Origin of the sequence: Novosphingobium arvoryzae (assembly GCF_014652615.1) — a bacterium.
Lineage (GTDB): Bacteria > Pseudomonadota > Alphaproteobacteria > Sphingomonadales > Sphingomonadaceae > Novosphingobium > Novosphingobium arvoryzae.
The window spans coordinates 169,978-577,418 of sequence record NZ_BMZD01000003.1; the positions used below are offsets into that span (position 1 = coordinate 169,978).

Here is a 407,441-nt window from a genome sequence, read left to right on the forward strand (position 1 = left end):
CGCATGGCGATGCCCTGATCGGCACGATTGCGCCGATCTTGCGCCACCTGCTGGCCAACGATGACCATTCCCTGTTCAGCGACGAGATCGTCGCGCGGGTGCGCGGCATGATGCACGATGTCGCCCGGCAACTGCTCGATGCGCTGTCCTCGGCCGCGGGCAATCCTGATCAGCGGGACCATCCGGGCGAGCATTACGACGCCATCGTTCATGCGTTCATCGCGGATCACGCGTTTCTCAGCCATGCCCATGCCCTGGCCCTGGAATGGCAATTGACCGAACGGTTGCAGGGGCGTCTGGCGCTCGATCCGGTGCTGTCGCCGCTGGTGCAGGCACTGATCGCGTCGCCGGATGGTGGAACCAGCGCGATTGCCATGGCCCTGCTGGCCGCGCAGGCCCGGTTCGTGCAGAACCAGCGCCGGATGCAGTTGCCGCTGAGCGAGTTGCCGGCCGATCTGCTCCACACGGCGCTCAAGGCGTTGCGGGCGCCGGAGGGGATCGAGGAGATCCACCGCGTTTCGGCCGAAACCGCGATCCGCGTGCAGTTCGATGAAAGCCGCAGCCGCCTGGGGCTGATCGAGCGCCTGATCATCGGGATGGGCGGCGGAGCCAGTGCGGCGCTGTCGATCACCCATGCGGGCGCGGCCATGTTCCTCAGCGCGCTGTCGCTGGCATCCGGGCAAAATCGCGATACGGCGGTGCTCTCGACCAACGAGGGGCAACTTGCCCGGTTGGCGCTGGCGCTGCGGGCTTCCGGCCTGAAGGCGCAGGCGGTGGAGGAGCAGTTCCTGTCGCTGCACCCCGAGGTCAGCCTGCCGGAAGGTTTTGATATGCTGGGGGCAGACCGTGCCGCCGCCCTGCTGGCCCGATCCGCCGCATATCCCGGCAGCTGATACCACGTGTCCGATCCGACCATCCTGGCTTCTGCACACTGCGACGATGCGGATTGCCTGACCAGCGCGGACGAACCGCTGGCAGGGCTGCAGCGGCGCTGCGGCGGTGAAATTCCGGGGACGGTGGCGATCCCGGCACTGCTGGAAGTGGTGCGCAAGGCCCGGGTCTACGGACTGAAGCTGGCGCGGACGATCAAGGCCACCGACGGGCAGGATGCAATCACCGCGTGGGTCGAAGTCACGCCGGGCGAACCGGGGCAGGGATGCCAGATCGTGTTGCGCAGCTGGCAGGCGGCCCCGCTGCCTCCGGAAGATCTGCAAGTCGTGGCCGAGCGCCGCGCGGCGATCGACCGGGCCGTGGCGGAACTCGTGGCCCGGCTCGATGGCCAGCAGGCGATCCTGTCGGTTGATGCGAGTGCGCCGGACCTGGCCGATGTCGCCGCGGCGATGCGCGCCGGTACGGGGCGGCCGTGGACGGATTTCGTGACCATCGCCGGCAGTGCGCACCGCCAGCCGCTGCACTGGCGCCTGCTGGATGGCGCGGTGGTCGAGCTGCCAGGTTCCGAGCGGACCTGGCGCGCCAGCCTGTTCCCGCAGGAGCAGCCCGGCGGCGATCCGCTGGGATTCGAGCTCTGCCTCACGGCCGAACAGCCGCTGGCCGCCGCGCCGCGCCAGTCGGCGGTGCTGCCGGCCAACGTGATGCCGCAGAACGGGCCGGGACTGGTCGGGCGCGACATTGCCCCGGTGCTGCGCCAGCCGATCGCCCGCATCATTGCCAACGCCGAGACGATCCGCACTCGGCTGGCCGGGCCGCTGGCCGATGAATACAGCCAGTATGCCGCCGATATCGCCGCGGCAGGCCAGCATCTGCTGGCGCTGGTCGAGGATCTGGCCGACCTGGAAGTCGTCGAATCGGAAGATTTCAACACCGCGCCGGACCGGATCGACCTGGCCGACGTCGCCCGCCGCGCTGCCGGCATTCTGGCGGTGCGGGCGCAGGAGCGCGGGATCACCATTGATGCGCCGCGTCTGGGCGAGCATCTGCCGGCCATCGCGGAATTCCGCCGCGTGCTGCAAGTGCTGCTCAACCTTGTCGGCAACGCGATCCGCTATTCGCCCGACAATTCGCAGATCTGGATCAGGCTGGAAGATGCCGGCGCGCGGGCGCGGCTGATCGTGGCGGACCAGGGGCCGGGGCTGGATGCGGACCAGCAGGCCCGCGTGTTCGAGAAGTTCGAGCGCCTGGGGCGCAGCGATGAGGGCGGTTCTGGCCTGGGCCTCTACATTTCCCGCCGTCTGGCCCGGGCAATGGGCGGCGATCTGGGCGTCGAGAGCGCGCCGGGGCAGGGCGCGCGCTTCATCCTGGAAGTGCCCGCCGACCTCCTGGCGCAGGCACCAACCACCGGTCACGATGCCGCAACGGAAAACGGCCCAGCCGGGGGCTGAGCCGTTGGTTCCTCAATCGATGTAGCCAAGCCCTCTGGCGATCCACTTTATTCCAACCGCGATTGCCACGAGGGCAAGGGCGTAATGGACGACTCGCAACAGGTTGAGCATGGCCGGCCAGCCCTGCGGCTACCCCATCGGCAGCCACAGGGCCTTCACGATCAGCGCTGGCCGATCGGCACGTAATCGCGCTGCGTCGGGCCGGTGTAGAGCTGACGCGGACGGCCGATCTTCTGGCCGGGGTCCGAGATCATTTCGTTCCACTGCGCCACCCAGCCCACAGTGCGCGCCAGCGCGAACAGGGCGGTGAACATCGTGGTCGGGAAGCCGATCGCCGAGAGGATGATGCCCGAATAGAAGTCCACGTTCGGGAACAGCTTCTTCTCGATGAAGTAGGGATCGCTCAGCGCGATTTCTTCAAGCCGCAGCGCGGTTTCGAACAGCGGATCGGTGACCTTCAGCGCATCGAACACTTCGCGCACGGTCTTCTGCATGACGGTCGCGCGCGGGTCGTAGTTCTTGTAGACGCGGTGGCCGAAGCCCATCAGGCGGAACGGATCGTTCTTGTCCTTCGCGCGCTCGATGTAGTGCGGGATCTTGTCGGGCGTGCCGATTTCCTTGAGCATGTTGAGCGCGGCTTCGTTCGCGCCGCCATGCGCCGGACCCCACAGGCAGGCAATGCCGGCCGCGATGCACGCAAACGGGTTGGCCCCCGACGAACCGGCGAGGCGCACGGTGCTGGTCGAGGCATTCTGTTCGTGGTCGGCATGGAGGATGAAGATCCGGTCCATCGCCTTTTCGACCGCCGGGATCACTTCATATTCCTCGGCCGGAACGCCGAAGGTCATGCGCAGGAAGTTGCCGGTGTAGGACAGCTTGTTGTCCGGATAGACGAACGGCTGACCGACCGAATACTTGTATGCCATCGCCGCGATGGTGGGCATCTTGGCGATCAGGCGGTGCGAGCTGATCTTGCGGTGGGTCGGGTCGGAAATGTCGGTCGAGTCGTGGTAGAACGCCGAGAGCGCGCCGACCACACCGCACATGATCGCCATCGGGTGCGCATCGCGGCGGAACCCGCGATAAAACGTCGACAGCTGCTCATGCAGCATCGTGTGGCGGGTGATGGTGTTCTCGAACTTGGCCAGTTCGTCCGCGCTGGGCAGCTCGCCATTCAGCAGCAGGTAGCTGACTTCCATGAAGCTGGAATGTTCGGCCAGCTGGCCGATCGGATAGCCACGGTGCAGCAGGACGCCTTCGTCACCATCGATATAGGTCAGCGCGCTTTCGCAGCTGGCCGTGCTGGTGAAGCCGGGGTCATAGGTGAACATGCCCGTCTGGGCGTAAAGCTTGCGGATATCGACCACATCCGGACCGACACTGCCCGAAAGCACGGGATAATCGAACTCACCGCTGCCGGTGCTCAGCTTCACCTGATTGCCCACCTGTCTCACTCCATAAAAACTGTTTCGTCCTTAGGCGGCGATTGCCTGCGCGGCAATCCGCGCCAGACTTTCGTCCCGCCCAAGCAGAACCAGCACATCGAAAATACCCGGGGAGGTTGACTGCCCCGTTAGCGCGGCCCGTAGGGGTTGCGCAAGCTTGCCCAGACCAAGGCCCAGTTCTTCCGCCATCGCCTTGAGCGCGGCTTCCAGCGCTTCGAGCGACCAGTCGTCCTGCGCGGCCAGCCGGGCGTTGATCTGGCCGAGCAGCGCGCGCGCCTCGTCGGTCAACAGGGCTTCCGCCTTGGGCTCCAGCGTCAGCGGGCGCTGGGCGAACAGGAACGCGGCCCCGGCGGCCAGTTCGTTCACGTCCTTGGCGCGGACCTTGAGCACGGGCATCGCGCGGGCCAGCAGGTCCAGATCGACCGATCCCGTCATCCGGGCGCCGACCAGTTCGGCCAGCCGGGCATCGTCGGCTTCGCGCAGGTAATGCCCGTTGAGGTTCTGCAGCTTGGCGATGTCGAACCGCGACGGGCTCTTGCCGACATGGTCGATATCAAACCAGGCGATCGCCTGTTCGCGGCTGATGATCTCGTTGTCGCCGTGGCCCCAACCCAGTCGGAGCAGGTAGTTGAACATGGCTTCCGGCAGGATGCCCAGCTCATCGCGATACACGTCCACGCCCAGCGCGCCGTGGCGCTTCGACAGCTTGGCCCCGTCCGATCCGTGGATCAGCGGGATGTGGCCATAGGCCGGACGCGGCCAGCCCATCGCGTCGATGATCGCCAACTGGCGAAAGGCATTGTTGAGGTGGTCGTCACCCCGGATCACGTGGGTCACACCCATGTCGTGATCGTCGACGACGACGGCCAGCATGTAGGTCGGCGTGCCGTCGGAGCGCAGCAGCACGAAATCGTCCAGCTCCGCATTCGCGACCGTGACCGTGCCCTGGACAAGATCCTCGATCACCGTCTCACCCTCACGCGGGGCCTTGATCCGGACGACATAGGGCTGGCCTTCGGGCCAGGTCGCCGGATCGGCATCGCGCCATTCGCTGACGATGCGGAACGGACGACGCTCCGCCTGGGCAGCTTCGCGGCGGGCGGTCAGTTCTTCCGGGGTCAGGTAGCAGCGATAGGCGTGGCCAGCCGCGAGCAGCTGGTGAGCGACTTCGGCATGACGGTCCGAGCGCGAGAACTGGAACACGGCCGGCTCGTCACCCCCCAGGCCCAGCCACTCCAGCCCGTCGAAAATCGCCTCGATCGCCGGCTCGGTCGAGCGGGCGCGATCGGTATCCTCGATCCGCAGCAGGTACTTGCCGCCATGGTGGCGGGCGAACAGCCAGTTGAACAGCGCGGTGCGGGCACCGCCGATATGCAGGTAGCCGGTGGGCGAGGGGGCAAACCGCGTCACGACGCCGCGACCGTCCGCCGCTGCTCCGCCAGTTACGCTTGTGCTTGCCATTGACCCTTCCATCCTGTCATTTGCGGGCATGGCCAGCAGCGCGCCGCCAACCATCCCCATGGGCAACGAGCCGCCTGACGGCGCTGCATTGCAGCATAGCCCTTGGCGCAACCGCGCCGACTTGGCAAGCGCACTTGCGCGCCTTGAGCAATTCCTTGAACGCAGCGGCTTCGACCGTGCGCCGTGGCTGGTGGTGGCATTCGGGGCGGGGATCGCCGCATGGTTCCTGCTGGATAACCGGTGGCAGTGGCTGGGCCTGCTGGCCGCCTGCGGTGCAACGGTGCTGGCCGCCATGGCAGCCCTGCGTCCGGATGGTCGTTTTCCCTTTCTGCGGCAGGCCGTGATCGCACTGGCGATCATGCTGGCGGGCGGCTGCATGCTGGTCTGGGCCAAGTCCGAACTGGTGGGAACGCGGCCAATCGAGCGCCCCATGGTGACCGTGCTGACGGGCACTGTGCTGGACCGGGTCGAACAACCGGCGGAAGGGCGGGTACGGTTGCTGCTGGCGACCCGTGAGCCGGAGAGCGGGCGCGCGATCCGGGTGCGGATCAATCTGCCGCTGGAGCGTGACGCGCCGGCCATCGCGGAGGGCGCCAGGTTGCGCTTGCGCGCGCGGCTGATGCCGCCGGCGCCGCCGATGTTGCCAGGCGGCTATGATTTCGCCCGGGCGGCCTGGTTTTCCGGGCTCGCGGCTACCGGCAGTGTGCTGGGAGACGTCACCGTGATCGCCCCTGCCGGGCAGGTCAGCCCCCTGCGCGCGGCCCAGCGCGCCCTTTCGGCCCATGTCCGCGCGAATCTGGATGGTTCGCCCGGCGCGATTGCGGCGGCCTTTGCCAGCGGGGATCGCGGCGCGATTGCCGAAGCCGACGAAATCGCGATGCGGCACGCCGGGCTGACGCACCTGCTGTCAATTAGCGGCCTCCATGTCAGCGCGATGATTGCCGCGGCCTATTTCCTGGCCAGCCGGCTGCTGGGGCTGTGGCCCTGGCTGGCGCTGCGGGTGCGCATACCCCTGATTGCCGCCGCGGTCGGCGCGATAACCGGGGTCGGCTATACCCTGCTGACCGGGGCGGAGGTGCCGACCGTGCGCAGTTGCATCGGTGCGCTGCTGGTCCTGGCGGCGCTGGCGCTGGGGCGTGAGCCACTCTCGCTGCGGCTGCTGGCCGTGGCCGCGTTCGTAGTGCTGCTGTTCTGGCCCGAAGCGCTGGCGGGGCCGAGCTTCCAGATGAGCTTCGCGGCCGTGGCGGCGATCATCGCGCTGCACGGAACGGCGCGCATGCGGGCGTTCATGGCCCCGCGCGACGAGCCCTGGTGGACCCGGCTGCTGCGCAACCTCGCCGCGGTGACCGCCACCGGCCTGGTGATCGAGCTGGCCCTGATGCCCATCGGCCTGTTTCACTTTCACCAGTCCGGTGTTTACGGCGCTCTGGCCAACGTGGTTGCGATCCCGCTAACCACGTTCCTGTCGATGCCGCTGATTGCGGTGGCGCTGCTGTTCGACCTGTTCGGAGCGGGGGGGGCGTTCTGGTGGCTGGCGGGCAAGTCGCTGGAGGCCCTGCTGGCGCTGGCGCACGGCACGGCGGCCATGCCGGGCGCGGTCAGCCGGATGCCGGCGATGGGGGAGGGGGCCTTTGCGCTGTTCGTGGCGGGCGGGCTGTGGCTGGCGCTGTGGAGTGGCAGGGTCCGGCTGCTGGGCGCGGTGCCAGCGGCCGCAGGTGCCATGCTGCTGACCGCCCTGGCGCCGCCAGACGTGCTGATTTCCGGCGACGGGCGCCATGTCGGCATTACCGGCGAAGTGCCTGGTGCGCTGCTGGTCCTGCGCGAATCGCGCAGTGACTTTGCGCGCGACAATCTGACCGAACTGGCCGGGATGGACGGCGATACCCGGCCGCTGACGGCTTGGCCGGGAGCGCGCTGCAACCGCGATTTCTGCGCGATCCGGCTGGTGCGGGACGGGAAAGCGTGGAACCTGCTGATGACGCGCGGAATGGACCTGGTGGCCGAGCGCGAGCTTGCCGCCGCCTGTGAGCGGGTCGATATCGTGATCTCGGACCGTTACCTGCCGCGCAGCTGCCGCCCGCGCTGGCTGAAAGCGGACCGGCGCATGCTGGATCGCAGCGGGGGACTGACGATTGACCTGGCGGCCCACCGCGTGCGCGGCGTGGCGCAGAGCCAGGGTCAACATGGCTGGTGGAGCCCCCGCACTGCCTATCCGTCGCAACTGCGCGGCCCGGTACCGCCGGGGTCCACACCCGCACCACAAGCGGATCAACCTGAAACCGGACCAGACGCGAAAACGCCCGCAGCGGGGGCTACGGGCGCTTCGTAAACCGGGCGGGATCGTCCCGGATCAGTGATAGCGGCGCAGCAGGCCCGCCAGCTTGCCTTGCACCAGCACTTCGCCGGGGCTGTAGATCTGCGGTTCATAGGCAGCGTTGGCGGGATCGAGCCGGACCTTGCCGTTCTCACGGCGCAGATACTTCAGCGTCGCTTCCTCGCCGCGCACCAGCGCCACCACGATTTCGCCGTCGCGGGCGCTGTCGGTGCGGCGGATCAGGGCGTAGTCGCCATCGAGAATGCCCGCTTCGATCATCGAATCGCCGGAGACTTCCAGCGCGTAATGTTCGCCCGCGCCGAGCAGCGCGGCGGGGACCGGCAGGGTTGCCGAGGTTTCCAGCGCCTCGATCGGGACACCGGCGGCGATGCGGCCATGCAGCGGGATCTCGATCACGTCGTTGGCCGGAGCGGGCTTTGCTTCCGGCGGGCGCACCACGGCGGCGGCGCTGTTGACGTTCGCGGCGCGCGGCGAAGCCTTGGTGCCGACGTCTTCGGGCTGACGCAGCACTTCGAGCGCGCGGGCGCGGTTGGGCAGGCGGCGGATGAAGCCGCGTTCCTCCAGCGCGGAGATCAGGCGGTGCACGCCCGACTTCGACTTGAGGTCCAGCGCCTCCTTCATTTCCTCGAACGAGGGGGACACGCCGGTTTCCTCAAGGCGGACCTGGATGAAGCGGATCAACTCGTGCTGCTTGCGGGTCAGCATGCGCGCATCACTCCTTTGCAAACGATGCGCGGTAACCGGAATGTTCCTGCATCGTTCAGTGAACGAATGCGGAACAAGTAAGCAACTTCGATTCGCCCGTCAAGCAATTCCGCCATTTCCGAGCTATCTGGCGGAACCGTGGAACCGTCAGGCCGGTGCGCGCCAATCACCCGACTTGCCGCCGCGCTTTTCGATCAGGCGCACGCCGTCGATCACCATCGCCTTGTCGACCGCCTTGGCCATGTCATAGATGGTCAGCAGCGCGACGCTGGCGGCGGTCAGGGCTTCCATTTCGACCCCGGTCTTGCCGGTCAGGCTGGCAGTGGTGGTGACGCGCACCGCATCGGCTTCCACCTCGAAATCCACCGTCACGGCATCCAGCGCGAGTGGATGGCACAGCGGGATCAGGTCTGCGGTTTTCTTGGCGGCCATGATCCCGGCAATGCGCGCGGCGGCGAGGACGTCCCCCTTGGGCACGGTCCCGTCGCGGATCGCCGAGAGGGCTGCCGCGTTCATGGTAATGCGGCCTGATGCGACCGCGACGCGCTGGGTGGCCGCCTTGCCGCCGACATCGACCATCCGCGCGTGTCCGGCGGCGTCGAGGTGCGTGAGATCAGCCATGCAGCAGTGCGCGGGTCGCGGCGGCAACGTCAGCCTGCCGCATCAGGCTTTCCCCCACCAGGAACGTACGCGCGCCGCACGGGGCGAGGCGCAGCAGATCGGCATGGCTGTTGATCCCGCTTTCGCTGACCAGCAGGGTGCCTTCAGGGGCCAGCGGGGCGAGCCGCTCGGTCGTACCGATATCGGTGACGAAGCGCTTCAGATCGCGGTTGTTGACGCCGATCAGGCGCGATTTCAGGCGCGCGGCGCGTTCCATCTCAGCCTCGTTGTGGACTTCGACCAGCACGTCCATGCCAAGCTCCAGCGCGGCGGCTTCAATCTCCGCCATCAGCGCGTCGTCCAGCGCGGCCACGATGATCAGGATCGCGTCCGCGCCAATCGCGCGGGCCTCTGCCACTTGCCAGGTGTCGATCATGAAGTCCTTGCGCAGGACCGGCAGGTCGCAGGCCGCGCGGGCAGCGATCAGGTAATCCTCATGCCCCTGGAAATAGGGCGCGTCGGTCAATACCGACAGGCACGCCGCGCCGCCCGCCTGATACGCCCGGGCGTGGTCCGCCGGGTGGAAATCGGGGCGGATCAGGCCCTTCGACGGGCTGGCCTTCTTAATCTCGGCAATCAGGGCAAACCCATCCGCCGCTTTCGCTTCCAGTGCGGCGCGAAACCCGCGCGGTGCGGTCTGCGTAGCGGCGCGTGCGGCAAGGTCAGCGAGGCTTGCCAGCGGCTTGCGCGCGGCGACTTCCTGGCGCTTGGTGTCGCAGATTTCGGTCAGCTTGTCGGTCATTGTACGGTATCGATCCAGCAGTCGAGCAGGCCCTTGGCCAGCCCCTTGTCGATGGCCTCGGCGGCTTCCTCGACCCCTTCGAGCCAGTCCTCGACCTCACCGGCCACCAGCAGCGCGGCGGCGGAATTGAGCAGGACGGCATCGCGGTAGGCGCCGGGTTGGCCCAGCAGCAACTGGCGCAGCGCGGCCGCGTTATAGGCCGCATCCCCGCCGCGCAGCGCATCGAGCGGGTGCGGGGCAAGGCCCGCGTTATCGGGCGAAATCTCGGTGCCAATGCCGCTGAGGCCGATGCTGGCCATATAGCTGGTCCCGGCAATCGACAGTTCGTCCAGCCCTTCGGCCCCGGACACGATCAGCGCGGCCTCGGTATCGAGCAATTGCATCGCATCGCGGTAGAGCGCGATCAGCGATGGGTGCGCCACGCCCACCAGCTGGCGCGTGACGCCCGCCGGATTGGCCAGCGGCCCGCACAAGTTGAAGATCGTGCGCCGCCCCAGCGCCTTGCGGATCGGGCCGACGCGGGCAAGGGCCGGATGGTGCGCCTGCGCGAACAGGAACGCGATGCCAAGGTCGGGCAGGGTCTGTTCGGCCAGTTCCGAGGCGCGGGCGAGGTTCAGGCCCAGCGCTTCCAGCGTGTCCGCGCCGCCCGCCTTGCTCGACGCCGCGCGATTGCCGTGCTTGGCCACGGGCACGCCGCAGGCCGCGACGACCAGCGCCACGGCGGTCGAGACGTTTAGGCTGTGCTGGCCGTCACCGCCGGTGCCGCAGACGTCGATCGCGCCGGCGGGCGCGGCAATCCGCTGCATCCGCGCGCGCATCGCCCGCACGACCCCGGCCACTTCGGCGGCGGTTTCGCCCCGGTCGGCGAGTTCGATCAGGGTTGCGGCGATCTCGCCGTCTTCCATCTCGCCATCGAGCATCCGCCCGAACAGCGCCTCGGCGTCGGACAGCGACAGCGTCATGCGAGCTCGCGCGCCTCGATCCCGCAGATGTTCAGGAAGTTTGCCAGCATCGCGTGGCCGTGTTCGGTGGCGATGCTTTCCGGGTGGAATTGCACGCCGTGGATCGGCAGGTCGCGGTGGCGGAAGCCCATGACGTGCTCGTCATCGCTGGTGGCGTTGACGATCAGCGTATTGGGAATGTCCTGCACGATCAGCGAGTGATAGCGCGTGGCAATGAAAGGCGAGGGCAGCCCCTTGAACAGGCCGGTGCCATCGTGGCTGACCGGCGAGACCTTGCCATGCATCAGCCCGCCGCGCACCACCTTGCCGCCGAAATACTGGCCGATGGACTGGTGGCCGAGGCACACGCCCAGCAGCGGCAGCTGCGCATCCGCGCACGCACCGACCAGATCGAGGCTGATCCCGGCCTCATTGGGCGTGCAGGGGCCGGGCGAAATCAGGAAGCCTTCCGCGCCAGTGGCCAGGGCCTGCGCGGCGGTCATCGCATCGTTGCGCACGACCTCCACCTCGGCCCCCAGTTCCATCAGGTAATGGACGAGGTTCCAGGTGAAGCTGTCATAATTGTCGATGACCAGGATCATGGCATTGGCCTCTAGTCGCGGACGGGCGGTTTCGCCAGCAGTTTTGCCAGATCGCGCTTCCAGAATTTGGCCCAGGTATGGGTGCCATGCCCCTTGGTTTCGGCGCTGGCGGGGATCAAAATGAAGCGCGCGCGGGGCATTTGCCGGGTGTGCTTTTGCGCCAGCCCCAGTTCGGGCGGATTGATGAAATCGTCCGCCGAATTGATCCATAGCGTGTGCACGGTGATCTTCGCCAGCAACGGGGCGGGATTGTAACTGCGCGAACTGTCGAGCTGATAGATCTGGTCGTTGGCATCCGCGCCCCCGGCCGCCGCGGCCGCATAGGCCGAGCCGAGGTAGGCGTCTGCTTGTGCGGCAGTCGGATGCTGGGCCTGCAACGCGACCGGGTTCGCCCCGGCAATCAGGGTGAGATAGCGGGCCGTGCGCAGCCCTTGCTCCGGCGGGCTGGCATAGTTGCCGCCGTTCCAGACCGGATCGGCCTTGATCGCCTCGATCGACATGCGCCGCCACGCCCGGTTGCGCCCCGCGATTTCGACGGCGTTGCAAGCGAACGGAGCGAGGCGCCGGGCAAAGCCGGGGCGCGTGGTGCCCCACACGAAGGCGTGCATGCAGCCCATCGACGTGCCGAGGATCAGCTCCAGCCGCTTCACGCCCAGCCCTTCGGTCAGCAGGCGGTGCTGGGCGGCGACCATGTCGTCATAGTCATAGCGCGGAAAGCCCATGCGCAGGCCGTCGCTGGGCTTCGACGATCCGCCGTGGCCGATATTGTCGGGCAGGATCACGTAGTATCTGGTGATGTCGAGCGGCTGGCCGGGGCCATAGAGCTCATCCGCGAATTGCGGGCGGAAGAACTGCTTGCCGGTGCCGCCCGTGCCGTGGAGGACCATCACAGCATTGGTGATTTCCCCGCTGGCGTCACGGCGCGGGGTGCCCAGCGTGGTGACGCGCAGCTTCAGTTCCGGCAGTGTTTCCCCGCTGCCAAAGCGGAAATCCTTCAGAACGATATCGCGCTCGCTGGCCCGTGCGGCCCAGTCTTCAGCGGTTGCCGGAACGGTAAGCGTGGCGGCCAGCAGGGCGGCGGCGAGGGCAGGAATCTTGCGCATGGGCGGCATTGCTAACCGCCATGCTCGTGCGGTCAAGGTTCCGTTGGTCCAGCTGTTGGTCCAGCTGTTATTGGCCGAACTGCGCCTCGCCCGCCACGCGCACGGCTTCCCGCGCGGCGGCGATCAGGGCGCTGGCCTTGGCTTCGCATTCGCGCTGTTCATAGGCGGGATCGCTGTCAGCCACGATGCCCGCGCCCGCCTGCACGTGCAGCAGCCCGTCCTTGACCACCCCGGTGCGCAGCACGATGCAGCTGTCGAGATTGCCGTCCGGCCCGAAATAGCCGACCCCGCCGGCATAGGCGCCGCGCGTTTCCGGCTCCAATCCGGCGATGATCTCACACGCGCGAACCTTGGGCGCGCCGCTGACAGTTCCGGCGGGAAAGCCCGCGAACACGGCGTCGATGGCATCGTGATGCGCGGCGTCGAGCCGCCCGACCACGTTGGAAACGATGTGCATCACATGGCTGTAGCGTTCGATGGTGTAGCTGTCGGTCACGCGGACGGTGCCGGCCTCGGCCACGCGGCCCACATCGTTGCGGCCCAGATCCAGCAGCATCAGGTGTTCGGCGCGTTCCTTGGGATCGGCCAGCAGGCTGATCTCGTTGGCCTTGTCCTCTTCCGCCGTCTTGCCGCGCGGACGGGTGCCGGCGATAGGCCGGATCGTCACTTCGCCGTCGCGCACGCGGACCAGGATTTCGGGGCTTGAGCCGGTCAGTGCAAAGCCCGGCAGGTCGAGGAAATAGAGGAACGGCGAGGGGTTCACCCGGCGCAGCGCGCGGTAGAGCGCCAGCGGGGGCAGGGTGAACGGGCAGGTAAAGCGCTGCGCCAGCACCACCTGAAAGATGTCACCCGCCTCGATGTAGTCCTTCGCACGGGCGACCATGCCCGCATACTGGCCGGGGGCCATCGTCGGAATCAGCGCCGGTTCGGGCAGGGTGGGGGCGCTGGCGACCACGGGCGCGGCCTGTGCCAGCTTGCGCAGCGCCGCGTCGATCCGCTCCTGCGCCGCTTCGAGCAGATGTTCGGGCGCGGCGGCTGCCGGCCAGACCGGCGCGACGCAATAGAGCGCATCGCTCAGCCGGTCGAACACCAGGATCAGCGCGGGGCGGACAAACAGCATGTCCGGCAGGTCCAGCGGATTGTCCGCCGGGCGCGGCAGCTTTTCGACCAGGCCATAGGTTTCATAGCCGAAGTAACCGACCAGGCAGGCCAGCACCGGCGGCAGCGCGGCAGGAACGTCGATCCGACAGGACGCGACCAGCGCGCGCAGCTCGGTCAGGCTGTCACCCGGCAGCGCCTTGAACGCCGCGCGGTCATGACGCCAGTCGGCGTTGACTTCGCAGGCCGCCCCGGTCGCCCGGAACACCAGGTCGGGGTCGAGGCCCAGCAGGCTGTAGCGCCCGCGCACCTCGCCGCCTTCGACGCTTTCCAGCAGGAAATCGCCGCGCCCGTCCTCGATCAGCTTCACCGCCGCGCCGACCGGGGTTTCCGTGTCGGCGATCAGTTGCCGCCAGATCAGCGCAGGCCGTCCGTCCGATAGCGCAGCTCTGGCTGCATCCCAGTTTTCAGGCCGCATGCCGGACATCGTGCAACTCCGGATCAGTTCCCGCCCTTGAGGCGGTTGGCGGCGGCCTTGATCGCGTCTTCGTTGCGCTTCACGCCCACTTCCTTGCGCATGGCGGCGACCAGCTGGGCGGAGTATTCCTGGCCCGTGATCTGCTGGAAGGTCTGGCGGAATTCCGGCAGGCGCGGATCGGCGGGATCGACCTTGCCGGGGATCACGTCGGTCACCTTGACCACATACCATCCGCGATTGCGCGGCGCGGCGAGCAGCCCGACCTTGCCCTTGGCGGCGGCAAACAGCAGCGCCAGCGGCGGCGGGGTCTGCTGGCCCATCGCCTGCAGCCGTTCGCGCTCCATGTCGACCTTGTCGACCGGGGGCAGCGGCAGGCCGAGCTGGGCGACGGCGGCCGAGAGGTCGGTGCCCTTCTTGGCGGCGGCTTCCAGCTTCTTGGCGGCTTCACGCGCGGCGACCGCGCCCTTGGCCAGCTGGTATTCCGCGATCACCTGCGCCTTCACTTCAGCCAGCGGCGGGGCGCTGGAGGTGTTGATCTGGCCGACGTCGAAGATCACGAACGTCTTGCCGGCCTCGACTTCGGCCAGCTGCGGCTGCCCTTCGGACTCCATCGCGAAGGCCGCCTGAACGACCTTGGCGAGCACGGCCGGGGCGGTTTCACCCGGCTTGCCCAGCACGTTGCCATCCGCCGTAAGGGCAGCGGTGCTGGCCAGCGTCAGGCCCATTTCCTTGGCGACATCGGCGAGGCTGCCACCGTTGTCGAACTCTTCCTCGATCCCGGCGGAAAAGTCGGTGAGCGCCGCGCGGCGCTTTTCGGCGGCGATGGCGGTGACCAGCTCGGCGCGAACCTGCTCCAGCGAACGGGCCGGCTTGCCGTCGATCGCGTCGACGCGCAGCAGCGCGAAGCCGAGCGGGGTCTTGAGCGGGCCGATGACCTTGCCCTGCGCGGCGGCAAAGGCGGCTTCGGCCACGGCCGCGTTGGTCTGGCCAGAGAGCTTTTCGCGGCTCAGCAGGCCCAGGTTGGCGACGGCCAGCCCCTTGGAGGAAGCCGCCGCTTCCAGCGACTTGCCACCTGCGATTTCCGCCGCAACGGCCTTTGCGGCTGCGTCGGTCGGCAGCACCAGCTGGACGATCCGGCGCGATTCCGACGCCGCGTACTGCGCCTTGTTGGCGTTGTAGCGCGCCGCGATTTCCGCCTCGGTCGGGGCAGGCACGGTTTTCAGCACGCTGTCATCGAACACCGCGTAGCGCAGGATCCGGCTTTCCGGACGGACATAGTCCTTCTGGTTGGCCGCATACCATTTACCCAGTTCCGCGTCGTTCGGCACCGCCTTGGGCGCAAACACGGCAGACGGCAGCAGCGCGATCTGGCCGGTGCGGCGCTCGGTATTCACGCCTGCGTAGCGGACGGCCAGTTCGTTCGGCACGGCCAGACCCAGTTCGGTGCCGCCGACCAGCTGGCGGGCCATCAGGCGCTGCGCGATCTGGTTGCGCAGCTGGGCATCGGTCAGCCGACGCTGGGCCAGGAACGCCCGGTAGCTGACATCGCTGACCTTGCCGTCGATCCCGCGCGCATCGGGAATCTTGGCGATTTCACTGTCAATCAGACGGCTGGAGATGTGAATGCCGTGGGCCTCGCCAAAGGCGCGGATCGCGTTCATGTCGATCAGGTTGTCGAGCACGCGGTTGACGCCGTTCTGATTGACGAAGGCAGCCATCGACAGCGTCGGATATTGAGCACGTAGATTATTTACCTCACGGGCGCTGGCCTGTTCCAGTTCGGCCGTGTCGATCCTGCCCTTGCCAACGGTCGCCACGCGGTCACCGCCGCCCACGCCGCCGAACGAGCCTGTGGATGAAATGTCCCCGCCGGCAAACGCCACGGCGATCAGCGCCACGAAACCAAGCGCGAGGATCGCGCCCAGCTTGGAGGAGAACATGCTGCGAATGAACTGGATCATGTGTTTGTCGTCAAACCCTTGCTGCCGGAATCGAACCGCAATTCCCGCACTGTTGCGGCGGCTTTAAGCACCATTCGCGCTTCCCGCAATGGCGCAAGGAGCCGGGGCAGGGGGCGTGCGCTTCACCGTGTTGCGGTGCGGCAGGGCTTTGACAAGCGCGCCCAAGCTTGCTTAGGCGCTTGCGCACGCAATCCGCCCGCATTCGAACCGGCGGAAACAGAATCGGCAAAACAGGGACAATTCATGGCTAACCGCCCATACATCGTCGGCAACTGGAAGATGAACGGAACCCGCGCGCTGCTGGCCGAGGCCAGGGCGATCGATCGCGGCGCGGCACGGGCCGCCGGGGTCCGCGTGGCCATCGCGCCGCCGTTCACGCTGATCAACCCGATGGCGGACGCCGTGCAGGAAATCGGCGTTGGCGGGCAGGATTGCCATGTCCAGCCGTCGGGCGCCTACACCGGCGACATTTCCGCGCCGATGCTCAAGGATGCGGGCGCCAGCTTCACCATCGTCGGCCACAGCGAGCGTCGGGCCATGCACGGCGAAAGCGATGCCGTGGTCCTCGCGAAGGCCGGGGCCGCGCTGGCGGCCGGGCTCGATGTGATCATCTGTGTCGGCGAGACCGAGGCCGAGCGTGATGCCGGCCAGGCGGAGAGCGTGGTCTGCGCGCAATTGCAGGGATCGCTCCCCACGGGTGAGGATGTGGCCGCGAAAGTGACGGTCGCGTATGAACCGGTCTGGGCCATCGGCACGGGCCGGGTTCCCTCGGTGGACGACGTCAGCGCCATGCACCGCGCGATTCGCGACCGGCTGGTGGCGATCTATGGCGAGGACGGCGCTGGCGTGCAGATCCTCTATGGCGGCTCGGTCAATGCCGGCAACGCCGCCGAACTGCTGAGCGCGGACGAAGTGGGCGGCGCGCTGGTCGGCGGGGCCAGCCTGACGGCCGAGAGCTTCCTGGCCATCGTCGTTGCCGCGGGCGGCTCCGTCAGCGAATAATCCCCTTCGGCTTGCAAGCCGGGCCGCGCGCGCCTAGATGCGCGGCTATTGCTGTTATTCGCAGGAAAGCCATGTCGCTGTTCATCTTCCTTACCGTCGTCCAGGCGATCGTTGCCACCCTGCTGGTGACGGTCATTCTCATGCAGAAGTCCGAAGGCGGCGGGCTGGGCGTTGGCGGCAGCCCCACCGGGCTGATGTCGGCGCGTGGCGCGGCGGATTTCCTGACCCGCTCCACCGCCATTCTGGCGACCCTGTTCGTCGTGCTGAGCATTGCGCTGGCCGTCATGGCGGTGGGCACCACGTCCAGCCGCGAACTGGACACGTCGCTGGAACGCGGCGCTGCGCCGGTGCAGAGCGCCCCGGTCGATCCGCTGGGCGCGGCAGCGCAGCCCGCGCCGGGTGCATCTCCGGCAGCGGCTCCGGCGGCTCCGGCCGATCCGCTCGGCAGCGCGACCAAGCAGTAACTCCGCTTTTCCGCCCGTCTCCGCCCGCGCGCAGCCGCTTGCTGGCGCGCGGGGTGCGGCGGGCTGTTTCATTTCAACTGTGGATTGCCGCAAGCCTGGCTTGCGGTATCCCCCCTGTTCGGATTAAGGCGCAACTCCCATGGCGCGGTTCATTTTCATCACCGGCGGCGTGGTCTCCTCGCTCGGCAAAGGCCTCATGGCGGCAAGCCTCGCAGCGCTGCTGCAGGCGCGCGGATTCAAGGTCCGCATTCGCAAGTTCGATCCCTATCTGAACGTCGATCCGGGCACGATGAGCCCGTATCAGCACGGTGAAGTGTTCGTGACCGACGATGGCGCGGAAACCGACCTCGACCTGGGGCATTACGAGCGTTTCACCGGTGTTTCGGCGCGTCAGGCGGATAACATCACCTCGGGCCGGATCTACCGCGACATCATCGCCAAGGAACGCCGGGGCGACTACCTGGGCGCCACCGTGCAGGTCATCCCGCACGTGACCGACGCGATCAAGGACTTCGCCAAGGCCGATACCGACGACCTCGATTTCGTGCTCTGCGAAATCGGCGGCACCGTGGGCGATATCGAAGGCCTGCCCTTCATCGAGGCGCTGCGCCAGCTGCACAACGAGCTTGACCGCGACCAGACCTGCTTTGTCCACGTCACGCTGGTGCCCTACATCGCCGCGGCGGGTGAGCTGAAGACCAAGCCGACCCAGCATTCCGTGCGCGAGCTGACCGGCCTTGGCATCCAGCCCGACATCCTGCTGTGCCGCTGCGAAAAGCCGCTGCCGGATAACGAGCGCGCCAAGATCGCGCTGTTCTGCAACGTCCGCAAGGAAGCGGTGATCCCCGCGCTCGATGCGTCCAGCATCTATTCGGTGCCACTGCAGTATCACGCCGAAGGACTGGACGCCGAAGTGCTGCACCACTTCGGGATGACCGCACCGGCGCCCGACCTGGCGCGCTGGGACGATATCGTCGACCGCCATCAGCACCCCGAAGGCGAAGTCACCATTGGTGTGGTCGGCAAGTATGTCGGCCTGCCCGATGCCTACAAGTCGCTCAACGAGGCACTGGTCCACGGCGGCATGGCCAACCGGGTCAAGGTCAATATCAAGTGGCTGGACGCGGAACTGTTCGAAGCGGACGACGAGGAAATCGCCGCCCGGCTGGAGCCGATGCACGGCATCCTGGTGCCCGGCGGCTTCGGCATTCGCGGATCCGAAGGCAAGATCGCCAGCGTTCGCTTCGCGCGCGAGCGCAAGGTTCCGTTCTTCGGCATTTGCCTGGGCATGCAGATGGCCTGCATCGAAGCCGCGCGTAACACCGCCGGTATTGCCGGGGCCGGATCGACCGAGTTCGGCGAAACGACCGAGCCGGTGGTCGGCATCATCACCGAGTGGATGAGCCCCGAAGGCCTGCAAACGCGCGGGGCGGATACCGATTTGGGCGGCACGATGCGGCTGGGCGCCTATGAGGCGAAGCTTTCGGCCAACAGCCATGTCTCGGCCATCTACGGCGGGGCAACCAGCATCTTCGAACGCCACCGGCACCGCTATGAAGTGAACAGCGCCTACCGTGACCGGCTGGAGCAGGGCGGACTGGTGTTTTCCGGCATGTCGCCTGACGGCCTGTTGCCGGAAATCGTGGAGCGCCCGGACCATCCGTGGTTCGTCGGCGTGCAATTCCACCCGGAACTGAAGAGCCGTCCGTTCGATCCGCATCCGCTGTTTGCCGGCTTCATTGCCGCTGCGCTGCGTCAGGCGCGACTGGTCTGAACGCGCGCTCGATTGCCCCCGGCTGGCTCGGCGCGGGGTAATTTGTGAGAAGGTTTCAAGGCAATCGGTTGCAACTTGATGCTAACCAAAGAAACATCTTGCCAAAGCGGAGGCCAACCCCGTAGCGACAGTTTCGTTAAGACGGATTCGCAATAACACCGGAAAAACCGGGTTGGGTCACAAGGAGTTGTCGAGACGTCCGAAATGCGGGTTACCCGTTCGTAACCCCGTTCGTTGTGTTTTCCTTGCGGACCTGAAATGCAGTACTGCCGGTGAAATACGGATCGGTTCGTGACCAGATTTTCAGCTTGTGGCGCTCTGATCGTCTTCTGCGACCCGGACGATCAAGGTAGCGACAAGGCGGTGCGAAAGCATCGCGGGGGCGGAACCGCAAGGCTCCGCCCCCAACGCGTTTCAGTCACACCGGAAATTGGGTCAGCGACGCCCGCTGCGGTCAGGCAGCGGCGCTTTCGGCATCGGTATCGCGCACCACGCTGAGCGATTTTTGCGTGCCGACCGGGATCGTCTTGGGCTTCATCGCTTCGGGCACTTCGCGCACCAGATCGATCGCCAGCAAGCCGTCTTCAAGGTTCGCGGCGTCCACCCGGACGTAGTCGGCCAGCTCGAACCGGCGTTCGAACCCGCGCTGGGCGATGCCGACGTGCAGGAACTGGCCGGCGGGCGCTTCCTCGCTCTTGCGGCCCTGGACGACCAGCAGGTTCTGCTGGGCGGTAATCTCGATGTCCGACGGCTTGAACCCGGCGACGGCCAGGGTGATGCGATAGGCGTCTTCGCCCCGGCGTTCGATGTTGAAGGGCGGGTAATTGTCGCCACTGTTCAGCCGCGAGTGGTTCTCGAGCAGGTCAAACAGGCGGTCAAAGCCGACCATGGTGCGGCGATAGGGGGTGAAATCGAAACGGTTCATGGCAAAATCCTCCAATGAGCAATTCTGTTCAGTTCAGGAAGCCCGAAACCCGGCGCTTCCGCTGGCGTCATCCCCTTGCGGGCCATGACACCTCTCCACAGATATGATAGCGCACAGCCGTTTCAAGGGGTGATCGCCAGCCCCGCCGGAAAGGACCGCCAATGCCGACGCCGAAGATCGAGATCTATACCAAGTGGGGCTGCCCCTATTGCGTGCGGGCCAAGGCGCTGCTCGACGGCAAGGGCATGACCTACACCGAATACGACATCACGATGGGCGGGCCGAAGCGGGACGAAATGCAGGCCCGTGTCCCCGGTGCGATGACCGTGCCGCAGATCCTGATCGACGATCAGCCGGTCGGCGGCTGCGACGATCTGCACGCGCTGGACCGCGCGGGCAAGCTGGACCCGATGCTGGGGCTGTGACCGGCCGATGACCCGGATCGCGTTGTTCCAGATGACCACCGGCATCGATCCGGCCACCAATGCGCGGGCGCTGGTCGAAGCTGTGGAAGGTGCCGCGGCGGGCGGGGCGGCGATGCTGTTTACGCCCGAAATGTCGGGCCTGCTCGATCGCGACCGCGCGCGAGCCAGCGGACACATCGTGGCCGAGGCAGACAATCCCGTGCTGGCGGCCGTGCGCGATGCCGCCGCCCGGACGGGCACCTGGGTGCACCTGGGCAGCCTGGCCGTGGCGCGCGAAGGCGATGACCGCTGGGCCAATCGCGGCTTCGTGATCGACGCCAGTGGCAACATCGCGGCCCGGTATGACAAGATCCACATGTTCGATGTCGATCTGGCCACCGGCGAAAGCTGGCGCGAATCGAATGCCTATACGCCCGGCGAAGCGGTCGTAACGGTCGCCACGCCAGTCGGGCGACTGGGGCTGGCGATCTGCTACGACTTGCGCTTTCCGGCCTTGTTCGAGGCGCTGGGCCGCCAGCAATGCGATGTTATCGCCATCCCGGCCGCCTTCACCGTGCCGACGGGCGCGGCCCATTGGCACGTGCTGCAACGGGCCCGCGCGATCGAGGCCAGCGCCTTTGTGGTCGCCGCCGCGCAAGTCGGCCAGCACGAGGACGGCCGGGCAACTTATGGCCACAGCCTGGTGATCGATCCGTGGGGCGAGGTACTGACGGACATGGGGGGAGATGCCGCCCGCGTGGAATGCGTCGAGCTCGACCTCACCCGGCTTGCCGAAGTGCGCGCCCAGCTGCCAAGCCTGTTCAACAAGCGGTCCATCCCATGATCGTGTTCGACCTGACCTGTGCCGATCACGGCCACCGCTTCGAGGGCTGGTTTGCCTCGTCCGAAGATTTCGAGGCGCAGCAGGCGCGCGCGCTGGTGACCTGCCCGCAGTGCGGCTGCGCCAGCGTCAGCAAGGCGCCAATGGCGCCGGCCGTGCCCCGCAAGGGCAATCAGGCCTCGGCCCAGCCAGCCGCGCCGCCGCTGGCCGGCGGTGCCTTGCCGCCCGAAGCGCAGGCCATGCTGGCCCGGCTGGCCGAGTTTCAGGCCGAAGCGATCAAGCAATCGCAGTGGGTGGGGGACAAGTTCGCGGACGTTTCCCGCGCCATGCATTACGGCGAACAGGATCCCGCGCCGGTCTATGGCCAGGCGAGTGTGGACGAGGCCAAGGCGCTGGTGGAAGAGGGCATCCCGGTCCTGCCGCTGCCATTCCCGGTGGCTCCGCCAGACAAGCTCAACTGATTGCGGCGGCCTGCATCCACCCGATTGCCAACTGCACCCACCGCCGCCTATGAGAGCGCCGGGCGCCCGTAGCTCAGCAGGATAGAGCACCAGATTCCTAATCTGGGGGCCATGGGTTCGAATCCCGTCGGGCGCACCAACTTTTCCGCCAGCACTTTTCTCGTTCACGCTATCCGAGCCAGCACTAGCCGCGCGTTAGACCCATCGGCCGAACCAATCAGTCTTGCTGGATTTTGGGGAAGGGTGGTGGACGCACTAGGGCTCGAACCTAGGACCCGCTGATTAAGAGTCAGCTGCTCTACCAACTGAGCTATGCGTCCACACGGCGGCTTTTCCGCGGCCCCCGACGCGTCGGGGAGCGCCTCCTTTAGCGGAATCTTCGGGTAAGGGAAGGGGGGATTTGAACTTTTTTTCGCCAGCGCGGAAACCGGCCCGGATTATGGTGCAACGTCTTGAAAACAGGCGCTATCCGGGGGCGGGCTGGGGGGCGGGCGTGGCGACCGGCGCCGGTGCCGGGGCTGCGGCCGGGGGCGAATCCGGGCGCGGCGCGGGCGCGCTGGCGGGAATGTCCGGTTCGGGGCGAGGCTGGGTCGCTTCGGTGTTGATGGCCTGGGGCCGCGCCGCCTCTGAATCGGCACGGTCGCGCACGCGTTCCAGATCCGCTTCATCGCCGGCCCGCGGGGCGGTCACGCCGTAGCGCTCGGCATAGCTGCGATATTTGGCGGCCTGGCGTTGCTGCGGCGTGCCACCCCAGCCGGCCTCCATCTCGAGCAGCACCTGCATCGCCTTGGCGGGATCGTAGAGGAAGGTCATGACATCGCGCGCGATCGGATAGGCGGCGGCCGAACCGCCGCCATGCTGTACGATGACGGCGCAGGCATAGCGCGGCTTGTCGAACGGCGCGAAGCAGACGAAATGGCCGTGGTCGCGGTATTTCCATGCCCCGCTCTTGCCGTCGCTGATGTTGAGGCTGACGACCTGGGCCGTACCGGTCTTGCCGGCCATCAGCACGTTGTCGATCGGCAACCGCGCGCGACCGGCGGTGCCGGGGCCGTTCACGACGTCGCTCATCGCCTTGTGCACGAAATCGAGATGTTCCTGCGGGATGCCCAGCGACTTGGGCTGCGGCGCCTTGGGATCGAACAGCAGGCGCGGCTGCAGTTCCAGCCCGGAGGCGATGCGGGCCGACATCACGGCCTGTTGCAGCGGATTAACCAGCATATAGCCCTGGCCGATCGTGGCGTTGACCGTATCGAACACGGCCCAGGGCTTGCCGTATTTCTTTTCCTTCCACGCCGGGTCGGGCACGGTGCCATAGGATTGCCCCAGCACCGGCAGGTCGAACGACTGGCCCAGGCCAAGGCGGCGGGCCATGTCGGCGATCTTTTGCATCCCGATCTGCTGGGCGAAGTGATAGAAATAGACGTCGCAGCTCTGATAGATGCCCTTGGCCATGTCGGTATGGCCGTGGCCGCGCCGCTGCCAGCAGTGGAACACGCGGTTGCCCACCCGCAAGCCGCCACTGCAATTGACGGCGGCATTCGGGTCCAGCCCGGCTTCCAGGAAGGCGAGCGCGACGGCAGGCTTGATCGTCGAGCCCGGCGGAAACAGCCCGCGCAAAACCTTGTTGCGCAACGGAACATGGTCGTCGTCCGACAGCATCTTCCATTCGATTCGCCCAATGCCGTCGGAAAAGTTGTTGGGATCGAAGCTGGGCATCGAAACCATCGCCAGCAGGTCGCCGGTCTGGCAGTCCATCACCACGACCGCGCCCGATTCCGGCCCCATCCGCCGCGCGGCATAGTCCTGCAGCGGGGCGCTGATCGTCAGCTTGAGCGGCTGGCCGGGCACGTCCTCGCGCATTTCAAGATCGCGCACCACCTTGCCGGATGCGGTCACTTCCACCCGGCGCGCGCCCGGTTCGCCGCGCAGGCGCTGTTCGAAGTGCTTTTCCAGCCCGTCCTTGCCAACCTTGAAGCCCGGCGTGATGAGCAGCGGGTTGCGCTCCTTCTCGTAATCCTCGGCCGAGGCGGTGCCGACATAGCCGATCAGGTGGCCCACCGACGGGCCGGTCGGGTACCAGCGCGAGAAGCTGCGCTGCGCCAGCACGCCCGGCAAGTCCGGCAGGCGCACGCTGACGGCGGCGAACCGATCCCAGTCCAGCCCGGCGGCGACTTCCACCGGCTGAAACCCGTGGGCCTTTTCCAGCTTGTCGCGCAGGTCGCGCAGTTGCACGTCGGTCAGCGCCAGCAGTTGCCCCAGTTCCGTCAGGGTGCGATCGGGATCGGTCAGGCGGTCCGGGATCAGGTCGACGCGGAAATCGGCGCGATTGGCGGCGATGGGGGCATTGTTGCGATCGAGGATCGCGCCGCGCCGGGGCGGGATCAGGGTGAGGTTGACCCGGTTGCTTTCCGACAGGGTCGTATACTTCTCGTTCTGGAACAGCCCGATCCACGCCATGCGCGCGGCCAGCAGCACGCCGACGCCCAGTTGCAGGCCGCCAATCACCACTCCACGCCGGTCAAAGCTGTTGCGCAGCGTCCCGGAACTGACGTGCTGGCTACCGCCGAGCATCAGACCGCCCGCACCGGGATCAGCCGGAACCGGTCAACCGCACCGACGATCCGTGCGGTCAGCGGGTAGATCAGCACGGCGACGGCCAACTGGGGAGCCAGCACGAACAGCGGCGTGGCCCCACCAGCCAGGTTGGCGACCTGCAGCGACAACGCGAGGTAGGCGGCAATCACCAGCGCCGCCAGCAACCAGTCGAGCGCAAACCCGCGCCAGGGAAACCGTGCCTCGAAATAGTCCATGCCGATGACCGCAACCGACCACAGCGCCATGGCCGATCCCAGCGGTTGCCCGCTGAACAGGTCATCGAACAGGCCCAGCGGCAATCCCGCCCAGACCGGAAACAGGCCCGGCCGCAATTGCTGCCAGGCCATCAGGAACAGAAAGCCCAGCGGCGGAACTACCGGAGCCGAAGCGATCAGCGGGAGGAGCGGGGCCAGGCTGCCCAGCATGACCAGCAGCCACGGCATGACCACGGCCAGCACCGGCGAAGGAGCCCGGTTGATCCGCTGCCGCGGGAATTCGTGCCGTTCATCCAGGTACGGCCCCGGCATCAGCGCGGCTCCGCTGCCGGTGCGGCGGTAGCGGCGGGCTGTGCGGCGGCGGGCGCGGGCTGGGTCCAGAGCGGTTGCACCTCGACGAACTCGGTGCTGCCGGGATCGCTCAGCGGCCGGGCGATGGCGCCGTCGCGCGTCACTTCGGTGACGACCGCGATGGCCGTGCCCGGCCAGTAGAGGCCGCCCGAACCGGACGTGACGAAAGCGTCACCCTGCTTGAGCGGATTGATGCCCAGCGTGATGAGGCGCAACTGCAGCGTTCCGTCTGCCCGGCCAGTGGCGAAGGCGGGAATGCCATCGCGGGCGCGCCGCACGGGCACCACGCTTTCGGTATCGGTGATCAGCAGCACCCGTGCACTGGAATTGCCCACTTCCAGCACCCGGCCGACCAGTCCCATCGGCGAACGCACCGGCATGCCCACCCGCACGCCGTTGTCGGTGCCCACCCCAAGCGTGGCGAACCGGCGGCTGCTGGTAGAGGTCGAGCCGATCAGGCGTGAAACCGCCACCGGTCGCGGCTCCTCGGTGCTCAGCTTCAGCATCGCTTTCAACTGGGCGTTTTCGTGCTTCAGCGCTTCGGCTTCGGCCAGCTGCACGCGGGCAATGCGCACTTCACGGTCCAGATCGGCCATCCGGCTGCCGAACGTGAAAAACCCGCCCACGGCCGCAAGGAATCCGCGCGCCTCGGTTCGGCCCTTGGCGGCAACTTCGCCGACCGGCGCGGTCGCATCGCTGGCGGCCATGCGCGCACCGGAAAACGCGCCGGTGTTGCCGGTTGAAATCAGCAACACCGCCACGCCAACGGCCAGGCCGATGAACGCGATGATATAGCCCAGGAAGTTGCCGTACTGCGCCCTGCGCGAATAGCCGGGACGCCGGTTTGCGGGCGGCACCATGCCAGCCTTACTCCTTCCGCCCGGCGATGCTGGGGCCAGGCGCGTGCATTCAGGCCGTCGTCAGCACGCCGCGATAGATCGGGTCTTCCATGGCGCGGCCCGTGCCGAGCGCAACGCAGGACAGCGGATCTTCCGCGATGCTGACCGGCAGCCCGGTTTCCTCGCGCAGATACTCGTCCAGCCCCTTGATCAGCGCGCCGCCGCCGGTCAGGACGATGCCTTGGTCGACGATGTCGGCGGCCAGTTCCGGCGCGGTGTTTTCCAGCGCGATGCGCACGCCTTCGACGATGGCGCCGATCGGTTCGGACAGCGCCTCGGCGATGTTCGCCTGCGTGATCGTGATTTCCTTGGGCACCCCGTTCACAAGGTCGCGGCCCTTGATCTGGATCGTTTCACCCACGCCGTCTGCCGGCACCGTGGCGACGCCGTAATCCTTCTTGATCCGTTCGGCGGTTGCCTCACCGATCAGCAGGTTGTGGTGGCGGCGCACGTAGGACACGATGGCTTCGTCCATCTTGTCGCCGCCGACACGGACCGAGGTGGTATAGGCCAGCCCGCGCAGCGACAGCACGGCGACTTCGGTCGTGCCGCCGCCGATGTCCACCACCATCGAGCCGACCGGTTCGGTCACCGGCATGTCCGCGCCGATCGCGGCGGCCATCGGTTCGAGGATCAGGTAGACGGCGCTGGCGCCGGCGTTGCTTGCGGCATCGCGGATCGCGCGCTTTTCGACCGAGGTCGCGCCCGAGGGGACGCAGATCACGATTTCGGGATAGCGCAGCAGGCTCTTCTTGCCGTGGACCTTGCGGATGAAATACTTGATCATCTCTTCCGCGACTTCGATGTCGGCGATCACGCCATCGCGAAGCGGACGGATCGCTTCGATGCTGTCGGGGGTCTTGCCCATCATCATCTTGGCATCGTCGCCCACGGCCTTGACGCGCTTGATCCCGTTGATCGTTTCGATTGCCACGACGGAGGGTTCGTTGAGCACGATCCCGCGATCCTGGACGTAGACCAACGTGTTGGCCGTACCCAGGTCGATCGCCATGTTCTGGGAGCCGAATTTCAGGAAGCGCGACAGGAACGAAGACATTGAGAAGTCCGTATTTTTTACCCCCACGACCAGGTGATTCGCAGCCGCGCATGGGAAGCAGGTGAGCAATGAAGGCGCCCCCTTAGCGCAAGGCATGGGCGAATGCCAAAAATTTGTGCGGAATCCGGGGGTTTTCCCCACTCTTGATCTCGAATTTCCGGCAACTCGTCGCTAGGCAAATCCCATGCCCACGATCCGCCGCCTGCCCGAGACCCTGATCAACCGCATCGCGGCGGGGGAAGTGGTCGAACGTCCGGCCTCGGCGCTCAAGGAACTGGTCGAAAATTCGCTGGATGCGGGCGCGCGGCAAGTGACCGTGCGGCTCAGCGGCGGGGGGCTGGACGGGATCGAGGTGACGGACGACGGTTGCGGGATGCGCCCCGATGAAATCGCGCTGGCACTGGAACGCCATGCCACCTCCAAGCTGCCTGACGAACACATCGAACTGGTCGCCACGCTGGGTTTTCGGGGGGAGGCGCTGCCCTCCATCGCCAGCGTGTCGCGCCTGACGCTGGAAAGCCGCCCGCGCGGCGCTGACGCGGGCTGGCGCCGGGTGGTCGATCACGGCACGGTAACGGCCGAAGGACCGGCCGCGCTGCCGCCGGGCACCCGCATCCGGGTGGAGGACCTGTTCGGCAAGATCCCGGCCCGGCGCAAGTTCCTGCGTTCGGCCCGCAGCGAATATGCCGCCTGCCTCGATGTGGTTCGCCGGCTGGCGATGGCCCGGCCGGAAGTGGGCTTCGTGCTGGAACACGATGGCCGCCGCGTGCTGGCCGTGCAGCCCGGCGACTCCCTGCCGCACCGCGTGGCGCAGCTGGTCGCGCGCGAGTTGGCCGATGACGGCGTGGTGATCGAACTGGAGCGCGGGGCCGCACGCCTGTCTGGCGTGGCGGGGCTGCCAACCTTCAACCGGGGCGTGGCCGATCACCAGTACCTGTTCGTCAACGGCCGTCCGGTGAAGGACCGGCTGCTGGTCGGCGCGGTGCGCGGGGCCTATGCCGACATGCTGGCGCGGGACCGGCACGCGGTGCTGGCGCTGTTCCTCGACATTCCGCCCGAAGACGTCGACGTCAACGTCCACCCCGCCAAGACCGAAGTGCGCTTCCGCGACCCGGCGTTCGTGCGCGGTTTCATCGTGTCGGGGCTGCGCCATGCGCTCGACAGTGCGGGGCAGCGCAGCGCGCAGGCCCCCGCCGCCCCGGCGATGGCCAACTGGCAGGCGGAACCGATTGCCCGCCCGGGCGAGCCTGCCCCGGCGCTCTCATCGCTGTTCGCGCGCCAGTATGCCCCGCCGAGTGCCGCCGTGCGCGATGCGGGGGCGGCCTGGCGTGGCTACGAGCAATCCGTCATGGCGCCGCCCGCCGCCCGTGCGGAAGTGGCCGACGACGCACCCGCGCCCTCGGCGCAGCACCCGCTGGGGGTGGCGCGGGGGCAAATCTCCAACACCTATATCGTCGCCGAGGCGGAGGACGGGCTGGTGATCGTCGACCAGCATGCCGCGCATGAGCGGCTGGTGCTGGAGCGGTTGAAGGCGGCCGGGGCGCAAGGTGCGGTCACGGCCAGCCAGGCGCTGCTGCTGCCGGAAGTGGTTGAACTGGACGAGCCGTCCTGCGACCGGCTGGAGGAGCGCGCGGGGCAACTGGCGGAATACGGGCTGGCGCTGGAACGCTTCGGCCCCACCGCAATGCTGGTCCGCGCCGTGCCGTCGGTGCTGGGCAAGGGCGACGTGCAGGCGCTGGTGCGCGATGTGGCGGACGATCTGGCCCACAACGGCGACGCGCTGCTGCTGGGCGAGCGGCTCGATCTGGTGCTGGCGACGATGGCCTGCCACGGCTCCGTCCGGGCCGGGCGCACGCTGTCGGTTGCGGAAATGAACGCCTTGCTGCGCGAGATGGAAGTGACCCCGCGCTCAGGCCAGTGCAACCATGGCCGCCCGACCTGGGTCAAGCTGGCGCACGGCGACATCGAGAAGCTGTTCGGGCGGAAGTAGCGGTTCAGGCCCCGCGCACGCGGATCAGGCCGATGGACTTCATGCTCATCACCATCACGTCGTCCTGGTTGAACACCCGCACGACCGACTGGAAACTGCCCATTTCCGGGCGTGACTGGCTTTGCTTTTTCGAGGTCAGTTCCGTTTCCACCCGCAGCACGTCACCCGGAAACACCGGGCGGTGCCAGCGCAGCTCGTCCAGCCCCGGCGAGCCGAGCCCGGCCTGCTTACGTTCGGTAATGTTGTCCACCAGCATGCGCATGACCATCGCGCAGGTATGCCACCCGCTGGCCGACAGGCGCCCGAAGTGGGTGGCGGCTGCGGCGGCATCATCGAGGTGGAAGGGCTGGGGATCGTATTTCGACGCGAAGTCGATCACTTCCTCGCGGGTGACCTCATAGCGGCCAAACGCGGCTTTCGCCCCGATTTCCAGATCCTCGAAATAGACCAGCCCGTCATCCATCCGCTGTTTCCCCCGATCAATCAGACGTTGAACTTGAAGTGCAGAACGTCGCCATCGGCAATCACGTATTCCTTGCCTTCCTGGCGCAGCTTGCCCGCTTCCTTGGCACCGGCCTCACCGCCCAGCGCGACGTAATCGTCATAGGCAATGGTTTCGGCGCGGATGAAGCCGCGTTGCATGTCGGAGTGGATCTCGCCCGCCGCTTCTGGAGCCTTGGCACCCTTGTGCACGGTCCAAGCGCGGGCTTCCTTCGGGCCGACGGTGAAGAACGTGATGAGGTGCAGCAGCTCGTAGCCAGAGCGGATCACGCGGGCGAGCCCGGTTTCGTGCAGGCCCATTTCCTCCAGGAACACCATGCGTTCCTCGGCATCCATGCCCACCAGTTCGGCCTCGATCGCGGCAGACACGATCACGGCCTCGGCGCCCTCGGCCTTGGCCTTTTCGAACACGCGCGCGGAGAATGCGTTGCCGTTGGCTGCGCTTTCTTCCTCGACGTTGCAGACGTAGAGTACCGGCTTGGCGGTAAGCAGCTGCGCCTGCTGGAAGACGCGGGCTTCTTCTTCATCCTTGGGCTGGGTCAGCCGGGCGGGCTTGCCCTCGCGCAGCAGGTCCAGCGCCTGGCCCAGAACCGAGGCGATCAGCTTGGCTTCCTTGTCCCCCTGCGAGGCTTTCTTCTGGGCGGCGGGCACCCGCTTTTCCAGGCTTTCCAGATCGGCCAGCATCAGCTCCGTTTCGACCGTTTCGGCGTCGGACACCGGATCGACCTTGTTGTCGACGTGCTGGATGTCGTCGTTTTCAAAGCAGCGCAGCACGTGGACGATGGCATCGACTTCGCGGATGTTGCCGAGGAACTGGTTGCCCAGCCCTTCGCCCTTCGACGCGCCGCGCACCAGCCCGGCGATGTCGACGAAGCCCAGCTGGGTCGGGATGATCTTCTGGCTGCCGGCGATTTCCGCCAGCTTGTCCAGCCGGGGATCGGGCACACCGACGTTGCCGACGTTTGGCTCGATCGTGCAGAACGGATAGTTTGCCGCCTGCGCCGCCTGCGTTTCGGTCAATGCGTTGAACAGGGTGGACTTGCCAACATTCGGCAGCCCGACGATCCCGCAGCGGAAACCCATTTCATTCTCCGGTATAACTGTTGCGGCGGCCCATAGCGGGGGGCGGACGGTTTGGCCAGTTTCACGAATTGTTCAGTGCCTGATGGCAGGATCGGCGCATGAAAACCCGCGCCGCCTCCGCCGCCGCAACCGCTGCCGTTGCCGCCATCCTGCTGCTGTCCGCCTGCGCGAAGAGTCCAGAGGAGCTGGCCGGGCAGGCCCGCGCCGACTTTGCCGCCAACGATTACAGCGCCGCCCGCACCAGCCTGCAGGCTGCTCTGACCGTGCTGCCCAATGACCGGGCCTTGCAATTGCTCCAGATCCGCACCCTGCTGGCACTGGGCGATGGGGAAGGGGCGCGCAGCGCGGTGGAGCGACTGGCTGGCGGCCAGCCGCCGCAGGGCGAACTGGCTGAATTTGCCGCGCAGGCGGCGCTGCTGCGCAAGGTGCCGGATGTGGCGCTGCAACTGCTGGCCGGGCGCGATTCGGTGGAGGCGGATCGCTTGCGCGCCGCCGCAGCCCTGCAGCAACAGGATCCTGCCGCAGCGGCTCGTTATCTCGACCGGGCGGTTTCCGCCGGGGGCAGTGCCGCTGCTTATGCCGATTACACCCGCCTGCTGCTGCTGAACGGCGATGTCGCCGGGGCTGCGGCGATGCATGCCAAGGCGCAGGCGCAGGGGCCGAACCTGCTTGCCACGCTGCTGAGCGGGGGTGAACTGGCCATGCGGCAGGGCGATCTGGCGCGGGCGCTGGCCGCCTATTCCAAGGCCGACCAGACTTATCCCGGCAACCTTGCGGCGATGACCGGCAAGGCCGCCGTGCTGGGCGATCTGGGGCGCTTCGACGAGATGGAGCCGGTGCTCAAGGCGCTGGCTGCAGCGGCCCCGAAAGACCCCACCGTCGCCTACCTGCGCGCCCGCCACGCTGCCGCGCGCAAGAACTGGGACGGGGTGCGTCAGGCCATCCTGCCGGTCGAGGCCGGACTGGGTCAGCAAGACCCGGCCCGCCTGATCTATGCTGAAGCGCTGACCAACCTGGGGCAGGCGGAGCTTGCCATTGCCCAGGCCGCCCCCATCGCCCGCGCCAATCCCGGCAACCGCGAAGCCCTGCGGATCCTGGCCGAGGCGCAGTTGCGCTCTGGCGATCCGCGCGCGGCGATGCAGACTTATGCGCCGGTGGTGCGCGGCAGCGCAGTGCGGCCAGAGGAGCTGGCGCTCTATGCCCGCTTTGCCAAGGCGGCGGGGACCAGCGATGCCGAAGCGCTGGCCAATCGCGCCAAGGGGCCATCGCCGCGGGCACTGGGTGCGGACCTGGCCGAAGGCGATGCCGCGATGAAGGCGGGCAACTGGGCACGCGCGGCGGTTGCCTATGATCGCATCCTGACGGTTACGGATGGCAGCAACGTGCTGGTGCTGAACAACATGGCCTATGCCCAATCCATGCTGGGTAATCATGGCCGCGCTCGCGAACTGGCGGACAAGGCGCTGAAGCTGGCGCCGGATAATGCCTCGGTGCTGGATACGGCGGGCTGGGTGCGGGTTCAGTCCGGCAAGGACGTCGAGCAGGGCAGGCAACTGCTGCGCAAGGCGGCCCAGAAGGCCCCCGGCAACGCGGCCATTCGCGCACACCTGGAACAAGCCGAACGCCGGGGCGGCTGAACCACCCCGGCGTTATGGTTGCTGGTTCCGGTGGCTGTCGTCAGGCCGCCGCGAACACCGCCCGGCGACGGCGCGAGCGCATCGCCAGCAGCAGCAGGGCGCCGCCCATCAGGCCGACCATGCCCGGTTCCGGCACCGAGGTGCCGCCCGACGAAGTGCTGCCACCCGAAGTGGAGCCGCCCGAGGTCGATCCACCCGTCGAGGTGAGCGTGCCCGCGCCGCTGGCCGACGTGACATTGCCCGCGCCAGTGATCGACTGATACCGCACGAAGAAGTCGCTCAGCGTCAGCGAAGTCAGCGGCTGGCTGAAGTTGAGGGTCAGCGAGCCAGTGCCGGTCGCGCCGGTCAGCAGACCGCCGCTGCCGCCGCCTGCGCAGCTGCCGGTCTTGGCATCCTTGAAGCAGACGTCGATCGCGCCGATCCCGTTGGGGTAGCTGGAATTCAGCGTGGTATAGCTGAATGCCCCGGTCGAGGAGGCGCTGGAGATGTTCGGATCGGTGTTGAAACCGAACGAGGACACGCGCGAGGTCAGCGGGCTGCTGGTCGTGTTGCTCAGCGAATAGTTGAAGGTGTAGCTGGTGCTGGTCGCACCGGTCAGCGTGAAGGTCGCGGTCGAGGTGAGGTTCGCGATCTCCATGCTGTCGGCAAAGCCGTTGAAGTTGAACGTGAACGACTTGCCGATATCGCCCGATCCCAGCGAGATGGCGTCGGCCATGGCTGGCGTCGCGGTAAACATCAGGCTCGCGGCAAGGGCGGGCAACAGCTTGGCGGTCATGGTCATGTCGATCCCCCAACGGAATGGTTGACGTAGGTGTTGCGCTTACCAACGCAACGCCTGTGCCAACCGGGGATTTCCTACCACCTCACTGGTTAACGGCCCGTCGCCCGCGCCGCAGGTGTAAAGCGGTTCGACAGAAAAACCGGTTAATCGTGAACCGCCTTGATCCAGGGGCCGACCGGGGAATTGCCCAGCCAGGCCAGCTGGGTTTCGGCGGCAACGCGGTTGATCGCTTCCTGCGGCTTGTTGCCCGGATGCACCGCGCGGCGCAGTGGGCGACGACCGGCGGGCATGGCGGCGATTTCCGCGATGGCACGCGGCACATCGGCGGGATCGGCGGTGCGGCCCGCGCCAGTTTCGGTTCCCATTCGGGCAACCAGTTCCGGATAACCCGCCGCGCGTTCCGGTTCGATCCGGGCCTTCAGTTCCAGGTTGTAGCGGTTGCGGTTGACCCAGACCTTGGTGGGATAGCCGCCGGGCTGGATGATGCAGACCTCGACCCCGTGCGGGGCAAGTTCATAGGCCAGCTGCTCGCTCAGCGCCTCCAGCGCGAACTTCGTGGCCGAATAGTGCCCGCCCGCCGGGCTGATCACGCGGCCCAGCTGCGACGAGATGTTGAAGATCACGCCGGACTTGCGCGCGCGCATCGCGGGCAGGGCGGCGCGGATCACCCGCTGCACGCCGAAGACATTGGTGTCGAACGCCAGCTGGGTCGCGGCCATGTCCTGCACTTCGACCGGCCCGGTCATCCCGATCCCGGCGTTGTTGATCACCACGTCCAGCGCTCCGCCGGCCATGGCCTCGGCATCCCGGACCGCGGCGGCGACCTGTTCGTCGGACAGGACGTCCAGCGGCAGGACCGTGATGTCCAGCTGTTCGCGCGCGGCCAGGTCGATCAGCTCGCTGGCTTCCGGGCGGGGCAGGCCGCGCATCGTGGCAAAGACTTTCGCGCCAAGCCTTGCGTAATGCTCCGCGCCGACCCGGCCAAACCCGCTCGACGCGCCAGTGATGAAGACGGACTTGCCCTTGAGACTGGGGGCAGGGGCTTCGCTGGCGCGGGCGGGCAGCGTGGTGGCGGCAGCGGCGGCAGTTGTCGCGGCCAACAGCGAACGGCGGGTCAGATCAGGCATGGCGCTCTCCCGTTACGGTTTGCGCCCAGAATATCCGGTGGAAGCGGGCTGTCGAGCGGACTTTAGTCTTGCCGCCGCCTAATCCTGTTGGCGCAAGGCCACGTCGCTCATGAAGCGGGCGTTGTCGCCCCTGGCCAGCCACTCGGCCTCGCCGGCGATGGCGCCCAGCATGTCGGCGAGCGGGTCCATCTCGGCCTTGGCGAAGTTGCCCAGCACGTGGCCGGTTACCCGGTCCTTGTGGCCGGGGTGGCCAATCCCCAGGCGCACGCGGCGGAAATCTGGGCCCAGATGCTGGTCGATGGAGCGCAGGCCGTTGTGCCCCGCCGTGCCGCCGCCCTGCTTGACCTTCACCTTGAACGGGGCAAGGTCCAGCTCGTCGTGGAACACGGTGAGCGCGTCGGTGCCCAGCTTGTAGAAGCGCAGCGCCTCGCCCACCGAACGGCCGCTTTCGTTCATGTAGGTCGCCGGTTTCAGGAGCAGGATCTTGTCGCCGCCGATCCGGCCTTCCTGCAGCCAGCCCTGGAACTTCTTCTGGACCGGCCCGAAGTCGTGGAATTCGGCCAGGGTGTCCATCACCATGAAGCCCACGTTGTGCCGGTGCAGCGCATACTGCGGGCCCGGATTGCCCAGACCGACCCAGAGTTGCATCGCGGCGCTCCTTCTCGAAACACGGGTGAAAAACACAGCTGTAAAACACTGCGCCCCCGCACGGGCGGGGGCGTGGCCGGTCAATCCGGCTTCGGCCCCCTGCCTGGGCAGGGGCGGCAATGGTTGTCAGGCATCGGTTCTGGCCATCAGGCCATTAGCCGCCTGCCTGTCCGCTCAGGCGCGCAGGAAGTCTGCGTGCAGCGGGCGGTCGGTGACGGGGTGGAAGGCGACGTCCTTCGGCTGCGTCTTCACGGTCTTGCCGCCAATTTCGATCTCGATCGCGGATTCGAAGAAGTGGCCGGTGCCCAGCAGGCGAACCAGTTCCTTTTCTTCGACGTGGATCGCGAGGGGCTCTTCATTGCCACCATAGACGACAGCGGGGACGCGGCCTTCACGACGCAGTGCACGGGAGGCTCCCTTGCCAGCCCGTTCGCGCGCCTCGGCCGGCAGGTGCAGAGTATCGCTCATTGCATTTGCCTTTCAAAACGAGATTGTTCCGTTTCCTCCGGTCACGCCTCCAGGGATGACCATGCCGGGGAAGGGCGGGCCGTTAACCGCAGGCGCGGCAAAAGGCAAGGAAATTGCGGTTGCCGCCGCTAGCGGAAACGCACCCACAGATACGTCGCCACGCTGACCGCCAGCGCGCCCAGCATCATGGTGACGTGCGATACCGGCTCGATCAGGCGGGCTAGGGTGAGCGTTTCGACGATCATCGCGGACGGGATGACGGTGTAGAACCCCGCCGTGTTGCCCCACAGGATCGCGCGTTCTTCCTGCTCGTCGATGGCCCGGTGGTGCCAGATCGCGCCGATCAGCGCGAACAGTGCGACCACGACCGAGAACACGATCGCGAAGGTCGGATGGACCTGCCCCTGCGCGTCATAGATAGACCCGCCGAGGCCTTGCCTGACTGCATAGAGCACGGCCACGGCGGCGAGGCCGGGGACAAGCATGGCCCGCCAGACCCGCTGCTGGCGCAAACGCGCGCGCTGTTCACCGGGAAGGGCGGGATTGGGTTCAGGCCTGGTCATCAAAGATCTCCTCGATCGAAGTTTCGAACAGGCGGGCGATCCGGAATGCCAGCGTCAGCGAAGGGTCGTGCTTGCCGGTTTCGATGGCGTTCACGGCCTGGCGCGACACATCGATCCGGCCAGCCAGTTCGGCCTGGCTCCAGCCGCGCGCCGTGCGCAGTTCTCTTACGCGATTGTGCATTCAGGTTCACTCGTCATGTCAGGTAAACATGACATAATCCGATTGGCCGCGATGTCAAGTTAACCTGACACAAGGGCGCGCTATTGCACGCGTCGCACCGTATAGCCCTGTGCCGCAAGCAGGGCCGGAAGCCCCTCGGGCCCGGCCAGATGCGCGGCGCCAACCGCGACAAAGGGCTGCTCGCCCGCCGCCATGACCTGCCGCAAGCGCTGCGCCCAGGCCTTGTTCCGCCCGGTCAGCAGCGCCGCGCGCAGTTCCGGATCGTTCAGGAAATCGCGGTTCGTCTCGGCAGTGATCGCGGCCATGTCGCCCTTGGCCCAGGCCTGCTCCAGCCGCCGCGCATCGTCCAGCGAGGCCCCCGCGCCGCGCACCACCGCGCGCAGCAGTTCCAGCTGGTCGGCTTCGGCTAGCCGGTCGAAAATGCCCAGCTGCCGCTCCGCCCCTTCGAATTCGCCAAGCGCCTTGCGATAGTCCGCGACCAGCGCCCGGTCGACGCCATTGCCGCTATCCAGCCCCGACCGCGCCGAGATGACCTGCTGGATGGTCAGCGCCGCCGCCCAGGTTTCCAGCCCGTCGAGCTTGCCGGTCAGCCCCAGGTCGGCCAGCACCCGCTCCAGCCCCGCGCGCTCACCCGCCGGAATGCGCGCCGCCAGCGGTGGCAGCCCCGGCGACTGGCCCAGCCGCGCAAACGTGCCTGCCAGCCCCGCGCCGTCGTCGATCTTCGCCACTTCCAGCATCAGCCGGTCCGATGCGGCCAATGCAGCCTCGACCTTGTCGGAGCGCCAGTCGACCGGATCGGGCAGGGCGTGGATTGTGCCGAACAGCCACGCCCGCTGGCCGCCCGGACCGGTCACTTCCCACATCGCGGGGGTGACGGGCGGCGCGGGCTTGCACGCCGCCGCCGCCAGCGCCAGCGCGGCGGCCAGCCAGAACCGCTTACTGGACACGCTGCGAAACGACCCCGCCACGCGCGAGGTAATCCTGCACGCTGTCCTTGCCGCCCAGATGGCCCGCGCCGACCGCGACAAACACCCTCCCCGGCGCATCAAGCCGCGCCTTCAGCCACTGCGCCCACGCCTTGTTGCGGTTGGTCAGCAGCGCCTGCATCATCGCCGGATCTTCCTGATCCGCGTTCATCAGCCCGGCCAGCCCCTCGGCGTCGCCCGCGCTCCACGCGCTGACGATCTTGCCAACTTCGGTGTCGATCGTGGGCAAGGCATCCACCACCGACAGCAGGTATTCCTTCTGCACCCTGGGCGAGAGGCCGTCGAACAGGCCCAGCTGGTAGTCCAGCGTTTCCAGCCCGATCCGGGGCGCCCCACGCGCCTTGTTGCGGGCGGCCAACTGCGCTTCGACGCCGTTGGCGAGATCGAAGCCGCGCTGCTGCAAGGGCAGGGTGGAGAGGATCACCGCGGCATACCACGGCTTGTAGGTGTCAAACGCGTTCAGCGGCAGGTTGAACCCCATCAGCGCCGTGTCGAACTTCGCCAGTTCCTTCTTGCGCATCCCGCTGCGCAGCGATTTGCCCTTGGGCAGGATCGCACGCCGCACGACCACTTCCTGCGTTTCCCCGGCGGTCAGTTCCGGAATTTCCGTCACGAGGACGTCCGATGCCTCGAACGCCTGCGCCACCGGGCCGGAATACCACTCGATCCCCGGCGGCAGCAGGTGGATCGTGCCGAACAGATAGATCGTGGTGTCCGCATCCGCGACTTTCCACAGCGCGGGCCGCGCCTCCTGGATGGTGACGGCACCCGCGGGATCGAGCGCCTCCAGCCCGTGCCCGGCCTGCTGCGCCGCCGTGGCCGAACCCAGTGCAAGTGCGCCAACCAGCGCCAGCGCGGCGGAAAATGTCCGGAAAATCCTGTTCATGCGCTGCATATAGCGCGGCTTTCCTGCCCGTCGATGAATCAAAGCGGATATTGACCCTGCAAGGCCGGTGCGCCAAAGGCCGCAGCCATGTCAGACCCGGCAAAACCGCTCAGCTTTCAGGACATGATCCTGCGTCTCCATGCTTTCTGGAGCGCGCAAGGCTGCCTGATCCTGCAACCCTATGACATGCGCATGGGCGCGGGCACGTTCCACCCGGCGACCACGCTGCGCGCGCTGGGCCCGGAACCGTGGAGCGCGGCCTATGTCCAGCCCAGCCGCCGCCCGACCGACGGGCGCTATGGCGAAAACCCCAACCGGCTGCAGCATTATTACCAGTATCAGGTGATCCTGAAGCCGAACCCGGCGAACCTGCAGGAACTGTATCTCCAGAGCCTTGCCGCCATCGGCATCGACCCGCTGGCCCATGACATCCGCTTTGTCGAGGATGACTGGGAAAGCCCGACGCTGGGCGCGTGGGGGCTGGGCTGGGAAGTCTGGTGCGACGGGATGGAAGTCACCCAGTTCACCTATTTCCAGCAGGTCGGCGGGTTCGATTGCAAGCCGGTCGCGGGCGAGATCACCTACGGGCTGGAACGTCTGGCGATGTATATCCAGGGCGTCGACCGGGTTTACGACCTGCGCTTCAACGACCACGGCGTCAGCTATGGCGACGTGTTCCTGAAGAACGAGCAGGAGCATTCGAAATACAACTTCGAAGTGGCCGACACGGCCAGCCTGTTCGACGGATTCGCCAAGGCCGAGGCGGAATGCATGCGCTGCATCGATGCCGCCGTGCCGCTCGCCGCCTATGACCAGGCGATCGAGGCCAGCCACCTGTTCAACCTGCTGCAGGCGCGCGGCGTGATTTCCGTGCAGGAACGCGCCAGCTACATCGGCCGCGTGCGCGATCTGGCCAAGGGCAGCTGTCAGGCGTGGATCGAAAAGAACACGCCCGAATGGGAAGCCAAGTTTCCGGGGTGGACGGTATGAGCGATTTTCTTCTCGAACTGCGCTCGGAAGAAATCCCCGCGCGGATGCAGGCCGGTGCGCGCGCCGATCTGGAAAAGCTGTTCCGCAAGGCGATGGCCGACGCGGGCGTGACGCTGGGCGAAGTGACCGTGTGGTCCACCCCGCGCCGTCTGGCGCTGATCGCGCGCGATCTGCCCGCCGCGACCGCTGCCGTCAGCGAGGAAGTGAAGGGCCCGCGCGTCGGTGCGCCGCCGCAGGCGCTCGAAGGATTCCTGCGCAAGACCGGCCTGACCGCAGACCAGCTGGTTGAGCGCGACGGCGTGCTGTTCGCCGTGTCCGAAAAGCCGGGCCGCGCGACTGCCGAAGTGCTGGCCGAAGCCATCCCCGCGATCATCCGCGCGTTTCCGTGGCCGAAATCGCAGCGCTGGGGCGCGGCGTCGATCTCCACCGAATCCTTGCGCTGGGTCCGCCCGCTCTCGGCCATTGTCGCGCTGCTCGATGGCGCGGTGGTGGATTGCGAAGTCGGCGGGATCGCTGCCGGACGCGTCACGCGCGGGCACCGCTTCCACTCGGACGGCGAGATCGTGATCGATGGCGTCGATGACTACGCCGCCAAGCTGCGCGCCGCACACGTGATCGTCGATCACGCCGAGCGGCAGGACCTGATCCGCGCCGCCGCCAAGGCCGCTGCCGCCGCCGAAGGCCTGACTCTGGTCGAGGACGAAGGGCTGGTGATCGAGAATGCGGGCCTCACCGAATGGCCGGTGCCGCTGCTCGGCCGGTTCGATGAAGCCTATCTGGAAGTCCCGCCCGAAGTCATCCAGCTGACCGCGCGGACCAACCAGAAGTATTTCGTGTGCGAAGCGGACGGGAAGCTCGCCAACGCTTTCGTCTGCACCGCCAACATCGCCGCTGCCGATGGCGGCACCGCGATTGTCGCGGGCAACCGCAAGGTGCTGGCCGCGCGCCTGTCCGACGCCAGCTTCTTCTGGCAGCAGGACCGCAAGACCACGCTGGCGGATCAGGCGAAGAAGCTGGAGCGGATCACGTTCCACGAAAAGCTGGGCACTGTCGCCGACAAGGTGGAGCGCGTCGCGAAGCTGGCCGAATGGCTGGCCAGCGAAGGCATCGTGCCGAACTGCGACCCCGCGCTGGCGCGGCAGGCGGCAGAGCTGTGCAAGGCCGATCTCGTCACCGAAATGGTCGGGGAATTCCCGGAATTGCAGGGCCTGATGGGCGGCTACTACGCCCGCGCCGAAGGCTTGCCGGATGCGGTCGCCGATGCGATCCGCGATCATTACAAGCCGGTCGGGCAGGGCGATGACGTGCCGACCGCGCCGGTGACGGTGGCGGTGGCGCTGGCGGACAAGCTGGATACGATCCGCAGCTTCTTCGGCATCGATGAAAAGCCGACCGGTTCGAAAGACCCGTTCGCGCTGCGCCGTGCTGCACTCGGCATCATCCAGATCATCACCGCGAATGGCCTGCGGATGGGGATTGGCGAGGGCGACGTGCTCAACTTCTTCGCTGACCGCCTCAAGGTCCAGCAAAAGGAAGCGGGGGTTCGCCACGACCTGATCGACGCTGTCTTTGCACTGGGCGGCGAGGACGATCTCGTCCGCCTGCTGGCCCGCGTCCATGCACTCCAGGCGTTCATGGGTACCGAGGATGGCACCAACCTGCTGGCCGGGTACAAGCGCGCCGCGAACATCCTGAAGAAGGAAGCGTTTGAGGGCGGGGCGGTCAATCCGTCGCCCGAACCGGCTGAGGCCGCCTTGATCGCTGCGCTCGATGCGGCGGCACCGCGCGCGGAAGCCGCTGTCGTTGCAGAGGATTTCACCGCCGCGATGGCCGCGCTGGCAACGCTGCGGGCGCCGATCGACGCTTTCTTTGACAGTGTCACGGTCAACGCCGATGATCCGGCAGTGCGCGCGGCGCGACTGGGGCTGTTGTCCAGTTTCCGTGCTGCGGTGCACAAAGTGGCTGACTTTTCGCGTATCGAAGGCTAGGGACGCGCCACACCGTCCAGTGAGTCGGCGGTTCCTGATAAGTGGCGGATTTCCATGACTGCATACGTATTCACATTCGGTGGCGGCGTTACTCATCAGGACCCCCGGGCCAAGGACAAGACGATTGTCGGCGGCAAGGGCGCGAACCTGGCCGAAATGGCCGGAATTGGCCTGCCGGTGCCGCCGGGCTTCACCATCACCACCGAAGAATGCGTGCGCTATCTGGCCGAGGGCGGGGACTTCTCCGCTGATGTCCGCGCCGAAGTTGCCGCTGCGCTGACCCACATCGAAACCGCCGTGGGCAAGAAGTTCGGCGATGCCGCCGATCCGCTGCTCGTCTCGGTCCGCTCTGGCGCGCGGGTGTCGATGCCGGGGATGATGGACACCGTCCTCAACCTTGGCCTCAATGACGAAACGGTGAAGGGCCTGGCGGCTTCCTCCGGCGACGACCGCTTCGCCTGGGACAGCTACCGCCGCTTCATCCAGATGTATTCGGACGTCGTGCTGGGCGTGGACCATCATCTGTTTGAGGATGCACTGGAAATTGCGAAGGAAGACAACGGTTTCTACGCCGATGTTGAGATGGGTGCTGAACATTGGCAGGCGCTCGTCGCCGAGTACAAGTCCATCGTCCAGACCGCCCTTGGCGAACCCTTCCCGCAGGATGTGTTTCATCAACTTTGGGGCGCGATCCGCGCCGTGTTCGACAGCTGGGACTCCGACCGCGCCAAGGTCTACCGCCGTCTGAACGACATCCCCGGTGACTGGGGCACCGCCGTCAACGTGCAGGCGATGGTCTTCGGTAACATGGGCGATACCAGCGCCACCGGCGTCGCCTTCACCCGCGATCCCGCGACCGGCGAGAAGGCCTACTACGGCGAATGGCTGGTCAACGCCCAGGGCGAAGACGTCGTCGCCGGCATCCGCACCCCGCAGTACCTGACCCGCTATTCCCGCGAACGCGCCGGCGCCAAGCCGCTGTCGATGGAAGAAGCGATGCCGGAAGCGTACGCGGAACTGGCCGCCGTGTTCGAACTGCTGGAAAAGCACTACCGCGACATGCAGGACATCGAGTTCACCGTGGAGCGCGGCAAGCTCTGGATGCTCCAGACCCGCTCGGGCAAGCGCACCGCCAAGGCCGCGCTCAAGATGGCGGTCGACATGGTCGCCGAGGGCCTGATCGATGAGCGCATGGCGATCAAGCGCATCGACCCGATGGCGCTGGATCAGCTCCTCCACCCCACGCTCGACCCCGATGCCCCGCGCGACCTGCTGACCAAGGGCCTGCCGGCCTCTCCGGGTGCCGCTTCCGGCGCAATCGTGCTCGATGCCGATACCGCCGAGAAGCGCGCCGAGCGCGGTGAAGCCGTGATTCTCGTCCGCGTTGAAACCAGCCCGGAGGATATCCACGGCATGCACGCCGCGAAGGGCATCCTGACCGCGCGCGGCGGCATGACGTCACACGCCGCCGTGGTGGCTCGCGGCATGGGCCGCCCCTGCGTCTCGGGCGCGGCGGCGGTCTCCATCGACATGGCCAGCCGCACGCTGAAGATCGGCAATCGCGAGCTGAAAGAAGGCGATGTAATCACGCTGGACGGCGCGGCGGGCGACGTCATGGCTGGATCGGTCCCGACGATCGAGCCGGAACTGGTCGGCGATTTCGGTACGCTGATGGAATGGGCCGACAAGCACCGCCGGATGAAAGTGCGCACCAACGCCGAAACTCCGGCGGATTGCCGCACCGCGCGCCAGTTCGGGGCGGAAGGCATCGGCCTGTGCCGGACCGAACACATGTTCTTCGACGACCAGCGCATCGCTGCCGTGCGCCAGATGATCCTGGCCGAAGACGGCGCTGGCCGCCGCGCTGCGCTCGCCAAGCTGCTGCCCGAACAGCGCGCCGATTTCCACGCGATCTTCGATGAGATGGCTGGCTTGCCGGTTACCATTCGCCTGCTCGATCCGCCCCTGCACGAGTTCCTGCCGCATGCCGACGCGGAGTTCGAGGAACTGTCCGATGTGATCGGAATCGGCGTGGCCACGCTCAAGCGCCGCGCGGAAGAACTGCATGAAATGAACCCGATGCTCGGCCACCGCGGTTGCCGGCTGGGGATTACCTTCCCGGAAATCTACGAGATGCAGGCCCGCGCGATCTTCGAAGCGGCTTGCGATGTAGCGGTCGCATCGGGCGCGGCGCCCGTGCCGGAAGTGATGATCCCGTTGGTCGCCACGCGCAAGGAACTGGAGATCCTCAAGGCGCTGGTCGATCGTACCGCCGCAGAGGTCTTCGCCGAGAAGGGCAATTCGGTCGCCTATCACGTCGGCACGATGATCGAGTTGCCACGCGCGGCGCTGATGGCCGGGGAAATTGCCGAAGTGGGCGAATTCTTCAGTTTCGGCACCAACGACCTCACCCAGACGACGCTGGGTGTCAGTCGCGACGATGCGGCCAAGTTCCTCACCCCCTATGTCGAACAGGGCATCTATCCGCGCGATCCGTTCGTGAGCCTCGATATCGAGGGCGTAGGCCAGCTGGTCGAGCTGGCTGCAGAGCGCGGGCGCAAGACCCGGCTGGACATCAAGCTGGGGATCTGCGGCGAACACGGCGGTGACCCGGCATCGATCGCGTTCTGCGAAAAGGTTGGGCTCGATTACGTCAGCGCCTCCCCCTTCCGCGTGCCGATCGCGCGTCTGGCGGCGGCGCAAGCGGCGCTGGGCTAACGCCGCCAGCCGGAAAGCGTTAGGATCTCAAAGCGCTCCACCGTGCGTACGCCAAAAGCGGCACGCGCGGTGGCCAGCGCGGTCCGACCGAGTGCGGGACCGGCGCGCATGAGGACGTTGCCAAGCGCTTGCGCGCGCAAGTCTGCGACCAGACTGTCCAGCGAACGGAAGCGTACGTCGAGCGAGCGGCTGTCCACCACCGGATCGGACCAGCCGGCGCGCTGCAGCAGTTGCCCGCCGGCCCGCACGTCGACCATCGGGTGCAGCCGCGGGGCCGGGCGCTCGCCGTCAGCGTCAAGCATCGCCGCCCTGAGTTGCGGCAGGCTGCCGGCGCCCATGAAGCTGGCAATCGCCAGCCCCTCCGGCGCGAGCGCGTTGCGAATGTGGATGAGTGCGCCGGGCAGATCGTTCACCGTATCGAGCGTTCCGAGGCTTGCAACCAGATCGAACCCGTTCTCGGGAAATGGCTGCTCCTCAATAAATCCGTCTGCCGGTTCGGCCACGGTAACATCGCATCCCGTTGTGCGAAGCTGCACGGCAAGTGCGCCGGTCCAGTCACCAATGATCAGCGCGCGGCGCGGGTTGAGCCGCAGAAAGGCGAGACGTTCGAGCACGTCCTCAACCATGTCATCCAGAATGTAACGCGCAGCGTCCGGCCGGCGCTGCAGGCTGCGGGACCGGCGGCGGGCGGCGGTCCGGCGATTGTCTGAAAAAACCTTGGGCGGAGCAGGCGTGATCATGTTGGGCTCCTGCCTTGCCGGGGGCGTTGGCGCAAGCGATACACGGGTGCGATGCGAGTCCCGACATTTCTTGCGCCGCTGGTCGATCTCGTGTTCCCCCCGCGCTGCCCGTTGTGCGGTGACATGATGGTCGAGCAAGCGGGCGTTTGTCCTTCCTGCTGGAGCGGGCTGGCGATTCCGGGGGAGCCATCCTGCAAGCTTTGTCAGCGCCCGTTTGCTGCGGGGGTCGCGGATGGATCGATATGCGCTCCCTGCCTGGCTGTGCCTCCCCGGCATGGCGGGGTTGCTGCGGGAACACTCTACAACGATGCATCGCGTTCACTGGTCCTGGCGCTGAAACACGGCGGCCGAATCGCGCTCGCTCCATTGATGGCGCGTTTCGTCAGCGCGCGACTGCCGCAGCGGGTCGATGCCGACTGGCTGGTTGTGCCAGTGCCGCTGCATCGCTGGCGGCTGTGGCGTCGCGGCTACAATCAGGCGGCACTGTTGGCACGCGGCATCGCGGAATCGCGCGGTTGCAGCGTGCTGGTGGACGGGCTTGTCCGAACCAGGCCAACCCCGACGCTGGGTGGTTTGGGGCGCCGTGCGCGAGCGCGGGCGCTGTCTGGGGCGATCACGGCTCATCCCCGGCGGAGCGAACAGATCAAGGGGAGGCGGATCGTGCTGGTGGACGATGTCCTGACCAGCGGCGCCACCAGCGATGCCTGCACACGGGCCTTGTTGCGGGCCGGAGCGCAGGAGGCCCTGATCGCCTGCTTCGCCAGAGTGATGGACGAGGCGCTGGACCTGACCTGACCGTCCGGGCAATCAATCGTGCCCTTCAACGAAAAGCGCCCGAGGGATAACCTCGGGCGCTCTCGTGACGAAACCGCTGGACTCTGCTTGCGCAGTTCGGCGATCCCCCTCGATCGCCTGGTCCAATCCCTCATGCGGCCGTCCGACGTTGCGGACGATGGCCTGACCCTGAACCTAAGCCTTCAGCGCTTGCGCGCCACCGGTTGGCGGGCGGATGAAAACCGCATCTGCTCAATCGAAGAAACCGCCGAAAATTGAAAGGGCGATGCGTGTTCGCCGAAGATTTTGGTCGACACATGTGGTTATCGTGCAACAAAGGGCAATCATGGCCAATTCCGATACACTCGAGCGAGAGCAGGGCAGGGCTTTCCTGCCGAAATTCGATGCCAATGGACTTTTGACGGCGGTCGCGTGCCATGCCGACAGTCGCGAAGTTCTGATGCTGGCGTTCATGGATGATGAAGCTCTTACGAGGACGCGGGAAACCGGGCTGGCGCATTTCCATTCCCGGTCGCGTGGCAAGCTGTGGTGCAAGGGTGAAACATCCGGTCATTTCCTGCGCGTCGAAGACATTCTGGTCGATTGCGACCAGGATGCGCTGGTCCTGATGGTTCGCCCGGAAGGTCCGGCCTGCCATACCGGCGCGCCGAGCTGTTTCTATCGGCGGCTGGACGGTGACGTTCTCGTAACCGTCAAAGATTGACGCTTACGTAAGGGGAAGCTATTTCACGCGCCATGGAACACCTTGGCGCAACCACGGCCGCGCATGATGGCGCGCATATTGATCGTCCCGACGCCTTGCAGCGTGAGCAGTTCTCGATTTCCGACCTGACGGCGGAATTCGATGTCACGGCGCGCGCCCTGAGGTTTTACGAGGATGAGGGCCTGATCGCCCCGGCGCGGGTTGGGCTGACTCGGGTCTATTCCAAGCGGGACCGGGCCCGGCTGGCGTGGATCATGCGGGCCAAGAACGTCGGGTTCAGCCTGACCGAGATCAAGGAGATGATCGATCTCTACGATCTGGGCGACGGCCGGGCCGAGCAGCGCCGGGTGACTATCCAGCGCTGTCGTGACCGGGTCCAGCGCCTGCAGGATCAGCGGGCGGATATCGATGCGGCGATTGCCGAGTTGTCCGATTTCATCAAGCTGATCGAAAACCTCGAACCGGCCGCCCGGCGCGCCTGATCTCTCTCCAGCATCCAAGGATACACTCATGCCCGTTTACAAGGCACCCGCCCGCGATACGCGCTTCGTCCTCAACGAAGTGCTGAAGCTGGAGCAATATGCTCACCTGCCGACTTTCGCGAATGCCGGCCCGGAAATGGTCGACACCATTGTCGAGGAATGCGGCAAGTTCGCGTCTGAAGTGCTCGCGCCGCTCAACCAGTCCGGCGACCAGCAGGGCTGCGTGCGCAATCCGGACGGTTCGGTCACCACGCCGGACGGGTTCAAGGAAGCGTTCGCCAAGTATCGCGAATCGGGCTGGGGCACGCTGGCCTCGCCCGAGGAATGGGGCGGGCAAGGGCTGCCGCACGTGCTGGGCTTCGTGGTCGAGGAATTCGTCGCCACCGCCAACCATGCCTTCGGGATGTATCCGGGGCTAACCAATGGCGCCGTTTCCGCGATCCTCGCCAAGGCTTCGCCGGAATTGCAGCAGAAGTATCTGCCCAAGATGGTGACCAACGAGTGGCTGGGCACCATGAACCTGACCGAGCCGCACTGCGGCACGGACCTGGGCCTGATCCGCACCCGCGCGGTGCCGAACGCCGATGGCAGCTATGCCATCACCGGCACCAAGATCTTCATTTCGGCGGGTGAGCATGACCTGACCGAGAACATCATCCACCTGGTGCTGGCCAAGACGCCGGGCGCGCCGGAGAGCAGCAAGGGCATCTCGCTGTTCATCGTGCCCAAGGTCATGGTCAATGACGACGGTTCGCTCGGCGCGCGCAATGCGGTGTCGTGCGGCAGCCTCGAACACAAGATGGGCATCCACGGCAACGCGACTTGCGTGATGAACTATGACGGGGCGACCGGCTTCATCGTGGGTGAGGAAAACAAGGGCCTGGCCGCGATGTTCATCATGATGAACGCCGCGCGCCTCGGCGTCGGCATTCAGGGACTGGCGCAGGCCGAAGTCGCCTATCAGAACGCGGTCAAGTATGCGCAGGAACGCCGTCAGGGCCGCGCGCTGACTGGCCCGGCCGAGCCGCAGGAAAAGGCCGATACGCTGTTCGTCCACCCCGACGTGCGCCGGATGCTTATGGACGCCAAGGCGTTTACCGAGGCGATGCGCGCGTTCTACCTGTGGGGCGGGCTGCTGGTGGACCTCAGCCACAAGGCCGCGACCGAGGAAGACCGCGCGCTGGCCGACGACATGATCAGCCTGCTGACCCCGGTGCTGAAGGGCTATGGCACCGACAAAGGCTTCGACACCTGCGTCAACATGCAGCAGGTGTTCGGCGGACACGGCTACATCGAGGAATGGGGCATGAGCCAGTTCGTCCGCGATGCCCGGATCGCCCAGATCTATGAAGGCGCGAACGGCGTGCAGGCGATGGACCTGGTCGGCCGCAAGCTGGCGCTGAACGGCGGGCGCGCGGTGCAGGCGTTCTTTGCCGAAGTCGATGCGGCCTGCACGGCGGCCAAGGCCGATCCGGCGCTGGCCAGCCTTGCCGCCGGGGTCGAAAAGGCCAATGGCGAGCTGAAGGCCGCGACGATGTGGTTCATGGCCAATGGCATGACCAACCCCAACAACGTCGGCGCCGGTGCGCATCACTACATGCACATCATGGGCATCGTCGCGCTGGGCTTCATGTGGCTGAAGATGGGCACGGCCGCCAGCGCGGCGCTGGCTGCGGGCGCTGAGGACAAGGCGTTCTATGAGGCGAAGCTGACCACGGCGCGCTATTACGGTGAGCGGTTTACCCCTGATGCCGGGGCGCTGCGCCGCAAGATCGAGACCGGGTCGAACAGCGTCATGGCGCTGCCGGTAGAGGCGTTTGCCACCGCCTGATTCGGCCCGATTCGGGGGGTTAGTTGATGAAAGTCATGCGCGGGGCGTGCTTTTGGGCACGCTCCGTTGCTGTTTGTGCGGGTTCACGGTTTGAAAGAGCCGATGCGAAGGTAGCAGGCGGCGGGGATGTAGGAAAATCGGGGGTTGGAGCGCCCTTGCGCGGTGCTTGGATCTTATGGTCCATCTGCCCCCAAACCCGCCCATCCTGAGCTTGTCGAAGGATCGCTTTTTTTCTTTGATTGAGACTGCTTCGGCAAACCAGAACAAGGCAGTGCTTCGACAAGCTCAGCATGGACGGGTTTGGTTCAGATTGTCGGTTCGAGGTCGGGGTGCTCAGTATGGCGCGCGAGGTTCAGGGCATCGCGGTGGCGGCCCCAGGACCAGCCGGTGACCGCGCCGCCCAGCGATCCGGGTATGGCGAAGTAAAACAGGCCCCCGGCCGCCTGCCCCGCCAAGATGCTGATCGCGACCGGCAGGACACCACCGAAGAACAGACCGGCGACCACGTAGAGTTCCCCTTGATCACGCCCGGCGCGGCTGAGCAGATAAGTTAGCGGCAACCCTATCAGGATACTCGCCCCCAGCACGATTGGCAGGGTGATAATCAGTGGAAAGACCGCGATCAGCAGTCCGTTGAGACCGCCCATCGGATCGCCAAAATCAAACAGGAGCACGATGCCGGCCGGGACGCTTATCAGGAGTAACGGTGAACCGGCGGCGCAAGCTCCGGTGAGCACCGCCTTGGCAAAGGCGATCACCGCGACGCGATCTATCGCCACGCTCAGCCCGCAGCCTCGTCAAGCAGGCCCATCAGCGCGGCCCAGCTTTGGCGGTCGGCACTGGGGTCATAGGCGATGGCGGGCAAGCCGCGCGCGTCGCTGCCGGGGTCGGTGAAGCCGTGCTTCACGCCGCTGTAGCTGTGGAAGTGCCAGTTCGCCCCCACACCGTCCATTTCCTGCCAGAACGCCATGACCGCTGCGCGCGGGGCCATCGGGTCGGCATCGCCGTGGCAGACCAGAATGCGCGGGGTGATCGGCGCGGCGGCGGAGCGCTGGGTATCGAGCAGGCCGTGGAAGCTGGCAACCAGCGCCAGATCCGCGCCCGCGCGGGCCAGTTCCAGCACGGCCTGTCCGCCCATGCAGAAACCGATGGCGGCGAGCGGCAAGCCCTGCGCCGCGTCATGCCCGCGCAAGGTGGTGAGCGCGGCGGCCAGCCGGGTGCGGTAGTGATCAACATCCGCGCGCAAGGCCTCTGCCAGCGGCCGCGCCGCTTCGAAGCTGGGCACCGGCGCGCCATAGAAATCGGCGATCATGGCGAGGTAGCCGGCATCGGCCAGCATGCGCGCGCGGCGTTCGATCGCCGGGGTGACATTGGCGATGGTCGGGAACACCAGCACTGCCGCGCGGGGGTTGCCTGACGGGCGGGCCAGCCAGCCGGTCAGCGCGGTATCGCGGTCGGTGTAGGGGATGGGTTCGAGCTGGATTGTCAAAGCCATTGCCTCATCTCAAAACCGTCACCCCGGACTTGATCCGGGGTCCCGCTGCCTTTTTTTTCAATGCGGCGGCTGTTGAAGAAAAGCTGGACCCCGGATCAAGTCCGGGGTGACGTTAAGTGGTGAGGGGAGGTGCAATGAATCACAGCTCCCCCATCAACCTCACTCCGGCAGGAAGTCCGGTACCGAGAGGTACCGTTCGCCGGTGTCATAGTTGAAGCCCATCACCCGGCTGCCGGCGGGCAGATCGGCCAGCTTTTGCGCGATGGCGGCCAGCGTTGCGCCGGAGCTGATGCCCACCAGCATCCCTTCCTCGCGCGCGCAGCGGCGGGCCATTTCCTTGGCGTCGCTGGCGTCAACCTGAATGGCCCCGTCAATCGACTGGGTGTGCAGGTTGCCGGGGATGAAGCCCGCGCCGATGCCCTGAATCGGGTGGGGGGAGGGTTGGCCACCGGAGATGACCGGCGAAAGCGCCGGTTCCACCGCGAAGGCCTTCATCGACGGCCAGTGGCGCTTCAGTTCCTCGGCGCAGCCGGTCAGGTGGCCGCCGGTGCCGACGCCGGTGATCAGCGCGTCGATGGGCGTGTCGCGGAAGTCGTTCAGGATTTCCTGCGCGGTGGTGCGCACGTGGACGGCGATGTTGGCGGCGTTTTCAAACTGCTGCGGCATCCACGCGCCGGGGGTGTCCTGCACCAGCTGGTGCGCCCGTTCCAGCGCGCCCTTCATGCCCTTTTCGCGCGGGGTCAGATCAAAGGTCGCGCCGTAAGCGAGCATCAGGCGGCGCCGCTCCAGCGACATCGATTCGGGCATGACCAGCACCAGCTTGTAGCCCTTGACCGCCGCCGCCATGGCAAGGCCAATCCCGGTGTTGCCGCTGGTCGGCTCGATGATCGTGCCGCCCGGCTTCAGGCTGCCGTCCGCTTCGGCGGCCTCGATCATTGCGAGGCCGATGCGGTCCTTGATCGAACCGCCGGGATTGGCGCGCTCCACCTTCACCCACACTTCATGGTCGGGGAACATCCGCGCCAGGCGGACGTGCGGCGTGTTGCCAATGGTGGCGAGAATGCTGTCGGCCTTCATCGAACCTGCTCCTTCTGGCGATATTGGGGCGCAAAGGTCTTTGCCCTGCGCAGTTCGGGGAAAATGACGGTCCAGATCGCGGTGACCACGATAGCCCCCGCGCCGCCGAGCGCAACCGCCCAGACCGGACCGAGCAGCGCGGCGGCAAGGCCGGACTGCATCTCGCCCAGCTCGTTGGACGCCGAAATGGCAAGGCCCGAAATCGAGGACACGCGCCCGCGCTTGTCGTCGGGCGTGTTGAGCTGGATCAGGGTGCTGCGGATGAACACCGATACCTGATCAGCCGCGCCCAGCAGCGCCAGCATGGACAGCGACAGGACGAAGCTGGTGGACAGCCCGAAGGTCAGCGTAGCGCCGCCATAGACCGCGACTGCCCACAGCATCTTTTCACCGACGTTGCGGTGCATCGGGCGAAAGCCCAGCCACAACGCCACAAGGGCCGCGCCAACGCCCGGGGCGCCGCGCATCAGGCCCAGGCCTTCATCGCCGACGTGGAGCACGTCATAGGCAAAGGCGGGCAACATGGCGGTTGCGCCGCCCAGCAGCACCGCGAACAGGTCCAGCGTGACGCAGCCGAGCAGGAACCGTTCCCGCCAGACGAACTGCGCGCCCTCGGCCATCTGGCGCACGGGATGCAGCTCGGACTTGGGCGGGATCGGGATCGGGCGGATCATCAGCACGGTGATCATGCCAACCGCCAGCAGCACGGCGGCATACCAATAGGGCATGGCGGGATCGCGGGCGAGCAGGAAGCCGGCAACCGCCGGGCCGATCACCGAGCCGCTTTGCCAGGCAATCGAGCTGAACGCGACCGCGCGGGGCAGCGATTCGGCCGGGACCACGTTGGGAATGATCGCGCTGACCGACGGGCCGATAAACACCCGCGCGCCGCCGTGGCACGCGGCCAGCGCGAACAGCAGCGGCAGGCTGAGGAATTCGAAGGTGTTGGCCAGCGCCAGCGTCAACGCGATGCCCAGGTCCACCGCGGTCGAGGCAGCGGCGACGAAGCGCCGGTCGAGCCGGTCGGCCAGCAGGCCGGCAACCGGGGTCAGCAGCAGGAAGGGGATGAACTGCGCCAGCCCCAGCAGCCCCAGCAGGAAAGCGGCCTCCTTGGGGGCCATGCCTTCGACCGTGCGGGCGTATTGATAGACCTGCGCGCCGATGATCACGACCACGGCAACCGTGGCGTTGACGGACAGGAACCGGGTCAGCCAGATCAGGCGATAGTCACGGATGCGTAAGGGGTGGATGGCGTCGCTCACCCGGCGGGCATGGCAGCGCGCCCGCGCCTTGCCAAGCGGTCAGATGCTTGGGCTGTGTAAAGTTATGCTGTGCAGGCCGCCGCCGCCGCGCCTCAACGCTTGCGGCGCAGGCGCGGGTTAGGTTGCAGGGTGTCGATCATCCGCATGAAATCGTCGAGCCGGATGATTCGCTCGAACTGAAAGCCCGAGCGGTCGTCGGTGGTCCAGATCAGGTGGGCCTCGATCCGGCCGACTTCGGGCAGGCGAATCACCACGCGCTCACCGCGCGACAGATCGAGCGGACCGTTCGCCATGAAGCCATGCGCCGAAATGTTGACGATGTGGATGTGCACGTCGCCCAGGCGCCGATGCTCGCCGATCACCTTGTGGTCGACGGGATGCCGCGTGGCGCGGCGCATGTCGGTGACGGTCAGTTGAGCTCCGGCTCCCATGCCCGCAGGGCCTCCTTGCGTGATTACAGCAAGGGCCCTTTTGCCGCTTAAAGCCCAACAAAGGGTAAAGCGGAGGGGAACGATCCGTTTACCAAAGTTACAGCCGTTCCCCTGACCGGTCAGGGGCGCAGCACGCCGTGCTTTTTCTTGCCCGCGGAAATGCGCACTTCCGCGCCGCCGGGGATGTGCAGCGCCTCGTCGCTGACCGCTTCGCCATCGATCCGCGCGCCGCCGCCCGCGATCAGGCGCTTGGCTTCGCCCCGGCTGGCGGCAAAGCCGATCCCGACCAGCGCGTCGATCAGGCCGATGCCATCGGCGGGCAGCGCCAGCACCGGCAGTTCCTGGCCAACGCCGCCGCCCGCAAAGGTGGCGGAAGCGGTCGCCTCGGCGGCCTTGGCGGCTTCCGGGCTGCGGCACAGGCTAGTCACTTCGTTGGCCAGCACGATCTTGGCCGCATTGATCTCGCTGCCCTGCAGGCTTTCCAGCCGGGCGATCTCGTCCAGCGGCACATCGGTGAACAGGCGCAGGAACTTGCCGACGTCGCGGTCATCGACATTGCGCCAGTACTGCCAGAAGTCATAGGCGGGCAACTGCTCTTCGTTGAGCCAGACCGCCCCGGCGGCGGTCTTGCCCATCTTGCCGCCGTCGGCAGTGGTCAGCAGCGGGGTGGTCAGGCCGAACAGTTCGGTCCCGTCCATCCGGCGGCCCAGTTCCAGCCCGTTGACGATATTGCCCCACTGGTCCGACCCGCCCATTTGCAGGCGCACGCCCATGGTCTTGGACAAGTGGCGGAAATCGTAGCCTTGCAGGATCATGTAGTTGAATTCGAGGAAGGTCATCGGCTGTTCGCGTTCCAGCCGCAGCTTCACCGAATCGAACGTCAGCATCCGGTTGACGGTAAAGTGCGTGCCGACTTCCTGCAGCAGCTCGATATAGCCCAGCTTGCCCAGCCAGTCGTGGTTGTTGACCATGACGGCGTCGGTCGGCCCGTCACCGAACTTCAGCAGCTTGGCAAAGATCGTGCGGATCGAGGCGATGTTGGCCTCGATCGCCTCGTCGGTCAGCATCTTGCGGCTTTCGTCGCGCCCCGTCGGATCGCCGATCCGCGTGGTCCCGCCACCCATCACGACGACGGGCTTGTGCCCGGTCTGCTGCAGGCGGCGCAGCATCATGATCTGGACGAGGCTGCCGATGTGCAGCGATGGCGCGGTCGCGTCGAACCCGATATACCCCGGCACGACCTGCTTCGCCGCCAGGGCATCAAGCCCTTCGGCATCGGTCAGCTGGTGAATGTAGCCGCGTTCATCAAGCAGGCGGAGCAGCGAGGAATTGTAAGTCATGGGTGCCTTCCGGTTTCGGGCGCGCGCCTAGCACGAAAGAACCGCGTTTGGAAACGTATCGCCTGATCCCTCATCCCGATCATCCGCCCGCCAGCGCCAGCGCGATCACCGCGCGGATCATTTCGGCGGCGCCCAACTGGCTGCAACTGCGCTTTTCGCTGGAAGGGACCGCGGAACTGGTCGTGCCGCCGTTCGCGGGGAAGGGACGGGCGGATGGACTGTGGCAGACGACCTGCTTTGAACTGTTCGTGCGCCAGCCGGGTAGCGACGGTTATGCCGAGTTCAACCTCTCGCCGTCCGAGCGGTGGGCGGCTTACGACTTCACCGGATACCGCGCGGGGATGGCTGAGCGGGCCATGCCGCGCCAGCCGGATTGCACCCTGCGGCGCGGGCGCAGCATGGCGATCTTTGACGCGGCGATCCCGCTCGCCGCGCTGCCGCCGCTGCCGTGGAGCTATGCCCTGACCGCCGTGATCGAAGAGGCGGGCGGGCGCAAATCCTACTGGGCGATGGCGCATCCGGACGGGAAGGCGGATTTCCACCATCCGGCTTGCTTCGCGGGCACACTTGCGGCACCGGAAGCGGCATGAAATTCGGCCCAGTGAACTTCGGCATCGACCGCCTGCTGGCGGACCCCACCTTGCGCGCACCGCTGGATGGCAAGCGTGTTGCGCTGATCGCCCATCCGGCCTCGGTCACGGCGGACCTCACGCATTCGCTCGACGCGCTGATCGCGGCAGGGATCAACGTGACGTCCGCGTTCGGGCCGCAGCACGGGCTGAAGGGCGACAAGCAGGACAACATGGTGGAAACGCCGGACGAGCTGGACCCGCTCTACGGCATCCCCGTGTTCAGTCTCTATGGCCAGGTGCGCCGCCCGACCGCCGCAATGATGGACACGGCCGATGTGTTCCTGTTCGATCTGCAGGACCTGGGCTGCCGGATCTACACCTTCGTCACCACGCTGCTTTACGTGCTGGAAGCCGCCGCGGCGCAGGGCAAGGCGGTGTGGGTGCTCGACCGGCCCAATCCCGCTGGCCGACCGGTCGAAGGGCTGACGCTGCGCGACGGGCAGGAAAGCTTTGTCGGCGCCGGGCCGATGCCGATGCGCCATGGGCTGACGCTGGGCGAAATGGGCCACTGGTTCATCCAGCATTTCAACCTTTCCGTCGATTACCGTGTGATTGCGATGGAGGGGTGGGAGCCGGACGGGCCGGAGCTGGGCTGGCCGCAGGACCGGATCTGGATCAATCCCAGCCCGAATGCTGCGAACCTCAACATGGCCCGCGCCTATGCCGGGACGGTGATGCTGGAAGGCACAACCCTGTCCGAAGGACGCGGGACTACCCGCCCGCTGGAAGTGCTGTTCGGCGCGCCGGACGTGGACGCCAAGGCCGTGCTGGCGGAAATGCGCCGTCTCGCGCCGCACTGGCTGGCAGGCTGCGCGATCCGCGAATGCTGGTTCGAGCCAACGTTCCACAAGCACGCCGGCCAACTGTGCAACGGGCTGATGATCCATGCCGAAGGCGGGTTCTACGATCATCAGGCGTTCCGCCCCTGGCGCTTGCAGGCGCTGGCGTTCAAGGCGATCCGCGCGCTCTATCCCGATTATCCGCTGTGGCGCGATTTCCCCTATGAGTACGAGTTCGAGCGGCTGGCGATCGATGTGATCAACGGCGGCCCGGACCTGCGCACCTGGGTGGACGATCCCGCCGCCACCCCGGCCGACCTAGACGCGTTGACCGCGCCGGATGAAGCGGCCTGGCGCGCGCAAGTGGCCCCGCTGCTGCTCTACTGAACCGGCATTTCCGCCAGTCGCAGATTCCGGCCGGTCGTCGATCAGGATCAACGGCTGGTCTGATTGCGCGCTTGACGGCGGCAGCACATCCGGTGACACCACCGCCAAACCACAAGGCGGAACGATCCCGCCGGGCGAGGAGGATTCATGTCAGCGAGTGCTGCGACCGCAACCGATAACCGTGCCACCCGCCTGATGCTCTGGACGCTGCTGGTCGTCTATGTGTTCAATTTCCTGGACCGGCAGATCGTCAACATCCTCGCCGAACCGATCCGCAAGGACCTGAACCTGTCGGACACCCAGATCGGGTTGATGACGGGCCTCGCGTTCGCGCTGTTCTATACCGTCCTGGGCCTGCCGATCGCCCGCTATGCCGACAAGCCTTCGACTGACCGGGGCCGTCTGATCGCCATCGCGCTGGCGATCTGGTCGGCCATGACGGCGCTGTGCGGACTGGCGCAGAACTTCGTGCAACTGCTGCTTGCCCGCATCGGCGTCGGCGTGGGCGAGGCCGGGTGCACCCCGGCAGCGCACTCGCTGATCGCGGACCGGGTTCCGGCGGAAAAGCGGGCCAGCGCGATGGCGTTCTATGCGCTGGGCATTCCACTCGGTTCGCTGCTGGGGATGGTGATCGGCGGCTACCTGGCGGACGTGCTGGGCTGGCGCAAGGCGTTCCTGCTGGTCGGTGCGCCGGGCGTGCTGCTGGCGTTCTTCGTCGTCATGGCAGTGAAGGACAAGGGGCGGCTCGCTGCGGCTGCCAACAAGCCGGTCCATGCGCCGGAAAGCATGGCCGTCACGCTGAAATCGCTGCTGGCCTCGCGCACCTTCCTGATCCTGCTGGCGGCGGCGTCGGCCTGTTCGTTCCTGTCCTATGGCAAGACCACCTGGACCACGATCTTTTTCCAGCGCACCCACGGGATGACGCCGGGCGAGGTCGGCTTCTGGTTCGGCTTGTGGGGCGGGCTGGCCGGGATGCTGGGCACCTGGCTTGGCGGCTGGCTGGCCGACAAGTTCGGCAAGCAGGACCGTCGCCACGTGATTACCGCCCCGGCCATCGGTATGGCGATTGCGGTGCCCATCGCAATTTCGGCCTACTTCGCCACCGATTGGCGGATCGCGCTGGTGCTGCTGATGCTGCCGACAGTGCTCAACTCGCTTTATTACGGGCCGGTGTTTTCCTCGACGCAGGGGCTGGTGCCGCTGCGCCACCGGGCGATGGCCAGCGCGGTGCTGCTGTTCTGCCAGAACCTGATCGGGCTGGGGCTGGGGCCACTGTTCTTCGGGATGCTGTCAGACTTCCTGAAGCCGGAATTCGGGGCGGAATCGGTGCGCTATGTGCTTTATGGCGCGGCGTGTCTGGGGTTTGTGCCCGCCGTCCTGTTCTGGATGCTGCGCCCGCGTCTGCACGCGGAACTGGATCGTCACACGTAAGTCGCCAGCCAGGCGATGACCTGGGCCGATGGCAGGAACAGCCCTTGCGCCAGCAGCGTTCCCGCCAGTCGGCTGAGGCTGATCCACACGATGGTGCGGCGGAACAGCGCCTCGCTGACCCGGCCTTCGATCACGTCGTCGGTCATGACGGACAGCTGCGGATCGATCAGCGCGAACAGCAGGATCGTGGCAAAGCCGTTGATGACGGCGGACAGCTGCGATGCGGTGACGCGGAATTCGGGGTTGAGATACCCGGCGTAGAGCGAGGCCAGCACGCCCACCGTGATCAGCGCCTGCGCCAGGCAATTGGCCAGCAGCACGCTCCAGCTGACGCCGCGCGGCTTGCCCAGGCCGCGCAGGTGCGCCAGCGAGGGCGGGTGCAGGGCATCGCGCACGGTTTTCAGGCCCGTAGGCGTCGCCGTGCGCAGGATCATCCGCGCGGTTGAGCGGTGCTCCTGAAAATAGCCGATGGCGCGGGCAAACAGGCGCTGCCCGGTCGGCACCAGCACGATCCCCAGCGCCACCGCCAGACTGGCCGAGAGCAGCACCAGCTGGAAATCGCCATACAGCGCCTCGCCCCCGCCGTCCGCGATCCGGGTCTCGATCCGCTTGGCCAGAAACGGGCCGAGAAAGCTGTTGGACGTGCGGCTGACCAGCACCAGGATGTTGAACAAGGCAAAGCTCATCGCGATCCGCCGCGTGCGCACGCCCGCGATCCGCGCCGAATAGGCCAGCGTTCCGATCAGGTTGATGCCCGCGGTCAGCAGGCAGATCACTAGCAGTTGGACGTCCATCCGCGCGGGCTTACCCCCAGAACCCGCGCCGCGCCAGTGTCAGGCGATGGCGGCCAGCGGCGCGGTATCGCCGATGACATAACTGGTCATCGACAGCGCGCCGCTGATGGTGTCGTTGAAGATCCCCACATCGTCACCGGGCAGCCGCGCCCCGGCGATATAGAGCAGGGGCAGGTAATGCTCGGCCGAGTTGATTGCCGCCGCCGCTGCCTGATCGTCTGCGCCGAACCGGGTGAGGGCGGCGTGATCACCTGCCGTCACGGCGGCATTGATCCGGGTCTGGAAATCCACCGCCCACTCTGGCCGGGTTCCGGCGTATTGCCGCCAGAGCGCCAGGTTGTGGATCACGTTGCCGCTGCCAACGATCAGCACGCCCTCATCGCGCAGCGGCGCCAGCGCGCGGCCGAGCGCGATATGGGCATCGGCCTCCAGCGAGCGGTCGAGGCTGATCTGGACCATCGGGATATCGGCAGCGGGATACATCGGCAGGATCACGCCCCACGCCCCGTGGTCAAACCCCCAGCTGTCATCGCGCTGCACGCGCTCCGCCCCGAGCAGTGCCTCGATCCGCGCCACCAGTTCGTCCGATCCGGGGGCGGGGTATTGCACCGCGAACAGCTCGTCCGGGAAACCCCGGAAATCGTGGATCGTGCGCGGCTGCGCGCCCGTGGTGACGTGGGTCTTGCCCTGCGTCTGCCAGTGCGCCGACACCACAAGGATCGCCCTCGGGCGGGGCAGGGCCGCCCCCAGCGCCACCCAGGCGGCGCGTTCAGGCACATCGGAAATCACGGTCATGGGCGAACCATGACCCAGGAACAGGGCGGGGAGGCGGTTGGTCATGCGAACCATATGGACCGCCGCCCGCACCAATCAAGCAAAGGAAATCTTGGCTGTGCTCAATGCTTCTTGCGCGTCAACTCGCGCATCGCATTGTCCAGCCCTTCCAGCGTCAGCGGATACATCGATCCGCCGACCAGTTCCTTGATCATCTTGGTCGACTGCGAATAGGACCATTGCTTCTCCGGGACCGGGTTGATCCACACCGTCGCCGGATAGACGCTGGCCACGCGCTGGAGCCAGACGGTGCCCGCTTCCTCGTTGAAATGCTCGACCGAGCCGCCCGGATGGGTGATTTCATACGGGCTCATTGCCGCGTCGCCCACGAACACGACCTTGTAGTCGTGGCCGTACTTGTGGAGGATGTCCCAGGTGTTTGTCCGTTCAGACCAGCGGCGCCTGTTGTCCTTCCACACGCCTTCGTAGAGGCAGTTGTGGAAGTAGAAGAACTCCAGGTTCTTGAACTCGGCGGTGGCGGCGCTGAACAGCTCCTCGACCAGCTTGATGAACGGGTCCATCGATCCGCCCACGTCGAGGAACAGCAGCAGTTTCACCGCGTTGTGCCGTTCCGGGCGCATCCGGATATCCAGCCAGCCCTGCCGCGCGGTACCCTCGATCGTGCCTTCGAGGTCGAGCTCGTCCGGGGAGCCTTCACGCGCAAACCGGCGCAGACGGCGCAGCGCGACCTTGATGTTGCGGGTGCCCAGCTCGCGCGTGTTGTCGAGGTTCTGGAACTCGCGCTTTTCCCACACCTTCAGCGCGCGCTTGTGCTTGCTCTCGCCGCCGATCCGAACGCCTTCGGGATTGTAGCCATCGTTGCCATAGGGCGATGTTCCGCCCGTGCCGATCCACTTGTTCCCGCCCTCGTGGCGCTTCTGCTGCTCCTCGAGCCGCTTCTTCAGCGTCTCCATGATCTCTTCCCACGAGCCGAGCGACTTGATCGCCTCCATCTCCTCGGGCGTCAGGAACTTTTCGGCGACGGCCTTCAGCCATTCTTCCGGGATGTCGACCGGGTTCTGGCCATAGTTGGTCAGCACGCCCTTGAAGACCTTGTTGAACACCTGGTCGAACCGGTCGAGCAGGCTTTCGTCTTTCACGAACGTCGCGCGCGAGAGGTAGTAGAACGCCTCGGGCGTCTGCTCGATCACGTCCTTGTCCAGCGCTTCCAGCAGCACCAGATGCTCCTTGAAGCTGGCCTGGATCCCGGCAGCGCGAAGCTCGTCGACGAAATTGAAGAACATCTTAGCGGACCTTTTCCTGCGGCTTGTGGAGCGCCGCGACGAGAATGAACGAGATATACATCAGCAAATACCATGCGCCCAGCTTGGACGGGCTGACCAGCGCCCAGCCATCGATCTGCGAGGGATAGAGCCACGCGCGCGAGAAGGTGGCGATATTCTCCGCCAGCCAGATGAACAGCGCGACCAGCAGCCAGCCCACCAGCAACGGCATCCAGCGCTCCTCGCGCCAGACCCGGAACCACACGCGCGTGCGCCAGAACAGCGCCCCCAGCGCCGCGAACAGCACAAGGCGGCCATCGGGCAGGAAGTGGTGGGCGAAGAAGTTCACATAGATCGCAATCGCCAGCACGCCCGCCAGCAGGGGCGAGGGGTATGCGGTGAAGCGGAAGTCGAAGATCCGCCAGACCCGCGCGAGATAGCTGCCCACGGCGGCATACATGAAGCCGGAAAACAGCGGCACTTCGCCAATGCGCAGCAGGCTGGGTTCCGGATAGTGCCACGATCCATAGGCGGTCTTGAACAGTTCCATCACCGTGCCGACCACGTGGAACGCCAGAATCACCCGGGCTTCCTCCAGCGTTTCGAGCCGGAAGGCCAGCATGCCCAGCTGGATCGCCAGCGCCGCCAGCGTCAGGAAGTCATAGCGCGCAAGCGCGGCATCCGCCGGATAGAACAAGTGCGTGCCCAGCAGCAGCGCCAGCATCAGTCCGCCAAACAGGCAAGCCCAGCCCTGTTTGAAGCCGAACAGCAGGAACTCATAGGTCCACGCCCGCCAGCCGGGGCGCGGCGCGAATGCTTCCAGTCGCGCACGGATCGCCGCGAAGCGGGTATGGGCAAGGGGGCGGGGATCGCTCATCCGCAAACGCCACTTGTATGTATTGCATACAATTGATAGCCTGTGCGGGATAACAGAGGATGCCCCCCAAGATGCTCAAGCTTTACAGTTTCGGCCCCGGCGCCAACTCGCTGAAACCCTTGCTCACGCTGTATGAAAAGGGCCTGCCGTTTGAGGGCCACCGGCTGAACCCCGCCGCGTTCGAACATCACAGCGACTGGTTCAAGGCAATCAACCCCAACGGGCAGGTCCCCGCGCTGGTCGATCAGGGCCGGGTCATCACCGAATCCACGGTGATCTGCGAATACCTGGAGGACGAACACCCCACCGAAGTGCGCCTGCGCCCGGACAATTCCTATGACCGCGCGCAGATGCGGATCTGGACCAAGTGGGTCGACGAATACTTCTGCTGGTGCGTGTCCACCATCGGCTGGTCGCGCATGGTCAGCCAGATGGCCAAGGCAATTTCGGCGGAAGAGTTCGAAGAACGCGTGAAGGCCATTCCCATTCCCGAACAGCAGGTCAAATGGCGCCGCGCACGCGACGGCTTCCCGCAGGATCTGCTGGACGAGGAAATGCGCAAGATCGGCGTCTCGGTCCGCCGCCTCAACGATCATCTGGCCGATAACGAGTGGCTGGCGGGCGGGATGTATTCCCTGGCCGACATCTGCAACTACGCCATCGCGGGCGGCATGCAGTTCGGCTTTGCGGAGCTGGTCAACGCCCACGACACGCCCCACCTGGTGCGCTGGATCGAGCAGATCGCCGCCCGCCCCGCCGTCAAGCGGATGTACGCCGAAGTGCCGATGGAAAGCCTGAAGCCGCAAGACTGATCCCGCCTGTTCAACGCCCCCTCCTCGCGCGAGGAGGGGGAATCCGGGATCAGTTCTGGCGCCGCGCCATGAAGGCCAGGCGTTCGAACAGCATCACGTCCTGCTCGTTCTTGAGCAGCGCGCCGTGGAGCGGCGGGATTGCCTTGGTCGGGTCCTTCTGCTGGAGGACGTCCAGCGGCATGTCCTCGTTCAGCAGCAGCTTGAGCCAGTCGAGCAGCTCGCTGGTGCTGGGCTTCTTCTTCAGGCCCGGCACTTCGCGCACTTCGTAGAACACGTCCATGGCCTTCGACACCAGCGTCTTCTGGATGCCGGGGAAGTGGACGTCGATGATCGCCTGCATCGTCTCCCGGTCGGGGAACTTGATGTAGTGGAAGAAGCAGCGGCGCAGGAACGCGTCGGGCAGTTCCTTTTCGTTGTTCGAGGTGATGACCACGATCGGGCGCTCCTTCGCCTCGATCCGCTCACGCGTTTCGTAGACGTCGAAGCTCATCCGGTCGAGTTCCTGGAGCAGGTCGTTCGGGAACTCGATGTCGGCCTTGTCGATCTCGTCGATCAGCAGCACCGGCAGCTTGGGCGCGGTAAACGCTTCCCACAGCTTGCCTTTCTTGATGTAGTTCGAAATGTCGTGGACGCGCTCGTCGCCCAGCTGGCCGTCGCGCAGGCGGGCGACCGCGTCGTATTCGTAGAGGCCCTGCTGCGCCTTGGTGGTCGACTTCACGTGCCATTCGATCAGCGGCGCGTCGAGCGCCTTCGAAATCTGGTGCGCCAGCACGGTCTTGCCGGTGCCGGGTTCGCCCTTCACCAGCAGCGGCCGCCGCAGCAGCACGGCGGCGTTGACCGCAACCTTCAGATCGTCGGTTGCCACATATTCGCTGGTGCCTTCAAAACGCATGGGAACTCCCCGCCGGTTGTTTAATCGTTCGGTTAAGCGGGATAAGTCGCACTTTGAAACGTGGCAAGCGGGATTTGTACCAGCCCGCCGCGCCTCAGGCGTCGATCAGTTCCGGATCGAGTTCCCCGGCGCGGTTCTGGATGAACATGAAGCGTTGGGCAGGGTCCTTGCCCATCAGCCGGTCGACCAGATCCTTCACTGCCGCGCGGCCTTCGTATTCGGGGGGCAGGGTGATGCGGATCAGGCTGCGCGTGGCCGGGTCCATCGTGGTTTCGCGCAGCTGCTGGGGGTTCATTTCACCCAGCCCCTTGAACCGGCCAACCTCGACCTTCTTGCCCTTGAACACGGTGGCTTCCAGCTCGGCGCGGTGGGCCTCGTCGCGGGCGTAGGCGCTCTCCTTGCCGGCGGTCAGCCGGTAAAGCGGCGGCTGGGCGAGGTAGAGGTGGCCGCGCCGGACGATCTCGGTCATTTCCTGGAAGAAGAACGTCATCAGCAGCGTGGCGATATGCGCCCCGTCGACGTCGGCATCGGTCATGATGATGATGCGGTCATAGCGCAGGTTATCGGGGTTGCAGTCCTTGCGCGTGCCGCAGCCCAGCGCCAGGCCGAGATCGGCGATTTCGGCATTGGCGCGGATCTTGTCCGCCGTGGCGCTGGCCACGTTGAGGATCTTGCCCCGGATCGGCAGGATCGCCTGCGTCTTGCGGTCGCGCGCCTGCTTGGCGCTGCCGCCGGCCGAATCGCCTTCGACGATGAACAGCTCGGTCTCGCCCTCGCCATCGCCCGAACAATCGGTCAGCTTGCCGGGGAGGCGCAGCTTGCGGGCGTTGGTTGCGGTCTTGCGCTTGACCTCGCGCTCCGCCTTGCGGCGCAGGCGATCATCCATCCGCTCCAGCACATGGCCGAGCAGCGCCTTGCCGCGTTCCATGTTGTCGGTCAGGAAATGGTCGAAGTGATCGCGCACCGCGTTCTCGACCAGCCGGGCGGCTTCGGGCGAGGTCAGGCGATCCTTGGTCTGGCTCTGGAACTGGGGATCGCGGATGAACACCGAGAGCATGATCTCGCTGCCGGTGAAGATGTCTTCCGGCGCGATGTCCTTGGCCTTTTTCTGGCCGACCAGATCGGCAAAGGCGCGGATCCCCTTGGTCAATGCGGCGCGCAGGCCCTGCTCATGCGTGCCGCCGTCCGGGGTGGGGATGGTGTTGCAGTAATAGCTGTAGGCCCCGTCAGACCACAGCGGCCAGGCAATCGCCCATTCGACCCGGCCCATCGCGTCGCCCGCCTCGTTCGCGGGGAAATCCTGTGCGCCGGCAAAGAACTGGGTGGTCACGCATTCCCGCGCGCCGATCTGTTCCTTGAGGTGGTCGGCCAGACCGCCGGGGAACTGGAACACGGCCTCGGCCGGAACGTCCTCCGCCGTCAGGCTTGCGGCGCATTTCCAGCGGATTTCGACACCGGCGAACAGGTAGGCCTTGGACCGGACCAGCTTGAACAGCCGGGCGGGCTTGAACCTGGCATCCGCGCCGAAAATCTCCGGATCGGGGATGAAGGTAACACTGGTGCCGCGCCGGTTGGGCGTGCCGCCAAGATGCTGGAGCGGCCCCAGCGGCACCCCGCGCGAAAATTCCTGCGCATAGAGTTCCTTGCCGCGCGCCACCTCGATCCGGGTGAGGGTGGACAGCGCGTTGACCACGCTGACGCCGACCCCGTGAAGACCGCCCGACGTGGCATAGGCCTTGCCCGAGAACTTGCCGCCCGAATGGAGCGTGGTCAGGATCACTTCCAGCGCAGACTTGCCGGGATACTTGGGATGCTCGTCCACCGGGATGCCGCGCCCGTTGTCGACGATGGTCAGGCGGTTGCCTTCCTCCAGCGTCACCTCGATCCGGTTGGCATGGCCGGCGACGGCCTCGTCCATCGCGTTGTCGAGCACTTCCGCGGCGAGGTGGTGGAACGCGCGCTCGTCGGTCCCGCCGATATACATGCCGGGGCGGCGCCGGACAGGCTCAAGCCCCTCCAGCACTTCGATTGCGGAACCATCATAGCTTTCACCGCCCGCCGGGGGCAGCTTCTCGAACAGGTCATCTGCCATGAGAACGGCTATAGAACGCGGCGAATCCCCCGCGCAAGCACGGCGGTGCCCTTATTGGCGAGTTATCGTCAGTCCGCGAACTTGTCGGGCGCGGGGCTTACGATCACCACGCCGCCCGCGCGGGCCTCGCGCACTTCCAGCGCGCGCTCGATCACGCCATTGGGCGCAAACCGGAACGGCCCGTCCAGCCCCAGGAACCCGCCCCGGTCGGACAGGCGGGCGAGCGGGAACGCGGTTCCCGGCTTCCAGTCGCGCGCGATGCGCACGGCCAGCAGCACGCTGTCATAACCGAACGTGGCAATGCGATAGGGCGCGGCCTCGAACCGGGTCTTGTAGCTGTCGGCGAACTGCTTGAACCGGCCGTCGGAAATCGCCGCGAACCATGCGCCGCGCAGGGCCGGGGTCGTGCCGATGACGGCCTCGCCGCTCCACAGCTCGGTCCCCAGGATGCGCGGGCTGGCAGCGCCCGGCGCCTTGAGCTGCGGCGCGGCTAGCGCGCCAAAGCGGGCGCCGTCGGCAATCAGCACGGCATCGAACCCGCCGCGCGCCTTGAGCCGCCGCGCGGCACTGACGACCGAGGTGTTGGAGCGGTCATAGGCCTCGGTCTGGGTCAGCGTGCCGCCTTGTGCCGTGATCGCTTCGGCATAGGCGCCGCTGGTGCGTGCGCCGTAATCGCCGCCGGGGGCCAGCAGGGCAAAGCGCGCCGCGCCCTTCGCGCGGGCATAGCGCACGGTGCGGTCAATCGAGTTGGCCGGGACCGTGCCCATCACGAACACGTCGCGCGCGGCCACCGCCGCATCGCTGGTATAGCTGATCAGCGGGACCTTGGCGGCGCGGGCCACCGTGGCAATCGGCGCGACGTCTTCCGCCTGCACGGGCCCCAGGATCAGCTTGTTGCCATCCTGCACGGCCTTGGTCGCAGCCGCCGCCGGGCCGCCGAACGTGTCGTAGGTGGTGATGCGGATGGTCTGCGCGTTGGTATCGAGCAGCGCCATCGTGGTGGCATTGGCAATAGACTGGCCCACGGCCGCGTTCGGGCCGGTCATCGGCACCAGCAGCGCGATGCGGTGGCGCGCCTGATCGGCCGGCAGGGCGTCGGTCGGGGCCGGGGCGGGGGGGGGAGCCACTTCGGGCGCGCCCTGCGGTATCACCTTACACCCTGCCAGCAGCACCACCGTGCCGAGCATGACGATCCTGCGCCGATCGATCCTGCCTTCGAACATCACTTGTCGCTCCCCTCTGGTGCGTCCAATAAGCCTTGATGGATACACCGCTTTCTCCCGGGCTCTATATTGTCGCGACCCCGATTGGCAATCTTGGCGACATCTCGCATCGTGCCGTAACGACACTGCGTGGCGTGGCTGCGGTAGCCTGTGAAGATACCCGCGTGACCGGCAAGCTGATGCAGCACATCGGGCTGAAGCAGCGCCTGATCCGCTATGACGACCATGCCAGCGACGCGACGCGCGACCATATCCTGTCCCTCGCCGCGGCCGAGCCGATCGCGCTGGTCAGCGATGCCGGGACGCCGCTGATTTCCGACCCCGGCTACCGGCTGGTCCGCGCCGCGCGCGAGGCGGGAATCGCCGTCACCAGCATTCCCGGCCCCAGCGCTGCCATCGTCGCGCTGACGCTGGCCGGTTTGCCGAGCGACCGGTTCCTGTTCGGCGGGTTCCTGCCCAACAAGGCCAAGGCCCGCGCCGATGTGCTGGCCGAACTGGGCGCGGTGCGCGCGACGCTGGTATTCTATGAAACCGCGCCGCGGCTGGCCGATGCGCTCGCGGCGATTGTCGAAGTCCTGCCGGGCCGCGAAGTGAGCGTGGCGCGCGAGTTGACCAAGAAGTTCGAGGAGTGCCGCACCGGTCTGCCCGCCGAGCTGATCGCCCACTATGCCGCGCATCCGCCCAAGGGCGAGATCGTGCTGCTGGTCGCCCCGCCGGGCGATGGCCCCGCTGCCGGCCTCGATCCCGATGCCCTGCTGATCGAGGCGCTCAAGACCCAAAAGGCCTCGCAAGCCGCCGCCGAAGTCGCGCGGGTGACCGGGCTGGACCGCAAGACGCTCTATGCCCGGGCGCTGGACCTGAAGTGAAACCGCGCGCGCTCCGCGAGGCGCAGGGGCGGCGCGGCGAATGGCTCGCGGCGTGGTTCCTGCGGCTGAAGGGCTGGCGGGTGCTGGCCAGCCGCGTGAAGACCCCGCGCGGCGAGGTGGACCTGATCGTCCGGCGGGGCCGCACCGTGGCCTTCGTCGAAGTGAAGTGGCGGGAACGGGCCGCAGACCTCGATACCGCCATTGACGCGCACCGCCTGCGCCGGGTCGCTGCGGCGGCCGAGGCGCTGGCGCACAAGTATGCCAGGCCGGGCGATGTGCAGCGGATCGACGTGCTGCTCCTTGCGCCGGGGCGCTTCCCGCGCCACATGGCGAATGCCCTGATGCTGTGATTACGAATGGATACTCGATGAGCCTGCGCGTTGCCGTCCAGATGGACCCGATCGAAACCATCAACATCGCGGGCGATTCCAGCTTTGCGCTGATCGAAAGCGCGCAGAAGCGCGGGCACACCTGCTATCACTATGACGTGAAGTCGCTGGCGCTGGACGAAGGCCGGCTGACCGCGTGGGCCGCGCCGGTCACGGTCCAGCGGGTCGTCGGCGCGCATTTCACCAAGGCCGAATACCGCAAGATCGACCTGGTCAAAGATGTCGATGTCGTGCTGATGCGGCAGGATCCGCCGTTTGACCTCAGCTACATCACCGCCACCTTCCTGCTGGAGCGGCTCAAGGGCCAGACATTGGTGGTCAACGATCCCGAAAGCGTCCGCAACGCGCCGGAAAAGGTGTTCGTGCTCGATTACGCGCGGTTCATGCCGCCCACGCTGGTCGCCCGCCGGATCGAGGACGTGCGCGAATTCCACGCCCGCTTTCCGGGCGACCTGGTGATGAAGCCGCTGCACGGCAACGGCGGCAAGGCCGTGGTGCGCATTCCCGCCGATGGCAGCAACCTGGGCGCGCTGATCGAGCTGTTCGACAATGCCTGGGTGGAGCCGCACATGTTCCAGCCGTTCCTTCCCGACATCAGCGAAGGCGACAAGCGGATCGTGCTGGTCGACGGGGTGGTCGCGGGCGCAATCAATCGCCGTCCGGGCGAGGGTGAGTTCCGCTCCAACCTTGCCGCCGGGGGCTATGCCGAACCGACCACGCTGAACGCGCGCGAAGAGGAAATCTGCGCTGTGCTCGGCCCGGAACTGAAGGCGCGGGGGCTGGTGTTCGTGGGCATCGACGTGATCGGCGGCAAGTGGCTGACCGAAATCAACGTGACCTCGCCCACCGGGATCATGGCGATCGACAAGTTCAACGGCACCGATACGCCGGGGATGATCTGGGATGCAATCGAAGTGCGCCATGCTGCAATGCAGCGCGGTTGAACTGCGTAGTAATCCTGAATAGAACAGCCACCCATGACCGAATTCATTATCCGCCTGATCGAACAGGGCGGCTATCTGGGCATCTTCGTCCTGATGGTCGTGGAGAACATCTTTCCCCCGATCCCGTCCGAGTTGATCATGGGCATGGGCGGCGTGGCCGTTTCACGCGGGTCGATGGCGTTCTGGCCGCTGCTGGTGGTGGGGACGCTGGGCTCCACGCTGGGCAATTACGTGTGGTATCTGGCGGGTGAGAAGCTGGGCTATCGCCGACTGAAGCCGCTGATCGACCGCTGGGGCCGCTGGCTGACGGTTGACTGGGAAGACGTGGAGAAGGGCACGGCGTTCTTTCAGCGCCACGGCCACTGGATCGTCTTCGCGCTGCGCTTTTCGCCGCTGCTGCGCACGATCATCTCGCTACCCGCCGGGCTGATCCATATGCCGCGCGCCAAGTTCCTGGCCTTTACCCTGGTTGGCACTGCGGTGTGGAACACCGGGCTGATCCTGGGCGGGCAATGGGCCGCGGGCTTTTTCGAAACGTCTCAGGCCGTGGCCGAATGGGTGGTCGGCGGGATGCTGGCGGCCACGCTGATTGCCTATGTCTACCGCGTGGTCACCTGGAAACCGCGCGTCTGATCAGTCCTGCTCACGCGGGTGCGCACTGCGATACACGTCCAGCAAGGTTGCCGCATCGACGCGGGTGTAGATCTGGGTTGAGCCCAGACTGGCATGGCCCAGCAGCTCCTGCAAACTGCGCAAGTCCGCGCCCGCGCCCAGCAGGTGCGTGGCAAAGCTGTGCCGCAGCGCGTGGGGCGTGGCCGTGGGTGGCAGGCCCAGCACGGCGCGCGCGCGGGCCACGGCCTTTTGCACCATGCCCTGTGACAGCGCGCCGCCCTTCGCCCCGCGAAACAGCGCTGCTTCGCGGGTGAGCGGCCAGGGGCATTGCGCGGCATAAGCTTCTACCGCCGCCCGGACCAGCGGCAGGATCGGCACCGCGCGCTGCTTGCCGCCCTTGCCGGTGACGACCAGCACCTCGCCCAGCGGCAGCGCGCCGCCGGTCAGCGCCAGCGCTTCGGCAATGCGCAAGCCCGCGCCATAGAGCAGCAACAGCACCGCCCGATCGCGCGCGCCGATCCATTCCTCCGCCGCCTCGTCCGCGACCAGCGCCGCAAGGTTCACCGCATCGTCCGGGGTCACCGGGCGCGGAATGCCTTTCTTGACGCGGGGGCCGCGCATCCGGGGCGGGGCAGGGTCGGGCATCCCGGCCTGTTCGCGGGCGAAGCGGATGAAGGCTTTCAGCGCCGAAAGCTCGCGCGCGGCGGAGGCATTGCCCAGCCCTTCGGCCCGCCGCCGCGCCAGCTGCTGGCGCAGCGCAGCCGCATCGAGCCGGGCGAGGGCGCCCCAGTCATCGACCGCGACCGCGTCCAGCAGCCGCGCCGCCGTGGTCCCATAAGCCCGGACGGTGTGGTCCGACCGCCGCCGCCCGTGCGACAGATGCGCATGCCAGGCCGCGAGCAGGTCGGCGCGGGTCATGGTGCCACCAGTTCGGCGGGGACCAATTCGCCCAGCAAGGCTTCGAGCAGTGGCATCCCCTGCGCGCTGGCCCCGATCCGCGCACCGCGCTGCCAGACCAGCCCTTGCGCGCGATAGAACGCCAGCTTGGCCGGATCGCACAACTCGGCCTCGGTCAGTCCGAACCGGGTTGCGAGCACCGCCAGATCGACCCCTTCGCGCAGCCGCAAGCCCATCAGCATGGCTTCCGCCGCCTGTTCGCGCAGGCCCAGTTCGCGGGTTTCGCAGATGCCATGGCCGTTGGCGGACAGCCCGGCCAGCCAGTTTTCCGGCTTCTTGTGCCGCACCGTCGCCACGCCGCCGCGCCGCCCATGCGCGCCGGGGCCGATCCCGGCGTAATCCTGATAGCGCCAGTATGTCAGGTTGTGGCGGCTTTCCTCGCCGGGGCGCGCGTGGTTGCTCACCTCATAGGCGGGCAGGCCCGCCGCTTCGGTCAATTCGCGGGTCAGCGCGAACAGGTCGGCTGCGGCATCGTCATCCAGCGGTTCAAACTGCCGCTGGCGCACCATTGTCGCGAACTTCGTCCCCGGTTCGATGGTCAGCTGGTACAGCGAAAGGTGGCCGGTGCCGAACCCCAGCGCGCGTTCCAGTTCGGCCTGCCACTGCTCCGGCGTCTGGCCGGGGCGGGCATAGATCAGGTCGAACGACACCCGGCTGAACAGCTGTTGCGCCATGTCGAGCGCGGCCAGCGCCTCATCCGCGTTGTGGAGGCGGCCCAGAAACCGCAGCACATCGTCGTCCAGCGCCTGCACGCCCAGCGAGACACGGTTGATCCCCGCCGCGGCCAGCTCGGTATAGTTGCGCGCCTCCACCGAGGAGGGATTGCCTTCCAGTGTGATCTCGATGCCAGGCGCAAAGCCCCACAGCTGCTCCGCCCGTTCCAGCAGCTTTGCCACCAGCGCGGGCGGCATCAGCGATGGGGTGCCGCCGCCGAAGAAGATGCTGTCCAGCGGCGCGCCGCCCGCATGTTCCGCCTCGAACGCCATGTCGGCCAGCAACGCATCCTGCCACCGGGCGTGGTCCACGGAATCGCGGACATGGCTGTTGAAGTCGCAATAGGGACACTTCGCGAGGCAGAACGGCCAGTGGATGTAAAGCGCGCGGGCCATGCCCCGGTCTTACCCGCCGAACTGCTCGGCGACCAGCTTGGCAAAGGCATCGGCGCGGTGGCTGATGCGGTGCTTTTCCTCCGGGTCGATCTCGGCAAAGGTCTGCGTCGCCCCCAGCGGCACGAACACCGGGTCATAGCCGAACCCCAGCGCGCCGCGCGGTGGCCAGGTCAGCGTGCCATTGACGCGGCCTTCATAGACCGCGCTGTCCCCGTCCGGCCAGGCAATCGCCAGCACGCAGGCGAAGTAGCCGCTGCGGTCGACGTCCGGGCCTTGCTCGGCCAGCAGGCCCTCGACCTTGCCCATCGCCATGTACCAGTCGCGCCCCGCCGGGCCTTCGAACCACTGCCGCTCCGCCCAGTCCGCGGTATAGACGCCGGGCCGCCCGCCCAGCGCCGCCACGCACAGCCCCGAATCGTCCGCCAGCGCGGGCAGGCCCGATGCCTCTGCCGATGCCCGCGCCTTGATCAGTGCGTTCTCGACGAAGGTCGTGCCGGTTTCCGCCGGTTCGGGCAGCCCCAGCGACCCGGCGGAAATGCATTGCAGCCCATAGGGCGCCAGCAGGGCCCCGATCTCCTTCAGCTTGCCCGCGTTGTGCGTGGCAATCACCAGCGTTTCGGAGCCAAGTCGCCGCATCTGTCACCTGATCCTTCGTCATTGCGAGCGTAGCGAAGCAATCCAGAGCGATTGCGCGTTACGGCTCTGGATTGCTTCGTCGCTGCGCTCCTCGCAATGACGAAAGTTTAGCGCTTAACAGCCTCGCCCTGCGCGGAGAAGATCCGGTCGCAGCCGATGCGGGCCAGACGCAGCAGGCGCAGCAGGCCTTCCTCGTCATAGGTCGCGCCTTCGGCGGTGGCCTGGACTTCGGCAATCTGGCCGCCTTCGATCAGCACGAAGTTGGCATCGGCATCGGCCGAGCTGTCTTCGTCATAGTCCAGATCGAGCACCGGGTTGCCCTTGAAGATGCCGCACGACACGGCGGCGACCTTGCGGGTCAGCGGGTCTTCGGTGATCGCGCCCGCCGCCATCAGCTTGTCCACGGCGATGCGCAGCGCCACCCAAGCGCCGGAAATCGCCGCCGTGCGGGTGCCGCCATCGGCCTGGATCACGTCGCAGTCGAGCGTGATCTGGCGCTCGCCCAGTTTCTTGAGATCGGTCACGGCGCGCAAGGACCGGCCGATCAGGCGCTGGATTTCCTGCGTGCGCCCGCTCTGCTTGCCCTTGGCCGCCTCGCGGCTGCCGCGCGTGTGTGTGGCGCGGGGCAGCATCGAATATTCCGCCGTTACCCAGCCTTCGCCCTTGCCGCGCAGCCAGGGCGGCAGACGCTCTTCCACGCTGGCGGTGCAGATCACCTTGGTATGCCCGAACGACACCAGCACCGACCCTTCGGCGTGCTTGGTGAAGTGGGGTTCAAAGCTGATGGCGCGCATTTCATCAGGCGCGCGGCCGGAAGGTCGCATCGGGTATCCTTTTTCTGTTTCGTGATGCGCGTTAGGCGCATTGGGCTTGAGCCTGCAAGAGCGAGGGTTAAATTGGGCGGCGATGGCCAGTCTTCCGATCACCGAACTCAACGCCCGCGCCCGCGAAATCTTCCGCCTCGCGGTGGAGGGCTACATCGCGTCTGGCCAGCCGGTGGGATCGCGCACTCTGGCGGGTGCGGGAGGCCTGAACCTCTCGCCGGCTTCGATCCGCTCGGTCCTGCATGAACTCGAAGGGCTGGGTCTGCTCGCCGCCCAGCATACCAGTGCGGGGCGGATGCCGACCGAGCTGGGGCTGCGCCTGTTCGTCGACGGGATGATGCAGGTCGCCGAACCGACGGCTGAGGAGCGCGCCGCGATCGAGCGGCAAGTGACCCAGCCCGGTCCGATCGAGGCGGCGCTGGCGGCAACCAGCGCGATCCTGTCGGACCTGTCGGCCTGCGCGGGCGTGGTGATGGTGCCGCGCCGCGACCCGCGCCTCGCGCAATTGCAGCTGGTTCCGCTCGCCCGCGACCGGGCGCTGGCGGTGCTGGTGGGGGCGGACGGCTCGGTCGAGAACCGGGTGGTCGAAGTGCCGCTGGGCATTGCCCCCGGCGCGCTGGAGCAGGCGTCGAACTACATTTCCGCGCATCTTGGCGGGCGCACCCTGACCGAGGCGGTGCAGGCGATTGCCGCCGAAATCGCCTCTGGCCGCAGCGCGCTTGACGCCGCCAGCCGCGATCTGGTGGAGCGCGGGCTGGCGGTGTGGAGCGAGGACGCCGCGCGCCGCCCGGTGCTGATCGTGCGCGGGCAGGCCAACCTGCTGGACGAAACGACCCTGACCGACCTTGAACGGGTGCGGCTGCTGCTGGAGGACCTGGAAAGCAAGCAGTCGGTCGCCGACCTGCTGGATTCCGCCCGCGAGGCGGAGGCAACCCGCATTTTCATCGGCGCGGAGAACCGCCTGTTCGCGCTGTCGGGCAGTTCGGTGATCGCCTCGCCCTATCGCGACCGCGATGGCCGGGTGGTCGGCGTGGTGGGGGTTATCGGCCCGACGCGGTTGAATTATGCGCGCGTAGTCCCCATGGTGGATTTTACCGCCCAGTCGCTGGGCAAGTTGATCGGATAACCGGAACTTTTTTGAACATGAGCGAAGATACCAAACCGCAGGGCGATCCCGCGGTCGAAGCCGAATTGAAGGGTGTGCCGGAAGACATGATCGACCGTGATGAAGCAGGCGCTGGCGATTCGCTGGGCGATGCGCTGGCGCAATTGCGCGGCGATCTGGAAGCGGCGAAGCAGGACGTGCTCTACGCCAAGGCCGAAACGCAGAACGTGCGCCGCCGCCTGGAAAAGGACATTGCCGACGCTCGCGCCTATGCCGCGACCGGCTTTGCCCGCGACATTCTCTCCGTGGCCGACAACCTGTCGCGCGCGCTGGAAGCCATCCCCGCCGAACTGCGCGAAGATGACAAGCTGAAGAGCCTGATTGCCGGGATCGAGGCCACGGGCCGCGAGATCGAGAAGGTGTTCGGCAACCACGGCATCACCCGCATTGCCGCCAAGGGTCTGCCGCTTGACCCCAACCAGCACCAGGCGATGATCGAAATGCCCTCTGCCGACGCGGAACCGGGCACCGTGCTGCAGGAACTGCAGGCCGGCTACATGATCAAGGACCGCCTGCTGCGTCCCGCCATGGTGGCGGTGGCGAAGAAGCCGGATTGATCGGGGGGGGGGGCGAAGCCTCATCAGCAAACCCCTCAAGCCATAAACCGTCCGTCCTGAGCTTGTCGAAGGACTGTCTTTTCTTGGACGCACAGCGTTGCGCCCGCAAGGAAGAACAGTCCTTCGACAAGCTCAGGACGAGCGGGGTTCGGGGCGGGATTGATGGTAACGAGTGAGGGGCAGGTGAAACCCGCTCAGTAATCCGCGCCCGGAAAGTTCACCAGCAGGTCATAGGCGCGGGCGTCCGATATGCCCGCCACGGCGTAGCCGCGCCGCAGCAGGAAGGCATGGCGGACGATCTCCGCCTGTTGCTCGATCCCATAGCGTTCCAGCGGCCAGCCGGGTTTCAGCGTATAGTCATAGCGGCACAGCGGATGGCGGCGCAGCATCAGGTGCCAGCGGCCGCGCGTCTGGGTCTGCCAGACGTGGGTCATTTCGTGGATGAAATGCCCCTGCAGATCGATCCCCGCCGCGCTGAAATCGTCGCAATAGCTGTCGGACGCGGGGTGAAAGTGCAGGTGGCCCATCGGCGCCATCGTCACGTGGCGGGGCTGGAACGGCAGCCAGCGCCGCCGCCGGATCCGCACCGGAGCGGGTTCCAGCGCGGTGCCGAATACCGACCGGACCAGCGCGGCCTCGCCATCGGTCAGCGGGCGTTCGCCCCCGGCCGGGCAATACGCATCCGGTTGGATCAGTGACCGCTCCCGTGGTCCATGCCCTCACCGTGATCCATCCCGGCCATGCCGTCGCCGCCGGTGCGGCTTTCGATCTTGAGCGGGGCGGACAGCTTGTCGCCATCGACAAAGGTCAGCGTCATTTCCGCCATCCCGCCCGCAACCAGCTTGGCGTCCAGATCGAACGCCATCACGTGCAGCGCGCCGGGCTCGAACTTTACCGTACCGCCCGCGGGCACCTCGATCTGCGGAACCGGGCTCATCGTGCCGCCCTTGGTCTCGTGCATTTCCGCCTTGGCCGCGCCGTCGATCGACACGGCGGCGAGCGTGCCCGGCTTGTCGCCGGTGTTGGTCAGCGTGAAGTAGATCCCTGCCGGGTTGCCGCCCACCACCGGCAGGATCAGCCGCCCATCGGTGACCGCCAGCCCCGGCTTGGCTTCGGGAGCGGCCGTCGCGTCGGCGGTTTCGGCGGGCTGCTGCTGGCAGGCCCCCAGCGACAGGGCCGACAGCCCCAGCAGGGCAGGGGCGAGAATCAGGCGGGCACGAACCACTGTTTTCAATCCTTTGCGGCACATTGCGTAACGTCCGCACAGCTAATGCCGCGCTGCCCTTGTGCCAAGCAAAACCGCACCTATATCCGCCCATGTCATAGAGCCGCCAAGGCGCTTCGCCGGGACTGGGAAGCGCATCCGCGGTGTCACACACGACCTAAGGATGGGTAAGAGATGGGTAAAGTTATCGGTATCGACCTTGGCACCACCAACAGCTGCGTTGCTGTTATGGATGGGGGCAAGCCGAAGGTCATTGAAAACTCGGAAGGTGCGCGCACCACGCCGTCGATCGTCGCTTTCACCAAGGATGGTGAGCGCCTGATCGGCCAGCCGGCCAAGCGCCAGGCGGTGACCAACCCCGACAACACGATTTTCGCGGTGAAGCGCCTGATCGGCCGCCGCTTTGACGATCCCATGACCAAGAAGGACATGGAACTCGTCCCCTATACCATTGCCAAGGGCAAGAACGGCGACGCGTGGGTCACGGCGGGCGGCGAAGACTATTCGCCCAGCCAGATTAGCGCCTTCACGCTCCAGAAGATGAAGGAAACGGCGGAAAGCTATCTGGGTGAACCCGTCACCCAGGCGGTCATCACCGTGCCGGCCTACTTCAACGACGCGCAGCGCCAGGCGACCAAGGACGCCGGCCAGATCGCGGGCCTTGAAGTGCTGCGCATCATCAACGAGCCGACCGCGGCGGCGCTGGCCTATGGTCTCGACAAGAACGATGGCAAGACCATCGCCGTGTACGACCTTGGCGGCGGCACGTTCGACATCTCGATCCTCGAAATTGGGGACGGCGTGTTCGAAGTGAAGTCGACCAACGGCGACACCTTCCTGGGCGGTGAGGACTTCGACACGCAGGTCGTCGAATACCTGGCCGAGCAGTTCAAGAAGAAGGAAGGTCTGGACCTTCGCACCGACAAGCTGGCGCTGCAGCGGCTGAAGGAAGCCGCCGAAAAGGCCAAGATCGAACTGTCGAGCGCGCAGACCACCGAAATCAACCTGCCGTTCATCACCGCCCGCATGGAAGGCGGGGCGACCACGCCGCTGCACCTGGTCGAAACGATCACCCGCGCCGATCTGGAGCGCATGGTGGCCGACCTGATCAAGCGCACGATGGCCCCCTGCCAGAAGGCGCTGGCCGACGCTGGCCTCAAGGCTGCGGACATCGATGAAGTGGTGCTGGTCGGCGGGATGACCCGCATGCCCAAGGTGCGCGAAGCCGTGAAGGACTTCTTCGGCAAGGAACCGCACACCGGCGTGAACCCGGACGAAGTCGTGGCGATGGGCGCGGCCATTCAGGCCGGCGTGCTGCAGGGCGACGTCAAGGACGTGCTGCTGCTCGACGTGACCCCGCTGTCGCTGGGCATCGAGACGCTGGGCGGCGTGTTCACCCGCATGATCGACCGCAACACCACGATCCCGACCAAGAAGAGCCAGGTGTTCTCGACCGCCGAGGACAACCAGCAGGCTGTGACGATCCGCGTGTTCCAGGGCGAACGCGAAATGGCCGCGGACAACAAGATCCTCGGCCAGTTCGACCTGGTCGGCATTCCGCCCGCACGGCGCGGTGTGCCGCAGATCGAGGTGACCTTTGACATCGACGCCAACGGCATCGTCAACGTCAGCGCCAAGGACAAGGGCACCGGCAAGGAACAGCAGATCAAGATCCAGGCTTCTGGCGGTCTGTCGGATGCGGACATCGACCAGATGGTCAAGGACGCGGAAAAGTTCGCCGAGGAAGACAAGAAGCGCCGCGAACTGGCCGAGGCGAAGAACAACGCCGACAGCCTGGTCCATGCGACCGAGCGTCAGCTTGAGGAAAATGGCGACAAGATCGATGCCGCGCTGAAGGCCGAGATCGAAGCCGCCATTGCCGAAACCAAGACCGCCATCGAAAGCGGCGATCCGGCTGAAATGACCGCCAAGACCCAGGCCCTGACCGAAAAGGCCATGAAGATGGGGCAGGCGATCTATGAAAAGGAACAGGCCGCTGCGGCCTCGCCCGGCACCGATGGCCCCGCCGCCGATGGCGACGATGTGGTCGATGCCGAGTTCTCGGAAGTCGACGAGAACAACAAGGGCTGATGAGGCGATGAAACAGGCCGCCGCCGTGCCACGCAGCGCGGCGGCGGCCTTGTTTTAAGGGTGGGCCATGTCTCTGGATATCGACTTTTACGAGCTGCTGGAAGTGGAGCGCGGCGCGGACGACGCGAAGATCAAGTCGTCCTATCGCAAGCTGGCAATGCGCTGGCACCCGGACCGCAACCCCGGCGATGCCGAGGCGGAAGCCCGGTTCAAGGCGATCAGCGAAGCCTATGAATGCCTGAAGGACCCGCAGAAGCGCGCGGCCTATGACCGCTACGGGCACGAAGCGTTCAAGAACGGCGGGATGGGCAATCCCGGCGGCGGGGCTGGCGGACACGCGGGCGGCTTTTCCGACATCGGCGACATTTTCGAGACGATCTTCGGCAGCGCCTTTGGCGGCGGTGGCGGGCGGCAACAGGCCCGGCGCGGCGCGGACCTGCGCTATGACCTCGAAATCACGCTGGAAGATGCGTTCCACGGCAAAGCCGCCGAAATCGAGATCGACGTGTCCGCCAAGTGCGAACCGTGCGATGGCTCCGGCGCGGAACCCGGCACCGGCACGCGTCGCTGCAACTTGTGCGGCGGCCACGGCCAGGTCCGGGCGCAGCAGGGCTTCTTCATGGTCGAGCGCACCTGCCCGACCTGCCACGGCCGCGGCGAAGTGATCGAAAAGCCCTGCCGCGCGTGCGGCGGGGAAGGGCGCGTGGACAAGCCGCAGACGCTGGAAGTGACCATCCCACCGGGCGTCGACACCGGCACCCGGATCCGGCTGGCGGGGAAGGGCGAGGCCGGCCCCTTTGGCGCGCCGGCGGGCGACCTTTACATCTTCATCCATATCCGCCGCCACGCCGTGTTCGAGCGGGACGGGACCACGCTGATTACCCGCGTGCCGATCACTTTCACCACGGCCGCGCTGGGCGGCGAGATCGAGATTCCGGGTCTGGACGGCGAACATCACACCATCGCGATCCCGGCGGGAATCCAGTCGGGCAAGCAGCTGCGCAAGCGCGGCGCGGGCATGCCCGTGCTGCAGGCACGCGGGCGCGGCGACATGGTGATGGAAATCATGGTCGAAACCCCCACCAAGCTGACCGCCCGCCAGAAAGAGCTGCTGCGCGAGCTGCAAGCCACCGAAACCGGCGACGAATGCCCTCAGTCCAAGGGCTTTTTCGACCGGATCAAGGAAGCGTGGAACGACCTGACCGATTGACCGGTCAGGTCGCTGCCTTGGCCAGCACTTCGTCCCTGATCCCGGCGACCAGCCCCGGATCGGTCCGCAACCGGCTCTCCTCGGCATCGAGGATCGCCAGGAACGCCTCATGCTTGAACCGGGCAACCTCCGCCGGGTCGAGCAGCTGCCCCGGTGGCAGGGCCGAGGCGATGAGATCGATCATCCGTTCCGCTCCGTGGAGCCGCCCCCAGAGGTAGTCGTTCTCGCGGTAGGCGCGGCTGAAGAACGCGCCGAAATTGTAGAACTCCACCCCGCGCAAGCTGGTCTGCGCGCCGCCTTCGCGGATGGCATTGCAGTCCTCCGGTGAGATCCGGTCGACCTTGGCCGGTTCCAGCTCGCTGCTGCCCAGCCCGCGCAGCAGCGGCAGCGTGACCGTGTCGTAGAAGGGGAAGCCGAGGTAGGTCAGCAGGATGCGCCGCCGCAATTCGCGCGGGAGCGGGGCCATCGCCTCGACCAGCAGCGCATCGACGACGAGGTCGGTCGCGGCCAGCTGGCGGCGGTTGGCCATCGTTTCCAGCACCAGTCCGGGCTGTTCGAGCACCTGACGGGCAATGGCGTGGAAATCACGGCCCAGCGCGCTCGTCGCCTCGCGATCGAAATAGAGCGCCAGCGCGCGATAGACCGCATCACGCGCCGTTTCGCGCGCGCCGGGGGCGCTGGCCTCGATGTCCTCCCAGTCTTCCGACAGCCGCCGCGCCAGCAACCGCAGGCGGCGGATCCGGTAGCGCAAGTCGTGGTCGCGGAAAAAGTCGATGGCCTGGGGCGAGGCGCCGCGCGACAGGGCGGAAATCCGATCGAGCCCCTGCGCGGCCAGATGTGCCGCCAGCCGCTCCGCAATGGGCGCTGCCCCCTGCGGATGGAGTTCGGGCACGGCCGCGTGGATATCTTCCGCCAGCGCGTCGACGATCCCGGTGAACTTGACCTGGCCATAGGCATGGTAGGCAAACCCGGCCCGCTCCGCCGCGGCCTGCTGCGCCTTGGCCCGCCACGCGCCGAGGCGCTTCACGGTTGGCCGGTCAAGGAACAGCGTGCGCCCGAACAGGCGTTCGACCGCTTCCTCCACTTCGGGGCGCAAGGCATCGATCATCTGGCGCAGCGCGATCAGCTCGCGTGAGCGGCGCTCGATCTCCTCCAGATTGTCCCGCACCGGCTGTTCGCGCGGGATCGACGAGAGCGAGCCGAAGATCACCGGGAAAAATCCCGGCGGGCGCGGATCGCCCCGGCGCAGGCCGCCCACCCGGTCTGGCCGGGGGTCGATGTAGACGAAGCGGCGGTCCACCTCGCGCTGCGCGGGCCGGTCGCGCAGCACCTGCATGGCCTCGGCAAAGGGGGCGTTGACCAGCACCGACCCGTCGATCAGCGCAACCTGCTCGGCCGTGCCGCTGTGGCTGTGCTCCGGCATGATGCGCTCGACAAAGGCGGTGCGGCTCGGCCAGGCCTGCCCGCGTTCCTGCGCGAGGGCGTCGATCTCGGCCAGTTGCAGCGCCGGAAAGGCACCGGGAAAACTGGCCGTGGCGCGTGCGGCGAAGACCAGTTCAAGCGGCGCGGCCAGCTTGCCGCCGGGGGCTGCGGGCGTATCTGCCCGAAACCCGATCGACAGGCGGTGCTCGCTCTCCTCGGCCACGGCGGGGCTGTGCAGTCGCAGCTTTTGCAGCCGCCCGCGAAAATCGGTGGCGGTGACGAACAGGTCGAGCGGATGGCCCGGCGGCAGCAGCGGCGCGCTGGCCTGACTGGCGGCCATCGCTTCCAGCGCTTCCGCCAGCAGGCGCGAGAAGCCCAGCCCCCCGAACGGCGGTTCAAACCAGCGCGAGCGGATCAGGCGCGACAGTTTCGCGCGCACTTCGCCGCGCGTTTCCGGCGCGACGCTGGATGACACCGCGTTGCCGGGGCGCTTCAGCATCCAGTAGACCAGCGGCATCGCCCAGAACTTGGTTATGCGGGAAAGGGGCCGCGCATCGGGATCGGTCAGCACGTCGACATCGGCGCGTTCCAGCCAAAGGTCGGTCAAAGGCTCCAGCGACTGGCCGGAATGGATCGCCTGCGCCAGGAAGACCCCGTTGATCCCGCCCGCGCTGGCCCCGGCGATGATGTCCGGCAGCACCCGCAGGCGCAGGCCGTGGTGGCGCTCGATGGTGTGGAGCAGCTTGCAATAGACCGCCTCGGTATCGCCCTCGGCCGGCGGGGTATCGTCATGCAGCGCGCGGCTGGCGCGGGCCAGTTTCCACAGCTCCTTGGTGACGCCGTGCATGTAGACGGCGAGGCTGACCCCGCCGTAGCACACCAGAGCGATGCGAAGTTCCTTCTGCCGCATGGATCAGGCCGTAAACTCATCAACGGCACCATCGAGGCGGCGGAATGGCAAACAGATCGGGCGAAGCCGCACGCCGGAAAGGCTGGCTGCCTTTTCAAGGGCGGGTTTGTTCGAGATGGAAGCCATTCCGCCGTCCCGAAGGGATTTGGCCAAAATGGCCCATTGCTGCGTCAGGAAAGCTCGAAATATCGACATATTCCCCACGCTTTCCTTCCTTGCACTGAGCCATTTTGACTCAAACCACGATGGTGCCGTTGATGAGTTTACGGCCTTAACTTGTGGCAGATAATGATGAACGGCGCCAATCCATCCCTTGCGGGAAAATGCGCGGCTGATGGCAAAAGTGTCGGCGAGGCGCTTGCGTTCCACTTTCGTTCCATTTATCGACCAGCCATGGCCAAGCCGAAACGCCGATATGTCTGCGCCGCCTGCGGCAGTGAAACCCACCGCTGGCAGGGGCAATGCCCCGACTGCGGTGAATGGAACTCGCTGACGGAAGAAGCCCCGCAGACGGTGTTCTCGCAAAAGCATGACCTGTCCTCCGGCGGGCGCGCGATCCGGTTCGAACCGCTCGACGCGCCGGGCGAGATGCCGGTGCGGCGTACCACCGGGTTGCCGGAATTCGACCGGGCGCTGGGCGGCGGCCTTGTCCCCGGATCGGCGATCCTGATGGGCGGGGAACCGGGCATCGGCAAATCGACCCTGCTGCTGCAAGCCACGGCGAAGATTGCCATGAGCGGCGGCGCGGCGGTCTATATCAGCGGGGAAGAAGCCGCCGGGCAGGTGCGCTTGCGGGCTGAGCGGCTGGGGCTGGCAAAAGCGCCGATCCAGCTGGCGGCGGCAACCTCGGTCCGCGATATCCTGACCACGCTGGGCCAGATGGAGCCGCCCGCGCTGCTGATTATCGATTCGATCCAGACGATGCATTCCGACCAGATCGAAGGCGCTCCCGGCACGGTCAGCCAGGTGCGCGGCTGCGCGTTCGAACTGATCCGCTATGCCAAGGAAAACGGCGTCGCGCTGGTGCTGGTCGGCCATGTCACCAAGGACGGCAACATTGCCGGGCCGCGCGTGCTGGAACACATGGTCGACGTGGTGATGAGCTTCGAGGGCGAACGCAGCCACCAGTACCGCATCCTGCGCAGCCTGAAGAACCGGTTCGGTCCGGTCGATGAAATCGGCGTTTTCGCGATGGAGGGGCAGGGGCTGACCGAAGTGGGCAACCCTTCGCTCCTGTTCCTGTCCGGCCGCGAGAACCCGGTTGCGGGCAGCGCGGTGTTCCCGGCGATGGAAGGGACGCGGCCGGTGCTGGTCGAAATCCAGGCGCTGATCGTACGCCTGGCCAGCGGCGCCACCCCGCGCCGCGCGGTGGTGGGCTGGGACAACGGCCGCATGGCGATGCTGCTGGCCGTGCTGGAAGCGCGCTGCGGCCTCAGCTTTTCCAGCGCGGAAGTGTACCTCAACGTTGCGGGCGGTTACCGGCTGGCCGATCCGGCAGCAGACCTTGCGGTGGCCGCGGCGCTGATTTCCGCGCTGGCGGACAAGCCGCTGCCCGCCGATGCGGTGTGGTATGGCGAAGTTTCGCTGGCGGGAGAGATCCGCCCGGTCGCGCACTCCTCCATCCGCCTGCGCGAATCCGCCAAGCTGGGCTTTGCCCAGGCGTTCGGCCCCGGCGATGCGCCTGAACGGACCGATGGTGCGCGCTACAAGGGCCTGTCAGTCCTGCCAAATCTCGTTGACCGGATCATGGGCGGAACCTAGATTCGCGGGCATGACGGGTTTTGACATCGCCGTGCTGGTCCTGATCGGGATGGGCGCAATCACCGGGTTCCTGCGCGGCTTCGTGCAGGAAGTGCTGGCGCTGGCCGCGTGGGTCGTCTCGATGGTGGCGATCCGCAACCTGCACACCCCACTGGCGGAAGCCCTGATCCCCCATGTCGGCACCGAATCCGGCGCGGCGGTGCTGGCTTTCGCGCTGCTGCTGCTGGTGCCTTTCGCCATCTTCAAGCTGCTCGCCACCCGCATGGGCGAGGCGAGCCGCAATTCCGTGCTGGGTCCGATTGACCGGCTGATCGGGTTCGGGTTCGGCGCGATCAAGGGCGCGCTGATTACCGTGGTGGGCTTTTCGGTGCTGGTGCTGGGCTATGACACGGTCTGGGGGCCGGGCGGCCGGCCCGACTGGATCAAGCTGTCGCGCAGCTACCCCTTCGTCAACGCGGCCAGCGAGGAGCTGGTCCAGATGATCGCCGAGCGCCGCAAGGCCGCGGCCGAGGAAGAAGCCCGCCAGCTGAAGGAAGACGAGGCCCGCGCGGCCCGCAAGGATTGAGCTATGGCATCGGCTGCGCGGCTCTATTCGCCAGAAGTGCTGGCGCTTGCCACCAGTCTGGCAAACTGGCCGCTGACGGCCGACCTGCCGCTGACCGGCAGTGCCCGTTCCCCGGCTTGCGGCAGCACGCTGACGGTCGCTCTGGCGCTTGACGATCACGGTCGCGTGGCCCGCATCGGCCTGAAAGCGCAGGCCTGCGCCATCGGACAGGCCGCCGCGGCCATCTTCGCCAGCCATGCCGCCGGGGCGGACCGCGCCGCCATCACCCGAACGCTGGCCGCGCTCGAAGGCTGGCTCACCGCCAGCGGTCCACAGCCGGACTGGCCCGGACTGGACGCGATTGCCCCGGCGCGCGATTTCCCCGGTCGGCACGGCGCGATGCTGCTGCCGTGGCGCGCCGCGCTGGAGGCGCTTCCCACGGCCTGAAACCCTCGCTAGAGCAGGGGCAAAGCGAACTTATCGGGGGAATCCATGGCCGAACCGGCGCAGCACGTCGAACCAACCGCATCGGACATGCGGCTGGTCATTACCGCCTCGTCGATGGGGACGGTGTTCGAATGGTATGATTTCTTCATCTACGGCACGCTCGGGGCGATCCTGTCGAAGACCTTCTTCCCGACCGGCAACGCCACGCTGGAAATGCTGCTGTTCTGGCTGGTCTTCGCGGTCGGGTTCGGCTTCCGCCCGCTGGGCGCCGTGCTGTTCGGCTATCTGGGCGACAAGCTGGGCCGCAAGTATACCTTCCTCGTCACGGTGACCCTGATGGGCATCGCCACGGCGGGCGTCGGGCTGGTCCCCTCGGCCGATACCATCGGTTACTGGGCGCCCGCGATCATCATTATCCTGCGGATCCTGCAGGGGCTGGCGCTGGGCGGCGAATATGGCGGCGCGGCGATTTACGTGGCGGAACACGCCCCGTTTGAAAAGCGCGGCTATTTCACCAGCTACATCCAGGCCAGCGTGGTGGGCGGGTTCGTGCTCAGCCTGGTCGTGGTGCTGGGCTGCAAGGCGGCGATGAGCCCGGAAACCTGGAGCGAATGGGGCTGGCGCGTGCCGTTCCTGCTCAGCCTCGCGCTGCTGGCCATTTCGCTGTGGATGCGCTTCAAGTTGTCGGAAAGCCCGGTGTTCCAGGCGATGAAGGAAGAGGGCGAGATCGCCGGCAATCCCTTCGTCGAAAGCTTCACCTATCCCGGCAACAAGAAGCGCATCTTCATTGCCCTGTTCGGCATCGCCGCGGGCCTGACCGTGATCTGGTACACCGCGATGTTCAGCGGGCTGTCGTTCCTGAAATCGGCCATGCACGTGGAGGATACCACGGCTGAAATCATCGTCGGCATTTCCGCCATGCTCGGGATGCTGTTCTACCTCTATTTCGGGCACCTGTCGGACAAGGTCGGGCGCAAGAAGCCGATCGTGATCGGTTACGCGCTGACCTTGCTGCTGCTTTTCCCGACCTATTGGTTCATGGGCTATGCCGCCAAGAACCCGGCGCAAAGCGCGGCGATCGAGTGGACGCTGCGCGGACCGGATTGCGATTACAATCCGTTCGCCACGGTGCAGGAAACCAACTGCGGCAAGCTGATGGGCGACTTCGCTGGCGCGGGGGCAACCTACACGCTGGAGCAGGGTGCCGCGCTCGAACTCGTGACGGCCGAGGGCAAGGCCTATCCGCTCGATAATCTGGACTGGGCCGACGCCAAGGTGCGCAAGGCGCAGATCGAGGAACTGGTCGGCAGCACGGTGTTCAACTTTGAAAAGCACAAGCCCTCGTTCACCCAGTCGGCCCTGATAGTCGCCGCGCTCATGGTGCTGATGGCGCTGTCCGCCGCAACCTATGGCCCCGTTGCCGCGCTGCTCGCGGAGATGTTCCCGCCGCGCGTGCGCTATAGCTCGATGTCGATCCCCTATCACATCGGCACCGGCTATTTCGGCGGGTTCCTGCCGTTCATCGCCAGCTACATCGTCGCGCGCACCGGCGATCCCTATTCGGGGTTGTGGTACACCTGGGCGGTCGTGCTGATGGCGCTGGTGGTGGCGATGTGGGGCCTGAAGGGCGGATTGCCGCGCGACTATGCCGACGATGCGGCCTGACGCACCCACGTCACCCCTGCGCCTCTCGATCGATGCGTCTGCCCTGACCGCCAACTGGCGCGCGCTGGACCGGTTGTCCGGTCCGGCGCGGGCCGGAGCGGCGGTGAAGGCGAACGCCTATGGCGTCGGCGCGGCGCAGGTCGCGCCCGTGCTGCGCGCGGCGGGCTGCGATGATTTCTTCGTCGCGCACTGGTCCGAAGTTCCCGAGCTGCTGGACCATGTCCCCGCCAGCCGGATCGCCGTGCTGCACGGCCCGCTGACTGCAGCAGATGCAGCATGGGCCCGCGCGGCGGGTGTGCGCCCGGTGATCAACTCGCTGCATCAGGCCCGTCTCTGGCAGGAAGCGGGGGGCGGGGCGTGTGACCTGATGGTCGATACCGGGATCAACCGGCTGGGCGTCAGCCTGGCCGATCTGTCGGATCCACTGCTTGCCGCGCTCGACATCGACGTGCTGCATTCGCACCTCGCCGCGTCGGAGGAACCCGACAATCCGCTGAACGCGTCTCAACTGGAACGCTGGCAGGCCGCGCGGGCGGTGGTCCGCCACCGCCGCGCCGCCCTCGCCAACAGCGCGGGCATTGCGCTGGGCGGGGCCTTTCTGGGGGACCTGACCCGGCCCGGCCTCGCGCTCTATGGCGGGGTTCCCTGTGCCGCGCTGGCCGGGGAAATCCGCCAGGTGGTCTGCCCGCAGGCCGCGATCATGCAGGTGCGCCAACTGCAGGCGGGGGACAGCGTCGGCTATAACGCCACCTTTACCGCAACATCGCCGATGCGGGTGGGGGTGGTCAGCATCGGTTACGCCGACGGCTATCTGCGGTGCTGGTCGGGCAAAGGGCTGATGCGCGCGGGCGGCGCGGACCTGCCAGTGCTGGGGCGGGTCTCGATGGACATGACCGTGGTGGACCTCGGCGGTGCCCCGGACTTGCGCGAAGGCGATTGGCTGGACGTGGCCTATGCCCTGCCAGAAGCCTCCGAACGCAGCGGGCTTTCGCAATACGAGCTACTCACCCTGCTGGGCCGCCGCTTCGCCCGCTGATCGCGGGGAATGCCCATCATCCAAAGCTTATGTTGCAATGCCGTTGCTGCAAGTGCTAACGTGCACAAAATTAGGCCTAGGGGATCAGGCATGAGCGAGGCTAAGGGCGAAACCGTCGTCATCAAGAAATACGCCAACCGGCGGCTCTATAACACCCAGTCGTCCAGCTATATCACGCTAGACCATCTGGCGAAGATGACCCGCGACGGCGTCGATTTCAAAGTCGTCGATGCCAAGAGCGGCACCGATATCACGCACCAGATCCTGACCCAGATCATCATGGACGAGGAAAGCGCCAGCGGCGAACAGATGCTGCCGGTGAATTTCCTGCGCCAACTGATCTCGATGTACGGCAATTCGATGCAGGGACTGGTCCCGCATTACCTCGAAGCGTCGATGGAAAACTTCCGCTCGAATCAGTCCAAGCTGCGCCAGGCGTTCGAGGACAGCCTGGGCAACAACCCGCTGGCCAAGCTGGCCCAGCAGAACATCGCGATGTTCAAGGCGGCCGCCACGGCCTTTATGCCCGCACTGGGCGATGACAAGCCCAGCAGCCACGACAAGGAGCAGGACGACGAGATCGCCGCCCTGCGCGCGCAGATGGCGGAAATGCAAAAGCAGCTCGACAAGCTGGGGAAGTAAGCGCGGGCCTGCGCCATAGCGTTTGAACCCGGCGTCATGTCCCGCTAACAGCGCGGACATGACTCAAGCCAAAATTCGCCACGCCCTGTCCGTCACCCGCGAAGCCGATTTCGCCGCCTGGTATCAGGAAGTCATCGCAGAAGCCGAAATGGCCGAGGAATCGGGCGTTCGCGGCTGCATGGTGATCAAGCCGTGGGGCTATGGCATCTGGGAACGCATCCAGCACCTGATGGACGCCCGGATCAAGGCGGCCGGCGTGCAGAACTGCTATTTCCCGCTGTTCATCCCGCTGTCCTACTTCGCCAAGGAGGCCGAGCATGTTGACGGCTTTGCCAAGGAAATGGCCGTCGTCACCCATCACCGCCTGATCCAGGACGGGAAGGGCGGGCTGGTGCCCGATCCCGAGGCCAAGCTGGAAGAGCCGCTGATCGTGCGCCCGACCTCCGAAACGGTGATCGGCCAGGCGATGAGCCGGTGGGTCCAGTCGTGGCGCGACCTGCCGCTGCTGACCAACCAGTGGGCGAACGTCGTGCGCTGGGAAATGCGCACCCGGATGTTCCTGCGCACCAGCGAATTCCTCTGGCAGGAAGGCCACACCGCGCACGCCGACCGCGCCGACGCCATGGCTGAAACGCTGCGCGCGCTGGAAATGTACCGCGATCATGCCGAAAGCGATCTGGCGATGCCGGTGATCGCGGGCGAAAAGCCTGAGAATGAACGCTTCCCCGGCGCGGTCGCGACCTATTCGATCGAGGCGATGATGCAGGATGGCAAGGCGTTGCAGGCTGGCACCTCACACTACCTCGGCACCGGTTTCGCCGAGGCGGCAGGCATCAAGTACCAGGACCGCGAAGGCGGCCAGCAGCTGTGCCACACCACCAGCTGGGGCGTCTCGACCCGCCTGATCGGCGGCGTCATCATGACCCACGGCGACGATGACGGCCTGCGCGTGCCGCCGCGCATCGCGCCGCAGCAGATCGTGATCCTGCCGATGCTGCGCGATGATGACGGCGACGAAGCCCTGCTGGCCTATTGCGAGGAACTGCGTGCAGCCCTTGCCAGCCAGTGGGCGCTGGGCGAGCCGGTCCGCGTGCTGCTCGACAAGCGCGCCGGCAAGGCCACGCAAAAGCGCTGGGGCTGGGTCAAGAAGGGCGTGCCGCTGATCCTTGAAATCGGCGGGCGCGATGCCGCTGGCGGGCAGGTTTCCGTGGTCCGACGCGACCGCCTGTGGCGCGAGGACGGCAAGGTCAACTTCGTCGCCCAGTCGCGCGAGGAGTTCCTCGCCGCCGCCGTGGGTGAACTGGAATCCGTCCAGGCCTCGCTCCATGCCGAAGCGACCGCGCGGCGCGATGCGCAGATCCATCGCGGGGTGACCGACCTTGCCGGGCTGGAAGCATTCTTTGCCGAAGACAAGCGCTATCCGGGCTGGGTCGAGCTTGGCTGGTCGCGCCCGACCGGGGCCGCGCTCGACGCCGTGGTCGCCACGCTGAAGGCCTTGAAGCTGACCATCCGCAACACGCCGATGAACGCCGAGCCGGTTTCCGGCACCTGCCCGTTCACCGGGGAGCCCGCCGTGGAGCGCATCTATGTCGCCCGTGCGTACTAAATTTGCCGCGCTGCTGGCGCTCTCGCTCGCCAGCCCGCTGGCTGCCGCTGCGCCGGAAGTATCCGAAGCGCGGCTGCGTGCCGACGTGGAGCGGCTCGTGTCGTTCGGCACCCGCCACACGATGTCCGTGCAGGACGATCCCAAGCGCGGGATCGGTGCCGCCCGGCGCTGGGCTGAAGCGGAATTTCGCAAGGCGTCAACGGCCTGTGGCAATTGCCTCGAAATCGCCTTGCCTGAGCGCATGGTCACGGCCGAGCGCGTCCCCGTGCCGACCCGCCTCGTCAATGTCGTCGCGATCCAGCGCGGCACCGAGCGTCCCAGCGAGGTCGTGATCATCCAGGCGCATATCGACAGCCGCGCCTCCGATGTGATGAACGCCACCATCGATGCCCCCGGTGCGAACGACGATGCCTCCGGCACGACGCTCGTCTTGGAAGCCGCGCGCGTGCTGTCGCAGCGCACGTTCCCGACCACCGTAGTCTATGCCGCGCTTTCGGGCGAGGAGCAGGGCCTGCTTGGCGGACGGCTGCTGGCGGATTACGCCAAGGAACAGGGCTGGACGGTCAAGGCCGTGCTCAACAACGACATCGTCGGCAATTCGCGCGGGTCGGACGGACTAATCGACGATGGCAACGTGCGCGTGTTCTCCGAAGGCCCGCGCGCCGATGGCGATGACCGCCTGCGCGCGCAGGCCCGCCGGTTTGGCGGTGAAAACGACAGCCCTAGCCGCAATCTTTCGCGCTATATCAATGATGTGGCCAGCACTGTTCCGACCGGTCTGAATGTCCGGCAGGTCTGGCGCGCGGACCGGATGGGCCGGGGCGGGGACCAGTTGCCGTTCCAGGAAGCGGGCGTTCCGGCGATCCGCTTCTCGGTTGCAGTCGAAGATTACGACCACCAGCATCAGGATCTGCGGACGGAGAACGGCACGGTCTATGGCGACACTATCGACGAGATGGACTTTCCCTATCTCGCCCGCGTCACGCGCCTGAACATCGCGGTGGCGGACCGCCTGGCGCGCGCGCCGCTGCCACCCGTGACCTCGGCCGAAGCTGCCGTGCAGACTTTCACCACGGTCAAGTGGCAGCCTGCCGCCGGTGCGGTTGCCTACCGCGTGTGGCGCCGCCGCACCGATGTGCGCGACTGGGGCGAACCGGTGCGGATCGACGATCCGGCCGCCACCTCGCTGAAGCTGGATGGCGTGCGCGGGGATGACTGGCTGTTCGGGGTCAGCGCGATTGGCGCAGACGGCACTGAGAGCCCGGTTTCTTCCGCCGTTCCGGGCGGCGCCTTCCTGCCGCGTGCGGGCTGAGCGGGTGGCCAGTTTCAAATCCTCAAAGGGCGCCAACACTCCCAAGGGAAAGCTCCCGCAAGGTCTGCCATCTCGCCAGCAGGTACTTGATTTCATATCAAATTCCGCCGAACCGGCCGGCAAGCGCGAGATTGCCAAGGCGTTCGGGTTGAAGGGGCAGGAGAAGATCCAGCTCAAGGCGTTGCTGCGCGACATGGCCGATGAAGGCCTGATCGACGGCAACCGCACCGCCTTCCACCGCATGGGCGGCGTGCCCAAGGTGACGGTGCTGCGCGTGGTCGACATCGACGAGGGCGAGGCCGTTGCCGTGCCCGACAACTGGCAGCCCGATGATGCCACGCCGCCGCCGCGCGTCCGCCTGATCGAACGGGTGCGCGGGCAGAAGCCGCGCGGCAGCGCCGCCGTGAAGAAGGGCGACCGCGTGCTCGCCCGGACCGAAGAAACCGCCACCGGCTGGATCGCCTTTCCGATCAAGGTGCTGCCCGCGATGGCCGATCAGGTCATGGGCGTGGTGGAGATCGATGGCACCGGCAAGGGCTGGCTTGCCCCGGTCGACAAGCGCGAACGCCATGCCGCGCCCATCGCCGACCTCGGCGGGGCCGAAGCCGGGCAGCTCGTGCTGGCAGAGCCTGCCGGGCGCAGCCCGCGCGCGGGTGTGAAAGTCACCGCGATCCTGGGCGATCCGCTGGCACCCAAGGCGTTCAGCCTGATCGCTATCCACAAGCACGGCATTCCCAACGTGTTTTCCGGCGAGGTGCTGGAGGAAGCCCAGCTTTCCGCGAAACTGCCGCTCAGCGAGGAGCGGCGCGAGGACTTGCGGCATTTGCCCATCGTCGCGATCGATCCCAGCGACGCGCGCGACCATGACGATGCGATCTGGGCCGAGCCGGACGGTGCGGGCGGTTTCCGCGCATTGATCGCGATTGCCGACGTCAGCTTCTATGTCCGCCCCGGCAGCGCGCTCGACCGCGAAGCGCGCAAGCGCGGCAATTCGGTCTATTTCCCGGACCGGGTGGTGCCGATGCTGCCCGAAGTGCTGAGCGCCGATGTCTGCTCGCTGCGCGCGGGCGAAGACCGGGCGGCGATGGCCTGTCATCTCGCCTTTGATGCCACGGGCAAAGTGACGTCATGGCGTTTCACCCGTGCGATTGTCCGCATTTCCGAAGTGATCGCCTATGAGGAAGCCCAGCGGCGGATCGACGAGGGCGAGGCGGCGGACAATCTGACGCACCTGTGGGCCGCATGGCGTGCGCTGGAGGAGGCGCGCAAAGCGCGGGAACCGCTCGACCTCGATCTGCCGGAACGCCGTGTGGTGCTGGACGAGCAGGGCAAGATCACCCAGATCGCCCTGCGCGAACGGCTCGACGCACACCGCGTGGTTGAAGACTTCATGATCGCGGCCAACGTCGCGGCGGCGAAGGCGCTGGAAAGCAAGGTCGCCCCGGTGGTCTATCGCATCCACGAAACCCCCAACCGGGAAAAGCTGGTCGCGCTGAAAGACTATCTCGCCACGTTTGACCGCAAGCTGGCGCTGGGTCAGGTCATAACTCCAAGCATTTTCAACCGCTTCATCAAGGATATTGCAGACGAATCTGAAAAAGCGCTGATCATGGAGGCGGTGCTGCGCAGCCAGACCCAGGCCTATTACGGGCCGCGCAATGCAGGCCATTTCGGGCTGGCGCTGGGCAGCTATGCGCACTTCACCTCGCCGATCCGCCGCTATGCCGACTTGCTGGTGCACCGCGCGCTGGTGGATGCGTTGCATCTGGAGCAACCCGCACCCAGGGACGATCTGCCGCCGTCGTCTGGCCTGTCCGACCGCGACCGAGCGGATCTCGGCCGGGTGAGCGAGGCGATCAGCGCCGCCGAACGCCGCGCCATGGAGGCCGAGCGCGAGACGATCGACCGCTACGTCGCGGCCTGGCTGGCCAGCCGGGTGGGCGAGGTGTTCGACACGCGCGTGTCGGGCGTCCAGAAATTCGGGCTGTTCGCCACGATCATCGGGCTGGGCGGGGATGGCCTCGTGCCGATCTCCACCCTGGGAGACGAGCGGTTCTCATACGATGAGAAGGCGCAAGTGCTGGTCGGTGACAGCAGCGGCACCCGCTATGCCATGGGCGATATCCTGCGGCTGCGGCTGGCGGAAGCCAACCCGCTGACCGGCGCGCTGAAGTTCGAGCCGGAGGACAGCCACGCCATCGAACCGCGCGGTCGCAGCCCGTTACCGCTCAAGCCGCGCGGCAAGCATCTGGTCGGAAAGCGCGGACGGCCGGGCAATATCCGCCATCAGGGCAAGCGGCGCTAGAGCACTTTCGGACCAATCCGGGTTACCGGGACGGTGCCGATTTTGGCCCGGCGCAACGCTTCTTGCCGAAAACCTTCCTGACGCAATCACGGGGACCCGGATTGGTCGGAAAGTGCTCTAGGCTCAGCAGAGTCGTTCGAGGTCGGCCTCGCCGATGTTGCCGGGAATTATGTAGAGCGGGCAGGGCAGCTGTCCGGCCGTGCCGGTAAAATGCTGCACCAGCGGGCCGGGGCCGCCACTGGCCGCCGCGCCCAGCACGAGTGCGGAGACTTCTGGGTGCTCGGTCAGGTATTCGCGGATCACCTGCACGCCGTCTCCCTGCCGCACCGCAATCGCGGGCGGATTGGGCGCATCGCCCATCAGGCTCCCGGCGGCCGAAGTCACCAGCGCTTCCGCGCGGGCGCGGGCTTCTTCCTCGATGGTGGCCTGCACGCCGCTGAATGCAACGAACGGCTGGCGCGGGATGAGCGCGAGGAGATGCACCGTTCCGCCCGTGCGAGCGGCCCGGCGCGCGGCAAAGCGCAAGGCCACGCTCGCCTCGTCGGTTTCATCCATGATGACCAGATAGACGCGCATTCAGCCTCCCCTTGGGATTGACATATCCGATACAAACGTATTCGGCGCAAGCACCTTGCCCTGAGCGACCATTTTGGCCAGAGACGTAGCGTCAAACGCGCCCCCTCAAGAGGACCGGAACGAAAATCCATGCCGATCGAAATCAAGATGCCCGCGCTGTCGCCGACCATGGAAGAAGGCACCCTGGCCAAATGGCTGGTCAAGGTGGGTGACAAGGTGTCGTCCGGTGACATCATGGCCGAGATCGAGACGGACAAGGCGACGATGGAATTCGAAGCCGTGGACGAGGGCGTGATCGCCTCCATCGCGGTGGCCGAAGGGACCGAGGGCGTGAAAGTCGGCACCGTGATTGCCACGCTGGCCGGGGATGGCGAAGGTGCCAGCCCCGCGCCCGCCGCCAAGCCCGCTGCTGCGGCATCGGCGCCGGCGCCGGTGGTTGCCGCCGCGCCTGCGCCGGCAGCCGCTCCGGTTGCCGCGCCCGTCAAGGCGAGCGGGGACCGCGTGGTCGCTTCGCCGCTGGCCAAGCGGATTGCCGCCACCAAGGGCGTTGACCTGGCGGGCATGAAGGGCAGCGGCCCCGGCGGACGGATCGTCAAGGCCGACGTCGAAGCCGCCACGCCCGGTGCAGCGCCCGCACCGGCGACTGCCACACCTGCCAGCACTGCGCCGGCTGCGGCCGCCCCGACCCCGGACTTCGGCATTCCGTTCGAGGCGGAAAAGCTCAACAACGTGCGCAAGACCATCGCGCGCCGTCTGACCGAAGCCAAGCAGACCATCCCGCACATCTACCTGACCGTCGACGTGCGGCTCGACGCGCTGCTGAAGCTGCGCGGCGAGTTGAACAGGGCGCTGGAAGTGCAGGGTGTGAAGCTTTCGGTAAATGACCTACTTATCAAGGCCTTGGCAAAAGCACTTGAAGTCGTTCCGAAGTGCAATGTCAGCTTTGCCGGCGACGAACTGCGCAAGTTCAGCCGCAGCGACATCTCGGTCGCGGTGGCTGCGCCGTCGGGCCTGATCACGCCGATCATCGTCGATGCCGGGGCCAAGACCGTCTCGCAGATTTCGAAGGAAATGAAGGTGCTGGCCGACAAGGCCCGCGAAGGCAAGCTGATGCCGCACGAATATCAGGGCGGCACGGCCAGCCTGTCCAATCTGGGGATGTTCGGGATCAAGCAGTTCGACGCTGTCATCAACCCGCCGCAGGCGATGATCCTGGCGGTCGGTGCGGGCGAGCAGCGGCCTTACGTGGTCGATGGCGCGCTGGCGGTGGCCACGGTGATGTCGGTCACCGGCAGCTTCGATCACCGCGCAATCGACGGGGCGGACGGGGCGCAGCTGATGCAGGCGTTCAAGACCCTGGTCGAGCAGCCGCTCGCGCTGGTCGCCTGATCCGCCGGTGGCCGAGGAACTGGTCATCCGCGTAACGGCCATGCCGACCGACCTCAACCCCTACGGGGGCGTGTTCGGCGGCTGGCTGATGAGCCAGCTGGCGCTGGGCGCGGGGTCGCTGGCCTCGCGGCGCGGGCAGGGCAAGGCCGTGGTGGTCCATGCCACGGATTTCACTTTCCCCGGCGTGATGGCGGTGGGCGACGAGTTGTCGGTCTATGCCGAAATCGTCGCCACCGGGACCACTTCGCTGACGATCGCCGCGCGCGGGGTCGGCCGGGAACGCAATGGCGAGGCCACGGTCGATGTGGCGCGCGGTCAATTCAAGTTCGTGCTGCTGGGCGAAGATGATCGCCCGCGTGCGGTCACGCAATCGGAGTAGGTATGGCTGAACAATACGATGTCGTGGTGCTGGGTTCGGGTCCTGGCGGGTATGTCTCGGCGATCCGCTGTGCGCAGCTGGGCCTGAAGACCGCGATTGTCGAACGCGAGAACCTGGGCGGGATCTGCCTCAACTGGGGCTGCATCCCGACCAAGGCGCTGCTGCGTTCGGCCGAAGTGTTCCACCAGATGAAGCACGCCAAGGACTATGGCCTGGCGGCAACCGGGATCAGCGCGGACCTCAGCGCAGTGGTCGCCCGCTCGCGCGGGGTGGCCAAGCAGCTCAACCAGGGCGTCACGCACCTGATGAAGAAGAACAAGATCGCCGTCCATATGGGTGAGGGGCGGCTGACCGCGCCCGGCAAGCTGGAAGTGACCGGCGCGAAAGGCACGGAAACGCTGACGGCGAAGCACGTGATCATCGCCACCGGCGCGCGGGCGCGCGATCTGCCGTTCGCCAAGGCCGATGGCAAGCGCGTATGGACCTATCGCCACGCGATGACGCCGTCCGAATTGCCGAGCAAGTTGCTGGTGATCGGATCGGGTGCGATCGGGATCGAATTTGCCAGCTTCTACAATGACATGGGAGCCGAAGTTACCGTCGTTGAGATGATGGACCGGATCGTTCCGGTGGAAGATGCGGACGTTTCGAGCTTCCTTGAAAAGGCACTGGTCAAGCAGGGCATGACGATCATGACTGGGGCCGGGGTCGAGGCGCTGGACGTGACGGCCACCGGCGTGAAGGCCAGGCTGAAGGACAAGGGCGGCAAGGTCACCAGCGCCGATTTCAGCCACGTGATCGTCGCGGTCGGGATCGTTCCGAACACCGAGAACATCGGGCTGGAGCAGCTCGGCATCAAGGCGGAGCGCGGGATTATCGCGATTGACGCCATGGGCCGCACCAACGTTCCGGGCGTTTGGGCCATCGGTGATGTCACGCCGGGGCCGTGGCTGGCGCACAAGGCCAGCCACGAAGGGGGGATCGCTGCCGAAGCCATCGCGCAGGCACTGGGCAACAAGGATGTCCACCCGCACGCCATGGATCGCCGCAACATTCCGGGCTGCACGTATTGCCACCCGCAGATCGCCAGTGTCGGCCTGACCGAGGCGAAGGCCAAGGAAGCGGGCTACACCGTCAAGGTCGGCAATTTCCCGTTCATCGGCAATGGCAAGGCGATTGCCCTGGGCGAGCCCGAAGGCTTCGTGAAGACGGTGTTCGATGCCGCCACTGGCGAGCTGCTGGGCGCGCACATGATCGGCGCGGAAGTGACGGAACTCATCCAGGGCTATGTCGTGGGCAAGACGCTGGAAACGACCGAGGCCGAGCTGATGGCCACGGTGTTCCCGCATCCCACCCTGTCGGAAATGATGCACGAAAGCGTGCTGTCAGCCTATGGCCGGGCGCTGCACTTCTAGAATGGTGACGGCCAGTCCCGCCTAGAAGGTGGGATTGGCCTTCCTGACCAGATGATCGAACACCGCGACGTGCAGCGGTTCCGCAAACGCGCAGCCGATCGCGGCGTTCGACTGCCAGCGGATCTCGGCTGAGAGCAGCTGCATCCCCGGAATGCGGATGCGCAGCGGCAACTCGGTCGTGACGTTGGGAAACCACGCGATCCGGAAGCCTTGCGGAGACAGGTCGTCAAGCCGCACCATCCGCCACGGCCTGGTGCCCTGGCGCACTTCGCACAGCAGGGTGAGGGCGGCGCGCTCTTCGCGTGCGCGGGGCGGATCGCCGCTATTGTCGGCTGAAACGCTGGACAAGGAAAACTCCCGGTATTGATCGGACCCAAAGCGGAATCGCTGTCGCGCGATTCTCGTTGCAGCCAGCATTGGCGCACGCGGGGTTAACGATTGTCGAAGATCGTGCGCGGCAGAGGGGAAAAGACGCTTTCGATGTGACTTCAGCAGCTTGGCGGTGACGTCATGCCGCCCGAACTGCTGATTTTCGGGTCTGTTTAACACCGTATTTACCCTTATCGTCCAGTTAACCGCGACATGAGGTCGCAACTCTTCCAGAATCCGCACGCGGTGATCCGCGCATGCACGGCGCTGTTCCGGCTGCTGGCGATCGCGCTGGCCGTCCTGTCCTTCGGATCGGTCGCCGGGGCGCAGACCGTAACCCGCTACACCAACACCACCGACAGCGCGGCGGGCGGGATCAACAGTTCGGCAACCCCGTGCACCAACACGTTCAAGCGCACCTTTTCGGTGGGGACGAGCTTCACCGTCGCCGACGTCAATGTCGGCGTGCTGGTGGCGCACACCTATCGCGGGGACCTGGCGATGTTTCTGCGCTCACCAGCAGGTACGCGCATCCAGCTCACCGACAGCGCCACCGCCGGGGCCGCGCAGAACTTCAACGCGCTGTTCGACGACGAGGCGAGCGCCGGCATTCCCACTTACACCGCCAATGCCACCGCCACCGCCACCACCAGCGTCCCGCCCTATGCCGCAACCTTCCGCCCGCTCAATGCCCTCAACGCGTTCGACGGGCAGAACGCATCGGGCACCTGGACGCTGGAAATCTGCGACCAGTATTCGGGCGATTCGGGCACCTTCTACCAGGCCGATCTCTACCTGACGCAGCCGCCGGCCAGCTATGCCGACCTGTCGCTGGGCATGACCGCCAGCAATACCGCGCCCTCGGCCGGATCGAACGTGACGTTTACCCTGACGGTCACCAACGCGGCGGCATCGCCCACCGCGGCCAGCGGCGTGACGGTTGCGGGCCTGCTGCCGCCGGGCCTGACCTATGTCAGCCACAGCGGAACGGGCACCTACAACAGCGCGACCGGGCTGTGGTCGGTGGGTTCGCTGACGGCGGGGCAGAGCCGCTCGCTGAGCATCGTCGCAACGGTCAATGTCGGGGCGGGCACCAGCATCGCCTTCGACGCCGAGGTCAGCGCATCGTCGGTGGTCGATTTCGATTCGACGCCCGGCAACGGCTCCACCACTGAGGACGACGATGCCTCCGTCACGCTGGCCGTGCCGGGCACCCGCACCGCCGGTACGCCGCCGATGCTGATCTGCCCGAACGGGTCGAGCCTGTTCGACTGGGACAGCCAGAGCTGGGCGGCCGGGAACACCACGGGCAGCTACAGCCTAGCCGGGTTCGGCTCGATCGGCTTCACGATCGTCAACCCCGGCCTGTTCCTCAACAACGCCACGTACGGCGGGCAGTCCCCGGCGCTGACCAACGCGATCACCGGCGGGCTGGCCGTGCCGCAGATGGCACTGATCCAGCTGGTCGATCTGCCCAGCCGGAACACGGTGGTTACCTCCACCATCGCGCTGGGCAACGTTGCGGAAGGCGCGCAGTTCACCATTTTCGACGTCGACTTTGCCGCCAACCAGTTTGCGGACAAGGTAACCGTCACCGGCCGCCTGAACGGCGCGACGGTGTTGCCGACGCTGACCAACGGCATTGCCAACTATGTGATCGGCAATTCCGCCTATGGCGATGCGCTGTCGACGGACACCCAGGCCAACGGCAATGTGGTCGTTACGTTCGCCGCGCCGATCGACACGATCGTGCTGGAATATGGCGACCATGCGCTGGCACCCGGCGATCCGGGCCAGCAGGGGATCGAGATCCACGACATCACCCTGTGCCGCCCCAGCGCCAGCATCAGCGTGACCAAGGTCAGCGCCGTGATCAGCGATCCGGTCAACCTGGCCAGCGCGCCCAAGGCGATCCCCGGTGGCGTCATGGAATACTGCATCCTAGTCAGCAACACCGGCACGGCGACGCTGACCAACGTGACGGCAACCGATCCGCTGCCGCCCCATGTCACATATGTGCCCGGCAGCCTGACGTCAGGCCCCAGCTGCGCGGCCGCGACCACCGCCGAGGACGATGACGCGACCGGTGCCGATGAGGGCGATCCCTTCGGAGCCGGAATCAGCGGCACCACGATTGGCGCTGCAGCCGCCACGCTGACCGGTGGAGCCAGCTTCGCGATCAAGTTCAGAACCACCATTCAGTAATATATTTCTGATATTTAGATCATCATTCTCGTATTGATTCGAGCAAGCCGATGCAAAGTTCTGGATATGGCCGAGCGAGCAAATCCGCCGGCGCCTGACGCCCTTCCTTTAATTTCTTCCGAAACCACCGTTCTTTGAATGATTTCAAGGTGGAATTGGGGGTTCGTTAACCACTTAACCCTATGGGAAACAGCATGAAACAGGGTCACATCACCATTCTTCGCCTAACCTCTGCGGTTACCGCCGGGTTTACGTTTGCCATCGTTCCCCAGGCCGCGCAGGCCGCCGGGGTGCTGGCGGGCACTTTGATCGAAAATACCGCTTCGGCGACGTACTCGTCCGGCACCGCCAGCGGGTCGGTTTCGTCGAACACCGTCACCGTCAAGGTGGACGAGCTGCTTGACGTCGCCGTCGCCGGGCTGACGACCACGCCCGTCACGGCGGGATCGACCAGCGTGGTGCTGGAATACTCGATCACCAACACCGGCAACGGTGGTGAGGCCTTCAACGTGACGGTCGATCCGGCCGTGGCGGGCAACGGGTTTGACGCGGTGGTCCAGACCATCGCCTATGACAGCAACGGCAACGGCACGTACGATGCGGGCGTCGATACCGTGATCACCAATGGTGGCGCGACGTCGAGCCTGGCGGCCGATGCCTCGCTGAAGGTGTTCGTGATCGTCACGCTGCCCGCCGGGGCCACCGATGGCCAGAGCAGCCAGGTCCGCCTGACCGCCGACGCGGTAACCGGCACCGGCACGCCCGGCACCGTGTTCACCGGGCAGGGCGAGGGCGGCGGCGACGCCGTGGTTGGCGCGTCCGGCGCGAGCGACAACGCCACCGACCAGATGATCGCCAGCCTGGCGACAGTCGCGCTGGCCAAGTCGGCTTCGATCGTAGACCCGTTCGGTGGTTCGCAGCCGGTTCCGGGCGCGGTCATCACTTATACCCTCGTCGCCACGGTGAGCGGCACCGGCCAGGCCGAGGGCCTGCACGTGACCGATATCATCCCGGCCGGCACGACCTACCAGGTCAGCAGCCTGAAACTCGACGGCGCAAGCCTGACCGACGCGGCCGATGCGGACGCCGGCGTGGCCGGTGCCAGCGGCATCGACGTGGATCTGGGCACCGTTGCCGGTGGGACCACCAAGACCGTCAAGTTCGACGTCAAGATCAACTGAGGAGCATCGCCATGAAGGCCAACTGGATCGCTTCGTTCATCGGCATGACCGCATTCGCGGCTTGCGCCCTGACCACCCCGGCCCTGGCCGTGGCCAACCCGCAGCCGGTCGAACTGATCGGCGACGTGAAGGTCGAGAAAGTCGTGGTCGAGAACGGCAAGGAAACCCGCAGCTGGATCAAGCCGCAGGTCGTCGTGCCGGGCGACCGGCTGACCTTCTCCACGCAGTATCGCAACACCAGCACGGACAAGGTCGACAACTTCGTCGTGACCAATCCGATCCCGGCGGGCGTGATGCTCGCTCCGGACGGCGCGGCCACGTTCGACGTGTCGGTCGACGGCGGCAAGACCTGGGGCAAGCTCGGCGCGCTCCAGGTCGCCGATGGCAAGGGCGGCCAGCGTGCCGCGCTCCATTCCGATGTCACGCACGTCCGCTGGACGCTGCCGGTGCTGAACCCCGGCACGACCGGGACGCTCACCTACAACGCTATCGTCCGCTGACCAGCGGTTGAACCGCCGCGGCCCCAGGGCGGAAGGGATCGGGGCCGAAACTGAACTATGGGGACCATGCAATGAATAAGTCAGTGAGACTGCTGGGAGGAGCCGGGGCGATCGCCCTTGTTGCCCTCGGCGCGAGTCCTGCGCTGGCGTCGGGTACGCTGGCAGGATCTTCCATTACCAATACCGTGACCGTCAACTATCAGGTCGGCGGGATCAGCCAGACCTCGACCGGTGCGAGCGATACCTTCACGGTTGACCGCAAGGTCGCGTTCGTCGTCGCCGAAAGCGGCGACATGACCACGACGACCGTTTCGCCCGGCCAGGAAGCCGCGGTGACGACGTTCCAGGTGACCAACCAGTCCAACGCCACGCTCGATTTCGCGCTGGCGGTGGCCCAGGTGGCGACCGGCGGATCGGGCGCCCACACCGGCACCGACAGCTTCGACACGAGCAACGTCGCGATCTATGTCGATACCAACAACAACGGCGTCTACGATGCCGGCACCGACCAGCAGGTGACCTACCTGGACGAGCTGGCGCCGGATGCCAGCAAGACGGTGTTCGTGCTGGCCGACATTCCGCTCAGCCTGACCAACGGCGCGTTCTCGGCCCTGACCCTGACCGCGACCGCGCATGGCAGCGCCACGGCGTCGAGCGGGACGGTCGGTTCGCTGGATGCCGTGCTGGCCCAGACATCGGGCGCCAACACCTCGGGCATGGACACTGTCTTTGCCGATGTGGCGGGGGCAACCGACGCGGCCAACGATGGCAAGCATTCGGCCAAGGACGACTTCACCGTCTACACCGCCTCGCTCACCATCACCAAGACCAGCCGCCTGATCAGCGACCCGGTGAACCTGACCACCAACCCCAAGGCGATCCCGGGTGCAGTCATCGAATACTGCATCATCGTCGCCAATGCGGGCGGCAGCCAGACCGCGACCGACGTGGCCATCTCTGACCCGTTGCCGGGTGAGGTGACCTACATCACCAGCAGCACCTATCTGAACGGATCGGTGACGGGCGGCGCTTGCAACGAGGACGGCAGTGCCGGCGGCTCGTTCGCTTCCAACACTGTCAGCGGCACGCTTTCCAGCGTGGCCGGCGGTGAAACCAAGACGCTGCGCTTCCGCGCAACGATCAACTGACGAAAGTGGCGGAGCAGGACGGCACAGCCGGCTGCTCCGCCATTTACAGACAAAACCATGGTCGCACCCAAATCCATCAGCTCTGTCATCGCCGCCCTGCTGCTGGCGGTCATGCTGCTGATCGCGCCTGCATCGCAGGTGCGGGCGCAGACCATTACCAACATTGCCGGGGCGAGCTGGTCCGAGCAGGGCCGCGATTTCTCGGTCCGTTCCAATCCGGTGGCGATCGAACTGGCCCCCGTCGGCGGCGGGACGATCGACACGTTCGTGCCCAAGGGCAATGGCGGCCAGCAACTGGCCTTCAACCCCTCGCGCTGCGGCGGTGCCACCGTGACCGTCCCCGGCGGACTGGACGGCAACACTGTCGTCGCCTCGCTTGAACAATCGACCACGCTGAAGATCGGCACCACGCTGTTCTTCCGCCTGGTCGCACCTGCTGCCAACACCAACCCCAATGCCATCGACAGCGTCACCGCGACCCTGACGACCGCATCGGGCGACCGTGAACAGCTGCAGGTGTTCGAAACCGCGTCCAACAGCGGTGTGTTCATTGGCGCGATCCCGACGGCCGCGATCCCGCCCAGCCCGGTGCAGGGCGATTGCCGCTTGAGCGTTTCGCCCGGCGATACGATTTCCATCGAATGCGTGAAGACCGGCAACACTAATGTGCTGGCCACCGCGCAGGTCGAAGTGCTGGCCGATCCGTTGGGCCTGGTGTTCGATAGCGAAGACGGCCGCCCGGTTGACGGCGCGCGCGTCTCGCTGGTCGATGCCGCCACCGGCGCCCCGGCTCGCGTGTTCGCGGATGACGGGGTGACCCCCTGGCCGTCGAGCGTCATTTCCGGCCAGCCGATCACGGACGGCGCGGGCAATGTCTGGCCGATGCTGCCGGGCGAATACCGTTTTCCGCTGGCGCCGCTGGGCCAGTACCGCCTGGTCGTCGCGCCGCCCGCACCCTACAGCGCGCCGTCCGCCACGACGCTGCCGCAGCTGGCCGGCCTGCGCCGCCCCGATGGCGGTCCGCTGGAACTGTCCGATGCTTCGTGGGGCCGCGCCTTCGCGCTGACGAGCCCGACCCCGGTGCGGGTCGACATTCCGGTCGATGCGCCGCCGGTCTCGGTCGCGCTGACCAAGTCCGTCTCGCGCCCGCTGGCGCTGCCGGGCGATGTCGTGTTCTACACCGTCACCGCCCGCAACCCTGATATCCGCACCAAGCGGGCCGTCACGCTGGTCGATACGCCGTCCGCGCTGCTGCGCCTGCGGGCCGACACGGTGCGCCTTGACGGCGCTGCTGCGCCGGGCGCGGTCCGGGTCAGCGCCGATGGCCGCGTGTTGACCGTCGCGCTGGGCGACGTTGCCCCCGGCGCGGTGCGGACCGTTACCTATGCCATGACCGTGCGCGCCGATGCCCCGGCGGGCCAGGCGCTGAACCGCGCGGTCGCCAGCGATGCGCTGGGGCGCAGCTCGGTCGCCAGCGCGATGCTGCGGATCGGACAGGACAACCTGGCCGCGCGGATGACGCTGATCGGGCGGATCACCGATGGCGGCTGCGATGCCAGCGCCGAGCCGGTCGGCATCCCCGGTGTCCGGCTGGTGCTGGAAGACGGCAGCTTCGCGGTGACCGATGCCGATGGCCGCTATCACTTCGACGCCCTGACGCCCGGCACCCATGTCGTGCAGGCGCTCAGCAACACTCTGCCCAAGGGCGGCGAGTTCGTCGATTGCGCCCGCTCCACCCGCAGCGCGGGCAGCGCCAGCTCGCGCTTCGTGATCGGGCAGGGCGGCAGCCTGGTCGTGGCCGATTTTTCCGCCACATTGCCTTATAAGCTGGCAGCAAAGCGCTCTGACGAAACGAAAAAACAGGACGAAAAGGCCGCTGCGGCAGAAGATCGCGCGGCTGCGGGTGGCGATACCGACTGGATGGCGCTGGGCGATGGCCCGACCGAGTTCCTGTTCCCCGCGCTTGACCACAACCCGCGCGCGCCGGCCGTGCGCGTGGTGGTGCGCCACCGCGCCAACCAGACGGTGGAACTGCTGGTCGATGGCCAGCCGGTCGACAAGGTGGCGTTCGATGGCCTCAAGAAGTCGCCGCGCGGCTTTGCGGTCAGCGTCTGGCGCTCGATCCCGCTGGAAGGCGACGTTACCCGCCTGACCGCCCGCGTGATCAATGCCGATGGATCGGTTGCCACCGAACTGCACCGCCCGGTGCATTACGCTGCCAAGCCCGCGCGCGTGGAATGGCTGCCCGCGCAGTCGCGCCTGATCGCCGACGGCACCAGCCGCCCGGTGCTGGCGCTGCGCATTCTCGACCGCAATGGCCGCCCGGTGCACGATGGCATTTCCGGCGAGTTCAAGCTGAGCGCGCCCTATGAAAGCGCCGAGGCGCTGGACCTGATGCAGGCGCGCGCGCTGTCGGGGCAGGGCCGGGCCGCGCCGCGCTGGGTGGTGAAGGGTGACAACGGCATCGCGCTGGTTGAACTGGCTCCCACAATGGTCAGCGGCAAGCTGCACCTCGACTTCACCTTCACCGACGATACCCAGCGCCGCCGCCAGCAGCTGGACGCGTGGGTCGTGCCGGGCGAACAGCCCTGGACGCTGGTCGGCCTGGCCGAAGGTTCGGTCGGCGCGCGCACCGTGGCGGACAACATGCAGCGCACCGGCCGGTTCGACAGCGACCTGGGCCAGAACGCGCGCGTCGCGTTCTATACCAAGGGCCGCGTGCTGGGCCGCTTCCTGCTGACCGCTGCCTATGACAGCGCCAAGCAGCGCGACGACCAGCGCCTGCTGGGCGCAATCGATCCCAAGGCCTATTACACCGTGTTCGCCGATGGATCGGACCGCCGGTTCGATGCCGCCAGCCGCGAAAAGCTTTACGTCCGCATCGAAAGCGCCGCGTTCTATGCGCTCTATGGCGATTTCGACACCGGCTTCGACCAGACCCAGCTGGCCCGCTATCAGCGCGCCGCGACCGGGTTCAAGGCCGAAGCCAACCTGGGCGGCTTCCACGCGCAGGGCTTTGCCGCGAAGATCGCCTCGACCCATCGCCGGGACGAGATCCAGGGCGGCGGGATCAGTGGCCCCTATCGCCTCTCCAGCCGCGCGATCATTGCCAACAGCGAACAGGTCAGCATCGAAGTGCGCGATCGGTTCCGCTCCGAAGTGCTGGTCAGCCGCCGCACCCTGTCGCGCTTCATCGACTATGACCTCGACCTGCTGGCCGGGACCATCACCTTCAAGGAACCGGTGATGAGCCGCGATGAAGCGCTCAACCCGCAGATCATCGTCATCGACTACGAACTCGACGAAACGGTGCGTGGGGGAGAGATCAACGCGGGCCTGCGCGCCGACTATACCAGCGCCAACGGCAAGCTGCGGATCGGCGCCAGCGCGATTACCGATACCGGCGCCAGCGCGGGCAACACCGTGCGCACCAACCTGGGCGCAGTGGATGCGCGGCTGCGTCTCGGCGAAAACACCGAACTGCGCGCCGAAGCGGGGATGAGCTTTGCCAATGGCGGCAACGCCAGCGCCTGGCTGGTCGAGGCCGAGCACCATGACGGCAAGCTGGACGTGATCGCCTATGCCCGCTCCGCCGCGGCCGATTTCGGCGTCGGCCAGATGAGCGGCGCGGAACGCGGCCGCCGCAAGATCGGCGTCGATGCCCGCTATCAGGTCAATGAGGCACTCGCGCTCACCACCAGCAGCTGGCACGACGACAGCCTGACCGACGCCGCCAGCCGCACCGCGGTGCAGCTCGGCACGCTCTATCGCTCCAAGCGCACCGACGCGCGGCTGGGCGTGGCGATGATGCGCGATCGGCTTGCCGATGGCACCACCGCCAGTTCCACCGTGCTGGAAGGCGGCGTGACCCAGCGCTTGCTGAACAACAAGCTGGAAGTCACCGGATCGACCAGCATCGCGCTCGACAACGCGGAATCGATCGACCTGCCGGAACGTCACCGCCTGACCGCCCGTCTGGCGCTGACCAGCGCGGTCAAGCTGGTCGGCAGCTATGAAATCGCCAAGGGCGCGGATCTCGATGCCCGCACCGCGCGCGTCGGGTTCGAACTGATGCCCTGGCACGGCGCGCGGGTGCTCTCCAGCGTCGGCCAGCAGGCAATCACCGAATATGGCAAGCGCAGCTTCGCCGCCTTCGGCCTCGCGCAGTCGCTTGAGGTGACGAAGACCCTGACCATCGATGCCACGCTGGAAAGCAGCAAGACCCTGGGCGGCATTGACGCGGCCCGTCTGGTCAACCCCGCACAACCCGCCAGCAGCGGCGGCGCGCTGGGCGAAACCGGCACCGTGGCGGAAGACTTCACCGCGATCACGCTGGGCGGTTCGTGGCGCAAGGATCGCTGGACCAGCACCCTGCGCGGCGAATGGCGCGATGGCCAGCTGGCCGACCGCAAGGGCGTGACGTTCGGCACGATCCGCCAGCTGGGCGAGGGCAGCATGGTCGGTTCGGGCGTGATGTGGACCCGCGCCAGCACCGCCACCGGCATGAGCAGCGAGATCCTCGACGGGGCCGTCGCCGCCGCCTATCGCCCGGCCAAGTCAGCCCTGGCGTTCCTCGCCAAGGCCGAGTTCCGCAGCGATGCCGTGACCGGCGCCGTCGCGGGCGAGGCCGGCCCCGCCGGGCGCAGCGCACTGACGGTGAATGGCGATGCGAAATCCCGCCGCGTGATCGGTGCGCTTTCGGCCAACTGGTCGCCCAAGGGCACCGTCGATGGCCAGCGCGTCGCTCGCCATGAGCTCGGCCTGTTCGCCGCCGTGCGCCACAACTTTGACCGCTATCAGGGCTTTGACCTGGCGGGCACGACCCTGATCGGCGGGATCGACGCGCGCCTTGGGCTGGGCGAGCACGTTGAAATCGGCGGGCAGGCCACCGTTCGCCGCAACCTGTCAGACCACACCACCAGCTTCGCCTTCGGCCCGCAGATCGGGATCAGCCCGACCAGGGACGTGTTGCTGACCGTGGGCTACAACATCTCCGGCTTCCGCGACCGCGACTTCTCCGCCGCGCGCAGCACCGACAAGGGCCTGTTCGCGACCCTGCGGATGAAGCTGGATACCGATACGCTGGGCTTCCTGGGGCTGGGCCGCCGCTGAGCCGCAACCGGCTGATCCCGATTGCCTATCCACCGTCATGGCCTTAGCCTTGGCCGTAGAGGCAATCAGAGGAGAACCGTGATGCGTATTCGACTGTTCCTGGCCGCTCCGCTCGGCGCGCTGGCCCTGGCCGCGTGCAGCGACCCGGCAGAAACCGGCAAGTCTGCGGACGACGCGATGACTGCCCCGGAAGCAGCGCAAACCGATCTCGCCGTGGAACCCACCGGACCGAAGGTCGACGTCAATCTGCCCGAAACGCCGATGACCAACACCCCGGCGGAAGGCGCGAAGGCGCCCTGACCGGCCACCCCGGCGAGCGGTCAGCGCAAGCCGTTGGCCAGCTCGTCGCGGAACTTCGGGTGCGCCAGCGCGATCAGCGCGTCGGCGCGCTGGTGCACTGATTTGCCGCGCAGGTCGGCCCAGCCGTATTCCGTCACCACGATGTGGGTATCGTTACGCGGGGTCGTCACCGGGCCGTCCAGCGTCGGCACGATCCGCGATACCGTGCCGCCGCTCGCGGTGGACTGGCAGGCGATGATTGACTTGCCCCCGCGCGATGCGGTGGCTCCACGCACGAAATCCAGCTGGCCGCCCGATCCGCTATACTGCCGCCCCAGCAAGTGCTCCGAATTGCAGGCTCCGCCCAGATCGATCTGGAGCGTCCCGTTGACCGAAACGACATGGTCGTTCTTGGCGATGTGGCGCGGATCGTTGACCAGGTGGACCGGCAGCGAATGGAACGCCGGGTTGTCATCGATGAAGTCATAGAACGGCGCATCGCCCATCGCGAACGTGAACACGCTGCGCCCGCGATAGGTCGTCTTGGCCTGGTTGGTCACCGCGCCGCAGCGGATCAGCCGGACCAGCGCCGGGGTCAGCAGCTCGGTATGGATGCCCAGGTCCCGGCGGTCCTCCAGCCGGCTGCAGACAGCGGCGGGCAGCGTGCCGATGCCCATCTGCAGGCAGGCGCGATCATCGATCATGCCGGCGATGATCGCGGCAATCGCCTCCTCCTCGGCGCTCGGCTGGCCGGTGGAGATTTCCGGCAGCGCCTGATGATGCTCGACGATGGCATCCACTTCGGAGACGTGCAGCAGCGATTCCCCGAACACGCGCGGCATCGCCGGGTTCACTTCCACGATCAACCGCCGCGCGCTGCGCGCCGCGGTGGAGGTGTAATCGTTGCTGGTTCCGAACGTGAACCAGCCGTGCCGGTCCATTGGTGAAACGGTGGTGATGCACACGTCAAGGTCCGCCTGCTCCGCCAGCACGCGGGGCGAGGCGCTGAACGCCACCGGCACGAAATCGATCGGCCCATAGCCGCTCCGCCCCGGATCGCCCTTGATCAGCGCGCGTTCGATCCCGCTCAGGAACATGCAGCGCGGGGTGACCCGGTCCAGCAATTCCCGCCGCAGCACGGTCTTGCCCGCCGCCTCCAGCGAATGGAAATACCACAGCTTCAGATCGCCAATCCCCGCCGCCTCCACCCGCCGCGCCAGCGCGCCGAGCAGGGCAGGGGGCTCGGCCACGGCCATGCCCATGGCGACGTTCATCCCCGACGCGATCCCCGCCACCGCCGCATCGGGCGTGGTCAGCTTCGCGGCATAGAGGTCTTGCGGGGTCATGGGGGCTTCTTCCAGATCGGGTGATATCGACGGCTAGCGCATCGCGGCTGCAACGCTAGTCCTTAGCCGAACGGCTGCCAACCGGCGCGGCACTCGTAGTTCTACGAGATGGCGGCATGTTGCTGTTTTGATGAACTTAACTTCATGCCACCAGAAATCATCGCCCTCATCGCCAAACCGCATTTGCTGATCCTGCTGCTGGCAGTTGGAGCCATTTCAGGGATGCTGGTTGAACGCATCGCCAACAAGCTGCGCTGGCAGAGATGGCGGCAACGCAAAGGCGCGGGCCCCGCAAAGTTTCGGAAGAATGCTCCGCCACCGCAGAAGTGGGCAAGGCCGGAAACCTACCTGAAACCCGATCAACCCGATGCGGCCGATCAACTGCGGATTGTGATGGGGGCGGATTTCGCGATTCAGCCATTGTTGAATAAAAGCGAAACAAGAGTCTTCAAGGAACTGGACAAGTACGTAATCGCCCGCAATCCGGATTGGCAGGTGATGGCCCAGGTTTCACTGGGAGAAATATTGCGCAGCAAGGACGCTGCCGCCTACCGATGCATCAATTCGAAACGTGTCGACCTGTTGCTGGTGGATGGCTCTTGCACGCCGCGCCACGCGATTGAATATCAAGGCACCGGACACCATCAGGGAACGGCTGCGGCGCGTGACGCGGTCAAAAAGGAAGCCCTGCGCCGTGCCGGGATTGGCTATCACGAAGTGGTTGCCGGACATACGGCGCCAGTTGAACTACGCCGACTGGTGGAAAAGCTGGTCCAATGTCCGGTGGGTGAGCGATAACTGCAATATGGCGGACAGGGTGGGATTCGAACCCACGGTGAGCTTGCACCCACGGCGGTTTTCAAGACCGCTGCCTTAAACCACTCGGCCACCTGTCCGGTCTGGCGCGGCTAGCGCGCCTTTGGGCGAATGTCACGCCCTTTGCCGTTTCCATTCCTGCGATGCTGTGCGAAAGATCGCGCATGGGTCTGATGCGCAATCTGAAATTCGCGGTGCCGCTGGGGCTGGCCGCGCTGGTGTTTTCGCCGCCAACGGCGCCGGTCGCGGCGCAGACGTATGACGAGGCGGGGTTTCAGGGCTACCTCCAGCTGCTTGCCGCCCGCGCGCGGGGCGAGGGGGTGAGCGAGGCGACGATTGCGCGGATGACCAGCGGGTTGACGCTCAACCAGCGGGTGATCGCGCTCGACCGGTCGCAGCCCGGCTCCACTCCCGGCACGCCGCCCGCGCTGGCGCCCTATATCCGCACCCACGTTGACGCCGCGCGGATCGCGGGCGGGCGGGCGATGCTGCAGAACGTGGCGGGCATCGTGCCGGGGATCGAGGCCGAATATGGCGTGCCCGCGCCGATCATCATGGCGATCTGGGGGCATGAGACCAATTACGGGCGCTACAAGGGCGATTTCGATCTAGCCCGCTCGCTCGCCACGCTGGCCTATGAAGGGCGGCGGCGCGAGCTGTTCGCCAGCGAATTCATCGCGCTGCTCAAGATGGTGGACCGGGGCGTCCCGCGCGAGCGGCTTTATGGCAGCTGGGCGGGGGCGTTCGGCAATCCGCAGTTCCTGCCCAGCGTCTACTTGCGCCTTGCCCGCGATGGCGACGGGGATGGCGATGCCGACATCTGGAACGACCGCGCCGATACGCTGGCCTCCATCGCCAACTACTTCCGCGATTCCGGCTGGCGCACGGGAGAGCCTTGGGGCGCGAAGGCGGTGGTGCCCGCCGGGTTCGATGCCACGCCGGTTGCCACCCGGCTGGATTCGCCCAGTTGCCCGCGCGTCCATGCGCGTCATTCAGCCTGGAAAACGGTGGCGGAATGGCAGGCGCTGGGGGTGCGCCCGCTGCGGCCGATGCGGGCCGATACGCTGGCCACGCTGATCGAACCGGACGGGCGCGGCAATTCCGCATTCCTGTTAACCGGGAATTACAGGGTTATCCTGCAATACAACTGCTCGAACTACTACGCATTGTCCGTGGGGTTATTAGCAGATGAGATTGCCCGTTAACCGAAGCCTGCCGTTCATGGCCCTGATTCTGCTTGCCGCGTGTGGCGGCGGAGGGGGCGGCGCGAACGATCTGCCGCCACCGCCGCGCGCCAGCGGTCCCGCCGGGGATTACCCGATGGTGCTGGGGCCGACGTATACGGTGGAAGGCGTCAGCCACACCCCGGCCGACGTGATGAACTATGACGCAGTGGGCTATGCCGGCGTGGCCGCCGATGCGGGCGCGGGCGTATCATCCTCGCACCGCACCCTGCCGCTGCCAAGCTATGTCGAGGTAACCTCGCTCGATTCCGGCAAGACGATCCTCGTCCGGGTGGAACGGCGCGGGCCGATGACGAACGCCCGGCTGGTGGACCTGTCGCCCGCCGCCGCCGCGCAGCTGGGTCTGACTGGTGGCAAGGCGCCGGTGCGGGTGCGCCGGGTCAATCCGCCTGAACAGGAGCGCGCGCTGCTGCGCATGGGCCAGGCCGCGCCCGCGCGGATGGACACGCCGCAATCGCTGCTGGGCGTGCTGCGCCGCAAGCTGGACGGACCGGGCCTGCCGGCCCCACAGCCGGCGGCGACGCCAGTGCCGGTGCCGACACCGACGCCCTCGACCGCGCCGGTGGCAAAGCCCGCGCCCAAGGGCAAGATCCCGCGCATCGCCCCCGAAGCGCCGCCAGCGGTGGAGCGGATCACGCCGCCGCCCGCCATGCCCGCGAATGCTTTGGTAGTGCAGGTTGGCGCCTTTGGCGACCGTGCCCGCGCCGATGCCGTGGCCAAGCGCTCCGGCGGTCAGGTCAGCAAGGCCGGATCGGTCTGGCGCGTGCGGATGGGGCCGTTCGCGTCGCAGGCCGAAGCCCAGGCCGCGCTGGCGAAGGCCAAGGCGGCAGGGTATAGCGAGGCGCGAATCCAGCGCGCCAACTGACCCGCCCCTGTGGCCGGGCCGGGCGCGTTTCCGGCCCGCCTCAGGAGTGAACTTGGCCAGGAAAACCGTGCTGTTGCTGCTGGCGCTGATGCTGCCTGCCGGAGTGGGCGCCAGTGGTGCGCCCATGCCGCTGCCGGCCGCCGTCCAGCAGGCTCCGGTCGCCTTGCTGGTCGATCTCAGCGCCGGCCAGACACTCTATGCCCGCAATGCGGAGCGGCGCCTGCTGCCCGCGTCGATGACCAAGGCGATGACCGCGCTGCTCGCGTTCGATCTGATCGCGGCGGGCGAGCTGGATGAGAACGCCGAAGTCACCGTCCGTCCGGAAACCGCCGCGCAGTGGGCGGGGCAGGGGACCAGCCTTTACCTCAAGCCCGGCCAGAAGGTGCGCGTACGCGAGCTGCTGCTGGGCGTGACGACCGTGTCTGCCAACGATGCCTCGGTTGCGCTGGCCGAAGCCGCGCTGGGCAGCACGGCGGCATGGACGGCGCGGATGAACCAGCGCGCTGCCAGCCTGGGGATGCGCGGGAGTGCGTTTCACACCCCCAATGGCTGGCCCGACGGGGGCAAGACCTATGTCACCGCGCGCGACATGGTCCGCCTTGCACGGGCGCTGATCCACGAGCACCCGCAGCTCTACCGCCGCTATTTCGGCCACCGCGCAATGGACTGGCAGGGGCAGCGTTTTCCCAACCACGACCCCTTCGCCGGGGTCGTTACCGGGGCGGACGGGATCAAGACCGGCCACACGCGCGAGGCGGGCTACAACTTCCTTGGCGCGGTGGAGCGCGACGGACGGCGGTTGGTGCTGGTGGTGGGCGGCGTGCCGAGCTACGCCGGACGGGCCGAAGCCGCGCGGGCGCTGGCCGAATGGGGCTATGCCGCGTGGGACAGCCGCCCGTTCGTGGCGCAGGGCCAGGTGATCGGCCGCGCGCGGGTCCAGGGCGGTGCGGCGCGCAGCGTTCCGCTGGCGCTGGCCCGGCCCTTCAGCCTGACCGTGCCCAAGGGCACGCAGCCGCGCATCGCCACCCGCATCGTCTATGATGGCCCCGTCCCCGCGCCGATTGCCAGCGGCACGCCCCTGGGGGCACTGGAAGTGCGGATCGACGGGCGGCCCGCGCATTTCCTGCCGCTGGTCGCCTCGGAAAGCGTCGGCCGCGCCGGGCCAATCGACAGGCTGGTCAATGGGCTGCTAGGGCTGGCGGAATGACCAAGGGGAAATTCATCGCGCTTGAAGGCGGGGAAGGGGCGGGCAAGTCCACCCAGGCCCGCTTGCTGGCCGAAGCATTGCGCGCGCGCGGGCTGGACGTGGTGGTCACTCGCGAGCCGGGCGGCACCGCCGGGGCCGAGGCGATCCGCGCGCTGCTGCTCGGAACCGAGGGCGAGGGCTGGCACCCGCGGGCCGAGGCGCTGCTGTTTGCCGCCGCCCGCTCTGACCATGTCGAGCGCCTGATCCTGCCCGCGACCGAGCGCGGGGCGTGGGTGATCTGCGACCGCTTCGTCGATTCGAGCCGCGCTTATCAGGGCGGGGGCGGGGGGCTGTCCGACGCGGAGGTGATGGACCTGCACCGGATCGGCAGCGGCGGCTTGCTGCCCGACCTGACCCTGCTGGTCGAAGTCTCGCCCGAAACCGCGGCAGCCCGGCTGGACTTGCGCGATGCGGGCAATGCCGACCGGATCGGCGGACGCGGTGCGGACTATCACGCCAAGGTCTCCGCCGCCTTCGCCCGCTTTGCCGAGGCGGAACCCGCACGCTTTGCCCGGATCGATGGCAATGGCAGCGCCGAGGACGTCCACCGCGCCGTCATGGCCGCACTCGCGGGCCTGCTGCCATGACCCTGATCGGCCACGACAATGCCTGGCGCAGCTGGCGTGACGCCATGACGTCAACCCGGATGCACCACGCCTGGATTCTGGCCGGAATGAAGGGGGTGGGCAAAGGGCTGTTCGCCCGTGCCGCCGCTGCCGAACTGGTGCGCGAGGCGGGTGTCCCCCAGCCCGATCCGGCCAATCACCCCGACATCATCGTGCTGGACCACCTTCCCGCCAACGAGACGGAGGAGGAGAAGAAGGCCGAGGGCAAGCCCTATGCGGTCAAGCGCAACATCACGATCGACCAGATCCGCCGGATGCAGGGGCGGCTCAATACCCGCCCGACGCTGGGCAGCCGCCGGGTGGTGATCATCGACCCCGCCGACAGCCTGGAAACGGCGTCGTGCAATGCCTTGCTCAAGAGCCTGGAGGAACCGCCCGCCGGCACGTTCTTCCTGCTGGTCGCGCACCGGCCCGGACGGCTGCTGCCGACGATCCGCTCGCGCTGCCGCACGCTGCGGTTCGATCCGCTGCCCGCCGACGCGATCGACCGCATCCTGCGCGCCGAAGCGCCCGAGGCCAGCGCGGCGACCCGCGCCGCGGCCCTGGCAGCGGCGGAAGGATCGCCCGGCGCGGCGCTGGACTTTGTGGCGCAGGACCTGGGAGCGCTGCACACGCTGATGCTGCGGATTCTGGCGGAAGGCGACCACGGCTTCACCCTGCGCGGCGCGCTGGCCGAGGAAATCGGCGCGCGGCCTGACCGGGAGCGGCAGGTGGCCGTGTGCGAGCTTGCCCGCGCGGTCATCGCGGCGCAGTTGCCGCTGGGGGACCGCGCCCGGCAGGCCCGCGTGATTGCCGCGCACGGCGAACTCGTACGGCTGGGGGCGCAGTTGCCGACCTACAACTTCGATCCCGCCCTGGTGGCGATGGAAATTGGCGGGTTGCTGGCATCGGCCGCGATGCCTAGAGAGGCGGCTCACTGACCATTTGCGAAAGACCTGCCCCGGCCATGGCCGAACCGTTCTATATCACCACCGCGATCAGCTATCCCAACGGCAAGCCGCACATCGGCCATGCCTATGAAGCGATTGCCGCCGATGTCATCGCCCGCTTCCAGCGCCAGCTGGGCCGCGACGTGCGGTTCCAGACCGGGACTGACGAACACGGGCTGAAGATGGCGCAAAAGGCGCGCGACCTGGGCATCACGCCAAAGCAGCTTGCCGATGAAATGTCGCAACATTTCATTGATATGTGCGATGCACTGAATGTGTCTTATGATGTGTTCATCCGCACGTCCGAACCGCGCCACCATGCCGCGACGCAGGAACTGTGGCGGCGGATGGAGGCCAATGGCGATCTCTACCTCGACCGCTATGAGGGCTGGTACTCGGTCCGCGACGAAGCCTATTACGACGCTAGCGAGCTGGTCGACGGGGAAGGGGGCGAAAAGCTCTCGCCGCAGGGCACCCCGGTGGAGTGGACGGTCGAGGAAAGCTGGTTCTTCCGCCTGTCGAAGTATGCGCAGCCGCTGCTCGACCTGCTGAACGCCAACCCGGATTTCCTGCAGCCCGACAGCCGCCGCAACGAAATCCTGCGGTTCATCGAAGGCGGGCTGCGCGATCTGTCGGTATCGCGCACCAGCTTCGACTGGGGCATCAAGGTGCCGGGCAGCGACGGCCACGTGATGTATGTCTGGGTCGACGCGCTGACCAACTATATCACCGGCCTGGGTTTCCCCGATGAAACAGGAGATTACGCCAAATACTGGCCAGCCAACTTGCACCTGATCGGCAAGGACATCGTCCGGTTCCACGCGATCTACTGGCCGGCCTTCCTGATGAGCGCGCAGCTGCCCGTGCCGCAGCGCGTGTTCGGCCACGGCTTCCTGCTCAACCGCGGGCAGAAGGAATCGAAATCGCTCGGCAACGTGACCGATCCGATTGCGCTGGCGGAGCAGTTTGGGGTCGATACCCTGCGCTATTTCCTGATGCGCGAAGTCGCCTTCGGGCAGGACGGCAGCTATTCGCCCGAGGCCATCGTCACCCGCGCCAATGCGGAACTGGCGAATAGCTTCGGCAACCTGGCGCAGCGTTCGCTGTCGATGATCTTCAAGAACCTTGACGGCAAACTGTCCGCCGATCAGCCGCTGGCCGACGCGGACCGCGCCTTGCTGGCCGAAGTGGACGCCGGTGTCGCCGCGCTGAAAACGGCGTTCGAGGACCTGGCCTTCAGCGACGGGCTCGACAGCTGGATGCGCGCCGTGTTCGCCTGCAACCAGTATGTCGACGAACAGGCCCCGTGGACCCTGCGCAAGACCGATCCGGCGCGAATGGAAGCCGTGCTGATGGTGCTGCTGCGCGCCGTGCGCACGCTCGCGATCGCGGTGCGTCCGGTGGTTCCCGCCTCGGCCGACAAGTTGCTCGACCAGCTCGGCATCGCTGCCGATGCGCGCGATTTTGCGGCACTGGGCAACGCCCATTGGTTCGAACAACTGGTCGCGTCCGGCTTTACCGTGGCGCAGCCGGTCGGCGTGTTCCCCCGGCTTGAACTGCCTGCCGAGCCGGCCTGATGCTGATCGATTCCCACTGCCATCTTGAATACAAGGGGCTGGTCGAGGATCAGGACGCCGTGCTGGACCGTGCGCGCGCCGCCGGGGTGGGGGGCTTTCTTTCGATCTCGACCCGGCAGCGCGAATGGGCACAAGTCGTCGCCACGACCGAACGGCACGATGACATCTGGGCCAGCGTCGGCATCCACCCGCATGAGGCCGATGGCCACGCTGACCTCGGCGAAGCGGCTCTGCTGGCGGCGGCCGAGCATCCGCGCGTCATCGCCATCGGGGAAACCGGGCTCGACTACTATTACGATCATTCGGACCGGGCGATGCAGCAGGCGCTGTTCCGGCGCCACATCGCCGTCTCGCGCCAGACGGGGCTCCCGCTGATCATCCACACCCGCGATGCGGAGGCCGATACGGCCGCGATCCTGACCGAGGAAATGGAGCAGGGGGCCTTTCCGGCGCTGATCCACTGCTTCACCGCTTCGGCGGAGTTCGGGGCGAAAATGCTCGATCTCGGCCTGACGATCTCGATTTCCGGCATCGTGACATTCAAGAATGCCAAGGACTTGCAAGCCGTAGCCGCGCAGGTGCCTGAAGACCGGCTGCTGGTCGAAACCGACGCGCCGTTCCTGGCGCCGGTGCCGCACCGGGGCAAAGTCTGCGAACCGTCGTTCGTGGCCGATACCGCCCGGTTCGTGGCCGATCTGCGCGGAACCAGCGCCGAGGCGCTAGCAGAGGTGACCACCGCCAACTTCCTGAAACTGTTCAGCAAGGCGCGGCTGTGAAGCTGATCATGCTCGGCTCCGGCACGTCGACCGGCGTGCCCCGGATTGGCAACGATTGGGGCGATTGCGATCCGGCCGAACCACGCAACCGCCGCACGCGCGCGTCGATCATCGTCGAAAGCGCGGCCGGCAACCGCCTGCTGGTCGATACCTCGACCGATTGCCGCGCGCAGTTGCTGGCCAACGATATCGACCGGATCGATGGCGTGTTCTGGACCCACGATCATGCCGATCATTGCCACGGCATCGATGACCTGCGCCCGTTCCGCTATGGCCGCGCGGGGCCGATCCCCGGCTATGCCGTCGATGAAACCGCGCGGCGGCTGCGCCAGCGCTTCGGCTATGTCTTTGCCGGGCAGTTCGGCTATCCCACGATCATCACGCTGGAAACGCTGGACCGGCTGCGGATGTGCGCCGGGTTTGGCGTGGGCTGGTGCCAGATGCCGCACGGCCACGCGCAAAGCACCGCGTTCCGGTTCGATGCGGACGGAAAATCAATCGGTTACGCGACAGACTTCAGCGAGATCACCGGAGAAATGGTCGATCTGCTCTACGGCGTCGACCTGCTGGTATCGGACTGCCTGCGCCGTGAACCGCACCCGACGCACGCGCACCTGGGCATGGCGCTGGACCTGATCGAGGCAACGCGGGCCCGCCGGGCCGTGCTGACGCATCTCGACAAGAGCCTGGATTATGCCACGCTCAGCGCGGAAGTGCCGCCGCACGTAACGGTCGGGCATGATGGCTTGCAGGTAGAGCTATGAACACGCTGGTCTCGCTGATCGTCGCTGCTGCATCGCTGTTCCTGGCGGTGCGCGCGCTGCGCGGCGAAGGCCTGAGTTTCGAAAGCAAGGCGCGGATGGCAGCGGCCTGGGCAGTGATCATCCTGGTCGTCGCGTTCGTTGCCAGCCGCGTCATGGGGTGATGGGGCTCACCCGCCACGCTAGACCGGTCCAGCATTTAACATAATATATATTATCAATCCAACGGAGCCGCCGAACCGATGCCGCCACTCGACCGCCTCCTCCGGATCATGGCCCGCCTGCGCGATCCGCAGCACGGTTGCGATTGGGACCGCGCGCAAACCTTCGCCACCATCGCGCCGTACACGATCGAGGAAGCCTACGAAGTTGCCGACGCGATCGAGCGCAACGATCTGGCCGCGCTCAAGGAAGAACTCGGCGACCTGCTGCTGCAAGTCGTGTTTCACGCGCGGATGGCCGAAGAACTCGGCGCATTCGATTTCGCCGCCGTGGCCGATACGATCGGAGCCAAGATGGAAGCGCGCCACCCGCACATCTTTGGTGACGCTGCCGGCGAAGACCACGCACGCGAAGAACGCTGGGAACGCCTCAAGGCCGAGGAACGCGCGGCCAAGGGCGCAACCAGCGCGCTCGATGGGGTCGCCCTCGCCCTGCCGGCGCTGATGCGCGCGGAAAAGCTGCAGAAGCGGGCCGCGCGGCAGGGCTTCGACTGGCCCGATGTGGCAGCCCCGGCAGCCAAGGTCCGCGAGGAACTCGATGAACTCGCCGCCGCCGAAACAGATGCGGAACGACTGGACGAGGCCGGCGACCTGCTGTTCGCGGCGGTCAATGTCGTGCGCGCCTATGGCATTGCCCCGGAGGACGCGCTGCGCGGAGCCAATGCCAAGTTCGAACGCCGGTTTCGCGCGATGGAACAACTGGCGACCGACCGCGGCACTGCGTTTTCCAGCCTGACACTCAATCAGCAGGACGCGCTGTGGGATGCGGTCAAGGCATCAGAGCCGGGTAAAGCGCCCTAGCTCGCGCGGGTCGAGCCGCACCTGCAATCGGCGCAGCGGCCCGCGCTCATCCTCACCGGCTTCGGTTTCCGACAGGACCTCGCCGTGGGCATGCAGCCAGGCCAGCCGCTGGCCATCGCTGACCGGCAGCACGAAAGTGTGAACCTTGGCCCCCGCCGTCAGCAGCCGCCCGACCGTTTCCAGCAGATCGTCGCAACCCTCGCCCGTCAGCGCGGACAGCGGCACGACCACCTCTTCGCCGCGCGCGGCAATCTGCTCGCGCAGTTCCTCGGCGCGGTCGGGTGGCAGCAGGTCCCACTTGTTCCACGCCTCGATGATCGGCACCGTCGGCTCGCCGCCCTCGGCTTCCAGCAGGCCAAGGTCGGCCAGCACGTCGAGCACCTGGCGTTTCTGCGCCTGGGTATCGGGATTGGCGATGTCGCGGACATGGACGATCACATCAGCGGCGGTCACTTCTTCCAGCGTGGCGCGGAACGCGGCGACGAGCTGCGTCGGCAGGTCGGAAATGAAGCCCACCGTGTCCGACAGGATCGCCTTTTCCACGCCCGGCAGGCGGATGCGGCGCATCGTCGGGTCAAGCGTGGCGAACAGCAGGTCTTCCGCCATCACCCCTGCCCCGGTCAGCCGGTTGAACAGCGTGGACTTGCCCGCATTGGTATAGCCCACCAGCGCGATCACCGGCCAGGGCGCCTTTTCGCGGCGCGACCGGTGCAGCCCGCGCGTGCGGCGGACCTGTTCCAGTTCCTTGCGCAGTTTGGCCATCCGGTCGCGGATCAGGCGGCGGTCGGCCTCGATCTGGGTTTCGCCGGGGCCGCCGAGGAAGCCGAAGCCGCCGCGCTGACGCTCAAGGTGGGTCCAGCTGCGCACAAGGCGGCCGGCCTGGTAGTCGAGGTGCGCCAGTTCGACCTGCAGACGCCCCTCGGCCGTTGCCGCGCGTTCCCCGAAGATTTCGAGGATCAGCCCGGTCCGGTCGATCACCTTGCGCTTCAGCTTGTCTTCCAGGTTGCGCTGCTGGATCGCGCTCAGCGAACCATCGACGATCACCAGTTCCGCATCGCCCTGATTGCAGGCGACGTCGATGTTCTGGATCTGCCCTTCCCCGAACAGCGTGCCTGCGCGCGCCTCGCGGATGGGGATCGCGAAGGCATCGACCACTTCGAGCCCGATGGCCAGCGCCAGCCCGCGCGCTTCTTCAAGCCGCGCGGCCGTGTCCGTGCCGTGGCCGCCGCGTACCCGGAATTCCGGATAGACCACCACCGCACGGGCACCGCGCGTAACCTCGCCTTCGAGGTCTTCTCCGAACGTGAGGGTCAGGCGTCGCCTTCCTCGCCGTCCCAGTCACCGGTCAGGTCGACCGGCGACAGCGGCTGAATGGTCGAAACGGCATGCTTGTAGGCCAGCTGGACATAGCCTTCGCGCTCCAGCAGCATGCAGAACAGGTCATAAGCCGCCACGCGGCCCTGCAGCATCACGCCGTTGACCAGGAACATCGTCACCTGCACGCCCGAACTGCGCACGCTGGACAGGAACACGTCCTGCAACAGGCGCACTTTCTTGCCGCCTTCGGCGCTGCTGAACTGGCCCGCGTCAATCGGCTGGCTGGGCATGATCGTGGACACGGCGTGCTTGTAGACCAGCTGCGACTGGCCATCGCGGCGCAGCAGGATCGAGAAATTGTCGAACCAGGTAACGATGCCCTGCAGCTTCACGCCCTTCACCAGGAACATGGTGACGGGAACCTTGTTCTTGCGCAGCAGGTTGAGGAACTGGTCCTGAAGGTTCTGGCCCTTGGCGCCGCCGGTGATCGGAACGGGCGCAGCTTCGGCCGGTTCGACGATTTCAGGTTCAGGCTTGGGCGGGCGCGGGCGCGCGGTCAGCGTACGGGAAGTCATGGTTCAGCTCCTTCTTGTTGGCGACCGCTTGTGCGGTTCGCATTCTGGCTGCGCGGATCGGAAAATCCCCGCAAACCGGTATTCGAAAGCCTAGAGTAACCCGAACCGGGCCATGCTGCAACGCGGAATCAGCCGCGGTTTCTCACCCGTCGAGATCCTCCTCGTCCTCGCGCCGATCGACCATGCCGAGCAGCTTGAGCTTGCGATGCAGCGCGGACCGCTCCATCCCGATGAAGGCTGCCGTGCGCGAGATGTTCCCGGAAAACCGGCGGATCTGCACCCGCAGGTATTCCCGCTCGAAGTTCTCGCGCGCTTCGCGCAGGGGCACGCCCATCAGCGCCGAAATGCCCGAATCGCCCGCGATCCGCCCGTTCAGGATTTCCGGCGGGAGCATGTCCGCCTCGATCCGGTCGAGCCGTTCGCGCGGGGTCAGGATGATCGTGCGCTCCACCACGTTGCGCAGCTGGCGCACGTTGCCGGGCCATTCATAGCTTTGCAGCGCGGCCATCGCCTCGACCGAGACTTCCGGCGGGGCAACCCCCTGGTCGGACGCAAACCGGGCGAAGAAATGATCGACCAGCGCCGGAATGTCCTCGCGCCGTTCGGCCAGCGAGGGGATCGTCACCGGAACCACGTTGAGCCGGTAGAACAAGTCCTCGCGGAAGCGCTTTTCGGCGATTTCCTTTTCCAGGTCGCGCGCGGTGGACGACACCACCCGCACGTCCACCCGGATCTGGCGGTGCCCGCCAACCCGCACGAAGGCCTGATCGGTCAGCACCCGCAGGATCCGCGCCTGGGTGGAGAGCGGCATGTCCGCCACTTCGTCGAGATAGAGCGTGCCGCCATCGGCCATTTCCAGCAGGCCGGCGCGCACCAGCTTGCCGCCCTGCTCCTCACCGAACAGTTCCTGCTCGAACCGTTCGGGGGTGATGCGGGCGGAATTGACGGTGACGAAGGCATTGCCGGTGCGCTGGCTCCAGCTGTGGAGCAGCCGCGCGGCCACTTCCTTGCCCGCCCCGGCCGGACCGGAGATCAGCAGGCGGCTGCCGGTGTTGGACACCCGCTTCAGCGTGGCGCGGACCTGGTTGATCGCGGTGCTGTTGCCGGTGAATTCGTCGGACGTGACGAACCCTTCGCGCAGCCGGGCGTTTTCGCGGCGCAGGCGCTCGGTCTCGGTCGCCCGGGCGACCAGCAGCAGCAGCCGCTCCGCCTCGAACGGCTTTTCGATGAAGTCCATCGCCCCGCGCCCGATCGCGGATACCGCGGTGTCGATATTGCCGTGGCCGGAGAAGATGATCACCGGCAGTTCCGGTTCGCGCTGCTTGATCGCGTCCAGCACTTCCAGCCCGTCCATCGGGCTGCCGTGCAGCCAGACGTCCAGCAGGACCAGGCTGGGCCGGCGCTGGTCGATCATGTCCAGCGCGGTAGTGCTGTCGCCCGCCGTGCGGCATTCATAGCCTTCGTCGCTGAGCACGCCAGCCACCAGATCGCGGATGTCGCGTTCGTCATCAACGATCAGGATATCGAGCGCCATATTCAGTTTTCCCGCATCTATTCAGCCGCTTCGCTCGACCGCCGCTCTCCCAGCGGGTCGCGTGCGAAACGCATGGTCACGATTGTTCCGTCCGGATCGCCCGGCGCAAAGGTCATGTCGCCGCCGTGTTCCTCGACGATCTTGTTGACGATGGCGAGGCCGAGGCCCGTACCCTTTTCCCGCGTGGTGACATACGGCTCGACGATCCGTTCGCGGTCCTGCGGCAGGCCGATGCCATTGTCAGCCACGGTCACCACGACGCTGTCTCCCGCATTGCGCAGCGTCACGCGGATGCGCCCGCGATAGTCCGCATCGGCGCCCTTCTGCCGGGCCTCGATGGCTTCGGTCGCGTTCTTCAGCACGTTGGTCAGCGCCTGGCCCACCTGGTGCCGGTCGCACGCAATGATGCCGATGCCGGTATCGGCGTTGAAGGTGAAGTTGATTTCCGGCCGGGCCACTTCCTGCAGGAACAGGGCCTGCCGGGCCAGATCGACCAGATCCTCGCCCCGGAACACCGGCTTGGGCAGCCGCGCGAAGGACGAGAATTCGTCGACCATCTTGCGCAAGTCGCCGACCTGCCGGATGATCGTGTTGGTCAACTCGTCAAACAGTTCGCCGTCGGCGGTAATCAGCTTGCGATAGCGCCGCTTCAGCCGTTCGGTCGCCAGCTGGATCGGGGTGAGCGGGTTCTTGATTTCGTGCGCGATGCGCCGCGCCACGTCCGACCACGCGGCCTGACGCTGGTCGATCAGCTGGCGGGTGATGTCCTCGAACGTGATCACGTGGCCGGATTGCTCGCGCGTTGCCTTGACCGCGAGGGTTAGCAGCTCCGGCCCCTTGGAATATTGGACAATGCCGCCATTGTTGCCGCTGTCGATCAGCTGCGCGATCGGTGCGGCAACATCCGCCAGCCGCGCGCCGATCGGCGCGGGCGCGCCGGGTTCCAGCAGCAGCTTCTGCGCGGACCCGTTCATCAGCAGGATCTCGCCCGCGTTGCTGGTGGAAATGACCCCGGCCGTGACCGATTCCAGCACCGCCTCGATAAAGGCGCGGCGTTCATCCAGTTGCTGGTTCGCGCCAACCAGCGCCTGGGTCTGGCGCTCCAGTTGCTGGGTCATGCGGTTGAACGCACGGTTGAGCAGGCCGACCTCGTCCGCCCCGGTGCGTCCTTCGACACGCATGGAGAAGTTGCCCGCCCCCACCTCGCGCGCGGCATCGACCAGGTCATAGAGCGGCTTCACCTGCCGGTCGGCAAAGCGCAGCGCGAACCAGATCGACAGGCCGACCAGCGCCAGCGAAGCCGCGAACAGCGCGACGTTGATCTGCAGCTGCAGCACCCGCGCCCGCTTGGTCAGCACGTCATAGGCCAGCACGATGTTCTGCGCGCGCTTGCCCTGGCTGAAGGCCAGCAGATCGGACTTGCGGGCGGTGTAGAGATAGATCCCGGCGCGCTGGTCGATCGGCGTGACTGCCTCGATCCGGTCCGCCTTGGCGCTGGTGACGATGGCCACGCCGCTGTCCAGCTTGCGCAGGATGTCGGCGGAAACCTGCTCGGACAGGGGGTTGTCGCCGCGCGCGAACGCCGCCTTGCGCAGGATGCCGTCGTTGCCCTTTTGCAGGATGGTGGATTCGTTGATCTTCCGGTGCACCACCTGATATGAATAGTATTCCGGAAACGCCGGGCTGCCGAGCGACTCCTGGCTGAGGAAGTCCCGCAGATCCCCCGCCATGGCGAGCGATTCATACTCCATGTCGCGCTGCGTCTGTTCGTAATAGCCGCGCGCCAGCTTGTTCGCGTTTTCCAGCAATCCGCGCGAGTTGTCGGAGAACCAGAATTCCACGCCGTACTGGAACAGCCACGAGGCAAAGATCACCACCAGCAGCGTCGGAATGGCGGAAATCAGCGAAAAGAAGAACACCAGGCGGACGTGGAGCTGCCCTGCCCCGCCCTTGTTCGCGGCCGCGCGCTGCAGCGCCAGGCGGCGCCCCAGCAGCACCAGGATCGCCATCGCCGGAACCAGCGTGCCGACCAGCAGGGTGGCGGTCAGCTCGGTCGGCATCATCTGCCCGCGCTTGGCCTGCGCGGCGACGAGATACCAGGTCAGCCCGGTCATCAGCAGAAAACCGAGGACCGAGGCAATTTCCATGATCGCGAAGAAGTTGGCGCGGCGCGCGGCAATCTGCACCCGCCGCCACCAGCGCGGCCAGGCCCGGTTCCTGTCGGAAAGGTTGCGCACGGCATCCATCGTTGCGCTGTTACAACACTACTGTTGCAGGAATGCAAGGCGCATTCCGCCAGAACGTCGCCAGCTTACGACAAACGATGCAGATCCGCCGGATCGATGTCGAGTTCGTGCAGCCGCTTGCGCAGGGTGTTGCGGTTGATCCCCAGCAATTGCGCCGCGCGCAGCTGGTTGCCCGCCGTCTCGCGCAGGGCGTGCAGGAACAACGGTCGCTCGAACGCCGCCAGCGCCGCGTCATAGACGTTACCGGCGGAGGGCCGGTGGGTGGCCAGCCAGTCCGTCACCGCCCCGTCCAGACCGGAACCGATCGCCTCGCCCTCGTTGCGTGCGGTTTGCGCCAGCAGCGGAGCGACGCTCTCCGCATCGATCAGCTCCTCGCGCGCCAGCAGGGCAAGCCGGTAGATGAAGTTGCGCAGTTCCCGCACGTTGCCGCGCCACGGCTGGCGCGACAGCAGCTCTGCCGCATCGGCCGCCAGCTGGTGGCGGGGGAGCCCCTCGCTCATCGCCAGTTGCAGGAAGTGCCGGGCCAGCGCGGGCACGTCATCGGCGCGTTCACGCAGCGGCGGCAGGGTGATCGGCACCACGTTGAGCCGGTAGAACAAATCTTCGCGGAAGGTTCCCGCCGCGATCATCGGCTCGAGGTCGCGGTTGGTCGCGGCGATGATCCGCGCGTCGACCTTGATCTCCTCGCGCCCGCCGACCCGATGAATGGTGCCCGATTGCAGCGCGCGCAGCAGCCGGGTCTGGGCCTGCATCGGCATGTCGCCGATTTCGTCGAGGAACAGCGTGCCGCCATTGGCCTGCTCGAACTTGCCGATGGAGCGCGCGACCGCGCCGGTGAAGGCGCCCTTTTCATGCCCGAACAGCTCGCTCTCGATCAGCTCGGCGGGAATCGCGGCCGTGTTGACCGCGATGAACGGCCCGGCGCGGCGATGGCCCAGCTGGTGGATCGCCTCGGCCACCAGTTCCTTGCCGGTGCCGCTTTCGCCCAGCACCAGCACGGTCAGGTCGTTGCGCAGGACGCGCGTGATCATCCGGTACACCGCCTGCATCGCCGCGCTGCGCCCGACCAGAGGCAGCCCGGCCACGGGGGCTTCCTCGTCCGGACCGGTGCGCGCCGCGCTGCTGCCCACGGCCTGCCGGACCGTGCGGGCCAGCTCGTCGATGTCGAACGGTTTGGGGAAATATTCGAACGCCCCGGTATCGCTGGCGCGCACCGCGGTATCGAGCGTGTTCTGCGCCGACAGGATGATGACCGGCATGTCCGGCGCGAGTTGGCGCACCCGGCCAATCGTCTCGATCCCGTCACCGTCGGTCAGCATGACATCCGTCACCAGCGCCTCGAACGGCTGGTTGGCGAGCAGCCGGTCCCGGTCGGCAATGCTGTCGCAGCGGGTTACGGCAAACCCTTCGGCTTCCAGCGCGGCGGTGATCACGATCGAGATCGAGGGATCGTCCTCGACCAGCAGCACGGTCATGCCTGTTCTCCTGCGGCTGCATCGCCGCGCCTGTCGCCGCGCCGCTCCACCGCCATTGGCAGATGCACGCGGAAATGGGTCCAGCCACCCGCCTCGTCGCGGTCGTGGCCGATCCGCCCGTTCATGTCGCGCACCAGCCGCCGCACCAGCGCAAGGCCAAGGCCCTGCCCGCTCTTCTTGGTCGTCACGAACGGTTCGAACACGTGTTCGCGCATGGCCGGATCGATGCCGGGGCCGTTGTCTGACACGCGCAGCTCGATCGGCAGGCGCACCGGCTTGCCATCCTCGCCCGCGTGCAATTGCAGCCCGCTGGCAAAACGGGTGCGGATGATGACGTTCGGCAGGCTCGCCCCCCGGCAAGCGTCGACCGCGTTGGCGATCAGGTTGATCAGCACTTGCACCAGCGCATCGGGATTGCCCAGCACCGGCGGCAGCGAGGGGTCGAACTCCTCGATGATCTGCGGCGCGCCGCCCCCGGCCTCGATCACCGCGCGGGCGCGGCGGACAGCTTCGTGGAGGTTGCACGGCGTCACCGGCTGCGGCGTGCGGCGCGACAGCGACTGCATCTGGTCGATCAGCTTGGCGATGCGGTCCACCTCGTCCGCGATCAGCCCGGTCAGCGCCAGGTCGCCGCCCTGCACCTTGCGGCCCAGCAGCTGCGCCGCGCCGCGGATGCCCGCCAGCGGGTTCTTGATCTCATGCGCCAGGATGTCGGGCGCGCGCAGCACGCTGTCCTCGCCCGCGCGGGGATCGTCGCTCATCGACTGGGCGCCGCTGATGTCGTTGAGCGTCAGCACCTGCCAGCCCGGCTGGTCGATCAGGGGCGCGGCCGTGACGTCAAGCCGCCGCGGCCCCTGCCCCGGCACGATCACGCTGGTCGCGCGGGCCGACACTTGCGCGTCGGTTTCCAGCAGGCGGGCGGCCAGACGCGGTTCCTCGAACCGCAGGAGCTCCGTCAGCGGACGCCCCTCCAAGCGGCGCAGGCTCTGCCCCAGAAACTGTTCCGCCGCCGGATTGGCCGCCGCGATCCGCTGCCCCGGGGCCAGCACGACCACGGCCAGCGACAGGCTGGAAAGCTGCCGCTGCGCGTCTGCCATCATGCCGCCGCGCGTTGCAGGGCGGCGCGTTCCAGGAACGGGTCGTAGAAATCGCGCAGCGCCTGCATCACGGCCTGCGGATCGTCGATGAAGTTCACGCCGTTGCGGAAATTGGCCGAGCCGTGCAGCCCGCGCGTGTACCAGCCCAGATGCTTGCGGGCCATGCGCACGCCGGTATCCTCGCCATAGAGGTCCAGCATCCACTGGTAGTGTTCGAGGATCAGGTCGAGCTGCTGGTCCAGCGTCGGATCGGCGAGTTCCTGCCCGGTCTTGAGCCAGTGCATCACCTGCGCCAGCAGCCATGGCTTGCCATAGGCCCCGCGCCCGATCATCACCCCGTCCGCGCCGCTCTGTTCCAGCGCGGTGGCGGTGTCCTCCACCCCGCAGATGTCGCCATTGACGATCACCGGGATCGAGACGGCTTCCTTCACCCGGCGAACGAAGGCCCAGTCGGCGCTGCCCTTGTAGAGCTGGTTGCGGGTGCGTCCGTGAACGGTCACCATCTTCGCGCCAAGGTCTTCGGCAATCCGGGCGAGTTCCGGGGCGTTCAGGCTGTCATGACACCAGCCCATCCGCATCTTGACCGTGACCGGCACCTTGACCGCCTTCACGGTCGCCTCGATCAGGCGGGTGGCCAGCGGCAGGTCGCGCATCAGCGCCGATCCGGCATCGCCGTTCACGATCTTGCGCACCGGGCAGCCCATGTTGATGTCGATGATCGCCGCGCCGCGATCTTCCGACAGCTTGGCGGCTTCGGCCATCTGTTCGGGCACGCAGCCGACCAGCTGCATCGAGACCGGCTCTTCCGCCGGGTCCCATGCCGCCTTCTGCACCGACTGGCGGGTTTCGCGGATCGCGGCGGGGCTGGCGATCATTTCGGTCACGTTGAGGCCGGAGCCGAACCGGCGCACGAGGCGGCGGAACGGCAGATCGGTAACCCCGGTCATCGGGGCGAGGATCACCGGGCAGTCGATCTGGACCGGGCCGACCTGGATCGGCGAGAGGCTGGGCGGAACGGGAAGCGTGGTCATTGCGGGGCGTGCCTAAAATTTGGGCAGCACATAGGGAATTGCCGCGCGCTCGGCAAGGCTTTACCCGCAACGCCAGCATGACAGACCAGACGCCTCCCCTGAACGATGTTGCCGCCGTGATCGTCGCGGCCGGTGCGGGCCTGCGCGCGGGCCAGCCAGTGCCCAAGCAATTCGCCCGGTGGCGCGGCAAGCCGGTGGTGCGCCACTCTGCCGAAACGCTGGCCGCCGCCGGGATCAGCCCGATCGTGGTCGCCATTCCCGATGGCGCACACGACGTTGCCGGAGCGGCCCTGGCAGGCATTGCCGGCGTGCGGCTGATAACGGGCGGCGCGACCCGGCAGGAATCGGTGCGCCGCGCGCTTGAGGCCCTGGCGGATGCTGCCCCCGGCGCGGTGCTGATCCATGATGCCGCCCGCCCCGTTCTGCCCCGCGCGGTGATCGACCGGCTGGTGAGCGCGCTGGCGGCTCAGCCCGGCGCCATCCCGGTGCTGCCGGTGGTGGACAGCCTGTGCGGTGCGGATGGCGCGGTGATGGGCGCCCCTGCCGCGCGGGAGGAATTGCGCCGGGTCCAGACCCCGCAGGCGTTCCGCTATGCCGATATCCTGGCAGCGCATCGCGGCTGGCGCGGCGCGGACACAGCCGGTGACGATGCACAAGTCGCCCGCGCGGGCGGACTGGCCGTGGCGCTGGTCGATGGAGACGAAGCCTTGCACAAACTGACCTATGCCGCCGATTTCGCCGCCGATCTGCCGCCGATGCGGGTCGGCACCGGGTTCGACGTCCACCGGCTGGCCGAGGGCGAGGAAATGTGGTTGTGCGGGGTGCGGATCGATCACACCCACGGGCTGGCCGGGCATTCGGATGCCGACGTGGCGATCCACGCGCTGGTCGATGCGATCCTGGGGGCGATTGGCGATGGCGATATCGGCAGTCACTTCCCGCCCAGCGATCCGCAATGGCGCGGGGCCTCGTCCGACCGGTTCCTGGTCCATGCGGTGAAACTGGCGGCGACGCAGGGCTACCGGATCGGCAACGTCGATGTGACGATCATCTGCGAAGCGCCCAAGGTCGGCCCGCACCGCGCCGCGATGCGCCAGCGGCTGGCCGGACTGCTGGACGCGCCGCTCAGCAGTGTCAGCGTCAAGGCCACTACGACCGAACGGCTGGGCTTCACCGGGCGCGGCGAAGGGGTGGCCGCGCAGGCCGTGGCGACCCTGCTGCGCGACTAACCGATCGGCCATTGGCGTTTCCGCTATGGATTCCACCGCAAAAGCGGTGCAAGCGCGCGGCCGAATTCAATTCCAGGTGCTGAAATGTCGATTCTCCCCGCTGATATTGCCGAACTCGCGGCGCGCGTGATCGCGGAAAACCGGGCGGCGGGCCGCACAGTCGCGCTCGCGGAGAGCTGCACCGGCGGCCTCGTTGCTGCCGCGCTGACCGAAATCGCGGGGTCCTCGGCCGTGCTCGACCGGGGCATGGTCACCTATTCGAACGAGGCCAAGCAGGAACTGCTGGGCGTGCCGGTGGACATCATCGACACCTTCGGGGCCGTTTCCATCGCCTGCGCATGGGCCATGGCGCAAGGCGCGCTGAAGCGCAGCCGGGCCGACGTGGCCGTGGCGATCAGCGGAATTGCCGGCCCGGACGGCGGATCAGCGCAAAAGCCCGTTGGAACCGTGGTTTTCGCCCGCGCGATTCGCGGACAGGATGAGGAAGACGCCCTGGCCGAGGAGCGTCTGTTCGAAGGCGCCGACCGCGACGGCGTGCGCCATCAGGCCGCGCTGGTCGCGCTCGAACTGCTGCTGCCGTAAAGCTGCTCGGCCCGTTCCTCGAACGCGCCGACCATCTTGCGGAACGCGCGGTCGAAATACTGCCCGGCCAGCCGTTCGAACATGGCGTTGCGGAACGTGAACGACACGTGGAAGTCCACCTCGCACCCGCCGCCCTCGACGTCGCGAAACTCCCACACGTTGTCCAGATCGCGCATCGGCCCGTCGACGTAGTGCACCTTGATCCGGCGCGGACGCTCCTTGACCACGCGCGAGGTGAACTTTTCGCGCAGCGCCTTGAAGCCGACCAGCATGTCGGCAACCATTTCCGTTTCGCTGTCGGACTTCACCCGCGTCGCCACCACCCACGGCAGGAATTCGCCGTAACGGGCGACGTCCGCCACCAGGGCGAACATCTGGTCCGCGCTATAGGGCAGGCGGCGGGTTTCGCTGATCCCCGGCATCAGCCGCGTTGTGCGGCCTTGGCGAGCTGCGCTTCCCGCGCGGCGCGCATTTCGCGGAAATCGTCGCCCGCGTGATAGCTGGACCGGGTCAGCGGGGTCGCCGCGACTTGCAGGAAGCCCTTGGCCCGCGCAATCGCGCCATAGGCGCTGAACGCTTGCGGGGTGACGAAATCGATCACCTTGGCGTGCTTGGGCGTGGGTTGCAGGTATTGCCCCATGGTCAGGAAATCGATCCCGGCGCTGCGCATGTCGTCCATCACCTGGTGGACTTCCAGTCGCTCCTCGCCCAGCCCTAGCATCACGCCGGACTTGGTGAAGATCAGCGGGTTGTGGCGCTTCACCTCTTCCAGCAGCCGCAGCGAGGCGTAATAGCGCGCGCCGGGGCGGATCGTGGGATAGAGCCGCGGGACGGTTTCGAGATTGTGATTGTAAACGTCCGGCCCCGCCGCGACGATGGCTTCCACCGCCGCCTGCATCTTGCCGCGAAAGTCCGGCGTCAGGATTTCGATGGTGGTCTGCGGCGTGGTGCGGCGCAGCGCCTCGATCACCTTCACGAACTGCCCCGCTCCGCCGTCCGGCAGGTCATCGCGGTCGACCGAGGTGATGACGATGTGTTCCAGCCCCAGCTTGGCCGCCGCCGTGGCGACGTTTTCCGGCTCCAGCGGATCGACCTTGCGCGGCATCCCGGTCTTGACGTTGCAGAACGCGCAGGCGCGGGTGCAGACATCGCCCAGGATCATCACCGTCGCGTGCTTCTTGGTCCAGCATTCCCCGATGTTGGGGCAGGCCGCTTCTTCGCACACGGTGTTGAGCCCCAGGCCGCGCATCAGCTGGCGGGTCTCGCCATAGCCCTTGCTGGTCGGGGCCTTGACCCGGATCCAGTCCGGCTTGCGCTGGCGTTCGGGGCGGGCAACCGACTCGCCAGTGGGAGCGGGCGCGTTCGTCATGTCGTTCATGGCGCCCACTTAGGCGCTTGCCCCCGCACTTGCCAGAGGCAATCTGGAACGGCATGGGGACCGCATGACTGACAGCTACTCCCCCGAACTCGACCGCCTGATCGCCGGATACCGCCGCTTCCGCGAAACCGGCTGGAGCCCGAATCGGGAGCGCTGGGCCACTCTGCGCGACGGGCAGCAGCCCGAAGTGATGGTCATTGCGTGCAGCGACAGCCGCGTTGACCCGGCCCAGATCTTCGATGTCGATCCGGGCGAGATCTTCGTGGTGCGCAACGTCGCCGCGATGGTTCCCCCGTTCGAGACGACCCCCGGCCACCACGGCGTGTCCGCCGCGCTGGAATTCGCGGTGCAGGTGCTGAAGGTCAAGGAAATCGTGGTGATGGGCCACGGCATGTGCGGCGGCTGCAAGGCCGCGTTGACGCGCGAACTACATGGCACCGAACCCGGCGAAGGCGGCTTCATTGCCGATTGGATCGCCCTGCTCGACGAAGCGCGCGAACCGGTGATCGCCCAGCACGGCACCGAAGGCCGCGTGGCCGAACGCGCCATGGAACAGGCCGGCGTTCGCGTGTCGATCCAGAACCTGCGCACCTTCCCCTGCATCCGCCGCAAGGAACGCGACGGCGAGCTGAAACTGCGCGGCGCGTTCTTCGCCATCAGCGATGGCGTGCTCCACGTGCTGGACGAGGAAACCGGCGATTTCGGTCCGGTGAGCTGATCGTCGCGGTTCGTTTTTGCGATCCCGTCACCCAGCACCACCAACGCAAAAGGGCGGCAGTTTCCTGCCGCCCTTCGCATTTCAACCGGTAACCCGCCCGATCAGGCGCCGTTGACCACCTTGCCAGAGGCGAGGACCGCCCACAGCTTGGCCAGCGGTGCGCGCGGACCATCGACCTTGGCAAAGGCAGCCTGCGCTTCGGCAGACTTGCCCTGGGCCAGCAGGGCGATGCCCAGGCGCAGGTTGGCGGCAGCGGCATCGACGCCCGGCTTGGCCAGCGCGATCGCGTAGAGGTCCGCCGCCTTCTCGTTCATGTCATAGCTGAGGAAGGTGTCAGCCGCGATCATGGCCGTGCGCGCGGTGGCGTTGGCGGCGCGGGCGTCCTTTTCCAGCCCCGGCAGGGTGGCCTTGTCCGGAGCGACGCGACGCTGCGCTTCGGCCAGCGCGTCACGCACGAACGGATCGGTCGCGTCGAGCGCCTTCACCGCCAGGCCCTGATTCACCACCTTAACCACTTCGCCCGGGAACAGCACGCCGGCCTTGCCGACCGCCGACTGCAGGTATTCGATGTATTCGCGCTGGGCCGACTGGGTGTTGCTCTTCAGCGCACCCGCGCGGTCGAGCAGGCGCGACACGTCGATCGCGTCGTTCGAGCCGTAGTTGGCCTTTTCGCGCACGATCTGCGCGGCGCTGATCCAGTTGAACTCACCCGGATAGCTGTCGAGGCGCAGGGTCGCCCATTCCATCGATTCCGCGGCCAGCTTGGCCGAGTACGACATCTGCACACCGCGATCGAGCCACTCGGCCGGAACCGGCTGGCCGGCGGCCTTGGTTTCCTGCACCAGCGCCTTCAGCGTGGCCAGGCCCTCGGCGCGCTGGCCGCCGTTGTACTGGGCTTCGGCCAGCAGCGTCTTGGCGCTGGCATCGGTGTAGCCGTTGGCAATGGCCGACTGCAGCGCGGTGGCCGCACCGGCGTAATCCTTGAGGTCATAGGCCAGGCCGCCGACGAAGTAGTAGTACTTCGGGACGTTGGCGGCCGGCAGCTTGCCGCTGGCCAGCATCGCGTCGAGACCCTGACGCTGCAGCCCCTTGTCGAGCGCGATGTTGCCAAGGTCCAGCGCGAACTGGCCGGCGAACAGGCGGTCATCCTCGATCTGCACCTTGGTGAAGGCATCGGCGACCACGGCCTTTTCCGCGGCCAGCAGGTTGCCGAGGTCGGCGACCGACTTGTCATAGGCGGCCTTGGCGGCTTCGCGGGCCGAGCGGCCCTGCGCGGCGCGATAGGCGCTTTCCATGGTGGTCACGTTGGCCTTGGCAGCGACCACGTCGGGGCGCTTGCCCGCCTTGTCGATGGTGTCGCGGGTAGCGATGTACACGGGCGTGAAGGCCTTGGACGGCGCAAGCTTGGCCTGCTTTTCGTCCTTCTTCTTCTTGTCCTTCTTTTCCTCGGCCATCGCCGGATTGGCGATCAGACCGGCACCGGCCACGGTCGCCAGACCCAGCGCGAGCGCATAGGCGGGACGGGTCAGGAACGAGGTGCGGATCATGGGCAGTACTCTCCTTGGGCAACCGGCCTTGTGGACCCTTTTCCGCAAGCAGCCGGGGCAAAACTTCCGGCAGTGCTAGTGGCGGGAAACGGGCCCTTTGGCAACTGTCCGCCGCACTAGTTTCCCGCCACTGAACGGCGATTGAATGCGCTTCGTCCCATTCGTTCAGAAATCGGGCCGCAAGTGTGGAAAAAAGGGCCGTGCGGCGGGGTTGTGGTGGCTATCCCCGCCGCTTTGGCCTAGGGCGGAACGATACCCGACATTCCCGCCAACAACAGCGATAAACCCGCGTGAGCGACGACACCCAAATCCCCGAATCCACTGGTCCCCTGGGCGAATTCCAGCGCGTCGACATCGTCGACGAGATGAAGACCAGCTATCTCGATTACGCGATGAGCGTGATCGTCAGCCGCGCGCTGCCCGATGTGCGCGACGGGTTGAAGCCGGTGCATCGCCGCATCCTGTTCGCCAGCCAGGAAGGCGGCATGGTCGCCGGGCGGCCCTATCGCAAGTCGGCCAAGATCGTCGGCGACGTGATGGGCAACTATCACCCGCACGGCGACAGCGCGATCTATGACGCGCTGGCGCGCATGACGCAGGACTGGTCGATGCGCCTGCCGCTGATCGACGGCCAGGGCAACTTCGGCTCGATGGACCCCGATCCGCCGGCCTCGATGCGCTATACCGAAGCGCGGCTGGCGCGCGTCGCCAACTCGCTGCTCGACGATCTCGACAAGGACACGGTCGACTTTACCGACAACTACGACGGTTCCCGCAAGGAGCCGACGGTGCTGCCGGCGCGCTTCCCCAACTTGCTGGTCAACGGCGCGGGCGGGATCGCGGTCGGCATGGCCACCAACATTCCGCCACACAACCTGGGCGAAGTGATCGACGGCTGCCTGGCCTACATGGAAAACCCGGCCATCACCTCGGAAGAGCTGATCCAGTTCATTCCGGGGCCGGATTTCCCCACTGCCCCGCTGATCCTGGGCACGGCGGGCGCGCGCTCGGCCTATCTCACCGGGCGCGGTTCGATCATCATGCGCTGCAAGCACGAGATCGAGGAAGGCCGGGGCGACCGCCGCTCGATCGTGCTGACCAGCATCCCCTACCAGGTCGGCAAATCGAACCTGGTCGAGAAGATCGCCGAAGCCGCCAAGGACAAGCGGATCGAAGGGATTTCCGACATCCGCGACGAATCCAGCCGGCTGGGCGTGCGCGTGGTGCTGGACCTCAAGCGCGATGCGACGCCCGAAGTCGTGCTCAACCAGCTGTGGCGCAACACGCCCGCGCAATCGAACTTCCCCGCCAACATGCTGGCGATCCGGGGCGGCCGTCCCGAGACGCTGGCGCTGCGCGACATCATCGCGGCGTTCATCACTTTCCGCGAGGAAGTGATTACCCGCCGCACCAAGTTCGAGCTGAACAAGGCGCGCGACCGGGCGCATATCTTGCTGGGTCTGGTCATCGCGGTGACCAACCTCGATGAAGTGGTGCGGATCATCCGTGCCGCGCCCAATCCGGCCTCGGCCCGCGCCGCGCTGCTGGCGCGCGAATGGCCGATCGGCGAAATCGCGCAGTACATCAAGCTGGTCGAAGCGATCGAGCCGAGCGCGGATCAGGAAGGCGGCACCTATCGCCTGTCCGAAGCGCAGGTAAAGGCGATCCTCGACCTGCGCCTGCACCGCCTGACCGCGCTGGGCCGCGACGAGATCGGGGACGAGCTGAAGATTCTCGCCGCCGCCATCGCCGAATACCTTGCGATCCTGGCCGACCGGGTGAAGCTCTATGCCGTGATGCGCGAGGAACTGGTCGCCATCCGCGAGGCCTATGCCACGCCGCGCGTCTCGCAGATCACCGCCGCCGCCGACGGGATCGACGATGAAGACCTGATCGAACGCGACGAGATGGTCGTCACCGTGACGATGGACGGCTATATCAAGCGCACCCCGCTTTCCACCTTCCGCGCCCAGAACCGGGGCGGCAAGGGCCGCGCGGGCATGGCGACCAAGGACGAGGACGTGGTGACGACGATGTTCGTCACCTCCACCCACAACCCGGTGCTGTTCTTCTCCACCGCGGGCAAGGTCTATCGCCTGAAGGTGTGGAAGCTGCCCGAAGGCGGCCCGGCCACGCGCGGGCGTCCGATCGTCAACCTGCTGCCCGCACTGGACAAGGACGAGACGATCCAGACCGTCCTGCCCCTTCCCGAGGACGAAGCCGAATGGGGCAAGCTGTCGGTCGTGTTCGCCACGGCCAAGGGCAACGTCCGCCGCAACAACATGGATGCCTTCGCCAACATCCCCAGCAACGGCAAGTTCGCGATGCGGTTTGACGAGGACAGCGACGATCGCCTGATCGGCGTCGCCCTGCTCGAAGCCAGCGACGACGTCCTGCTCGCCACCCGCGCGGGCAAGGCGATCCGCTTTGCCGCCGACGAAGTGCGCGAATTCACCAGCCGCACCTCCACCGGCGTGCGCGGCATGACGCTGAAGGGCGATGACGAGGTGATCAGCCTGTCGATCCTCCACCGCGTTGGCACGACCAGCGAGGAGCGCGAGGAATACGTCAAGTTCGCGCCGTGGAAGCCGGACCGCGAGGGCGAGCATTCGCTCTCCGCCGAACGCTTCATCGAGCTGCAGGAGCGCGAGCAGTTCATTCTGACCGTCTGCGCCAACGGCTATGGCAAGCTGTCCTCGGCCTATGAATATCGCCGCACCGGTCGCGGCGGACAGGGCATCACCAACATCGACAACATCGCCCGCAACGGCCCGGTGGTGGCGAGCTTCCCGGCGGTGCAGGCCGACCAGCTGATGCTGGTGACCGATCAGGCCAAGCTGATCCGCCTGCCGCTGGCCTCGCTGCGCGTCATCGGTCGCGGCAGCGCGGGCGTTCGCCTGTTCAACGTCGCGGACGAGGAACACGTGGTCAGCGCCGTGCGCCTCGCCGAGAGCGAAGGCGATGAGGATGCGGGCGATGAGGCCGCTGCCGAAACGCCCGCGGCGGAAGGCCCGACCACGCCGGAAGGTAACGCCGACTGATGGCGCTGCGGGTCGAACCTTCCGGTCAGGCGTGCGGTGCGCGCGTGACCGGGGTCGACCTGTCCCGTCCGCTGGACCCGGCCACCGTCGCGGAACTCCGCGCGGCCTGGCTGGAGCATCACGTGCTGGCCTTTCCCGACCAGCGCATCGGCGATGACGATCTGGAACGCTTCACGCTCGCCTTCGGTGGGTTCGGGGACGATCCGTTCTTTGCCCCGATTCCCGGCCGCCGGCACATCGCGGCGATCCGGCGCGAGGCGGACGAGACGACCCCGCTGTTTGCCGAAAACTGGCATGCGGACTGGAGCTTTCAGGCCCGTCCGCCCGCTGGCACCTGCCTGATGGCAGTCGATATTCCGCCGGTCGGCGGGGATACGCTGTTCGCCAACCAGCACAGGGCGTGGGAAGCGCTCGGCCCGGACCAACAGGCGCGCTACGCCGATCTCGTCGCCATTCATTCAGCTCGCCTGCCTTATGCTCCCGATGGCACGTATGGCGCGCGGGACAAGGGCCGCAGCATGGACATCCGCCCCAGCGAGGCCGCGCTGGCAACGCAGACCCATCCGCTCGTCCCCGCGCACCCGGAGACCGGGCGGCTCGGGTTCTATTCCACGCTAGGCTACATCATCGGGATCGAGGGGCTGGCACAGGATGCCGCCATCGCGCTGCTGATGGAATTGCAGGCCTGGCAGGGCGATGACCGGTTCGTCTATCGTCACCGCTGGGAGCCGGACATGCTGGTGATGTGGGACAACCGTTCGGTCCTGCACCGCGCGACCGGCGGCTACGAAGGCCACCGGCGCGAACTGCACCGCACCACTATTGCGGCGTGGAGCGGCTCCTGAGCTCGCCAATTACCCCGGTGCAGATCAGGAACTGGCCGAAGTAGTAGAGCGGCCAGATCAGCAACCCCGGCAGCGCACTGTCCGCCAGCGGGCCAAGGTCGGCAAAGATCAGCAGGTCCGACACCGCGAACATCACCGCGCCCAGCCCCACCCGGTAGCGCGGGAAGCTGCTGGTCCACGCCGCCGCCGTCATCGCCCCCAGCCCGCTGGCATAGAGCGCGATGCCCGGTGCCGCCGCGCGGTCGGCCGGGAGCAGGAAGCTGATGAGCGGGATCAGGACCAGGAACGCCAGCGCCGCCGCCTTCTGGCTGAAACTGGTGCTGGCGCGGCGGTGCTGCCAATAGAGCCGGATCGCGATGAGGTGCCCGATCAGGAAGGCAATCGCGCCCGCTTCCAGCCTGATCTCGATCAGCACATCGCCCAGCGCGCCCAAGGCCATGACCGCCGCGATGGTCCGCGCCTCCGCCCCGCCGTGCCGCGCCAGCGCATAGACCGCCAGCAGGGCCACCCCCGCCCCCTTCCACGCCATCTGGAACAGCCCCGGCAGGTCCGTATCCTTCACGAACCAGAAGCTTATCCCGGCGGCCAGACTGGCCAGCAGCCACGGGCGCTGCTCGATCAAGGCGCGGTGCGGCATGGTCAATTCCCCCTCAAATCCCCTGCCCCCATGCTTGGCGTTGGAAATTCCGCCGCGCAAGCGTTAGTGGCGGCGCATGGCATATGACATTCACATCATCGGCGGCGGTCTGGCCGGCAGCGAAGCAGCATGGCAGCTGGCGAAACGCGGGCTGAAAGTGCGCCTGTCGGAAATGCGCGGCAGCGGCGACATGAGCCCCGCGCACCAGACGACGGGGCTGGCCGAACTGGTCTGCTCCAACAGCTTCCGCTCCGACGACCACGAAAAGAACGCCGTTGGCCTGCTCCACCACGAAATGCGCCAGCTCGATTCGCTGGTGATGGCGGCGGCGGCCAAGGCCGAAGTGCCCGCCGGATCGGCGCTGGCGGTGGATCGCGACGTGTTCTCCGCCGAAGTCGAGGCCGCCCTCGCCGCGCAACCGACGCTGGAGATCGTGCGCGAGCGGATCGACACCCTGCCCGCCGCAGGCCTCACCATCGTCGCCACCGGGCCGCTGACCGCCGCCGCGCTGGCTGACAGCATCGGACAGGCGACCGGCGCGGACAGCCTGGCGTTCTTCGATGCCATTGCCCCCATCGTCTACCGCGACACCATCAACATGGACGTCTGCTGGATGGCCAGCCGGTGGGACAAGGGCGAAACGAAGGACTACATCAACTGCCCGATGACCAAGGAGCAGTATCTCGCGTTTCACGCCGGCTTGCTTGCGGGGGAAAAGACCGAATTCCGCGAATGGGAAGCCAACACCCCCTATTTTGAAGGCTGCATGCCGATCGAGGTGATGGCCGAACGCGGCGTCGATACGCTGCGGTTCGGGCCGATGAAGCCGGTCGGGCTGGACAACCCGCACGAGGCCACGCCCGAATTTCCCAACGGCCGCTGGCCCTATGCCGTGGTCCAGTTGCGGCAGGACAACAAGCTTGGGACGATCTGGAACATGGTCGGTTTCCAGACCAAGCTGAAGCACGCCGAACAGGTCCGCCTGTTCCGCACCATTCCGGGGCTGGAAAACGCCGAGTTCGCGCGGCTGGGGGGCCTGCACCGCAACACGTTCCTGAACTCGCCCGAACTGCTCGACCGCCAGCTGCGCCTGAAAACGGCGCCACACATCCGCTTTGCCGGGCAGGTGACGGGCTGCGAAGGCTATGTTGAAAGCGCCGCCGTCGGGCTGATGGCGGGCCTGATGACCGCGGCCGAGGCGACCGGCCGTGACTGGACCGCTCCGCCGCGCACCACCGCGCTGGGCGCGCTGCTTTCCCACATCACCGGCGATGCCGAGGCGGAGAGCTATCAGCCGATGAACATCAACTTCGGCCTGTTCCCCCCGCCCCCGGCCGAAGTGAAGAAGAAGCAGCGCAAGGAAGCCTATACCGCGCGGGCCAAGCAGGACATGGCGGAGTGGCTGAAAGCGGCGGTGTGAGCTTGCCCACTGACGCCTCCTGCACACCCGTCACCCCGGATCCCTAACACCGACAGGCCGGTTTCTTCGGCTCCTTGGGCCGGGTCTTGACGAATTCCTGCCGGGTCAGCTGGGCATCCCCGTTGGCATCCGCGCCCTTGAACCGGTTCGAGGTGGCGACGGCCCATTCCTCGAAACTGAGCAGGTTGTTGCCATCCGCATCGAGTTTGCGGAACGCCGCGACGCGCGGCATCAGCGCCTCGTTGCGGCTGATCAGGTTGTCGCGGTTGCGGTCGAGCCGGTTGAAACGTTTTTCCTCGCGCGTATCCTCGTCCACTTCGGGCAGGGCCGGGCCGATCAGGCCCTCGCCGTCCTCGTCCGGAATATCATCGAACGCCGGGCGCGGGTCCACTTCGGCCACGGTGGGCGGCGGCGGAGCGGCCGCTTCGGTCGCGGCCTGACCTTGCCACCAGAACAGTCCGGCAGCGACCATCAGCAGCGCGGAGACCGCCCCCAGGATCACGCGGTTCATCCAGCCTCACCCCTCTCCTACAATCCCAGCAGCCCGATCCGCGTTGCCGCCAGCAGCGCGCCTGGACCGTCCAGCAACGGCCCCTGCCCGCGCCTGCGCCGGGCCAGTCCATGCAAAACCTGCAATGGGCGCAGCCGCCGGGGCAAGGCCATGCGGCCCCAGTCATGCGCTGCAGCCAGATCGAGTGCGGCGGCGCGCTCCTGCGCCTGCCCCAGCTTGACCGCGAGGTCCGCTGCCGCCCAGCCGCGCCCAGCCCGCTGCGCCGCCGCTGCCGCTTCCGGCAGACCCAGCGCGCGGGCCAGCGCCCCGAACGCCGCGCCGCGCCCGGCGGCGAATTCCTCCAGCGCCGAAGGGGGCAGCGGCGAATCGCCCAGCAATTGCTCCCACCCGTCAACCAGCCGGCCCAGCGCCGCGCCCTCATCCGCCAGCGGAGCCAGCATCGCCAGCAGCGGTTCCCCCGCCGGTCGATCCCCGGCCGGTTTAGCCAGCTGTTCGCGCCACCATGCCAGCTTGATCTGGGCCAGCACCGGCTCCCGCCCGCCGCGCACGGTTGCCGCCAGCCGGGTGTCGAGCAGAAAAATGCCCAGCATTAAGGGTTTGTCCGCAGGCCGGGCATAGGCCAGCGCCAACCGCTGTTCGACCGGGATCGCATCAAGAAGGGCTGAATCGGGCATGTTTGCGGGGCTGACGCTACACCCCGGACCGCCCAATGCAAAGCGCTGGAACGCTTGGAAAACCGCTGCGCGCTAACGCGGTGTTTACCTTGTTGCTTGAAGGAGCGGATACCACGCCGGCGTATGACCTGCGCGTTGATGAACTTTTTCGGGGGCACCATGCTCGGCTCGATTCGACGTCAGATGCACCGCCTGCGCGGCGACAGGAGCGGCAACGCAACCTTGTTGCTGGCCGCTGGCCTGCCCGCGCTGATCGGCACCGCCGGGGCCGCGATCGATTTTTCGCAGTGGTATGCCTGGAAACAGGAACTGCAGATGGCGACCGACCAGGCCGCCCTCGCCGCCGCGTGGTCGCTGAGCGAGGACGCGCCGGCATCGACCTATGAACTGCGCGGCGAACAGAACTTTCGCGCCAACCTGGCGCTGACCCGCGATTTCGCGACCGATCCGGAATTCGAATTGGCCGACTATGGCAACGGCAACGGCAACAGCATCGCCGTTACCGCCAGCGCGACGCGTTCGCTGCCGTTCTCCAGCTTCCTGATGAACCGGGCCGTGACGGTCAGCGCCTATTCGCAGGCCAGCTTCACCGCCGGGCAGAACTTCAACGCCTGCCTGATCGCGGTGGGTGACGATGGCACGACCTTCAGCGTCGGCGGCAACGCCAACGTGGTGGCGCAGTGCGGCCTCGCGGCGCTCTCCTGCTCGGACGATGCGATCGTGATCGACGGCTCGGCCAGCGTCACGACCGACAGCATCGCGACATGCGGCACGGCAACCGTGCCCGCCGCCAACGAATCCGTCCTGACCGAAAAAGTCCAGGGGCTGGAGGACACGTTCGCGGACCTGACCCCGCCGACCAACACCACGGCGCGCTCCTACAAGTGCAACGGCAACGGCAACAAGGCGCTGGCGACCCCGCTGCCGGGGACCTATTCCGACTTTACGGTCAAGTGCAAAACCACGATGGCCAAGGGCATCTACGTCATCAACGGCGGCACGCTGGACCTGACCGGCAACTATGCCGTCACCGGGACCAATGTGATGTTCGTGCTGAAGAACGGCGCCACGCTGAAACTTGGCGGCAGCGGCGCGGGCAACGTGCTGACGCTGACCCCGATGCAGGCGTCGGACTTCACCGCGCTGGGCTATTCCGCAACCCTCGCCAACCGCTATGCCAACATGCTGATCTTCGAGGATCGCGCCAGCAACCCGACCCAGAACCACATCATCAACGGCAACTCCAATTCGCTGTTCGAGGGCACCATTTACCTGCCCAAGGGCACAGCGCGGATCAACGGTACGGCCAGCATCGACAGCTCGTGCCTGCAGATCTCGGCCTGGAAGATCAACGTGCTGGGCAACGCCGCGCTGGATACCCGCTGCCCCACGGCCCAGACCAACAGCGCCGGTTCTTCCGCCGCGTCAGTCAAGCTGGTGGTGTGATGACGATCCGGCGCAAACTCCATCGCGCGCTGGTGCGGCTGGCCGGGGATGAACGCGGCGCGGCCGTGGTCGAAACCGCGATCATTGCCCCGGTGCTCGCACTGCTCGCGCTGGGCAGCTACGACATGAGCCGGATGATCGCGCGCCAGCACGATCTGCAGGGCGGCGCCTCCGATGTCGAAGGGATCATTCTCGCGGTCGCGACCGGCCCCGGCACCAATGTGAATAAGATCGAGGCCGTGCTGGAAAGTTCGCTGGACCTGTCGAACAGCGGATCGGTCACCGTGGTCAAGCGGTTCCGTTGCGGGGTGTCAGACACCTTGGTCGCTGCCGCCAACGAATGCACCAGCGACGATACCGTGGCGACTTACGTGCAGGTCACGCTGACCGAAACCTATACCCCGACCTGGACGAAGTTCGGGATCGGCAGCGACCTCGACTACAACTTCACGCGGACGATCCAGATCTCATGATGCCCGCCCCTGCCCTGCTGCGCCGCTTGCGCACGGACCGGACCGGCGGCGTGCTGGTGGAATTCGCGCTCCTCTCGCCTGTGATCTTCGCGCTGCTGTTCGGGGTGATGCAGATGGGCCTGCAGATGTTCAGCTATAACGCCTTGCGCGCGGTAGCGACCGACACGGCCCGTTACACGTTCGTCGAATACCAGAAGAGCAACCGGGTCTCCACGGAGCAGATCGAGGACCAGGCGCGGGCCATCGCGGTGGCGCCGCCTTACGGCCTGCAGTTCAACAACCTGACGGCGAACGTCACCACCCCGGCATCGACCATCGCCGGCACTACGCTGATGCGGCTTGAACTGACCTATGTGCCAATGAACTTCCTCGACTTCATCGGCGTCGGTTCACCCTCGATTACGGTCACGCGCGAAATCTACGTCGCGAGTTAAGCGGATTTCCGCGTAAATTCGGGCCGTTATCGATTTTGTTAACCATACCCGTTCGCCATATCGTCAGACCCCGCCCCTAGGAAATACACTGATACTTCCGCAAGATGGGCGTAACTGATGGATCGCAGCCGTCATACCCACTCCCCACCAGTCCAGCACGGCGTGCTGCGCCGGTTGGCCCGTGATACCAGCGGCAACACGCTGGCGCTGATCGCCGCCGGGGTCGTACCCCTGCTCGCCCTCGTTGGCGGCGGCGTGGATATGGGGCGGTCCTATCTGGCGCAGTCGCGGCTGCAGCAGGCCTGTGATGCCGGGGTGCTGGCCGCACGCAAGAAGCTCGGCTCAGACATCGTGGTCGGCGGTGAAATGCCCACTGCGGTGGCGGAAACGGGCCAGCGGTTCTTCAACGTCAACTTTGGCGATGGTTCCTATGGCACGCGCAACCGGGCGTTCGCGCTGACCCTGGAGCCGGACAATTCGATCAGCGGCACGGCCCGTGTCGATGTGCCGACCACGATCATGAACCTGTTCGGCTATGCCAACGTGATGCTGGCGGTCGAATGCCAGGCCAAGCTGAACTTTTCCAACACCGACATCATGTTCGTGCTGGATACGACCGGATCGATGCTGGAAGTGAACCCCGGCGACAGCCAGCCGCGGATCGACGTGCTGCGCGACACGGTGAAATCGTTCCACGCGCAGATGGAATCGAGCAAGGCGACCGGCACCCGCATCCGCTATGGCTTCCTGCCCTATGCCAGCAACGTGAACGTCGGCGGATTGCTGAAATCGGACTGGGTGGTGGACAGCTGGACTTATCAATCCCGCCGTCCCAAACCGCTGCCGGACGCCACCTATTCGTTCTACTACGTCAACTATGAGCGGCAGAGCGGCGACACCTCGTCCATTCCGACCTACACCTCATCCACTTGTCCGGCCAGCACCTATTCCGTCAGCTACAGTGACACGACCACGGTCAGCACATCGCCGCACACCTATTACTATTACACGACGGAAACCGGGACGAATTACTGGTGCAACAACAGCGATGGCAATTTCATCGTCAACGGCATCACCTACAACAACCTTGTCCAGAAGGTGACCTGGACTTACGCCTACGACAAGACGGTCAAGGAATACACCTACGAATACCGGCCGATCACGCATGACGTTTCGGGCGTAAAGGGCGCCACCGGCGACGAGCTGGTCCATGCCGCCCCGCTTGAGGCCGGCACCGAAAAGCCCAACTGGGACGGCGTGCCCACCTCCTACCAGGTCTGGCCGAACGGCTGCATCGAGGAACGCGACACCTACGAAATCGACGACTACGACAACATCGACCTGACGCGCGCGCTCGATCTGGATATCGATCTGGTGCCCGTGCCCGGACAGCCCGCCACCCAGTGGCGGCCGCAATATCCCGATCTTGTCTGGGCCCGCGCGATCTGGTGGGACGGAACCGGAGCGTTCAGCCCGGACCCGGTGGAGCAGTATTCCAATTACCTCAACCCGTCCTGGGCCGGCCATGCCGCCTGCCCGACACCGGCGCGCAAGCTGGCCGAACTCGATGCCGCGACGGTTGCATCCTATGTCGACAACCTCGGCGTCGGCGGTTCCACCTATCACGACATCGGGATGATCTGGGGCGGGCGGCTGCTGTCGGGCAGCGGCATCTTCGCGGGAGACAACGTGGACGAGCCGGGCAAGCCGACCGCGCGCCACATGATCTTCCTGACCGACGGAGAGACCCAGGCGCTGGACGTGACGTATGGGGCCTATGGCGTCGAACCGCTCGACCGGCGTCGCTGGGATCCCGCCGCGCCCAAGCTGGGGCTGAGCCTGACCGGCGTGGTCGAACGCCGCTTTGCCGCCGCGTGCAAGGAAGTGAAGAAGAAGAACATTACCGTCTGGGTGATCGGCTTTGGCACCTCGCTCAACCCGATCATGACCGAATGCGCCGGCCCCGGCCGCTCGTTCGAAGCGGCAAATGCGGCGGAGCTTAGCGAAGTCTTCAGCAAAATCGCCGAATCTCTGGGCGATTTGAGGATTTCGAAGTGATTCGTCACCGCATGACCACGGCGCTGAAGCGCCTCGGACAGGACCAGACCGGCGCGACCATCGTGGAATTCGCGCTGATCACGCCTGCGCTGATGGTCGTGCTGATGGGTTTGTTCGATCTGGCCTACAACATGTACACCAACGAGATGCTGAACGGTGCGGTCCAGCAAGCCGCGCGGATGAGCACGGTCGAGGGCGCGGCCGGGCGGCAAGAGCAGATCGACAGCGGGGTTGTTGCCGCAGTCCGGGCCGTGGCGCCGGGGGCGAACATGACCTTCTCCCGCAAGGCCTATGCCGGGTTCTCCGACGTCAACCGCCCCGAAGACTGGGACGATGCCGACAACGATGGCACCTGCAACAACGGTGAAGCCTTCGAGGACGCGAACGACAACGGCACCTGGGATGCCAGTGCCGGCACCAATGGCCTGGGCGGTGCGCGCGACGCGGTGCTCTACAGCGTGTCCATCGATTACCCGCGCCTGTTCCCGATTTTCGCCTTCCTGCCGGGGCAGACCGAAACCTATTCGCTGAGCACCAGCACGGTGCTGCGCAACCAGCCCTATGACGCGCAGGCGGTCAATCCCAACCCGCCGACCGGGAACTGTACCGAATGAGCCTGCGCCGCCTTCTGCGCCGTCTGCGCGACACGTCTGGCGTTGCCATGACCGAGTTCGCCCTGGGCGCGCCGTTCCTGCTGATGGCGGGCCTGTGGGGTGCCGAAAGCGCCAACTATGCGCTGGTCAACATGAAGATGTCGCAGCTGGCGATCCAGCTGGCCGACAACGCCTCGCGCGTGGGGGACACGTCCACGCTCCAGAACCGCAAGATCTATGAATCCGACATCAACGACGTGCTGTATGGCGCGCAGTTGCAGGCGGCCAGCATGGACATCTACGGCAATGGCCGCGTGATCATCTCCAGCCTCCAGGTCGACGACGACACCGGCTACCAGTTCATCAAATGGCAGCGCTGCCGGGGCGTGATGGAGGCCGGGTCCAGCTTTGGCGACGAGGGCGACGGGCTGGACGGCTCGATGACCGGGATGGGGCCGGAAGGGAACGAAGTCTTCGCCCAGCCGGGTGACGCAGTGATTTTCGTGGAGCTGATCTACAGTTATCAGCCGCTGATTTCAGGCCGCTTTGTCGGCAACCGGGAAATCCGGGCGATCGGATCTTTCACCGTGCGCGACAAGCGCGACCTGACGCGGATCTACCAGCGCGACCCCGATTCACCTGATCAGGTCCAGACCTGCGACACGTTCCGCGGGCAGGCGGTGCTGTCATCGACCGGGAAGATGAGCTGACACCGCGCGCGGTGCCAGCCCCTCCCCCAGATCTTCAGCCCCTTATTCTCAGCGATAGCAGACCTTGCGCACGGCGGCGGCGATGCGCGAAGCATCGATGATCGCGGCCTTTTCCAGGTTCGCGGCATAGGGCAGCGGCACATCCTCGTCGCACACGCGCAGCACCGGGGCGTCGAGGTGGTCGAACCCATCTTCCATGCAGATCGCCATGATTTCCGAGGAAATCGAGCACTGCGGCCAGCCTTCTTCCGCCACCACCAGCCGGTTGGTCTTGGCCAGCGAGGTCAGCACCGCTTCGCGGTCCAGCGGGCGCAGCGTGCGCAGGTCGAGCACTTCGGCATCGATCCCTTCGGCGGCGAGCGTTTCTGCCGCTTCCAGCGCCAGCCCGACGCCGATGGAGTAGCTGACGATGGTCACGTCGCTGCCTTCGCGCATGATCCGCGCCTTGCCGATCGGCAGGACGTGGTCATCCAGTTCCGGCAGCTCGAAGCTGCGGCCGTAGACCAGCTCGTTTTCGAGGAACACGACCGGGTCCTCGCAGCGGATCGCCGCCTTGAGCAGGCCCTTGGCGTCCGACGCGTCATAAGGCGCGATCACCACCAGGCCGGGGACGTTGGCATACCACGGGCCATAGTTCTGGCTGTGCTGCGCGCCGACGCGGCTGGCCGCGCCATTGGGGCCGCGGAACACCACCGGACAGCGCATCTGGCCGCCCGACATGTAGTTGGTCTTGGCCGCCGAATTGATGATGTGGTCAATCGCCTGCATGGCGAAGTTGAAGGTCATGAATTCCACGACCGGACGCAGCCCGCCCATCGCCGCGCCGGTGCCGATGCCGGCAAAGCCGTATTCGGTGATCGGCGTGTCGATCACGCGCTTCGGCCCGAATTCCTCCAGCAGCCCCTGCGTGACCTTGTAGGCCCCCTGGTACTCGGCCACTTCCTCGCCCATCACGAAGACGCGCGGATCGCGGCGCATTTCCTCGGCCATCGCGTCGCGCAGGGCTTCACGGACGGTCGAGGTCTTCATGTTGGTGCCGGCCGGAATGGCGGGATCGTCCTTGCGCCGCGCGGGGGCCGGACGTTCGGCCGCAACCGGCGCGGGGGCGGCGGCGACAGGAGCGGCGGCGGGCGCCGCCTGAGCCGGGGCGCCATCCGCCCCGATCACCGCGATGACCGTGCCGACCTTCACCCCTTCGGTGCCTTCCGGCACCAGGATTTCGCCGATCACGCCTTCATCGACGGCTTCGAATTCCATCGTCGCCTTGTCGGTCTCGATCTCGGCCAGGATGTCACCCGACTTCACTTCGTCGCCGACCTTGACCAGCCACTTGGCCAGCGTCCCCTCTTCCATGGTGGGGGACAGCGCGGGCATCTTGAGTTCGATGGCCATCAGTAGCTCTCCACCAGAACGTCGGTGTAGAGATCGGACATATCAGGCTCCGGCGAATTTTCTGCAAAGTCGGCGGATTCGGCCACCACGGCGCGGATCCGCTTGTCGATTTCCTTGATCCGCTCCTCGGCCACGCCGCGCGCCAGCAGCTCGGCCTTGGCGCCTTCGATCGGATCGTGATTGTCGCGCATTTCCTGCACTTCCTCGCGGCTGCGATACTTGGCAGGGTCGGACATGGAATGCCCGCGATAGCGATAAGTCTGCAGTTCCATCAGCACCGGCCCATTGCCGCCGCGCACGTATTCCAGCGCGATGTTGGCGGCCTGGCGCACTTCCAGCACGTCCATGCCGTTCACGCTCATGCCCGGAATGCGGAACGCGGTGCCCCGGCGATAGAAGTGCGTTTCGGCGCTGCCGCGCTTGACCGCGGTGCCCATCGCATAGCCGTTGTTTTCGACCACGAACACGATCGGCAGGTTCCACAGCGAGGCCATGTTGAACGCCTCGTAGACCTGGCCCTGGTTGGCCGCGCCATCGCCGAAGTAGGCCATGCAGACGCCGCCATCGTCGTTGTACTTGTGGGCAAAGGCCAGCCCCGCGCCGAGCGGCACCTGCGCGCCGACGATGCCGTGGCCGCCGTAGAACTTGTGCTCGGTGCTGAACATGTGCATCGACCCGCCCTTGCCGCGCGAGATCCCCGCGGCGCGGCCGGTCAGTTCGGCCATGATCACCTTGGGATCGATGCCATAGGCCAGCATGTGGCCGTGATCGCGATAGCCGGTGATCACGCTGTCCTTGCCCGGCGCGAGCGCCGACTGCAGGCCCACGGCCACGGCTTCCTGGCCGATATAAAGGTGGCAGAAGCCCCCGATCAGACCCAGGCCGTAAAGCTGGCCCGCGCGTTCCTCGAACCGGCGAATCAACACCATCTGTTCGTAGAAGTGCAGCAATTCATCATCGCTGGCAGCGTAACGCTTGTTCGCCTCATGCGCGTCCTGCAGGCTGCGCAGGGCGAAGTTTTCTTCGCCAGCGGCGGCCTTCGCGGGTGCGGCCTTGGAGGATTTCGGGCGGCTTGAAACAGGCTTTGCCAAAGTCAGGTCCCCTGGGGAGTGGTCCGGTGGACCGAGCCTATAGGGCCAAGCTGCCGTAAGGGAAACCGTCCCATACGTATTTTGTGATCGATTTGCTGAACAATTGTTGCCGCTCAATCGAGCAGCATCACCACTTCGTCCGGGTGCACGACGTTCAGATTGCTGCGCAGCAATTCACCAGCGATGTCGGGATCGACCTGCTTGGGATCGAGCAGCGCCACGCGGTTGCGCAGTTCCTGACGCTCAACCTGCAGCTGGGCGAGTTCCTTCTGCCGCTCTGCCAGCAGGCGGTTGTTCTCGCTCCACGCGAGCAGGCCGCTGGGACCGGCAATCGCCAGCCCGCCCATCAGCAGCAGGCACGCCAGTGCCAACCCCTGAGTCAGGCTTTTTCCAACCAGTTTCGGATTGCTGTTTCCACCCCGCATGGCTTTAAGAATCACAGTTAACCGCGCCTTTCAAGCGCTAATTGCACAAACGGCCACAAACGGGCCAATCCGGATCATTCCGGGCGCTGGCAAACGGCCCCGGAGGCCTCCAATGCGGCCAGTTCCGCCGCATCCAGCGCCAGCCAGTCACCCAGCACCACGCGGCTGTGCTCTCCCACGCGCGGCGGGATGTGGCGATAGTCTGCCGGAGTCGCGCCCAGCTTGCCGGGGAACGCCACGGTCGGCACCTCCACCCCGTCCTCGCGCACGAAGCGGTGGACCACTTGCCGCGCGGCAATGAACGGGTCGGCGAAGACCTGCGGCACGGTGTTGACCGGCCCGGCGGGCACATTGGCCCGCGCCAGCCGTTCCAGCAGATCGTCGCGGCGCAGCGGGCGCACCATGTCGCGGATGGCCTGTTCCAGCACCTCGCGGTTGCGCACGCGGTCGCGCGCCAGCACGAAGCGCGGATCATCGGCCAGGTCCTGCCGCCCCATCTCGAGGCAGAACGCGCGGAACTGGCTGTCGTTGCCAATCGCGATCAGCGCCGTCCCGTCGGCGCAATCGAACGTGGTATAGGGGACCACGGTGGGGTGGCGGTTGCCCATCCGGCGCGGCTCGCTGCCATCGACGAGGTGAGTCGAACCCTGGTTGGCCAGCATCGCGATCTGCGTGTCGAGCAGCGAGATGTCGATCTGCTGCCCCTCGCCCGTCCGCTCGGCATGGCGCAGCGCCATCAGGATCGAGATGGTGGCCATGTTCCCGGTCGAAAGGTCGGCCATCGCCACCCCGGCCTTCAGCGGCCCGCCGCCTTCCTCGCCGGTGATTGCCATGAACCCGCCCATGCCCTGCGCCAGCACGTCATAGCCGGGGCGGCTGGCATAGGGCCCGGTCTGGCCGAACCCGGTGATCGAGCAATAGACGAGGCGCGGGTTGATCGCGCGCAGCGTTTCGTAGTCCAGCCCGTACTTCTTCAGCCCGCCGACCTTGAAGTTCTCCACCACGATGTCCGCCTGTGCCGCCAGCCGCCGGATCAGCGCCGCCCCGTCCGGATTGGCCAGGTCGATCGCGACCGAACGCTTGTTGCGGTTGCAGCACAGGTAATAGGCGCTTTCCTGCGGATCGTCGGAGCCATCGGGCAGCTTCAGGAACGGCGGCCCCCAGCCGCGCGTATCGTCGCCCTTGCCCGGCAGTTCGACCTTGATGACGTCCGCGCCGAAATCGGCCAGGATCTGCGTCGCCCACGGTCCGGCCAGCACGCGCGAGAGGTCCAGCACTTTCACCCCGTCCAGCGCCCGCCGGGGGCCGGCTGCGTGGTCCGATGCCGCATTGCCTGTCACGCCGTCACTCTCCTGCCGTGGTCATCCCGCGCCTGCCGATAGCCGCGCCGCGCGCGCGGGCAAAGGGAAACCCGACAGATGACGATTGCCTTGAAACGGATTTGGAACATATAGTGAACATTGTTCCCGTGATTCGAACCCAGCGTGATGCCAGCGTGATGAATGTGCCCCGCCCCGAATTGTCCCTTTCCCTGCCAGACAAAGCCGCGCCGCTGCGCTGCCCGACCGGCGTCGCCTCGCTCGACGCGGCGCTGGGCGGCGGGCTGGCGGCGGGGCGGATCCATGAAATCCACGCCGCCGAACCGGACGACGGGGCCAGCGCCGCCGGCTTTGCCGCGCTGCTTGCCGCCGGGGTGCTGGGGCGCGGCAAGCCGCTGGTCTGGCTGCGCGAACGCGGCGCGGTGCGCTCCAGCGGGATCGTCCAGGCCGAAGGCTTGCTGGAACTGTGCGGCACCTTGCCGCGCGATTGCCTGTTCGTTCTGGCCGACGATGCGCCCGCGCTGCTGCGGGCCGGGCACGACGCGCTGCGCTGCGCCGATCTGGGCGCGGTCCTGCTGGAGGCGCGCGGGCCGATGCCCCGGCTCGACCTGACCGCCAGCCGCCGCCTGCTGCTGGCGGCAGAGCGCACCGGGGTGACGCTGCTGCTGCTGCGGATCGGCGCGCAGCCAGCCCCCAGCGCGGCGGACACCCGCTGGGCGATCAGCGCCGCCCCATCGCGCGCGCTGCCCGCCAATGCCCCCGGCGCGCCGACTTTCGACCTTGCCCTGCTGCGCCAGCGCGCAGGCCCGTCTGGCCTCAGCTGGCGGCTGGAGTGGAACCGTGACCAACGCATTTTCCAGGACGCGGCGCTATTTGAGCCTGTGGTTTCCGTTCCTGCCGACCGACCGGCTGCGGGCGGAGCCGTCGTCTCCTTCCCAAACGCCGCCTGACGCGCCGCTGGTGCTGCACGCGCGGCAGGGCAATGCGCTGCGGCTGGTCGCACTCGATGCAGCAGCGGCGCGGCTGGGGCTGGCGCGCGGCATGACGCTGGCCGATGCCCGCGCGCGCCACCCCGATCTGGCCGCGCAGGAGCATGACCCCGCCGCCGATGCCCTCTGGCTGGAACAGCTGGGGCAGGACTGCATCCGCTTTACCCCGCACGTCACGCTGTTGCCGCCCGACGGGATCGGCCTCGACATCACCGGCACCGCGCACTTGTTCGGGGATGAGGCCGCGCTGGCCGAGCGGGTGGAGGACCACTGCGCCGCGCTGGGCCTGACCGTGCGCAGCGCCTGCGCCGGAACGCTGGCGGCGGCGCGCGCGCTCGCCCGCCATGCCCCCCTGCCCGTCACGGACGAAGCCGCCGCGATCCGCGCGCTGCCGGTCGGCGCGCTGGGGCTGGACGCAGAGGCGACCCGCGCCTGCCTGCGCGCCGGACTGAAGAGCGTGGGCGATCTCGCCGCCCGCCCCGCCGCGACTATCGCCGCGCGCTTTGGCATGGGCGCCGTCACCGGACTGCACCGGTTGAGCGGGGACGAGCAGGCCCCCAGCACGCCTTTGCAAGTCGAAACGCCGCTGCACTTCACCCGCCGCTTTGCCGAACCCGTCGCCCATCAGGACAGCATCGCCGCCGCGCTGGCCGAGTTGCTGGACCGGGCCGTCGCGGCATTGCGAGAGCGCGGGCACGGCGGGCGTGCATTCCGGCTGGAACTGCACCGCAGCGACGGCGCGGTTCACGCGCTGGAAGTCGCCGCCGCCGCGCCGACCCGCGATCCCGCCCGCATCCAGCGACTGTTCGCGGAACGGATCGGCGCGCTGGCCGACCCACTCGACCCCGGCTTCGGCTATGACAGCATCACGCTGGCAATCCCGGCGGTGCAGCGACTGGACGCAGCGCAAGCCGCCTTTGCCGATGCGGGCGAAGGCGATCCCGCATCGGCACTGGCCGAACTGGTGGAGCAGCTCAGCACCCGGCTTGGCCCCGGCCGCATCCGGCGACTGGTGGCGCAGGACAGCCACATTCCCGAACAGGCGCAAGCGGCCCTGCCCGCGCTCACCCACCCCGCCGCGCCGCTGCGCCTGCCCGCGCCCGCACCGGGCGAGCCGCCGCTGCGCCCGCTGCTGCTGTTCGATCCGCCGCAGCCGGTGGAAGTCATCGCCGAAGTGCCCGACGGCCCGCCGCTGCGGTTTCGCTGGCAGCGCAAACTGCTGGAGGTGCGGCGCTATGAAGGGCCGGAGCGGATCGCGGCGGAATGGTGGCGGCGGCGCGGCGGCGAGGCACCGGGCGGCGGCGGGCTGACCCGCGATTACTACCGCGTGGAGGACCAGCGCGGGCGGCGGTTCTGGATCTTCCGCCACGGGCTCTACACCGAACGCGCCGATCCGCGCTGGTTCCTGCACGGGCTGTTCGCCTGATGGCCGCTCCTTTTGCCGAGCTGATCGCAGCCACCAACTACAGCTTCCTGCGCGGGGCTTCACACCCGGCGGAGATGGTCGCGCGGGCGCATTACCTGGGGCTGGCGGGGATCGGGATCGCGGATCGCAACACGGTGGCAGGCGTAGTGCGCGCCCACACCGCCTGGCGTGAACTGGGCGGGGCGCAGAGTGGCCTCAGGCTGGCGGTCGGCGCGCGGCTGGTGTTTGCCGATGGCACGCCCGATGTGGTCGCCTATCCCGCGACCCGCACCGGCTGGGGGCGGCTGACCCGGCTGCTGACCCGGGGCAACCGCCGCGCCGACAAGGGCGACTGCATCCTGCATCTGGACGACTTGTGCGACTATGCGCAGGACCTGCTGCTGATCGCCACCGGCGGCGACACGGCACTGCTGGGCCGCTTGCAGGAAGTATGCCCCGATGCCGTCTGGCTGGCCGCGACGATGCCGCGCCGGGGCCGCGACGCGCGCCTGCTGGCCGCGCGGCAGGCGCTGGCGGAGGCGGCGGGCGTGCCCCTGCTCGCCACCACCGACGCGCTCTATGCCAGTGCGGACGCGCGCCAGCTCCACGATATCCTGACCTGCATTCGCGAAGGCACGGCGATCCACACCGCCGGAAAGCGGCTGGAGGCGAACGCCGAGCGCCACCTCAAGTCCCCCGCCGAACTCGCCCGCCTGTTCCGCCCCTGCCCCGCCGCGCTTTCCGCCAGCACCGACCTTCTGGGGCGGATCGACTTCACGCTCGATCAGCTGCGCTATGAATACCCGCACGAACCGGTGCCGGATGGCCGCGATCCGCATGACTGGCTGGAACAGCTGGCGCAGGAAGCCGCCGCGCGCCGCTTTCCCGATGGCATCCCCCCCGCCTACCGCGCGACGCTGGACGAGGAATTCCGCCTGATCCGCTCACGCAGCTATGCCAGCTATTTCCTGACCGTCCATGACCTCGTCCGCTATGCCCGCAGCCTCGATCCGCCGATCCTGTGTCAGGGCCGGGGCAGCGCGGCCAATTCGCTGGTCTGCTATCTGCTGGGGATCACCTCGGTAGATCCGGTCCGCGAAAAGCTGCTGTTCTCGCGCTTCCTGTCCGAAGAACGCGACGAGCCGCCCGACATCGACGTCGATTTCGAGCATGAGCGGCGCGAGGAAGTGATCCAGTACATCTATCGCCGCTATGGCCGCGAGCGCGCCGGGATTGCCGCGACGGTGATCCATTACCGCCCGCGCAGCACCGTGCGCGAAGTGGGCAAGGCGCTGGGCCTGACCGAGGACGTCACCGCCCGCCTGACTTCCACCGTCTGGGGTCAGTACGACCGCACCGTGCGCGCGGAGCGCATGGCCGAGGCCGGGTTCGATCCCGCCAACCCGGAAATCGCCCGCCTCTCCGCACTGGTCGAGCGGCTGTTGTGTTTCCCGCGCCACCTGTCGCAGCACGTTGGCGGGTTCGTGCTGACCGAGGGACGGCTGGACGAACTGGTGCCGATCCACAACGCCGCGATGCCGGAGCGCACGTTCATCGAATGGGACAAGGACGATATCGACGCGCTGGGGCTGATGAAGGTCGATGTGCTCGCGCTGGGGATGCTGACCTGCATCCGCAAGAGCTTCGACTTGCTGCGCGCGCAAGGGCTGGGCGACCACGACCTGCAGAACGTGCCGCTGGAAGACCCGGAGACCTACGCCATGCTGCGCCGGGCGGACAGCATCGGCACCTTTCAGGTCGAAAGCCGCGCGCAGATCAACATGCTGCCCCGGATGCGCCCGCGCCGGTTCTATGACCTGGTGATCCAGGTCGCCATCGTCCGCCCCGGCCCGATCCAGGGCGGCATGGTCCACCCCTATCTGCGCCGCCGCAATGGCGAGGAAGTGCCGGACTACCCCTCGCCCGCCCCGCCGCACGATCCGCACGAGTTGCGCGATGTGCTGGAAAAGACGCTGGGCGTGCCGCTGTTTCAGGAACAGGCGATGAAGCTGGCGATCGTTGCCGCCGGCTTCACCCCCGCGCAGGCTGACGGGCTGCGCCGGGCGATGGCGACGTTCCGCAATGTGGGCACGATGCACCGCTATCAGGAACAGCTGGTCGGCGGGATGACCGCGCGCGGTTACTCGGCCGACTTTGCCGAGCGCTGCTTTGAACAGATCAAGGGCTTCGGCGAATACGGCTTTCCCGAAAGCCACGCGCAGGCGTTTGCCTGGCTGACTTATGTCTCGTCCTGGCTGAAGTGCCACCACCCGGCGGTGTTCACGTGCGCGCTGCTCAATTCGCAGCCGATGGGGTTCTATGCCCCGGCGCAGCTGGTCCGCGACCTGAGCGAACACGGGGTGGAAGTGCGCGCCGCCGATGTCTGTGCCAGCGCGTGGGACTGTACGGTGGAGCGGCGCGGCAACGCGCTCGCGCTGCGGCTGGGGCTGCGCCAGATCGGCGGATTCCGGGAAAGCTGGGCGGCGGCGATCGTGGAGGCCCGCGCCGCCGCGCCGTTCGCCGGAATCGAGGACCTCGCCCGCCGCGCCGCCCTGCCCCCGCCCGCGCTGCGCAAGCTGGCCGATGCCGACGCGCTGGGATCGCTGGGCAAATCGCGGCGCGAGGCGCTGTGGGACGTGCGCCGCACCCCGCCGGGGGAACTGCCGCTGTTCGCCTTCGCACAGGCCGCCGAACTGGGCGAGGAACACGCTGCGCCGCTCCCCGCGATGCCGCTGGCAGAGGAAGTCGTGGCCGATTACCAGACCACCCGGCTGTCGCTGAAGGCCCACCCGATGCAGTTCCTGCGCGCGCGGCTGGCGGCGGACGGCGTGATCAGCTGCGCAGAGGCCAATTCCGCGCCGGATGGGCGCAAGGCCGTCGTCGCCGGGATTGTCCTGATCCGCCAGCGCCCCGGCAAGGGCAACGCGGTGTTCATCACGATCGAGGACGAGACCGGCGTGGTCAACGCCCTGCTCTGGACCCGCGAGCTGGAAAACCAGCGCGCCGCCGTGATGGGCGCGCGGATGATGCGGATCGAGGGCGAAATCCAGCGCAGCAAGGAGGACGTCGTTCACCTGATGGCGCGGCGGATTACCGATGCTTCGGCGCTGCTCGACCAGCTGGCCGACCCGGACCGCGCCCCCGGCCGCGCCCCGCCGGTGCGGACGCGCGGCCATCCCCGCGCGGCGCGGATCCTGCCGCGCTCACGCGATTTTCATTAAGCGCGATGCCCCTTGAAGGGACGCGCGCTCAGCTGCGTTCACGCGCCAGGCGCTCCTGGCGTTCGATCTCGGTTTCGGCCTGCACGAAGCTGTTGGACGTCACCTTCAGCCACATCAGGATCGGCGCGGCCATGTAGATCGAGCTGTAGGTGCCGACGAAAATACCCAGCGTGATCGCGGCGGTGAAGCCGAAGATCACGTTCGGACCCAGCACCAGCAGCGCCACCAGCGTGATCAGCAGCGACAGCGTGGTCACGATCGTGCGGCTGAGCGTTTCGTTGACCGACAGGTCGAGCAGCTCGGCCATCGGCATCCGGCGATACTTCTTCAGGTTCTCGCGGATACGGTCATAGACCACGATGGTATCGTTCAGCGAATAGCCGATCAGCGTCAGGATCGCGGCGACGATGTTGAGGTCGAACTCCATCTGGGTCAGCGCGAACAGCCCCAGCGTCAGCGTCACGTCGTGCAGCAGGCTGAGCAGCGCGCCCACCCCGAACTGCCATTCGAACCGCACCCAGATATAGACCGAAATCGCCAGCATCGCCGCGAACAGCGCCTGCATCCCGGTCTTGAACAATTCGCCCGAAACCTTGCCGGACACCGAATCCACCCCGTCGATCCGGGCATCGGGATGCTCGGCCTTGATCGTGGCGGTGATCTTGCGGGCCATCGCATCGGCCAGGCTGGCATCGGCTTCCGACCCTTCGGGCAGCTTCATGCGCACCGAAATCTCGTTCGGCTTGCCGAATTGCTGGATGATCGGCTCACCATAGCCAAGCTCACCCACTTGCGTGCGCAACTCGGCCACGGGGGCCTCGGCGCTCTGGGTAAAGGTCACGCGGATCATCTGGCCGCCGACGAAATCGACCCCCAGGTTCAGGCCCTTGGTGAACACCAGGAAGATCGAAGCCGCCATCAGCAGCGCGCTCATCGCGTAGAACGCGTTGCTGAGCCGCAGGAACTTGATGTTGGTGTTGTCCGGGACAAGCTTGAGCAGTTTCATGGGCCGGTTCCCTTACAGCACGATATCGTTGGGACGGGTGCGGCGCAGCCAGCCCGACACCCACAGGCGGGTCATGGTCACGGCGGTGAACACCGAGGTCACGATCCCGATCATCAGCACCACGGCAAAGCCGCGCACCGGGCCAGAGCCGAACAGGAACATCAGCACCGCCGCGATGACGTTGGTGATGTTCGCGTCAAAGATCGCGCGGCTGGCTTCGGTATAACCCATCTCGACCGCCTGGATCACCCGGCGGCCGCGCGCGCGTTCCTCGCGGATGCGCTCGTTGATCAGCACGTTGGCGTCCACTGCCGCACCGATGGTCAGCACGAACCCGGCGATGCCCGGCAGGGTCAGCGTGGTGTTCATGATCGCCATCACGCCCAGGATCATCAGCACGTTCAACACCAGCGCCGAATTGGCGTAGATGCCGAAGCGGCCATAAGTCGCCATCATGAACAGCACCAGCAGGCCGGTGCCGACGCCGAACGCGATCATGCCCTTTTCGATGGAGTCCGCGCCAAGGTCCGGTCCGACCGAACGTTCCTCGACCACCTTGAGGTCCACCGGCAGCGCGCCGGAGCGCAGCGAAATCGCCAGCTGGTTCGCGCTTTCCACCGTGAAGCTGCCGGAAATGCGGGCCGTGCCGCCCAGGATCGGTTCCTCGATCACCGGCGCAGACAGCACCTTGCCATCCAGGATGATGGCGAACGGCTTGCGCACGTTCTCGGTCGTCAGCTTGGCGAACTTGGCGCCGCCCTGCTGGTCGAACGTGATGTTCACGACCGCCGCATTGGTCTGGCTGTCAGTGCTCTGCTGCGCGTTGGCAAGCTGATCGCCCTTGATCCCGCCCAGCCGCTTCACCGCCAGCGCGGGCACGCCGCCGCAGGCCCCGGCATCGAGACACGGCACGATTTCGCTGCCCGGAGGGGCGATGCCCTGCGCCACGTCGGCCGGAATGGCCGAGCCATCGACCAGCTTGAACTCCAGCTTGGCGGTCTGGCCCAGCAGGTTCTTCAGCGCGGCGGGATCCTTCAGGCCCGGCACCTGCACCACGATGCGGTCCGCGCCCTGGCGGATGATCGTCGGCTCGCGCGTGCCGAGCGCGTCGATGCGCTTGCGCACCACTTCGGTCGCGGTGTCCATCGCCTGGCTGATCGCCAGGTCGATCCCGGCCTTGGTCGGGGTCAGGACGATGCGGTTGCCATCCAGCACCGCCAGGTCCCAGTCGCGCTGCCCGGTCAGCTGCGCGCCGCTGGTCAGCGTCTGGAGCTGTTCGCGCGCGGCATCGACCTGGGCCGGATCGGCGACCATGAACGACACCCGGCCATCCTTGGACGAAATATCGCCGATGCGGATCTGCGGATCGGCCTGGCGCAGCCGGGCACGGACGTCTTCCTCCATGCTTTCCAGGCGCTGGCGGCGGACCTGTTCGGGGTTCGCTTCCAGCAGGATGTGACTACCCCCGGCAAGGTCCAGCCCCAGGTTGATCCGGGGCGCGGGCAAGGCTGCCGGCCAGGACAGCCCGGCCACCGCAAAGATCGACGGCAGCGCGGCCAGCGACAGCACCAGTGCCAGCGACCAGAGCCAGAGCTGTTTCCAGCGGGGAAAATCAAGCATCGACAGTGCCTTGCTTCATCAGGAGTAGGAGGGACGAACCAGCCGCGCGGCGGTTCAGTCGTTGGCCGGAGCCGCGCCTGCGGGCGGGATCACATCGGCGATGGTGGACTTCACCGCCTTGACGCGCACGTTGGGGCCCAGTTCGAGCTCGGCATAATGCTCGTCCACCTTGACCACCTTGCCGATCAGGCCGCCGCCCGTCAGCACCTGGTCGCCCTTCTTGATGCTGGCGATCTTGGCGGCCTGTTCCTTCTGGCGCTTCATCTGCGGGCGCAGGATCAGGAACCAGAACACCGCGACCATCGCGACCAGCGGGAGGAACTGCACCCAGGCCGGCGGAGCATCGGCGGCAGCGGCGGCGAGCATGTTGAGGATGTGGCTGTTCATGGACAGTCTTGCCTTCTTGCGTAATGCGTTGATCCGGCAAATGCCGGACAGAATTGCGCGCGCCTAGCAGCTAAGCCGCGCCTTCGCAACGCGCCGCCCCCCGGAACGCAGTGGTTAAGTCACCGCTAAGTGGGGCCTCTCCCCCGCGCTTCAACCCCGCAAGGCGAAAAGCGCATTAAGGTGCGCTGCGCCCTTGCCATCCCCGCCCGTCCTGCATATAGGCCGCCTCCACGGTCGGGACGTAGCGCAGCCTGGTAGCGCATCACACTGGGGGTGTGGGGGTCGGAGGTTCGAATCCTCTCGTCCCGACCAAGATTTTCCAGACATCACGGAAATTCACAGCGGGCGGCGAAAGCTGCCCGTTTTGCCGTGGGCGCAAGAAAATGGCGCCCCGGTTTCCCGGAGCGCCTATTCCTTGCCAGCAACCCTGCGGGCGGGAGCGCACCGCCCCCGCCCGCTGGTGCGGGTTATTCCAGTTCCAGAATGATCGCGTCCACAGCCAGGCTGTCGCCGGCCTTGGCGTTGACCTTCTTCACCGTGGCGCTCTTTTCGGCGCGGAGGATGTTTTCCATCTTCATCGCTTCAACCACGGCCAGCGGCTGGCCGGCTTCGACCTTGTCGCCTTCGGCCACATGCAGCGCCACCAGCAGGCCCGGCATCGGGCAGATCAGGAACTTCGAAAGATCCGGCGGGACCTTTTCGATCATGTGCCGGGTCAGATGCGCGATGCGCGAGGGCAGGATCTGGACGTTGTGGATCGCCCCGCGCGTGGTCATGCGCAGGCCGGAGCGGGTCGGCTCCACCTTCACGCCATAAACGGTGTCGTCCACTTCGGCCTGCACCAACCGGTCGCCGGGGGTGTATTCCAGCGCGAGGTCGATGACTTCGCCGTTGACGGTCACGTCCTCGTCCAGCGCAACCTCGAACGACTGATCGCCGATCGTCACCGTCCAGTCATAGGGCGGCTCCAGCGCGCCATCCAGCTGTCCGCTGATCTGGCGGGCGCGGTCGGCGCGGGCGGTGGCGATGAACCCGGCGATGGCTGCCAGGTGCTTCTTCGCCGCGTCCGAGGCCGCCGCGCCGGTGAACCCTTCCGGGTATTCCTCGGCAATGAAGCCCGTCGTCAGCTCGCCCGAGCGGAAGCGCGGGTGCTGCATGATCGCGGAGACGAAATCGATGTTGTGGCCCAGCCCCTCGATCTCGAACGCATCGAGCGCGGCGATCTGGAGGTCGGCGGCTTCGTCGCGGGTTTCGCCCCAGGTGATCAGCTTGGCGATCATCGGGTCGTAGAACATCGACACTTCGCCGCCTTCATAGACGCCGTCGTCCACGCGCACGCCGTCCACGCCGCGCCGTCCGTTGGCGCTGCCGTCATCGGTCCAGCCTTCCACCGGGGGATTGTAGCGCACCAGGCGCCCGGTCGAGGGCAGGAACCCGCGATAGGGATCTTCGGCATAGACGCGGTTTTCAATCGCCCAGCCCTCGATCTTCACATCATCCTGCGTGAAGGCCAGCTTTTCCCCGGCGGCCACGCGGATCATCTGTTCGACCAGGTCGATTCCGGTGATGCATTCGGTGACGGGGTGTTCCACCTGCAGGCGGGTGTTCATTTCGAGGAAGTAGAAGCTCTCCCCGCTGGGGTCCGCGCCCGACACGATCAGTTCCACCGTGCCGGCGCTGTAATAGCCCACCGCACGGGCCAGCGCGACGCACTGTTCGCCCATTGCCTTGCGCATCTTGGGCGTGACGAACGGCGACGGCGCTTCTTCCACCACCTTCTGGTGGCGGCGCTGGATCGAGCATTCGCGCTCGTTCAGGTAGAGGATGTTGCCGTGCTGGTCGCCCAGGATCTGGATTTCGATGTGGCGCGGATTGAGGATGAACTTTTCGATGAACACGCGGTCGTCGCCAAACGAGTTCAGCCCTTCGCGCTTCACCGCTTCAAAGCCTTCGCGCACGTCCTGTTCGGTGTAGGCGAGGCGCATGCCCTTGCCGCCGCCGCCGGCCGAAGCCTTCATCATCACTGGATAGCCGATCTCGTTCGAGATGCGCACCGCGTGCTCGGTATCCTCGATCTCGCCCACGAAGCCGGGGACGACGTTCACGCCCGCGGCCTTGGCCAGCTTCTTGGATTCGATCTTGTCACCCATCGCGGCAATCGCGCCCACCGGCGGCCCGATAAAGGCGATGCCCTCGGCGGCGAGCTGCTCGGCAAAGCTGGTGCGTTCCGACAGGAAGCCATAGCCCGGATGGACCGCTTCCGCCCCGGTCGCCTTGCACGCGGCGATGATCTTGTCCGCGATCAGGTAGGACTGCGCGGCGGGCGACGGGCCGATGTGCACGGCCTCGTCCGCCATAGCCACGAACGGCGCGCGGGCATCGGCGTCGGAATAGACGGCCACCGTCTGGATACCCATGCGGCGGGCGGTCTTGATCACCCGGCAAGCAATTTCGCCACGGTTGGCGATGAGGATTTTCTTGAACATTGGTTTCTATTCCAATCGCTTAAATCTGTTCGAGCGCCTGCGCGAGGTCGGCCACGATATCGTCGATATGTTCGATCCCGACCGAGATGCGCACCACGTCTGCCCCGGCTCCGGCAGCGGCAAGCTCCTCTTCACCAAGCTGGCTGTGCGTGGTCGAAGCGGGATGGATCACCAGGCTGCGGGTATCCCCGATGTTGGCGAGATGGCTGAGCAGCTTGACCGATGAAACGAGCTTCACGCCCGCCTCGTAACCACCCTTGACGCCAAAGGTGAACACTGCCCCGCCCTTGCCACCAAGGTAGCGCCTGGCGAGCTGGTGATAGGGATCATCCGGCAGCCCGGCATAGCGCACCCAGGCCACCTTGGGATGGTTCTGCAGCCATTCGGCCAGGTGCTGCGCGTTGGCGCAATGACGTTCCATGCGCAGGGCCAGCGTTTCCATGCCGGTCAGCGTCAGGAACGCATTCATCGGCGCGAGCGCGGGGCCAAGATCGCGCAGGCCCAGCACACGGCAGCCAATGATGAAGGCCATCGGCCCCACCGCATCGCTCAACACCGCACCGTGATAGGACGGGTTGGGCTGGGTCAGCGAGGGATACTTGCCGCTCTTGACCCAGTCGAACTTGCCGGAATCGACGATCAGCCCGCCAACCGAGTTGCCGTGCCCATTGAGAAACTTGGTGCACGAATGCACGACAACGTCCGCGCCATGTTCGATCGGGCGGCACAGCAGCGGCGTGGCCATCGTGTTGTCCACGACGAGCGGCACCCCGGCGGCATGGGCCACATCGGCGATCGCGGCGATGTCCTGAACCACCCCGCCGGGGTTGGCCAGGCTTTCGATGAACACCGCACGGGTCCGCTCGTTGATCGCGGCGGCGACATTGGCCGGATCGTCGGCATCGACGAACACCGTCTTCCACCCAAACTTGGCGAAGGAATGGGCCAGCTGGTTGAGGCTGCCACCATAGAGCTTTTTCGCGGCCACGATCTCGCAGCCCGGCTCCATCAGGGTGTGGAACACCAGCATCTGCGCGGCATGGCCCGAAGCCACGCCCAGCGCGCCCACCCCGCCTTCCAGCGCCGCGATCTTGCCTTCCAGCGCCGCGTTGGTGGGGTTCATGATCCGGGTGTAGATGTTCCCGAATTCCTTGAGCGCGAACAGGTTGGCCGCATGTTCAGCGCTATCGAACACATAGCTGGCCGTCTGGTAGATCGGCGTGATCCGGGCCTTGGTGGTCGGATCCGGCTCGCACCCGGCGTGGATGGTCAGCGTTTCGAGTTTCTGGGTCATCAGTCCCTCCTCAGGCATCCAGCGGCGGCATGTTGTGGCCCAGCAGGCGCAGCATGTCCGCAGCGCATTCGACCACGTTGCTGCCCGGACCGTAGATCCCCTGCACCCCGGCTTCGCGCAGGAAGTCATAGTCCTGCGGCGGGATCACGCCGCCCGCGACGACCTTGATGTCGGCGCGGCCAGCGGCTTTCAGGTGGCCGATGAGTTCGGGGATCAGGGTCTTGTGCCCGGCCGCGAGCGAGGAGGCGCCCACCGCGTCGACATCGGCTTCCAGCGCCAGCTGCGCGGCTTCTTCCGGGGTCTGGAACAGCGGACCGCTGGTCACGTCAAAGCCCATGTCGGAGAACGCGCTGGCAATCACGTTCGCGCCGCGATCGTGGCCGTCCTGGCCCATCTTGGCGACCAGCATCCGGGGCTTGCGGCCCAGGCGGCGGGTCACGGCTTCGACGCCGTCGATCACCTGGTTATAGCGCGCGTCCTCGGCATAGGCGGCGCCGTAGATGCCCTTGACCGGGGTCGGCACAGTGCCGAAACGGCCGAACACCGCTTCCATCGCGTCGGAGATTTCGCCCAGCGTCGCCCGTTCACGCGCGGCATCGACCGCCAGCGCCAGCAGGTTGCCGCCCGACTTCGCCCCTTCGGTCAGCGCGGCCAGCGCGGCGCGGCACTTTGCCTCGTCGCGGGTTTCGCGCACGCGCTTCAGGCGAGCGATCTGCCCTTCGCGCACGGCGTGGTTGTCCACTTCCAGCGTTTCCAGCTGGTCTTCGGATGCGAGGCGATACTTGTTGACGCCGACGATCACGTCCTCTCCCCGGTCAACGCGGGCCTGGCGGGCGGCGGCGGCTTCCTCGATCATCGCCTTGGGCCAGCCCGCGGCAACCGCCTTGGCCATGCCGCCTTGCGTCTCGACGCGCTCGATGATTTCCCACGCCTTGTCGACCAGTTCCTGGGTCAGCGCCTCGATGTAGTACGACCCGCCCAGCGGATCGACCACGTTGCACATGCCCGTTTCTTCCTGGATCACGATCTGGGTGTTGCGGGCGATGCGGGCCGAGAAATCAGTCGGCAGCGCGATCGCTTCGTCCAGCGCGTTGGTGTGGAGCGACTGGGTGCCGCCCAGCATCGCGGCCATCGCCTCGATCGTGGTGCGGATCACGTTGTTGTAGGGGTCCTGCTCCTGCAGGCTGACGCCGCTGGTCTGGCAGTGGGTGCGCAGCATCTTGCTGCGTTCGTCCTTAGCGCCCAGGTTCGTCATCACCCGGTGCCACAGCACGCGCGCGGCGCGCAGCTTGGCGACTTCCATGAAGAAGTTCATGCCGATGGCGAAGAAGAAGCTCAGCCGGCCCGCGAACTTGTCGATGTCCAGCCCGCTGGCGACACCGTATTTCACGTATTCCATGCCGTCGGCGATGGTGAAGGCCAGTTCCTGCACCTGCGTCGCCCCGGCTTCCTGCATGTGATAGCCAGAAATCGAGATCGAATTGAACTTCGGCATCTTCGCGCTGGTGTAGGCGAAGATGTCCGAAATGATCCGCATGCTGGGCTCAGGCGGATAGATGTAGGTGTTGCGGACCATGAACTCCTTGAGGATGTCGTTCTGGATGGTCCCGTCGAGCTGCTCGGTCGGAACGCCCTGCTCCTCGCCCGCGACGATGAAGAACGCCAGGATCGGGATCACCGCGCCGTTCATGGTCATGGAGACGGACATCTTGTCGAGCGGGATGCCGTCGAACAGGATCTTCATGTCCTCGACGCTATCGATGGCGACGCCCGCCTTGCCAACGTCGCCCACCACGCGCGGGTGATCGCTGTCATAGCCGCGGTGGGTGGCGAGGTCGAACGCCACAGACAGGCCCTTCTGCCCCGCCGCCAGATTGCGGCGATAGAACGCGTTCGATTCCTCTGCGGTCGAGAAGCCCGCATACTGGCGGATCGTCCACGGACGGCCCGCATACATCGATGCGCGCACGCCGCGCGTGAACGGCGCGAAGCCCGGCAGGCCGGGATCGGCCTTCACGTCATCCGCCGTGTAGAGCGGCTTTACCGCGATGCCTTCGGGGGTATTCCAGGTCAGGTCCTTGCCCTTGACCTCTTTTGCCGCCGCGGCCTGCCAGTCTTCGATCTTTGCCATTTTTCACCTCATTGCCTCTCCCCCACCGGGGAGAGGGACTGTCATTACTTGCCCTGGAAGTTGGGCTTGCGCTTTTGCAGGAACGAAAGCCCGCCCTCGGCCGCATCCGCGCTCGACCCGGCGATGCGCTGGCCTTCGGCTTCGGCCAGCAGCGTGTCGGACAGGCTGTTTTCAAGGGCGATCAGGATGTTCTTGCGCATGGTCGCATAGGACAGGGTCGGGCCGGTCGCGAGACGGGCGGCCAGCGCGGCCGTTTCGGCCTCCAGCTCGGCATCCTCGACGCTCTTGTAGATCATGCCCCAGGCTTCGGCCTGATCGGCACCGATCTTTTCGCCCAGCATCATCATGCGGGTCGCGCGCGCCTTGCCGACCAGGCGCGGCAGGATCCACGTGGACCCGCCATCCGGCACCAGCCCGATGTTGACGAACGCCTGGAGGAAGTAGCCGGCCTTGCCCGCCAGCACGAAGTCCCCCACCAGCGCGATCGAGCAGCCAACGCCCGCCGCTGCACCGTTCACCGCGGTGATGATCGGCATGTTGAGCCGCGCCAGCTTCATGATCATCGGGTTGTACTTCTGGGTGAGCGCGATGTAGCTGCCCTGCCCGCCAGTGACGGGACGATCGCCGCGCGCCTGCAGGTCCGCGCCCGAACAGAACGCCCGGCCCGCGCCCTTGATCACCAGAACGCGCGCATCGTCCAGCCGGTCCAGGGCGTCGGAAATGTCATCCGCCATATCCAGCGAGCAGGCGTTGAGCCGGTCCGGACGGTTGAGCGTGATCGTGGCGATCTGGTCGGCAACGTCCAGCGTGATCGTTTCGTAGGTCATTCGCGGTCCTCTCTCCAACGGGCGCTCAATGCGCCTCTTTCGGCGTTTCCATGATTTCGGTCAGCACACCCTGCATGTCGCGCGGGTGGACGAAGAAGATCAGCGTGCCATGCGCGCCGATCCGGGGCTCACCCAGCACGCGCTTGCCCATCGCCTCGAACTCGGCCTTGGCGGCGTGGATGTCGGGCACTTCGTAGCACATGTGATGCTGCCCGCCCGCCGGGTTCTTCTCCAGGAAGCTGGCGATGGAAGTGTTGCCGGGCAGCGGCTCGATCAGCTCAATCTGCGTGCCGTTCAGCGCGCCATCGGCACCAGGGGTGTCGACGAAGCAGACCTTCACGCCCTGATCGGGCAGGTCGAACGGCTCATGGATCTTCGTCGCGCCCATGACATCGCGATAGAACACGATGGAGTCCGCGATAGACGGGGTTGCAACCCCGATGTGGTTCAAACGGCCAAGTTTCATGGAGCAATCCTTACAGCGGAATGTTGTCGTGCTTCTTCCACGGGTTCTCGAGCTGCTTGTTGCGCAGCTTGCGCAGGCCCAGCGCGATGCGGCGGCGGGTGGAGTGCGGGTGGATCACCTCGTCGATGAAGCCCTTGCTCGCCGCCACGAACGGGTTGGCGAAGCGGTCTTCGTATTCCTTGGTGCGTTCCGCGATCTTGTCGGGATCGCCGATGTCGGAGCGGAAGATGATCTCCACCGCGCCCTTCGCGCCCATCACCGCGATCTCGGCCGTCGGCCAGGCGTAGTTGAGGTCGCCGCGCAAGTGCTTGGAGGCCATCACGTCATACGCGCCGCCATAGGCCTTGCGAGTGATGACGGTGATCTTCGGCACGGTGCATTCGGCATAGGCGAACAGCAGCTTCGCGCCGTGCTTGATGATCCCGCCCATTTCCTGCGCGGTGCCGGGCAGGAAGCCGGGGACGTCGACGAAGGTCAGGATCGGGATGTTGAACGCATCGCAGAACCGCACGAACCGCGCGGCCTTCTTCGACGAGTTGATGTCGAGCACGCCCGCCAGCACCATCGGCTGGTTGGCGACCACGCCCACCGTCTTGCCCTCGATCCGCCCGAACCCGCAGATGATGTTCGCGGCGTGGCCCGGCTGGATTTCAAAGAAATCGCCCTCGTCCAGCACCTTCCTGACGACTTCGTGCATGTCGTAGGGCTGGTTGGCATTGGCCGGGATCAGCGTGTCGAGGCTGTCTTCCAGACGGTCCCACGGGTCTTCGGTCGGCCGCTCGGGCACTTCCTCGCGGTTGTTGAGCGGCAGGAAATCGAAGAAGTCGCGCGCCGTCAGCAGCGCCTCGATATCGTTTTCCAGCGCGAGGTCGGCCACCGAGGTCTTGGTGCTGTGCGTGATTGCCCCGCCCAGTTCCTCCTGCGTGACCACTTCGTTGGTCACCGTCTTGACCACGTCCGGGCCCGTCACGAACATGTAGGAGCTGTCCTTCACCATGAAGATGAAGTCGGTCATCGCGGGGGAATAGACCGCCCCGCCCGCGCACGGCCCCATGATGAGGCTGAGCTGCGGCACCACGCCGCTGGCCAGCACGTTGCGCTGGAAGATCTCGGCATAGCCGCCCAGCGACGCCACGCCTTCCTGGATGCGCGCACCGCCGGAATCGTTGAGGCCAATGACCGGCGCGCCAACCTTCATGGCGTTGTCCATCACCTTGCAGATCTTCATCGCGTGGCGTTCCGACACGGCGCCGCCGAACACGGTGAAGTCCTGCGCGAAGACATAGACCAGACGGCCGTTGATCGTGCCACTGCCGGTAACCACGCCGTCACCCGGGATGACCTGATCGGGCATGCCGAAGTCGACGCAGTTATGCTCGACATACATGTCCATCTCTTCGAAGCTGCCTTCGTCGAGCAGGATTTCCAGCCGCTCGCGCGCGGTCAGCTTGCCCTTGGCGTGCTGGGCATCGATGCGCTTCTGCCCGCCACCCATGCGGGCGGCAGCGCGGCGCTTTTCCATTTCGGCGATATTTGCGGACATGATCTTCCCCGTCCCGGTAAACTGCAAGCCTTCCCTCTGCGCGCCGGGCCACGCAAAGTCCAATGTGAATTTGCGAAGTTGCGAAGTGCCAGTTTGCAAACTATCCTCCCCGCACCGGGGAGGGGGACCACCCGCAGGGTGGTGGAGGGGCACGGGCGCATTTGCCCGAACCTGCCCCTCCACCAGCTGCGCTGGTCCCCCTCCCCATGCTGGGGAGGAATCATGTCACGCCGCATCTTCGCCGGAACCCAGCTGCGCGCAATCCGCGCCGAACGGTCGCTCAAGCAGGCGGAGCTGGCCGCGCGGCTGGGGATCAGCACGTCCTATCTCTCGCAACTGGAAAACGACGATCGCCCGCTGACCCCGGCGCTGGTCGAACGGCTGAGCCAGTCCTTCCCGCTCGACTGGCGCGAGATTGGCGCGGGCGATACCGAGACCCGGCTGGCCGCCCTGCGCGAAGCCAACGCCGACCCGCTGTTTGCGGAGCCGATGGATGCCGCGCAGCTGGCCCGCTTTGCCGAACAGCAACCCGTGCTGGCCGAACGCTTCATCGCACTGCACGAAGCCTATCGCCGCACCGGCCAGCGCCTGCAGATGGTGGACGAGGCGCTGTCCTCCGAAACAGGCGGGATCGCCCGCCTGCCGTGGGAGGAAGTGCGCGACTGGTTTCACTTTGCGAACAACTATGTCGACAGCCTGGACCGCGCGGCGGAAACGCTGGCGACCACGCTGTCCGGCCGCTCGCTCACCCCCGATACCGCCGCGCTGGAAGCGCACTTGCGCGACGCGCTGTCCGTCTCGCTGGTCTACGAAACCAACCATGCCTTGCGCAGCTTTGACGCGGAAATGGGCCACCTGACCATCGACCCCGGCCAGCCTGCCGAAAGCCGCCGCTTTCAGCTGGCGCACCAGCTCGCCGCGCTGGCCCTGAAGGACGAGATTTCGGCCGTGATCGAAGGCGCGCGGCTGAACAGCGCGGCCTCGCGCCAACTGCTGTTCGTCGGCCTGTGCAACTATGCCGCCGGGGCACTGCTGATGCCCTATCGCCGGTTCCGGACCGAGGCGCGCAGCGTGCGCCATGACATCGACCGGCTGGCGCAAAGCTTCGGCACCAGCTTCGAACAGGCCTGCCACCGCCTGTCCACCTTGCAGCGCGAGGACGCACGCGGCGTGCCGTTCTTCTTCTGCCGGGTCGACATGGCCGGGAACATCACCAAGCGCCACTCCGCCACCCGCCTGCAATTCGCGCGGTTCGGCGGGGCCTGCCCGCTGTGGATCGTGCACGAGGCCGTGGCGATTCCCGACCGAATCCTGGTGCAGCTGGCCGAAACGCCGGACGGGGTGCGCTATGTCTCGATGGCCAAGGGGCTGGTGAAGCCCTCCGGCTCCTACGAACGCGCGCCGCGCCGCTATGCCGTGGCGCTGGGGTGCGAGGCGGAGCACGCCAGCGAATTCGTCTATGCCGACGGGCTGGACCTCGCCTCCCCCCGCGCGGCCACCCGCATCGGCATATCCTGCCGCATCTGCCCCCGCCCGGACTGCGACCAGCGCGCCTTTCCGCCCAGCGACCGGGCGATTACGGTCGATCCGGACCAGCGCGGGGTGGTGCCATACCGCCTGGCGTGAACAGCAATCCAACGTCACCCCGGACTTGATCCGGGGTTCAGCTTCTTCCTTCCAGCACTGCGCCAACCAGAACAGCGGGACCCCGGATCAAGTCCGGGGTGACGGTCTGGATGCTTTCTCCCGCTAAACCTTCACGATCCCCAGCCGGATCATGTCGCGCGCGGTGTCGAGGATCGTCTGCTCCTCCGGCCGGGTGGTCCAGCCCAGTTTCTGGCGGGCATGGCTGGTGTCGGCGTCGCGCTCGTTGCCCAGTTCGCCCAGCACCTGCCGGATCAGCGGATCGAACAACGCCGCGATCCGCACCAGCCAGTCGGGCAGGCGGCGGGTGGGCACCTTGCGCGCAGAATCGCCCAGTCCGGCCTTCAGGATCGCCGCAATGTCCTTCATCCACAGGAACCGGCCAGAGCACAGGAACCGCTCCCCGGCCATGTCCGGCGCGGTCAGGCAGCGCACGTGCATGTCCGCCACATCGCGCACATCGACCACGCCGAAGCCGAAGTTCGGCAGGCCGGGGATCGAGCCTTCGAGCAGCTTCTTGATCGCTTCCAGCGAGGTCGAGAAATCGGCCGAGTGCAGCGGCCCCAGCACCAGCACCGGATTGATGCTGACGAATTCCATCTCGCCGCCTTCCGCCGCGACCCAGTCGCGCGCGGCGCGTTCGGCGATGGTCTTGGACTTGACGTAGGCATAGGCATCGGGGCTGTCGACATTGGTCCAGTCCGCCTCGGTAAAGCGGTGCTGCCCGCGCCCGTGGCCATAGGCAACCGCCGCCATCGACGAGGTCAGCACCACTCGCCGAATGCCCGCTCCCTTGGCCGCCCGCAGCGCCCGCAGCGCGCCGTCGCGCGCCGGGACAATCAGTTCGTCATGGTTTTTGGGCGCGCTGGCGGGCAGCGGCGAAGCCATGTGGCACAGGTGCGTGCAGCCCGCCGCCGCCTCGGCCCAGCCCGCATCCGCCATCAGGTCGGCCGCAAAGAACTTGAGCGTTTCCGGCGTGCCGCCCAGCAAGGGCCGCAACTCCGCCTCGCGCGCCAGATTGCGCACCGTGGTGTGGACGGTCCACCCGGCGGCCAGCAACTGCCGGATCGTTTCCCCGGCAATATAGCCGCTGCCGCCTGTAACCAGCACTGTTCCAGCCACGCTATTCTCCCCGTTTGATTTCGAGGGAGAGTAGCGGGTTAGTGGCGGGATACAACATGGCCTCACTTGCCACTCGTCATTGCGAACGAATGGGTTCAGCGCATCAGCACCAGTTCTTCCGCCATCGACGGGTGCAGCGCGATGGTGTCGTCGAACTGCGCCTTGGTCAGCCCGGCCTTCACCGCAATCGCGGCGGCTTGCAGGATTTCAGGCGCATCGGGGCCGATCATGTGGATGCCGACAACCTTGTCGGTGCCCGCGTCCACCACCAGCTTGTAGAAGCCCCGCTCCGCCTGGGTCGCGAACATGTTCTGCATCGGCCGGAAGTCCGAGGTGTAGACCCTGACTTCGCCCAGCTGCGCGCGGGCATCGGCTTCGGTCAGGCCGACCGAGGCAATCGGCGGCTGCGAGAACACCGCGCTGGGGATCGCATCGTAATGGGTGGAGCGCGGCTTGCCGCCGAACACGGTGTCGGCAAAGGCGTGGCCTTCGCGGATCGCAATCGGCGTCAGCTGCACCCGGTCGGTTACGTCGCCCACGGCATAGATACTGTCGCACGCGGTCTTGCTGAAGGCATCGACGGGGATTTCGCCGCCCTTGCCCAGCGTGATGCCGGCGTTTTCCAGCCCCAGCCCGTCGGTCTTGGGGCGGCGGCCGGTGGCGACCAGCACGACGTCGGCGGGGATCGGATCACCCTCGCCCGCATGGACCAGCAGCGAACCATCGGCCAGCTTCTGCACTTCGCGGATCGGGCGGTTGAACCCGAATTTCACGCCGCGCGCTTCCATGATCGGTTGTAGCCGTGCCGTCAGGTCGTGGTCATAGCCGCGCAGGATCACGTCGCTGCGGTTGACCACCGTCACATCGCTGCCCAGCGCGTTGAAGATCCCGGCGAATTCCATCGCGATATAGCCCGCGCCCTGGATCACGACCCGGCGCGGCAATTCAGGCAGGTGGAACACCTCGTTCGAGGTGATGCAATGCTCCGCCCCGACGATCTCCGGCATGACCGGCCATGCACCGACCGCGATCAGGATGAACTTCGCGGAAATCTCGCGGCCCGATGCCAGCCGCACGGTGTTCGGCCCCGCCACCACGGCGCGTTCGGCAAAATGCTCGACGTTATTGGTATTGAGCGTGGAGGTATAGGCCCGCTCCAGACGGTCAACGTCGCTCGCCACGAAATCGCGCAAGGTCGCCCAGTCGAACGTCGCGCCCTCGATGGTCCAGCCATACTGCGCCGCATCGTGCAGCGAATGGGCAAAGTGCGAGCCATAGACCAGCAGCTTCTTGGGCACGCAGCCCCGGATCACGCAGGTGCCGCCGACCCGGAACTCCTCCGCCACGGCGACCCGTGCGCCATGCGACGCGGCAATCCGGCTGGCGCGCACGCCGCCCGAACCGGCGCCAATCACGAACAGGTCATAGTCGAACTCAGCCATCATGTGCTCCCTGGTGTGGGCGCGATATGGGGCGGCCAAGCCGGATTCGCCAAACGGTTTTGCTGGTCAGTGTGATAGGCGATCTTGCCCTACTTGATCCCGGCTTCGGCCAGCAGCGCCTCGGTGCTGGGATCGAACGTGGTGCTGCCGGCCTCGATCGCCTTGGCGATTTCCTTGCCCAGTTCCACGCCGAACTGGTCGAAGCTGTTCACTTCCAGCAGCACCCCGTTCGCGAAAGTGCGGTGTTCGTGGAACGCGATCAGCGCGCCCAGCGTGCCGGGGGTCAGGTCGTCGCACAGGATCGTGGCCGAGGGGCGGTCCCCCGGATAGGCCCGCGCAGGGTCCTTGGCGTCCTTGCCCGCCATCAGCGCCGCGCCTTGGGCAAAGCAGTTGGCCAGCAGGTTGCGGTGGTGCGCCGGGTCCAGCGCGTCGCCGGGCGCGATGCTGGCAATGAAGTCGACCGGGACCAGGTTGGTGCCCTGGTGCAGCAGCTGGAACACCGCGTGCTGCGCGTCCGTCCCCACCCCGCCCCAGGTGATCGGCGCGGTCGCCCCGTCAACCGGCGAACCATCGGCCTTCACCGATTTGCCGTTCGATTCCATTTCCAGCTGTTGCAGGTAATCCGGGAACAGGCCCAGCCGCTCGTCATAGGCAAACACCGCGCGGGTCTGGCAGCCCTTCAGGCGAGTGTAGAACTGGTCGGCAAAGGCCGCGCGCAGCGGCAGGTTGGCCGCGCCGTCGGTTTCCAGGAAGTGCTGGTCCATCGCCGCCGCACCGTCCAGAAACTCGGCAAATTCATCCCAGCCCAGCGCAAGCGCGACCGGAAAGCCGATCGACGACCACAGCGAATAGCGCCCGCCGACGCTTTCCGGGAACGGCAGGACGCGGGTTTCATCGACGCCCCATTCGACCGCCTTGTCGGGATAGGCGGTCAGCGCCACGACGCGCCCATAGGGATCGTCGACCCCATTCTCGCCCAGCCAGGCCAGCGCGCTGGCGGCGTTGGTCATCGTCTCGATCGTGGTGAAAGTCTTGGAAGCAACCGCGATCAGCGTGGTGGCCGGATCGCACCGGGCAAACGCGGCTTCCAGCGCGCAGCCATCGATGTTGGAAACGACATGGACGTCCACCACCGCCCCGTCACGGGCCAGCGCGTCAATCGCCAGTGCTGGGCCGAGCGCGCTGCCGCCGATGCCGATGTGGATGAGGTGCTTCACTTCGCCCAGCGCGCCGCCGTGGATCGCCTGGACCAGGCTACGCATCCGGGCGTGGAGCGCCCCCGCTTCCTCGACGCTGGTGTCGCGGCCCACGCCGCGCAGCGCGGTGTGTTCGACCGCGCGACCCTCGGTCACGTTGATGGCCTCGCCCGCGAACATCGCGCCGCGCTTCGCCTTGAAGCGCACCACCTCGGCCAGTTCCTCGAACGCGGCCAGATGCGCGCTATCAAGGTGCGTCTTGGACCAGTCGAACCGGATCGCACCGCCCGGCAGGTCCAGCCGTGCGGAGAGCAGGTCCAGCCGCGCCGGATCCGCGAACAGCGTCTGCAGGGTCGGCTTTGCCAGGGATTCCAGCTTTGCCCATGCTGCCTTGACCGCTTCGCTCATCTCATTCGCTCCTGTTGCACCTGCGAAGGCGCTATGCCCGCACAGCCGCCGCGCGCCAAGGCCAGAAATCGTATGCGGAACCGGACATTGCACCGAAGCTGACTTATTCCTATAACACACCCTTAAGACTTGACTGGCGAGACGCGGCCCAACATGGACACTGTGATGCAAGACACCTCCCCCGCCCCCGCTGCCCAGAAGCCGGAAAAGAAGGAAGACAGCTTTCCCGTCTTCCTGCTGAAGCTGGTCGTGCTTGTCGCGATCTTCCGCAGCTTCATCTTCTCGCCGTTCAACATCCCCAGCGAATCCATGCTGCCGCGGCTGCAGAACGGGGATTACCTGCTCGCGGCGAAGTGGCCCTATGGCTATTCGCGCCATTCGCTGCCGTTCAGCGTGGGGCTGCTGCCGGAAACGCGGGTCATGGCCTCCACGCCAGAGCGCGGGGACGTGGTGATCTTCAAGCAGCCGCCGTTGAATGACATCGACTACATCAAGCGCGTGATCGGCCTGCCGGGCGATACCGTGGAAATGAAGGCGGGCGTGCTCTACCTCAACGGCCAGCCGGTGCCCAAGGAACGGATCGAGGACTTCGAGATTGCGGTCAGCCCGAACACGCGCTGCTATTCGGTGCAGTTCGCGGCCAAGCTGGCCGATGGCAGCGACGTCTGCCGCTATCCGCAATACAAGGAAACCCTGCCCGGCGGTCGCAGCTACAACGTGCTGGACCTGGGCCCGCGCGCGCAGGACGATACGCCGCCGGTCGTGGTGCCGGAAGGCCACCTGTTCCTGATGGGCGACAACCGCGACAATTCCGAAGACAGCCGCTTCCCGGCCGAACCGCGCCGCGGCATCGGGCTGGTCCCGCAGGACAACCTGGTGGGCCGCGCCGCGATCATGATGTGGTCGACCGATGGCGGCGCGGAATGGATCAAGCCGTGGACCTGGTTCTCCGCCGCGCGCTGGAACCGGATCGGCGGCGGGTTCTGAGGCCGCTGTGCTGCACGCTGATACCCACGCCTTCCTGTGCCGGATCGCCGGGCGACCGCCCGTGGATGAGGCGCTGTGGCTGGAGGCGCTGACTCACGGCAGCACCGGCGCGGCGCGTGATTACCAGCGGCTGGAATTCCTGGGCGACCGGGTGCTCGGCATGGTCATCGCCGAATGGCTCTATGCGCTGGAAGGCGGCGCGGAAGGCCGCCTGTCGCAGCGGCTCAACGCGCTGGTCAGCCGCAGCACCTGCGCCAAGGTGGCGCGCGCGATCGACCTGGGGCCGCACATGCTGCTGGGCAAGCAGGCCCGCGACGACGGCGGGCAGGACAGCGACAATATCCTGGGCGACGTGATGGAAGCCCTGATCGGCGCCAGCTTCGTCACGCACGGCTTCGACGCCACGCGCGCGATGGTTCGCGAGCTGTGGGGCGATCTGGTCGCGGGCAAGACCGGCCAGAAAAAGCATCCCAAGTCCGCCCTGCAGGAATGGGCCGCCGGCAATCGCCGCAAGATGCCCGAATACCGCCTGATCGACCGCTCCGGCCCGGATCACGCGGCCAAGTTCACCGTCGCGGTGGGCGTCAAGGGCGTGGGCGAGGTCGAGGCGACCGGCTCCAGCAAGCAGGAAGCCGAAACCCTCGCCGCCGCCGCGTTCATGGAGCGGTTCGGGTAAATCACCACCAACCCAACTTCCCCGTCACCCCGGACTTGATCCGGGGTCCAGCTTCTTTCAAAGCGCCGCGCTGTGCCGACCAAGCGGGACCCCGGATCAAGTCCGGGGTGACGGAAAGGGTGCTACCCTCGTTTGACTCGCGCTCCGCCGCCAGAACCCGTAAAGCAACCTCACAATATCCGCCGCCGCGCTGATCGCGCGGGCGCATCACAACTGGAATACAAGCAATGACCCAACACTGCGGCCTCGTCGCCGTCCTCGGCGCCCCCAACGCGGGCAAGTCCACGCTGGTCAACGCGCTGGTCGGCCAGAAAGTCGCCATCGTCAGCGCCAAGGCGCAGACCACCCGCGCCCGGCTGATGGGGATTGCGCTGGAAGATGAAACGCAGATCATCCTCGCCGACACCCCCGGCCTGTTCGAACCGAAGCGGCGGCTGGACCGCGCGATGGTCAACGCCGCATGGGAAGGCGCGCAGGAGGCCGACGCGATCCTGCTGGTGGTCGATGGCCGCAAGAAGAAGCTGACCTATCTGGAACCGATCCTGGAAAGCCTGAAAGGCCGCCCGGAGCGCAAGATCCTGGTGCTCAACAAGGTCGACGAAACCCCCAAGGAACCGCTGCTGATCACCGCGCAGGCACTGGCCGCGCCCGATGAGGACGGCAACGCCGCGTTCGACGAGGTGTTCTTCATCTCCGCGCTGACCGGCGATGGCGTGCCGGAACTGAAGACCCGGCTGGCGCAGCTGATGCCCGAAGGCGCCTGGCACTACCCCGAGGACCAGGTTTCCGACGCCTCCGAACGCCTGCTGGCCTGCGAAATCACGCGCGAGCAGCTCTATCGCCAGCTGCATGACGAGCTGCCCTATGACAGCGCCGTGCGCCCGGAAAGCTACACCCATCGCAAGGATGGTTCGGTCGAGATCCACCAGCAGATCGTGATTGCCCGCGACAGCCAGAAAGGCATCGTGCTGGGCAAGGGCGGCTCCAAGCTGAAGTCCATCGGCGAGGCCGCGCGCAAGGAACTGACCGAGTTGCTGGGCGTGAAGGTGCACCTGTTCCTGCACGTGAAGGTCGAGGAGAACTGGGCCGACAGCAACAAGGAAATCTACGAGGAAATCGGGCTGGAATGGGTGCGCTAAAGGCCGCTCCGTTTCAAATCGGGAAAACTCGCCCGACATGGACTGAAGCCCGGTTGTCTTTCCGGTAAAAGTATTATTAACCGCTCGCCTTACTTTCTTGAACAGGGCGGGAACGGGCGTTGATTGAGAGTGGTTCGCTGACACCGGGCATCGATCCCGCCCGGTTCGGCCTCCCTGAACATACCGCCGTGCGCTATGAACGGCCCGCTCCCGCCCTGGAGCGGATGATCGCCGATTACCACATGTTCGATTCCGAGGAATTCGCGGTCAATCGGGCGATCGAATGGATGCTGCCGAATGCCCCGTCGGTCCGGGTCATCCTGGCCGAACGGCCGATCCGCCTGCGGCTGGCCGGGCGCTATTACGATCCCCTGCCCACCGCCTGCTTCTTCGGCCCGACATCGCAAGCCATGGAGATCGAGGTCAGCGGCGGGTTGACCATCGGCGCCACCCTCACCCCGATCGGCATGGCCCGCCTGCTGCAGACCAGCGCGGCGGAACTGCGCGACAACATCTTTCCGCTGGAACACCTGATGCCGCGCGACGCGGTCGCGGGACTGGTGGAGAGCCTGCGCGATCATGACCGGGGCCGACGGGTCAAGGCGATCCTCGACGCCTTCTTCCTGCCCCGGATGGAGCGCTCGCACCGCGACGAGCCGGACCTGGCCCGGATCATGGCCGCCTTGCAGGATGACAGCGTCACCAGCCTCACCGACATTGCCCGGCAGATCGGCATCCCCGGACATCGCCTGCTGCGGCTGTGCCAGCGGCACTTCGGCTTTCCGCCCAAGACCCTGCTGATGCGCGCGCGGCTGCTGCGCTCGATCCTCGCGCTCAAGCTGAGCGGCGGCAGCCAGACCGGCTACAGCGCGATCGACCCGGCCTATTTCGACGATTCCCACTTCGTGCGCGATGCCCGCCGGTTCCTGGGCATGACCCCGCGCCAGTTCCTGCAACTGGAAACCCCCTACCTCAACGCCTCCATGCGCGCCCGCGCGATGGTCTTCGGCGTCAACGTCGCGGCCCTGCAACCGGCGGCATAGCAGGCCGTCAGGGTAACAGGGCGTCAGCGCAGCTTGGCGATGCCGATGCCGTCCTGCTTGGCCCGGTCCTTGGTCGATTCCTCGCTGCGGTTCAGCGCCTTGGCGATTTCCTTCAGGCCCTTGCCCTTGGCAGCCAGCGTGCGCAGCTTGGCCACTTCATCGGCTTTCCAGGGCTGGCGGTGACGGGTGAAATTTTCGGCCATTCCGGCGCGATAGCGCAGAAGTACCCCTCCGTCACGCCCTGCGGGCGCGCCACCTCCCCATTTGTGCCTGCGGCAAAAACGGGGAGGAGCATAGCCTGCCAACTCCTCCCCGTTTTGCGAAGCCAAATGGGGAGGTGGCAGTCGCTCCAAGCGACTGACGGAGGGGCAATTTTCCTACATCGCCCCCGCCTGTTATGTTCGCTGCGGCTCTTTCAAACCGTCAATCCGCAGACCTCGACGCGAGGGTTCCGAAAAGGTTCCCCCGCGCCTGACTTTCATCAACTAAACCCCAAAATAGCCGCGAATCAGTCCTTTGCGGCCTTCTTTGCGGGGGCCTTCTTCGGGGTATCCTTCTTGGCGGCAGGGGCCTTTTTGGGTGCCGCCGCCTTCTTCTTCGGCGCGGCCTTCTTCTTGCCCTTGGCGGGGCCCTTGGCGGCGCGTTCGGTGATCAGCACCACGGCTTCTTCCGCCGTCAGCGTTTCCGGCTGCTTGTCGCGCGGCAGGGTGGCGTTGGTGGTCCCATCGGTGACGTAGGGGCCATAGCGCCCCGCCATCAGCTTCATCTCGCCGCCGCTTTCCGGGTGCGGGCCGAAGGTCTTGAGCGGTTCCGCCGCCGCCCGTGCGCCGCGCCCGCCGCCAGCCGCCGCTTCGGCCAGCCGCACGACCGCCGCGTTCATGCCGGTGTCGAACACTTCGGCAGTGCTGCGCAGCTTCGCATACTTCCCATTGTGCGCCAGGTAGGGACCATAGCGACCAATGCTGGCGGTAATCGGTTCCCCCGTTTCCGGGTGGTTGCCGATGGTGCGCGGCAGGTCGATCAGCTTGACCGCCCAGTCGAGCGAGAGTTCGCCGATATCCTTCGGGATGTTGGCGCGCTTGGCTTCCTTGCCCTCGCCCATTTCGAGGTAGGGACCGAACCGCCCGACCTTGCGGGTGATCGGCAGGCCGGTTTCGGGATGGGTGCCCAGCTCGCCATCCTCGCCGCCATCGGCGCTGCCGCCGGGCTGCGCGAACTTGCGAGTGAACTTGCACTCCGGATAGTTCGAGCACGCCACGAACGCGCCGTAACGCCCGCCCCGCAGCGAAAGCCGTCCGGCCTCGCACTTGGGACACTTGCGCGGGTCCGTCCCGTCCTCGCGCGGGGGGAACAGGTAATCGGACAGGAACTCGTCCAGCGCCTCGGTCACTTCGCTAGGCTTGCGCTCCATGACCTCGTCGGACTTGGGCTTGAAGTCCTTCCAGAAGGCCTCGAGCACAGCCTTCCACGCCGCCCGCCCGCCGGACACGTCATCCAGCTCGTCCTCCATTCCGGCGGTGAAGTCATAGGCGACATAGCGTTCGAAGAACCGTTCCAGAAACGCGGTCAGCAGACGGCCGGATTCCTCGGCGAAGAACCGGTTCTTCTCGGTCCGCACATAGTTGCGGTCCTTCAGTACCTGCAGCGTGGCCGCGTAGGTCGAAGGGCGGCCAATGCCCAGTTCTTCCAGCCGCTTGACCAGGCTGGCTTCGGAATAGCGCGGCGGCGGCTGGGTGAAATGCTGCGCAGCATCGACGCCCTTCTTCGCCGGAGTATCGCCCGAATTGAGCGCGGGCAGCATTGCGCCATCCTCGTCATCCCCATCGCGCGACTGGTCGCGGCCCTCCTCGTAAACCGCGAGGAAACCGGGGAACTTCACGACCTGCCCGGTGGCGCGCAGCTCATGCTTGCCGGTGCCGTCGCGCAGCGTAACGCTAGTGCGCTCGATATTGGCGGAGGCCATCTGGCTGGCCATCGCCCGCTTGTAGATCAGGTCATAAAGCCGCGCCTCGTCGCCGCTGCCATACTTGTCCTTGGCAAAGTCGGTCGGGCGGATCGCCTCGTGGGCTTCCTGCGCGTTCTTCGCCTTGGTTTCGTAGTGGCGCGGCTTTTCGGGCAGGTAGTGCCCGCTGTAGCGGTCCGAGATCGCCTTGCGCGCATCGGAAATCGCGCTGGGGTCCATCTGCACCCCGTCGGTCCGCATGTAGGTGATCGCACCCGCCTCATACAGGGTCTGGGCCACCCGCATGGTGTGGCTGGCGGAAAAGCCCAGCTTCCGCGCCGCTTCCTGTTGCAGCGTGGAGGTGGTGAACGGCGGATAGGGATTGCGCCGGGTCGGCTTCGTCTCGACTTCCTCGACCCGGAAGGTCGCCGCTTCCACCAGGGCCTTGGCGCGCAGCGCGATGCCTTCCTCGCCAAGGCTCAGCTTGTCGAGCTTCTCGCCCTCGAAGCGCACCAGCCGTGCGGGAAATTCGGTCCCGCCCTGCTCCAGCCGGGCAATGACCGACCAGTATTCCTGCGGGCGGAATGCCTCGATCTCGCGCTCGCGCTCGACGATCAGGCGCAGCGCGACCGACTGCACCCGGCCCGCGCTCTTGGCGCCGGGCAGCTTGCGCCACAGCACCGGGGACAGCGTGAAGCCGAACAGGTAGTCCAGCGCGCGGCGGGCAAGGTAGGCGTCGATCAGGTCCTGATCCAGTTCGCGCGGGCGGGTCATCGCCTCGGTCACGGTCTGCTTGGTGATCGCGTTGAAGGTGACGCGCTGGACGTCCTTGGGCAGCGCCTTGCGCTTGGCGAGCAGCTCGCGCACGTGCCACGAAATCGCCTCGCCCTCGCGGTCAGGGTCAGTCGCGAGGATCAGGCGGTCAGCGGTCTTGGCGGCATCGGTAATGGCCTTCACCTGCCGCTGCTTGTCGCCGTAGAGTTCCCAGTCCATCGCAAAGGCCTCGTCCGGGCGGACCGAGCCGTCCTTGGGCGGCAGGTCGCGGACATGGCCATAGCTGGCGAGAACCTTGTAGTCCTTGCCGAGATACTTCTCGATGGTCTTGGCCTTGGCGGGGGATTCTACGATGACAAGTTGCATGGCGGTAAAGCGAATTCCTCACGTGTATACGTACGCGCGAGGGTGGGAGGGTTCTGCCCCCAGCGTCAAGAGGGGCTGACGGGCGTCTTTCGCCACGCCAGCCAGAACCCCAGCCCAAGTGCCACATCGATGCCCGCGAACACCGCGACCGGAGCCACGACCGCCCCTTGCGCGAACAGCACCAGCGCGGGCAGGCCGAACACCAGCTTCTCGGCTACGGCGGGCAGCATCAGCGCCCGGTAGCGGACCGGATCGCCGCCGATGATCCAGAATACGGCCTGGAACACGAGCGCCAGCCCGACAAAGCCCAGGAACACTTCCGCGCCCTGTTGCGGCAAGGGGGTAAGGTAGAGCGGGGTGAGCACGACCACGCCATAGATCGCGGCCCACCGGAACATCCGCGCCGGAAACTTGCTCATGCCCTTGCCCCCCTGTTGCCTTATCTTAGCCGTTGCCGAAATCCGGCGGAATAACGCAGCGCCCATTGTCCGGCTGACCGACCGTGCGGATCACCTCCTGCTCGGCCGGCTCGATCCGCCGGCCGGACAGCTGGCTGTCGATCACCCGGCGGATCAGCGCGTCCAGCCGCGTGACCTGATAGCAGTCGATCGCGGGCGGCGCATGCGGGTTGCCGATGCCGCTGTCATCGGTGAGGAACGTATAGCGCGACTGGGTGGCCGCCGCCATCGCCCGCATCACGTATTCCGCCTTGTCCGCAACGCCGGACGCCGCAACGGGCACGATATGGACACGGCTGGCGCGCAAGTGCTCCGCCGCCAGCCAGGTCTTGCCAAAGTTCCCGTCGTGCGGCGGCGCATCGGCGACCAACAGCAGCGTCTTGGCCGCATCCGCCCGCCAGGCCTGCCCGGCAGCGCGGATCAGGGCCTGGTCCATCGCCTCGGGATAGTCCCCGCCCCCGTTGGCCGATTGCTGTCTCAACGCAGCCTGCCCGGCGGCAATATCGGCGGACAGCGGCACGGTGCTGGTGACGTAATCGTCCCCCGTGTCGCGGTAGAAGACGAAGCCCAGCCGCAAGTCCAATTGTGGATGCCGCGCCTTGACCCCATCAATGATCGCGGCGAGCTCCGACTGGAGATAGCGGATCTCGTCTCCCATCGATCCGGTGGTGTCGATCACCAGCATCAGGTCGAGCTTGCGCACGGTCTGCGCCGCGCGATCCACCGTGAAGTCGATCCGCTGCGCGCCGCGCGTGGCCGGGATACTTACCGTGCGCCAGTCCTCGCCCTTGGTCCGTACCCAGACATCGCGGCCGAGCTGATCCACTTCGGGGAAGAACGTTACCTTGCCGTCCGCCGTGGTCGCCAGCGCGATCCGCCCACCATCGGCGCAGGCCAGCTCAACCGTCGCAAACGGCACGGGTCGGCCGGCTCGGTCGCTCACTGCAACGGTCAACGTGCGCTGGGTATCGACGCGCGGCAGATCGGGGATCGCCTGGCCCAGATCGGACCGGCGCACGTAATCGGCGTACAGCTCGGGATTGAGCAGGTCGTCATGCTCCCCGGCAGTCAACTGTCCGGCCTGCGGCTGCGGGCGCGGGCGGGGATGATGCCGGGGTGGCATGCCGGTCGAACCGATCCGGTCCCCGGTGGATACGACAGCTCCATCAGGCATAGCCGCTACTTCCGATGCATCACCGACCCGCGAACCGGAAACGGCCAGCCCGGATTCACCGACCATCACGGCGGCGGGCGGCGGCGCAGGCGGTGGCGGTGGCGGCGCCGCGGCACTCGGCGCGGCCATTGCCACGGGCACGGGCGATGTGCGCTTTCCGCTCGCCTCAGCTCGCGGATGATGCGGCGGATGGCGCTGGGCTGGCGCTTCTGCTTCGAGCATCGGCAAGGCGGATGGCTTCCGGCAGAGGCCCTGCAATCCGCCCGCCCCGGCTGTGGCTTTCGCCGGAACAGGCGGCGATACGGCCAAAGCCGGCCCCTGAGCCAGAACGGCCATTATCGCGATCAGTGACAATCCCTTGCGCATTCGCTCCCTCCAACACCAGTTCCAGGGCCGGACGCTGCGCCGGGTTCGATGAACGGAAAATGACCGGGAGATATTGTTACATTGACGGTGAGGCCGGGGATCAGCCGTTGAGCGAGACACGCCCACCGGCATGGCGGACCAGACGGCCCGCCAGTTCGAGTTCCAGCAGCGCGAGCTGCACCGCAGCCGGGCTCTCGCCGCTTTGCCGGATAAGCTCATCCACGGCGACCGGCGCAGTGGTCAGCAGGCCCGCGACATCGGCCGGATCGGCCTCGGCATTGTCGGCCAGATCGGTCCACCCGGATGCGGCAGGCTCGCGGAAGGTGGAGCGCGGCGAGCCATCGAACGCGCAGAGCAACTCGATCACATCGGCAGCGGACTGCACCAGCACGGCGCCTTCGCGAATCAACTGGTTGCAACCCTGCGCCCGGGAATCGAGCGGCGAGCCGGGGATGGCCATCACTTCGCGCCCAAATTCCCCGGCCAGCCGTGCAGTGATCAGGGAGCCCGACCTGGGCGCAGCCTCAACCACCAGCGTTCCCCTTGCCATTCCCGCGATGATCCGGTTGCGTGACGGGAAATGTCGGGCCAGCGGCTCTGTTCCCGGCGGCTGTTCGGCGACCAGCAGACCCTGGCTGGCGACGGCTTCCTGCAAGTCGGCGTGTTCGGGCGGATAGATCACATCGATCCCGCTGGCGATCACACCAATGGTGCCGCCAGCCAGACTGGCCTGATGCGCTGCCCCGTCGATCCCGCGCGCCAGACCGGACACGACGGTGAAACCGGCTTCGGCGAGTTCACCCGCAAACATCCGGGCCAGCTTTACCGCCGCTGCCGAGGCATTGCGAGCGCCGACGATCGCCACGGTTGGCCGCGCCGCCAGTGCCAGATCGCCGCGCACCATCAGGATTGGCGGGGCGCTATCCACTTCGGCGAGCAGCGCAGGATACTCCGGAGAATCATGGAACACATACCGCCCACCGGCCGCCCGCAGGGCCGCCACCTCGGCCGACACCCGGGCCTCTGGCGCTGCGCGATAACCCTTCCCGCCCCTTGCGGCGAGGTCGGGCAAGGCATCCAGTGCGGCGCACGCCGTGCCGAACCGGGCCAGCAACTGGCGAAAGCTGATCGGGCCAATGTTGGGGGATCGCAGCAGCCGGATACGCGCGAATGCTTCGTCCTGGGTCAGCACTGGCGCGACGGGGTTCATCAGCCCTTGCTGCCGATCTTCGGTTCGGTTCCGGCCCGCAATCGGGCAATGTTGGCGCGGTGCAGCACCAGCACGATCAGGGCAATCGCACCCAGCACCGGGACCAGTTCGGTGTTTCCGGTTGCCCAGGCGACCACTGGCACAGCCAGCGCCGCTGTCATCCCCGAAAGAGAGGAAATGCGCGTCACCGCCAGCATCACCAGCCAGGTTGCCGCATAGGCCAGCCCCAGCGGCCACGCGAGGCCAAGCGAGACGCCCATCGTCGTCGCCACCCCCTTGCCGCCCTTGAACTTGAGCCAGACCGGGAAACAGTGCCCCAGCACCGCGCCCAGCGCCGCCATGCCCGCAAACTCGGGAAACCAGCGCCACGCCAGCCAGACCGCCAGCAGCCCCTTGGCCAGATCGAGCAGCAGGGTTGCCGCCGCCAGCCCCTTGTTCCCGGTGCGCAAGACGTTGGTGGCGCCGATATTGCCCGAACCGATGCTGCGCAGATCCCCGGCGTTGAAGGCCTTGGTCAGGATCAGGCCAAACGGCACCGATCCCAGGAGGTATCCCAGCGCGAGTGCGGCAAAACTATCCATCGGCGTCCCTTCCCTTTACAGCCCCCTCGTAGCTACAAGGCGGGCCGCCGGGCAAGTCCGGTCAGGGGGATTGCAACGGTTATGGATGCGGATGCGCCGCTCTTGATGTTCGACTCCGGGGTCGGAGGGCTTTCAGTGCTGGCCGAAGTGCGCCAGCTTCTGCCAGATGCCCCGGTCATCTATGCCGCTGACAACGCCGGATTGCCCTATGGCACCAAGACCGAGGCCGAAATCGCTGCGCGAGTGGCGGGACTGCTGGGCCGGATGACCGAGCGGTTTCGCCCGCGGCTGGTGTGCATCGCCTGCAACACCGCATCGACCATTGCGCTTGGCATGGTCCGCGACGTGCTCGAAATCCCGATCGTCGGCACCGTACCCGCGATCAAGCCTGCTGCCGCGATGACCCGCACGGGGACGATTGGCTTGCTGGGAACGGCGGCCACGATCCGGCAAGGCTATGTTGACCGGCTCGAGGCGGAATTCGCCGCAGACAAGCGCCTGCTCCGCGCAGCAGCGCCCGAACTGGTCGAAGCGGCGGAGCGAAAACTCCGCGGCAAACCGGTGGACCCGGCGATTTACGAGCGGGCAGCGGCCGCGCTGCGCCAGCAGCCTGGCGGAGATCGGATCGACACGGTCGTGCTTGCCTGCACCCACTTTCCTCTGGTTGAGGACGAGCTGGCCCGGGCGTTCGGGCCAGACGTACGGTTTGTGCACGGGGCACCGGGCATTGCCCGGCGCATTGCGGCGCTGACCGCCGGTCAATCCTTTGCCCGCAGCAAACCAGACCTTGCCTTGTTCACGCGCAATGAGGCACAGCTTGCTGAACTGGCTCCGGCACTGCAACGCCATGGCCTGCTCGAAATCGAGGTTTTTTGACGATGGCCAGGCGGTTGAACCTGTTCTTGCTGACCATGATCGTGCTGGTGGGCGTTCCGTTCTACTGGCTCATGATCGACAACCGCCCTGGCGACGTAGCCGCCAAGCCGGTTTCCATGGCGCAGCTGCGCACCCTGGCCGCCAGTCTGCCGGGGCCGTCGCCGATTGCCGTGGAGTACGAGCCGTCCGCCTTGCGGCTGCTGCCACGCGGCCTGTTTGCTGCCGGTTACGGGATCAAGCGCCACCCCATCATCGTCACCGCGTTCCGCCTTCCGGTTCCCGGCGGCAAGCCAATCCTGATCGATTCCGGCATTCACCCGGATGATGCCGACGCGATGGGGATGGACATCCGTTATCCCGGCGCGCAGTCGCGGATCGACAAGGCGCTGAAATCGGCTGGAATGATCCTGTTCACCCACGAGCACCCGGATCATATGGGGGCGGCACTGCGGCTTGGCGGGGCTGTCATGCAATCGGCGCGGTTCAACGCCGCCCAGTTGCCGGCCGAGCCGCTGGCCGGGACGCTGAAATGGCCAAGCGGCTTCACCCCGCGCTCCACCATCGCTGCCAAGGCGCCGCAAGCCGTTGCTCCGGGCGTGGTGGTCATTCCCGCCCCCAGCCACACCCCCGGATCGCAGATGATCTTTGTCCGACTGGCCGACGGCAAGGAGTTTCTCTTTGCCGGTGACATTGCGACGCTGGACGTCAGCTGGCAGGAGCAGCGGGCCCGCTCCCGGCTGGTCGGTGATTTCATCGCCAAGGAGAACCGCGCGGAAGTTCACGCGTGGCTGCGCACGATTGCCCGGCTGAAGGCCGAGGCACCGGCTTTGAACATCGTACCGGGGCACGACATCCGCCAGACCGGCGATGACGACGAAGCCAGCCAGGACGAGGCATCTGGAGTTCCGCTGCAACCTGGCTGGACAGCCGCGGCCAAGCGCGGGTTCAGTGCGGATTTACCGATCTGAGTGATGGAATTAACCGGCTGGCGCAACTGCGCCAGTTGGAGTAAGGCCGCCCCCATCGGCAGGGACGACGGCAATCGCCGCCCGGCGCGGAGGTCATACGCCAAGTGAACTACGATCAGATTTTCGACCAGGCGATCGAACGGCTGCATTCCGAAGGCCGCTATCGCGTGTTCATCGACATCCTGCGCAACAAGGGCGCCTATCCCAACGCCCGCTGCTTTGCGGGGCACAACGGCCCCAAGGACATCACCGTGTGGTGCTCCAACGATTACCTCGCCATGGGCCAGCACCCCAAGGTGATCACCGCCATGGAAGAGGCGTTGCACGATGTTGGCGCCGGCTCTGGCGGTACGCGCAACATTGGTGGCAACACGCACTACCACGTCGATCTGGAGCATGAGCTGGCCGACCTGCACGGCAAGGAAGGCGCGCTGCTCTTCACTTCGGGCTATGTCTCGAACGACGCGACGCTCTCGACCCTCGCCAAGATTCTGCCGGGCTGCGTGATCTTCTCCGACGAGTTGAACCACGCCAGCATGATCGCGGGCATCCGCAATTCCGGTGCGGAAAAGCGCGTGTGGCGCCACAACGATCTGGAGCATCTGGAAGAGCTGCTGGCGGCGGAATCGCCGGACGTGCCCAAGCTGATCGCGTTTGAATCCGTCTACTCGATGGAAGGCGACGTCGCCCCGATCCACGCGATCTGCGATCTGGCCGACAAGTACAACGCGCTGACCTATATCGACGAAGTCCATGCCGTGGGCATGTATGGACCGCGCGGCGGGGGGATTACCGACCGTGATGAAGCGGCCCACCGTATCACCATCATCGAAGGCACGCTGGGCAAGGCATTTGGCGTCATGGGCGGCTACATTGCCGCCGATTCCAAGATCATCGACGTGATCCGCAGCTATGCGCCCGGCTTCATCTTCACGACCTCGCTTTCGCCGGTGCTGGTTGCGGGTGTGCTGGCCAGCGTCCGTCACCTGAAGAGCTCCTCGGTCGAGCGCGAAGGCCAGCAGGCGGCCGCCGCCACGCTCAAGCGCCTGTTTCGTGAGGCAGGACTGCCGGTGATGGATTCCACCACGCACATCGTCCCGCTGATGGTGGGCGACCCGGTGAAGGCCAAGAAGATCAGCGATATCCTGCTGGCTGAATACGGCGTCTATGTGCAGCCGATCAATTACCCGACGGTCCCGCGCGGGACGGAGCGGCTGCGCTTTACGCCCGGCCCGGCCCATACCGAGCCGATGATGGAAGCACTGACCAAGGCGCTGGTGGAAATCTGGGACCGGCTGGAACTGCGCCTCGCCGCCTGAACAGGCTGCACTCTGGTCCTGAAAGCCAAGCGAACAAGACAAAACGGGCCGGGAACCCCATCAGGTCCCCGGCCCGCTTTGTTTTCCGGTCAACGCAAGATCAGCGCAGCGACACCACGTTGTCGCTATGGCGGGGATCACGGCGATCGCCGCGATACTGGCTCGCCATCGGCTCGTCGCTCGATTCGATCGCTTCTGCCTGACCAAAGCCGTTGAAGGCGGTTTTCATGGCCGCGCCATACGCGCCCAGCATGCCAACCTCGATGTAATCGCCAGCCTTGATCCCGGCCGGAAGGCTGAACGGCCCCTCCATGTAGTCGGCATCGTCGCAGGTCGGGCCGTAGAAGGCAAAGTCCTCCTCCTGCACGCCCTCGGCATCGTCAGCCAGGCTGCGCACCGGGAAACGCCAGCCCACGTGGGCCGCGTCATACAGTGCGCCGTAAGCACCGTCGTTAATGTACAGCTCGTTCCCGCGGCGCTTTTCAACGCGCACGATCATCGAGTTGTATTCCGCGCAAAGCGCCCGGCCCGGCTCACACCACAGTTCGGACGAATAGGACACCGGCAGCGATTCAGCCGCACGGTGGATCGCGCCAAAGTAGTCTTCCAGTGGCGGCGGCTCCATGCCGGGATAGATCGACGGGAAACCACCGCCAACATCCACGATGTCCACCGTGACCGAGGCATCCACGATCGCTGCGCGAACGCGTTCCAGCGCCTGGACATAGGCAAACGGCGTCATCGCCTGCGAACCGACGTGGAAGCAGATGCCCAGGGCGTCAGCCACCTGGCGGGTCGCCTGCAGCAGCGGCGCCGCGTCAACCAGATCGACACCGAACTTCGATGCCAGGCTGAGCTCCGAATAGTCGGACGACACCCGCAGCCGCACGCACAGCGACAGATCGGTCGCCGGCTCGCCCGCCTCGTTGGTCGTGGCGGCAACGATCTTGTCCAGTTCCTCATGGGTATCGAGGCTGAACGTGCGAACGCCATGCACACGGTACGCCTCCGCAATGGCCGCGCGGGTCTTCACCGGATGCATGAAGCACAAGGTCGCTTCAGGCAGCGTGGCCCGCACCAGACGCACTTCGGCGATCGACGCGACATCGTAATGTGTCACGCCCGATGCCCAGAGCACCTTGAGTAGTTCGGGAGAAGGATTCGCCTTCACCGCATAAAGCGACTTGCCCGGAAACTTCTCGACAAAGAAGCGGGCAGCGCGCGCAGCGGCATGCGGGCGATTGAGGATTACGGGTTCGTCAGGCGCCAGCGCGCGAACTACAGCCGATGCGTCAGGATAGCTGTGCAACTCAAGGGACCCCCAAACGGATAGTTTCGAACAAGCTGCCTTGCGGTTTGGAAGTCCCCATGGGGCAGCGGATGGCCCCTATAAAACAGCGCGGGTGAACTGCAAGTGAAAACGCATCGTTTCCAGCAGGAATCAGGTGGGTAAAATCACCCCTGCATCAACCGTTCGGCCATGGCCCGATAGGCTGGCAAGGACACCGGATCGTTGCCGGAACTGGCGGCAATCGGGTGCGAACCGAACCGGGCAATGACCATTTCCGCAACCGGATCAATGTAGATCCCCTGCCCATGAATGCCGCGCGCGGCATAGGCGCCGTGGTTGCCCGGCATCGTCCACCACTGGCTGCGATAGGAACAGTCCGGCAAGTAGACGTATCCCGCCTTGGCAAACGCCGTGCGACTCGCCCCGCCGCGAATCGATTCAACCGCCGCCAGCGGGATCGCCGCGCCGCCATGCCCCACCCCATCACAGCGCATGGCCTCGCCAAATCGGGCAAGGTCGCGCAGCACGGGGTTCAACCCGCCGCCGGCAAAGGGCATTCCGGTCGAATCGATCAGGAAATCGGCATCCTGCTCCATGCCCAGCGGTTGCCAGATCCGCTCTGACAGCACGCGGTCAAGGCGCTTGTTCTCGGTCCGCGCCACGATCCAGCCCAGCACTTCGGTGTTGCAGGTCCGATAGGTGAAGCGCTCGCCGTGCTCCCCCGCCTTGACGATCGTCGGCAGGAAGGCATAGATATCAGTCGGCCCAGTGTAGCCGGCCGGACGCGGGGTCAACCCCAAAGCCAGACTGAAGGCACCGATGCCCGAAGCGGAGTCGGTATAGTCCTCCGAAAAGTCGAGCGCCGTGGTCATGTCCATGACCTGCCGCAGGGTTGCATCGGCAAAGCCGCTGCCCAGCATTTCAGGCAGCAGATCCCCGACCGGAGCCTCCGGGTCGAGCCGCCCTTCCTCCACCAGCATTTCCGCCACCGTTCCAACAAAGCTCTTGGTTACGGAAAAGGCGATATGGGGCGTATCGCGCCGGGTTACCCCAAAATAGCGTTCATAAACCACCTGACCGCGGTGCAGCACCAGGATCGCATCAGTGAAGTTGGCGGCAAGCGAGTCGCCCCAGCTCATCTCACGCCCGTCATCCAGCGTCGTGAAGCGCACACTATCCAGATCGTCGCGCGGTGATTCCGGCAACTCCCACACTGCACCGCCCCCTCTGGAAACCCGTGCCGAGGGCAGGAACTCGCGCATGTGCGAGAATGCATGGCGATGCGTGGGAAAGCGCATGTGCCCGGCCGCAGCCGCCAGAATGCGCTTTTCCGGCGCTGGCGGCAGTCCCTGCATCCAGCCCATGGTTACCGGGTCGCTGGTATGGGCATCCAGCACGATGCGCTGTTCGGTCATGACAATCCTCTCCCGCCAGGGGCTGTTGCCCAGCCCTCTGGCCATCACCCCGCCGGGCCGCCGACAACCGCCGACGAAACGGCGTGGGCGCTATTTCTTTTCCGACTCCGGGAAGACGTATTTCAGGGTCGAAGCCTGAACGTCCAGCAGAACACGCAGGTTCTGGCGCAGGTTCAACCAGGTCACGCCATCGTCCATCACGACGTAGCGGGTAAAGCCGACGGTCTTGTCTTCCTTGTCCCACCAGGTACCGATGGCGGCTTCTTCCATGTTGGCCTTGTTCACGCCCTCCAGCGTCACGCTTTCATCGTCGTCATAGCGGACCTGCATCATCGCCCCCTGGCAGCCCTTCACCTTGCCGATATCGCAGGCCGTGCCAATCAGCAGAAAGTACAGGCCATCCGCCGTCTTGCCGCGCACGCTGGGAGCCTCAAACGGATGCAATTCGTCCACTGTGTGCCCTTCAGCCAGCACCAGTTGCTGCAAGTCACTCTCGGTCACCGCCTTAAGCACCTTGCCATCGGCAACCTTGGCTGGCGCAGCCTGCGCTCCAGCCGCAGCCGCCAGCGCCACAGCGGACAGCAGAACCGATTGAAATTTCATGATAAACCCTTCAAGAACCGGACGCGCGCCCATATCGTGACGGTATGAGAGCGCATTCCGATTGGCAAGGCGGTTCAACTCAGCCGATCACGGAAATCCGCATATGAAAACCGCCGGACACATTCCAGCGCATCCGTCTGACTGTCCCACAGCCAGATCGAAGGCAGCGGCACACCGTTGAAGGTGGTCGTCTTGACCATCGAATAGTGCGCCTGATCCAGAAACGCGAAGCGCTGGCCGACTTCCGGCCCCGACGGGAACCGGTAATCGCCGATCACGTCTCCTGCCAGACAAGACGGCCCGCCCAGCCGGACAGCACCGCCGGCCGTTTCATCGATCTCGGTATCGACTGGCTCCAGTTCGCCCAACATCGCCGGTCGATAGGGCGCCTCGATCACATCGGGCATGTGGCAGGTCGCCGAGATGTCTGTGATGGCCAGTGGCATGCCGTTCCACTGGGTGTCGAGGATCGTCCCAACCAGGACCCCCGCATCGAGCGCCACCGCTTCGCCGGGTTCAAGATAGATTTCGCAGCCCGTCTTGGCTTTGACCTCGTTGAGGAAGTCGACCAGATCATCGCGCTGGTAGTCGGCCCGGGTGATGTGGTGCCCGCCACCGAAGTTCAGCCACTTCAATTGTCCCATATAGGGCGCCAGACGCGGTTTCACGGCCTCCCATGTGCGCTTCAACGGCTCGAAATCCTGCTCGCACAGCGTGTGGAAGTGGATGCCCTCCACCCCGGTCATCAGTTCCGGCGTCAATTGATCGACCGGAAACCCCAGCCGGGAATGCGGCGCGCACGGATCGTAGCGCGGCACTTCACCTTCGGCATGGAGAGGATTGATCCGCAGACCGACGTGGAACGCCTCCCCCGCCGCCCGTGCCGCTGCCACAAGCGGCGCGAACCGAGCGATCTGGCCGGGCGAATTGAAGATCACATGGTCAGAAAGGCGGAGGATTTCCGGCAGATCATCAGCCTTGTAGGCCGCGCAATACGTCGCGACCTCACCCTTGTAATGTTCCGCCGCAAGCTGAGCCTCCCACAGTCCACTGGTGCAAACGCCATCGAGGTACTCACCGACAATCGGTGCCACCTTCCACATGGAAAACGCCTTCAGCGCTGCCAGCACCTTGATGCCCGCCCGGTCCCGGATATCGGCCAGCACGGCCAGATTCTGCCGCAACCGGGCGGCATCGACCACGAAAGCCGGGCTGTCGACGCGCGACAGGTCGAAGTGGGCGAATGCTCCCGGATCACCGGCGCGGGTTTCCATCGATCTGATTCCTTCAACCGAACGGGGACTTGAACACGAACCACGCGCCCAGCGCGATCAGCACGAAACCGATCGCCTGGCTGATCGTGGGCCGGGTATCGAACAACAACCACGCAACGCCCACGAACGTCACGAGCGAGAGAACTTTCTGGATCGTCTTGAGCTGCGCGAGCGAATAAATCTGGCTACCCAGGCGATTGGCCGGAACTGCCAGACAATATTCGAAGAAAGCAATGCCCCAACTGGCCAGAACCGCCAGCCAAAGCGCCCTCCCCGGCGCCTTGAGATGACCATACCATGCCAGGTTCATAAGCACGTTAGAACCGGCCAGCAGGCCAATCGGGGCAATTGCGGACCAGTTCATTCGCAGCGGTTCAGAACGTCAGCGGCCCGGCCAGTTCCTTGACCTGCCAGGGCAAGCCATGCTGGTTGAGCATGTCCATGAACGGATCGGGATCGAACTGTTCCATGTTGAACACGCCCTCACCCGTCCAGGCCCCAGTCAACAGCATCGCCGCACCGATCATGGCCGGAACGCCGGTGGTGTAGCTGACCGCCTGATTGCCGGTTTCGTGGAACGCGTCCTCATGATCGCAGATGTTGTAGATGTAGAACGTCTTTTCGCCGCTGCCGTCCAACGCCTGGCCAGTGGCGATATCGCCGATATTGGTCTTGCCCTTGGTCGTCGGCCCCAGCGTTTCCGGCTTGGGCAGCACGGCTGCCAGGAACTGCAGCGGAATGATGTCCTTGCCCTGGAACCGCACCGGCTCGATCCCCGTCATACCGACATTCTGCAGCACGGTCAGATGCGTGATGTAGGCATCGCCAAAAGTCATCCAGAACCGGATACGCTCGATCTCGGGCAAGTGGGTTTTCAGGCTTTCGATTTCCTCATGATACATGAGGTACATGTTCTTCGGACCGACGCCCTCGAACTCGAAGTTCTGGCGGATGGTGAGCGCAGGGGTCTCCACCCATTCCCCGTTTAGCCAATGCCGCGCCGGAGCGGTCACTTCGCGGATATTGATTTCCGGGTTGAAGTTGGTGGCAAAATGCTGGCCGTGATCGCCGCCGTTGCAGTCAAGAATGTCCAGCGTACGAATGGTCTTGAGCTTATGCTTCTTCAGCCAGGTCGCAAAAACGCTCGTCACGCCAGGATCAAAGCCGGAACCCAGCAGCGCGACCAGACCCTGTTCCTTGAACCGATCGTGATAGGCCCACTGCCAATGATACTCGAACTTGGCCTCATCCTTAGGCTCGTAATTGGCGGTGTCCATGTAGCTGACGCCCGCGGCCAGGCACGCGTCCATGATCGGCAGATCCTGATACGGAAGCGCCAGATTGACGACCAGCTTCGGGCCGATCTGCTGGATCAAACGGGTCAGGGCGGGAACTTCTTCGGCGTCGATTTCGTACGTGTGGACCGTTTGGCCCGTGCGCTCCTTGACCGAGGCGGCAATGGCATCGCACTTTGCCTTCGTGCGGCTGGCGAGGTGAATCTCGCTGAAAATCCCGGCGTTCATCGCCATCTTGTGGACGCAGACCGAGCTGACGCCGCCTGCACCGATCACCAGAACCTTGCTCACCTGCGAATCTCCTTTGGCCCGACACTTCCTATGGGGCGAAGCCGCGCATATAGGATTGTTTCATGACAGCACAACAAATGCGCAGCCCTACCCCGGAAGGCGTGGCCCGTGCAGCCGCCAAGATAGCCGATCTTTTGCCGCGCACGCCACTGCTGGAAACCGAAATCCACGGTCACTCCGTTTGGATCAAGGCCGAGAGCCTGCAACCCATCGGCGCGTTCAAGATCCGCGGCGCGTGGCATCGGCTGTCGGACCTCACCGAGGAGGAACGCGCGCGCGGCGTAGTTGGGGTATCCAGCGGCAATCATGCGCAGGGCGTTGCCTGGGCGGCCCGCCGGCTGGGCATTGCTGCCACCATCGTCATGCCTGTCGACGCACCGGCCGTGAAACTGGCCGCGACCCGGGCGCTGGGAGCGGAGGTGGTGCTGTATGACCGGCCCGGCGGCGAAGATCGCGATGAACTGGCCCGGCGGCTGTGCGCCGAGCGCGGTGCAACACTGGTCCATGCCTATGCCGACCCTTGGGTGATCGAGGGCCAGGGCAGCGCAGGCACCGAAATCATCGCGCAGATGGCTGAGCGAGGCATGCGCCCCCCAACACGGGTGATTGTCTGCTGTGGCGGCGGCGGGTTGACGGCTGGTCTGGCGCTGGCCTGCCCGGATGCAGAGATCATTCCGGTCGAGCCCGAAGGATGGGACGACGTATGCCGCAGCCTGGCAACCGGGACCATCCAGCGCGTGATGGCTGACGCTCCGGCCACGGCGTGTGACTCGCTGCAGACCCCAGCCACGTTTCCGATCAACTTTGCGATCCTGAAAGAGCGCTGCACGCATGGCGTTGCCGTGACCCCGGCCGAAGTCCGCGCTGCCCAGCGCTTTGCCTTCAGCGCATTGCACCTGGTGGTCGAACCCGGCGGCGCTGCCGCGCTTGCAGCCGCATTGGCCGGCAAGGTCCCGCTTGATGGCCGGACCGCCATCCTCGTGACCGGCAGTAATACCGACCCGGCAGACTTTGCAAAGGTGCTGGCGAGCACCGATTAGTTGCATTTGACAATCGGCTGGGGTCTGCCAACTTCCCCGAACTCGCAAAAGCGGGGACATAGGGGGAGAATTCGATGCAAGCGCAAATACTCGCGCCTGGCGCCGCGCTGGTGCTGTGGACAATCGTCATGCTGTTCTGGATGGCGGCGACCCGGCTGCCCGCGATCGCCAAGAACGGCGGACTCGGCGCGGCCAAGCCTGGTGGCCGCGGTCAGGATCTGGAGGGCGTACTGCCAGACCAGATCAACTGGAAATCCCATAACTATTCGCACCTGCTGGAACAGCCAACCCTGTTCTACGCCACGCTGGCCACGCTGGCGATCCTGGGTGCGCATGAGCACGATGTGCTGTTCGCCTGGGGTTACGTCGGGCTGCGGGTGGCACATTCACTGTGGCAGGCAACGGTGAACACCATTCCGGTGCGCTTTACACTGTTCAACCTGTCAACGCTGTGCCTGCTTGTGCTGGCTGTTCGCGCGGCCATGCTCACACTGGGCGCCATCTGATCAAAAAAGGGGAGATTGAGTGATGATTGGGATGGATATCCTGCAACCGCTGGCCGTTCTGGCTGGCTGGACGATGTTGATGTGGCTGTGGATGTACGTCACGCGGATTCCGGCAATGAACGCCGCGAAAATCGACGCGAAGACCATGACTGGTGGAACAGGAAAGGATCTGGACGCAGTCCTGCCGGGCAAGGTTCAATGGATTGCCCATAACTACAACCACCTGCACGAGGCGCCGACCGTGTTCTACGCGGTTGCGCTGGCGTTGGCCTTGATCGGTCAGGGCGATGGGCTGAATGCCACGCTTGGCTGGGCCTACGTGGGCCTGCGCATAGCGCATTCTCTGGTTCAGGCGACGGTCAACAAGGTGATGCTCCGCTTCCTGCTGTTTGCACTTTCCAGCTTCGCGCTGATGGGGCTGACCTTGCACCTGGTCATCGCGGTATTCCACAGCGCTGCGTGAGCGTCTGAACGTGGGTCGGCCGGAAACAATCCGGCCGGCCCACATCCGGAACTCCGACAATCCGCTCAGAACATCTTGCGGAATTCCACTTCGATCACGCGGCCGCGCGGATCAAGGTAATCAGGCTGGTAGCTGAGCGGAACCAAGCCGCTGGAATCGGTGACTTTCTGACGCGAATCCAGCAGGTTCTCGAACCGCAGCGAAACCCGGCTGCCCTTGAAGAAGGGCGCCGATTTGACCAGACCGGCTCGCGCGCCCAGGTCCGCGAACATCGAGATTCCGATCTTTGTAACACTGCCAAAGCGCAGGTCACTGGAACCCGGTGCCCCGGTCGCACTGATGGTGGCGGGTGCAATCCAGCTGCCATTCATGAACATGCCGAAACCGTTCTTGAACAAGCCGCCGTTGAACTCCAGCGAATGTCGTGGAGTCCCCCCTGCTGCCAGTGCATCCCCGGCCAGAAGATCAAGCAACGGCCCGCCGGGTGCAACCAGCACCGAACTGTCGAACTGAACAGTATGATACATCCCGAAGTTCCAGCGCCCCTGACCGCCGCCGGGACCGCCCATCATTCCCATCATCATCCCGCGACCACTGCCGCCAGCGCGTGCGGGACCACCGCCGGGCGCAGGTGGGCGAGCACCACCTGCCATCATGCCAGCCCCGCCCGGGCCGGCCTCTGGCGCCTTGCCGAGCGTGCCCGAGAGGTTGAGCCCCCATCGCAAACGGGAGCTTTCCTGCTTGGCAAATGTCACCGGCCGTTGATCCACGGCAACGATGCGACCGCCAGCATCCCGCACGACCCGGCCCGGAAAGGCCGCTTCGATTTCCGGGGTGAGTAGCGGAAAGGCTGCTGTCACTTCATTGGAGCGGTTGCGGAAGTATTCGGCCAGCAGGTTCGAGTTGGCGAGGAAGGGCAGCTTCCAGTTGGCTCCAAACTTCAGATCGCGCTGACGCTCCTTGCGTAAAGCAGGATTGCCACCGCCAGCGATTGTCGCGAGGACCGTTTCACCGCGCGTAAAGTCATAGACCGGCACATTGAACGTTACCGTCTGCGGATTGCCCAGTTGTGCCAGTCCGGGGGCCGCCTCATTGACCAGATAGCTGGCCTGCAACCCCAGCCCTTCCAGCGGAGACCAGGTCAAACCGGCGCTCCAGTCCTTGATCGAGCCAAAATCCGACAGGTGGTTGAGCCCGGCGCTGAAATTCAGCGAAATATCGCCAAGGCCTGCTCCAAACCCCTCTCGGCGGCTGGTGATCGGGATGCCCAGGTTCATCCCTGCCGATGCATCCCCACGGGTCAGCGAAATCGGACCAACCTTGCTGCGCGTGTCGCTGCTTTCGATATTCGACCACGCAAAACCGGCCTTGAAGGTTGCCGTGACTTCTCCACCGGGCAGGCGCACAGGGCGACCAACCAGAGTGATCAGGCTGTTCACATTCTCCGTGTTGCTGCGCACCGTATCGCGGCCTGGATCCGCCAATACCGGCAATGCCCCGTTGATGGGCAGACTTCCGCTCGCAGCCGCTGCGACGAGCGCCGCGGTATCTGCCCGGCGGTCAATGAGTGTACGGCTTTCACCATGGCTGCCATCGACCGTTGCGTTGAACTGCCAGTTTCCGAAAAAGGTGTTGATCCCCGCACCGACTTGCAGCGCCGTGCTGCGCGTCAGGCGTTCCAGTGGATCACCCACAGCGCGGACCGCGCGGATCGCATCGGGCGCAGTCAGAGCGACCAGCGTCAGCCCGGACAGGCTGCGGCTGTCACTGCGGGTCACGTTGCCGCTGAGCGAAATCTGCCCGCCCAACCCATCCTTGCCCAATCCGCGCGACCAAGCGGTATTGAGTGACAGTTCGCGGGAATCCGCAATCAACGTCCGCGCCGCAGCCGGGTCCGGATCAGTGCTGACACTCAGGCTGGAAGACTGGATCACGCCACGCTCGGCCTCGGTCAGCGGCGAGGTATCGTCGATCTTCGCGGTCACGTTGAAACGCTGTTTACCCGCGATACGCAGGGCCGTCGCTTCCAGCTCGTAAGCCTGAAACCCGCCGCGCGTCGGCACAGCGGTTTCAGCCTCGATCGTTTTGCTGGCAAAGCTGTCCTTAAGGATGAAGTTGACCACGCGCGCATCGGCCGGATAGCCGAAGCGCAGAGCCACTTCTTCCGGCAGGATCTCCACCCGGCGCACGGCCTCGGGCGGATAATTGCGCATTTCACGGAAATTGGTGATCCGTTGCCCGTTCACCAGTACGATCGGCATTCCCCCCCCGCGCCCGCGCCCGGACGTCGTCTGCGGGCTGATCCGGGCCAGCACATCGGTCAGATTGGCCGCCCCCAGGGACTGAAGGTCTTTCTCATCCAGCGTGGCAATCGGGGGCTGTGGAGCTTCGACCTGCCCCGCCACGCGGGTGGCAACCACAACGATGTCACCACCGGCATCGCGCGGCGCATACTCGTCATCTGCCTGATCTGTTCCGGCCGGGGCCTCCGAAGTTTGCAGATCGTCCAGCGCAAGCGCTGGCTGGGCGATCATGGCAATGGCAAGGGCCGAGAGTGAGAGTGCATGTCTGTGGCTGGGCATGGCGTCCAAATTGCTTGAGAAATTTCCGCACCTTGAGCAGGCGGCCCCTGTCCCCGGGGTGTCAGTTGGGGCCTGCACCGGGCCTTGGCAAGTCGCACCACGTAACAATTTGTCGCGCCCCTGAAATAGTGCTGCAAACGTGCCACACGCCAAAGGCTTTCCTTTTGCGCCGCGCGGAGCTATGGGGCGCCCCAAGCACACCGAAATGTATGGATATTGATCGCGGATGGCGAAAGAAGAACTGCTCGAAATGCGTGGCCAGGTGGTGGAACTGCTGCCCAACGCCATGTTCCGTGTCCGGCTGGAAAACGACCACGAAATCCTTGGCCACACGGCGGGCAAGATGCGCAAGAACCGCATCCGCGTTCTGGTGGGCGATGAAGTGCTGGTCGAACTGACCCCTTACGATCTGACCAAGGGCCGGATCACCTACCGCTTCATGCCTGGCCGTGGCGGCCCCGGCCAGTACTGAGCGAACCTTCGGGCGAAATGACGCCCTCCCTGATCCTTGGCTCGGCTAGCCCTCGCCGCCGCGAATTGATCGCGCGGCTAGGCGTTGAACTTGCTGGCGTGGCCGCCGCCGACATCGATGAAACGCCACTCCGCGCCGAACTTCCGCGCGTCTATGCCATGCGCATGGCCCGCGAGAAGGCCGCTGCGGTTGATGGCGGCACAGCGTTTGTGCTGGCAGGAGACACCGTGGTCGCCTGTGGCCGACGGATCCTGCCCAAGGCCGAAGATGAAGCCACTGCCCGCGAGTGCCTGGCCACGCTGTCCGGGCGGCGTCACCGCGTGTTGTCGGCCATTGCGCTAAAATATCCCGACGGAACCCTGCGCGAAAAGCTGTCAGAGACAATTGTGCGCTTCAAGCAGCTCTCCCCGGCCGAAATCGATGCTTACATCGCGGGCGGGGAATGGCACGGCAAGGCAGGGGGCTACGCCATTCAGGGTAGCGCAGAGGGGCTGATCGCGTGGATCGGTGGAAGCCATTCCGGCGTGGTCGGCCTCCCGCTGTTCGAAACGCGCAGCCTGTTGAAATCGGCTGGTTTCCCCATTGCCTGAGTGGCTGGTCGAGGAGGGGATTGGCGAAGAACGCGCCATCCTGCTCGATGGAGGCGAGGTGCTGGCGGCACGGTTGCGCTGGCCAGGCGGGCTGGAAGCCGGCCTGGTGGACGATGCAGTGCTGGTTTCCCGATCCAGCGGATCGAGGCGCGGCACCGCCCGTTTTGCCGGTGGTGAAGAAGCGTTGGTCGATGGTTTGCCACGCGATGCCCAGGAAGGCGGAGCGCTGCGTCTGATCGTGACTCGCGCCGCGATCGCCGAACGAGGGCGACTGAAGCGCGCACAGGCGCGCCCGAGCACGGCGCAACCCCGCCTTGCCCCGGGCCTGGCGGACCAACTCGATGCCAAAATCGTCCACCGCTTCCCCTCCGGCGCATGGGAAGATGTGTTTGCCGATGCCTGGACCGGCGCGATCGAGTTTCCCGGCGGGAACCTTACCGTGAGCCCCACCCCTGCCATGACGCTGATCGACATTGATGGCACCCTGCCTCCAGCGGCGCTGGCGCTGGCAGCCATCCCTGCCATTGCCGCCATGGTGGGGCGGCTTGATCTGGCCGGGTCAATCGGCATCGATTTCCCCACGCTGCCCGACAAGGCAGACCGGAGGGCGGTGGATGAGGCGCTGGACGCTGCCCTTGACCATTGGCCGCATGAGCGGACCGGCATGAACGGGTTCGGCTTCGTCCAGCTGGTTGCAAGGCTGGAACGGCCATCATTGCTGGCCCTTCTGACCCGGCAGCGGGCAGCTGCTGCTGCGCTACTGCTGCTCCGGCGGGCCGAGGGCGTCACAGAGCCCGGTGCATTGCTGCTGACGTGCCATCCCGCCGTCCGCGCAGCCGTTCTGCCGGAGTGGGAAGCGGAACTGGCGCGTCGGTCGGGACGGACGGTTCTTTGGGCACAGGACGCGAATCTTGCACTCGACGGCGGATTCGCGCAGGCGATCGCGGCATGACGACTCAGACCCGCAAGTGCCCGATCTGCGGCAAGCCCCGCAGCGCCGAACACGCCCCGTTTTGCTCGAACCGCTGCCGCGACCGTGACCTGATGCGCTGGCTCGACGATGGTTATGCCCTGCCCGGACCGGTTGCCGGACGCGAAGAAGGCGACGACTGAAAATTCATGCTTGCCAAGCGCGACGCGCTTCGCCATAGGCGCGCTTCCAGCCGCTGGCGGGACCGTTTCAGGCCTCGTCGCAGCATTGCCCGGATAGCTCAGTTGGTAGAGCAGCGGATTGAAAATCCGCGTGTCGGTGGTTCGAATCCGCCTCCGGGCACCACTTTCCCACATTGCGAAAGAATGCGTCCCTGTTGCAGGGACAGGTGCACCTACGTGCCTTCAAAGTGGCACAAGGCGGCCAACCGGAACTTCCGGTCGACCGCCTGCCACCTGCGTTCGCGTCGCGCCGGGTTTACAGCGTTAAAGGTCCGTGCTGGATGTGCGGCAGGACATGACGGGCAAACATGTCTGCCTCCTGCATGTGTGGATAGCCGGACAGGATGAACGCCTCGATCCCTTCGGCCTGATAGGCGCGGAGCTTGGCCAGCACCTGATCCGGCGTACCGACGATGGCCGCTCCGCAGCCGGAGCGGGCACGACCGATTCCGGTCCAGAGGTTGTCCTCGACAAACCCGTCGCCACCCGCTGCGCTGCGCAGTTCCTGCTGGCGCTGCACGCCATAGTTCTTCGCATCAAGCGATTGTTCACGAATCGCCTTGCCTGCATCCTCGTCCAGTTTGGAAAGCAGGCGATCCGCATACATCCGCGCTTCCTCCTCTGTTTCGCGCACAATCACGTGGGCGCGGTAGCCGAACTTCAGCGTGCGGCCGAACCGGGCAGCGCGCTCCTTCATGTCGGCGATGGTTTCACGCACCTTGTCCATCGTGTCCGGCCACATCAGATAGACATCGCACCCTTCTGCGGCGCATTCGCGTGCTTCGTGGCTCAGGCCGCCGAAGTAGAACGCCGGGCACTTGCCGGACAGGGTCGTGATCCGCGGCGGGTCCAGCTTGAGCTTGTAGAATTCACCTTCGTGATCGAGCGATTCCCCATTGAGGAGCGTGCGCACGATCTTCATCACCTCGGTCGCGCGGGCATAGCGCGGGCCAGAGGCAATCGTCTCGCCCGGCATATCGGACGAGATGATGTTCACATTGAGCCGCCCACCCGTACCGGCCGCGTTCGGGCCAAGAATACGGTCGAGCGTGGCAATGCGGCGAGCCAGCTGCGGCGGCCAGTCCTCACCGATCCGCGTTGCCCAGAGCAGCTTGATCCGTCGCACCTGCGTGGCCACCGCGGCGGCAAATGCGGTCGTATCGAGGCCCAGCTGATAGCCTGACGGAAGCAGGATATTGTCGAACCCGCCCTCCTCCGCGCGCAGCACGATATTGCGGCAATGTTCCCAGCTGGACTTCAGATAGGGGTCCGATACCCCGAGAAACTCGTAATCGTCATCGCAGAGGGCGGAAAACCAGGCGATCTCACACTGTTGGTCGGTCATGTAGCGCTCCTCACAAGCTCTGGACGCAGCGCCGCGCGCAACGCGGCCGCGTGGGCGTCGTTGGTTCGATCATTCTCTTGTCGCCAATGCGCCACCACCCGGCGCCATTGGCTGCTTCATGTTTATGTCTGTCAGCGCCGTCAGGGCAGCCGCTCACCGCGCGCCGCGACGAGCACGGCGTACCAGTCTTCACGGGTCCAGCGCACCTGCATGGCCGCCGTTCCTTCGGCAATGCGGCCAGCCTGTTGCGACCCGATGATCGGCACGATCCCGGCCGGATGCGCCATCAGCCAGCTATAGGCCGCCACGGTGCGCGAGACACCCTGCGCCGCTCCAACCCGGTCCAGTTCGGCCGCGACCGCCTTGTCGCGCGCGGTTTCCGGCTTGGCCAGACGGCCGCCACCGAGCGGAGACCACGCCAACGGGGCAAGCCCCAGCATCATGGCCTGATCCAGTTCGCCGTTTTCAAAGCAGGTGATCCGCAGCGGGCTGATTTCCGGCTGGGTCGAAACCAGCTTGTGGCCAAGAAACTGGTTGAGCGCGGCGGTCTGGTGCACGGTGAAGTTGGATACCCCCAGGGTGCGGATCTTGCCCGCCGTCACCGCATCATCCAGCACCCGCGCCACTTCCTGCGGGTGCGCCAGGATATCGGGGCGATGCACCTGCCACAGATCGACACTGTCCACCTTCAGGCGGCGGAGCGAGGCGTCGATCGCGCTGCGCAGATAATCCGCACTCTGGTCATAAGGCAGTGGCGGCAGAATGCCGCCCTTGGTGGCCAGCACCATGCGACCGCGCAGCCCCGGTTCAGCGGCCAGCACTTCGCCCAGCAGCGCCTCGGCATCGCCAAACCCGCTGGCGCCATCGAAACCATAGATGTCCGCCGTGTCGAGCAGGGTGATCCCGGCATCGAGCGCGGCATGCACCAGCGCGGCGGCTTCGGACACGGTCCGGCCATCTTCGGCCAGACGCCACATCCCCCAGGCGATGGGCGAGATCGCGATATCGCTGGAACCCAGCTGGCGGGTCGACGGAGGTGCGGGCAGTTCGCTCATCATGGTTTCCTGTATGGGGGCGCGACCGATGCGCGCTCGACTAGGGAATGGGGCAGGCGACGGTGCGTAATGTCGCCGCCCGCAATCAGGATTTCCGTCGCCGTGCGGGCCAGTTCGGCCATTGGCTGATGGATGGTGGTCAGCGGCGGCCAGACCGTGCGCGCCAGCGTGGTGTCATCGAATCCGGCGACCGAAAGCTGCCCCGGCAACTCGATGCCCCGATCGTGGGCAACCGCCAGCACCCCGGCGGCCATGTCGTCATTCGAGGCGAAGATTGCCGTGGGGCGATCCGCCATGTCGAGCAGGCGATTGGCTGCCCGCACACCGCTTTCGAAATCGAACTCGCCGTCGCAGACCAGTTCCGGTTCATAAGCGATACCGGCGCGGTCCAGCGCGCGGCGATAGCCGAACAGGCGATCATCCGACGCCATGTGATTGGGATGGCCCCTGATGAAACCGATGCGGCGATGCCCGGCATTGATCAGGTATGTGGTCATATCGTCTGCCGCCTGGGCATCGTCCATGAACACCGAACTGGTCAGGGCATGATTGGTCCCCGGCGAAATCCGCACGAACGGCACGTCCATCGCCTCCAGCGCGCGCAGCACCGGGACGCAATCGGTCACCGGCGACGACAGGATGATTCCGTCCACCTGAGTCTCAGACACTAACCCGCGCACTTGCTCGCCCACTTGCGGATCGGCCACATCAACGGGCTGCGCCAGCAGGCGGATGCTGTTCTCCTTGCAGAACTCCCAGCAGCCGGTCTGGATCTGGAACATGTAGTACGGGCTGTGGTTGTCATAGATCAGCGCGATCTGGTTGGACTTTGCCCCCGACAGGATGCGGGCCGCGATGCTGGGACGAAAATCCAGATCCCGCATCGCCTCCTCTACCCGCGCGCGCGTCTCGGCGCTGACATAAGGGTGGCCGTTCAGCACGCGGCTGACGGTCTTCACCGCCACCCCCGCCTTGGCCGCCACATCGCGGATATTGGACCGCTCGCTCATCCCTCCAGCACCCCCGCAAGACCCGCAAACAACGGCGCAAAAGCGCTGTCCGGGCGATAGAATACTGGCGGCTGACCGATCGGGGCAGGCACTTCATGAATGCCGGCGGGATAGTCCGCCCCCGTCCAGCAGTGCCGCCACGGCCCCTCGCCCGGCAGGATCACCGAGCGCGATTTCGCGCCTTCCTCGATCACTGGCGCCACCAGCAGATCGGCACCGTATAGGTATTGATCCTGCACCGTAAAGAGCGCCGGATCATCGGGGTAATGCAGGAACAGCGGGCGCTGCACCGGCAGGCCCTGATCGGTCGCTTCACTGCACAACTGGCGCACATACGGGGCCAGATGGGCATGAACGCGGCTCCACCGGGCGAAACAGGCCAGCAGATCGGCACTGGAATCGTATTGCAGGTTGTCGTCGGGGCGGTTGCCTTCATGGCTGCGCATGACTGGCGCAAATGCCGACAGCTCGCACCAGCGCTCCATCAGCTCCACCGTCCGCACATTGCCATGGAGCGAGGTGTAACCGCCGCAATCCGAATGGCTGTAGGCATTGCCCACCAGCCCCGCCGAGAGTGCGCCGGTAATCACCGTGCCGATCCCGTCATGCCGGGTGAAATCGACCGACTGATCGCCCGCCCACAGCAGCGGGCAATACCCCTGCACCCCGGAATAACCGGCCCGCATGAAGAATACCGCGTCGCCGGTCTTGCCCCGGCTGGCGACGGCCTGCGCATTGACCTCGGCCCAAAGCACGGGCCAGCGGTTATGCGCTTCCATCGGATCGGATCCATCGGCCAGCCTGACATCAGTGGGCAGATACTCGCCAAAGTCGGCCATCCAGCCCGAGATGCCGATGTCGAGCATTTCGCGGCCCAGCACCTTTTCCGCAAACCAGTCGCGGGTTTCGGGGCGGGTGAAATCCAGCACGCCGCAATCGAATTCGCCGAAATCGACGAGGTACACCTCATCGCTGTCCTGGCGCAGGCAGAAGTGCCCTCCTTCCGCAGCTTCCTCATACAGGATGCCATCGACCGCCAGGTAAGGATTGGCGTAGGCGAGGAACCGGATGCCGCGCGCTTCCAGCGCAGCAATGCGTTCGGGCAAGTCGGCGTAGCGCTGCCGGTCGCGCCGCCAGTCCCAGAACAGGCGGCGGCCAAAGCTGGTTTCGCGAATGCCGGCCCAGTCCTCGCACCACAAGCCCGATACGGCAGCCCCGGCCTTGATGAAGCCCTCCAGCCGTTCGAAACTGCGCAGACCGTCTTTCAGGCCAACGATGGCCCCGCCGATCGCCCAGTCAGGCAGCGGCGGCTGGCGACCGAACCGGGCGGAAAGCGCGCCAACCAGTTCCTGCGGGCAATCTTCCGCGTAGAGTTCAAACACCGTGCGCGGCGACCACACTTCCACCGCATGGCGTGACGGGTCGGTGAAATCCAGCACGCTGTAGCATTCCGCCGTGAAATGCACCGCCAGCCAGCGCGACGTCAGGAAGGTCGGCTGCGGATAATTGGTATTCCAGTAATCGCCCCCGGCCATGCCGGTTTCGTCCATCAACCGGGTCAGCGCGGTCGACTTGTCGCGCCCCACTCCCGGCTCGCTGGTCCACATCGGGAAAGCGCGGCCATTGAGCGCGAAGTAGCTCATCTGCTCCCCGCCGCCCCATACCGTTTCATCGGGTTCGGCGTGAAAGCTCAGGTGGATCCGGTCATACCCGTCACGCAGCAGTTCGACGGACAGTCGCCCGTCCACCAGCGCCAACCGCGCGGCGGGTATGCCGCCCTCCAGCAGCATCACGCCATCGGCTTCGACCTGGCATTCCGTCGGCACGATCCGATCGGTCGGCGCATCCTCGATCCGGAAGTTGCCGCGATACATCTCGACGCTGGGTGCGCCGCGCGCCATGGCCAGCGCCGGACTCTCTGCCCGGTGGGCCAGCACCAGTCGCCCCGCGAAATGCAGGTCAAACCCATCACCATGCTGCGTAAACCGGTCTTGCACGCCGATTCGTTCCCTCTCCGGCCCTAGCTGTGGCGCGTTTGCCACTACTCGGCCTTGTCCGTATGACACCGCTTGACATATCGAGCGCCGCAACGCAATTCAAGCCGCACAAGTGGCAGGGCAATCGTATGGAACGGGCCTGAGCCACGGTACGCAGTGCCGGGCCACGGAAGGTCCCCGCCCGGCTTTCGAGGGAGGAATTTCTCATGAAATCAATGCTTCGAGCATCAGCCGCTGTGCTGGCGCTGTCCGTTTTCGCAACCCCGGCCCTCGCCCAGGACGCTGCCAACGAGGCGGATGCTCAGGCTCCGGGCGAAATCGTCGTTACCGCGCAAAAGCGCTCGGAAAGCCTGCAGTCGGTGCCGGTTGCAGTCTCCGTGCTCAGCGGCGAATCGCTCTCGGAAGCGGCCCGTCCGAGCATCGAGAGCGCGACCCAGATGGTCCCCTCGCTGAACTTCCTGAAGTCGGGCACCACCCTGAACCAGACGATCTTCCTGCGCGGCGTCGGCACGGCCACGTTCTCGATTGCAGGCGAACCGTCGGTTTCGACCGTGGTTGACGGCGTCGTCTATGCCCGCTCGGGCGAAGCGTTCAGCGACCTCGTCGATGTCGCCCAGATCGAAGTCCTGCGCGGCCCGCAAGGCACGCTGTTCGGCAAGAACGCATCGGCGGGCGTGATCAACATCACCACCCAGATGCCCAAGAACGAGCTCGGCGGCACCGTCGAAGCCAGCTATTTCGACCGCAATGAAGTGCGCGTGAAGGGCTCGGTCAACCTGCCGATGGGCGAGAGCCTGGCCGGCCGGTTCAGCGCCTTCTACGGCTCGTATGACGGCAACATCCGCAACGTCACCACCAACGAATGGGTCAACGGCTACAAGCACTGGGGCGCCCGCGCCCAGTTCCTGTACGATCCCAGCGATGACCTGCGCATCTACGTCGCCGCCGACTACTACAAGAACGACGACGATTGCTGCGCCGACATCATCGCCACCGCACCGCTGACCGGTGCCGGCGTGCCGACCACCAGCCTGGCGTTCGCAGTTCTGCCCAACCAGGACGGGGCCAAGACCCGTGCCGTGGCGCAGAACCTGGTCACCGCGACCAAGGAAGAAGGCTGGGGCGTTTCGGCGCAGGCCGACATTGGCCTGGGCGACCACACGCTGACCTCGATCACCGCCTATCGCGGCTGGGACAACACCGAAATCCGCGACGGCGACTGGCTCGACAAGGCCTATGTCGGTTTTGCGCAGCTGCATGACAGCGGCCCGCAGACGTCGAACACCTTCAGCCAGGAACTGCGCATCACCTCGCCGGGCGATACCGCGCTGTCCTATGTCGTGGGTGCGTATTACTCGCGCGCCTATTCGGAGCGGACCTTCACCCGCAACGTGACGCAGTGCACCGCCGCTACCGGCGCTCCGAACAACGTGCTGATCCCGTGCGGCAGCGTGAACGCCAACCCGTCGACCTTCCCGTCGGGCACCGCCACGTTCGGTTCCACCTTCAACAACTTCGCGCTGTTCGGGCAGGCCACCTTCAAGCTGAGCGATGCCGCGCGCATCATCGGCGGCCTGCGCTACACGCATGACAAGCTGTCGGTCTTCCACAGCCGCAACACCACCCTCGCCGGTCCGGGCATCCAGCCCAGCTTCCCGGTGACCACCACGGGTACCGGCGCCCCGGCGGCTCCGTTCACGGCTGAAACCAGCAACGACAACCTGTCGGGCAAGGCCGTGTTCCAGATGGACTTCAGCGACGACGTGATGGGCTATGCCAGCTATGCGCGTGGCTACAAGGGTCCGGCCTACAACGTGTTCTACAACCTGACCGCCACCGGCACGAACGTGATCGAACCGGAAACTTCGGACTCGTTCGAAATCGGTCTGAAGAACACCCTGCTGGACGGCGCGCTGACGTTCAACATCGCGGGCTTCTATGCGAAGTACAAGAACTTCCAGGCCAACAACCCCGATCTGGTGGCTGGCGTGGTGGTGACCCGCTTTACCAATGCAGGCACGATTTCGACCCGCGGGATCGAAATGGACCTGAACTGGCGCGCGGGCCGCAACACCAACATCATGGCCGGCCTCGCGCTGACCGATGCCCACGTCAACCAGTTCAAGGTCGCGCCGGGTGCGGCCGCCTCGGCGATCATCCCGTCGGGCACCAAGCTGGGCTATGCGCCGACCTGGAAGGGTTCGATGGGGATCGATCACCGCATCGAAACCGGCAGCTTTGCCGACATCACCCTGGGCACCACGATGAACTTCCAGAGCAAGCAGCTCTCGCTGTTCTCGCCCAACGATGTGCAGCGCCTGCTGGGCACGATCCCGGCCTATGCGCTGGTCAACCTTTCGGTCGGGCTGGTGTCGCCGGACGACAAGTGGAAGATCACCGCGCAGGTCCGCAACCTGTTCGACAAGGCCTATCCGGCCGCGATCATCAACGGCGGCGTCAGCGGTTCCTACCGCTATCAGATCCCGCGCGATGCCGATCGCTACTGGGGCGTGAGCGCGCGCTACAGCTTCTGAACCACCCACCGTACGCGGTGAAACTTGAAGGGCCCCGGATTGCGATCCGGGGCCCTTTTTTGTGTGGGTTTGTGGATGCGACACGATCTGCCGCACCGTCATGCTGAACTTGGTTCAGCATCCATCGTGCCTCACTGCGGGAATCCAGCGGGGCGAGAGATGGACCCTGAACCAAGTTCAGGGTGACGACTTTCGAGGCAGCGATGCAGAATGCCGAACGACAAAAGCGGTTCCGCATTCAAGTAGCCAGTCCGTCAATCATTTGCCAATGCATCGCGGATGGCACTCAGCGCAGCTACCAACCAGAGCCCGCACCAGCCAACGATTGCACCAAGACTGTACCAGTTAGTCAAATCGCTCTGACCAGCCAGTTCAACACCGATGCACAACGAACCAGCAAGTGCGACCGAAACCGCTATGCGTGCAATGCCTTGCTTGCGGCAGTAAAGGTTCTTCTCAATTGCCCGCCAGTCCGCTGGGTAGCTTGCATGGGGCGTCAAACCGGGCAGAATACGAGTTCCCAGACACCCGTCCAGCAACAGCAGCACACCCCAAAGATAGAGTGCGGATTCAATGGATTGCCGCGCTCCGATCGTGCTGGCCGCAATGACAACCCCTAGGCCAGCGCAGAAAGCCCACCAAGGTAGACGAAATGTAATCATCAACCGATGATGTCACGCCCGTTGAGCGAGCACAATCAGAGCGCCCCCCCTACTGCGCCTTCGCCTTGCCCAGATCCGGCACCACCAGATGAATGAACAGCAGCGCCGCCAGATAGGCCCCGCCGCAGATCGCGAACATCGGGGTATAGCCGTGATCGTTCTGCAGCGACCAACCGGCCAGCTCGATGATCCCCATGCCCGACAGGTTGCCCGCGACCGCGCCCATCGCGATCACGCTGGCGATGCGGACGGTGGGGACGATGTCGGTGCTCATCCCGAAGATGTTGGTCGAAAAGCCCTGATGCGCGAACAGGCCCATGCCGATCAGCACGGCGGCGATCCACGGGCTGTGCGTGAACAGCGCCAGCGGCATCAGCAGCACCGCAATGGCATAGAACAGCATCGAGGACTTGCGCGCGCGGTTCATCGACCAGCCCCGCGACAGCAGGATCGGATAGAGCCCGCCCGAAGTGATCGCGCCCAGCGCCGCGAGCGAAAAGATGATAGCGATCGGCCAGCCCAAATCGCCCTGGCCCAGCTTGAACACCCGATTGAAAAAGTCCGGCATCCAGAACAGCACGAACCACCAGACGCAGTCGGTCAGGAACTTGGCGCCAATCACCGCCCAGCTGCGGCGGTCGGCGAACAACTCACCCCAGTTGACCGGCGCGCGTTCCGGCGCGGCGGTAACCGGCTTCAGGTTGCGGGTGCCCATCCACCAGCCGACCAGCCAGAACGCCCCCAGCGCACCGGTGACGACGAACGCCGCCTTCCAGCCAAACGCCAGAGCGAACGGTGGGATCAGCAGCGGGGTCAGGATCGCGCCGATATTGGGCGCCGTGTTGATCAGCCCGATCGCCATGTTACGGCGTTTTTCGGGGATATAGAGCGCGGCCGATTTCATGCCTGCGGGTGTGCTGACCGTCTCGCCAATCGCGAGCACGACGCGCGCCGTCACGAACTGCTGCACCGTGGTGGCCAGCGCGTGGGCTGCCCCCGCCGCACTCCACACGGCAACGGCAATGGCATAGGACCAGCGCACGCCCAGCCGGTCGATGAACCAGCCAACCCCCAGCAGCGCGGCCGCGGCGGCCAGCTGGAACGCGGAACCAAGGTGCGCGTAATCGTCGTCGCTCCAGCCGAACTCGGCCTCCAGCGTCGGCTTGAGCAGCGCCAGCACCTGCCGGTCGACATAATTGAGCGCATTGCCAAGAAACAGCATGACGATCAGCAGCATGATCGCCCGTTCGCTCACCCCATCGCTCCGGGTGCCATTCATCCGCGTCTCTCCCATTGCTTTGGCGCTTGTTTCACGCCCTTCCTGCTTGCAGAGTAACGCCTTCGGGGAATAAGGAAAGCGGGATATGACACCGCAGGACATAAAAAAGGGGGCGGGACGCGAAAATGGGGCAGGACATGAATAGCGGGCCAGACAAGAGCAGCATGGCCCGGGTCGACTGGGACGCCCTGCCCTATGGCGGCGACCTCTACGGCGAGATGCATCTGGCCGAAACGACGAGCGCCGCGGCACAGCCCAAGGACACCCTGTTTCCCGGTCTGGCGATCTGCGGCGTCGCGGCGGCGGCGGCGGCCTGGCTGTCAGAACACTACGGCTTTCCGATCATCCTGCTCGGCCTGCTGGTGGGCCTCTCGCTCAACTTCATCGCGCGTGATCCGCGCACGCACCTTGGGCTGGACTTCGCCTCGCGCACCTGCCTGCGCATCGGCATCGTGATGCTGGGGCTGCAAGTTACCTTCGCCCAGATCGGCGCGCTGGGCCCTGCCCCGTTTGGCGCGCTGGTGGTGGTCATGGCCGCCACGATCCTGGCCGGCGTGCTGGGCAGCCGGGTTGGCGGGCAATCGACTTATGCCGGGATGCTGGCGGGCGGCGCGACCGCAATCTGCGGCGCAAGTGCCGCGCTCGCGCTCTATGGCGTCATCGGCAAGCACCGGCTCAGCCAGGCGCAGTTCGCGCTGACGCTGGTCGGCATCTCGCTCGCCAGCGCGTTTGCGATGTCGGTCTATCCTGTGCTGGCCGAGGAATTCGCGCTGTCTGACCGGCAGGCCGGGTTCCTGATCGGCGCGTCGATCCATGACGTCGCCCAGGCCATTGGCGCCGGCTATGCCTTTTCCGACGCGGCCGGCAGCTATGCCACCATCGTGAAGCTGGCCCGCGTTGCGTTGCTCGCCCCGGTCGTGGCGCTGGTTTCGCTGGCGCTGACCCCCGCAGACGGATCAGTCGGTCAGCCATTGTGGAAACGGCTGGCGCTGCCCTGGTTCATCACCGCGTTTCTGGCCACGGTTGCGCTGAACAGCGTGGTGACCATGCCCCCGGTTCTGGCACACTATGCGCTGGTCGGGTCAAAGGCGCTGCTGCTGCTGGCCGTGACAGCCACCGCCATGCGCAGCCGGATGGACCTGCTGATGGAAATGGGCTGGCGGGCGACTGTGCCGGTCCTGGCCGCCACCCTTGTCAGCTTCGGCGTCGCGCTGGGGTTTGCTCTGCTGCTACTGTGATTCCGCGATCTGCGTTTGCCACAAACGTTCATATATGCGAATGTTTCACGAAAGCGTTTGCGCGAGAGGACATCGCATGACCCACATTAAGACCACCCACGTCGGCAGCCTGCCGCGCGGGGACGAGTTGACCCCGCTGTTGCTTGCGCGCGATGCCGGCAAGCCCTATGACACGGCGGAGTTCGATCGGGTCGTCAGCGCCGCCGTATCCGAAGCCGTGCAGCAGCAGGTTGCCGCAGGGGTCAGCATCGTCTCGGACGGCGAACTGGGCAAGGTTGGCTATTCCACCTACATGATCGAGCGCCTCTCCGGGTTCGGCGGCCATACCGACCGCAAACCGGCCGCCGACCTGGCCGAGGTCCCCAACCTTGCCAAGAAGCTGTCCGCAATCATGGGCAGCCAGGAGTTTGTCCGCGCCAGTTGCATCGACGCGGTCAAGCTGGTCACGCTGGAACCGCTGCACGATGATATCCGCCGCTTCCGCGCCGCGCTCGACGCCTATGCCGCTCCGGACACCGAAGCCTTCATGAACGCGGCCTCGCCGGGGCTGATCACCGCTTTTCAGGTCAACCGGTTCTACCCCAGCCACGAAGCCTACCTCGCCGCGCTGGTCGATGCGATGCGCGAGGAATACGAGACGATCGTGAACGCGGGCTTCTACCTCCAGCTCGATTGTCCGGACCTGGCGATGAGCCGCCATACCGGCTATCAGGACGCGACCGAGGAGGAGTTCCTCAAGATCGCCGCCGCCAATGTCGAGGCGCTCAATGCCGCGACCGCCAACATTCCGCCCGAACGGATGCGGATGCACGTCTGCTGGGGCAACTACGAAGGCCCCCACGATCACGACATCGCGTTGGAAAAGGTGATCGACATCGTCATCAAGGCCCGTCCCGCCACCGTCCTGTTCGAAGCCGCCAATCCGCGCCACGAACACGAATGGAAGGTATGGCAGGATGCCAAACTGCCGGACTGGAAGATCCTGGCCCCCGGCATGATCGATACCTGCTCCAACTATGTCGAGCACCCGGAACTGATCGCGCAGCGGATCGAACGCTTCGCCGGGATCGTCGGACCCGACCGCGTCGTTGCCAGCACCGACTGCGGGTTCGGCACGTTCGCCGGCTATGGCAAGATCGATCCGATCGTGACCTGGCGCAAGCTGCGCAACCTGCGCGAAGGCGCCGATATCGCGGCGAGCCGCCTATGACCGAGGATCAGCGCCGCGCGATCGAGGCGGACTGCGCCCGTCTGATCGCGCTCTATGCAAACCTCAACGACGAAGCCCGCTGGGAGGATGTTGCCGCGCTCTATACCGATGATGGCCTGATGACGCGCCCGACCGCACCGGATGCGCCCATCGTTGGCCGCGCGGCAATCCTTGCCGCGTTTCAGGCCCGTCCGCCGCGCAAGACGCGGCATGTCTGCTCCAACGTGGTGATCGATGTAGAGGATCATGCCAGTGCGCGCGGCACCAGCGCGATGGTGCTGTTTACCGAGGGCGGCGTGCCGCTCGCGGGCTCCTTTCACGACCGGTTCGTGTTGACCGCCGACGGCTGGCGGTTTGCAGAACGGCGCGGCAGTCTGGCCTGGTAATGCCGCAGTCATCGGCCTCGGCGGCTCCGTCCAACACCGTCAAGTCGGCGATGCGCACGCTCGACATAATCGAGTTCGTGGTCGCTCATCCACAAGGCCCGATCGCGCAGGATATCGCCGCCGCGCTCGACATTCCGGTATCCAGCCTGTCCTACCTGCTCAGCACGCTGGCAGAGCGCGAATACCTGGTCCGCGACGGCCGGCGTTATCGCCCTGGGCCGGGCCTGCATCGCCTGATCGTCCCGCGCGCCAGCCTGACCCTGGCCGAACGGGTCGAGCCGCTGGTGAAAGTGCTGCGCAGCGAGCTGGACGAAACCGCCAGCTTCATGGTCCGCACCGGCTGGGAAGTGGAGGCGCTGGTCACCGAAGCCAGCGGACAGGCGCTGCGCTATGCCATCGAACCGGGTCACCGCAAGCCGCTCCACGCACTGGCCGCGGGCAAGGCCATCCTTGCCGCATTGCCCGAACCGGAACTGGCGCGCTATTTCGCGGAATGCCCGCGGCCCCGCTACACTGCCCACACGCTGTTGGACGAGGCAGAGCTACGCCCCGCGCTGGAGCAGATCCGGCGCGATGGCGTGGCCGAAGCGCACGAGGAAAACACCATCGGCATCTGCGGCCTCGGTGCTGCGGCATGGCTGAACGGTGAGGTCGTCGGCGCGTTCGCCGTTGCAATCCCGGAAGTGCGGTTCAACCCGCAAGTGGCGACCAAGGCCCGGGCCGCGCTGTCACGCGCGGCCGCGAGCCTGACCGGGGCCTGATCAGGCCCCCTTGGTCCGCCACCCTTCGGCGTAGTTGTCGCGCGCGGCCTCGACATAAGGCACGGCCGCAACAACCGCCTTGATCGGGGTCTGAACATGCGGCTCCACGGTCGGCTTGCGGGTGCCGCCGTTCGGCTCGCCCCAGATCAGGGAAACCTTGGTGCCGGGTTCGGCATACTGCGGCTCCAGCATCGCCAGCGTCAGGAACTTGCCTTCGTTCGCCGTGTAGCCAATCCACGTCGACAGCCCCGCCAGGCTGCCATCCTCGGCGCGCACTTCGTCAAACGGATGCATCGCATAGACCGCACTGGGGTATTCCATGAACTTCGCGCGTTCGCCCTTCGACAACGCGGAGGACTGCACCCGCATGACATCCTCGTTGTCGAGCGCCAGCGTCACCTTCTTGCGGTGCGGACCGGCGGCGATCTTTTCCAGTGCCTCGCGCCCGATGAAATCGTGATCGAACTTCACGAACGGGCCATAGCCGAGATCCCAGGGCGTCAGGTAGTAACCCTCGATGCTGTCGGGGACGTAGGAGCCACCGATCGAGCACATCCCGGCATAGGACCTGGCCGAGAGCCATTCGCGGAACGGCTTCAGTTCCTCACCCGTGTAGATCGCGGGCAGCGGCGACGGAATCCAGCCCGATTCCAGCGTGTTGGACGAATAGGCCCGGCCGCCGACCAGCGCCATGCCGTATTCCTTGCCGGCTTCGACCAGCGCGGCGTGGACCGCGCTATAGTCTTCCCAGGGACCGTAAAGTTCCCAACCCGGCTGGCCGGCCATCCCGTGGCGCAGCGCGTGCACGGTCTTGCCCGCGATGGTCAGGTGCGTGATGTTGAAGAACTTGAGATCCGGCGGGGTGATGCCGGTGGCCTTCTCGATGATCTTCATCGCGTTCGGGCCCTGGACCTGGAAGCGATAGTTCTTGCGCTTGCCGTCGTTACGCATCGCCCAGCGTTCATCGCGCTCGACTTCGACGTTCCACTTGCCCGATGCGGCGTGAAATTCCACCCACTCGATCGAGGGCGCGCGGCCGACCAGATTGAACCGCTCTTCCTCGAGATAGAACAGGATAACGTCGCCGATCACGTGTCCGGCGGGAGTGCACGGCACGAACTGCTTCGCCTTGTCCGGCACAAAACCCTTGAAGCTGTTGATCGCCAGATAGTTCAGCATGGCGAAGGCATCCGGGCCGCGCACTTCCAGGTCCACCATGTGGTAGCTCTGGTTATAGAGCACGGCCGTGTGCTGCCAGGCCCACTGCTCGCTGCGCCAGTTGGAATATTCCGCAGGAACGCCCGGATACACGTTCGGACCAACCTGCTGGTTGCGCAGCAGGTCAACGATATCGCCCGTCCCGGCGAGCATGGATTCAAGCGATTCTGCCATGATGCATCCCTCTCTCACGTATCATCGGGGCGCACAGCAGCGCCCGCTCCCGAATCCTTCTGGCACATTTTCGTGTGCGTGAAAAGTTCGCAATTGTGAAAAGGGCGAGGGTGATATCTCGGGAGCCCAGGTCCATCTCGTTAAACACCGGGCACCTGCAAGCTGACGATACATCATTCGTCATTCTGACTGTGTATTTTATATTCTAGAATGATCACTCTCACTATTGATGAATTTTCGTTCCATATCGAGTGTAACGGTCGGCTTGGACATTCACCTGACCCAATGCAGCCATGGCAACAGAACGTTTATCGAAATTTCAGCGCCTTGCCCTGCCACAACCAATCTTAACAGCACGCAATCGCACCAACACTTGATTCATCGCCACCAAGAGATGGACCAGCAGGCTCGGCGAAACGAAACCTTCGCACGACGAACAGAATCCGCTCACACCAAAATGAACCAAACCCGGCTCGAACTTCGGATAATACCTAGGTATTCGTTAGCACGAATTAATATTTTAACCGTGCCTTATCCTTACCCCGGCGCGATAAACCGCGCCCAAGACTGAAGAAAGCCGAACCTACGGGTCTAAACAATATAAAGAACCGGAGAAACGGGTGAGATGAACGAATTCACCATTCGGGTAAATGTGCCGGGTGCGCCTGAGGATGTAACGACGTTATTCCTCGAAAACCCCGAGTACATGACCCTGCGAATCCGATATATCGAGATGAACGATACGGAGGCCGAGCACCGCCGCAGCTGGCTGGACAAGTCCTTGTTGCATTACAGCATCAACGACTTCAGCACGCGTCCCGACATTCTCCTTTCCACCGCCAAGATGGACTACGACGTCATCATCTTTGGCGGTGAGGATCACCGCCGGATCGCGGAATTCATGAAGGAGCATTCCTCCATGATGGTCAACAAGATCAAGATCTGCATCTGCATGAAAAGCGATCCGAAACGTCGTGCCAAGCTGATCATGCTGGGCTTCGATGATGTGATCGATATCGGCCGGACCCATTACCTGGAGTTCATGGCCCGCATCTTCTCGTTCTGGAAACGCTATCAGGACAACGCCTTTTCGCGCAAGAAGGACAACGAATTCCAACGGTCGATGACCAAGGCCGCCCATGCCTACAATCTGCCGCCGCGTTTGCGCTCTGTGCTGCAGCATCTGCTGAAATCACCCGGCAATACGGCGACCTACAACTCGCTGTGCATCGCGGCGAGTTCGGATTCCAACCCGATCACCAGAGAGAACCTGAAAGTGATCATCAGCAACCTCAGGAAATTCCTGAGGCCAGGCTATCGGATCACTTCAGACAGGCAATCGACCTACACGCTCATTCAGCCCAAGTAGCCCACCGGCCTGGCCGTCACGTGAGCAAGTGGCGCGCCAGGTAGGGCAGACCTGCGATGCTCATCCAGCCCAGCTTGCCCCAGAACGCCAGTTTCGGATTCTGGTGATTCCACAGTCCCAGTGCGCCGCTTGCACCGATCGCGCCGGCGCCGGGAATCCAGAAGCCGACCAGACCGACAAGACCGAACAGACCCAGCAATCGGATTTCACTACCTGGCCGGCTCTTATCGACTGGCTGCCTGATGCCGGCCAGACCAGCGAAACCGATCAGTCCGATCAGGCCCACGAACGGGGCAAGGGTATCCATCATGATTGCTATGATCCTCTCCACAGATCACGCGATCATGCCCGAAGCCATGGCCCGGTCAAATGAATTGACCATTCGCCCCGGCGCACCTGCAATCGGGCACGATCCAATCCGTGGGTCAGGCAATCAGCCTGGCATCATGAACCGCCGCGACATAGTTGCCCAGGATCTCCCGCAAGACCTGAAGGCCATGGTCCGTCAAGCGCACCAGGGTCACACGGCCATCTTCCGGATCCGGTGCGCGCATCACGAATCCTGCCTGCTCAAGCACGCCCAACCAGCGCAGCCCGGTGGTTGGTGGAGAGGCACTGGCAAGACAGGCGCTGGTAACGCTGACCGACTTGTCCTGAACATGATGGATAAACAGGTCGAGCAGGATGTCCCAGGCCGGCTCCCCGAAGAAACCCTGCCCTACGCGCCGGTCGCGCTGGCGCCGCGTGGTGTAGATCTGGGCAGCCTTTTCCGCCAGCACCTGATCTGAATATCCGGCGCTGCTCTCACCCGATTTGACCGGCGGCTGAAGCAATTCGTGACCGCCCTGCCCGGAATCGCCATGTGTTTCACAATCCCGGGCGATACTTTCCAATTCGCGAATAATGCGTCGAAGTTCTTTGCCTGCCTTACTTTTCGGCTCATTCATCGCGTCTATCCCATAATCATCCTTACCCAGTGCAAGCCGGTTACAGACGAAGATTTCAAGCACAACCTGGACGCATGAAGCCTGCCTCTGATCCGGGCACAGCACACTTACACACACCTGTCCTCATGTCCGGCGTAACCGGCATCCGGAGTATTGCGTAGTTTAGTGCAAACTCAAAGCATCGACTGCAAATAATGCCCGGTGAAACTGCGCGGATTGCTGGCAACTTGTTCAGGAGTGCCTTCCGCCACGATCTCCCCACCACGCACGCCCCCCTCGGGACCAAGATCAATGATCCAGTCGGCGGTCTTGATGACATCGAGGTTGTGTTCGATCACGACCACGCTGTTGCCCTGGTCAACCAGCCGGTGCAGCACCTCAAGCAGTTTGCGCACGTCCTCGAAATGCAGGCCGGTGGTCGGCTCGTCGAGGATATATAGCGTCTGTCCGGTGGAGCGGCGGCTGAGTTCCTTGGCCAGTTTCACGCGCTGCGCCTCGCCGCCCGACAGGGTCGTCGCCTGTTGGCCGACCTTGACGTAGCCAAGGCCCACCTCGTTCAGCATCGCCATCTTGTCGCGGATCGGGGGGACCGCCTTGAAGAACTCCTCCGCATCCTCGATCGTCATGTCGAGCACGTCGGCGATCGAGTGGCCCTTGAACTTCACTTCCAGCGTTTCGCGGTTGTAGCGCTTGCCGTTGCACTCCTCGCAGGTCACATAGACGTCGGGCAGGAAGTGCATCTCGATCTTGATCAGCCCGTCGCCCTGGCACTTCTCACAGCGCCCGCCCTTTACGTTGAAGCTAAACCGCCCGGCCTTGTAGCCGCGGGCCTCGGATTCCGGCAGACCGGCAAACCAGTCGCGGATCTGGGTGAACGCGCCGGTATAGGTCGCCGGGTTGGAACGCGGCGTGCGGCCGATGGGCGACTGGTCGATCTCGATTACCTTGTCGCACAGCTCGAGGCCGGTGATCCTATCATGCGCCCCTGCAATCACCCGCGCCCCGTTGAGCGCGCGGGCGGCCCCGGCGTGGAGTGTGTCCAGCGTCAGGCTTGATTTGCCGCTGCCCGACACCCCGGTGACGCAGCAGAACGTACCGAGCGGAAAGCTGGCGGTGACGCCGGTCAGGTTGTTGGCCCGCGCGTTGTGCACGGTGATGAAGTGGCCGTTGCCCTTGCGGCGGGTCTTGGGCACCTCGATCTTGCGCGCGCCGGACAGGTATTGCCCGGTCAGGCTCTGCTTGGACTTGAGGATGTCCTTCAGCGTTCCCTGCGCGACGATCTCGCCGCCGTGCACGCCCGCGCCGGGGCCAAGATCGACGATGTGGTCCGCCGTACGGATCGCGTCCTCGTCATGCTCCACCACGATCACGGTGTTGCCCAGGTCACGCAGACGGCGCAGCGTTTCCAGCAGACGGTCGTTGTCGCGCTGGTGCAGGCCGATGCTGGGCTCGTCCAGCACATAGAGCACGCCTGACAACCCGCTGCCGATCTGGCTGGCAAGGCGGATGCGCTGGCTTTCCCCGCCCGACAACGTGCCACTGGTCCGGTCAAGGTTGAGGTAGTCAAGCCCGACGTTGTTGAGGAAACCCAGACGCTCGTTGATTTCCTTGAGGATGGCCTTGGCGATCTGGCGTTGCTGGTCTGTCAGGTGCGCGTCGAGGTTGGAAAACCACGCCAGCGCGTCGGCCACCGACAGGCGGGTGCGCGAGGAGATGTGCTCTCCCGCCACCTTCACCGCCAGGGCTTCAGGCTTCAGGCGGGCGCCGTCGCAGGTTTCGCACGGTTGCGCGGCCTGGAACTTGCCCAGTTCCTCGCGCATCCAGGCGCTTTCGGTCTGCAGCATGCGGCGGTTGAGATTGCCGATTACCCCTTCGAACGCCTTCTTGACGGTGTAGGTCTTCTTGCCATCGATGAAGGTCAGCGGCACGGCCTTGCCGCCGGTGCCATAGAGGATCACCAACTGCACTTCCCCCGGCAGATCCTGCCACGGCGTGTCCAGGCTGAAGCCGAACTCGGTCGCCAGGCTGGCCAGCACCTGCATGTAATAGGGCGATGGCGGGTTGGATTTCGCCCACGGCACGATCGCCCCCTGCTTGAGGCTGAGCGCCTCGTTCGGCACCACCAGTTGGGGATCGAACAGCAGCTTTTCGCCCAGCCCGTCACAGGCCGGGCAGGCCCCCTGCGGCGCGTTGAACGAGAACAGGCGCGGCTCGACGCTTTCGATAGTGAAGCCGGACACCGGGCAGGCGAACTTTTCACTGAACACGATCCGGTTTGGCGGCAGGCCAGCGCCCTTCATGGCGCCTCCAACGCTAACAGGGGCCTTCTCCTCCTCGCGGCCCGGCACGACGCCGTCGGCCAGATCGACAAAGGCCAGCCCGTCGGCCAGTTTCAGCGCCTGTTCGAAGCTGTCCGCCAGCCGCGTCTCGATCCCTTCGCGCACGGCGATGCGATCGACCACGACCTCGATGTCGTGCTTGTACTTCTTGTCGAGCGCGGGCGCGTCCTCGATGGCATGGAATTCGCCGTCGATCCGCACGCGGGTGTATCCGGCGCGCTGCCATTCGGCCAGTTCCTTGCGGTATTCGCCCTTGCGCGCGCGCACGACCGGGGCCAGCAGATAGGCCCGCGTGCCCTCCGGCAGGGCCATGACCCGGTCGACCATCTGGCTGACGGTCTGCGCCGCGATCGGCTCACCCGTGGCGGGGGAATAGGGCACCCCCACCCGCGCCCACAGCAGGCGCATGTAGTCGTAGATTTCCGTTACCGTCGCCACCGTGGAGCGCGGGTTGCGGCTGGTCGTCTTCTGCTCGATCGAGATTGCCGGGCTGAGGCCATCGATGTGCTCCACATCCGGCTTCTGCATCATTTCCAGAAACTGGCGGGCATAGGCACTCAGGCTCTCGACGTAGCGCCGCTGCCCTTCGGCATAGATCGTGTCGAACGCCAGGCTGGACTTGCCGGAGCCCGACAGGCCGGTGATCACGATCAGGCTGTCGCGCGGAAGCTCGACATCAAAGCCCTTGAGGTTGTGCTCGCGCGCCCCCCTTACGACGATTTTCGGCACCACGATTTTGCTTAGCGACATGGTCGCGTCTGTTCCATATCTGTTCACGGGAGGCAAGAGGCACTGGCCAGCGCCTTGTGGGCAATTTGCAGCGCGCGGCCGGTTTGGCAATGCGGCACTTCGGCCCGCCCCCCCGGGGGCCGACCAACGCGCCATCCCGCTCGGCCAACGACATTGACTTCCCCGCCCGCGCGCGCGACCCAAGCGACAGCATGGCCGGGGGCGGATGGGCGCCCGCTGGCCGCAACCGTTCTGAGGGGAACACGCATCATGAAGACCCGCCTTCTGCTGACCGCCGCCGCGCTGGCCCTGACCGCCGCGCCCGCACTGGCCCAAACCGCCGCAGCCCCTGCCACAACCCCCGCCGCAACCCCCGCCGCAACCCAGCCCACTGCGGCCAAACCGCACTTCGGCACCTGGGGCGTGGACCTTTCGGCGATGGACACTTCGGTCAAGCCGGGTGACGATTTCCAGCGCTATACCAGCGGCAAGTGGCTCGACGCGACCGAGATTCCGGCCGACCGGCCCAGCGTGGGCGCCTTCAACGACTTGCGCGAAACCACCCAGGAACAGCTGCAGAAGCTGATCACCGAAGGCCCGGCCGACGCCAAGTATCGCGCGTTCTATGACAGCTACATGGATGAAGCGACGGTCGAGAAGCTGGGGCTGGCCCCGCTCAAGGCCGACCTTGCGGTGCTGGACGCGATCACGACCAAGCGCGATTTCGCGCGGTTCATGGGCACCACGGCCGGGCAGTTCGGGATTTCGCTGGTCGATGCGGGGCCCTATGCGGACTCGGCCGATCCGACCACCAACGTGCTGTGGATGAGCCAGGGCGGCATCGGCCTGCCGGAGCGCGAATACTACTTCTCGGACCAGTTCAAGGCCCAACGCAGCGCCTATGTCGCCTATATCGAGCGCACGATGAAGGCGATCGGCCATGCCAACCCCAAGGCTGCGGCCAAGACGATCATGGCGTTTGAAACGGCCATCGCCGAAGTCAGCTGGAAAGTGGCCGACCGCCGCGACATCGACAAGGTGAACAACCCGATGAGCAGCACCGAGCTGATGAGCTATGCGCCGGGCATTGAATGGGTGGCGCTGATGGACGGCGCGGGGATCGGCCTGCAGCCCCGGATCATCGTCAACGAAAATACCGCGATCCGGGACATCGCCTCGCTCTATGACAAGACCCCGCTCGAAACGCTGAAGCTGTGGCAGGCGTTCCACATCGCCGATCAGGCCGCGCCCTACCTGACCAAGGCGATGGTCGACAGCCGGTTCGAATACGTCAAGACGCTGAGCGGCCAGACCCAGCAACGCCCGCGCTGGCGGCGCGCGGTGGCGCAGGTCGATGGCGCGCTGGGCGAACTGGTAGGGCAGGACTATGTCGCGCGCTACTTCCCGGCTTCATCGAAAGCCAAGATGGAAGCCCTGGTGGCCAACCTGAACCTCGCCATGGCCGACCGAATCAAGGCCAATGACTGGATGAGCGAACCGACCAAGGCCGCCGCGCTGGAAAAGCTGGCCCGGATGGACGTGATGGTCGGCTATCCCGACAAGTTCCGCAACTATGACGCGCTGGAAGTGAAGGCCAGCGACCTGTACGGAAACATCAAGCGCGCGGGCAAGTTCAACTATGCCTACATGATGGCCGACCTGGGCCAGAAGGTGGACCGCAAGAAGTGGGGCATGAACCCGCAGACGGTGAACGCCTATAACGGCGGGCTGGAAAACAAGATCGTGTTTCCGGCCGGCATCCTGCAGGCCCCGTTCTTCGATCCGGCAGCGGACGATGCGGTCAACTATGGCGCGATCGGCGCGGTGATCGGGCACGAGATCATCCACGGCTTTGACGATCAGGGCCGCAAGATCGACGCCCACGGCGCGGTGCGCGACTGGTGGGCCGAAGGGGACGGCAAGCGGTTCGAGGAACGCGCCAAGGTGTTCGGCGACCAGTATGCCAAGTATGAGGCCGCCCCCGGCGCTTTCGTCAACCCGGACCTGACGATGGGCGAGAACATCGCCGACCTCGCCGGGCTGCTGGTCACGCTCGACGCCTATCGCAAGTCGCTGAACGGCAAGGCTGCGCCGGTGATCGACGGGCTGACCGGGGAACAGCGCCTGTTCCTGGCCTTTGCCCAGGTCTGGCGCGGCAAGGCGCGCGAGGACGCGATCCGCAACCAGGTGGCGACCGATCCGCACAGCCCGCAGCGCTTCCGCCTGCTTGGGCCGACGCGCAATATCGAGGCGTGGTATCAGGCTTTCGGCGTGAAGCCGGGCGATGCGATGTACATCGCGCCTGAACAGCGCGCGAAGATCTGGTAAACACGGCTATCCGAATTGTCCGGGGCGGCTGTCACGCTGCCCCGGCATGGCCATTGCAAGGACGTTTCATGCACAAGCTCGCACTCGTTTCGCTCTCCGCGCTCGCCATGGCCGGTTGTTCCGGCAAGGTTGAACCCGTCGCTTCGGTTCCCCCGGTCGCGGCGGCGCCGGAACCGGCGCCCTATGCCCCGGTGATCCCGGAAGGCACCGGAGTGTTCGCGCAGCCCTCCACCCTGCCGTTCCAGACCCCCGATTTCAGCAAGATCAGGGACAGCGATTTCCAGCCCGCGATCGAACAGGGGATCGCGATCAATCAGGCAGAGATCGAGGCGATTGCCAACAACCCGGCCGAGCCGACCTTTGAAAACACGATGGTCGCGATGGAGAAATCCGGCCAGATGCTGACCCGCGCCTATTACGTGTTCAGCGCGCTGACCTCTGCCAACACCAACGACACGCTGGACAAGGTCGACAGCGCCACCGCGCCGAAACTGGCTGCGTTGCGCGACGCGATCTACCTCAACGACAAGCTGTTCGCGCGGGTCAAGTCGCTGTACGACCGCCGGGACAGCCTTGGCCTGGCCGCCGACGAGCAGCGCCTGCTCAAGCTGACCTATGACCGCTTCGTGCAGAACGGCGCGATGCTGCAAGGCGCGGACAAGGAAAAGCTGAAGTCGCTGAATGGCCGCATTTCCACGCTTCAGACCGAGTTCGGGCAGAAGCTCACGGCTGGCACGCGCGATGCCGCGCTGGTGGTGAACACCAGGGCGGAACTGGCCGGACTGTCCGAAGCCGAAATCGCCACCGCGGCCAAGGCGGCTGCGGATCGGGGCATGAAGGGCAAGTTCCTGCTGCCGCTGCAGAACACCACCCAGCAGCCCTTGCTCGCCAAGCTGTCCAACCGCGCCACGCGCAAGGCGCTGTATGAAGCCAGCTGGAACCGCAGCGAGCGGGGCGGAGCGAACGACACCCGCGCGCTGATCTCCGAGCTGGCGCAGCTGCGCGCTGAAAAGGCCCAGCTGCTCGGCTTTGCCGACTATGCCAGCTTCACCATGTCGGACCAGATGGCCAAGACCCCCGGCAATGCGCTGAAGTTCATGGAAGGCCTCGTCCCCGCCCTCGCCGCTGCGCAAAAGCGCGAGGCCGAGGAAATCGACGCGCTGATCAAGCGCAGCGGCGGCAAGTTCAGCGTCGAGCCGTGGGACTGGGATTACTATGCCGAGCGCCTGCGCAAGGAGAAGTATGCCTTCGACGAAAGCCAGGTGAAGCCGTACTTCGAGATCACCAACGTGCTGGAAAACGGCGTATTCTTCGCGGCGAACCAGCTTTACGGGCTGACCTTCAGGAAGCGCGACGACCTGCCGGTCTATCATCCGGACGTCACCGTCTACACGGTCTATGACAAGGACGGCAGCGAGATGGCGTTGTTCTATTTCGACCCGTGGAAGCGCGATAACAAGCAGGGCGGCGCGTGGATGTCGAACTTCGTCGACCAGTCGCACCTGATGGGTACCAAGCCGGTCGTGTTCAACGTCCAGAACTCGCCCAAGCCCGCGCCGGGGCAGCCGCTGCTGATCAGCTTCACCGATGCGGAAACGATGTTCCACGAATTCGGCCACGCGCTCCACGGCATCCTGTCAAACCAGCGCTATCCGTCGATTTCGGGGGCCAGCACCGCACGCGACTTCGTGGAATTCCCCAGCCAGTTCAACGAAAACTGGATGACCGAGCCGCGCGTGTTCGCCAACTTTGCCAAGCATTACCAGACCGGCGCACCGATGCCGAAGGACCTGGTCGCCAAGGTGGAGCGCGCCGCGCGCTTCAACCAGGGCTATGCGCTGGGCGAGGCGCTGACTGCCGCGATCCTCGACCAGAAATGGCACGCCCTGCCCGCCAGCGCCGGCCGGCAGGACGTCAACGCGTTCGAAAACCAGGCGCTCGGCTCGCTCGGCCTGCTCACCGCCAAGGTGCCGCCGCGCTATCGCACCAGCTATTTCCGCCACATCTGGGGCGGCGGCTATGCGGCGGGCTATTACGCCTATCAGTGGACCGAGATGCTGAACCACGACGCATTCCAGTGGTTCGTCGAGAACGGCGGCATGACCCGTGAAAACGGCCAGCGTTTCCGCGACATGGTGCTGAGCCAGGGCAACAGCAAGGACTACGCCGAGATGTACCGTGCCTTCGCGGGCCGCGATCCCGGCGTGGACCCGATGCTCAAGGCCCGCGGCCTGAAGTAACGCAACCGGGAAGCAATGCCCGTGCGCCCGGCTCTCCCAGCCAGCGCGCGGGTACGCCCCACACCGCGCCGATCAGCTGCTCGGTCAGCACCGCTTCGGGCGAACCGTCGGCAACCAGCGCGCCGCGGTCCAGCACCAGCACGCGGTCGGCAAAGTTCATCGCCTGCGCCAGGTCGTGCAGCACCAGCACCACCCCCAGCCCGCGATCCCGCGCAAGGGCGCGCAACTGTCCCAGCAGCGCCAGCTGATGGGCCAGATCCAGATTGGCCAGCGGCTCGTCCGCCAGCAGCCAGCGCGGTTCCCCCGCCAGCACCCGCGCCAGCAGCGCCCGCGCCCGTTCGCCGCCTGACAGCTGCGACAGTGGACGGCTGCGCAAGGGTTCCAGTTGCAGCGCCGTGAGCGCGGCCTGCACCGCCGCAGCATCAGCCGCCGCACCGCTGCGCCACGGCAGACGACCCAAGGCGGCAAGCGTTTCGACGGTAACGTCCCATGCCACTTCGGCACTCTGCGGCAGGTAGCCGATGGCTTGGGCGCGGGCAGTGGCCGCCATCCGGCGAAGCGGAGCATCTTGCAGCGAAACGCTGCCGCGATCAGGCATGACCAACCCGGCCAACGCCCCCAGCAGCGATGATTTGCCAGCGCCGTTCGGGCCGCAAATGACTGTCATCTCGCAGGGATTCAGCGTGACCGAAACATCGGCCAAACGCCCCGCCAACGTCAGGTTTGCGCCGCCCAGCATCATGCCAGCTCCCGCCGCAACCGCAGCAGCAGGTGCAGGAAAAACGGCGCGCCCAACAGCGACAGCGCGATACCGAGGCGCAGTTCACCGCCCGCGAGCGGCACGATCCGGCACAGACAGTCGGCCACCAGCAGCAACAAGGCACCGGCCAGCGCGCTCGGCACGATCAGGCTGGACGGGCGGCGGTCGGTCAGCGGGCGGACGAAGTGCGGCACCATCAAGCCGACGAACCCGATGATCCCCGCGACGGCCACCCCGGCCCCGACGGTCAGCCCGATCCCGGCGATCATCAGTCGTTGCAGGCGCTGCGGATCGATCCCCAACGAGCGCGCGGCGACTTCGCCCAGCGTCAGCGCATCGAGGCTGCGCCCGGCGCGCAGCAGCACGGCGATACCGGCGAGGGTCAAGGGCGCGGCAATCCACACATCCGCCCAGCCGCGATCGACCAGCGCGCCCATCAGCCAGGTCACGATCTCGCTCATCGCGAAGGGCGTGGGCGAAAGGCTGATCGCCAGGCTCATCAGCGCGCCCGCCAGGCTGGCGATCATCATCCCCGCCAGCGTGAACAGCAGCACCCCGCCGCTGCGGCCCGCAATCGCGCCGAGCAGTGCCATCGCCCCGCCCGCGCCAGCCAGCGCGAACAGCGGCAGCGCCCAGCCGCTCGCCGCCCAGCCGGTCCAGAAGCTCAGCACCGCGCCCAGCGCCGCGCCGGGGGCAATCCCGAACAAGCCCGGATCGGCCAGCGGATTGCGCAGATAGCCCTGCATCGCCGCCCCCGCCGCGCCCAGCCCCGCGCCGAGCACCAGCGCCAGCACCGCGCGCGGCAGGCGCAATTCGGCAAAGATCACCGCAGCATTGGGGAGCTGCGGATCGAACGGATCGATCCACACCCGGCCAGCCAGCAGCGAGAGCGGCACGGCAATCGCCAGCGCCAGCAGCAGCCATGCGTTGAGCCGGGTCACAGCGCCCGCCGCACTTCGGCCAGCCGCCCGGCAGCACGGATGATTGTCGGCCCGCCGCACCACAGCAGGTTGGCGTCCAGCGGCGCGCGCGTGGTCTTGTCCCCCAGCGCACCCAGCGCCGGATGGCGCAGCAGCCGGTCCTCGTTGCCATGCAGGCTGCCCGCAGTGAGGATCACGCGCGGCGGATCGGCCAGCACCTGTTCCAGCGGCAACAGATCCGCCTGACGCAAGCCGCGCGCGGCGGCAGCGTTGGTGAAGCCGGTGTGGGTCAACAGGTCCGCAATCAGGGTGTCCGGCCCCGGCACCATCCCGCCCGATTGCCAGACCAGCGCGGGCACCGGCGCGCCGCCCGTGGGCCGCGCTGCCGCCAGTGCGGCGTCGATCCGTGCGACCAGCGCCTCACCGCGCTGCGGATGTCCGGCAAGCGCTGCAATCTGGCGCACTTGCGCGCGGCTATCGGCCACCGTCTGGGCAATCGGCAGCAATTCCAGCCGCGCGCCCAGCCGTTCGAGCGCGCCGCGCGTGGCGAGGGCCATGAAGTTGCCGGACAGGACAACGTCAGGCCGCAGTGCCGCGACTTCCTCCACCGTCCCGCCCACGGCGCGAAACCGGCGGGCCAGCGCGACGTCCATCGAACTGGACGCGGGATCTTGGCTATAGCTGGACAGCGCCAGAACTTGCTCCGGATCGGCCACTTCGGCCAGGATCGCGTCGGTGCAAGGGTTCAGGCTGACGATCCGCGGCAACGGCGCCGCCGCCTCTCGCGCCGGGGCCACGGTGCAAGCACCCAGCGCCAGCGCGATCAGCGGCGGCAGTGCCCTTACCACCGCGCCCGGACCCCGGCATAGGCCGAGCGGCCATATGTGCCGTATCCGGCGACCGTCTGGTAGCGCTTGTTGCCCAGGTTCTCGACCCGGCCAAACAGCTCAACCTGCTCCGTCACCGGCAGGCTGGCCCGCACCGTTACCAGCGCGAAGCCATCCAGCCGGGTGAAGTTGCCCGCGTCGTCAAAGCTTTCCGACACGACGCGCAAGTCCGCGCCCAGCTTCAACCCGGCCAGCGGCGTGGTCCAGTCCAGCCCGGTGCTGAACGCGTGGCGCGGGCGGCGGGCCAGATCCTTGCCGGTCTGGCGGTTCACGGACTTGGTGTAGCTGTAGCTGGCATAGCCGCGCAGCCCCTCGGTCAACTCGCCCGTCAGTTCCGCCTCAACCCCTTCGGCGCGGGCGCGGGCGGTGTTGAAATAGCCGGAAGGCCAGACGTAGTCGATCAGGTTGCGGCTGTCGCGGCGGAACAACGTGACGGCGAAGTGGCGATAGCCGCCCCGGTCGCCCAGCTCGATCCCCGCGTCAAACGCGGTGGACGTTTCCGGACGCAGCGCCACGTTCCCGCCATAGCCATAAAGCTGATACAGCGTCGGGGCCTTGAACCCCTCGCCAAAGCTGGCGCGCAGGCGCAGGTTGTCGCTCAGATCGACCGCGCCATTGGCCCCGAAGGTCCAGTGCGAACCGAACCGGTCGTGATCGTCGAGCCGCACCCCACCGGTCAGATGCACCCCGCCGCCATGATAACCCAGCAGCGCGTGGCCGCTCGACAGGCGGGCTTCCTGCCGCGCGTCAAACGTGGTCGAAAACCGCGTCCATTCGCTGTCCGCGCCGAAATCGAGCACGAACTTGTCGCTGAGATCAGCCCGGCCCTTGACGTCGGCGCGCCAGCTGCGACCGGTGGTTTCAAAATTCGGTGCGGCTCCGAACGTCGGATCGTAATAGGCGCGGCGCGTGTCTGACAGGGCAATTCCCGCCGCCAGCTTCAGGTCGTTGCCGGAGTAATCCAGCCCGACCCGGCCCGAACCCTGCCGGGTGGTCTGGTATTCGGGCGTATCGGCAAAGGTATAGTTCGGCGCGGGATAGCCATCGAAGTGGACCTTGCTGTCCGCATAGCGACCCACCGCCCGCAGCCACAGGTCTGGCACCAGCGCCACCCCGCCCTGCACCGTGCCATGCCACTGGCGAAACCCGTCCGGCTCCGTCCCGGCGGCATAGGCGGAAATCCCGTCGGTCCGGGCATAGCCACCGCTGACGGCAACGTTATAGCCATTGCCCGCAGTCCCCGCGCTGGCCCCGGTAGTCAGACTGTCATGCGCGCCGTATTCCAGCGATCCGGTCACGCCGTTCGGCACCTTGGTGGTCACCGCCAGCACGCCGCCCATGGCATCGCTGCCCCAGGCCACGCTGTTCGATCCGCGCAGCAGTTCCAGCTTGCCCACGCTGCCGGTCAGCAGCGTGCCCAGGTCGAACCCGCCGCCCGGCGAGGCGACATCGGCCATGCGCACGCCGTCAATCGTCACCAGCAGTTGCTGCGAATTGGCGCCGCGCACGAACAGGCTGGTCTGGCTGCCGAGGCCACCGCTGCGCGCGGTGGTCACGCCGGGTAGGCGCTCCAGCACGCGGGTCAGGTCTGGTCCCTGCACCGCCTCGATCTCGTCCCGGCCGACCACGCTGATCGACTGGCCAGAGCGCACCAGCGGTTCCACCTGGCCGGTGGCGACCACGGTGATGTAGGTATCACGGTAGGGGTGATAGAGGACTAGTTCCTCACCGCGCTCATCATCGACTGCGGTATCGGCAGCGGCATCCTGGGCCACCGCCGGAGCGGTGGACAGCAGCGAACAACCCAGCAAAAACAGATATTTCAAACGCAATACTCCCGTCATGAACGAATGCCGTTCATGGCGAGAGGACCCGCACGAATTCGCGGGACCACGCTGCATTCCGGTACACCCCGCCCGGCGCGGAACGACCGTCATCGGCAGGTCTCCTGGCTCCCGGATCAACGCTTGCCGCCTGCCTTCCCGGTTGCCCAGTGGCGTGGGTGGCGGCTCGCTCCCCGGTCACAGTTGCGGGGGCAGCGCGGGCATTCCACCCGCTTCCCTCTTAGGCCAGCTTGCGCTGGCAACCCATGACGTGGGGTGGCCTTTAGGCCGGGTTGCCGCCGCGCGCAAGGGCGGCACCGAATAGTGCGATTTCTTAACCGCTTAACGGATAGAGCCCGCCTTGTCCCGCAACGGCACGGCGCGAACCACGTGGGTGCGCGCACGGCCAAAGCGGGTTACGCGCCATGCGCGTAGTGCCGCAACCGAAAGTGCCGATGATCCACGCTCTCGCCCTGCCCCTGGAAGCCCGCCCGCGCGATTTCACCGCGCGGCTGGGCCGGACGCGGGCGCGCACGCTGGGAATGCGGATGCGGCGCCGGCACCTCGGGCGGCGGGCGCTGGTCCTGCTGGTGGCGGTCGCGGTTCCCGCACTGGCCGCGCCGGATCAATGGGTTCGATTCGACATCGGCAACGCGGGGCACAGCACCGTCACCGTCGAACCGATGCCGTTCGAGAAATCGGGCGAGAGCTTTCCCGGCTCTGCGTTCTACTATCTGGCGGCGGAAGACCCGCTGCCGATGCTGGGCGATGGCATCACATCGGATGCCGGCGGCGCGGTTGGCGCGGGCGCGGTGGCCCGCGCAATGCGGATCGACAATTCCGGCGTGGACCGGACCCGCGCACTCGAATGCCTGACCGCGGCAATCTATTACGAAGCCGCCAGCGAATCCGATCAGGGCCAGCGCGCGGTGGCGCAAGTCGTGCTGAACCGCGTGGCCCACCCCAGCTATCCCAACACCGTCTGCGGCGTGGTCTATCAGGGATCGGAACGCGTCACAGGCTGCCAGTTCAGCTTCACGTGCGATGGCGCGCTGGCGCGGCGGCCCAGCCGGATGTTCTGGCTGCGCGCGATGGACACTGCCCGCGCTGCGCTGTCCGGCTATGTCGAGCGCAGCGTGGGCCTCGCCACGCACTATCATACCATTGCGGTCCATACCTATTGGGCGCCGTCGCTGTTCCACATCACCACGATCGGGGCGCACCGGTTCTATCGCTTCAACGGTGCGGCGGGTCAGCCGGCAGCCTTCCGCTTTGCCTATGCCGGGGGTGAGCCGCTGCCCGCCCCCCATCCGCGCAGCATGGCGGCCAGCCAGCAATCCGATCCGGCACTCGATCCGCTGGCCGTGCAAAAGGCCTTCGAAGCGGGGCTGAAGTCTGCGCAAGGCGGCGCGGCGCTGTCCGGCAGCGCGGTGCAGGCCCCGGCTCCGACGTATTCTGCCGAAATCCAGGGGCGCGGCGGCGATGCGATCTATCGCGGCGAAAAGCTGCCCGACAATACCCAGGTTCGCCCGGAATATCAGCATTCCGGTCGCTGGATCAGCCAGCCGGGAACCTGACCGGCGCGCCTTCGGCAACAGGTTAAGGCACGGAAACCATGTTGTTACACGCATACCTTACCGTGATCGCTCTAGGGAAATGGCCCAGATAACAATCACACCGGGCTTCACTCATGACGATACGCTTTGCGTCTGCCAATCCTGCCGCCGGCGCCTTCGTCACTTCGGCGCATGGTACCGCACTCATCAAGCGGGCAGCCAACGACAATGCCCGGGTCCGCTCGCATGGCCAGCATGACGATCTGCTGCGCGATGCGCTGAAGCACTTTGCGCGGCATGGGCTGCGCGCGGCCGAAGTGGCTCGCCAGAACGCGGAGCAGGCATTCTTTGCGGCGGACCGGGCGACCTATCATCACTGGCTGGAGATCTGCCGGACGCTGGATCGGCGCATGGCACTCGCCTGCCACGCCCGGATCGAGGCGCGCGGCAACTGAATTCACCGCATAGCGGCCACGGCAACCGGCCGAAACGCGGTAATTGCCGCATTAACCATTCAGTGACCTGCTGCCGCTAAAGCAGTCCAGTCGAGAACGGAGCGCGCTATCAAACGTTGGCGAACCATGTTGCGAGTGCTGCTGCGCACCAACGCACTGGACGACCGGGTCAGGAAGACCCTGGTCGATACGCTCTATACGCAGCCCACCAATCTCGCGATCGGGGCTATCACCGGGGTGCTGTGCAGCCTGGTTGCCGCCAGTTACGCGCCGGACCGGATCTTCCTGGAACTCGCGCTGCTGCTGACGGCGATCGCGGCCGCGCGCATCGTCATGGCCGTGATGCTGCCGCGCCTGCGCAACCGCGATGCGCGGCGGATGGAACTGCTCTACGAATTCGGGGCGTTCACTTACTCGGCGGTGCTCGGCGTGTTTGCTGCCATGACCGTCTGGTATCAATTGCCGGCGACCGCGCAGTTGCTGATGGTGGCCTATGCCATCGGCTATGGCACCGGCATCGCCGCGCGCAACGCGGGGCGGCCGTCGATTTCGATCGGGCAGATGATCCTGATCTTCACCCCCATCAACGTCGCGCTCTGGAACGGCGAGGATCTGGCGCACCGGGCGCTGGCGGTGGCCATCGTGCTGCTGTGGATCGGGATGATCTCGATCACGATGACAGTCTTCCACACCTTGCGCGATTCCGTCGCGGCGGCTGAAACCAGCGCGCGGCTGGCGGAAAAGATGCAGCACCTTGCCCGCACCGACGTGGTGACCGGGCTGCACAACCGCGCCGGTCTCAATCACTACCTGGTCGAATACATGTCCCGCCGCCGCGCCATGCCCAATCTGGCGCTGTTCTGGCTGGACCTCGACAAGTTCAAGGACATCAACGACGCGCTGGGCCACCAGGTGGGCGACCGGGTGCTGTCCGAAGTCGCCCAGCGGCTGCGCGCGCAGGCCAAACAGGAAGCCGTGATCGGCCGCTTCGGCGGGGACGAGTTCATCCTCGCCTGCGACGTGCGGGACCGGCGCGAGGCCGAGACGATCGCGCTGGCGGTGCTGGCCGATGTGACCCGCCCGATCCGGATCGACGATGACCGCCTGGAAATCGCCTGCTCGATGGGGATCGCGCTGCAACCCGATGATGGCGAAGACCTGGAAACCCTGTTCCAGGGCGCTGACCTTGCGCTCTACCACGCCAAGGTCAACGGGCGGAACCAGATTAGCTTCTATGATCCGTCGATGTCGCGCAACCTGGTCCGCCGCCGCGAGATCGAGGCCGAGTTGCGCCTGGCCCTGCAACGCGACGAGCTGTCGATCTTCTTCCAGCCCATCGTCGATCTCTCGACCGGCCGGATCCGCGCGTTCGAGGCGCTGGTGCGCTGGTTCCATCCGGTCAAGGGCGAACTACGCCCCGACGAGTTCATCCCAGTGGCCGAGGAAACCGGCGCGATCATCACGCTGGGCAACTGGATCACCGCGCAGGCCGCCCGCGCCGCCGCGCAGTGGCCCGATGACGTCACCGTGGCGGTCAACCTCTCCCCGCTCCAGATCAAGGCCCCCGGCGCGGCGATGGGTATCCTCAACGCCCTGCGCGAGGCACGCCTGCCCGCGCACCGGCTGGAACTGGAAATCACCGAAACGGTCCTGCTGGACCACTCCAAGCAGACCGAGGACTTCATGGCCGAACTGTCCGCCGCGGGCGTGCGCTTTGCACTGGACGATTTCGGCACCGGCTATTCCTCGCTCGGCTATCTCAACAAGTATCCGTTCGGGAAGATCAAGGTCGACCGCAGCTTCGTGTCCGGCGTCAACGCGGGCAAGAAGAGCGACGCGATCATCCGCGCCGTATCGGGCATGGCGTCCACGCTGGACATGCAGATCGTGGCCGAAGGGCTGGAGACGATCGAGCAGGTCCAGGCCGTCCAGGCCGCCGGCTGTACGCTGGGCCAGGGCTATTACTTCAGTCGCGCCGTTCCCGACTATCTGGCGGGCATGTTGCTGGCGCGCGAGCGCGAGCGGCTGGATGGACCGAAGCGCGCGATCGCCTGATTGCGCATCTCCCGATTTGCTTTACGTTACGGCAGGGCGCGTCCCTGCCGTTTTCGTCTGGGCGGCAAGCACCGTCAAATCCCGTAAATGCAATTGCGAACTATTATCACAAAATAGTTGGACAACCAGCCGTTTACCGGGTTGCATTCGTATCCGCGCGGGCTTAGGGCGGCTAGCATTCGCCGGTTGGCCCGGATTCCAGCGGGATGGTATGGGCCGGCCGTTTTGCCAGACGTGATCCCGCATTCAGGGAAGGAAATCGTCGGATTATGGCCAAGACCACTTCGCGCAAGAAGATTGCCCTCATCGGTGCCGGCAACATCGGCGGCACGCTTGCTCACCTCGCCGCGCAGAAGGAACTGGGCGACATCGTCCTGTTCGACATCATGGAAGGCGTGCCCCAGGGCAAGGCGCTCGACCTGTCGCAGTGCGGTCCGGTCGAAGGCTTCGACGCGAAGATCACCGGCTCGAACGACTATGCCGACATCGCGGGCGCCGACGTGATCATCGTCACTGCCGGTGTCGCCCGCAAGCCGGGCATGAGCCGCGACGACCTGCTGGGCATCAACCTCAAGGTGATGAAGGCCGTGGGCGAAGGCATCAAGAACCACGCCCCCAACGCGTTCGTGATCTGCATCACCAACCCGCTCGACGCGATGGTCTGGGCGCTGCGCGAATTCTCCGGGTTGCCGCACAACATGGTCGTCGGCATGGCCGGCGTGCTGGACTCGGCCCGCTTCAGCCACTTCATCGCCGATGAATTCAACGTTTCGGTGCGCGACGTGAACACCTTCGTGCTGGGCGGCCACGGCGACACGATGGTCCCGGTGGTGCGCTACTCGACCGTCAACGGCATTCCGGTTCCCGACCTGGTCAAGATGGGCCTGTCGAGCCAGGAAAAGATCGACGCGATCGTCAAGCGCACGCGCGGTGGCGGCGGCGAGATCGTCGCCCTGCTCGGCACCGGTTCGGCATTCTATGCCCCGGCCGCCTCGGGTATCGCGATGGCCGAAGCCTATCTGAACGACCAGAAGCGCATTCTGCCCTGCGCGGCCTACGTCGATGGCCAGTATGGCGTTGACGGCCTCTATGTCGGCGTTCCGGTGCTGATCGGCGCTGGCGGCGTCGAGCAGGTCATCGAGATCGAACTGGACGAAGCCGACAAGGCCGGCCTGCAGATCTCGGTCGATGCGGTCAAGGAACTGCTGGTCGCCTGCAAGGGCATCGACCCCTCGCTGGCCTGATCCACGCCCGTGGCAATCTTCACCCTGCTTGCTGCCTCGGCAGCCGCGGCAGCGCCCCTCCCCTCCGCGGGGGACCGGGCGCTGTTCGCGGGTTTCAAGCAGGTGTGCAGCCAGGTGCGTGACCTGGGCAAGATGGAGCGGGCCGCCCGCAAGGGCAAATGGCAGGCGGTTGGCGCAGACGCTCATCCCCTGCTGGCCCAGCTGGTCCGCACCGGGCGCGAAGCCGCGCTCAAGGATGAGCCGGAAGCCACCATCAGCGGGGCGCAGTTCACCCGGCAGCTGGGTGGCCGCACGCTGTGGCTGGTGACATCGCGCTATCAGGACAAGGAAGGGTACTGGGGTAACGGCTGCCGGATCTATGATTTCGACGCCGCCGCGCCCCTTGCTCTCGAACAGCTGATAACCCTGATGGGCAAGCCGAACACCGGTTCGGCTCCCCTGCCCGACGGCAACATCAAGCACTTGTGGGAACCCGGCTGGAAGTCGGGTCACAGTGTCGAAGTGGTCTATGTTTCCGGGACCGATCCGGTCTCGCAAAAATTTGGTCTGAAAGGCCAGGTACTTATGGCGCAAGCCATCGGAGGATTTTGAACATGTCGATTCTCGTCAACAAGCATACCAAGGTCATCACCCAGGGGATGACCGGCAAGACCGGTGAATTCCACACCCAGGCCGCGCTCGATTACGGCACGCAGATGGTCGCAGGCGTTACCCCCGGCAAGGGCGGCATCACCCACATCGGCCTGCCCCAGTTCGACACCGTGGCCGAAGCCAAGGCCGCGACCGGCGCGACCGCTTCGTGCATCTACGTTCCGCCTCCGGGTGCGGCTGACGCCATCCTCGAAGCGATCGACGCCGAGATGGAACTGATCGTCTGCATCACCGAAGGCATCCCGGTGCTCGACATGGTCCGCGTGAAGCGCGCCCTGCAGGGCAGCAAGAGCCGCCTGATCGGCCCGAACTGCCCCGGCGTGCTGACCCCCAACGAATGCAAGATCGGCATCATGCCCGGCTCGATCTTCAAGAAGGGCTCGGTCGGCGTCGTCTCGCGCTCGGGCACGCTGACCTATGAAGCGGTGTTCCAGACCACCAACATCGGCCTGGGCCAGACCACCGCGGTGGGCATCGGCGGCGACCCGGTGAACGGCACCAACTTCATCGACGTGCTGGAACTGTTCCTGGCCGACGACGAAACCAAGTCGATCATCATGATCGGTGAAATCGGCGGCAGCGCGGAAGAAGAAGCCGCGCAGTTCCTGAAGGACGAAGCCAAGCGCGGCCGCAAGAAGCCGATGGTTGGCTTCATCGCCGGCCGCACGGCGCCTCCGGGCCGCCGCATGGGCCACGCCGGCGCGATCGTGTCGGGCGGCCAGGGCGGCGCGGAAGACAAGATCGCCGCGATGGAAGAAGCTGGCATCCGCGTCAGCCCCTCGCCGTCGCTGCTGGGTGAAACGCTGGCCGGGCTGCTCAAGGATCTCGCCTGAGCCAGCGCCTAAGCAGCGGTTAAGCTGGTAACGGGTATGGCCGCACTCCCTGCGGGTGCGGCCACCCCCAGAAATTGAAGTGCATGTAACGGGTGACCGTGCGGTCACCGCCAAAGGGTCTGTTCCGATGGGCAACGAAAGCCACGATTTCCTCCCCGACGATCCGCAACCCGGCCCCAGCTGGGGACGGTCGAACTGGCCCGCCGTGGGCGGCGCGTTCGAAGACGACCTGACCCAGGCGATGGACCCCACCGCCATGCAGGCCCGGATCAAGGCAGCGACCAAGGGTGGCCCTGCCCCCGATGGCCGCGCGATCGAGGAAGCCGCGGCGGATTCGATCCGCGCCATGATGCTGATCCGCACCTTCCGGGTGCGCGGGCACCTGGCTGCCGACCTCGACCCGCTGGGGCTGGCCCGGCAGAACCTGCCGGCAGACCTCTCGCCCGAATACCACGGCTTCGTCGGCGCGGCGCTGGACCGCAAGGTCTATCTGGGCGGCACGCTCGGCCTGCAGTGGGCGACCGTGCGCGAACTGGTCGACATCCTGCGCGCCAATTACTGCGGCAAGGTCGGCCTGGAATACATGCACATTTCGGACGTGGAGGAACGCCGGTTCCTGCAGGACCGGATCGAAGGCGGCGACAAGCACATCGACTTCACGCCCGAAGGCAAGAAGGCCATTCTGGCCGCCGTCATCCGGGGGGAGCAGTACGAAAAGTTCCTCGGCCGCAAGTATGTCGGCACCAAGCGGTTTGGCCTCGACGGTGGGGAATCGATGATCCCCGCACTGGAAGCGGTCATCAAGTACGGCGGCCAGCTCGGCGTGCGCGAGATCGTCTATGGCATGGCCCACCGTGGCCGCCTCAACGTGCTCGCCAACGTGATGGCCAAGCCCTATCGCGTGATCTTCCACGAATTTTCCGGCGGCACGGCCAACCCGGAAGACGTCGGCGGTTCGGGCGACGTGAAGTATCACCTCGGCACCTCGGCAGACCGCGAATTCGACGGCATCAAGGTGCACATGAGCCTGGTACCCAACCCGTCGCACCTGGAAACGGTCGATCCGGTCGTGCTGGGCAAGGTCCGCGCCAACCAGGCGTTCCGCGACGATCTGGGTGAAGGCAAGCACAAGCAGGTGCTGCCGGTGCTGATCCACGGCGACGCGGCCTTCGCCGGCCAGGGCATCGTCTGGGAATGCTTCGGCTTCTCCGGCGTGAAGGGCTACAACACCGGCGGCTGCATCCACTTCATCATCAACAATCAGATCGGCTTCACCACCAGCCCGCAGTTCTCGCGCGGGTCGCCCTACCCGTCCGACGTGGCAAAGGGCGTGCAGGCACCGATCATCCACGTCAACGGCGATGATCCGGAAGCGGTGACGTTCGCGTGCAAGCTGGCGATCGACTATCGCCAGACCTTCGGTCGCGACATCGTGGTCGACATGTGGTGCTATCGCCGCTTCGGCCATAACGAGGGCGACGAGCCGGGCTTCACCCAGCCCCTGATGTACGCCAAGATCCGCCAGCACCCCGGCGTCAGCAAGATCTATTCGGAGCGCCTGATCCGCGAAGGCGTGATCGACAAGGATCATGCCGGTGAAGTGGAAAGCCACTTCGTCGCCACGCTGGAGCAGGAATTCGAAGCGGCCAAGAGCTACAAGGCCAACCAGGCCGACTGGTTCGCCGGTCGCTGGACCGGGCTGCACGCTCCGGCCGACCCGGAAACCGCGCGCCGCAACGTGCCGACCGGGATCGAGACCAAGCTGTTCGAAAGCCTGGGCCGCACCCTGACCACCATCCCCGAGGGGCTGACCGTTCACAAGACGCTGGCCCGCGTGCTGGATGCCAAGCGCGAAATGTTCGCCACCGGCAAGGGCTTTGACTGGGCAACCGGCGAAGCGCTGGCCTATGGCAGCCTGTGCACCGAAGGGTTCAACGTGCGCCTGTCGGGCCAGGACTCGGGCCGCGGCACGTTCAGCCAGCGCCACGCGGTGTGGGTCGACCAGACCGACGAGCACAAGTACATCCCGCTCTCGACCGTGCCGCACGGCAAGTTCGAAGTGCATGACAGCCCGCTGTCGGAATACGGCGTGCTGGGCTTCGAATACGGCTATGCCAGCGCCGATCCCAAGACGCTGGTGCTGTGGGAAGCGCAGTTCGGCGATTTCGCCAACGGCGCGCAGATCATGATCGACCAGTACGTCGCCGCATCCGAAGCCAAGTGGCTGCGCGCCAACGGCCTCGTCATGCTGCTGCCGCACGGGTTCGAAGGCCAGGGTCCGGAACACTCGTCGGCGCGTCTGGAACGTTTCCTGCAGCTCTGCGCACAGGACAACATCCAGGTCTGCAACATCACCACCCCGGCCAACTACTTCCACGTGCTGCGCCGGCAGATGCACCGTCCGTTCCGCAAGCCCTTGATCATCATGACGCCCAAGTCGCTGCTGCGCCATCCGCTGGCCAAGAGCGAGGCGGGTGAGTTCATCGGCGATGCGCACTTCATGCGCATCCTGTCGGACACCAACGGCGCGGCCGATGCCAAGACCAAGCGCGTCGTGCTGTGTTCGGGCAAAGTTGCCTATGACTTGATGGAAGCCCGCAACGCCGCCGAGATCGACGACACGCAGATCATCCGCCTGGAACAGCTCTATCCGTTCCCCGGCGAACCGCTGGCCCTGCGCCTGTCGCGCATGCCCAACCTGGAAGAAGTGGTGTGGTGCCAGGAGGAGCCGAAGAACAACGGCGCCTGGTTCTTCGTCGAACCCTTCATCGAGGAAGCGCTTGCCGCCGCCAAGAGCAAGGTCGGCCGTGCCCGCTATGCCGGCCGTGTCGCCAGCGCCTCGCCCGCCACGGGCCTGGCCAAGCGCCATGAGAGCGAACAGGGCGCGCTGATCAGCCATGCACTGGGCCTGTCGGTCCGTTCCGAAATCCGTCGCCGCAAGAAGGCCTGAGGAAAGTCACCATGTCCACCGAAGTCAAAGTCCCGACGCTGGGCGAATCCGTTGCCGAAGCCACCATCGGCGAATGGCTGAAGAAGCCGGGCGAACCGGTTGCGCTCGATGAGCCGATCGCCAGCCTTGAAACCGACAAGGTCGCCGTCGAAGTCGGCGCGCCGGTCGCGGGCGTGATGGGCCAGTACATCGCGCAAGTGGGTGACAACGTCGCCGTCGGCGCGGTGATCGCCACGATCGAGGCCGGCTCCGGCGCTGCCGCCGCCCCGGCTGCTGCCCCCGCTGCCGCCCCGGCCGCGGCTCCCGCAGCGGCTCCGGCCGCCGCCCCGGCTGCTGCGGCCCCGGCTGCCGGCAACGAGGCTGCGGTCCTCTCCCCCGCCGTGCGCCGCGCGGTGCTGGAACACGGGATCGACCCTGCCACGATCAAGGGCAGCGGCAAGGACGGCCGGATCACCAAGGAAGACGTGCTGGCCGCCGCCGCCGCGAAGAGCGCCGCCCCGGCCCCTGTCGCCGCCGCTCCGGCTGCCGCGACATCGGGCGACCGCGGCGAGGAACGCGTCAAGATGACGCGCCTGCGCCAGACGATCGCCCGCCGCCTGAAGGACGCGCAGGATACTGCCGCGCTGCTGACCACCTTCAACGACGTCGACATGTCGGCCGTGATGAAGGCGCGCGAAACCTTCCGCGACAGCTTTGAAAAGAAGCATGGCGTGCGCCTTGGCTTCATGTCGTTCTTCGCCAAGGCCGCCTGCCTGGCGCTGAAGGACATCCCGGCGGTCAACGCCCGCATCGAAGGCGACGAAATCGTCTATCACCCCTATGTCGATCTCTCGGTTGCGGTGTCCGCGCCCAACGGGCTGGTCGTGCCGGTTGTCCGCAACGTCGACAAGATGGGCTTTGCCGACATCGAAAAGGCCATTGCAGACCTTGGCAAGCGCGCCAAGGAAGGCACGCTGACCATGGCCGACATGCAGGGCGGCACCTTTACCATCTCCAACGGCGGCGTGTTCGGCGGCCTGATGTCGACCCCGATCATCAACCCGCCGCAGAGCGCCGTGCTGGGCCTCCACCGGATCGAGGACCGTCCGGTCGTGCGCGACGGCCAGATCGTGATCCGGCCGATGATGTACATTGCGCTGTCCTATGACCACCGCCTGATCGACGGTCGCGAAGCGGTGACCGCGCTGAAGACGATCAAGGAAGCGATCGAAGATCCCACCCGTCTGCTGATCGACCTGTAAGGGACGCGAACCATGGCTGATTACGATTACGACGTCCTGTTCATCGGTGCCGGCCCCGGCGGCTACGTCGGCGCGATCCGCGCAGCGCAGGCCGGGCTGAAGACGGCTTGCGTCGAAGGGCGCGAGACGCTGGGCGGCACCTGCCTCAACGTCGGCTGCATCCCCAGCAAGGCGCTGCTCCACGGCTCGGAACTGTTCGAGGAAGCCGCCCACGGCGTGCTGGCCAAGTACGGGATCAAGACCGGCAAGGTCGAGCTGGACCTGGCCACCATGCAGGCCGAAAAGGCCGCATCGGTGAAGGGCCTGACCGGCGGGATCGAGTACCTGTTCAAGAAGAACAAGGTCGACTGGATCAAGGGCTATGCCACCTTCAAGGATTCCAGCACCGTCGAGGTTGCGGGCAAGACCTACACCGCGCGCGACATCGTGATCGCCACCGGTTCGTCGGTCACCCCGCTGCCGGGCGTGGAAGTGGACAATGACAAGGGCGTGATCGTCGATTCCACCGGCGCGCTGGCGCTGGACCGCGTGCCGGACCACCTGGTGGTGATTGGCGGCGGCGTGATCGGGCTGGAACTCGGCTCGGTCTGGCGGCGCCTGGGTGCCAAGGTCACGGTGGTCGAGTTCCTCGACCAGCTGCTGCCGGGCATGGACGGCGACATCCGCAAGGAAGCCGGCAAGATCTTCAAGAAGCAGGGCATGGAACTGCGGCTGTCGACGAAGGTCACGGGCGTGACGGTCAAGGGCAAGCAGGCCACGCTGACGGTCGAGCCGTCCGCTGGCGGCGCGGCCGAGACGATCGAGGCCGACTGCGTGCTGGTGGCCATTGGCCGCCGCCCGAACACTGCCGGTCTGGGGCTTGAGAATATCGGCCTTGAAGTCAACGCGCGCGGCCAGATCGAAACCGACCACGATTTCGCCACCAAGGTGGACGGCATCTGGGCCATCGGTGACGTGATCCCGGGGCCGATGCTGGCCCACAAGGCCGAAGACGAAGGCATTGCCGTGGCCGAGAACATCGCCGGGCTGACGGGCATCGTCAATCACGCGGTCATTCCGGGCGTGGTCTATACCATGCCGGAATTCGCGGGCGTTGGCCTGACCGAGGAAGCGGCGAAGGACGCGGGCCTTGAGATCAAGGTCGGCAAGTTCCCGATGATGGCCAACAGCCGCGCCAAGACCAATGGCGAACCGGACGGCTTCGTGAAGGTCATTGCCGATGCCAAGACCGACAAGGTGCTGGGTGCCTGGATGGTGGCCAGCGTTGCCGGAACCATGGTCGCGCAAGTTGCGCAGGCGATGGAATTCGGCGCGACGAGCGAAGACATCGCCTATACCTGCCACGCGCACCCGACCCATTCGGAAGCCGTGAAGGAAGCCGCGATGGCCGTGCAGGGCAAGCCGATTCATATCTAGGCCATTGCCCATCTGATCGGCGGCCAACGCCAAGCCTGTATATTCGGGGCCATCCGGCACGGTCGGGTGGCCCCGATCACTTTACCCCCAATTCCATTTTGCAAGGACCAAGCCCGTGGCCAAGACCATTGCCGTCAAGCTGACCAGCGACGAAATCGAAATGATCGTCGATGCGCTGGAAGTCGATCTGGAAGGCTATGCCGAAGCCGCGAAGGAAGCGCGCGGCAACAACAACCGCGAAGATGTGGCCACGTTTACCGAGGCCGCGACCCGCATCCAGGCCCTGATGAGCAAGCTGCAGGACCTGATCGAGGACTGATTTGCCGCACGCGGCGCCGGGGGCTAAGACTGCGGCATGAAGATCAGCAGGATCATGCGGCACTTCGCCCGTTGGCACATCTGGCTGGGTTGGCTGATCGCCATTCCACTGCTGCTGTGGACGGCCAGCGGCCTGCTGATGGTGCTTCGTCCGATCGAGGAGGTGCGCGGCACCACGCTGCACCGTGATCACCCGCCGCAGCCCGTGCGCATTACCCTGTCCGGCGGGCAGACTGGCGCGCTCCTGCTGCGCGAGGGGCAACTGCTCAACCAGCGGGGCAAGTCGATCCTGCTGGCAACCGCGATGGATGGCACGGTCACCCGGATCGACCTGTCGGACGGCAATGTCCCCCTGCCCCCTGTCGATGAAGCCGAGGCCCGCCGCGCGGTCGCCCACGCGATCAAGGGCGGCGATCGGGTTGCGGCGGTGCGGTTCTATCCCGCGAACGCCGTGCCATTCGATTTCCGCAGGCCAATGCCGGTCTGGCAGGTGACGCTGGACGATCAGACCCGCGTCTATGTCGGGCGTGCCACGGGCGAGATCGAAGCGGTGCGCACCCGTTGGTGGCGGGCGTTCGATTTCATGTGGGGCCTGCACATCATGGACCCGGTGGAGCGCGAGGATACCAGCCACCCGCTGCTGATCGCCAGCGCGGCGCTGGCGTTGCTGGGCGTGCTGCTGGGCTCCGCCCTGTTGTTCCGGCGACGGCGGGCTCCGCGATCATGATCCCGATCATCCCCGCCCCGCTCGACCTCCTGGGCACTGCGGTGTTCGCGCTGACCGGGGCGCTGCTCGCCGCGCGGCTGCGGCAGACGTTCGTGACGATGGCCTTTTTCGCGCTGATTACCGGGGTTGGCGGCGGTTCCGTGCGCGACCTGCTGATCGGCGCGCCGGTGTTCTGGGTACGCGATCCGTGGGTGGCCCCGGTCTGCCTGACCGTCGCGCTGGTGGCGTGGTTCACGCCGCGCAAGTGGTGGGAAGGCCAATTGCTGGAGTGGGCGGATGCCGCCGGCCTTGCCGCCTATGCCGTGCTGGGAACTGCGAAGTCCCTAGCGCTGGGGGTCGCACCGGTCCCCGCCGTGCTGATGGGGATCATTACCGGCTGTGTCGGCGGGATCATCCGCGACGTGCTGGCCGGGCGCCCATCGATCCTGATGCGGCCGGAACTTTACGTGACCGCCGCCGCCCTCAGCGCCGGGCTCTGCGCGGCGGGTGATCTGCTGGACCTGCCGCGCGAAATCGCGTGGAGCGCGGCTGCACTGGCCGGGTTTGCGCTGCGCGGGGCGGCGATCCGCTTTGGGATCCACCTCCCCGCCTATCAGCGGACAGAGGATTAGGCGCGCGGCAGCTCCTTCAGCGGGCGCGAGGCATCCGCCAGGTCCTCCGGCGCGATCACCGCGCCTTCTTCCACCAGCTTGCGGGCCTGGACATAGTCCTTCATCGCGTTGACCGCATCGATGGCGATCAGCCTGCCCTGCTTGAGGTACAGCACCGAGAAGCTGCGCGCCGCCGGATCGCCGCGCAGCACGGTCGCGTCATGGCCGCCGGACAGACCGACCGTCTGCAGCTTCAGGTCATACTGGTTCGACCAGAACCACGGCGTCGCGGCATAAGCCTGCGGATTGCCCAGGATCGACTTCACCGCGGTCGCGGCCTGATCGTTGGCATTCTGGACCGATTCCAGGCGGATCACGGCGCCACCGGCAAAGCCGTTGGCGTGGGCCGCGCAATCACCGATGGCATAGACATCCGGCAGGCTGGTACGGCAGAATTCGTCCACGTCCACGCCGTTGCCACCCGCCGCGCCAGCCGCCAGCAGCGGCCCGACCGCCGGGATGATGCCGATGCCGACGATCACCAGCTGGCATTCGATCACGCTGCCGTCGGCCAGCTTCACGCCGGTCACCCGGGTGTCGCCCAGAATTTCATCAACTCCGGTTTCGGTGCGCAGGTCCACACCGTGGGCCCGGTGTTCGGCTTCGTAGAACTCGGACAGCTGCGGCCCCGCCACGCGGGCCAGCACACGCGGCAGCACTTCCAGCAGGGTCACGTCCTTGCCCAGCTTGCGCAGCACGGCGGCCGCTTCAAGGCCGATGTAGCCGCCGCCGATCACGACCACGCGCGACACAGCGCCCAGTTCAGCTAGGATCGCATCGGCGTCTTCGCGGGTGCGCACCCCGTGGACGCCGGGCAGTTGCGCGCCGGGAATGGTCAGCTGGCGCGGATCGCCGCCCGTCGCCCAGATCGCGCTGCCGTAAGTGCAGGTTCGCCCGTCCGACAGGGTGACGGCCTTTGCCGCCGGATCGATGGCGGTCACTTCCACGCCCAGCACCAGGTCGATGCCCTTGCCTTCCCAGAAATCGGGCTGGCGGATGTAGAGCCGGTCGAACGTCTTGTCGCCAAGCATGTATTCCTTGGACAGCGGGGGGCGTTCATAGGGCGGTTCGTGTTCGCGGCCGATCATCCCGACCGAACCCTCGAACCCCTGCTGGCGCAGCTGGATCGCGGCCCCGGCCCCGCCCTGCCCCGCGCCGACAATCAGAACATCATAATGCATCGCTTGAACCCCTCGTCCGGTGCCAATCGCCTAGGCTGCGCACCGCGCGCCGACAAGGGTGCAGCGCTACATTTTCGGCCATCCACACGCAACAAACGAAAACCCCTCCCCGCGAGGGGGAGGGGCATTCTTGCGCCCGGACCGTGGTCCGGACATCGCGGCGTGGATCAGATCCGTTCGATGATCAGGGCCGGGGCCATGCCGCCCGCCGCGCACATCGTGATCAGGCCATAACGGCCCCCGGTCCGCTCCAGCTCGTCCAGCGCGGTGCCGATCAGGATCGAACCGGTCGCGCCGATCGGGTGGCCCAGCGCCATCGCGCCGCCGTTGGGGTTTACCTTGGTGCGATCGAGATCGAGATCGCGGATGAACTTTTCCGCGACGACCGCGAAGGCCTCGTTGATTTCCCAGTGATCGATGTCGTCCTTCTTAAGGCCGGCCTTTTCGAGCACCTTCTTCGCCGCCGGAACCGGGGCGTTGAGCATCAGGGTCGGGCAATCGCCCTGGTTGGCATAGGCCACGATCCGGCCGCGCGGCTTCAGGCCGTGCTTCTCGGCGTATTCCTTGCTGGTGATCAGCACGGCAGCCGCGCCATCGACCACGCCAGAGCTGTTGCCGGCATGGTGCACGCCCTGCCAGTCCAGTTCCGGATAGACGCGCTGGATCTGCTTCTTGAAGGTCACGCCGCCGCCGAGGTCGAAGTTGGCGAGGCCATCAAAGCTGGCCTTGAGCGCCGAGAGGCCTTCCATGGTGGTTTCCGGACGCGGGAATTCCTCGCGGTCCAGCGCCACGCTGCCGTCCTCGTTGTAAACGGTGACGAGCGAGCGGTCGAAGCGGCCTTCGCGGATCGCGCGGTCGGCCCGTTCCTGGCTGACCAGCGCCAGCGCATCGAGCGCCTGACGGTCAATCCCCTCACGCGCGGCGATCGCATCGCCGCACACGCCCTGGTGCGACTGGGGATGGATCGCGTCGAGCGCCATGTTGCCCGAACCCATGCCCAGCGGCTTGATGCCCGCGTTGGCTTCCTCGGCGCCGATGGTCTGGGTATAGCTCATCATCTCGGTCCCGCCGGCGATGACGCAGTCTTCCATGCCCGACATGACCGACGCAGCCGCAAAGTTGACCGAGCTGATCCCGCCGCCGCAGAACCGGTCGAGCGTGGTGCCCGACGCCTTGATGTCATAGCCCGCAGCCAGCGCGGCCATGCGGCCAAGGTCGCCGCCCTGCTTGCCCTTCTGGGTGCTGGTCGACCAGACGATGTCGTCCACGGTCGCGGTGTCGAGGTTGTTGCGATCGCGGATCGCCTTGAGCACGGTGGCGGCAAGGTGCTGCGGGTGCAGGTGCGAAAGCGCGCCCTTGCCGGGCTTGCCAACGCCGCGCGGGGTGCGGCAGGCGTCGATGATATAGGCTTCGGCCATTGGTGTTCTCCTTTAGCGGTCGGGGTCAGGCCAGCATGCTGGCCATGCGGCCCCGGATGATCGTTTCGGCATCGGCGACGATGCGGCTCACAAGGTCCTGGCAGGTTGGGATGTCATGGATCAGGCCCTGGATCATGCCGGCCGTCCAGATGCCGTGTTCGGTATCGCCCGAATCCAGCCCTTCCTTGCCGCGCACGCCCTTGACCAGGTGGGCGACTTCCTCGAACGGCTTGCCCTCGGCCTCGGCCGCGACAACCGCCTGCGCGATATTGTTCTTCGCCACGCGCGCGGTGTTGCGGAACGTACGGAAGATCAGCGCGGTGGAACGCTCGTCATTGTCCACCATCGCCTGCTTGAAGTTCTGGTGGATCGGCGCTTCGACCGTTGCGCAGAACCGGGTGCCCATGTTGATGCCTTCGGCCCCCAGCGCCAGCGCCGCCGCCAGACCGCGCCCGTCCCCGAACCCGCCAGAGGCGAGCAGCGGGATCCTGACCTTGTCGGCCGCAGCCGGGATCAGGATCAGGCCGGGAATGTCGTCCTCACCGGGGTGACCGGCGCATTCGAACCCATCGATGCTGATAACGTCCACGCCCGCCTTTTCCGCCGACAGCGCGTGACGCACCGCGGTGCACTTGTGCAGGATCTTGATGCCATGCGGCTTCATCATCTCCCAGAGCTCGCGCACCGCCGGGGTGCCGGCGGTTTCCACCACCTTCACGCCGCTGTCGATGATCGCCTGGGTATAGGCCTTGTAATCGGGCGGGTTGATCGTCGGGAACACGGTCATGTTCACGCCGAACGGTTTAGACGTCATGCCCTTGCACCGCTCGATCTCGTCACGCAGCGCCTGGGCGCTCGGCTGGGTCAGGCCGGTGATGATCCCCAGCCCGCCCGCGTTGGACACGGCGGAGGCCATTTCGGCGGTCCCCACCCACTGCATCCCGCCCTGCACGATGGGATGCTCGATCCCCAGCAGCTCGGTAATCCTGGTCTTGATAGCCATTGGTTCCCCCTCCTCAGGCCGGAATCTGGTTGAACGGCACGCCCTTGTCCGGCCGGTGATCCTGCGGCAGGCCGAGGATGCGTTCGGCAATGGTGTTCAGCAGCACTTCGTCCGACCCGCCCGCGATGCGGCCCGTCGGAGCGTTCAGCCAGCTCGCACCCCAGTCTTCCTTGACGTAGGCGTGCGGATCGAAGTGCAGCGAGAGATTGCCCTGCAGGTCCATCGCCAGCTCCGACAGCTTCTGACGGCTGCGCACCGCGACCAGCTTTTGCAGCGAACCTTCCGGCCCCGGCTCCATCCCGGCCTGCATCATCTGGAACGCGCGCTTGGTGATCGAATCCAGCCCGCCGCGCATGGCGTGGTTGCGGGCAATGGCCGAACGGACGCGGCCATCGGCCAGCGCCGGACGCCCGTTGATGTCGAGCCCCTTCACCAGATCGGTGAACACGTCGAGGTGCGGACCAAACCCGCCGCTGTCGGTCGCGATGTAGCGTTCAATCATCAGCGTGGTCAGCGCCACGCCAAAGCCGCCGCCAACCGGGCTCATGCGCTGGGAATCTTCCAGGCGAACATCGTCGAAGAATACTTCGTTGACGTGGCTGTCGCCGCCCGCCAGCTTGATCGGGCGCACTTCGACGCCCTTGGCCTTCATGTCGACCCAGAAATAGGTCAGGCCCTTGTGCTTTTCGACGGTCGGGTCCGTGCGGACCACGATCACGCCATAGTCGCAATACTGCGCCCAGCTGGTCCAGACCTTCTGCCCGTTCATCTTCCAGCCGTTGCCGTCCGGCTCGGCGCGGGTGCGCAGGCCGGCAAGGTCAGAACCGCCCGCCGGTTCGGAGAACAGCTGGCACCAGATCTCCTCGCCGCGCAGCGCCTTGACCACGCGTTCCTTGACCCAGGCGGCATGTTCGTTGTTCGCGCCCAGCCCGAAGCGCATCAGGATCGGCACCGGCATCCCCAGCGAGATTCCGAAGAACACCGTCGGCATGCCGAACTGCATTTCTTCCGAATCGTAGGTGATCTTTTCGAGGTGGCCGAGGCCCTGACCGCCCATGGCCTTGGGCCAGTTGATGCCGGCATAGCCCGCTTCATACTTCAGCGCCTGGAATTCACGCCCCAGCGCCAGTTCTTCCTCAACCGTCATGCCCCGGCGCGCGTCGCGGCCATACTTGGGGTTCATGCTCTCCAGCCAGGCGCGCGCCTTGGCCCGGTAGGCTACCAGATCGGTCATGCCGCCACTCCCGTCAGCTGTTCGACCAGCAGGTCTTCCCAGAAATACAGATTGCCCGTTTCCACGGCCAGGCTGCGCGCCCGGCGCATGTGCAGGTGCAGCCCCTGTTCCCATGTCACCCCGATGCCGCCATGGATCTGGATGCAGTCGCGAGCGTTGGTATCATAGGCTTCGGTCGCGGAAATCCGCGCGTCGGCGGCGGCGATCAGGAAATCATCCTGCCCTTCGCGCGCCGCGGCGTGGATGCAGTTGGCGCGGGCGATTTCCACCAGGCCATACATTTCCGCGATGCGGTGCTTGATCGACTGGAACGCGCCGATCAGCTGCCCGAAGGCCCGGCGCGTAACCGCATAGTCACGGGCAATGTAGAGCAGCGCCTCGGCCCCGCCGACCTGCTCGTGCGCGGTGACAACCGCCATCCGCGCCAGCACATCGCGTGCCAGAGCCAGCGCGGCATCGCCTTCGGCCAGCAGCGTGGCGGGCGTTCCGGCAAAGGCCAGGTCGGCATAGAGCCGCGAATTGTCATAGCTGTCGACCGGCGTGCGCGCGGCGTCTTTCAGTTCGGCAAGAACCATCGCGGGCTTGCCATCATGCGTGGCCCAGACCACGGCGACATCGGCCTTGAGCGCGCCCGGCACGCCTTCCTTCGCGCCCGACAGCTTGCCACCGGCGAACGTGGTGGTCGGCAGCGGCGGCAGCGGAGCGGCGCCTTCGGCAAAAGCCACGGTCGCCAGGGCTTCGCCAGCCGCCAGTCGGGGCAGCCATGCGGCCTGCAGTTCGGCATTGCCCGAACCGATCAGCGCCTGCGATGCGCCATAACCGATGGTCAGGAACGGCGCGCCAGCCGTCGCCGCGCCGGTTGCCTGGGCGACGAGGCCCAGCTCGACCAGACCCAGCCCAAGCCCGCCATGTTCTTCGGGAATGGCGAGCGCGGTCCAGCCCTGCTCCACCGCCGTATCCCAGAACGGCTTGTCGTATTCGCCAACCTGTTCCAGCAACTTCAGCAGGCGGTCTTTCCCGACCCGCGCATCCAGCACGCGCCGCGATTCGGTCGCGATGGCTTGCTGGCCTTCGTCATACAATATCGACATGGGCGATTCTCTCCCTATTCCGATTCCCGGTTTAATCGCTCGATTAAATTTGGCAATGCGCTACGTTGAGTCGGAACGCAAGGGAGAGCAATGCGATGCTGGATGAACGGCTGCCGGTGATTGTCGGCGTGGGTCAGATCAATGATCGACCGGCAAACCTGCTGGACGGAATGGACCCGGTAGAGCTGATGGCCGCCGCGCTGGAAAAGGCCCAGGCCGACGCTGGCGCCGACCTGCTGGGCGATGCCGATTACCTGGGCGTGGTGCAGCAAATTGCGTTCCCGGCCATCGCCAATGCCTGCGAACCGCTGGCCGCGCGGCTAGGCGCAAGCCCGGCCGTGATGTTCCAGAGCCACGGCCCCAATGGCGACAGTCCGGTCATGCTGCTGAACGAGGCCGCCAACCGGATCGGCGCTGGCGAAACCCGGATTGCGATCATCGCCGGAGCCGAAGCTCTGCGCACCGCCGGGGCGCGGGCGGCGGCGGCAGCGGCGGACGGGCAAAAGCCCGATGCCCTGCGCCAGGCCGCACACCGCAAGATGCTGGGCTATGCGCAAAGCTACGGGCTGGTCGCGCCGGTCGATGTCTATCCGCTCTATGAGAACGCCCTGCGCCACAGCCTGGGGCAGACGCTGGCCGAGGCGCAGGCTGAAAGCGGCGCAATCTGGAGCAGGTTCAGCGAAGTGGCCGCCGCGAACGAGAACGCCTGGATCCGCAAGCCGGTCAGCGCGGCAGAGATCGTGACGCCATCCGACAGCAACCGGCCTATCGCCTTTCCCTATACCAAGCTGCAGGTGGCCAATGCGGCGGTGAACCAGGGCGCGGCGTTTATCGTCACCAGCGTGGGCGAGGCGCGGCGGCGCGGCATTCCAGAGGCCAAATGGATCTATGTTGGCAACGGCGCAGCCGCGCATGAGCATGACAGCTGGCTTGAGCGCGACACATATGACCACAGCGCCAGCATGGAAGTCTCGATCCGCCGCACGCTGGACCTCAACGCGCTCACGCCGGCCGATCTCGATACGGTGGAGCTCTACAGCTGCTTTCCCTGCATTCCCAAGCTGGCGCGGCGGATCATTGACTGGCCGCTCGACAAGCCCGCAACCGTGTTTGGCGGGCTGACCTTTGGCGGCGGACCGATCGGCAACTACATGAGCCACGCGATTGCCAGCATGGTCGATCAGCTGCGCGCCCGGGGCGGCACCGGGCTGCTGTTTGCCAATGGCGGCTTTGCCACCCACAACCACACCATCGCGGTATCGAGCCAGCCGATCGCCGCTGCCAGTTTCCCGCGCAGTTATGATTTCCAGGCCGAAGCCGATGCCCTGCGCGGGGCCATTCCGGCGCAGGACCGGGACTATGCCGGACCGGCGACGCTGGAAACCTACACGGTGTTCTATGGCCGCGACGGGCAGCCCCGGTCGGGCGTGGTCGTCGCCCGCACGCCGGATGGCAAGCGCACGCTGGGGCATGTGCCGGGCAGCGACGAGGCAACTCTGGCGCGGCTCACGGCCAGCGACGGCGACCCTGTCGGCGCGGCCGGCACGATTGGTGCGGGCGATCCGCTCAACCTGTGGGCGTTTGCCTGAACCAGCCGCGCTCCCGCCGGAACCGCGACGGTTCCACCCCGGCCCGCCCCTTGAAGAAGCGCGAGAAATAGGCCGGATCGGCAAAGCCCAGGTCGTCCGCGACCTGGGCAACGCCAGCGGCGGTAAAGGTCAGCGCGCGCATGGCTTCGCGCAGGAGGCGGTCCAGCGCGATGTCGCCCGGTGACTTGCCGGTAACATGGCGGCAGGCCCGCGTCAGCGTCTGCGGCGTGGTTCCCAGTTCGGCCGCATAGCGCGCCACCGCCCAATGTTCCCGGAACCGCGCCTCGACCAGCGCGGTGAAGCGCCGCACCAGCAGGATGCGCCGGTCCACCGGCCCGTGCGCGGCCGCCGCCTGTGCGGCCGCGGCTTCGTCCACCATGGCCAGGATCAGGGCCAATGCGGCCAGCGTGGCGGCATCGGGGCGTCCCTGCCGCATGTGCAACGCCGCCATCAGGCCCGCGACGAGCGCGTCAACCGGCAGGCACAGCGCCTGCCCGCCCCGGACCAGCGCCGCAACCCCGAACCCGGCGAGGCGCGGATCGTCGAGCAGGGCATCCGCCACCGACAGCACCCAGCCCTGCGTCTGCGGCGCGAACCGGAAGGCGTGAACGACTCCGCCCGGCACGAGCGCCAGCTGCCCCGGCTCCAACCGGGTCTCCCCCACCCCATCCGCCAGCGCCCCCTGCCCTTCCGTGACCAACAGCAGCTGGAAAATGCCGGGGTGCGAATGGGGCGAAATGGTCCATTCGTACAGGCTGGAACGATCCGAGATCGGCTCAACGTGCACGAACTCCGGCGCAATTGTCCGCGCAGCTTCGCCATAGAGGGCGAATTCGGCAATCGACTGCGATCTGTGCGCCATGGCCGAAGTTTGGCGCATTGTCCGAAAAGTGCAAGTCCGCCGCTCCGGCCAAGCACTACACCATCACATTAAGTCTGGACATTCTAAGCCTGCTTATTAAAAGCGCGGGCATGGACATGCCCACGACCTACCTCATCAGCGACAGCTCGCGCCTGCTGCGCCGCGCGTTCGACAACCGGGTGCGCACACTGGGCGTGACCGGACCACAGGCCCGCCTGCTGCTGGTGCTGTCGGTGACCGAGGGCGAGAACCAGGGCTATTATGCCGAGCGGCTGGACGTGGAGCCGATCACCCTGTGCCGCATGGTCGACCGCATGGAAGAAGCCGGCCTGCTGGAACGCCGGCGCGATCCGGCCGACCGGCGCGCCTGGCAAGTCCACCTGACCGAGCGCAGCCGCCCGATGATCGAACGTCTGCGCGAATGCGTAGAGCAATTGAATGATGACATGCAGGCCGGGCTTGATGCCAATCAACGCTCCTTGCTCGCCGATGCGCTTGAGCGCGTGCGAATGAACCTGGGGGGCAATCCCGCCCCCGCCTATCGGACCAGTGCCAATGGCTGAAGCAGATCCCGTCTTCCCCGAAACCCGGCCGTCCGCTGCTGCCGGAACCGATCACCAGCCGCCCAAGCGCCAGTTCGGGCGGTTGCTGGCGATGCTGTCGGTCCCGGTGCTGATCCTGATTGGCGGCGGATACTACTGGTACAGCCTGCAGGGCCAGGTTTCGACCGACAATGCCTACGTCAAGCAGGACAAGGTGTCCGTAAGTTCCGAGATCAACGGCCGGATCGTGGAAGTCGCGGTCGGCGACAACCAGGTGGTCAAGGCGGGCGACCTGCTGTTCCGGATCGATCCGGAACCCTATCAGTTGCAGATCGCCCAGGCCGATGCGGCGATTGCCGCCGCGCAGGCCAACGTTGTCGCCCTGTCCAACGCCAGTGAGCTCTCCGGCGCCGACATTGCCGCCGCGCGCGAAAGCGTGGCCTTTGCCCAGTCCAACTTCGTACGCCAGCAAGCCCTGATGCAGCGCGGATTTACCACCAAGGCCGCTTTCGATGCTGCGCAGCATGCCGTGCAGCAAGCGCAGGAGCAACTGAACCTGGCGCAGGCCAAGGCGCGCGAGGCTTCGGCCCGGCTCGCCACGGGCGCGCAAGTGCCCGGCGTCAATCCGCAAGTCGCGCAGGCCCGCGCGCAACGGGCGGAAGCGGAGCTCAACCTGCGCCGCACCGCCGTGCGTGCGCCCATCGCCGGCCGCCTGTCGCAGACCAGCCGCCTGCTGATCGGGCAGCAGGCGATTTCGGGGTTGCCTGTGGTGACCATCGTGGCCAGCCAGGGCGGCTATGTCGAAGCCAACTTCAAGGAAACCGACCTTGACCACATGCGCCCCGGCCAGCGCGCCGAAGTGCGCTTCGATGCCTATCCCGGCGTGACGCTGAAGGGCCATGTCGGCTCGATTGGCGCCGGCACCGGCAGCGAATTCTCGATGCTGCCCGCGCAGAACGCGACCGGCAACTGGGTGAAGGTGACCCAGCGCGTGCCGGTGCGGATCGAGCTTGACGATGCCAGCCCGCGCCAGTTGCTGGCCGGACTGTCCGCCAAGGTGAAGGTCTTTACCGACGAGCCGGCCAAGCGCTGATCCCGCGCCCATGGCCAGCGCCCCTGCCCTGCTCGCACCGGAACAGGACGTTCCGCTCTATCCGGTCCGCAACCACGGCCTGCTGATGCTGGGCGTGATGATCGCGGCGCTGCTGCAGATCCTCGATTCCACCATCGCCAATGTTGCCGTGCCGCATATGCAGACTTCGCTCGGCGCGAATGCGGATACGATCAACTGGGTGCTGACGAGCTATATCGTCGCAGCTGCCGTCGCGATGCCGATCACCGGCTGGCTGGCGGAACGGGTCGGCACGCGGCGCCTGTTCATCTGGTCGGTTGCGGGCTTCATCCTGTCATCGATGCTGTGCGGCATGGCCCAGAACATGACCAGCATGGTGATTTTCCGCGCGATGCAGGGGATTACCGGATCGTTTATCAGCCCGCTGAGCCAGGCCGCGATGATCGACAGCACCAAGCCTTCGCGCCAGCCGCAGATGATGTCGCTGTGGGGGATGAGCGTGATGATCGGTCCGATCCTGGGGCCGATCCTGGGCGGCTGGCTGACCGAGGAATGGAACTGGCGCTGGGTATTCTACGTCAACCTGCCGCTGGGGATTGTCTCGCTGGTGATCCTGATCGCCGAACTGCCGGACCGCGCGAAAAGCGAGCGGCGCTTTGACCTCATCGGGTTCGGGCTGGTCGCGCTGGCGCTGGGATCGCTGCAACTGATGCTGGACCGCGGCAACCATGTCGACTGGTTCGAATCGGTCGAGATCTGGATTTACACCGCCGTCACCGTTTCCGCCGCCTGGGTCGGCGTGCTGCACCTGACCAGCACGCCCGATCCGCTGTTCCGCCGCGAGCTGTTCGCCAATCCCAATTTCGCGATCTCGCTGCTGCTGATGGTCGTCGTCGGGCTGGTGATGATGGCTTCCATCGCGCTGCTGCCACCGATGATGCAGCACCTGTTCGGCTATTCGGTGATCGATACCGGCTGGGCGCTGATGCCGCGCGGGGTCGGCACGCTGGTTTCGATGCAGGTGTCGGGCTGGCTGGTGCGGCGGGGCGTCGATGCGCGCCCCATCGTCATGCTGGGGTTCCTGCTGGCCGGCGTTTCACTATGGATGATGTCCGGCTGGTCGCTGGACGTCGATAACGGACACATCATCATCACCGGCCTGATCCAGGGCCTGGGCATGGGGCTGGTGTTCATCCCGCTGAACAACGCGGCGTTCGCCACCCTGCCGCCCACGCTGCGGACCGAAGGCGCCAGCCTGCTCAACCTGACCCGCTCGCTGGGGGCGTCGGTGGGGATCTCGGTCTGCACCACGCTGTTCGCACGCAGCGTGCAGGTCAGCCACGCAGACCTTGCCGCAAACGTGGACGGATCATTCACCGAGGCCATCGACGTGACCACGATCGACCGGTTCCAGGCGCTGGGCGATGCCGTGCTGCGCATGATCGACGGGGAAGTCACCCGGCAGGCGATGATGATTGCCTATATCAACGATTTCTACGCGATGATGTGGGTGACGCTGGCAGCCATCCCGCTGGTCCTGCTGATGCGTCCTGTCACGCCGCCCCGGCAGCCCTGACGCGAAAGGCCCGCCACGCCGAAAGCGTGACGGGCCAATGCATCCTCCCCAGGATCTGGTGCGCGGCTTTATGCTGCGAATTGGTTCATCGTGTTGGCGGCGCCACCGGCCTTGAGCGCGGCTTCACCGGCGAAGTATTCCTTGTGGTCGTCGCCAATGTCGCTGCCCGACATGTTCTGGTGCTTCACGCAGGCGATGCCCTGGCGGATTTCCTGACGCTGGACGTTCTTGACGTAGCCCAGCATGCCCTGATCGCCGAAGTATTCCTTGGCCAGGTTATCCGTGCTGAGCGCGGCCGTGTGATAGGTCGGCAGGGTGATCAGGTGGTGGAAGATCCCGGCCTGCGCCGCCGCATCGCGCTGGAAGGTGCGGATGCGCTCGTCCGCCTCGTTCGACAGTTCGCTGCCGTCGTAGTCCACGCTCATCAGCTTGGCCCGGTCATAGCCGCTCATGTCACGGCCTTCGGCGGTCCAGGCATCGAACACCTGCTGGCGGAAGTTCAGCGTCCAGTTGAAGCTGGGCGAGTTGTTGTAGACCAGCTTGGCATTCGGGATCACTTCGCGGATCCGGCTGACCATCCCGCCGATCTGGCCGATGTGCGGCTTTTCGGTTTCGATCCACAGCAGGTCCGCACCGTTCTGCAAGGACGTGATGCAGTCCAGCACGCAGCGGTCCTCACCGGTTCCGGCGCGGAACTGGTAGAGATTGCTGGGCAGGCGCTTGGGACGCATCAGCTTGCCGTCGCGGCTGATCAGGACGTCGCCATGCCCGACATTGGCCGGATCGACTTCGTCGCAATCGAGGAAGCTGTTGTACTGGTCGCCAATGTCGCCAGCCTCGCGGGTGAAGGCGATCTGCTTGGTCAGGCCGGCCCCCAGCGAGTCCGTGCGGGCAACGATGACGCCGTCTTCAACGCCCAGCTCCATGAAGGCGTAACGGACCGCGCGGATCTTCGCCAGGAAGTCCTCATGCGGGACGGTAACCTTGCCGTCCTGGTGGCCGCACTGCTTTTCGTCCGACACCTGGTTTTCGATCTGGATGCAGCAGGCCCCGGCTTCGATCATCTTCTTCGAGAGCAGATAGGTCGCTTCCGCATTGCCGAAGCCGGCATCGATGTCGGCAATGATTGGAACGATGTGGGTCTGGTGACCGTCGATCGCCTGCTGGACCTGCTTGGCCTTGACCTCGTCCCCGGCGGCACGGGCGGCATCGAGATCGCGGAACAGCATGCCCAGTTCACGGGCATCGGCCTGGCGCAGGAAGGTGTAGAGTTCCTCGATCAGCATCGGCACGGTGGTCTTTTCGTGCATCGACTGGTCGGGCAGCGGACCGAATTCGCTGCGCAGCGCGGCGACCATCCAGCCCGACAGGTAGAGGTAACGGCCCTTGGTGGTGCCGAAGTGCTTCTTGATGGAAATCATCTTCTGCTGGCCGATGAACCCGTGCCAGCAGCCCAGCGACTGCGTGTAGTTGGCCGGATCCGCATCATAGGCGGCCATGTCCTGGCGCATGATCTTCGCGGTATAGCGGGCAATGTCCAGCCCGGTCTTGAACCGGTTCTGAAGCCGCATGCGGGCCACGGATTCAGCTTCGATCCCGTTCCAGGTCTGCTGGAAACGGCCGATTTCCTGCCCCGCTTCGGTGATGGTCTGCTGATAGGTCATTGCACGGTCCCTTGGCTTTCGCCCCTCGGCGGGGCACGGTCTGTGAGACGCCCAATGCCGCGCCGCGCCGCACCCCGGAAGGCCGGACGGAGTCAGCCTGTAAGGCTTTACAACTTTTCCTTGTAAAGTTGTGCAGAGATGACAGAATGGCCCGCATGGCCGAATCCCGCCCCCTTTACCTTGGCCCGCGCCTGAAGCGCCTGCGCCGTGAGCTGGGGCTGACCCAGCAGGCGATGGCGGGCGACCTGGGCATTTCCCCCAGCTATGTCGCCCTGCTGGAGCGCAACCAGCGCCCGCTGACCGCGGACCTGCTGCTGCGCCTCGCCAAGAGCTACAAGTTCGATCTCGCCGAGTTCGCGGGCGAGGACAGCGACGATTACGCCCGCCGCCTGTCCGATGTGCTGCGCGACCCGATCTTTGCCGATATCGACCTGCCCGCGCTGGAAATCGCGGACCTCGCCTCCAGCTTTCCGGGCGTAAGCGAGGCGCTGCTGCGGCTGCATGGCGCCTATACCAAGGAACAGCGCGCGCTGGCCGAACAGCGCGATGCGCCCGGCGCGTCCGATCCGGTGGCGGAAGCACGCCGGTTCGTCGCCAGCCAGCGCAACTACTTCCACAGCATCGACACCCGCGCGGAGGAAATTGCCGCCGAGATCGCCAAGGCCGGCAGCGCGGCGGAATGGCTGCGCGCCACCACCGGCGTGCGCGTGCGATTCCTGCCGCCGGACGTGATGATGGACGCACTGCGCCGCTATGACCGGCACAACGAACAGCTGCTGATCGACGATACGCTCGATGCCGCCAGCCGCGCGTTCCAGATCGCCACGCACATCGCCTATACGTCGCTGCGCAAGGAGATCGCCGCCATCGTCCGGGCCGAGGACTTCGCCAGCCCCACCGCGACCAGCCTGGTCCGCCGCGCGCTGGCCTCTTACGGCGCGGCGGCAATCCTGATGCCCTATGACCGCTTCGCCCGCGCGGTGGAGGCGCGCAGCTATGACATCGAGGCGCTCAGCCGCCAGTTCGGTACCAGCTTCGAACAGGTCGCCCACCGGCTGACCACGCTGAACAAGCCGGGGATGCTGCGCATTCCGTTCTTCTTCATCCGCGTGGATCAGGCGGGCAACGTGTCAAAGCGGCTGGACGGTGCGGGCTTTCCCTTTGCCGCGCACGGCGGCGGCTGCCCGTTGTGGAGCGTCCATTCGGTATTCCGCACGCCCGGCGAAGTGGTGACGCAGTTCCTCGAATTGCCGGACGGTCAGCGGTTCTTCTCGATCGCCCGCACCGTGCGCGCTGGCGGCGGCACGTTCGACCGGCCCAGCGTGACCCGCGCGATCGCGCTGGCCTGCGCCGCCGAACACGCGCCCAAACTCGCCTACGCCCGCAGCGTGGCCGCGCCGGAGCCGACTCCCATCGGCGTCACCTGCCGCCTGTGCAACCGCCCTGCCTGCACCGCCCGCGCCGTGCCGCCAGTCGGCCGCGAGATCCTGCCCGACGATTACCGCCGCGATACCGCGCCGTTCGGATTCGACAGCGACTAGCGCCCTTCCCCTGCCCGTCCGTTCGTGGTTGATTGCCTCCAAACAGGAACAAGGCCAAAAGCCGGAGAAGGAATGGGATGATGGAACTGAACCTCAGCCGCTCGGTCGCGGGCAAGACGGTGCTGGTGACGGGCGCGGCGAGCGGCATGGGCCGCGCCACAGCGCAAGTGTTTGCCGCTGAAGGTGCAAACGTCGCCGTGACCGACCTGCCCGGACCCGCGCTGGAACAGGTCGCGGCGGATCTGGCCGCGCAACGGCACAGCGCGAAAGCCTGGGCGCTGGACGTCAGCGACCATGCCGCAATCCGGCAGGTGGTGGACGATGTCGCCGCGACGTTCGGCGGGCTGGACGCGGTGGTCAACAACGCCGGGATCAGCGCCTTCTGTCCGATCGACGACGCTGGCTATGACCTGATCTGGGACCGCGCCGTGGTGGTGCTGCTGACCGCGCACCAGCGGATCATCCGCGCCGCCCTGCCCCACTTGCGCCGCTCGACCAGCCCGCGCATCGTTAATATTGCTTCGACCGAGGCGCTCGGTGCCACCTCGCGCGATAGCCCCTATTGCGCGGCCAAGGCGGGTGTCACCGGCCTGACCCGCGCGCTGGCGGTGGAACTGGGGCGCGAAGGGATCACCGTCAACGCGATCTGCCCCGGCCCGATCGACACCGGCATGACCGCCAATGTGCCCGACGCGGACAAGGCCACGTTCGCCCATCGCCGCACCGCGCTGCGCCGCTATGGCGCGCCGGAGGAAGTGGCGCACATCACGCTCAGCCTGTGCCTGCCGGCGTCCAGCTATATCACCGGGGTGACGATCCCGGTCGATGGCGGGCTGATGGCGAGGAACGCCTAGCCGAACAGCGCGCCCCAACTGCGGTAGATCGTATAGGCCGCGACCAGCATGATCATGCCCGCGAACACGGTGCTGAGCATGCCCTTGTGCGCGGCCAGACGGGTTGATGCCGCCGTGCCCGCGATGCTGCCGATCACGCCGCCGCTGATGAAACTGGCGGCGACCGGCCAGTCGACCAGCCCGGACGCGGCATAGTTGAACGCGGTGGTGAGGCCAAAGGCACTGACCGCGACCAGCGAGGTGCCAATGGCGCGGTAAACCGGCATCGACGTCGACCGCACCAGCCCCGGCACGATCAGAAAGCCGCCACCGATCCCGAAGAAGCCCGACAGCGCCCCGGTGCCGAACCCGAACGCGCCGACCTTGGGGAAATTGTCGCGGTTGCAGACCACGCCTTCGACGCCCGCATCGCCGCGCTGGCGGAACATCAGCGCACCGACGACGACCATCAGCAGCGCGAACAGGAACAAGAGCTTCTGCCCGTCGAACGCCTTGCCCGCGCTCGACCCGGCGAACGCGCCCAGCACACCCGCCAGCGCATAGGCCCCGCCGCAGCGCCAGTTGACGTTGTGGGCGCGGGCGTGGCTGGCAAGGCCGGCCAGCGCGTTTGCCGCCACGGCCAGCGCGCTGGTGCCGATCGCCACGTGCGGGCTTTTGACCCCCACGACATAGACCATCAGCGGCACCGCCAGGATCGACCCGCCGCCGCCAACCAGCCCCAGGCTGAAGCCGACAAGGATGCCGCTGAGGGCAGACAGGATGTATTGCAGGTGTTCCATGCCCTTACAGCAGGTTCAGCGGCAGCTTGAGGTAGCGCACACCGTTCTCCTCCGGCTCCGGGAAATGCCCGGCCCGGATGTTGACCTGCACCGACGGCAGAATCAGGCGCGGCATTCCCAGCGTGGCATCGCGCGCCTCGCGCATCATCACGAAATCGTCCTCGGCCACGCCGGTGTGGACGTGGATGTTGGCCGCGGCTTCCGCCCCGATAGTTGTTTCCCACACGAACGTATCGCGTCCCGGTGCCTTGTAATCATGGCACAGGAACACGCGCGTCTCCGCCGGCAGTTCCATCAGGCGGCGGATCGAGCGGAACAGCGTGCGCGCATCCCCGCCCGGAAAGTCGGCGCGGGCGGTGCCATAATCCGGCATGAACAGCGTATCGCCGACGAACACCGCATCGCCGATGGCATAGGCCAGGCAGGCCGGGGTGTGGCCCGGCACGTGGAGCGCGATGGCCTCCATCTCGCCCAGCGCGAAGCGTTCGCCATCGGTGAACAGGTGATCGAACTGCGATCCGTCGCGCGCGAAACTGGCGGGCTCGTTGAACACCTGCCCGAACACGCCCTGCACGGTGCGGATTTCCGCCCCGATGGCGATCCGCCCGCCCAGCTGTTCCTGCAGATAGGGTGCGGCAGACAAGTGATCGGCATGGGCGTGGGTTTCCAGCAGCCAGTCCACTGTCAGCCCCTCGGCCCGGACATAGGCGATCACCGCGTCGGCCGAGGCATGGCTGGTGCGCCCTGACGGCTGATCGAAGTCCAGCACGGAATCGATGATCGCCGCCCGCCGGGTAACCGGATCGTGCACCACGTGGGTCGCGGTGAAGGTCGGCTCATCGAAGAAGGTCCGGATCACCGGCACACGCCCGGCCGCGCGGGCGGCATCGATCTGGGTAATGGCAGTCTCAAGCACGGTATCGGTCATGTTCTCAGGTCCATCTGGGCAGCGCGCCGCTTGCCTGACATCGAACGGCGATCCCGGTCCGGCTCCGTGTCGGGCCGGGATCGCCGCCGAGGTGTTCCGCCGCACCGGAAATTGGGGGGAAGCGCGGCGGAACGGGGGGCTCGACTCGCGAACTCATATCGTGTAACCCTAATATGCATTGAGCTTTATATTAGCAATAGCAAATATAAATTGACCGGAGCGCTTAGCCACACATGACCCCCGCCGACCTCACCGAACTGAAGTCGAATGCCAACCGCATGGCCGCGCGCCTGCGGATCATGAGCCATCCCGAACGGCTGCTGATGCTGTGCCGGATGGACGAGGGCGAGGTTTCGGTCAGCGAGTTGATCGCTCTGACCGGATTGTCGCAGTCGGCCGTATCGCAGCACCTTGCGATGCTGCGCGACGAGGACATCGTCGGCATCCGGGCCGAGGCGCAAGTGCGCTATTACCGGCTGACCGACCCCGTGGTGCGCGCGATCATCCATTCACTGTGCGAAATCTGCGCTACCGAACACGCCTGAAACCGGGCACCTGCCCCGATCCCTGGCCCACTCTCGATCTGGCCCGCATCGGGTTGCGTAACCGCCGGTAATTGCTAGGCTCCGCAACGGATTTGGGGAAGCGGGGGCGCGATGGAGTTACGGACGGCAGCCTTGCTTGCGCTGGCGCTGATCCTGGTGCTGTTCGTGCTGGCCGCATGGGTCGAAGCGCGCGGTGCGCGGCTGGACCGGCACACGCGGCTGCGGCATGCCACTTACACGCTGGCGCTGGGGGTCTATTGCACCAGCTGGACGTTTTACGGTGCCGTCGGCAGCGCGGTCCGCGATGGCTGGAACTACCTGCCGATCTACGCTGCCCCGATCCTGCTGCTGATCGCGGCCCCTCGCTTTCTGCAGCGTCTGGCCGAGGCCGTGGCCGAAGAGCAGGCCGCCACCGTATCCGATTTCATCGCCGCCCGCTTTGGCCATGACGTGGTGATTGCCCGGCTGGTGACGGTCATCGCCCTGCTGGGCACCATTCCCTATGTCGCGCTGCAATTGCGCTCGATCGGCACCGCGCTGTCGGTCGTATCGGGCCAGTCGGGCACCAGCGGGGTCATGATTGCCGCCGCCATGCTGCTGGCCCTGTTTGCCATCCTGTTCGGCGTCCGCCGGTTCGAACTGGCGGGCCGCAGCGAAGGGCTGCTTTATGCCATCGGGCTGGAATCGGTCGTCAAACTGGTTGCGCTGGCAGTGGTTGCCGGCGTGGCGTTCATGCTGCTGGACTGGGCCGCTCCGGCCACCGAAGCCGGTCTCGCGGAGTTGGGGAACCGGTTCGATCCGGCGCGGCTGTCCAGCGAAACGCTGGTCATCGCGTTGATTTCGATCTTCGCGATCATCGCCCTGCCCCGTCAGTTCTACATGGCGCTGGTCGAGGCACGCGCGCCGGATGATCTGGTGCGGGCCCGGTTCGGCCTGGCGGCTTACCTTGGCGTCATGGCGCTACTGGTGCTGCCCATCGCGCTGGCCGGAATCGTGGTGCTCGACGGGCGGACCTCTCCAGACCTTTACGTCCTGCAACTGCCGGAGGAAGCCGGATACCGCTGGGCCATGATCGCGGCGCTGCTGGGCGGCATCGCGGCGGCGGCGTCGATGGCGATTGTCGATTCCACCGCGCTCTCGACGATGGTGTCGAACGACCTGATCTTCCCCACCCTGATGCGCGGTGCACGGCGGGCCGAGGCTGGCGCGATCGGGCGGCGGATGCTGGCCGTGCGGCGCGGATCGGTGCTGGGCATCATGGTTCTGGCGCTGGCCTGGGCGCTGCTGGTATCGCCCACGGATTCGCTGGCCTCGATCGGCCTTATTGCCTTTGCCGGGATGGCGCAGTTCACCCCGCACCTGATCATGGCCGCCTATGGCCGGGGCCGCGATCCGCTACCCGCCCGCGCCAGCCTGAGTGTGGGGCTGGTGCTGTGGCTCTATACGCTGGCGCTGCCGCCGATCCTGCCAGAATCCTGGCTGGCGTGGCTGGAACAGACCCCGTTCGACCCGCTGCACCTGCTGGGCGTGGGCGACATCAGCCCGCTGGTGCACGGCGTGATCTGGAGCCTGGGCGCCAATCTGGCGGTGCTGGCCGCGTTTGCCGCGCGCAAGGTTTCCGCCGCCCCCCTGCCCCGGCTGGTCCGCGCCGCACGGCCCGTGACGGACCTTGCCGAACTGGTCCAGCTGACCGCCAGCTTCGTCGGGCGGGAACGGGTCGAGACGGAGTTTCCCGGCGTCCAGCGCGGCCAACCCATCAGCCGCGCCGCCGCGCAGCGTGCCCAGCGGCTGATTGCCAGCGTGGTTGGCGCATCCTCGGCCCGCTCCCTTGTCGCCTCGGCGCTGGCTGGCGGAACGATGAACCTGGCCGAGGTTACACAGCTGCTCGACAAGGGCGGGCAGAGCCTGCGCTTTTCGCGGCAGTTGCTGGCCTCCACCTTCGAGAACGTCGATGCCGGAATCAGCGTGGTCGACGCGGAAATGAACCTGATCGCGTGGAACAGCCGCTACGAGGATATCTTCCGCTATCCGCCGGATCTCCTGCGCGTCGGCGTCCCCGTCGCGGACCTCATCCGCCACAATGCCGCGCGGGGGGATTTTGGCCCCGGCGACACCGAATACCACGTTGAAAAGCGGCTGGGCCACATGCGGCGCGGGCAGGAGCACAGCTTTGAACGGCGGCGCAACGATGGCCGGGTGATCAAGACCGTGGGCGGGCCGATGCCCGGCGGCGGCTATGTGATGAGCTTTACCGACATCACCGAGGAGGCCCGCGTGCGCGAGGAATTGCGCCGCACGCTGGACGATCTGGAGACCCGCGTCAGCGAGCGCACCCGTGAGCTCAGCGAAGCCAATCGCCGCCTCGCCAAGGCCGACCGCGAGAAGACCCGCTTTCTGGCTGCCGCCAGCCACGATCTGCTTCAACCGCTCCACGCCGCACGGCTGTTTACCGCTGCGCTGAACCGGGATGTCGATGGCCGCGCCGGTCTGCTGGTGCGCCGCGTCGACAACGCGATCGTCGCCGCCGAGGACTTGCTGCGCGCATTGCTGGACATCAGCAAGCTCGACGCGGGCGGCGTCACGCCCCGGCCAGAGCCGGTGCAACTGGGCGCGTTCCTGACCGACCTGGCCGACAGTTTCCGACCCCTGGCCGAGGAAAAGGGGCTGGAACTGCGGCTGGGGCCGGTGCCCGGCATGGTGCTCACCGATCCGGGCCTGCTGCGCTCGGTCATGCAGAACTTCGTCACCAACGCGGTGCGCTATACACCCGAAGGCGGCATCGTGATCGGAGTGCGGCGGCGCGGGGACGAATGGCGGATCGATGTCGTCGACACCGGCGTCGGGATCGCGCCGGAACAACTGGGCACGGTGTTCGGCGAATTCACCCGGCTCGGCCAGGTCGAGGTCGAGGGACTGGGCCTGGGGCTGGCACTGGTGGAGCGGATTACCCGGCTGCTGGGCGGGCGGGTCGATGTGGCGTCCAACCCTGGCCGGGGTAGTCGGTTCAGCCTGATCCTGCCTGCGCTCGACGGCGTCGAAGTGGCCGTTTCTGTTCAGGGCGAGCCATCGGCCGGCAGCCATGGGCGGGCCTTGTCAGTGCTGGTCATCGACAATGATGAGCGGATCGTGGAGGCCAGCATGGCCCTGCTCGAAGGGCTGGGCCACCATCCGCTAGGCGCGGCAGACATCGCGGGCGGTCTGGCGCTGTGCGACCGCGCGGACGTCTTGCTGGCCGACTATCAACTCGACAATGGCGAGAACGGGCTGGACCTGATCGCTGCCGTGCGCCAGCGCCGCCCCGCTCTGCCCGCGCTGCTGGTGACGGCGGAAAGCGGCGCGGCGATGAAGGCGCGCGCGGCCGCGCTGGGCGTGGCGATCATGGCCAAGCCGGTCGATCCGCAAGCGCTGGCGCGCTTTCTGGACGAATTGTCAGTGCCTGAGGTCAAGCCCTAGCGACCGCGCCACCAGCGCCGCCTGCGTGCGATTGCGCACGTCCAGCTTGCGCATGATCGCGGTCATGTGCGCTTTCACCGTCGCCTCGCTCATCCCCAGCGAATGGGCGATCTGCTTGTTGAGCTGGCCGTCCAGAACGGCAAGCAGCACTTTCAGCTGGGTCGGCGTCAGCCCCGCCACCGTCTCGCGGATGGCGGCGATCGGCTGTTCGTCAGGCGCGGGCGCGGCGGTGGGCGGCTGGGCCTGAATGGCGCGGGCAATCGCGTCCTCGATGGCACCGAGGTCGCTGTCCTTGCGCAGGAAGCCGATGGCCCCGAACGCGCGCACTTCCTCTGCCGCGGCCGCGCCTTCGGCGCTCGAGACGACCAGGATCGGCACGTCCGGCCGCTCGGCATGGAGCAGCGCGATGCCGGAATAGCCGACCGCGCCGGGCATCTTCAGGTCGAGCAAGATCAACCGCAAGCCATCCGCCGCCTCCACCGCGCGCGCGGCGGCGGCGAGCGTTCCGGCCTCCACGATGCGCGCGTCCGGCACCGCCCGCTGCACGGCCAGCATCAGCGCCTGCCGGAACAGCGGGTGGTCGTCAGCAATTAGGACGGTGTCGGTCACGCCGCCGTCAGCCTCCTGAATCAGGCCGTCGCCAGTTGCGGACGGTTGGCCAAGAGATGATCGACAACCGACGGATCGGCAAGAGTCGAGGTGTCCCCAAGGTTGCTGACGTCATTCTCGCCGATCTTGCGCAGGATGCGGCGCATGATCTTGCCCGACCGGGTCTTGGGCAGGCCCGGCGCGAACTGGATCACGTCCGGCGTGGCGATAGGACCGATTTCATGGCGAACCCACTGCACCAGCTCGCGCCGCAGCGCCTCATCCGGTTCGACGTTGGCGTTGGTGGTGACGAAGGCATAGATGCCCTGCCCCTTGATGTCGTGCGGCATGCCGACCACGGCGGCTTCGGCCACCTTGGCGTGGGCGACCAGCGCGCTTTCGATTTCCGCCGTGCCCATCCGGTGTCCGGACACGTTGATCACATCGTCGATCCGGCCCGTGATCCAGTAATACCCGTCCTCGTCGCGGCGGCAGCCGTCGCCGGTGAAGTAGGTGCCGGGGAACGTGCTGAAATAGGTCTGGAAGAAGCGCTCATGGTCGCCCCACACGGTGCGCATCTGGCCCGGCCAGCTGTCGGTGATGACCAGGCAGCCATCGCCCGCGCCCTCGATCGGAACGCCTTCGTTGTCGACCAGCGCGGGCTGGACGCCGAAGAACGGCCGGGTCGCGCTACCCGGTTTCAGCGCAGTCGCGCCGGGGAGCGGGGAAATCATCACGCCGCCGGTTTCGGTCTGCCACCAGGTGTCGACAATCGGGCAGCGCCCCTCACCCACCACCTTGTGATACCATTCCCATGCCTCGGGATTGATCGGCTCGCCCACGCTGCCCAGCAGGCGCAAGGTCTTGCGGCTGGTGCGCGTAACCCACTCGTCGCCTTCGCGCATCAGCGCCCGCAGCGCGGTCGGCGCGCCATAGAATATCTCGACGCCGAACTTGTCGACCACCTGCCAGAACCGGCTGGCATCGGGATAGTTCGGCACGCCTTCGAACATCACGGTCGTCGCGCCGTTCATCAGCGGGCCGTAGACGACATAGCTGTGGCCCGTGACCCAGCCGATGTCCGCCGCGCACCAATAGATCTGCCCCGGTCGGTAATCGAACACGTACTGGTGGGTGATCGATGCCCAGACGCTGTAGCCGCCGGTCGTGTGAAGCACGCCCTTGGGCTTGCCGGTGGAGCCGGAGGTATAGAGGATGAACAGCGGATCTTCCGCGCCCATTTCCTCCGGCTCGCAAACCGTGGACTGGGCGGCTGCGACTTCCGCCCAGTCCACGTCGCGACCCGGCACCATGGGCACAGCGGCCCCGGTGCGGCGGAGAACGATAACGGTTTCCACCGCCGGGCAATGGCCCAGCGCCTCATCCACGTTGTCCTTCAGCGGCACCTTCTTGCCGCCGCGCAGGCCTTCGTCGGCGGTCAGCACGATGGTGCTGTCACAATCGGTAATCCGCCCCGCCAGAGCCTCCGGGCTGAAACCGGCGAACACGATGGAATGAATCGCCCCGATCCGCGCGCAGGCGAGCATGGCGACGGCGGCTTCGGGCACCATCGGCAGATAGATCGTCACCCGGTCGCCCTTTTGCACGCCCCGGCTTTTCAGCACGTTGGCAAAGCGGCAGACATCGGCGTGAAGCTCGCGGTACGTGATGCGGCGTGCGGCGTCGGCCGGATCGTCCGGCTCCCACAGGATCGCCACCTGATCCCCGCGCGTTTCCAGATGGCGGTCAAGCGCGTTGGCCGACAGGTTCAGCGTGCCGTCGGCAAACCATTCGATCCCGAAATCGGCTTCGTTGAAGCTGGTCTGCTTCACGGTCGTGAACGGCTTGATCCAGTCGATCCGCTGCGCGGCGTCGCGCCAGAAGCCTACCGGGTCTTCCACCGAGCGACGGTGCATCGCGTGATAGGCGGCTTCATCGACCAGGGCATCCTGCGCCCAGTTCGCGGGGACGGGATAGACGGTTTCGGCCATGCTCCGGGTGCTCCTCTCCAGTGGCGGCAATCGCCTTTTGTGGCGCAGCCTAGGCGGTCGGGGCAGAGTCGCACATTAGACCATGGTCGTAGAGCTTCGACCTATGTCGGGATGGTATCCCACCCCCCTGACACCAGAAGGTGGCGACACCCCGAGGAGTGACATCGGGGATCATGGAGTGGGATCATGCAACGAGGGACGAAGGCTCTATTGGGCACCCTGCTGGCCGCATCCGCACTGGTCGCCCCGCAGGTCGCCAGTGCCCAAACCGCGCGGGAAGCGGAACTGGAAGCGCGGCTGGCCAAGCTTGAACAGGAAATGCAGGCGCTGAAGGCCGATCTGGTTTCGGCCCGCAGCGAACAGGCCGCCACGGCCGCGCAGGCGCAGGCCGCCGTCACGACGAGCACCGCCGCTGCCACCAAGGTGGCCGCACTGGAGGCCAAGCCGCCCGTGCAGCAGGACGGCTTCCGCGCCGGATCGACCACGATCAAGGTCGGCGGCTACATCAAGCTGCTGGCCGCCAGCACATCCTACAGCGAAGGCGAAGTCGCCACCAACTCGCTCGGCCGCGACTTCTATCTGCCGCAGAGCATTCCGACCGGGACAGGCCCGGCCAGCACCGTCACCGATTTCACCGCCAAGCAATCGCGCTTCTGGGTCAACTTCGCGACCGACATTTCGGGCCACACGCTGAAAGGCTATGTCGAGGCGGACTTCCAGACCGCGCCCGGCACGCAAGGCTCGCAGCGCACCACCAATGGCTACAACCCGGCCCTGCGCCGCGCCTACATCCAGTTCGACAAGTGGACCTTCGGGCAGGACTGGTCGACCTTCCAGTACACCGGCGCGCTGCCGGAAACGACCGACTACGTCGGCGGGGCGGAGGGCACGGTGTTCGTCCGCCAGCCGCTGATCCGCTATTCCACGCCGCTGGGCAACGGAATGACGCTGCACCTGTCGGCTGAGAACGACGAATCCGGCACGGCCAATCTGGGCGCACCGGCGCTGATCGAGAACGGCGATGATCGCCTGCCCGATTTCGCCGCACGGCTGGCCTGGGCAGGCAAGGCGGGCGAGCTTTCGCTGGCCGCGCTGGGCCGCCAGGTACGGGTGCAGAATGCCGGCGTGACGGCCAGCACCGGCGGCTTTGGCGTCAGCGCGGCGGGCAAGCTGTTCCTGAACGAAGCCAAGACCGGCGACCTGCGGTTCATGGCCACTTATGGCAACAACATCGGCCGCTATGTCGGGCTGAACTTCGCACCGGACGCGGTCTATGTGCCCGCCACCAACCGGCTGGAAGATGTGCGCGTGTTTGCCGCCATTGCCGCGCTGCGCGTGCCGCTGGCGCCGGGCGTACGGGCCAACCTGATGGGCAGCTATCAGTCGGTGGACTATGCCGACGCGCTGCCGCTGGCGAGCATTGCCAGCTTCAACCAGCGCGCGTGGAGCGCGGCGGCGAACCTGTTCTGGTCGCCGGTCAAGAACATCGACCTCGGTGTCGAATACCGTCATGGTGAGCGCAAGCTCGTCAACGGGGCAGACGGGGCCGTGAACCGCATCGAATTCGCCGCGAAATACGGCTTCTGACGAGATAACAAGGGAGAGTGCAATGGCTACGTCGTATGAAGACGCCCTGCCCAAGCATCACGAGGCGACCCAGAGCGAAAAACTGGTCATCACCGCCTCGTCGCTGGGGACAGTGTTCGAATGGTATGATTTCTACCTCTACGGCCTGCTGGCCACGATCATTTCCGCCCAGTTCTTCTCGGGCGTGAACGAGACGACCGGCTTCATCTTCGCCCTCGCCGCCTTCGCCGCCGGGTTCGCGGTGCGCCCGTTCGGCGCGCTGGTATTCGGGCGGATCGGCGATCTGGTCGGCCGCAAGAACACGTTTCTGGTCACGATGGGCCTGATGGGCCTGTCGACCTTCGTGGTCGGCGTGCTGCCGTCCTATGCCTCGATCGGCGTCGCCGCGCCGATCCTGCTGCTGGTCATGCGGCTGGTTCAGGGCCTGGCCCTGGGCGGCGAATATGGCGGGGCGGCAACCTACGTGGCCGAGCACGCCCCCAACAACAAGCGCGGGCTCTACACCAGCTTCATCCAGACCACGGCGACGCTGGGTCTGTTTGCCGCGCTGCTGGTGGTGATCGGCACCCGCACCCTGATCGGTGAGGAAGCCTTCAAGGACTGGGGCTGGCGCGTGCCGTTCCTGGTTTCGATCATCCTGCTGGCCGTTTCGATGTGGATCCGCCTGCAGCTGGCCGAAAGCCCGGTTTTCCAGAAGATGAAGGAAGAAGGCACCACGTCGAAGGCGCCGCTGACCGAAGCGTTCGGACAGTGGAAGAACGCCAAGTGGGTGCTGGTCGCACTGATCGGCGCGGTCGCCGGCCAGGCGGTCGTCTGGTACACCGGCCAGTTCTACGCGATGTTCTTCCTGGAAAAGATGCTGCTGGTCGATGGTGCGACCACCAACATCCTGATCGCCATTGCGCTGGGCATCGGCACGCCGTTCTTCATCTTCTTCGGCTGGCTGTCTGACCGGATCGGGCGCAAGCCGATCATCATGTTGGGCTGCGCGCTGGCCGTGCTGACCTATTTCCCCGCGTTCAAGGCGCTGAGCGAAGCCGCCAATCCGGCGCTCGCCCATGCCCAGGCCAACGCACCGGTCACGGTCATCACCAACGAGAACGACTGCTCGCTGCAGTTCGACCCGGTCGGCAAGAACAAGTTCGACTCCAAGAGCTGCGACATCGCCAAGGCGTTCCTGGCCAAGAGCTCGGTCAGCTACACCTCGACCGAGGCTCCGGCCGGCACCGTGGCGCAAGTCACCGTGGGTGGCGAAACCTTCACCGCACCCGATCCGGCCAAGGTTTCGGGCGATGAACGCAAGGCCGCGATCAAGGCATTCCAGGACGAAGTGAAGGCCGCGCTGACCAAGGCTGGCTATCCCAGCAAGGCCGACCCGGACCAGATCGACAAGCCGATGACCGTGCTGATCCTCACCTACCTCGTGCTGCTGGTGACGATGGTTTACGGCCCGATCGCGGCGCTGCTGGTGGAACTGTTCCCCACCCGCATCCGCTACACCTCGATGTCGCTGCCCTATCACATCGGCAACGGGTGGTTTGGCGGGTTCCTGCCCACCACGGCCTTCGCCATGGTCGCCGCCACGGGCGATATCTACTACGGCCTGTGGTATCCGATCGTGATCGCGGGGCTGACGCTGGTCTGCGGCCTGCTGTTCCTGCCGGAAACCTTCAAGCGCAACATCGACGACTAGAACCTTCCCCCCGGGAACTGCGCCGCGTCTTGAGCACGATCAAGGCGCGGCGTAGCCTGTTCCGCCAAACCAGAGTTCAATTCCAACCGGATGGTAATGCCAACATGAGCGAAGCCTACGACAGCGCCTGGCGCGCCAGCATCGACAATCCCGCCGCCTTCTGGGGCGAAGCGGCCCAGGCGATCGACTGGTTCACGCCGCCCGCCGCGACGTGGGACGATGCCGAAGGCTGGTATGCCGGGGGAACGCTCAACACCGCCTGGAACTGCCTTGACCGCCATGTCGCCGCCGGGCGCGGCGATGCGCTGGCGCTCTGCTATGACAGCCCCGTCACCGACGTGGTGCAGCAATTCACCTATGCCCAGCTGCTGGAGGAAACCGGCCGCGTCGCCGCCATGCTGACCCGCCTTGGCGTCGGCAAGGGCGACCGGGTGATCATCTATATGCCGATGATCCCGCAAACCGTGTTTGCCATGCTCGCCTGCGCGCGGCTGGGAGCGGTTCATTCGGTCGTGTTCGGGGGCTTCGCCCCGCTCGAACTGGCCAAGCGCATCGACGATGCCCAGCCCAAGGTCCTGCTCACCGCCAGTTGCGGGATCGAAGGGGCACGCACCATTGCCTACAAGCCGATGGTCGATGAGGCACTGGAACTGGCCCGGCACGCGGTCCACGACATCGTGGTGTTCCAGCGCGACCGTCTCCCCGCCGACCTCGGCGACACGCGCGACCATGACTGGGAAATGCTGCGCGCCGCCACGGCGGCCGATCCGGTGCCGGAATGCGTGCCGGTCGCCGCGGCCGATCCGCTCTACATCCTCTACACCTCCGGCACGACCGGCACGCCCAAGGGCGTGGTGCGCGAAAACGGCGGTCACGCGGTCGCGCTCGCGTGGTCGATGGCCAACATCTATGGCATCGGCGCGGGCGATCCGTTCTGGGCAGCGTCGGACGTGGGCTGGGTCGTCGGCCACAGCTATATCGTCTACGCCCCGCTGCTGGTCGGCGCGACAACCGTCCTGTTCGAAGGCAAGCCGATCGGCACGCCCGACCCCGGCACGTTCTGGCGCGTGATGACGCGCCACCGGGTCAAGACCTTCTTCACCGCCCCGACCGCGATCCGCGCCGTGCGCAAAGAAGACCCCGACGCGACCTTCCTCAAGGAAATCGGCACCGGCGATTGCCGCGCCATCTTCCTCGCGGGCGAACGCGCCGATCCTGACACCATTGCCTGGCTGGAGGAGAAGTCCGGCCTGCCGGTGATCGATCACTGGTGGCAGACGGAGCTGGGCTGGCCCGCCATCGCCAGCTGCTTCGCGCTGGGCGACCTCAGGCGGCGGAGGGGGTCGGCCGGGTTCCCGGTGCCGGGCTTCGAATTCGCGATCCTGGGTGAAGACGGGCAACCCGTTCCCGCCGGGGAAAGCGGCGCGGTGACCATCAAGGCCCCCCTGCCCCCCGGCGCGTTCCGCACGCTGTGGAACAACCAGGCCGGGTTCGACAAGAACTTCACCACCTTCCCCGGCTATTACGAAACCGGGGATGCCGGGCATTTCGATGCCGATGGGTTCCTCAACATCATGGGCCGCACCGACGACATCATCAACGTCGCCGGGCACCGGCTGTCGACCGGCCAGATGGAGCAGATCGTTGCCGCGCAGGACGGCGTGGCCGAATGCGCGGTGATCGGGGCCGACGATCCGATCAAGGCCATGGTCCCGGTCGCCTTCGTCGTCGCGCGCGCCGGAGCGGGCAGCGAAGCTGATCTCGCCGGCCGGGTGATCGCGGCGGTGCGGCACGAGTTGGGCGCGGTTGCGGCCCTCAAGACCGCCTATGTCGTCCCGCAACTCCCCAAGACCCGATCCGGCAAGATCCTGCGCAACCTGCTGCGCACGATCGTGAACGGCGGAGCCTATACCACGCCACCGACTATCGAGGATCCGGCAGTTCCCGCCCTGATCGAAGCTGCCGTAAGGCCCTGATTCTCCGCAGCGCGGGCACGCGCCCGCGCTGCCGGAATGAACATTATCGGCCAAGATCGCCGCCACTCCGGACCGTCCTGAGCGCACCGCCGCCGCCTGGCACCCCCGCGAAAGCAAGGGATTTCGGCGGTGCCGCCTGTTCCCGGCATCATCCGCCCCGAGCCAGCGACACTCGCAACACTGATTTGCGCATTTACAATTCTCACTTGTTACGCAATTCGCGCCGACCTGCCGGACCATTGGCTTAAAGAATGGGTGACAAGGGAGTGATCATGACGATTTCGAGCAATGCACGTTTTGCAACACGGTTCCTGCTTGGGGCCAGCCTGATCGCGGTGGCCAGCCCCGCGCTGGCACAGGACGGCACCGAAGAGGACGCGGGTCTGGGCGAAATCGTCGTCACCGCGCAGAAGCGTGAACAGAACCTCCAGGACGTGCCGATCGCGATCAGCGCGCTGAGCGCCGAAAAAGTCGAGCAGCTCGGCATCAATGACTCGCGCGACCTCAGCGGTCTGGCCCCCAACGTGACCATCGTGCAGGGCACCACCAGCAGCGGCGCAGCAGTGATCTCGATCCGCGGCATCCCCACCCCGGGCAGCGAAACCTTTGGCCTCGATACCGCCAACGGCCTCTATGTCGATGGCATCTACATCGGCCGTTCGGGCGCCAGCGCGCTGGACGTGATGGACATCGAGCGCGTCGAAGTGCTGCGCGGCCCGCAGGGCACGCTGTTCGGCCGCAACACCACCGGTGGCGGCATTGCCTTCATCTCGCGCAAGCCGTCTGACGAACTGCGCGTCAAGGCTGAGGCCGGTTACGGCAACTATGGCGCGTGGAACGGCCGCATCACGTTCGATCCGGGCCGGATCCTGGGCATCGACACCAGCTTCACCTACAGCCACCGCGAACGCAATGGCGTGGTCGACAACATCCTGCAGGCCGACAAGAGCCGCGATCCGGGCGCGCGCCAGAGCGACGCCTTCCGCTTTGCCGCCCGCACCGAACTGGGCGGCACCGGTTCGATCCAGTACATCTTCGACTGGTCCAAGACCGATGCGGCGCCGATGAACTTCCAGCTGACCAACGTCGCTGACGGCACGATCCGCGCGCCGATCGTGGTCGATGGCAAGCCGGTGGTCGTCACCTCCGGCGCGGCGGTGCAGCAGTACCTGGCCGGCGCGACCTTTGCGCAGGCCGCCTGCCGTGCACTCGCCACCCCGACGCGCGAATGGCGCGACGAGGTCTGCAACGACATCTCCAACAGCTCGATGGACAAGACCTGGGGCCACAACCTGCAGGTCGAGAATGACTTCGAAGCCTTCAAGGTCAAGCTGACCGCCGGTTACCGCTTCTGGAACAACGACAGCAACACCGACCTCGACGGCATCGGCGCGTTCCGCGGCCCGCAGTTCACCAACACCACGCTGTTCAACGGCTTCCCGTCGGCGCTGCTCCAGAACCTGGGCTTCCCGGCCGGCACTTCGAACTTCCTGGCGGGCGCGGCCGTTCCGACCGTGTCGCAGAACCTGTTCGACACCAACAACCAGCGCCGTCACAAGCAGTTCAGCCAGGAACTGGAAATCTCAGGCGATACCGATACCCTCGACTGGGTGCTGGGCGGCTTCTACTTCTGGGAAAAGGGTTCGGAAAACAATCCGCAGAACAGCGGCTTCGTGCTGGACACCAACGCGGCCGTGTTCTCTGACGCGGCGTTCGTCGGCGTGCTGCGCGGCGTCGGCTTCCCGGCCACCGCGGCGGCGACCTTTGCCCCGCTGCTGGCCCCCAGCTTCCGCGCGACCAACCCGGCCCGCTACCGCCTGGTCCAGACCCTGGCCCGGCTGAAGTATACCGCAACGTCGGAAAGCACCGCCATCTACAGCCAGGTGACGCTCTACCCCGGCGGTCGTGACAGCGGTCTGCGCCTGACGGCCGGCGGTCGCTACACCTGGGACAAGAAGTCGATGTTCCGCACCCAGAACGGCGCGGTTGCCAGCGCGGCACCGGAAACCGGCAAGGCCAGCTTCAGCAAGTTCACCTGGAACCTGATGCTGGGCTACGATGTCGCGGATGGCATCTCGACCTATGCCCGTGTCGCCACCGGCTATCGTTCGGGCGGTTACAACGCGCAGGATCCGATCAACACCACGACCAACCAGCTGGATGCGTTCAAGCCGGAAAACGTGACTTCGTATGAAGCCGGGGTGAAGACCGAGCTGTTCGGTCGCCGCCTGCGCCTGAACGTGGCCGGATACTACAACGAGTACAAGGATCTGGCGGTCAACATCCCGCGCACCGATGCCCCGGCTGGCACGTTCGCAACCCGCGTCGGCAACGCCGGCAAGGTGACCTACACCGGGTTCGAAATCGAAGCGCAGGCCAAGCTGACCCAGAACTTCACGCTGGAAGGCAACCTGGGTTACGTCGACATCAAGATCAAGGAACTGCTGGCCGGTCAGTCGACCACGCCGGGCGCTCCGCCGGTCAATGTCGCGTCGATTTCCAACCCCGGCTACACTTCGCCGTTCACCGCCAACGCGGCGCTGAACTTCCAGTTCCCGTTGAACTGGGGTGATGCCCGCCTGGTTGGCCGCGTCAGCTATACTTACGAAGATGGCAAGTACAGCTTCAGCAACATCATCGGCACGCCGTTCAATGACCTGCTGAAGGGTGACAACCGCAACGTCGTCGACGCCCAGATCGGGTTCGATCGCATCGCGATCGGCGGCGGCGAAGGCGAAATCAAGTTGTGGGCCAAGAACCTGACCAACAGCCACGATTTCGTCCGCGCGATCGATTTCGGCGCGCTGGGTTACGGCGGCGGCTACTTCGCCGATCCGCGCACCTATGGCGTGACGGTCGGCATCAAGTTCTGATCTGATCGGACAATCTGAAAATCCCGGTGCCAGCCTGCTGGTGCCGGGATTTTTGCGTATGGGGCGATGCGGGCAACCAGATTGCCATTTCCCGCATATTCAGTCCGCAAATTGCCACCGAATAGCGCATACCCGTCGGCATATGCGTTTATGTGAGTCACTTTTTCTACGCATTCGACGATTAGTTTGATTCTCGTCAAATACCACTCCCCCCTTCCCGGCATAGCCTTTGGCCATAACCGCAGCCGGAGGGATGAGCATGGAAGTGGCAAGCCTCAGTTACGTCGTGGTCTCCGCCACCTCAACCGCCGCCTGGCGCGCGTTCGCGCAAGACATCCTGGGGATGAGTGCCCACGATGCTCCCGGCGGCCTGGCCCTGCGCATGGACGAACGGGCTGGCCGGGTCTTCGTGATGCCGGGCGCCACTGACGGCTATTTCGCTTCCGGCTGGGAACTGCGCTCCGCCGCCGAGTTCGAGGCCGCGAAGGCCGATCTGACCCGCCACGGCGTCACCTTCCATCCCGCCACGCCAGCGGAACGCGCGCTGCGCCATGTGTTCGACATGGTGTGGTTCACCGATCCGTCCGGCAACCGCCACGAACTGGCTTACGGCTACGTCACCGATTTCGCCCGGTTCGTCTCGCCGCACGGGGTGGACTTCGTCACCGGCGATCTTGGCCTGGGCCATATGGTCCTGCCCGCCCCGCAGATCGACGCGACCCGCGATTTCCTGATGGACGTGCTGGGCTTTGGCCTGTCGGACATCCTGGTCCATCGCCCCCTGCCCGACCTGGCCCAGCGGATCGATTTCATGCACTGCGCCAATGGCCGGCATCACAGCCTGGCCCTGTTCGAGGGCGAAGTTCCTTCGGGCTGCGTCCACCTGATGTTCGAGGTCGCCAATCTCGACGAGGTCGGCCGCGCCTATGACCGGATGCAGCGCAGCGGCGCACGCCTGATGGCGACGCTGGGCAAGCACACCAACGATCACATGACCAGTTTCTACCTGATGTCCCCCGGCGGCTTCGCGATCGAATACGGCTGCGGCGGGCGGACCATCGATTGGGATCACCACACCGTTTTCGAAAGCACTTCCGTCAGCCTGTGGGGCCATGACTTCAGCGTCGGGTTCGGCGCTGACGAGCAGGCCCAGCTGGCCAACGCGGCCTGATCAACCTTTACACCGGGAGACACACAATGCCCCAGACCATTCCCGCCTCTTCCGACCTCGCCGCCGAGCTGGTCGAGCGCGCGCGCGCCATGATCCCCGCCCTGCGCGACCGTGCCGCCTGGTGCGAACGCGAATGCAAGGTCCATGACGACACGATCCGCGACTTTCAGGACGCCGGGTTCTTCAAGATCCTCCAGCCCGAGCGCTACGGCGGATACGAATTGGACCCGCAAGTGTTCTACGCCGTGCAGATGACCGTGGCCGAAGGCTGCATGTCCTCTGCGTGGGTGCTGGGCGTCGTCGCCGTGCACAACTGGCAACTGGCGCTGTTCGATGCCCAGGCGCAGGAAGACGTGTGGGGCCAGGACCCGACCACGCTGATCTCGTCCAGCTACATGCCCCGCGCGCAAGTCACCCCGGTCGAGGGCGGCTATCGCGTCTCGGGCCGCTGGGGTTACTCGTCGGGCGTCGATCACTGCGAATGGGCGTTCCTGGGCGGGCTGGTGCCCGATCCCGAAGGCGGCGCCCCCGATTACCGCACCTTCCTGATCCCGCGCAGCGACTTTGAAATCGACTACGCGTGGAACACGCTGGGCCTGCGCGGCACGGGCAGCCAGGACGTGGTGGTGAAGGATGCCTTCGTCCCCGCCTATCGCTCGCACCGTTCGAAGGACGGGTTCGCCGCGACCAGCCCGGGCCTGAAGGTCAACGACGCGCCGCTCTACAAGCTTCCGTTCGGCCAGATTTTCGTGCGGGCGGTGTCGTCCTCGTCGATCGGGGCGCTGCAAGGTGCGCTGAACGATTTCACCGGATATGCCGGCAACCGCGTCAGCAACAACGACTTCGCCAAGCTGGCGGACGACCCGGACGTCACCATCATCCTGTCGGACACGGCCTGCGCCATCGACGAGATGAAGACCACGCTGAACCGCAACTTCGATGCGCTGATGGCCGCGGCCCGGGCCGGCAAGGACATCGATCTCGATGACCGCCTGCTCTACCGCCACCAGTCCGCCCAGGTCGTGGACCGCTGTGCGCAGCTGATCACGCGGATGTTCTACGCCAGCGGGGCCGACGGCATCTACCTCGACCGGCCGCTTGGGCGGACCTTCGTCGACATTCACTGCGGCCGCACCCACGTCGCCAACAACTTTGCCAAGACGGGCCGCAACATGGGTGCGGTCATGCTGGGCAAGCCCAACGCCGACACCTTCATCTAAGCCAACGGGGAGAGAGACGATGGCTACTACTGCTGAATACGGGCTGGGCCCGCACACATTTCCACGCGGCTGGTTCATGATCGCGACGTCCGAGGACGTCGCCGACAAGCCGGTTCCGCTGCACTTCTTCGGACGCGAATTCGTGGCCTATCGCGGCGAAAGCGGACGGGTCTATCTGGTCGACGCCTATTGCCCGCACATGCGCATCCACATCGGCCGCAACACCACCAGCTATGTCGTCAAGGACGGTGAGCAGATCCAGGGCGAATCCATCCGCTGCCCCGGCCACGGCTGGCGCTTTGGCCCGGATGGCAAGGCCGACGACATCCCCTATTCCACCCACGGCATCCCCAAGGCCGCCTGCATCAAGACCTTCCCGGTGGAAGAGCGCGCGGGCTGCATCTGGATGTGGCATGATGCCGAAGGCGGCGCGCCGGACTTCGACCTGCCCGACTTCGCCGAATGGGACATGGAGGAACAGGGCTGGGTCCGCTGGCGGCTCGATCACCTCGGCACCCTGCCGATCCATCCGCAGGAAATCGTCGACAACATGACCGACGTTGCCCACTTCATCCCGGTTCACGGCAGCAAGGACATCGTCTGGTTCGAGAACGAATTCCGCGATCACAAGATCTTCCAGCGCTTCGGCGCCGGGCATCGCACGCTGGTGTCCGACAGCGAGCACGACGTGCTGGTCACCGACACCTGGTATACCGGCCCCGGGATCCTGCTGTCGCGGATGGAAGGGCAGCACCCTTCGATCATCATGATCTGCAACACGCCGGTCGAGGATGGCGAAGTGCGCGTCTGGTATGCGCTGATGGTCAAGGTCTCCGACACCCGCGCCGATGAGGCCGGGGTATCGATGGCGCGCAGCTATCAGGACGTTGCGCTGGATGCCTTCGCGCAGGATTTCGAAGTGTGGCAGCACAAGGAAGCCGCGATCAACATCATGCAGATCCCGGACGACGGCCCGTTCCACAAGGAACGCATCTGGTATCGCCAGTTCTACAACCCCCGCGACAAGGCAGCGGAATTCCAGGGGCGCGTCAACGGCGTCCATACCACCATCGACAAGCGGCCCGGCGCCAAGTCCAAGGCTGCGTGAGCAGGAGCAACAGCAATGACCACTCCCAATCCCGCAAATGACGCCCGCACGCCGCCCGTTGCCGTCTGGCAACTGCTGGAAAAGCTGCGCGGCCAGGACCTGACCGACTGGCGCGTTGCCCCGCTCGATGGCCGCCCCTCCCCCGCCGAACGCGGGCTGGACATCGGCTTTCCGTTCGGCTGGTACGCGGTCGAGATGGCGGACTTCGTGGCCGCCGGACAGGTCAAACCGCTGCGCTATTTCGGAACCGACCTGGCAATCTGGCGCGGTGAGGACGGCAAGGTCCGCGTGACCGATGCCTGGTGCAAGCACCTGGGCGCGCACATGGGCCATGGCGGCAAGGTTCACGGCAACCTGCTGGAATGCCCCTTCCACGCCTGGCGCTATGACGGTGACGAAGGCACGGTGAAGGACATTCCCTATGCCAAGGCAATCCCGCCGCAGGTCAAGCGCAAGTGCCAGCGCACCTGGCCGGTGACCGAAGCGAACGGCTGGATCTGGGTATGGTATCACCCCGACCAGAACGTTGCGCCGATGTGGGACGTGGTGGTGCACGATGAAGTTGGCGATCCGGAATGGACTCCCTTCGACACCATCGAATGGACCGTCTACGGTTCGATCCAGAACATGGCCGAAAACGGCGTGGACGTGGCCCACTTCAAGTACATCCACGGCACTGCCGACGTCCCCAAGGCGGAATTGCGCTGGGGCGACTGGGGCCGCGGCGCAGACGTCAAGGCGCAGATGGGCACCCCCGCCGGGATCGTCGATGGCCTGATCAGCTATGACACGATGGGACCGGGGCAAAGCTGGGTGCGGTTTCGCGGGATCTCCGAAACGCTGCTGGTCGCCAGCCTGGTCCCGGTCGAGGAAGACGTCCTGCGGGTGCGCTATTGCTTCACCCAGCCCAAACAGCAGGCCGATGGCCCCGGTGCCGGCCTCGCCCGCGCGCTGATCCGGGACATCTGCAAGCAGCTGGACCAGGACAAGGTGATCTGGGACCGGATGCGGTATGAACCCAACCCGATCATCTGCGACGGCGACGGCCCGATCCCGCAGTTCCGCCAGTGGTACAGCCGCTATTACGCGCAGCCCCAGGGCGACACGAACCTGCGCGCGGTTGGCTGATCTCTCCACAGCCTGCCAGCGCCGCAGCGGCCTCCGGTCTGATGACCGGGGGCCGTTTTGCTTATAACTCCGCCTTTACCAAGAGTCGTCATGCTGAACTTGGTTCAGCATCCATCGCGCCGCCCGCACGAGCTGCGCAGGACGAGAGCTGGACCCTGAACCAAGTTCAGGGTGACGAAACTTGAATGCGGAGCAGACGGATTACAGCGTCGGATAATCCGTATAGCCGCGCTCTTCCCCGGTGTAGAGCAAGCTGAAATCGGGTTTCGCCAGGGGCGCGCCAGCGGCGATCCGCTCCACCAGGTCCGGGTTGGCGATATAGGCCCGGCCAAAGCTCACCGCCTCGGCCTGACCGGCATCGAGCAGCGCCCGCGCACTGTCCGCCTTCAGGTTGTTGTTGGCAATGATCGGCCCGCTGAAGTTGGCGCGCAACAGTGCCAGCGTATCCAGATCGGGCAGCCCCATGTCGACCACGTGGCAGAACGCCAGCCCCAGCGCATTGGCCGCCTTGACGAATGGACCGAACGTGGCCGCCGGGTCAGACGGGTCCATCCCGTTGTAGGGATTGCCCGGCGAAATGCGGAAGCCCACCCGGTCAGCCCCGATAGCATCGGCCAGCGCGCGCAACACGGCGATGGGGAAGCGGATGCGGTTTTCCGCGCTGCCGCCATAATCGTCGGTGCGCTGGTTGCTGGCCGGGTTGAGGAACTGGTTGATCAGGTAACCGCTGGCGCAGTGCAGTTCCACCCCGTCGAGGCCGGCGGCAATCGCGTTGCGCGCGGCCTGGGCATATTCTTCCAGCAACGCGGGCATTTCCTCGACCGTGATTTCCCGCGGCGTGGCGGTCGGCACCGGCACCCCGTCCGGTCCCGGCACCGGCGCGGGGCAGGCAATGGCCGACGGTGCGATGACGTCCGCGTCGAACCCGCGATTGGCGGGAACGACCACGCGTCCGCAATGCATCAACTGCATTACGATCCTCCCGCCGCGCGCATGGACCGCATCGGCCACCGCGCGCCAACCTTCGATCTGCTCGGCCGAATGGATGCCCGGCGTGCGCCAGTAGCCCTTGCCCACGGCGCTGGGCTGCGCCCCTTCGGTCACGATCAGGCCGGCACTGGCGCGCTGGGCATAATACTCTACCATCAGCGCGGTCGGCACGTCGCCCGGACCGGCGCGGTCGCGCGTCATGGGTGCCATGACGATGCGATTGGCAAGTTCGATGGCGCCCAATGCGACCGGCGTAAACAGGCTATCAGACATTCGAGATTCGCTCCATCAATCGCGGATTGACCGGTGTTTGCGTTATCCTGTAAGCAATTTCTTACGCATATCAAGGAGAGGCAGGATGAATTACGGATTCGATGGCAAAGTGGCGCTGGTAACCGGGGCGAGCGGCGGGATCGGCCGTGCCACCGCTGTTGCCTTTGCCGCGTCGGGCGCCGCTGTCGTCGTGTCCGACGTCAACGATGCCGGGGGCCAGGAAACCGCGGCACTGATCACCGCGGCGGGCGGCAAAGCCGTGTTCCAGCACTGCAACGTGGCGAACAGCGATGAAGTGAAGGCGCTGGTTGCCCGCGCTGTCAGCGAATTTGGCCGCCTCGATTTCGCGCACAACAACGCGGGCATCAACAACATGGGCGCCAACGAATACGACGATGACGTGTGGGACCGCGCCATTGCCATCAATCTGTCCGGCGTGATGTATTGCATGCGCGAGGAAGCCGAAGTCATGCTGAAGCAGGGCAAGGGCGCGATCGTGAACACCGCCTCGATCAACGGGCTGGTCGGCAACGGCGCGCAGCCGGGCTATACCGCAACCAAGCATGGCGTCGTCGGCCTGACCCGCCACGGTGCGCTGCGCTGGGCGGCGGCAGGAATCCGCGTCAACGCGGTCTGCCCCGGCGTGATCGAAACCCCGATGACCGCACCGCTGGTGGCCAATCCCGACATGCGCAAGATCCTGGACGGAATGACCCCCATGGGCCGCATGGGCAAGGCGGAAGAAATCGCATCCGCCGTGCTGTGGCTCTGCTCGGATCAGGCCAGCTTCGTCACCGGCCACCCGATGGTCATCGACGGCGGCGCAACCGCAGTCTGAGGCCCGTAGCCGGGGTGCCGCCATCGGCAGGCACCCCGGATGCTACTCCTCGTCGTCGACGGGGCCACCCTTTTCGGTGATCCGCACCACGCGTGCGTTGTACTTCATCGTCTTCACCGCGATCGATGTCTCGACGTGATGCACGCCGGGGATCGCCAGGATCTTGTCAGACGTCAGTTCGATCAGCGTTTCCAGCGTGTCGAACAGGCAGAACGCCAGGATATTGAAACGGCCCATCGTGATCATTAGCGCATTGATCGGCGGGATTTCCGCAATCTGCGCAGCCACCTCGCGGACGCTTTCGACGTCGGCCTGAATGCCGATGAAGGCCATTTTCGCACTGCTGGTCAGACCGAAGCTGGTGATCGCGGTAAAGGCGATCAGCCCTTCCTGCTGCAACCGCTTGATCCGGCCGCGCACGGTTCCTTCGGTCACGCCCAGGTCACCGGCGATCTTGCGGTTGGAAACGCGGGCATCACGCGCCAGCACTTCGATCAGCTGGCGGTCAAGATCGTCAAGTTGCGGCGCGCTCATTGCTGGCTCCGGGCTTCGAGGGGCGCGACATCGAACTGGTATTTCAGCACGTCAACCGCGATGGCCGGCATCATCGAACGAATGCCGCGAACCTTGGAAAACTTGTCGAGCAGCAAATCGGGCAAGTCGCTGAAATCGCGCAGCACCACCAGCATGTCGATGTCATAGCGCCCGGTTACCAGGTGCGCCGCGAACACTTCGGGAAATTCGGCCAGTTCGGCAGCGACTTCGGACGCCGGGCGACCATCCACCTCGATCGCCAGCTCCATCAGCACGTTGTAGCCATGGGCTGAAAAGTCAGACACCGCGACCACACGCAGCTTGTCGGCATCTTCCATCCGGCGAATGCGGGTCGAAACAGTCGCGGCGGTCAGCCCCAGGTTGTTGGCAATCTGCTGGTTGGTCGCGCGCCCGTTGATGCGCAGCTGCTCCACGATCGCCAGATCGATATCATCGACTGAAAAGTTGTCGCCCATGCCGCGAACAGTCCCCTCTGCAAGAACTTCGATCCCTGCCGTCCGCCCTTGGCGCGGTCAATCGCAAATTCGTCGGTATTCACACGGTGTTTGACGCAAGTCGGGACTGCGACGGCGCAAAACGCGCCAAAAAGCGCAGCCGGAATGCCCGGCGGCAGCTTTAATCGTTGCGCTCGGTGCCTGCTAAGGGCTTAGCGAGACGGACAGGGCGATGGAGGGGACGAGCCAATGACGGGCAGATTGACAGGCCGCCGCGCGGTGGTGACGGGTGCGGGTGACGGCATCGGCAAGGGCATTGCCCGGCGCTTCGCCCAGGAAGGCGCCACTGTGATCGTCGCGGAATTCGATCCCGCCAGCGGCAGCGCAACCGCAGCCGAAATCGAGGCTGACGGTGGATCGGCCCGGTTCGTCACGGTCGACGTGACCGACAAGGCCAGCGTGCTGGCGATGATGGATGCGGCCGGGCCAGTCGATATCCTGGTCAACAACGCCTGGCGCGGCAGCGGTGTCTCCCGGTTTGAACGCAAGACCGACGAACAGATCGACACCGCGCTTCGAATGGGGCCTTATGCTGCAAAATGGGCGATGGACGCCGCCCTGCCCCACATGAAGGCGCAAGGATGGGGCCGTGTGGTCAACATGGCCTCGCTCAACGGCGTGAACGCCCACATGGGCAGCCTCGATTACAACCTCGCCAAGGAGGCGCTGCGCGCACTGACCCGCACGGCAGCGCGCGAATGGGCACCGTTCGGCATCTGCTGCAACGTGATCTGCCCCGCCGCCCTCTCCGCCTCATCGCGGCGGATGATGGCTATGCAGCCCGGTATGATCGAGCGGATCGAAGCCGCCAACCCGATGGGCCGGATGGGTGATCCCGAAGCCGACATTGCCGGGGTCGCGCTGTTCCTGGCCAGCGACGATGCGCGCTATGTCACCGGAAACACCCTGTTCGCGGACGGCGGCGCGCACATCAACGGGGTGGCCTGGGCGCCGGACCTCGGGGACTGAGCCGATGGCCCAGGCAAAGCTGCGCCGCCGCGCCCTGCTGACCGGCGGTGCGGTGACACTCGGCGCAGGCCTGCTGGGCGCGCGCTGGTGGAAGGGCTACCCCGATCTGCTCACCGCCGACGCTGCGGCGCAGAATGAAGCCGATCTGTTTGAGCGCGGTCTGATCGCCGTCGAACGCAGCGGCTGGACCAGACCGCCGGCCGTCATCCCCGCCTATCCGGAACTGACCGGCGACCTGACCACCGACGTTCTGGTCATCGGCGCCGGGCTGGCGGGATCGTCGCTGGCCCTCCATCTGGCGGAAGCGGGCGTGGCCGTGACCGTGCTCGAAGCGCGCCAGCCCGGATGGGGAGCTTCGGGGCGTAATGCGGGGCATGTCCTGCCGACCCTGCGCGATCCCGGCGTGTTTGCGAGCTTCCCGGATCGCGGCAAGACGTTCCTCGAGGCGTTTCGCGCCCACCACACGCTGCCCTATGACCTTCAGGCCCGTCATGGCTTTGCCGCCGATGCAGTGCGCAGCGGCTATCTCAACGTTGCGGCGGATGCCGATGGAATCCGGACGTTTCGCGCGCAGACTGCATGGATGGAGCAGCAGGGTCTGCTGTCCGTCGTCGAAATCGGCGGAGAGGACCTGCACCGCGCCACCGGCAGCAAGGCGTGGGACCGGGCACTGAACTATATCGATGGCGGGCGGGTCAATCCCTATCGCCTGACCAACGGGATGGCCGCCACTGCCGCGCGGCTGGGTGCCAGAATTTACGGCCAGTCACCCGCGCTGGCGATAGCCGGAAACGGGGGACGCTGGACTGTACGGACCGCCAAAGGCAGCGTCACGGCCGACCGGGTGGTCTTCTGCACCAATGCCTATCCCGGTGGGATCGTGCCGGAATTCACCGCCGCATTCTATCCGCTGACCGCCTATGCCCTGACGACCGAGCCTCTGCCCGACGATGCCCGGGCCGCAATCATGCCGGGTGGCCAGACGCTGGCGCAAGTGCCGATCGACCTGAACCCGCTGGTGCGGGATGAACAGGACCGGCTGATCCTGTCTTCGATCCCGACCGTATCATCACCGGCCGATGCCCGCTGGCACTTTGCCAACCAGCTGGACTGGCTGCACCGCACCTGGCCCGAAACGCGCGGCATGAAGATCGAACTGCAAGCCTATTGGACGGGACGGGTCGCGATGCGTGACCGGCAGTTCCCCGGCGTGTTCGAACTGCAGCCGGGCCTGTTCGGGCTGATGTATTTCAACGCCTGGGGCAATGTCATGGCCCCATTGATGGGCAAGCTGCTGGCCGAAGGGCTGGCTGCCGACCGGCTCGACACCCTGCCCTTCCCCATCGAAAAACCGCTGGCGGTGAGCAATCCTGGCAAGATGGACCGGATCATCCGCCACGTGATGATTCCGGCAGCGCGGACCGGCCAGCGGATCGGTTTGCTTTAGACGCTCGGCCGCCGATCCCGCCACGGCGCGGCGCGTTCCAGCTGGCCGGCCAGCCGGTACAGCGTCGCCTCATCCCCGAACCGACCCGTGAACATCACACCGATGGGCAAGCCGCCGGACGATTGTGCCAGCGGAACCGACATGCTGGGTTGCCCGGTCATATTGGCCATCTGCGTGAAGGGCGAGAACACCGCCGCGCGCTGCCCCCATTGCTGGAAATCGCAATCCGGCGTCAGGTTGATCCGGCCCAGCGGCAGCGGCGGTGCAGCAAGCGTGGGCGCCAGGATCACGTCGAACCGCTCCATGAACTGCGCCACGTTCAGGGCCAGCGCCTGGAGCGTATTGTTGGCGCGGGCGAAGTCCATGCCGCTGAAGCTCTTGCCGACTTCGATGAACCCCAGCGTGATCGGTTCCAGCACGTCAGGTCCCGGGACGATACCGGTTGCCTTCGCCCGGTCGGCAATGTCCGCGGCAATTGACGAACCGATCAGCACGAAGCTGGCCATGCCGATGGCCGCTGTGTCCCACTTGGGCTGGGCCACTTCAACGTGATGCCCCAGGCTTTCGCACAGCTTGGCCGCTTCCAGCGCCGCCGCGCGGCATTCCGGATCGACCGGGCTGCCCGAGGGAGATTCCACCATGACCGCGATCCGTAACTTGCCCGGATGCTTGCCCACTTGCGCCAGAAAGCCCTCGGCCGGAGCCTGCACGCCATAGCGTGACCCTGCCTCCACGCCGTGGGTCGCATCCATGATCGCGGCATTGTCGCGCACGCTCCAGCTGACGGCATGATGCGCGGACATCCCGCCCCAGCCTTCGGTGCGCGGCGGCCCCATCGGGATGCGCCCCCGGCTTGGCTTCATGCCGAACAGTCCGCAGCATGAAGCCGGAATGCGGATCGAGCCGCCGCCGTCAGTTGCGTGGGCGGCCGGCAAGACCCCTGCCGCCACCGCCGCAGCCGCCCCGCCGGACGAGCCGCCCGCGATGTGCGCCGGGTTCCACGGGTTGCGCGTGTCGCCGGTCAGCTTGTTCTCGGTCGTGCCGGTCAGCCCGAATTCCGGTGTCGTGGTCTTGCCGAAAACCACGAACCCGGCCCGTTCGATCCGGCGCACCAGTTCCGAGGTTACGGGGGCGCGATTGCCCTTGTAGAACCGGCTGCCCCCCTCGCTCAATTCCCCGGCGATATGGGTGTTCAGGTCCTTCAGCAGCCACGGAACGCCGGTGAACGCGCCTTTTGGCAAACCATCGGCAATGGCCTTGCGGGCACGATCGTAGTGCCGCTGGGCCATGAAATTGAACCGCGGATTGAGTGCCTCGGCCTTGCTGATGGCGGCTTCCAGCAGCTCGGTGGGCGAAACTTCGCGCTTCGCCACCAGAGCCGCCAGCCCCACTGCGTCATAATCGACAAGCAGGTCGGTTCCGCTGCCAGTCGGCCTGGCCTTGGCGGCACCGGTCAAGCCGGCCGCCGCCACTGCCGCACCGCCCGCGACCACTTCGCGCCGGGTCACCACGGCCCCCTATTCCGCCGCCTGGGCGTAGTAGCGCGAATAGAACTTGCGGAACCGCGGGATCGGCCCGTCGCCGTCGCAGATGATCGGGTTCGGTTCATACTTCTGCCGGTCCCAGACGACCTTGTCCTGATCGAACTGCTTGCAAATGTCGCGGATGATTGCCTTGGCAACACCGGCCCGCTCGCCTTCAGCCTGCGATTTGGGCTGGGTGAAGCAGAACCGGGCATGGACATGGTCCAGCTCGACCGGAGTGATGCAGGCCACCAGCAGCGTTTCGGAGATGCCGGTGAAGCGCGTCCAGCTCTGCCCCGGCCCCATCGTGTCATAGCTGATGCAGCCATCGACCTCGCCCCACGGTGTGCCCATCTTGGCGCGGACATCGGCGCCGCGGCCCCAGTCACCCCAGCGCAGTTCGCCGAGCGGCACGTTGGCGGTACCGTGGATATAGCGGAAATGCGCCACGTCGACGCCGTTTTCAGCCATGTTCTGGATCGAGCCCCAGACGTTCCATTCGTAGACGTCGAAATCGGTCCAGTCCGGGTCGGAGCATTCCGGCAGGTGCTGCACTTCGAACAGCGGCGCGACATCCTGCGGGTGATACCACGCCCAGATCCAGCGGTTCGCCTCGGTAATGTGCCAGGTGCGCGTGCACTTGCGCTTGACCTGCGGCGGGATCGCCTTGGCATAAGGGATGTCCTTCACCACGCCTTCGTCGCCGTCATAGCGCCAGGCGTGGAACGGGCATTCCAGCAGGTTGCCGTGAACCTTGCCGCCGTGCCCCATGTGCGCGCCCAGGTGCTTGCAATAGGCGTCCAGCATCCGGACCTGCCCATCCTCGCCCCGCCACATGGCCAGGTCCTGCGAGAAATAGCGCAGCGGCTTGACCTCGCCCACGGCCAGGTCCTTGGACAAGGCAATCGGATACCAGCCGAACGGGATGCCGATATCGAGATTGCGCTCGGCAATGCTGGCCCGGCCGGTGACTTCCGCCATACGCCAGTCGATCAGGTCCTGTCCGCGCAGTTTTTCAAGGATCTGCCAGACCGCGACCGGCGCGGTGCGGGCATCGGTGGCTGCTTTTTGATCAGTGGCTGACATGGCCGTTCTCCCAGAACAAGCGCCCGCGCATTGCGGGACACGACCGGACGGATCGGGTTGTCTCACCCGCCCGGATTTGCGTTGTGGATGGAGCAGACTTCCCGGCTCCAATCATGATAACCGTTGTGCTCATGCCGCCACCGGCGCGAGCGGCCCACCGTCCAGCGCACGGATCGGCACGCCCAGCCGCTCCAGCAGGGGCAGGCTTCGCGCCACCTGCCCGCTCAGCTCGCTGGCGGGACGGTGGCAGAGTTGCAGCGCGGCTTCGGCCATGGCCTCGACCGGCTCGATGTGGTCGCGCTCGTCCCAGCCGCCCACGGCCAGCGCACCCTCGCTGGCCACGGCACCAACCGGTGCCAACGCGTTGACCGCAATGTTCTCGCCACAGAGTTCCACTGCCCAACCCGCACTCAGCCGGTCCAGCGCGGCCTTGCTGGTGCCATAGACCGTGGGATGCCCATCGCGGTTATAGGCAACCTTGCGATCTGCCGGGTCATAGGGGGCTGGCGGCGGCAAGTCCGCCGTGGCGCTGGAGATGTTCAGAATCCAGCCAGCCCCGCTTTCTCGCATATACGGCAGCACGGCCTGCGACAGTTCCTGCGGGGCGTGCAGGTTCATCTGGAACGCCAGCGCGATCTGGCGCGGCTGCGCCTCCCAGATCGGGATGAAGCGCGACCAGGCAGCGTTGTTGACCAGAATGTCGACCCGGCCAAACCGGGCGACCGCTTCGGGAACGATCCGCGCGCGGTCCTCCGGATCGGCCAGGTTCGCCTGGATGGCGATCGCTTCGCCGCCCGCTGCCGTGATCGCGGCGATAGTCTCGCTCAGCGATCCGGCCAGCGGACCGCCCGGTTCCGCGGTCCGGGCGACCAGTGCAACCCGGGCGCCCTCCGCCGCGAACCGGCGGGCAATCGCCGCGCCGATACCGCGGCTGGCGCCGGTCACGATGGCCACGCGGCCTTGCAGGATACCGGGCATCACCGCTTACAGCTTGAACAGCTTGGTGGCGTTGTCGCGCAGGAACTTCGGCCAGACTTCATCCTTGAAGGGCACGTTTTCCATGTCCGACATGATCCGGTCCAGGCTGAGGCCCATCGGGAAATACCCGGCGTAGATCACCTTGTCCGCACCGCGCGTGTTGGCGTAGTCGATGATCGCCTTGGGATAATGCTTGGGCGCGAAGGCGCTGGTCGAATAATACAGGTTCGGCCACTTGAGCATCAGCTTCACGGCCAGCGCTTCCCACGGTTCAGCCCCGTGGCGCATCACGATCTTGAGGTCGGGGAAGAACCAGCACACCTCGTCCAGATGCTCGACCTTCTGGGTTTCCATCGGAATGCGCGGGCCGGGGATGCCGACGTTCAGCAGGATCGGAATGTCCAGTTCCACCGCGCAGGCATAGAGCGGGAACATGTACTTGTGGTTGATTGCCACCTGCGGCAGCGTCCCGCTGGGGAACACGCTGATCGCGGAGAGGCCGACTTCGGCGTGGATCCGCTTGATCCGGCGCACTTCTTCCATGCCCTTGTTCGGATCGCACGGCAGGTCGAAGAAGAACCGGTCGCCATAGAGTTCCTTGGCGCGGTAGGACGTCTCGTTCTCGTTCCAGCCGACCAGCGCCTTGCGGACATTGTGCTTGTCCATCTGGTCGACGGTCCACTTGATGTAGTCGTCCTGCTGGCCGGTCTGCGGAATGTCCTTGAACATGTACTGCGCCGGCATGGCGAATTGCTGCAGCGTCTGCGCGTCCTTGATCAGCGGGCGGAACGGCGCAAACCATTCGGCGCGGTCTTCCGCCTCCGGAATGCCCAGCATGCAGTCGATGATTCCGATGTCCTTGGGAAAGGCCATTTCATTGTACTCCGAAAAGGTGCGGCCACATGGCGCGCAGCTTGATCTTGTCGACCTTGCCGAGGTGGTTGCGCGGCAGGCTGTCGGGGCTGAAGGCGACGTGCGCGGGCGCCTTGTAGCGGGCAAGGCGTTCGCCCACCCATTGCTTGATAGCCGCCTCATCGGTGTCCTGCGCGACGACAACCGCAACCAGCAGTTCACCAAGGCGCTCATCCGGGATGCCGAACGCGGCACACTCGATCATGCCGGGCATCTCGCCCATCACGCGCTCGACCTCGGCGCAGTAAATGTTCTCGCCGCCGGAAATGACCATGTCCTTCACGCGGTCGACGATGAAGACATAGCCTTCCCCGTCGACGTAACCGACGTCGCCCGTGCGCAACCAGCCGTCAGCAGTGAACGCGGCGGCGGTTTCTTCCGGGCGGTTCCAGTAGCCCTGCATGACCATCGCCCCGCGGACCTGGATCTCTCCGCTGTCGCCCTGCGGCATCAAGGTGCCGTCCGGCGCGGCGATGCGCACATCGGCCAGTTGCAGCACGCGGCCGGCAGACGCGCGGTTGCGAATGAAATCCTCACCCACCGCCTGCGCCACGGCGCCCGAAGCCTCGGTCATGCCATAGCCCGTGCCCATCACCGCCTGCGGACAGACCGAGCGGATCTCGTCCAGCAGGTTGACCGGCAGCGCCTGTCCGCCCGATGCGATGTTGCGCAGCGAAGACAGGTCGGCCGCGCCCAGCTTGGCCTTGTGGAGCATGTCCCACAGCATGGTCGGCACGGCAGAGAACTGGGTGATCTGTTCGGCCTGGATCAGCCGCACCGCCTCATCCGCGTCCCAGCGGCGCATGATCACGACCTTGGTCCCCGCAAACAGCGGCGAGAGGAACGACGACCCCAGCCCCGACACATGGAACAAGGGATAGACCAGCAGCGTCGCCTGCTGCGGCAGGTTCGCCATGATCGTCTCGACCGGGATACCGTGCGCGCGCGCCATGTTGTGCAGCACCATCACCCCGGTCAGCTGGGTCGCCATCAGCCCGGTGATCAGGCTGCGATGGGTCAGCACCGCGCCCTTGACCCGGCCAGTGGTGCCGGACGTGAACAGGATCGCGCAAGGGTCTTCGGGCTTGGCCAGCCCCGGATCGGGGACCGGCTCGCCCGCGCGGCGATCAATCTCTTGCCCGTCGAACGGTTTGGTCAGATCGAGCATTCGCCCGGCAAAGCCGCCCGCGCGGATCAGCTCGGCCCGCGCCGTATCGGCCAGCACCAGCGCGGGCGTGACGTCTTCGATCATCGCCACCAGCTCGGCAGGCGAACCCCGGCTGTTGAGCAGCGCTGCGACCCCGCCTGCCTTGATCGTGGCCATGAATGCCACCATCCATTCGGCGCGGTTGCGCATGCAGATCGCCACCCGGTCGCCGCGCTGGATGTGCAGCATCGGCACCAGCTGGTCGCGCCAGGCAAACATCTGGTCAAAGCTCAGCCGGCGCTCCTCGCCCGCCGAGGAGAAGTCGACCACGAAGGTCTTGTCCCCGTGCCGCCGGGCGGATTCGATCATCAGGTTCAGATCGGGCGCGGCGTTGGCGAACTGGCGCAGGCCATCGCGCTCGACGATTTCGAACGGAGTGCCCGGCGCCGTTACGGCGGCGAAAACGGGATCAGTCTGGCTCATTGTGCTCCTGCCGTGTCTGCCTTGGCCGTAACTGCATTGGCCGCAATTTCCTTGGCCCAGCGATAGTCCTGCTTGCCGGCTGCCGAGCGCTTCACCGCATCGACCCAGACCAGCGCCTTGGGCAGCTTGTAGCCCGCCAGGCGTTCCGAGAGAAACGCCCGGACATCGGCAAAGTCGGGCTGCGCCGCACCGGGACGCAGCGAAACGACGCCGACCACCCGTTCACCCCAGCGATCGTCGCTTTGCCCGGCCACGACCGCATCGAAGATAGCCGGATGCGCGCGCAGCGCTTCCTCGACCTCTTCGGGAAAGACCTTCTCGCCGCCGGTGTTGATGCAGGTCGATCCCCGCCCGAACACCGTGATCTTGCCGGAAGCGTCCACCCGCGCGGCATCGCCCGAAACTGCCCAGAGCTTGCCGTCGATGGTCCGGAAAACTTCCGCGGACTTTTCGGGATCGCCCCAGTAGCCCACCGGCGTATGACCCGACCGCGCCAGAAAGCCGGTCTCGCCGGGCCGGGCGAGCCGGTCATCGATCACCACCTGCTGAACATCGTTCGCGTCCAGTTCCATCACGCCCTCGGCGCTCCGCGCAGCCTGGCCGGAGATGCCGGTTTCGGAACTGCCCATCCCGTCGGTGATGGTGCAATTGGCCGGCAACAGAGCGCGCAGATCGTCCTTCACGTGGGCCGAGAACACCGCCCCGCCCGAGCCGAAGTTGACGACATGCGCCAGGTTCCAGCGCCCCGGATGATCGCGCAAGGCATCGCGCAGCGGGATCGCCATCGCATCGCCCACGAACTGCACGATGTTGGCCCCGGTCCGCTCCACCTTGTCCAGCACGGCCACGGGGTCATAGCTGCGCGCCTCGTCCAGCACGATGGTCAGGCCATTGAGCAGGCCCGACCACATCGCCCAGACCGCCGCCGCGTGCATCAGCGGCGCCAGCGGCATCAGTTTCAGCGGATACCCGTGCGTCGCGCGGTCGGCGATGTCTTCCGGACAGGTCAGCGGCCCGTGCGGATTGAAGTATCCGGCCCCGCCCGCGCAGGCAAAGACAAAGGCCTTGTGCGGCCACATCACGCCCTTGGGCATGCCGGTGGTCCCGCCGGTGTAGATCAACAGCAGGTCATTCTCGCTGCGCTCCCACGGACCGGACGGCGCGGTGGCGGCCAGGTCCTCGAACGGAACCGAACCCGCAATATCGGTGCCGGCGCCATCATCAACCGCAACCGACAGCTTCAGGTCCGGCAGGCTGCCGTACAGCTCGCGCATCACCGGGCTGAACTCTGCCCCGTGGAAAATCGCGGCCGCGCGGGCATTGGTAAAAATGTAGCGCAGCTCGTCCGCGCGATAGCGGTAATTCACGTTGAACGGCACCGCGCCCAGCTTCAGCGTGGCAATCAGCGCCTCAAGGTGCGCGGCGCAATTCATCAGGTACAGGCCAACCGTATCGCCGCGCCCGATCCCGCGCGCGGCCAGGCCGCTGGCGATGGCGTCGGCGCGGGCATTGAGCTGCGCGAACGTTTCGGTCCGGGAATCCGTGATCAGCGCGATGCGGTCCGGCACGGTCGCCGCGACCGTCTCGAACAGGTCGGCCAGGTGATACTGGTGCGCCATTTCAGATCCGCCCCCGATTCTGGCGGGCAAGTTGCACTCTGGCCATGCTCTCTCCCACACGATTCGACGCGATAGTTCGTCGTTTTTTCCAACTTGTCACAATTTGCGGATTCCAAACAGTCAATTTTTACGCAAGATGCCAGCATCCCGGCGTAATTGGCCGAAAACGCACAACCCCCCAGATCGCGCCGATTGCGGAACATTTTGTGCCATACGGCCCAGCTACGGACAGGCATTCCGGCCTCGCCAGGGGTGGGTGATAGTCTGGCTTGCCCGGCTCAAGGATTTGCTTTGTGGATTCCACTGCCCTTGCGATTAGGGAAACGGCCATGCATAGAAGGCAGCCATGTCGAACACTCTGACCCATCTCCAGCGGCTCGAAGCCGAAGCGATCCACATCCTGCGCGAAGTCGTAGCCGAGGCCGAACGCCCGGTCATGCTCTATTCCGTGGGCAAGGACAGCGCCGTGATGCTGCATCTGGCGCGCAAGGCGTTCTATCCCTCGCCCCCGCCCTTCCCGCTGCTGCACGTCGACACCACGTGGAAGTTTCGCGCAATGTATGAGCTGCGCGACAAGATGGCCCGGGAATCGGGCATGGACCTGATCGTCTACCAGAACCCCGAAGCCGCCGCCCGCGGCATCAACCCATTCGATCACGGCGCGCTCCACACCGACATGTGGAAGACCGAGGGGCTGAAGCAGGCGCTCGACAAGTACGGCTTTGACGCGGCCTTCGGCGGGGCACGCCGGGACGAGGAAAAGAGCCGCGCCAAGGAACGCATCTTCTCGTTCCGCACCGCCAACCACGGCTGGGACCCCAAGAACCAGCGACCGGAGCTGTGGAACCTCTACAACGCCAAGAAACACAAGGGCGAAAGCATCCGTGTCTTCCCGATCAGCAACTGGACCGAACTCGATGTGTGGCAATACATCCAGCTGAACGACGTGCCGATCGTCCCGCTCTATTTCGCGGCCAAGCGCCCCACGGTGATGCGCGATGGGATGCTGCTGATGGTGGACGACGACCGCTTCCCGCTCCAGCCCGGTGAAGTGCCGGTGGAGCGTTCGATCCGGTTCCGCACGCTGGGATGCTATCCGCTGACCGGCGCGGTGGAGAGCGAGGCGGCGACCCTGTCCGAAGTGATCCAGGAAACGCTGCTGACCACCACCAGCGAACGCCAGGGCCGCGCCATCGACAAGGACGCCAGCGGCGCCGGTATGGAAGTGAAAAAGCAGCAGGGATATTTCTGATGACCGACACCCCCGTTTATCAGACCGAGGCCCTGATCGCCGAGGACATCGACGCCTATCTCGACAAGCATCAGCACAAGACGATGCTGCGCTTCATCACCTGCGGCAGTGTGGACGACGGCAAGTCCACGCTGATCGGGCGGCTGCTTTATGACAGCAAGATGATCTTCGAGGACCAGTTGGCCGCGCTGGAAAACGACAGCAAGAAGCAGGGCACGCAGGGGCAGGAGATCGACTTTGCGCTGCTGGTCGATGGCCTTGCCGCCGAACGCGAACAGGGCATCACCATCGACGTCGCCTATCGCTTTTTCGGCACCGAGAAGCGCAAGTTCATCGTCGCGGACTGCCCGGGCCATGAGCAGTACACCCGCAACATGGTGACCGGCGCCTCGACCGCCGATTTGGCGGTGATCCTGATCGACGCACGCAAGGGCGTGCTGACGCAGACCCGGCGGCACAGCTTCCTGTGCCACCTGATCGGCATCCGCCATATCGTGCTGGCGGTGAACAAGATGGACCTGGTCGATTACAGCCAGTCCCGCTTTGACGAGATCGTGGCCGATTACCGCGCCTTCGCCGAAAGCATCGGCATCACCGCCTTCACCGCGCTTCCGATTTCCGGGTTCAAGGGCGACAACATCACCGCCCTGTCCGCGAACACCCCGTGGTTCACCGGCCCGACGCTGGTCGAGCACCTGGAAACGGTGGAGCTGGACAATACTGCCGATCAGGCCAGGCCGCTGCGGATGCCGGTGCAATGGGTCAACCGCCCGAACCTGGACTTCCGGGGGTTTTCCGGCCTGATCGCAAGCGGCTCCGTGCGCCCCGGCGATGCGGTGCGCGTACTGCCATCGGGCAAGACCAGCACGGTCACGCGGATCGTCACGCTCGACGGTGATCTGGACCAGGCGGCCGCCGGCCAATCGGTCACGCTGTGCTTCGCGGACGAGATCGACTGTTCGCGCGGGGACGTCATCGCGGCAGCCGATGCCCCGCCCGAAGTCGCAGACCAGTTCGAAAGCACACTGGTCTGGCTGGATGACGACGCCCTGCTGGTCGGACGGTCATACTGGTTGAAGCTGGGCACACAGACCGTGTCGGTAACAGTGCAGGCCCCCAAGTACACGATCAACGTCAACACACTGGACAAGCTGGCCGCCAAGACGCTGGAGCTGAATGCCATCGGCGTGGCCGAGATCACCACCGACCGGCCGCTGGTCTTCGAACCCTATACCGACAGCCGGACGCTGGGCGGGTTCATCCTGATCGAAAAGCTGTCCAACCGCACGGTGGGTGCGGGCATGCTGCACTTCAGCCTGCGCCGGGCGCAGAACGTGCACTGGCAGGCGCTGGACATCACCCGCGCCGCCCATGCCGCGCTGAAGCACCAGAAACCCGCCGTGCTGTGGTTCACCGGGCTGTCCGGTTCGGGCAAGTCGACCATTGCCAACATGGTCGAAAAGCGCCTCCACGCGCTGGGGCATCACACCTTCCTGCTGGATGGCGACAACGTCCGCCACGGGTTGAACAAGGACCTCGGCTTTACCGAGGCCGACCGGATCGAGAATATCCGCCGCGTTGGCGAAGTGGCCAAGCTGATGACCGATGCCGGCCTCATCGTGCTCACCGCCTTCATCAGCCCCTTCGCCGCCGAGCGTGAAATGGTGCGCGCGATGCTGCCTGCCGGAGAGTTCATCGAGATCTTCGTCGACACCCCGCTGGAAGTGGCCGAAGCGCGTGATGTGAAGGGCCTCTACAAGAAGGCCCGGAGCGGACAGCTGAAGAACTTCACCGGGATCGACAGCCCCTATGAAGCGCCGCGAAATCCGGAAATCCGGGTCGACACCACGCGCGAAACGCCCGAAGAGGCCGCTACACGGATCGTGGACATGATTACAGGGAATCGCGACGACTCATGAATGCCGACCATATGACGGATGCCCAGCTGGCCGCGCACCTTGCCGAAGTGGCCGGGCGGCTGCTGCTGGACGTGCGCGCCGCCGGGGTGCTCTCGCTCAAGGCGCTGGGCAAGGCGGGCGATGCCACGGCCAACCAGTTCCTGTGCCATGCACTGCGCGAGCTGCGCCCCGATGACGGGCTGCTTTCGGAAGAGGAAAAGGACAACTTCGACCGGCTGGCCAGCTCGCGCGTGTGGATCGTCGATCCGGTCGACGGCACGCGCGAGTATGGCGAGGAACGGACCGACTGGGCCGTCCACGTCGCGCTGGCGATCGATGGCCGCCCGGTCCACGGCGCGGTCGCGCTGCCGGGCGCGGGCCTCGTGCTGCGCAGCGATCAGCCCGCCCCCGTCCCCCCCGCCCCCGACCGGCTGCGGATGGTCGTCAGCCGCACGCGTCCGGCCGCCGAGGCCATGGCCGTTGCGGCCGCGCTCGATGCCGAAGTGATCCCCATGGGCAGCGCCGGAGCGAAGGCGATGGCGGTCGTGCTGGGCCAGGCCGACATCTACCTGCATACCGGCGGCCAGTACGAATGGGACAGCTGCGCCCCTGCCGCCGTCGCGCTCGCCCACGGGCTGCACGTCAGCCGGATCGATGGCAGCCCGCTGGTCTATAACCAGGCCGATACCTACATGCCCGACCTGCTGATCTGCCGTCCGCAGCATGCGCAGCCGGTGCTGGACTTGCTGGCCCAGCAATAGCCCGTTTGGGTTATGCGAAGCGCACTTCGAATCGCTAGCCTCCCCGCCAACCGGTAAGTGCCGGACGGGTAGGGAGAGGGATCGATGAAGTTTTCGATCATTTACGAAGCGCAGATGGTGGATACCAGCCGCGCCAATGAACAGGCCGTGTTCCTGCAGATCGTCGAGCAGGCGAAGCTGGCCGAGCAGATGGGCTTCGACTGCATCTGGTGCGTGGAACACACCGCACTGACGCAATATGCGCACATGTCTGCCCCGGAAACGGTGCTGGCGTTCATCGCTGGGGCGACCAGCCGCATCCATGTCGGCCACGGCGTGGTCTGCCTGCCGCCCGCGATGAACCACCCGGTCAAGGTGGCCGAACGGATCGCCACGCTGGACATCCTATCGCAAGGGCGCCTGCACTTTGGTGTCGGCAAGGGCGGGACCGAGCAGGAAGCCGGCACCTTTGGCTACAGCCTGGCCGAACTGGGGCCGATGATCGATGAATCGATGTACCTGATCCCCAAGATCATGGTTCAGGACGAGATCGAGCACGACGGGCAATACATCAAGATCCCCAAGCGCCCGATCCATCCCAAGCCCTACCAGGATCCGCACCCGCCGATGTACATGGCCTGCACGCGCGAAGCGACGCTGACCGCTGCCGGATCGCGCGGGATCGGGGCGCTAGTGCTGGGCTTTTCCGGGCCGGAGGAAATCGCCAAGAAGAACGCGATCTACCGCGAGGCCTTCCGCACCCGCAAGCCGGAGGACCAGGTTGGCTTCCGCCCGACCGAGCATCTGGCCGCGCTGTGCGCCGCGACCGTGCTGGACGACCGTGAAAAGGCCCGCAAGATCGGCCTGCGCGGGCAGCGCTTCTTCGCCGAATCGATCGCCTACTGGTATCAGGGCGGCCCGCGCCCGACCGTCGATGACGATCTGACCGCAGAAGATCATGCCAAGGTGCTCGAACAGGGCAAGCAGGCGACCATCGCCTATCTCTCCGAAGAGGCGATCCCGGTCGGCGACGAGCACTTGTCGAACTATACCGTGGCGCAGGATGCCTATGGCACGCCGGACGACTGCATCCGCTATGTCCAGCGGCTGGCCGATGCGGGCGCGGACGAGATCCTGTTCATTTTCCAGATGGGCGGCATTCCGCACGACGTGATCATGGAATCGATCCGCAACATCGGGGAAAAGGTCATCCCGCATTTCCGCGCGAAGGCGCTGGCGGCGGAATAACCGGAATAGCCAGGGGACTGCCCAAGCCGGCCGAATGGTCCTATGCACCGGGGATGGACGTTTCCGTCGATCCCCGGTTTTCCGATCTGCTGGCCCGCCTGTTTGGCGGGATCGATGCCCCACAGCCGTGGGAGAGCTTTCTGGAGGCGCTGGCGAGGTGGCTGGACGCAACCTTTGCCACGCTGATCATTGCCGCCCCCGGACGCGGATTGCCCGGCACGTTCATCACCCCTGGCGCCGACCCGGACCATGCCCGGATGTATCTGGGCAATTACTTCACCGACGATCCGTTCCAGAACCTGCCGGAAGGACGGGTCATATCGTTCGGGGAATTCATCGCGGGCAAGCCGCCGGGTGAGCACGCGGCCTATCGCGAATACCTCGTGCTGGCAGGCGGGGAACAGGTGCTGGCGGTGGACCTGCGCTTTGGCGGGCAGTTCGAGGCCCGCTTTCGTGCAACGCGCACTTCCGACCGGCCGGACTTCACCGCCCGCGAGCGCGCCCGCTTCCAGGAACTGGTGCCGCACATGCGCATCGCGGTGGGACTGTTCGAAAAGCTGCAGTTCGCCAATGCCCAGCACGGCGTGTTCCGCAGCGCCACCGATGGGCTGGGCCTGGCGCTGCTGGTGCTGGACCGGCAAGGCCGGATCGTCAGCAGTAACCTGCTGGCAGAGCGCATCCTGGCCGAAGGCGAAGCGTTGCGCCGCGCCGGCGATACGGTGCGGTTCGATGCCACCGCGCTAAAACAAAAGGTCGCGGACCTGCTATCCAGCGGCAGCGATGCGGGCGGGGTTTCGCGTTTCCGCATTCCCCGGCCGGAACATGGCGATCTGGTGGCAACCGCCCGCGCAATCGATCTGCCCGCGATCCATTCCGGCACTGGCGCGCTGGCGCTGTTTCTGGCCCGCCCGGAAAATGACCGCGTGCTGGACCCCGAAGCCATCCGCGATCTGCTGGGCGTCACCCGCGCCGAAGCCCGCCTCTGCGCCGAACTGGCCCACGGCCATTCGCTGGTCGAAGCCGCCCGCCTGCTGGGCATTGCCCACAACACCGCCAAGGCGCAGCTGCGCTCGGTCTTTGCCAAGACGCAGGTTCACCGGCAATCACAGCTGATGAACCTGCTTGGCGCGCTGTCGGGCTAGGCGATCAGCGCGTAATCTTCCATCACCGGCCGGGACATGGCCTTGTCGAAATCGTCATAGCTCCACGGCCAGGTCGCGGGCACGCCTTCATCATCGAGATACCAGCTGGTGCAGCCCGATCCGAAGATCGTCTTTTTCGCCGCCGCGATCCGCCGGGTTTCGTAATCGTCGAAGGCCGCCTGCGTTGGCACGACCCCGCGTGCTTCGCCGCTACGCAGCCGCGCGATCAGCTGGTCGATGTACGTCCACTGCCGTTCGGCAATGTCGATCAGCGAGAAGTTGCCGACCGGCCCGGTCGGGCCATTGAGCATGAAGAAGTTCGGGAAGCCGGGAATCGTGACCGCGTAATAGGCCGTCGGGCGGCGCTCCCACACGGTGTCGAGCGAAACTCCGCCCGCGCCCAGCACTGTCGTCGGCCGGATGAACCGATCGGCATGAAAGCCCGTCGCCAGGATCAGCGTGTCGAGTTCATGGAACGTGCCATCCTGCATCCGCACGCCATTGGGTTCGATCCGCTCGATCCGGCCGGTTTCGACGAACACCGCCGGATGCTGGACCTCCTCGTAATAGCACCACGAATAGATCAGCCGCTTGCAGGCCGCGCGGTAGTTGGGGCGCAGCTTCTCGCGCAGGATCGGGTCCCGGATGCTGTCCTCCAGATGCTGGCGGCACACTTCCTCGATCTGGTGCATCGCCTCACCTTCGATGTCGGTGACACCATCGGTGAACCGCTTGATCGCGCCGATGTATTCCTCGTTATAGCGGATCGCATCGATCAGCGCCGGGTCCTTGCGGAATGCCGCACGGTCCTCGTCGGTATAGGCGAACTGCGGCACCGGCATGACCCACTGCGGGCTGCGTTGGAAGTGGACCAGGTTCTTCACCCGCTTGTTGATCGCGGTGACGATCTGGATTCCGGTCGAACCGCACCCGATCAGCCCCACCCTGGCGCCATCGATCGGCGCGGCATCATCCCAGCGCGCGGTGTGGAACGCCGGACCGGCAAAGGTGTCCAACCCCGGAATATCCGGCGTCTTGGGATGGTGCAGCACACCCGATGCGGCAATCACCACATCGACTTCGATCCGCTCGCCATTGCCCAGCGTCAGGGTCCAGGTCTGGCTGGCATCGTCGAACACGGCCCCGACGACTTCGGAATTGAACCGGATCGAGGGCAGGAGGTCATACTTGCTGGCAACGTATTCGAAATAGGTCTGAATTTCCCCGCCGGTCGCGTAGTAGCTCTGCCATTCGGCGTAGGGTTCGAACGAGTAGGTATAGGCGTGGGCCGGCACGTCGCAGGTCAGCCCCGGATAGCGGTTCTCGCGCCAGGTCCCGCCCAGCTTGGCGGCCTTTTCAAACACGGTGAAGTTTTCCCCGCGCTCCTTCAGCTTGATCGCGGCCAGCAAGCCCGCCATCCCCGCACCAATGACCGCATAGCGCAGTGCCTTTGTTGAATCGGTCATCAATGCATCCTCTTTGCTCTGGTTCGTGGCCATCATGCTTATGTGTCCGAACCTGCGCCAACATCACCCGATAGGGTTATGTTCACCGCCTTCCGCTCTGGCACACTGCCGGGGACAGACAGGATAAGGTGGGAGACGGTGATGGCAGGCGACTTTCCGGCAGGGGCGTGCGTGGTGTTTGGCGGCAGCGGCGGGATCGGCCAGGGCGTGGCGCTGGAATTCGGCCGCGCGGGCAGCGATGTGGCGATCTGCTATCGCTCCAAGCAGGACGTCGCCCAGCGCACGGCCGATGCGATCCGCGCGCTGGGCGTGAACGCCACGATCCACCAGGTCGACGTGCGCGACCGCGCGGCCGTGGACGGTGTTGTTGCGGAAATTGCTGCGCAGCATGGCCGTGTTCATTCGATGGTCTGGGGCGCCGGACCGCTGGTTGCGCAGACCCCGCTGGCGGAATGGAGCGAGGACCAGTTCCGCAATGCGATGGAGGTCGAGGTCTTCGGCTTCTACAACGCCACCCGCGCGCTGATCCCGCACATGCGCGAGCAAGGCGGCGGCAGTTTCGTTCACCTCGGCTCGGCCGGGCATGACTGGTTTCCGAAACTGGATGGCCTGTCGGTCGTCCCCAAGGCCGCGAACGAAGCCCTGATCAAGGGTATCGCCAAGGAGGAAGGCGAATACAACATTCGCGCCAATTCCGTGCTGGTCGGCGTGATCGACGCGGGCATGTTCCATGAACTCTCCGCACAAGGCGTTTTCGACGAAAAATGGGTGGAGGAAACGCACAAGCTGCTGTGCCTGCGCCGCTGGGGACAGGCCGCGGACATCGGCGCGGCAGCGGTGTTCTTTGCCTCGGCCAAGGCCGGTTACGTGACCGGGCAGACGATCTCGGTTTCGGGCGGGTTCGGTGTCTGACAGCCTGACTCCCGCGCCGATGGAACTGGCCGAGGCGCTGGACCGGATGGCGCTGCAAAAGCTGGTCTGGACCTATTGCCATGCCATCGACCGGCACGACCTGGCGCTGGTGCGCAGCCTCTATCACGACGATGCGGTGGACGACCACAGCCCGATGTTCATCGGCTCGCCCGACGAATACGTCGCCTGGCTGCCCGCGATGCTGGCCAACTGGCAGCTGACGGCGCACACGATCACCGCGATGCAGTTCCTGATCGCGGGCGACCTGGCGGAAGGCGAGCTGGCAAGCACGGCCTATCACCGCACGGCCGATGGAAGCCGCGAGGTTATCGCCCACGGCCGCTACCTCGACCGCTATCGCAAGGCCGATGGGGTGTGGAAATTCCAGCACCGCTCGCTCGTGCTGGACTGGCTGGAGGACCGCCCGGTCCAGCGCGGCGATGGTCCCGGCATCGAGCAGGGCCTTGCCACCGGTCAGCCGGGGCGCACCGACCCGATCTATGCGCGCCTGCGGCTGTTCGCGGCAGACCGGCTTACGCGGGCATGAGCGATCCGCCGTTGACGTGAATGACCTGGCCGTTGACCCAGGCCCCATCGCCCGACAGCAACAGCGCCACCATCGCCGCAATATCGTCCGCACACCCCACGCGCGTGCTGGGGGCGCGCGCCAGGTAACCGTCGATCAGGGCCTGCGGAACCTGCCCGCCCGCGATCATCTCTGGCGTCATCACGAACCCCGGCGCCACGCAGTTCGCGCGAATGCCCGCACTGCCCCAGCGCGTTGCGACATGGCGCATCAGGGCGTTGAGCCCGCTCTTCGATGCGGCATAGGCCGGACGCTGGCCATCGCCGGCATGGGATGCCCCGGAACTCGTGTAGACCAGCGCCCCGCCCCCGGCCGCCAGCAGGTGCGGCAGGGCCGCGCGGGTGCACAGCAGGTGCCCACGCAAGTTGACTGCAAGGGTGCGGTCGAACACGGCCAGATCCAGATCGAGCGCGTCGGTATCCTCGAAAATGACGCGCAGATCGGCCGCGTTGACGTGCACCCCGTCAAGCCGCCCCAGCCAGGCGGTCGCATCAGCAAAGGCGGTCTGCACCGCACCCTCGTCGGCAATGTCGATGGCCACCGCATGCGCCGCCGCGCCGAGTTCGGCGGCGACCCCGCGCGCCGCCGCCAGGTTGATGTCGGCAACGCAAACCCTGGCGCCTTCGCGCACCAGCCGCCGCGCCGTTGCCGCGCCGATCCCGGTGCCCGCCCCGACGATCAGGATCGCCTTGCCCTGCATTCGTTCCGTCATCGTCCCCTCCGTGTTGTCGTTTATCCCAGCAAGTGGCCGGTCAGGTCGCCCGCCATGTCGAAATGGCTGTAATCCCGGCTGGCAAAGTGCCACTCGCCGCCATGGCGCCGAAAGGCGTCATGATACCGCCCCGCTGCAATGACCTGGATCGGTTGGCCGTCCAGCTGTTGCAGCACGGTGTAATACGATCGGCAGGTCGCCGTGCCGCCAGACTCGTCCACCGCGAAAATCGGATTGGTGATGACGTGCTTCGAGCGCGGAGTACCGCAGGGATAGAGCACGATCCGGGTGCGCCAGATGCCCAGCAATTCCGCCCCATCGGTTGCGCGCCCACCCGCGAGGATGATCGTCGCCCGGTCAAACAAGGCTGCCGCGCCTTCGAAATCGCCCGCGTCAAAGCGTTCGGCATACGTGTAGAGCAGGTTGGCAATCGCGGTTTCGGCAAGCATGGACGCGCCCCTTTCCTGGGCTTGATGCAGACTGTGGCCGAATGTGTGCCACCCGGCCCGGACTGCGGATTGCACCGCCTCTCGCATGATGCTTAGTCATGGTCTGGCCCCGGTGGCAACGGCCACCTGGCAAGGGAAGGAACGCTGGCGGACATGAACGGGCGGCACCGCGTGCTCTATGCGGGATCCCGGCTCCACACCCCGGTGCTGGAGCGGCTTGCCCCTGCCCGCGCGGCCGGATTTACCGCCATTTCGATCTGGCCCAGCGACGTGCGCGGGATGGAGCTGGACGCGGTCCGGCAACAGGTGAACGCTGCCGGTCTGGTGGTTACCGAAGTGGAGATGATCGGCAACTGGCTGCCCGCCCACGCCGCCGCGCCCGATGGTGTCTGGCGGGCAGTGAAATGGCAGACGGCGGATCGCCTGCTGCCGCTTGCCGCCGCGCTGGGCGCGCAGACCGTTTCGGCCAGCGAGCTGTTCGGCGTATCCGATCCCCTCCCCGAAATCGCCCGCCATTTCGGCACACTCTGCCACCACGCTGCCGACTACGGCCTGCGGATCGCACTGGAATTTGTGCCAACCGGCGCGGTGCCGTCGCTCGCGGCGGCCTGGGAAGTGATCCAGCGCGCCGATTGCCCCAATGGCGGGCTGATGATCGACAGCTGGCACTTCCATCGCAGCGGATCATCGCTGGATCAGTTGTCGCGGATTCCGGGCGACCGGATCTTCTCGGTCCAGCTGTCCGACGCCAGCGCAGGACCGGAAGCGGACCTGACCGCCGGCATGACCAATCGCCTGCGCCCCGGGGCCGGGGTCATCCCCTGGCTTGGCTTCATGCAGGCCTTGTCCGCCACGGGCACCACGTGCCCCATCGGCATCGAAGCTTTCGCAAGGGACATCGATGCCCTGCCCACCGACACCGCAATGCAGGCCTGCGCCGATGCGCTGGACGCCTGCCTTGCTCTTTCCGACATGACCATGGAAGCTCTGCAATGACCTCGAACCGCTATCCCCACCTGCTCTCCCCCGGCAAGATCGGCACGTTGGAGCTGAAGAACCGCATCGCCGTGACGGCAATGGGCGTCAGCCTGTCGGAAGATGATGGCACCGTTGGCGAACAGCTGATTGCCTATCACGAGGAGCAGGCGCGCGGCGGCGCGGGCCTGATCATTTCGGGCGTGGCCGGGGTGGCCTGGCCGGTCGGCCAGGTGGCGTGGCAGCAGACCGCGATTTCGGATGACAAGTTCATTCCCGGCCTCAAGGCGCTTACCGACCGGGTCCATGCCCACGGCGCGAAAATCGCGGTGCAGCTGCACCACGGCGGGCTGGTCGCGGGTTACTCGCATGCACGCTATGGTCACCCGCTCTGGGCGCCCAGCCTGCCCCCCGCCCCCAAGGGCAACTTCACCGAGCATTTCCTGATGGAAGAGCTGGCCGGGATGGCGGGCATGAAGCCGCCGGAAATCAAGGTGCTCGAACAGGCCGACATCGATCTGGTCGTCGCCCAGTTCGGCGCTGGCGCGCGCCGGGCCAAGGCCGCCGGGTTCGATGGGCTGGAGATTCACGCCGGGCATGGCTATCTGCTGTCCAGCTTCGTCTCGCCCTATACCAACAAGCGCACCGACCAGTACGGCGGCCCGCTGGAAAATCGCCTGCGGCTGTTGCTGGAAGTATTGGCGGCGGTCCGCGCCGAAGTGGGGGCTGACTATCCGGTATGGGTCAAGCTGGACTCGCGCGAGATCGGCAAGGACGGCATCACGATCGAGGACAGCAAGGCCGCTGCCCGCATGCTGGAAGCCGCCGGGGCCGACGCCATCACCGTCACCACCTATCACGAAACCGGCAAGGGCGCGCTCCATTCGGAATCGCACACCCCGCACGTGGAAAGCTTCAACCTGCCCGCCACGGCAGAGATGCGCAGCGCAGTCAGCATCCCGGTGATCGGATCGGGCCGGGTCGAGCCGGAGACGGCGGACAAGGCCATTGGTTCGGGCGAGCTGGATTTCGTGGCAATGGGCCGCAAGCTGCTGGCTGACCCGGCGCTGCCCAACAAGCTGCTGGCGGGCAACCCGGACAAGGTGCGCCCCTGCGTCTATTGCTACACCTGCATCAGCGCGATCTACATGGGCGGCGGAGCGCGCTGCGCGGTCAACCCGGACCTCAGCTTCGAACATGAACCGGCTGAACTGAAGGCTGCCGCGCCCAAACGCGTGGCCGTGATCGGCGGCGGTCCGGGCGGCATGGAAAGCGCCCGGCGTCTGGCCGCGCTGGGCCACAAGGTGACGCTGATCGAACAGAGCGAACGCCTGGGCGGCACGCTCCGCTTCGCCAGCCTGGCCTATCCCGCCAACGAACGCCTGCTGGACTGGCTGCGCCAGGAAGTGGCCGAAGCGGACATCGACGTGCGCCTGTCCACCACGGCCACGTCCGAATTGCTGCGCAGCCTGAACGTCGACGACGTGATCGTGGCGACTGGCGCCATCCGCGGCATGCCTGAGATTCCGGGCGGCGAATTGGCGCACGTGTTCTCTGGCGACGACATGCGCCGGATGATGCTGGGCGAAAGCTCTGAAGAACTGAAGCGCAAGACCGGCCTGTTCACCCGCCTCGCCACCAAGGTCGGCGCGGCGACCGGGGCAACCGCCAATCTGGCGCTAGTGCGCAAGGCCACCCATGCGTGGATGCCGCTGGGTGACAACATCGCCATCATCGGCGGCGAACTAGTCGGCATCGAACTCGCCGAGTTCCTGGCCGAGCGTGGCCGCACCGTGAACGTGATCGAGGAAGCCCCGCGTCTGGGCAAGGGGCTGACGCTGGTGCGGCGCATGCGCATCCTGACCGAACTGGCCGAACACGGCGTCGGCCTGCATGGTGGCGCCAGCGCGGTGACCATCGGGCCGAAAGAGGTCACGTTCACGGACATGCAGGGCAATGTGCAGACCGTGCCGGCCGACAACGTGATCGTCGCCAAGGGCGCGGCGGGCGACCTGAAGCTGGCGGACACGCTGAGCGCAGCGGGATTCCGGGTCCACCCGATCGGCGATGCCACCGGCGTCGGTTACATCGAAGGTGCCATGCACGGCGCCCGCGCGGCGGTGCGGGCAATTGCCGGGGTCGCGGCTTGAGCCTCGACCTGCTGCTGGCAGAGCGGGCCATCGCCCGCGCCCTCACCCGGATCGCGCGCGCCATGGACGCGCGCGACTGGGATGGGCTGGCGGCGGAGCTGACCGAAGACGCAACCGCCGAACTGGGCACCGGGCCACTCACCGGCCCGGCCGCCATCATCGGCCTGATCCGCAGCTATCTGGATGCATGCGGCCCCACGCAGCACCTGCTGGGCAACCTGCTCGTCGAAGTGGACGGCGACCGGGCCAGCAGCCGCTGCTACGTCAGTGACATGCACCTTGGCCCAGCCGGACAGCAGGACATTACCTTCGCCACACTGGGCGACTATCACGACGAGTGGCGCTGCATCGCCGGCACATGGAAACTGGCCCACCGTACCAAGCTGAACCGCGCGCACATTGGCAGTTTTGCGGTGTTTGGCGGGTAACGCTTTACCCGCGCAGTTCGGTTTTCAGCACCTTGCCGCTGGCATTGCGGGGCAGATCCTCGACGAAGGCAAAGCTGCGCGGCACCTTGTAGTTGGCCATGTTCTCGCGGCTCCAGCCGATTAGTTCGGCCTCGGTCGCGGCCGCACCGGGGCGCAGCACGACATAGGCCTTGCCGACTTCGCCCATGCGCTCGTCCGGCACGCCGACCACCGCGACCATGGCAATCGCCGGATGGACCGCCAGCAGCTTCTCAACTTCGGCCGGATAGACGTTGAAGCCGCCGGAGATATACAGGTCCTTCATGCGGTCGGTGATCCGCACGTATCCGGCCTCGTCCATCGTCCCGACATCGCCGGTGTGGAGCCAGCCGTCAGCGTCGATCGCTTCCGCCGTCGCCTCCGGATCGTCCAGGTAGCCCAGCATCACGCCCTGCCCGCGCACCAGGATTTCCCCGGCCTCGCCGCGCGGCACTTCGCGGCCCTCGGCATCGGCAATGATCACTTCATTGCCGGGAATGGCCGCGCCACAGGTCTGCGCGATCAGCTCCACCGGATCGCCGGGGCGGCAGCCGGTGATGTTGACGCATTCGGTCATGCCATAGGCGGTGATGATGTCGCGGATGCCCAGTTCGCTGCGGATGCGCTCCACCAGCACTGGCGGCACGGTGGCCGCGCCCGTCGTTCCGCCGCGCAGGGAAGAGGTGTCGAACGGAGCCTTTTCCAGCTCGGTCAGCAGCATCTGGAACACGGTCGGTGGCCCGGGGAAGAAGTTGATCTTCTCCCGCTCAATCAGGTCAATCGCCTGTCGCACGTCGAACTGCGCCATCGGCACGGCCACTGCGCCCGACAACAGGCAGGCCACCCAGCCCACCTTCATCCCGAACGAATGGAAGAACGGATTGGCGATCAGGTAGCGCTCGCCGAACGCCAGTCCGGTGTTGCCGATCCACACCGCGCACTGCGGCAGCACGCGGCCATGCGTCATCAGCACGCCCTTGGGGCTGCCGGTGGTGCCGCTGGTGAACAGGATATCGCTGATGGTGTCCGCATCGATGCCGGCAAGGGCCGCATCGACTGCCAGATCGGCCGCGCCCTGGCCGCTGGCGAGGAAGGCCGCGAACTGCGTGTCCAGCATGACCGTTTCACGCAGGTCCGGCAGATCCTCATCCGCCAGCAGCGCCCGGTAGTCGATCCCAAGGAACCCGGTCACCGTGAACAGCAGCTTGGCATGGGTGCGGCGCAGGATATCCCCGGCCTCGCGACCCTTCAGTCGGGTGTTGAGCGTCACCACCGCCGCGCCGACGCTCATCGCCGCCAGCGCCGCGACGATCCATTCACGGCAGTTCGGCGCCCAGACCGCCACCCGGTCTCCCGACCCGATGCCCCGCGCCAGCAGCGCGGAGGCTCCGGCCCGGGATTGCTCCCACAGCTGCGCAAAAGTCCACGTTTCCCCGCCCTCGATTACCGCGGGGGCATCGGGCCAGGTCCGCGCGGCGGCTTCGGCTGCGTGGGGAATCGTCGCGGGCAGCGGACTGAGCATCAGGCGACCTCGAACAGACCAGCCGCGCCCATGCCGCCCGCGACGCACATGGAGATGACGACATACTTCACGCCGCGGCGCTTGCCTTCGATCAGGGCGTGGCCGACCAGGCGGCTCCCGGTCATGCCAAAGGGATGGCCCAGCGCGATGCCGCCGCCGTTGACGTTCAGCTTGTCGGGATCGATCCCCAGCTTGCGCTGACAATAGATCGCCTGGCTTGCGAAGGCTTCGTTGATTTCAAACAGGCCGATATCGTCAATCGACAAGCCCGCACGATCTAGCAGCTTGGGGATCGCGAAAACCGGGCCGACGCCCATTTCATCCGGCTCACACCCGGCAACCTGGAAACCGCGATAGATGCCCAGCACCGGCAGGCCTTCCTTCTGCGCGGTATCGAGATCCATGATCACCTGCGCCGACGCGCCATCCGACAGCTGCGAGGCGTTGCCGGCCGTAATGTGGCGGCCTTCCTTGATGACCATGCCGTCCTTGAACACCGGGCGCAGGCTCGACAGACCCTCGGCCGTCGTGTCGCCGCGCACGCCCTCGTCGGCGGTCACGGTGACGGTTTCGCGGCCGGTTTCGTTGCCTTCCTTGTCCTTGAGCGACTTTTCGACGGTGATGGCCGCGATTTCGGTATCGAACCGGCCCGCCGCCTGCGCCGCGCCCGCACGCTGCTGGCTGAGCGCGGAGAAGGCGTCCTGGTCCTCACGGCTGATGCCATAACGCTCGGCCACGATTTCCGCCGTCTCGATCATCGCCATGTAGGCATAGGGATCAGCCGCGATCACCGCCTTCGAGCGGTTGCGCCACGCGGGCGCGAACTTGTTGAGCGTCATCGAGATCGTCTCGACCCCGCCCGCCACGGCCACATCGACCTCGTCGCAACGGATCGCCCGCGCGGCGAGTGCAATGGCGTTGAGGCCCGACGAGCACTTGCGGTCCAGCGTGAAGCCGCTGGTGGTGTTGGGCAGCTTCGACGCATGGACCGTCAGGCGACCCAGATTATAGCTCTGCGTGTTCCAGTGGTTCCCGCAACCCAGGTACACGTCATCCACGCGGGCCGGATCGATGCCCGCGCGCTCCAGCGCGGCATCGACGACATGGGCCGACAGCACGGGGGCCTCGGTGTCGTTGAACGCCCCGCGATAGGCTTTGCCGATCCCGGTACGGGCAGTGGAAACGATGGCGGCATCACGCATGGTCTGGTTCCTTGGCAAACGGGTTCACTTGGCAATCATGTTGCCGGGGCCGAAAAAGGCCCGCATTTCGCGCACCTTGCCATCGGCATTGAACGCGAAGGTATCGATCACGTGGATTTCCATGTCCTTGCCGTCAAAATGAAGCGGCACATGGAACGCAAATGCGGCGTGGCCTTCCGCAAGGCGGATCGGGCCGTCGAGCACCAGCTTCGCGCCGGTGGCCATCGATGCCTGGTAGAATTCGCGGATCGCCGCATGGCCCACCTTGGGCGGGGTACCAACCGGGTCTTCCACCACGGCATCCTCGGCAAAGATCGCCACGGCCTGCTCCGGATCGCCGGCCGCAAAGGCGGCGACATAGGCGAGAACCGCGGCTTCCATCTGTTCAGGCGTGGCCATCATGCTTACTCCGGGAAATAGCGGCTGATGGTATCGACCACGCAAGCCGGCTTTTCGCTGCCCTCGATCTCGACCGTGACGCGCACAACCGACTGGATCGCACCCTTCACTTCCTCGACGCCGACGATCTCGCCTACGCCGCGAATGCGGCTGCCGACCTTTACGGGTGCGAGGAAGCGCAGGCGGTCTGCCCCGACGTTCACCGCATGGGTAAAGCCGCGCACCTCGATCAGGTCTGGCAGGAAGTAGTTCACCAGGCTCATCGTCAGATAGCCATGGGCGATGGTGCCGCCGAACGGCCCCTCCTTCGCGCGCTCCACATCGACGTGGATCCACTGGTGATCGCCGGTCACTTCGGCAAAGCCGTTGACCCGGTCCTGCTCGATGGCCAGCCACTCGGTCGGGCCAAGGACGGTGCCCTCTTGCCCGATCAGGTCGCGCGGGGATGCATAGATCTTGGTCATGGTCAGGCCCGCTGGCTGGAAACCGACAGCACTTCGCCGGTCATGTAGGACGACAGGTCGGAGGCCAGGAACATCATCACGTTGGCGACTTCCCAGACTTCGGCCGGACGCCCGAAGGCTTCCTTGGCCGACAGTTCGGCCAGCAGGTCATCGGTGGTCACCTTGGCCAGGAACGCGTGCATCGCGATCGACGGAGCAACCGCGTTGATCCGCACATTGTGCTCGGCCGCCTCCACCGCCGAGCAGCGGGTGAACGCCATCACGCCCGCCTTCGCGGCAGCATAATGGGCCTGCCCCTTTTGCGCGCGCCAGCCAAGCACCGAGGCGTTGTTGACGACCACCCCGGTCTTGCGCGCATACATCGCGGGAAGGAACGCGCGGCTCATCCGGAACACGCTGTTGAGCGTGACGTCGAGCACGCGGAACCATTGCTCGTCGGTCATGTCGACCACATCGACTTCACCGCCAAGGCCCGCGTTGTTGATCAGCACGTCGACGTGGCCCAGTTCGGCAAGCGCCGCGGCGTGGAGCGCATCGACCTGGTCCTGGCTGGTCACGTCGCACACGAAGGTCGCCGGGCGCTGGCCGCATTCGGCGGCGATCCGGTCGGCAGCTTCGCCCAGCCGGCGCTCATGGAAGTCGCTCATCAGCACGGTCGCGCCTTCTTCCACCGCACGCTTGGCAGCGGAGAAGCCGATGCCGGTGCCAGCCGAGGCGGTCACAACCACAGTCTTGCCGGCCAGCAGATTGCGGCCCTGCGGATAAGCCGGGATCGGAGCAGCCATCAGACGTCACCCCGCGGTTCGCGCGGCATGCCCAGACCGCGCTCGGCGATCAGGTTGCGCTGGATCTGGTTGGTCCCGCCATAGATCGTGTCGGCGCGGCTGTAGAGGAACAGATTGGGCAGCGTGTCCCATTCATACTCTGCCCCTTCGGCCACTTCGGCAGCCTGCCCCAGCACGTCCATCGCCAGTTCGCCCAGGTTGCGCCGCCAGCTGGCCCACTGGATCTTGTAGGTCAGCGCCGCGCCGTCGATCTTGGAATGATCGGTCTGCGACAGCATCCGCAGCGCGCCATAGCGCATCAGGTTGAGGCCGATTTCCGCCTTGGCGATACGCTGACGGATCAGCGGATCCTTGGCCGCGCCATTCGCCTTGGCCGCCGCGATGATTTCGTCCAGCTCGTTGCGGAAGCCCATTTGCTGGCCCAGCGTGGAAACGCCGCGTTCGAACGCCAGCAGACCCATCGCGATCTTCCAGCCTTCACCCGGCGCGCCAATCAGGCTGTCCGCCGGGCAGCGCGCATCGGTGAAGAAGGTTTCGTTGAATTCGGCATCGCCGTTGATCTGCTTGATCCCGCGGATCTCGATCCCCGGCTGGTCGATTTCCATCATCAGGAAGGTCAGGCCCTTGGGCCCCTTCGACCCTTCCTCGCTACGGGAAACGACGAAGATCCAGTCGGAAATGTGCGCCAGGCTGGTCCAGATCTTCTGGCCGTTGACGACCCATTCCCCGCCCTCAAGCCGCGCCTTGGTGCGGACCGAAGCGAGGTCGGACCCGGCACCCGGTTCCGAAAAGCCCTGGCAGAAGATGGTCTTGCCCGCCGCGATATCAGGCAGGAAGCGCTGCTTCTGCGCTTCGGTGCCGAATGCCAGAATGGTCGGACCGGCCAGTTCGACGCCGATGTGATTGACGCGGCCCGGAACCCCGGCGCGCGCATATTCCTCGGCAAAGATCACCTGATGGGCCAGGCTGGCGTTGCGGCCACCCCATTCCTCGGGCCAGCCGATGCACGACCACTTGTAAGCGGCCAGTTGCTGTTCCCATTCCTTGCGGCGTTCGGGGCAGGCAGTCAGCTTGGTGATGCCCTTGATGTCCTTGAACTCGCCAGCCATCTGGCCATTCAGCCAGTCGGCGCATTCGGCCCGGAACAGCTCGTCCTCGCGCGAAAAGCCCAGCTTCATGCGGCGTCTCCCAGAATCATGCTGGCAATCCGCTCACGGTGCCAGTTCCCGCTGCCCAGCATCGACTGGATCGCGCGGGCGCGTTTGAAATAGAGGTGGGCGTCATGCTCCCACGTGAAGCCGATCCCGCCGTGCAGCTGGATCATGTTGCCCGCGCACATGAAGTACGTGTCGGCGGCAAAGCTCTTGGCCGAATGGACCGCAAGTTCGGCCTCGTCCGAGCCCTCGTCCACCGCGCAGGCTGCCCAGTAAACGGCAGAGCGGGCCTGCTCGATTTCGATCATCATGTCAGCCAGGCGGTGCTTGTAAGCCTGGAACGAACCGATCGCGCGGCCGAACTGGACACGCTCCTTGGCGTAGCCCACGGTGCGGTCCAGCGCAGCCTGCGCCCCGCCCAGTGCTTCCGCCGCCACGGTAACGAAGCCTGCACGGTGCGCGGCTTCGATTGCGGCGGCCGGATTGCCCAGCGGCGCGCCCTGCACACCGGCCAGTGCCACTTGCGCATAGGGACGCGTCTGGTCCATCGTGGTCTGCGCCGTGACGGCAAGGCCAGCCGCATCGACCGGAACAATCCACGCGCCGGTATTGCTGGTCACCACGAAGACTTGCGCCGAAGCGCCGTGGGCGACGAACCGGTCCCCACCGGTCAGCACATCGCCATTGGCGGCCAGAGCCGCATCATGGACATAGCCAGCAACGACTTCGCCCGAAAGCAGCCGGGGCAGCCATTCGGCCTGCTGCTCAGGCGTCCCGCCAGCCGCAATGGCCTGCGCCGCCATGGCCAGAGAGCCCAGCATCGGCAGGGCCGCCACTTGCGCGCCCGCTGCTTCGGCGATGATTGCCAGCTCGACCAGCCCCAGCCCGGCTCCGCCCGCGCTTTCCGGGATACCGATGCCCGACAGGCCCAGTTCCTGGCAGAACGCGGTCCACAGCTCGGCATCGATACCGTCCGCCGCCATCGCCTTGCGCGTGCGCTCGGACGTGGCGTTTTCGGTGAAGAAGGCGCGCGCGGTTTCCGCGATCATCGCCTGTTCGTCGGTAAATACGAATTCCATGTCAGGCGGTCCCCCACACCTTGCGCGGCGGCACACGGGTCGCCAGCAACTTTTCAACCGCAGCGCCGACTTCGGCCGGTGCCCACTGCGCGCCCTTGTCCACCATCGGACCTTCGCGCCAGCCGTCTTCCAGCATGATCTTGCCGCCTTCGAGTTCGAATACGCAGCCGGTCACGTCGGCGCTTTCGCCACTGCCCAGCCAGACAACGGTCGGCGCAATATTCGCCGGGTCCATCACGTCAAACACCTGGCCTTCGGTCGCCATCTTGTCGGCAAAGGCCTGTTCGGTCATGCGGGTGCGGGCCGACGGGGCGAGCGCGTTGGCAGTGATGCCATAGCGCCCCAGTTCAGCGGCCTGGACCAGCGTCAGCGAGGCGATCCCGCCCTTGGCCGTCGAATAGGCGGCCTGCGCGATAGAGCCTTGCAGCCCTGCCCCGGACGAGGTGTTGATGATCCGCGCATCGGGGTTGGTCCCGGCCTTCTGCTTGGCGCGCCAGTAATCCACGGCGTGCCGCGACAGGCAGAAATGCCCGCGCAGGTGGACGTGCATGGTCGCATCCCACTCTTCCAGCGTGGCAGACACGAACATCCGGTCGCGCACGATCCCGGCATTGTTGACCACCACGTGCAAGTCGCCGAACGCGGCCACGGCGGCGTCAACGATGCGCTTGGCCGCATCCCAGTCGGTGATGTCTTCGTAGTTGGCGATGGCCTTGCCGCCAGCGGCAATGATTTCAGCAACAACGCCATCGGCGGCGCTGGTATCGCGCCCTTCGCCGTTCAGCGAGGTGCCAATGTCGTTGACCACCACGTTCGCGCCCTCGGCCGCAAAGGCCAGCGCATAGGCGCGGCCCAGCCCGCGGGCGGCACCGGTGATGATGACGGTGCGATTTTCGCAAATACCCATTACAGCCTCTCGATAATCGTGACGTTGGCCTGACCGCCGCCTTCGCACATGGTCTGCAGACCATAGCGCCCGCCGGTGCGTTCCAGCGCATTGAGCAAGGTGGTCATCAGTCGAGCGCCGGTCGCGCCAAGCGGATGGCCCAGGGCGATCGCGCCGCCGTGGATGTTGACCTTCTCGTGCGGGATGCCCAGTTCTTTCATCCACGCCATCGGCACGGATGCGAACGCTTCGTTGCATTCGAACAGGTCGATGTCGGCAACGGTCATGCCCGCCTTCTTCAGCGCATACTCGGTCGCGGGGATCGGCGCGGTCAGCATCCACACCGGGTCGTCCGCACGGACGGAAATGTGATGGATGCGCGCACGCGGCGTCAGGTTGTGTTCCTTCACCGCGCGTTCGCTGGCGACCAGCATCGCGGCCGCGCCATCGCAGTTCTGGCTGGAAATCCCCGCGGTGATGATCCCGCCTTCCTGCACGGTGCGCAGACCGGCCAGACCTTCAAGCGAAGTCGTCGGGCGGATCGTTTCGTCGGCGGCCAGTTCCGCCATCGGCGCGATCTCGTTCGCGAACCAGCCGTTGTCCGCCGCCGCCTGCGCGCGCTGGTGCGATGCGACCGCAAACGCTTCCATCTCGGCGCGGGTCAGGCCCCACTTCGCCGCGATCATCTCGGCCGAATTGATCTGGTTCAGGATGCCGTCGCCATAGCGCGCGACCCAGCCGGGCGAGGTGTTGAACGGGTTGGAAAAGCCGTAAGGCTCCGCCGCCAGCATCGCCGCCGAAATGGGGATTGCGTTCATCGCCTGACTGCCACCCGCGACGACGAGATCCTGCGTCCCGCTCATCACGCCTTGCGCGGCGAAGTGAACGGCCTGCTGGCTCGATCCACACTGGCGGTCAATCGTGGTGCCCGGCACATGCTGCGGCAGGCCAGCCACGAGCCACACGGTGCGGCCGATGTCTCCGGCTTGCGGCCCGATGGTGTCGCAGCAGCCCCAGACGACGTCGTCGACAAGGTTGGCGTCGATCCCGGTGCGCTCCACCAGTGCCTTGATCGGATGCGCGCCAAGGTCCGCCGGATGGAGCCCGGCCAGACTGCCCTTCTTGCGCCCGATGGGCGTGCGGACAGCGTCGATAATATATGCTTCAGCCATGGTGATCCTCAGGCAAAGGTGTGTTCGGGGCCGATCGGCAGGGAGCCGCCCAGCACGGCTTCGTCGATCCGCTTGAGATGGAACGCGCGGTCGCCCCAGGCGCCGCACAGCGCCCAACTGCGCTTCATCCAGAAGTGCAGGTCGACCTCATAGGTGTAGCCCATGGCGCCGTGGACCTGGATCGCGGTTTCGGCCGTCAGCATCGCCGCGTCGCTCGCGGCCAGCTTGGCGTGGCTGACGTGGGCAGCGGCGCTGTCCAGTCCGTCCTGCATCGCCGCGGCTGCGCGCCAGACGACCGGCTTGGCGAACTCAATCGCGACCGAGCAGCTGGCCAGCTGGTGCTTGATCCCCTGGAATGCGCCGATCGGTTGCCCGAACTGGGTGCGGATCTTGGCGTACTCGACGGCCTGATGCAGCATCGCATCGGCCAGACCGACCAGCTGCGCCGCGCTCATCAGTGCGCCGAGGTTCAGCAGGTGCGGATCATCGCTGACGGTCGCGGGTCGCGCCGTCAGCTGGCGGAGCGGATCGACGCTGACCAGCGCCTCCCCCTCGCCATCGGCAACCCACGGGTTAATCGCGTGAGCCGGTGCCAGCTTGCGCGTGCCTGCCACCACATCGGCCAGACCGTCCGTCTGCCCTTGGGAGAGCAGCCACGGCACGCCCACAAAAGCGGTATCGACCAGCGGCTCGGCCAGACAGGCCCGGCCGCATTCCGCCGCGATCAGCGCGGCTTCGACCAGTCCCATGCCAAGGCCGCCATGCTCTTCCGGCACGAGCAGCCCGGTCAGGCCCATGTCGACCAGACCCTGCCAGATCGCCGGATCGCGCGGACCCGCTTCGTCCAGTCGCCGCAAGACTTCGGGGCCGTGCGTCCCCGTCAGGTAATCGCGCACGCCCTCTGCCAGCGTCAGCTGGTCTTCGGAAAACCGGAAATCCATCAGCCCGCTCCCACGCGAGGAAGGCCGAGCAGGCGTTCGGCCGTGATGTTGCGTTGCACCTCGTTCGAGCCGGCATAGATCGGGCCGGAGAGCGAGAAGATGTAGCCTTCGAGCCACTGGTTGATGCGGCCATCGTCAAACCGCTTCAGCTCTGCCGCCGCGCCCAGCAATTGCATCGCGGTGCGGTGCATCGAGCGGTCGAGTTCGGACCAGAAGATCTTGTTGAGGCTGGCCTCCGCTCCGATCTTGCCCCCGGCCATGATCTTCGCCGCCACGGCATAGGTGTTATAGGCATAGGCCTGCGCCGCGCCCCACGCCTGCACCACGGCCTCGCGCGCCGACGGCGCGGCATGGTCGGCGTGCTGGCGATAGAGTTCGACCAGCCGCTTCGCCGTCGCCTGAAACCGTCCGGGCGAGCGCAGCATCAGCCCGCGTTCGAACCCGGCAGTCGCCATCGCCACGTTCCAGCCCTGCCCTTCGCCCGCCAGGCAGTTTTCCACCGGTACGCGCACTTCATCGAAGAACAGTTCGGCAAAGCCGGTATCGCCGTGCAGCTGGCGGATCGGACGGCGGGTAATGCCGGGGCTGTTCATGTCGAACAGGATGAAGGTCAGCCCCTTGTGCCGCTTGCTGTCCGGGTCGGTGCGGAAAATGCCAAAGCCCCAGTCGGCAAAGGCCGCGCGGCTTGACCAGGTCTTCTGGCCGGTGATGACGTAGTGATCGCCATCGCGCACGGCCTTGGACTGGATCGCCGCCATGTCGCTGCCCGCGCCGGGTTCGGACCAGGCCTGCGCCCAGATCACTTCGCCTTTGGCCATCGGGGTCAGGAACCGGGCCTTCTGCTCCTCGGTCCCGAATTCCATGATCGTCGGGCCGAGCAGGAAGATGCCGTTCTGGTTGGCCCGGTTGGGACCGCCAGCACGGAAATACTCTTCCTCGAAGATCAGCCACTGGATCAGGTCCAGCCCGCGCCCGCCATAGGCTTCGGGCCAGGTGACCATGCCCCAGTTGCCGCTGGCCAGGGTGCGCTCCCACTCGACGTGCTGGTCATAGCCTTCGCGGCATTCCAGCGTAACGAGCGGTTCCTTCGGCACGTGCGCTTCCATCCAGGCGCGCACTTCGGCCCGGAACGCCTGCTGTTCAGGAGTGTATTGCAGCTGCATCAGAACGCATCCATCAGAATTGGGCCGCCTTGCCGGTTTCAACAAAGGCATCGCGCGCCTTCTGGCTGTCTTCGTGCATGTACATTTCCAGGGTGAAGCCCTGTTCCCAGCGATAGCCGCGATCGACGTCGCGCGGTTCCAGCCCGTTCAGCGCTTCCTTGGCGATGACCAGCGCCTTGCGGCTCTTGCTGGCGACGATCGCGCAGAACGCGCGCGCCTCGGCCACGAGGTCGGCCCGCGGCACGACCTTCTCGACCGCGCCAAGCCGATAGGCTTCCTCGGCCGGGATGTTGCCGCCCGTGAAAAAGGCCGCGCGGACCTTGTGCAGCGGCAGCATCCGCGACAGGTGGCTAGCCCCGCCCATTGCCCCGCGATCGACCTCCGGCAGCGAGAAGAACGCATCGTCTGCCGCGATGATCGTATCGGCCGCGCCGCAAATTCCGATCCCGCCGCCGATCACGAACTTGTGCGCGGCGACCACCACCGGCACTTCGGCATCGCGAATGGCCTTGAAGGTCAGGTAATTGCCGCGGTTCAGCACGGTGATGCGCTCCGGGTGGGCCTGCATCTCCTTGATGTCGACCCCGCCGCAGAACCCGCGCGATTCCTCTGCCGCGCGGATCAGCACGCAGTTGACGTCCGGATTGCTGGCGACCGCCGTGATGATCGCGGGCAATGACATCCAGGTCTGGCTGTCGAACGCGTTGACCGGCGGAACATCGAACACGATTTCCGCGATCCGGTCCTTGATGGTGGTGGTAATGCCCATGTCTTACTCCTGGGTGCCAAGGCCGCGCAGCGCGGTCAGCCGCGCTTCCGCCTCGGTCATGATGCTGTCGATCAGCGCGGCGCAGGTCGGCAGGTCGGCCAGCCGCCCGCCCACCACGCCAGTGGCCATCAGGCCGTCCGCGTCGGCGCCATCGACCACGGCGCGCTGGATCATCATCGGCGCGGCCGCGGCCATCATTGCCTGCATCAGCGAAAGCCCGCCGTGCGAGGTCATGCCCTTGGCCGCGTGGTAAAGGTCGATGAACGAAGCGCCGGTCTGGCGCTTCATCGCCAGCCCTGCCTCGACCGCGCGCAGCCACATGCCGATCCGGCCGGACTGCTCGATGCGGGCAAGCGCTGGGTTCAGGATCATCCGCTGCGGGATCCCGTCGACCTTGGTGGTCACGACAATGTCATTGGTTCCCGCCTTGACGTAGCGCCCCTTAGTGCTGGCCGGCACTGGGCTTTCCGCCGTCATCAGGAAGCGCGTGCCCATCGCGATGCCGCAAGCGCCATAAGCCAGCGCCGCCGCCAGCCCGCGCCCGTCGCCAAAGCCACCCGCCGCGACGACCGGCACGTTCACTGCGTCCAGCACTTGCGGCAGCAGCACGGTGGAAGGGACCGAACCGGTATGCCCGCCACCCTCGCCGCCCTGCACCACGACCATGTCGCAGCCCAGCTGGACCATCTTCTCGGCGTGCTTCACCGCCCCGACCGTGGGGATGCACAGGATGCCCGCATCCTTGAACCGGGCGATCATCTTGGCATCCGGCCCGCGTCCGAAACTGACGGCCCGCACGCGATCGCGGTTGGCCAGGATCACTTCGACGATTTCCGCAGCACCCGGTTGGAAGCTGTGGAAATTGATGCCGAAATTGTGCGGCGTCAGGTCACGCAGCCGCGCCACCTCCTCGCGCGCCTCGGCCGGAGTCATCACCGCGCAGGCCAGAAAGCCGAATGCTCCGGCATTGCTGGACGCGGCGACGAGTTCAGGCGTCGCCACCCAGCCCATTGCGGTCTGGATCACGGGAACGCGGCAGCCTAGCGCCTCGGTGAGCGGGGTGCAGATCACTTGGCTCAGCCTTCCTTGGCCTGCTGCTTGTTCTGTGCGGCCATCGCCTTGCCATCAAGGCCGCCGATGGAATTGCCCAGCACCAGATCGTTCTGCGCATGGGCGAAGTGGTGCATGTGGAACACCGCATCCATCGCGCTGCGCTTGCCGCGCAGTTCCTCGACGTGATTGATCGCCTGCTTGGTCAGCCAGTTGCCAAGGCGCGGCTGGGCAACCAGCTTCGCCGCCATCGCTGCGACGGTATCGCGCAGCTCGGCGCGGCTGACGATCTTGTTCACCATGCCGAACTGTTCCGCACGCTGCGCGCTCATGCGTTCACCCAGCAGCAGGAACTCCTTGGCCACGCGCGGCGGCAGTTCGAATGCGTGGGCGAAGTATTCCACGCCGGGAATGCCCATGCGGTTGACCGGGTCCTGGAAGAACGCGTCATCGGTCGCCACGATCAGGTCGCAGACCCATGCCAGCATCAGCCCGCCCGCGATGCAGGCGCCCTGCACCATCGCGATGGTCGGCTTGGCAATGTCGCGCCAACGGCGGCACATGCCGAGATACTGTTCCTGCTCACGCGTGTAGAGCAGTTCGGCACCGGGACGCGTCACGTGCGGCGGCACCATCAGGCGGTTTTCGAACTGCGTGTAAAGGTCGCGTCCCGGCGTGCCGATGTCGTGGCCCGCGCTGAAGTGCTTGCCATTCCCGGCCAGCACGATGCACTTGACCGCATCGTCGTTGGTCGCGCGCATGAACGCGTCGTCCAGCGCATAGGTCATCTGCCCGTTCTGCGCATTGTTGAAGTCCGGGCGGTTCATCGTCACCCAGGCTACGCCGTCGATCACTTCGTACAGCACCGGCTGATCGGTTTCGTAAACGACGTCCACCTGTTTCGGCTCGACTAGATCGCTCATGGTTCTCTCTCCCCTCAGGCCTGCCCGACACGGGCTGGCGGGTTGTCCTTGATCACGCTGGCGCGGATATTGTGCGGGTCGAGCCGGGCGATGATCGCCAGTTCCTCGGCCCCCGGCAGCGCCGTTTCGACGATGTCGCCGCGCTCCAGTTCAAATCCGGTGGCTTCCTGCACCTGTTCAAAGGTCACGCCCGGATGCAGCGACACCACGCGGATCGCGTTGTCCTTGCCACCAAAGTCCATGACGCACAGATTGGTCACGATCACGCGCAGGTCGACGGCGGAATAGTTCCCGCCCGGCACGCGCTTGGCCGGGTTGTAGCCGACGCCCGACACCATATCGACTTCGCCCGCCACGAACACGCGGGGCGTGTGGCTGGGGAAGAAGAAGCTGTTGGGGTGGTAGATCGTGTTGCCGGGGAACCCGCGCACGCCCAGCATCTGGGTCTTGGGCTGCTGGTGGGTTCCGCCCAGCTGCGAAAGGTTGATCTGCCCGAACCGGTCGATCTGCGTCGGCGTCACCATCGCGTGGCGCCGTCCGCTCCACACCGCGCTGTCGAAAAAGCGCGAGAACGGCAGGTGGCCGGCGAACTTCGGCTTGTAGTCACCGCGCGGGCCGATCGGCACCGGCTGCTCGACCAGATAGGCCTCGCCATCGGTCATCATCAGTTCCGGCGTGTGCGTCAGCTTGGCCAGGCTCGCGCCCAGCCGCGGGACCGGGCCAACGCCCGTTGCCACCACTTCACCATTGCCCCGGAACGCTTCCGAAGCTGCGAAAATGCAGAGTTCTGCCAGGGTCACTTCGCTCATCAGAACACCGGCAGCGGCAGAGCCGCGACCGCCTCCTTTCCGCCAACGGATTCCAGATATGCGGCTTCGTCCGCGCCGACGAAACGGTCCTTGACCGCGTTCCAGTCGCCCGGATCCTTCGCCGCGTCGGTGTAGGCCTTGAACGCCTTCATGTCCCAGCCATAAGCCGGCGGCATCGAGCTGGGATGCGCGCCGCACGGGATATGCGTGACGCCGCTGACAAAGCAGCGTTCGAACACATTGGCCTGCGCGGTGTCGGGATAGTGGTCCTCCATCTGGTCGACCAGTTCCTCGCAGCTGACATAAGTCCTGGCCGCCGCCTTCGCGAACCATTCGTCGTAGTAGACGTCAGGCCCGAACAGCTGGACGTTACCGCGCCAGTCGCTGCGGTTCACATGCAGCAGCGCCGCATCCAGCTTCAGCGCGGGCATCGCGATCAGCACTTCGCCATCGTCATAGGGCGACTGGACGTGCTTCAGGCCGCCAAGGTCAGCCAGGTCGGTACCCAGGCCGACGCGGGTCGGCAGGAACGGCAGGCCGAACGCGGCGGCCTTGAGGCCCCACTGGAACATGCCTTCGTCGAGTTCGAGCACTTCGATCTGCCCCGCTTCGCGGGCCTTGCGGAACCAGGGCTCCAGCGGAATTGCATCGAGGCTGACAAAGGCGAAGACCAGCTTCTTTACCTTGCCCGCCGCGCAGAGCATCCCCACGTCCGCGCCGCCATAGGCCACGATCGTCAGGTCCTTCAGGTCCGAACGCAGGATTTCGCGCACCAGCGCCATCGGCTTGCGCCGCGGCCCCCAGCCGCCAATCCCCAGCGTCATTCCATCTTTCAACTCGCCGACGATTTCCGCCGGGGTCATCCGTTTGTCCAACATGCTCATTCCGCCGCTGCCTGCTGTTGTTCGCTCATCGCCTTCATCCAGGCCCATTCGTGGCCCCAGACGCTGATCGCCTCGTGCCGGGTGGTTTCCCAGTTCTCCGGATCGATCACCAGGCTGTCCCAGCCGATTTCCAGGTCGAACCCGCCTGGGGTCTGGACATAGAAGCCGGTCGTCTCGTCATTCACGTGGCTGCCCAGCGTCGCGCTTTCGGGGTAGCCATAGCGCTTCATCCGGTCATGCGCCTTGCCGACCTCGTTCATCGACGGCATTTCCAGCATGATGTGGACCGCGCCCGATGGCGGGATCGGGCCTTCGCCCAGCGCGATCGAATGGTGGCGCCCGTTATCGGCGTGCATGAAGGCAAAGCCCATCGACGGCCCGTCCGGACCGAACAGTTCGAAGCGCGGCATATCGGTTTCATGGAAGCCGACCACATCGCGATAGAACGTCACGCATTCGTCGAAGTTGGGAGCGGAAAACACCGCGTGGCCCATGCCCATTTCACCGGTCACGAACGAAGGCACGCCAACCGGGGACACGAAAGGAACATCGGTCACGCTGTCGCCGTGGAAGAATTCCAGCCCGTTGCCAGCGGGATCGCTGGTGCGGAAGAAGGCCGCAACCCCGCGCTGCGCGGCCTCATCGGCACTGCCCTGCACCACCGGGCGACCAGCCTTGGCGATCGCACCCGCCAGGGCATCGAGCGCGGCCGCATCGGCCACCTCATACCCGGCTGCCAGGAAATACTCGCGCTTGCCATGCTCGATCCGGAACCGGAACGGCCGGGCGTCCACGCGGTAGAGCGCCGCGCCATCCGCCGCATCGGGAGCCCGCATCACCCCTGCCACTTGCGTGAGGAAATGATCCCACTTGTCCGGCTGCGCAGTCTCAATCACCACATAGCCGAGCGCCTTGATGCCCATGGCCGTCAGTTTCCTTTCACGAGGTCGAGGAAGTAGGGACGCTCGCCCCCGCCATCGACATTGATTCTTGCCCCGCTGACCCAGCTGGCGAGATCAGAGCAAAGCCACAGCACGGCCCCGGCCAGATCCGAACCCAGGCCCATCCGGCCCAGCGGCATCGACCGGCCGACCGCAGCCTGCGCCTCGGCGTCGCCGTAAGTCGTTTCAGCCGTTTCGGTCTGCATCAGCCCGGCGATGATCGCGTTGACGCGCACCCCATGGGGGCCCCACTCCTGCGCCAGGCTTTGCGTCAGGTTGAGCAGCCCCGCTTTCGCCGCGCCATAGGCTGCGGTGCCGGGCGACGGGCGGATGCCCGAAACGCTGGCGATGTTGATCACATTGCCGCCGCCAGCCGCCACCATGTGCGGATAGGCAGCCTGCGCCATGTACATCGGCGCATGCAGATTGAGCTTGAGGATGGAGTCGAAAAAGCGCGGGCTGGCCGTCGCCGCCTCGGTTGCCGGAGAACCGCCCGCGTTGTTGACCAGAATGTCGAGCCGCCCATGCGCGGCCACCGTCTGCTCGACCAGCGCCCTGGCCTGGTCCGGATCACGGATGTCCGCCGCGATGAACGACACGCCTGCCGGCAGATCATCCGGCGCATTCCGGCCACAAACCACCACCGCGCAGCCGGCATCGGCCAGCGCTGCGGCAATGTCCTTGCCCAGCCCGCGCGTGCCGCCGGTGACGATCGCCACCCGCCCATTCAGATCGATGGCATTGCTGCCTGCCACTGCCCGCTCTCCCCATCACACCACCAAAGCGGGATTTGCCCGCTCAGCAGATTCGAAAATCGTCATTATCGAAAGCTGGAATGCTTTTCAATTGACGATTTGCGTATTCGCTGGCAGAAAAAATTACGAATGCTGACCGATCAAGGCAGCACGATTCGAGCTAGGGAGAGCCGCAGTCATGGCAACCGCCGCCATTTCCGTTTCCGCAGACCAGCACACCCCCACGCCGGAAGAACTGATCGCGCGTGCGCACGCGATGATCCCGGTGCTGAAATCGCGCGCGAAGCAATGCATTGCCGACCGCGACGTCTCTGCCGAAACCATCGCCGAGATGAAGGAGGCAGGCTTCTTCAAGATCCTCCAGCCCAAGCGCTGGGGCGGCTTTGAAATGCACCCCAACGTGTTCTTCGAAGTGCAGAAGGCGCTGGCCGAGGGCTGCATGTCGACTGGCTGGATGTACGGCGTGGTCGGCTGCCACCCCTACGAGCTGGCCCTGTTCCACAACGAAGCACAGGAAGAAGTCTGGGCATCGGACAGCGACATGCTGGTGTCCTCCACCTATCAGCCGGTGGGCAAGGTGACCCGGGTTGAAGGCGGTTTCCGCCTGTCGGGCCACTGGGGCTTCTCGACCGGTTCGGTGCATTGCGGCTGGGTGCTGCTGGGCGCGATCGTTCCGCCCGAGAACGAAGGTGATCCCTTCGACATGCGCACATTCCTGCTGCCGCGCAGCGATTACACGATCGACCGCGAAGCCTGGCGCACGTTCGGCCTGCAGGGCACCGGCAGTCACGACATCATCGTTGATGACGTGTTCGTGCCGGAATACCGCACACACAAGGCCAGTGACGGCTTCCTGTGCCAGAACCCCGGCCAGAAGGAAAACGACGGTCCGCTCTATTCGCTGCCCTGGGCGCAGGTCTTCGTCCGCTCGGTTTCGACCGCGGCGTTCGGCGGTGCGCGGGCGGCGGTGAAGGCGGCAGCCAACATCATGGCCAACCGCGTTTCCACCAACACCGGCAAGGCTTCGAAGGCCGATCCCCATCTGCAGGCGGCAGTGGCCAAGGCCCATGCGCAGATCCTGGAGATGGAAAACACCCTGCGGCTCACCTTCGAGGACCTGATGGCCCATGCCGAGCGTGGCGAGGCGATCCCGATGGAGAAGCGTTCGCTCTATGCCTACAACTCTTCCACCGTGGTGCGCCGTCTGGCCGATCTGGTGGATGACATGGTGCAGTTGCTGGGTGGCCGCGCGATCTACATGACGAGCGACATCATCCAGCCCTGGCTGGACATCAACGCGGGCCGCGCCCACGTCGCCAATGACCCCGGCAACCGCTATGGTGATGTCGTCGGTTCCATGTTCGGCGAAGCGCCGACCTTCACGTTCCAGTAAGGAGGCGCGACATGGCCGATCTGAGGCAGGCAACCTACCAGGTTGCGGGTGGCTACAGCATTGCCCTGGCAGAGGCCGGTTCTGGCCCGGCTGTCGTGTTCCTGCACGGCAGCGGCCCGGGTGCATCAGGGGCGTCGAACTTTCGGCAGAACATCGATGCCTTCGTCGATGCCGGCTACCGGGTCATCCTGCCCGACCTGATCGGCTATGGCGCCTCGTCGAAGCCCGAAGGCATCGACTACACGCTGCAACTGTTCACCGACACCGTGTATGACGCGCTGCGCCAGCACGGGATCGAGCGGGCGGCACTGGTCGGCAATTCGCTTGGCGGCGGGATCGCGCTGCAACTGACGCTGGACCACCCCGAATTCACTTCGTCGCTGGTGCTGATGGCTGCCGGCTGCGTGGCGGAGCGGGAAGCCTATTTCGTGATGCCGGGCATAGCCAAGATGGTTTCCAACTTTGGCGGGCCGGACTTCGATCTGGCCGAGCAGAAGCGTCTGGTGTCCAATCTGGTCCACCCGGACTTCGCGCCGAAGATCACCGATGAACTCGTGGCGGAACGCTTTGCCGTCGCCCGGACCCAGCCCAAGGACGTGCTGGTGCGAATGCGCACGCCGGACCTGTCGCCGCGCCTGGGCGAGATCACGCAACCGATCTTCGTGCTGTGGGGCCTCAACGACGAATTCTGTCCCGAGGCCCATGCCCGCCTGTTCCTGGATCGTTGCCAGGATGTGCGCGCCATCACCTTTGGCCGCACCGGCCACTGGGTGCAGGTGGAGCGCGCGGCCGAGTTCAACCACTATGCGATCGACTTCCTGAACACACGCGGAGCCTGATCCGATGCCCGAGATTTCGCTGCACAAGCCCTATCCCGCGTCGGCCGTGACGGAGTGGGATTACACCACCGAAGTCGCCGTGATCGGGTTCGGCGCGGCCGGGGCCTGCGCCGCCATCGAGGCGGCGGATGCGGGCGCGCAAGTCATGCTGTTCGAACGCAATTCGGGCAGCGGCGGGGCATCCGGCCTGTCCGGCGGTGAAATCTACATTGGCGGCGGCGGCGGCACGGATGTGCAGCGCGCTGCCGGGTTCGAGGATTCCACCGAGGATTTCGCGGCCTATCTCAAGGCGGCGGGCGGCCCTTGCGCCGATGAGGCAAAGTGTGACCTCTACGCTGCCGAGGCGCTCAACCACTTCGCCTGGCTCAAGGCGCAGGGCGTGCCCTATCGCGGCAATTACCTGCCGGGCAAGCACATCGAACCGACCGACGATTCCACGCTGATCTGGTCTGGCAGCGAAGCCGCGGCACCGTTCTGCGATCTGGCCAAGCCCGCCCCGCGCGGACACGTGATCCAGCACATGGGCTGGGGCGGCGGCAGGCCGCTGGTCGATATCCTCGAAGCCAGCGCCCGCGCCAAGGGCGTGGAGGTTGTTGCCGATGCCCGCGCCGTGGCCCTGATCCGCGACGATGAGCGGATTGTCGGGGTGGTCGTGCGCATCGACAACCAGAACCGGTTCGTGCGGGCCAGCAAGGGCGTGGTCCTGGCAACCGGCGGGTTCGTGTTCAACGAGGAAATGCGGCGCAAGCACTGCCCGGACACCTTCAAGCTGAACGATCCGATTGGCGACAAGGACGATGGCGCCGGCATCCTGCTGGGCATGGGCGCGGGCGGCGATGCGATCCACATGGACCAGTTCTTCACCACTTGTCCGTGGACCATGCCGGAAAGCCATGCCTATGGCGTGTTCGTCAACGCGCAGGGGCAGCGCTTCATCAACGAGGATTGCTATCACGGCCGGGTCAGCCGCTGCGCGGTCGATCAGCCGGGTGGCAAGGTCTACCTGCTGCTCGACAACGCGCACTTCGTCCAGCCGATGGACTTCGCCCGCATGTCGATTGCCGGCACCGGCGACACCTGGGAAGAGGTCGAGGGCGAGCTGGAACTGCCGAAGGGCACACTCAGCGCCACGATGGCGGTCTATAACGACCACGCCCGCGAGGGCCGTGACCCGCTGTTCGGCAAGCGCCCGCCGATACTGACGCCGCTGGACCAGGGGCCGTTCGTGGCGCTGGAGCTGAATTTCCAGACCAGCTACTTCAGCTTCTTCACGCTGGGCGGCTTGCGCACCAGCACCCGCGGTGAAGTGCTGGACCGCGCTGGGCAGCCGGTTTCGGGCTTGTTCGCCGCCGGTCGTTGCACGTCTGGCCTGCCGGCATGGGGCCATGGCTATTCGTCGGGGATGAGCCTGGCCGATTGCACGTTCTTCGGGCGGCAAGCCGGGCGCGCCGCAGCGGGCTGACCGGCGCATGGCGGACCTTGAGCAGCGCCTGCAAGCACTTGAGGACCGCGAGGCAATCCGCAACCTGATTGCCAGCTATGGCCCCCTCGCCGATTGCGGCGCGGCAGATGAACTCGCCGCGCTGTGGAGCGAGGACGGGCGCTATGGCGTGAGCGGATTTGCGGATGCGCACGGACGCCCGGAAATCGCCGGTCTGATCGAAGGCGCCTATCACCAGCAACTGATGGCGGATGGCTGTGCCCACCTGCTCGGCCCAGTGGCCATCGACCTTTCGGGCGACACTGCGACCGCACGGGGACACAGTGTCGTGCTGCGCTGGAACGGTGCAGCATTCGAAGTGCTGCGGGTAGCCGCGAACCGCTGGACGCTCGCGCGGATCGACGGAGGCTGGCAGGTCACCCGCCGCGACAACGCCCTGCTCCAGGGCGATGCCGCAGCGCGTGAATTGCTGCGCCCCTGACCAGCGTCAACCGGCCAGTTGGCCACCATCGATGGTGAACAGAGAGCCCGTCACCTTGGCCGCGCGATCGCTCGCCAGATAGGCGAACAGCTCGGCAATATCCTCTGGCTCGCACGATCCGTCGGGCAGCTTGGGCGCGTTACGCATCACCAGCGACCAGTCAACATCGCCTGGCGGCGGCGCGCTGTGCCCCATCGCGGTGTTGACCTGCCCAGGACAGATCGCGTTCACGCGCACGCCCTTGCTGGCGAATTCCACCGCGAGGCTCTTGGTCAGCGCGGCCACGCCGTGCTTCGACGCCGCATAGGCACAGGTATAGGCGATGCCCTGCAGCGCGGCGGTGGACGCGGTGTTGACGATGTTGCCCTTGCTTTCGATCAGGTGCGGTAGCGCCGCGCGCGACAAGCACCACACGCTACCCAGGTTGATACGCAGCACACGGTCGAACCGGTCTTCGTCGAAATCCAGCGAATTGCCCCAATCCAGCACCCCGGCGACATTGGCCAGGATATCGAGGCCGTCCTTGGCGGCGCTGGCCACCAGTTCCCGGCACGAGGCATAGTCCGCCGCATCGAAGGTCAGCACCGTGGGCGCAGCGGCCATCAGTGCTGCGGTTTCCGCCAGCCCTTCCGCGTTGCGGTCGGCAATGGTCACGTGTGCGCCTTCCGCCGCGAACCGGATCGCGGTGGCACGCCCGATGCCCGATGCCGCGCCCGTCACCAGCGCCTTCTTGCCTGCAAGTGTCATGTTGTCTCTCCCATAGGAAAAGGGCGCCCCGGTTTTCACCGGGACGCCCCTTTGCCGTCCAGCTTAGAAGCGGACCGCGCCGGTCACGCCGAAGGTGCGCGGATCGGGGAAGTACCCCAGCGTCAGGCCGCCGAAGCCGGGGCCGAAGTCGATGAAGTTCGACGGGTTGGCTTCCTTGGTCAGGTTGCGCACCCAGCCCGCCAGTTCCACCGAAGCACCGCCCAGCGGGATATCCGCCACGGCGAGGCGCAGGTTCACCATGGTGCGGCCCTTGGACTTGGTGTTGAACGCATCCTGATCCGAAGCGGTCGGCGTCGTCAGCGCATACGGGAAGGTGTAGTAGGACGACACGTGGTTCACGTCGGCATAGAAGTTGACCTTGCCCCAGTCACCCTTCGCCAGCCGCACGTCCAGACCGGCCGAAGCGGTTGCCTTCGGCGTGTGCGGGAAGGCGCGGTTGCCCGCCACGTCCACGCCGCCGTCGAGGTAGCTCTTGTACTTGGCATCGAGGATGGCGAGCGAGGCGTTCAGCGTGATCGCTTCGACCGGGCGCACCACGGTTTCGAATTCCAGGCCGCGAATGCGCGCCGCCGCCGCGTTGCGGACGATCGACGAAGCCGCACCGGAAGCCGTGAACACCGACAGCTGGATGTCCTTGTGCTCATCCTGGAACGCGGCAACGTTGAAGATCACCTTGCCGTCGAGCAGGCGGGTCTTGAGGCCCAGTTCATAGCTGTCGACCTTTTCCGGGCGATAGGGATCGCACAGTTCCAGCGCGCCGGTCGGGCAGGCGGCGGTCGGCGCGGCGAACACGTTGGTTTCACCGTTGAAGCCGCCCGACTTGAAGCCGCGCGCATAGCGGGCATAGACGTTGACGTTGTCGTTCACCGCGTAGCTGAGCGTCGCGGCCGGCGAGAAGTCGTTATACTTCGCGTCGGGGATCACGCCGTAGGGGATGTTCGCCACCACCAGCGGGCTGGTGATGCCGTTCGCGGCATCGAAGTTGATCCGCAGATACCGGCGGATGTCCTTCTTTTCGTGCGTGTAGCGCGCGCCCAGGGTCAGCTTCAGCGCGTCGGTGAAGTTGTAGTCCAGCTGGGTGTAGAGCGCGAAGGCTTCGGTGTTCGAGCCATACTCGGACTGATAGTCCGCACCGCCGCCGAAGAACGACTGCGGGTTCAGCGTTTCCGCCTTTTCCTTGAAGTAGAACGCGCCCAGCACATAGGCGAGACGGCTGTCAAACGCCTTGCCGGCCAGCTGCAGTTCCTGGCTGTAGGCATAGTAGTCCGTGATGCGCTGGGTGAAGGCCACCGGGGTCGGCGAGCCATCCAGGTCCAGACCGTCCGACCAGGCGAGGTCGCGATAGGCCGAGATCGACTTCAGCGTGGCATCGCCCAGTTCCGCCGTCAGCGTCAGCGCGTGGCCATAGCTGCGCGACTTTTCATAGACCGCGCCGTCCATCGACGCCGTTTCGACGCGATTGGGGTTGGTATACTTGTCGAGCGGGAAGAACGCGCCGCCGAAGGCGTAGCTGGGCGACTTCGGATCGAAGATGTCGCGCGGGTCGCCGTTGCGGTTGACGCTGATCAGCTGGGCAAACGGCGGGCGCTGGTCCTGCTTGCTGTAATCATAGGTGTAGTCGGCAGTGATCGTGTCGCTCAGCTCGGCGCGCAGCTGCACCATGAAGCTGCCGCTATCGATGGTGTCCGTATCGGCGAACTTGTTCGGCAGCGCGGTAACCACACCGGCAACCGGGTTCGGCACCAGCTTCACCAGACCATCGCGCTTGCGATACTGGCCCGAAACCTTAGCGGAGAAGATCCCCACTTGCGGCAGATCGAGCGAGCCGCGCACCTTCCATTCGTTGAAGCTGCCATAGGTCAGCTCGGCAAAGCCGCCAGCCTGACCGCTGGGCTTCTTGCTCACCAGGTTCACCGCACCGGCCAGCGCGTTGCGACCGTAGAGCGTGCCCTGCGGCCCGCGCAGGATTTCCACGCGCTCCAGATCGGCGACGTCGAAGATCGAACCCTGCGCCTTGGCGATGTAGACGCCGTCGATGTAGAGGCCAACCGCCGGTTCCCAGGTGATCGCCGGGTTGATCGTGACCGAGCCGCGAATGGCGATCTGCGAGATCGTCTTGCTCGACGGGGCGCGCTCGATCTTCACGTTCGGCGCGATGGTGCCCAAGTTGTCGATCGAATCCACGCCGCGGCTTTCGATGAACGCGCTGCTGACCGCGGAAATCGCGATCGGCACGTCCTGCAGGTTTTCCGAACGCTTCTGCGCGGTGACGACGATATCACCGATCCCGGCGGATTCGGCATCGTCCTGCGCATCCTGCGCGAACGCCGGAGCGGACAGCAGGACAAGGCTGGTGGACAAGGCAGTAGCAAAGGCAAGGCGGCGCATAGGTATCCTCCCGTTATGGCCACGCGAACCGCAATTCGCGTAAAAATCTTGGCGCGCCGATACGACTTTCAATTATATCTTGCAACCATTGCAATCGATCCACTAGATTGCTGCGCACAAATTTCCGCATTGCGTTGCCGTGATGCCACAGCAGGAAACCGCCTTCATGACCACCTCCGCCACCTCGCTCGAAGCCCGGATCGACCGGCTGGAATCGCTGGACGCGATCCGCCAGCTGCCCGCCAAGTATGCGCTGGCACTCGACATGCGGGATATGGACGCGATGGTCTCGCTGTTCCCCGCCGATGTCCGAGTGGGCAAGGACGCGTCCGGGCGGCAGGCCTTGCGCGCCTACATGGACCGCACGCTGCGCTCCCCCTTCACCGGCACGTCGCACCATATCGGCGGGCACGTGATTGAATTCGACGATCCGGACCACGCGCACGGCATCGTCTATTCCAAGAACGAGCACGAAACGGGCGATGAATGGGTCATCATGCAGATGATGTATTCGGATGATTACGTCCGTCAGGATGGCCGCTGGTATTTTGCCCGCCGGCTGCCGCTCTACTGGTATGCGACCGACCTGAACAAGCCGCCCATCGGCGACCGCAAGATGCGCTGGCCGGACACCGAATGGGTCGAAGGCAACTTCCACAAGCTGTTCCCCAGCTTCGCCGAGTTCTGGTCGCGCGAGGGCGACAGTGGCGCCCCGGTGGCGGAGCCCGCCCCGCTCGAAAAGTTCCTCGAAACGATGCGCCGGGGCCAAAGCGCGCCCAAGGTCAAGGTACGCGCCGATTGAGCGCGTGACCTGCGCCGCAAAGTGATGTTACCCCTTCCGGGAAAGAGGGGAGAGATCATGAAAGTTCGCGCCGTTTCCATTGGCCTGCTGGCCCTGTGCAGCACGGCCGTCGTGGCTGAACAGGCTGGCACTTCGCCGCGCTTGCCGCCCGGCATGGCCCCCGGATACCTGGCACTGGATGCCGTGCCCGACAGCGCGGCCCTGCTGCCTCCCGCACCGGCCAAGGGATCGGGCACGGAAGCGCGCGACAAGGCCGCCGCGAAAGCCGCGCTGGCAGCACACAACACCCCGCGCTGGACCTTCGCGACCAGCGATGCGGACCTGTTCGGCCCCAAGGCAACGGGCGCGCTGTCGTGCGCGGCGGGATTCGAGATTTCGCCGCAGACCACGCCGAAACTCGACAAGTTGCTGCGCCGCACGATCATCGACTTCGGCTTTTCCACCTACCGCGCCAAGCAGAAGTTCAATCGCGACCGCCCGTTTGAAATGAACAAGCGGCCGATCTGCACGCCCGATCAGGACGCGATGCTGCGCAAGGACGGTTCGTATCCGTCTGGCCACTCGGCCATCGGGTTCGGCTGGGGGCTGGTGCTGGCCGGGCTGGTGCCAGAGCGCGCCACGCAGCTGGTGTCGCGCGGTCGGGCGTTTGGCGAAAGCCGCCGGTTCTGCAATGTCCACTGGCAAAGCGACGTCGAGGAAGGCCGGGTTGTGGCCGCAGCGGTCTATGCCCGCTTGCAGGCCGATGCGGCCTATCAGGCCGACCTTGCCGCCGTGCGTGACGAGCTGGCCGGACCACGCCAGCCCCCGGCGCGCGATTGCGCGGCAGAGGCCAGCGCGCTGGCCAGCGGCTGATTACATCCGCTGCGAGGAAATGTTGCCGCCGTCGACCACCAGTTCCGCGGCGGTGACATAGCTGGCCTCATCCGACAGCAGGAACCGCACCGCACGACCGATTTCTTCCGGCGCGCCCAGCCGCTCCAGCAGGATGCGCCGCTCGAACGTGCCTTTGGGCAAGTAATCGACGGTGGGCTTCAGCATCGGGGTCAGGATCTGCCCCGGCGAAACGGCATTGATGCGGATGCCATCCTGCGCCAGCCGGTCCGCCAGCGAACGGATCATCGCCAGCATCCCGCCCTTGGCCGCGCTGTAAACCGGGTTGGCCATGTGGCCGAGCGTGGCGTTGATCGAAGCGATGCCGACAATGGCCGATCCGGGGTTGGCCTTGAAATCGGGCAGCAACGCTTTTGCCAGCATGGCCAGGGGGCGCAAGTGCGTGTTGATCCCGGCCGCCCAGACGCCTTCGTCCAGCCCATCGAGCGAGCCGGTATCGACCACGCCTGCAGCATGAACCAGACCGCCCAGCGATCCCAGCGCGGCGCGGCTGGCGTCAGTCGCGGCGGGATAGGCCGACAGGTCGATCAGGTCGATGGCGACCCCGATTGCAGCCACGCCGGTCTGCGCATGCAGCGCTGCCGCTTCGGCCCGCGCCTTGTCGCCGTTGATGTCCCACAGCGCCACTCCGCGCCCCACCGCCGCCAACGCCTGCGCGCAGGCAAGGCCGATGCCCGACGCACCGCCGGTCACGATCACGCCGGTTCCGGGCTGGCCGAGGCGCGGCTGCAGGTCAGAAGAAATAGCTGCCTCCATTGGCGACCAGCACCGACCCGGTGACATAGCTGGCGTCATCGCTGGCCAGGTAAGCCACCGCCGCCGCGATTTCCGCCGGATCGGCCATGCGGCCCAGCGGCACGCTCGATTCCATTGCCGTGATCCATTCCGCCGGAATGCCCTGCATGATCGGCGTATTGGTCGGCCCCGGCGCGACCGCGTTGACGCGGATCTTGCGCGGCGCGAGTTCGCGCGAGAGTTGGCGGGTCAGACCGATCACCGCCGCCTTGCTGGTGACGTAGTGCGCACTGCCCTCACCCGATTGCGCGCTGGTCGAGCTGATGTTGATGATCGCGCCCGGATTGCCATCCTGCGCCAAGACGCGGGTAAACTCCCGGCAGACATAGAATGTGCCGTTGAGGTTTACGGCCAGCACGCCGGCCCAGCCCGCATCGCCCATGTGGATTAGGTGATCGACGATCACGTCGCTCTTGCCATGCTCTGCCAGCTCGGCGTTGCGCTGCCCCATCGCGGCATAGAATTCGTCCGAACCATCGCCATCGGCGCGCCCGATCCCGGCGTTGTTGACCGCGATGTCCAGTCGTCCAAACGCGGCCCGCGCTGCCGCGATGCAGCGCGCGACATCAGCGGAGTCGGCCACGTTGCAGGCCAGGCCCAGCTCCGCACCGCTGGCTTTCGCCGCGGCTTCGTCCATGTCGAGCGCGGCAACGCGCGCGCCATCTGCCGTCAACCGCTCAACAATCGCCTTGCCGATCCCGCGCCCCGCGCCGGTAACAATCGCCCCGCGCCCGGCCAGCCGTCCGCCACTCATGCATTCGCTCCCGTCATGTCCTGTGCGGCAATGAAGCCGAACGTCATCGCCGGCCCGATCGTCACACCCGCGCCCGGATAGCTTTCACCCATCGACGAAGCCGCGTTGTTGCCGATGGCGTAAAGCCCCGGGATCGGCTTGCCGTCCTGTCCAACGACCTGCGCCTTGGCGTTGGTCAGCAAACCGCCATTGGTGCCGATATCGCCCGGATAGATCGGCAGGGCATAGAACGGCCCCGTGTCGAGCGGACGCAGGCATGGATTGGGGGTCTGCGACGGATCGCCGTACATCTTGTCATAGGCCGCCGCACCGCGCTGAAAATCAGGATCTTCCCCGTTCGCGGCGTGCTGGTTGAAGCGCTGCACGGTGGCCGAAAGGCTGGCCGGATTGACGCCGATCTTACGCGCCAGTTCCTCCACCGTGCGCCCCTTTTTCAGGATCTTGCGCACGCGCGGGTTCAGCGCGAAATCGGGCACGCCCGGATAGACCGGCCCCATCGGGAACTTCGCGCGATAAGTCGCGTCGAACACCATCCAGCTGGGGCTGGTGTTGCCATGTTCCAGTTGGTGACGGGCCATGACCTGCCCGGTCACGTGATAGGATGCCGCTTCGTTCAGATAGCGTTCGCCCGCCTGGTTGACCATGATGCAGCCCGGCAGCGCGCGCTCGATCGTGCAGAGCCGCCCGCGGTCCTCGCCCGGAATGTAGAACACCGGCGCAGCCCAGGCCGATTGCATGTTCAGCGTCTGCGCGCCCAGTGCCATCCCGGCGCGGATGCTGTCGCCCGTATTGCCGGTGATCCCGCCCGAGTACTGCGCGGAAGGATAGAGCGGCGCGTATTGCTTGCGCATTTCGGGGTTCTTGTCGAAGCCCCCGGCGGCCAGCACCACGCCCTTGCGCGCGCCGATCCGCAGCGTCTTGCCCTTGTGGGTCACCACCACGCCAGTCACCCGGTCGCCGTCGCGGACCAGATCGGTCATCGGCGTTTCCAGCCACAGCGGCACGCCGCGCTGGTTCAGCGCCATGCGCAGCCCCCCGGCGAGCGCGTTGCCCAGTGTCAGGCGGCGGTCCTTGCGCGAGGTCAGGCGGAACGGCAGATCGAGCCAGTACTTCGCCAGCGATTTTACCAGATGGGTGATCCAGCCCTTGCCGCGATAGAGCAGCAGGTACGTCTCGTCGAAATGCCAGTTCAGATAGCCGAACAGGTTGGCGGCCGGCGAGGAGAAACGCAGCGTCCTGACGTCATCGCCCAGCGCGCGGCCGTCCAGCGGCATTGGCATGTGGGTACGGAAACCGGTGGGCGACCCGCCCGGATTCTCGGCATGATAATCGGGATAGGGAAACGCCATGTACTGGATCGGCGTGTTCGCCATCAGCCAGCGCAGCATCGGTGCAGCATTGTCAACAAAGGCGCGGATGTTCTCATCCGGCACGTTATCCGCCGACAGCGCCCGCACGTACGTGAACGCGTCATCCAGATCGTCGACGAACCCGGCGGCCTTGGCCACATCACTGTTCGGAATCCAGATGCCCGCGCCCGACGTGGCGGACGTGCCACCCCACAGCGGTTCCTTTTCGATTACCAGCACATCGGCATGGCGGTCCGCCGCGGCCAGCGCGCACAGCATCCCGCCCGCGCCAGAGCCGACCACCAGCACATCGACTTCCTTGTCCCATTGAGCGGCCATGATCAGTCTTCTTCCACCAGGAAAAACTGCGGCGGCCGCCGTTCGGCGATCACCGCGTTGCGGTTTGAAAAGCCCGGCTCCATCGCTTCGGGCTGCGGAATGATCCAGTACTCGCCCCGCTCGATTGCGTCGAACACCAGGGGCGCGAATTCATCGCCGGTCAGGCCGTTCGCTTCAAGCAGATCCACCATCGCGCGATGGAACTGCTCGGCCACCCCCGGCGGGGGCTCGCGGAAGATGCCGGACTTGACCGGCCCCGGCGCCAGCAAGGACACCGCGATCTGCGATTTCACGATCTTGAGTTCACCCGCGAGACACTCGGTCAGCGCCACCGCGGCGAACTTCGTCACCGAATAGGGCGCCATCAGCGGTGACGGCAGGAACCCGCCAACGGATGCCGTGTTGACGATCCGCGCGGGCCGGTCCGCCGCTAGCAGGCGCGGTACGAAAGCGCGGATGCCGTTGATGATGCCGGTCACGTTGACGTCCAGCGAACGCTGCCAGGTTTCGGCCGGGATCTCCCAGCTGAACCCGGTGCTCAGCACGCCCGCGTTGTTGAACAACAGGTCGACTTGCCCATGCGCGGCATAGGCGGCCTCGGCCAGCGCCTCGACCGATGCGGGATCGGTAACGTCGGTCGGCACGGCCAGTGCCGCCGCGCCAATCCCCGCAGCGACCTCCCGCAGCGCGTCCGCGTCACGGTCGGCCAGCACGACCTGCATTCCGCGCCGCGCAGCCTCGCGCGCAAGCCCGGCGCCAATGCCGCCGGCCGCGCCGGTAATGACGGCAACCGTCATCCTGCCGCACCGCCAAACTGCGCGGCAACATCGGCCACGGCCTGGGCCACGTCATGGCGGCGGTAGCCCAGCAGCGCCACTTCGTCAGCCGGCGGATCGACCCGCACCCAGTTGCCGCGCCCTTGCGGGATCGCGATGTCGGGCAGGAGCGGCATTTCCTCGTCGCGTTCCTCCACCTGCACATCGCTGCCGACGGCATCGAAGAACAGCTGGAAATATTCGCGGAACGAGAGGTTCTCGTCACCCACCAGATAGGCCTTGCCGGGCTCACCGCGTTCCAGCGCGCCGAGAATCGCCTCGGACAAGGACAGGAACGACATGAAGTTGGTTCCACCCGTCGGCGCGAACGCCGGGATCGGGATCTGCCCCTTGGCCCACTGCACATAGGGCTCGAAGATCGCGCTGGGCAGGCCCGGAACCGATCCGACCATGAACGGCGCATTCACGCTCATCACGTCGAAACCGGCAGCGCCCTGGGCGCGCGCCCCTTCGCAGGCGGCCTTGCGCGAGCGGATATAGCTGTTGCCTTCCAGCAGGTGCGGCGCGGCCTGGTGGTAATAGCTGCCCAGCTGGACCGCACGGCTGACCCCGGCCTCGCGGCAGGCGGCGAAAAAGGCGGGCACCGCCTCGTGGTTGGCCTTGATCAGGAATTCGGCAAAGTCCGCGCCTTGCGGCACGTGGCGGGGGTCGTTCCCCGCGGCGAACACCACCCAGTCGAACCCGGAGAGCCGATCCGGCGTGTAATCCCCCGCCACATAATTGCCCTGCACGAACGGCATGGCCGCCATCGGCGTGGCCGGATTGGCCGGGTTGCGCCCGCCGATCGACACATCATGGCCCTGCGCCGCCAGATGGATCGCGGCATGGCCGCCCAGAGCGCCCGTGCCGCCTACTACCAATACCTTCATGCCTGTTCCTCTCCCGTCGCGGCGGCGCCTTTTGGCGTGACCGGCCGTGTTTCTTCCCATTCGACGATCAGTTCGCGGCGGGTAAAGCGCCACGTGCCGTCTTCGCGGCGCCACTCGTCCTGATAGCGGATTGCCCAGGCCAGCACCGCATCGGCATCGTTCAGCAGATGCTCGGCGATGCAGTACGTCTCACCCCGCGCGGTGTCGCCGGTGATGGTTGCCGTCACCTGATGGACCTGATGCAACGTCGCGCGGAACATCTGCCCCAGCGTGTCGATCAATCCCAGGATCGCGTCGCGCCCTTCGGTGCGAAAGCCCGGCCCGATCATGACGCAATCGCTGGCCAGCACGGCAGCCCATGCTGCCTTGTCCTTGCGATCCGCACCCTGCGCATAGAGCTCCGCCACGCGGCGCAGGCGGGCGAGGTCGGCCAGTTCGGCGTCAGAGGGCGTCATTGGCCTGGAATCTTCAGGCCATTGCCGGTTACCATCGGCACGACCGTCCACTCACCCGACGGTGTCCGCGTCCAGCCGGCTGCGGCCAGCGCCCCGCCATCGACATGGATCGCAGTACCCGTAACCCAGCTCGCCAGCGGACTGGCCAGATAGAGCGCCGCGCCCGCGCAGTCCTCGGGCCGTCCGAACCGGCCCAGCGGAATCCACTTGTCGGCATTGGCGCGATTTTCGGGCGGGATCATCACGTCCAGCGCCACTTGCGGCGTGTCGGTGGTTTCGGGCGCGATGTCGTTTACTCGGATGCCCTCCGGCGCCAGCTCCAGCGCCAGGCTCTTGGTGAAGCCGGCAATCCCGGCCTTGGCCGCGGCATAGACGCTGCAATAGGGAATGCCGCGATACGCCTCGATCGAGGTGACGTTGATGATCGAGCTGCCCGGCGCGGATTTCCTTAGCAACGGCAGCATCGCCGCCGTCATACGCAGCAGCTGCCCCAGATTGACGTCCAGGATCTCGTCCGCCTGATCGCCACTAAGCATTGCAAACGGCAGCGCGTGGACGAAATGGCCGACATTGTTGACCAGCACGTCCAGCCGCCCGGCCTTCGCGTCGATCCGCTCGGCCAGCATGGCCGGAACCGAGCGGTCCAGCACGTCGCACACGATCACGTCAGCGGAAGGGATGGCTGCAGCGACATCGGCCGCGCGCTGCGGATCGATTTCGGCGATGAACACGTGCGCGCCGGCCGCTGCAAACGCTTCGGCGATGCCGCGCCCGATACCGACGCCGCCGCCCGTGACCAGCACGTGCTTGCCCGAATAGTCAATCATGTTTGTCCCTCCCCCTCTCTTGCCTCAGGGCAAGTACAGCTGGACAGCCTTGCCGCCATCGACCGGCAAGGCGACGCCGGTGATGTAGCTCGCCTCATCCGAGAGCATGAAGGCAATCGCCTTGGCCACTTCGACCGGATTGGCCCCGCGCTTCATCGGGATCGCGTCCATCGTCTTCTGGCCGTGCTCTCCCGCCTTGGCGAGATAGTCCTCGGTCGCCGCGGTCATGATCATGCCGGGAACAATGGTGTTGACCCGCACGCCATAGGGCGCGCCTTCCATCGCCGCGACAGCAGTGAAGTGGATCAGCGCCGCCTTGGAAGCGGAATAGCTGGTCATGTAGGGCGCAGCCTTGAGCCCGTTGGTCGAGGCGATGTTCACGATGGAACCGGAACCCTGCTTCAGCATGATCCGCATCGCCGCGCGCGTACCGGTGAACACCGCATCGGCGTTGACCGCAAAGTCCTTGCGCCAGTGGTCCATCGTCAGCTGGGTCAGCGGCGCGTAGTGCACCGACATGGCGTTGTTGACGAGCATGTCCAGCCGGCCGTGGCGCTTGGCCAGATCCTCGATCAGGGCGTTGTAGGCAGCCTCGTCGGTCACATCCAGCTGGTGCGCCTCGAACGTGCCGAGCGAGCTCAGCGCGGCTTCCGCTTCATCCAGCTTTTCCTTCCTGCGGGCGCAGATCGCGACAATTGCGCCACGTTCCAGCAGCAGCTTGGCCGTAGCGAAACCGATACCGTCGCTACCGCCGGTCACAAGGGCAACGCGCCCGGTAAGATCACGAATCACGAATATGTTCCTCCCCGACTATCCATCAACGCAATTTGCGGTTATATAGGTGACAAAGTCAACGCCATGCGTAAATATGGCGGACGAAAATTACGTGATCGGGGGATGAATGACTGAGTTGCAAGGCAAGACCGCGATTATCACCGGTGCCGGACAGGGCGTGGGTCAGGGCATTGCGCTGGCACTCGCGGCGGCTGGGGCTGCCGTTGTGGTCGCCGGGCGCACGCTCGGCAAGGTGGAAAGCACCGCCAAACTGATTGAATCGCGCGGCGGCAAGGCGCTGGCAGTAGCCTGCAACGTCAAGGATGCGGCCGACCTGGCAGCCCTGGTAGCAGCCGCGCAGAACGCCTTTGGCGGGGTCGATATCCTGGTCAACAACGCGCAGGAAGTGCCCCAGGGCAAGCTGCTCGACGTTACCGACGAAGCGTTCCTGGCCGGATTCGAATCGGGCCCGCTGGCCACGTTCCGGCTGATGAAACTGGTCCAGCCGATCATGGCCGCGCGCGGCGGCGGCACCATCATCAACCTGGCCTCGTCCGCAGGCATCCGCTGGGACATGACCGGCTATGGCGCCTATGCCGCCGTGAAGCAGGCAATCCGCTCGCTCACCCGCGCCGGTGCGGCGGAATGGGGCCGCGAGAACATCCGCGTGCTGACGATCGCCCCGCACGCCGAATCGCCGGGGCTGAAGTGGTGGGTGGAGAACAACCCGGAAGAAGCCGCCGCGTTTTTCCGCACGATCCCGCTGGGCCGGATCGGCAAGCTGGAGGAAGACATCGGCCGCGCGGTCGCCGCGCTGTGCGGGTCTGATCTCAGCTACCTGACCGGCGCGACCATCCCGCTCGACGGCGGGCAGGCGAACTTCGACTGACCGGCGGGGGAGCGGCGCGATGGAAAAGGTGATTGCCGCCCTCTGGGCCGCTCCGGATCAGGACCGGGATGCGTTCAACGAACGGTTGCGCACCACCCTGCCCGCCGCCCTCCGTGCCGCCGGTGCCAGCACGGTGCGGATCAATCTGCGCGACGCGGCGGTCGCCCCCGCGCACAAACTGATCCAGCAGTGGCAGGATCCGCAGCAGGACGCCGTCGTGCAGTTCTGGCTGCCCAGCGCAAATGGGCTGTTCCGGGCTGAAGCCGACGCCGCGCTGGCCGCGCATTCCAGCAGGTTCGCGGCCTGGCTCGTCGCCGAATCGACCATCATCCCCAACACTGCCCATCCAGTGCCCACCGGGGAACGCGGCTGGGGCTGGTCGCAGGCGAGCTTCATTTCCTTCCGGCCAGACCTTTCGCGGCTGGATGCGATCAAGATCTGGCATTCGCACCACACCCGCGTCGCGATCGATACCCAGGCCAATTTCGAATACGTCCAGAACCTGGTCGTCCGCCCCCTGACCGAGGGCGCACCCGGCTATGACGCGTTTGTCGAGGAATGCTTTCCGGCCGAGGCCATGGACGATCCCGCAGCGTTCTTCGACGCGGTCGGCGATCCGGCGAAGCTTCAGGCCAATCTGGCCACGATGATGGACAGTTGCGGCCGCTTTATCGATTTCACCCGGATCGATATCATCCCCACCAGCCAGTACGATTGCTGAGGTATCATGCAGAGCATCCAGCAGCAGACGACGCATTCGCCCACCGGCAACCACTTGCCCGGCACGGTCTTTGTCCGCCCTCCGGCGGCAATGCCCAAGCGCGCCAGCGATTCCAAGGTGGCACAGGAAACCAGCATTCCGCCGCTGATCCTGGCCGAGGTCGTCACGCCCGATGCGCTGGTGCAGGTGCTGGAATGGCATTGGCCGGAAGTGGCCGAACACGTGATGGTCGAACATGACCTGATGATCGAATTGTTACTGCCGCCGCTGGCCAACCAGGCGTCCGCGATGTTCCCGACGCTGGCACCCGGCACCAATTGCCACATGGGCACGCTGTTCATCCGCTACCCCGGCCTGGCCATCAAGACCCGCGCGCAAGGCGGGCAGTTCCGCATCCTGCGCTGCACGTTCAGCGAAGCGAAGAAGCGCGAGATGCTGGGCAATCGTCATCACCCGTCGCTGGTAATGATGCAGACGCTGATGAACATCCGCAACGACACCATCCGCGCGGTGATGCGGATGATGCTGCGCGAAGTGGAAAGCCCGCACCTTGCCTCGCCGACCGCGACGGCAGCGCACGTCAAGCTGCTGGAGATCGAGATCACGCGCCTGCTTGACCAGGATCTGGAACCCAAGGCGGGCGGACGGCTGGCTCCCTGGCAGTTCCGCCGGGTGCGCGAACGGCTCGAGGCCGGGGGCACCCGCCCCAGCGTGCCGGAACTGGCCGCGCTCTGCGGGATCAGCGTGCGCCATCTGCACCGCCAGTTCCTGAACCTGACCGGGGTGACGATTTCCGACTATGTCGAAACGCATCTGGTCAACCAGGCCAAGACCATGCTGGGCAGCACCGCGCTGACCGTGAAGCAGATCGCGCAAGCCGCCGGCTTCGATCATGCCAACAGCTTCTCCCGCACCTTCCGCCGGGCAACGGGCATGACCCCGCTGCAATACCGCCAGCAGAAGGTGGGCAAGGCCTGCAAGACGCGCTGAACCGGCACAGATCGTGCCACGGCGTAACCGCGGGCCGTTGCGCCGGGCAGCAAAGATCATAGACGAACAGAACGAATATTCAGGAGAGACATGATGGGCGATGGCAAAGTGGGGAGCGGCAAAGTTGCACTGGTTACGGGCGCAAGCCGCGGCGCTGGCGCCGGGATTGCGCGCGGGCTGGGTGAACTGGGCTACACCGTCTATGTCACCGGCCGCACTGTCACCCCGGGGGATGCCAAGGGCTGGGACGGCACCGTCCTCCCCGGCACCGTGTCCGAGACCGCCGCGATCATCACCGAGCGCGGGGGCAAGGGCATTCCGGTGGTTTGCGATCATGCCGACGATGCGCAGGTCGCCCGCGTGTTCGAGCAGATCAAGGATGAGCAGGGCCGACTGGACGTGCTGGTCAACAACGCCGCCTACATGCACCACCAACTGATCGAGAAGAAGCCCTTCTGGGAGAAGGAGCTGGACGCGATGAAGATCCTCGATGTGGGTCTGCGTTCGGCCTACGTCGCCAGCTGGCACGCGGCGCGGATCATGGTGCCGCAGGGCAGCGGCATCATCGCGATGGGATCATCCTTCGGGGCGACCTGCTATATGCACGGCCCCGCCTATGGCGCGCAGAAGGCCGGGCTGGACAAGCTGGCCCACGACATGGAGCATGATCTGCGCGGCACCGGCGTGATTGCCGTGTCGATCTGGCTTGGCCCGCAAGTGACCGAGCGCGCCATGATCGCCAAGGACGTGAACCCGGAACAATACGAAGGGTTCATGGCCATGGCCGAGAACCCCGAATTCACCGGCCACATCATCGACGCCATCGACCGTGCCCCCAACCGCGACGAACTGTCCGGTCAGACCCTGATCGGCGCGGAAATCGCGCGCGAACTGGGGATCAAGGATCGCGGCAACGATCGTCCGTCGCACCGCGAGATGCTGGGCAGCCCGCACCCGAAGAACCCGGCTGCGGTTTACTGAGGCAAACCCCTCGCTTGCCAGGCGTAGTGGGGGGGGACGCGTTGCTACCCCGCCCTGCCCGCCTGCAGCTCGCTCAGGTCGAACGGGCGCATTGCGCATAGCATGCCATACCAGCCGCGCTGGAGCACGCTCTCCTCACTGTCGCGTTCGGCCAGCGCCTGCACCGCACGGCGGTGCTGCTCGATCATTTCCGCCAGCTCGGCCGCGCCGCGGGCAGACAGCTTGATCAGTTCCGACGCGTAGACCGCATCGGGCGCGGCGAAGTCCATCTCCAGGAACTGCGGTTTCATCCGCTCCTCGAACAGGGTGCGCATCGGCGTCTTGCGCCACACGATCGTCCGGTCGACCAGCGGCCGCACTCGCCCGCCAGGCAAGCGGTCGATCAGGGCCAGCCGCTCCAGACGGGAGAGCCATTGTTCCATTGCGAGGGGCGGAACCGCAAAGTCGCGGGCTATCTCGTCCGGGCTGTAGCCGCCCAGAATGGTCATGAACAAGAACGAGAGGAACGTGTCGCTGGACAGCGCCCGCTCCTGCGCCAGGGTCAGCTCTTGCGCCAGCCCGGTCACCGGATGCTCGGCCTCGCGCGCCAGGTCTGCCAGCGTCAGGCCGACCAGCGCGGCCAGCCGCTCCAGCCGCTCCAGCGACAGGCCCTTGCCCGCCAGCCAGCGTTTCGCGGTCGCCTCACCAATGGCAAATTCCGCCGCGATGCGCCGCGCGGTCCACCCTTCGTGCCGCAACGCGCGGCGCAGGATCGCAAGCATGGCGGCGCTTGTGGAATCGGATCGCATAGTGATCCGAATGTCGCGCAAAAATGATCCGTTTGGCAAGCCCTCCATTCGGTGCGAATCCAGCTTCGCGATATGCTCCCCCCTGTCGCGGCCGAGAGTTGTCCAGCAACCCGCCGCAACCTGATGACCTGGGAGAGACAAATGACTGGCATGCTGATCAAGAACGGAACCGTCGTGGACGGCACTGGCGCCCCGGCCTTTGCGGCCGACGTGCGCGTCCAGGATGGCTTCATCACCGAAGTCGGCCCGAACCTTGCCCCCAAGGGCGAACGCGTGTTCGACGCGAGTGGCTGCCAGGTGACGCCCGGCTTCATCGAAAGCCATACCCATTACGACGGCACGATGTGGTGGCAGCCTGATCTGGACCCGCTGCCGGGCTATGGCGCGACGACCATGATCATGGGCAACTGCGGCTTCTCGCCCGCACCGCTGCACAAATACATGCCCGCCCAGCGCGAAATGGTCGGCATCTTCAGCTTCTTCGAGGATATTCCCGAAGGACCGTTCCTGCAGAACCTGCCGTGGGACTGGAACAAGTGGTCGGAATACCGCGCTTCGGTCGAGCGCAACGTGAAGGTGCCGCTCAACTACGCCGCCTATACCGGCCACATCGCCATCCGCCTTGCCGCGATGGGCGTCGAGGCATGGGAGCGCAAGGCAACCCCGGAAGAAATCGCGGTGATGGCCGACCTGCTGGACGACGCGCTGGCCGCCGGCGCGCTCGGCATGTCGGACAACATGCACGACCATGACGGACAGAACCGCCCGGTGCCGACCCTGCTGGCCTGCGACGATGAATTCGCCGCCCTGTTCGACGTGATGGAGCGCTATCCCGGCTGCTGCTATCAGGTGATCGTCGATACCTTCATGCGCATGACCGGCCCGGCCAATCTGGAGCGCCTGTCCAAGCTGCTCGCCGGTCGCCCGATCAAGGTGCAGATCGCCGGCGCGATCCCCACGCTGGACTTCCAGAAGGGCATCCTGCCAGCCATGCAGGCCAGTGTGAACGCGATGCGCGAAGCCGGCGTGGATGTCTGGCCGGGCTTTGCCCACGTCTCGCCGACCTCGACGCTCAGCCTCGTCAAGTCGCTAATCTTCGCGCAGTCGAACGACTACGTCTGGCACGAAGTCGTGCTGGCCGACGACCATGCCGAAAAGGCCCGTCTGCTGGCCGATCCGGACTGGCGCGCCCGCGCCCGCGAAAGCTGGGATACGCAGGCGTGGGATCACTCCCCGCTCAAGAACCCGCAGGAACTGTTCCTGCTGGATAGCGAGAACGGCACCGGCCCGATTGGCATCACGCTGAAGGAATATGCCGACAGCAAGGGGCTGCACCGCAGCGACGCGATGGCGGACTGGATCCTGGCGAACGGCACCCGCTCCACCGTGCACATGGCCCCCTTCCCCAAGGACGAGGCACTGACGATCGAGCTGATGCGCGATCCCAAGACCGTCGGTAACATCTCGGACGCGGGCGCGCACTTGCAGATGCTGTGCGGCGGCGGCGAAAACGCCCTGCTGCTGACCCAGTACGTCCGCGATGAAAAGAAGCTGACGCTGGAAGAGGCCATCCACGTGATGACCGGCAAGCTGGCCCGCCACTTCAACCTGAATGACCGTGGCGTGATCGCACCGGGCAAGCGCGCCGACATCGCCGTGTTCAACATGGACGAAATCCAGCGCCGCGAAATGGTCAAAGCGCACGACGTGCCCGATGGCCGGGGCGGCACGACCTGGCGCTTCACCCGCGCGCCGATGCCGACGCGCCTGACGATGGTCAATGGCGTGCCGACTTTCGAAGGCGGCCAGCCAACCGGCGCAATGCCCGGTCAGTTCCTGTCCCCTGGCAACGATGACACGGCCCTGGCCGTCGCAGCGGAGTAATGGCGATGGAAGTCAAGGTTGGCGCCGGAGAGCGCGAATACTTCAACGGGGCGATCCGCAAGGTCGAAACCGAAAGCTCGGTGCTGGTCAGCAACTCCGCCTATCTCAACAATGCGGAGCTGCGCCACCTGATCGCGCAGGAAATGCTGCGCCGCAACGGATCGGACCTGCCCAATACCGCCTTCATCCCCGAAGTCGCCCAGATCCTGATGACGCTGGAAGACTGGGGCCGGATCATGGCCCTGTTCGAGGAGGAAAAGGCCCGCCTGCCCCGCTTTGCCGAGTGGTGCGAGCGCAAATCGCTGGCCGATTTCAAGAAGGACGAGGTGAAGGACTGCGCCCCCGGCACGCTGGGGGCCGCGCTCCACGATTTCATGGTCAACAGCGGCTATGAACTCGACATCTTCTACCGCGAAATCCAGGTGGTGAACGACCTGACCTATTACCTGCGCCAGACCGCGCTGACCCATGATATCGAGCATATCGTGTCAGGTTTCGGCCCGAACCACGGCGGGGAAATCGCGCTGCTCAACGCCAACATGCACAGCAAGGCGCGCTATTTCCATCCGGAACTGGCCGCGTTCTTCAGCCGCGTGCAGAGCTATCTCAAGGCCAAGACGATCATGAAGGACGGCCTCTATTACGCAGAGGCCGCCGCGCTGAACCTTGAGGCCGAGTATCAGGGCGCCGTGCAGGGTCGCAACTGGAAGTATCCGCTGATGCTGGCCGACTGGCGCGGCATGGTCGACTGGCAGATCGCCGACATCCGCGAGGAACTGGGCATCAACCCGGTCCCCGCGCCAGACCTGTGGGCCGACACCAACCGGCTCTGCGACGAAGGCGATGCCAACTATGGCATGCCGCTGATGCAGGCCGCCGAATAGGGCCGGAACAGCATCGGACATGCATCAGGGCGTCTATCCCCGGCGGGATTGACGCCCTGTTTGCGGTCTGAAATGCCCTGCAACCAACGATTATCTGGTTTTATCGGGAGAATGAGCATGCGCGGTCTGGCAGGCAAGGTGGGCATCGTCGCGGGCGGTGCACGCGGGATCGGCGCGGCAACGGCACGGCGACTGGCGCAGGAAGGCGCGCATGTCGTGATCGGCGACCTGCTGGTCGAACAGGCTGAGGAAACCGCCGAGGCCATTCGCGCCGCCGGTGGTTCTGCCCTTGCCGTGGCGCTGGATGGCACGAATGCGGATTCGCAAGCCGCCATCGTCGCCGCCGCCAAGGAAGCGTTCGGCGGGCTGGATTTCTATCACTCCAATCTCGCGGGCGGCACTGGCGGCGATATCGACGCGCTCGACTGCCCGGTCGAGGTGCTCGACAACAGCTTTGCGATCAACACCAAGAGCCATTTCCTGGCGACCCAGGCCGCCCTGCCCTCGATCATCGCACGCGGCGGCGGGGCGATGATCTATACCTCCAGCGGCGCAGCGACCGGCGGCGCGGCCTGGCAGGTTGCCTATCCGATGACCAAGAACGCGATCCACCCGCTCGCCCGCCATGTCGCGGCGCGCTATGGCAAGCAGGGCGTGCGTGCGAACGTGATCTGCCCCGGCCTGGTGCTGACCGAAGCGGTCAAGATCCACCTGACCGACGAATATGTCGAAAAGGGCCTGAAGGCGATCCCGCACACCCGCCTGGGCCAGCCGGAAGACATTGCCGCCGCCGTCACCTTCCTCGCCTCTGAAGATGGCGCGTGGGTCAACGGGCAGGTCTGGCACATCAATGGTGGAGCGCAAATGCGTGACTGACCGGGCCACTGAAACGCATAATGCTCCGGGGCGCGCGCCAACCAATGCCTGGCTTGTGCTGGCGCTGCTCTTGGCGATCTACATCTTCAACTTTGCCGACCGCTATCTGATCACCGGCCTCGTCGGTCCGATCAAGGCCGAATTCGGTCTGGGCGACGACTTCATGGGCCTGCTGATGGGGCCGGCGTTCGTCGCGCTTTATGTCTTCGCGGGCGTGCCCATTGCGCGGCTGGCAGACCGCAAGTCGCGGATCGCCATCATTGCCGCGGGCTGCGTGGTGTGGAGCGCCGCCACCGTCGCAACCGGTCTGGCGACCGGCCCCGTCTCGCTTGCACTGGCGCGGGTTGCGGTAGGTATTGGCGAAGCCGCCTTTGCCGCCCCGGCCTATTCGCTGCTGGCGGATTACTTTCCGGTTGAAAAGCGGGGCCGCGCCTTCGCGATCCTCGGCCTTGCGACCTATTTCGGGCAGATCGCCGGACAAGCCGGCGGCCCTGCCATCGCCGCGCTCTATGACTGGCGCACGGCGTTCTTTGCGATGGGCATTCCCGGCGTGTTGCTGGGGGCGCTGGCCGTGCTGACCATTCGCGAACCGGCGCGGACCGTGCCGGTCAAGGCCGTCCCGGCCATCCCGTTCGGCCAGATGCTTGGTCACTTGCGCCGCGCGCCGTCCTATGTGCTGATGATGATCGGCATGGGGCTGGGTTCGCTGTCTGGCGTCGCCTTCGGCTATTGGGGCCCGGAACTCTTCACGCGCAGCTTCGGCATCGACCCGACCGTCGCCAAGACCGCGTTCGCGGTCAATTTCGGGATGGCCGGCCTGGTCGGGATGCTGCTGTTCGGCACGCTGTCCGACAAGCTGACCACGCGGGGCCGCGAATGGCCGATCCGCCTGACCGCCGCCGCCATGGCATCGGCCACGGCGTGCATCCTGCTGGTCACATGGTCGGACACCTTCGGCATGGCAACCGCGCTGGCGATCCCGTCGGGGCTGCTGGGCGGTGGCTGGGCGGTCGGCGTGCTGTCGAGTCTGCAATACATCCTGCCCGAACGCTTCCGTGCCACCGCGACGGCCAGCTTCATCATGGTCACGACCTTGCTGGGCTATTTCGTCGGCCCCTGGCTGACCGGGGCGGTCAGTCAGGCGCTGGGCGGCGATGCCTGGTCGCTGCAAGTCGGGCTGTCGGTAGCGATCCCGCTGGGCTTCGTCGGCGCCCTGTGCTGCCTGCTCGCCGCGCGCACGCTGGAGCGTGACCGCGCAGCCCTGTCAGACGCCTGATCCACTGGGTTGAACGCGCAACCGGCCCGCTCCCCGGCCCGGCCACCCCTCGATTACGATCGCGGGGCGGCTGGCTGGAGGGCGGGCCGATAGCGCAGTTGCTTCAGTGCAACTGAACCAGCGCCTAGGCCGTCGGCTTGGGCGATCCGGGGAGCCCCATGTAATAGTGCCCGGCATTCAACCCACCATCGACCGACAGTTCCGTGCCCATGCAGTAGCGCGCGTCTTCCGACGCGAGATAGGCTGCCGCCGCGCCGATGTCCTTGGGCTCGCCCGCATACTGCGCGGGATAGATCCAGTAGCCCTTGTCGTAGGTGGCCTTGTCCACGTTCATCGGGTTCGCCAGCGGGGTATAGATCCCGCCCGGATGGATCGAGTTCACGCGAATTCCGCGCGGCCCCAGTTCCAGCGCAAGCGCCTTGGTCAGCCCGCGCACCGCAAACTTCGTGGCACAATAGACCGATACGGCATTGGCCCCGGAGATCCCGTCAGCCGAACTCATGTTGACGATGGCACCGCCCCCGGCGCGCTCGATCGCGGGGATCGCCAGCTGGCAACCGATGATCACGCCGTTGAGGTTGACGTTGATCAGGGTCGCGATCTCGCTTTCCGAGTAATCCTCGAACCCGCGGAAGAACAGCACGCCCGCATTGTTGACCAGCGTGTCGAGCTTGCCGAACCGCGCCTCGGTGGCGGCGATCACGGCGCTCCATTCCGACCGGCTGGTCACGTCGTGGTGATGGAAAGCGGCATTTGCGCCCAGTTCATCGGCCAGCGCCTGACCGGGCGCGTCGAGGATGTCGGTGATCATCACCCGCGCCCCTTCGGCGATGAACCGCCGCACGATCCCTTCGCCAATCCCGCGCGCACCGCCCGTCACGATGGCAACCTTGCCCTCCAGCCTGTTCATTCCCTGCTCTCCCACTCGATTCGTCGCCAGATCATGGCTGGCGCAGCGGCCAGCAATACGCAATCATGGCGACGAAACATAACCCGTTCGGGTAACGCGAATCACATCGCGCTGCCCGTAACGCAAATCGACAACAGGATCGGGAGAGTTCCACCCATGCCGCTTAACCCCCAGGTCGAAGCCCTGCTCGCGATGTTCGCGGCCATGCCCGCGTGGGACTATGCCACCCTGACCGCGCCCGAACTGCGCGCGGTGAACGACAACCCGATGGCCTTTGGCGAACCGCCTGCAGTGGCGCGGGTAGAGGATCTGGCGCTTGATCTGCCGGGGCGGACCCTGCCTGCCCGGCTCTACGTTCCCGGCGATGCCGCCAATCCCGCACCGCTGGTGGTATTCTATCACGGCGGCGGCTGGGTGATCGGCACGCTGGAAACCCACGATGCAACCTGCCGCGCGCTCGCGCGGGCCAGCGGTGCGGCGGTGCTCTCGGTCGGCTACAGGCTTGCCCCCGAACATCCCTACCCCGCCCCGGTCGACGATTGCTACGACGCGCTGGTCTGGGCGGCCGCCCATGCGGACGAACTCGGCTGTGATCCCCGGCGGCTCGCCGTCGCCGGCGACAGCGCAGGCGGCAACCTCTCGGCGGCGGTGTCGATCATGGCGCGCGATCGCGGCGGGCCGGCGCTGCGCCATCAATTGCTGATCTATCCGGTAACCGACGACGACTTTTCGCTGCCGTCCTATGCCGAGAATGGCGGCGGGGACTTCTTCCTGAGCAACGCCATGATGCGCTGGTTCTGGGACCGCTATCTGGGCGATGTTGCCGATGCCCCGCTGGCCCGGGTCGGGCGCACCCCGGACCTGTCCGGCCTGCCTTCCGCCACTGTCATCACCGCCGAATTCGATCCGCTGCGCGATGAGGGCATGGCCTATGCGGCGCGGCTGGAACAGGCCGGCATTGCCGTGGACGCTGCAGTTGCGCCGGGGATGATCCACGGCTTCTTCTCGATGTTCCAGGCCGTTCCGGATGCGCTGCCCTGGATCGAGCGAGCGGGAGCAAATCTGGCACGCGCGCTCGATTGAGCGGCCGGCAAGGTGCGCAGGCATGCCCCACCACCGGGACTATTCATTCATATGCGTAACACAATGTGCCATATGGTGCGCAAAGACAGCCCCCTTTGCGTGTTGCCCGGAGCAATCCGCTAGGCTATGATCGTTACATTACGAATGAAGGCCCCTCAGGCGGCTTCGGGAGAAAGACTTTCACATGGCAAAGACCGCTGACTACGCCTTGGGCGAATACACCTATCCGCGCGGCTGGTTCATGATCGGCACCTCGGCCGATGCCACCACCACGCCTGCCGCCGTGCGCTACTTCGGCGAGGACATGGTGATGTATCGCGGCGAAAGCGGAAAGGTCTTCCTGATCGAGGCCTATTGCCCGCACATGGGCACGCACCTGGCCAAGAACACGTCGTCCTATGTCGTGGTCGACAAGAAGCACGTCGAGGGCGATGGCATCCGTTGCCCGTATCACGCCTGGCGCTTTGGCCCGGACGGCCAGTGCGACGATATCCCCTACTCGCCGGTCAAGCCGCCTAAGGCCGCCTGCGTGAAGAGCTGGAAGGTCGTGGAACGCGCGGGTTGCCTCTGGACCTGGTACGATCCGGAAAACGGCCTGCCCGACTACGAACTGCCCGCGTTCGAGCAGTGGGATAAGCCCAGCTGGGTCAACTGGAACGTCGAATGCCTCGGCGAACTGGCCTGCCACCCGCAGGAAGTGGTCGATAACATGGCTGACAAGGGCCACCTGGAACCGGTTCACGGCTCCATCGACATGATCCAGTTCGAGAACGAGTTCGACGGCATCCTGGTCCGCCAGATCCTCACCGCCGGCCACAAGACGCTGGCTGGTTCGGGCGCGGAGCCGATGACCAACGACACCTGGTACACCGGCCCCGGCATCCTGCAATCGACCATGATCGGCGAATACCCGTCGCACATGTTGATCGCCCATACCCCGGTCGACGATGGCGTGATCAAGGTGTGGTATGGCCTGTTCGTGAAGGTCAAGAACGACCAGCCGACCGATGCCGACCGCGAACTGGCGCGCGGCTATGAACAGGCCGGCGTTGCCGCGTTTGCGCAGGACTTTGAAATCTGGGCCAACAAGCGCCCCTGCATCAATCCGCTGATGGTGCGCGGCGACGGTCCGTTCGACAAGGTGCGCATCTGGTATAAGCAGTTCTACAACCCGCGGGCGCGCGCCGGTGAATTCCAGAACCGCGTCAACGGCCGTTACGTCACGCGCGGTACCCAGCAGGCGCCGTGGGACACGGCTGCGTAATCGTCGGCGATGGCATGAACCCATTGTGCCATCGCCTCAACCCGCGATTTTGAGGCCTCGAAGTTCAGACAGGAACATTTTCGGCCTTATTATCAGCTGATCCACTTTTGTTTGCGTAGAACAATTTGACGAGTTCTACGAACTTTGACAGGCTCCCCTTCTAAGGACAGCACCAAGCCTGTCCGGTGAAGGAGAGGGCAGAAAATGATCGTTAAGCGATTTGCAGTTCGTCACGCCTTGCTGACGACTGCGGCAGCCGCCGCGCTGGCCATGCCAGCTTATGCGCAAAACGCCGAAGATGCCGATGCACCCAGCGGGGGCCTGGGCGAAATCGTGGTTACCGCCAACAAGCGGTCGGAAAACCTGCAGAAGACCCCGATCGCAATTTCCGCCGTCCCGGCCGAAGCGCTTGAACTGCGCGGCCTGACCGAAGCCAAGGATCTCTCCGCAATCGCGCCGAACGTCTCGATCGTGGGCGCGACGACCAACGCCACCGCCGCGGTCGTGACCATTCGCGGCATTCCCACCCCGGCCGACGAAACCCAGGGCTTCGATTCGCCGATCGGCATGTATCTCGACGGCGTCTACCTCGCCCGTTCCTCGGCTTCGACCTTCGAAGTCGCCGACATCGAGCGCGTCGAAGTTCTGCGCGGGCCGCAGGGCACCCTCTTTGGCCGCAACACCACGGGCGGCGCGATCAACTTCATCACCAAGAAGCCGTCCAGCGAAGCCAGCCTCAAGCTGCGCGCCGGCGCGGGCAACTATGGCATGTGGACCGGCCGCATCCTCGCCAACTCCGGCGACATGAACGGCCTGCGTCTCTCGCTGGGCTACCTGCACCGTCAGCGCAATGGTGTGGTCGACGACCTGCTCGAGCCGAAGAAGAGCCGCGACCCCGGTGCGACCAAGGTCGATTCCGTGCGCGCCGCGATCGACTGGGACGTGACCGACACGTTCAACGTCTACAACGTGTTCGACTATACCCGGATCAAGGGTGCGCCGATGGTCCAGCAGCTGGCGGCGGTCGGCGATGGCACGTTCCGGCCCAACGTGACGCTGGCCGGCAATACGTTCAGCCAGGTCCAGCCGGCCAACGTAGCGGGCTATCTCAATGCCTCGACCGTGGTCGAACCCGGCTGCAACAAGACCGTGTCCCGTGCCTATCGCGACACGATCTGCCTCAATTTCGGCAACCAGTCGGATGACAAGATCTGGGGCAACATGTTCCGGATGGAACTGAACCTGCCGACGATCACGGTGCGCTCCACCACGTCGTATCGCAAATGGTCGAACGACATCCAGGGCGGCGATCTTGACGGTCTGGGCACCATTCGTGGTCCGCTGTTCAACATCGGCAGCCCCAGCGCGCCGCTGGCAACCTTCACCGGCTTCCCGACTTCGGTCCTGACCGGTGTCGGCATCCCCGCCGGCACGGCCGCGTTCCTGACTGCCGGGTCCGTGCCGACCACCACGGCTCCGCTGTTTGCCGCGCAGACCCAGCGCGGGCAGAAGCAGTTCAGCCAGGAACTCGAATTCGTCTCGTCGACCGATGGCGATTTCCAGTGGGTCGCCGGCGCGTTCTACTTCCATGAGAGCGGCTACGAGAACAACGTTCAGAACTTCGGCTTTGCGCTGGATACCAACCAGGCGGTCTACATCCCGTCGACCATGCAATCGATCCTGACCGGCTTCGGCTATCCGCTGGCCACTGCCCAGGCGCTTGCGCCCGGCATGGCCGCCGCGTTCCAGGCCGCCAACCCGGCCCGGTTCCGGCTGGTACCCGGCGGCGCGACGCTGAACTACAAGTCCAGCGGCGACTCCATGGCGCTCTATGGCCAGGCGAGCTATCGTCCGGGCGGCCAGGACAGCCCGTTCGGCGTTACGCTGGGCCTGCGCTACACCTGGGACAGCAAGGAAGTGAACCGCACCCAGAACGGCGCTGCGCCGTTCAGCGCGGCCGAACTGGCGCTGAACCAGCGCAAGGCCACCTTCAGCGCGCCTTCGGGTCACCTGACGCTGGATTACCGCGCCACCGAGGACATCAACCTCTACGCCCGCGTGGCCCGCGGCTATCGTTCGGGCGGCTTCAACCTGCGCCAGTCGACCAGCGTCGCCAGCAACATCGGCCTGCTTCCCTTCAACGAGGAAAAGATCTGGTCGTATGAACTGGGCGCCAAGATGGAGTTCATGGATCGCATCCGCCTGAACCTGGCTGCGTTCCACAACGTCTACAGCGACCAGCTCGCCACCATTCCGATCCCGATCCAGGGCGGCGGCAGCTTCGGCACCCAGGTCGTCAATGCCGGCAAGACCACGTACACCGGCTTTGAAGTCGAAGGGGCGTTCCAGATCACCGACAACTTCTCGATCGACGGGAATTTCGGTTACATCGACATCAACATCAAGGACTTCCCCGGTGCCGACATCAACCGCGTGACGCGCAACATCGCGCCGCTGATTGCCGGGTCCGGCTATGCGCCGAAGTACACCGGCTCGATCGCCGGCAACTTCACGGTGCCGGTGGGCGATGCCAAGCTGAACGCGCGGCTGGGTTACAACTACACCTCCGAGTTCGAGATGTTCCCGAACACCCTGACCGCCCCCTTCTCCAAGGAAGGTCGCGGCGATGCCCGCGGTCTGTTGGACGGCCAGATCCGCTTCTCCGGGTTCGGCCCGAACGGCGGAATGGGGCTGACCATCTGGGGCAAGAACCTGACCGACAAGAAGTATGTCGTGCGCTCGGTCGACTTCGGCGCACTCGGCTTTGCCACGGTCATCTACGGCGATCCGCGCACCTTCGGGGCAACGTTCGACGTGGAGTTCTAAGACCAAATCAGCTTCGGCGGATCCGGGGGGAACCGCCTCACGCTGGCGGGGCGGCTGTGCAAACAGCCGCCCCGTTCTCACTATATGCCCCTTATTCGGACATCAAATGGACCAGGGGGAATTGCGGTTTCTGACGCCCCGCGTATGGAACGCAGACCGTCAACCCAACCAGAGGATCCGCCCGGCATGACCCAGGCCGCAGCCCCCGCCCCCTTTGCCGACCAGCTCAAGCAGGTTCTGCGCTATCTGCCCGCGCCGGTGGGGATCGTGACCAGCTTTGATCCGGAAACGCGTGCGCCGGTCGGGTTGGCCATGTCGGCACTCATGCCGGTGGCTCTCGATCCCTGCTCGATGGTGATTGCGGTCAACCGGTCCGGGTCCAGCCATGCCAGCATGCTGGCGGCCGGGCGCTATTGCATCAACCTGCTTGACCCCGCGTCCCACGGCCACATGACGCCGTTTGCCAGCTTCGACGCGCGCGACCAGCGCTTTACCCAGTCCGACTGGAAACAGCACGGCGACGTCTGGTACATCGACGGCGCCCCGGCCAACATCTTCTGCGACGTGCGCGAAAAGCTGTCGTTCGGCACGCACGACCTGCTGGTTGGCGAAGTCTATGACCTGCGCACCAGCGGCGGACAGGAAATCCTGGGCTGGGCCAACGGCGCGCTGGGACGGCTGACCCCGCTCTAGGCGGCGTGGACAAACCGGACGAACTGAACCGGCAGCGCCATAATCCGCATCGACCGTTCCTTTCCGGTTGCCGCGCGCCGCGCGGCATGGCGAACTGCGCCCGACGCACGCGGCAGAACGCGGCGGCGAACGGAGAGGCCCGATGAACATCCCCTATCTTCTGCGCGGCGTCATGCCCGTCGGAACCGACAGCAGCGTCCTGGTGTCGTCGTCGAAATACCTCAACAACCCGCGCCTGCGCGAATGGCTGGCGATGATCCTGCTGCGCAAGAACGGGCCGGATATGCCGCCACAGGCGGAAATGCACGAATTCCTGGGCATCCTCGACGAGTTGCGCGACTACGCCGAGATCGAGGAGCGCTTCACGGCCGAGCGCAAGGTCAACCCTCGGCTCGACGCGTGGTTCAGCGAAGGCCACGTCTCCAACTACAAGATCGATGATTTCGCGCAGTATGCGCCCGGCACGCTGGGCGGCATCTTTTACGCGCAGATGACCGGCGGAAACTATGAAATCCAGATCGTGCCGTGGTCGGAACCGAAAACCCAGCTCGAATTCTTCAACCTGCGCTCTGGCCAGACGCATGACTTCGAGCACATCCTGACCGGGGGCGGATTCAATTTCATGGGGGAACTGGTGCCCTACTGGTACCGCCTCACCAACGTGCCGCGCTTCTTCGTCGATCAGCACCTTGCCACCGAGGTCAACCTGATCCAGATTTTCGGCTCGCTGCGCTATACCATCCGCACCGCGCTGCATTACCCGGAAGTGTGGGACACTGCGGTCCGGTGCATCCAGCGCGGGATGAAAGTGGGACAGGAGAGCGACGCGCTGTTCCTGATGAAACTGGAGGACGCGTTCCACCTGCCGCTGGAGGAAGCCCGTGCGGCGCTGGGCGTGCGCGGTGCGGTGGACGTAGATACAGACCGCGAAGGCGCCTTCTGGGCCGAACGCGGCGAACTGTGAGAGGAATGAACGGCATGGCGGATTATGACCTGGTGGTGCGCGGTGGCACCATCGTCGATGGCAGCGGCGGCGCGCCGTTCGCAGGCGATATCGCCATCCGGGGCGACCGGATCGTCGCGGTGGGCGATTGCCCCGGCACTGCCGCCGAAACCGTCGATGCCAGCGGCAAATTCGTGACCCCCGGCTTTGTCGATGTGCACACCCATTACGACGGGCAGGCGATCTGGTCAGAAGAACTGTCGCCCTCGTCCTCGCACGGAGTGACGACGGTGGTGATGGGCAATTGCGGCGTCGGCTTTGCGCCCTGCCGCAAGGAAGATCACGCCACGCTGATCAAGGTGATGGAAGGGGTTGAGGACATCCCCGGCGTCGTCATGGCCGAAGGGCTGCCGTGGGACTGGGAAACGTTCCCCGAATACCTCGACGCGCTGGATTCCCGCCGCCGCGATATCGATGTTGCCGCCTATCTGCCGCACAGCCCCTTGCGCGTCTACGCGATGGGCGCCCGCGGGGCGCAGCGCGAACCGGCAACGGCGGAAGACCTGGCCCGGATGCAGTCCATCGCGCGCGAGGCGATGGAGGCCGGGGCGCTGGGCTTTGCCACGTCCCGCCTGATGATCCACAAGACCATGGACGGCCAGCATATCCCGTCCTTCGAGGCCGACAATGCCGAACTCGTCGCCATTGCCCAGGCGCTGAAGGACACCGGCAAAGGCGTGGTCCAGATGGTGCTGAACCTCTACTCCGGTTGGGATGCGGAACTGTCGCACCTCATCAAGGTCGTTGAAAGCTCCGGCCGACCGGCGACCTTCACCTACGCCGTCGCCAATACCGGCCCGGTGACGCCGGACACCGATCTGGCGCTGGTCAATGCCGCCAATGCCGCAGGCGCAAAGATCAGCCCGCAGATCCTGCCGCGCCCGATCGGGATCGTCGCGGGGTTTGACCTGTCGACCCACCCGTTCTGCCTCTGCCCCAGCTATCTGCCGATTGCGACGCTGCCGCTGGAGCAGCAGCTGGAACACCTGCGCGATCCCGAATTCCGCGCCCGGCTGATTGCCGAAGTGCCGGAGGAAGGCCACCCGCTGGCGCAGCTGTCGCGCAACTGGGACTGGCTGTTCCCGCTGTCCGACCCGCCGAACTACGAACCCGCGCCTGAAACCAGCGTCGGCGCGCAGGCCCGTGCTCAGGGACGCTCCCCCGAGGATGTGGCGATGGACCTGCTGATGAACGGGGGCGATGGCCAGGGCATGCTCTACAACGCGCTGGGCAACTTCAACAACGGCAAGCTCGACGCGCTCTATGACCTGATGCAGCGCGATGACGTGGTGCTGGGGCTGGGCGATGGCGGCGCGCATTACGGCGCGATCTGCGATGCCAGCTATCCCACCTTCCTGCTGACTTACTGGACGCGCGACCGCGACGGGCCCCGGCTCGACTGGGCCAAGGCAATCCGCGCCCTTTCCGCCACTCCGGCCGAAGCGGTCGGCCTGCATGATCGCGGGCGGCTGGCTCCGGGCTACAAGGCCGATCTCAACGTAATCGATGCCCAGCGGCTCGCCCTGCACCGCCCGGTGGTCAAGCGCGACCTGCCCGGTGGCGGACGGCGGCTGGATCAGGGGGCAACCGGCTTTGCAGCGACAGTCGTTTCCGGCCAGGTCATCCGCCGCGACGATCGCCCCACCGGCGCCCGTCCCGGTCGGCTCGTGCGCGGATCGCAGGCGGTGGCGGCATGACCGTCACGCTCGAAGCCCTCGCCGCCCGCATTGCCCGGCTGGAGGATCTGGAAGCCATCCGCCAGCTGAAGGCCCGTTACTTGCGCGGCTGTGACCTGAAGCAGGTGGACATCGTGCGCGATACCCTGCTGCCGAAGGGCGCGGTGATCGCCTACGAGGGGTTCCCGCCCTTCGATGACCGCGAACCCTTTGTCGAAATTTTCGCGGCAATGGGCTGCCAGTCCGGCGTTTACGACATCCATCACGCGACCAATTCCGAAATCACCTTCACCGGTCCGGACGAGGCGGTGGGCAAGTGGTCGCTCAATTTCCACAGCATCATCCTGGCCAACCGCAGCGTGACCCACATGGGGGTGGAATACGAAGACCGCTATGTCCGCGAGGACGGCCGCTGGTGGATCGCCGAAACCCGCAGCCGCCGCCCGTTCTGCCGGGTCGAGCAAGTGGACGAGAGCGGTCACGCCGTGACCGTTGCCCTGGGCGATCCGCCGGCGACTTACGGCGCATAGCGCGCAATCTTCTGGATAAATCGCTGCCTGCCCTTGGTGCGGGCGGCGCCGGTTTCTAAGGAGCGGGAGTGAGCGCTCCGATTGTCATCGGTGCCGGACCAACCGGCACACCTGTCACCATCGACATGGAAGAACTGCTGGCGACCCGCCTGCTGGTTCAGGGTAACAGCGGCTCCGGCAAATCGCACCTCCTGCGCCGCGTGCTCGAAGAAAGTGCCGCGATCGTCCAGCAGGTGGTGATCGATCCCGAAGGCGATTTCGTGACGCTGGCCGAACCGTTCGGCCATATCGTGATCGACGCCGCCGCCTATTCCAGCGCCGAGATCGGCCGATTGGCAGCGCGCATCCGTGAACACCGCGCCTCGGTCATTCTGGCGCTCGACGGACTGGAGATCGAAGCGCAGATGCGCTGCGCCGCGCTGTTCCTCAATGCGCTGTTCGATGCCCCGCGCGAACAGTGGTATCCTGCGCTGGTCGTGGTCGACGAAGCGCAGATGTTCGCCCCCGCCGCCGCTGGCGACGTCAGCGATGAGGTGCGCCGTCTCTCGCTCTCGGCCATGACCAACCTGATGTGCCGGGGCCGCAAGCGCGGGCTGGCCGGCGTGATCGCCACGCAGCGGCTGGCCAAGCTGGCCAAGAACGTCGCGGCGGAAGCGTCGAACTTCCTGATGGGGCGCACCTTCCTTGATATCGACATGGCCCGCGCGGCGGACCTGTTGGGGATGGAGCGCCGCCAGGCCGAACAGATCCGTGATCTGGAGCGTGGGCATTTCCTGGGGCTTGGCCCGGCGATCAGCCGCCGCCCGGTGGCGGTGCGGATCGGGTCGGTCCAGACCGGCACCCGCGCGATCAGCCATGCCTTTGCGCCGCCGCCCGTCACCCCGGCGGACGATCTGTTCGCGCTGCTGCATGATGGGCTGGAGGCTGAACCGGCCTCTCCCAGTGCGCCCGCCCTGCCCCTGCCCAAGCCGGTCGCCGCCGAAGTCCTGCTCGACCAGATCACCCTGACGGCCGAAACCGCCCCAGTGGGTGAGCATGACGCCCCGCGGGAGGACCCGGAACCGATCATCGCGGAAATCCTGGCACAAATGGCCGAGGAGCCGGACGCCCCGTTCCAGTCGCCCGCCGACCTGTTCCAGGATTTCACCGTGCGCTGCCGGATGCGGCGGATCATGGTGCCGGGGCTGGACGTCACCCGGTTCCGTCGCCGTTTCGCGATGGCGCTGGCGGGCATGGCCGATCCTGGCGATGAACGCTGGGCCGACGTCCTGCAGGTCGCGCACGCCGTACCGGAAGACCTGCTCGCTCCGTTCCTCGTCCTCGCCCGCGCGGCGATGGACGGCGCGCCCTGCCCCGATGACGAGACGCTGGCGCGGATTTACGGCACCCATTCATCGGGCCGCATCCGCCGCCTGCTTGACAATTTCGAGCGGCAGGGCCTGATTGTGATGCGCACCGATTTCAGCGGTCGGCGCACCGTAACTATCCCCCAGCTGGGCCTGACCAGCGCCGCAGAGGACGCCTGAACGGCAGCCCCCTTCCCGCCTCCGTACCGGGCGGGAAGGGCGCCATACCAATCAGTGGCCGTGACCGTCCGTGTTGGCGCGGGCCTGACCGGCGGCGGAATTGCCGCTGCCTTCCCACCAATAGGCCGGCCGCACGCGGGCGCCGGTGGCTCTGTCGTTCAGCGTCGCCGCATCGTACAGCCGCCCGCCCAGCATCACCGCGTTGACCTTCTCGGTGTTGCGGATGTTTTCCAGCGGGTTGGCGTCCAGTACGACCAGGTCGGCCAGCTTGCCGACTTCCAGCGAGCCGATGTCGCGGTCCATGCCCAGCGTCTTGGCCGGGGAAACCGTCGCGGCTTGCAGCGCCTGCAGCGGGCTCCACCCGCCCTTGACGAAGCTCCACATTTCCCAGTGCGCGCCGATCCCGTCCTGCTGGCCGTGGGCGCCAATGTTCACCTGGATGCCCCGGTCGGCCAGCTTGCGAGCTTCGCGCGCGGCCCAGGTGTCGGCATAGTCCTCTTCCGGCGCCAGTTCGCGCCGCGCATTGGCGGCCGCGAGCGTGCCGGGCGGGATATGCGCCTTGAGCAGCGGCTGCTCCCACACGTTGGTACGCGAACGCCAGTAGGGATCGCCGCCCGGCCCGCCATACGTCACCACCAGCGTCGGGGTGTAGTTGGTGCGGGTCTGCGACCACAGTTGCAGCACATCGCTGTAGAACGTGCTGCCCGGAACGTTGTGTTCCACCGTGGCGTTGCCATCCTGGATCAGGGTCATGTCCATGTTGAACAGCGAGCCACCTTCCGGCACGACCAGCATGTTTTCGGCCTGCGCGGCGGCCACCACCATCTGGCGCTGTTCGCGGCGTGGCTGGTTGTAGTTCTTCACGCTCTGGGCGCCCTGCGCCTTCAGGCGGCGGACATGGGCCAGCGCGTCCTCGTACTTGCCGATATCCGCAAACACCCCGGCAGCCTTCGCGCCATAGATGATCTCCCCGGTCGAGAAGATGCGCGGGGCCAGGATCAGTCCGGCACGCTGCATTTCGGCGGCGGCGAAAATCTCGCTCGCCCGGCTGGAGGGATCGTGGATCGTCGTTGTGCCTAGCGCGAGGTTGGCCTGCGCCGACCAGTTCTGCTGCGGGACCAGCCCGTCCACGCCCTGCGGCCCGTGGGCATGGGCATCGATGAAGCCCGGCACCACAGTCTTGCCGGCCAGATCAACGCTGGTGGCTCCGGCCGGGATCGCAACGCTGCCGCGCGGTCCCACGGCAGCGATCCGGTCACCCTTGATCAGGATCGTCGCATCCTCGATCACGCCGCCGTCCGCGCCAGCCATCGTCACCACCCGCGCGCCGGTCAGCGCCACGGTGCCGGTCGGCTTGGCCGCCGGAACCGTACGGCTGAGCGAAAGGCCCGATTGCGGCGGCTTGTAGCCTTCCACCAGCGCCTTGGCCGTTTCAGCCCCGAATAGCACCGGGCCGATGCTCCAGTGCACCTTTTCGCCGCCGGCGGAGAAATGGATGAAGTCCCCGCCGCCCTGACTGAGGCGAACGTTGGGCAGCGCGGTTTCCTTCGCGCCCGCGCCCACGTCCTGCGCGCCGAGCATCAACGGCATCAGCCACGCTTCGTAGTTCTGCCGGAACGCCAGCGCGCGGCCATCGGGCGAGACCACGAATTCGCTGGTCATGTCACCGGATGCGTGGACCCGGCGCTGCTGTCCGCCCATGTCAGTGCTGACCAGTTGCAGCTTGCTGTCGGACTGGGCGACGGTGAACAGCCGGTCGCTGCTCGCGCCGAACTGCGGATTGCTGCCGCCCCGCACCACCAGTTTCGGCGCGCCGCCACTGGCCGGAACGGCATAGACGCCGCCATCGCGGCTCCACTGGTCGGACGTCAGGTAGCCACCCGAGCCCGCCTCGAACACCACGGTCTTGCCATCGGGCGAGAAGCGCGGGGTGGAATAATGCCCCGGTTCGCTCGTCACCACGCGCGGCGCGCCGCCGCCGGCAGCCACCACCTGCACCCGGCCCAGCGTCTTGTCGTTCCAGGCGACGAAGACCAACTGCTTGCCGTCGCGCGACCAGCTCGGCCAGGCTTCAAAGCTGTCCTCGTTCCCGCGCGTCAGGCGCCGTGCCTCACCCCCGGCAGCAGGCTTCAGCCACAGCTTGCCCAGCGATTCGAACACCACCTGCTTGCCATCGGGCGACACCTGCGCCCAGCGGACCATTTTCGTCTGCACCGTGTCGGGCGAAACCTCCACCACCGGGTGGACCGATTCCGCGACCACGCGGTCATCCTTCACGCGGAAGGGGATGTTGCGCACCGTGCCGTCCAGCCCGATCCGGGCCAGCTTGCCGCCGGTCCACAGCACCACTTCGCGGCTGTCCGCCGTCCAGTCCATGTTGGGATAGACGCCAGTGACGGCCCAGGTTTCCTGCATGTCCTGATCGGGCAGGTCATAGAGCTTGCGCTCGTTCCCGCTGGCGAGATCGCGGACATAGAGCTTCGACTTCGCGCGCTCGCGCCGCACGAAGGCCAGCTGCTTGCCATCCGGCGAAGGGGTCGGTCGCACCGCCCCGCCATTGCCGCCGGCCACCCGCAGCGTCTCCCCGGTTTCCAGGTCGTAGCGCTCGATCGCGAACAGCGCGCCGTTCGAATCCTGCGCGTATTCAAAGATCGGGCCCGGCGTGACGTTGCGGGTGAAATAGACCCCCTTGCCATCGGCGGAGAACGTCGGCTCGCCCAGTTCCTTCTGGTGGCGGTCGTTCACCCGCTTGACCAGCGGCACCCCGCCGCCGCCCTCGACGTGGAACAGCCACACCTCGCCCGTGCCCAGCGAACGCCCGGTGGTAAAATGCTTCTTCGCCACGATGTAACGCCCGTCCGGGCTCCAGCTGGGCTGGTTCATCAGGCGAAAGTCTTCCTTGGTCAGCTGCTTGCGGTTGCCGCCATCGGCATCCATCAGCCAGATATTGTCGCCGCCGCCCCGGTCGGACACGAAGGCGATGCGCTTGCCATCGGGCGACCAGCGCGGCTGCTGTTCATAGGCCAGCCCTTCCGCAATGCGGGTCGGCGCGCCGCCGCCGATCGGCATCGTGTAGATATCGCCGAGCATGTCGAACGCGATTCGCGTGCCATCGGGCGAGACATCGACGTTCATCCACGTCCCCTCGTCCGTTTCGAGCGGGACCTTGCGGGTCTTGAGCCCCGCAGGCGCTTCGACATCCCATTTCGGCGGGGTCGCGGGCGCGGCGGTGGAAGCGGCGTCCTGCGCCGATGCGAGCGAGCTGCCCGCAAGCAGCGCGGCGGCGAGCGAAAGTCTGGCAATCATGTGGGCTGTGTTCCCTGGCATTTTCACACCGGCAAGCCGGCAATGCCCGGAAACTGGCCCGCCGTGCCGCGCCGCGCAAGAGGGACTTCGACCGTAGTTGTGCATGCCCGCGCCGCAGGAGCGGCGCTGCCGATCAGTGCGTCATGCTGCGCCGCATCCGGTAACGCCCGTCGGCGAAATCCTCGAACAGTTCCGCCACCGAGGGGTGATCGATCGGGCCGCTATCGCCGTCTTCCGCCAGGTTCTGCTGGCTGACATAAGCGATGTAGCTGCTCTCCCCGTTCTCCGCGAACAGGTGATAAAACGGCTGCTCGCGATTGGGGCGCACTTCCTTGGGGATCGATTCGTACCATTCCTCGCTGTTGGCGAAGACCGGATCGATATCGAACACGACCCCGCGAAAATCGAAGAATCGGTGCCGCACGACATCGCCGATCCCGAAGCGCGCCTTGGTACGGCGGGGTACTTCGATCCGGCGGCCAGCCTGGGGTGAAAAGAACGACGCCTTGTCCATGACCCCTGTATAGGGATTGTGCGACTGCGAAACAACGCCGCGCCGGCCGCCCTCCCCCGAATTTGCCAGAAAGAGGGCTTGGCAAGCCCGCCAACATCCGCTAACCGCGCGCTTCTTCGACCGAACGGGCCCGTCCCGCTCACATGGCGATCTCGCGGAGAGGTGGCAGAGAGGTCGAATGCGCCGCACTCGAAATGCGGTGTACGGGTAACCGTACCGTGGGTTCGAATCCCACCCTCTCCGCCACTATATAATTGAAAATTAAAGAACAGTCCCAATTGGGGCTTCGAAATGGCGCAGTTCTGCGCCGTTTTCGCGTGGACTCCTAAACTGTTCAGACTAGCGAGACCCCCAAGATCTGTCTCAGATCGGCTTCCATCTCTTTTCACCTAAACCACGCCCCAAAAGGTTTAGGCCAAGAAAATGTCAGATTTCTGGGGTTTTTGCTTTCTACCCTGCCTTTTCTGTTCGGGCGCAATTTTGGCGCGCGAGAGACTCAAAACCGGCAGTATAGTAGGCGCCGCAGGGTATTCGAACCCGCCCGAATTGGAGATCCTGCTTCAACTAAGTCGCCAGAAATCGCCCTCAAATCCATGCTTCTCGAAGAGTGCTTTTGTTTCTGCTACAGAGCGTTTCCGCCATTGCTTCTCTAAGTAGCTTCCATACCAGTCGGCCGCAAACCGCCACATTTGCTGGATGGGTACGACTGCACCACGAGGCAGGCCATGGCGCGCGCACCAGTCCTCAACGTCAACCTCGGAGTGAAACGGCTGAAAGCTGGCGCAAGCGTGAATGACATTATCCCACCACTCTCGAACCGGTGTTGACAGGTGGAAGAGGAGTTCGGTTTCCTGTACCTCGCCTCCACAAACGTGAACGACTATCGGTTCTCGCTCCCCGCCAATCCGAGTGTGGATGCTCACATCCTCATTGAGCGCCGCTGCGATACCCATACCGCAGTAGAGGCAGTTGGCCCACCAACCACGACCGGAAGTCTCAACCCAACAAGAACCCGGAGAAAGGGCGAACGGGTGAACTACCCAAGGGGCACAGCGGTGCGGATGAAGCTGAAGTGCGTGGGCGTCGTGCAATTGTCTTAGAGATTGCTCGACTGCAATGACGTCAGCATCAAGTCGCTGAGCAAGCTGCTCATTGCTGGGTGCGCGGCCTAATTCCGCTATTGCGCGAGTAAGTTCGCCCCTAACATTGAGATCGAATGGCAGGAGATCGTTGGTGTCCATGCCTTCTAGCATCGCACGATCCGTTTTTGTCGGCAATGCTGAGGAGTTTCGAGTGCTTAAGCGCACTAAATCCTATGGCAGAAGCCTTCAGTGGCTGCCAGGCGTCCGAAAAATCGCGACCTCCTGCTCAGCCCAAGGAAGATCGATCGCATACCATAGGTCCTTAAGCCGCACGGCTGGCGCGTTCCGCTCGATCAGCAGTTTGTGCAGCACATTGGGCGCGAGGTAAGTCAGCCTCACAACCCGTCCGACGTAGGCAGCCGTACCACCACCCGCTTGTCCGAAAGATCGATATCTTCGGGCCAGGCCTGCGGATGGATCAGCCGTCCGGCGAAGTCGGCAAGTCCCGGCCAGTCGGGCGTGTAGCCCTGATCGTGGCGATAATAGCCCGCGCAGGACCACAGAAAATGCGCGGTACATTCCTCGATCTCCTCCGACCCTGCGACAGCGACGCGCACCGCCCAGTGCCGCTCGGCGCTGCGCCAGTCGGCCGAGATGACGCGGCGGCCATAGCGGATGTGAGGGTCAAGCCCGTATTCCTCGATCACCTCGCCGAGGTAACGCATGATCTCGGCGCCGCTGGCGATCGGCGGCCCCTCCCACGGCTTGAACCGGTAGCCGAAGGTGAACAGGTCGCTGTCCGAACGGATGCCCGGATAGCGATGGATCAGCCATGTGCCGCCGAAGCTCTCGTGCGCTTCCAGAACGGCGAAGCTCTTGCCCGGCAGCTGGGTCTTGAGATGGCAAGCCGAACCGATGCCTGAAATGCCTGCGCCGATGATCAAGACGTCGAAATGCTGGGCCATTTTGTGGGCTCTCCCGTGTGGATTCCGCCATCGGATAGACGCTCCGGGATAAAATAACAACTGTTGTGACTGAAGCGGAGTCGTTAACACCCGGTGCCCGCGATTCGCCGCGGGAGACCAGATAGGGAGTGGAAGAGATGACGAGTGATGCGCTTGCCCAGGTGACCGCCGGGCTCAAGGATGCGGTGGGCGAGGATTGCGGCCTCGGCGCGGTGGTGAAGTTCGACTTCGGGTCCGAGGGCGTCGTGGTGATCGATGCGACCGCGGTGCCCAACATCGTCGATAACGAGGACCGCCCTGCTCAGTGCACGCTCAAGCAGAGCATCGCCGATTTCGCCGCCATGAGCGAAGGCACCCTCGGCGCCGCGCAGGCGATGATGACGGGGCGGCTGAAGATCGAAGGCGACATGGGGCTCGCCATGCGGATCGACGGCGCGTTGTCCCGCGGTCGCTGACGGCCCGACGTCTGTGCGCCTCGTCCTCGTGCGTCAGCGCGGGGCGAGGCGCGCCAGCGCGGCCTCGACGATCGCCATCTGGTAGTCGTGCGAATAGAGCTCCGGCGAGATCAGCGCCTGAATGCCGACCCCGTCGACGATGCACAGGATCACGTCGGCCTCGAGCGCCGGATCGAGTTCCGCCGCCACCTCGCCGCGCGCCTGCATCGCGGTCAGCAGCGCCGTCCACATGCTGCGCATCTGGGCGTAGAGCGAGCGGTGCTGTTCGGCCTGCTTGCTGTCCGACAGCGCCGCCACGGTGAAGGCGAGCCACACCCGCCACCACAATTCGTTATCCGCCGCACCCGGAAGATAGCGGCCGAGCAGATTGCGCACGTCTTCCAACGATGCCTCGACGCTGCTCGGGTCGATCCGGTCGAGTTCCAGCTTGGCGATGATCGCCTTGAGCACGAAGCCCAGAAGGTCGTTCTTGTCGCGGAAATAGTGGGTGAGCACCCCGGTGGTGCTGCCGAGCTCCTGCGCGATGGCGCGCATCGAAGCGCGGTCGAGCCCTTCGCGGGCGATCACGGCACAGGTGGCCTGGACAACCTCGTCACGGCGGCTGTCGGCAGGGGTGGCGTTGGGTTGGGCGCTCATGATGTTCCCATACACCGGACTAGCGCCTCACAACAAGTGTTATGCAGCTCTTGACAACATAACAACCGTTGTGATGCTATCATGATCCTGACGCAATGAAGCGCGGGACAAGGGATGGGGACGATTCGATGAAGGTGCTGGTTCTCGGGGGTGCAGGCGGCATGGGGCAGGTCGCCGTGCGTGAAGCGGTGCGGTTCGATTTCGTCGAAAGCGTGACGGTCGCTGATCTCCATGCCGAGCACGCCGCCGAGGTGGCGGCGCTCTATCCCGGCAAAGCGGGCGCGATCGGGCTCGACATCAATGATCGCGTGGCGATGGGCGCTGCGATCACCGCGCATGACGTGGTCCTCAACGCGGTGGGGCCGTTCTACACCCATGGGTTACCGGTGCTCGAACAGGTGATCGATGCCGGGCGGCACTACGCCGATATCTGCGACGACTGGGAGCCGACGCTCGACATGCTGGCGCTCTCGCGCCGCGCCGAGGAGCGCGGGGTGACGGCGGTGATCGGCATCGGCGCCAGTCCCGGCGTCACCAACATGATCGCGCTCAAGGCCGCGCGCGCGCTCGACGAGGTCGACGACTTGCTCACCTGCTGGTCGATCGAGGGGAGCGACGAGGATCTCGAGGCGATGCGCAGCCAGCGTCCCCGCGCGACCGGGGCCAGCGCGGCCGTCGTCCACTGGGTCCAGCAGCTGACCGGCACCATCCGGGTGCTGGCGGATGGCGGGTTCCAGGATGTGAAACCGCTCACCAGCCGGACGATCCACTATCCGGGCCGGGGCGAGGTGGTCACGTGGTCGGTCGGCCACCCCGAGGCGGTGACCTTGCCGCGCGCGGTCCCCGGGCTGCTCCACTGCGCCAACGCAATGGTCGGCCCGCCCGAAAGCTTCGAAGGTCTCGCCATGATCGCCCAGCTGGTCGACAGCGGCGCGCTGACCATCCACCAGGCCGCCGACGCGATCCTGGCCAGCATGCAGGAAAAGGCCGCCGCGCCGGTCCAGCAGGAGGAAAAAGCGCGGGTCGTGGCGCCGCCGCTGTTCGCCTGGGCGAGCGGTCGCCGCAATGGCCGGCCCGCTATCGCCACGGCCGAAGTCCACTCCATGCCCGCAGGCGGCATGGCCGGCTCGACCAGCGTGCCCTTCGCGCTGGTGCTGCCGCTGTTCGCCAACGGGCTCGGCACGCGCCACGGGGTCTTCGCGCCCGAGGAAATCATCGATCCCGACGACTTCCTCGACCGGCTTGCCCCGCTGTGCGCGGGCAACTTCGCCTCGGGCCGCGAGCTGGTGAGCGTCACCTGCGAGGAACAGGACGGCTGAGGGCACTGTCAAAGCAAATGCACCTGCTGGTAGCGAGGGCGTTTGAAGGCTAAGCGGCGTCATGTCTCGACGCCGCAAATCCGCCAGTCCCTTCCGCTATTTCAACTCGTCACCGGAGATCATCCGTCTCGCGGTGATGCTGTATGTCCGCTTTCCGTTGTCGCTGCGAAACGTTGAAGACCTACTATTCGAGCGCGGCATCGACGTGTGTCACGAGACGGTGAGGCTGTGGTGGAACAGGTTTGGTCCACTGTTTGCTGCAGACATCCGGCGCCAGCGGGTAAACCGGATGCGCGGCTTCAAACACTGGCGTTGGCACCTTGATGAGATGTACGTCAAACTCAACGGCGAGATGGTTTATTTATGGCGTGCTGTAGACCACGAGGGTGAGGTTCTGGAAAGCTACGTCACTCGGAAACGCGACAAATCCGCAGCTTTACGCTTTCTGAAGAAAGCCATGAAACGCCATGGACAGGCAGAAGAAATCGTTACTGATGGACTACGCTCCTACCCTGCCGCCATGAAGGAACTGGGCAATGTAGAGCGGCGGGAGATGGGACGCTGGCTAAACAACCGAGCTGAAAACAGCCACCTCCCCTTTCGACGACGAGAACGGGCGATGCTGCGATTTCGGCAAATGAAGTCCCTACAGAAATTTGCTTCAGTCCATGCTTCCTTCCACAACCACTTTTCCCAGGAACGCCACCTCGTCGACCGAACCACATTCAAGCTTCGACGCTCGGCCGCACTGGTCGAGTGGCAAAACCTTGTGAACTAAAGAATTGCAAAGTTGAGGATCATTGCATCCAGTGGAGAGCGGTTCGCATTAGACTGACAGCACCGGTTGGCGAAGTCGAGGAAATTCTGACGTCAGTTTGAGGGCACCGTCCGTGTCTTGTAGATCGCGGCATCCTGTTCAGCCCAAGGCAGATCGATTGCATACCATAGATCCTTAAGCCGCACGGCTGGGGCATTCCGCTCGATCAACAGTTTGTGCAGCACGTTGGGCGCGAGGTAAGCCAGCCGCACAACCCGCCCGACGTAGGCAGCAGTCAATCCCTCAGCAGTGGCGATGTCCTGGTTGCAGGAGGCTTCCCCGGTCCCCAACTTACGTTTCCAGCTCCATGCCAGCGCTAGTGCTCGCATGATGTGGGGGTCCACACCGCCATTGTCGTCGTTCGCAACATAGTCGTCTGGCGGCGCGATGCGCGGCCGTCCGTTCCGCTTTCGGATTACGAGCGGGATAAAGACCGTGGTGATGCCGGCGGCTTCACTCATGCAGCTTTGTCCAGCTTGGGCAATTGCAACATGTCGCTTACCAACGAGCTAAGCCCGCTGGTGCGAAGATCGAGTGACATGCCTTCCTGGCTGACGACAACGCGTTCGATGAGCAGCCGGGCCGTGCGGTCCTGTTCGGCCGGGAACAGGTTATCCCAGAAGCTGTCAAAGGTCGCCAATGCACCCGCTACATCGTTCTCGGTAAAGCCCGACCTCGCTGCCTTGAGGGCAGCACAAGCTTTGGCTGCAATTTCGGGCGCGCGCAGCAGCTGGCGGATCTTCTGAACGACCGCGCTTTCGATGACGCCCGCGTTGAGGCGCACGATCGAGTCCTGGCCTTCGGTGCCACGGTTCCGCAAGGCGTCCATTGAGATGTAATAGCGATAGAGCCGCTCCCCCTTACGTGTATGCGTCGGCGTCATCGCAATGCCGGTGTCGGTGAAGATAAGTCCCTTGAGCAATGCGGGGGTTTGCGCACGGGTATTGTTGGCCCGAACGCGGGGACTGATCTTCAAGATCGAGTGGACCTTATCCCAGAGCGGCTGGTCGATGATCGCTTGATGCTCGCCCGGGTAGCTGGTGCCCTTGTGAACAGCTTCACCAAGATAAACCCGATTGCGGAACAGCTTGTAGAGGAACCCCTTGTCGATGGGCCGACCTCGCTTGTTGGTGATGCCCTTGCGGACAAGCTCGCGGGTCAGCCTGGTGGCTGATCCCAACTCGACAAATCGCTCGAAGATGAAGCGGATCTGTGCCGCTTCTGCCTCATTGATAACCAGCTTGCGATCGACTGCGTCATAGCCCCATGGCACGAACCCACCCATCCACATGCCCTTGGCGCGGCTGGCCGCAATTTTGTCGCGGATGCGCTCGCCCGTCACCTCACGCTCGAACTGCGCGAATGATAGGAGGACGTTCAGGGTGAGGCGCCCCATCGAAGTCGTCGTGTTGAATGACTGGGTGACCGACACGAACGTCACCTTGTGCTTATCAAACACCTCAACGAGCCGGGCAAAATCCATCAGCGAGCGGGACAAGCGGTCGATCTTGTAGACCACGATGACGTCGACCAGGCCTGCACGAATGTCTTCCAGCAGGTTCTGCAAGCCCGGACGATCAAGGTTGCCGCCGGAAAACCCTCCGTCGTCATAGCCTTCGCGCATGGTGAGCCAGCCTTCGTGACGCTGGCTCGCGATGTAGGCTTCACAGGCTTCGCGCTGCGCATCGAGGCTGTTGAACTCTTGCTCAAGGCCTTCCTCTGAGGACTTCCGGGTGTAGATAGCGCAGCGGATGCGTCGTCGTGCTTCAGTCATCGCGCGCCTCCCTCGGCTGCACGAAGGCCAAAGAAGCGATATCCGTTCCAGTTGGTGCCGGTGATGGATTTGGCAATCGCCGAGAGCGATTTGTAGCGCTGCCCATTCCAGTCGAACCCATCTTTGGCAACAACGACCGTGTGCTCGGTCCCTTTCCAATCCCGGATCAGGCGCGTACCGATGATCGGGTTGCGGGGGTCTGAGATCACTGACTTCCTGACCTTTTTACCCTCGACCTCGTCGGCCAGCATATCCAGGGTGCGGATGATGGGTTTGGAAAGGCCGCCGAAGGCCAGCTCTTGGATCCGGTGGGCGAGGCGCTGCTCGAGAAACGGGCGGCTGTTGTTGGGAGCAGCGGCATCAAACAGCTTCTCCCACTCCTGCCGTAGCTGCGGCATTGTCATGGTCTTTAGCGCGGCAAGGCGTGCAAGCACCTGTGGGTCGTCATAGTTCTGCATTAGCGTTCTCCAACTCGGGGGCGTCCCCGGGTTCGACACACGCTCTTGGGCCGCGAGATAGCGAGTGAACTATCTGCGTCCCCTGCAGATATAGAACTGGACTTTGCGTGCATCCGGATGATGCCTGCCGCGATGATCTGCCCCAACTCGGTGAAGCGCTGGTCGTCGGTCATGGTGTTGATGGGAGACGGGCTGCTGCCCGCGGAGATGTCGTGCATGTTGGCTCAGTCCTCTAAAGGCATGAACCCTCCTACTGATGACATACTAGATGCGTCCCAAGTGGAACCCTTTGGTAGCGAATTGCATACCGTTATGTAATCCCGCGACTTCTAATCGCAGCTAACACCTTGCGGTTGATACTATGGCGTGTGGCAAGTTGCCTTGCAGTAAGATCGCGCTTGCGATGCGTGTCCTGTTGAAACTGGTACTCCCAAGCGTTGATGATCCCCTGGCGGTGGAATAGCGCCGCTGCATCAGGGCCTATGCTCTTGTCGGGATTGCTTTTGATCCGCTTGATCGAGGCAAAGATCAAATCAGAGCGAAAGCCCAGAAACCTCTTCACACAGACATTGCCAACGTCGACCGACTGGCCAGTTACGCCGTTCTTGATTGTGCAGAGGTCGATGATTGGAAAGTGACCGCAGAGGCAGGCTTCGGGTTCATCAGCTTGGCTGATACTAACGAGCCTCCATTCTTTACGAGCTGTCTCCCAATCCGTCGCCTTACTCAGCTTCAGGATCTCAGTCTTCAGCTGGGCAAAGTTGTATCCATCACTCATCGGCCACCTCAGCCATCAAAACATCTCCCGCCCATACCAGCGTATGCGACCGATGATGTTCACCTCGTCGGCCAAGCAGTCGTAGGGCGGATAACGGGTGTTGTCCGAAATGATCTGCACGCGCGGCGGATCGCTCATAGGGACGTGCTCTAAGCGTTTGGCCACCAGCCCGAGGCCGTCGTGGAGCACAAAGATCCCGGGCGGCTGGGGGATCTTCTGGGACATGTCGACCAGCACCGTGTCCCCATCTTCGAGAGTCGGCTTCATGCTATCGCCCTCCACCTGCATGACCCGCAGCATAGACGGGGCCGCCTTCAAGCGGTCCTTGATCCACGACCGCCGAAAATGGAAATCACGCCCCGGCTTTGCCTCTTCATCCAGAATGGAGCCGCCCCCCATCGACGGGCGAGCATTGACATAAGCAATCCCAATGAAGTCGGACTGCGCGCCCTCATCTAGCGGGGTTTCGCCCTGGACGTCTCCCTGCCCGTGAAGCAGCCATTCGACGTCGACCTTCACCGCAGCGGCCACGCTCTTGAGACGCTCCAGATTGGGCGTCTGCGATCGGCCGCGGATGATATCGTACAAGAACGACCGGTTCACACCGGCCAGTGAGGCAACGTCAGCGACGTTCATGCCCAGCTGGCGGATGCGTGCGCGGAGGCGCCTAAAGCGCATCGAACAGGCGCTCGCCAAACAGCTGCTCTCGCCAGCCGACCGGCAGGCAGGGCTCGTGATTGAGTTCAACCTCGAAGGCCTGCTGCGCGGTGATAGCGCTGCGCGCGCCTCCTTCTACCAGCAGATGCTGACCAATGGTGTGATGGCCATCAACGAGGTCCGTGCCCTTGAAAACCTGCCGCCTGTCGAAGGCGGCGATCCCTGACACCCTGACGGAGACATTCCATGTTTGACATTACCAAGCTTGCCGCCACCGAGACCTCGATCGTCGAGCTCGTCGGCGGCGATGATGCCCCGCTCTATGACGACAAGGGCAAGCGGCTGACGATCACGGTCTATGGCCCGGGAACGAAGGTCTATCAGCGCGCGCAGCAGCGCCAGCAAAACCAGCTGATGGACAAGATCAAGAAGCGCGGGAAGATGGACCAGACGGCCGAGGAAAAGCTCGCCGAGCAGGCTGATTTCCTCGCCGCCTGCACGGTCAGCTTCAACGGCTTTGCCTATCCGCCCGCCGATGGCCTCGAAGGCCAGGACCTGTTCCGTAAGGCCTATGCCGATCCCTCGATCGGCTTCATCGCCGCCCAGGTTGCCGCCCACATCAATGACTGGGCAAATTTTACGAAGAGCTCGGCCGAGAGCTGAGCCTCTACGTCCGGCAACTGGCGTGGCTAGGCACCGCGCCCAGGCCGCGCAGCAGCAGTAAAGCCCGGACAGACGCCGACACCGAACCACTGACCCGCATGCAGCGTATGGCAGTGGACGATCTCACACCCGACATGCCGCCGATCCGCACGCCCTGGATCATCGATCACCTGATGGATCTCGGGCCCAGCGAGGCCGGCGCCATGGGGCCGGTGCCCATCTCATGGGCGTCCATCGATCATTGGCAGCGCTGTTCGGGACACGATCTTCCGCCCTGGACAACGCGGCTCCTGCGCCGCCTCTCGGTCGACTTTGTCGCCGAGACGGTTCGGGCCCGCGAACCCGATTGTCCTCCGCCCTGGACGGCAACTTCCAGCCTCAACCGCGATGAAGTCTCCCGGAAAGTGACCAATGCTTTCCGGGCGCTCATGATCTCGAAGGAGCCAAACCCATGAAGGCCGGCACCCTCGAGATTGAGCTCATCACCAATGTCGCCCGTCTCCAGAAGGAGATGGCTGACATGAAGCGGTCGGTGGCAGGCGCGATGGGCGATATTGCTGAATCCGCCTCGCGCGCGGACAAGGCGCTGGGCTCGGCAGGCGGCGGCGGGCTCACCCGTATGGGCGGATCTGCCAAGCTTGCCAGCCACCATGTGCAGAACCTCGTCTTCCAGCTCAATGACATGGTTGTCGGTCTGTTCTCGGGGCAAAAGCCGCTGACCGTGTTCATGCAGCAGGGCACGCAGATCGGTCAGATCGGCATGCAGGCCGGGATGGGCATCGGCGGCATGGCGCGGGCTCTGGTCGGCCTTGCCGCAGGCGCGGCCGCGGCCGCGCTCACTAACCCCTACCTGTTGGCAGCGGCGGCGGCCGCGGCGCTGGCATTTGGCCCATTCAAGATGTTCCAGTCCAGCGTCAAGCAGACGGGCGAGCTCGACAAATACGCCCAGAGCCTCGGCCTCACCAAGAAGGAGATGGAGAAGCTCGGGCCGGTCGGGATCACCGTCGGCGACACCATGAAGGGTCTCTGGAAGACCGTCTCCGACGGCCTGAACCTCGGCTCGGTGTTCTCGACCCTCAAGGACTGGGCCACGACTGCGTTCGATGCGATCATGCAGGTCGGCAAATACGCCATCGCCTTCATCTACGCAGGCTGGGTCGGCGGGTTCGGCGCGATCAAGATCCTCTGGGCCTCGCTCCCCGGTGTCATCGGGGAAGCGGCCGTGGGCGCCGCAAACCTCGCGATCAGCGGCGTCGAGTTCATGGCGAACAAGGCCATCGCTGCGATCAACTGGCTTGTCGACCGGGTGAACCCGCTCCTCGACCGCGTTGGCCTCACCACCATCTCGCGCGTCGAGAGCGTTGCTCTGCCGCGCATGGAAAACAGCTTCGCCGGCTCGACCGCGCGCATGGCGGGTCAGATCCAGAGCGAATTCTCCGCTGCCTTTGGCGATGCTATGTCGATGATGAACAGCTTCTCGGCCAAGTGGCGTGAGAACACCATCGCAGCCGCCAAGGCCCGGCTTGCCGCCAAAGCTGACGAGATCCGCGGTGATCCCAAAGAGAAGACAGCCAAGGCGCATAAGGACACTGAGGCGGAAAAGGCGCTCAAGGCCGCGCAGGATTTTGCGCGCAACCTTGAGCTCGAGACCGCCAAGATCGGCAAGACCCCGATCGAGATCAAGCGCATGGAAGTCGCCATGGCGGCTCTGAAGGCGCCGACCGACGAGGCGCGCATTGCGATCCTGCAGGCGGGCGAAGCCTGGGAAAAGGCAACGAAGGCGCAGGCCGAGAAGGAGTTCATTAAGAATACGGTCGCCCCGCTTGAGCTCCAGGTCGCTATGCTCGGTAAATCCACCAAGGCGCAGGAACTGGCAAACCTTGAGGCCGAAAAAGAGCAGATCGTGCTTGAGCGCGGTGCGGCTGCCTGGGAACGATACCGGGCGGCCAAGACCGCGCTCATCGAGCACGATTTTCAGGTCAAGGAGCAGGAACAGTTCCTTCAAAGCCTCGAGGACATGGTCTCGGCGACGCAAGCGGCTGCCAGCAACATGGCCGATGCCTTCGGTTCGGTGGGCGGCGCGATTGGCGGCATCACCGTCGAGATCGCCCGCTTTGCCTCGGCGCAGGCGGCATCTGCCAAGCGGGTCGCCGATGCGGAGCGGGAATACGGCAAGACCTCGTTCCAGTATGCCGATGCGCGCGCGGCCCAGGCCTCAGCCGAGATCAACCACTATGGCAATCTGGCTTCTGCGGCGAAGGGGTTCTTCGAGGAAGGCTCGGATGGCTACAAGGCGATGCTGGCGGCCGAGAAGGTGTTCCGTGCCTTCGAGCTCGCCATCGCGATCAAGAATGCCGCGGTGAAGATCGGCCTTATCGGTGCGCAGACTGCTGCCAAGGTCACCAGCGACACCGCCATGGCTGCTTCCGACACCGCACGCGCCGGGGTTGAACAGGGCAATTCGATCATCACGACCGGCATCAAGGCGGTGGAAGCGGTGGTGAACGCGATCCGCTCACTGCCGTTCCCGCTCAACATCGCTGCAGGTGCTGTCACCGCTGGCGTGATCGCTTCGCTGGGTGTTGCCATCTCGGGAGCGTTTGGGGGATCGGGCAAGGCGCCTGTCACCAATGATGGCACCGGCACGATGTTCGGCGACAGCGCGGCGAAGTCCGAGAGCATCTCAAAATCCATCGACCATCTGCGCGAGATCGATACACTGACCATGCGGTATTCCGCCGCGATGCTGGCCTCGCTCAAGAACATCGAAGCCAATATCGGCGGGCTCACCAATCTTATCATCCGCACCAATGGTTTTGATGCCTCGGCTGCGGGCATCCAGACCGGGACCAAGGCGACAGGTATTCTCGGCGGGCTGACCTCGGCTCTCACCGGCGTCTCGAACTTTGTCGGTGGCAAGACCGGTTCGCTGATCGGTGCGGGCATCGGTCTTGCCATTGCCGGGCCAATCGGTGCGGCCATCGGCTTCCTGGGGGCAAAGCTTCTGGGCGGGCTTGGCAAGGTGCTGGGTAGCGTGGTCAATGCGCTTTTCGGCACCAAGACCAGCATCATCGGTCAGGGCATTTATGGCGGCGCGCAGTCGCTCGGCTCGATTGTCTCTGGCGGCTTTGATGCGAGCTATTACACCGACATCAAGAAGACGAAGAAGTTCTTCGGGATCAGCGTCGGCTCGAGCTATTCGACGCAGTACGCTGCGGCGAGCGCGGAACTGGAGCAGCAGTTCAGCCTGATCTTTTCAGGCTTCTATGACGCCATCTCGGCTGCAGCCGGGCCTTTGGGCATGTCACTGGATGAGGTGCAGTCGCGGCTCGCGGGCTTTGTCGTCAACATCGGCAAGATCGATCTCAAAGGCCTTACCGGCGAGCAGATCCAGGAGAAGTTGACCGCTGTCTTCGGAGCTGCTGCCGATAGTATCGCGCGGGCAGCGATCCCGGGCCTCGAACAGTTCCAGAAGGTGGGCGAGGGCTATTTCGAAACCCTGGTTCGGGTGGCTTCCAGCATCGAAGCGGTGGCCTCCTCGCTTTCCCTGCTCGGGACTTCAGTGGAAGGATTGAGCCTTTCGGCCAAGATGAACCTCTTCGACCTGTTCGGTTCGGCAAGCGACATGGCGTCGGCCACCGGCGACTATTTCTCACTCTTCTACACCAAGGCCGAGCAGACCGCCGCGCTCACCGCCCAGATGAACCAGGTCTTCGGCAGCCTCGGCCTGACGCTCCCCGACAGCATTGCGGGTTTCCGCGCACTGGTCGACGCCCAGGACCTTACCACCGAGGCCGGGCGCGCGGCCTATGTCGCGCTGATTCAGCTGGCGCCTGCTTTTGCTGATCTCATTGGCGCGGCGCAGGATGCAGCAAGTGCAGCCGCCATTGTCGACGAGCGCCTTGGCCTCGAGCGCCAGCTGCTCGAGCTCCAGGGCAATACGGCGGCGCTGCGCGCCCTCGACTTGGCCCAACTCGATGAAAGCAACCGGGCGTTGCAGGAACAGATCTGGGCGCTGCAGGACCAGCAGAAGGCCGCCGATGAAGCGGCCGCTGCTGCCGAAAAGCTGCGCTCGGCCTGGACCCAGATCACCGACGGCCTGCTCGCGGAAGTTGCCCGGATTCGTGGCAGCATGGATGGCGGCACCAAGACCTACGCTCAGGCGCTCTCCGAGTTCAACGCGGCAACCCTTGCGGCCCGCAGTGGTGACCAGGAAGCGGCCAAGTCGCTCCCCGGGCTCAGCCAGACCCTATTGAGCGCAGCCGCCGATGCGGCCACCTCTGCGCAGGATCTCGCCCGCATTCAGGGGCAGACGGCCGCCAGCCTCGAGCAGACGGTGGCGATCATCAACGCGATGGCCGGGCTGCCGGCCGAGACTGCGACGGCGGCAGCGTCGACCAACCCCAGCTGGTGGGAGCAGTTTGCCTCTACCCAGACAGCAACAGCGACCACCTCGGCCAATGACAGCGCTACCGTGCTGATCGATGGACTGGCATCGCTGAAACAGGAGCTTTCTGATCTGCGCGACGAGCAGCGAATTGCCTCTGCCACCATTGCCTCCGGAACGAGCAAGACCGCCCGCATCCTCGAGCGCGTGACACCGGACGGCGATGCGCTCGCGGTGAGGACTGCGGCATGAAGCTGATCCGCCCCACCGCGCTGATCGATGCCATGCTCACCAGCAGCACGGCCCCGGAAAATGACTATCCGGTCTGGGCAGCCGGTACGGTTTATGCGGTCGGCGCCCGGGTCATCCTGACCTCGACGCACCGCAAGTACGAAGCCCTGGCGGCATCGACGGGCGTGAACCCGGCTTCCGATCCGACCAAATGGCTCGACCTTGGCCCGACCAACCGCTGGGCCATGTTCGACGCCCGCGTGGGCACGGCAACCACACGTCCCGGTTCGCTGCAGGTCGTGCTTGCTCCGGGCGCTGCTGATGGTCTCGCGCTGATCGACATCGAGGCGGAGAGTGCCAGCGTTACGCTCACGGTCTCTGGTAATCAGATCTACAGCCGGACGCAGAGCCTCAACATCGGCGGGAATGCGATCGACACCTGGTTTGCCTGGTTCTTCGAGCCGCTTGGCAAAAGGACCGGGCTGCTGTTCCTCGATGTGCCCGTTTACGAGACGGGGGTCCTGACTGTGACCCTGACGCGGGACAATCCAGCCGACGCCGTCAAATGCGGGACCCTGCTGGTTGGCCGTCAGTTTGACATTGGCGATACCGAGCACGGGGTAGATCTCGGGATCATCGACTATTCGCGCAAAGAGACCGACCAGTTCGGGGTGACCTCGGTCGTGGAGCGCGCCTTTGCAAAGCGCATGTCAGCCCGGGTCGTCATGCAAACCGATGCGCTCGATGATGTGCATCGTACGCTTGCTTCGATCCGCGCGACGCCGGTGCTCTGGATTGGCTCGGAGAGCTTCGAAAGCCTCACCGTCTTTGGCTTCTACAAAGAATTCTCGATCGACCTTGCCTATCCCACGGTCAGCTACTGCAGCCTGACCATCGAAGGCCTCACTTAACCTTTCATCCCTCAGCGCAGGATCTGCCATGCCTATCACGGCCTTGCCCGCGCCGCCCACCCGGTCGGACGCGACGAACTTTAATGCGCGCGCCGATGCCTTCCTTTCGGCGCTGCCAACCTTTGCTACAGAGGCCAATTCGCTGGCCAGCGAAGTAAACGGCTAACATCGGCGGCACGCTAGGCGTGGCCAAGGGCGGCTCGGGCGCGACCACTCTTACTGGCTACCTCAAGGGTAATGGCACCTCCGCCTTCACCGCGTCGGCAACGATCCCCAACACCGATATCTCCGGGCTCGGCACCATGTCGACCCAGGCGGCGAGCAACGTCGCCATCACCGGTGGCTCGATTGATGGCGTGACGCTGGATGGTGGAACCTTCTGATGCCGAGCACCATCCTGCTCAAACGATCTTCGACTGCCTCCAGCGTGCCCGCGGCGGCTTCGCTGCAGGCGGGCGAACTCGCCGTCAATCTGGCTGACCAGAAGCTCTATTCGAAGACTGCGGGCGGCACCGTCGTTCAGGTGGGCTTTGGCAATCTGACTTCGGCGATGGTGACGACTGTGCTGGGCTTCACGCCCTATAATTCGACCAACCCCAGCGGTTATATCACGGCCAGTGGGTCGATCACCGGTTCCTCAGGATCCTGCACCGGCAATGCCGCGACAGCAACCAGGTGGGCGACTGGGCGCACCATTGCGCTGACCGGTGATGTGACAGGGACGAGCGGCAGCTTCGATGGCTCTGGCAATCTTTCGTTCGCCGCCACGCTGGCCAACAGCGGCGTGACGGCCGGGACCTATCTCAAGGTCACTGTAGACGCCAAAGGACGGGTAACGGCCGGCTCCTCTATGACTTCGGGCGATGTGACCGGTGCACTGGGCTTCACGCCTGCCAACAAGGCGGGCGAAGGCTTCACCGGCAGCATCTCGGTCTCGGGAACCATCACCGCTACTGGCGACGTGACGGCGTTTTCCGATGCGCGGCTCAAGACCGACGTGGAGACGGTTTCTGACGCCCTGGATCGCGTCCGCAAGCTTCGCGGAGTGACCTTCACTCAGCGTGACACGGGCAGTCGCGGTATCGGTCTCGTTGCCCAGGAACTGGCTCCCATCGTGCCCGAAGCAGTCATGACCCATGACGATGGGCTCATGTCTGTCGCCTACGGAAACCTGGTGGGACTGCTCATCGAAGCGGTCAAAGAGCTCGCTGATCTCAGCGACACCCAAGCGCGTACCATTGCCAAGCTTGAGGCGCGACAATGACCCTGCAAACAACCGGCCCGATATCTCTGGGCAATGTCGGCGCAGAGCTCGGCCGCGCGGCCGGCACCACCACTTCACTAGGCGAAACCGCGGTCCGCAATTTGGCTGGTATTGCCTCCGGGGCGATCAAATTGTCCAACCTCTACGGCAAATCGTCTGTCGCATTCACGCCCGCGGGCGGGCTGTCGAGTGGATCGCCGGTCGCACTCAGCGACTGGGCTGCCGGAGGAGGAAATGCGGCGGTTACAATCCAGTGCACACAGTCCGCCGTCTGGACCTGGTCTGGGTCGGGTGGGACTGGGTCATTTGTGAACGTCGCGTCTGGGGGATCATCAACGGCGATCACCTTCCGCCTTTCGAATACGGGCTACTCGATCCGGCAGAGTTTCTGGACGGTCAGTGCGACCGCTGGAGGTGTAACCCGATACTGGCAGGTTGAGCTGATCAACGAGGGATATGCGTGAACCAGCGATTGCTCGGGCCGGTGCCTCGATCGATATCCCGCAGATGAATGCTGCAGTCAGTCCGCCACCAAAAATGAGCGCGGTATTAGTCGAATACATCAAGACATATTACAACCTCGATCGTTTATAAGGCTTGGCCACTCCGCCACAACATATAGGCCGCAACCACAAAAATCAGTGCGGCGAAAACCGAGTTAAGTGCGCCCTTAACTGAAGAAAGACGTTGTGAAAGCAAGGCTCCTGCAAATCCTCCTACAATACCGCCTGCAATGAACACTCCAGCCAACCACCAGTCCACGAAACCGGAAAAGGCATAGTTGATGGCGGCCGTTAGCCCAAAGACGGTCACGGCTACCAGAGATGAACCAACGGCATTGCGCATCGGCATGGCAGTTGATGCCATCAGGGCCGGTACGATGAGAAAACCGCCACCGATGCCGAAAAAGCCCGAGAATAAGCCGGTGCCGAGCCCGTAGCCCATAACTTTTGGCGCATTCTCGCGGCGGCACTGGACATCAGGATTGCCGGGATCCTTGCGATTGCGGATCATCAGTGCGCCCACTACCAGCATGAGCAAGGCGAACAGGAACAAAAGTCGTTGTCCGTCCATGGCCTTGCCCAGGGTCGAGCCGGCGTAGGCGCCCACAGCCCCTGCCGCAGCAAACATTCCGGCGCACCGCCATTTGATCGCCCCGGCCCGGGCGTGCGGAACGAGGTTAGCTGCGGCATTGGCCGCGACTGCAAGGGCGCTTGTGCCGATCGCGATGTGCGGCTGAGGCACGCCTACCAGATAGACCATGAGCGGGACGGCGAGGATCGAACCGCCCCCTCCGACCAGGCCAAGGGTAAAACCGACCAGTCCACCGGACCCTGCGCCCAGCACATACTGGATGGTGTCGAGCGCCATCGCGTCAGAGCCTATTCAGCGGCAGCTTGAGGTAGCTGACCCCATTTTCTTCGGGTTCCGGGAAATGCCCACCGCGCATGTTGACCTGTATCGATGGCAGGATCAGGCGCGGCATGTCGAGCGTGGCGTCGCGTGCCTTGCGCATGGCCACAAAATCGTCTTCGCTGATGCCGTCGTGGAGATGCACGTTGCCGCTGCGTTGCTCCGCGACAGTGGTTTCCCAGGCATAGGTATTGCGGCCTGGCGCCTTGTAGTCATGACACAGGAAAAGTCGGGTGCTTTCGGGCAGGCTCAGCAACCGCCGCACAGACCGGTAGAGGACGTGGGCATCCCCGCCGGGAAAGTCGGCGCGGGCAGAGCCATAGTCCGGCATGAACAGGGTATCCCCGATGAACACGGTATCGCCGATGACGTAGGCCATGTCCGCAGGAGTGTGCCCGGGAACATGCAGCGCAATGGCTGGAATGGAGCCGACCGAGAAACGGTCACCCTCGTCGAAAAGGTGGTCGAACTGTGAACCATCGCGTGCGAAACGGGTGCCCTCATTGAAGATCTTGCCAAAGGTCTCCTGCACGGTAAGAATGTGGCGTCCAATCGCCAATTTGCCGCCAAGCTGTTCCTGCAGGTAGGGCGCGGCTGACAGATGGTCGGCATGGGCATGCGTTTCCAGCAGCCATTCAACTTCCAAGTCCTGCTCGCGGATGTAAGCGATCAAGGCATCGGCCGAACTCGTAGAAGTGCGTCCTGACGCCGGGTCGAAATCAAGTACGCTATCGATGATTGCGGCCTTGCCGCTTGCAGGATCGGACAGCACATGGGTTACAGTAAAGGTCGCTTCATCGAAGAAGCTCCGAACCTGGACCGCCGCCGGATCGGCCTGCTGCACGATCTCTGCTGCGGCGGCAATGACGGGGTCTGACATACTCATTCCTCTCGTGGACGGTTGTCGGCGGCACCGAGGTGCCGCCGATTGCCTAACCCGGTTTAAAGGGTCTTGGTGCTGAAATACCAGTCGACATAGTCGTAGCCCTCGCCGGCGCGAGCTTCGGCTGCCGGCGCGGTCTGCGGCGGCGGCACGATCACCTTGTCACCGGGCTGCCAGCCTTCGGGCGTCGCAACCTTGTTGGCGTCGGCCGTCTGCAGGGCCTGCATAAGGCGGACAAATTCGGCAATCGAGCGACCATTCGACATGGGGTAATAGACCATGGCGCGCATCGTGCCTTCGGGGTCAATGAAGAAGGTGGCGCGAACGGCCTGGGTGTCGGACGCCCCCGGGTGGACCATGCCATAAGCGGTTGCCACCTTCATCGAGATGTCCTCGATGATCGGGAAGGGGATCTCGACGCCGAACTTCTCCTTGATCGAACGGACCCAGGCAATGTGGGCATAGTTGGAGTCGATCGACAGGCCGAGCAGTTCGGTGTTCATTGCCTTGAATTCATCGGCATGGCGAGCAAAGCCCATGAACTCAGTGGTGCAGACCGGGGTGAAGTCGGCCGGGTGAGAGAACAGAACGAGCCACTTGCCCCGGTAATCCGTCAGCGAACGTTGGCCATGGGTGGTCTTGGCACTGAAATCAGGGGCTGGCTCGTTGATCCGCGGCATGGCAGCGATAGCAATCTTTTCTTCGGTCATGGATACCTCCTTGGCTTGATGAGCGTTAGGTATCTCAGTTCAGTAAATTAGCAAAACATGATATTTTATTTACTGTGATCGAGTTTCTCAATCCAAGTTCGGCTGATACTGCCACAATCAACCGTATCCTCGCTCCTAAGGCTGCAAATTCCCGCTGAGTGCATTGAGCTGCCAAGCCGCAACAGTCTGCATACCCTCAGCTTGTAGCAGCGCAGCTTCAGCTTCGATTGCCTCACGCTCAGCATCAAGAACAGCCAGCGTTGGCCGGGCTCCGACCTGAGCCTCCAGCCTAGTTCCGCGCAGCGCTTCTTCCGCTGCATCACGGCGAAGGCGGGAAGCCTCGGTCATTCGGCGCGCTGTAGCAAGGCCTTGCCAAGCATCGATGACCATGCCTTCTAGCGCCTGATCCGCCTGGCGCAGCCTCGCCTCGCTGGCATCAAGATCCGCGTCAGCTGCCCGAGTCTGCGCCGCCACGCGGCCACCGGCCCAGAGCGTCCAGCGCCCACGAACGCCGACCGCGACGGAATCCGCCCTGTAACCTGGGAAGAACTGGTCGCGGACATGGGCCGCCTCGGCGAAGGCGCCAACCGAGGGTAGGCCTTCCGCCTTCGCAGCCCGAACCCCGGCGCGCGCCGCATCAACCCCGGCTCGTGCCTGCTGCATTGCGGGATTGGAAGCACGCGCCATGTCCAGCGCATGATCGAGCGACGGGGGAACAATCGGCAGGCCTGGCAAGGGGGTTAGTTCACCTGCAGGCGAACCGACCAGACGCTGGTATGCAGCTTCGGCTGAAATGCGGCGACCCTGCGCCTGCGCAAGCCCCGCATCGGCTTCGGCCCGGCGCGCCCGCGCCTGAGCAAGTTCAGAGCTGGCAATCTCGCCGGTCCGATAGCGCAGTCCGGCCTGCCGTTCGGTTTCAGCTAATGCGACAGCCAGTTTGTTATACCGCTCCTCCAGTTTCCGGGCGGTCAATAGCTCGGTATAGACGCTGACCGCACTCACGATCGTCTGGAGCCGGGCTTGCTCTGCACCGAAGCGCGCGATGTCCGCGCCGCTCCGCGCTTGAGCGACCGCAGAGGAAATCCGCCCGCCCGCATAGATCGGCATTTCTGCCGTCGCCTGCGCGGCCAGCGGCGAGACATTGTCGGCGGTAATGCCGAAGAAACCGCCATTGTCGATGCGGCCTGCGCCATAGGAGCCTTCGACCCGCAGTAACGGATTTCCCTCCGCCTTGGCGCGATCCAGTCGCGCTCTCGCCGCTGCCTCTCCGGCTTGTGCTTCGGCAAGCGTGGGGGCGTTTGACAAAGCACCGGAGATAGCAGCGGCGAGGTCCTGCGCCTGTGCGGAGGGGCTGCACAGAACGCAGGACAAAGCGATAAAGGAAGCGATATGGCGGCGCATCAATGCCTCGATCAGTTGAAGGCTTTACCGGGGCGAACGCCCAGCTTCTTGAAGATCATCGCTGCCGGGCAAAAACCGGTGAAGCTGGCTTGCAGCATATTCAGCCCGGCAAAAATCGTCAGCCCGATCCACCACGGGTGGACATAGATCGAAAGCACAACACTAAGCAGAACGACGAAGCCGGCAAAACGCAGGACAGCGGTATCAAGGGTCATGTCCCTATCTCCTTATTTGAAGCGGAGCTTGCGGATACCCAGAGCGTGCATCGCAAGTTTTTCGTAGAATGGTTCACTGGTGCCGCGGCGGACCTTGTGGAGGAAGTATTTCTCGAATCCGATCTTGGCCAGGTGGACCCACTTGCCGCTAGATGCCCAGTTCACATTGCGCGGGGGGATCTGCGGCTGAGCGACAAAGGCAACGCCGCCATCACCAAAGTCGGCGAGGCAGACGGCGTTCCAGGTCGCTTCTTCGGCCGGTTCCTTGCCAGCCAGTTCGAGCGCAAGGTTGGCCGCGATGGCGGTGACCATCGATTCGATCATGAAGCCGGTCTTGGGTACGCCGACCGGAACCGGTGTGGGACCAACCGGTGGGATCGCCACGCAAACGCCCAGTGAATAGACGTTCTTGAAGGTCGGGTTGCGCTGATGCTTGTCAGCCAGGATGAAGCCGCGCGGGTTGGTCAGGCCTTCGATCCCGTGGACCGCCGCGATTCCGCGAAATGCGGGCAGGATCATCGAATAGCCAAACGGCAGCGCATGTTCAGCCTTGAGGGAGCCGTCTTCTGACACCTCTTCGACGTGCATAGTGCCCTCTTCAACCTTGGCGATGCGAGCATTGGTGATCCACTTGATGTGCCGATTGCGCAACTCACTTTCGAGCAGGGACTTGGTATCGCCCACCCCGTCGAGTCCGAGGTGGCCAACATAGGGCTCTGGACTGACATATGTCATCGGCACCCGGTCACGGATCTTGCGCCGGCGCAATTCGGTGTCGAGGATCAGTGCAAATTCGTAAGCCGGGCCATAGCACGATGCCCCTTGCGCGGCGCCAATAATGATTGGCTTCGGGGCCTCGCAGAACCGGTCAAAGGCGTCGGCCGCATGTGCCGCGTGATCCGTGCGACAAACTGACTGTGTAAAGCCATCCGGTCCCAATCCTTCGACCTCGTCAAAGGCCAGTTCCGGGCCCGTGGCGATTACGAGGTAGTCATAGTCGAGCGAGGTTCCATCGTTCAGCTCGATCCGGTTCTCGGAAGGGTGAACGCGCTTTGCTCCGATTGAGGTAAAGCCGATGCCCTTCTTTTCCATGATCGGCGGAAGGTGGACCTTGATCGCATCAGGTTCCCGCCAGCGTACTGCTACCCACGGGTTGGACGGCACAAACCAGTAATCATCCTGGTCGTTGACCACCATGACCTCGGCCTTGCCTTTTACGGCGTCGCGAATCTCATAGGCAGCAATCGTGCCACCCAGCCCTGCTCCCAAAATAACAATCTTCGGCAACGCCATCAGTTTTCTCCCATCGACCCCCCCAGTTTGTAATGACCCTGCGGGACTAGACTGGCGCGAGTATGATATCGGCATTGACTTATATAAGAGTCGTACGATATGTACAAGTCATAAAGTGAGCGTCTTGGCCCTTGGGCTCGGATCACCATCGACAGGAGTGTCGCAACATGTTTGGTTTTGGAAAGTCAAAGCACAAGGAAATCAACGCTAAACAGCTCGCCGAAATGCTAGGCAAAGGCGAAGCTTTAGTGGTAGATGTTCGTGAGGCTAGTGAGTTTGCTGATGGCCACATTCCTGGCTCCGTAAATATGCCACTTTCCACTTTTCAGCCGAGCAAGCTTCCGCCGAGTGGCGGCAAGGCCATCGTCCTTACCTGCCTTGGAGGTAGAAGGTCCGGTATGGCCTTGGATAAATGTAGTGTCGCGCAAGAGGCAGTTGATACTCACCTCGCCGGTGGCTTCGGGGCTTGGACCTCGGCTGGCCTTCCGGTCGAACGATAAACAAGAATTTGGGCGGGGCTTGCAACATGCGAATCAAACTGAACGGGATTGCGGCAATCGGTCTGCTGCTGGCCTTGCCTCTGGCAGGCTGCAGCTCTGGCGAAGAAACCGCCGCGGTTCAAAAAGCCCCCGCCGGTCCGCGACTGGTTCTGGCCTCCACCGATGCGGCTGCGTGGCAAGACGTGGCGGCAGAGATTGCCACGGTCGATCAGGCGCAGGTCCTTGCCCGGATACCCGGCATCCTCACCTCCCTCTCCGTGCGTGAGGGGGATATGGTGCGCAAGGGGCAGGTGATCGGACGGATCGTCGACAGCCAGCTTGGCTATCAGTCCGGAGCCTATGGCGCCCAAGCCGCTGCGGCACAGGCGCAGGCCGCCCAGGCGGCAGCCGAGTTGGAGCGCGTGCGCTTCCTTCACCAGAACGGCGTCTATGCCAAGGCGCGGCTGGAACAGGCGCAGGCCGCAGCTTCGGCTGCGCAGGCCCAGGTCCGCGCGGCACGCGCCCAGCAAGCCGCCGTAGGCGCTGTTGCCGGACAAGGCGAGGTTGTCGCGCCGACCGATGGCCGGGTGCTGCGCGCCGATGTCCCCGCGGGTTCTCCGGTTGCTCCGGGCATGCCCATCGCCGTAATCACTGCTGGCCCCACCATCGTGCGCCTGACCATGCCGGAATCGCTGGCCGATAAGGTCCGCCCCGGTGCGCAGGTCATGGCTGACGGAAGGTCTGGCCGCGTGGTGAAAGTCTATCCAGCGATCACTGCGGGTCAGGTCATCGCCGATGTCGACATGCCCGGCATCGACAACAGCACGATCGGGCGCCGCGTGGCGGCCAAGGTCGAAACCGGCAGCCGCAAGGCCCTGCTGGTTCCGGCCAGCTATGTCACCAGCCGCTATGGCATCGATTACGTTACGGTTCTCGCCAAGGACGGCAGCGCGGCGCAGGTTCCGGTCCAGACCGCCCCCTCGGCGGAAACCGGTAAGGTAGAACTGCTTTCGGGCGTTGCTGCGGGCGATACGCTGATCGCGCCGGCCAAGGGGGGCTGAACCAATGGACCTGGGCATTTCGGGCAAGCTGACCCGGGCGACGATCCAGTCGCCGCTGACGCCGTTGTTTCTGCTTGCCGCGATCATCGTCGGCCTGATCGCGACCATCTCGATCCCTCGCGAGGAAGAGCCGCAGATCAAGGTGCCGATGGTCGACATCATGGTCCAGGCACCCGGTCTGGCCGCAGCCGATGCGGTAGAACTGGTGGCCAAGCCGCTTGAGACCATCGTGCGCAGTGTGGACGGCGTGGAGCACGTCTATACCCAGGCGCAGGATCACGGCGTGATGGTCACCGCCCGCTTTCTGGTCGGTTCCAACCCGGAAGATGCCGCGATCCGCATCAATGAAAAGATCGAGGCGAACAAGCACCGCATTCCGGCCGGGATACCATTCCCGCAAGTCACCGTGCGGGGGATCAACGATGTGCCGATTGTCGTCCTGACATTGACCCCGAAGCCGGGGGCGGCAGGGCAATGGAACGATCAGGCTCTGGCCGAACTGGCCGGTAAGCTGCGCACCGAAATGGCCAAGGTTGATGATGTCGGCCTCACCTTCCTGACCGGGGGCCAGCGCATGGCCCTGCGCGTGGTGCCTGATCCGGGCAAGCTGGCGACCTATGGCGTGCCGCTGGGCAATCTGATCGAAGCCGTGACCCAGGCCAACCGCGCCTTCCCGGTCGGCAACGTGCGCGAGGCAGGTCAGGCAACCTTGGTCGTTGCCGGACATAGCCTGGGTGACGCGCAGGAACTGGCGAACATTCAGGTCCGTAGCGCCCGCGGCGCGCCGGTGCTGCTGTCCGATATTGCCCGGGTCGAGCAGGCCCCCACGCAGGACCAGGCCCGGTCATGGCGCTGGGCCAAGGACGACAAGGGCCAGTGGAACATGGCACCCGCCGTCAGCCTGGCCATTGCCAAGCGTGCCGGGGCCAATGCCGTGACCGTATCGGAACAGGTGGTCGAACGCGTCGAAGGCCTGAAAGGCAGTCTCATCCCCGCTGGGGTCGAAGTTGCGGTGACTCGCAACTATGGCGAAACCGCCAATGAAAAAGCCAATGAGCTGATCTTCCACCTTGCCTTGGCCACGGTATCCATCGTGGCCCTGATCGGCTTTGCCATCGGCTGGCGCGAGGCAGGCGTTACCGCAATCGTCATCCCGACAACGATCATGCTGACCATGTTCGCTTCGAACGTGATGGGCTTTACCATCAACCGCGTCAGCCTGTTCGCCCTGATCTTTTCCATCGGCATTCTGGTCGATGATGCCATCGTCATGATCGAGAACATCGCCCGCCATTGGGCCATGGGGGATAAGCGGAGCCGGATCGACGCCGCAGTGGAAGCCGTGGCCGAAGTGGGCAACCCGACGATCATCGCCACCCTGACCGTGGTCGCGGCGCTGCTGCCGATGCTGTTCGTCTCGGGCCTGATGGGCCCCTATATGGCGCCGATCCCGATCAATGCTTCGGCAGCCATGATCTTCTCGTTCTTCGTGGCGGTGATCATTGCCCCCTGGTTGATGATCCGCTTTGCGCGCAAAGCTCTGACCCATGGCCATGATGCCCACGGCGGCAAGCTGGGCGCGCTGTACAAGCACTATGCGCTGAAAGTGATTGCCACGCGGGAAGGAGCCAAGCGGTTCCTGATCGGTGTCGGCGTGGCGACGCTGGTTGCCTGCTCGATGTTCTACTTCAAGGCAGTCACGGTGAAGCTGCTGCCGTTCGACAACAAGAGCGAAGTGCAGATCGTTGCCGACCTGCCCGAAGGCACCAGCCTTGAGGCCACTTCGCGGGTGCTGGAGCAGGCCGCAGCGGTTGCTCGGCAACTGCCTGAAGTCGTTTCGATGGAAGCCTATGCCGGCGCTTCGGCTCCGTTCAATTTCAACGGGCTGGTGCGGCACTATTTCCTGCGCAACCAGCCGGAAATGGGCGACCTGATGGTCACCCTGCTGCCCAAGGGCGATCGCTCGCGAGCCAGCCATGACATCGCCGTTGATCTGCGCGAACGGCTGAAGAGCCTTCCTCTGCCCGCAGGAACGTCGCTGAAGGTGGTGGAAACCCCGCCGGGCCCGCCGGTGCTCGCCACGCTTCTTGCCGAGATTTACGGCCCAGACGAAGCAACGCGCCAGAAGACTGCGGCCCAGGTGGAAAAGCTGTTCCGCTCGGTGCCCTTCGTGGTTGACGTGGACAACAGCTTTGGCCAGCCCCGACCCGTGCTCCGCCTCGTGCCTGATAGGGCCAAGCTTGACCAGTATGGCCTGTCCGAGCGGCACCTGTTCGATTCCATCGGCGCGCTGATGGGCACCCAGGTCATCGGCTATGCTCCGCGCGGCGGCAATGAGCGGGAACCGCTGCCGATCGAAATTGCCCTCGATCAGGCGCAGCGCCAGTGGTCGGCCACCCTCGCCGCAACCCCGGTTGCTGCAACGCCCACAGGTCAGTTGATTGCCCTGGGCGATCTGGTCACGGCGAGCATCGAACCTGGCAGCCCGGCGATTTTCCGCCGCGACGGGCGCGGTGCGGCCATGGTCACGGCAGAGCTGGCCGGTCGCTACGAAGCGCCCATCTATGGCATGCTGGCGGTCAACGACGCGGTGGACGGCTTTGACTGGAAGGCGGCTGGGCTGTTCAAGCCCGAGGTCCTGCTCAACGGCCAGCCCGCTGACGAAAGCAAGCCCAAGCTGCTGTGGGATGGCGAATGGGAAATCACCTGGGTGACGTTCCGCGACATGGGCGCGGCCTTCATGGTCGCACTGCTAGGCATCTATGTCCTCGTCGTCGGCCAGTTCCGCAGCTTCACCCTGCCGCTGGTAATCCTGACCCCGGTTCCGCTGACCCTTGTCGGCATCGTCCTTGGCCACATGCTGTTCCAGGCGCCCTTTACCGCCACCAGCATGATCGGATTCATCGCCCTAGCCGGGATCATCGTGCGCAATTCGATCCTGCTGGTCGATTTCATTCGCCACACCCGCTCGGCGGACAAGTCACTGCGCGAAACCCTGCTTGAGGCCGGGATGATCCGGTTCAAACCGATCGTGCTAACTGCCGCAGCGGCGATGATCGGGGCGGCGGTCATCCTGACCGACCCGATTTTCCAGGGTTTGGCGATCTCGCTGCTGTTCGGTCTTGCCAGTTCGACGCTGCTGACGGTCCTAGTGATCCCCGCCATTTACGTGCTGCTGCGCGACGACGGAATTGCCTACACGGAAGAAACCCAATGAAGCCCGCTGACCTTTCCGAACTCAAAGCCAACGCTGCCGCAATGGCCTCGCGCATGAAACTAATGAGCCATCCAGAGCGACTTCTGATGTTGTGCCGGATGGATGAGGGCGAAGTGTCTGTTGGTGAGCTGGTTGAGCTATCAGGCCTGTCACAGTCATCGGTGTCGCAGCATCTTGCCATGCTGCGAGATGAGAATGTCGTCACTATCCGCGGCGAGGCCCAGACGCGGTTTTATAGTCTTAACGATCCGACCGTCCGGGCCATTATTCATGCGCTCTGTGATCTTTGCGGGGAAACGGTTCGGTAAGGGTGTCAGGAAAAATGGCAATCGAACCGCTCCTGATCATCTGCCCGAACTGTACGACAGCCAACCGCGTGCCACGCGACAAAATCGCCGCGAACGGCAAGTGCGGTCGATGCTCGGGCCCTCTGTTCAACGGCCATCCGGTCACCCTTGGGGCGACAAATTTTGATGCTCATGCAACCCGCAGCGATATCCCACTACTGGTTGATTTCTGGGCTTCCTGGTGCGGGCCTTGCTGCCAGATGGCGCCCGCGTTTGAAGCAGCTGCAGCACAGCTGGAACCACAAGTCCGGCTTGGTAAACTGGATACCGAGGCTGAGCAAGCTATTGCCGGACGCTTCGGGATCCGCTCGATCCCTACGCTCATCATGATTCACAAAGGACGCGAGATAGCCCGTCAGTCGGGAGCCATGTCGCACGCAGCTATCGTAACGTGGGCGCAGCGCATTATTGGAGCGTTGTGAAGCACTCGGCCTATTGGACTTTAATTCAGGGATTTCTGCGATGACCACTTCCTCCGAACACCATGGCGATGCCCTCAAGTATGAAGACTGGGCCGGCGAAATGGGGGCGCGCTGGCTCGCCAACCTCACGGGCTTTGAAAGCACGATTGCTCCGGCCGGCGCGGCGCTGCTGGCCCATGCCGCCTATCAGCCGGGAGAACGCGTGGTGGACATCGGTTTTGGCGGCGGGGCGACCAGCCTTGCCATTGCCAAGGCCGTCACCCCGGAAGGGGAAGTCGTTGGCATCGATATTTCTCCTGACCTTGCCGCTGCCACGACGCGCCGTGCGGCGGCTGCCGGAATTGCCAATGCGCGCTTCATCTGCGCCGATGCGGCGACCGTTGCCGTACCCGAGGCGCCGTTCGACCGGCTGTGTTCGCGCTTTGGCTCGATGTTCTTTTCCGAGCCGGTCTCGGCCTTCGCAAACCTGCGCGGTTTGCTGAAGCCGGGTGGACGGCTCGATCTTGCCGTCTGGGGGCCGCCGCAGCAGAATCCATGGATGCTCGAAGGCATGGCCGTCGCCCGCCGTCATGTCGAAATGCCCGCGCCCGTGCCGCGCGCGCCAGGGCCGTTTACCTTTGAAGAGCACGATTACATGGAAGAAACGCTGATTGCGGCAGGCTTCAGCAATGTGAACATCGTTGCGGCCAAGGGTGAGCTGCCCGTCGGCGGTCCAGGCGCCACGCCGGAACAGGCGCAAGCCTTCGTGCGCCACGCGCTCGCCTTTGGACAGGCGCTGCTCGATTACCCACCGGTGGTCCAGGAGGCGGCTGCCGCGGAGCTGACATCACTTTACACCAAATACTATCGCCCAGGCGAAGGGGTGATGATGGGTTATGCCATCTGGCTAGTCAGCGCCAATGCCTGACAATCGCGGCTTTGCCATACGTCTATGGGGCGCGTGCCTGCCAGCAGTCCTGCTTTTTGCCGCACCGGCATTGTCTGAACCCACACCGGTTACGGTGCGGGTCATCAGCCAAGACGCCAAGTTCGTTGGCGATAGTACCGGCGGGGCGCAGGTGATCCTGCGCGATGCGGAGAGCGGGCGCATTCTCGCCGAGGGCATAACGGCAGGCGGCACCGGCGATACGGATCGGATCATGCAGTCGACCGGCCGCAGTCCGCTGCGCGCGACGGACGATGCAGCCGCCTTTTACGCAACGCTGGATCTCGTCAGGCCAACTTTGGTCGAACTGGAGGTCAAGGGCGCGCTTGGCCGCCCAGGTTCAGCCGTCAAGGTTACTGCGCAGCGCTGGATGATGCCCGGAGTGCCGATGACCACCGGCGATGGGTGGAGCATCGAATTGCCCGGCCTTGCTGTGACTCCCACGGCCAGCATTGAGCCAGAGGGCTTGCGGATTACGGCGAAGGTCGAGCCGATGTGCGGTTGTCCGCTGACCCCTGGCGGCCTATGGGACTCTGCCGATTACGAGGTTGAGGCAAGCCTCTGGCAGGGTGGTCAGCAGCTTCGCAGGGCGGAACTTGCATTCGTGTCATCGCCGGGTGGCTTCGCCCGGACGCTCCCGCTGCAGGCGAGCGGGCGCTACACCCTCGTCCTGTTCGCGCGCAACAGGGTTACCGGAAGTTCGGGGTTGGGACGGATCGAAGTCCAGGTTCCCTGATCTCCACCGCAAGGAAAGGCCTTTGCTGCCATGATCCTGTTCTGGGCCCTGCTGATTGCCTTTGCGACCGTGGGATTGTGCGTCATCGTCCACTATGAGGCGCTGCGCCTCACCTCGCTGTTCATTCCCCGGCTGACCATTCCGCCGCGACCCAAGGTCCTGGTGGTGATCGCGGCAGTTTTTCTCGCTCACCTGGCCGAGATCGTTATCTTTGCGGTTACGTACCGGTTGATGCAGCCTTTTCCTCAGCTGGGCGAGATCGCGGGCCACTTTTCCCGAAGCGCGGTCGATTATTTCTACTTCTCGATCACCAGCTTCACGACGCTGGGCATTGGCGACCTGTTCCCGCATGGTGCCTATCGCATCGTGGTCGGTTTTGAATCCCTGACGGGCTTCGGGCTGATCGGCTGGTCAGTGTCTTTCACCTATCTTGTCATGCAGGAATTCTGGACCCAGCATGGGCCCAGGCCCAAGCGCAAAATTGGCCGTGATGGGCGATGAACGCGCGGCTCACTCAGGTCTCCAAGGAGTGCCAGCATGCCTAACATCAATCTGGAAGCTGTCTTGCTGGAAGCGCTAGACGACGAGCGCAAGGCTGAGGCGACTTATGGTGCCGTCATTGAGAAATTTGGCGAGGTCAGGCCCTTCATCAACATCATCGAGGCCGAACGGCGCCATTCCGCAGCGATTGAGCGGCAGATGACACGCCTAGGTTTCGCGATCCCGGCCAATCAATGGCAAGGCAAGGGCATGGCCCCTGCTACGCTGGCAGAGGCTTGCCGTATGGCCATCGAGGCCGAGGTCGAGAACATCGCCCTTTATGATCGGCTGCTACCCGCCATCGCCGACGCTTCCGTCCGGCATGTCCTGCAGAACCTGCAGGATGCATCGCGAGATAATCACTTACCGGCGTTTCGCCGCTGCCTTGAACGTGAGAACGGCGGGGGCGGAAGTGGCGGCGCCAGAGATGGACAGGGAAGTCAGGGTCGACATGGTCGGGGTCGGGGCCCTCGCGGCGGATGCTCGACCTGATCACGCGGCAGCATCGCCTCCCCAGCTGGAGCAAGATGCGGCCTCTGCAGTAGGCCGATCGGGCAGGCTTTGATGCGATGCTAGTCGCCAGACCGCAATGTCCCGGCTCTTGCGTAAAGGGGCTAAGGTTACGGCCGTTCCAGCGCCCGGATCGCAATGTCGAGCTGAACGCGGGTAATCTCGCCCGTGTGGACCTGGCGGACCGTGCCATCGCTGGCAATGAACAGGGTCGTCGGCAGCGCTCCGGCGCCAGTCATCTCGCTCAGCAGCCCTGACGGATCGCTGGCGACATGGGCAGGATCAAGCCCTTGAGCGCGCAGGAAAACCCTGATCTGGGCGGACGTTTCGCCCTGGTTCACCAGCAGGATTTCGGCCCGGCGCTCCGTTGCGGCCGCCCGCGTCAGCATCGGCATTTCGCGGCGGCAGGGTGGGCACCAGGTGGCCCATAGGTTCAGCACGATGGGCCGCCCCCGCAGGTCTCCAATCTGCCAGTGCGGCGAAACGCCGGGCTCCGCTGTAACCCGCTCCAGGGTCAGGGCCTGCGGCAGGCGGAGCGACGATTTGCTCTCTCCGGCAGCTAGGAAGCCGGCCCAAGCTAGAGCCAGGCCGGCCAGCACACCCAGCCCGGCTAGTACCGGTCTGCTTTGGCGCAAGGTCACGATTACCACCAGTCCGGCGGCTGCCACGCCGGCACGCCAGTCCCAACCGCCCAGCCATGCCTGCAGAGCCGCGACCGGCTCCAGCGCATAGCTTTCGCGATACTGCCAGACGTGGCCAGCCCGTGCGGCGATGATGCCCGCCAGCAGGGCCAGGCCTGCCGGTTGCCAGGCAGCCACGCGATAGCGGCGCGCGATCCAGTCCAGTGCCGTCAGGAAAGCGAGCATCAGGCCCACTGCCAAGAGGCGGTCCAGCGCCAGTGCTAGCGGGCCAATCTGGATGATGGTGTCCGGGTTCAAGGTGCTTTGCCGATCATGACGAATATCAATGACGTTGTAACTGCCACGTCTAGCAGGAACGCTTCCCCGATTGTCCAGAGCGGGAACATTGCCATGAATGCAACATTTATCTAAAACGATCAAACAGGGGCGGATCAGGAGGGGAATATGGACGATAGTGACGGTAAGGCTTGTTACGCCCCGGTACGCATTGGCGAAGCCGCGCCGGATTTCGTTGCTCGTTCGACCGAAGGAATGGTTCGCCTGTCCGACTATCGCGGCCGCTGGCTGGTGTTCTTCTCGCACCCTGGCGACTTCACCCCGGTCTGCACCAGTGAATTCGTGGCTTTCGCCCGTACCTTTGACCGCTTCGAGGCTTTGGGTTGCAGTCTGCTTGGCCATTCGGTCGACAGCTTGTTTTCCCATCTCGCCTGGATCCGCGCCTTGCATGACGACTTGGGCGTCACTGTGCCGTTTCCCATCGTCGAGGATCCCAACCTCGAGATCGCGCGCGCCTTTGGCATGGTTTCAGCCGAAGCACATAATGCAGCATCAGTGCGTGCAGCCTATTTCATCGATCCGGCAGGCATTGTCCGCGCGATGAACTGGTATCCGATGGCCGTTGGGCGTTCGGTTGATGAGATCTTGAGGATCGTTACTGCACTCCAGCGTACGGAAGATGGGCAATGTCTGGCGCCTGAAGGCTGGCAGCCGGGCGATCGGTTGCTGGCGCCGCCGGGGTTCAGCAAGGACGACGCCCTGGCCGCCGACAAGGCGACGGAATGGTTCTATCGTCCAGTTACGGACCAGCAGTCATGATGGCGCCTGACACTTCCCAGACTGCGACCAGCACCGAGGAGCAGGCTGAACTGCTGCGCGTGCTCGGCCACCCGATGCGCCTTGCGGTTCTCAAGGAGTTGACCGGGGGCGAGCGCTCGGTGGGCGACATCGCGGAGCGCACGGGGCTTGGTCTCTCTGTGCTCAGTCAGCAACTGGCGATACTGCGCAAGGCGGCGCTGGTCTCTTCGCGGCGTGAAGCCAAGCAGGTGTTCTACACGATTGATGCCGATCAGATGAAAGTGGCCCGAGCCGTTCTTGATGACTTGGTTCCCGCAGGCGAGGTGAATGTTCCGAAGGAGAATATTGGCTTCGGTAACGCCCGGCTCGGCGCGGCCATGTTTGCCCGTGTCAGCCGCGTTACGCGCTGACAGGGACGAGCGTGACCACCTGACGAGCGAGCGCGTGCAGTCCGCTGCGGTGGCTGACCAACACCAATCCAGTTTCGGTGCGGTCCAGCCAGGCGGACAAGCGCTGATACAGCGCGTGCTCCGTTTCGGGATCCAGGCCCTCACTCGGCTCATCGAGCACGAGCCAGGGTTTGCCCGCTAGCAGCGCACGGGCCAGCACCAAACGCTTGCGCTGGCCGCCCGACAAGCGCGCGCCATTGTCGCCGAGCCACTGAGTAAGCCCTTCGGGAAGGTTGCGGACCGTTTCAGCAAGGCAAGCGGTTTCCAGCGCAGCCCACATTTCCGGCTCGCTAATGCCCTGGCGGGCCAGGCGCAGATTGTCCGCGACGGTGCCGGCAATCAGTCCGGCATCCTGCGCAGCGTAGGCAAAGAGCGGGCGCAGGCCTGCTAGCCCCAGGGTGCGAACGCCCTGCCCGTCCACGGCCAGGCCCTCCGGCGCATCGCTGCGCAAGCCGATGAGCGTGCCCAGCAGGCGCGACTTGCCTGACCCCGAAGGCCCGCCAATCAGCAGGCGCCCGCCCGGCGGCACGACATAGGATTGACCCTCGATGGTGAGGGCAATGCTCCCGCCGTTAGTGGACAAAGCCGCATCGATCTCGCGGGCAGGCAGCGTGGCGATGCTTTCCAGGCGGATGATGGCATCCTGCACGCGCAGGCGCTCCATGTCCGTCCGGGCCAGCACCGACCAATTTTCCGCCGCGGCTGCCGCCGCAAGCGCTGCCAGGGCAACCAGCGCTGCGCCGCCATCGGCAAGCGCCAGCACGCTCGCCACGGTCAAGCCGGCCAACACCAATTGCGCGCCCTGTATCACCGCTTCGCCCCGGACCACCGCACTGCGCGCCGCGTCCAGCGCGCGGGCGTGCGGCTCCAGCGCGGCGATGACCTGCGTGCCAAGGTTATAGACCGCGATTTCGCCGGAACAGGCGGCATAACTCGTATAGTCAGCCTTGAGACGATTGAGAGCTGCAGCATGGTCCTGACGGGGCTTTGTCAGCAGCCGGGGCGCCAGCACCCGCGAGGATAGCCGCATCGCCGCAAGGCCCGCCAGCAAGGCAAGCGCCGCCGGCAAGCCTGCAAGGCTTGACGCGATCAGGCCCGCACCTGCTCCGGCCAGCGCACCCGGAACCGTGACCTTGCGTACCACGCTGTCCTCTAGCGCATCGACATCGGAGCCAAGCCGCGCTGCCATATCACCGCTGGACTGGGCCAGAGCGCGGGATGGGTCGGTTCCTGCAAGCTTTGCAAACAGCGTAGGCCGCAAGTCCGCCAGGGCAAAGAGCGCGGCCCGGTGGCTGTACAAGCGCTCACTATAGCGGCTGAGCGTGCGGGCGATTGCCAGCCCCCGGATCCCGGCACTGGGCAGTAGGTAGTTGAAGGCGCGCACGCTGGCGATGCCGCTCGCCCCGGCAATGGCAGCGCCGGTCAGGAACCAGCCGGACAAGGCCAGAAGCGCTACTCCGGCCACCGCCGCAACCATGGCCAGGCTGATGGCAATGACCGTGCTTCGGCGCTGCCTGCGTGTTGCATCGCGCAGGAGACGTTCGATCATGCCATCACCATGCGGCTTGTCGCACAGGCAATCAGCGCCGGATCGTGCGTCGCCGCGATCACCAGGCGGCTGCGGGCAGTGTCTTGCAGTAAGGCAATGACCTTGGCAGCGGTTTCGGGGTCGAGATCAGCGGTCGGCTCATCGAGCAGCAGCACTGGCCGCTCGCTGCCAATAGCGCGCACCAGCCCGATCCGGCGCCGTTCGCCGCCGGACAGGCCGGAGCCGCGCGGATCGATCGTCAGGTCTTCACCTCGCGCGGCGATCAGGGCGGACAATCCGCTTGCCTCGGTTAACCGGGCCAGTTCCTGCGGTGCCAGGCTCTTGTTCCCCAGTTGAAGGTTGTCAGCCAGCGTGCCTGGCAGCAGCAGAGGGCGTTGCCCGGCCCAACCGGTAAGAGCCAGCAACTCTTCCGCGGCCACCGGCGTACCATCATGGATAATCTGCCCCCCCGATACAGGCGCCAGTCCGATCAGAGCATGGAGCAGCGAGGATTTACCGACCCCTGTTGGGCCAGTGACGACATGGAGGCCGGGCCCCCGCCAAGACGCGGTGATCGGGCCAATAGAATTGCCGTCATCGTAACGGATCATAAGGCCTTGGGTGCTGAGCTCGCCGATGCGATCGGGCAGAGGGGCTGTAGCGGGCGGCGTGGTACGATGAGCTTGTTCTAGCGCTGCGGCCACGCTGCGTTCTGCCGCTTGACCCTGCTGCTTGTCATGGTAGGCCGCCGCTAGCCGCCGCATGCCCAGATAGAATTCCGGGGCGAGCGCGAGGGCGAAGAAGGCCTCGCCAAGGCTCAGGTCTTCCGGGGCCGGGAACGGTAGCAGCCCCAGTAGCGAGAAGCCGCAATAGACCGCCACTAGTGCGACAGATAGGGCCGCGAAGAACTCCATCATGGCGCTGGATACGAAGGCGATTTTCAGGATCTGCATGGTCCGGGCCGCAACATCGCGGGCGGCTCCGCCGATCTGGCGCGTAACGCGATCCTCCGCCCCGAAAGCCAGGATCGCCGGAAGCGCGGCTACGCGATCGACGAACAGGCCGGACAATCGTGAAAGGGCCAGGAACTGCCGGTCCGCCTCCGCTTTGCCGGCGAGTCCCGCCAGCGCCATGCCCGCCCCGAAGGGGATCAGCGTTGCCAGCAGGATCAGGGCCGAAAACCAGCTGGCCAGAGCGACCGCTGCTGCGATGATCAGCGGGGATAGCATGGCCGCCATCCGCAGCGGCTGAAAGCGGGCGATTAGTCCTTCATGCGCTTCCACGTCGTCGATCGCTACGCGCAGATCCTCGCCAATCAGGCGGCCGCCCATTTGCCCGCTTGGCAGCAATGCGGTCATCACACTGGCTCGCAATGCAGACTTCGCATGAGTGGCTGCCTGTTGGCCTTTCAGCCCCGCTAAGGCCTGAGCGCCGGCGCGAAGCAATCCGCTTAACCCTACCCCGGCCAGCAGCCCCCAAGCCTGATTTGCAAGCCCACCAGCTGTCCACGATGCGATAAACGCGGCCAGACACCCGGCGAACAGCACGGCGCCTACTGTGTCACCCAGCCACCATAGTGTTGCGATCTGGCCGGTCAGGCTTGACGACCTTATGAGAGAGGATCGAGGCTGGTGCAGGGGCATGGATACTTTCAGATCACAATTGACGACAGTGTCATGTTAGCATATTCGCAAATTCAATAATTGAGTGGATGCGCTGAGTCGAGTCCCGTCCGGCAATAGGGCCGGTGAAGGAGCGTGCATATGGATATGGCTGTTGTCGAGCTTAGTCGGCTCCAGTTCGCGCTAACCGCGATGTATCACTTTCTTTTTGTTCCCCTGACACTTGGCTTGTCGTTCTTGCTGGTCATTATGGAAAGCATCTATGTGATGACCGGCCGGGAAATCTGGCGGACCATCACGCGCTTCTGGGGCAAGCTGTTCGGCATCAACTTCGTGCTCGGCGTTGCTACCGGCATCACCATGGAGTTCGAGTTCGGGACCAACTGGGCTTATTACTCGCACTACGTTGGCGACATTTTCGGGGCGCCGCTGGCGATCGAAGGGCTGATGGCCTTCTTCCTTGAAGCGACGTTTGTGGGCCTCATGTTCTTTGGCTGGGACAAGCTGTCGAAGGTTGCGCACCTGGTAGTCACATTCCTCGTCGCGCTCGGCTCCAACCTTTCGGCGCTGTGGATCCTCATCGCCAATGGCTGGATGCAGAACCCGGTCGGTGCGCGCTTCAATCCTGAAACCATGCGCATGGAAGTGATCGATTTCTATTCGGTCCTGTTCAACCCGGTCGCGCAGGCCAAGTTCGTACACACCGTCAGCGCGGGCTATGTCGCGGCATCGGTCTTCGTCATGGGCGTGTCCGCCTACTATCTGCTCAAGGGCAAGTGGACCAATGTGGCCCGCCGATCTATGATGGTCGCCTCCGCCTTTGGTCTGGCTTCCTCGCTCTCTGTCGTCGTGCTGGGTGACGAATCCGGCTACGCACTGACTGACAACCAGCGCATGAAGCTCGCCGCGATCGAGGCCATGTGGCACACCGAGGAGGCCCCTGCCGGCCTCTCGATCTTCGGCATTCCGGACATGGAAGCCCAGGAGACGCACTTTGAAGTGAAGGTCCCCTATGTGCTGGGCCTGATTTCCACCCGCAGCCTGACCGGCGAGGTCATGGGCATCAACGAACTGGTGCTGAAGGCGGACGAACGTATTCGTAGCGGCATCGTTGCTTATGACGCGGTCGAGAAGCTGAAGGTCAACCGCACGGATATGGCCGCGCGCGAGCAGTTTGAACGGCACAAGGCCGATCTTGGCTATGCCATGCTGCTCAAGCGTCACGTGGCCGATCCGCGCGCTGCCAGTGATCAGCAGATCTTGCTGGCCGCGAAGGATACCATTCCCAACGTGCCGGTGATGTTCTGGCTGTTCCGTATCATGGCGGGGCTCGGCTTCTTCTTCATCGGGTTCTTCGCGTTGGCCTTCTACTGCGCCTCGGCGTGTCAGTTCAGCAAGCCTTGGTTCTTGAAGATCGCGGTCGCCATTATCCCGCTGCCGTGGATCGCGATTGAGTTCGGTTGGATGTTGGCGGAGATCGGACGGCAACCCTGGGCCGTGGAAGGCGTATTGCCGACGTTCCTTGCCGCATCCTCGCTCTCCATCAGCCAGATCTGGACCACGATCATCGGCTTTACGTTACTCTACGGTACTTTGGCTGTCATCGAGGTGCGCCTGATGATCGCCACCATCCGGAAGGGTCCGGTAGAGCACCATGAACCCGAAATGTCGCGCGGCCAGGCGGGCTATGCTCCGCTGCCGGCGGAATAAGGGAGGAACACGAAATGGAAATCCCTCTCGACTACGAAACCCTCCGGGTAATCTGGTGGGGTCTGATGGGCACCTTGCTGATTGGCTTTGCACTGACTGATGGATATGACCTCGGCGTGGCCTCACTGATGCCCTTCATCGGCAAGACGGACGAGGAACGCCGCATGGCGATCAACGCCATCGCGCCGCACTGGGAAGGCCACCAGGTTTGGTTCATCCTGGGCGGCGGGGCGATCTTTGCGGCCTGGCCGTTCGTCTATGCGGTCAGCTTTTCCGGCTTTTACCTCGCCATGTTCCTGGTGCTGTCGGCCCTGATCCTGCGCCCCGTGGCGTTCAAGTACCGGTCCAAGCGCCCGGACGCCGCCTGGCGCAGTCGCTGGGACTGGGCGCTGTTCATCGGAGGCTTCGTGCCCGCGCTGGTGTTCGGCGTGGCAGTGGGCAACGTGCTGCAGGGCGCGCCGTTCCGGCTCGATAGCGACTTGCGTAGTTTCTACGAGGGCTCGCTGCTGGGCCTGTTCTCGCCCTTTGCGCTGATGACCGGGCTGCTTTCGGTCGCGATGGTGGTGATGCATGGCGCCGGCTTCCTCTCGGTCAAGATCGAGCGGGGGGCCGTGCTGGACCGTGCCCGGCGGATCGGCAGCGTGGCAGCCATCGCCAGCGTCATCCTGTTTGCGGCCGGCGGCCTGTGGGTTGCCAATGGCGCGATGGGCTTCCGGCTGGAAGGCGTGGTCGATCCGAATGGTCCCTCCAACCCCCTGTTCATCAAGACCGTGGCCGCTCCGGGTGCGTGGATTGACAATTACGGTCGCTATCCCTGGATGGTGATTGCGCCCATTCTGGGCCTGGTCGGACCGCTTGTTGCGCTGCTGGGTATCCGCCACCACAGCCATGTGCTGCACTTGGCCGGATCGTCGCTGGCCACTGTCGGCATCATCGCCACGGTCGGCCTGTCGATGTTCCCCTTCATCCTGCCCAGTTCGATCGATCCGCAATCGAGCCTGACAGCGTGGAACGCCTCGTCCAGCCACCTGACGCTGTGGATCATGCTGATCGTGACGGTGATCTTCCTGCCGCTGGTTCTGACCTACACCGCCTGGGTGATGAAGGTCCTGTTCGGCCGGGTGACCCTGCGCGACGTGCGCACTAACCCCGACTTCTATTAAGGAGCCAAAACGATGTGGTATTTCGCATGGATCTTGGGGCTCGGCCTGGCGCTCGCCTTTGGTATCATCAACGGGATGTGGCATGAATTCCAGTCGCCACTGGATGAGGACCCTAACTTGTGATGCGCCTGATGTTCGCCGGCGCGGCCCTGGGGCTCGCCGGATGTGCGGCACCTGCGCCGCAACCGGTGGATGTTTCAGCCAAGTCGGCAGCGCTGGTCGACCGCTTTCAGGCTGATCTTCAGGGACAGTTGCAGGAGGCGATGAAAGCCGGCGGCCCGGTGGGCGCTATCGGTGTATGCCAGCAGGCAGCACCGGCCATCGCCGCCAGCCTGTCTAAGGAAAGCGGGGCCGAGGTGCGTCGGATCGCGCTGAAGGAGCGCAACCCTGCCGCAGCGCCGGATGGTGAAATGCGCAAGCGGTTGGAGCAGCTGGCAGCCGCACCTTTGACCGCAGATGGGAAACCGTCAACGCTGCAGTGGACCAGCGGTTCGGGTTCTGGTGCCAAAGCGCATTATATGCGCGCGATTCCGATGAAGGAGCAGCCCTGCGCCGCCTGCCACGGCACTAATATCGCGCCCGATGTGAGTGAAAGGTTAGCGGAACTCTACCCGTTTGATCGGGCGACCGGGTTCAAGCCGGGCGACTTGCGCGGAGCAATCGCGATAAGCTGGCCAATCGCAGAAGATGCACAATAACGGATAGGAGCAGATGGCATGAAGGGCTTTGTCGACAACATCGAGAAGCTTACGGAAGAGAACGACGATTTTCGGCGTGTGCTTTACACCGGCCACAATCTCCAGCTGGTCCTCATGGCCATCCAGCCCGGTGAAGAGATCGGCGAGGAAGTCCACGACGATCGTGACCAGTTTTTTCGCATAGAAGGCGGCGAAGGCGAAATCTGGATCGACGGCGTCTGCAACAAAGTCAGCGCTGATGACGGCGTAGTTGTCCCACAGGGCGCGCGCCACAACGTGATCAGCACGGGAAAGGAGCCGTTGCGGCTCTACACTATCTATGGTCCGCCAGAGCACATTGATGGCACGGTCCACAAAACCTGTGCCGCCGCTGCTGTCGATCACAAACACTTTGATGGGCGCACGACCGAGTAAGGCCTCTCGTATTTATAGCTTTATTCGATGATGGAAGTCCTGATCAGGGGAAAAGCGATGCACAAAGACTGGAACGCAATGGCAAGTGAGCTCTCTTCCGCCATAAAAGAGGTGCGACTTGGCTCACCTGAGGTAACGAAAGCTTTCTCGGCTATGGCTAAGGCCGCCACGGAAGATGGTGTGCTCAATACCAAAACGAAAGAGCTAATCGCACTTGCAATATCTGTTGCTATCCGTTGCGATGGTTGCGTTGCATTTCATTCGCAGGCGGCAGTGAAGCACGGAGCAACTCGGGAGGAAGTGATGGAGGTCATGGGCATGGCGCTCTATATGGGTGCCGGTCCAAGCCTTATGTATGCTGCGCAAGCAGTTGAGGCATTTGATCAATTTTCTTGCAAGGACTAGCGCGGTCCCGAAGTTATTCATGCCAAATTGATACAGCCAAAAACTGGCGCCACAAAATGCGGCGCCAGTTCTTCGAATTTCAACGAACTGCCCAGCGCAGTTTCACAAATGCCGACCGACCAGAACCAGGCAGCCGCATGCCCAACGGCACATTGGACCCGCTGATGCGGTTGTAGCCTGCGAGATGTTCCAAATAGTACCGGTCGAACAAGTTCTCGATGCCAAAATCCAGACGCAGGCCATCGCGTACCAGCCAATGCCCATAAAGATTGGCCAAGAAATACCCCTTGCTCGGTGCTTCTCCATTCGTGGATGATAGCTTCTTCTGAGCTGTAACAGCTTGGCCCTCAAGCGATAAGGACCAGCTTGCCGCTTCCCATGCGAATGCCAGTCTGCCATTCGCTGGTACCATACGGTAAAGGTTGTCGTTTATGTCTTGCCGCTTGCCCCTGACGTAGCTGGCAACACCATCGATCCGCAGCGGACCAGCTATCTTCGCACCGAATGCGAGGTCAGCACCCCAGATATCGGCTTCTGTATTAGCAAAACGCAGCGGCGTAGCATCACCGCTAGCCTGTGCAACCATCTCGACCGATGTGTTGACCAAGCCTGGCGTCGCATCGAAGGGAACCCCTTGGATGAAGTCGTCGATCCGCCGATAGTAGACCACTGGACGAGCGTAGGCGATTGCACTTGACCAGTCGAAGCCAGCTTCGGCGACCCAGGCCTTTTCAGCTTTTAGCGATGGTGATCCGACATAGATGTTGCCGTCTGCGAGGCCTCCGCTTGCCTCGGTAGGAAGCCATGAAAATCGTTCGATCAGGCTTGGCGCTCGGGTCTTTCGTGCGAGTGTAAGGCGAGGAGTGATCGCACCAAAATCTGCCCAGAGCCGAAGAGAAGTATCGAATGTAGTGCCAGACCAGTCTCGATCGGCGTTAGCGAAGGCCAGGGCAAGATTGGCAGGTCCGAGTGGTACGCCAGGACCAAAGCGGGGCGCACCAGTTTCCGCCCCGTGCCGGTCGAGCCGCGCGCCCAGTTCTACCTCGACTGGGCCGAGGCCGCCGCGCCATTCTGCAAATGCACCCAATCGATCACTTTCTGCGTGATCCAGAGGATGAATAAAGAAGTTTGTGGAAAGCGGGTTGTAGAGCATATAGCCCTTGTCGATGAGCTCGACATCGGCACCTAGCCGAACATACCGTGATGCTGAGCCAAATCGAAGCGAGATGTCAGCGCCAATCGTGTCGGCATATGTGTCTGATTGACGGGTCATAGCTGTAGTCGGTGCGGGGCGCAGTTCGAAATTGTTCATCCGGTGGCTGACCCCGGCATAATCTGCATGCGCTTCGAGCCGGAAGCCATCAGCCAGGTCGCCTTCAAAGCCGATCCGGACGAAGTCCGTGTGGAAATAAATGATGTCCATGGCGAACGGTGGGTTGCCCGAACGGCCGGTTTCCTGCCGGCGATATTCCAAACTCAATTCGCCAGACCCGGCGCGTAACCCAGCATGCACACCATAAACCGCGCGTTCATATCCTGTGGTGGCGATACGACCGCCTGGGAAGCGCGTGTCATCGCCTTTTTCTCGAGATGCAATCAGGCCAATGCGGAAGGTGTCGTTTGCAAGACCAACCAAGCCGCCCAGCGCAATGCTGTCATCTACGCTGCGATATTGCCCGGAGATGTCGGCTTGCGGAGCCATGGTATTGCCCTCGCTGAATCTAACCTGCTTGAGGATTGTGTTGATCCCTCCGCCAAGGCCCGGTCCATCGCGAACCGGAGAAATGCCCCTCGCGATCTCTACCCTATCGATTAGCGCCATAGGCGCGTAATGCATTGCCGGATCCATGGCGTTGGGACCGCCTGTGGCAAAATGCTGGCCATTAATCCTGACAGCGATGCGCTCGCCGAACAGCCCTCGCATCTGCACCTGACCTGAAAGAGCACCGTTGTCTACGAGTGCAGCGCCTGGCTGACGGGCAATAAAAGCGGCGCCATCCGGGCTGGTAGCGTGTTCATCTTCAGCTGCCGCAGTTTTCTGTAAGGCGGTGATCCTGGCGGCTGTAACTACGATGGTTTCGGCAGAAGGTGTTTCACCTTCGGCAGCAAGCACTTGGGTTGGCGCTGTCAGAGCCACCGCGATTGCCAGCAAGGAAGCTTTCATTGTGTTTCTTTCTTCAATCTAATTTCCATGCAGACACCGCTACGGCGCGCTCCACGGCGGCCAAATTTGCCCATGTATCTACAGAGATGATGAAACCTGTTCACTGAAAAGCCTGACCAACCGAAGCGGATGTCAGACACGCGCACAGGCAAAGCCTGAGCGCAGGTCAGCAGCGAACGAGGTGTCTATTGTCCGCTGCGCGAGCTTAGCTCAGCGCAGGCGGGCCTTGGGAGGGCGGCGGCGGTGCCGCAAGACGACTGATCGTCAGGTCTGCAATTGCCGTGCCGACAAAGATTGTCAGACCGTAAACAAACGGCTGGATGGTGGGCAGCTCAGCACTTGTGAGCAGGCCATGGCCCAAACCCGCCGCGAAAACGCACGGACTATCAGCAGCGTGCTTCTGCGTCTCGCTAGGAAGCTTTTTGCCAAGGTCAATCGTAACTGTCTTACCGGAGACGCCGGAGCAGAGTTCTACAACCAGACCTTGGGCACTGACCGTTGGCATAAAGCCAGTCGGGATCAGAATCCGCAGGGAGAGTGCGAGCAGAACGGTAATCGCGAACAGCGATTTTCCTGCTTTCGATTCTCGGACCCATGCGTTCATGGCCGGGCGCGGTAGCGAAAGATTATTACTTTGTCACCCTCTCAGCCGAACTTTGGGTGCGGACTGCATCCCCTGTTCTGAGAGGATATGTAAATGAGCCCCAAATGCTCGATAATGAGATTCGAAATGTTATGACAGTTAATAAAATTCAATAACTTATGGTCCAGAGATGGGGTGGATGCCGCTCTCCCCAACGGTGTCATAATGCACCAGCATTACGGTGCATTAGCCATCGGGATAGGAGAGGCAACATGACGGACGTA

At 65.5% G+C, this 407,441-nt stretch carries 368 protein-coding genes, 6 tRNA genes, 1 pseudogene and 1 riboswitch (1 of these 376 running past the window's edge); of the genes and pseudogenes, 193 read left to right on the top strand and 182 right to left on the bottom strand.

The features are described 5' to 3' along the window. Positions 1–893, top strand: the 3' portion of a protein-coding gene (locus tag IE113_RS07360) for a hypothetical protein (RefSeq protein ID WP_189540004.1). Its footprint begins 67 nt before the window's first position; the window shows 893 of its 960 coding nt (coding positions 68–960); its start codon lies off the left edge, out of view; it ends in the stop codon at positions 891–893. Positions 894–899: 6 nt separating this feature from the next. Further along, entirely contained in the window at positions 900–2,339 is a 1,440-nt protein-coding gene (locus IE113_RS07365; protein ID WP_189540006.1) for a sensor histidine kinase, read from the top strand. Between the two features lie 161 nt (positions 2,340–2,500). Here IE113_RS07365 and IE113_RS07370 read toward each other — a convergent pair whose 3' ends face one another. Together IE113_RS07370 and gltX are read right to left on the bottom strand one after the other, a co-directional pair. Then, positions 2,501–3,784, bottom strand: a complete 1,284-nt coding sequence (locus IE113_RS07370) for a citrate synthase (protein WP_189540008.1) — start codon at positions 3,782–3,784, stop codon at positions 2,501–2,503. Positions 3,785–3,814: 30 nt separating this feature from the next. Continuing rightward, complete coding sequence (gltX, locus tag IE113_RS07375) at positions 3,815–5,245, bottom strand: glutamate--tRNA ligase (RefSeq protein ID WP_189540010.1); 1,431 nt, start codon at positions 5,243–5,245, stop codon at positions 3,815–3,817. A 28-nt stretch (positions 5,246–5,273) separates the two neighbouring features. Between gltX and IE113_RS07380 the strand changes: the two genes are divergently transcribed. Next, positions 5,274–7,574, top strand: coding sequence for a ComEC/Rec2 family competence protein (locus IE113_RS07380; RefSeq protein WP_189540012.1), 2,301 nt, complete (start codon positions 5,274–5,276; stop codon positions 7,572–7,574). A gap of 21 nt (positions 7,575–7,595) precedes the next feature. On the opposite strand, the gene lexA is transcribed toward IE113_RS07380, so the two are convergent. From lexA to IE113_RS07420, 8 genes are all read right to left on the bottom strand, one after another. Further along, positions 7,596–8,285, bottom strand: coding sequence for a transcriptional repressor LexA (gene lexA, locus IE113_RS07385; protein WP_189540014.1), 690 nt, complete (start codon positions 8,283–8,285; stop codon positions 7,596–7,598). A gap of 147 nt (positions 8,286–8,432) precedes the next feature. Then, positions 8,433–8,906, bottom strand: a complete 474-nt coding sequence (gene moaC, locus IE113_RS07390) for a cyclic pyranopterin monophosphate synthase MoaC (RefSeq protein WP_189540015.1) — start codon at positions 8,904–8,906, stop codon at positions 8,433–8,435. Then, positions 8,899–9,687: an indole-3-glycerol phosphate synthase TrpC gene (trpC, locus tag IE113_RS07395; RefSeq protein WP_189540017.1), complete on the bottom strand. Its 789-nt coding sequence runs from the start codon at positions 9,685–9,687 to the stop codon at positions 8,899–8,901. The genes moaC and trpC overlap by 8 nt, the downstream gene beginning before the upstream one ends. Continuing rightward, positions 9,684–10,649, bottom strand: coding sequence for an anthranilate phosphoribosyltransferase (gene trpD, locus IE113_RS07400; protein ID WP_189540018.1), 966 nt, complete (start codon positions 10,647–10,649; stop codon positions 9,684–9,686). The genes trpC and trpD overlap by 4 nt, the downstream gene beginning before the upstream one ends. Continuing rightward, the gene (locus tag IE113_RS07405; RefSeq protein ID WP_189540020.1) at positions 10,646–11,230 is read right to left on the bottom strand and encodes an anthranilate synthase component II; all 585 of its coding nucleotides are present in this window, start codon (positions 11,228–11,230) and stop codon (positions 10,646–10,648) included. The genes trpD and IE113_RS07405 overlap by 4 nt, the downstream gene beginning before the upstream one ends. An 11-nt stretch (positions 11,231–11,241) precedes the next feature. Beyond that, positions 11,242–12,333: an alpha/beta fold hydrolase gene (locus tag IE113_RS07410; RefSeq protein ID WP_189540022.1), complete on the bottom strand. Its 1,092-nt coding sequence runs from the start codon at positions 12,331–12,333 to the stop codon at positions 11,242–11,244. 67 nt (positions 12,334–12,400) lie between these two features. After that, positions 12,401–13,918, bottom strand: coding sequence for an anthranilate synthase component I family protein (locus tag IE113_RS07415; RefSeq protein ID WP_373297850.1), 1,518 nt, complete (start codon positions 13,916–13,918; stop codon positions 12,401–12,403). 14 nt (positions 13,919–13,932) lie between these two features. Next, entirely contained in the window at positions 13,933–15,870 is a 1,938-nt protein-coding gene (locus IE113_RS07420) for a peptidylprolyl isomerase (protein WP_189540024.1), read from the bottom strand. A gap of 243 nt (positions 15,871–16,113) precedes the next feature. Between IE113_RS07420 and tpiA the strand changes: the two genes are divergently transcribed. The 3 genes from tpiA to pyrG all read left to right on the top strand — a co-directional run bounded on the left by tpiA (position 16,114) and on the right by pyrG (position 19,110). Next, a complete protein-coding gene (gene tpiA, locus IE113_RS07425) occupies positions 16,114–16,872 on the top strand; it encodes a triose-phosphate isomerase (RefSeq protein ID WP_189540026.1) in 759 nt (252 codons plus the stop codon). Between the two features lie 71 nt (positions 16,873–16,943). After that, positions 16,944–17,336, top strand: coding sequence for a preprotein translocase subunit SecG (secG, locus tag IE113_RS07430; RefSeq protein WP_189540028.1), 393 nt, complete (start codon positions 16,944–16,946; stop codon positions 17,334–17,336). 139 nt (positions 17,337–17,475) lie between these two features. Continuing rightward, positions 17,476–19,110: a CTP synthase gene (pyrG, locus tag IE113_RS07435; RefSeq protein WP_189540030.1), complete on the top strand. Its 1,635-nt coding sequence runs from the start codon at positions 17,476–17,478 to the stop codon at positions 19,108–19,110. Positions 19,111–19,564: 454 nt separating this feature from the next. Here pyrG and IE113_RS07440 read toward each other — a convergent pair whose 3' ends face one another. Continuing rightward, positions 19,565–20,035, bottom strand: a complete 471-nt coding sequence (locus IE113_RS07440; protein WP_189540032.1) for an Hsp20 family protein — start codon at positions 20,033–20,035, stop codon at positions 19,565–19,567. A 161-nt stretch (positions 20,036–20,196) separates the two neighbouring features. Here IE113_RS07440 and grxC point away from each other — a divergent pair, with 161 nt between their 5' ends. The 4 genes from grxC to IE113_RS07460 all read left to right on the top strand — a co-directional run bounded on the left by grxC (position 20,197) and on the right by IE113_RS07460 (position 21,880). After that, positions 20,197–20,460, top strand: coding sequence for a glutaredoxin 3 (grxC, locus tag IE113_RS07445; RefSeq protein WP_189540035.1), 264 nt, complete (start codon positions 20,197–20,199; stop codon positions 20,458–20,460). A 7-nt stretch (positions 20,461–20,467) separates the two neighbouring features. Next, positions 20,468–21,283, top strand: a complete 816-nt coding sequence (locus IE113_RS07450) for a carbon-nitrogen hydrolase family protein (RefSeq protein ID WP_189540037.1) — start codon at positions 20,468–20,470, stop codon at positions 21,281–21,283. Beyond that, positions 21,280–21,741: a DUF1178 family protein gene (locus IE113_RS07455; protein ID WP_189540039.1), complete on the top strand. Its 462-nt coding sequence runs from the start codon at positions 21,280–21,282 to the stop codon at positions 21,739–21,741. Before IE113_RS07450 ends, IE113_RS07455 begins: the two co-directional genes overlap by 4 nt. 62 nt (positions 21,742–21,803) lie before the next feature. Further along, positions 21,804–21,880: transfer RNA gene (locus tag IE113_RS07460), tRNA-Arg, on the top strand. A gap of 105 nt (positions 21,881–21,985) precedes the next feature. Here IE113_RS07460 and IE113_RS07465 read toward each other — a convergent pair. The 5 genes from IE113_RS07465 to IE113_RS07485 form a co-directional block, all read right to left on the bottom strand. Next, a tRNA-Lys gene (locus IE113_RS07465) sits at positions 21,986–22,061 on the bottom strand. A 145-nt stretch (positions 22,062–22,206) separates the two neighbouring features. Next, positions 22,207–24,315 carry a penicillin-binding protein 2 gene (mrdA, locus tag IE113_RS07470; RefSeq protein ID WP_189540041.1) on the bottom strand — a complete coding sequence of 703 codons (2,109 nt, stop codon included), beginning with the start codon at positions 24,313–24,315 and terminating at the stop codon, positions 22,207–22,209. Beyond that, positions 24,315–24,866: a rod shape-determining protein MreD gene (locus IE113_RS07475; protein ID WP_189540043.1), complete on the bottom strand. Its 552-nt coding sequence runs from the start codon at positions 24,864–24,866 to the stop codon at positions 24,315–24,317. Before IE113_RS07475 ends, mrdA begins: the two co-directional genes overlap by 1 nt. Next, on the bottom strand, positions 24,866–25,765 hold the full coding sequence (locus IE113_RS07480; RefSeq protein ID WP_189540045.1) for a rod shape-determining protein MreC: 900 nt from the start codon (positions 25,763–25,765) through the stop codon (positions 24,866–24,868). Before IE113_RS07480 ends, IE113_RS07475 begins: the two co-directional genes overlap by 1 nt. 49 nt (positions 25,766–25,814) lie before the next feature. Next, on the bottom strand, positions 25,815–26,861 hold the full coding sequence (locus IE113_RS07485) for a rod shape-determining protein (RefSeq protein ID WP_189540046.1): 1,047 nt from the start codon (positions 26,859–26,861) through the stop codon (positions 25,815–25,817). Positions 26,862–27,045: 184 nt separating this feature from the next. On the opposite strand from IE113_RS07485, the gene mutL reads away from it, so the two are divergent. After that, positions 27,046–28,851 (top strand): DNA mismatch repair endonuclease MutL, encoded by a 1,806-nt coding sequence (mutL, locus tag IE113_RS07490; protein ID WP_189540048.1) that lies wholly within the window; start codon positions 27,046–27,048, stop codon positions 28,849–28,851. Positions 28,852–28,855: 4 nt separating this feature from the next. On the opposite strand, the gene IE113_RS07495 is transcribed toward mutL, so the two are convergent. Both IE113_RS07495 and ychF read right to left on the bottom strand, forming a co-directional pair. Then, a complete protein-coding gene (locus tag IE113_RS07495) occupies positions 28,856–29,302 on the bottom strand; it encodes a MaoC family dehydratase (protein WP_189540683.1) in 447 nt (148 codons plus the stop codon). A gap of 32 nt (positions 29,303–29,334) precedes the next feature. Further along, positions 29,335–30,435 carry a redox-regulated ATPase YchF gene (ychF, locus tag IE113_RS07500; protein WP_189540050.1) on the bottom strand — a complete coding sequence of 367 codons (1,101 nt, stop codon included), beginning with the start codon at positions 30,433–30,435 and terminating at the stop codon, positions 29,335–29,337. A 98-nt stretch (positions 30,436–30,533) separates the two neighbouring features. Between ychF and IE113_RS07505 the strand changes: the two genes are divergently transcribed. Further along, positions 30,534–32,072, top strand: coding sequence for a tetratricopeptide repeat protein (locus IE113_RS07505; protein WP_189540052.1), 1,539 nt, complete (start codon positions 30,534–30,536; stop codon positions 32,070–32,072). A 40-nt stretch (positions 32,073–32,112) separates the two neighbouring features. Here IE113_RS07505 and IE113_RS07510 read toward each other — a convergent pair whose 3' ends face one another. The 8 genes and pseudogenes from IE113_RS07510 to IE113_RS07545 form a co-directional block, all read right to left on the bottom strand. Next, positions 32,113–32,853: a cistern family PEP-CTERM protein gene (locus IE113_RS07510; protein ID WP_189540054.1), complete on the bottom strand. Its 741-nt coding sequence runs from the start codon at positions 32,851–32,853 to the stop codon at positions 32,113–32,115. Positions 32,854–32,996: 143 nt separating this feature from the next. Next, complete coding sequence (locus IE113_RS07515) at positions 32,997–33,980, bottom strand: SDR family oxidoreductase (protein ID WP_189540056.1); 984 nt, start codon at positions 33,978–33,980, stop codon at positions 32,997–32,999. Positions 33,981–34,058: 78 nt separating this feature from the next. Beyond that, complete coding sequence (pth, locus tag IE113_RS07520; RefSeq protein WP_189540057.1) at positions 34,059–34,628, bottom strand: aminoacyl-tRNA hydrolase; 570 nt, start codon at positions 34,626–34,628, stop codon at positions 34,059–34,061. Between the two features lie 180 nt (positions 34,629–34,808). Beyond that, positions 34,809–35,096 (bottom strand): annotated as a pseudogene (rplY, locus tag IE113_RS07525) (50S ribosomal protein L25); the annotation flags it as partial. 128 nt (positions 35,097–35,224) lie between these two features. Further along, a complete protein-coding gene (locus IE113_RS07530) occupies positions 35,225–35,659 on the bottom strand; it encodes a hypothetical protein (protein WP_189540059.1) in 435 nt (144 codons plus the stop codon). Further along, the gene (locus IE113_RS07535) at positions 35,646–35,840 is read right to left on the bottom strand and encodes a helix-turn-helix transcriptional regulator (RefSeq protein ID WP_189540061.1); all 195 of its coding nucleotides are present in this window, start codon (positions 35,838–35,840) and stop codon (positions 35,646–35,648) included. The genes IE113_RS07530 and IE113_RS07535 overlap by 14 nt, the downstream gene beginning before the upstream one ends. An 80-nt stretch (positions 35,841–35,920) precedes the next feature. After that, positions 35,921–36,808 carry a TraB/GumN family protein gene (locus tag IE113_RS07540; protein WP_189540063.1) on the bottom strand — a complete coding sequence of 296 codons (888 nt, stop codon included), beginning with the start codon at positions 36,806–36,808 and terminating at the stop codon, positions 35,921–35,923. Continuing rightward, positions 36,777–37,712 carry a TraB/GumN family protein gene (locus IE113_RS07545; protein ID WP_189540065.1) on the bottom strand — a complete coding sequence of 312 codons (936 nt, stop codon included), beginning with the start codon at positions 37,710–37,712 and terminating at the stop codon, positions 36,777–36,779. Before IE113_RS07545 ends, IE113_RS07540 begins: the two co-directional genes overlap by 32 nt. A gap of 87 nt (positions 37,713–37,799) precedes the next feature. On the opposite strand from IE113_RS07545, the gene IE113_RS07550 reads away from it, so the two are divergent. Genes IE113_RS07550 through ppdK form a run of 3 tightly spaced genes read left to right on the top strand, consistent with a single transcriptional unit; the run spans position 37,800 to position 43,408 of the window. Then, positions 37,800–38,702 carry a glycine--tRNA ligase subunit alpha gene (locus IE113_RS07550; protein WP_189540066.1) on the top strand — a complete coding sequence of 301 codons (903 nt, stop codon included), beginning with the start codon at positions 37,800–37,802 and terminating at the stop codon, positions 38,700–38,702. Next, a complete protein-coding gene (gene glyS / locus IE113_RS07555) occupies positions 38,699–40,690 on the top strand; it encodes a glycine--tRNA ligase subunit beta (protein ID WP_189540068.1) in 1,992 nt (663 codons plus the stop codon). Before IE113_RS07550 ends, glyS begins: the two co-directional genes overlap by 4 nt. Before the next feature lie 54 nt (positions 40,691–40,744). Further along, complete coding sequence (gene ppdK / locus IE113_RS07560; protein WP_189540070.1) at positions 40,745–43,408, top strand: pyruvate, phosphate dikinase; 2,664 nt, start codon at positions 40,745–40,747, stop codon at positions 43,406–43,408. On the opposite strand, the gene IE113_RS07565 is transcribed toward ppdK, so the two are convergent. Further along, complete coding sequence (locus IE113_RS07565) at positions 43,405–44,148, bottom strand: methyltransferase domain-containing protein (protein WP_189540072.1); 744 nt, start codon at positions 44,146–44,148, stop codon at positions 43,405–43,407. The two genes, ppdK and IE113_RS07565, sit on opposite strands and share 4 nt — an antisense overlap. 51 nt (positions 44,149–44,199) lie before the next feature. Here IE113_RS07565 and IE113_RS16515 point away from each other — a divergent pair, with 51 nt between their 5' ends. The 4 genes from IE113_RS16515 to IE113_RS07585 all read left to right on the top strand — a co-directional run bounded on the left by IE113_RS16515 (position 44,200) and on the right by IE113_RS07585 (position 47,959). Then, positions 44,200–44,943, top strand: a complete 744-nt coding sequence (locus tag IE113_RS16515) for a ComF family protein (protein ID WP_189540073.1) — start codon at positions 44,200–44,202, stop codon at positions 44,941–44,943. A gap of 325 nt (positions 44,944–45,268) precedes the next feature. Next, positions 45,269–45,646 (top strand): phosphoribosyl-AMP cyclohydrolase, encoded by a 378-nt coding sequence (gene hisI / locus IE113_RS07575; protein ID WP_189540685.1) that lies wholly within the window; start codon positions 45,269–45,271, stop codon positions 45,644–45,646. Positions 45,647–45,678: 32 nt separating this feature from the next. Further along, complete coding sequence (locus IE113_RS07580; RefSeq protein WP_189540075.1) at positions 45,679–46,128, top strand: MerR family transcriptional regulator; 450 nt, start codon at positions 45,679–45,681, stop codon at positions 46,126–46,128. 28 nt (positions 46,129–46,156) lie between these two features. Then, positions 46,157–47,959 (top strand): acyl-CoA dehydrogenase C-terminal domain-containing protein, encoded by a 1,803-nt coding sequence (locus tag IE113_RS07585; RefSeq protein ID WP_189540077.1) that lies wholly within the window; start codon positions 46,157–46,159, stop codon positions 47,957–47,959. A gap of 305 nt (positions 47,960–48,264) precedes the next feature. Here the strand turns inward: IE113_RS07585 and IE113_RS07590 are convergent, their stop codons facing one another. The 6 genes from IE113_RS07590 to tyrS all read right to left on the bottom strand — a co-directional run bounded on the left by IE113_RS07590 (position 48,265) and on the right by tyrS (position 53,564). Beyond that, positions 48,265–48,738, bottom strand: a complete 474-nt coding sequence (locus IE113_RS07590; protein WP_189540079.1) for a hypothetical protein — start codon at positions 48,736–48,738, stop codon at positions 48,265–48,267. 2 nt (positions 48,739–48,740) lie between these two features. Then, positions 48,741–49,454: a dienelactone hydrolase family protein gene (locus IE113_RS07595; protein ID WP_189540081.1), complete on the bottom strand. Its 714-nt coding sequence runs from the start codon at positions 49,452–49,454 to the stop codon at positions 48,741–48,743. 159 nt (positions 49,455–49,613) lie between these two features. Next, positions 49,614–50,531: a cysteine synthase A gene (cysK, locus tag IE113_RS07600; protein ID WP_189540083.1), complete on the bottom strand. Its 918-nt coding sequence runs from the start codon at positions 50,529–50,531 to the stop codon at positions 49,614–49,616. Next, positions 50,528–51,793 (bottom strand): MFS transporter, encoded by a 1,266-nt coding sequence (locus IE113_RS07605; RefSeq protein WP_189540085.1) that lies wholly within the window; start codon positions 51,791–51,793, stop codon positions 50,528–50,530. Before IE113_RS07605 ends, cysK begins: the two co-directional genes overlap by 4 nt. A 92-nt stretch (positions 51,794–51,885) precedes the next feature. After that, entirely contained in the window at positions 51,886–52,224 is a 339-nt protein-coding gene (locus IE113_RS07610; RefSeq protein WP_189540087.1) for a PilZ domain-containing protein, read from the bottom strand. A 119-nt stretch (positions 52,225–52,343) separates the two neighbouring features. Continuing rightward, positions 52,344–53,564 carry a tyrosine--tRNA ligase gene (gene tyrS, locus IE113_RS07615; RefSeq protein WP_189540089.1) on the bottom strand — a complete coding sequence of 407 codons (1,221 nt, stop codon included), beginning with the start codon at positions 53,562–53,564 and terminating at the stop codon, positions 52,344–52,346. A 47-nt stretch (positions 53,565–53,611) separates the two neighbouring features. Here tyrS and IE113_RS07620 point away from each other — a divergent pair, with 47 nt between their 5' ends. From IE113_RS07620 to IE113_RS07630, 3 genes are all read left to right on the top strand, one after another. Continuing rightward, positions 53,612–54,154 carry a DOMON-like domain-containing protein gene (locus IE113_RS07620; RefSeq protein WP_189540091.1) on the top strand — a complete coding sequence of 181 codons (543 nt, stop codon included), beginning with the start codon at positions 53,612–53,614 and terminating at the stop codon, positions 54,152–54,154. Between the two features lie 11 nt (positions 54,155–54,165). Further along, positions 54,166–55,362, top strand: coding sequence for an exo-beta-N-acetylmuramidase NamZ family protein (locus IE113_RS07625; protein ID WP_189540686.1), 1,197 nt, complete (start codon positions 54,166–54,168; stop codon positions 55,360–55,362). A 147-nt stretch (positions 55,363–55,509) separates the two neighbouring features. Continuing rightward, entirely contained in the window at positions 55,510–56,793 is a 1,284-nt protein-coding gene (locus IE113_RS07630) for a spinster family MFS transporter (RefSeq protein WP_189540093.1), read from the top strand. Here the strand turns inward: IE113_RS07630 and IE113_RS07635 are convergent. The 4 genes from IE113_RS07635 to IE113_RS07650 are packed head-to-tail and all read right to left on the bottom strand — an operon-like array spanning position 56,784 to position 60,521. Further along, positions 56,784–57,587, bottom strand: a complete 804-nt coding sequence (locus IE113_RS07635) for a lipid II flippase Amj family protein (RefSeq protein ID WP_189540095.1) — start codon at positions 57,585–57,587, stop codon at positions 56,784–56,786. The two genes, IE113_RS07630 and IE113_RS07635, sit on opposite strands and share 10 nt — an antisense overlap. A gap of 39 nt (positions 57,588–57,626) precedes the next feature. Next, complete coding sequence (gene ygiD / locus IE113_RS07640; RefSeq protein ID WP_189540097.1) at positions 57,627–58,427, bottom strand: 4,5-DOPA-extradiol-dioxygenase; 801 nt, start codon at positions 58,425–58,427, stop codon at positions 57,627–57,629. Positions 58,428–58,483: 56 nt separating this feature from the next. Beyond that, complete coding sequence (locus IE113_RS07645) at positions 58,484–59,665, bottom strand: vWA domain-containing protein (RefSeq protein ID WP_189540099.1); 1,182 nt, start codon at positions 59,663–59,665, stop codon at positions 58,484–58,486. Position 59,666: 1 nt separating this feature from the next. Then, the gene (locus IE113_RS07650) at positions 59,667–60,521 is read right to left on the bottom strand and encodes a DUF817 domain-containing protein (RefSeq protein ID WP_189540101.1); all 855 of its coding nucleotides are present in this window, start codon (positions 60,519–60,521) and stop codon (positions 59,667–59,669) included. A gap of 71 nt (positions 60,522–60,592) precedes the next feature. Between IE113_RS07650 and IE113_RS07655 the strand changes: the two genes are divergently transcribed. Beyond that, positions 60,593–61,333 (top strand): glutathione S-transferase family protein, encoded by a 741-nt coding sequence (locus tag IE113_RS07655; RefSeq protein WP_189540103.1) that lies wholly within the window; start codon positions 60,593–60,595, stop codon positions 61,331–61,333. A gap of 49 nt (positions 61,334–61,382) precedes the next feature. On the opposite strand, the gene IE113_RS07660 is transcribed toward IE113_RS07655, so the two are convergent. From IE113_RS07660 to IE113_RS07670, 3 genes are all read right to left on the bottom strand, one after another. Then, positions 61,383–62,225 carry an AAA family ATPase gene (locus tag IE113_RS07660; RefSeq protein WP_189540104.1) on the bottom strand — a complete coding sequence of 281 codons (843 nt, stop codon included), beginning with the start codon at positions 62,223–62,225 and terminating at the stop codon, positions 61,383–61,385. 94 nt (positions 62,226–62,319) lie between these two features. After that, a complete protein-coding gene (gene parE / locus IE113_RS07665) occupies positions 62,320–64,317 on the bottom strand; it encodes a DNA topoisomerase IV subunit B (RefSeq protein ID WP_189540106.1) in 1,998 nt (665 codons plus the stop codon). A gap of 68 nt (positions 64,318–64,385) precedes the next feature. Next, positions 64,386–65,540, bottom strand: a complete 1,155-nt coding sequence (locus IE113_RS07670; RefSeq protein WP_189540109.1) for a penicillin-binding protein activator — start codon at positions 65,538–65,540, stop codon at positions 64,386–64,388. A gap of 38 nt (positions 65,541–65,578) precedes the next feature. Here IE113_RS07670 and rsmI point away from each other — a divergent pair, with 38 nt between their 5' ends. Genes rsmI through IE113_RS07690 form a run of 4 tightly spaced genes read left to right on the top strand, consistent with a single transcriptional unit; the run spans position 65,579 to position 68,372 of the window. Further along, entirely contained in the window at positions 65,579–66,406 is an 828-nt protein-coding gene (gene rsmI, locus IE113_RS07675; RefSeq protein WP_189540112.1) for a 16S rRNA (cytidine(1402)-2'-O)-methyltransferase, read from the top strand. Next, a complete protein-coding gene (locus IE113_RS07680) occupies positions 66,403–66,756 on the top strand; it encodes a YraN family protein (RefSeq protein WP_189540113.1) in 354 nt (117 codons plus the stop codon). The genes rsmI and IE113_RS07680 overlap by 4 nt, the downstream gene beginning before the upstream one ends. Positions 66,757–66,773: 17 nt before the next feature. Further along, positions 66,774–67,739, top strand: coding sequence for a glutathione synthase (gene gshB, locus IE113_RS07685; RefSeq protein ID WP_189540115.1), 966 nt, complete (start codon positions 66,774–66,776; stop codon positions 67,737–67,739). A gap of 33 nt (positions 67,740–67,772) precedes the next feature. Then, positions 67,773–68,372: a DedA family protein gene (locus tag IE113_RS07690; protein WP_189540117.1), complete on the top strand. Its 600-nt coding sequence runs from the start codon at positions 67,773–67,775 to the stop codon at positions 68,370–68,372. On the opposite strand, the gene IE113_RS07695 is transcribed toward IE113_RS07690, so the two are convergent. From IE113_RS07695 to rph, 4 genes are all read right to left on the bottom strand, one after another. Continuing rightward, positions 68,373–69,269, bottom strand: coding sequence for a tyrosine recombinase XerC (locus IE113_RS07695; protein WP_189540119.1), 897 nt, complete (start codon positions 69,267–69,269; stop codon positions 68,373–68,375). Next, a complete protein-coding gene (gene hemW / locus IE113_RS07700; RefSeq protein ID WP_189540121.1) occupies positions 69,266–70,417 on the bottom strand; it encodes a radical SAM family heme chaperone HemW in 1,152 nt (383 codons plus the stop codon). Before hemW ends, IE113_RS07695 begins: the two co-directional genes overlap by 4 nt. Positions 70,418–70,426: 9 nt before the next feature. After that, on the bottom strand, positions 70,427–71,053 hold the full coding sequence (gene rdgB, locus IE113_RS07705) for an RdgB/HAM1 family non-canonical purine NTP pyrophosphatase (protein ID WP_189540123.1): 627 nt from the start codon (positions 71,051–71,053) through the stop codon (positions 70,427–70,429). 107 nt (positions 71,054–71,160) lie between these two features. Continuing rightward, positions 71,161–71,877, bottom strand: a complete 717-nt coding sequence (gene rph / locus IE113_RS07710) for a ribonuclease PH (protein ID WP_189540125.1) — start codon at positions 71,875–71,877, stop codon at positions 71,161–71,163. 82 nt (positions 71,878–71,959) lie between these two features. Between rph and hrcA the strand changes: the two genes are divergently transcribed. Together hrcA and grpE are read left to right on the top strand one after the other, a co-directional pair. Next, entirely contained in the window at positions 71,960–73,003 is a 1,044-nt protein-coding gene (hrcA, locus tag IE113_RS07715) for a heat-inducible transcriptional repressor HrcA (protein ID WP_189540127.1), read from the top strand. A 17-nt stretch (positions 73,004–73,020) separates the two neighbouring features. Continuing rightward, positions 73,021–73,599: a nucleotide exchange factor GrpE gene (gene grpE / locus IE113_RS07720; protein WP_189540129.1), complete on the top strand. Its 579-nt coding sequence runs from the start codon at positions 73,021–73,023 to the stop codon at positions 73,597–73,599. A 194-nt stretch (positions 73,600–73,793) separates the two neighbouring features. On the opposite strand, the gene IE113_RS07725 is transcribed toward grpE, so the two are convergent. Both IE113_RS07725 and IE113_RS07730 read right to left on the bottom strand, forming a co-directional pair. After that, positions 73,794–74,294 (bottom strand): vgr related protein, encoded by a 501-nt coding sequence (locus IE113_RS07725; RefSeq protein ID WP_229822248.1) that lies wholly within the window; start codon positions 74,292–74,294, stop codon positions 73,794–73,796. After that, positions 74,291–74,824, bottom strand: a complete 534-nt coding sequence (locus IE113_RS07730; RefSeq protein WP_229822194.1) for a copper chaperone PCu(A)C — start codon at positions 74,822–74,824, stop codon at positions 74,291–74,293. The genes IE113_RS07725 and IE113_RS07730 overlap by 4 nt, the downstream gene beginning before the upstream one ends. A gap of 174 nt (positions 74,825–74,998) precedes the next feature. On the opposite strand from IE113_RS07730, the gene dnaK reads away from it, so the two are divergent. Next, positions 74,999–76,915 carry a molecular chaperone DnaK gene (gene dnaK / locus IE113_RS07735; protein ID WP_189540130.1) on the top strand — a complete coding sequence of 639 codons (1,917 nt, stop codon included), beginning with the start codon at positions 74,999–75,001 and terminating at the stop codon, positions 76,913–76,915. Positions 76,916–76,982: 67 nt separating this feature from the next. After that, the gene (dnaJ, locus tag IE113_RS07740) at positions 76,983–78,125 is read left to right on the top strand and encodes a molecular chaperone DnaJ (RefSeq protein WP_189540132.1); all 1,143 of its coding nucleotides are present in this window, start codon (positions 76,983–76,985) and stop codon (positions 78,123–78,125) included. 4 nt (positions 78,126–78,129) lie between these two features. On the opposite strand, the gene IE113_RS07745 is transcribed toward dnaJ, so the two are convergent. Together IE113_RS07745 and IE113_RS07750 are read right to left on the bottom strand one after the other, a co-directional pair. Continuing rightward, positions 78,130–80,457: a patatin-like protein gene (locus tag IE113_RS07745; protein WP_189540135.1), complete on the bottom strand. Its 2,328-nt coding sequence runs from the start codon at positions 80,455–80,457 to the stop codon at positions 78,130–78,132. Positions 80,458–80,460: 3 nt separating this feature from the next. Then, entirely contained in the window at positions 80,461–80,826 is a 366-nt protein-coding gene (locus IE113_RS07750; RefSeq protein ID WP_189540136.1) for a hypothetical protein, read from the bottom strand. 24 nt (positions 80,827–80,850) lie between these two features. Between IE113_RS07750 and radA the strand changes: the two genes are divergently transcribed. The 9 genes from radA to rnr all read left to right on the top strand — a co-directional run bounded on the left by radA (position 80,851) and on the right by rnr (position 91,775). Next, on the top strand, positions 80,851–82,218 hold the full coding sequence (gene radA / locus IE113_RS07755) for a DNA repair protein RadA (protein ID WP_189540138.1): 1,368 nt from the start codon (positions 80,851–80,853) through the stop codon (positions 82,216–82,218). A 10-nt stretch (positions 82,219–82,228) separates the two neighbouring features. After that, positions 82,229–82,783 carry a CvpA family protein gene (locus tag IE113_RS07760; RefSeq protein WP_189540140.1) on the top strand — a complete coding sequence of 185 codons (555 nt, stop codon included), beginning with the start codon at positions 82,229–82,231 and terminating at the stop codon, positions 82,781–82,783. Positions 82,784–82,786: 3 nt separating this feature from the next. Further along, positions 82,787–83,209, top strand: coding sequence for an iron-sulfur cluster assembly scaffold protein (locus IE113_RS07765; RefSeq protein WP_189540142.1), 423 nt, complete (start codon positions 82,787–82,789; stop codon positions 83,207–83,209). A gap of 45 nt (positions 83,210–83,254) precedes the next feature. Beyond that, complete coding sequence (locus tag IE113_RS07770) at positions 83,255–84,874, top strand: MFS transporter (RefSeq protein WP_189540144.1); 1,620 nt, start codon at positions 83,255–83,257, stop codon at positions 84,872–84,874. Further along, the gene (gene alr / locus IE113_RS07775) at positions 84,864–85,910 is read left to right on the top strand and encodes an alanine racemase (RefSeq protein WP_189540146.1); all 1,047 of its coding nucleotides are present in this window, start codon (positions 84,864–84,866) and stop codon (positions 85,908–85,910) included. The genes IE113_RS07770 and alr overlap by 11 nt, the downstream gene beginning before the upstream one ends. A gap of 90 nt (positions 85,911–86,000) precedes the next feature. Next, positions 86,001–86,552, top strand: a complete 552-nt coding sequence (gene phaR, locus IE113_RS07780) for a polyhydroxyalkanoate synthesis repressor PhaR (RefSeq protein WP_189540148.1) — start codon at positions 86,001–86,003, stop codon at positions 86,550–86,552. 58 nt (positions 86,553–86,610) lie between these two features. After that, positions 86,611–88,158 carry an aminoacyl--tRNA ligase-related protein gene (locus IE113_RS07785; protein WP_189540150.1) on the top strand — a complete coding sequence of 516 codons (1,548 nt, stop codon included), beginning with the start codon at positions 86,611–86,613 and terminating at the stop codon, positions 88,156–88,158. Continuing rightward, a complete protein-coding gene (locus IE113_RS07790; RefSeq protein ID WP_229822196.1) occupies positions 88,148–89,470 on the top strand; it encodes a M28 family peptidase in 1,323 nt (440 codons plus the stop codon). Before IE113_RS07785 ends, IE113_RS07790 begins: the two co-directional genes overlap by 11 nt. Positions 89,471–89,474: 4 nt before the next feature. Beyond that, a complete protein-coding gene (gene rnr / locus IE113_RS07795; RefSeq protein WP_229822198.1) occupies positions 89,475–91,775 on the top strand; it encodes a ribonuclease R in 2,301 nt (766 codons plus the stop codon). Between the two features lie 123 nt (positions 91,776–91,898). On the opposite strand, the gene IE113_RS07800 is transcribed toward rnr, so the two are convergent. Next, positions 91,899–92,351 carry a universal stress protein gene (locus IE113_RS07800; protein ID WP_189540156.1) on the bottom strand — a complete coding sequence of 151 codons (453 nt, stop codon included), beginning with the start codon at positions 92,349–92,351 and terminating at the stop codon, positions 91,899–91,901. A 129-nt stretch (positions 92,352–92,480) separates the two neighbouring features. Here IE113_RS07800 and IE113_RS07805 point away from each other — a divergent pair, with 129 nt between their 5' ends. The 3 genes from IE113_RS07805 to lpdA (IE113_RS07815) are packed head-to-tail and all read left to right on the top strand — an operon-like array spanning position 92,481 to position 95,534. Continuing rightward, positions 92,481–93,740 (top strand): pyruvate dehydrogenase complex dihydrolipoamide acetyltransferase, encoded by a 1,260-nt coding sequence (locus IE113_RS07805; protein ID WP_189540158.1) that lies wholly within the window; start codon positions 92,481–92,483, stop codon positions 93,738–93,740. A gap of 40 nt (positions 93,741–93,780) precedes the next feature. Beyond that, complete coding sequence (locus IE113_RS07810; RefSeq protein ID WP_189540693.1) at positions 93,781–94,119, top strand: acyl-CoA thioesterase; 339 nt, start codon at positions 93,781–93,783, stop codon at positions 94,117–94,119. 2 nt (positions 94,120–94,121) lie between these two features. Next, a complete protein-coding gene (lpdA, locus tag IE113_RS07815) occupies positions 94,122–95,534 on the top strand; it encodes a dihydrolipoyl dehydrogenase (protein WP_189540161.1) in 1,413 nt (470 codons plus the stop codon). Positions 95,535–95,555: 21 nt separating this feature from the next. On the opposite strand, the gene IE113_RS07820 is transcribed toward lpdA (IE113_RS07815), so the two are convergent. Beyond that, on the bottom strand, positions 95,556–95,882 hold the full coding sequence (locus IE113_RS07820; RefSeq protein ID WP_229822199.1) for a PilZ domain-containing protein: 327 nt from the start codon (positions 95,880–95,882) through the stop codon (positions 95,556–95,558). A 234-nt stretch (positions 95,883–96,116) separates the two neighbouring features. Here IE113_RS07820 and IE113_RS07825 point away from each other — a divergent pair, with 234 nt between their 5' ends. The 6 genes from IE113_RS07825 (at position 96,117) to IE113_RS07850 (ending at position 106,349) form a co-directional block, all read left to right on the top strand. After that, the gene (locus IE113_RS07825; protein WP_189540163.1) at positions 96,117–98,108 is read left to right on the top strand and encodes a proprotein convertase P-domain-containing protein; all 1,992 of its coding nucleotides are present in this window, start codon (positions 96,117–96,119) and stop codon (positions 98,106–98,108) included. Positions 98,109–98,302: 194 nt separating this feature from the next. After that, positions 98,303–99,289 (top strand): DUF11 domain-containing protein, encoded by a 987-nt coding sequence (locus tag IE113_RS07830; protein WP_189540165.1) that lies wholly within the window; start codon positions 98,303–98,305, stop codon positions 99,287–99,289. Between the two features lie 11 nt (positions 99,290–99,300). Next, on the top strand, positions 99,301–99,789 hold the full coding sequence (locus tag IE113_RS07835) for a DUF11 domain-containing protein (RefSeq protein ID WP_189540167.1): 489 nt from the start codon (positions 99,301–99,303) through the stop codon (positions 99,787–99,789). An 83-nt stretch (positions 99,790–99,872) separates the two neighbouring features. Beyond that, positions 99,873–100,937, top strand: a complete 1,065-nt coding sequence (locus IE113_RS07840) for a DUF11 domain-containing protein (RefSeq protein ID WP_229822200.1) — start codon at positions 99,873–99,875, stop codon at positions 100,935–100,937. A gap of 57 nt (positions 100,938–100,994) precedes the next feature. Further along, positions 100,995–106,049: a DUF11 domain-containing protein gene (locus tag IE113_RS07845; RefSeq protein ID WP_189540172.1), complete on the top strand. Its 5,055-nt coding sequence runs from the start codon at positions 100,995–100,997 to the stop codon at positions 106,047–106,049. Between the two features lie 81 nt (positions 106,050–106,130). Next, the gene (locus tag IE113_RS07850; RefSeq protein WP_189540174.1) at positions 106,131–106,349 is read left to right on the top strand and encodes a hypothetical protein; all 219 of its coding nucleotides are present in this window, start codon (positions 106,131–106,133) and stop codon (positions 106,347–106,349) included. Positions 106,350–106,369: 20 nt separating this feature from the next. Here IE113_RS07850 and IE113_RS07855 read toward each other — a convergent pair whose 3' ends face one another. Continuing rightward, on the bottom strand, positions 106,370–107,674 hold the full coding sequence (locus IE113_RS07855) for an acetyl-CoA hydrolase/transferase family protein (RefSeq protein ID WP_189540176.1): 1,305 nt from the start codon (positions 107,672–107,674) through the stop codon (positions 106,370–106,372). 144 nt (positions 107,675–107,818) lie between these two features. Between IE113_RS07855 and IE113_RS07860 the strand changes: the two genes are divergently transcribed. After that, positions 107,819–108,472: a DUF2726 domain-containing protein gene (locus IE113_RS07860; protein ID WP_229822201.1), complete on the top strand. Its 654-nt coding sequence runs from the start codon at positions 107,819–107,821 to the stop codon at positions 108,470–108,472. 8 nt (positions 108,473–108,480) lie between these two features. Here IE113_RS07860 and IE113_RS07865 read toward each other — a convergent pair. Then, a tRNA-Ser gene (locus IE113_RS07865) sits at positions 108,481–108,570 on the bottom strand. 84 nt (positions 108,571–108,654) lie between these two features. Here IE113_RS07865 and IE113_RS07870 point away from each other — a divergent pair. From IE113_RS07870 to mazG, 10 genes are all read left to right on the top strand, one after another. Beyond that, complete coding sequence (locus tag IE113_RS07870; RefSeq protein ID WP_189540181.1) at positions 108,655–109,695, top strand: lytic murein transglycosylase; 1,041 nt, start codon at positions 108,655–108,657, stop codon at positions 109,693–109,695. 16 nt (positions 109,696–109,711) lie between these two features. Further along, complete coding sequence (locus IE113_RS07875; RefSeq protein WP_229822203.1) at positions 109,712–110,599, top strand: septal ring lytic transglycosylase RlpA family protein; 888 nt, start codon at positions 109,712–109,714, stop codon at positions 110,597–110,599. A gap of 52 nt (positions 110,600–110,651) precedes the next feature. Next, on the top strand, positions 110,652–111,806 hold the full coding sequence (locus IE113_RS07880) for a D-alanyl-D-alanine carboxypeptidase family protein (RefSeq protein ID WP_189540185.1): 1,155 nt from the start codon (positions 110,652–110,654) through the stop codon (positions 111,804–111,806). Then, positions 111,803–112,432 carry a dTMP kinase gene (tmk, locus tag IE113_RS07885; RefSeq protein ID WP_189540187.1) on the top strand — a complete coding sequence of 210 codons (630 nt, stop codon included), beginning with the start codon at positions 111,803–111,805 and terminating at the stop codon, positions 112,430–112,432. The genes IE113_RS07880 and tmk overlap by 4 nt, the downstream gene beginning before the upstream one ends. Then, positions 112,429–113,391, top strand: a complete 963-nt coding sequence (locus tag IE113_RS07890) for a DNA polymerase III delta subunit-related protein (protein ID WP_189540189.1) — start codon at positions 112,429–112,431, stop codon at positions 113,389–113,391. The genes tmk and IE113_RS07890 overlap by 4 nt, the downstream gene beginning before the upstream one ends. Before the next feature lie 26 nt (positions 113,392–113,417). Further along, positions 113,418–114,977 carry a methionine--tRNA ligase gene (gene metG / locus IE113_RS07895; RefSeq protein ID WP_189540191.1) on the top strand — a complete coding sequence of 520 codons (1,560 nt, stop codon included), beginning with the start codon at positions 113,418–113,420 and terminating at the stop codon, positions 114,975–114,977. Beyond that, on the top strand, positions 114,977–115,753 hold the full coding sequence (locus IE113_RS07900; RefSeq protein ID WP_189540193.1) for a TatD family hydrolase: 777 nt from the start codon (positions 114,977–114,979) through the stop codon (positions 115,751–115,753). Before metG ends, IE113_RS07900 begins: the two co-directional genes overlap by 1 nt. Beyond that, positions 115,750–116,517, top strand: coding sequence for an MBL fold metallo-hydrolase (locus IE113_RS07905; RefSeq protein WP_189540195.1), 768 nt, complete (start codon positions 115,750–115,752; stop codon positions 116,515–116,517). The genes IE113_RS07900 and IE113_RS07905 overlap by 4 nt, the downstream gene beginning before the upstream one ends. Next, positions 116,514–116,678 carry a hypothetical protein gene (locus IE113_RS07910; RefSeq protein WP_189540197.1) on the top strand — a complete coding sequence of 55 codons (165 nt, stop codon included), beginning with the start codon at positions 116,514–116,516 and terminating at the stop codon, positions 116,676–116,678. The genes IE113_RS07905 and IE113_RS07910 overlap by 4 nt, the downstream gene beginning before the upstream one ends. Positions 116,679–116,756: 78 nt before the next feature. Further along, on the top strand, positions 116,757–117,536 hold the full coding sequence (gene mazG / locus IE113_RS07915; RefSeq protein ID WP_189540198.1) for a nucleoside triphosphate pyrophosphohydrolase: 780 nt from the start codon (positions 116,757–116,759) through the stop codon (positions 117,534–117,536). Here the strand turns inward: mazG and hflX are convergent. From hflX to dusB, 7 genes are all read right to left on the bottom strand, one after another. Further along, complete coding sequence (gene hflX / locus IE113_RS07920; RefSeq protein WP_189540201.1) at positions 117,513–118,793, bottom strand: GTPase HflX; 1,281 nt, start codon at positions 118,791–118,793, stop codon at positions 117,513–117,515. The two genes, mazG and hflX, sit on opposite strands and share 24 nt — an antisense overlap. Positions 118,794–118,846: 53 nt before the next feature. Then, positions 118,847–119,428, bottom strand: a complete 582-nt coding sequence (gene hfq / locus IE113_RS07925) for an RNA chaperone Hfq (protein WP_189540203.1) — start codon at positions 119,426–119,428, stop codon at positions 118,847–118,849. 142 nt (positions 119,429–119,570) lie between these two features. After that, positions 119,571–120,962 carry a nitrogen assimilation response regulator NtrX gene (gene ntrX, locus IE113_RS07930; protein WP_189540204.1) on the bottom strand — a complete coding sequence of 464 codons (1,392 nt, stop codon included), beginning with the start codon at positions 120,960–120,962 and terminating at the stop codon, positions 119,571–119,573. A 17-nt stretch (positions 120,963–120,979) separates the two neighbouring features. Beyond that, entirely contained in the window at positions 120,980–123,208 is a 2,229-nt protein-coding gene (locus IE113_RS07935; protein ID WP_189540206.1) for a sensor histidine kinase, read from the bottom strand. A gap of 65 nt (positions 123,209–123,273) precedes the next feature. Next, positions 123,274–124,683, bottom strand: coding sequence for a sigma 54-interacting transcriptional regulator (locus IE113_RS07940; RefSeq protein WP_189540208.1), 1,410 nt, complete (start codon positions 124,681–124,683; stop codon positions 123,274–123,276). Then, positions 124,680–125,780 (bottom strand): two-component system sensor histidine kinase NtrB, encoded by a 1,101-nt coding sequence (locus tag IE113_RS07945; protein ID WP_229822204.1) that lies wholly within the window; start codon positions 125,778–125,780, stop codon positions 124,680–124,682. The genes IE113_RS07940 and IE113_RS07945 overlap by 4 nt, the downstream gene beginning before the upstream one ends. Beyond that, positions 125,780–126,811 (bottom strand): tRNA dihydrouridine synthase DusB, encoded by a 1,032-nt coding sequence (gene dusB / locus IE113_RS07950; RefSeq protein ID WP_189540213.1) that lies wholly within the window; start codon positions 126,809–126,811, stop codon positions 125,780–125,782. Before dusB ends, IE113_RS07945 begins: the two co-directional genes overlap by 1 nt. A 77-nt stretch (positions 126,812–126,888) precedes the next feature. Between dusB and IE113_RS07955 the strand changes: the two genes are divergently transcribed. After that, the gene (locus IE113_RS07955; RefSeq protein ID WP_189540215.1) at positions 126,889–128,040 is read left to right on the top strand and encodes a bifunctional 2-C-methyl-D-erythritol 4-phosphate cytidylyltransferase/2-C-methyl-D-erythritol 2,4-cyclodiphosphate synthase; all 1,152 of its coding nucleotides are present in this window, start codon (positions 126,889–126,891) and stop codon (positions 128,038–128,040) included. An 84-nt stretch (positions 128,041–128,124) separates the two neighbouring features. Beyond that, positions 128,125–128,622 (top strand): CinA family protein, encoded by a 498-nt coding sequence (locus IE113_RS07960; RefSeq protein WP_189540217.1) that lies wholly within the window; start codon positions 128,125–128,127, stop codon positions 128,620–128,622. On the opposite strand, the gene IE113_RS07965 is transcribed toward IE113_RS07960, so the two are convergent. Both IE113_RS07965 and lipA read right to left on the bottom strand, forming a co-directional pair. Next, positions 128,583–129,044, bottom strand: a complete 462-nt coding sequence (locus IE113_RS07965; protein ID WP_189540219.1) for a type II toxin-antitoxin system RatA family toxin — start codon at positions 129,042–129,044, stop codon at positions 128,583–128,585. The genes IE113_RS07960 and IE113_RS07965 overlap by 40 nt on opposite strands. Beyond that, positions 129,044–129,991, bottom strand: coding sequence for a lipoyl synthase (lipA, locus tag IE113_RS07970; RefSeq protein ID WP_373297858.1), 948 nt, complete (start codon positions 129,989–129,991; stop codon positions 129,044–129,046). Before lipA ends, IE113_RS07965 begins: the two co-directional genes overlap by 1 nt. A 73-nt stretch (positions 129,992–130,064) precedes the next feature. On the opposite strand from lipA, the gene IE113_RS07975 reads away from it, so the two are divergent. Further along, complete coding sequence (locus IE113_RS07975; RefSeq protein ID WP_189540222.1) at positions 130,065–130,718, top strand: carbonic anhydrase; 654 nt, start codon at positions 130,065–130,067, stop codon at positions 130,716–130,718. Positions 130,719–130,819: 101 nt separating this feature from the next. Here IE113_RS07975 and IE113_RS07980 read toward each other — a convergent pair whose 3' ends face one another. After that, positions 130,820–132,265: a hypothetical protein gene (locus tag IE113_RS07980; RefSeq protein WP_189540224.1), complete on the bottom strand. Its 1,446-nt coding sequence runs from the start codon at positions 132,263–132,265 to the stop codon at positions 130,820–130,822. Between the two features lie 290 nt (positions 132,266–132,555). On the opposite strand from IE113_RS07980, the gene gyrA reads away from it, so the two are divergent. Both gyrA and IE113_RS07990 read left to right on the top strand, forming a co-directional pair. Beyond that, positions 132,556–135,306: a DNA gyrase subunit A gene (gyrA, locus tag IE113_RS07985; RefSeq protein ID WP_189540226.1), complete on the top strand. Its 2,751-nt coding sequence runs from the start codon at positions 132,556–132,558 to the stop codon at positions 135,304–135,306. Next, a complete protein-coding gene (locus IE113_RS07990) occupies positions 135,306–136,151 on the top strand; it encodes a TauD/TfdA dioxygenase family protein (protein ID WP_189540228.1) in 846 nt (281 codons plus the stop codon). Before gyrA ends, IE113_RS07990 begins: the two co-directional genes overlap by 1 nt. Here IE113_RS07990 and IE113_RS07995 read toward each other — a convergent pair. Beyond that, positions 136,126–136,788, bottom strand: a complete 663-nt coding sequence (locus tag IE113_RS07995) for a lysoplasmalogenase family protein (protein WP_189540231.1) — start codon at positions 136,786–136,788, stop codon at positions 136,126–136,128. The genes IE113_RS07990 and IE113_RS07995 overlap by 26 nt on opposite strands. A 76-nt stretch (positions 136,789–136,864) precedes the next feature. Between IE113_RS07995 and trmFO the strand changes: the two genes are divergently transcribed. Next, positions 136,865–138,208, top strand: coding sequence for a methylenetetrahydrofolate--tRNA-(uracil(54)-C(5))-methyltransferase (FADH(2)-oxidizing) TrmFO (gene trmFO, locus IE113_RS08000; RefSeq protein ID WP_189540233.1), 1,344 nt, complete (start codon positions 136,865–136,867; stop codon positions 138,206–138,208). 43 nt (positions 138,209–138,251) lie between these two features. Here the strand turns inward: trmFO and IE113_RS08005 are convergent, their stop codons facing one another. Both IE113_RS08005 and IE113_RS08010 read right to left on the bottom strand, forming a co-directional pair. Continuing rightward, the gene (locus IE113_RS08005) at positions 138,252–138,719 is read right to left on the bottom strand and encodes an EF-hand domain-containing protein (protein WP_189540235.1); all 468 of its coding nucleotides are present in this window, start codon (positions 138,717–138,719) and stop codon (positions 138,252–138,254) included. Positions 138,720–138,736: 17 nt separating this feature from the next. Beyond that, positions 138,737–139,393 (bottom strand): hypothetical protein, encoded by a 657-nt coding sequence (locus IE113_RS08010; RefSeq protein ID WP_189540237.1) that lies wholly within the window; start codon positions 139,391–139,393, stop codon positions 138,737–138,739. Positions 139,394–139,576: 183 nt separating this feature from the next. On the opposite strand from IE113_RS08010, the gene IE113_RS08015 reads away from it, so the two are divergent. The 6 genes from IE113_RS08015 (at position 139,577) to IE113_RS08040 (ending at position 145,107) form a co-directional block, all read left to right on the top strand. Beyond that, positions 139,577–140,839, top strand: a complete 1,263-nt coding sequence (locus tag IE113_RS08015) for a pilus assembly protein TadG-related protein (protein ID WP_229822205.1) — start codon at positions 139,577–139,579, stop codon at positions 140,837–140,839. Continuing rightward, positions 140,839–141,312, top strand: coding sequence for a TadE/TadG family type IV pilus assembly protein (locus IE113_RS08020; protein ID WP_189540239.1), 474 nt, complete (start codon positions 140,839–140,841; stop codon positions 141,310–141,312). The genes IE113_RS08015 and IE113_RS08020 overlap by 1 nt, the downstream gene beginning before the upstream one ends. Beyond that, on the top strand, positions 141,312–141,746 hold the full coding sequence (locus IE113_RS08025; protein ID WP_189540241.1) for a TadE/TadG family type IV pilus assembly protein: 435 nt from the start codon (positions 141,312–141,314) through the stop codon (positions 141,744–141,746). Before IE113_RS08020 ends, IE113_RS08025 begins: the two co-directional genes overlap by 1 nt. Positions 141,747–141,863: 117 nt before the next feature. Beyond that, complete coding sequence (locus IE113_RS08030; protein WP_189540243.1) at positions 141,864–143,804, top strand: Tad domain-containing protein; 1,941 nt, start codon at positions 141,864–141,866, stop codon at positions 143,802–143,804. Next, entirely contained in the window at positions 143,801–144,418 is a 618-nt protein-coding gene (locus IE113_RS08035; protein WP_189540246.1) for a TadE/TadG family type IV pilus assembly protein, read from the top strand. The genes IE113_RS08030 and IE113_RS08035 overlap by 4 nt, the downstream gene beginning before the upstream one ends. Continuing rightward, positions 144,415–145,107 carry a TadE/TadG family type IV pilus assembly protein gene (locus IE113_RS08040; protein ID WP_189540248.1) on the top strand — a complete coding sequence of 231 codons (693 nt, stop codon included), beginning with the start codon at positions 144,415–144,417 and terminating at the stop codon, positions 145,105–145,107. Before IE113_RS08035 ends, IE113_RS08040 begins: the two co-directional genes overlap by 4 nt. A 48-nt stretch (positions 145,108–145,155) precedes the next feature. Here the strand turns inward: IE113_RS08040 and IE113_RS08045 are convergent, their stop codons facing one another. The 4 genes from IE113_RS08045 to IE113_RS08060 all read right to left on the bottom strand — a co-directional run bounded on the left by IE113_RS08045 (position 145,156) and on the right by IE113_RS08060 (position 149,355). Further along, on the bottom strand, positions 145,156–146,499 hold the full coding sequence (locus IE113_RS08045; RefSeq protein ID WP_189540250.1) for a pyruvate dehydrogenase complex E1 component subunit beta: 1,344 nt from the start codon (positions 146,497–146,499) through the stop codon (positions 145,156–145,158). After that, positions 146,499–147,590: a pyruvate dehydrogenase (acetyl-transferring) E1 component subunit alpha gene (pdhA, locus tag IE113_RS08050; RefSeq protein ID WP_229822207.1), complete on the bottom strand. Its 1,092-nt coding sequence runs from the start codon at positions 147,588–147,590 to the stop codon at positions 146,499–146,501. Before pdhA ends, IE113_RS08045 begins: the two co-directional genes overlap by 1 nt. Positions 147,591–147,703: 113 nt before the next feature. Next, entirely contained in the window at positions 147,704–148,015 is a 312-nt protein-coding gene (locus IE113_RS08055) for an FtsB family cell division protein (RefSeq protein WP_189540252.1), read from the bottom strand. Positions 148,016–148,089: 74 nt separating this feature from the next. Further along, on the bottom strand, positions 148,090–149,355 hold the full coding sequence (locus IE113_RS08060; protein WP_189540254.1) for a CaiB/BaiF CoA transferase family protein: 1,266 nt from the start codon (positions 149,353–149,355) through the stop codon (positions 148,090–148,092). Between the two features lie 128 nt (positions 149,356–149,483). Between IE113_RS08060 and IE113_RS16295 the strand changes: the two genes are divergently transcribed. The 3 genes from IE113_RS16295 to IE113_RS08070 are packed head-to-tail and all read left to right on the top strand — an operon-like array spanning position 149,484 to position 154,949. Then, entirely contained in the window at positions 149,484–150,284 is an 801-nt protein-coding gene (locus IE113_RS16295; RefSeq protein WP_229822208.1) for an ImuA family protein, read from the top strand. Then, positions 150,208–151,749 (top strand): Y-family DNA polymerase, encoded by a 1,542-nt coding sequence (locus IE113_RS08065; RefSeq protein WP_229822209.1) that lies wholly within the window; start codon positions 150,208–150,210, stop codon positions 151,747–151,749. Before IE113_RS16295 ends, IE113_RS08065 begins: the two co-directional genes overlap by 77 nt. Next, the gene (locus tag IE113_RS08070; protein WP_189540258.1) at positions 151,749–154,949 is read left to right on the top strand and encodes an error-prone DNA polymerase; all 3,201 of its coding nucleotides are present in this window, start codon (positions 151,749–151,751) and stop codon (positions 154,947–154,949) included. The genes IE113_RS08065 and IE113_RS08070 overlap by 1 nt, the downstream gene beginning before the upstream one ends. A gap of 28 nt (positions 154,950–154,977) precedes the next feature. Here IE113_RS08070 and secF read toward each other — a convergent pair whose 3' ends face one another. Genes secF through yajC form a run of 3 tightly spaced genes read right to left on the bottom strand, consistent with a single transcriptional unit; the run spans position 154,978 to position 157,962 of the window. Then, positions 154,978–155,955 carry a protein translocase subunit SecF gene (gene secF / locus IE113_RS08075; RefSeq protein WP_189540260.1) on the bottom strand — a complete coding sequence of 326 codons (978 nt, stop codon included), beginning with the start codon at positions 155,953–155,955 and terminating at the stop codon, positions 154,978–154,980. Positions 155,956–155,967: 12 nt separating this feature from the next. Further along, a complete protein-coding gene (secD, locus tag IE113_RS08080) occupies positions 155,968–157,575 on the bottom strand; it encodes a protein translocase subunit SecD (protein WP_189540262.1) in 1,608 nt (535 codons plus the stop codon). Between the two features lie 54 nt (positions 157,576–157,629). Continuing rightward, positions 157,630–157,962 (bottom strand): preprotein translocase subunit YajC, encoded by a 333-nt coding sequence (gene yajC / locus IE113_RS08085; protein ID WP_189540264.1) that lies wholly within the window; start codon positions 157,960–157,962, stop codon positions 157,630–157,632. A 235-nt stretch (positions 157,963–158,197) separates the two neighbouring features. Here yajC and IE113_RS08090 point away from each other — a divergent pair. Then, positions 158,198–158,274 (top strand) — tRNA-Pro (locus IE113_RS08090). A gap of 155 nt (positions 158,275–158,429) precedes the next feature. On the opposite strand, the gene IE113_RS08095 is transcribed toward IE113_RS08090, so the two are convergent. Genes IE113_RS08095 through IE113_RS08120 form a run of 6 tightly spaced genes read right to left on the bottom strand, consistent with a single transcriptional unit; the run spans position 158,430 to position 166,709 of the window. Then, positions 158,430–160,448, bottom strand: a complete 2,019-nt coding sequence (locus tag IE113_RS08095; protein WP_189540266.1) for an acetyl-CoA carboxylase biotin carboxylase subunit — start codon at positions 160,446–160,448, stop codon at positions 158,430–158,432. Positions 160,449–160,467: 19 nt separating this feature from the next. Beyond that, complete coding sequence (locus IE113_RS08100) at positions 160,468–161,742, bottom strand: O-acetylhomoserine aminocarboxypropyltransferase (protein WP_189540267.1); 1,275 nt, start codon at positions 161,740–161,742, stop codon at positions 160,468–160,470. A 10-nt stretch (positions 161,743–161,752) separates the two neighbouring features. After that, complete coding sequence (gene scpA / locus IE113_RS08105; RefSeq protein ID WP_189540269.1) at positions 161,753–163,873, bottom strand: methylmalonyl-CoA mutase; 2,121 nt, start codon at positions 163,871–163,873, stop codon at positions 161,753–161,755. A 44-nt stretch (positions 163,874–163,917) separates the two neighbouring features. After that, positions 163,918–164,700 (bottom strand): enoyl-CoA hydratase-related protein, encoded by a 783-nt coding sequence (locus IE113_RS08110; protein WP_189540271.1) that lies wholly within the window; start codon positions 164,698–164,700, stop codon positions 163,918–163,920. A 25-nt stretch (positions 164,701–164,725) separates the two neighbouring features. Further along, positions 164,726–165,166 (bottom strand): methylmalonyl-CoA epimerase, encoded by a 441-nt coding sequence (gene mce / locus IE113_RS08115; RefSeq protein ID WP_189540272.1) that lies wholly within the window; start codon positions 165,164–165,166, stop codon positions 164,726–164,728. 10 nt (positions 165,167–165,176) lie between these two features. Then, positions 165,177–166,709 (bottom strand): acyl-CoA carboxylase subunit beta, encoded by a 1,533-nt coding sequence (locus IE113_RS08120; protein ID WP_189540274.1) that lies wholly within the window; start codon positions 166,707–166,709, stop codon positions 165,177–165,179. A gap of 222 nt (positions 166,710–166,931) precedes the next feature. Here IE113_RS08120 and IE113_RS08125 point away from each other — a divergent pair, with 222 nt between their 5' ends. Beyond that, complete coding sequence (locus tag IE113_RS08125) at positions 166,932–168,335, top strand: helix-turn-helix domain-containing protein (protein WP_189540276.1); 1,404 nt, start codon at positions 166,932–166,934, stop codon at positions 168,333–168,335. Between the two features lie 123 nt (positions 168,336–168,458). On the opposite strand, the gene IE113_RS08130 is transcribed toward IE113_RS08125, so the two are convergent. The 3 genes from IE113_RS08130 to pgi form a co-directional block, all read right to left on the bottom strand. Further along, positions 168,459–169,475 (bottom strand): NAD-dependent epimerase/dehydratase family protein, encoded by a 1,017-nt coding sequence (locus tag IE113_RS08130; protein ID WP_189540278.1) that lies wholly within the window; start codon positions 169,473–169,475, stop codon positions 168,459–168,461. A 95-nt stretch (positions 169,476–169,570) separates the two neighbouring features. Next, on the bottom strand, positions 169,571–170,917 hold the full coding sequence (gene gorA, locus IE113_RS08135) for a glutathione-disulfide reductase (protein WP_189540280.1): 1,347 nt from the start codon (positions 170,915–170,917) through the stop codon (positions 169,571–169,573). A gap of 89 nt (positions 170,918–171,006) precedes the next feature. Next, complete coding sequence (pgi, locus tag IE113_RS08140; protein WP_189540282.1) at positions 171,007–172,521, bottom strand: glucose-6-phosphate isomerase; 1,515 nt, start codon at positions 172,519–172,521, stop codon at positions 171,007–171,009. A 165-nt stretch (positions 172,522–172,686) separates the two neighbouring features. Between pgi and lepB the strand changes: the two genes are divergently transcribed. The 4 genes from lepB to IE113_RS08160 all read left to right on the top strand — a co-directional run bounded on the left by lepB (position 172,687) and on the right by IE113_RS08160 (position 176,366). Then, the gene (gene lepB / locus IE113_RS08145; protein WP_229822210.1) at positions 172,687–173,508 is read left to right on the top strand and encodes a signal peptidase I; all 822 of its coding nucleotides are present in this window, start codon (positions 172,687–172,689) and stop codon (positions 173,506–173,508) included. 7 nt (positions 173,509–173,515) lie between these two features. Beyond that, a complete protein-coding gene (rnc, locus tag IE113_RS08150; RefSeq protein ID WP_229822211.1) occupies positions 173,516–174,184 on the top strand; it encodes a ribonuclease III in 669 nt (222 codons plus the stop codon). Between the two features lie 227 nt (positions 174,185–174,411). Then, positions 174,412–175,323 carry a GTPase Era gene (era, locus tag IE113_RS08155; protein WP_189540288.1) on the top strand — a complete coding sequence of 304 codons (912 nt, stop codon included), beginning with the start codon at positions 174,412–174,414 and terminating at the stop codon, positions 175,321–175,323. A gap of 119 nt (positions 175,324–175,442) precedes the next feature. After that, a complete protein-coding gene (locus tag IE113_RS08160) occupies positions 175,443–176,366 on the top strand; it encodes a helix-turn-helix domain-containing protein (RefSeq protein WP_189540290.1) in 924 nt (307 codons plus the stop codon). A gap of 23 nt (positions 176,367–176,389) precedes the next feature. Here IE113_RS08160 and IE113_RS08165 read toward each other — a convergent pair whose 3' ends face one another. From IE113_RS08165 to plsY, 6 genes are all read right to left on the bottom strand, one after another. Beyond that, complete coding sequence (locus tag IE113_RS08165; RefSeq protein WP_189540292.1) at positions 176,390–176,569, bottom strand: hypothetical protein; 180 nt, start codon at positions 176,567–176,569, stop codon at positions 176,390–176,392. Positions 176,570–176,874: 305 nt separating this feature from the next. After that, positions 176,875–179,448: a type I DNA topoisomerase gene (gene topA, locus IE113_RS08170; protein ID WP_189540294.1), complete on the bottom strand. Its 2,574-nt coding sequence runs from the start codon at positions 179,446–179,448 to the stop codon at positions 176,875–176,877. A gap of 65 nt (positions 179,449–179,513) precedes the next feature. Continuing rightward, positions 179,514–179,867, bottom strand: a complete 354-nt coding sequence (locus IE113_RS08175) for a hypothetical protein (RefSeq protein ID WP_189540297.1) — start codon at positions 179,865–179,867, stop codon at positions 179,514–179,516. Positions 179,868–179,892: 25 nt separating this feature from the next. Next, positions 179,893–181,080: a vWA domain-containing protein gene (locus IE113_RS08180; protein WP_229822212.1), complete on the bottom strand. Its 1,188-nt coding sequence runs from the start codon at positions 181,078–181,080 to the stop codon at positions 179,893–179,895. 466 nt (positions 181,081–181,546) lie between these two features. Further along, on the bottom strand, positions 181,547–182,656 hold the full coding sequence (dprA, locus tag IE113_RS08185; RefSeq protein ID WP_189540302.1) for a DNA-processing protein DprA: 1,110 nt from the start codon (positions 182,654–182,656) through the stop codon (positions 181,547–181,549). Next, on the bottom strand, positions 182,656–183,237 hold the full coding sequence (gene plsY / locus IE113_RS08190) for a glycerol-3-phosphate 1-O-acyltransferase PlsY (RefSeq protein WP_189540304.1): 582 nt from the start codon (positions 183,235–183,237) through the stop codon (positions 182,656–182,658). Before plsY ends, dprA begins: the two co-directional genes overlap by 1 nt. Positions 183,238–183,342: 105 nt before the next feature. On the opposite strand from plsY, the gene murI reads away from it, so the two are divergent. The 3 genes from murI (at position 183,343) to hemA (ending at position 186,400) form a co-directional block, all read left to right on the top strand. Beyond that, entirely contained in the window at positions 183,343–184,113 is a 771-nt protein-coding gene (gene murI, locus IE113_RS08195) for a glutamate racemase (protein WP_373297852.1), read from the top strand. 2 nt (positions 184,114–184,115) lie between these two features. Further along, positions 184,116–185,081: an MBL fold metallo-hydrolase gene (locus IE113_RS08200; protein ID WP_189540308.1), complete on the top strand. Its 966-nt coding sequence runs from the start codon at positions 184,116–184,118 to the stop codon at positions 185,079–185,081. A gap of 104 nt (positions 185,082–185,185) precedes the next feature. After that, positions 185,186–186,400: a 5-aminolevulinate synthase gene (hemA, locus tag IE113_RS08205; protein WP_189540310.1), complete on the top strand. Its 1,215-nt coding sequence runs from the start codon at positions 185,186–185,188 to the stop codon at positions 186,398–186,400. A 100-nt stretch (positions 186,401–186,500) separates the two neighbouring features. Here the strand turns inward: hemA and IE113_RS08210 are convergent, their stop codons facing one another. The 6 genes from IE113_RS08210 to IE113_RS08235 form a co-directional block, all read right to left on the bottom strand. Continuing rightward, positions 186,501–187,709, bottom strand: coding sequence for a type III PLP-dependent enzyme (locus IE113_RS08210; protein ID WP_189540312.1), 1,209 nt, complete (start codon positions 187,707–187,709; stop codon positions 186,501–186,503). 146 nt (positions 187,710–187,855) lie between these two features. After that, positions 187,856–189,106, bottom strand: coding sequence for a serine hydrolase domain-containing protein (locus tag IE113_RS08215; protein WP_189540314.1), 1,251 nt, complete (start codon positions 189,104–189,106; stop codon positions 187,856–187,858). 90 nt (positions 189,107–189,196) lie between these two features. Beyond that, positions 189,197–189,742 carry a type III secretion system chaperone family protein gene (locus tag IE113_RS08220; RefSeq protein ID WP_189540316.1) on the bottom strand — a complete coding sequence of 182 codons (546 nt, stop codon included), beginning with the start codon at positions 189,740–189,742 and terminating at the stop codon, positions 189,197–189,199. Between the two features lie 41 nt (positions 189,743–189,783). Continuing rightward, positions 189,784–190,983 carry a carboxynorspermidine decarboxylase gene (locus tag IE113_RS08225; RefSeq protein WP_189540318.1) on the bottom strand — a complete coding sequence of 400 codons (1,200 nt, stop codon included), beginning with the start codon at positions 190,981–190,983 and terminating at the stop codon, positions 189,784–189,786. A gap of 13 nt (positions 190,984–190,996) precedes the next feature. After that, positions 190,997–191,347 (bottom strand): DMT family protein, encoded by a 351-nt coding sequence (locus tag IE113_RS08230; protein ID WP_189540320.1) that lies wholly within the window; start codon positions 191,345–191,347, stop codon positions 190,997–190,999. Between the two features lie 10 nt (positions 191,348–191,357). Next, positions 191,358–192,569: a saccharopine dehydrogenase family protein gene (locus IE113_RS08235; RefSeq protein ID WP_189540322.1), complete on the bottom strand. Its 1,212-nt coding sequence runs from the start codon at positions 192,567–192,569 to the stop codon at positions 191,358–191,360. A gap of 62 nt (positions 192,570–192,631) precedes the next feature. Between IE113_RS08235 and IE113_RS08240 the strand changes: the two genes are divergently transcribed. The 3 genes from IE113_RS08240 to IE113_RS08250 all read left to right on the top strand — a co-directional run bounded on the left by IE113_RS08240 (position 192,632) and on the right by IE113_RS08250 (position 194,578). Then, positions 192,632–193,609: a threonine ammonia-lyase gene (locus IE113_RS08240; protein ID WP_189540325.1), complete on the top strand. Its 978-nt coding sequence runs from the start codon at positions 192,632–192,634 to the stop codon at positions 193,607–193,609. Between the two features lie 74 nt (positions 193,610–193,683). Next, a complete protein-coding gene (locus IE113_RS08245; RefSeq protein WP_189540327.1) occupies positions 193,684–194,115 on the top strand; it encodes an MAPEG family protein in 432 nt (143 codons plus the stop codon). 22 nt (positions 194,116–194,137) lie between these two features. Further along, complete coding sequence (locus IE113_RS08250) at positions 194,138–194,578, top strand: MAPEG family protein (RefSeq protein ID WP_229822213.1); 441 nt, start codon at positions 194,138–194,140, stop codon at positions 194,576–194,578. A gap of 65 nt (positions 194,579–194,643) precedes the next feature. Here the strand turns inward: IE113_RS08250 and IE113_RS08255 are convergent, their stop codons facing one another. Then, a complete protein-coding gene (locus tag IE113_RS08255) occupies positions 194,644–197,112 on the bottom strand; it encodes a TonB-dependent receptor (RefSeq protein ID WP_229822215.1) in 2,469 nt (822 codons plus the stop codon). Positions 197,113–197,386: 274 nt separating this feature from the next. Between IE113_RS08255 and infA the strand changes: the two genes are divergently transcribed. The 5 genes from infA (at position 197,387) to IE113_RS08280 (ending at position 199,498) form a co-directional block, all read left to right on the top strand. Further along, positions 197,387–197,632 (top strand): translation initiation factor IF-1, encoded by a 246-nt coding sequence (infA, locus tag IE113_RS08260; RefSeq protein WP_189540329.1) that lies wholly within the window; start codon positions 197,387–197,389, stop codon positions 197,630–197,632. A gap of 17 nt (positions 197,633–197,649) precedes the next feature. Beyond that, positions 197,650–198,222 carry a Maf family protein gene (locus IE113_RS08265; RefSeq protein WP_189540336.1) on the top strand — a complete coding sequence of 191 codons (573 nt, stop codon included), beginning with the start codon at positions 197,650–197,652 and terminating at the stop codon, positions 198,220–198,222. Further along, complete coding sequence (locus IE113_RS08270; protein ID WP_189540338.1) at positions 198,215–199,174, top strand: ribonuclease; 960 nt, start codon at positions 198,215–198,217, stop codon at positions 199,172–199,174. Before IE113_RS08265 ends, IE113_RS08270 begins: the two co-directional genes overlap by 8 nt. Then, the gene (yacG, locus tag IE113_RS08275; protein ID WP_189540341.1) at positions 199,171–199,335 is read left to right on the top strand and encodes a DNA gyrase inhibitor YacG; all 165 of its coding nucleotides are present in this window, start codon (positions 199,171–199,173) and stop codon (positions 199,333–199,335) included. Before IE113_RS08270 ends, yacG begins: the two co-directional genes overlap by 4 nt. Before the next feature lie 87 nt (positions 199,336–199,422). Further along, positions 199,423–199,498 (top strand) — tRNA-Phe (locus IE113_RS08280). Positions 199,499–199,630: 132 nt separating this feature from the next. On the opposite strand, the gene IE113_RS08285 is transcribed toward IE113_RS08280, so the two are convergent. The 4 genes from IE113_RS08285 to IE113_RS08300 all read right to left on the bottom strand — a co-directional run bounded on the left by IE113_RS08285 (position 199,631) and on the right by IE113_RS08300 (position 204,781). Further along, positions 199,631–200,719: an LLM class flavin-dependent oxidoreductase gene (locus tag IE113_RS08285; protein WP_189540344.1), complete on the bottom strand. Its 1,089-nt coding sequence runs from the start codon at positions 200,717–200,719 to the stop codon at positions 199,631–199,633. 140 nt (positions 200,720–200,859) lie between these two features. Beyond that, a complete protein-coding gene (locus IE113_RS08290; RefSeq protein WP_189540345.1) occupies positions 200,860–201,774 on the bottom strand; it encodes an aldo/keto reductase in 915 nt (304 codons plus the stop codon). Then, complete coding sequence (locus IE113_RS08295; protein ID WP_189540347.1) at positions 201,774–202,784, bottom strand: LacI family DNA-binding transcriptional regulator; 1,011 nt, start codon at positions 202,782–202,784, stop codon at positions 201,774–201,776. The genes IE113_RS08290 and IE113_RS08295 overlap by 1 nt, the downstream gene beginning before the upstream one ends. Next, positions 202,781–204,781 (bottom strand): alpha-glucosidase, encoded by a 2,001-nt coding sequence (locus IE113_RS08300; protein WP_189540349.1) that lies wholly within the window; start codon positions 204,779–204,781, stop codon positions 202,781–202,783. Before IE113_RS08300 ends, IE113_RS08295 begins: the two co-directional genes overlap by 4 nt. Before the next feature lie 215 nt (positions 204,782–204,996). On the opposite strand from IE113_RS08300, the gene IE113_RS08305 reads away from it, so the two are divergent. After that, entirely contained in the window at positions 204,997–207,315 is a 2,319-nt protein-coding gene (locus IE113_RS08305; RefSeq protein WP_229822217.1) for a TonB-dependent receptor, read from the top strand. A gap of 254 nt (positions 207,316–207,569) precedes the next feature. On the opposite strand, the gene IE113_RS08310 is transcribed toward IE113_RS08305, so the two are convergent. Continuing rightward, positions 207,570–207,977: a hypothetical protein gene (locus IE113_RS08310; RefSeq protein WP_189540353.1), complete on the bottom strand. Its 408-nt coding sequence runs from the start codon at positions 207,975–207,977 to the stop codon at positions 207,570–207,572. Between the two features lie 49 nt (positions 207,978–208,026). Next, positions 208,027–209,256 carry an MFS transporter gene (locus tag IE113_RS08315; protein ID WP_189540355.1) on the bottom strand — a complete coding sequence of 410 codons (1,230 nt, stop codon included), beginning with the start codon at positions 209,254–209,256 and terminating at the stop codon, positions 208,027–208,029. Positions 209,257–209,393: 137 nt separating this feature from the next. Here IE113_RS08315 and IE113_RS08320 point away from each other — a divergent pair, with 137 nt between their 5' ends. The 4 genes from IE113_RS08320 (at position 209,394) to IE113_RS08335 (ending at position 212,851) form a co-directional block, all read left to right on the top strand. After that, positions 209,394–210,494, top strand: coding sequence for a YeiH family protein (locus tag IE113_RS08320; RefSeq protein WP_229822218.1), 1,101 nt, complete (start codon positions 209,394–209,396; stop codon positions 210,492–210,494). 76 nt (positions 210,495–210,570) lie between these two features. Then, a complete protein-coding gene (locus IE113_RS08325) occupies positions 210,571–211,704 on the top strand; it encodes a cobalamin-independent methionine synthase II family protein (RefSeq protein ID WP_189540358.1) in 1,134 nt (377 codons plus the stop codon). Continuing rightward, complete coding sequence (locus tag IE113_RS08330; RefSeq protein ID WP_189540360.1) at positions 211,701–212,090, top strand: nuclear transport factor 2 family protein; 390 nt, start codon at positions 211,701–211,703, stop codon at positions 212,088–212,090. The genes IE113_RS08325 and IE113_RS08330 overlap by 4 nt, the downstream gene beginning before the upstream one ends. Continuing rightward, positions 212,090–212,851 (top strand): IclR family transcriptional regulator, encoded by a 762-nt coding sequence (locus tag IE113_RS08335; RefSeq protein ID WP_229822221.1) that lies wholly within the window; start codon positions 212,090–212,092, stop codon positions 212,849–212,851. Before IE113_RS08330 ends, IE113_RS08335 begins: the two co-directional genes overlap by 1 nt. Here the strand turns inward: IE113_RS08335 and desA are convergent, their stop codons facing one another. Continuing rightward, positions 212,852–214,243, bottom strand: coding sequence for a syringate O-demethylase (gene desA / locus IE113_RS08340; protein ID WP_373297853.1), 1,392 nt, complete (start codon positions 214,241–214,243; stop codon positions 212,852–212,854). It lies immediately after the preceding gene. 625 nt (positions 214,244–214,868) lie between these two features. On the opposite strand from desA, the gene IE113_RS08345 reads away from it, so the two are divergent. Then, complete coding sequence (locus IE113_RS08345; protein ID WP_189540361.1) at positions 214,869–215,612, top strand: hypothetical protein; 744 nt, start codon at positions 214,869–214,871, stop codon at positions 215,610–215,612. 16 nt (positions 215,613–215,628) lie between these two features. On the opposite strand, the gene IE113_RS08350 is transcribed toward IE113_RS08345, so the two are convergent. From IE113_RS08350 to uvrA, 3 genes are all read right to left on the bottom strand, one after another. Beyond that, complete coding sequence (locus IE113_RS08350; protein WP_229822224.1) at positions 215,629–215,922, bottom strand: hypothetical protein; 294 nt, start codon at positions 215,920–215,922, stop codon at positions 215,629–215,631. Between the two features lie 115 nt (positions 215,923–216,037). Continuing rightward, positions 216,038–216,559, bottom strand: a complete 522-nt coding sequence (locus tag IE113_RS08355; RefSeq protein ID WP_189540363.1) for a helix-turn-helix domain-containing protein — start codon at positions 216,557–216,559, stop codon at positions 216,038–216,040. 173 nt (positions 216,560–216,732) lie between these two features. Next, a complete protein-coding gene (gene uvrA / locus IE113_RS08360) occupies positions 216,733–219,648 on the bottom strand; it encodes an excinuclease ABC subunit UvrA (protein WP_189540366.1) in 2,916 nt (971 codons plus the stop codon). 249 nt (positions 219,649–219,897) lie between these two features. On the opposite strand from uvrA, the gene IE113_RS08365 reads away from it, so the two are divergent. Together IE113_RS08365 and IE113_RS08370 are read left to right on the top strand one after the other, a co-directional pair. Further along, positions 219,898–221,955 carry a M13 family metallopeptidase gene (locus tag IE113_RS08365; RefSeq protein WP_189540368.1) on the top strand — a complete coding sequence of 686 codons (2,058 nt, stop codon included), beginning with the start codon at positions 219,898–219,900 and terminating at the stop codon, positions 221,953–221,955. 68 nt (positions 221,956–222,023) lie between these two features. Beyond that, entirely contained in the window at positions 222,024–224,195 is a 2,172-nt protein-coding gene (locus tag IE113_RS08370; RefSeq protein ID WP_189540370.1) for a M3 family metallopeptidase, read from the top strand. Here IE113_RS08370 and IE113_RS08375 read toward each other — a convergent pair. From IE113_RS08375 to IE113_RS08390, 4 genes are read right to left on the bottom strand one after another with little or no spacing between them, the layout of a single operon-like run. Next, positions 224,173–224,937, bottom strand: a complete 765-nt coding sequence (locus IE113_RS08375; RefSeq protein WP_373297854.1) for an ABC transporter ATP-binding protein — start codon at positions 224,935–224,937, stop codon at positions 224,173–224,175. The two genes, IE113_RS08370 and IE113_RS08375, sit on opposite strands and share 23 nt — an antisense overlap. Further along, positions 224,934–225,896 carry a FecCD family ABC transporter permease gene (locus IE113_RS08380; protein ID WP_189540375.1) on the bottom strand — a complete coding sequence of 321 codons (963 nt, stop codon included), beginning with the start codon at positions 225,894–225,896 and terminating at the stop codon, positions 224,934–224,936. The genes IE113_RS08375 and IE113_RS08380 overlap by 4 nt, the downstream gene beginning before the upstream one ends. Then, on the bottom strand, positions 225,893–226,723 hold the full coding sequence (locus IE113_RS08385) for an ABC transporter substrate-binding protein (RefSeq protein ID WP_189540377.1): 831 nt from the start codon (positions 226,721–226,723) through the stop codon (positions 225,893–225,895). Before IE113_RS08385 ends, IE113_RS08380 begins: the two co-directional genes overlap by 4 nt. Continuing rightward, positions 226,717–228,588: a TonB-dependent receptor plug domain-containing protein gene (locus tag IE113_RS08390; protein WP_189540379.1), complete on the bottom strand. Its 1,872-nt coding sequence runs from the start codon at positions 228,586–228,588 to the stop codon at positions 226,717–226,719. The genes IE113_RS08385 and IE113_RS08390 overlap by 7 nt, the downstream gene beginning before the upstream one ends. A 95-nt stretch (positions 228,589–228,683) precedes the next feature. Then, positions 228,684–228,868, bottom strand: a riboswitch (cobalamin riboswitch). A 142-nt stretch (positions 228,869–229,010) separates the two neighbouring features. Here IE113_RS08390 and IE113_RS08395 point away from each other — a divergent pair. The 12 genes from IE113_RS08395 to IE113_RS08450 all read left to right on the top strand — a co-directional run bounded on the left by IE113_RS08395 (position 229,011) and on the right by IE113_RS08450 (position 242,642). Continuing rightward, the gene (locus IE113_RS08395; protein ID WP_229822227.1) at positions 229,011–230,162 is read left to right on the top strand and encodes a cell wall hydrolase; all 1,152 of its coding nucleotides are present in this window, start codon (positions 229,011–229,013) and stop codon (positions 230,160–230,162) included. A 113-nt stretch (positions 230,163–230,275) separates the two neighbouring features. After that, complete coding sequence (locus IE113_RS08400) at positions 230,276–230,596, top strand: hypothetical protein (RefSeq protein WP_189540381.1); 321 nt, start codon at positions 230,276–230,278, stop codon at positions 230,594–230,596. Positions 230,597–230,722: 126 nt separating this feature from the next. Beyond that, positions 230,723–232,651, top strand: coding sequence for a putative bifunctional diguanylate cyclase/phosphodiesterase (locus IE113_RS08405; RefSeq protein WP_189540383.1), 1,929 nt, complete (start codon positions 230,723–230,725; stop codon positions 232,649–232,651). A gap of 269 nt (positions 232,652–232,920) precedes the next feature. Continuing rightward, positions 232,921–233,895 carry a malate dehydrogenase gene (mdh, locus tag IE113_RS08410; protein ID WP_189540385.1) on the top strand — a complete coding sequence of 325 codons (975 nt, stop codon included), beginning with the start codon at positions 232,921–232,923 and terminating at the stop codon, positions 233,893–233,895. 9 nt (positions 233,896–233,904) lie between these two features. Continuing rightward, positions 233,905–234,486 carry a hypothetical protein gene (locus tag IE113_RS08415; protein ID WP_189540387.1) on the top strand — a complete coding sequence of 194 codons (582 nt, stop codon included), beginning with the start codon at positions 233,905–233,907 and terminating at the stop codon, positions 234,484–234,486. Positions 234,487–234,488: 2 nt separating this feature from the next. After that, positions 234,489–235,379 (top strand): succinate--CoA ligase subunit alpha, encoded by an 891-nt coding sequence (sucD, locus tag IE113_RS08420; RefSeq protein ID WP_189540389.1) that lies wholly within the window; start codon positions 234,489–234,491, stop codon positions 235,377–235,379. Positions 235,380–235,506: 127 nt separating this feature from the next. After that, entirely contained in the window at positions 235,507–238,329 is a 2,823-nt protein-coding gene (locus IE113_RS08425) for a 2-oxoglutarate dehydrogenase E1 component (protein ID WP_189540391.1), read from the top strand. Between the two features lie 11 nt (positions 238,330–238,340). Further along, the gene (gene odhB / locus IE113_RS08430) at positions 238,341–239,570 is read left to right on the top strand and encodes a 2-oxoglutarate dehydrogenase complex dihydrolipoyllysine-residue succinyltransferase (RefSeq protein ID WP_189540393.1); all 1,230 of its coding nucleotides are present in this window, start codon (positions 238,341–238,343) and stop codon (positions 239,568–239,570) included. Positions 239,571–239,582: 12 nt separating this feature from the next. After that, the gene (lpdA, locus tag IE113_RS08435; protein ID WP_189540395.1) at positions 239,583–240,986 is read left to right on the top strand and encodes a dihydrolipoyl dehydrogenase; all 1,404 of its coding nucleotides are present in this window, start codon (positions 239,583–239,585) and stop codon (positions 240,984–240,986) included. Between the two features lie 115 nt (positions 240,987–241,101). Beyond that, positions 241,102–241,305, top strand: coding sequence for a hypothetical protein (locus IE113_RS08440; RefSeq protein ID WP_189540397.1), 204 nt, complete (start codon positions 241,102–241,104; stop codon positions 241,303–241,305). Positions 241,306–241,341: 36 nt separating this feature from the next. Next, positions 241,342–242,031: a PepSY domain-containing protein gene (locus IE113_RS08445; RefSeq protein WP_189540399.1), complete on the top strand. Its 690-nt coding sequence runs from the start codon at positions 241,342–241,344 to the stop codon at positions 242,029–242,031. After that, positions 242,028–242,642: a trimeric intracellular cation channel family protein gene (locus IE113_RS08450; protein ID WP_189540402.1), complete on the top strand. Its 615-nt coding sequence runs from the start codon at positions 242,028–242,030 to the stop codon at positions 242,640–242,642. The genes IE113_RS08445 and IE113_RS08450 overlap by 4 nt, the downstream gene beginning before the upstream one ends. Here the strand turns inward: IE113_RS08450 and IE113_RS08455 are convergent. From IE113_RS08455 to IE113_RS08475, 5 genes are all read right to left on the bottom strand, one after another. Next, positions 242,639–243,862: an NAD(P)/FAD-dependent oxidoreductase gene (locus tag IE113_RS08455; RefSeq protein WP_189540404.1), complete on the bottom strand. Its 1,224-nt coding sequence runs from the start codon at positions 243,860–243,862 to the stop codon at positions 242,639–242,641. The two genes, IE113_RS08450 and IE113_RS08455, sit on opposite strands and share 4 nt — an antisense overlap. A 167-nt stretch (positions 243,863–244,029) precedes the next feature. Continuing rightward, positions 244,030–245,280: an acetyl-CoA C-acetyltransferase gene (locus tag IE113_RS08460; RefSeq protein ID WP_189540406.1), complete on the bottom strand. Its 1,251-nt coding sequence runs from the start codon at positions 245,278–245,280 to the stop codon at positions 244,030–244,032. Positions 245,281–245,305: 25 nt separating this feature from the next. Beyond that, positions 245,306–246,283, bottom strand: a complete 978-nt coding sequence (locus tag IE113_RS08465) for an NAD(P)H-dependent flavin oxidoreductase (protein WP_189540408.1) — start codon at positions 246,281–246,283, stop codon at positions 245,306–245,308. 13 nt (positions 246,284–246,296) lie between these two features. Next, positions 246,297–247,517, bottom strand: coding sequence for an acyl-CoA dehydrogenase family protein (locus tag IE113_RS08470; RefSeq protein WP_189540410.1), 1,221 nt, complete (start codon positions 247,515–247,517; stop codon positions 246,297–246,299). Continuing rightward, the gene (locus IE113_RS08475) at positions 247,514–248,608 is read right to left on the bottom strand and encodes an acyl-CoA dehydrogenase family protein (RefSeq protein WP_189540412.1); all 1,095 of its coding nucleotides are present in this window, start codon (positions 248,606–248,608) and stop codon (positions 247,514–247,516) included. The genes IE113_RS08470 and IE113_RS08475 overlap by 4 nt, the downstream gene beginning before the upstream one ends. Before the next feature lie 95 nt (positions 248,609–248,703). Between IE113_RS08475 and IE113_RS08480 the strand changes: the two genes are divergently transcribed. Continuing rightward, a complete protein-coding gene (locus tag IE113_RS08480) occupies positions 248,704–250,197 on the top strand; it encodes an acetyl-CoA acetyltransferase (protein WP_189540414.1) in 1,494 nt (497 codons plus the stop codon). Here the strand turns inward: IE113_RS08480 and IE113_RS08485 are convergent. After that, entirely contained in the window at positions 250,175–251,059 is an 885-nt protein-coding gene (locus IE113_RS08485) for a helix-turn-helix domain-containing protein (RefSeq protein ID WP_189540416.1), read from the bottom strand. The two genes, IE113_RS08480 and IE113_RS08485, sit on opposite strands and share 23 nt — an antisense overlap. Positions 251,060–251,169: 110 nt before the next feature. On the opposite strand from IE113_RS08485, the gene IE113_RS08490 reads away from it, so the two are divergent. Genes IE113_RS08490 through IE113_RS08500 form a run of 3 tightly spaced genes read left to right on the top strand, consistent with a single transcriptional unit; the run spans position 251,170 to position 254,249 of the window. Continuing rightward, a complete protein-coding gene (locus IE113_RS08490) occupies positions 251,170–251,622 on the top strand; it encodes a MarR family winged helix-turn-helix transcriptional regulator (protein ID WP_189540418.1) in 453 nt (150 codons plus the stop codon). Further along, the gene (locus IE113_RS08495; protein WP_189540420.1) at positions 251,615–252,694 is read left to right on the top strand and encodes an HlyD family secretion protein; all 1,080 of its coding nucleotides are present in this window, start codon (positions 251,615–251,617) and stop codon (positions 252,692–252,694) included. The genes IE113_RS08490 and IE113_RS08495 overlap by 8 nt, the downstream gene beginning before the upstream one ends. A gap of 10 nt (positions 252,695–252,704) precedes the next feature. Further along, entirely contained in the window at positions 252,705–254,249 is a 1,545-nt protein-coding gene (locus IE113_RS08500) for a DHA2 family efflux MFS transporter permease subunit (RefSeq protein ID WP_189540423.1), read from the top strand. A gap of 68 nt (positions 254,250–254,317) precedes the next feature. Here the strand turns inward: IE113_RS08500 and IE113_RS08505 are convergent, their stop codons facing one another. Next, positions 254,318–255,913 (bottom strand): isocitrate lyase, encoded by a 1,596-nt coding sequence (locus tag IE113_RS08505; protein ID WP_189540425.1) that lies wholly within the window; start codon positions 255,911–255,913, stop codon positions 254,318–254,320. Positions 255,914–256,068: 155 nt separating this feature from the next. On the opposite strand from IE113_RS08505, the gene IE113_RS08510 reads away from it, so the two are divergent. Beyond that, entirely contained in the window at positions 256,069–257,454 is a 1,386-nt protein-coding gene (locus IE113_RS08510; protein ID WP_189540427.1) for a helix-turn-helix domain-containing protein, read from the top strand. Positions 257,455–257,534: 80 nt separating this feature from the next. Next, complete coding sequence (locus IE113_RS08515) at positions 257,535–258,308, top strand: SDR family NAD(P)-dependent oxidoreductase (RefSeq protein WP_189540429.1); 774 nt, start codon at positions 257,535–257,537, stop codon at positions 258,306–258,308. Here the strand turns inward: IE113_RS08515 and IE113_RS08520 are convergent. Beyond that, on the bottom strand, positions 258,305–259,087 hold the full coding sequence (locus IE113_RS08520) for a sulfite exporter TauE/SafE family protein (protein WP_189540431.1): 783 nt from the start codon (positions 259,085–259,087) through the stop codon (positions 258,305–258,307). The two genes, IE113_RS08515 and IE113_RS08520, sit on opposite strands and share 4 nt — an antisense overlap. 4 nt (positions 259,088–259,091) lie before the next feature. Further along, complete coding sequence (locus IE113_RS08525; protein ID WP_189540434.1) at positions 259,092–260,015, bottom strand: MBL fold metallo-hydrolase; 924 nt, start codon at positions 260,013–260,015, stop codon at positions 259,092–259,094. 233 nt (positions 260,016–260,248) lie between these two features. Here IE113_RS08525 and IE113_RS08530 point away from each other — a divergent pair, with 233 nt between their 5' ends. Together IE113_RS08530 and IE113_RS08535 are read left to right on the top strand one after the other, a co-directional pair. Next, a complete protein-coding gene (locus tag IE113_RS08530; RefSeq protein WP_189540436.1) occupies positions 260,249–260,560 on the top strand; it encodes an ArsR/SmtB family transcription factor in 312 nt (103 codons plus the stop codon). Between the two features lie 111 nt (positions 260,561–260,671). Next, complete coding sequence (locus IE113_RS08535) at positions 260,672–264,013, top strand: hybrid sensor histidine kinase/response regulator (RefSeq protein ID WP_189540437.1); 3,342 nt, start codon at positions 260,672–260,674, stop codon at positions 264,011–264,013. Here IE113_RS08535 and IE113_RS08540 read toward each other — a convergent pair. Together IE113_RS08540 and acs are read right to left on the bottom strand one after the other, a co-directional pair. Continuing rightward, a complete protein-coding gene (locus IE113_RS08540; RefSeq protein ID WP_189540439.1) occupies positions 263,990–264,622 on the bottom strand; it encodes a response regulator transcription factor in 633 nt (210 codons plus the stop codon). The genes IE113_RS08535 and IE113_RS08540 overlap by 24 nt on opposite strands. Before the next feature lie 20 nt (positions 264,623–264,642). Next, the gene (gene acs / locus IE113_RS08545; protein ID WP_189540441.1) at positions 264,643–266,592 is read right to left on the bottom strand and encodes an acetate--CoA ligase; all 1,950 of its coding nucleotides are present in this window, start codon (positions 266,590–266,592) and stop codon (positions 264,643–264,645) included. A 186-nt stretch (positions 266,593–266,778) separates the two neighbouring features. Here acs and IE113_RS08550 point away from each other — a divergent pair, with 186 nt between their 5' ends. The 8 genes from IE113_RS08550 to IE113_RS08585 all read left to right on the top strand — a co-directional run bounded on the left by IE113_RS08550 (position 266,779) and on the right by IE113_RS08585 (position 279,348). Next, positions 266,779–268,179 carry a DcaP family trimeric outer membrane transporter gene (locus tag IE113_RS08550; protein WP_189540443.1) on the top strand — a complete coding sequence of 467 codons (1,401 nt, stop codon included), beginning with the start codon at positions 266,779–266,781 and terminating at the stop codon, positions 268,177–268,179. A 22-nt stretch (positions 268,180–268,201) separates the two neighbouring features. Continuing rightward, positions 268,202–269,872, top strand: a complete 1,671-nt coding sequence (locus IE113_RS08555) for an MFS transporter (RefSeq protein WP_189540445.1) — start codon at positions 268,202–268,204, stop codon at positions 269,870–269,872. A 104-nt stretch (positions 269,873–269,976) separates the two neighbouring features. Beyond that, positions 269,977–271,848 carry an AMP-binding protein gene (locus IE113_RS08560; RefSeq protein WP_189540447.1) on the top strand — a complete coding sequence of 624 codons (1,872 nt, stop codon included), beginning with the start codon at positions 269,977–269,979 and terminating at the stop codon, positions 271,846–271,848. Positions 271,849–272,120: 272 nt separating this feature from the next. Beyond that, positions 272,121–274,721 (top strand): TonB-dependent receptor, encoded by a 2,601-nt coding sequence (locus tag IE113_RS08565; RefSeq protein WP_229822229.1) that lies wholly within the window; start codon positions 272,121–272,123, stop codon positions 274,719–274,721. A gap of 259 nt (positions 274,722–274,980) precedes the next feature. Further along, positions 274,981–275,892: a VOC family protein gene (locus IE113_RS08570; protein WP_189540450.1), complete on the top strand. Its 912-nt coding sequence runs from the start codon at positions 274,981–274,983 to the stop codon at positions 275,890–275,892. Positions 275,893–275,918: 26 nt separating this feature from the next. Then, positions 275,919–277,112: a flavin-dependent monooxygenase gene (locus IE113_RS08575; protein WP_189540452.1), complete on the top strand. Its 1,194-nt coding sequence runs from the start codon at positions 275,919–275,921 to the stop codon at positions 277,110–277,112. Between the two features lie 19 nt (positions 277,113–277,131). Next, positions 277,132–278,220 (top strand): aromatic ring-hydroxylating dioxygenase subunit alpha, encoded by a 1,089-nt coding sequence (locus IE113_RS08580; protein ID WP_189540454.1) that lies wholly within the window; start codon positions 277,132–277,134, stop codon positions 278,218–278,220. Positions 278,221–278,235: 15 nt separating this feature from the next. Further along, positions 278,236–279,348 (top strand): aromatic ring-hydroxylating oxygenase subunit alpha, encoded by a 1,113-nt coding sequence (locus IE113_RS08585; protein ID WP_189540456.1) that lies wholly within the window; start codon positions 278,236–278,238, stop codon positions 279,346–279,348. 201 nt (positions 279,349–279,549) lie between these two features. Here the strand turns inward: IE113_RS08585 and IE113_RS08590 are convergent, their stop codons facing one another. Beyond that, positions 279,550–280,611 (bottom strand): alkene reductase, encoded by a 1,062-nt coding sequence (locus IE113_RS08590; RefSeq protein ID WP_189540458.1) that lies wholly within the window; start codon positions 280,609–280,611, stop codon positions 279,550–279,552. An 85-nt stretch (positions 280,612–280,696) separates the two neighbouring features. Here IE113_RS08590 and IE113_RS08595 point away from each other — a divergent pair, with 85 nt between their 5' ends. Further along, a complete protein-coding gene (locus tag IE113_RS08595) occupies positions 280,697–281,449 on the top strand; it encodes a glucose 1-dehydrogenase (RefSeq protein ID WP_189540460.1) in 753 nt (250 codons plus the stop codon). Between the two features lie 42 nt (positions 281,450–281,491). Here the strand turns inward: IE113_RS08595 and IE113_RS08600 are convergent, their stop codons facing one another. Continuing rightward, entirely contained in the window at positions 281,492–281,983 is a 492-nt protein-coding gene (locus tag IE113_RS08600) for an Lrp/AsnC family transcriptional regulator (protein WP_189540462.1), read from the bottom strand. Further along, complete coding sequence (locus IE113_RS08605) at positions 281,980–282,459, bottom strand: Lrp/AsnC family transcriptional regulator (protein ID WP_189540464.1); 480 nt, start codon at positions 282,457–282,459, stop codon at positions 281,980–281,982. The genes IE113_RS08600 and IE113_RS08605 overlap by 4 nt, the downstream gene beginning before the upstream one ends. Before the next feature lie 228 nt (positions 282,460–282,687). Between IE113_RS08605 and IE113_RS08610 the strand changes: the two genes are divergently transcribed. Both IE113_RS08610 and IE113_RS08615 read left to right on the top strand, forming a co-directional pair. Beyond that, positions 282,688–283,467 carry an SDR family NAD(P)-dependent oxidoreductase gene (locus tag IE113_RS08610; protein ID WP_189540465.1) on the top strand — a complete coding sequence of 260 codons (780 nt, stop codon included), beginning with the start codon at positions 282,688–282,690 and terminating at the stop codon, positions 283,465–283,467. Positions 283,468–283,471: 4 nt separating this feature from the next. Further along, complete coding sequence (locus IE113_RS08615) at positions 283,472–284,914, top strand: NAD(P)/FAD-dependent oxidoreductase (protein ID WP_189540467.1); 1,443 nt, start codon at positions 283,472–283,474, stop codon at positions 284,912–284,914. On the opposite strand, the gene IE113_RS08620 is transcribed toward IE113_RS08615, so the two are convergent. The 6 genes from IE113_RS08620 to IE113_RS08645 all read right to left on the bottom strand — a co-directional run bounded on the left by IE113_RS08620 (position 284,911) and on the right by IE113_RS08645 (position 292,662). Beyond that, complete coding sequence (locus tag IE113_RS08620) at positions 284,911–286,422, bottom strand: amidase (protein WP_229822233.1); 1,512 nt, start codon at positions 286,420–286,422, stop codon at positions 284,911–284,913. The two genes, IE113_RS08615 and IE113_RS08620, sit on opposite strands and share 4 nt — an antisense overlap. Positions 286,423–286,431: 9 nt before the next feature. Continuing rightward, a complete protein-coding gene (locus tag IE113_RS08625; RefSeq protein ID WP_189540471.1) occupies positions 286,432–287,523 on the bottom strand; it encodes a Rieske 2Fe-2S domain-containing protein in 1,092 nt (363 codons plus the stop codon). A 129-nt stretch (positions 287,524–287,652) separates the two neighbouring features. Beyond that, complete coding sequence (locus IE113_RS08630) at positions 287,653–288,501, bottom strand: SDR family NAD(P)-dependent oxidoreductase (RefSeq protein WP_189540472.1); 849 nt, start codon at positions 288,499–288,501, stop codon at positions 287,653–287,655. A gap of 6 nt (positions 288,502–288,507) precedes the next feature. Further along, entirely contained in the window at positions 288,508–289,374 is an 867-nt protein-coding gene (locus IE113_RS08635; RefSeq protein WP_189540475.1) for an amidohydrolase family protein, read from the bottom strand. A gap of 1 nt (position 289,375) precedes the next feature. Next, on the bottom strand, positions 289,376–291,043 hold the full coding sequence (locus tag IE113_RS08640) for a class I adenylate-forming enzyme family protein (RefSeq protein WP_189540477.1): 1,668 nt from the start codon (positions 291,041–291,043) through the stop codon (positions 289,376–289,378). Next, positions 291,040–292,662, bottom strand: coding sequence for an AMP-binding protein (locus IE113_RS08645; RefSeq protein WP_189540479.1), 1,623 nt, complete (start codon positions 292,660–292,662; stop codon positions 291,040–291,042). The genes IE113_RS08640 and IE113_RS08645 overlap by 4 nt, the downstream gene beginning before the upstream one ends. Before the next feature lie 346 nt (positions 292,663–293,008). Here IE113_RS08645 and cysD point away from each other — a divergent pair, with 346 nt between their 5' ends. The 5 genes from cysD to IE113_RS08670 all read left to right on the top strand — a co-directional run bounded on the left by cysD (position 293,009) and on the right by IE113_RS08670 (position 298,942). After that, entirely contained in the window at positions 293,009–293,914 is a 906-nt protein-coding gene (cysD, locus tag IE113_RS08650; protein ID WP_189540482.1) for a sulfate adenylyltransferase subunit CysD, read from the top strand. After that, entirely contained in the window at positions 293,914–295,833 is a 1,920-nt protein-coding gene (gene cysN, locus IE113_RS08655) for a sulfate adenylyltransferase subunit CysN (RefSeq protein WP_189540484.1), read from the top strand. Before cysD ends, cysN begins: the two co-directional genes overlap by 1 nt. 11 nt (positions 295,834–295,844) lie before the next feature. Beyond that, positions 295,845–296,573, top strand: coding sequence for a 3'(2'),5'-bisphosphate nucleotidase CysQ (locus tag IE113_RS08660; RefSeq protein ID WP_189540714.1), 729 nt, complete (start codon positions 295,845–295,847; stop codon positions 296,571–296,573). Positions 296,574–296,657: 84 nt separating this feature from the next. Then, positions 296,658–297,800 carry an LLM class flavin-dependent oxidoreductase gene (locus IE113_RS08665; protein ID WP_189540486.1) on the top strand — a complete coding sequence of 381 codons (1,143 nt, stop codon included), beginning with the start codon at positions 296,658–296,660 and terminating at the stop codon, positions 297,798–297,800. A 53-nt stretch (positions 297,801–297,853) separates the two neighbouring features. Beyond that, complete coding sequence (locus IE113_RS08670) at positions 297,854–298,942, top strand: helix-turn-helix transcriptional regulator (RefSeq protein WP_189540488.1); 1,089 nt, start codon at positions 297,854–297,856, stop codon at positions 298,940–298,942. Here IE113_RS08670 and IE113_RS08675 read toward each other — a convergent pair. Continuing rightward, positions 298,939–300,408: a flavin-containing monooxygenase gene (locus IE113_RS08675; protein ID WP_189540490.1), complete on the bottom strand. Its 1,470-nt coding sequence runs from the start codon at positions 300,406–300,408 to the stop codon at positions 298,939–298,941. The genes IE113_RS08670 and IE113_RS08675 overlap by 4 nt on opposite strands. Before the next feature lie 141 nt (positions 300,409–300,549). Here IE113_RS08675 and IE113_RS08680 point away from each other — a divergent pair, with 141 nt between their 5' ends. Together IE113_RS08680 and IE113_RS08685 are read left to right on the top strand one after the other, a co-directional pair. Then, the gene (locus tag IE113_RS08680) at positions 300,550–301,320 is read left to right on the top strand and encodes an SDR family NAD(P)-dependent oxidoreductase (RefSeq protein ID WP_189540492.1); all 771 of its coding nucleotides are present in this window, start codon (positions 300,550–300,552) and stop codon (positions 301,318–301,320) included. Next, positions 301,313–301,867 (top strand): nuclear transport factor 2 family protein, encoded by a 555-nt coding sequence (locus IE113_RS08685; RefSeq protein WP_229822235.1) that lies wholly within the window; start codon positions 301,313–301,315, stop codon positions 301,865–301,867. Before IE113_RS08680 ends, IE113_RS08685 begins: the two co-directional genes overlap by 8 nt. Here the strand turns inward: IE113_RS08685 and IE113_RS08690 are convergent. Then, positions 301,854–302,618 (bottom strand): SDR family NAD(P)-dependent oxidoreductase, encoded by a 765-nt coding sequence (locus IE113_RS08690; protein ID WP_189540494.1) that lies wholly within the window; start codon positions 302,616–302,618, stop codon positions 301,854–301,856. The two genes, IE113_RS08685 and IE113_RS08690, sit on opposite strands and share 14 nt — an antisense overlap. A gap of 20 nt (positions 302,619–302,638) precedes the next feature. After that, positions 302,639–303,067 (bottom strand): nuclear transport factor 2 family protein, encoded by a 429-nt coding sequence (locus IE113_RS08695; protein WP_189540496.1) that lies wholly within the window; start codon positions 303,065–303,067, stop codon positions 302,639–302,641. A gap of 153 nt (positions 303,068–303,220) precedes the next feature. Between IE113_RS08695 and IE113_RS08700 the strand changes: the two genes are divergently transcribed. From IE113_RS08700 to IE113_RS08710, 3 genes are read left to right on the top strand one after another with little or no spacing between them, the layout of a single operon-like run. After that, a complete protein-coding gene (locus IE113_RS08700) occupies positions 303,221–304,063 on the top strand; it encodes a sugar phosphate isomerase/epimerase family protein (protein ID WP_189540498.1) in 843 nt (280 codons plus the stop codon). Then, positions 304,060–306,192 carry an oxidoreductase gene (locus IE113_RS08705; protein ID WP_189540500.1) on the top strand — a complete coding sequence of 711 codons (2,133 nt, stop codon included), beginning with the start codon at positions 304,060–304,062 and terminating at the stop codon, positions 306,190–306,192. The genes IE113_RS08700 and IE113_RS08705 overlap by 4 nt, the downstream gene beginning before the upstream one ends. After that, positions 306,189–306,620: a nuclear transport factor 2 family protein gene (locus tag IE113_RS08710; protein ID WP_189540503.1), complete on the top strand. Its 432-nt coding sequence runs from the start codon at positions 306,189–306,191 to the stop codon at positions 306,618–306,620. Before IE113_RS08705 ends, IE113_RS08710 begins: the two co-directional genes overlap by 4 nt. A gap of 4 nt (positions 306,621–306,624) precedes the next feature. Here IE113_RS08710 and IE113_RS08715 read toward each other — a convergent pair whose 3' ends face one another. Genes IE113_RS08715 through IE113_RS08800 form a run of 18 tightly spaced genes read right to left on the bottom strand, consistent with a single transcriptional unit; the run spans position 306,625 to position 323,536 of the window. Beyond that, positions 306,625–308,160 (bottom strand): FadD3 family acyl-CoA ligase, encoded by a 1,536-nt coding sequence (locus IE113_RS08715; RefSeq protein WP_189540505.1) that lies wholly within the window; start codon positions 308,158–308,160, stop codon positions 306,625–306,627. Beyond that, positions 308,160–309,362 (bottom strand): acetyl-CoA C-acyltransferase, encoded by a 1,203-nt coding sequence (locus IE113_RS08720; protein ID WP_189540506.1) that lies wholly within the window; start codon positions 309,360–309,362, stop codon positions 308,160–308,162. The genes IE113_RS08715 and IE113_RS08720 overlap by 1 nt, the downstream gene beginning before the upstream one ends. A gap of 24 nt (positions 309,363–309,386) precedes the next feature. Next, positions 309,387–309,761: a nuclear transport factor 2 family protein gene (locus IE113_RS08725; RefSeq protein WP_189540508.1), complete on the bottom strand. Its 375-nt coding sequence runs from the start codon at positions 309,759–309,761 to the stop codon at positions 309,387–309,389. Between the two features lie 5 nt (positions 309,762–309,766). Next, positions 309,767–310,225, bottom strand: a complete 459-nt coding sequence (locus tag IE113_RS08730; RefSeq protein WP_189540509.1) for a MaoC family dehydratase — start codon at positions 310,223–310,225, stop codon at positions 309,767–309,769. Between the two features lie 2 nt (positions 310,226–310,227). Further along, entirely contained in the window at positions 310,228–311,010 is a 783-nt protein-coding gene (locus IE113_RS08735; RefSeq protein WP_189540510.1) for an SDR family oxidoreductase, read from the bottom strand. Next, entirely contained in the window at positions 311,010–312,188 is a 1,179-nt protein-coding gene (locus IE113_RS08740; protein WP_189540511.1) for an acyl-CoA dehydrogenase family protein, read from the bottom strand. The genes IE113_RS08735 and IE113_RS08740 overlap by 1 nt, the downstream gene beginning before the upstream one ends. Beyond that, entirely contained in the window at positions 312,185–313,243 is a 1,059-nt protein-coding gene (locus IE113_RS08745) for an acyl-CoA dehydrogenase family protein (protein ID WP_189540512.1), read from the bottom strand. Before IE113_RS08745 ends, IE113_RS08740 begins: the two co-directional genes overlap by 4 nt. 1 nt (position 313,244) lies before the next feature. Further along, the gene (locus tag IE113_RS08750) at positions 313,245–314,150 is read right to left on the bottom strand and encodes an SDR family oxidoreductase (RefSeq protein WP_189540513.1); all 906 of its coding nucleotides are present in this window, start codon (positions 314,148–314,150) and stop codon (positions 313,245–313,247) included. Further along, positions 314,150–315,301, bottom strand: coding sequence for an acetyl-CoA C-acetyltransferase (locus tag IE113_RS08755; protein WP_189540515.1), 1,152 nt, complete (start codon positions 315,299–315,301; stop codon positions 314,150–314,152). Before IE113_RS08755 ends, IE113_RS08750 begins: the two co-directional genes overlap by 1 nt. An 8-nt stretch (positions 315,302–315,309) precedes the next feature. Next, positions 315,310–316,242 carry an acyl-CoA dehydrogenase family protein gene (locus IE113_RS08760; RefSeq protein ID WP_189540517.1) on the bottom strand — a complete coding sequence of 311 codons (933 nt, stop codon included), beginning with the start codon at positions 316,240–316,242 and terminating at the stop codon, positions 315,310–315,312. Continuing rightward, positions 316,242–317,405: an acyl-CoA dehydrogenase family protein gene (locus IE113_RS08765; RefSeq protein WP_189540519.1), complete on the bottom strand. Its 1,164-nt coding sequence runs from the start codon at positions 317,403–317,405 to the stop codon at positions 316,242–316,244. Before IE113_RS08765 ends, IE113_RS08760 begins: the two co-directional genes overlap by 1 nt. Before the next feature lie 13 nt (positions 317,406–317,418). After that, the gene (locus tag IE113_RS08770) at positions 317,419–318,174 is read right to left on the bottom strand and encodes an enoyl-CoA hydratase family protein (RefSeq protein WP_189540522.1); all 756 of its coding nucleotides are present in this window, start codon (positions 318,172–318,174) and stop codon (positions 317,419–317,421) included. A gap of 3 nt (positions 318,175–318,177) precedes the next feature. Then, positions 318,178–319,245, bottom strand: a complete 1,068-nt coding sequence (locus IE113_RS08775; RefSeq protein ID WP_229822236.1) for an NAD(P)H-dependent flavin oxidoreductase — start codon at positions 319,243–319,245, stop codon at positions 318,178–318,180. Positions 319,246–319,250: 5 nt separating this feature from the next. Further along, the gene (locus IE113_RS08780) at positions 319,251–320,147 is read right to left on the bottom strand and encodes an enoyl-CoA hydratase (protein WP_189540523.1); all 897 of its coding nucleotides are present in this window, start codon (positions 320,145–320,147) and stop codon (positions 319,251–319,253) included. Between the two features lie 14 nt (positions 320,148–320,161). Beyond that, complete coding sequence (locus tag IE113_RS08785; RefSeq protein WP_189540524.1) at positions 320,162–320,956, bottom strand: CoA-transferase subunit beta; 795 nt, start codon at positions 320,954–320,956, stop codon at positions 320,162–320,164. Further along, positions 320,956–321,840: a CoA transferase subunit A gene (locus IE113_RS08790; RefSeq protein ID WP_189540526.1), complete on the bottom strand. Its 885-nt coding sequence runs from the start codon at positions 321,838–321,840 to the stop codon at positions 320,956–320,958. Before IE113_RS08790 ends, IE113_RS08785 begins: the two co-directional genes overlap by 1 nt. Beyond that, positions 321,837–322,763 carry a VOC family protein gene (locus tag IE113_RS08795; protein ID WP_189540528.1) on the bottom strand — a complete coding sequence of 309 codons (927 nt, stop codon included), beginning with the start codon at positions 322,761–322,763 and terminating at the stop codon, positions 321,837–321,839. The genes IE113_RS08790 and IE113_RS08795 overlap by 4 nt, the downstream gene beginning before the upstream one ends. 5 nt (positions 322,764–322,768) lie before the next feature. Beyond that, positions 322,769–323,536, bottom strand: coding sequence for an SDR family oxidoreductase (locus IE113_RS08800; protein WP_189540529.1), 768 nt, complete (start codon positions 323,534–323,536; stop codon positions 322,769–322,771). A 178-nt stretch (positions 323,537–323,714) separates the two neighbouring features. On the opposite strand from IE113_RS08800, the gene IE113_RS08805 reads away from it, so the two are divergent. The 4 genes from IE113_RS08805 to IE113_RS08820 are packed head-to-tail and all read left to right on the top strand — an operon-like array spanning position 323,715 to position 327,690. Then, positions 323,715–324,929 (top strand): acyl-CoA dehydrogenase family protein, encoded by a 1,215-nt coding sequence (locus IE113_RS08805; protein ID WP_189540532.1) that lies wholly within the window; start codon positions 323,715–323,717, stop codon positions 324,927–324,929. 11 nt (positions 324,930–324,940) lie between these two features. Further along, positions 324,941–325,768 (top strand): alpha/beta fold hydrolase, encoded by an 828-nt coding sequence (locus IE113_RS08810; protein ID WP_189540534.1) that lies wholly within the window; start codon positions 324,941–324,943, stop codon positions 325,766–325,768. A gap of 4 nt (positions 325,769–325,772) precedes the next feature. Next, complete coding sequence (locus IE113_RS08815; RefSeq protein WP_189540536.1) at positions 325,773–327,230, top strand: FAD-dependent oxidoreductase; 1,458 nt, start codon at positions 325,773–325,775, stop codon at positions 327,228–327,230. Between the two features lie 7 nt (positions 327,231–327,237). Continuing rightward, on the top strand, positions 327,238–327,690 hold the full coding sequence (locus IE113_RS08820; protein WP_189540538.1) for a nuclear transport factor 2 family protein: 453 nt from the start codon (positions 327,238–327,240) through the stop codon (positions 327,688–327,690). A gap of 6 nt (positions 327,691–327,696) precedes the next feature. On the opposite strand, the gene IE113_RS08825 is transcribed toward IE113_RS08820, so the two are convergent. After that, on the bottom strand, positions 327,697–328,437 hold the full coding sequence (locus tag IE113_RS08825; protein ID WP_189540540.1) for an SDR family NAD(P)-dependent oxidoreductase: 741 nt from the start codon (positions 328,435–328,437) through the stop codon (positions 327,697–327,699). Positions 328,438–328,500: 63 nt separating this feature from the next. After that, positions 328,501–330,846 carry a TonB-dependent receptor gene (locus IE113_RS08830; RefSeq protein WP_189540542.1) on the bottom strand — a complete coding sequence of 782 codons (2,346 nt, stop codon included), beginning with the start codon at positions 330,844–330,846 and terminating at the stop codon, positions 328,501–328,503. A 166-nt stretch (positions 330,847–331,012) separates the two neighbouring features. Between IE113_RS08830 and IE113_RS08835 the strand changes: the two genes are divergently transcribed. Both IE113_RS08835 and IE113_RS08840 read left to right on the top strand, forming a co-directional pair. Further along, positions 331,013–331,648 (top strand): nuclear transport factor 2 family protein, encoded by a 636-nt coding sequence (locus IE113_RS08835; protein WP_189540544.1) that lies wholly within the window; start codon positions 331,013–331,015, stop codon positions 331,646–331,648. A 57-nt stretch (positions 331,649–331,705) separates the two neighbouring features. Further along, positions 331,706–332,500: an acid phosphatase gene (locus IE113_RS08840; RefSeq protein ID WP_189540546.1), complete on the top strand. Its 795-nt coding sequence runs from the start codon at positions 331,706–331,708 to the stop codon at positions 332,498–332,500. Here IE113_RS08840 and IE113_RS08845 read toward each other — a convergent pair whose 3' ends face one another. From IE113_RS08845 to IE113_RS08880, 8 genes are read right to left on the bottom strand one after another with little or no spacing between them, the layout of a single operon-like run. Continuing rightward, on the bottom strand, positions 332,501–333,238 hold the full coding sequence (locus tag IE113_RS08845) for an SDR family NAD(P)-dependent oxidoreductase (protein WP_308430052.1): 738 nt from the start codon (positions 333,236–333,238) through the stop codon (positions 332,501–332,503). 34 nt (positions 333,239–333,272) lie between these two features. Then, complete coding sequence (locus IE113_RS08850; RefSeq protein ID WP_189540549.1) at positions 333,273–334,088, bottom strand: SDR family NAD(P)-dependent oxidoreductase; 816 nt, start codon at positions 334,086–334,088, stop codon at positions 333,273–333,275. Continuing rightward, positions 334,085–335,776: an FAD-dependent oxidoreductase gene (locus tag IE113_RS08855; RefSeq protein WP_189540551.1), complete on the bottom strand. Its 1,692-nt coding sequence runs from the start codon at positions 335,774–335,776 to the stop codon at positions 334,085–334,087. The genes IE113_RS08850 and IE113_RS08855 overlap by 4 nt, the downstream gene beginning before the upstream one ends. Positions 335,777–335,778: 2 nt before the next feature. Then, positions 335,779–336,573: an SDR family NAD(P)-dependent oxidoreductase gene (locus IE113_RS08860; RefSeq protein WP_189540553.1), complete on the bottom strand. Its 795-nt coding sequence runs from the start codon at positions 336,571–336,573 to the stop codon at positions 335,779–335,781. Continuing rightward, on the bottom strand, positions 336,570–337,481 hold the full coding sequence (locus IE113_RS08865) for an NAD-dependent epimerase/dehydratase family protein (protein ID WP_189540555.1): 912 nt from the start codon (positions 337,479–337,481) through the stop codon (positions 336,570–336,572). The genes IE113_RS08860 and IE113_RS08865 overlap by 4 nt, the downstream gene beginning before the upstream one ends. Continuing rightward, positions 337,478–337,936 (bottom strand): nuclear transport factor 2 family protein, encoded by a 459-nt coding sequence (locus IE113_RS08870; protein ID WP_189540556.1) that lies wholly within the window; start codon positions 337,934–337,936, stop codon positions 337,478–337,480. The genes IE113_RS08865 and IE113_RS08870 overlap by 4 nt, the downstream gene beginning before the upstream one ends. Beyond that, a complete protein-coding gene (locus tag IE113_RS08875; RefSeq protein WP_189540558.1) occupies positions 337,933–338,763 on the bottom strand; it encodes an SDR family NAD(P)-dependent oxidoreductase in 831 nt (276 codons plus the stop codon). The genes IE113_RS08870 and IE113_RS08875 overlap by 4 nt, the downstream gene beginning before the upstream one ends. A 24-nt stretch (positions 338,764–338,787) precedes the next feature. Beyond that, positions 338,788–339,555, bottom strand: coding sequence for an SDR family NAD(P)-dependent oxidoreductase (locus IE113_RS08880; protein ID WP_189540560.1), 768 nt, complete (start codon positions 339,553–339,555; stop codon positions 338,788–338,790). A 109-nt stretch (positions 339,556–339,664) separates the two neighbouring features. Between IE113_RS08880 and IE113_RS08885 the strand changes: the two genes are divergently transcribed. The 4 genes from IE113_RS08885 (at position 339,665) to IE113_RS08900 (ending at position 343,118) form a co-directional block, all read left to right on the top strand. Next, positions 339,665–340,426: an SDR family NAD(P)-dependent oxidoreductase gene (locus IE113_RS08885; protein WP_189540561.1), complete on the top strand. Its 762-nt coding sequence runs from the start codon at positions 339,665–339,667 to the stop codon at positions 340,424–340,426. A gap of 19 nt (positions 340,427–340,445) precedes the next feature. Next, complete coding sequence (locus tag IE113_RS08890) at positions 340,446–341,147, top strand: EthD domain-containing protein (RefSeq protein ID WP_189540563.1); 702 nt, start codon at positions 340,446–340,448, stop codon at positions 341,145–341,147. Positions 341,148–341,153: 6 nt separating this feature from the next. After that, the gene (locus tag IE113_RS08895) at positions 341,154–342,137 is read left to right on the top strand and encodes a helix-turn-helix transcriptional regulator (RefSeq protein ID WP_189540565.1); all 984 of its coding nucleotides are present in this window, start codon (positions 341,154–341,156) and stop codon (positions 342,135–342,137) included. A 93-nt stretch (positions 342,138–342,230) separates the two neighbouring features. After that, entirely contained in the window at positions 342,231–343,118 is an 888-nt protein-coding gene (locus IE113_RS08900) for an SDR family NAD(P)-dependent oxidoreductase (protein ID WP_189540567.1), read from the top strand. A 44-nt stretch (positions 343,119–343,162) separates the two neighbouring features. Here the strand turns inward: IE113_RS08900 and IE113_RS08905 are convergent, their stop codons facing one another. Further along, positions 343,163–343,879, bottom strand: coding sequence for a helix-turn-helix domain-containing protein (locus IE113_RS08905; protein ID WP_189540569.1), 717 nt, complete (start codon positions 343,877–343,879; stop codon positions 343,163–343,165). A 168-nt stretch (positions 343,880–344,047) separates the two neighbouring features. Between IE113_RS08905 and IE113_RS08910 the strand changes: the two genes are divergently transcribed. From IE113_RS08910 to IE113_RS08925, 4 genes are all read left to right on the top strand, one after another. Further along, positions 344,048–345,790: an N-acyl-D-amino-acid deacylase family protein gene (locus IE113_RS08910; RefSeq protein WP_189540571.1), complete on the top strand. Its 1,743-nt coding sequence runs from the start codon at positions 344,048–344,050 to the stop codon at positions 345,788–345,790. Positions 345,791–345,795: 5 nt separating this feature from the next. Next, positions 345,796–346,674 (top strand): Coq4 family protein, encoded by an 879-nt coding sequence (locus IE113_RS08915; RefSeq protein ID WP_189540573.1) that lies wholly within the window; start codon positions 345,796–345,798, stop codon positions 346,672–346,674. A 117-nt stretch (positions 346,675–346,791) separates the two neighbouring features. Further along, positions 346,792–347,550 carry an SDR family NAD(P)-dependent oxidoreductase gene (locus IE113_RS08920; RefSeq protein WP_229822237.1) on the top strand — a complete coding sequence of 253 codons (759 nt, stop codon included), beginning with the start codon at positions 346,792–346,794 and terminating at the stop codon, positions 347,548–347,550. Then, positions 347,543–348,826, top strand: a complete 1,284-nt coding sequence (locus IE113_RS08925) for a spinster family MFS transporter (RefSeq protein ID WP_189540577.1) — start codon at positions 347,543–347,545, stop codon at positions 348,824–348,826. The genes IE113_RS08920 and IE113_RS08925 overlap by 8 nt, the downstream gene beginning before the upstream one ends. Positions 348,827–348,950: 124 nt before the next feature. Here the strand turns inward: IE113_RS08925 and IE113_RS08930 are convergent, their stop codons facing one another. Beyond that, on the bottom strand, positions 348,951–349,736 hold the full coding sequence (locus IE113_RS08930) for a glucose 1-dehydrogenase (protein WP_189540579.1): 786 nt from the start codon (positions 349,734–349,736) through the stop codon (positions 348,951–348,953). Between the two features lie 156 nt (positions 349,737–349,892). Here IE113_RS08930 and estDL136 point away from each other — a divergent pair, with 156 nt between their 5' ends. The 8 genes from estDL136 to IE113_RS08970 all read left to right on the top strand — a co-directional run bounded on the left by estDL136 (position 349,893) and on the right by IE113_RS08970 (position 360,337). Continuing rightward, the gene (estDL136, locus tag IE113_RS08935) at positions 349,893–350,819 is read left to right on the top strand and encodes a chloramphenicol hydrolase (RefSeq protein ID WP_189540581.1); all 927 of its coding nucleotides are present in this window, start codon (positions 349,893–349,895) and stop codon (positions 350,817–350,819) included. Positions 350,820–351,003: 184 nt separating this feature from the next. After that, on the top strand, positions 351,004–352,083 hold the full coding sequence (locus IE113_RS08940; RefSeq protein ID WP_189540583.1) for an aromatic ring-hydroxylating dioxygenase subunit alpha: 1,080 nt from the start codon (positions 351,004–351,006) through the stop codon (positions 352,081–352,083). A gap of 204 nt (positions 352,084–352,287) precedes the next feature. Beyond that, positions 352,288–354,909, top strand: coding sequence for a TonB-dependent receptor (locus IE113_RS08945; RefSeq protein WP_189540585.1), 2,622 nt, complete (start codon positions 352,288–352,290; stop codon positions 354,907–354,909). Positions 354,910–355,095: 186 nt separating this feature from the next. Continuing rightward, positions 355,096–355,602, top strand: coding sequence for a flavin reductase family protein (locus tag IE113_RS08950; RefSeq protein WP_229822238.1), 507 nt, complete (start codon positions 355,096–355,098; stop codon positions 355,600–355,602). A gap of 142 nt (positions 355,603–355,744) precedes the next feature. Then, complete coding sequence (locus tag IE113_RS08955; RefSeq protein WP_189540589.1) at positions 355,745–356,566, top strand: hypothetical protein; 822 nt, start codon at positions 355,745–355,747, stop codon at positions 356,564–356,566. 14 nt (positions 356,567–356,580) lie between these two features. Beyond that, on the top strand, positions 356,581–358,302 hold the full coding sequence (locus IE113_RS08960) for an N-acyl-D-amino-acid deacylase family protein (protein ID WP_189540591.1): 1,722 nt from the start codon (positions 356,581–356,583) through the stop codon (positions 358,300–358,302). Next, positions 358,299–358,811, top strand: coding sequence for a nuclear transport factor 2 family protein (locus tag IE113_RS08965; RefSeq protein WP_189540593.1), 513 nt, complete (start codon positions 358,299–358,301; stop codon positions 358,809–358,811). The genes IE113_RS08960 and IE113_RS08965 overlap by 4 nt, the downstream gene beginning before the upstream one ends. 68 nt (positions 358,812–358,879) lie before the next feature. Next, complete coding sequence (locus IE113_RS08970; RefSeq protein ID WP_189540595.1) at positions 358,880–360,337, top strand: helicase HerA domain-containing protein; 1,458 nt, start codon at positions 358,880–358,882, stop codon at positions 360,335–360,337. A gap of 51 nt (positions 360,338–360,388) precedes the next feature. On the opposite strand, the gene IE113_RS08975 is transcribed toward IE113_RS08970, so the two are convergent. After that, positions 360,389–363,643: an amidohydrolase family protein gene (locus tag IE113_RS08975; protein WP_189540597.1), complete on the bottom strand. Its 3,255-nt coding sequence runs from the start codon at positions 363,641–363,643 to the stop codon at positions 360,389–360,391. Between the two features lie 133 nt (positions 363,644–363,776). Further along, positions 363,777–364,157, bottom strand: a complete 381-nt coding sequence (gene hspQ, locus IE113_RS08980; protein WP_189540599.1) for a heat shock protein HspQ — start codon at positions 364,155–364,157, stop codon at positions 363,777–363,779. A gap of 156 nt (positions 364,158–364,313) precedes the next feature. Between hspQ and IE113_RS08985 the strand changes: the two genes are divergently transcribed. After that, positions 364,314–364,403, top strand: a tRNA-Ser gene (locus IE113_RS08985). Positions 364,404–364,717: 314 nt separating this feature from the next. On the opposite strand, the gene IE113_RS08990 is transcribed toward IE113_RS08985, so the two are convergent. Both IE113_RS08990 and IE113_RS08995 read right to left on the bottom strand, forming a co-directional pair. Beyond that, positions 364,718–365,398, bottom strand: coding sequence for an alkylmercury lyase family protein (locus IE113_RS08990; RefSeq protein WP_189540603.1), 681 nt, complete (start codon positions 365,396–365,398; stop codon positions 364,718–364,720). Positions 365,399–365,634: 236 nt separating this feature from the next. Beyond that, entirely contained in the window at positions 365,635–366,204 is a 570-nt protein-coding gene (locus IE113_RS08995) for a flavin-containing monooxygenase (protein WP_189540605.1), read from the bottom strand. A gap of 137 nt (positions 366,205–366,341) precedes the next feature. Between IE113_RS08995 and IE113_RS09000 the strand changes: the two genes are divergently transcribed. Beyond that, complete coding sequence (locus IE113_RS09000; protein WP_189540606.1) at positions 366,342–366,659, top strand: SCP2 sterol-binding domain-containing protein; 318 nt, start codon at positions 366,342–366,344, stop codon at positions 366,657–366,659. A gap of 33 nt (positions 366,660–366,692) precedes the next feature. On the opposite strand, the gene IE113_RS09005 is transcribed toward IE113_RS09000, so the two are convergent. Further along, positions 366,693–367,295: a TetR/AcrR family transcriptional regulator gene (locus tag IE113_RS09005; protein WP_189540608.1), complete on the bottom strand. Its 603-nt coding sequence runs from the start codon at positions 367,293–367,295 to the stop codon at positions 366,693–366,695. A gap of 128 nt (positions 367,296–367,423) precedes the next feature. Here IE113_RS09005 and IE113_RS09010 point away from each other — a divergent pair, with 128 nt between their 5' ends. Beyond that, positions 367,424–368,614 carry a saccharopine dehydrogenase family protein gene (locus IE113_RS09010; protein WP_268248112.1) on the top strand — a complete coding sequence of 397 codons (1,191 nt, stop codon included), beginning with the start codon at positions 367,424–367,426 and terminating at the stop codon, positions 368,612–368,614. A 61-nt stretch (positions 368,615–368,675) separates the two neighbouring features. Further along, complete coding sequence (locus IE113_RS09015; RefSeq protein WP_169945895.1) at positions 368,676–369,392, top strand: IS6 family transposase; 717 nt, start codon at positions 368,676–368,678, stop codon at positions 369,390–369,392. 92 nt (positions 369,393–369,484) lie between these two features. Here IE113_RS09015 and IE113_RS09020 read toward each other — a convergent pair whose 3' ends face one another. From IE113_RS09020 to IE113_RS09040, 5 genes are all read right to left on the bottom strand, one after another. After that, the gene (locus IE113_RS09020) at positions 369,485–369,892 is read right to left on the bottom strand and encodes a hypothetical protein (RefSeq protein ID WP_189540612.1); all 408 of its coding nucleotides are present in this window, start codon (positions 369,890–369,892) and stop codon (positions 369,485–369,487) included. Beyond that, positions 369,889–371,205 carry a recombinase family protein gene (locus IE113_RS09025; protein ID WP_189540613.1) on the bottom strand — a complete coding sequence of 439 codons (1,317 nt, stop codon included), beginning with the start codon at positions 371,203–371,205 and terminating at the stop codon, positions 369,889–369,891. Before IE113_RS09025 ends, IE113_RS09020 begins: the two co-directional genes overlap by 4 nt. Further along, positions 371,202–371,663, bottom strand: a complete 462-nt coding sequence (locus IE113_RS09030) for a DUF2924 domain-containing protein (protein ID WP_189540615.1) — start codon at positions 371,661–371,663, stop codon at positions 371,202–371,204. The genes IE113_RS09025 and IE113_RS09030 overlap by 4 nt, the downstream gene beginning before the upstream one ends. 310 nt (positions 371,664–371,973) lie before the next feature. Next, entirely contained in the window at positions 371,974–372,441 is a 468-nt protein-coding gene (locus tag IE113_RS09035) for a hypothetical protein (RefSeq protein ID WP_189540617.1), read from the bottom strand. 15 nt (positions 372,442–372,456) lie between these two features. Continuing rightward, a complete protein-coding gene (locus tag IE113_RS09040; RefSeq protein WP_229822239.1) occupies positions 372,457–373,077 on the bottom strand; it encodes an XRE family transcriptional regulator in 621 nt (206 codons plus the stop codon). Between IE113_RS09040 and IE113_RS09045 the strand changes: the two genes are divergently transcribed. The 9 genes from IE113_RS09045 (at position 373,076) to IE113_RS09085 (ending at position 381,018) form a co-directional block, all read left to right on the top strand. After that, the gene (locus IE113_RS09045; RefSeq protein ID WP_229822240.1) at positions 373,076–373,324 is read left to right on the top strand and encodes a phage portal protein; all 249 of its coding nucleotides are present in this window, start codon (positions 373,076–373,078) and stop codon (positions 373,322–373,324) included. The two genes, IE113_RS09040 and IE113_RS09045, sit on opposite strands and share 2 nt — an antisense overlap. Before the next feature lie 20 nt (positions 373,325–373,344). Then, positions 373,345–373,761, top strand: a complete 417-nt coding sequence (locus IE113_RS09050) for a hypothetical protein (RefSeq protein ID WP_189540623.1) — start codon at positions 373,345–373,347, stop codon at positions 373,759–373,761. Between the two features lie 107 nt (positions 373,762–373,868). Further along, the gene (locus IE113_RS09055) at positions 373,869–374,216 is read left to right on the top strand and encodes a hypothetical protein (protein WP_189540625.1); all 348 of its coding nucleotides are present in this window, start codon (positions 373,869–373,871) and stop codon (positions 374,214–374,216) included. Then, positions 374,213–378,400 (top strand): phage tail length tape measure family protein, encoded by a 4,188-nt coding sequence (locus tag IE113_RS09060; RefSeq protein ID WP_189540626.1) that lies wholly within the window; start codon positions 374,213–374,215, stop codon positions 378,398–378,400. Before IE113_RS09055 ends, IE113_RS09060 begins: the two co-directional genes overlap by 4 nt. After that, positions 378,397–379,290: a hypothetical protein gene (locus IE113_RS09065; protein WP_189540628.1), complete on the top strand. Its 894-nt coding sequence runs from the start codon at positions 378,397–378,399 to the stop codon at positions 379,288–379,290. The genes IE113_RS09060 and IE113_RS09065 overlap by 4 nt, the downstream gene beginning before the upstream one ends. Positions 379,291–379,318: 28 nt before the next feature. After that, the gene (locus tag IE113_RS09070; protein WP_189540630.1) at positions 379,319–379,456 is read left to right on the top strand and encodes a hypothetical protein; all 138 of its coding nucleotides are present in this window, start codon (positions 379,319–379,321) and stop codon (positions 379,454–379,456) included. Positions 379,457–379,475: 19 nt separating this feature from the next. After that, positions 379,476–379,673, top strand: coding sequence for a hypothetical protein (locus IE113_RS09075; protein WP_189540722.1), 198 nt, complete (start codon positions 379,476–379,478; stop codon positions 379,671–379,673). After that, on the top strand, positions 379,673–380,554 hold the full coding sequence (locus IE113_RS09080; protein WP_101797233.1) for a tail fiber domain-containing protein: 882 nt from the start codon (positions 379,673–379,675) through the stop codon (positions 380,552–380,554). Before IE113_RS09075 ends, IE113_RS09080 begins: the two co-directional genes overlap by 1 nt. Next, positions 380,551–381,018 carry a hypothetical protein gene (locus tag IE113_RS09085; protein WP_144039856.1) on the top strand — a complete coding sequence of 156 codons (468 nt, stop codon included), beginning with the start codon at positions 380,551–380,553 and terminating at the stop codon, positions 381,016–381,018. Before IE113_RS09080 ends, IE113_RS09085 begins: the two co-directional genes overlap by 4 nt. 124 nt (positions 381,019–381,142) lie before the next feature. On the opposite strand, the gene IE113_RS09090 is transcribed toward IE113_RS09085, so the two are convergent. The 6 genes from IE113_RS09090 to IE113_RS09115 form a co-directional block, all read right to left on the bottom strand. Next, positions 381,143–381,925 (bottom strand): sulfite exporter TauE/SafE family protein, encoded by a 783-nt coding sequence (locus tag IE113_RS09090; protein WP_101797232.1) that lies wholly within the window; start codon positions 381,923–381,925, stop codon positions 381,143–381,145. A 4-nt stretch (positions 381,926–381,929) separates the two neighbouring features. After that, a complete protein-coding gene (locus IE113_RS09095; RefSeq protein ID WP_101797231.1) occupies positions 381,930–382,847 on the bottom strand; it encodes an MBL fold metallo-hydrolase in 918 nt (305 codons plus the stop codon). A gap of 62 nt (positions 382,848–382,909) precedes the next feature. Continuing rightward, on the bottom strand, positions 382,910–383,560 hold the full coding sequence (locus tag IE113_RS09100; protein WP_101797230.1) for a peroxiredoxin: 651 nt from the start codon (positions 383,558–383,560) through the stop codon (positions 382,910–382,912). Positions 383,561–383,695: 135 nt separating this feature from the next. Beyond that, positions 383,696–384,961, bottom strand: coding sequence for a TolC family protein (locus IE113_RS09105; protein WP_189540632.1), 1,266 nt, complete (start codon positions 384,959–384,961; stop codon positions 383,696–383,698). Positions 384,962–384,972: 11 nt separating this feature from the next. Continuing rightward, positions 384,973–385,176 carry a YgaP family membrane protein gene (locus IE113_RS09110; protein WP_101797228.1) on the bottom strand — a complete coding sequence of 68 codons (204 nt, stop codon included), beginning with the start codon at positions 385,174–385,176 and terminating at the stop codon, positions 384,973–384,975. 12 nt (positions 385,177–385,188) lie between these two features. After that, a complete protein-coding gene (locus tag IE113_RS09115; protein WP_189540634.1) occupies positions 385,189–386,469 on the bottom strand; it encodes an NAD(P)/FAD-dependent oxidoreductase in 1,281 nt (426 codons plus the stop codon). Between the two features lie 167 nt (positions 386,470–386,636). On the opposite strand from IE113_RS09115, the gene IE113_RS09120 reads away from it, so the two are divergent. The 9 genes from IE113_RS09120 to IE113_RS09160 are packed head-to-tail and all read left to right on the top strand — an operon-like array spanning position 386,637 to position 394,688. After that, positions 386,637–386,969: a rhodanese-like domain-containing protein gene (locus IE113_RS09120; RefSeq protein ID WP_101797226.1), complete on the top strand. Its 333-nt coding sequence runs from the start codon at positions 386,637–386,639 to the stop codon at positions 386,967–386,969. Between the two features lie 26 nt (positions 386,970–386,995). Next, positions 386,996–388,009, top strand: coding sequence for an efflux RND transporter periplasmic adaptor subunit (locus tag IE113_RS09125; RefSeq protein ID WP_101797225.1), 1,014 nt, complete (start codon positions 386,996–386,998; stop codon positions 388,007–388,009). Positions 388,010–388,013: 4 nt separating this feature from the next. Continuing rightward, the gene (locus IE113_RS09130) at positions 388,014–391,226 is read left to right on the top strand and encodes an efflux RND transporter permease subunit (protein WP_189540636.1); all 3,213 of its coding nucleotides are present in this window, start codon (positions 388,014–388,016) and stop codon (positions 391,224–391,226) included. Next, positions 391,223–391,534: an ArsR/SmtB family transcription factor gene (locus IE113_RS09135; RefSeq protein WP_101797223.1), complete on the top strand. Its 312-nt coding sequence runs from the start codon at positions 391,223–391,225 to the stop codon at positions 391,532–391,534. The genes IE113_RS09130 and IE113_RS09135 overlap by 4 nt, the downstream gene beginning before the upstream one ends. Before the next feature lie 14 nt (positions 391,535–391,548). After that, positions 391,549–391,995, top strand: coding sequence for a thioredoxin TrxC (gene trxC / locus IE113_RS09140; RefSeq protein ID WP_101797222.1), 447 nt, complete (start codon positions 391,549–391,551; stop codon positions 391,993–391,995). A gap of 40 nt (positions 391,996–392,035) precedes the next feature. Further along, positions 392,036–392,902, top strand: coding sequence for a class I SAM-dependent methyltransferase (locus tag IE113_RS09145; protein WP_189540638.1), 867 nt, complete (start codon positions 392,036–392,038; stop codon positions 392,900–392,902). Beyond that, positions 392,895–393,656, top strand: coding sequence for a hypothetical protein (locus tag IE113_RS09150; RefSeq protein ID WP_144039855.1), 762 nt, complete (start codon positions 392,895–392,897; stop codon positions 393,654–393,656). Before IE113_RS09145 ends, IE113_RS09150 begins: the two co-directional genes overlap by 8 nt. A gap of 30 nt (positions 393,657–393,686) precedes the next feature. Continuing rightward, the gene (locus tag IE113_RS09155) at positions 393,687–394,157 is read left to right on the top strand and encodes a potassium channel family protein (protein ID WP_101797219.1); all 471 of its coding nucleotides are present in this window, start codon (positions 393,687–393,689) and stop codon (positions 394,155–394,157) included. A 36-nt stretch (positions 394,158–394,193) separates the two neighbouring features. Beyond that, complete coding sequence (locus IE113_RS09160) at positions 394,194–394,688, top strand: ferritin-like domain-containing protein (protein WP_229822242.1); 495 nt, start codon at positions 394,194–394,196, stop codon at positions 394,686–394,688. A gap of 128 nt (positions 394,689–394,816) precedes the next feature. Here the strand turns inward: IE113_RS09160 and IE113_RS09165 are convergent, their stop codons facing one another. Continuing rightward, positions 394,817–395,644: a TlpA disulfide reductase family protein gene (locus IE113_RS09165; RefSeq protein WP_189540640.1), complete on the bottom strand. Its 828-nt coding sequence runs from the start codon at positions 395,642–395,644 to the stop codon at positions 394,817–394,819. A gap of 147 nt (positions 395,645–395,791) precedes the next feature. Here IE113_RS09165 and IE113_RS09170 point away from each other — a divergent pair, with 147 nt between their 5' ends. Together IE113_RS09170 and IE113_RS09175 are read left to right on the top strand one after the other, a co-directional pair. Continuing rightward, positions 395,792–396,442 (top strand): peroxiredoxin, encoded by a 651-nt coding sequence (locus tag IE113_RS09170; protein WP_101797217.1) that lies wholly within the window; start codon positions 395,792–395,794, stop codon positions 396,440–396,442. Next, complete coding sequence (locus IE113_RS09175) at positions 396,439–396,831, top strand: ArsR/SmtB family transcription factor (protein ID WP_158241510.1); 393 nt, start codon at positions 396,439–396,441, stop codon at positions 396,829–396,831. The genes IE113_RS09170 and IE113_RS09175 overlap by 4 nt, the downstream gene beginning before the upstream one ends. Here IE113_RS09175 and IE113_RS09180 read toward each other — a convergent pair. Then, a complete protein-coding gene (locus IE113_RS09180; RefSeq protein WP_229822243.1) occupies positions 396,821–398,347 on the bottom strand; it encodes an ATP-binding cassette domain-containing protein in 1,527 nt (508 codons plus the stop codon). The genes IE113_RS09175 and IE113_RS09180 overlap by 11 nt on opposite strands. A 68-nt stretch (positions 398,348–398,415) precedes the next feature. Further along, positions 398,416–400,041, bottom strand: a complete 1,626-nt coding sequence (locus tag IE113_RS16360; protein WP_101797214.1) for an ABC transporter ATP-binding protein/permease — start codon at positions 400,039–400,041, stop codon at positions 398,416–398,418. A 120-nt stretch (positions 400,042–400,161) separates the two neighbouring features. Here IE113_RS16360 and IE113_RS09190 point away from each other — a divergent pair, with 120 nt between their 5' ends. The 6 genes from IE113_RS09190 to IE113_RS09215 are packed head-to-tail and all read left to right on the top strand — an operon-like array spanning position 400,162 to position 404,410. Next, the gene (locus tag IE113_RS09190) at positions 400,162–401,730 is read left to right on the top strand and encodes a cytochrome ubiquinol oxidase subunit I (RefSeq protein WP_101797213.1); all 1,569 of its coding nucleotides are present in this window, start codon (positions 400,162–400,164) and stop codon (positions 401,728–401,730) included. A 14-nt stretch (positions 401,731–401,744) separates the two neighbouring features. After that, the gene (cydB, locus tag IE113_RS09195) at positions 401,745–402,893 is read left to right on the top strand and encodes a cytochrome d ubiquinol oxidase subunit II (protein ID WP_101797212.1); all 1,149 of its coding nucleotides are present in this window, start codon (positions 401,745–401,747) and stop codon (positions 402,891–402,893) included. Between the two features lie 12 nt (positions 402,894–402,905). Further along, entirely contained in the window at positions 402,906–403,016 is a 111-nt protein-coding gene (cydX, locus tag IE113_RS09200) for a cytochrome bd-I oxidase subunit CydX (RefSeq protein ID WP_101797211.1), read from the top strand. Further along, positions 403,016–403,591: a Tll0287-like domain-containing protein gene (locus IE113_RS09205; RefSeq protein ID WP_101797210.1), complete on the top strand. Its 576-nt coding sequence runs from the start codon at positions 403,016–403,018 to the stop codon at positions 403,589–403,591. Before cydX ends, IE113_RS09205 begins: the two co-directional genes overlap by 1 nt. A gap of 18 nt (positions 403,592–403,609) precedes the next feature. Beyond that, entirely contained in the window at positions 403,610–404,005 is a 396-nt protein-coding gene (locus IE113_RS09210; RefSeq protein WP_101797209.1) for a cupin domain-containing protein, read from the top strand. A 30-nt stretch (positions 404,006–404,035) separates the two neighbouring features. After that, positions 404,036–404,410 (top strand): carboxymuconolactone decarboxylase family protein, encoded by a 375-nt coding sequence (locus tag IE113_RS09215; RefSeq protein WP_444544210.1) that lies wholly within the window; start codon positions 404,036–404,038, stop codon positions 404,408–404,410. Positions 404,411–404,489: 79 nt separating this feature from the next. Here IE113_RS09215 and IE113_RS09220 read toward each other — a convergent pair whose 3' ends face one another. Both IE113_RS09220 and IE113_RS09225 read right to left on the bottom strand, forming a co-directional pair. Beyond that, on the bottom strand, positions 404,490–406,574 hold the full coding sequence (locus tag IE113_RS09220; RefSeq protein ID WP_189540644.1) for a TonB-dependent receptor: 2,085 nt from the start codon (positions 406,572–406,574) through the stop codon (positions 404,490–404,492). A 205-nt stretch (positions 406,575–406,779) separates the two neighbouring features. Beyond that, positions 406,780–407,178, bottom strand: coding sequence for a hypothetical protein (locus IE113_RS09225; protein WP_189540646.1), 399 nt, complete (start codon positions 407,176–407,178; stop codon positions 406,780–406,782). Between the last annotated feature and the right edge of the window lie 263 nt (positions 407,179–407,441).

Excerpts from the sequence above, each read along its gene's own strand:
- IE113_RS08095 (WP_189540266.1), bottom strand. The coding sequence starts at position 160,448 with ATGTTCAAGAAAATCCTCATCGCCAACCGTGGCGAAATTGCTTGCCGG.
- IE113_RS07505 (WP_189540052.1), top strand. The coding sequence starts at position 30,534 with ATGAAAACCCGCGCCGCCTCCGCCGCCGCAACCGCTGCCGTTGCCGCC.
- ntrX (WP_189540204.1), bottom strand. The coding sequence starts at position 120,962 with ATGGCGCTCGATATCCTGATCGTTGATGACGAACGCGACATCCGCGAT.
- hspQ (WP_189540599.1), bottom strand. The coding sequence starts at position 364,157 with ATGGACAAGGCGTCGTTCTTTTCACCCCAGGCTGGCCGCCGGATCGAA.
- IE113_RS07825 (WP_189540163.1), top strand. The coding sequence starts at position 96,117 with ATGAGGTCGCAACTCTTCCAGAATCCGCACGCGGTGATCCGCGCATGC.
- era (WP_189540288.1), top strand. The coding sequence starts at position 174,412 with ATGACCCAACACTGCGGCCTCGTCGCCGTCCTCGGCGCCCCCAACGCG.
- IE113_RS07810 (WP_189540693.1), top strand. The coding sequence starts at position 93,781 with ATGCCGACCGACCTCAACCCCTACGGGGGCGTGTTCGGCGGCTGGCTG.
- IE113_RS08770 (WP_189540522.1), bottom strand. The coding sequence starts at position 318,174 with ATGGGCATTACCACCACCATCAAGGACCGGATCGCGGAAATCGTGTTC.
- IE113_RS08585 (WP_189540456.1), top strand. The coding sequence starts at position 278,236 with ATGACCACTCCCAATCCCGCAAATGACGCCCGCACGCCGCCCGTTGCC.
- IE113_RS07670 (WP_189540109.1), bottom strand. The coding sequence starts at position 65,540 with ATGTTCGAAGGCAGGATCGATCGGCGCAGGATCGTCATGCTCGGCACG.
- IE113_RS09160 (WP_229822242.1), top strand. The coding sequence starts at position 394,194 with ATGCCTAACATCAATCTGGAAGCTGTCTTGCTGGAAGCGCTAGACGAC.
- IE113_RS08315 (WP_189540355.1), bottom strand. The coding sequence starts at position 209,256 with ATGAATGGCACCCGGAGCGATGGGGTGAGCGAACGGGCGATCATGCTG.
- IE113_RS07480 (WP_189540045.1), bottom strand. The coding sequence starts at position 25,765 with ATGGTGCCGCCCGCAAACCGGCGTCCCGGCTATTCGCGCAGGGCGCAG.
- IE113_RS08805 (WP_189540532.1), top strand. The coding sequence starts at position 323,715 with ATGGCAACCGCCGCCATTTCCGTTTCCGCAGACCAGCACACCCCCACG.
- cysD (WP_189540482.1), top strand. The coding sequence starts at position 293,009 with ATGTCGAACACTCTGACCCATCTCCAGCGGCTCGAAGCCGAAGCGATC.
- IE113_RS08670 (WP_189540488.1), top strand. The coding sequence starts at position 297,854 with ATGGACGTTTCCGTCGATCCCCGGTTTTCCGATCTGCTGGCCCGCCTG.
- IE113_RS07890 (WP_189540189.1), top strand. The coding sequence starts at position 112,429 with ATGACCCTGATCGGCCACGACAATGCCTGGCGCAGCTGGCGTGACGCC.
- IE113_RS08600 (WP_189540462.1), bottom strand. The coding sequence starts at position 281,983 with ATGAGCGCGCCGCAACTTGACGATCTTGACCGCCAGCTGATCGAAGTG.
- tmk (WP_189540187.1), top strand. The coding sequence starts at position 111,803 with ATGACCAAGGGGAAATTCATCGCGCTTGAAGGCGGGGAAGGGGCGGGC.
- IE113_RS07785 (WP_189540150.1), top strand. The coding sequence starts at position 86,611 with ATGACTCAAGCCAAAATTCGCCACGCCCTGTCCGTCACCCGCGAAGCC.
- IE113_RS08290 (WP_189540345.1), bottom strand. The coding sequence starts at position 201,774 with ATGAGCGAACTGCCCGCACCTCCGTCGACCCGCCAGCTGGGTTCCAGC.
- IE113_RS08815 (WP_189540536.1), top strand. The coding sequence starts at position 325,773 with ATGCCCGAGATTTCGCTGCACAAGCCCTATCCCGCGTCGGCCGTGACG.
- IE113_RS07860 (WP_229822201.1), top strand. The coding sequence starts at position 107,819 with ATGCCACCAGAAATCATCGCCCTCATCGCCAAACCGCATTTGCTGATC.
- ygiD (WP_189540097.1), bottom strand. The coding sequence starts at position 58,427 with ATGACCAACCGCCTCCCCGCCCTGTTCCTGGGTCATGGTTCGCCCATG.
- IE113_RS08905 (WP_189540569.1), bottom strand. The coding sequence starts at position 343,879 with ATGCTTGCGATCCTGCGCCGCGCGTTGCGGCACGAAGGGTGGACCGCG.
- IE113_RS08705 (WP_189540500.1), top strand. The coding sequence starts at position 304,060 with ATGACCTCGAACCGCTATCCCCACCTGCTCTCCCCCGGCAAGATCGGC.
- IE113_RS07800 (WP_189540156.1), bottom strand. The coding sequence starts at position 92,351 with ATGCGCGTCTATCTGGTCATCATGGATGAAACCGACGAGGCGAGCGTG.
- glyS (WP_189540068.1), top strand. The coding sequence starts at position 38,699 with ATGAGCGATTTTCTTCTCGAACTGCGCTCGGAAGAAATCCCCGCGCGG.
- IE113_RS08520 (WP_189540431.1), bottom strand. The coding sequence starts at position 259,087 with ATGGAACACCTGCAATACATCCTGTCTGCCCTCAGCGGCATCCTTGTC.
- IE113_RS08405 (WP_189540383.1), top strand. The coding sequence starts at position 230,723 with ATGTTGCGAGTGCTGCTGCGCACCAACGCACTGGACGACCGGGTCAGG.
- IE113_RS09015 (WP_169945895.1), top strand. The coding sequence starts at position 368,676 with ATGTCTCGACGCCGCAAATCCGCCAGTCCCTTCCGCTATTTCAACTCG.
- scpA (WP_189540269.1), bottom strand. The coding sequence starts at position 163,873 with ATGGCAAAGATCGAAGACTGGCAGGCCGCGGCGGCAAAAGAGGTCAAG.
- IE113_RS08895 (WP_189540565.1), top strand. The coding sequence starts at position 341,154 with ATGCAGAGCATCCAGCAGCAGACGACGCATTCGCCCACCGGCAACCAC.
- phaR (WP_189540148.1), top strand. The coding sequence starts at position 86,001 with ATGAGCGAGGCTAAGGGCGAAACCGTCGTCATCAAGAAATACGCCAAC.
- secF (WP_189540260.1), bottom strand. The coding sequence starts at position 155,955 with ATGAAACTGCTCAAGCTTGTCCCGGACAACACCAACATCAAGTTCCTG.
- IE113_RS09070 (WP_189540630.1), top strand. The coding sequence starts at position 379,319 with ATGCCTATCACGGCCTTGCCCGCGCCGCCCACCCGGTCGGACGCGACG.
- mrdA (WP_189540041.1), bottom strand. The coding sequence starts at position 24,315 with ATGCTCGGCGGTAGCCAGCACGTCAGTTCCGGGACGCTGCGCAACAGC.
- IE113_RS08735 (WP_189540510.1), bottom strand. The coding sequence starts at position 311,010 with ATGGCTGCTCCGATCCCGGCTTATCCGCAGGGCCGCAATCTGCTGGCC.
- IE113_RS09190 (WP_101797213.1), top strand. The coding sequence starts at position 400,162 with ATGGATATGGCTGTTGTCGAGCTTAGTCGGCTCCAGTTCGCGCTAACC.
- IE113_RS08930 (WP_189540579.1), bottom strand. The coding sequence starts at position 349,736 with ATGAACAGGCTGGAGGGCAAGGTTGCCATCGTGACGGGCGGTGCGCGC.
- IE113_RS07635 (WP_189540095.1), bottom strand. The coding sequence starts at position 57,587 with ATGGACGTCCAACTGCTAGTGATCTGCCTGCTGACCGCGGGCATCAAC.
- IE113_RS08330 (WP_189540360.1), top strand. The coding sequence starts at position 211,701 with ATGACCGAGGATCAGCGCCGCGCGATCGAGGCGGACTGCGCCCGTCTG.
- IE113_RS07610 (WP_189540087.1), bottom strand. The coding sequence starts at position 52,224 with ATGGGAGCCGGAGCTCAACTGACCGTCACCGACATGCGCCGCGCCACG.
- IE113_RS08395 (WP_229822227.1), top strand. The coding sequence starts at position 229,011 with ATGCGCGTAGTGCCGCAACCGAAAGTGCCGATGATCCACGCTCTCGCC.
- IE113_RS09175 (WP_158241510.1), top strand. The coding sequence starts at position 396,439 with ATGATGGCGCCTGACACTTCCCAGACTGCGACCAGCACCGAGGAGCAG.
- IE113_RS08320 (WP_229822218.1), top strand. The coding sequence starts at position 209,394 with ATGAATAGCGGGCCAGACAAGAGCAGCATGGCCCGGGTCGACTGGGAC.
- IE113_RS08960 (WP_189540591.1), top strand. The coding sequence starts at position 356,581 with ATGGCGGATTATGACCTGGTGGTGCGCGGTGGCACCATCGTCGATGGC.
- IE113_RS08335 (WP_229822221.1), top strand. The coding sequence starts at position 212,090 with ATGCCGCAGTCATCGGCCTCGGCGGCTCCGTCCAACACCGTCAAGTCG.
- IE113_RS08370 (WP_189540370.1), top strand. The coding sequence starts at position 222,024 with ATGCACAAGCTCGCACTCGTTTCGCTCTCCGCGCTCGCCATGGCCGGT.
- IE113_RS08510 (WP_189540427.1), top strand. The coding sequence starts at position 256,069 with ATGGCCGAATCCCGCCCCCTTTACCTTGGCCCGCGCCTGAAGCGCCTG.
- IE113_RS07910 (WP_189540197.1), top strand. The coding sequence starts at position 116,514 with ATGAACACGCTGGTCTCGCTGATCGTCGCTGCTGCATCGCTGTTCCTG.
- IE113_RS08885 (WP_189540561.1), top strand. The coding sequence starts at position 339,665 with ATGACTGAGTTGCAAGGCAAGACCGCGATTATCACCGGTGCCGGACAG.
- lipA (WP_373297858.1), bottom strand. The coding sequence starts at position 129,991 with ATGACGAACGCGCCCGCTCCCACTGGCGAGTCGGTTGCCCGCCCCGAA.
- IE113_RS08070 (WP_189540258.1), top strand. The coding sequence starts at position 151,749 with ATGGCCGCTCCTTTTGCCGAGCTGATCGCAGCCACCAACTACAGCTTC.
- IE113_RS08780 (WP_189540523.1), bottom strand. The coding sequence starts at position 320,147 with ATGAGCGATCTAGTCGAGCCGAAACAGGTGGACGTCGTTTACGAAACC.
- IE113_RS07745 (WP_189540135.1), bottom strand. The coding sequence starts at position 80,457 with ATGCGGCAGAAGGAACTTCGCATCGCTCTGGTGTGCTACGGCGGGGTC.
- IE113_RS08565 (WP_229822229.1), top strand. The coding sequence starts at position 272,121 with ATGACGATTTCGAGCAATGCACGTTTTGCAACACGGTTCCTGCTTGGG.
- IE113_RS08215 (WP_189540314.1), bottom strand. The coding sequence starts at position 189,106 with ATGACCGAACAGCGCATCGTGCTGGATGCCCATACCAGCGACCCGGTA.
- IE113_RS08765 (WP_189540519.1), bottom strand. The coding sequence starts at position 317,405 with ATGCAGCTGCAATACACTCCTGAACAGCAGGCGTTCCGGGCCGAAGTG.
- lpdA (WP_189540395.1), top strand. The coding sequence starts at position 239,583 with ATGGCTGATTACGATTACGACGTCCTGTTCATCGGTGCCGGCCCCGGC.
- IE113_RS08165 (WP_189540292.1), bottom strand. The coding sequence starts at position 176,569 with ATGGCCGAAAATTTCACCCGTCACCGCCAGCCCTGGAAAGCCGATGAA.
- IE113_RS07875 (WP_229822203.1), top strand. The coding sequence starts at position 109,712 with ATGGCCCTGATTCTGCTTGCCGCGTGTGGCGGCGGAGGGGGCGGCGCG.
- IE113_RS08470 (WP_189540410.1), bottom strand. The coding sequence starts at position 247,517 with ATGACCGATCTGGTAGCCTACCGGGCCAAGGCGCGCGCCTGGCTGGAG.
- IE113_RS07565 (WP_189540072.1), bottom strand. The coding sequence starts at position 44,148 with ATGATCACGCCTGCTCCGCCCAAGGTTTTTTCAGACAATCGCCGGACC.
- trxC (WP_101797222.1), top strand. The coding sequence starts at position 391,549 with ATGGCAATCGAACCGCTCCTGATCATCTGCCCGAACTGTACGACAGCC.
- radA (WP_189540138.1), top strand. The coding sequence starts at position 80,851 with ATGGCCAAGCCGAAACGCCGATATGTCTGCGCCGCCTGCGGCAGTGAA.
- IE113_RS08015 (WP_229822205.1), top strand. The coding sequence starts at position 139,577 with ATGCACCGCCTGCGCGGCGACAGGAGCGGCAACGCAACCTTGTTGCTG.
- parE (WP_189540106.1), bottom strand. The coding sequence starts at position 64,317 with ATGGCAGATGACCTGTTCGAGAAGCTGCCCCCGGCGGGCGGTGAAAGC.
- IE113_RS08635 (WP_189540475.1), bottom strand. The coding sequence starts at position 289,374 with ATGGCCTTTCCCAAGGACATCGGAATCATCGACTGCATGCTGGGCATT.
- IE113_RS07530 (WP_189540059.1), bottom strand. The coding sequence starts at position 35,659 with ATGACCAGGCCTGAACCCAATCCCGCCCTTCCCGGTGAACAGCGCGCG.
- cysK (WP_189540083.1), bottom strand. The coding sequence starts at position 50,531 with ATGAAGGCCGACAGCATTCTCGCCACCATTGGCAACACGCCGCACGTC.
- IE113_RS09170 (WP_101797217.1), top strand. The coding sequence starts at position 395,792 with ATGGACGATAGTGACGGTAAGGCTTGTTACGCCCCGGTACGCATTGGC.
- infA (WP_189540329.1), top strand. The coding sequence starts at position 197,387 with ATGGCGAAAGAAGAACTGCTCGAAATGCGTGGCCAGGTGGTGGAACTG.
- IE113_RS08325 (WP_189540358.1), top strand. The coding sequence starts at position 210,571 with ATGACCCACATTAAGACCACCCACGTCGGCAGCCTGCCGCGCGGGGAC.
- IE113_RS09090 (WP_101797232.1), bottom strand. The coding sequence starts at position 381,925 with ATGGCGCTCGACACCATCCAGTATGTGCTGGGCGCAGGGTCCGGTGGA.
- dnaJ (WP_189540132.1), top strand. The coding sequence starts at position 76,983 with ATGTCTCTGGATATCGACTTTTACGAGCTGCTGGAAGTGGAGCGCGGC.
- IE113_RS08515 (WP_189540429.1), top strand. The coding sequence starts at position 257,535 with ATGGAACTGAACCTCAGCCGCTCGGTCGCGGGCAAGACGGTGCTGGTG.
- IE113_RS07650 (WP_189540101.1), bottom strand. The coding sequence starts at position 60,521 with ATGAGCGATCCCCGCCCCCTTGCCCATACCCGCTTCGCGGCGATCCGT.
- pyrG (WP_189540030.1), top strand. The coding sequence starts at position 17,476 with ATGGCGCGGTTCATTTTCATCACCGGCGGCGTGGTCTCCTCGCTCGGC.
- cysN (WP_189540484.1), top strand. The coding sequence starts at position 293,914 with ATGACCGACACCCCCGTTTATCAGACCGAGGCCCTGATCGCCGAGGAC.
- IE113_RS07990 (WP_189540228.1), top strand. The coding sequence starts at position 135,306 with ATGGCGCTGCGGGTCGAACCTTCCGGTCAGGCGTGCGGTGCGCGCGTG.
- IE113_RS09215 (WP_444544210.1), top strand. The coding sequence starts at position 404,036 with ATGGAAGTCCTGATCAGGGGAAAAGCGATGCACAAAGACTGGAACGCA.
- IE113_RS07935 (WP_189540206.1), bottom strand. The coding sequence starts at position 123,208 with ATGGATGCCGTGCGCAACCTTTCCGACAGGAACCGGGCCTGGCCGCGC.
- IE113_RS09125 (WP_101797225.1), top strand. The coding sequence starts at position 386,996 with ATGCGAATCAAACTGAACGGGATTGCGGCAATCGGTCTGCTGCTGGCC.
- IE113_RS08020 (WP_189540239.1), top strand. The coding sequence starts at position 140,839 with ATGACGATCCGGCGCAAACTCCATCGCGCGCTGGTGCGGCTGGCCGGG.
- IE113_RS08610 (WP_189540465.1), top strand. The coding sequence starts at position 282,688 with ATGACGGGCAGATTGACAGGCCGCCGCGCGGTGGTGACGGGTGCGGGT.
- IE113_RS16515 (WP_189540073.1), top strand. The coding sequence starts at position 44,200 with ATGCGAGTCCCGACATTTCTTGCGCCGCTGGTCGATCTCGTGTTCCCC.
- mdh (WP_189540385.1), top strand. The coding sequence starts at position 232,921 with ATGGCCAAGACCACTTCGCGCAAGAAGATTGCCCTCATCGGTGCCGGC.
- IE113_RS09210 (WP_101797209.1), top strand. The coding sequence starts at position 403,610 with ATGAAGGGCTTTGTCGACAACATCGAGAAGCTTACGGAAGAGAACGAC.
- IE113_RS08305 (WP_229822217.1), top strand. The coding sequence starts at position 204,997 with ATGCTTCGAGCATCAGCCGCTGTGCTGGCGCTGTCCGTTTTCGCAACC.
- secG (WP_189540028.1), top strand. The coding sequence starts at position 16,944 with ATGTCGCTGTTCATCTTCCTTACCGTCGTCCAGGCGATCGTTGCCACC.
- IE113_RS09105 (WP_189540632.1), bottom strand. The coding sequence starts at position 384,961 with ATGCGCCGCCATATCGCTTCCTTTATCGCTTTGTCCTGCGTTCTGTGC.
- IE113_RS08855 (WP_189540551.1), bottom strand. The coding sequence starts at position 335,776 with ATGGCCGCTCAATGGGACAAGGAAGTCGATGTGCTGGTGGTCGGCTCT.
- IE113_RS08835 (WP_189540544.1), top strand. The coding sequence starts at position 331,013 with ATGACCACCTCCGCCACCTCGCTCGAAGCCCGGATCGACCGGCTGGAA.
- moaC (WP_189540015.1), bottom strand. The coding sequence starts at position 8,906 with ATGGCTGATCTCACGCACCTCGACGCCGCCGGACACGCGCGGATGGTC.
- ychF (WP_189540050.1), bottom strand. The coding sequence starts at position 30,435 with ATGGGTTTCCGCTGCGGGATCGTCGGGCTGCCGAATGTTGGCAAGTCC.
- IE113_RS08180 (WP_229822212.1), bottom strand. The coding sequence starts at position 181,080 with ATGCCTGATGGAGCTGTCGTATCCACCGGGGACCGGATCGGTTCGACC.
- IE113_RS08495 (WP_189540420.1), top strand. The coding sequence starts at position 251,615 with ATGGCTGAAGCAGATCCCGTCTTCCCCGAAACCCGGCCGTCCGCTGCT.
- yacG (WP_189540341.1), top strand. The coding sequence starts at position 199,171 with ATGACGACTCAGACCCGCAAGTGCCCGATCTGCGGCAAGCCCCGCAGC.
- IE113_RS07955 (WP_189540215.1), top strand. The coding sequence starts at position 126,889 with ATGACAGACCAGACGCCTCCCCTGAACGATGTTGCCGCCGTGATCGTC.
- dprA (WP_189540302.1), bottom strand. The coding sequence starts at position 182,656 with ATGAACCCCGTCGCGCCAGTGCTGACCCAGGACGAAGCATTCGCGCGT.
- tpiA (WP_189540026.1), top strand. The coding sequence starts at position 16,114 with ATGGCTAACCGCCCATACATCGTCGGCAACTGGAAGATGAACGGAACC.
- IE113_RS08525 (WP_189540434.1), bottom strand. The coding sequence starts at position 260,015 with ATGACCGATACCGTGCTTGAGACTGCCATTACCCAGATCGATGCCGCC.
- IE113_RS08950 (WP_229822238.1), top strand. The coding sequence starts at position 355,096 with ATGACCCAGGCCGCAGCCCCCGCCCCCTTTGCCGACCAGCTCAAGCAG.
- IE113_RS09095 (WP_101797231.1), bottom strand. The coding sequence starts at position 382,847 with ATGTCAGACCCCGTCATTGCCGCCGCAGCAGAGATCGTGCAGCAGGCC.
- IE113_RS08590 (WP_189540458.1), bottom strand. The coding sequence starts at position 280,611 with ATGTCTGATAGCCTGTTTACGCCGGTCGCATTGGGCGCCATCGAACTT.
- IE113_RS08915 (WP_189540573.1), top strand. The coding sequence starts at position 345,796 with ATGGAAGTCAAGGTTGGCGCCGGAGAGCGCGAATACTTCAACGGGGCG.
- IE113_RS09100 (WP_101797230.1), bottom strand. The coding sequence starts at position 383,560 with ATGACCGAAGAAAAGATTGCTATCGCTGCCATGCCGCGGATCAACGAG.
- IE113_RS08500 (WP_189540423.1), top strand. The coding sequence starts at position 252,705 with ATGGCCAGCGCCCCTGCCCTGCTCGCACCGGAACAGGACGTTCCGCTC.
- IE113_RS07765 (WP_189540142.1), top strand. The coding sequence starts at position 82,787 with ATGGCATCGGCTGCGCGGCTCTATTCGCCAGAAGTGCTGGCGCTTGCC.
- IE113_RS09180 (WP_229822243.1), bottom strand. The coding sequence starts at position 398,347 with ATGGTTGCGGCGGTGGCCGGAGTAGCGCTTCTGGCCTTGTCCGGCTGG.
- uvrA (WP_189540366.1), bottom strand. The coding sequence starts at position 219,648 with ATGTCGCTAAGCAAAATCGTGGTGCCGAAAATCGTCGTAAGGGGGGCG.
- IE113_RS09135 (WP_101797223.1), top strand. The coding sequence starts at position 391,223 with ATGAAGCCCGCTGACCTTTCCGAACTCAAAGCCAACGCTGCCGCAATG.
- IE113_RS08560 (WP_189540447.1), top strand. The coding sequence starts at position 269,977 with ATGAGCGAAGCCTACGACAGCGCCTGGCGCGCCAGCATCGACAATCCC.
- IE113_RS08605 (WP_189540464.1), bottom strand. The coding sequence starts at position 282,459 with ATGGGCGACAACTTTTCAGTCGATGATATCGATCTGGCGATCGTGGAG.
- IE113_RS09050 (WP_189540623.1), top strand. The coding sequence starts at position 373,345 with ATGTTTGACATTACCAAGCTTGCCGCCACCGAGACCTCGATCGTCGAG.
- IE113_RS08480 (WP_189540414.1), top strand. The coding sequence starts at position 248,704 with ATGCTGGATGAACGGCTGCCGGTGATTGTCGGCGTGGGTCAGATCAAT.
- IE113_RS07690 (WP_189540117.1), top strand. The coding sequence starts at position 67,773 with ATGACCGAATTCATTATCCGCCTGATCGAACAGGGCGGCTATCTGGGC.
- IE113_RS08575 (WP_189540452.1), top strand. The coding sequence starts at position 275,919 with ATGCCCCAGACCATTCCCGCCTCTTCCGACCTCGCCGCCGAGCTGGTC.
- IE113_RS08245 (WP_189540327.1), top strand. The coding sequence starts at position 193,684 with ATGCAAGCGCAAATACTCGCGCCTGGCGCCGCGCTGGTGCTGTGGACA.
- IE113_RS08820 (WP_189540538.1), top strand. The coding sequence starts at position 327,238 with ATGGCGGACCTTGAGCAGCGCCTGCAAGCACTTGAGGACCGCGAGGCA.
- IE113_RS07870 (WP_189540181.1), top strand. The coding sequence starts at position 108,655 with ATGGGTCTGATGCGCAATCTGAAATTCGCGGTGCCGCTGGGGCTGGCC.
- IE113_RS09120 (WP_101797226.1), top strand. The coding sequence starts at position 386,637 with ATGTTTGGTTTTGGAAAGTCAAAGCACAAGGAAATCAACGCTAAACAG.
- IE113_RS08375 (WP_373297854.1), bottom strand. The coding sequence starts at position 224,937 with ATGATGCTGGGCGGCGCAAACCTGACGTTGGCGGGGCGTTTGGCCGAT.
- IE113_RS08860 (WP_189540553.1), bottom strand. The coding sequence starts at position 336,573 with ATGACGGTTGCCGTCATTACCGGCGCGGCCGGCGGCATTGGCGCCGGG.
- IE113_RS08990 (WP_189540603.1), bottom strand. The coding sequence starts at position 365,398 with ATGGACACCAACGATCTCCTGCCATTCGATCTCAATGTTAGGGGCGAA.
- gorA (WP_189540280.1), bottom strand. The coding sequence starts at position 170,917 with ATGGCTGAGTTCGACTATGACCTGTTCGTGATTGGCGCCGGTTCGGGC.
- IE113_RS08830 (WP_189540542.1), bottom strand. The coding sequence starts at position 330,846 with ATGCGCCGCCTTGCCTTTGCTACTGCCTTGTCCACCAGCCTTGTCCTG.
- IE113_RS08630 (WP_189540472.1), bottom strand. The coding sequence starts at position 288,501 with ATGCCCGGTATCCTGCAAGGCCGCGTGGCCATCGTGACCGGCGCCAGC.
- IE113_RS07550 (WP_189540066.1), top strand. The coding sequence starts at position 37,800 with ATGTCAGACCCGGCAAAACCGCTCAGCTTTCAGGACATGATCCTGCGT.
- sucD (WP_189540389.1), top strand. The coding sequence starts at position 234,489 with ATGTCGATTCTCGTCAACAAGCATACCAAGGTCATCACCCAGGGGATG.
- IE113_RS08730 (WP_189540509.1), bottom strand. The coding sequence starts at position 310,225 with ATGACCAAGATCTATGCATCCCCGCGCGACCTGATCGGGCAAGAGGGC.
- IE113_RS07475 (WP_189540043.1), bottom strand. The coding sequence starts at position 24,866 with ATGCCGGGGCCGTACCTGGATGAACGGCACGAATTCCCGCGGCAGCGG.
- IE113_RS07850 (WP_189540174.1), top strand. The coding sequence starts at position 106,131 with ATGCGTATTCGACTGTTCCTGGCCGCTCCGCTCGGCGCGCTGGCCCTG.
- IE113_RS08760 (WP_189540517.1), bottom strand. The coding sequence starts at position 316,242 with ATGGATTTCCGGTTTTCCGAAGACCAGCTGACGCTGGCAGAGGGCGTG.
- IE113_RS09080 (WP_101797233.1), top strand. The coding sequence starts at position 379,673 with ATGCCGAGCACCATCCTGCTCAAACGATCTTCGACTGCCTCCAGCGTG.
- IE113_RS08365 (WP_189540368.1), top strand. The coding sequence starts at position 219,898 with ATGAAGACCCGCCTTCTGCTGACCGCCGCCGCGCTGGCCCTGACCGCC.
- IE113_RS07845 (WP_189540172.1), top strand. The coding sequence starts at position 100,995 with ATGGTCGCACCCAAATCCATCAGCTCTGTCATCGCCGCCCTGCTGCTG.
- IE113_RS07415 (WP_373297850.1), bottom strand. The coding sequence starts at position 13,918 with ATGTCCGGCATGCGGCCTGAAAACTGGGATGCAGCCAGAGCTGCGCTA.
- IE113_RS08810 (WP_189540534.1), top strand. The coding sequence starts at position 324,941 with ATGGCCGATCTGAGGCAGGCAACCTACCAGGTTGCGGGTGGCTACAGC.
- IE113_RS09225 (WP_189540646.1), bottom strand. The coding sequence starts at position 407,178 with ATGAACGCATGGGTCCGAGAATCGAAAGCAGGAAAATCGCTGTTCGCG.
- IE113_RS09045 (WP_229822240.1), top strand. The coding sequence starts at position 373,076 with ATGCCCAGCTGGCGGATGCGTGCGCGGAGGCGCCTAAAGCGCATCGAA.
- IE113_RS09115 (WP_189540634.1), bottom strand. The coding sequence starts at position 386,469 with ATGGCGTTGCCGAAGATTGTTATTTTGGGAGCAGGGCTGGGTGGCACG.
- IE113_RS08125 (WP_189540276.1), top strand. The coding sequence starts at position 166,932 with ATGTCACGCCGCATCTTCGCCGGAACCCAGCTGCGCGCAATCCGCGCC.
- topA (WP_189540294.1), bottom strand. The coding sequence starts at position 179,448 with ATGCAACTTGTCATCGTAGAATCCCCCGCCAAGGCCAAGACCATCGAG.
- IE113_RS08455 (WP_189540404.1), bottom strand. The coding sequence starts at position 243,862 with ATGCATTATGATGTTCTGATTGTCGGCGCGGGGCAGGGCGGGGCCGGG.
- IE113_RS07655 (WP_189540103.1), top strand. The coding sequence starts at position 60,593 with ATGCTCAAGCTTTACAGTTTCGGCCCCGGCGCCAACTCGCTGAAACCC.
- secD (WP_189540262.1), bottom strand. The coding sequence starts at position 157,575 with ATGCTTGATTTTCCCCGCTGGAAACAGCTCTGGCTCTGGTCGCTGGCA.
- IE113_RS09030 (WP_189540615.1), bottom strand. The coding sequence starts at position 371,663 with ATGCAGAACTATGACGACCCACAGGTGCTTGCACGCCTTGCCGCGCTA.
- IE113_RS07965 (WP_189540219.1), bottom strand. The coding sequence starts at position 129,044 with ATGCCGGGGATCAGCGAAACCCGCCGCCTGCCCTATAGCGCGGACCAG.
- IE113_RS08030 (WP_189540243.1), top strand. The coding sequence starts at position 141,864 with ATGGATCGCAGCCGTCATACCCACTCCCCACCAGTCCAGCACGGCGTG.
- IE113_RS07805 (WP_189540158.1), top strand. The coding sequence starts at position 92,481 with ATGCCGATCGAAATCAAGATGCCCGCGCTGTCGCCGACCATGGAAGAA.
- IE113_RS08475 (WP_189540412.1), bottom strand. The coding sequence starts at position 248,608 with ATGTCGATATTGTATGACGAAGGCCAGCAAGCCATCGCGACCGAATCG.
- IE113_RS16360 (WP_101797214.1), bottom strand. The coding sequence starts at position 400,041 with ATGCCCCTGCACCAGCCTCGATCCTCTCTCATAAGGTCGTCAAGCCTG.
- IE113_RS07515 (WP_189540056.1), bottom strand. The coding sequence starts at position 33,980 with ATGCCTGATCTGACCCGCCGTTCGCTGTTGGCCGCGACAACTGCCGCC.
- IE113_RS07545 (WP_189540065.1), bottom strand. The coding sequence starts at position 37,712 with ATGAACAGGATTTTCCGGACATTTTCCGCCGCGCTGGCGCTGGTTGGC.
- hemW (WP_189540121.1), bottom strand. The coding sequence starts at position 70,417 with ATGGCCCGCGCGCTTTACATCCACTGGCCGTTCTGCCTCGCGAAGTGT.
- trpC (WP_189540017.1), bottom strand. The coding sequence starts at position 9,687 with ATGACCGACAAGCTGACCGAAATCTGCGACACCAAGCGCCAGGAAGTC.
- IE113_RS08920 (WP_229822237.1), top strand. The coding sequence starts at position 346,792 with ATGCGCGGTCTGGCAGGCAAGGTGGGCATCGTCGCGGGCGGTGCACGC.
- IE113_RS08010 (WP_189540237.1), bottom strand. The coding sequence starts at position 139,393 with ATGCCCGATTCAGCCCTTCTTGATGCGATCCCGGTCGAACAGCGGTTG.
- IE113_RS09155 (WP_101797219.1), top strand. The coding sequence starts at position 393,687 with ATGATCCTGTTCTGGGCCCTGCTGATTGCCTTTGCGACCGTGGGATTG.
- IE113_RS07980 (WP_189540224.1), bottom strand. The coding sequence starts at position 132,265 with ATGATCCGCACCTCGTTCCTGACCCGTCCCGCCTATGCGCTCGCGCTG.
- IE113_RS07830 (WP_189540165.1), top strand. The coding sequence starts at position 98,303 with ATGAAACAGGGTCACATCACCATTCTTCGCCTAACCTCTGCGGTTACC.
- IE113_RS09025 (WP_189540613.1), bottom strand. The coding sequence starts at position 371,205 with ATGACTGAAGCACGACGACGCATCCGCTGCGCTATCTACACCCGGAAG.
- IE113_RS08725 (WP_189540508.1), bottom strand. The coding sequence starts at position 309,761 with ATGGCCACGCCTGAACAGATGGAAGCCGCGGTTCTCGCCTATGTCGCC.
- IE113_RS08120 (WP_189540274.1), bottom strand. The coding sequence starts at position 166,709 with ATGTCCGCAAATATCGCCGAAATGGAAAAGCGCCGCGCTGCCGCCCGC.
- IE113_RS07455 (WP_189540039.1), top strand. The coding sequence starts at position 21,280 with ATGATCGTGTTCGACCTGACCTGTGCCGATCACGGCCACCGCTTCGAG.
- IE113_RS08240 (WP_189540325.1), top strand. The coding sequence starts at position 192,632 with ATGACAGCACAACAAATGCGCAGCCCTACCCCGGAAGGCGTGGCCCGT.
- IE113_RS08450 (WP_189540402.1), top strand. The coding sequence starts at position 242,028 with ATGATCCCGATCATCCCCGCCCCGCTCGACCTCCTGGGCACTGCGGTG.
- IE113_RS08940 (WP_189540583.1), top strand. The coding sequence starts at position 351,004 with ATGGCAAAGACCGCTGACTACGCCTTGGGCGAATACACCTATCCGCGC.
- IE113_RS09005 (WP_189540608.1), bottom strand. The coding sequence starts at position 367,295 with ATGAGCGCCCAACCCAACGCCACCCCTGCCGACAGCCGCCGTGACGAG.
- IE113_RS08400 (WP_189540381.1), top strand. The coding sequence starts at position 230,276 with ATGACGATACGCTTTGCGTCTGCCAATCCTGCCGCCGGCGCCTTCGTC.
- IE113_RS08615 (WP_189540467.1), top strand. The coding sequence starts at position 283,472 with ATGGCCCAGGCAAAGCTGCGCCGCCGCGCCCTGCTGACCGGCGGTGCG.
- yajC (WP_189540264.1), bottom strand. The coding sequence starts at position 157,962 with ATGAACAGCCACATCCTCAACATGCTCGCCGCCGCTGCCGCCGATGCT.
- IE113_RS07660 (WP_189540104.1), bottom strand. The coding sequence starts at position 62,225 with ATGCGTTTTGAAGGCACCAGCGAATATGTGGCAACCGACGATCTGAAG.
- IE113_RS07535 (WP_189540061.1), bottom strand. The coding sequence starts at position 35,840 with ATGCACAATCGCGTAAGAGAACTGCGCACGGCGCGCGGCTGGAGCCAG.
- tyrS (WP_189540089.1), bottom strand. The coding sequence starts at position 53,564 with ATGACTTACAATTCCTCGCTGCTCCGCCTGCTTGATGAACGCGGCTAC.
- IE113_RS08040 (WP_189540248.1), top strand. The coding sequence starts at position 144,415 with ATGAGCCTGCGCCGCCTTCTGCGCCGTCTGCGCGACACGTCTGGCGTT.
- lexA (WP_189540014.1), bottom strand. The coding sequence starts at position 8,285 with ATGCTGACCCGCAAGCAGCACGAGTTGATCCGCTTCATCCAGGTCCGC.
- desA (WP_373297853.1), bottom strand. The coding sequence starts at position 214,243 with ATGGCAGAATCGCTTGAATCCATGCTCGCCGGGACGGGCGATATCGTT.
- grxC (WP_189540035.1), top strand. The coding sequence starts at position 20,197 with ATGCCGACGCCGAAGATCGAGATCTATACCAAGTGGGGCTGCCCCTAT.
- IE113_RS09065 (WP_189540628.1), top strand. The coding sequence starts at position 378,397 with ATGAAGCTGATCCGCCCCACCGCGCTGATCGATGCCATGCTCACCAGC.
- IE113_RS09035 (WP_189540617.1), bottom strand. The coding sequence starts at position 372,441 with ATGAGTGATGGATACAACTTTGCCCAGCTGAAGACTGAGATCCTGAAG.
- IE113_RS08680 (WP_189540492.1), top strand. The coding sequence starts at position 300,550 with ATGGCAGGCGACTTTCCGGCAGGGGCGTGCGTGGTGTTTGGCGGCAGC.
- IE113_RS08265 (WP_189540336.1), top strand. The coding sequence starts at position 197,650 with ATGACGCCCTCCCTGATCCTTGGCTCGGCTAGCCCTCGCCGCCGCGAA.
- mutL (WP_189540048.1), top strand. The coding sequence starts at position 27,046 with ATGCCCACGATCCGCCGCCTGCCCGAGACCCTGATCAACCGCATCGCG.
- odhB (WP_189540393.1), top strand. The coding sequence starts at position 238,341 with ATGTCCACCGAAGTCAAAGTCCCGACGCTGGGCGAATCCGTTGCCGAA.
- trmFO (WP_189540233.1), top strand. The coding sequence starts at position 136,865 with ATGGCATATGACATTCACATCATCGGCGGCGGTCTGGCCGGCAGCGAA.
- alr (WP_189540146.1), top strand. The coding sequence starts at position 84,864 with ATGCGGCCTGACGCACCCACGTCACCCCTGCGCCTCTCGATCGATGCG.
- IE113_RS07450 (WP_189540037.1), top strand. The coding sequence starts at position 20,468 with ATGACCCGGATCGCGTTGTTCCAGATGACCACCGGCATCGATCCGGCC.
- IE113_RS08100 (WP_189540267.1), bottom strand. The coding sequence starts at position 161,742 with ATGACCCAGAAACTCGAAACGCTGACCATCCACGCCGGGTGCGAGCCG.
- IE113_RS08460 (WP_189540406.1), bottom strand. The coding sequence starts at position 245,280 with ATGGCCGAAGCCTATATCATCGACGCCTGCCGCACCCCGCGCGGCGTT.
- IE113_RS08660 (WP_189540714.1), top strand. The coding sequence starts at position 295,845 with ATGACGGATGCCCAGCTGGCCGCGCACCTTGCCGAAGTGGCCGGGCGG.
- IE113_RS08490 (WP_189540418.1), top strand. The coding sequence starts at position 251,170 with ATGGACATGCCCACGACCTACCTCATCAGCGACAGCTCGCGCCTGCTG.
- grpE (WP_189540129.1), top strand. The coding sequence starts at position 73,021 with ATGAGCGAAGATACCAAACCGCAGGGCGATCCCGCGGTCGAAGCCGAA.
- IE113_RS07835 (WP_189540167.1), top strand. The coding sequence starts at position 99,301 with ATGAAGGCCAACTGGATCGCTTCGTTCATCGGCATGACCGCATTCGCG.
- IE113_RS08595 (WP_189540460.1), top strand. The coding sequence starts at position 280,697 with ATGAATTACGGATTCGATGGCAAAGTGGCGCTGGTAACCGGGGCGAGC.
- IE113_RS08945 (WP_189540585.1), top strand. The coding sequence starts at position 352,288 with ATGATCGTTAAGCGATTTGCAGTTCGTCACGCCTTGCTGACGACTGCG.
- IE113_RS08220 (WP_189540316.1), bottom strand. The coding sequence starts at position 189,742 with ATGGGCGCGCGTCCGGTTCTTGAAGGGTTTATCATGAAATTTCAATCG.
- IE113_RS08665 (WP_189540486.1), top strand. The coding sequence starts at position 296,658 with ATGAAGTTTTCGATCATTTACGAAGCGCAGATGGTGGATACCAGCCGC.
- IE113_RS09055 (WP_189540625.1), top strand. The coding sequence starts at position 373,869 with ATGGCAGTGGACGATCTCACACCCGACATGCCGCCGATCCGCACGCCC.
- IE113_RS07595 (WP_189540081.1), bottom strand. The coding sequence starts at position 49,454 with ATGGCTTTGACAATCCAGCTCGAACCCATCCCCTACACCGACCGCGAT.
- IE113_RS08640 (WP_189540477.1), bottom strand. The coding sequence starts at position 291,043 with ATGAGCCAGACTGATCCCGTTTTCGCCGCCGTAACGGCGCCGGGCACT.
- IE113_RS07630 (WP_189540093.1), top strand. The coding sequence starts at position 55,510 with ATGTCAGCGAGTGCTGCGACCGCAACCGATAACCGTGCCACCCGCCTG.
- IE113_RS08425 (WP_189540391.1), top strand. The coding sequence starts at position 235,507 with ATGGGCAACGAAAGCCACGATTTCCTCCCCGACGATCCGCAACCCGGC.
- dusB (WP_189540213.1), bottom strand. The coding sequence starts at position 126,811 with ATGACCACGCTTCCCGTTCCGCCCAGCCTCTCGCCGATCCAGGTCGGC.
- IE113_RS09220 (WP_189540644.1), bottom strand. The coding sequence starts at position 406,574 with ATGAAAGCTTCCTTGCTGGCAATCGCGGTGGCTCTGACAGCGCCAACC.
- IE113_RS07420 (WP_189540024.1), bottom strand. The coding sequence starts at position 15,870 with ATGATCCAGTTCATTCGCAGCATGTTCTCCTCCAAGCTGGGCGCGATC.
- IE113_RS08850 (WP_189540549.1), bottom strand. The coding sequence starts at position 334,088 with ATGAGTGGCGGACGGCTGGCCGGGCGCGGGGCGATTGTTACCGGCGCG.
- IE113_RS08225 (WP_189540318.1), bottom strand. The coding sequence starts at position 190,983 with ATGGAAACCCGCGCCGGTGATCCGGGAGCATTCGCCCACTTCGACCTG.
- IE113_RS08965 (WP_189540593.1), top strand. The coding sequence starts at position 358,299 with ATGACCGTCACGCTCGAAGCCCTCGCCGCCCGCATTGCCCGGCTGGAG.
- IE113_RS07940 (WP_189540208.1), bottom strand. The coding sequence starts at position 124,683 with ATGACCGTGCTGCTGGTCGAGGACGATCCCTCGATCTCGATCGTGATC.
- IE113_RS08625 (WP_189540471.1), bottom strand. The coding sequence starts at position 287,523 with ATGTCAGCCACTGATCAAAAAGCAGCCACCGATGCCCGCACCGCGCCG.
- IE113_RS09130 (WP_189540636.1), top strand. The coding sequence starts at position 388,014 with ATGGACCTGGGCATTTCGGGCAAGCTGACCCGGGCGACGATCCAGTCG.
- IE113_RS08890 (WP_189540563.1), top strand. The coding sequence starts at position 340,446 with ATGGAAAAGGTGATTGCCGCCCTCTGGGCCGCTCCGGATCAGGACCGG.
- trpD (WP_189540018.1), bottom strand. The coding sequence starts at position 10,649 with ATGACGCTGTCGCTGTCCGACGCCGAGGCGCTGTTCGGGCGGATGCTC.
- IE113_RS08700 (WP_189540498.1), top strand. The coding sequence starts at position 303,221 with ATGAACGGGCGGCACCGCGTGCTCTATGCGGGATCCCGGCTCCACACC.
- rdgB (WP_189540123.1), bottom strand. The coding sequence starts at position 71,053 with ATGCGGCGACTTGGCTCCGAAACGCTGGTGATTGCCACGCACAACGCG.
- estDL136 (WP_189540581.1), top strand. The coding sequence starts at position 349,893 with ATGCCGCTTAACCCCCAGGTCGAAGCCCTGCTCGCGATGTTCGCGGCC.
- IE113_RS09060 (WP_189540626.1), top strand. The coding sequence starts at position 374,213 with ATGAAGGCCGGCACCCTCGAGATTGAGCTCATCACCAATGTCGCCCGT.
- IE113_RS08580 (WP_189540454.1), top strand. The coding sequence starts at position 277,132 with ATGGCTACTACTGCTGAATACGGGCTGGGCCCGCACACATTTCCACGC.
- IE113_RS09040 (WP_229822239.1), bottom strand. The coding sequence starts at position 373,077 with ATGAACGTCGCTGACGTTGCCTCACTGGCCGGTGTGAACCGGTCGTTC.
- IE113_RS08310 (WP_189540353.1), bottom strand. The coding sequence starts at position 207,977 with ATGATTACATTTCGTCTACCTTGGTGGGCTTTCTGCGCTGGCCTAGGG.
- IE113_RS08055 (WP_189540252.1), bottom strand. The coding sequence starts at position 148,015 with ATGCGGGGTGGAAACAGCAATCCGAAACTGGTTGGAAAAAGCCTGACT.
- IE113_RS08975 (WP_189540597.1), bottom strand. The coding sequence starts at position 363,643 with ATGATTGCCAGACTTTCGCTCGCCGCCGCGCTGCTTGCGGGCAGCTCG.
- IE113_RS08230 (WP_189540320.1), bottom strand. The coding sequence starts at position 191,347 with ATGAACTGGTCCGCAATTGCCCCGATTGGCCTGCTGGCCGGTTCTAAC.
- IE113_RS08285 (WP_189540344.1), bottom strand. The coding sequence starts at position 200,719 with ATGACCGACCAACAGTGTGAGATCGCCTGGTTTTCCGCCCTCTGCGAT.
- murI (WP_373297852.1), top strand. The coding sequence starts at position 183,343 with ATGTTCGACTCCGGGGTCGGAGGGCTTTCAGTGCTGGCCGAAGTGCGC.
- IE113_RS08740 (WP_189540511.1), bottom strand. The coding sequence starts at position 312,188 with ATGAAGCTGGGCTTTTCGCGCGAGGACGAGCTGTTCCGGGCCGAATGC.
- IE113_RS09110 (WP_101797228.1), bottom strand. The coding sequence starts at position 385,176 with ATGACCCTTGATACCGCTGTCCTGCGTTTTGCCGGCTTCGTCGTTCTG.
- dnaK (WP_189540130.1), top strand. The coding sequence starts at position 74,999 with ATGGGTAAAGTTATCGGTATCGACCTTGGCACCACCAACAGCTGCGTT.
- hisI (WP_189540685.1), top strand. The coding sequence starts at position 45,269 with ATGGCCAATTCCGATACACTCGAGCGAGAGCAGGGCAGGGCTTTCCTG.
- pgi (WP_189540282.1), bottom strand. The coding sequence starts at position 172,521 with ATGAGCGAAGCGGTCAAGGCAGCATGGGCAAAGCTGGAATCCCTGGCA.
- IE113_RS08045 (WP_189540250.1), bottom strand. The coding sequence starts at position 146,499 with ATGGCCATCGAACTCAAGATGCCCGCGCTGTCCCCCACCATGGAAGAG.
- IE113_RS07855 (WP_189540176.1), bottom strand. The coding sequence starts at position 107,674 with ATGACCCCGCAAGACCTCTATGCCGCGAAGCTGACCACGCCCGATGCG.
- IE113_RS07440 (WP_189540032.1), bottom strand. The coding sequence starts at position 20,035 with ATGAACCGTTTCGATTTCACCCCCTATCGCCGCACCATGGTCGGCTTT.
- IE113_RS08745 (WP_189540512.1), bottom strand. The coding sequence starts at position 313,243 with ATGGAATTCGTATTTACCGACGAACAGGCGATGATCGCGGAAACCGCG.
- IE113_RS09020 (WP_189540612.1), bottom strand. The coding sequence starts at position 369,892 with ATGAGTGAAGCCGCCGGCATCACCACGGTCTTTATCCCGCTCGTAATC.
- hrcA (WP_189540127.1), top strand. The coding sequence starts at position 71,960 with ATGGCCAGTCTTCCGATCACCGAACTCAACGCCCGCGCCCGCGAAATC.
- IE113_RS07585 (WP_189540077.1), top strand. The coding sequence starts at position 46,157 with ATGCCCGTTTACAAGGCACCCGCCCGCGATACGCGCTTCGTCCTCAAC.
- ppdK (WP_189540070.1), top strand. The coding sequence starts at position 40,745 with ATGACTGCATACGTATTCACATTCGGTGGCGGCGTTACTCATCAGGAC.
- acs (WP_189540441.1), bottom strand. The coding sequence starts at position 266,592 with ATGGCCGAAACCGTCTATCCCGTCCCCGCGAACTGGGCGCAGGATGCC.
- IE113_RS08485 (WP_189540416.1), bottom strand. The coding sequence starts at position 251,059 with ATGGCGCACAGATCGCAGTCGATTGCCGAATTCGCCCTCTATGGCGAA.
- IE113_RS08785 (WP_189540524.1), bottom strand. The coding sequence starts at position 320,956 with ATGAGCGAAGTGACCCTGGCAGAACTCTGCATTTTCGCAGCTTCGGAA.
- IE113_RS08570 (WP_189540450.1), top strand. The coding sequence starts at position 274,981 with ATGGAAGTGGCAAGCCTCAGTTACGTCGTGGTCTCCGCCACCTCAACC.
- lepB (WP_229822210.1), top strand. The coding sequence starts at position 172,687 with ATGCAAGACACCTCCCCCGCCCCCGCTGCCCAGAAGCCGGAAAAGAAG.
- IE113_RS08865 (WP_189540555.1), bottom strand. The coding sequence starts at position 337,481 with ATGAAGGTATTGGTAGTAGGCGGCACGGGCGCTCTGGGCGGCCATGCC.
- IE113_RS08005 (WP_189540235.1), bottom strand. The coding sequence starts at position 138,719 with ATGAACCGCGTGATCCTGGGGGCGGTCTCCGCGCTGCTGATGGTCGCT.
- IE113_RS07900 (WP_189540193.1), top strand. The coding sequence starts at position 114,977 with ATGCTGATCGATTCCCACTGCCATCTTGAATACAAGGGGCTGGTCGAG.
- IE113_RS08870 (WP_189540556.1), bottom strand. The coding sequence starts at position 337,936 with ATGACGCCCTCTGACGCCGAACTGGCCGACCTCGCCCGCCTGCGCCGC.
- IE113_RS07580 (WP_189540075.1), top strand. The coding sequence starts at position 45,679 with ATGGAACACCTTGGCGCAACCACGGCCGCGCATGATGGCGCGCATATT.
- IE113_RS08875 (WP_189540558.1), bottom strand. The coding sequence starts at position 338,763 with ATGATTGACTATTCGGGCAAGCACGTGCTGGTCACGGGCGGCGGCGTC.
- IE113_RS07405 (WP_189540020.1), bottom strand. The coding sequence starts at position 11,230 with ATGATCCTGGTCATCGACAATTATGACAGCTTCACCTGGAACCTCGTC.
- IE113_RS08690 (WP_189540494.1), bottom strand. The coding sequence starts at position 302,618 with ATGACGGAACGAATGCAGGGCAAGGCGATCCTGATCGTCGGGGCGGGC.
- IE113_RS08900 (WP_189540567.1), top strand. The coding sequence starts at position 342,231 with ATGGGCGATGGCAAAGTGGGGAGCGGCAAAGTTGCACTGGTTACGGGC.
- IE113_RS08910 (WP_189540571.1), top strand. The coding sequence starts at position 344,048 with ATGACTGGCATGCTGATCAAGAACGGAACCGTCGTGGACGGCACTGGC.
- IE113_RS08445 (WP_189540399.1), top strand. The coding sequence starts at position 241,342 with ATGAAGATCAGCAGGATCATGCGGCACTTCGCCCGTTGGCACATCTGG.
- IE113_RS08200 (WP_189540308.1), top strand. The coding sequence starts at position 184,116 with ATGGCCAGGCGGTTGAACCTGTTCTTGCTGACCATGATCGTGCTGGTG.
- rsmI (WP_189540112.1), top strand. The coding sequence starts at position 65,579 with ATGGATACACCGCTTTCTCCCGGGCTCTATATTGTCGCGACCCCGATT.
- IE113_RS08345 (WP_189540361.1), top strand. The coding sequence starts at position 214,869 with ATGAACGAATTCACCATTCGGGTAAATGTGCCGGGTGCGCCTGAGGAT.
- IE113_RS07945 (WP_229822204.1), bottom strand. The coding sequence starts at position 125,780 with ATGGCAGACGCGCAGCGGCAGCTTTCCAGCCTGTCGCTGGCCGTGGTC.
- mazG (WP_189540198.1), top strand. The coding sequence starts at position 116,757 with ATGCCGCCACTCGACCGCCTCCTCCGGATCATGGCCCGCCTGCGCGAT.
- IE113_RS07380 (WP_189540012.1), top strand. The coding sequence starts at position 5,274 with ATGGCCAGCAGCGCGCCGCCAACCATCCCCATGGGCAACGAGCCGCCT.
- IE113_RS07960 (WP_189540217.1), top strand. The coding sequence starts at position 128,125 with ATGTCGATTCTCCCCGCTGATATTGCCGAACTCGCGGCGCGCGTGATC.
- IE113_RS07510 (WP_189540054.1), bottom strand. The coding sequence starts at position 32,853 with ATGACCATGACCGCCAAGCTGTTGCCCGCCCTTGCCGCGAGCCTGATG.
- IE113_RS08550 (WP_189540443.1), top strand. The coding sequence starts at position 266,779 with ATGCAACGAGGGACGAAGGCTCTATTGGGCACCCTGCTGGCCGCATCC.
- IE113_RS09010 (WP_268248112.1), top strand. The coding sequence starts at position 367,424 with ATGAAGGTGCTGGTTCTCGGGGGTGCAGGCGGCATGGGGCAGGTCGCC.
- IE113_RS07410 (WP_189540022.1), bottom strand. The coding sequence starts at position 12,333 with ATGCGCAAGATTCCTGCCCTCGCCGCCGCCCTGCTGGCCGCCACGCTT.
- IE113_RS08505 (WP_189540425.1), bottom strand. The coding sequence starts at position 255,913 with ATGACCTATCAGCAGACCATCACCGAAGCGGGGCAGGAAATCGGCCGT.
- IE113_RS08350 (WP_229822224.1), bottom strand. The coding sequence starts at position 215,922 with ATGATGGATACCCTTGCCCCGTTCGTGGGCCTGATCGGACTGATCGGT.
- IE113_RS07770 (WP_189540144.1), top strand. The coding sequence starts at position 83,255 with ATGGCCGAACCGGCGCAGCACGTCGAACCAACCGCATCGGACATGCGG.
- IE113_RS08995 (WP_189540605.1), bottom strand. The coding sequence starts at position 366,204 with ATGGCCCAGCATTTCGACGTCTTGATCATCGGCGCAGGCATTTCAGGC.
- IE113_RS07975 (WP_189540222.1), top strand. The coding sequence starts at position 130,065 with ATGACTGACAGCTACTCCCCCGAACTCGACCGCCTGATCGCCGGATAC.
- IE113_RS08755 (WP_189540515.1), bottom strand. The coding sequence starts at position 315,301 with ATGGCTGAAGCATATATTATCGACGCTGTCCGCACGCCCATCGGGCGC.
- IE113_RS09150 (WP_144039855.1), top strand. The coding sequence starts at position 392,895 with ATGCCTGACAATCGCGGCTTTGCCATACGTCTATGGGGCGCGTGCCTG.
- IE113_RS08675 (WP_189540490.1), bottom strand. The coding sequence starts at position 300,408 with ATGACCGATTCAACAAAGGCACTGCGCTATGCGGTCATTGGTGCGGGG.
- IE113_RS08715 (WP_189540505.1), bottom strand. The coding sequence starts at position 308,160 with ATGCTCAGTCCGCTGCCCGCGACGATTCCCCACGCAGCCGAAGCCGCC.
- IE113_RS07645 (WP_189540099.1), bottom strand. The coding sequence starts at position 59,665 with ATGTTCTTCAATTTCGTCGACGAGCTTCGCGCTGCCGGGATCCAGGCC.
- rph (WP_189540125.1), bottom strand. The coding sequence starts at position 71,877 with ATGCGACCTTCCGGCCGCGCGCCTGATGAAATGCGCGCCATCAGCTTT.
- IE113_RS08795 (WP_189540528.1), bottom strand. The coding sequence starts at position 322,763 with ATGGGCATCAAGGCGCTCGGCTATGTGGTGATTGAGACTGCGCAGCCG.
- IE113_RS08175 (WP_189540297.1), bottom strand. The coding sequence starts at position 179,867 with ATGAGCAAGTTTCCGGCGCGGATGTTCCGGTGGGCCGCGATCTATGGC.
- IE113_RS08110 (WP_189540271.1), bottom strand. The coding sequence starts at position 164,700 with ATGACCTACGAAACGATCACGCTGGACGTTGCCGACCAGATCGCCACG.
- pth (WP_189540057.1), bottom strand. The coding sequence starts at position 34,628 with ATGCAACTCTGGGTCGGTCTGGGCAATCCGGGCCCGCAGTATGCGCTG.
- IE113_RS09205 (WP_101797210.1), top strand. The coding sequence starts at position 403,016 with ATGCGCCTGATGTTCGCCGGCGCGGCCCTGGGGCTCGCCGGATGTGCG.
- IE113_RS08530 (WP_189540436.1), top strand. The coding sequence starts at position 260,249 with ATGACCCCCGCCGACCTCACCGAACTGAAGTCGAATGCCAACCGCATG.
- IE113_RS08295 (WP_189540347.1), bottom strand. The coding sequence starts at position 202,784 with ATGAGCGAGCGGTCCAATATCCGCGATGTGGCGGCCAAGGCGGGGGTG.
- IE113_RS07760 (WP_189540140.1), top strand. The coding sequence starts at position 82,229 with ATGACGGGTTTTGACATCGCCGTGCTGGTCCTGATCGGGATGGGCGCA.
- IE113_RS08535 (WP_189540437.1), top strand. The coding sequence starts at position 260,672 with ATGGAGTTACGGACGGCAGCCTTGCTTGCGCTGGCGCTGATCCTGGTG.
- IE113_RS08250 (WP_229822213.1), top strand. The coding sequence starts at position 194,138 with ATGATTGGGATGGATATCCTGCAACCGCTGGCCGTTCTGGCTGGCTGG.
- IE113_RS08355 (WP_189540363.1), bottom strand. The coding sequence starts at position 216,559 with ATGAATGAGCCGAAAAGTAAGGCAGGCAAAGAACTTCGACGCATTATT.
- hfq (WP_189540203.1), bottom strand. The coding sequence starts at position 119,428 with ATGACTTCCCGTACGCTGACCGCGCGCCCGCGCCCGCCCAAGCCTGAA.
- gltX (WP_189540010.1), bottom strand. The coding sequence starts at position 5,245 with ATGGCAAGCACAAGCGTAACTGGCGGAGCAGCGGCGGACGGTCGCGGC.
- IE113_RS08255 (WP_229822215.1), bottom strand. The coding sequence starts at position 197,112 with ATGATCGCCCAGCCAGCGCTTGCGCTGGACGATCTGCAAACTTCGGAG.
- IE113_RS08750 (WP_189540513.1), bottom strand. The coding sequence starts at position 314,150 with ATGGGTATTTGCGAAAATCGCACCGTCATCATCACCGGTGCCGCCCGC.
- IE113_RS09145 (WP_189540638.1), top strand. The coding sequence starts at position 392,036 with ATGACCACTTCCTCCGAACACCATGGCGATGCCCTCAAGTATGAAGAC.
- IE113_RS07695 (WP_189540119.1), bottom strand. The coding sequence starts at position 69,269 with ATGACCCGCGCCGACCTGCTCGCGGCCTGGCATGCGCATCTGTCGCAC.
- IE113_RS07995 (WP_189540231.1), bottom strand. The coding sequence starts at position 136,788 with ATGCCGCACCGCGCCTTGATCGAGCAGCGCCCGTGGCTGCTGGCCAGT.
- cydB (WP_101797212.1), top strand. The coding sequence starts at position 401,745 with ATGGAAATCCCTCTCGACTACGAAACCCTCCGGGTAATCTGGTGGGGT.
- IE113_RS08825 (WP_189540540.1), bottom strand. The coding sequence starts at position 328,437 with ATGACACTTGCAGGCAAGAAGGCGCTGGTGACGGGCGCGGCATCGGGC.
- IE113_RS09085 (WP_144039856.1), top strand. The coding sequence starts at position 380,551 with ATGACCCTGCAAACAACCGGCCCGATATCTCTGGGCAATGTCGGCGCA.
- IE113_RS08025 (WP_189540241.1), top strand. The coding sequence starts at position 141,312 with ATGCCCGCCCCTGCCCTGCTGCGCCGCTTGCGCACGGACCGGACCGGC.
- IE113_RS08720 (WP_189540506.1), bottom strand. The coding sequence starts at position 309,362 with ATGCGTGATGCCGCCATCGTTTCCACTGCCCGTACCGGGATCGGCAAA.
- IE113_RS08840 (WP_189540546.1), top strand. The coding sequence starts at position 331,706 with ATGAAAGTTCGCGCCGTTTCCATTGGCCTGCTGGCCCTGTGCAGCACG.
- gshB (WP_189540115.1), top strand. The coding sequence starts at position 66,774 with ATGAGCCTGCGCGTTGCCGTCCAGATGGACCCGATCGAAACCATCAAC.
- IE113_RS08695 (WP_189540496.1), bottom strand. The coding sequence starts at position 303,067 with ATGCTTGCCGAAACCGCGATTGCCAACCTGCTCTACACGTATGCCGAA.
- metG (WP_189540191.1), top strand. The coding sequence starts at position 113,418 with ATGGCCGAACCGTTCTATATCACCACCGCGATCAGCTATCCCAACGGC.
- IE113_RS09000 (WP_189540606.1), top strand. The coding sequence starts at position 366,342 with ATGACGAGTGATGCGCTTGCCCAGGTGACCGCCGGGCTCAAGGATGCG.
- IE113_RS07485 (WP_189540046.1), bottom strand. The coding sequence starts at position 26,861 with ATGTCTTCGTTCCTGTCGCGCTTCCTGAAATTCGGCTCCCAGAACATG.
- IE113_RS08955 (WP_189540589.1), top strand. The coding sequence starts at position 355,745 with ATGAACATCCCCTATCTTCTGCGCGGCGTCATGCCCGTCGGAACCGAC.
- IE113_RS08465 (WP_189540408.1), bottom strand. The coding sequence starts at position 246,283 with ATGGCTATCAAGACCAGGATTACCGAGCTGCTGGGGATCGAGCATCCC.
- plsY (WP_189540304.1), bottom strand. The coding sequence starts at position 183,237 with ATGGATAGTTTTGCCGCACTCGCGCTGGGATACCTCCTGGGATCGGTG.
- IE113_RS08790 (WP_189540526.1), bottom strand. The coding sequence starts at position 321,840 with ATGAGCATGTTGGACAAACGGATGACCCCGGCGGAAATCGTCGGCGAG.
- lpdA (WP_189540161.1), top strand. The coding sequence starts at position 94,122 with ATGGCTGAACAATACGATGTCGTGGTGCTGGGTTCGGGTCCTGGCGGG.
- mce (WP_189540272.1), bottom strand. The coding sequence starts at position 165,166 with ATGAAACTTGGCCGTTTGAACCACATCGGGGTTGCAACCCCGTCTATC.
- cydX (WP_101797211.1), top strand. The coding sequence starts at position 402,906 with ATGTGGTATTTCGCATGGATCTTGGGGCTCGGCCTGGCGCTCGCCTTT.
- IE113_RS08645 (WP_189540479.1), bottom strand. The coding sequence starts at position 292,662 with ATGGCGCACCAGTATCACCTGGCCGACCTGTTCGAGACGGTCGCGGCG.
- IE113_RS08555 (WP_189540445.1), top strand. The coding sequence starts at position 268,202 with ATGGCTACGTCGTATGAAGACGCCCTGCCCAAGCATCACGAGGCGACC.